Source organism: Enterococcus sp. DIV0170, from assembly GCF_051710765.1.
In the GTDB taxonomy this organism is placed as follows: Bacteria; Bacillota; Bacilli; order Lactobacillales; family Enterococcaceae; genus Enterococcus_A; species Enterococcus_A raffinosus.
In genome coordinates, this window is sequence record NZ_JBIOLG010000001.1 from 1,220,344 (window position 1) to 1,681,716 (window position 461,373).

The window sequence follows — 461,373 nt, forward strand, 5'->3', positions numbered from 1 at the left end:
ACTTTTGAGAATGGAAAGATGCAAAGTGATGGGGGAGATTCAGGAACCCAGTTTATTTTGAGTTTTTTAACTACTATCATTATGTTTGTGTTTATTATTAGTTATTCGTCAATTATCGCTCAAGAAATTGCCTCAGAAAAAGGTACACGTATCATGGAAGTCCTACTGTCAAGTATGAAGGCAAAAACGCATTATTATGGGAAATTATTGGGTGTCTTGTTAGTGGCTTTAACCCAGTTATTAATTTACGGAGTAGCTGTCGTGTTTGGTTATCGACAATTCAAAGATGTTGCTATGGTAAAAGATCTTATCAATAACGTATCTATTAAATCGTTACTGGGAAGCGGTGCCTTGGCGATTATTGCCTTTATGTTGGTTGGGCTCTTTTTATACGCTGTTCTATCTGCCTTATGCGGCTCGTTAGTAAGCAAACCAGAGGATACTGCAAAAGCGATCCAACCAGTGATGTATCTTTCAATGATTGGTTATATGTTAGGTTTAATTTTAGGAACCTCTAATCCAACCAATGTAATCATCAAGGTTACTTCGTATATTCCATTTTTATCGTCGTACAGTATGCCGTTGCGTTTAGCATCAGGTACAGCCGCAATGTCCAGCGCATTTGTCTCTTTAGGAATTTTGATAGTCTTTACGATTTTACTGACACTTTTCTCAGCACAATTGTATAAGTCAAATGTCTTAGTCTATAGTGAAGGCGGTACGCTTAGTGCTTTGAAACAATCAATTTCTATTATGCAAAATGATCGGAAAAAGAAATAGACAAATCTGTTGACCGTTGAATCAAAGTCTTTCACAATAGAAATGAAACACAAACTAGAAGGAGGAAATTTGATGGATAAGATGAAAAAATTAGCAAATGGTCTCGAAATGCCTCGATTAGGTTTAGGTGTTTGGCGTGTGAATGATGATGATGCTACGAATTCTGTTAAATGGGCCATAAGTAATGGCTACCAACTGATTGATACAGCAGCTGTGTACAAAAATGAAGAAGGAGTTGGCGAGGGGATTCGTCAAGCTGGAGTGAACCGAGAAGATCTATTTATCACCACTAAGCTTTGGAATGCCGACCAAGGGTATGAATCTGCTCATCAAGCGTTTAATGATAGTCTAGAGCGTTTAGGACTAGACTATGTAGATTTATATTTGATCCATTGGCCTGTTGAAGGAAAATTCAATGATTCTTGGCGAGCAATGGAAGAAATTTATGAGAGCGGTCGTGCTAAAGCAATTGGTGTCTCAAACTTCCATCAGCACCACATTGAAGAATTAATGACAACGGCAAAAATTAAACCAATGGTGGATCAAATTGAACTACATCCGACCTTAACACAAGTTCAGCTACGTGACTTTTTGTCTAAAGAAGATATTGCTATTGAAGCATGGTCGCCGCTAGGACAAGGTAAGATATTACAAAACGAAACACTTGTTGAGATTGGACAAAAATATGATAAAACTGCTGCACAGGTAATTATTCGCTGGCATCTGCAGAGTGATATCATTGTTATTCCAAAATCTGTTCATGAAAATCGTATCAAAGAAAATTTTGACGTTTTTGATTTTGAACTGAGTGAAGAAGATATGAATCAAATAGATAGTTTAAATATTAATGAACGTCTTGGTGCCGATCCTGATAATTTTGATTTCTAATAAAGTTTTTAGAAGAAAAGTGACACGTATAACAGATATAATTCATATTTGTTATACGTGTTTTTTGTGTATTTTCCAATGAAAAATGCTGAATCTTTTCTGTCCATAAAAACAAGAATGAAAATTTTTTTAATTGAAAAAGAGTTTGTGAATTATTTTTATGATAGAATAACTAGAAAAAGGGAGGAATTTGATGGGTGATATTTTATTGAAAATTAATTCTGTGATTTGGGGAGCACCAATGATCGTCTTAATTTTAGGAATTGGTATTATTTTAACTGTTGGTTGCCGGATGATTCAAGTTCGTCGTTTGCCTCTTGCCCTGAAGTACATGGTGAAAAATGAAGAGGGTGGACAAGGAGATGTCACAAGTTTCCAAGCTTTATGTACAGCGCTATCAGCTACAATTGGTACAGGTAATATTGTAGGCGTTGCTACAGCAATTGTTGCGGGAGGTCCAGGTGCCCTGTTTTGGTTAGAGTTAGCTGGCTTGTTAGGAATGGCTACAAAGTATGCAGAGGGGCTACTGGCGGTTAAATACCGTACGTTTGATGACCATGGAAAAGCACTAGGTGGTCCATTCTATTACATTGAAAATGGGTTGGGACAAAAGTGGAAGTGGCTAGCGAAGATGTTTGCCTTTTTTGGAGCAATTGCTGGACTAATTGGAATTGGTACAATTGCTCAAATTAATGGGATTACTTCAGCGGCAGAAACTTTTTTTGATCCTAATAAAGTGAATACGATTACCCTTTTTGGTAATGAATATTCATGGGCAGTTATTCTCACGGGTATTGTGGTGACAGTTCTTGTTGCTGTTGTTCTAATTGGTGGTGTACAACGTATTGCAAGAGTGTCTGAGATTATTGTTCCTTTAATGATCGTCATTTATGTAGGACTTTGCTTGTTCATGATCATTGTGAATATCACAAAATTACCAGGAGTTATTATTGAAATTTTCCAAAGTGCGTTTGGCTTACGCGCAGTTTCTGGTGGTGCAATGGGGGCAATGATGATCGCCATGCAAAAAGGGATTGCTCGAGGAATCTTTTCAAATGAATCTGGATTAGGTAGTGCGCCAATTGCGGCAGCAGCTGCACAGTCGAAAGAACCTGTACGACAAGGTTTAGTATCTATGACGGGTACTTTTATTGATACGTTAGTTGTTTGTAATATGACTGGTATGGCAATTATTCTTACAGGGGCATGGGAAACTGGTCTAGAGGGTTCCGCAGTTACGATTTTTGCCTTCTCAGAAGCATTACCAATTTCGCAAACCATTGCGTCTTTATTATTAATGACATGTTTAGCATTTTTTGCCTTTACCACGATTTTAGGCTGGAATTACTACTCGGAGCGTTGTTTAAGTTATTTGACTGGAGGGAACACGAAGTTTTCATCAGCATTTCGTCTGGTTTATATCTTAGCGGTATTTATTGGGCCGTATTTGACAGTTTCTGCGGTATGGACAATTGCCGATATTTTTAATGGATTAATGGCATTTCCAAATATCATTGCCCTGATTTTACTAAGTCCTGTGGTATTTAAAGAGACAAAATCCTATTTTGAACGTTTGTCTACAGGTGAAACGACTGATTTATCAACATTCTCAGTATCAGAGACAACTATTGAAGATGACTAATAAAGAATAAAAGAAGCTATAGCAATTTTTTGCTATAGCTTCTTTTTATTCATAGCGTAAAGCGTTAATTGGATCTAGACGGGCTGCTTGATTTGCTGGAAAAGTTCCTGCTAAAAAAGCAATGAACATAATAATCACTAAAATGATCAGCATAGAAGGCCACGAAAATTGTAGCAGGGTTAAACCAGTTAATCCATCTAAAAAGGAGGTGGCAGCAAAATCATTTAGAAGGCTCCCTGCAACGATAGCTCCAGCTATTCCGGTGATTCCTCCCCAAAAGCCTATTAAGAGTGCTTCAACGCTGAAAGTTAAGAAGACTTTCAGTCGTCCCATTCCCATCGCTTTCATCAAACCGATTTCACGTGTTCGATCTTGCACAGACATATATAAGGTGTTGATTATGCCAAAACTTGCAGCCAATAAAGCGATTGCGCCAAATAGAGTGAGAACACCAGTAATAGCGTTAACTACTTGTCGTATCATGCCAATTTCATCTTCAACAGTCATTGAACTGAACCCTTTTTTAGACAAACGATTTTTTAATTGATCGATTTGTTTTTTTGATAAGTTTTTATCCATTGTTGCAAAAAGAGTACTATACTTGCTCTTCATATTTTCAGGCAAACCATTTTCATTTATACTGACAATTTTATCAGACAATGCCTTGCTCATAATAGATTGTCCTTGTTGAATCAAACTAACATTTCGAACACCGACAATTGTTGCCTCGATAATTTCTTGTTTTCCAGTAGCTTGACTACTAACCGCAATGTTTATCTTTTTGTTTAGTGCAGACTTTGCATTTTTGAAGCCTAATGATTTTAGATACTCGGGAGCTAAGTTGATTTCATAATGTTCGCCGAAATTACTTACTTCACGACCAGACTCTAGATCAATAGAGATATCGCTGACACTTACAGCAGAGAGTAAATATTTTTTTCCGTTATGCCGTTGAACATAATCTGTAGATAGAAAATGAAAAGGCTCAACCTTGCGGATTCCCTTTGTACTCTTGATCTTTTCAAGATCCTTTGTTGTTAAAAAATCTGCATCAGCACCCGCGCCTTTGTCAGGATTATACTCTTGAGGGTCCTCATTACCAGAACTCATTTGTGATTCAGGAAAAACCATTAATTGATCCTCTCCGCCAACTCCGCTTATTTGACGATCAATGTAGTCATTTACGCCATTATTCACACCAGTGGTTAGAGAGATTGTAAAGGCACCAATGAATATTGCGATAACTGTAAGTAGTGTTCGACCTTTGTTACGCCAAAGATTTGAGCTTGCAGATTTAAGTATGTCAATTAGTCTCATTTTAAGCGCCCTCCAATAGTTGACCATCTTTAATATGGATTTGACGATCACAGCGAGCTGCGAGTTCAGGGTCGTGAGTCACTATTATCAAGGTAATCCCTTTATTCTGATTTAAATTAAATAAAAGTTCTTCAATTTTTTCGCCAGTAGTCGAATCTAAGTTTCCGGTGGGCTCATCAGCAAAAATAATTTCTGGTTGATTGACGATCGCACGTGCAATGCATACACGCTGTTTTTGCCCTCCTGATAAATCATTGGCCTTGTTATTGGCTTTATCACTGAGCTCGACCGCCTCTAATGCATTGATAGCCATTTCTTTTCGTTGACGACTAGAAAGCCCAGCTATTTTAAGCGGTAAGACAACGTTGGAAAGAACGGTATCTTTAGGGTTCATAAAGAATTGTTGGAAGACAAAGCCAAAGGTTTCATTTCTCAATTTATTCAGCGTTCGTTTATTAATCTTTTGTGTGTCTTGGTTTAATAAAGCTATTTTTCCGGAGCTCGGTCGATCAAGTAACGCAAGAATATGCATTAAGGTAGATTTACCTGAACCACTTTTACCAATAATCGCGATTGATTCTCCCTTTTTAATCGTGAAACTTATCCCTTTTAGTGCTTCAAAGGCTGCTGGTCCAGAACCGTACACCTTTTTCACATCATTTACTTCAATTGCATTCATTATTTTCCTCCTTTTAGCTAAAAAGCTATGAGATGATTCTCCCATAAGTGAAAACGAAAGAAATGGTACTAAAGTAGGATTTATTGATAAAAAGTAAGAAAATGTAAATAAATAAGGTTCAATCTCGGATTTAGAGATTGAACCTTAATTGCTGTTATTAAAATTCTTGAACGAAGAAATCGAATAGGCGTTGCTCTTTTGCATCTTTTTTCTGAGTCAATTCAGGGTGCCATTGCACACCAAGAATTTTAGTATTTTTTTCACGACTTTCTACTGCTTCCACGATCCCATCCTGAGACCAAGCAATAGGCATAAGATTTTCTGCTAAATCCTTAATCGCTTGATGATGATAAGAGTTTACTTGTGCTTGTTCACCAAAAAGGGGAGCTAATGTTGAATCAGAGTTCACTGTGATTGAGTGAAGCCCGAAATCTGGTAAGGTGGGAAACATGTCATGTTTTACTTCCCAATCAGAATACTGTGAAAGATCTTGGTACAATGTTCCACCTAAAGTAACGTTCAGTAATTGGGTTCCACGGCAAATAGTAAAAATTGGTTTGTTTTGTTTGATGGCCTCTTTAATTAGTGCCATTTCGAAAGAATCTCGCTCGATACTTGTCGGACCTAATTTCGGATGAGGTTCTTCCCCGTAAAGAAATGGTGTGACATCTTGACCACCAGCAAGTAATAATTTATCAATAGAAGCAATATAATCCCTAGCAAGTTCAGGATCACTGATTGGTAACAACATTGGGATACCTCCAGCTTGGTGTACACCATCAATAAAACCTTGTGGGGTGTAAGTAAATTGCTGATCAAAAAAATCTTGATTGTTTTGATAATGCTGGTTTGCCGCGATTCCAATAATATTTTTTTTCATGACCGACCACTCCTTCTACATTACTTGATACCATAGTCAAAACTGAAAAAGCAAGTATTATGGTTTTTAAACTTTTTCTAATTTTTATTGAGTAAAACCCTACTATAAATAAAGCAGATTTTACTTGCTAAATATATGAGATTTTTAACCTTTTTGAGGAAAAATAGTTACGAGTATTCCTTTTTTTGATATACTAGACTCATTGAATAGATACAAAATGGTTGGGCGTAAGCTTCAAGGATCGTGTTCTTCAAGGGGTGAGAAGAGCAACCTTAAGAGTTTTGCGCTCTTTTTTTGTATATAAAGGAGGGTTTGTGTGTTAGAAGCTTTAGAGAAAATAAAGTCTGCTGAAGAACAAAATGAAAGAAAAAAAGAACTGTTACTAGCAGAACTGTCGAGTTACGAGTCAACTAAAAAACAATTGTTGCAAAAGAAACGTGATGAGTTAAAAAAAGATTTTTCTAGTACCTTGGCTATACGAGAACGAACATTAGCTGAAGAGTTAGAAACCGAAGAACGAGAACTAACCAGTCGTGCAGAAGTTGCAATTAAGAAAATGGAAGACAATTATTTAGAAAAAAAGGAACAAACGGTTCAAAAAATTATTGAAAGGGTGATCTCAGAATATGGCAGTTAGCAAAATGAGTAAACTGACCTTGATTGCCCAGCAAGGACATAGTGAACAAATTCTATCTGCGATTCAAGGATTTCAAGGTGTGGAAGTTCGTGACCTTTTTGAGCAAACTGTGAGCAATGATTGGGTAGAAAAATATTTTGAAGAAGTAGCGCCCTTACCTAGTCAAGACGCCCTTGCAAGAGTGGATAATCAGTTAGAACAAATAACGCATGCTATACAATTTGTAGAGCATCATGGTAGCAGTCGAGAAAAAGGGCTTCACCTTAAACGTCAGCAGGCAACTCTTCAAAAATTAGAAGATACGTTTGACGAGTCCGCATTGTTAAGCGAGTTAGAGAGTATCCAAGACTTGGAGAAGCGGTTTATTGAAGCCAGCTCGAAACAACGTGAGTTGCAAGAACAAGAAAGTCTGCTACAAAAATGGAAAATGTTAGATTTTTTGCCTAATGAATATAGCTTGCGGTCAACAAAATGTTTTTTAGGAACTGCTGATGCAAGTATTTGGGATTTATTTGAACAAAAAGTTAAAGAAAAACAGATTCATTGTGAAAGTATATATAGTGATGATCAAAGCGTTAATTTTGTTCTATTATTTTTGCGAGAGGAACAGACGGAAGTCCAAGAACTGGTTCGGCAATTTAGTATTAGCACGTTTAATTATAATAGATCACTTCTGCCTAAGGCTGAGTTAACCGTGATTCAACGAGAAATACTTGAGTTGGTCGAGGAGCAAAAACAATTGGCTCGACTAATCGGACAGAAAAAAATAGTTATCCAACGTTTGGAAACAGCGGAAGAGGTTTTACTCGCGCGTAAAAATCGTTGGATGATTCACGATCGTTTTATTAAGGATGATAAGTTATTCCTATTACAAGGGTGGCTTGAGACAGAAGCTTTTAAGTCATTTGAAGACTTTATGAACCAAACGGTTGGGAAAGAAAATCTTTATTTAGAGATAGAGGAGCCTACTGATATCGAAATAAATGAAGAGATTCCAACAAAACTCAAAAATCATGCGGTCGTGAAACCATTCGAGATGCTGACTGAAATGTATAGCTTACCTAAATATCATGAGGTTGATCCGACACCTTGGTTTATGCCATTTTATTTTGTGTTCTTCGGAATGATGGTTGCTGATGCTGGTTATGGCGCGTTGATGCTTATTGCTACGACAATTGCGTTGAGAACTGTCTTGCCTAGAGGAATGGGACGATTTATGCGTTTCTTCCAAATTTTATCAATTCCTACAATATTATGGGGATTGATATATAATTCATTCTTTGGATTCTCGCTTGGCTACACACCTATCCTGTCAACTAGTAACGATGTCATTAGTATTTTGATTTTATCAATCGTTTTTGGTGTGATTCAAATTTTTATTGGATTAGGTTTAGCTGCAAGAGAAAATATAAAGGCAAAGAATTACCTTGGTGCGGTTTCCGATGGATTCGCTTGGCAAGGAATCATGGTTGGTGCAATCATCGGAGGCTTGGGAAAAATGTTGCTTAATAATCAAGCATTATTTGTGATTGGTGTGGCTCTAGCTGTTTTAAGCGCCCTTATGATCATTGTTACGCCGATGTTGCAAGCAAAATCTAAGATTAAGGGATTAGCAAAAGGTGCGTACAACCTTTATGGAATTACTAGTTATATAGGCGATTTAGTTAGTTACACACGGTTAATGGCCTTGGGTATTTCAGGGGGAAGTATTGCTGCAGCATTTAATATGTTAGTGGGTTATATGCCACCAGTAGCACGTTTTAGTGTTGGAATATTGTTGATGCTGGCGCTTCATGGGTTGAATATATTTTTATCTTTATTGTCAGCTTATGTTCATGGGGCTCGTTTACAATATGTAGAATTTTTTGGAAAGTTTTATGAAGGCGGCGGACGAGCTTTTAATCCATTAAAAACAGAAGAAAAATATGTAAATATAGAACAAGAAAAATAATTGGAGGAATTTTAAACAATGATGGAGTATTTGATTAACAACAGTGGCGGTATTATTTTTGCGATTTTAGGAATGGCGACAGCGACAATTTTTTCAGGGATCGGTTCTTCAAAAGGTGTAGGTATGACCGGTGAAGCGGCTGCAGCATTAACAACTAGCCAACCGGAAAAATTTGGTCAAGCATTGATTTTACAATTATTACCAGGTACACAAGGGCTGTATGGTTTCGTTATAGCATTCTTGATCTTTACAAATCTGTCTGGTGATTTGACAGTTGTTCAAGGGTTAGGCTATTTAGGCGCATCATTACCGATTGCTTTCACAGGATTATTCTCAGGTATGGCACAGGGGAAAGTTGCTGCAGCAGGTATTCAAATTTTAGCGAAAAAACCTGAACATTCAACTAAAGGGATCATCTATGCTGCTATGGTTGAAACGTATGCAATTTTAGGTTTCGTTATCTCGTTCTTATTAGTAGGACAAGTGTAAGAAGATTAATCCTTATTTAACAGATGACTGTTTAGGAAAGATATAAACACGTTAAAACTATAAAAGATAAGAATAATTTACGTCAGAAGAATCGGAATTATTTTTTCTTACAGAAAAGATAAATACCTTAGTACGAATAAGGAGTTTTTTAATGGAAGCAATCGAAAAGATAGTCGAGCAATTGAATCAGCAGGCTGAATTAGAACAGCTTCAGTTGAAAGAAAAAGAGACGAATCGGATTGATCAAGAGTTTCAAGCGGAACTATCAGAAATAGAAATAGAACATCAAAAACGCTTGGAAAAAAGCTTGAAAAATCTAGAAAACAACTACAAGCAGGCTACAAATCGGCAGCAGATTGCTCAAAAACAAATGATTTTAAATCAAAAACAAGCGATATTAGAACGTGTCTTCGCTGATGCTGTTATTCAGATGGAAGACTGGTCTACCGAAGAACAGCAAAAATTTGCTCATCATGCTTTAGAAAAGATGCAATTACAAGGGGACTTGACGTTTATTCCCGGAGAAAAATCACAAACTGTATTTTCAAATGAGTGGCTTATCGAGCAAAATAGAAGACTCTCTTATCATCTAGATTTTGGAGAAGGAACTATTGAAGGTCAAGCAGGATTTATTCTAGATAAAGAGGGTGTGCAATACAACTTTCTTTATCAAAGTCTGGTTGGAGAGATTCAACAGCGTGAGAGTTTCCAAGTGGCCGAATCACTTTTTGACTAGTAAAATGTAGACTTTATTTATAGAGTCGGTTAAAAAATACGAATTAGGAGGCATTGAATGAAGCAATCTACGTATCATGAATTGAATCCACTGGTTCGTTTGAAAGAATTAGAACTATTGACACCTGAGCTAATGACTCGAATGATCAAAGCAGATGATTTATCGGAAATTGAGGCTCTTTTCAGAGGGACTATTTATGGTGAATATCTAACTGATAATTTTTTTGATAGCTTCGAAGTAGCTTTAGGTCAGGCGCAAGAAGATTTATTGACAGAGTTGGTTAAAATTGTTCCTGATCCGGACGTTATTTGGATTTACACAATGCGTTTTACTTTCCATAATCTCAAAGCATTGATCAAAGCTGATTTATTAGATCAAAATTTTGATGACCTTTACATTTATGATGGTTTTTATTCATTAGAGCAAATCAAGACGGCTATTCGTACTGGAATGGCGAGTGGATTGCCGGCAATTTTACTGGAAAGTATTCAGGAAGTCCGTGAGCATTTTGAAGAATCTAATAGCTTACAGGGGATCGATATTATTTTGGATCGTAAATATTTATATTGCCAGCGAAAAGTAGCTGATAAGATAAACGAGCCGGAACTATTGAAGGAAGTTATCAGCTTCATTGACTTCACGAATATTTTGATGGTTGCTCGTGGGATTAAACAAAAAAGAAGTCGTAATTTCATGTCGACAGCTTTGTCCAGCCATGGAAGTATTCCAAAAGAAGAATTATTGGATTGTGTTGAGCTTGGATCAGATCAATTGATTAATTATCTTATGGCAACCTCTTACGGTGAAATCATTGAACCAAGTATTGAAGGAAGCATAATTGATTTAAGTCAATTGGAAAGACTTTGTGACGACTATTTAACAAGTTTTTATGAAACTGCGCAGACACACGCTTTTGGTCCTCTGCCAGTACTTGCTCTTTTGAATGCAAAGTCGATCGAAACAAAAAATCTTCGTCTAATTATTACTGGCAAACGAATTGGGTTGACGGAAGAACAAATGAGAGAGAGGATGCGTGAGACATATGGCACATAAAATTGGTGCGATTGGTGACAAAGATTCTGTCTTGCCTTTTAAACTCTTTGATTTTGATACTCGAACGATAAAGGATAAACAGGTCATTCGTCAGCAAATTGAAGAAATGGCCAAAAATGATTATGGCATCATTTATATTACGGAAGAGTTTGCTCAGCTTGTTCCCGAAACAATTAAACGTTATGAAGAAAAGATGATTCCGGCAATCGTTCTGATTCCTAATCATGAAGGAACGTTAGGAATCGGCAAGTCCATGATACAAGGACAAGTAGAGCGGGCAGTCGGACAGAATATTTTATAAAGGAGCTAATAACTTGCAAGAAGGTAGAATAATAAAAGTTTCTGGTCCATTAGTATTGGCAGAACATATGGAGCAAGCAGCCATTCAAGATATTTGTTACGTAGGTGACCTTGGGGTTATCGGTGAAATCATTGAGATGCGCGGGGATGTTGCTTCCATCCAGGTTTATGAAGAAACCGCAGGAATCGGACCAGGCGAACCAGTTAGGACAACAGGAGAGGCGCTTTCAGTTGAATTAGGACCAGGGATCGTTTCTCAAATGTTTGATGGGATTCAACGACCATTAGATACTTTTAAAGATCAAACTGACAGTAATTTTTTAAGTCGTGGAATCCAAATTCCAGCTTTAGATCATACAAAAAAATGGTGGTTTGAAGCTTCTGTTGAAGAAGGGGTCACTGTATCTGCCGGAGACATAGTAGGAACAGTCAAAGAGACTAAAATCATTACACATAAAATCATGGTTCCAAACGGAATTAAAGGTACCTTGAAAAAAATTACATCAGGTGAGTTTACAATAGATGATACCGTGTATGTGATTGAAACGCCAAATGGTATTCAAGAATTTTCAATGCTTCAAAAGTGGCCTGTTCGACGTGGACGACCTGTTTCTGAGAAATTGAATCCAGAAGCGCCAATGATTACTGGGCAAAGAGTTATTGATACCTTTTTCCCAGTTGTAAAGGGAGGCGCAGCAGCAGTTCCTGGGCCATTCGGTGCCGGGAAAACAGTTGTTCAGCATCAGATCGCAAAATGGGCCGATGTGGACCTTGTGGTGTATGTAGGCTGTGGTGAACGTGGAAATGAAATGACTGATGTGTTGAATGAATTTCCTGAATTGATTGATCCTACTACAGGCGAATCCTTGATGGAACGTACAATCTTGATTGCTAATACGTCAAACATGCCGGTTGCTGCCCGTGAAGCTTCAATCTACACGGGAATCACCATTGCTGAATATTTCCGTGATATGGGCTACAATATTGCGATCATGGCCGATTCAACTTCTCGCTGGGCAGAAGCGTTACGAGAAATGAGTGGACGTTTAGAAGAAATGCCTGGGGACGAAGGATATCCAGCTTATTTAGGTAGTCGTCTGGCGGAATATTATGAACGCTCTGGTCGTGTCATTGCTTTAGGAAATGATGGACGTGAAGGTTCGATCACAGCTATCAGTGCCGTATCTCCATCTGGTGGGGATACATCTGAGCCTGTAACTCAAAATACATTACGAGTAGTAAAAGTCTTTTGGGGATTAAGTGCTACATTAGCGCAACAACGCCATTTCCCATCAATTGACTGGCTGCAAAGCTATTCTTTATATTCTTCAGAGGTTGGCAAGTATCTAGACAATGATTTACAGGCGAATTGGTCACAAATGGTATCAGATGGTATGAGAATGCTGCAAAAGGAATCTGAATTGAATGAGATCGTTCGTTTAGTCGGAATTGATTCGCTATCAGAAAAAGATCGTTTGACATTGGAAGTGGCAAAATCATTGCGTGAAGATTATTTGCAGCAAAATGCTTTTGATGATATAGATACGTTTACTTCGAGAGAAAAACAATTCAAGATGATTCAAAACATTTTAACCTTTAATAAAGAAGGGCAACGTGCTTTGGAGCTGGGTACCTATTTGAAAGAAATCATGGATGGGACAGTTACATTAAGAGATAGAATTGCTCGAAGTAAGTATATCCCTGAGAATGAGTTAGAGAAGCTGGATCAAATTCATTTAGATATCGTTTCGGAAATTCAAGCGATTATTGCAGAAGGAGGAATGACCAATGATTAAGGAATACAGAACCATCAATGAAGTGGTCGGACCTTTGATGGCAATTGATAAAGTGGAAGGCATCAAATATGAAGAGCTACTAGAAATTCGATTGAATAATGGAGAATTACGTCGAGGACAAGTACTAGAAATTCATGAGGACAAAGCATTAGTACAGATATTCGAGGGGACTAGCGGTATTAATTTGAAAGAATCAACCGCACGTTTTTTAGGACATCCATTAGAGCTAGGTGTATCAGAAGATATGGTTGGCCGCGTTTTTGACGGTTTGGGTAGACCGAAAGATGGTGGACCAGAAATATTGGCAGAAAAAAATGTTGATATTAATGGTGAAGTAATTAATCCGGTTTCTCGTGATTATCCTGATGAATTTATTCAAACGGGAATTTCTGCTATTGACCATTTAAACACGTTGGTTCGCGGTCAGAAATTACCAGTTTTCTCAGGATTTGGTTTGCCTCACAAGGAGCTAGCGGCTCAAATCGCTCGTCAGGCAACCGTTTTAAATAAAGAAGATGATTTCGCGGTAGTTTTTGCCGGGATAGGTATTACTTTTGAAGAAGCTGAATTCTTTATGGAAGATTTTCGTCAGACTGGAGCAATCGACCGGTCAGTTGTATTCATGAATTTGGCAAATGATCCGGCAATTGAGCGGATCGCAACACCTCGAATGGCATTGACGGCTGCAGAGTATTTAGCGTATGAAAAAGGAATGCACGTATTGGTTATTATGACGGATATGACTAACTATTGTGAAGCTTTGCGTGAAATATCCGCCGCACGAAGAGAAGTTCCTGGTCGTCGTGGTTATCCAGGTTACCTTTATACGAACTTAGCTACGCTTTATGAACGTGCTGGACGTATTCGTGGTTTAAAAGGTTCGGTTACTCAGATTCCTATTCTTACGATGCCTGAAGATGATAAGACTCATCCGATTCCCGATTTAACTGGTTACATTACAGAAGGACAAATTATTTTGTCGCGTGAATTAGATAAAAATGGAATTCAACCACCAATTGATGTTTTGCCCTCTCTTTCTCGACTAAAAGATAAAGGGACAGGGGAAGGTAAAACTCGTAAGGATCATGCTCCGACGATGAATCAGCTCTTTGCAGCCTATGCACAAGGAAAACAAGCAAAAGAGTTAGCGGTCGTTTTAGGTGATTCTGCTTTGTCAGATGTTGACAAAATCTATGCAAAATTTGCGGAACGATTTGAAGAAGAATACGTCAATCAAGGGTTCTATGAAAATCGTTCGATTGAAGAAACCTTAGATCTTGGCTGGGAGCTATTAGCCATGCTGCCGCGTACTGAGTTGAAACGGATCAAGGATGACATGTTGGACGAATATTTAACAGAGGGAGCTTGATCCTATGGTGAAATTAAATGTCAATCCAACCCGGATGGAGCTCACACGTTTAAAAAAGCAGTTGACAACTGCGAGCCGTGGACATAAACTCTTAAAGGACAAGCAGGATGAGTTGATGCGGCGTTTTATCCTATTGGTCAAAAAGAACAACAAAATGCGTGCGGAAGTTGAGGAAGAACTGCAGCAGGCAATGAAGAGTTTCTCAGTAGCAGATGCATTATTAAATGATAAGTATATTGAAGAATTGTTAGCTGTTCCTAAAGAGCGTGTATCTCTTGATGTGATCGAAAAAGATGTGATGAGCGTGAAGGTGCCGATAATGAATTTTCAGCACGAATCTGAATTATCAGATGGACCATTGGAATATGGTTTCTTGAATTCCAATGATGACCTCGATCAGAGCATACAAAAATTCACCGAAGTTTTACCAAAATTACTAGAGTTAACTGAGATTGAAAAAACGTGTCAATTAATGGCAAAAGAAATTGAGAAGACGCGTCGTCGTGTGAATGCACTGGAATATATGACGATTCCACAGTTAGAAGAAACCATCTACTTTATCCAAATGAAACTGGAAGAAAATGAACGTGCTGAAGTGACTCGCATGATTAAAGTTAAAAATATGGGTACTACTTGAGAAAGTAGTGCCTTTTTTTGAAGGTAGGAATCTATGAATAAAGAAAAACGTTGGCCGTTTAAAATCCACCCTATTCAATTTATTGCTTTGGGTTTCGGAGGAATCATTTTATTTGGGAGTGTATTGTTAACCTTGCCTATGTTCACAAACTCAGGAGAAGGTACTCCGTTTATAGATGCCTTATTTACAGCAACTTCGGCAACTTGTGTTACTGGACTAACGACGTTGACAACCAGTGAACATTGGAATATGGGTGGGCAACTAATCATTTTAGGTCTGATTGAAGTTGGTGGACTAGGATTTATGATGATGCCTTTTATTTTCTTTGCAGTTATGAAAAGAAAGGTGGGCTTGATGACGCGGATTATTATTAGTGAGTCCTTGAACCTAGATGGTCTATCTGGCGTGATTAAGCTGATGTACTATATTTTACGTTTTGCAATCGGTTTTCAACTGCTAGGAGCAATCTTATTGGCAGTTGATTTTATTCCTACTTATGGAATTGGAAAAGGTATTTGGTATGCTATTTTTCATTCTATCTCGGCATTTTGTAATGCTGGATTTGATTTATTTGGTGATAGCCTGGTTGGTTTTCAAGGAAATGCGTACGTGTTATTGGTAATTTCGGGATTAATCATTGCTGGTGGACTAGGGTTTATTGTTTGGCAGGATTTGATGGCCTTTCGTAAAACTAAGAAATTAAGTCTTCATAGTAAGTTGGCTTTAACGGTGTCAATTAGTTTGCTAATTTTCGGAACCATTGTTTTTTATATTTCTGAATCAGGGGGGCGTTTTATTGTTAATGATACATCGCCAATCAATCGTTTTGCGAATATGCTTTTCATGTCAGTAACCGCTCGGACCGCGGGATATTTTTCTGTTGATTATGGGAATGTCAGTCAAGCGGGGATCTTATTTACAATTGTTTTGATGTTCATTGGAGGAACTTCTGGATCAACAGCAGGAGGGCTAAAAACAACAACATTTGGTGTATTGCTCATTCAAACAATTTCTATGTTGAAAGGACGGGTACACGCAGAAGCGTTTCACCGCACGATTAGACCGTCAGTTGTTTCACGAGCACTTACACTTTTTTTCATTACGTTGACCTTATGTATTGCGGTAACAATGGTCATGTCGGTTACAGAAGTACTTCCACGTTTTCGGGGGATTGAGTATTTACTATTTGAGACCTTCTCCGCTTTTGGCACAGTTGGTCTTACAATGGGCTTGACCCCGAGTTTAAGTTTAATGGGAAAACTTTTAATTATTGCCTTAATGTATATTGGTAGAGTCGGTATTTTAACAGTGGGCTTCTCACTGACTATGCGTTTAATGAAGAAAGCGAATGGTGGACATTATAAACTTCCAGAAGAGAGTGTCATAATTGGCTAAAAAATCGTTCATTGGAATTTTCCAGTGAACGTTTTTTTCATATTAAAGAAAATCAAAAAGAGTCCACACTTTTAACAGTGGACTCTCTTGTTGTGTTAACGAATAACTTCGATTTTATAGCCATCTGGATCTGTAATGAAGTAATAAGAAGGATCGGTTCCAGGTAAGCCTTTCATGTCAGTTACATTGAAGCCTTTCGCTTTTTGTTCTTGATGAAGTTTTTCAATATCTTCTGAGCGAATTGCAATATGTCCATAGCCATCGCCTAATTCATAAGCGGCATGATCATAATTATAGGTAAGCTCCAACTCGTAATCATCCCCTGGTAATGTTAGATAAACCAAAGTAAATTTTGAATCTGGAAAATCACGACGACGAGATTCTTCAAAACCGAATGCTTCTTGATAGAATTTTACTGATGCGTCTAAGTCTTTTACTCGAACACAAGTATGTGCCATTTTCATAGATAAGTATCCTCCTATTAATTAGTAAGTTTATGATAACATAAAAAATCAATTTGCCAGTAATTATGCTCAGTGGTTGTTTATGAGTTTTTTTTAATGTAAACTAACGAGTAAATACATTTTGCAGGAGGACACGAATGATCCCAGTGTTTGGCGTAAAAGAAGCCGAAAAGGACTACCAAGCTCGTTATGCAGCTTATGCGATTTTAATGAATGAGGATGAAAAAATCGCACTTATACAAGCTCCTAATGGTGCATACTTTTTACCTGGAGGAGAAATCGAAGGAAACGAAACAAAAGAAGAAGCTATCGAGCGTGAAATGATGGAGGAACTAGGTTTTGAAGTGGATCTGTCAGATTATTTAGGGCAGGCAGATGAATACTTTTATTCTCGCCATCGTGGAACCTTTTTTTATAATCCAGGTTATTTCTATGCTACAAAAAATTGGAAGCAAGTTTCTGCACCTTTAGAAGAAGGAAATAACAGTAGTTGGGAGTCTCCGCAAACAGCCATTGAACTACTAAAACGCGGAAGTCACAAATGGGCCGTGAAAGAATGGTTGAAGAAAAAACTTTCTGAGTGATCAGAAAGTTTTTTCTATTTATTCTATTAACGCGCCATTCCGAATGTGGTTAGCAAATGCTTGATAGTAATCATCGAATAAATCAGAATTTTTACTATCTTGTTGTGTCATTTCTTTTGGATAATAGAAACGAACGTCGCCTTGTCCTTGACCAGTTAACGCTGAGACTAATTGACTTGCCTTTGATAATTCGATTAATGATCCATCTTTTTGCATCAATTCAATTTGTGTTCGATGACTACCTTTTTCTGGGTGGTAAAGATCATAAGGCAGGTCATAGCTTGAATTGATCGCCGTATAATAACGAGGGTTAAAGCCAGCTTTTTCGACTAATCCCTTCATTTCAGTCAGTAAAGGATTAGCACTAGAATCAACGGTAATCGATTTTAAAGGTTTACGATTTAAAAACCGGTAAGCTAGGTCACTTAAAATTAAGTCTTGTTCATCCATCCATTGAGCAAAGTAGGTGTTCAAGACACCATCATCCAATTTTAAATAGTCTTCTAAAGAAAAGTTTTGCCTTAAAAAAGGAATCAAAAATTGCGAATGGAAGGAAAAAATCTCCGCATCTTCTTGATACAATTCGTGTGCGCGGTCAAGTAGATGCTCTAATAGCACCTCCATCGCGCGTGAGACTGAGTGAAAATATACTTGGACATACATTTGATAGCGGCTGACGATATAGTCCTCAACAGCATGCATCCCATTCATGGAAAAAGCAATACCACCTTCATAAGGACGAATGACACGCAAAATTCGAGTTAAATCAAATGTTCCATATTCAGTTCCTGTATAATAGGCGTCTCTTAATAAATAGTCCATTCGGTCGGCGTCAATTTGACTAGAGATCATTTGAACAACTTGAGGATTCTCGTAAGTTTTAGTGATCACACTTGCAACTTTTTCTGGGAAACCTTCTTCAACATTATTTAAAATTTGAAATACTTCTGTTTCAGGTGAAGTAATGATGGCGACGGTTAATGCTTCGTGATCGGTATGAAAAATATGCTCAAATGTATGAGAATAAGGACCATGACCAACATCATGCAGCAATGCAGCACATAGCGCGACTAACCGATGGGAATCGTCCCAGCCATCTTTACCATATTTTTCTTTAGAGTAGTTTCGCTGGAAAATATCACAGATTCTGCGCGTGATATCGTAGACTCCTAGTGAATGAGAAAAGCGGCTGTGCTCTGCACCATGAAAAGTGTAGGACGTTGTTCCTAACTGCTTAATACGTCGTAATCTTTGTACCTCTTTTGAATTGATCAAGTCTAGTATTACTTGATGCTGTACATGAATATAATTATGCACCGGATCACGAAATACTTTTTCCAATGGGAGCATTTGATATTTATAAGTCATTGAGTACCTCCTGAATAATCATGTTGCGTTGCCGCATATTTTCAATACGACGTTGATATTCTTCTAATTGGTAAAATTCTGATAGGAAACTTGTTTGGTCACTATAAGGCATTGCTTGTAATAATTCTTTCTTTACTAGATCGATCGATACATCAAATGCTGCTGAGTCATTTAATGTTGTCATGCTTTCAGGCCTAACAGGTGGATAGCCGAGAGAGCCAAACTGCTCCTGTAATCCACTTCTATAATAATCGCGCACCAGCTCGCCTCTGATGTTTTGGTCGCCGTCTACACTGAGATACATCATTATTGCCACGCCATCTTTTACACGCCTTTGGGCAATGCCCGCAATTTTTTTTCCATTAATTGAGAGATCATATTTTCCTGGACAATATGAATCTGTAACTTCACCAACTTCTATCCCTAAGCTTCCAAAACGAGTCTGTCTCAGCCAGTCTACCATTGCTCCGTAGCCATCATCGATTGATAAAGTGGTAACCGTATCTTTTGGCAAAATGAATGAAACATTCAAAATTCCAGAATCACTGACTACACCTAATCCTCCTGCATTGCGCAACAGTAGATGATATTTTTTTTTATGAACCGTTTTTAACGCTTCGTTAAAATGAGTCACGCGACTATCTTTCATCCCTAAGATTAACGTCTGAGGCAACTGCCAAAAATGGATGATTGGCTGATCTTGCTCGCCGCTGAATTCAGTAAACACGTCTGTTAGGGCAAAGGGGGTAAATAAACTATCTTTTGAAAGCATCCCTTGATCAAATAGCAATGCTTTTTTCATCGAATCTTCCTCTCGTTCTATCTTTTCTTCTCTATTATAAACAAAAAAGTGAAAACAAGTAATTTAGCCACTCAAAAAGCAGAAGTAGTTGACAAAAAAAGTAAAACCGACAAAAATAAATAGTGGAAGGAGTGGAAGCTCTGTGAAAATTAATGAAGGCATTCCCGCAAAAATAAACGTTCAAACGAAAGTCACTCAAAATAATGAGACGGAAGATTTCGTATTCGACCTCCCTGGTCAAGTGGTTAAAATGGGGGATACCTTGTACATTCGTTATAAGGAAATTCAACCGGATGGACAAGAAATTCCCGTTACGGTAAAAGTTACCCCCGATTCGCAAGTACAATTGATTCGCTCTGGCGAGGCAAGGATGCGGATGCGTTTTGCTTATCGTGAGAAAATGGATACAACGTATAAAACGCCCTTTGGAATCTTTATGATTTCGACTTATGCAAAAAATTTACATGTAAGTTTAAAGGATCGACCGTTCTCAGGAATTATTACAATTGATTATGCATTGTATATGAAAGAAGAAAAAGTTGGGGACTATCACTTAATACTAGAATTTACTACTTGAGCGTAAGAAAGGTTTGCTTTTTAGCTGTCGATTTTGTATGATAAGGAGTAGACTTTGAAAGGACGTGTCATACTTGGAACTTAGTATTTTTGATGGTTTGAACAAAGATGAATTATCAATGATTGAAGTGGCACACGCAATTCTGGAAGAACGCGCCGATGTAATGGATTTTTCGGATTTAGTGAATCAAATCCAAAACTATCTTGGCAAATCAGACAGTGAAATTCGTGATGCATTAGCCCAATTTTATACCGATTTGAATATTGATGGAAGTTTTATTTCTTTAGGGGATAACCGCTGGGGATTACGCTCATGGTATGCAATCGATTCAATCGATGAAGAAGTGAACCATGGCTTAGAAGATGAAGAAGAAGATAAACCACGTCGCAAAAAACGTAAGAAGGTTAATGCGTTCATTAATGATGATGAAGATGCAATTGACTACAACGATGATGATCCTGAAGACACGGATCTATTGGTTGATGACGACGATGATGAAATCGACGATGACGATGATGACGACGATGACGAAATCGCAGCATACAACTCTGATTTACAAGAAATTGGGGCTGATGCAAGTGAAGATGACGAAGAAGTTGTTCCAGGCGGTATCGAAGATGATTTAAGCGTGATCGATGATGACGACGATGAATTTGATGATGACGAGGAAGACGAAGAATAGATCATTTTGATCTATTCTTTTTTTCGTATTTTTTTCAGTTTATTCTTCACAAGCGCTTCCTTTGGTTCTTTCTTAAGAAAAACGATAGTATAAAACTAGAAAGAAAATTGGAAGGTGATCGTCATGGAAAAAGTACCTGAAATTAAAATCAAATTAACGGATGTCACAGAACGATTGGATGAAGGCTATTTATTATTGTCAGAATTGCGGAAAGAAGCTGGTGCGCCGGTTGTCAAAGCAAAATTATTGAACAAAGAAGTCATTGCCGTATATGGAAATGAAGCTGCTCGAAAATTTTATGATCCAAGTAATTTTAAGCGTGAAGGTGCAATGCCAAAGGTTGTTTTGAAAACATTATTTGGAGAAGACGGGGTTCAAACCTTAGATGGTGAGACACACAAAAATAGAAAAACTGTCTTTATGGATTTAATGACACCAAAAAGAATGGAGGAGTACCATCGGATTTTAGATAAGAATTTATCTGAAAAATTAGATAGTCAGCAAGGTGAATTTGAATTGTTTGACCTATCTAAGGATGTATTATTCCGATCAATCTGTGAATGGGCAGGCATTGATTTATCCAAAATGAGCAAAGAAGAAATCGATCAACTCGCTGAATATCAAATTTCAATGATTAGTTCTGCTGTAACTAATCCTGCAACGCATATTAAAGGAATAGAAAATCGCAAAAAATCAGAGAAATGGGCACAGTCACTGATTGAACAAGCAAGGACAACGCCAGTTGCCGGAAAAGAGGATGTAGCACTTTATGCCTTTGCGAATGCAAAGGATGATAATGGCAACCTATTACCTATTGATGTAGCTGCCGTTGAACTATTAAACGTGATTCGTCCGACTGTGGCTTTGACCGTATGGGTAGCATTAATGGGTCATGCCTTATTTAGCAGACCAGATATTTACCAAAGGCTTCATGCAGAGTTTAATAAATTGCAAGATTCATTTATTCAAGAGATGCGTCGTTATTATCCTTTCTTCCCAATGCTCCCTGCCTTTGCTAAACAGGATGTTGAAATTGACGGCTATTTGATTCCTACAGGAAGCTGGGTAGTTTTGGATCTTTATGGAACAAACCATGATAAGCGAACGATTGAAACACCTGAAGCATTTCGTATCTCTCGTTATCTTGGTAAGGAAAAACATATTTCCTATGATGAAGAATATGAGATGATTGCCCAAGGTGGAGGAAAATTTGAAGCCATGCATCGTTGCGCAGGAGAATGGATAACACTGCATACACTGCGGGTCTTTTCTGATCAATTAGTGAATAAGTATCAATTTTCTGTACCAGAACAGGATTGGGAAATTCCAATGAATCAATTTCCAACTTTTCCAAAAAGCAAGGCCTTACTAATCAAGAACTGATCAATAAAACCGCTCAAATAGAATTCTTATTTGAGCGGTTCATTTTAATTATTTCGTTAGTTTAAGGCATTAATAGAATCAAAATTGATAAGTATCCGTTAAAAAAGTATAATGGTCTTTACGGAGAGATACTAATGCATTCGAAAAAAAGAAACGACACGTCTCAAAAAGAGAAGTGTCGTAAATGTACGCGCCCTGAGGGAATCGAACCCCCGTCTCAAGAACCGGAATCTTACGTGATATCCACTACACTAAGGGCGCAAGCACGAATATTAGTTTAGCATATAATTTTAAAAAAACAAGGGGAAAGTCTATGAAGTTTCAACAAGGTTATTCGCAAAAGCAACAACAAACTCAAAAATTGGCGATGACGCAAGAATTGCAGCAAGCGATTCAAATTTTACAATTTAATACTGAGGAGTTGCAAGACTATGTTGAAACGGTCTCTTTGGAGAATCCGCTATTTGACGTGGTCGCACCAAAAATTCAAAGTGACTTGATGCAGATGCATGGAGGAGCAGTTAAGGAAGAATCGTTCATACAAATTGCCGATCATCCTGTTTCTCTGTTTGAACATTTGATCAACCAAATCCATCTAAATTATCGAGATACCTTTATTCGTGAAATTATGTTAGTTCTAGTCGAGTTCATTGACGTAAATGGCTATTTGAAAGTTGACGAGGAGCGAGTGAAAGAAGAATTAAAAGCCACCGATCTTCAATACCTTGATGCATTGACACTGTTGCAGCAGCTAGATCCGCCAGGGGTAGGTGCTAGGAACTTGCAAGAATGCCTGATGCTTCAGACAGAGCAGGATGATTACGCACCAGATTTAGCATATCTTCTCTTAGAGGAATCGTTTGATGCAATTGCTAAAAGAAAGTTTGAACAAATTGCTAAGTCTTATCAGATTAGTTTAGCGCAGGTACAGAAAATTCTTGATTATATTCGAACGTTAAATCCATTTCCAGGCGCAAGTTTCGGTGGACAGGATTCAAATTTCATTATTCCAGATTTGACATTGGTGAGAAGAGAGAATCAGCTAGTTGTTTTATCGAATAAGCGGGGCCAACTACGTCTGAACTTTCAAGAAAATTATTTTAATCGTTTGAAAGAACAAGCGGATGATGAAACAAAAGCTTATTTAAAAGAAAAGCTCCAACAGTTTGAATGGTTAAATAAGACACTTGGGCAACGGAAAGATACCATCTTGGAAGTCGGTAAAATCATCGTTCAGCATCAAGCACATTTTTTTGAAGACAAACAAGGAGCATTAAAACCATTAATGCTGAAAGATGTTGCGAAAGAATTAGATGTTCACGAATCAACGATTAGCCGCGCAGTGAACGGGAAATACATCGAAACAGATTTCGGTGTATTTGAACTGCGAAGCTTTTTTGTCAATAAAGTAAATGATGAAGATACTTCTGCAGATGAAGTCAAACAGTTGATTGCTTCATTTGTTGAACAAGAAGATAAACGCAAACCATTATCTGACCAAAAAATTGTAGAATTGCTTGCTGAAAAGGGCCAGAAAATCTCTCGGCGTACGGTTGCCAAATATCGAGATGCTTTGAATATCCCAAGCTCATCCAAAAGAAAACGTTTTGATTAAGCCAAGTAAAAAAACTTGGCTTTTTCCTTGCGTAGACGCCTCAAAACTGTTACACTTTGTCATGTAAGAAATCAACAATTTCAAATGAATAATTTGACTTTCTTTCATTTTTTTTATCATTCATGGGTCGCTAAAAGTCTATGAGGGACTACTTAAGTCCAACGGAGGAATTCCTTTGTTAAGTGAATTAAGAGTGCTTGAAGCAATCGCCCCTGATGTGCTAGAGGTTGTAAAAAAAAGATATCGTATTATGCAGAATATTTTTTGGATGCAACCAATCGGTCGAAGAAACTTAGCTGATTCATTAGGACTTACTGAACGGGTATTGCGAAGTGAGACAGATTATCTTAGAGATCAGCGTTTGATTGATGCAACAAAGAGTGGTATGTTGCTAACTGAAAAAGGCGAAGGCTTACTGCAACATCTGGAACTATTGATGGAACAGTTTACCGGCATGGATCAGTTAGAAAAGCAACTTGCTACACTATTCAAGATCGAACGTTGCCTGATTGTTTCTGGAAACAGTGATGAACAAGAAAAAGTAATCGGTGAATTTGGCGAGTTGGTAGATGAGGCATTGCAGCGTCAATTACCAGACGGTCGAAACATTATTGCAGTGATGGGCGGAACGACGATGGCAGAAGTAGCCAGACACGTCAGTCCATTAGAAACAACAAAGCGCCATAATCTTTTTGTTCCAGCTCGAGGAGGTATTGGGGAGGCAGTGTCAATCCAAGCTAACTCAGTCAGCGCATTAATGGCAGCGAATGCTCATGGAGAGCATCGCGCGTTATATGTACCGGAACAATTAAGTGAGGAAGCCTATCACACATTGCTGAAAGAACCCTCTATCAGAAGTGTCCTGGCGATGATTAAAGAGGCTAATTGTGTTGTACACAGTATTGGTCGAGCTGTTCATATGGCGGCTAGACGAAAAATGTCAGAAGATGAGATCGTTCGTCTAAAACAAAAAAATGCTGTTGCAGAATCTTTTGGATACTTTTTTGACGAAAATGGAGAGATCGTCCATAAAGTTCCGCGCATTGGCTTATCTTTAGAAGATATTCAGAAGATGCCGACGATTCTCGCAGTTGCTGGTGGAAAAAGCAAAGTAAAAGCCATTACAGCATATATGAAAAATGCTCCGAAACAAACGTGGCTCATCACTGATGAAGCTGCTGCAAACGAGATTTTAAAAGGGATCCCCCCTTTAAAATAAATATATTTTTTGATTCCATAAGGAGGAAATCTTAAATGACAGTAAAAGTTGGAATTAACGGATTTGGACGTATCGGACGCTTAGCATTCCGCCGTATCCAAGATGTAGAAGGATTGGAAGTTGTAGCTATCAACGATTTAACAGACGCTAAAATGTTGGCTCACTTGTTAAAATATGATACAACTCAAGGTCGCTTTAACGGAACTGTTGAAGTTCATGAAGGTTCATTCAACGTGAACGGAAAAGAAGTTAAAGTTCTTGCTAACCGCAACCCAGAAGAATTACCTTGGGGAGAACTAGGAGTAGATATCGTATTAGAATGTACTGGATTCTTCACTTCAAAATCTGCTGCTGAAAAACATTTAACAGCTGGTGCTAAACGTGTTGTTATCTCAGCTCCTGGTGGTAACGATGTTCCAACAATCGTTTACAACACTAACCACGAAACTTTAACTGGTGACGAAACAGTTATCTCTGGTGCTTCATGTACTACTAACTGTTTAGCTCCTATGGCTAAAACTTTAAATGACGAATTTGGTGTTGTTGAAGGATTAATGACAACTATCCATGCTTACACAGGTGACCAAATGACTCTTGATGGACCTCATCCTAAAGGTGACTTCCGTCGTGCACGTGCTGCTGCAGCAAACATCGTGCCTAACTCAACTGGTGCTGCTAAAGCGATCGGTTTAGTTATTCCTGACTTGAACGGTAAATTAGACGGAGCTGCTCAACGTGTTCCTGTTGCAACTGGTTCATTAACTGAATTAGTGACTGTTCTTAACAAAAAAGTGACTGTTGATGAAGTAAATGCAGCGATGAAAGCAGCATCTAACGAATCATTCGGTTACAACACTGACGAAATCGTTTCTTCAGATATCGTAGGTATGACTTACGGATCATTATTTGACGAAACTCAAACTAAAGTTATGACAGTTGGCGACCAACAATTAGTTAAAACTGTTTCTTGGTATGACAATGAAATGTCATACACTGCTCAATTGGTTCGTACTTTAGAATATTTCGCTAAACTATAAGAATTATTTTAAACAACAACATTGTCTGAAAAAAGGCGGGGAAGCAACGCGCTTCTCCGTTTTTTTCGTAAGTTTATCATTGGCTCTTTTCTCGAAAAGAGTTGTATAATAGAAAAGATTTAAAAAAACTATTTGGAGGTTTTCTTTCATGGCAAAAATGACAGTTAAAGATCTTGACTTGAAAGACAAGAAAGTTTTAGTTCGTGTGGACTTCAACGTTCCTGTTAAAGATGGCGTGATTACGGATGACACTCGTATTAAAGCGGCGTTGCCAACAATCAACTACATTTTAGAACAAGGCGGTAAAGCAATTTTGTTCTCTCACCTAGGTCGTGTGAAAACAGAAGAAGATAAAGCAGGCAAATCATTAAAACCTGTAGCTGAACGTTTAAGCGAATTATTAGGTAAAAATGTAACATTTGTACCTGAAACTCGTGGTTCTGAATTGGAAGCGGCAATTGCAGACATGAAAGACGGCGACGTAGTTGTCTTTGAAAACACTCGTTTCGAAGATATTGACGGTAAAAAAGAAAGCGGAAATGACGCTGAACTTGGTAAATACTGGGCTTCATTAGGCGATGTTTTCGTAAATGATGCATTCGGTACTGCTCACCGTGCGCATGCTTCTAACGTAGGTATTGCATCTACTGGAATTCCAACTGTTGCTGGATTCTTAATGGAAAAAGAAATCAAATTCATCGGCGAAGCGGTTGAAGAACCTAAACGTCCTATGATCGCTATTTTAGGTGGAGCGAAAGTTTCTGATAAAATCGGCGTAATTAAAAACTTGATTCCTAAAGCAGACAAAATTTTGATCGGCGGAGGAATGACGTATACATTTTATAAAGCTAAAGGGCTGGAAATCGGTAACTCATTAGTAGAAGCTGATAAAGTAGACTTGGCTAAGGAATTGATCGAAGCAGCTGGCGACAAATTAGTTTTACCAGTTGACTCAATTACAGCAGCTGAATTTTCAAACGACGTACCTACAGAAGAACATACGGGTGATGTTCCTGAAGGACAAATGGGACTTGACATTGGGCCTGAATCAATTGCTTTATTTGCACAAACTTTAGAAGGTGCAAAAACAGTTGTCTGGAACGGACCTATGGGTGTGTTTGAAATGAGCAACTTTGCTCGCGGAACAATCGGTGTTTGCGAAGCAATCGCTAACTTAACAGATGCTACTACAATCATCGGTGGTGGAGATTCTGCAGCTGCAGCTGAACAACTTGGCTTTGCTGACAAATTCACTCACATTTCAACTGGTGGCGGCGCAAGTCTTGAATTACTAGAAGGTAAAGAATTACCTGGTCTTGCAGCAATCAACGATAAATAGTCAGGAAAGCGGTACGAGCTCGTTCAGCTCTCGATCAATAAGGCTAAAATTTTGATAAACTGCTCTTCAAGTTTCTTAAAATTTTTATTTATTACTGCTGAGAAGAGCTAGCTCATAAAGCTAGACAAAAAGAAAAAGGATGCCAGTCCAACTTTTTGCAGTTTCACAATGTGTTAAAAATTCACATGATGGAACTTCATTGAACAGTATTGATCTGTATAGTTGGATGGTATACGGCTTGAGAATCAAATTAATTTTTAAAAAAATTAATACCTTAATACGAAAAAGGAGTTTTCTAAATGCGTAAACCAATTATTGCTGGTAACTGGAAAATGAATTTAACTGCCTCAGAAGCAAAAGATTTTGCAGAAGCAGTAAAAAACAACATTCCTGCAAATGATAAAGTAGATTCAGTGATTGGATCACCTGCTTTGTTTTTACAAGAATTAGTTGAAGCAGCAAAAGGCACTGATTTAAAAATCTCTGCTCAAAACTGCTACTGGGAAAATGCTGGAGCATTCACTGGTGAAACTTCACCTGCAGCTTTAGCGGATCTTGGTGTGGACTATGTAATCATCGGCCATTCAGAACGCCGTGAATACTTCCATGAAACAGACGAAGAAATCAACAAAAAAGCCAAAGCAATCTTTGCTAACGGTATGTTGCCAATTCTTTGTTGCGGTGAATCTTTAGAAACTTATGAAGCTGGTAAAACAGCTGAATGGATCGAAGGACAAATCAAAGCTGGATTAGCAGATCTTTCTGCTGAACAAGTTTCAAGCATGGTTATTGCTTATGAACCAATTTGGGCTATTGGTACTGGTAAATCTGCTGATGCACAAATCGCTGACGAAATCTGCGGCGTTGTTCGTTCAACAGTTGAAGGTATTTATGGCAAAGAAGTTTCTGAAGCTGTTCGTATCCAATACGGCGGTTCTGTAAAACCAGAAAACATTGCTGAATATATGGCAAAAGAAAACGTCGATGGTGCTTTAGTTGGCGGAGCAAGCTTGAAAGCTGACTCATTCTTAGCTTTACTTGAAGGCGCAAAATAATTTTTTAACGAAAATTGCAGCTTTTGTTTGCAACTGCCCGCGATTTTCACTAATATTGGTTATAAGGGTTTTATAACCCCTATTTACAAAAACAAATTTTAAAGGAGAGACAAAACATGTCAATTATCTCAGACGTTTACGCACGCGAAGTCCTAGACTCACGTGGTAACCCAACAATCGAAGTAGAAGTTTATACAGAAGACGGCGCATTCGGCCGCGGTATGGTTCCTTCAGGTGCTTCAACAGGTGAATACGAAGCCGTTGAATTACGTGATGGCGACAAAGCTCGTTACGGCGGTAAAGGTGTTACTAAAGCAGTTGATAATGTAAACAACATTATTGCTGAAGCAATCATTGGCTACGACGTACGCGACCAAGCTGCAATCGATGCTGCTATGATCGAACTAGATGGCACTCCTAACAAAGGTAAACTAGGTGCAAATGCTATTCTTGGTGTTTCTATCGCTGTTGCTCGTGCAGCTGCTGACTTCTTAGAAATCCCATTGTACAACTACCTTGGCGGATTCAATACAAAAGTTTTGCCTACTCCTATGATGAATATCATCAATGGTGGATCACATGCTGATAACTCTATCGACTTCCAAGAATTTATGATCATGCCTGTTGGCGCTCCTACATTCAAAGAAGCTTTACGTTATGGTGCAGAAGTATTCCACGCTTTAGCTTCAATCTTAAAAGCTAAAGGTCTTGCTACTTCAGTTGGTGACGAAGGTGGATTCGCTCCTAACCTTGGTTCTAATGAAGAAGGTTTTGAAGTAATTATCGAAGCTATTGAAAAAGCTGGCTATGTACCTGGTAAAGATATCGTTCTTGCTATGGACGCTGCTTCTTCAGAATTCTACGATAAAGAAAAAGGTGTTTACGTTTTAGCTGATTCAGGCGAAGGCGAAAAAACAACTGAAGAAATGATCGCATTCTACGAAGAATTAGTTGCGAAATACCCAATCATCTCAATCGAAGACGGCTTAGACGAAAACGACTGGGAAGGTACTAAGAAATTAACTGAAGTTTTAGGCGATAAAGTTCAATTAGTTGGTGATGACTTGTTCGTTACAAACACTGAAAAATTAGCTAAAGCAATTGATTTAGGTGTTGCTAACTCAATCCTTATCAAAGTTAACCAAATCGGTACTTTAACAGAAACTTTCAATGCTATTGAAATGGCTAAAGAAGCTGGTTACACTGCAGTTGTATCTCACCGTTCTGGTGAAACAGAAGATTCAACAATCTCTGATATCGCTGTTGCAACAAACGCTGGTCAAATCAAAACTGGTTCTCTTTCACGTACTGACCGTATTGCTAAATACAATCAATTATTACGTATCGAAGACCAATTGGGTGATGTTGCAGAATACAAAGGAATCAAATCTTTCTACAACTTAAAAAACAACCCATTCATCGGTAAATAATTAGCGTTGAACAAACAAATAAAGAATTAAGGCTGTGGTGCTTTTGTACCACGGCCTTTTTTTACGAAGAGATTTCTAAAAATAGTGAGACAGACTCCTTTGCGTTATTCTTTATATGAGATTCTTATTACTGAGTAAAAAAACCAAGAATATATTTCTTAGTAAGTTTTCTTTTGTTATAATTGAATTACTAAGGAGAATAGAAATAATCAATTTAATGATGCAAAAGAGATAAGAGAGTTATTCTACACTAAGCTTTGGAGGGATTTATGAAAAAGATTGTTGGGTTAGCGGTTGTTACTGCGAGTATTTTTTTGTTGGCGGGGTGTAATACAGATAAAGAGCAAAAGAGAGTGTCTAGTATTTCAGAGTCTTCTTCTGAAGAAAAAAAGAAACTTGAAATTATTAGTTTCAAAACATTCGAAACAGATGAACTAGGTAAAGCAATTATCACTGGTACGACTGATCCAAATGCGACAGTTTCTGTGGATGATCAAAAGGAAACTGCGGATGAACATGGTCTGTTTCGTATCGAGTACCAATTGACCGAACCAAAAACGAAAGAACTAACGTTGACTTCGAAAGTAAACGGCGTAGAGGCGGAAAAGAAGATTAAGATAGAGCCGTCTAAGAGTTATTTGCGCTCTGAAGAATCCTCGACTTCCAGTGAAGTGGAGGTACCACAACCGTCTAGTGAAACGAATCAGTCGGCAGCACCGGCAACTCCGGAGGCGTCAGCTGAACAGCCTCAAAAGGATGATCAGGTTGGTAAGGTGTTGGTAAGCCCTAGCGGAGCAGCTGTCACGGTTCTTCGCGTCTTGCCAAACGGTGAACGAGTGATTAGCGAAGAAACTTCTCAAGCAGATCTGAATAATGATGGAATCTTGACGTTTGAAGAGTTGTCTCAGGCTGAGAATGATTTAAATAGGCAAACAGAAGAAATAAGACGCAAACAACTAGAAGAAATGGAATAGTGACGGATCAAATTAGTCAGAAATAAAGAGCTGCGAGAAACTTTCTCGCAGCTCTTTTGACTGTTTTAGTATGCTTGATGCAATGCATGAAGTGCATGTGCAACGGTAGGATGCTGGATGGGACGATGGACTTGTTTATCCCATAATTGCTGGAACTGTTTTTCCACCTCAGGCTGCATCGAAGTAAAAATCAATTTTTGATTGTTTAATGCAGCAACTGAGAAATAATCGGCAAAGGTGTCTCGTGCAGTCAAATCGATACTTGGAACACCGCGAAGTGAAAAGATGATCCCTTCCTTGTCGACGGCTTGATCCAGTTCTCTTTTCAGCTGATTCGCTGACATAAAGAACAATGGACCGGTGATGTAGATGACTGCCCAATTAGAGCCAACCTCAGAATGCGGCAGGTCCATTCTTGTCCAATCAATTTCTTCGGAGATAATAGAAATACGCGAACTTTTGGCGATAAAGAAAATACAGCCGCAGATGACACCGATGACGATTGCGATGCTCAAATCGAAAATGATCGTGCTTAGCATAGTTACAACGAATAGAAGAATCGCTGACCGATTTTTCTGCTTGAACATTGTTCTAATGGTCGTCCATTCGTGCATCCGCCAGCTTGTAATAAGTAGAACACTGGCAAGAGCGGCCATTGGGATTTGCGACATGATCGGTGCAAAAATAATCATCGACAAAAATAGGAAGAGTGCATGAAAAATTCCGGCTAACCGTGTCTGCGCACCCGATTTTATTGCCACACTGGTTCTTGCGATCGCAGCGGTTGCTGGGATCCCTCCAAAGAAAGGCAGAAGCATGTTTCCGATTCCTTGAGCGATCAATTCTTGATTGCTGTCGAGATCTTTTCCGGTCATGCGTCCGGCAGAAGCTCCGCAGAGTAAGCTTTCTATCATACCCAGCATTGCAATGCTAATCGCAGGTAAAAATAATTGCTTTACTAATGGGAGATTAAGAGTTGCTAGATGAAGACGTTCGCTAGTAAGTAGTGACGTGGGAATTTTGCCAACTTTTGCGACTGGCAGATTAAAAATAATAGAAGCAAAAGTTGCTAGAATAATTGCGACCAGTGAAGCTGGTAGGACCTGATTCCATTTTTTGGGATAAAAGATCAACAATAATAAAACGATTATACCCAAAATCAGTGTAGGAAAATCTGGGGAAAAACCGGATCGGTAGCTGATCAGTTTTGCTAGAGCACTCTCGCCACTAGATGTTGTGCCGAAGAAGTTATCAATCTGTCCTAAAGCAATGATGATGGCGATCCCGGAAGTAAACCCTGTAATTACAGGTGATGGAATGAAGGAAGTGAGACTTCCAAGCTTAAACAATCCAGCTATCAGTAATAGGATGCCGGCGATGAAGGTGGCGACTAAGACACCCGCTAACCCTTGCGAAGCGATAATTCCAGTTAAGATGGCAGCCATTGCACCAGTTGGACCAGAAATCTGATAAAATCCGCCTGAAAGAGTGCCAATAACGAGGCCTGCAATAATAGCCGTAATCATTCCTGCTGCTGCATCGGCTCCACTGGAAACACCAAAAGCCAAAGCTAAGGGTAATGCCACAGCAGCAACAGTCAGACCTGATAATAAATCCTTTTGAAGTTTTCTCTTAGAGTAATGGCGAAACTCCTGTTGTAACAAATTCGTATAACGCTTGATCACAAAACACTCCTTTTTTTGAAAATACCACAAAAGCCCGTAAATGAACGGGCTTTTAACAAAATTTTTAAAACCATCTTTAACTATAAAAGAGTAAGAATAAAAGTACAATGGTTTTCTTATGTTTTCAAGCCAACTTTTGGTTTTTGATTACTTTTGGCTGAGATTCAGCATTTTTTTGACGATTTTGATATACTGGAGCCAAAGGAAATTTTATTATAGGGAAGTGAGAGAGATGGCAAAAGATGAATTGCAGCAACATCTAGATAAAGGACGTTTTGGGGCAGCACGAATCAATCCAGATGAACAGCGAAAATATTTGGGAACCTTTCGTGAGCGTTGTTTTGCAAGTATGACGGTACGAGAGATGAAAAATCAGCAAGACCAAAAAAATCTAATTACTGAGATTAAAAAATACCCAGAAGGTAAATTATTGATCAATGGCGCTGTAGATGAAAAAGTACAAGCGGATTTCATCGCACTAGCGTCTAAAAATTCAGTTGATTTTACGATCGTAAATGATGCAACAGTTGAATCAGAAGATAGTATCGGGTTATTATTGGTAACAGATCATGCTGTCAATGAAGAGATTATTGACATTGAAGAAAAATATCCTTCAACTAATTCAGATAACAAAGAACCTTCGGAGAAAAAGAAAAGCTTTTTTGGTCGTTTATTTGATTAAAGAAAATTAAGCAACGAATAATTACGGTTGACATTTTTCCAAAGTGTCGGTATTATACTGCTTGGGCACCCTTTTAGTAAGGGTCAAGTGTTTAGTGAAATCACAGCTCCCTATTCAAATTGGATAGGGAGCTTTCTTTGTTTTTTCTAGACGTTTCCTGCAAATTAGTATGAAGGAGTTTTTTCATTTATGACAAAGTATATTTTTGTAACTGGCGGCGTAGTTTCATCAATTGGCAAAGGGATCGTGGCAGCATCATTGGGTCGTTTGCTTAAAAATCGGGGATTGAAAGTTACCATCCAAAAATTCGATCCATATATTAATGTCGATCCAGGTACGATGAGTCCTTACCAACACGGAGAAGTTTTTGTAACAGATGATGGTGCTGAAACGGATTTGGACTTAGGTCACTATGAACGTTTTATCGACATTAACTTGAATCAATACTCCAACGTAACGACAGGAAAAATCTATTCAGAAGTTATTCGCAAAGAACGTAAAGGCGAATACTTAGGGGCAACAGTCCAAGTTATCCCTCACATCACGAATGAAATCAAATCAAAAATCATGCGTGCTGCAAAAATGACAGATTCTGATGTCATTATTACAGAGGTTGGCGGAACTGTTGGTGATATTGAATCATTGCCATTTTTAGAAGCATTGCGTCAAATGAAGGCTGAAGTGGGTGCGGATAATGTTATGTATATCCATACAACATTGATTCCTTTCTTAAAAGCTGCTGGAGAAATGAAAACAAAGCCAACACAACACAGCGTAAAAGAATTACGTGGTCTAGGGATTCAGCCAAATATTTTAGTGGTTCGTACAGAACAACCTATTTCACAAAGTACTAAAAACAAGCTTGCACAATTTTGTGATGTTGCGCCAGAAGCAGTTATCGAGTCTCGTGATGTTGAAACACTTTATTCGATTCCATTGGCATTACAAGCACAAGGAATGGATCAAATTGTTTGTGAGCATTTGAAACTTGACGTACCTGTTGCGGATATGACAGAGTGGCGAGCGCTTGAAGAAAAAGTCTTGAATCTTAAAAAGAAAGTAAAAATTGCATTGGTAGGAAAATATGTAGAATTGCCAGATGCCTATATTTCTGTAGTGGAAGCCTTGAAACATTCTGGTTTTGCTTACGATTCTGATATTGAAATCGAGTGGATTCAATCTCAAGAAGTTACACGTGAGAATGTGGAAGAAATGCTTGGAGATGCGGATGGTATTTTAGTTCCTGGTGGTTTTGGTGATCGCGGGATCGAAGGGAAGATCGAGGCGATTCGTTATGCACGTGAGAACGATGTACCGTTCTTAGGTATTTGTTTAGGAATGCAAATGGCCTGTGTAGAATTTGCTCGTAATGTTGCTGGACTAGAAGATGCTAATTCAGCTGAAACAGTACCGGACACTGCAAACAACATCATTGATTTAATGGCAGATCAAGAAAATGTTGAGAACTTGGGTGGTACATTACGTCTTGGATTGTATCCATGTAAGCTGAAAAAAGGCAGCAAAACGGCTGCAGCCTATGGAAACGAAGATGTCATCCAAGAACGTCATCGTCATCGCTATGAATTCAACAATCAATACCGTCAATTATTTGAAGACAAAGGCTTGGTTTTCTCAGGTGTGTCTCCAGACAATCGTTTAGTTGAGATCGTTGAGATTCCTGAAAATAAATTCTTTGTGGGCTGTCAATTCCATCCAGAATTAATTTCTCGTCCAAACCGTCCTCAACCATTGATCAAAGCTTTCGTAGGTGCGTCATTAGAAAGTAAAGAAGCAAAATAGTAAATTTGACTGAAAGGCCTAGTCGCCTTTCAGTTTTTTTACAAGAAAAGCAAAAAAGTTGAAATGTAAAGGTTTTATCGGAAGGTTTGGAGTAGCAAAGATGCTAAAACTTTGATAGAATTAACACGTTAGTTAAGCATGGCTTAACCAAATAGTAAAAAACCTTAGGAGGAATTTTTTATGCCAGTAGTATCAGGAGCAGAATTCTTAAAAGCTGCACGTAAAGGCGGATATGCAGTAGGTGGATTCAACACAAACAACTTAGAATGGACTCAAGCTATTCTAAAAGCTGCAGAAGCTAAAAAAGCACCAGTTCTTATCCAAACTTCAATGGGTGCAGCGAAATACATGGGCGGATACAAAGTTGCTAAAGATATCATCACTGATTTAGTAGACTCAATGGGTATCACTGTACCAGTTGCAATCCATTTAGACCATGGTGACTACGAAGCTGCTTTAGAATGTATCGAAGTTGGCTACACTTCAATCATGTTTGATGGTTCTCATCTTCCATTTGAAGAAAACTTGAAATTGGCTAAAGACGTTGTTGAAAAAGCTCACGCTAAAGGTATCTCAGTAGAGTGTGAAGTTGGTTCAATCGGTGGTGAAGAAGACGGAATCATCGGTGCTGGTGAATTAGCTGACATCGACGAATGTGTACAAATGGTTGCTACAGGTATTGACTACTTAGCATGCGGTATCGGTAACATTCATGGTGTATACCCTGAAAACTGGAAAGGTTTAGCATTTGACCACTTACAAGCGATTGCTGATGCTGTAGGTAATGATGTGCCTTTAGTATTACACGGTGGATCAGGTATTCCTCAAGAACAAATCCAAAAAGCAATCTCAATGGGTGTTTCTAAAGTTAACGTTAACACTGAATTCCAATTATCATTTGCTAAAGCTACTCGTGAATATATCGAAGCTGGCAAAGATAAAGAAGGAAAAGGCTTTGACCCTCGTAAATTGTTGGCACCAGGTGTTGCTGCAATCGTTAAAGATGCTGAAGAACACATTGACTGGTTCGGTTCAGCAAACAAAGCTTAATTTGATTCATACATTTTGATTGAAGACTGTCAATTGTGGCAGTCTTTTTTTTTACCTTAAAAGGAAAGAAGATAGTGGCTTATGAAACCTGATAAAAACAATCTTTGAACACTTTTGTTTAGTCTCATTGCCTTGAAAATGGTTACAAAAAAGCCGAGGAGTCTAAACTCGATTGTTCGTTCAGTAATAAGAATTGGTGAACTTACCATCAAAGTTGCATGAGAAGACGGTTTTTTTTATGTAAATGAAGACTTTGCGATCTTTATGATAGGTAGAAGCAAACAATGAATAAAGGAGAAAAAAGGTATGAGTTTCAAACTCTTTTCTAAAATTAATAGTAAAAAGAATGAGTTATTGTTTTGCGAAGTGCCACTAAATCTCAGTTACTTTTAGTGTATATTAGTTTTAGAAAAGCTTTTTGAAAGCGGTTAAATAATTTGTGAATAGTGAGGAGCATGCAGCATGTCAATGGTAAAATTAACAAGTCGCCAGATATTTGGAATGAAGAGAGCAACAGTGGAAGCTAGAATTGAAAAATACTATGATGAGACTAAGGATGCGACAGTGGTAATACAATACGCGTTTGCACTTTTGTTGCGTAACGCATTATCTGTAAATGATTTTTCGGGAATGCTGGAAGCTGTTATTCATGAGATTCTGCTACGATCTGACCCGAATGATACTATTCGAAGGCTTGCTCCCTTTTTTAAGAATTATTTCAAAAGCAGTGATTGGGAGAGAGTAATCGAACGAGTGTACAAGCGTAAGAAGGATTATCTTTCCGTTGATGAGGCTCTCCATCAGTATAAAAAGTTTTTATTGGAAAAGACCACACCAATCGATGAGCTAGAAAATAAGCAATATAAATTTATATCCATTTTCTTAAAAGGAGATGGGAAATCCCATACTTGGAGCTTACGCGATGCTGATCCAAAAATATCTGATAAGAAGTGGCAGGCTATCTTGGAGTTTTTGACTACTTTGACAGTTTTTGAAAAGGATGGTACTCGTCTTTTTGTCGAACTAGTAAACTCTGATTTAATGAATTGTACTCGCCGCTCACTTTGGGAGAAAAAGAGAGCAACAAAAAAGGCATCATCAAAAGAAAATAGTACTGATCATCAATGGGCGGATGCTGTGCAGCTTGAACAAAATGAAAATGAACAGGAAATAGGGATTTCTCTGCCGCCAGATATTGACTTGAAGGATTTGAGCCCAGAGGAGCTGCAAAAGATTGTCGAAGAGCAATTACCAGAAGGAGCGACATTGACGAACCTGCGGCTGCTTCAAGAGGAGGACTCCGAACAAGAAGCTCTTTTGGATTCTGTCAATCAGTCTTTGAATCAAGCAGTATCAATACCAGCCCCTACAAAAGAACCAACTGAGACAAAGGAGAAGAAAACTTTCCGCTCCCTATTTCCAAAGAAGTCCCAAGGCCGCAAAACGAAAAATAAAAAGTATCTTGAAGAGGAAAAAAAGAAAACTCTGATGAATACTATAAATGGGAAAAAGAATAGAAAGAGGAATAAGAGGAAATAGGCCTTCTTTCTGTGAAGGTAGGTGGATTTTCGGCTGAATTTATGAAGGTTATTCTTTGAAATCATCGATTAAAGTTAGCATCGTTTCCGCAAAAAAAAACTATCTACAGGTTTTTAATCGTCCGATTAATCTTACGATACTATTGCTGTTCCTAATTAGAAAAAAATCTTCAATTAAACTTGAAAACGGTATTTCTCAATAAAATATTTGAATAAATCTAATAAAATATCCCAAGCATTTGGGATGAAGATGAAAAATAGTCCTCTACTAATCAAAAACATCCTTGAGTGAAAAGAACTTGCTTATTTTCTCACGTGATTTGAGAATGCTTCCTTTTTATACAAGCAATAATATGCTAGAATGGATAATGGTCTATAAACTTCAAAATAATTAATTAGGTGAAAATAAATGAGAAAAATCGAAATCCATGGCGGAAAGCCATTATCAGGTAATATTACAATCAGCGGCGCAAAAAATAGTGCCGTTGCATTGATCCCAGCAGCAATCATGGCGGATTCGCCAGTGACATTAGAAGGAGTGCCGGATATTCAAGATGTGCATTCATTAATCGAAATTTTAGAAATCATGGGAGCGAAAGTTTCCTTTGAAGATAATCGGATGGTCATTGATCCAAGTAATGTTGTATCGATCCCGATGCCAAGCGGAAAAATCAATTCGTTACGCGCTTCCTACTATTTTATGGGAGCTTTGTTAGGAAAATTTGGTGAAGCGGTGGTTGGTTTACCTGGCGGCTGTTTCTTAGGCCCTCGTCCAATTGACTTGCACATTAAAGGCTTTGAAAGTTTAGGTGCCGATGTTTCTAATGAACACGGTGTGATTTATTTGCGGACAGAAGAAGAAAGCTTAACGGGAGATCGTATCTTTATGGATGTGGTTTCTATTGGCGCGACGATTAACGTGATGTTGGCAGCAGTAAAAGCTAAAGGAAAAACAATCATTGAGAATGCTGCAAAGGAACCAGAAATTATCGATGTTGCAACGCTATTAAATAATATGGGTGCGAAAATTCGTGGTGCAGGTACGGATGAAATTCGGATTGAAGGTGTAGAGGAATTACACGGCTGTGTCCACTCAATTATTCCTGATCGCATTGAAGCGGGGACTTATTTGGCTTTAGCTGCAGCTATGGGCGAAGGTGTAACCGTGCATAATGTCATCTATGAACACATTGAAAGCTTTATTGCGAAATTAGAAGAAATCGGTGTAGAAATGAATATTTCAGAAGATAGCATCGAAGTATTGCCATCAAGGAATCTGAAGACTGTAGATGTTACAACATCGCCTTACCCAGGTTTTGCGACAGATCTACAACAACCGTTAACACCGCTATTACTTAAAGCGCAGGGAACGGCTGAAATTATTGACACGATTTACTCAAAACGAGTAAATCACATCCCTGAGTTAGTCCGCATGGGGGCAGATGCTCGTGTTGAAGGCAACTTAATTGTATTAAACGGTCCAAGCAAATTGCACGGAGCCGAGGTAGTCGCTTCTGATTTGCGGGCGGGTGCTTGTTTAGTTATTGCTGGATTAATGGCTGAAGGGAAAACAACGATTTTTAACGTGGAATATATTTTACGAGGATATGATCATATTATTGAGAAACTGACGGCTCTTGGTGCTACTATCGAAATGATCGACGAGGAAGAGGCGGAATAATGAGCGATTATTTAACAATGGCGGAGCTTGAGAACAAGACGCTAAAAGAAATTTATGCTTATGCAAAAGATTTTAAAATTCCTTATTATAGTCAAATGAATAAAAAGGAATTGTCTCTGGCTGTAATTCGTGCACAGGCAGAAAAACAAGGCTTCTTTTATATGGAAGGAGTCTTGGATATTATTGGACAGGATGGCTACGGCTTTTTACGTCCAATTAACTATGGATCGAGTGCGGAGGATATTTATATTTCCTCTTCACAGATTCGTCGTTTTGGTTTAAGAAATGGGGATAAAGTGGCCGGCAAAGCTCGTCCACCCAAAGAATCTGAACGTTATTATGGGCTGATGCATGTAGAAAGTGTCAATGGTAAAGATCCAGAAGATGCGAAGGAACGCCCGCATTTTCCTGCATTAACTGCTCTTTATCCTGATAAACAACTCGTTTTAGAAACAACACCTGGTCGTTTGTCTACGCGAATGATCGACATCTTCTCCCCAGTAGGCTTCGGTCAGCGTGGATTGATCGTTGCTCCTCCAAAAGCAGGGAAGACAACCATTCTTAAAGAGATTGCTAATGGTATTACTGATAATTATCCCGATGTCGAATTGATTGTCTTACTCATTGATGAACGTCCAGAAGAAGTGACTGATTTAGAACGCAGTGTTAAAGGTGATGTGGTTTATTCGACATTTGATCAGCAACCACAGAACCATACCCGTGTATCTGAACTGGTCTTAGAACGCGCAATGCGTTTAGTGGAAGACAAACGAGACGTGGTGATTTTGATGGATAGCATCACTCGTCTTGCACGTGCATACAATTTAGTAGTTCCGCCAAGCGGACGGACATTGAGTGGCGGGATCGATCCTGCAGCGTTATACAAGCCAAAGAAATTCTTTGGCGCTGCTCGAAACATTGAAGAGGGTGGCAGCTTAACTATTTTGGCGACGGCACTAGTTGATACTGGTAGTCGGATGGATGATGTAATTTATGAAGAGTTTAAAGGAACAGGAAACTTAGAATTACAATTGTCCCGTGAGTTGTCTGAACGTCGGATCTTCCCAGCAATCGACATTAAAAAATCTGGTACACGTAAAGAAGAATTGCTGATGGCTCCTTCACGTCTAGAAGAAATCTTCAAGCTTCGTAATAACATGACGGGAGATTCATTGGAATATACTTCGCAATTCGTGAACTTCCTGAAAAAGACGAAGAATAACGATGATGTTTTCAAAGCTTTTAAGGACGTTTCATTCGGTGGCAAAACCACCCGTAGAAATCAAAAAAGATAATTGCATTGTCGATTCATTCATGATAGTATATTCATGTTGCAAATTGCAAAAATAACTCTGAACCAGCAAATGATTCAGGGCAAAGGAGCGAAAAAACTATGAAACAAGGAATTCATCCAGAATATCATCCAGTTGTGTTCATGGACTCAACGACAGGTTTCAAATTCTTGTCAGGTTCTACTAAAACTTCACAAGAAACAGTTGAATGGGAAGACGGAAATACTTACCCAGTAATCCGTGTCGAAGTTACTTCAGATTCTCATCCATTCTACACTGGACGTCAAAAATTCACTCAAGCAGATGGACGTGTCGATCGTTTCAACAAAAAATACGGTCTCAAAGACGCCAACGCAGAGGAAAAATAAAAACATTGAGTTATCAACGTTTTACAGACTACATTTTCGGATGTGGTCTTTTTTTATTTCAAAATTAAAAAAGGTTGTACCAATTTTGATATACTAACTGTAGAATTGAATTATACGCGAAATGACGTAGGAAACGACTGTAAGAAATATTGATAAATGAGGGATTCAAATGATTATTAATCCAACAAAAAAAGCATTACCACTTTTTAACAAAATACCAAGCGTTGCTGACAAGCAATTGGCGCGAAGATTCTCTGAGTTTAATCCGCTGTTTTCTTGGCATGCGAATTATTTCAATGTCAATAGAAAGAAGATTTTATTGGTGGTCAATGACTTGACCTACTTCCCGCTTATTTTCGTAGGAATCGATGCTAAGAATAAGGGGCAGTTAAGCGAGACTTTCCAACAAGCTATTATGGAAGTGTTCCAAGCGGCAGGAATCCCAAAAAAGCAGATTGAAAAATATCTTGATCTAGCTGGTGAAGTGGAGGTGAATGGGGGCTATAATCGTGTTGTTACTGGCATTATGAAGAATATGATTTTTTCATTGGAGTATCATGAGCGATATGATTTTAATACGCTCGTGGATGTTGAAAATAGTCTTGATTTGGCAGAGGACATTTTCAAAGAGCAATATCCCATTGATAAGTTGCGTGAAGCGTTTAAGGAGCCTTTGTTAATTCATGAACTTTCACAAGAAGTAACGGAGGAAAGTTATGTGGTGAAGAAGGACTGGGAAAGTCTAACCGATTATAAAGTTGATGGATTTTCTGGAAAAGAGGTCGAAAAAGCGTTGGCTAACAATCGCTTAATCTTAAATGCGTTTAAAGAGTACCTTGAAAAGTCTGAAAAGCTGACAAAGAAAACCGTGAATCATCACTTAGCCAATGTTGAAGATTATCTAAGCAATTATTTGATTTTTTATGGTTTTGACTCAGCGGTAACGACTTTCGATGTCATTAGCGACTTTTTTGGTTGGGGAGCAAGTAAAAATGTTTGGATCAGTGAAAATGCAGTCAAAAAGGCTGGTACAGCGATAAAAAAATTCTATCAGTTTTTGATTGCGGCAGGTGAAGTGAAGGAATCGGCTATGCCAGAAATACGAGACCAGATTGAACTGGGAGTAGAGACTGGAAAGATGACGCTGATGATGAGTGATAGTTGGTATTAAGAGCCGATTTTGATTGGTGCAATTCGGCTGACTTATTTCGATTCGATCAGATAGAGGATTAGAGAACTTCTGTCTAACCAGGATTGGGCAAACAATGAACAACGAACTTCCTATTTTAGCGGAGTTCGTTTTTTGCTGTTTACAAAGAAGCGCTTTGATTGTTGTTTCTGAAACTATCTGCTATGGTTTTGATAGTAAAAAATGATTTTAAAACTAAAATTAGGAGTCTTTACTATGTATAAGAAATGGTATGGGAGTCTTTTCTTTTTTCTTCTATTTTTCCTTTTTCCATTCACTGCAGAAGCATCCCACTATGGGCTAACTGTTAAACAGCAACAGGAGGCATTGAAGCCCTATAGCCATTTTTATCAAGCAGCTTTTTCGAATCAGGATGAGAACAAAGATTTCGGAATGTACAAAATTCCGGGACTCTATAGAGCGAAGACCCTCAGCCTGGAAACGAACGCGATTGCTGACAGTTCTACGATGACGCCACAGGGAATCACGCTGACGGAGAAGTATCTTTTGATTTCGGCCTATAGTCATGATCATGAAAATCATTCGGTCATCTACATGCTGGATCGTGAGACACATCGTTTTATAAAAACTGTTGTGTTGCCTGGTCGTCCGCATCTCGGCGGTATCGCCTATGATCCGAAGCACCAGCGTGTTTGGATCACGACGGGCGGACTTTTCGCTGGTTTATCATCGATTGATTTGAAAGAGCTCGAGGATTATCAGCTAAAAGCGGATCGGGTCGTTTCTTATCATCAGCAGATTTCTTTAAAAGAAGTTTCTCATGCTTCGGCGCTAACCTACACATCTGGTGTGCTGGTCGTTGGTTATTTTACACTGAATGAGTATGGGCGTATGGCGACTTATCGTTTGAATGATCAAGGAGAACTAAGAATCAGTTCTCAGGAAAAAATCTCTAGTTTTGACCAAGGGGAGCAGAAAAAAGTAGGATTAACTTCCGTTCCATCCTCTCAATTTGCTCGTTCTCTTGGTTCATGGAAAACACTGGATATGATTCAAGGCATTGCTTTTTATAAAGATTACTTGATTATGTCTCAGTCGTGGGGACCGGAGCGCTCTGGCAAACTCTATTTTTTTGATCTTGATAAAGTCAATAACTTTTTCTCAGTAAAAGACGCGGCCTTTGAGATTGATACACCGCCATATATTGAACAGATATCCGTGGGCGGTGATCAGCTTTTTGCTGTTTTCGAAGGTGGCGCATGGCCGTATCGCACAAGAAACCCCGTATTGGTGGATCATGTCATTCAATTGAACATTGAAGAGTTACTTACGAAAAAGGATCACGAGTAATCTTTTTTGATTGTCTTATTTATGTTTATCGAGAGCTCCTTCATAGGGGTTCTTTTTTGTGCTTCTCATGATGAAACGTATTTCATATCGTGAAACACATTGAGTTGTAAGCGGTATCGGTTCCTTTTTGTACTGCTGCCCCGTATACTGAACACATCATAAAAAGAAGGAGATAAAATGATGAAAGCGAAAATCATGGATAGCATGCAAAAATTTTCGAAAGCAATGTTTGTTCCAGTGCTGATCTTACCAATTGCTGGTATTTTGATCGCGATTGGAAACGTTTTTACGAATCCAAGGTTAATTGAGATGTTTGGATTTTTAGATAATCCTATCACAATGGGATTCGGGAGTATTTTATCAGCTGCACTGTTGCCAGTTTTAACAAATCTAGGAGTAATTTTCTGTGTCGGCATTGCTTTAGGATTGGCAAACAAAAAGAAAGCTGAAGCAGCATTTACTGCTTTACTGGGCTACTTAGTCTTCTTATATGCGATGAACAAATTTATGGAACTTAGAGACATGCTGGTAGCGCCAGATCAGCTTCAGGGATCGGGACAAGCCTTAGTCTTAGGTGTTCAAGTACTGGATATGGGAGTTTTCTTAGGGATTATTCTTGGAATTGTGGTGGCATTAATTCATAATCGCTTCATCGATACGACATTTAATAACGCTTTTCAGGTTTATGGCGGAGCACGATTTGTCTTTATCGTTTTGATTCCAGTATTAGTATTAGCAGCGATTGCACTTTCATTTATCTGGCCGGTTATCCAGCAAGGAATTGACGGATTAGGTGGTGTCATTCAGAAGACAGGAAATTTTGGGATCTTTCTCTATGGTTCATTGGAACGGCTATTGATCCCAACTGGTTTGCACCATTTGATCTATACACCGTTTCTATACACGTCACTTGGCGGCGTGGCGGAAGTTGGTGGGCAAGTATTTGAAGGAGCGCGAAATATTTACTTTGCTGAAATCGCAGATCCTGCAGTTAGAGTTCTATCACAAAGTGTGATTTGGGATGCTCGTGGAATTTCAAAAATGTTTGGCTTGATCGGTGCTTGTCTAGCGATGTATCAAACGGCTAAACCAGAAAATAAATTTAAAGTAAAAGCTATTTTGATTCCGGCAGTTGTGACATCTTTTGTGGCTGGGGTAACTGAACCGATTGAATTTTCTTTTATGTTTGTAGCACCAGCATTGTTTGTCATTCATTCTGCATTAAGCGGATTGAGCATGGTGGCTTTGAATATCTTTGGTTCACGGGCGATTGGACCAAATGGCTTTATTGATTTTCTGCTATACAACATACCACTGGGGACAGAAAAGACCCGTTGGCCGATTTATCTTCTAGTCGGTGTGGCCTTCTTCTTTATTTATTACTTTATCTTCCGCTTCTTAATCGTCAAGTTCAATTTCAAAACAGTCGGACGAGAAGACAGTGATCAGGAAACGAAACTTTACTCGAAAAAAGAATACAACGATAAGAAGGGGTCTGTACCAGATAATGGCGTATTAGCTGTGCCTACGTCTGAGGACGAAGTATCTGGAATAATTGTTGAAGGCTTAGGTGGTGCGGAGAATATCAAAACGATTGACAATTGTTATACCCGTTTGCGGTTGAAGTTGGCAAATCCAGCTTTGGTTGATGAAGGATTATTGAAAAATGAGACTCAAGCAAAGGGTGTCATCAGTAACGGGGAAAATGTCCATGTGGTCTATGGATTGACTGTCCCGCAAGTTCGGGAAAAACTTGAAAAATATTTAGGTAGAGATAGTGGAGGAGACGAATAGTTATGAAGAAATTTTCAGTAGTAATTGCCGGCGGCGGGAGTACGTTTACTCCGGGAATCGTCATGATGATGTTAGACAATTTGGAGCGGTTTCCATTGCGAACGTTGAAACTATACGACAATGACGGTGACCGCCAAGGAGTGCTTGGAGAAGCCTTAGAGATATTATTGAGAGAACAAGCACCAGAGATTGAGTTTATCTATACAACAGATCCAGAAACGGCTTTTACAGATGTTGATTTCTGTATGGCACATATTCGCGTTGGAAAATATGCGATGCGGGAAAAAGATGAAAAAGTTCCGTTGCGTCATGGAGTTTTTGGGCAGGAGACCTGTGGACCTGGCGGGATTGCATATGGGATGCGCAGTATCACAGGCATGCTAGAAATCATCGATTATATGGAAAAGTATTCACCAAATTGCTGGATGCTGAATTATTCTAATCCGGCGGCAATTGTAGCAGAAGCTTGTCGAGTATTACGACCAGATTCAAAGGTGTTAAACATTTGTGACATGCCTGTTGGAACCTTACGTCGGATGTCTCAAATTGTTGGTAAGAAGCCCGAAGAACTAGAAGTCCGTTACTTTGGCTTGAATCATTTTGGCTGGTGGACTAGTGTCAAAGACAAAGAAGGCCATGAATACATTGATCAAATTCGTAATTACGTTTCCGAACATGGCTACTTGACGCAAATAGAAGTAGACACTCAGCACACAGACCCAAGTTGGCAGGAGACCCATAAAAAGGCGAAGGATATTTTAGCGGTAACCCCCGATTATTTGCCGAATACTTACTTGAAGTATTACCTGTATCCCGATTACGTTTTTGAACATATGAAGGATCATCCAGAATTTACGCGTGCCAATGAAGTCATGCAAGGTCGAGAAAAAAATGTTTTTGATCATGCCCGTCAAATCATCGCGAATGGATCAGCCGAGGGCATTGCTTTTGATATTGATGCGCATGCGACATTTATCGTTGATTTAGCACGTGCGATTGCTTTTAATACTCACGAGCGTATGGTAATGATTGTTGAAAATAATGGCGCCATCGCCAATTTCCCTGATGATGCGATGGTGGAAGTTCCTTGTATTGTCGGTACTGATGGGCCAGAAGCCTTAGCTCAAGGTCAAATCCCGGCATTCCAGCAAGCGTTGATGTTCCAGCAGGTCACTGTTGAAAAATTAGTAGTCGAAGCTTATGTTGAAAACAGCTATCAAAAAATGTGGCAGGCCTTGACCTTGTCTAAAACGGTTCCAAGTGCACAGGTTGCCAAAGAACTATTAGACGATTTAATTGTCGAAAATGGCGATACTTGGCCAGAATTACATTAATTTTTTAAGGGGTGTAACAGCAGCGAGCCAATGAGTTCTCTGTTGTTATGATCCCTTTTTTAAAAAATTTCAGGAGGAGCAATAATGGAGATCACGATGATCGGTTTAGGAAAAATGGGGATGGGGATTGCCGAGAATTTATTGACCCATCACTACCAAGTAAAAGGGTATGATATCAATCTTGATAGCGGGGAACGCTTGATTGAACTGGGCGGAACATTTTATTCAGATATCGAGAGTCTGTTGTCAGATCGATCAAAACGTCAAATTGTTTGGCTGATGCTGACGGCAGGTGCTTTAACAAATGACACGTTGACAGCAGTGGCTGATCGCATGGGTAAAGACGATATTATAATTGATGCTGGAAACTCTCATTATCAGGATAGCTTGACGAACGCTGCCTATTGTCAAACTAAAGGTATTCATTTTATGGATGTTGGGACGTCCGGTGGAGTTTTTGGCGCTAGAAATGGAGCTTGTATGATGGTCGGGGGTGAACGATTTATTTATGATGAGTTAGCCCCATTGTTCCAAAAACTATGTGTGGAAAAAGGATGTATTTATAGTGGCCCGGCTGGGAGTGGTCATTACCTTAAAATGGTCCATAACGGGATTGAATATGGCATGATGCAGGCGATTGGAGAAGGGTTCAATTTATTACATCACAGTCCTTACGATTATTCGATGGCTGAGGTTGCCCAAGTCTTTAATCATGGATCGGTAATCCGCTCATGGCTGATGGAGTTAACTGAAAAGGTTTATCAAGACCAGCTTGATCTGACTGAGATCGCAGGAGTCATTCCTTCTTCAGGTGAAGGGAAATGGACTGTAGAGGAAGCTTTACGTTTAAAAGTGAATCTTCCTGTGATTACGCAATCACTTATGACGCGCTTTGCATCAGAGGATTATGATAAAATAAGCGAGAAGCTTGTCGCATTATTGCGCAATCAGTTTGGCGGACACGCCTTTGTAAAGGATGAATGATTTTGTCAGTATTTTTAGGAATAGATATCGGAACAACAGCAATCAAATTGGGAATCATCCAGGAAAACGAGTTGCTTTATTCCAGTGAGCTGCCACTTCAAACCTATGGAGATGACCGCATCAAATATCAAAATGGGACAGAACTATTAGCAAGTTTAAAATTAGGTATTTTAGCCATTCCTGCGTGGCTACGTAACGAAATTACAAGGATTAGTTTCAGTACGGCGATGCACAGCTTGATGCCGGATGATGGCAAAAAGCAAATTTTTCTATGGTCAGATCTTCAGGCGGCTAGTCTCATTGATACATTTAAGCAGTCTGATTTAGCCGAACACTTTTATCTGATTTCAGGGACGCCTATCCATGCGATGTCTCCATTTGCAAAGTTGCTGTATTTTCAAACATCAGAAAAATATCCGACAGATACTCGATGGTACGGCATTAAGGAATTGGTTATGGACTATTTTACCGGAGAGGCAGTTGTTGATTATGCAACGGCATCTGCAACAGGTTTGTTTGATTTGCGAAAAAAACAATGGAGTAGTGAAATTCTTGATTATCTAAGGATTAAGGAAGAACGGCTGGCACCATTAGCAGATACTGATCAGGTTTTTGAAATGTTGCCAGAAAAGAGGCGTTTCTTTGGTTTTCCCGCCACTATTCAAGTCGTTGTAGGGGCCAGTGATGGGACGCTGGCAGCTTACGCCAGCTACTACTCTACCGGAAGAACAGCTAGTTTAACAATTGGAACAAGTGCCGCGGTTCGTCAAATAAGTAAAAATATTCATTTGGATCAGGAAAAGCAAAATTTCTGCTACTACTTAAAAAAGGAACTGCTTGTGTGCGGTGCACCGTCAAACAATGGCGGAGTGGTTTTGGCCTGGGCGGCAGAACAACTGGCGGAGAATCCAGCGACTTTTTATGAAAGACTGCCCAATTTGCTAGCTCAAACAGCATTAGGAGCTAATGGTCTGCGTTTCTGGCCTTATTTGAACGGAGAACGCGCGCCCTATTGGAACAATAAGATCAAAGGCGGGTTTCGAGACCTTACCCTGCAGCATACCAGAAACGATATGCTGCGGAGTGTCTTAGAGGGAATTCTTTTAAACATCCGCCAGCTAGTAAAACTCGTAGCAGAAAATGAAGAGCTCTCTATTAGCGGTGGTTTCTTTCAGACGACTGCGTTGGGACAATTGGCGGCGGATATCTTTGCTACAAAATGCTACTACGCACAGGAAAATGAACCCATTTTTGGGTTGTATTATCTCTTGGAACAGCCAACACGGATGATTGAAGAAAGTCAACAAATTTTTCTACCTAACCTAGGTAACAGTACCGCTTATGAGAAAATCGCGAAAAACTATTTCGAGTAATTATTCGCGCGTAAATTCTTGGACAATGTACTCCATCAATAACAATAATTTACCGAAGAAGCCATTATACTTAATGTTTTGACTATCCAAGGGTCGTTCATCAGCAACCTCAAATATAATGGTTGCTGCCTTTGTAGCACGAGACTGACTGTTTCCTGTAAAGAGAATCGTTGGAATGCTGCGTTCTTGTGAAAACTGCATTTTTTCAATGACTTTTTGAGTCTCGCCTGATTTTGAAATGACAATCAGCATACTGATATTTCCGGCATTGTTATTGATAATTCCAGATGAGTCAGCTGCATTGACGAAGAGTGTCTTAATCCCATTGACCAATAATTTCTTGTAAAGGTACTCAGCGATAATACTCGAAAAGCCCGTCGCATAAATCGTAATGAATTTGTCTTGATTCTCTTGATAGATTTGTTTCATATTTTGGATCGAGGGAGCAATTTTTTCAGTGGGAATAGAAATATCGACTGTCGCTTCAACAAGTTGATTTTGTGGCTGGTATTGATTTTTCAAAAAATAAAACAGCTCTAAATAACCAGAGAAATCTAATTTTTGTGCTAAACGAACAATCGTTGCGGGTGATGTGTAAAGCGTTGTTGCGATCTTTCTTAATGATACCCCTTCTAACTCATTTATATGTGTGGCTAAGTAAGTTAAGATTGCTTGGTCATTTTCAGACAATTGCTTACCTTTGGTTACCAATTCTAGGTCCATATTTGCCCTCCTAAATGTACTGATTATTTGTATTATACACTATCGCTTTTAGTAAAAAGATGAGATAGAAAGGAGAACGATAGATGTTTAATTTATTTAAAAGTAAAGGGATGAAAATAGATACCCCTGTTGACGGAAGAGTCTTTAATTTGAAAGAAGTTAGTGATCCCGTTTTTAGTGAAAAAATGATGGGCGATGGTTTTGCAGTTGAACCTAAAAATGGAAAGATCTGCGCACCTATTAAAGGAACGATCAAATCCTTATTTCCAACACTGCACGCGTTGACTATGGAAGCCGAAAACGGGGTGGATATATTGATTCATATAGGTCTTGATACTGTAGAATTGAATGGCGAGGGTTTTAGTACAGTGGTTCAGGAGGGACAGAAAATTAATCTAGGGGATCCACTCATTCATGTTGATTTGAACTTCCTAGCGAATAAGAAGAAGGAAAATAGTGTGATGGTTGTTTTTCCTGAAATGAAAGACAAAGAACTAACAGTGTATGTTGGGGAGAAACAGGTCGGTGAAGTAGCTGCTGAAGTAAGATGAAGTCGTAATGAATAACTCAGAAGAACTTTCTTGGTTGAAAGTTCTTTTTTTCTGTCTGGCATTTCTTTTTAAGGAATCAAAAATGTATTGATACTGGTCGTCTGTAAGTTCATAGATTCTTTATGATAAAATGAGAGGAAAGATACAGCGTTCATTGGAGGATAACGAATCATGGCGGTAATACTAATTGCAGAAGATGAGAAGCAAATACAAACAATTATTGCTAACTATGCGAAAAAAGAGGGGTACTCCGTGCAACTGGCAGATGATGGTGAAGAAGCATTAGCAATATTAAAGAATAATCCAATTGACTTATTAATACTAGATATTATGATGCCAACCATTGATGGATACTCTGTTTGTGAACAAGCACGAATGATCAGTAATCTACCTATTATTTTTTTAACTGCGAAAAGTGATGAGACAGATAAACTATATGGTTACCATTTAGGAGCAGATGATTATATTACAAAGCCGTTCAGTCCAAACCTCCTTATGGCTAAAGTAAAGGCACTTTTAAAAAGGGCTGATAACAAGCCGAAAATAGAAAACGATATTGAAGCAGGCCAAATTATTCTTAATCCGATATCTAGAGAAGTGTTTGTTGAAAATCAACCTATTGAGTTGACCCATACTGAGTATGAACTTCTGCTGCTATTTCTGCGTCATCCAAAACAGGTCTTTTCCAGAGAACAATTACTTAATAAAGTTTGGGGATATGATTTTGAAGGAACGACAAGAACGGTAGATGTTCATGTAAAAAACCTCCGTCAAAAACTCGGAGACGAAGGGAAATCCATTGTTACATTAATTCGATCAGGTTATAAATTTGAGGTGAAGTCAGATGAGCAAACCAGTTAACTCAATGAAGTGGTATTCAATCTATCTCACAAATAAAAAAGTTTTCTTTCTTTCTAAATTTGTGATAGTAGGATGCTTGATGGCTTATATTATTTCTTCAGCATTTACTGGCTGGCTGAGAGACGGTTTCTTCCTTTTTTTATTAGTAGCCTTAATTTTAGTTTGGGATGCTATCTTGAAAAAAATTATCTCACAGCCGATTCTAGAAATCAGTAAAGCTGCCCATCGGATGGCAAATTTAGATTTTTCGGAACCATGTCCGATTAATACAAAGGATGAACTTGGGAAACTAGCGAATGATTTAAATACAACTGCGGCGAATCTTGAACATTCTCTTGCGCAGCGAAAGGACCTAACGGATTCGTTGTCACATGAGTTAAAGACACCTCTAGGGGTAATCCGGGCTTATGCAGAAGGGCTTGAATCTGCTGATCCAGAACAAGAAGTGATGTATCGACAAACAATTATTGAAGAGACAGAAAAAATGTCAGAATTAGTGAACACGCTTTTAGACTTATCTGCTTTAGAGGCGGGAGCAGCACAATTAACAACTGAATCTTTTGACTTAGTTGAACTAGTAGAAATAGTAGCAGGAAGAGAGTTCATTGACAGTTCATCTAAGTCCTTTCACTTAAACTATTCACTACCAGATACTCCGATATATATTGTTGCTGACTGCAATCGAATTCAGCAAGTGCTTCATAATTTTATGAGCAATGCTAAAAAATTTGTGACTAAAAATGGTGAAATATCTATAGAAATGATCGAGTTGGATGGATTTGTTCGTTTTTCAATTTATAATGATGGTCCTTTGGTCGTGGATGAAGTTTGGAAGAGATTTCATAGAACGAGAGGCAGTGAAAATAAAAATGGTTCAGGATTAGGACTTACGATTGCTTCTCAAATTTTGACTATGCATCAAGTTGATTTTGGTTTTATAAATCAGGATACTGGTGTTTCTTTTTATTTTATTTTCCCAATAAGCTAATCTTGTAAAAAAAGTCATGTCGGGGTTTAGAGGCATGACTTTTTTACGCGCTCTTCATGCTGCCTTTACACTGTCTTTACAAGAAAAGGCTAAAATTTTAGAAAATAAAAAACCATTGAGGTGATCGTGATGTTTCTAGGATTAGATTGGTATTTATGGGGATTTTTTGCACTGCTATTCGTTCTCTCGCTTCCTTTAAAAATCAAATTTATGAACAGATGGTCAATGAAAAAGAATGGAAAGAATGCTCATCGTGATAAATGGGGGAATGAAAAATGATTGAGGTAAAAAATCTAACTTATTCGTATAAAAAAAATAAACAAACAATTCACGGAATAGATTTTAATATCGAAAAAGGAGAAATATTTGGTTTTTTAGGACCTAACGGCTCTGGAAAATCTACCACTCAAAAAATACTGACAGGCATCATGAGAAATTTTGGTGGCGAGGTTTCTGTTATGGGTCAAGACGTTTCGCGCAAAACTGATCGGACATTTTATCAAAAAATTGGTGTTCTTTTTGAATTTCCCTACCTATATGCCAATTTAAGTGCTTTAGATAATCTGAACTATTTTTCCTCCTTTTATCCAGAGAATCAATTGCAGAATATTCCCGATCTATTGAAGCGTTTAGAAGTAAAAAAGGACTTTCTAAACAAGCCTATTTCATCCTATTCAAAAGGGATGAGACAGCGGGTAAGCATGGCAAGAGCATTAATGACGAAACCGGAACTTCTTTTCTTAGATGAACCAACAAGTGGCTTGGACCCCTCCGGTGCTGTACTTTTTCGAAAAATTATTGAAGAAGAACGTTCAAAAGGGACCACGGTTTTTCTCACAACGCATAATATGGTGGATGCCGAGCTTCTTTGTGATCGTGTAGCGTTTATAGTAGATGGCACTATTGCAGCTCTAGATACGCCTAAGAAACTGAAAGAAAAAAACAGCAATCAAGAATTAGTAATAGAGTATCTACTAAATGATGAGAGAATAAGTAAGACATTAACGACATTCGATTTTGATCGTTGGTTAACGTTCCCCCATGATGAAATACTGAGTATCCATTCTCAAGAGCCAACATTGGAGGAAGTCTTCATACAATACACGGGAAGGGGATTGTCCTGATGTTGAATATTTTTTTCTCACTTTTAAAAAAAGATTTTAAAATGCTGATCTCCAGTAAATTTTTTTTGTTGGTATTTGGATCACTCATTCTATATTCTAGCTATATTCAATTGGTTTATGTAAATATTGACCAAGCAATTTATCCAGTTTATCTCTATGATCCAGATCAACACTTTTCTTTGGTATCTAAGGACGTTATTAAGGTCAAAAATAAAGATGCACTTTTACAACGCAGTAAAAATGATTACGCTATCGGAATAGACGCAACAAACCAAAAAACTAAACTAATAATGACTTCCTCCAATAGTAAAGCAACGGACAAGATACGATCAGCATATGCTCTTTCTCTATTAACTAATGGAGAATCTGTCGTAAAACAAATTGGTAACTACAATAAAAAACAAAAGAATATACGAGAAATTACCTGTGAATTTCTTTTTTTTGAATTAGTAGCAGTAGGTTTTTTAGGGGTCGCTTCAACACTTTTTAAAGAAAAGCATATGGGAGTGATACGGGTGCATGGAGTGATACCGATGATCAAAACTATGTTTATCGCCTCTAAATTAGCTTCGTTTCTTTTGGCAGATATTCTATTTTCAGCTTTACTGACAATTATTAATCTGGGTGGAATGGATAGTTTGAATGTCTTGCCAGCCGTATTGTTTCAAACAATAATTATGTCACTAATCATGACATTAATAGGATTCATCTGTGCAGTTCGATTATCTGATTTTAAGCAATTTTCTTTACTTTATTTAGTATTGGCAGTTTTTGTTACTACTCCTGTTTTTTTAGCGGGACAGACTGAAGTGACTTGGGAGTGGATAAACTTTCATCCGTTGTATCACATGTTTCAATCAATGAAACATGCTTTTTTTCAAGTACCTGCTGCTAGTGGTCTATACTACTTCATATGTTTGATCGTTGTTCTTCTTCTTTTCAAAGTTGCAAGAAATGTCTTGGCAAATGAAATAGCAAAGGAGGGCTAATATGAAAGGGTTGAGTTATCAATTAAAAAATAGTTTTAGAGACAAGTTATGTATGCTAACATTTTTGTTACCACTCATTTTTGGTATTTTTGTTAATGTTCTTTCAAGTGTTGAGATTGATACGATAGAAGAAATTTCATTTGGAATTGTCAAAAGTGATTTGACACAAGATATGTCAAAATGGCTAGAAGAGAATGGAAATGTTAGTATTTATCAAAATCAAAACATGTTGAACACGGCTGTGAATAACCCTTCAACTCAGATTATTGGTGTAACAAATGAAGCAGGACAGCTCAGGCCGATTCTTTCTGGTGATGAGTGGCCGCTGTACAAGAAATTGGCAGGACGATTGCCTCAAATGTATGAGGAAAGAGGACAGATAGATGCAGTCGATATAAGCATTCAAAAAACAGAAAAAAATCAAAATGGTTTAAGGTCCTTGTTGATTGCAATTACCATGGTAACAGCAATGTTCATGGGATGTACGTTTAATGCCATGAATATAATAGGAGAAAAAGAGGATGGGATAACTTTTATCAATGATATTCTACCGATGACTCAGAAGGACTATGTTTTACAAAAAATGTTCGTGGGATTTTCCGGCGCTATCCTTTCAACCATCATCACTGCTTTTATTTGTATACGTATTGAAATAAAGGGATTCATTTTATTGCTACTTTTAATCATTCTATCTTCATTTATTGCTGCTTTTTTAGGATTACTAATTGGAAAAATTGCAAATAATATGATGGTAGGAATACTTTATATCAAAGGAATTATGGTTCTGTTTATTGCACCACCAATCCTCCTCTATTTACTAACCGCAGAAACTAGTTTAGCTCGAGCATTCTCATACATTTTACCATCAAGTGCGACCTTTTATGGCTTAATGGATATAATGAATGGAAGAAGCGGATCGACACTCAAAAATATTTTAATCTTAATAGCTCATTGCATTTTTGGAGTAATGATTTATAAGAAAGGCCATAAACGACTCGGTGATTGACACTAGGTTCTAACTAAATTATAGTATGCGAAAGAAAGTGGTGTAGTCGAATGAAATCAATATTGCTAATTGGACAGTCAAATATGGCTGGACGAGGATACTTAAACGAGGTTCCCGCAATCTATAATGAATCAATTGAAATGTTGCGTAACGGTAGATGGCAAATGATGGCAGAACCTATTCATAACGATCGAGAGGTATCAGGAGTTGGCCCTGCTGCTTCCTTTGCAGCAGCTTGGTCACAAGACCATCCAGGAGAGAAAATCGGTTTGATTCCTTGTGCAGAAGGAGGTAGTTCGATTGATGAATGGGCGCCTGACCAAACGCTGACTCGACACGCTCTGTCTGAAGTAAAATTTGCGCTGGAAACCAGTGATCTGATAGGGATTTTGTGGCACCAGGGCGAAAACGATAGTTTAGATGGTCGCTATAAAGATTATGGAGTAAAATTGAAAGCTCTTTTCAATCATATGCGACAGGAACTTGCACGTCCTACTTTACCTATTATCATTGGAGAATTACCCGATTTTCTGGGTAAGAGGGGCTTTGGGTTAAATGCAACTGAATTCGAAGCAATCAATCTTGAAATGGCTAGGGTGGCAAGTGAAGACGAAAACTGTTTTTTAGTTAGTGCGAAGAATTTATCGGCCAATCCTGATGGTATTCATCTCAACGCCGAATCACAAAGACAATTTGGTATTCGCTATTATGAAGCATTCAGAAAAAAAAGCGATGTTACAGATGCTTTAGGAGATGAAGATGAAAAACTTGGTCGAATTTATGGGCGAGAAACGACTAAAAATGAAAAAATCTATCTATTAAGTCGAGATTTTGCGCTTGGAAAGATGTCCTATCAAAAGTTTATGGAAAAAATTTCTCTAATTTCCAATTAGTTGAGGAATGTAGAATAAAAGGAAAGCCCACGAAAATTTTTGTGGACTTTCCTTTGTCTTTGTCTCTAGTAGTTCGAGTTTTTTCCCTGTATGATTGTCTTAAAAAGTATCTCACTAGAAAGGGGAAAAAATGAAAAAGAACTTTAGTTTCCATTTATATGCCATGATTACGATTGCGTGCTGGTCTTTGGCTTTTGTATTGTCGCGATTAGTGATGCGAGATATATCCTCAGAGTCTTTAGGATTTTTACGCTATTTGATTGCATCGCTTGTGTTACTTTGTTTAATTCCCTTTTTACACTTACGTAAGGTGGATTATAAAGATTTAGGACTGATCTTCTTAACTGGCGCAACCGGTTTTTTTCTTTACATGATCGCTTTTAATAAAGGGGTTAAGGAGGTAAATGCTGCTACTAGCAGTGTAATCATTGCCACTGTTCCAATGATTACAGCACTATTGTCTCGATTTATCTATAAAGAAAAAATAACCATAAGGCAGTGGTTTGCGACTGGGGTTTCCTTTATAGGAGTAGTGATTATTACGGTTTTTAGTAAAGGATTCACCATCAGTAATGGACTCAATTGGCTTTTTTTTGCGGCAGTATTACTGGCATTCTATAATTTATTGCAAAAGAAACTGCTTATAAAATACTCCGCGATTCAAAGTACGATGATGAGTATTTTTTCTGGAACCATGATGCTGGCCATTTTTCTACCAAAGACGATCAATGAAATTCCCGCTCTTACGCTCAATTCAATACTACTTATATTGATAATGGGGATCTTTTCGAGCGCTGTCGCGTACGTTTCATGGACAAAGGCCTTTGAAGTAGCAGAAAATGCAGCATCCGTTAGCAATTATATGTATATAACGCCCTTATTGACCACAATATTGGGACTAGCTATTGCAAAAGAATCGTTAAATTTATCTACGGTTTTTGGCGGTTTGATTATTTTATCTGGATTACTTTTGTTTAATAGTGGTCAGGTATTCTCAAAAAAAATAGAAGTCAGGCGCTTGAAGATGGATGAATTAGTAGAAGCAGCCCGCGTAATTCGAGAAAGTTTTGCTACTGTAGCGGATGAATTTGGATTGACTTGCGATAACTGTCCGACCAATGGCGCCTTTACTGAGGCAAAGCATTTGAGAAGCGATTTAGAAAATGGGAATCAGCTGTTTGGTGTCTTTTTGGGAAGGAAAATGATTGGTTTTTTTGAATTGGTTTATAAAGAAAATCAACAAGTATTCTTAGAAAAAGTAGCCATTATTCCAGATGAAAGAGGAAATAAGTACGGTGAATTCATATTAAACAACGCTCGAAAGATTGTCCAAAACGACCAAATGAAACAGATAAACATTGGAATCATTAAAGAAAATAATCGATTAAAAGAGTGGTACCAAAGAAACGGCTATCAAATTGTTTGTAGTGAGAATTTCTCCCACGTACCGTTTGAAGTATTGTATTTACAATTAGATATAATAGAGGAGATGAATAATGGATAAGTTGAGTGTGGTTAACCAAATTACCCGTAAATACCCGAATTTCTTTATTGAGAAGATAGAGTTTCTGGGATCAGGCTTTGATAGTGAAGCTTTTCTAATAAATCAGTTTTATGTTTTTAAGTTTCCTCGCCATCAAAAGGCGGCCAAAAATCTTTATAAGGAAGCTTTGATATTGAAGGAAATAAAAGGTCAGGTACCGTTGAAGGTTCCCGACATTTGCTTTGTCGGAGAATCAGATGCATTAAACGAACTACAATTTGTAGGGTATGAAAAAATTGAGGGTGTTCCTCTAGATGCAGAGATTTTAGCGACATTAACGAAAGAACGGAAGGATAAATTGGCCAAGGAGCTTGCTGCTTTTTTCAAAGCACTTCATGGAATTGATCTGTCAATTACGATCGAGGGACTTAAGGTAGAGAAGAAGAATAAAGCAAAACATGAATATAAAGTAATTAAGGAAAATGCATATCCTTTTTTGAAGAATTCTGTTAAAAATCAAATTGATAAAGTTTATCAAAGATTACTAAATCAGGAATTTCATGATAAGAATTGCTTGATTCACAATGATTTTGGCGCTAGTAATGTATACTACGACTTATCAACCAATGAGATTAATGGTGTAATTGATTTCGGTGATAGTGCAATTTATGATCGTGATATGGAATTCGTTTGTTTGATGTATGATTACGAAGAAGGATTCGATCAAGAGTTTGTTCAAAAGTTGATAGATTACTATGGAGTTGATTCTGCAAGTCTGATCAACAAGTTCAATTTTACTGGTTTTTATAATCAACTTGAAAATATCTATTTAGGAAAAGAATTCGAGATGAAGGAACTATTAGACGAAAGTATTCATAGCATTCAAAAGGGCATAGAAGGATATGAAGAGAATATTTTGAGAGAAGATAAAACGAAATATTACCTCTAGTAAACAACTACTAGAGATAATATTATTTCTGACGTGTCGTTTTTTTTGATTCAAAGAGGTACTACCGATTAAATAACAATACTTAAACCGCTAAACATTGCCACTCGTTTAGCGGTTTAAGTATTGTTTTAGTTTTTTTCTTGATCAGAATGTTTTGTTATTTCTTGTAAAAGCTCAATTTGCAACTGCTGAAGTTCAATAAGAAGTTGCCATTTTGATTCCGTCAAGTAGTCAAGTTTTTCATGAAGAAGATGGATTTCCACTTCAGATTTAACATTTACTTCATAATCGTTGTCTGCTTCGACTCGATCACGCTCTGTCTGGCGATTTTGACTCATCAAAATTATGGGTGCTTGAATAGCAGCTAGACAAGATAAGGCTAAGTTTAGCAAAATATATGGGAAGTTATCAAAAGGTTCAAAAAGTACCGGAAATGTATTTAAAGTAATCCAAGCCGCTAAGACAAGAATGAAGAATATAATAAAGGTCCAGCTTCCACCAAATTTCGCAATGTCATTCGAGAAATAGTGGAGTGAGTAGTTAATTTGCTATCCATCTGTAAAATGAATTCTTGAAGTTCGATATCTAGATTAGAAATTTGAAAAACTTGATCAGAATGTTTATTCGACAAAAGAATCACCTGCTTTTCTTTTAATCATAGCACTAAGTAGTATGATCTATTTCCAAGATGCTTAAATAATAAAAAAGAAACGACGTTGCATGTGACGACAATAGAATATTGGCAGAAAAAGTAAAACTGTATTCCATGAATAGATTACTTTTTCAAACTCTATGGATTTTTCTTTGATATGTCGAATTTTATAACAGCATAACTTGGTATTTTCATATTTTTTTATAATGGGAGAAAAAAATAAAAAAAGTTTCCTTTTAACGAGCTAGATTGTGCGCTATAAGTGGATTGTTCATTTGTGAAAAGAAAATTTCTGTAAAAAAGTATCGTTTGACAGTTCTAATTTGATTAGTCTATAGTCGAAATAGAAATACATGAGTAAAAGTAAACAAAAGAACCAATTAATTTGCGTATGTTTAGTAAAGCAGAAAAATACAGATAGAAATAGGTAGCTAAATATTTTGGATCACATATCATCTGGTAGGGTACGAAACTCGTTAAAAATGAGAAAATAATAAGTTTTGAATTTTCTCTTTTTCATTACTTGTTATTCTAAGATTTCTCATTCATGATTCCTTGTTTTTAAAAGCTACTAGTTTAGGTTTGGTAGGATATCAACAGTTGTTTTTATATCTAAATGAATGATGAACTGTCATTTATTTAAATAGGACACGAAATTACTACTTGTTTTTCTTTAGTGAAGTTGTTAACATGTGATTGAAGAAAGCGGTTACAATAAATGGAAAATTGCGGGAGAGTACAGAATAGACTGTCACCGAAGGTATAAGCTGCAAGATTTGCTGATTTTTGTAGTGAACATCTCAGGTAAATGGACCGTAATTGGATAAAACTCTGGAGAGCAGAAATGCGCCGAAGGAGCAACCCCTGAAAGGGGGGAATCTCTCAGGCTAGGAACAGGGGACAACAGCACAAGGTGTTGTTGTCTTCTTTTTTATGTCTAGAAAAGCAGATCGAAGAATAGTATAAATAAAATATTTGTGATTAACAGAACAAAAGGAAGGGATGAGTTAATGAATGTAATAACCAATAATCCAAAAGTAAAAGAAAAAATTGGTAAAAAGTCTTCCATTCATTTTGTGAAAGGCGAATACAGAGATGTGTTAGATGAGGTAAAAAGACAGATTATTGAAGAATACATTTGCTTACTCTCTCATCCATTAAGCGGCAGTATCAAACCCAATGAGACTTACTATAAGACGATTTTTGTTTCAGAGACCACTTCTCAATATATTGATATTGAGAGTTTAGAATATATTGAATCAGCGATCGAGGTCTACGAAAAATTTATCAAGAATAAGCAGCGGCCTAACTGGTCCTTAGCAGTGCTGCAGGATTTTTCTTTTGTAGATTTTTATATCGCGCAAAGTACGTTGGACAGAATGGGGGTGTCGGTCGAGTAGTTCAACGGCTTGCAACCAATTAGAACTGAGGTGAATAAATGAAACTCGAAATTGGAAACATTGAAATCAAAGAAGTAGTTTTAGGCGAAGAAGAGAAAATTGAAAATGGCACGTTAACCCTTGATCCGACGAAAATCAAAGAATTGGTTTTAGAAGACGATCGTTTAGCGGACTGTGAGATCGAAATCGCCAAACCGGGTGAGAGTGTTCGTATCACACCAGTAAAAGATGTGATCGAACCAAGATGCAAAGTTGATTCAGAAACAGGAATTTTTCCGGGAGTCATCAATAAAGTGGATGTTGTCGGCAGCGGTCGCACACATGTATTGAAAGGTTGCGGCGTTATGACGGTGGGGAAAATCGTCGGCTTCCAAGAAGGCATTGTGGATATGCAAGGACCTGGTTCTGAACTGACCCCATTTTCACAATTAATCGAAATTTGTTTAGTTTTGAAACCACAAGCAGAGTTAGATCCTCATTTATATGAAGAAGCGGCTCGTTTAGCTGGACTAAAGGCTGCAGATTACATCGGAAAGCTGGGTAAAAAGGTCGAGCCCGATAACATTGAGACATTTGAAACATTGCCGTTATTAGAACAAATCCAACAATATCCGAATTTGCCAAAAGTTGGTTACGTTTATATGCTTCAAACACAGGGCTTACTGCACGACACCTACGTTTATGGGACAGATGCGAAACACATCATTCCTACAATCCTCTATCCGACAGAAGTTATGGATGGGGCAATCATCAGTGGAAACTGTGTGTCTGCATGTGATAAGAACACAACTTACCATCACTTGAATAATCCAGTGATCAAAGATTTGTATAAGCAACATGGGAAAGAAATCAACTTTGTAGGTGTAATTGTCACTAATGAAACAGTCTATTTGAAAGATAAACACCGTTCCAGTGATTTTGTCGCAAAACTGACTGAGTACATTGGCTTAGAAGGTGTCATTATCTCGCAGGAAGGCTTTGGAAATCCTGATACAGACTTGATTATGAACTGTAAGAAAGTCGAACAAAAAGGAATAAAAACAGTTATTGTTACAGATGAATATGCAGGAAGAGATGGTGCTAGCCAGTCATTAGCAGATGCAGACAAATTGGCGACTGCAGTGGTTACTGGCGGAAATGCAAATGAAACGATCCAATTACCAAAAATGGATCGTTTAATCGGACAATTAGATTATGTGGATGTCATCGCAGGCGGCTTTGACGGCAGCTTGAAGGACGATGGCACGATTGAAGTTGAAATCCAGGCAATTACCGGTGCAACGAACGAACTTGGTTTTAACAAAATGTCTGCAAAAGGCGTTTAAATCATAATAGGGAGGAAATACTAATGACTTTAGATTTCAAAAACAAAAAAGTCTTAGTGATCGGCGACCGCGACGGTATCCCAGGACAAGCTATTGAAGCTTGTATTGAAGGTACCGGAGCTGACGTAATATTCTCATCTACAGAATGTTTCGTCTGAACGGCCGCTGGGGCAATGGACTTAGAAAATCAACGTAGAGTAAAAGAAGCAGCAGAAAACTTCGGAGCAGAGAATGTTGTTGTTCTGATCGGTGCTGCTGAAGGAGAGGCAGCTGGTTTGGCTGCTGAAACTGTCACAAATGGTGACCCTACGTATGCCGGTCCATTGACCAATGAACAGCTAGGTTTAGCTGTATATCACGCTGTAGAGCCAGAATTTAAAGAGGTTGTCGACCCAGATGTTTTTGAAGAGCAAATCGGCATGATGGAAATGGTTTTAGATGTTGATGACATCATAGAAGAAGTATCGGAAATGAGGAATCAATACGCTAAATACTAACTAGTAAAGGAGCGTCTTATGACTAAGTTTAAAGTTGTTCACTACATCAATCAGTTTTATGCTGGAATTGGTGGTGAAGAAAAGGCGGATATCCAACCATTCTCAGAAGCAAAAGTAGTTGGTCCAGGACTTGCTTTTATGAATTCATTTGGTGATGAAGCAGAAATCATCGGCACCGTTGTGTGTGGCGATAGTTTCTTTAATGAGAACTTGGATAGTGCCAAAAAGGATGTATTAGATCGTATCAAACAATTTGAACCAGATATCGTTATTGCAGGACCTGCGTTTAATGCTGGTAGATATGGAATCGCCTGTGGAGAAGTAGCACAAGCAGTAATGACTGAGTTAGGTGTTCCAGCAGTGACTGGAATGTACGAGGAAAACCCTGGTGTTGAAATGTATAAAAGGGGTGCTTATATTGTGCCAACTAGAAATAGTGCGGCGGGTATGAGAAAAGCAGTTCCTGTTATTGCGAATCTTGCGTTGAAATTGTTGAAGAATGAACAAGTTTCACCAGAAGCGGACAGTTACTTTGTTCGTTATCGAAAGAATTTTCAGGATGAAAAGCGCGGTTCAGCTCGAGCCGTGGATATGCTAGTTCGTAAGTTGAAGGACGAAGCGTTTACGACTGAATATCCGATGCCTGAATTTGATAACGTCGCGCCAGCCACCGCGATAAGTGATCTGTCTAAAGCAAGAATAGCTCTTGTGACTTCTGGTGGAATTGTTCCAAAAGGCAATCCAGACCGTATTGAATCCAGTAGTGCTTCAAAGTATGGAACGTATTCAATTGAAAATGTGGATACTTTGAGCGCTGATTCTTATGAAACGGCTCACGGTGGGTATGACCCTGTTTATGCAAATCAAGATCCAAACCGAGTATTGCCATTAGATATAGTGAGAGAAATGGAAAAAGAAGGTGTGATCGGCAGCCTGCATGATTATTTCTATACGACAGTTGGAAATGGAACTGCTGTTGCTAATGCTAAGAAATATGCGGCTGAGATCGCACAAAAATTAGGCGCTGATGGTGTTGATGCAGTCATTCTGACATCCACCTGAGGAACCTGTACGCGTTGCGGTGCAACGATGGTAAAAGAAATTGAAAAAACAGGATTGCCTGTGGTTCACATCTGTACAGTCGTTCCGATCTCGCAAACAGTTGGAGCGAATCGTATCGTTCCAGCCATTGCAATCCCTCATCCATTAGGCAATCCAAGCCTAAGCTTGAAGGAAGAGAAAAAACTTCGTCGAGGAATTGTCGAGAAAGCCTTAAAGGCAATGACGACCCCTGTAGACGAACAAACAGTTTTTGAATAATTGATGGTTGCCTGGGTGAGGTTTCACTCAGGCAACTTAGAACAGAAGAATATCAAAGCTCAAAAAATTATTTTCATATTTGTGAGAGGAGCTTAAAGAGATGTACGATGTGATTATTATCGGAGGCGGTCCTGCTGGATTAACAGCTGCTTTATATAATGCAAGGGCACGACTTAAAGTTTTACTTTTAGAAAAAACAAAATTAGGCGGACAAATTGTTTCTACGCATGAAATTGCGAACTTCCCAGGATCAATTAAAACCACGGAAGAAGAAACTTCAGGACCAGAATTGATTAAACGCATGGCGGATCAAGCACAGCAGTTTGGTGCCGAAATCCAATTACGCAAAGAAGTAACTGATTTGGATCTTGAAGGCAGTGTCAAAAAAATTATGTGTAAGGATGGTAGCGTTTACGAGTCTCATGCAGTTATTTGTGCAAATGGTGCATTTCCAAGAGAAATTGGTTGTGCGGGTGAGCGAGAATTAGCTGGTAAAGGTGTTTCTTACTGTGCAACATGTGATGGCGCTTTTTTCGAAGATATGGAAGTTTTTGTAATTGGCGGCGGAAACTCAGCGGTGGAGGAAGCGATGTTCATTACGACATTTGCTCGTAAAGTAACGATCATTCAAAACTTGAGCGATCTGACTGCTGATGCGATTGCGGTTGAACAGGTGAAAGCCAATGAAAAGATTGATTATATTTTTGACTCAGTTGTAGAAAGTATTGAAGGCGATGGCATGGTAGAAGCCATGACGATTCGAAATACGAAAACCGATGAAGTAACACGCTTTGAAGCGGATGAAGACGATGGTTTATTTGGTATCTTCGTCTTTATCGGAAACGTGCCAAGTACGAAACTTTATGAAGGAAAAATTCCATTAAATGAGTATGGCTATATGATTACCGATGAAGCAATGTGTACGAAAGTACCAGGTGTTTTTGCGGCTGGGGATATGCGTCCCAAAGTATTGCGTCAAGTCGTAACGGCTACCGGGGATGGGGCGATCGCTGCCTTCTCAGCGCAAAAATATGTAGAAAAAATCAAAAGGGAGGTACCAACGACATGATCGAACTAACTGTCGATAATTTCAGCACAGAGGTATTAGAGCAAGAATCACCCGTATTAGTAGATTGGTGGGGAGAAACCTGTGAAAACTGCTTAGCCCTAATGCCTGACGTAGAAGAGCTTTATGCACAATACAAGGATAGCATTCGTTTCACCAAATTTAATACGTCACAGAAAAAAGTTCGCCGTTTTTGTATCCAACATAAAATACTTGGTCTGCCGGTTATCTCGATTTATCAAAATGGCGAGAAAGTTGATGAAGTAGCGAAAGATGACTGTACCAAAGAATCCATTGAAGCAATGATTCAGAAATACATTTAGGGAGAATGCCCATGAACTATTCGACTTTACGTGGGGCGAGCTATGTTTTGGTTCATACACCAGATATGATCGAACATAATGGCACGACCCAAACAACTGAAAAGATCACGACACCAGATAGTCCATATTTGGCGGACCTGTATGATCACCTGCGCAGTTTTGATGAAGTGGTCAATTATGCACCGAATCAGACATTTATCGGAAACATGAGTTATCAAGAATTAAAAGAAATTCCACAACCATGGGTCAATCAACCAATTGAAGGCACGCGTGAAGGCAAATTCGGTGAGATTATGCCGGAATTGGAATTTTACGGCTTGTTGCAGATTGTTGATGTGTTTGAGTTAGTCCATTTGGAAGAAACCTTTGCATTAAAGGTTCGCGAGGCGTTAAGCAGTCATCCTTTGTTTAAACAGGATGTGGAAAAAATTAAAGAAGGAAAAACTCTTGAATGGATTGAAAAGGAAATAGCCGAAAATCACGGAGAAGGCTTGTATTATGAGCGTGAATTGGTTGGCTGCGTAAGTCCTGCTCATCAAATTGATGTGAATCTCAATGCCCATGTAATGCTGGAAAATTTGGTAGTCAAAGCAAGCGGTGTGTTCGCGTTGCGTCAATTAATCGACAAGCACCAGCTTGATCCAAAAGAAATTGATTATGTGATCGAATGTAGTGAGGAAGCTTGCGGAGATATGAATCAGCGAGGCGGCGGAAACTTCGCCAAATCAATCGCCGAATTATGCGGATGTGAACATGCGACCGGTTCAGATATACGAAGTTTTTGTGCTGGACCAACCCATGCCTTAATTACAGCTGCTTCTCTTGTTGCGGCAGGAACGCATAAAAATGTAGTTTTAGTGGCTGGCGGAGCGACTGCCAAATTAGGAATGAACGGAAAATCCCATGTTGGGAAAGGATTTCCCATTTTAGAAGATGTTCTAGGCGGTTTTGCGGCTTTAATCAGCGAAAATGATGGAATCCATCCGATTTTGCGTCATGATTTGACTGGAAAACATGAAGTTGGCAGCGGATCGAGTCCGCAAGCGGTCACCACTGCCTTGATCGCTAGTGTTTTAGAAAAAGCGCAGTTAACGATCAAGGATATTGATGTCTATTCTGTTGAAATGCAAAATCCCGATATCACTAAACCGGCTGGTGCCGGCGATGTCCCGTTGGCCAATCTGAAAATGATTGGGGCAATCGGGGTGTTACGTAAAGATATTGAGAAAAAAGAACTGATAGCCTTTGTTAACGAAAAAGCCCTTGTCGGTTGGGCACCAACCCAAGGTCATATTCCAAGCGGCATTCCGTATTTGGGTTTTGCGGCAGAGGACTTAGCCAGCGGCGACAAAAATCGTGCGATGATTGTTGGGAAAGGTTCCCTTTTCTTAGGACGGATGACGAATTTATTTGATGGCGTATCGATTTTACTCGAGCGAAACAACGGTAAGCCTTCAGAAGAAAATCAGCAAGATCTAGAAGAACTGGTAAAACGTGAAGTTGCGCAGGCATTGAGAAGTTTTGCTGCCAATCTTTCAGTAGAATAGAGGTGAGTCAATGTCTGATCAAGTAAAACAAACAGTAAAAAAAGTTTTTGAGGATTTAGCGACTAGTTTAGAAACCGGTCGAATGGAGTCGAGAATCAAGATTGGTTTGACCATCGATGGCAGCGAACTTGGCATGGATGTAATGAAGCAGGCAGCGTTAGCTATCAAGAAAAAGAATCTCTTTGATTTAGTCTTGATTGGCAGCAATGTTGATTGGGCAACTGATTTTACCCATTATTCGACCGCAGATTGTCAAAAAGAAGCGGCTGATTTAATGGAGGAACTGTTAGATAGCGGAGAACTCCAAGGCTGTGTAACGTTGCATTATAATTTTCCGATCGGCGTTTCTACGGTTGGGAAAGTAGTTACGCCTGCATTGGGACGTGAACTTTTTATCGCGACCACAACTGGGACAACAAGCGGCAATCGAAATGAAGCAATGGTGTTGAATGCAATTAATGGTATCGCTGTAGCGAAAGCTTGCGGTATCCAGCAACCTTCAATCGGTATTTTAAATATTGAAGGTGCTAAAACGGTTGAACGCTCATTAAATGAACTGCAAGAGAATGGCTATGAACTTACTTTTGGTGAAAGCCAACGAGAAGATGGCGGAAAAGTTCTACGTGGCAATGATTTACTGTTGGGGAGTGTCGATGTTGTTGTTTGTGATAGTCTGACTGGAAATATTTTGATGAAGCTTTTCTCAGCTTACTCGAGCGGTGGAAATTATGAAACTTTAGGAGCAGGTTATGGTCCAGGAATAGGTCGTAATTATGATCGCAATATTTGTATCATTTCTCGTGCTAGTGGTGCACCAGTGATTGCTAATGCGTTGGAATATGCCTATGAGTTGGCTAAAGGCAAGCTTGCAAAAATCAGTTATAGAGAGTATCAAAAAGCGGATCAAGCAGGCTTGAAACAAATTTGTGCAGACTTAACTGCGACACCAGCAACGGAAAAGCAAGAAGTTGAATCGCCGGCTAAAGAAATCGTAACGAATGAGATTGCAGGAATCGAGATCATGGAATTAGACGATGCAGTGAAGGCTCTGTGGGCTGCTAATATTTATGCCGAAAGTGGAATGGGCTGTACTGGTCCAATCGTGTTAGTCAATGAAAAAAATGTACAAGCTGCACAGGATGAATTAAAAAAAGCGAATTATTTATAAACGGATGCCAGTTCAATCAATGGGCTGGCTTTTTTGTTGCTTAATGCGAGAAACAATGGTCGAAGAACCAAAGTCAAAGCATAAAAATATCGGAAACCTGAAGTGAGACTGTGAAAGAAGTAGTCTGCTTAAAAAAATAAGGAGGAATTTGCCAAAATTACTTCTCGAATTTTTGCGGAATTTCAGCACATTTACTAAGAAGCGGCTATTTCTTTTTTGTCGAATCAGAAAATCTCGCAATATTTCGAAGCGATGGGTTGCAACCACAATTAGACGATAAAGATGTAAATGATTCTAAAGAATTACTTTTCGTAAAAAAGTTGAATTCTCCTTGACTCTCCAGTTGCGGAAGACTTTAGACTAGAAAGGTAAGGGGGAAATCAGATGAAACCACTAAGATTAATCGGTCTCACACAAAACAATTTGCAGGATCTCTCATTGGAGATCAAAAAGAACCAGCTGATTGTGTTTACAGGCGTGTCAGGTTCAGGAAAGTCCAGTTTGATCTTTGACACGATTGCTGCAGAAGCGCAGCGACAAATGAATGCCAACTACTCTGCATTTGTACGGAACCGGATGCCCAAGTTCCTCAAACCGAAAGCGGAGCGAATCGAAAATCTGAATCCAGCGATCGTGATTGATCAAACTCCGCTTGGCGGAAATCAACGTTCTACGGTTGGAACGATTACTGAAACCTATTCGTTGCTTCGTTTATTATACTCGCGAATCGGTCAGCCTCACATTGGATCTGCCAGTCAATTTTCTTTTAATCATCCTCAAGGCATGTGTTTAAAATGTTCTGGATTAGGACGTGTTAATCAAATCAACTTGGACAAATTGATTGATCGGGAAAAATCTTGGAACCAGGGTGCTGTTATGGATACCAGATATGCAGTCGGCAATTGGTACTGGAAACAGTATGCTGCCGCTGATTTTTTTGACAATGATCAACCATTAAAAGAATTGACTACTGCTCAGTGGAATCAATTAATCTATGGGCATCCAGATCAAGAGCCAACACCGGTGAATCCAAAACTAGAAGGAATCTGTCGGAATTACGAACGGATTATTTTGAAGCGCGATTTATCTGGCCACAGTAAAATGTATGAGGATAAGTTGAAAGAATTACTTTTTGAAGCACCTTGTCCTGACTGTGAAGGGCAACGATTAAACAAAGAAACGTTATCAGTAAAAATCAACGACTGTTCGATTGCTGATTGTGTAGCGATGGATATGAACGATCTGCTTCATTTTCTAGATGAGCTGTACTATCCAGGAGTAAACGAAGTAATTGATGAACTTAAGCGTCAAGTTCAACGTCTGATTGATATCGGATTGGATTATCTCCAGTTGGATCGGCAGACACCAAGCTTATCAGGTGGGGAAGCGCAACGAGTAAAATTAGTGAAGTATATGGGTAGTGCCTTGAATGGGCTGTTTTACATTTTTGATGAACCGAGTACTGGAATGCATGCTCGCGACGTTTCACGCATCAATCGACTTCTGCAAGATTTGCGAGATAAGGAAAATACAGTATTTGTCGTGGAACACGACCCTGATGTGATCGCGGTCGCTGACGAAGTGATTGATATCGGACCACTAGCTGGAAAACAAGGTGGGGAAATCGTCTTTCGAGGAGAGTATCCAGCGCTTCTTCAGTCAGAAAGTTTAACTGGGAAGGAAATCTGCCAGAGCCTACCAATCAATACTCATCCCCGTAAGTGGCATGAGAAAATGACCATCAAAGAGGCCAACTTGCACAATCTAAAGAATGTGACTGTAGATATTCCTAAACACGTTCTAACAGTGGTGACTGGCGTAGCCGGCTCTGGAAAGTCAACGCTGATTACAAAAGTTCTGCCAGAACAATTTCCAAATGAACTATCTATCATTAATCAAGCGCCAATCAAAGCAACCAACCGAGCGACACCAGCGACATACCTTGGAATCTATGATGAGATTCGCCGAACCTTTGCTAAAGCGAATCATGTTCCAGTTGGTATGTTCAGTTTCAATTCAACGGGGGCTTGTCCGACTTGTCACGGAAAAGGAGAGACGACAGTGGAACTGGTATTCATGGATCCAATCGTGAATGAATGTGAAGCTTGTGGCGGGACGCGCTTCTCTGATGAAGCATTGAGTTATCGTTTGAAAGGATCCACAATTTTAGACGTGTTGGCAATGACACCCAAAGAGCTGCAAGACTTCTATTGCGGTATCGGTAGTAAAAAAATGAACGATAAGCTGCAGGCGATGATTGATACTGGGTTAACATATCTACCGATCGGACGTACCTTGACCACACTCTCTGGCGGGGAACGACAAAGACTAAAATTAACTAAGGCGATCACGCAAAATGAAACTGTTTTCATTCTTGATGAACCGACGACAGGACTGCATCTATCAGACATCAAAAAGTTAAACGGGCTGTTTCAACGGATGGTGAATAAAGGAAACACATTGATTATCATTGAACATCATAGTGAGATCATTAAGCAAGCCGATTGGATTATTGATATCGGACCAGAGGGCGGTGTGAAGGGCGGCAACGTTGTTTTCAGCGGTGTTCCTGAAGATTTATTAGAAAGCGGAACGATCACTGGTGAGTATTTGAAGAAAAGTAGTGAACAAATCGAGCATGCGATCTCCTGCTAATTCAGCAGGAGATTTTTTAATGCCATCTCACCTGGAGATTTTCAAAATATGAAGGACGTTAGATTAATTTATAGTAGAAAATATTAATAAAAAGAATTGTTTAGATTAATTATTATTTAAAGGCTAAAAGCTCAACAGAGAGTAGACTCGCTGAATTTTCTTTCATTTTTTTAAAAGTTGTTGGATAGGTCTAGTCGTCTAAATGACGGGATTTTTTGTTATACTTAAAGGGGGATGATTGTGATGGATCGATTAAAAAACATCTGTTGCTATGCACCCATGATGGTGTATGCAACACCAGAAGTAGAAGCAAAGGTAGATAAGTTATGTTTAGAAATGGTCACATTAGCGGCAAAAGGCTGGAGTGTGGACCAGTTATATTATCATGCGTTGAAACACGGCAGTGAGATTGAAGGTGCTGATATGGTGTTGACGGCTGATACTAAAGGATTAGTCATTATCTTCAAGCCAGAGCAAGAGGGGCAGGAGGTGGAAGATTATGTCAGTGAATACGTTTAACTTAAGTATCGTTCATCAAAAGATGTGCGATGAGTTTATTGCCGATATATGGATATTCGCTATCCAAAAATGCATGGATTTGCGTGAGGCATTCGTTGCAGCCAGAAAAGATGATCAGCTACAATACTTTTACAAATTGATTGATGAAAATGCTGAAATGTCTTTATATGTACATGAAGAATTAGGACTAGATTGCTAGTCCTTTTTTTTTGATTTTTTTCGGAGGATAAATATGAGTATACTATAGATAATGAAAAGTTTTGATGTTGCTTATGCCCCGATTAAAGGAGGAAATTTTTATGAGTAAAACGCTCAGATTGCTCTTTCCCCAGTGGCAGGGAGGAAACAATCCAAATTATTATTTTGGTTCTGAACTATTGAGTCATATCGTTCCGAAAGGCAGTCAAGCCGAAACGGTGCAAGTCTCCGTTGCCAAGGAGCTTTCACAAGAATTACCGCTTGAACATGGCGTAATCGGTGAAAGCGGATTGTTGAAACAACTGGCAGAGGCATCTAGAATTTTGGAGGAAAAAGCACCGGAAAAAAGTTATCACACTAGGCGGAGATTGTTCGATATCACAGGCACCGTTTGACTATCTCCATGGAAAATATCCAGATACATTAGGGATTCTTTGGATAGATGCTCATTCTGATATGTCCACGATCAATGACAGCAATCGTGAACATATGATGGTCCTAGGTAATTTATTAGGACATGGCGCACCACAATTTGCAGAAAAAGTTCAGCATCCCTTTAAAATAGAGCAAGTGATGCTAGTTGGTTTGAAATATGAAGAACTTCGACCCTGCGACCATCAAGTCGATGAGTTACAGATGAATTACCGGACACCCGACAAATTGGCAGGCGATAGTCGAGCATTGGTCGGTTTGATCAATCAGAACCACATTAAACAGTTAGCGATTCATTTTGATTTGGATGTCCTGTCCCCGCAGGATTTTCGTTCGACTCATCCAGGGAAACCTCATTTAGCAATTGATAAATTTCCTGCACCAGTTGGCACAATGACACTAGATCAAATCACGCGAATCATTCACGATGTTTCTGAAAAGGCTGAAATCGTTGGATTTAGCATTGGGGAACATCTACCGTGGGATGCGATTAACTTGCGGAATGCATTGGCGAGTGTGGAAATATTTAGGGAATAGAAAAAACAGCCAGCAGGTGCTGGCTGTTTGAAACGTTGTAACCATCGTCAACAATGATCATCATTATTGACGATCTCATACTTAATTCCATCTGGATCGTTAAAGAAGAGAGCATAATAGTTTGGCCCGTGTTGTGGGAAAATTTGCGGCTTATCTAAGATTTCAGCGTCAAGACCACGCACTATTTGATACATTCGATCGACTTCGTTTCTAGAGGAGGCTCTAAAAGCAATATGATGAACCGCACCGGGCTTTCTTCTGTGCACAGTTTGATCTTCAAATTGACTTAATGCTGAACAGATACCAAAATCATAGGAACTGTTGAGATATTCAATGACCTGCATATCCAGCTCTTCCAAATAAACATTGATTTTTTTGTTTAAATCAAAACCCAAAGCTTCCATTAATCCATCGTAAAAGGCTTCTACTTTATTAACATCTTTCACCGTTACCTGCAAATGATCGACTTTCATTGGTAATGCCATCATTCTTCCCCCATTCTAGTAAAACCAGTTATATTTTCCAGTAAGTAGTGCCATCCACCGTACGACCTAAAATTCCATATTCAATGAGGTAGCGTCTAATCGTTACATAATCATCGAACATTTCCGAAATAATCGTATTGATTTCTTTTTCTGTATATTGTTTTTCAGGAACAAAGTTTTCTGCCAGTTTTTGAATCAGAATAATCCGCTTTTTTTCTTTTTTCGGGATTTGAGTGGCTTTCCCGTTAGCATCAAGAAAAACGCTGAAGACTTTGTCTCTTTCTTTTTTGCTGGATACAAACCGTTCATCGGAATCAATTAAGGAGTTTGCGGTAAAATCACTTTGTTCCTTTTCGTCGATCAATTCCAATAAGGCCAAAAGAATTTTTGCCTGACGTTTCTTTTCTTTAAATTTGAAACGATGATTTCTTACTGCAGATGTCGTAATGTTCAGTTGATTGGCTATTTCCTGGTCCTCGAATCCTTTGGAAAACAGAGTCAAAAAGTTCTTTTGTGTCTCGCTTAGGCCGGTTTGATTCTTATCAAGAGTCAACAGTGCATCAAAAGGCCCATTGTGTTCGTGTTTTAAATGATAGATGATTGCGCCTTCTGCTCGTGCTAATTGACTGTTTGATTCGCTGATGGGGTAGACGAAACGATCGTCAAACATTTGATCACAATACAGACACTGAAAAAGAAATTCCCCTTTTTTGGCATAGCCTTTTTTTATTTCCTTGATTGTTAATTCACTCTCCATACGATCTCCTCCTGTATATATGCTAACATAATTAAAAAACGTTTGCAAATTTGGTTGCAAATTTAAAGTTGTTGTTACTGGTCTATGATTCACTTTTTCTTGACCTTCACGCAACGTCAACCATTATCATATAAGCAAGGAGGTTAGATCATGAATAAGATAAATGTTACGATGATTGATTCGTTGTCTTTTTACAAAAGATGTCTGAAAGAAAAGGTAGATGAAAATGCTTTTCGGTATGAAATCATGCAGCCGTTTGAACCAATGTGGCGGTACTTAAACGCACCGCTTACTCCAAAAACACCTGGTGGATATGATGTAGTGATGGCTTCGGAGATGTTAGGCATTTGGACTCCTCGAAAAAGTGTTGATCAAATTCAAACAAAAATAGACCTGTTAGAGAAGACGAAGATTTTTTCCGAGTATAAGCAAGTGATTGCTAATGGTGCACAACTTTTTAGTGACATTGGTTATGATATTCCTGTGAATGATTTTACTGTCGCTGTTTTATTGGGAGATTCAGACAATAGTGTATTGATGGCGAGTGAAGGATACAGTGGCTTTGGCGGGATACCAGGTTTTATGTTTTTGATTGTTGTACCAAATGAGTTTAATCGAACGCGTTTAAAATCTGCATTAGCACATGAGTTTAATCATAATGTGCGATTTACTAATGAACCATTTAATCATTGTGATGTAAGTGTCGAGGATTATTTGGTGATTGAGGGATTAGCAGAAGTTTTCGCTGAGGAATTATATGGAGTTGAATCCCGTGGCCCTTGGGTACAGGACTACGATAAGGAGGGGATGGATTATACGATTGAAGTAATGAAGGATGGTCGTGAAGCACGTGGTTTTGATCAAGTTTCGGCTTATATGTATGGGGATGAAGTCGCTAAGGAGCAGGGATACGCGCCTGTTGGACTTTCAAGAAATGCTGGATACACAGTTGGATACCATCTCGTAAAGGCCTATTTGAAAAATACTGGGAAATCAATTGCGGAGGCGACATTAACTCCGAGCCGAACGCTTGTTAAAGAATCAAAAATATTTGAATAGAATCAAATAAGCCCATTTTTCTTGGGCTTATAGACTAATAATATGCTTTTCTAATAATCATTGTTTTGGGTTTTTATTAAGTATTCACGAATGCCATTTTCATCCTCTTGTTGATAAGAATAGTCAAAATAGTTTGCAGTAAATACTGCCAAAGTATAGAATAACTCACACGCAACAAACATAGCACACCAAATATTCTCCGTCTCGGTATTTGAATAAGTGGCACAATACTGTTTATACAAATCTTTCGGTAAAAAACGTTTATAATATTTACCCATTTTTCCAGAGGACACACTAAAACTATTTTTAATGCCGATAAACCAATCAATCATGTCATGAAGCTCTTTTCGAACGATCGTGTTATACATCATCAAAGCATAAGGAAGTTCGTCGCGAGCAATTCCTTTGGCAACATTTTGTAAACACCACCAAAAATTATTACAACACGATTCAAATTCAATTTTGGATGGAGGTGTTATGAGGTAGTCCTTGTCTGAGGCGGGTGGAAAGGCCTGTAGCAGATCATCCTTATCAAGTAAAGGTACTGTCAGACTATCCTTACTAAAGGATTCAAGTAGTGGAATCGGAATAAGAGTCAAATCAAGTCGATTGCCATCAGAAAAGAGCATCATCCAATTAAAGTGTCCTAATCCACTTGGGGAGCGCATGGTTTCAGGCATTTGCAGCATCAAACGTTCTCCGAAGCTATCGATCCAATCAGAATCCCTTTTGAAGGATTCGAGTTCTGTTACTACATAGACAATATCATAATCTTGATAGATATCTGTTGGGACGTTCTTATTGGCACGAGAACCATTTAAAAATACCGCGCGAATGCGATCGTCTTTTTTTGCTGTTTCGAGGATAATGTGGTACATTTCTTTTTCGCTTCTCATGAGGAATCATTCCTTTCGGTAACCATCTTTTTTTAGTATACCAAGCTTTATAAAGCAAGTAGGATGCTTTAATAAATACACAGAAGTTTAATTTAGTCGGCATTTTTACAAGAAGAGTATGCTATACTTTTAGTAATTGAATGACACTAGGGGTGCTTTTGAAGCTGAGATTATACCCATTGAACCTGAAGCAGTTAGGACTGACGCAGGGAATGTGTAATGGTTTATAAATTTGTACCCGATCGCTTTTTTGTGGTTGGGTTTTCTTATGTATGAATTTCCAAACATAGAAGCCTCCTTTTCATTCTAAATAGGGATAAAGGAGGTTTTTTGTTGCGTTAGAGAAAAAATGTCACTTTTATAGTTTAAGTTGGATGCTGTTTAATCATTTTTTGAAAAGGAGAAATTAAATGACGTTTACGAAGTTAGCAAGAGAAGAAGCGGCAGTATTTTGGGATGGAAGCTTTTCGCATCCGTTTATTCAATCGTTAGCAGCAGGAGATTTAGCCCCAGAGATTTTTCGCTATTATTTACTGCAAGATCGGTACTATCTTGAACATTTCAGTAAGCTTTACCATTATATTGCTGAGCAAACTGATGATAAAGAAATTCAGGCTCAGTTAAACGAAAATGCCAAGAATCTTGAATTGGGTGAGCTAGCAATCCGAGGTGAATTTTTCACTGAATTAGCTATTACTGAAAAGGAGATAGCCGAAACGCCGATAGCCCCAACAGCGTATAATTACGTTTCACATATGTACCGACAGCTGATTGATGGTACACCAAAGACAGCTATTGCTGGAATGTTACCTTGCGCATGGCTATATCAGGAGATTGGTGTACGCTTAATTGAGATGGGTTCTCCCAACCCGTTATATCAGCGATGGATTGAGACATATGCAGGGGAAGAAGCTGCGCAAGGAATTGAAAAGGAGTGTGCACTGTTAGATCGTTTATATCAAGAAAGCGGAAAAGATGAGCAGCGAAAAATGATGGAAGCATTCGTTATTAGCAGTAAAATGGAGTATGATTTTTGGGAAATGGCTCTCACTATAGAAAAATGGTGATAGCAAAACTCGGGATCGTTCATAGTGAACGGTCTTTTTTGTTTGAAAACGATTGACAGACATTCTTTGTGTTCTATAAAACAAAAATTAACACTTGCATTATTAGGAGGGACTAACAATGGTTTCGGGAGCAGAAATGGTTGTAAAAGCATTTATCCAAGAGAATGTTGAGGTATTTTTGCTTATCCTGGTGGACAGGCAATTGATTCATTTGATGCCCTTTATTAATGGGTTAAATTGAAAGAACACCTGAGTAATCATCCTTTTATGAAATAAGGACAATCATTCAGGTGCTTTTTAATCCATTTTTATTCCCTTTAAATACTTACGTAAAGTTTTCAATAGAATCTTCGCTTTTTTAGGATTATTTCCATTTGTTGTTATGGCGATCCCGAAATCTTTTTCCTTCATGAATGCCATATTAAAAAAATTGCTGTTGTCTTGATTCGTTGTATCGTTTACGAGTTGACGTGGGTTGGTTTCATTTAAAATCGCATGATTGACCGCGTCATTATCTGTACAAATAAAAATAACTTGAAAATTACTAGTATCTCCGTATTGAAAAGATCGTTCGCGCAATAAGACTGTACCGTTCTTTTTTTCATTTAATAAGGTGTCTGAGAAGCTTGGTGAAATAACTGTTGGTTTCGCTCCCGCCTCGATCAATGCAGACACTTTTCTAGTGGCTATTTTCCCACCGCCAACAACGAGAATTGAGAATTGTTTAATATCAACTAAAATTGGATACATTCTTCTAGCTCCTTAGCAATCTAATTATAGTGAGTGCTTATCGTTATTTTGTTGAGAGAGAGTCGTCAGACGTTTCTTTTGCTCCAAGCGAAAATAAATAAAATTTGAAAGAAGACCAAAGAAGACAGGCCCCAACAGTAAAGTAGAAAAATTCACGTAATTCCCTAATTTAAGAGGTTCATAAATTTGAAAAGCAATGGCTACAAATATACATATGCAGACACTGATAGAAAGCGAGTAATTAAGACCGCTATTTTTAATCAATAAAGTTTCCTTTGAAATAATTTTCTTTTTTAAAGAAAAAGGAAAGCTGGCAGCAACAATAAAGTAAGGGATTGCTCGGGAAACGTTTGTCATATAGGTCAATTGATTAAATAATTCAGACAGAAAAGTATTGCTGAATGAGAGTAGTCCGATAAACAGTGAGATAAGGATTGCCTGAATCCACAACGCATTTTCTGGCATATCATTCTCATTTAAAGCAGAGAACCTTGGCCAAAAGAACTTAGGCGTACTTTTGATCAAACTCTTTAATGGACCATAACTGATGGAACTAAGTAGACTCAAATAGGCAAGTCCCATAGTCAGTGCAGTGTAGCGAATAAAAAGTTGAACCAATAAATGCGTGTGACCTGCGGATAGCTTAAAGACGGTGCCTAATGATAGAGCCAGCTGCTCCATTACACCATACATTAGATTTCCAAGATGCAAAGAAGTTGTATCTCGAATGGCGCCAATGTTATTTGCACAACTCCACAGGATAATACCACTGACATAGAGTATCAATACAACAAATGAACTGATAATAACTGCTCGAGGAAACCTCTTGCGGCTTTTTTTTGTCTTATCAGCAAGACTAGCAATAGTATCCAGTCCGCCGAAAGCAGTGATCGAAAAAATAAAGAAGGGCAGTTGAGATAATAGTCGGTTTGAAGAACCTTGAAAAAAGCTAGTAACAGATAGGCTATGATTGATATTTCCAATTACTTGTTCAGGATTTTTAGTAATTAGCAATAAGTTGCCAATAGTCGAAAGGAGTAAAAGCCCTACCATGGCATACCCGCTAATGTGTAGAAATCTGAAGATAACTTGAAATCCTCGTTTGTTCATCCAGGTAATAAATAGTACCGAAAAAATTGAAAACACGGCTAGCCAAATTTGTGGCGAAATTCCTAGCCAATCGATTGTGCCAGTAATATCTTTTCCGAAAATAAGGATAGAAATTGGAATCAACAGTTTCATAAATAGGCTGATCATCCAAATAAAGTAACTACTATACCAAAGGAAGACAGTGGTGAAGGCTGCCTTAGGAGAAAGAGACTCTTTTAACCAATCATATATTGCTCCCGAACGATGAGCATATTTTTTTGTATATTGAGCAACAATCAGCGCATAAGGGATAAAGTAAAATAACGCGCTGATAAAAAACCAAATAAGTGATTGGCTTCCCAGCATAAAGAAAGCAGAGATCATGCTGGAAAATGAATACACAGTAGTGGTAATGATCAAAATTAAATTCTGAGAAGCGTTCTTTTTTTTCATCATCTGCTCCTAGCGTCCTTTTCTCCTATCTTATTTTCTTTCAAAAAAAAAGACAAGATGACTTAGGATGGTAAAAAATTGTTTGTTCATAAAAATGAGAGAATGGAAATTGACTAAAAGCTTGTTAAATCAACATTTATCATTCATCTGGTAGAGTCAATAACAATATCTTGCTTTGTTTTTACGAGAAATAACAAATTTTGGCTCAACTTACTTGATCAAATTGAATTTTGTTAATTTGTAAATGAGACTTTAATAAATTCCGTTCAATAAAAGGAACTAAAGGATGATGTAGTAGGGATTAGGCTGGTATTTTATTATAATATTTTGCCCATTCGCTACAAAAAATAGCACAATGCGGCTGAGTTCCCTTGAAAGAACCAGTATCTATGTAAACGTTTGCTATAATAAATGAAAACTTAATAAAGTAATCACTGTGTAAGGGAATGAGGTGAGAATCCTCAACAGCCCCTTTCTACTGTATATGCGGATGAACTCTCAACAGCCACTCTTCGGGAAGGCGAGATAGTAAAGAGATGCAAAGTCAGGATACCTTATATAGAGATTAAGAAATAATTGGATTGGGAAGGTTATTTTGCTGGTTGTCTGTATCTTTTTTGGACAAATAAAACACGGCGAGACCACTTTCGGTCTCGCCGTGTTTATTTTTAAGGAGGGAATTATGATGAAGTACTCTACAAAGAAATTAGCAACATTGGCAATACTCTTGGCTCTCTGTGTGATCGGTGCAAATATCAAAATTCTAGGTTCCATTGCCCTGGATTCTTTTCCAGCCTTTATTGGTGCGATTATTCTTGGTCCTGCAGCAGGCGCATTTTTAGGATTTTTCGGACACATGATTTCTGCCTTACTATCTGGTTTTCCAAATACGTTGCCGATCCATTTGATTATTGCGGTCTTGATGGCAGTCTGTATGTTTTTCTATAGCTGGACGCGTAAAAAATTGTCAAAAAATAAAGTGGTTGCATCGATTGTTTCTATGTTAGTAGGTTATACGATCAACGTACCCCTTGATTTGTTATTACTTTACCCACTAATGGGTCCGGTTGTTTTTATGCTATTTGTCCCTTTAACACTTGCCACAGTAGTTAACTTGTGCTTATCCGAGGTTGTTATTTTAGGCATTCCACAAAAATATAAAGAAGCAATTTTTCTAAAATAAAGAAGAAGCGGAGCCATAATTATGACGGTCAAACATGGTGGGAATATTCAGGAAATTAGTGAAGTTTATCAAAAAGGTATGGAACGGTTAATTGATTTTAGTGCAAATATCAATCCCTTGGGTATTCCCGAAGGCGTTGAACGAGTGATCGCGAATAGTATTACACAATTGATACATTATCCCGATATTCGTTACCAAACACTGATTCGATCAATTGCCAATTTTCATGAAATTTCAGAAGCGTTTATCTACCCATCTAACGGAGCGGCTGAAGCTATTTTTATGCTGGGAAGCACATTAAAGGTGAATAAACTTCTTTTGTTGGCGCCGACTTTTGGAGAATACGAGGCAGCGTTTAGTCAATCAGGGACAGAATTTTGTTATTTCTATTTAGAAGAGCGAAATTTTGAATGGTCGGTTAAGGAACTGATTCAGGTAGCAGAAGCGCAGAAGGTTGATGGTATTTGCCTTTGTAACCCCAATAATCCAGTCGGACAAATTCTTTCTAAAAGGGAACTTGATAAATTATTCGAATTTTGTTGTAAAAATGAAGTGGTACTTATTCTAGATGAAGCCTTTGTAGATTTTACAAAAGAGGAAAACTCGCTCATTTCGTCAATCAATGATTATCCCAATTTATATATTTTACGTTCACTAACTAAAATGTTTGCGATTCCTGGATTACGTTTAGGGTATTTATTGACGAGCAATTTATCCACTTTACATGCAATTAAAAAGAGGTCAATTCCTTGGCATATTAATACATTTGCGGATTTAGCAGGCAGGCAAGCGCTAAAAGAACATAGCTTTATTGAGGAGAGTCAGCGATATATTCAGAAAGAGCGTCTTTTTTTAGAAAAAGGGTTATCTGCTTTTGAAGAGATAGAACTTTTTCTAAGTCAAACAAATTTTTTATTCTTTCGTTATCTAGGCGGCGGATGTCTGTATGAAAGCTTGATTCATAAAAACATAGTGATTCGGGATTGCAGTGATTTTAAAGGATTAACTAAAAAGTACTATCGCATTGCAGTTAAATCCAGAACGGAGAATCAAGTGCTTTTGAATGCATTGGAGGAGATTTTATGAAGGCGGTTGCTTCTTGTCCAGGCTCCTGTGGGGAACTCATTCAAGGATGGTTGGATGATTCACAAAAATTAGTCAGTTATGGAATTAATCGTTTTTCCATGGTTGAAGTAAGTTTAAAAGAAACTTCCAAATCTGGTCATTTAAAAGCCGAAGAAGCTTTGCGACGGACATTGACTTGTTTTGATCTTCCGAGCGAAGTAAGCTCGAGACTTTCACTTACAATAAATTCAGATTTACCAGTTGCCAAAGGAATGGCAAGCAGTACAGCTGATATTGCTGCAACCTGTCAAGCTGTTGCGGCGTTTTTTGGAAAGCAGATTTCAAGAGATCAGATAATAGAGATTTGTTTGGCAATCGAACGAACAGACAGTATTCTTTTTCCAACGCTTACCTTATTTGAGCAAAGAACGGGTTCCATTAGGGAACAAAGCGGCTGGGCTCCTTTGTTCTACGTGCTTGTACTTGAACCGGATGAAACTCTAACAACAGAAGCCTTTCATTCTACTGAAACCGACCGATTGTTCTATCAACAACGCAAGCAATTTCTTGAGGTCCACCAACATTATCAACATGCGGTAAAAATACAATCTTTAAAATTTCTTGGTGAGGCAGCAACTCAAAGCGCTGTTTTGAATCAAAATATCTTACCCAAACCATATTTCTCTGAATTATTAAAGTTTCAGCAATATTTTAAATGGCTGGGTATTAATGTCGCACATAGTGGTTCCGTCGTTGGAATCATGCTGGAAACAGTTGAAGAAATAAAAGAGGCAATACGAGTGATTCAACGGTCTAAGCTCAGCGAATGGTATTCAAGGATAAGTGTACATCATAGCTTTTATGGAGGAGTACAGCTGTTGGAGGTGGGGAGAAACAATGAAAAAATTAATGGTTGCCGCAGTATCCAGCGGGTCGGGGAAAACGACGATAGCACTTGGCTTGATGAACCTCCTGCAAAAGCAGGGGTACAAAATTCAGCCCTATAAGGTTGGCCCTGATTATGTAGATACAGAATACCATACTCGTATCACAGGAAAACATTCACGTAATCTGGACATGTTTTTAGTCCCAAATACCGATTGTTTACGATCGCTATTTGAAAAAGAAGCGCATCAAGCAGAAATATGTGTAATAGAAGGGGTGATGGGTCTTTTTGACGGTTTAGGTGTTGATAAGGACTATTGTTCAAGTGCAGGAATAGCGAAATTGTTGAATTTTCCAGTACTGTTAGTAGTGGATGGCCAATCGGCCTCAACATCTGTAGCAGCTGTTGTAAAGGGCTTTGCAAATTTTGATCCTGAGGTCAATATTTGTGGAGTGTTAATTAATAAGGTGGCTTCCGAAACACACTATCAATTGATAAGAAAAGCGGTTGAAAAATATACGGATATTCCTGTTTTCGGCTATTTAAAGCGTGAGAAAGGAGCAGAACTTCCTTCTAGACAACTCGGACTGATCCCTGATAGAGAAAGTAAGGATGCCACCAAAAAAATACAAAAAATATCTGAATCATTAGAAAAAACTTTTGATTTTAAACGATTAGTAGAATCCTTGTCAGAAGAAGAACTTTCATATAAGGCACCGAAATATCCTCATTATCCTAAAATTACACTCGCTTATGCGCTAGATGAGGCATTCCATTTTTATTATCAGGACAATCTCGAGTTGCTGTCTGAATATGGAGTAGAATTGATTTCCTTTAGCCCAATCAGAGATCGTGAGTTGCCAAGTGCAGACTTGTACTATTTTGGTGGTGGATATCCTGAAGAGTTTGCGGAACAACTCGCTGAAAATTCTTCGATGCGACAAAATATTAAGGAAAAGCATGAGCAGGGAGCATTTATCCTAGCTGAGTGTGGGGGGCTGATGTACTTAGGATCTTCATTTAAAAGTGGAAATGAGTTCTATCCGATGGTGGGGATTTTTGAAGGCGTCAGTGAGATGTCTTCTGGACTCAGAAAATTTGGCTATTGTTACGGAGAAATTGAAAGAGACACTCTGATAGGGAAAAAGGGGACGGTTGTTGTTGGACACGAATTTCACCATTCTGTCTTCAATAGTCAGGAACCTACTGTCTTGAAAATGACCAAAAAAAGAGATGGAGAAGTCATCAAAGAATGGGCAGGTGGCTATCAAAAGAAAAATACTTTTGGGAGTTATCTACATCTCCATTTCTATCAAAACGAGACCTTTCTACAGAATTTATTACAACAAGTGAGGAATGATCTATGACTATTTGGATTGTTACTGCATTTCTGTTAGATCTGTTGATCGGTGATCCTTATAATTGGCCCCATCCAATTAAGTGTATCGGCAATTTCATTGATTGGTTTCAGCGAAGATATACGCAAACAAAAAGTGAAAATGAAAAATATCGCTGGGGCATCCTGTTGTTTTTAGTTACGGTTTTCGGTACTGGTTTGATCACGTATTTCATTCTCAAAATAAGTTTTCTAATTCACCCTTTTTTCGGGACATTTTGCTATGTATATTTAGCCTACACAACATTGGCAACTAAAAGTTTGTCTTTGGAAGGGAAAAAAGTGTATCAGAAATTGACATTAGATACTTTAAATAGCGCCCGAAAACAAGTTGCGATGATTGTAGGTAGAGATACTAGTGAGTTAACGGAAGAAGAAATCACAAAAGCGACAATCGAAACAGTTGCTGAAAACACCAGTGATGGGGTCGTAGCGCCGTTACTCTATCTATTTATTGGGGGACCAGTATTAGCAATGATGTACAAAGCTGTCAATACACTCGATTCAATGGTTGGCTATGTGACTCCAAAGTACCAAGCAATTGGTTGGTTCTCAGCAAAAATGGATGATTTATGGAATTTTATCCCTGCCCGATTAACTTGGCTATTTTTATTAGCTTCGGCCAAATTGCTGAACTTAAATGTGGCGAATGCTTGGGCAGTTGGTAAAAAGGATTGCCGTAAGCATAAAAGCCCAAACAGCGGTTTTCCTGAATCTATTGTTGCTGGTGCTTTAGGAATACAGCTAGGCGGAACACATTGCTATCATGGTGTCGAAATTTATAAACCAACCATTGGTGTAACACTTCGTTCGGCAGAACCTAGGGATATTTTGATTACAAATACGTTGCTATATGTAACGTCAATTTTAAGTCTAAGCATTTTCAGCGGTATAGCAATTTTCTTTACCTATTACTTATTTTGAGAAGAGGGAAACGTGTGGACTATATAAGAAATCCTCAGTTAATTGAATCAAAGAGCTTTACGATCATTCAAGGAATAATTGATCAAGATTTTCCTGACTTTGTTTACTCTTGCCCAGAGGAGGAAATGATTATAAAACGCGTCATTCATACGAGTGCTGATTTTGACTATTTAAAAAATCTCGTTTTTACCAATGATGTTATCACAGAGCTGAAAGATTTTTTCTTAACAGGAAACGGGACAATTTTTACTGACACAACAATGGCGTTAAGTGGAATAAATAAGCGTGTATTAGATAAGTTAACTATTCGTTATGAATGTTACATAGCCGATCCTAAAATATCTGAGCAGGCTAAAAGCAAAGGAATGACTCGTTCAATGGCCGGAATCGAATACGCCGCAAAAAAGGACGGGCCAAAACTATTTGTTATCGGGAATGCACCAACAGCCATTTTCAAATTATTAGAGCTCATCGAAAAAGGAGAGTTAAATGCCGCGGCGGTAATTGGTGTTCCTGTTGGTTTTGTCGGTGCTGCTGAATCAAAGGAGGCATTATTTGAAAGTGATGTTCCAGCGATAGTAGCTAGAGGACGGAAAGGCGGCAGCAATGTTGCAGCTGCGATTATCAATGCCCTATTGTATCAGTTAGTAGAAAGGGAAAACTAATGGGGGAGTTTGTCTTTTATAACGGGAAAAAGTTACGTAAGGGCTATACGACAGGATCATGTGCAACTGCGGCAGCAAGTGCAGCAGCCTATTTTCTTTTTCATGATAAAGCTTACGAAGAAATCAAAATTGAGCTTCCAAATAAAGAAAAGATAATGATTCCAATTCATTCCATAGAAATGAAGAAGGACGGCTGTCAAGCGTTTGTTGTGAAAGATGGTGGGGATGATGTGGATGCTACTGATGGCATGCTCATTGGTGTAGAAGTCACTCGTAATACGACCAATCAACTAATCATTGATGGGGGAGTAGGGATCGGTCGAGTAACAGAAATTGGATTGCAATTACCTGTTGGTGAAGCCGCAATTAACTCGGTTCCAAGAAGGATGATTGAAAGATCAGTACGAAAAATAATTGGCTCGAACACTGGAGCAAAAATCACTGTTTTTGCCCCAGAGGGAGAAGAGATTGCAAAACAAACGATGAATCGTCGGTTAGGTATTAAAGGTGGAATTTCAATTTTAGGTACGACAGGTATTGTCACTCCTATGTCTGAAGAAGGCTGGAAACAATCAATCTCCCTAGAATTAGAGATGAAAAAAAGTCAAGGGGATAACTCTGTAATCTTATGTCCAGGTAATTATGGTGAAACCTTTGCTTTAAAGACATTAAAGCTAAATGAAGCACGAATTGTATCTATGAGTAATTTTGTCGGATACGTATTAAAGGAAATACAACGACTAAAATTTGAAAAAGTACTGATGGTTGGACATCTAGGGAAATTGATCAAAGTTTCTGCGGGAATATTTTCAACACATAGCAGGGATGCCGATGCACGAGCAGAAATTTTAGTGGCCAATCTAGCGCTATTAGGAATGCCTGTGACTCAGCTGCAACAAATTGAACAATGTTTAACGACTGAGGCGGCTGGAGAAATTATTGCTCAAGCAGGGTATGAGGCAGTTTATCAAATTATTGCACAAAAAGTGAAAAAACGTTCCGAAGGGCTATTAAAATATCGTAAACCTGAACCATCCATTGAAGTCGTTTTATTTTCTTCTCAACGAGGATACTTAGCGTCAACCAAATCATTGGAACTGTTGAAGGAGGAATGGAAATGATCACTGTCGTCGGAATTGGTCCGGGCGGAACGCAAGATTACCTCTTTAACAAAGCTCAATCTGCAATTGAGGCAGCAGACCAAATTATTGGAAGCAAACGGCAATTGAAGCTTGTTCCGATTAATAAAAAGAAAAATTGTCAGTTACTCCCAAGTAAATTAGAGGATCTATTGATACTTTTAAATGACTACCAAGACGACAATCTCGTGCTATTGGCTTCGGGAGATCCACTAACTTACGGAATTGGAAAATGGCTGATTCAGCGATTTCCAGCAGAAAAATTAACAATTCTTCCCGGAATTAGTTCTTTACAGTACTTGTTCAATCGCATAGATATTCCCATGGAAGATTGCTTTATTACTAGCAGTCATGGCAGAAGCCCCGACTACTCGATAATTTTTAACTTACCTAAAGTCGGAATTGTAACCGATAAAACAATAGGACCTTATCAATTAGCACAGGAATCAATAAAGTATCCTAAACACTCAATCTTTTATATAGGTGAGAATCTTAGTTATACCGATGAAAAAATCAGATGCTACAAAGCTTCTGATGTGCCAGATGAAGACTATCAAATGAATGCAGTGGTGATAATTAATGAAGGATGATTGTTTCATTCGCGGAAGTGTTCCAATGACAAAAGAAGAGATACGAACAGTTAGTTTAGCAAAGTTACAGTTGGGAGAAGCAGAGACCTTTTTAGATATAGGCACAGGAACAGGCACAATGGCGATTGAAGCTGCTTATTCATACCCTAACTTAAAGGTTACGACAATTGATTCAAATCAAGCTGCTCTTGATATATTGAAGAAAAATCAAAATAAATTTCAATTGACTAATATAAAGAGTGTCCTAGGGAAGGCACCTATTAATTTAACTGAGAGATTCGATGCTATTTTTGTTGGTGGAACAGGAGGAAACTTGTCGGAAATTTTAGAATGGAGTTTTCGACGACTACAAACGGGAGGACGTTTAGTACTAAATTTTATTTTAATCGAACACGCGATCGAAGCGACTAAGTGGCTGGAGAACAAGAATCATTTATATCAAGCCATTCAGCTGCAAGTCGGTCATTATACGAAATTAGGTCAAGGCCATTATTTTAAAGGGCAAAACCCAGTGATTATTATTGAATCGAGAAAAGAGGGATAACCATATGGCAAAAGTACATTTCGTGGGTGCCGGACCAGGAGATCCGGAATTGATTACATTTAAAGGATACCAGTTGCTTAAATCAGCCGACTGTGTCATTTATGCAGGTTCATTAGTAAATCCGGAGCTTCTAAATTATTGTTCCTCCGATTGTCAACTATTCAATAGTGCCACCATGAACTTAACGGAGATTATTGATGAAATGGAACGAGGTATAAAGGCGAATAAAGAAGTTGTCCGCTTGCAAACGGGAGATTTTTCCATCTATGGATCAATTCGAGAGCAAATCGAAGAATTAAAAAAACGCAAAATTGAATTTACTTGTACGCCAGGTGTTAGTTCATTTTTAGGTGCGGCGTCAAGTTTAGGTGTAGAATATACCGTTCCAGAAATTTCTCAAAGTGTAATTATCACACGAATGGCGGGAAGAACGCCTGTGCCAGAAAGAGAGAGTTTACGTTCTTTTGCGCAACATCAAACTTCAATGGTCATTTTTCTCTCGATTCAAGGGATAGAGAGAGTAGTTGAGGAGCTGCTTGCTGGGGGCTATCAAATGAAAAACCCTGTAGCAGTTATTTATAAAGCGACCTGGCCCGAAGAAAAGAAAATTTATGGCACATTAGAAAATATTACAAAAAAAATTGAAGAGACAGATATTACGAAAACGGCGTTGATTATGGTGGGGGATTTCTTAGGAAATGAGTTTTATTACTCTAAACTCTATGATGCATCATTTGCGCATGAATATCGAAATGAGAAAAGCGATGAATAAGCGAGCAATTATAGCCATCACTTCATCGGGAATTAAATTAGCTCGAGAATTACGGGATAGTTGGGATAAAAGTGCGCCTATTTTTGTACCTGAGAATAAAGCTGAAACGGATCTATTGGTTCTTCCTACAGGGAAAGTTTTATCAGGTATTCACGCTCTTTTTTCACAATACGAGGCACTGATTTGCATCATGGCAACGGGAATTGTAGTTCGCAGCGTTGCTGGTGTGTTAGAGGACAAGCGAAAAGATCCTGCAGTAATAGTTATTGATGAGAAAGGCAGACATACAATCAGCCTATTATCTGGGCATATTGGAGGAGGGAATCAACTGACCCTTGAAATTGCCGAAAAATTAAATAGCTGTCCAGTAATAACTACAGCGACAGATGTGCAAGAAGTAACGGCTTTGGATTTACTGAGTAAAGAAATTAATGGCTGGTATGACAATTTTGAGGAGACAACAAAAAAAGTTAACGGCCTTCTAGCCGACCATCAAAAGGTAGGCTTAATACAACATGAAGAATGGATCAAAGATTTTCGAGGGTTAACTCTAATGGAGGCTAGTGACTCAGTGGACGACTTTCAAGCTGTACTGCTTATTTCAGATAAAAAGGAGCAACTTTTTTCTGAAAAAATTATTCAAGTAGTTCCTCGAAGATATGTATTAGGGATTGGGGCAAGAAAAGCACTTGCTTTTCCAATTATTAAGCAAGAGTATCTTAATTTTTGTGAATTAAACAATGTTCATTATCGAAGTATAAAAGAAATTGTCAGTATTGAATTGAAAAAAAGTGAAGCAGGCATATGCCAATTGGCCGAATGGCTTAATGTACCGTTTACAACTTATACTTCAAAAGAATTATCAGCTGTTTCAAAAAAATATCCTCAATCAGAGTTCGTAAAAAAAATAACTGGTGTAGGTAGTGTGAGTTTGGCAGCAGCAGATTTAGCAAGTAATGGACAAGTGGTGACGAAACGTTATGCCGGCCAAGGCGTCACCTTTGCATTGGGAAGGAATGAGGACGACACATGTTGTACGTGGTGGGATTAGGGCCAGGTGAAAAAGGAAAGATGTCGCTTGAAGCGATGGAGGTCATCCGTAAAGTAGAAGTAATTGTGGGGTACACCACATATGTCCGATTAATTCACGAATTAGTCAGTGGAAAAAAAATAATCAGTACCGGAATGAAACAAGAAATCGATCGATGTAAAAAAGCGATTGAGGTAGCAAAAGAAGGAAAAAATGTTGCTGTAATTTCAAGTGGTGATGCAGGTGTGTATGGGATGGCAGGTTTGATCTTAGAACTACTAAGTCAAACGAATGATGAAATTAATGTCAAAATTGTTCCAGGAATTACCGCTAGTATTGCAGGTGCAGCGTTATTAGGCGCTCCTTTAATGAATGACTTTTGTCATATCAGTCTTAGCGATTTGATGACGCCTTGGGAAATGATTGAAAAACGACTGCATGCTGCCGCTAGTGCGGATTTTGTCATTTGTTTATACAACCCTAGAAGTAAAGGTAGACCTAATCATTTAACCAAGGCATTAGAGATCATTCAACAATACAAACCAAAAGAGACCATTCTTGGATTAGCGAAAGATATTGGACGAAAAAAAGAAAAGACAATTCTTACAACAATTGCACAATTAGATGAAACAATGGTGGATATGACAACCGTTGTTTTAGTAGGAAACAAGGAAACCTATATTCACAATGAACGGATGATCACTCCCCGAGGGTACCAATTATGATTTTACTTTTGGGAGGTACCTCTGATAGCCAAAATATTGCAAAAGCATTCAATAAGAATGATATAAATTTCTATCTGTCCGTCGTTTCAGATTATGGTGAAAGTCTTGCAAAATCCGTTGCGGAAAATATTATTAAAGGCCGTTTAACTAAAGCAGAGATGGTGGAATTTATTCAAAATCATCAAGTAAATAAAATTGTTGATGCAACACATCCATTTGCAGAGGAAGTTTCGAAAAATGCGATCTCTGCTTGTGAAGCAACAGCCACTCCTTATTTTCGTTTTGAGCGTCCTTCATTTAGTGCTGAGGGAGTACTCGAGGTAGACTCAGTAAAAGAGGCTTGCCAGAAGGCTCAAGAATATTCAGGAAACATTTATTTAACGACAGGAAGTAAAACGTTAGGAGAGTTTTTAAAATATCTACCTAAAAAGGCGATAATTGCCAGAGTATTACCAACAACCGAAGTCATGAATGCTATTGAAAAGTTGGGATTAATAACTAGTCAAGTAGAAGCAATAAAGGGACCCTTTTCTAGAACGTTGAATCGTGAATTATTGCTTCACAATAAAGCTGGCGTGATGATTACAAAAGAAAGTGGCAACGCAGGTGGTTTTCTAGAAAAAGTCGAGGCCTGTCATGATTTGAATATTCCGTGTATTGTGCTGAGACGTAAAAAGATAAACTATCCGAATAAGTTTTCAACTATTGAAGAGCTTGTTCATCAAGTAAAGGAGTAATGAAATGGTCGGAAAAATTTCATTAGTTGGTGCGGGACTAGGAGATCCAGAGTTGCTAACGGTCAAAGGATTAAGAAAAATCGAACAGGCAGATGTGATTGTATATGATCGCTTGATCAATCCAGCGATTTTAAATGCCTGTAAAATTGCTTGTGAGAAGATTTATGTTGGCAAAAAGCCAAATTATCATCCAGTTCCACAAGATAAGATTGAGGAGATCATGATTGAAAAAGCGAAGTTGAACCTTAATGTCGTCCGACTTAAAAGCGGAGATCCTTATGTTTTTGGTCGTGGTGGCGAAGAGGGGGCATCTCTAAAGAAAGCTGGAATTCCATTTGAGACGATTCCTGGGATTACCTCATCTATTGGTGGGCTCGCTTATGCCGGAATTCCAATTACACACAGAGATTTAGCTGCAAGTTTCCATGTCTATACAGGACATCTAAATAAATCAGATCAACAAGTGGATTGGAAAACAGCTGCGGCGGCAGAAGGAACATTGGTTTTTTTGATGGGGATGTCTAGTTTACAAGAAATTACAAATCAACTGATAAGTCACGGGAGGGATGAAACGACTCCAGCAGCAGTGATTCAGTGGGCTAGTCGCAAACAACAGAAAACAGTAACAGGTACACTTGCGACGATTTTTGAACAAGCTCAAAAAGCAAAGCTGGAGCCACCGAGTTTAATTGTGATTGGGAACGTTGTAAACCGCCGACAAGACTTGAATTTTTTCGAAGAGCGTCCACTTTTTTCATTAAGTATTACAGTCCCTTATTCAAAAAAAAGAAATATGACAAATCGTTTATCAGATTTAGGGGCAGAAATTGTTGAACTGCCAGCAAGTAGTATTCAAATATTTGATGAAAAAATGGAATTTTCTGAGCCTAAAAATATCGTTTTTACAGATCAACTTAGTATTGAGATGTTCATTCGAGCCATGAAAATATGTGGTATCGATTGGCGTAATTTGATGGATTGGTGCTTTATTACAGTAGGTCATCATACGGGGACAGCTATGAAAAGAATAGGGATTTGTCCGGATCATGAGTTTATAGATATACCACAGTGTTTGCAAGAGTTTCAAGTTACTTCTAATACACTATTTTTAGGAGATTCCTTTGAGATAGCGTGTCTGAATGAACAAAGAATCCCAGGCAAAAAGGTGATAAGTCATGAAGAAAAAATTACAGCAGAAATACCTAAGCTGTGGCAAGAAACAGATTTTATGTACTTTCCTAATTCAAAATCTGCTCGATTATTTTTGACGACTTTGTCTACGGAAGAATTAGCGATTGTTCGGAAGAAAAAAGTTGTAGTGATGGGAAATAAGACAAAAGCGATTTTTGAAGACTACCATCTTCCAGTAATTGTGACAAATGAGCCTAGTTATAAAAGTGTGATCAATAAATTAATAGAGGAGATGTAGCAATGAAGCCTGCATTAGTGGCCGTAAGCTTTGGTACAAGTTATCCAGAAACGAGAAAAAACACGATTGAGGCTGTAGAGAAAAAACTAAGTCAAACGTATCCGAGTTGTGATGTTTTTCGAGCTTTTACTTCCGATAAAGTAATCAAAAAAATCAAAGAACAAGAAAAGACAACCATTTTGACAGTAGATCAACAAATGCAACAATTAATTGATAAAGGTTACGAAGAGGTATATGTCCAACCACTACACATCATTCCTGGAAGTGAATATTCTAAAGCACTTCACCAAGCAATGAGATACAAGAATGACTTTAAAAATTTGGAAGTTGGGCGACCGTTATTAAGTGGTATAGAAGATTATCAAAAGGTTATTGCCTGGTTGGATTTATTAGCGAAGAATCTTGATGAAGACGAGGCTTTGGTTCTTATGGGGCATGGAAGTCAACATTCCGCCTTCACAGTTTATTCCTGTTTAGATCATATGTTAATGGAAAAACCTATTTTTGTTTGTGCAGTGGAAAGCTATCCTGAAATTTCTTCATTGATTAAGCGACTGAAAAAAAGCAGCTATAAAAAAATCAAATTATATCCGTTAATGCTAGTAGCAGGAGATCACGCAACAAATGATATGGCTTCTGATGACGAAAATTCTTGGAAATCTCAATTAGAACGAGCTGGATTTCATGTTGAGACATTTCTTAAGGGAATGGGTGAAGCAACTGAAATTCAGGAACTGTTTATTGAACATGCGGCGATGATAACGAAAGGAAAATCTAATGGCTAAATTCTACGGTGTTGGTACTGGCCCTGGCGCATCGGATTTATTGACAATTCGCGGGAAAGAAGTCATTGAACGGGTGGATTGTCTTTACACTCCAGAACCCAAAAAAGGAGGAAAGAGTCTTGCTTTACAAATCGTGACTCCTTATGTAAGAGAAAGAACGATAATTAAGCAACGATACTTTCCAATGGTTAAAGATTGGGATGAAAAGCAAAAGGCTTGGAATGAAATTGCTAAAGAAATTATTAATGATGTTAAAAGTGGTTTAAATGTCGCCTTTATTACACTTGGAGATCCAATGGTTTATAGCACATACAGTTATTTATTGGAACGAATAGCAGATCACGTTGAAACAGAAACAATACCAGGAATTTCATCTTTTAGTCAAATTTCAAATCACTTACAGATTCCTCTAGTCATTGATGAAGAAAGTTACGCCGTATTACCAGCAACAGCAGAAGAAACAACTCTACAAATGGCTTTAGAGCAACTTTCAACAGTAGTATTGATGAAAGTGTCCATTGCCTTACCTAAAGTATTAAAAATCTTAACAAGATTGGATCTTTTGGAACAAACAATACTAGTCAGCGATTCTTCAATGGAATCAGAAAAAATAGTAATTGGCCTAAGCGAGTTGAATCCAGAAGATGATTTATCATATTTCAGCACGATGATTGTTTACAAAAACAGAACGTTGAAAGGATGAGAAAAATGAAGTGGAACCGTAAAACGATGGAAAGACTATTTCTTGCAGTGCTTCTCATGATTTTAATATGGCCTCAAAAGGCTCATGCTATGCATATTATGGAGGGATTCTTACCGCTAGGGTGGTGTTTGTTCTGGTATGCGGCGTTCATTCCCTTTTTTATCTACGGTTTGATCAGCATTCGAAGAACTGTCTCAGATAATCCACAAAACAAAGTTCTGTTAGCTTTTAGCGGGGCATTTATTTTTATCCTATCAGCATTAAAAATTCCTTCAGTAACCGGCTCTACCTCGCATCCGACAGGAGTCGGTATTGGAACGGCTCTATTTGGCCCCGGAGTAATCAGTGTACTTGGCACGATTTGTCTACTTTTTCAAGCCTTACTTCTTGCGCACGGTGGCATAACAACTTTGGGGGCTAATGCTTTTTCAATGGCGGTAGTAGGTCCTTTCGTAGGCTATGGTGTTTATCTTATTCTAAAAAAAATCAATGTTTCACATTCAATCAGTCTATTTTTATGTGCATTCATCGCTGATTTAGCAACTTATTTTACCACGTCGCTCCAATTGGGTCTTGTTTTTCCAGATCCTTCTTCAGGTGTTGTAGGAGCAATTATGAAATTTGTAGGAGTCTTCATGTTAACACAGATTCCAATAGCTATTGCCGAAGGTCTATTAACAGTTGTTGCCTACAATTTGATTTCAGCAAATTTTCCTTTTCAAGAGGGAGGTATTTTGAATAATGGAAAAAAATAAATCTAAAACGAGTTTGAATATTATTCTTTTGGTAGCGGTTGCCATATTAATGATCGGAGCTCTATTAATCAATAAAAATGGAGAATTTGGCGGTTCTGATGGGGAAGCAGAATCGGTTATCACAGAAATCGATCCAGATTATACCCCATGGTTTGATTCACTATTGGAGCCGAAAAGTGGTGAGATTGAAAGCTTGTTATTTACTCTTCAGGGGAGCTTAGGCGTAGGAATCATTACTTATATTTTAGGGTATTACAAAGGAAAAAAGAAAAATGCTGTTAATTGATAAAATTGCTTACGAAAACAGAATGATTGAGATTTCTCCCACATCAAAAAGTATTTTGTATTTATTTTTACTGATTACCTGTTTTTTAACTCGGCCAATCGTTCAAGGAGGATTAAGTATCGTTATTGGAGCAATTTCTATCTATGTTACTAAGATAACTCTAAAAAGGTACCTTAAATGGTTACTTGTTCCCGCTCCTTTTTTAGTGATAAGTATTTTGACTGTTTTATTTTCGTTTAGTTCAAGTTCAAAAGGATTCGTTTTCGAAATCCCATTGTTTAATCACTTTTTAGGAGTAACGCATTCTTCACTTTTAATAGGATTAAAACTTTTCTTCCGATCTTTTAGTTGTTTAGTTTGTACGTATTTCTTTATTCTCACTGTCCCTTTTAGTCAATTGTTAATAGTAATGAAAAGAGCGCACTTTCCAGCGCTGTTAATTGAATTGACGATGCTTATGTATCGATTTATTTTCATTTTTGCGAATGAATTTTTAGTTATTAAGCGAGCACAAGACATGCGGTTTGGATTCAAGGGATTGAAAAACAGCTATCAATCATTGGGCGTTTTGATAAAGATGTTGTTCTTCCAGACATTTGATCGTTTTAACAAAATGATTTTGTCCTTGGAAATGAAATTTTTTGACGGTGACTTTCCACTGTAATACTCAAAATGAAAGAAGGAACCAAAATGTTTAAAGTAACCGATTTATGTATCAGTTACGAAAATCAAACAGATGTATTGCATCATCTTTCTCTGAATTTTAGCGATCATAAAGCTGTAGGGGTTTTAGGTGCAAATGGTTCTGGAAAATCGACTTTATTTGCGGCAATTGTTGGTCTGTTGCGTCCGAATCAAGGTGAGATTATCTATGAGAATCGTCCATTAAATTATAATAAATCAGCATTATATCAATATCGTCAAGAAGTAGGGATTGTATTTCAGGAACCTGAACATCAAATTTTTTACTCTATCGTAGAGGATGATGTGTCTTTTGCTTTGAAAAACCTTGGGATTAAGCAGGCTCAGATAGAAAGTAGAATGAAGGAAGTTTTTTCGCTGCTGAATATTGAACATTTAAAGAAGAAACCTGTTCAGTACTTGAGCTACGGTCAAAAGAAGAAAGTAGCGATTGCAAGTGTCCTGATGCTTAAAACAAAGTGGCTACTGCTAGACGAACCGACTTCGGGACTAGATCCGGCTGGAAAGCAGCAAATGATAGAAATTATTTCTCAACTAATACAGCAAGGAACCAGAATCATTTTATCTAGTCATGACATGGATTTAATGTACGAGGTTTGCGATTACCTATATGTGATTGATAAAGGAACAATTATTCAAGAGGGAAGTTCTGATCAAGTTTTTTTAGATGGAGAATTATTAAAGCAGGCTGGTCTGGAGCAACCTTGGTTAGTAAAAGTACATCAGCAACTAGGGTTTCCACTTGTCAAAAATCAACAAGAATTCATGCAGATAAAACTTGAAGGCGAGGTGAAATAATGGGTAAAAGTTTAATGATTCAAGGGACGGCCTCTGATTCTGGCAAGAGTATTTTGGTTGCTGGCTTGTGTAGAATCTTTCATCAAGATGGATTAAAGGTGATGCCATTTAAATCTCAAAATATGGCGCTTAACTCTTACATTACTCTACAAGGCAAAGAAATGGGACGAGCACAAGTTTTCCAAGCAGAAGCAGCTGGAGTTGAACCAGATGTACGAATGAATCCTGTCTTATTGAAACCAACTTCAGATCGTAAATCACAAGTTATTTTCAAGGGTAAAGTTCTCTGTGATATGGATGCAGTTGAATATCATGAATACAAACCACGACTAATCGAGAAAATTTCTGACTTATATCAAGAGTTATTAAGGGAAAATGATGTGATTGTGCTTGAAGGCGCCGGTAGTCCTGCCGAAATCAATTTAAATAGTCGTGATATCGCTAATATGGGCATGGCTAAAATTGCGGATGCCCCTGTTCTTTTAGTGGCAGATATTGACAAAGGTGGTGTTTTTGCTTCTATTTATGGAACGGTTCATTTATTGGAACCAGAAGATAGAGCAAGGATTAAAGGGATCATTATTAATAAATTTCGCGGGGACATTGCCTTGTTAGATCCTGGACTAAAAATGATCGAGGATTTAACAGATATTCCGGTGGTAGGAGTTATTCCTTATGCGCAATTAAATATTGAAGATGAAGATAGTGTTGCTTTGTCAAAAGTAAATCGTTCATACAACTCTCAAAAAGAATTAGATATTGCAGTAATCGGATTATCTAAAATGTCTAATTTTACAGATTTTAAGAGCTTAGAAAGTGAACCAGATGTCTCTGTTCGATATGTTTTTCCTGGAGATAAGTTGGGCAACCCTGACATAGTTATTTTGCCGGGAAGTAAAAATACTCTTGAGGATTGTTTGTACTTGAAGGAATCAGGATTAGCAAAAGAAATACAACGTGTTCGTACGGAAGGTAAGATGATTTTCGGTATTTGTGGTGGGTTTCAATTATTAGGGAAGATGCTGCATGACCCTCAGCAAATTGAGTCTACTCATGGTAGTCTCCAAGGACTTGGATTGTTAGATACAGAGACTTATTTTGAATCCCAAAAAACGACCACTAGAGTAGAGGCCAAAATTGGAGAAACAATAATTAACGGCTACGAAATTCATATGGGCAGAACAGAAAATTATGAACAGCAGTACTTCGCCCACGTTTTCTCTGAAAATGGTAAGAAGACTTCAAAATATGATGGCGCTATTAGCTCGGATAAGCTTGTTGTCGGAACGTATCTTCATGGAGTATTTGATAATACTGCTTGGAGACGTTCGCTGTTGAATCAAGCTCGAGAAGTGAAGGGATTGCAACCAATCAAGGAAATTGCTGTACCTTACGATGAGTATAAGAATCAACAGTATGACAGATTAGCAGATTTGATTCGCGAAAATGTGGATTTAGAAAAAATTTATCAAATTATTAGTCAGGAGGAGGTGTCCGTATGAGTATTTATACGCGATACGGAGATCAAGGCTTTACTCGGCTAGTTGGTGGTGGCAGGGCAAAAAAGAATGCTCCTCGTGTTCAGACATATGGGGCTATTGATACGCTGAATGCTCAAGTTGGATTGACGATTGCGGGCTTAGAGAAAGAAGATTTATTATATGCTGAACTAGTCCAAGTTCAACAATGGATTTTTGATTGTGGTAGCGATTTTGCCACTCCTGAGGAAAAACGTCCATACAAAGTTGAAGCAAAACTAATCAAATGGCTTGAAGAGAAGATTGATTTATATTGGAGTAAATTGCCAAAGATTAATCAATTTATTTTGCCGGGAGGAACTGTTGCAGCCGCAAATTTACATCTTTGTCGTTGTTTCACTCGCGAGGCTGAGCGGAATGCTGTAGATTTATTCGAGCATCAGGAAGCTGTAAACATGGAGGCGTTGAAATTTTTGAACCGTTTATCTGATTACTTTTTTGTATTGGCTCGATGGGTCAATAATCAGGCTGGGCAATCAGAAATTTTTTATGAAAATAGTGTCTCTGTGTTTAATAGAAAAAAATGATTCAGAAGAGAGCTATCTGAATGAAAGAAGGATGAGAATGAAGAAGCTGAAAGTAGGAACGCGAGGTAGTAAGCTAGCGACGACACAAACAAAACAAGCTCTAGCTATTTTTAAAAAGTATAACCCGAATGTAGAGGTAGAACTTGTAAAGATCAAAACCAAAGGGGATCATTTGGCTACCCACAACTTGCAAGCGATTGGTGGGCAGGGCTGTTTTGTTAGAGAATTGGAATATCAACTTCGTGTTGGAAATATTGATTTTGCTATACATAGTTTGAAGGATATTCCTACGACGATACATGATGAACTGATTCTCGCTTGTGTGATGAAGCGTCATTCACCAACGGATGCTCTTATTATCAAGGAAGTCGGATATACCTTGAACTCTTTGCCTAGAAATGCTGTGGTTGGTACAAGCAGTCTACGCAGAAAGGCACAGCTCTTACATGCTCGTCCAGATTTTAACATTCAACCAATAAGAGGAAATATAGATACTAGAATTCGCAAAATGAATGAGGGTCAATATGATGCCATTGTGTTGGCCTTAGCAGGATTAGAAAGACTGGGCTTGGATCAAAGTGTTTATCACCAAGAACTTTCGCCTGAAATTATGCTGCCAGCCATTGGACAAGGGGCCATAGCTTTGGAATGTCGCAAAGATAACAAAGAAGTACTAACCATGCTCAAAAAAATGGAGCACAAAGAAACAGCTATAGCAGTAACAGCAGAGCGAGCTTTTTTAAATAGCATGGATGGCAGTTGTACTTTTCCTGTAGGAGCCTATAGCCTTCCAAAAGCCAACACGTATGAATTAACAGGAATGATCGGTAGTGAAAATGGGGAAATTATTCTAAAAGAAACGATGCAGGGGAATGATCCAGTAATTTTGGGGAAAGCTGTAGCGGCCAAAATGATCCAGCAAGGTGCAATTTCATTGATTGAGGAGTGTAAAAACGATCAAAAAGAAACTTTTATACACTAGAGAATCACCGATGCCAGAAGCTATTCGACAAAATTTTGCGCAAGAAGATACTGAAGTAATTTCTATTCCATTGAATAGAACAATACCTTTGCCTCATCAGCGTCTAGAGAAAAACTATGAGTGGATTTTTTTTACCAGTGCGAACGCAGTAAAGTATTTTGATTTTGCTCAACTAAACAAACAAGCTAAAGTGCTCGCGATTGGCAATCAGACAAAAAAAGTGCTGAATGAGTTAAATGTTAATGTAGACTTTCAACCAAAAGAGGGATTTTCAGAAGGTCTAGTTGAAGAATGGCTTAGCTTGGTGAAGACAAAGCAACGTGTTTTTTGGCCTCATTCATTTAATGCCAGACGTGTAATTTATAATGCATTAACAAATCGAGGGCACATTGTATTCGAACAGGTAACTTATAAGAATGAATTTTTAGTAAGGGATCAAGAACGCTTGAAAGAGTTATTGTTGAGTGAAACACTTGATTATGTTCTATTTGCTAGTCCTTCAGCATGGAATTCTTTTTCAAAGATAATTAAGGATTTTCAACAATTACCAGATGATTTTTGGAAGCGTATAAAAATTGCTGCTATTGGACCTGTGACAGCGAAAGTAATAGAAATGGAACATCATTCTGTTACCGTCCAACCCCAAATATATGATATGCAGCATTTATATGAGTGTCTATTGCAAGACATTAAGGAAAGAGGGTGAGAAAGCCGTGCCAGCAAGCAAATATCGTGATTTATCTATTATTTCTATTTCCGGTGAAAAAAAATTAGTGATCGCTTGTGATTCAACTGCGGGTATAGGCGAGAAGCAACAAGATATCGTTGAGATTGATCCGGCAATTACGGCAGCATATTGTTTACGCGTTCCTTTGATGGAATTATTTTGTTTTGGAGCAGAACCAATAGCTGTGATTGATTTGGTCGGTAATGAGTATGAAACAACTGGGAAGCGTATGCTCAAAGGGATCAAAAAGGAATTAGAAAAAGCAGATCTTACCCATTTACCGCTAAATGGAAGTACGGAGGAAAACATAGAGACAAAAACTACGAGTCTAGGAATTACAGTTATTGCTGAGACGACTTCAGAAAAAGAAACGTTCAGAATGAGTGAATCCTGCAGTCTTTTACAACTAGGGCAACCCTTTGTTGCGGAAATGGTAAGAAGAAATACTCAAAATATCTTTTCTTACCCTTTAGTAAAAGCACTTAAGGCAGAACGTGGTGTTTTAGACATGCTTCCTGTGGGGTCAAAGGGAATTCGTTTCGAGGCAGAATTAATGACTGAAGGATCAGATTTTTATGTAGAATTTATAGAAGAAAAAGAGCTTGATTGTTCTGCTGGACCAGCAACAGTCGTATTGCTGGCGGTAAGATCGAAAGATGAAATAGATATCTTAACTCGCTACCCTGAATTAAAGAAAATCGGTGAGTTCATAAAGGAGTGAACAATTGTGGGAGAAATTACGCTAGTGACCGGTGGCGCACGGAGTGGAAAGTCAGCTTTTGCCGAAAGTTTGCTTGATACAAAAGCAAACGTCAACTACATTGCTACGAACTGTATAGCACAGGACGAGGAAATGAGAATTCGTATTCTACACCATAAAAAAAGACGGTCTAAGAATTGGTCAACTAGCGAAACTTATTTGAATGTTGCCAATGTCATTGAAGAAAAGACTGCTTCGGCTCATTTACTTGATTGTGCGACGATGTTAACTACGAATTTCTTCTTTCATTTAATGAAGGAACAATTTGGTGAAGATTATGAAGTCATTGATAAAGAAATTGCTAGGCTTTCTGAAAAAGAGAAGGAGGATATTGAAGCAAAACTTTTAATTCAATGGGAAAAAATTCTAGTCGCAGCAAAACATAGTTCCTCGCATCTAATTGTGGTAACTAATGAAGTTGGCTTAGGCATTGTCCCAGAAAATTCTTTTTCTCGTTGGTTTAGAGATGTTTTAGGGCATGTCAATCAAATCTTAGGAAAGGAAGCGGATAAGGCATACTTAGTGATAGCCGGTATTCCCATGAAGATCAAATGATAGATAGCATAATTCTCTATTTTCAATTTTTTACTCGAATACCTATACCTGTAGTAATTGACGAGCCTGAAATGAAAATGCGTTCTGGGGTTCGTTTTTTTTCGCTGTTCGGATTAATGCTTGGATTTCTTGAAGCAATAGTCTATTGGGGAATTCAGCACTTTTTTGGAGCAAGTATTTCATGGATTATTATCCTTTTTTTCGATGTTATGCTGACAGGTGGTTTTCACTTAGATGCCCTATCAGATATGGCAGATGGACTTTTTTCATCACGACAAAAAGAGCGGATGCTTGAGATCATGAAAGACAGCAGAGTAGGAAGTAATGGCGTCTTAGCCATTGTTTTTTATTATTTACTTTTGTTATTCAGTTTTTTTACACTAGTGCCACACCTTCAATATACACAGCAAGCAGTCATTGTTTTGCTGTTGAATCTTATTGGAAAAAATAGCATCAGTCTTCTATTTTATCAAATGAGCTATGCAGGAAGTAACACAGAAGGATTAGGAACAACTTTTCTGAATGTAAAAAATCATGAAATAGGCTTATGTCAACTCTTGTCTTTCTTAACATTGGTTCTTTTTTTAGGAAAGGTTGGTATTGTCTGTTATGTGACAACTGTACTTATGACTTTTTTTTATCGTAGGTTGGTGATAAGTAAAGTTGGCGGATTCAACGGAGACACACTGGGAGCTTCTTCCCCAATTTCACAATGCGTGTATATGCTAACACTGGTCTTAATGCGGGGATTCTTATGAAAATATATTTAATGCGGCATGGAGAAACAGAATTTAATCGATGTCATTTGTTTTATGGAAAAACAGATATATCATTGAACGATCAAGGGATTGAACAAGCCAAATTACTAGCAAAAAAGTTCGAAAGAATGAATAATAATTTGATTGTTTATACGAGTACATTAAGGCGAACAATCGAAACGGCACGAATAGTTTTTCCAGATAAGAAAATCCTTTCTTTAAGGAATTTAGACGAGAAGGATTTTGGCATATGGGAAGGAATGTCAGCGGACCAAATTAATTCAGCTTTTCCTCTTGAATGGGAGCAATGGTTATCGTCACCCTTTGAATATACACCTAAAAATGCTGAAAAATTTTCGGATTTTCAACGGCGTGTGTTGACTATTTTTGAAATATTGTTGAACCAAAAGAAAGACTTCGCTATTGTTGGACATCTTGGCGTACTACGGACTATTTTAATGGAATACTTTCCAGAGTTTGACTTTTGGGAAATAAATGTGGATCAGGGAAAATATTCATTGATAGAAGTAGAAAACGGTACTTTCACTTTTATAAAATGGAATATATGAGTATGATTGAAGATCGTTTCTTTGCGAACGGTCTTTTTTTATCAAAAAATTCTTAAAAAAAACAATATATCCAGAAACGAATAGAATTTTAATATAAACTGAGTGAAGAATAATTGAATGGTCATCAATCTAGTTGAAGTTTAGAATTATTTGACTTCTTTGGTGTTGCAGAGAGGATTTTAGTATGAAAATTTTCAAACGTGTTATCTTAATTGTGTTAGGAATTTTGCTTGTTTTTGAGTGCTATCTCATTTTTTCATTTTTGCAGGGATATGAATCAACAAAACATGCCCAATCAAAACAAACAATTGCCTTTAATGGAGAAGAAGCCCCTGATCAAAATGATTTAAACATCTTGATTATAGGGACAGATTCTCGTGGAGAAGATCGTGGACGTTCTGACTCACTAATGATTGCCCACTATGATCAAAAGAAGGAACAACCTAAGTTGATTTCAATCATGAGAGATAGTTATGTAGATATTCCTGATCATGGCAAGGATAAAATTAATGCCGCATATTCATATGGCGGAATTGAATTAGTGAGAAAAACATTAAAGGAAAATTTTGATATACCCATTGAGTATTACGTCACGATTGATTTCGATCATTTTAAGGATGCAATTGATAGTTTATTTCCAAAAGGGGTAACTATAGATGCAGAAAAGGATTTAGATTTGGATCAAGTCTATATTAAATCCGGAAAACAAAAAATGGATGGCAATACTTTGTTGCAATATTCTCGCTTCCGTGAGGATGAAGAAGGCGATTTTGGTCGTATTCGTAGACAGCAGCAAGTTCTATCCGCTATTTCTCAACAAGTTACAAGCGTAACTTCATTAAGTAAATTACCGCAAACTACTGGAAAATTATTAGGCTATGTTGACACAAATTTACCTGAAAGTACGATTTTGAGTGTTGGAAAAGACTTTGCTCTTGGAAACACTAAAAAAGTCGAAACACTCTCTATTCCAATCGATAAGTCGTGGGAGTTTAATAATGACACGCCTAGTGGAAGTGTGTTGGAAATTGATTCTGAGGTAAATGCGAAAGCGATTAATAAATTTCTGACGGAGTAAGCTTTTTACAATCGGCCAGCAAATACTTTGCTGGCTTATTCATTATTAAATCCTATAGTTCACTAATAAAAACACTAATTATGATAGAATACTTCTGTTACTATTTAATAGAAGAAAGAGGAATACAATGACACAATCAACTTCAGCTTATATTCACATTCCTTTTTGTGAACACATCTGTTATTACTGTGATTCTGTTATTTTATAAATCTCTTTAAGAAATATAATCATACAAAAAGAACAGATAGATTGAGTGAAAACCGCTTGGATAAAGCGGTTTTTGTTTTGAAAAAAACTATATTAATTGAATTTTCAATATAACTAAAAGCTTTTATTTGAAACCTTTTTGTATATGATTTTACATACTTTTATAAAAGTAGTATGGAAAATCGGTATGGTTTCTGGATGTTTTGGAAAACGGATTACTTTTAAAGATGATTTGAGAATCAAGAACATCGATTGTTTATAACTGTTATATAATAGGTGGAGATCGGTATGGTTTTCATTTATCTTATGTTGCACATTACCTCTAACTTGCTTTTTTACAGAAAATGAAGGAGATGAGGATAGTGATATTTAAGATTCGTACACCACCAATCAAAACAGGTTTGAGTACGTTTATGAAAGATTATTTACCAATATGAAAGGGGAAAAAATGGAAAATTTAAAATCTGAAAAGAAACGAGTAGTTATGATCGGAGTTTTGATCATTCAACTACTCGCTTTTTTTGTATCATCAATTGTTGCATTAGCGGATATCAATCATCCGGAAAAAGTGAATGTTGAATACGATACAGGTGTGAACTATCGTTTTCGTGGAAAGAAATCCAATGGAGATTCTTTTGAGACGATTTCTACTCCTTTGTATGCTGTAGCCGGTAGTACAAGGACCCCTGTTTTTTGTATTGAGCCAGGTGTCCCAATCAACGGACCAAGTAGTGGAGGATTTTCTAAAAATCCATTACCTTCGATGACTGAGAAAGCAAAATTGATTTCATCATTATGGAGTCAAGCTGGGAACAATGCAGATACTCGGATGGTTGCACAAGCGATGTTATGGCAGGAACACAATAAGTACCCAATCAGTGAAATCGTTGATCTATCCTCTAATCGTACGATTGACTTGAATGGTATCAAGACAAAGATTAACCAGACAATCACTGACTATCAAAAGAAACCAAGTTTTGATCAAAGTACAACAACAGTGACACTAGGAAAGTCTGTTACACTAACCGATCAAAATAGCAGAAATCTTTCTAGTTTTGATCGTGTGGTCAAAAACACTGCGAATGTTGATTATAAGATCAACGGTAATCAATTGATCATTACTCCTAAAACTGACTCGAAAGAATCTGGCGAGTTGGTTTTTGAGAAATCTGTTCAAGCTGGGACACCAATTGCTTATAAAAAAGCAGGGGAACAAACGGTAATGGCAGGAGCCATTGATCAAACGAATCGATATACAGTAAAAATCAATGTTGAGAAATACGGTAAATTGAAAATCGTGAAACGGGATAAAGAATCGAACGCGTTAGTTCCTAATACTATCTTTACTTTAGATTTCGGAGGCGTCATAGCCAACAAAGAGGTAAAAACTGGTGAAGATGGGTCAGTTACTTTGGACAAGATTCCCCATGGAACGAATGTAACAATTAAAGAAAAATCAGTACCAGCTCCTTATGTCATTGATGAGACACCAATGAAAGCAGTTGTCAAAGCTGGTGAAACCATCGAAGTTACCTCAAAAAACTTACGAGCAAAGGGACAAATAATTTTAGAAAAGGTTGGTGCTGAAACTGGAACTGATGTGTGGAATCAACATTATAGTTTAGCAGGTAATGAATTTGAGATTCGCAAAGATGCCATTAACGGTCCCATTGTTAAAACGATTGTGACAGATGATAAAGGTCATGCTGAAACCCCAAAATCACACGATCAAGCATTGGAGTTAGGTACTTATTTTGTTGTGGAGTCGAAAGCAAGTAATGGGTTCGTGAATACTTTCAATCCAGCCAAAGTGGAGCTGAAATATGCGAATCAAACAGTTTCATTGATTACTGGATCGGCAAAAGGTACGAACAAAGAAATCACAGGCGAATCTATGTTGACTAAGATCGATAAAGAAACAGAAAAAGAAACTCAGGGTTCAGCCGTTTTCGAGAAAGCGGAGTATACGCTTTTTTACGGTGAAGATACTGCTGGTCACAAAAAGGGCGATCCAGTCAAATGGACAGATAAGTTTAAACCAAAAATGATGAAAGGAACTCAATCTAAAACACCAATTACTAAGGATTCTATCACTCTAGTCCTTGATCAGGAAAGACAAGTTGGTGTCAGCCATCTAGCTATGGGGAAATATTACTGGCGCGAAACCAAAGCACCGATTGGTTACACTGAAGACCAAACAAATTATGAATTCGAGATCAAGAAAAAGAGTGACCAACTTTCTAATGCAGTTGTCAAAGAGAGTACCACGGCAAAAGAGCAGGTGATCCGAATGAATCTAGATTTCTTCAAATTTGCTAACTCGGAAAAAGGATCGGCAAGTGCAGGAGTCAACGATTTAGAATTCAAGTTAACACCATTGGAAGGAACGAAGGAAATCACAGGGGCCAAGGACACTGCGGTCACTCAATACAATGATCAATTAGGTTTTGATGGGTATGGAAATTTTGAGAATGTTCCGATCGGTGATTACTTGTTAGAAGAAGTGGAGGCACCAAAAGGTTTTCAAAAAATCAAACCTTTAGAGATTCATAGCCGCTTTGAAGAAAATGAGGAGGACTATAAACAAAGCCAATATATCTTCACAATTACTGAACAAGATCAGAAGGAACCATTAAAAACTGTAAAAGTACCATATGAAAAATTAACCAATCAAGCATTCACTGTGAATTTAAATCGCTTGATGCTTTATGATTTACCAGAAGAAAAAGATACTATCACATCCTTGGCAACCTGGATCAATGAAGAAAAAGTATCAGAGGATCAAACCAATAATACCGCCGTTGACACTGTGAATTACAAATTATCTAAAACAAAGGATGATTGGTTCCTTGTTTCTCAAGTGGTTGATGTAGCAGCAACGAAAAAAGCACAAGAGAAAGAAAAGAATGCTGAGCCAATTGTCTTATCAGAAAAACTTTCGACTCAAAAAAATGATTCGAAAGAAGGAACATGGCAAGTAGAACAAATTATGGAATTGGAAAAGATTAGCGGGAAGTCATTGGTTCTGTTTAATACGCTCTATGAGAATGAAGAAGCATATAAGGATGGGAAAGAGCCAGTAGCGTTTGACAATAATCTAGACAATCAAGCGCAAACATTAAAAGTCGATATTCCTAAAAATAGTGTAACCATCAAAACCAAAGCTCATTTGGAAAAAGATGGTAATACCTTTACTCATGGAGATGTCATAGCAATGTATGATGATGTTGAAACTACTCATACCGAAGTGACAGAGGAGAAAGAATCATTCGAAACGATTCTTGTTGCGATTTTGCCAGATGGGACCTCTAAAGAAATCTGGAAATCCGATAAAGAAGAATACATTGTTGATGATGAAGCCTTCACCAAAACGATTGTCACTGAAAAGATTGATACGGGTAAATATCCAAAAGGAACGCTCTTTACTTTTAAAGAAATTCATTATGATAAGGATGGGGAGATCAACGGTAAACACAATGAAGATTTAACTGAAAAAGATCAAACACTCTATCCAAATGAAGCTTCACAACCAGAAGAAACAACAGAAGTTCCAAAAACATCCGAACCAGTTGAAACAACGGAGAGTAAAGAATTTCCTTCTGGATCGAATACGCCGACCGCTGAAAATACTGAAAAATCATATCCGCAAACTGGGGAGAAAAACGATTCGATTCTTTTATTTATCGGGTTACTCTTGCTGGTTTTTTCTTGTGTGGTTTATTTACTGAAGCGTCAAGCTAAGTAAGTTTACTCATGGATCAAAAAGTCAGAGCACGTTCCCCTCCAACTAAAATGAACTATCCTATTAAAACAAATAGAAAAGAGGAAGAAGTATGGAATTGAAATTTGTCGTGCCCAATATGAAAGAAACCTTTGGGCGTTTGGAATATGCTGGTGAAGGGAAAGTGACTCAAAGAAGGATCAATGGCCGGATGGCGGTTGTTGAAAGAAGTTACAATCTATATTCTGATGTCCAAAGAGCGGATGATATTCTTGTTGTTTTACCTGAATCAGCAGGAGAAAAGCACTTTAATCAAGAAACTCAAATTCAATTAATCAATCCAAGAATTACTGCTGAGGGATACAAAATTGGGGATCGCGGATTTACCAATTATATTCTCCAAGCAGATAATATGGTGAAAGTCTGAGGAGGAAAACAATGAGATTAGCAAAAGGGATCGTAATCAATAAAGAAGAAACTTTTGGTACATTAAAATTTTCAGCATTACGCCGTGAAGTTCGCGAGACAAATGACGATGGAACAGCCAGCAATCGGATTAAAGAACGAACCTATGATTTAAAATCATCTGTTCAAGGTCGTATGATTCAAGTCAGTATTCCAGCAGGTGTTCCGTTGCGGGAATTTGACTACAATGCGATTGTTGATGTAATTAATCCAGTAGCAGATACAGTTGCTAACGCGACTTTTCAGGGAGCGGATGTTGACTGGTATATCAAGGCATCAGATTTGGTTTTAAAGAAACCTGCTCCAAAGAATCCGCAGCAACAAAAAACAAATGAAAAATAATTATCGCAAAATCAATATCTGTAGTTGTAACTAAATATAAACGTATTGAAGAATACACTTAGGACCAAAATCTTATGAAACAGATTTTGGTCTTTTTTTATTGGAGGTGGAAAATGCGTAGAAATAAGGGGTATCGTATTCGTTCATTGGATAAACGATTAGTCCAACGATTCCATCTATGTATTTGCATGAGTACATTGATATCCGTTCTTTCCGTAGGATATGGAAAATCATTGATAAATGGGACTTTTGATGCAGTTAGGTTCATCAATGATAGTTTCTTAATCGCCCCAACGATTTATTTCGCCTTGTTTTGTTGGGGCGTAATGACGATTCTAATCATATATTGGATTCGATTCATCCACCAGGACTACTATAAGCAATTGATCCATCGACAACGATTAGCACAAATGATTTTAGAAAATCATTGGTATGAATCAGAGATGGTTCAGTCAGATAGTTTCTTCAAAGATTTAAAGAGTAATCGACAATCGGAAAAAATCACATTCTTTCCAAAAATATATTATCAGGTTCGTGATGGTTTGATTCATATCCGAGTGGAAATCCGAATGGGTAAATATCAAGAGCAACTCTTGAAACTGGAAAAGAAATTGGAAAGTGGTTTGTATTGCGAACTTGTTGAAAAAGAATTAAAGGATGGATTCGTGGAATATGTTTTGTTCTACGACATGATCGCTAATCGGTTATCACTCAGTGAATGTGAAATCTGTAAGGGTGCTATGAAGTTGATGAAAAATATTTGGTGGGAATACGATCGTTTACCGCATATGTTGATTGCTGGTGGAACAGGAAGTGGCAAAACTTATTTCATTTTAACGATTATAGAGCAACTTCTAAGGACGGAAGCAAAATTATTTATTCTTGACCCAAAGAATGCAGATTTAGCCGATTTGTCTGTCGTTTTACCAGATGTTTATCACCAAAAAGACGATATGATCAATTGCATTGAATCCTTTTACTATCGGATGTTGGAACGAAATGAAGGGATGAAAAACATGCCAAATTATCGGACAGGAGAGAATTATGCCTATGTTGGATTGGTACCAGAATTTCTGATATTTGATGAGTATGTCGCATTTATGGAAATGTTGAATCCAAAAGAAACCTCACTAGTCTTAAGCAAACTGAAACAAATCGTTATGCTTGGTCGACAGTCAGGTTTCTTTTTGGTATTGGCCTGTCAAAGACCAGATGCAAAATATTTAGGTGTGGTATCAGGGATCAATTTAGCTTTCGAGTTGCACTAGGAAGAATGTCGGAACTCGGACTATCCATGATGTTTGGTGAGACCAATAAAGACTTCTTCCTAAAACAAATTAAGGGACGTGGTTATGTAGACGTAGGAACGAACGTGATCAGTGAATTTTATACACCACTCATTCCAGAAGATCATGATTTTTTAACTGAGATATCTATTCTTTTTAAACCAAGCGAAGAAGAACTTCCAGATGAAATGTGACTTGAAGTAAGCAAGGTATGACTGATTTTTTTCGAGCATCTATGGTACGCATCTATATTGAAAGAGAGGAAATCAATGGAAATTGATGAATTGATTAATGCTATGTATATGATTGCTCGTCAATCTCATCATGAAGAAATTAAAGAAAGTCTATATGTACTAGCTCATGATATAGGAAAAAACGGTGTTAGCAGGGTGGACCCAAATACCTCCGATGATTGTTACCCCTTCAACCGTCTAATTAATGATTTAGAAGTCCTTGCAGAACGAGCTAGATATAGTGTATCGATATGATTGAATTGATGGGATTGAGAGAACAATTATTAACCGAGGGAATAAAAGGATATGTCAGACAATAATAGAAAGGCGGGCTGCTTCACGGGCGGCGCGAAGCAAAGCCGTTCGTGAAAGCATTGCCGAGCCCCCTGTATCTAACAGGGGGGCACAAAAACAGCAGGAATCTACCTACAACCATCTATAAATGCTGGCATATCAACAATTTTATAAAATTTGAAACATGTGACCTAGAACAAAAAAGGTCACATATTTGGGAGGAATGTCATGGTTGCGGTTTTTAACGGAAGAATGTTGAAAGAACGACGTAAACTCTATGGCGTATCACAAAATAAATTAGCGATTGTTTCTGGTATTAGTCGAGAATATCTTGTTCGAATAGAACAAGGGAAAAAGATTCCTTCACACGATTTAGCAATGAAATTGAATGAATCACTTGAACGCTTTAATCCAGAAGCACCGTTAAGTTTATTGATCGACTATGTACGTATTCGTTTTCCAACAACTAAAGTAGAAAGAATCATTGAAGAAATCTTGCGATTGAAGTTTGGCTATATGCTGCATGAGGATTATGCTTTTTATGGTTATCAAGAACAATTTGTGATGGGCGATATCATTGTGATGCTGTCTTCTGACAAAGAGAAAGGCGTTTTATTGGAACTAAAAGGTCGTGGGTGCCGACAATTCGAAAACTTTTTACTCGCTCAATCTAGGAGTTGGTACGATTTTTTTATAGATGCGTTAGCAGTCGGAGGAGTGATGAAGCGAATTGATCTGGCTATCAATGATCACACAGGAATTTTGAATATCCCAGAATTAATCGAACAGTGCCAAGGTGAAGAGTGCATTTCGCTTTTTCGAAGCTTCAAAAGTTACCGATCGGGTGAACTAGTTAGAAGAAATGAAAAAGAGGATATGGGTAGTACTCTATATATTGGTAGTGTAAAAAGCGAGGTCTATTTTTGTGTGTACGAAAAGGACTATGAGCAATATATCAAATTGGGGATACCACCGGAGGATGCGGACACTAAGAATCGGTTTGAAATACGTTTGAAAAATGATCGAGCATTATTTGCGATACGTGATTTGATCAAGTCTCGTAATGTAGAAAGAACAACCTTCTCTATCATCAACCGTTATGTTCGCTTTGCGATCAAGGAAGAGAAGAAACGTCGTAGCCAATGGAGGTTACAAGAACAGTGGGCTTGGTTTATTGGAGAAAATCGTCAAGAATTACGACTGACTACAAAGCCGGAACCCTATACTCTGGAAAGAACCTTTCGTTGGCTTGGTCGACAAGTTGCACCAACTCTCAGAATGGGCACGATGCTCGATATCATCAACAATACAACGAAGATCAAGGATATGGTGGATAAAGCAGAGTTGAGCGATCGTCACAAAAAAATAATTGAGCAGCTAACAGCGGGCATTGAAAATTTGATCATATAAGAAAAGTGAAAGGATGATTTTATGAATTTTGGGCAAAATCTATTTAATTGGTTCACATCTAACGCACAGTCACTTGTTTTATTGGCCATTGCGGTCATTGGTGTTTATCTTGGGTTTAAACGAGAATTTTCAAAGTTAATTGGATTTATGGTGATTGCAGCAATTGCAGTTGGATTAGTATTTAATACTGCTGGCGTAAAGAATGTGTTGTTGCAGTTATTCAATCGTGTAATTGGTAGTTAATATGTCAATAAGTATTGATGATATGCAGGTCTATATTGCCAATCTTGGCAAGTATAATGAAGGAGAACTGGAAGGAGCGTGGTTCTCCTTTCCAATTGATACTGAAGAAGTTAAAGAAAAAATTGGATTGAATGCTGAATATGAAGAATATGCTATTCATGATTATGAGTTGCCTTTTCCTATTGGTGAACATACATCGATCGATTGGCTAAACGATATCTATGGAATGCTTCAAGAAATTGAGGGTGAACCAATATATGATGCCTTGAGTGAAATACTTGATTACTGGTTCAGTAGTATTGAAGATTTGTTGGAACATAAGGATGATATCATTTGCTACTCCGATTGCAGTACAATGGAGGAAGTAGCAGAATATTACGTTGAAGAAACTGACATGCTAAATTCTTTACCAACTAATTTGCGCTCTTACTTTGATTACGCAGCTTTTGGTATAGATATGGAAATTGAAGGTAATTTTCTAGTTACATCACATGGAATATTTGAATATTCGGGTTAGCTGTACATTGATTAATTAATTATTTTTGAGGGGCAATCTATTATGGATTTGCTCCTTTTATTTAGCTTATAAAAAAGGAAGTTGTAATATGAAAAAAATCCGTAGCTACACCAGTATTTGGAATGTCGAAAAAGTAATCTACGCAATCAACGATTTAAAACTACCTTTTCCTGTCAGTTTTAACCAAATGGCATGGTTCGTTTTGACACTGTTTATCGTCATCGTCTTTGGAAACTTACCACCGTTATCATTGATTAATGGTGCGCTATTGAAATACCTTGGGATTCCAGCAGGGATTGCATGGTTTATGTCACAGAAATCGTTTGATGGGAAAAAGCCAATTGGATTTATTAAATCTATCTGTCGATACTTTACCAGTCCTAAAATCACTTTTAATCAGAAAAAGGTAGAGGATAAATCAGTGGTGTTTCAACCTAGTATCACTTATGTAAGGAGTGGATTTTTTGGAGTATCCAATTAAATATATCGAAAATAATTTGGTTTTCAATCATGAAGGAGAGTGTTTTGCTTACTATGAATTGATACCATTCAATTACTCATTTTTGAGTCCAGATGAAAAATTTAAGGTCCATGATAATTTTCGTCAATTGGTAGCTCAATATCGAGAAGGAAAGATACATGCACTGCAATTAAGTGCTGAATCTAGTATCAAGGACGTGCAAGAGAGATCAAAAGCTACTGTAAAAGGAAAATTAAAGGAAGTAGCGATACAACATATTGATGGACAGACTGAAGCGCTGGTTGACTTGATTGGAGAAAATCAAGTAGACTATCGCTTTTTTATTGGCTTTAAACTGGTACTGAATGATCAAGAAATCAACCTGAAAAGTGTTTGGAATGAGTTTGTCCTTGGAATCCAAGATTTTATCCATGGCGTCAATTCAAAAATAATGGGTGATTTTGTCCAAATGAGCGTAGAGGAAGTTGGACGATTTCAAAAGCTAGAGCAATTACTTGAAAATAAACTACTTCGTCGCTTCAAATTTCGACCATTGAATAAGAATGATTTCGGCTATCTTTTGGAACATCTACATGGAAAAGATGGCATTGTATTCGAAGACTATGATTTCCATTTACCGGTGAAAGAAAATGATTCTCAGAAACTTATTAAAAAATACGATTTGATTAAGCCAACTCGCTGTCTGATTGAAGAAAAGCAGCGATATCTAAAACTCACCAATGAAGAAAACGAACTATATGTCTCTTACTTCACGATAAATTCGATAGTCGGAGAACTAGACTTTCCAAATAGTGAATTGTTTTATTACCAGCAGCAACAATTTTCATTTCCTGTTGATACATCCATGAATATTGAAGTCGTGTCAAATAGGAAAGCTCTATCCACGGTTCGTACTAAGAAGAAGGAATTGAAGGACTTGGATAATCATGCTTGGGATAGTGATAATGATACGGCAAAAAATGTGGTGGATGCTATCGATTCTGTTAATGAACTAGAAGATACTTTGGATCAGACAAAAGAATCGATGTATAAATTGAGCTATGTCATACGAGTGTCTGCACCTACATCAGATGAACTGAAGAAAAGATGCAATGAAGTCCGAGATTTTTACGATGATTTCAATGTGAAGCTCGTCCGGCCTTTTGGCGATATGTTGGGTTTACATAGTGAATTTATTCCTTCGTCCAAACGTTTTATGAACGATTACATTCAGTATGTGACCAGTGACTTCGTTTCTTCTTTGGGATTTGGAGCTACACAATCTCTTGGTGAGCGAGAAGGAATTTACCTTGCATTCAATATTGATACAGGAAGAAATATCTTTATTCAGCCGGCACTAGCAGCTCAAGGAATTAAAGGAACGACAACGAATGCCTTAGCAGCAGCTTTTATTGGAAGTCTTGGTGGAGGGAAATCCTTCTCTAATAATCTGCTTGTCTATTATGCGGTGTTGTTCGGTGGAAAAGCGGTGATTCTAGATCCAAAAAGTGAGCGAGGAAATTGGAAGAATAATTTGGTTCACATTGAAGATGAAGTTAATATTATCAACCTTACAAGTGATGAAAAGAATCGCGGTCTACTTGATCCATTCGTTATTTTGGAAAAGATCAAAGATTCGGAAAGCCTCGCAATTGACACCCTGACTTTTCTAACTGGTATCTCTTCTCGTGACGGTGAAAAATTTCCAACATTGAGGAAAGCAATCAGAACGGTTGCCCAATCGGAGCGACGGGGATTACTTTGTGTAATCGAAGAATTACGAAAAGAAGAATCACCTGTGTCAAATAATATTGCGGATCATATCGAATCGTTTGTTGATTACGATTTTGCTCAATTATTGTTCAGCGATGGAAATATTGAGAATACAATCAGTTTAGAAAAGCAGCTAAATGTGATCCAAGTTGCGGATTTGATTTTACCGGATGCAAATACCACGATGGAAGAATACACGACAATGGAAATATTAAGTGTATCGATGCTAATGGTTATCAGCACCTTTGCCTTGGATTTTATTCACTCGGATACGTCGATTTTTAAAATCGTCGACCTAGATGAAGCTTGGAGCTTTTTACAGGTTGCTCAAGGTAAGACGCTATCTATGAAACTAGTTCGCGAAGGTCGAGCGAGAAATGCAGGTGTATATTTTGTCACGCAAAATGCCAATGATTTACTGGATGAAAAGATGAAGAACAATATTGGAATGAAATTTGCCTTCCGATCAACCGATATCAATGAGATCAAAAATACGTTGGAGTTCTTTAGTTTAGACAAGGAAGATGAAGGCAATCAGAATCGCTTGCGTAATTTAGAAAATGGTCAGGCGTTGTTCCAAGATATTTGGGGCCGAACAGGTGTCATTCAATTTGACTATATCTTTGAACATCTATTCCATGCTTTTGATACACGACCACCAGTAAATGCTGGAGGGTATTAAATGAAAAAATTAAATAAGAAGAAAACAATCAAGATACTGCTAGGAATAGTCAGTATCTTTTTTCTTTTATCTGTACTATCACTTACCACTCAGGCGGCGGGTTTGATTGATGAAACAATCAACAGTGGAAACAACTATTCCAAATATCCAGTTGATAATTATTCGTTAGATTACTTTGTCGACTCGAAGTGGGATTGGCTGCCATGGAATTGGGGAGACGGTATTGGAAAGAGTGTGATGTTTGGTATCTATAGCATCACGAATCTGATCTGGTTGATCAGTGTGTATTTATCAAATGCAGCTGGCTACTTGATCGGTGAAGCATACTCTTTAGATTTTATCAGTGATACAACTCAAGCTATAGGTAAAAATATTCAAACATTAGCCGGTATCAGCCAACGTGGCTTTATGTCATCTGGTTTTTATCCTGGCTTAATCCTCATTTTGATCATGATTATGGGGATATACGTAACTTATACAGGATTGATCAAAAGAGAAACCACGAAAGCTACTGGAGCATTAGTAAGTTTTCTGACGATCTTTATTCTTTCCTCGTCATTTATTGCCTATTCGACTAGTTACATTACGCGCATCAATGAGTTTTCATCAGATATCAGTAAGGCAGCGTTGGATATCGGTTCAAAAATGACGATGCCAAATTCTAATTCAAAAGAAAAAGATAGTGTAGATGCAATCCGTGATTCTCTGTTTGAGATTCAGGTCAAAAAGCCTTGGATGATTTTACAATATGGTGAATCTGATACTAAAAAAGTTGGCAAAGAGCGAATGGAATCTTTAGAATCTACCAGCCCCTTCGATAACAAGGGTAAGGATCGAATAGAGATAGTCAAAGATGAAATCAATAAAAAGAATAACGACAATATGACGATCACTAAAACAGTTAGTCGATTAGGCATCACGTTCTTCATTTTTATCTTCAATATGTTGATATCGATTTTCGTCTTTATTCTGACCGGAATCATGATATTCTCTCAAGTCCTTTTTATTGTTTTTGCGATCTTCTTACCGATTAGCTTTCTTTTATCAATGATTCCAAGTTTCAATCATTTGATGAAAACGACAATCATGCGTCTCTTTAACGTGATCATGATGCGTGCTGGAATTACTTTAGTTCTCACGATCGCTTTTTCGCTATCAGCGATGATTTATGGACTGACTGCAAATCAACCGTTCTTTATAGTCGCCTTTATGCAAATCGTTGTATTTGCAGGAATTTACTTTAAGTTGAATGACTTGATGGGAATGATGGCATTAAATAGTACGGACTCACAAAATACAGGAAGTCGTGTCATTCGAAGACCAAAACAATCAGCTACACGAGCGATTCGGAAAATTGCTATTGGTGGACTGGCATTGAAAGGGATCGGTTCTACTAGAAAAGATGACACAAGCAAAAAGAAAATTGAAACGAAAAATAAGCAAAAGAAAACTGATTCAAACGAGAATGGTTCAACTAAAAAAAGAGAACAGCCCAAAGATAAGAAATTACCTGATAAATTCAAGAATCCAAAAGAGAAAGATAGACCAAAGAAAAATGGAACTACTATTGGAAAAGACTCCGCTGATACTCAGCAAATAAAGGATAAAGCAAAACAAGAGACAACCAGAAAATTCAAACAATCAAATTACAAAAAGGAACAAAATAAATCTCCAAGGGATCAGATGGACCCGTCTCTTGAAAAAAAGAAAACATCTCAACGTAGAAACTTGCCAACGAGAATGTTAGAAAAATCAAAACGAAAACCAATAGAGTGGCAAGATAAACAATCAACTAAAGTTGATCATCCTAGAAAAGTATTAGAAGAAAAAACGCAGCCAAAAGGGAATAAACAACGTAAATATGGTAAGAACTCTCCTGTGAAAATGCCACCGATCAAACAAAATAATCGACTCGATTTAAAGCGAGAAATGAAACCACTGAAAAAGGGGAGAGCTATCGAAAGAGAAGTAAAGTTGAGTAATGATAAACGTCCAAGTATCAGTAAAACAAAAGAAGAACGGTCAATTATCAACGGAAAAGAAGCCAAGAGGAAATGAAACGAGTCGGAAAAATAACGATACCACTTGTCGGACTAGTTTCTTTTTTCGGACTTCTTTTATTTGGAATTGTCTTGTTTGGTGAGGATGAACAAAGCAAATCTGAAACCAATGAAGTTACTGGAGTGAATCTTTCCTCAGAAGTGTTAAAGCATCAATCGTTAGTTGAAAAATACTGTAAGGAGTATGGAATTTACGATCAGGTGAAAATCATTCTAGCGATCATTCAAGTAGAAAGTGGCGGTAATGCTGAAGATGTCATGCAAAGTTCTGAGAGTCTGGGGTTGCCGCCGAATTCTCTTAGCACGGAAGAATCAATCAAACAAGGATGCAAATACTTCTCTGAATTGGTCAAAGGGATCAAGTCGAATGGCTGCGATATCAATACAGCGATCCAATCTTATAACTATGGTGGTGGTTTTATCAATTATATTGGTAGTCATGGAAAGAAGTATTCTTATGAACTCGCTGAAAGCTTTTCTAAGGATAAGGCTGGTGGTAAACGTGTGACTTATATGAATCCGATTACTATCCCGATCAATGGAGGATGGCGCTACGCGTATGGAAATCAGTTTTATGTGAAATTGGTTGAGCAATACTTGTCCGTAACTGCAAAATTTGATGACAAAGTGGTTCAGAAAATTATGGATGAAGCATTGAAGTATCAGGGAAATAAATATGTTTTTGGAGGCAGCAATCCGCAAACATCGTTTGATTGTAGCGGAATCGTTCAATGGTGTTTTGCGAAAGCAGGTATCAATCTGCCTCGTACTGCCCAAGCCCAGTATGGTGTGACTCAACATTTATCATTGGATGAGGCAAAACCTGGAGACTTGGTCTTTTTTCATTCGACTTATTCAACTGCTGATTACGTTACGCACATTGGAATCTATGTAGGTAATAACAGGATGTATCACGCAGGCGATCCTATCGGTTATGCGGATTTAAAAGAATCATATTGGCAAGAACATTTAATTGGTGCTGGTCGTGTTAAATAGAAAAATTGAAAGGAATAGATACATGAAAAAAGTAAAGAAAATAAAAATTAAGAGTATTGGCTTACGAAAGAGAACAACAATTATTTTATGGTTGTTGTTGATTGGTAGTCTCTCATTTGGACTCTATAAGAATTTCACCGCGATCGATCGCCATACCGTACATGAAGAAAAAATCATCCAAACTCAAATTGTAGATACAAACTTTATTTCAAGTTTTGTCGAAGAGTTTGTTGAGATATTTTATTCTTGGGAGCCTAAAAAGGAAATTCTAGAAAAACGAACTACTGAGTTAAAGAACTATATGTCAGATGATCTTTTGCAACTGAACCAAGAGATGATTCGTTCAGATATTCCCACTGTATCAATCGTAAAGGAAATGAAGATTTGGAAAGTCAAACAACTGGACAAAACCAATTATTCTGTGGTCTATTCGATCATTCAAGAAATAGAGGAAAACAAAGGGAAAACCAAAGAAAAGCGACAGGTTGAATCTGCATTTTCTGTTAAGGTCAAAACAAGAGGCCATGATCAACTAGTGATTGTGTCAAACCCAGTGATGGCTTCACTACCCAAGAAATTAGATATGCAATCTGATCCCATGCAAGATGATATGAGTATCGATCAAGAAACAAAAAAGGATATCAATGAGTTTTTAATGACCTTCTTTAAAGTCTATCCGACTGCCAAGAAAACTGAGCTGCAATACTATCTGACGAGTAAAGATATCAAAGAAATCAACAAAGACTACGTTTTTTCAGAAATTAAGCAGATCAATTATTTTAAATCAAATAATGGAGTGAAAGTAAAAGTTGTAGCTGTTTATCTCAACCAAGATACTAAAGCAGTTTTACCGTTTACTTATGATTTAGTTTTAAAAAAGACAGGCGAAAAATGGATCATTGATCGTGGTATTTAAGCTTACAAGATAATTCCACCACGTTAGAATTATAAAATAGAGAATGAGGAGGATTGTACTATGGAAAAGCAACTGATTCTTTCTGGTTTCTTCGCAGGATATTTGGTAAGACTTTTTTACAAAATGATTCAAAAAACGACGAACTTGTTTTTAATCCCTTTGTACTTTCTCGTTCTTTTATTCTTTGGATTCCTATTTTTACTATCACTTGGAGTTTTCATCTTCATTAATATGGAAATGGGTCTTTGGGAAAAAAGATTATCTAAACATATTGTAGAAGAAAAATACAAGAATTATTTAAGAAAAGGTGTTAGAATAAAACTCTATATATTTTCACTAAAGAACTTCCATTCAAAATATCGTAAATATTTTGAATGGATTTTTTGTCATGGTTCCAATGTATTTTATTTTTGTTAAAGTGCGAAATGATGAATAACGCTGAGCCGTATCATTAATGATGATATTTTTTTTAATTTGCTGAGGCTGAGTTTAGATAAGGAAATACAAATTCAATGCAAATTTGCTGAAAAAGTAGGAAAAGAATTACATGAAGAGTTTAAGTAGTAGTCGAAATTAGTACATCTCGTTTGTTTACTGCTTGCTATCTGTTGGTGTGGAAGCTTATGGATGGATATGGTTAGTGACCATTATTAATTATTTAATTAAAGGTGGTATTATTGCTTTAATTTTGATATCAGAAGTTTTTCTTTAAACTATGAAATTTCAACATTTCTATCTAGTTAGAGGCAACTGAATAATGAAATCTAAATACGTTTTAAAGAAAATAATCATAAAGCAAAACGATTAAACTGTGAAACACAGAAAAAAGAAAAGTTTTTGACCATTGTAAAAGATTAATTAGGTGAATTCCTTACCCCGTTGTTTTAATTAAACTGAAGCAACGGGGATTTTTTATCTTTAGATGTTGAAAAGCAAGTCTTGCAGTTCTTGCCATTCAGTATCTAAAGGAATGTCAGATAGCCGATAAAGATCTGATGAAGTTAAGTTGAGTTGAGGTTCAAAATTATACACGCATAAATCAATTTGTAGTGTACGTAACAATTCATTTGTTAAAGGACGGTTAAATAAGAAATGGTATTCAACATCATTTGGAATCACTTTTTTTGCTAAGGCTTTGTAATAACTTACGGAGGAAGAATCACCAGTTAAGGCAAAGAGCACCTTTTGCTTGTTATATTTTTTTACCTCATACAATAGTGTCAATCGAGCGGCCACATCTTCCACCTGTGTAAAATAATTGTGATTTTCTAAAATACCACACCAAATAGAAAAAGTAGTAGGGTAATTACTTTTGGCTTTACGTATAAGGATGCGGGAATATTTTTGAAATAGGTCTGTACAATCAGTTAAAACTGACAAGTTTGTGAGATAAGATTGGAGTGCTGATCTCGCTTTGTGATTTAGAACCAAATTTTGTTTTGATTCGATAAAAAAATTCGTGATAAGTAAATCTTGTTCTGAAAATTCTTGTATAAAATCATTGGTTAAGTACGAGCTATTTGATTCATAAATAATTGTATCAATTTGAGCAAAATAAGAAAATAGAATCTCTTGATTAAGATTATATGTATTAACTATTTTGGGCTTAAAATAAGTAGAAAAAGCTGTTTTAAACCGTTGATAGCTATCTTTTTTTTCATATTTTTCTAATATTGAAGTATCAAATTCAATGAAATGTTGATTTTCAATTCGTTTTTCTATGATAAACATCCAGATCGTTGCTCTGTAATAATCAAAATTTAAGTTTAAATCATACTCTTTTTTCATTGTTTCTAATACTTCTGTTATTTCATGGTATTGATTATTATGTATAATTGGTGCACTACTTTCATGAATAGAACGAAAGTACTGAAAGAAAAAATATCGAATATCAGCTTCATTACCAATAAAAGAAAAGTTAGTGGTATCAAGGTCTAAATTGAAATCTTTAAGAACTTCTCGAAAAGTTTTGGTATAATTCTTCATTGTTGATTCAGAAATATAGAGGTCCAAAGCATAAGTAACTAAATCTTTTTTTTCTTCATTAAAGATTGATTCGATAATATAAAAAATTGGATTGTCTGAGACTAAACTATCTATATAGGTAACAATTTCACGAGTAGGCCCGTATTTTTCAAGGGATAAAGCATGATTAAAGTCTTCTAACAATAATGAGTTTGGTAAATTTTCAATCAAGTATTTTACATCCTGTTGTATTGTCTTATAGGAGACTTGGCAGAGAGAACTGAAAGTTTTTAAAGATACTGGTCGGTTGGCTTCAAGTAAGATTTGAAGAATTTTAATTTTTCTTTTTATAGATTTATCAACTATCAAATCATAAGAGTAAGTATTCATAAGAGATATCTCCTTATCTAAAATTATCAATGCAATACATTATAATACAAAAAGAGTAAAATAATAAACATTTTTCTAGTCTGTTCATAAAATATTATTTATACTTTCGATAAATAATTTCTAATTTTGAGAATTATATTATTTGTAGTGAGAATATCTGTCTACTAAACTTACTTTACAATCTACCGTTGAAACTTCTTGAGAAAGTATGGAAATCATTATAAGAAGTTCGATACTAGATAAGTAAGTAGTTCAGAAGGAGAAATATTATGAATAAAATTATTGTTATTGGAAATGGAGATGTCGGTTCAAGCTATACGTTTGCTTTAATGGCTCAAGGAGTTGGAAACAATGTCGGAATTATTGATTTGGATACTGAAAAGGTTGCCGGTGACGTGAAAGACCTTACGAACGGATTAGCATATGTTGGTCCTAAAAGTATTTACTCTGCGGAGTATTCAGATTGTTCGGATGCAGATTTAGTAGTCATCACAGCTGGAGCAGCACAAATAGAAAATGAAACTCGTTTGGATTTGGTGAAGAGAAATGCACGGATTATGAAGTCGATTATTCAATCAGTTATGGCGTATGATTTCTCTGGAATATTTTTAATTGCTAGCAACCCAGTCGATGTTCTGACACATTATGTAAAGAATTTAACTGGCTTTCCTGCAAATAGGGTGATTGGTTCAGGAACTTCTTTAGATAGCGCTAGATTAAGAAATGCTATAGGAGAAAGGTTTCAAATAGACCCAAGAGATGTAAATGTTTATATTTTAGGAGAACATGGGGATACGCAATTCCCTGTTTGGTCCCATGGAAATATAGGCGGTCTAAAAATTACTGAATGGTTGGATCGGCATCCTGATTTTTCTGCATCTAATTTAGTAGAACTTTCAGATAAAATTAAAAATGAAGCCTATGAAATTATTCGACATAAAGGTTCCACTCATTACGGAATTGCTATTTCTCTAGCAAGAATTACCAAAGCAATTTTGCAGGATGAAAATTCTGTGCTTCCGGTTTCGGTTCATCTAGAGGGACAGTATGAAACTCAAGATGTTTGTATTAGTTCTAATGCTGTTTTAAATAGAGAAGGAATTCGTGAAATTATTGAAGTCCCATTAAGTGAAGATGAAAGGGAAAAAATGTTCTTTTCAATACAAACGTTAAAAGCTATGCAAGAAAGCGTGCTAGAAAGTGATTGCTAGTAAGAATAGATGAACTTGAGGAACTTAAGGAAATTGAGAATCATGAACTTTTCATCACTGCCATATATAGTTAAATCAAATAACCTTAGAAAAGGATTTCTTTTCTAAGGTTATTTTTTTGTTGATTTTTTTTGCTGATAGAGGATTCCGAAATAGCTTAGCTACGGGCTAAAACAATTTTTTTCTAATAATGAGAAATAGTTTGTTTGAGGACTCGTTATTTATTTAATAAACTAGCACTATACTCATTAAGCGTTATTACGAAAGGGGAAAGGACATGAAAGAAAATACTACTTTAAGTTTAAAAGCAGGAACGAAATATAGAAAATCTATTATTGATAAAAAAAATAAAGGCGACACGATATTTTCATTTCTAATGCAAATACTAAAAATATCCGTGGCGGTATTGTTATTAGCTATTAGTATCAATCTATTTTTAGGACCGCATGATATTGCTGCTGGAGGTGCCAGCGGTATTGGGATTTTAGCAGAATCAGCTTTAGGGATCGATCGTTCATGGGTTGTCCTATCATTGAATGTACTTGTTTTAATCCTAGCAGCTCTGTTTTTAGGAAAAAAGATTTTCTTCAATACATTAATTGGAAGCCTATTGTTTCCTTTAGCATTACGTATAGTACCGATGGGTATGTTAACCGAAGATCGATTACTATCAGTAATTTTTGGAAGTATTATTTTTGCAGTTGGAGTAGCTATCTTATATAAGATTCAAGCTTCTAGTGGAGGAACAACAATTCCACCACTGATTTTTGAAAAGTATTTTGGTGTGAATCCATCACTAGGATTACTACTTACTGATATGGTGATCGTATTTATGAGTCTTTATGTTTTTGGTTTCGAAGAGTTTCTTTTTGCCATTCTATCTATCGGTATTACTTCAATCGTAATGAATTATATTGAAAATGGTTTGAAGAGAAGAAAAGCGATTATGATTATAAGTCAAGACTATACAAAAGAAATTCGAGAGCAATTAACTAGTGAACTGGATAGAGGTATGACAGTGTTTGACGCTAGAGGCGGAAAAAATGATTGTGACAGAGAAATGATCATGGTAGTGGTGACTGGGCAAGAGTATCCGTTGGTTAGAAAAGTCGTAGATGAGATTGATCCTAAAAGCTTTATGCTCACATACAATGTGGCTGAAGTTCATGGCTTGGGATTCACGTATCATCCGATTCAATAATAAGGAGGAAAAATAATGGAACCTATATTAGCTTTTACTATTGTAATGTTTATTTGGACGATTGGAGAGTTTGTATCAAATAAAAGCAAGGCTTTGATTTCGATGATGTTGGTAGCTTCTATGATCTTTTTAGTTGGTTTTGCAACTGATTTGCTACCACATGATCTGATTCAAGATTCAGGATTGTTAGGCTTAGGAAATGCTGTTATTGGGGTAATTATCGTTCATTTAGGAACAATGATGAGCTTTAAAGATTTGAAGCTGCAGTGGAAGACCTTTGTTGTAGGCTCGTTAACGGTTGTTTTAATGACGGTGATTCTGATCTTTATCGGTGAATGGATCTTTGACAGAAATATTGCCGTAGCGGGCACCGCTTCGATAACCGGAGGGACACTATCGATTTTAATGGTTCAGGAAAAAGTGAATGAGATTCAGAATGCTGGCGGCGATCTAGGTATTTTATCTAGTTACTTATTAGCAGTTTTTCCGCTCTTGATACTAAACTTAAAAAATTTGGTTGGTTTCTTATTTACGGCGAATATTTTGAAAAAAGAAGCACTTCGCGTGAAGAAGCAATATCGTGATGGCGAGCTGACTTTTTTTGAACAGGAAGTAGCTGAAAATACTACGGAGGTTAAAGAAAGTATTTTACCAGATTTTTTACGGACACCTTACGGCACGTTGTTTTTACTGGGACTGACAATGTATGTTTCTCGATTTTTAAGTCAATTAACTAATGGGACAGTAAATGCGTTTGTGATTGCCTTACTGTTGGGAATCATTTTGCGACACTTCAGAATTCTGAAGCCTAATGCATTATCTTCTACCGACTCTTTTGGTTTACTAATGATTTCCATCATGGTTATTGCGTTTGGACCATTAGCAGATATTGTTCCGGCAGATCTATTGCATTTGATTGGTCCAATTGCTTTCTACTTAGCAGCAGGTTTGGGGATAATCTTTATAGCTTCATTCCTTATCGGTAAAAAGGTCGGTTACTCTGGTTCACTGTCGATTGCTGTAGGTATGACAACTTTGTTTGGATTTCCAGGAACAATGGTCTTAACCAAAGAAGCAGCTGCAGCTGTAGGGGAAACAGAAGAAGAAATCGCTGTAATTGAGCAGAATATTCTACCGATTATGGTAACGGCAGGCTTTTCTACAATAACGATAACTTCGGTCATTACCGGAGGGTTGATTGTTGGGTTGATGCTGGGATAAGTGTTCATTGATAAAAGAGGTTGATTATGAAGAAAATTAGTAAATATTTTGTAATTGTTTTGCTTGGTGTAGTAGTTGTATATTTTGCGTTTTTTTACAGAATTCCAGATTTGTTTATAACGAAACCAGGTCCAGTCGCAAATGCGTTGGAAATGGTTTCGGTAGCAGACAACACATCTAAAAATGATTCTGAAATTTTGGTCACAACAATCAAACGTGAACAAGGGACAGTATTTAAGCTGGTTAAAGCCTTGATTCATCCTTATCAAAATCTATCAAAAGAAAGTCAGAACTATGAAGCGATAAAACAGGATAGCAGAGATGTTCAACAGGCTTTCATGGCAAATTCTAAGCAAACAGCAGTTATCGAGGCCCATCGACTTGCTGAAAAGGAGAAAGAGCTTGATTTTGTTGGAATACGTGTGATGAATATTAATCGAGATGTGCAAAACTTGAGTTCACTGAGAATAAACGATGTCATTCTTTCAATAAATGGTGAAGTCGTCACACCTATCGCTCTAGCCTTACTCCCACAAAAATTAAGGGCGGCACGAACAGAACTTATTGTCGCGAGGGAAGGTAACAAACAGGAACTATCTATCCCGAGAATTACAAGAAGCGGCTATTTATTAAACGGTGTACTGGCAGTGACTGCCAACGAATCAATTAGCATAAATTCTAAAGGATTCGGCGGACCTTCAGCTGGAGCGATGTTAACCTTAAGTGTTTATCAGCAAATTACAGGTCAGGATCTGCTAAATGGAAGAACAGTTGCTGGTACAGGAACAATAGAAACGAATGGTAGTGTCGGACTTGTTGGCGGAATCCCGCAAAAAGTCTACGCCGCACATAACGCTCAAGCAGATATTTTCTTCGTCCCTTATTTAGGAAATGAAGAAGGAACTTTTTCAACAAACTATTTTGAAGCTAGAAAAGTGGCTGAGGATATTCAAACTGAGATGAGAATTGTACCCGTTGGAGATATGGCCGATATTATTGAATACTTGGAATTGAACGGTTAAGGTCTAGCATTCAAGGATATCAAAATAAGATGGAGGAAAAATTATGAATACAAAACGATTGGTTAAAACATTTATTGAATTGGTTCAGATTGATTCTGAATCTAGAAATGAAAGAGAAATACATGAATATTTAAAAAATAAATTTATGAAGCTTGGCTTGGATATTGTGGAAGATAACAGTAAGGAAGTTACCGGGTTGGGTTCAAATAATTTAATTGTTAAGCATCATGGAAAAGACCAAAATAAATTGCCTCTTTTCTTTTCCTGCCATACCGATACGGTTTCTCCAGGAAATGGTATTGAAGTGATTGAAGAATCAGGAATTTTATCCTCTAAAGGAGAAACGATACTAGGAGCAGATGATAAGGCGGGAATCGCGTTTATCATCGAAGCAATTGAAACAATTCAAGAACTGGGCATTACAACAGGTGATTTAGAATTTGTTTTTACTCCCGGAGAAGAAATTGGATTAATTGGTGCCTCAGCCCTAGATATGCAGCTGATCAAAGCGAAATATGGATATGTTTTAGACAGTGGTGGAGAGGTTGGTCGTGTGACTATAGCCAGTCCGACATTATTTATGTATGAGGTTCAAGTAAATGGGCGATCCGCGCATTCAGGCATAGAACCAGAAAAAGGAATATCTGCTGTTTCAATTTTATCAGAAGCTTTGCAAAAAATTGAGATAGGTCGAATTGATGAATTGACCACGTCAAATATCGGAGTAATCAATGGTGGGAGCGCAACGAACATCATTATGGACTCATTGAGATTAAAAGGAGAAGTCCGTTCTGTGCTACCAGAAGTAGCAGAACAATTACTGAAGGAAATAAAATATGCCTTTAATGGAGCTGTTGAAAAATATGGCGCTTCCTTTGAAATGAATGTTGAAAAATTGGCTACAGGATATAAAATTTCAGATGAATCTGCATTAATGAAAATGTTGGATCAGGCAATGAGTAAACAAAATCTTTCTTTGATCAAGGAAATTAGTGGAGGAGGAAGCGATGCAAATATCTTTAATGGAAATGGAAAAGAAGTCGTCAATCTATCGATTGGATACGAAAAGATTCACACGACAGAGGAATATATAGAAATAACAGAAATGGAGAAGGCTGTTAAGCTAGTCATTGAATTAGCAAAGATAGCTCCTAAAATTGATAACTGAGTCAAGTGAAGATTTTTGAATAGAAATTTTTCGATCAAGAATTAGATGAGATAAGTGAGTAAAGAGAGGGAGTGATTAGATGATTGATTTAAGTACTTTTTTGCTAGTAGGTATCGGAGGGTTCTTTATTATCATTTTTAGTTGGAGTAAAAAATTTTTTTCTCCAACAGAACAATTACTGCTAGCTCTGTTCTTTGTACTGATATCTTTATTATCGATTGTATTTTCCTCTGTTTATTTGTTCTTGCTTATAAAATGAAATAACGAATATTTGGACTACAAAATTTTTTAAATAGTGGGAGAAAAAATGAGCGAAAACTATTCATTTCAACAAAAAGAAATACAGCAAGCGCAGTTTTTTTATGAATGTGCTATGAAGGAATGCGAAACGAAATTCCAAATTCTTTTTTCTGAACTATTAATGAAAAATGAACGCTCCTCTATTCAGGGAGTCAGTTCAAGAGTGAAGACAAGTACATCAATTTATGAGAAGTGTGTAAGAAAGAACATTCCGATAACATTTGATGAAATTCTAACGAATATTTTGGATGGTGCTGGAGTTCGAGTGATCTGTTCTTATGTCGATGATGTATACCGAATCAGAGAGATGTTTCTTGGACAGGATGATGTGATTCTGATAAAAGAAAAAGATTTTATTAAATGTCCAAAGGTAAATGGTTATCGTAGTTTACATCTGATTGTTCAATTGCCAGTATTTTTGTCTAACATGAAGAAAAGTATTGTTGTGGAAGTACAGCTTCGGACAGCAGCGATGGATTTTTGGGCAAGTCTAGAGCACGAATTAAAATATAAGAGTGATAATAAAGACCCTGTTTTAATTGATGAGTTACGTATCTGTTCAGATAAAGCTAATCTATTGGATTGTGAGATGAAGAAATTAAGAGATAGAATTATAGCGTTTAATCAGAAGTTTGAAAGGGAAAAGTTTTAAAAAGTGACTATAAGACGCGGCTAACTATATGAAAGCTATTTTTACTGATTTACAGCTAATTCATATTTCATTGGACGAGAATGTGACTATTTATTCAGAGCAAACGATCCTAGTTTCAAAAAGGGCCTATTCTTTCTAGTCGTAAAGTATTTTTCAGCATATGCGTGCTAAATTCACATGTTTCAGATTAGTATGCTAATTTCTGATAATCTGATGTCAACATATAATAGATAAAGTGTTGTTACTACTCGTTAAAAAGCGGTTGGAACTATTTATTATTTTTTACAATTTTGAACTCAGGCATAGTTAGCCAATGACTGATTAAATCAGAATGGTTGAAATAACTGAGTAATCTAACTATAGAAGGATTGATTATGCTTATGAAAAAAAAGGTTTTACTAGTCTTGTCTCTTACTTTATCATCTGCAGCGTTCCCTGCTATGATAAAAGCAACCGAAGCCAAGTCGCCTTCTCATCTAAGCGAGTTGGCGAAAAAAAATGAGTTTGCAAATGACGAACCAATTAATTCTTGGATGCCTGACGTTAATTTACAAAATGTTCTTGTCTCTATTCTTGGGTTAACAAATCCTGACCAGATAACCAAAAGTTTGTTGTCTTCTAGTGATATACATATAGCTGTCACTCCAGAAGACACCTCATTTTTAACAGTGTCAAATCTTACTGGATTGGAATACGCTAACCAAATAACTATACAAAGTAGTGGAGAAAATATTTTTTCTTCTATAAATTTTCTGAACTATCCTGAAGTAATGAAAAAGACGTCGTTGTCCTTTGATGGAAGTCTAACAACTATTTTTCCAGATGGAATTGATTTTGATCTATTGAAGCACTTTGCTAATGTCGGGTTTGATCCTCATAACGTTTATCAACCAAATGTGGTTATCAATTTGAATGAGGATAATTATTCTGAGTTCTCTATTAGTTATGAGCAAGCTGTTCTGTATAACATTAACCCTGAGATGCTAACAAATGTTGGAGGCATAGGTATTTATGATTCAGGTTTAGAACTTTATTACACCGCTTCATTAGAACCTGGAGGGATCAAGTTCACCTTAAATCCTTCTTCTGATCTTGACTACTCTGAACTTGAAGGGAAAAGTTTCTCTAACTCTTCAGAATCTACGGTTTTTCCAGATGGTCCTTATTCACAAATAGGTATTACTAGCTCGTCTGATTCCAACATATCTGGCTACATCAATCTATGCGTAACTCTAAATTATGCTAATAAAAAGCAACTAGCCGAAGATGTAATCGTACAGTATGTGGACCAGCTTAACAATGAAATTCATCCAACACAAACAATCAGTGGTTATATTGGAGACACTTATGACGCATCTGCCGATCAATACAAATTAACAATTGACGGTTATTCGCTGGATCAAGAGCAGCTGCCTTCAAACGCTTTGGGAACGTTGGGAGAACAACAACAAATTGTCAGATATGTTTATAAAAAAATAGAAGCACCTAGTCAGGAAACGTCAAAGGTTATTACACAATTTACTGATGATTCTGGCGAAGAGCTGGCACCAAAAAAAGAACAGTCTGGTCTGGTAGGTGAAACCTATTCTACAGAAGCAATCGCTATAGATGGATACACATTAGATCAAGAAAAGCTGCCAGAAAATGCAAAAGGATTGTACGCCAATGAAGATATTACCGTCACTTATGTGTACAAGAAGGTGGAAGTGCCTAGTCAAGAAACGTCAAAGGTCATTACACAGTTTATTGATGAATCAGGCAAAGAGCTGGCACCTAAAAAGGAGCAATCTGGTTTGGTAGGTGAAACCTATTCTACAGAAGCAATCGCTATAGATGGATACACATTAGATCAAGAAAAACTGCCAGAAAATGCAAAAGGATTGTACACCAATGAGGACATCACTGTCACCTATGTGTACAAGAAGGTGGAAGCGCCTAGCCAGGAAACGCCAAAGGTTATTACACAATTTATTGATGAATCAGGCAAAGAGCTGGCACCTAAAAAGGAACAGACTGGTTTGGTTGGTGAAACCTATTCTACAGAAGCAATCGCTATAGATGGATACACATTAGATCAAGAAAAGCTGCCAGAAAATGCAAAAGGATCGTACGCCAATGAAGACATCACTGTTACCTATGTCTACAAGAAAGCAAACTCAATAGAATCAGATTTAATAGCATCAGAAAAGAATAAAGGGATTGTTGGTACTCCAAATAAGTTAGTGGTTAACAAGCCACTTCCTAAGACGGGGGAACAGATGTCGAAAGGACTGTTAATTTTAGGAACAGGGTTAATTACGGTTGCCACAACTCTGTTTTTCTGGAGGAGAAGTAGAAAAAAGTAAAATAAAGTGTTGAAAAAAGTATTACAAACTAAAATATATTCCAATTATTATCAAGCCAAAGCGCTCGAAGATGAATCCGAGTTGAAGGAACTCATTCATGAAGAAAGTTCTAATTAGTTGAGAGGCTTAAGATCAATGTGCATCACAAAATTGGAATGAGGCACAACTGCTGGAATAGAAGCGCTTTTTTGGAAAAAGGGGAGAGTGTAATATAACCGTGAAAGTAACCACCTGCCTAGGATTGATGGTTACTTACAGGGTTTATATTATACTCTCAATCATTCAAAATATTTTCGGAAAGTACGTCCTTAATTAAAACATCATCTTCTTTTAGAACCTTTTTCGTTACATCTTTCTGGAAATTTTGATCTTCTAATTTATTTTTTTTCGCAATCTCTTGGACCTCTTTCTTATACTTACTCCTATCATTTCCTTTCACTTGCTTTTTTTCCATTTTTACAAGATAAAATCTAGGTTTATATGTTGAAGTTTCTATTGATTGAATGATATCTGAGACTTCTCCTTCTTTCAATTTGAAAGAAGCTTCCTTCACCTCTTCCGGTACCGTCTCACTTAGGGAATCAAACTCAATTTGCCCCTTTTTATCATTAGTTAAACTGTTTTCCGAATATTTTTTTTAATCTCAGAAAAATCCTTTCCCTCGGTTAATTGACTTTGCGCATATTTAGCTGTGTCCATATCTTTTAAGTCAATTACCCTAACAGAGACTTTGGGATGAAATGAATTCCATGCAGATTGCATGTCTTTCTCATTGAGAGTGAGATGGGCTTCCAAGCCTTTTTTAAAAGCTATGATTTTCCTCAAATATTCTTTATATGATTTTTTTGTAAAATTTTAAGCCTTGAGGTTTGCTTCAAAATCAGAACCAATATTTTTGTTTTGTTTATCATATTCTTTATCAATTTCTTTAGTTGAAACTTTATCTCCATAAACATCGTCGAATGCTTTATAAACAATCATATTATGAAGTAGTATCTTATTTTGAATCCTAACTTTAGGATTTTTATAAAAGTCATTAACAGTAATTGTTCCATCTTTAAAGCTGGCAATTTCTTTATTAGAATTTTTACAACCAGTTAATATGAAACATAAACTAGTTAAAGTATAGAAAACCAATAATATTTTTTTCATAGCAAACCTCTTTTAAAATATTTTAAAAGAGTAGTTTAGCGAAATAACTCTAGCAATTTAAGGCGAAAAAGTGAATTTATTTCACTACCATATACCGGAGATATGAAGATAGATATAAAACTAGTAAATGGGTCGCGTAAAAAAAGTATTTGTTTCCGCTACCTCGTGTACCTTTGTAAAAATATAAAGGTATTACAGCAAATATTGACATCTACTGGATATTGGCAGACGAGAAACCAATTCCTCCTGATCCAACAGCAGCTAGAATACAAACGATTAATAATGCAGCCATTTGCACAATAAAAGTTTTTTTAAAAAGTAGCAAGCTACACCGAATGCAACTAGTAGTATTGTTCCATCTATCATTAAAAGACTAGGAAGGAATTGTAATAACAGCGTATTGTAGAGATAGTTTAAAAGAAAACTTTTGAATCTTATATTCGAAACAAAAGGTATAATCATGAAGAATAACAAAAGTATAGTTATTCCAATCTCTTTCAGAATTTTCTTTGTCCTATCCTAAATTAACTTTGAAACAAAACTAATTATCTCTTATTTTGATGAATTTGATTCTATTTTAAAATATCAATCAATTCTTTTTTAGCCGCTGCAGAAGCTGGTAAATAACTAAAACCTATTCCAATTATTACTGATGTTCCTATTGAGATGAGTACAGTTGATAAATCTGGACGAACAGAAAATGGCAATATCACTGAAACTCCCAGAGCAATCAAAAGTCCTAAAATATAACCGATAATGCCTCCAGATACTGTCAAAACAATTCCTTCAAACAAAAATTGTAATTTAATTGATTTAGCATTTGCACCAAGTGCCCGCCGTACACCGATTTCCTTTGTTCGTTCTGAAACTGAAATATACATCATATTCATTACACCCACACCTGCAATAAATAAGGAGATAGCGGCTACTGCACTAATGAACATTGTTATTTTGTTCATTACTGATCCTAACTCTTTAATCTCTGAAGAGGGGTCATAGCTCTCATATTTTCCTAGTGCACGACTTTCTCCATTTTCGTTTAATAGTTTAAGAGCTTTGGTCATTGAATCAGCTTCATTAATTTTAGCGTTAAACTTAACAGCTAACACAGAGTGATCTTCCTTTTCACCAAAATAATATGAACAAAATCTTACGTCAAATAAACCGAATAACGACTAGTTTTTGAAGAAAGGCCTCAATTAATTAAAGGCCCATCATGATAGGGTGCCAAATATAGAAGTGGCTTCCCATCATGATGGGAATCATAAATATTTCCTTATACATAATTATTAAATAGACTCCTTTTTGAAAAAATAAAGGTTCATTATAGATACGTTTTTAATACTAGTATTAGAAAATAAGTCAGGTAGAAGTTATAGATGACCGTATTAAGAGACCAAATTTATCTCAAAGGTAAAAATTTCAAATGGTGACAAGCTAGCATGGGTTACGAAAAGAGGTTTTCTAGGTGAAAAAAATCAATTATACAAAAAGCAAACTGATTACAAATACAATAAAAGAGATACAGAAAAATGGATTTCAAAATATCGAAGTAAATGAGATAGTTAGATTAAGTAGTGTTTCAGAAAAAGAGATGGATCAATGTTTTGAAAACGAGGAAGAATTGTTAGATTCCGCATTATTATTAATATCAAAGCATTTTGATAGCTATATAGAGACATGTTGGCAATTGATAGACGCACAAAATAGTTTTCAGTGTATGACGTTTCTTGGGGAAGCAATGATTGCATGGATCATGAAAGAACCAAGATTAGCGGAGTTTTTAATTAGTCAAAAGAATTCAAATCAAGAACTAAAGTGTTTCTCCTTAAATGCTAGTTCGGATTTACATTTTATGTTAAGGACCCATAATATTTTGACAATGTTTATAACGGATTTCCATTTGAATATTGATGCTGACGAATTATTCTGTGAGTATTGGTCGTTTTTCCAAGGGTATGCTCAAATGATAAAAAACGAGGAACTGGCATACGAAAGAGTAGTTCTAGAGAATATGTTGAGAAATTTCATAGAAAACAAAGCTTTCTTGAATCAATAAGAAGGATCATCAACCTAAAATGATTAGAAGAATTTAGGTTCATTCAAGGAAACTATTATATAGTTTCAATACTAGGTAAAGAAATCTACCAACAAGTATTTCCAGCTTATTTATGATACCTAGTTCATCAACTTACATACTTTACCAATTAAATATTGAAAAAAGATTGTCATTTTGCGAATAGATGCAATCTTCATATATATGAGTAAATTTTCAATTTAGGAGGAATGTATATGAATAAAAAAGAACGAATTATGAACCTAATAAAGGATGATATCGTAACGCCAGAAGAGGGATTGGTTTTACTTGAATCAATTTCTAATGGACAAAATAAGAAAGAAGAAAATCCCGTGAAGGATGATAGTAGTGATGTTCTAGAGATTATTAGGAAATGGCAGGAGAATCCAGAAAATAATACTATCTCAGATGCGGAGCTTAAGGAGGATATTGACGAAAAAACGGCGGAGATTAACAAGTTAGCTTCAGAAATTAATGATCTAATCTGTTTAAAAGAGAAGTTAGTTAAAACTTTGAATGAAGATTCAGATGATTCCAAAGACGCCGAGGTTATCTTTGATCTTGATGAAAAGATAAAAAAAGAAATCGTTATAATGATTGGCAAGATAGATACTTTAGAAAATGCATTTGCTATTGCCAATCAATTAGGTGAAAAGATGTCTTCAACGTTTAAGAATATAAGTGATTCCGTTAAACAGACGATAGCATCTATTTCTGAAGCTTTAGAGGATACTCTCGAATGGAAAGATATTAGTATTAAAATTCCTACTGTAGCCACAACAACGTATGAGCACCAATTTCTTTATAAAGATTATATCCCGCATGATATTGATCTGAAGTTGGGCAATGGAAAAATATACTTAAAAACTTGGGATGAAACATCAGTTAAAGTTGATGTGAAAGTTAAACAATATGGTAGTTTAAGCGAAGAAGAATCTTTAAACTCATTAAGTGAAAAAATTAATGTAGAAATTGACATGACTCGCTTCCTTTTTCATATTCCAAGCATGATTATTTACGCTGAATTAACTGTGTATCTCCCTGAAATTCGATTCAATGAGATAGCAATTACGCTTCAGAATAGTGATTTAAACGTTGAAAATTTACGAGCTAAAACTGTAAAAATTAAAAGCAAACGCACTAAAATAAACTTATTTGGAATGGAAAATGATCTATTGGAAATCAACGGTTTTGATGGAGACATAGAAGTTAAGGATGGTGATATTACTGATTTAATTATCGAAGTCGTTAAAGGGAATATTACTACTGACTCAAGGACAAAAAATCTTGATGTTTCTGTTGTAAATGGTGATGTAAAAGTCAGTACGGAGCATCAAATGTTGAGAAAAGCTAAGGTATCTAATTTGAATGGCGAGATTAATTTTTCCTTACCAAAAAGCATAGGACTTGAAGGGAATATTGTAACCAGAACTGGAAAAATTCTTAGCAAATTACCTGACTGCGATGTAATACGTAAAAAAGGAAATAGACTTTTCCATTTTAGAAGAATCGGGCATAGAACTGCTCAACTTGATCTTTTCACAGCAACTGGAACAGTGTATTTAAAAAACAGTGAGCAATAATGAATAGCTAAGAGAAAGGAGTATGCTATGAAACCTTTGAAAAAATCTGACAAAAATATCGTGCTATCTGGTACTTTGGGTGGTATTTCAGAATACTTTAATATGGACCCCCTTATATTACGTTTTCTGTTCATTGTATCCATGTATTTGAGTTTATCTCTAAGATGGGCTGTGATGCTTTACATCTTTTTAGTTATGACTGTTCCAGCAGCAGGCACAATACATGATAATCAATATGAGAATCAAAAAGAGAATCCCAATCGGAAGAAAAAACAAACTTCATTCGAGGAAGAATGGACTGATTTTTAGAAAAACAGTGACGATATACTATCAATTAAGGATTTGAATAGTTTAGTTAACAGCTGGTTAGAATACTTATCTTCGCTTCAAATTGTCGAGGAGCTGTCAAAATTTTTGTATGGAATCTTTTGTTTTGATAGTAGACTTCTAAATAATCTTGGATTAACCCCCATCTCTATCTTACTTTTATATTTGTGGGGTTCGATTAATTCTAATTTTTACGAATCCCGTTAAAGAATTGATCATCTTTGTGGATACATTTGGTAAAGAACACTCGCCGTTTAGTAAATCTTTCAAGCGATTCAAATAATCAAAAAGAGACAGTCAGGCGACAGCCCCTAAGAAAAATTCTTGCACAAATTGGTGTAGAGAGATTATGGTGTTTTCCTTGAATTCATTTCAGAACTATACTACCCTGTTAAAAAGAGTGCGTTCAGATGAAGCAATGCATTGTTTATTTTTGAATAGTAATACTCTTTAAAGCATAAGAAAAAGGAGCTCAATTCATGACTATTCAAGAGAAATCAATTTACTTACATCAACACGACAAGTAAGCAGCTTATCTAAAAAATGTTGTTACTAGTCCAAACATTATATTTGTAGAGTACACGGTTTACAATGACTTTGCTTTGAATCCAAAAGAATTCGAGACAAATAACGTTCTGTATCATTATCGAATTAATCAGGGCGAACTGGAAAGCGGAAAGTTTTGTTAGATAGCATGTGGTGAAAGTTTTTTGTTCAACAGTGCCAATCATAGTTTCTTTTCTCTTTAAAATTATACGGTCCCTTTATTTTTTGAAGAATGGAATCTGGAAAGATAGGGGGAACTGAAGCATGGGATAATGAAGGAAATACAGTGATTTGAAATGACGTTTAGATTGGACATGAAGCGGTCATTTTGCAGATGTGCTCGCAGCGGTAATTAAGAAATGTTTCTCAGAAAACGTCATTTTAGATTTGTTGATGATTCGATTGTGGGGTTGACCGGATTATAAACTAATCTCACATCTCACGACGATACAAAATGGCGATACTGAACTGTTGAAATAGGATTTGCCGGGACAATGGTGCTGGGAGATAGATCGTAGCAATTGCTGAGGCATGGCCAGAACTACGCACAGTTCATTTATGATCGATGAAATTAAATAAAACAGTTTGGTTTTAGTCAAAATATTTAAGGGGGAAGTACGAATGGATCAAAAAGAAAGAGTAAAATACTTTTACGAAGAAGTGGTATCGAACTCTTTAATTGAAGAAGTTCCAGAATATATTTCTAAAGACTGTAAAGTAAAAAATGGTGAAACTTATATTCCTGTAGGTATCACTGGAATGATTGATCACGTGATTGATGTTAAAAAAACTTATCCTGATTATACGATGAAAATAATTAAACAATACCAAGATGGCGACTATGTTATCTCGGAGTTCATCATGGAAGGAACGCATGAAGGAGAATGGTTGGGAATTAAACCGACGTATAAAAAACTTTCATTTTTCGGAGTAGATATTGATAAAATAATCGATGGGAAAATAGTTGAACATGGTGGTGCAGTGAACACTTTTGAGACATTGTATCAGGAGAAAATTATTAAACCATCATAATGAATGATAATTTAAAATATAGGATTACTCGTCTAACAATCTAACAATTTATAGAATGAAGAAAGACAGCGAACTTGTGAATTTTGACAAGTTCGCTGTCTTCATTTTTTAATTCAGAGCAACTTAGTTAAGGGGATTTCTTGAGTGATTATCGATTAGTAAACAATTATTAAAAATCAGAATCTCAAACTATTATTTTCAGAATTGCCACTAACACCACCAATGGAAGCGTGAACGCTTTTTTAAAAGAATACACTAATTTCTAGTGGGTCAACTTCTACTAAGCGCAAACATTACAACATTCTTATAGGTTGTTCAAAAATCAAAAAAAAGATTTTCTAAATTAATTTTCTTGCGAAATTATAGGTTCGTTATAGTTTCGAAAGATACTATGTATTTATTACAAAATGTCTTTTAGGAGGATTTAAATTGTTAGAAAAATAGAAGGTAAAGCTGTTAGCAATATTTTTTATTCCATTTCACAATAGTAATCACATTGCTGCAGTAGATTAAACCTATCGAAAATTACTACGTACAATACAATCATAAAGGTGGAGAAAATATGACAAAAAAAAGCATTTTCACAAAATCTAAAAAGTCCCCAATTTTTTTAAGACGTTTTGGGATTAGCTTGTTGGGCGGTATCCTAGGAGCTGTTCTTACGATTGGGATTTTTTATGTAGCGAACGGTTCATGGCTTTCGCCTAAGAGTCAAAATGGCAACGGTTCTCCTAGTGCGGGCAATGCGAAAGTCAGCAACATGAAAGTCAATTCTAATTCTAATATCACGGATGCGGCAAATAAAGTACAGGATGCTGTTGTGTCTGTAATCAATTTACAGAAGCAACAATCACAAAGTGGTCTTTCTGATGTATATGAAAGTAATAATGAGACGGAATCGTCAAACGACAGCAGTTTACAAGAGACATCTGAAGGTTCCGGAGTGATTTACAAAGTTGAAGGCAACACAGCTTATGTTGTTACCAATAATCATGTAATAAAGGGCCAAGATGGTCTAGAAGTCTTATTGAAAGATGGTACTCGAGTAAGGGCTACTTTGGTCGGGACAGATTCTTATACAGACTTAGCAGTACTAAAAGTTGAATCTAGCAAGGTAAAAGATATTAAAGCTGCAACGTTTGGTGATTCTGATAGTCTAAAAGTCGGCGAACCCGCAATCACAGTAGGTTCTCCACTTGGTTCGCAATACGCAAATTCTGTAACATCAGGTATCATTTCTTCATTGAACAGGCAAGTGGTCAGCCAAAATGATGATGGGCAAACGATTAATATTAATGCGATTCAAACAGATGCGGCGATTAATCCCGGAAATTCTGGCGGTCCCTTAATCAATGCAGCTGGGCAAGTAATCGGTATTAATTCAAGTAAGATCGTTCAGACAGCATCGAATGTTAGCGTAGAGGGAATTGGTTTTGCCATTCCAAGTAACGATGTGGTGAACGTGATTAACCAACTTGAAAAAGAGGGTAAAGTCATTCGTCCAGCTTTAGGTATTTCAATGGCTAATTTGTCTGATCTTTCATCAAAACAGGCCAGTGAAATCGTTAAAGTTCCAAGTTCTGTTACTCAAGGAGTCGTCGTTTCTAATGTACAAAGTTCAACTCCTGGAGACCAGGCTGGTTTGAAGAAATATGATGTGATTACTAAAATTGACAACACCGAAGTTTCAACTGGTGTTGAATTACAATCGGAATTGTACAAACACAATGTTGGCGATACGGTGAAAATTACCTATTATCGAGGAGGCAAAAAAGCGACAGTCTCAGTCAAGTTGACACTTGATACAAGCTCATTAAAAACAACTACTAATCAACAAAACAGTAAATAGAATGGAAGGATATTTTAGCAGAGTATAAAAGATTTTCCTTCCGGGTTAGAATATCCGTGGTAGACTGGCGACATTTTTCACTAAAATTAATAAAAGATCAAGGAGCTTCGGGGGGGGGGGGATCGTTCCGATTACTCTTATCCACAAGATACCTAAGATTTGATTCTGGTAGAGCCTGATTCACTAAACTACATTGTCTTTTCAGTAATATCAGATCAAAGTTCATTTACAAATAAATTTTGAGGTAATCCGATAGTAAAACACTTGAAGTTCAAGATTGGCTAAATAGTTTTCATATTTGAGTAAAAGAGTTGTAGACTACCGATCAGCCTAAAAGCTTATCGAGCTTTTTCCCAGCTAATCGTTGACGTGCATATCTTGAATCGTGTATCAATATTCGTACAATCTCGTTATTTCTTTTCGTTTAAGAACGACAAGATAAATGTACTGGCTCATAGAAATTTTCCCTTACAATGGTTATCTTGCAAAAAACTATTGAAATGAAAATAATCTATGAGTCTTTTATTGTTGTAATTAAGATGTCCACGCTATAAAGAATCCTTTTGTCAGATCTTATCTGACTCATTTATTCTATTTTTTAGTAGATGCTTCAAGGAAAATTTTTCAAATAAACTTTTCCTAAAAAAAATATCACATAGTTTAAGAACCATGAAATTGGAGATGATTCACATAGTTAATGTAATAATACTGGGACTGCCCATTCTGTTTCTGTGGATACAACTAAGGGTGTTCGCATTCACATTGTTCAGAATCATGATCCTTGATTCATTAGTGTCCAGTTAAATTTGGCCGTATAATTCCATAATAAAAATCCGTTCAAAAATAGGATGGACAATAATTTTATACCGCAGTAGATTATCCTATTTGCAACGGACGAGAACTGTAAGTTATAATTTTTTTAATAAACTACATCTATCTAGTTTTAACAACGTATCTTTGCTTTTGAACTTGAATTACATTGTGTACGAAGTAAGAGAGGGAGAAAGACTAAGATAATTACTATTTGAATTGTTAGTGAGAAGATGATTGAAAAAGTTTAAACTTTTTTATCGATTACATATGAATGAATTAAAAATCAGGATATTAGACAAAATAGAACAGACTAAGACCTCCTGCAGGATCACCATCTGTGAAATGACATCGCTAATTATGATTGATGATCCTATGCGATTTATTATGTAAATTTTTTATTTAACTATTATCATGAGAAATACATGGTGGTTGATTAGAAAAGGGCAATTTCCATTTCTGTTTAGAAAAAGAAATTACCCTTTTTAGTTAATTGACATTTGCCTTTAATTAAATTGCAGTTGCTTGTCCTTCGTTCATCTCTTCGTCATTTTCATTATTTTTTGGAAGAATTCCATCTGGGATTGAATCTAAAATATCATCAACACTTGGAATCTCATAACCCTCAGGCTTTTGTTCAGACCAAGTTTTTCCACCATCTGTGGAGTAGAGAGTTTTTCCATCTTCAGATTGTTTAGTAATTACAGATTTTACTTTATCACTAAAACCTTCAGGAGCTTCTTCGGACCAAGTCTTTCCACCATCAGAAGAGAATTTCCATTTGTTGTCTTTTCGCTTCATAATTGTACTTTTGCCATTTTTATCACTGATTGGAAACTTGAATGTTTCTTCATCCGAAGAATTATTGCCATTATTCGATGCAGAATTGTTATATCGTAATCTACCATCTTCGTCTTCATAAATACCTTCAGGAGCAGTTCTTGACCAGGTGATTCCTCCGTCTGATGAAAACTCCCAGTTTCCGTTAGTTCGCCGAATTTTCAAATCATCAAGATTTGTCTTCTGTTTTCGTTTACTTGATTGAGAAAAATTAACTTCACCATTATTTCTTGCATCTGTTACAGCTTTCCCAATATTGTATGAAACAAGTGATAGACCAACTAAAATGGTAAGGATTAAAACTCTAACTGTAAAAGGGATGTTTCTTATAAATTCTGACAACGGTGATTTTGAATGGTTATAGTTATCATCTGGTTTTCTATTTTTCATATTTATGACCTCATTTCATTTTTTTATGAGTTCAATATAATCTGTGAACCTATAATGAAACTATAATTAAATCATGAGTTTCATCTTAATTATTCTGCCTAAGAACTTTGTATTTTAGTGGTCTTGTTAAAATAAATAAGTTTTCAAAAATTTATTTTTAATGTTGTATAGGAGGAATTTGAGAATCTAATTTAAAAAAATATTCCATTAGGGCAAACAGGATTAAAACTATCGTTATTTTAAATATTCAAGGTTCATTCAAGCTTGATAAGATATAATATTAAGAAGAAACCTGAAAAAAGTGAAAATCTGTAATTTAATATAGTATTTGGAGGTCAAAATATGAAACTTTTATTAGTCGAAGATGAAGCGATGCTGGCTGAAGCTACAGCTCAAATTTTAAAAAAGCAAGGATATTTAGTAGATATAGTAGAAGATGGTGAGTATGGTTTAGATTGTTTGGTATCAGGAGTTTATGATATAGCAATTTTGGATATTATGCTTCCAAAGAAAGACGGCTTAACTATCTTAAAAGAGGCGCGAGAAGAAGGTATTGAGATTCCAATTCTTATGCTAACTGCGAAAGGAGAACTTGATGATCGAGTAGACGGATTGAATTCAGGAGCAGACGATTACTTGTGTAAACCATTCCAGTACCAAGAGTTAATAGCTCGATTAAAAGCATTAGGAAGAAGAAAAGGCGAATTTAAGATCGACGGAAACCTTACTTTTGGTGATTTCGACTTAAATCCTTACAATTTGAAGTTGAAAACAAAGGTTGATGAAATTGCTTTAACAAAAAAAGAAGCCAATATTTTAGAATTACTCGTAACGAATTATCCGCAGCTTGCTTCAAAAGATCAGATTATAGAAAAAGTTTGGGGATATGATTCAGATGCGGAATATAATCACGTAGAGATGCACGTTTCATTGCTAAGAAAAAAAATGAGACAGGTAGAAAGCATTACTCAAATCAAGGTTATTAGAAGTCTGGGTTATCGCCTCGAATTTCCTAGAGGTAATGAGCATGATTAATCAGTTTAGAAAACGATTAATTACCATGACCACAATATTTGTCGCGATTATTTTATTAACGGGATTTCTTTCAATATTTATTACAACTTACTTAAAGCAACAATCAGATAATCTCGAAAAATTGAATCAATCAGAAGAGCTAACAATTTCAGGAGGAAAGGTATCTTTTGACGAGAAAAGTGATGACGCGGTACAGATAAATCGTATTTCAACGGGTGCGGGCGTTTACTTCAATCTTTTAGTAGATAGGATCGGAAAACCGATAATGGTTGACTCAGCCTTAAAACTATCAAAAAAGCAATACGAAAAGGCTGCTAAATACGCCTGGAAAAATCGTGAAGGCGGTACTGTAAGACTAAACGGACGAGAATGGCAATATGTTGTAGCACCAGCTATAGCAAATTTGGATTATGATGATAAAGATAGGAACGTTGAAAAAGATGACGAGACTTATTTAATGCGATTTTTAGATGTAACAGATTCAAAAAAGAGTTTGTTTTCTTTAGCAATAACACTGTTAATTGTCGGAATTGGATTAATGATATTCTTTTTCCTAGTCATTATTTATTTTACGAATCGAGCAATAAAACCTATGGAAGAAGCTTGGAAAAAACAAAAACAATTTATTGCTGATGCGTCTCACGAGTTAAAAACGCCATTAAGTATCATTTCATCAAATGTTGGTGTACTTTATTCCAGTAAAGAAGATACTATTAATGAGCAGATAAATTGGTTGGACAATATATCTAGAGGTACTGAACGAATGAATGGATTAGTTAGTAAAATGCTAACTATCGCCAAAACTGATAATGTTTTTGAACAAATGAATTTTAGCAAGGTTCAAGTAGATCAATTAATACGAGATTCTCTCTCAAATTACGAAACTAAGTTCGAATCAAAGAACATTGAAGTGAATTGTCATCTATCAGGTGTGTTAGCAAAGACAGATGAAGGATTATTGCAGCAGTTGTTTGATATTTTTATGGATAATGCTTACAAATATACGAATGAAAATGGTTTCTTTGATATTACTCTTAAATCAAAAGGCAGAGATACAACAATTCAATTTAAAAATACCGGAGAGGGAATTGCGGAAGAAGATATCTCAAAAGTGTTTAATAGATTCTACCGGACAAATGAAGTACGACAAAAGTATGAGGGAAGCTATGGATTAGGATTGTCGATCGCTCAAAGTATTGTAGAACAGCTTGGAGGTACAGTATCTGTCAACAGTTCTCTTAATGAAGAAACAGAATTTACTATTCAACTACCTCTTAAAAAGGAGAACATAAAAAAATAAGATGATATATAAAATCAATTTGACAATGAATTGACCATAAATGAATTCATAAATCGAATCGAAATAAGTATTTAAGTTACTATCGATAGTTCTCTTTAAGAGGAGAATTATCGATAGTATTTTTTTGAGAGATTATAGGTTCAATCAAGGTTTCTATATTACTATACAATCAAAACAGAATAGCGATGAGGAGAAGTTCAAATGAATAAAAATGCCAGGTTCAAAATGATAGCGTTGTTTATGTATATTGCTTTTTTTAGTGTGTTTTTTGGGGCATGCGGAGAAAATAAAGAAAAGGAGGCCGTTGGTAAATCAACTAGTCAGTCATCATCGTCGTCAACACCAATTAATCCAATAACTTATGTCTCGAGAGATGTATTAGGAAACCGACTACTCCAGCAGGAGAAATTATTAGAAGATGATCCAAATAATAAAGATTATAAAGTTTCTTACGCACAAACACTATATGCATTAGGAAATTTTGAATTTGCAGAAAAAATCATTGAGCCCTTAATAAAAGAGAAAAATCCTTTACCGGCAGTTATTGAGCTCTCTGCACGAATTAATTATGTTAACGGAAATTATGAAGAAGCTGAAAAGCTCTACAAAAAAATACTAAATAATAAAGATAAAGAACTTGCAGCAAGAACTAAAGAGGCGCTTCTAAATGTGTACTATCAAACAAATCAGTTCAAAAAGGCAAAAGAAATCGAATACAACGAAGATGAAAAACCAGCAATTCAAGATTTAATGGAGAGTTTTGGTGACACGATGCCTTATCACACAAATTGGAATGGAAACGACAAAGTAACAATTCCTTTTGTTGCTACAGATCCGGCCCCCGTTATTCCGATTGAAGTTAATGGGATAAAAATGAATGCAGTAATTGATACCAGTGCTGACGGATTATTATTAGATAAAGAAAAAGCTGCAGAGCTTGGAGTCAATTCAGTTGCTGATTTTCTAGGAAGATCAGAAGGTGGGAGTTCTGGACCAGTTTCATATGGGAAAGTTAATTCACTGAAAATGGGAGAAATTGAAATGAGTAATATCCCAACTACTATTAGTTCACTAGCTAATGCTCGTGAAGAAGTATTTACTAATACTCCTGATGTACACGCTATAGTTGGTACAAGTATTTTAAAACAGTTCATTCCGACACTCAATTATAAAACGGGTGAGGTAACATTTATTCCTCGTGGAGAAGCTGGAAGAGATCAGTTAAAACAAATGATTCCAAGTGATAAAATCCTTGATCAAGTACCGTTCTCTTTATCAGGAACACATTATCTGCATGCAAAAGGCTCTGTAAATCGTAATAATTATTTGAATATGTTCATAAATTCAGGTTTAGTAACTAAAGGAGGAAACGGACCAATTTTATCAGGTTCGTTAATGAAAATTTTAAAAACACCAATTCCAAGATTAGGCGAATCTCAGCTATCCGGAATTGATGGAGAAAAATTTCAGGTAGGATCACTTAGCATTTCGAGTTATGGAGTAGGACGGCTACTATCAGAATCTTCGATTGGCCAATATTATAGTGGTGAAGCTCTTGAGAACCTTGGGCAAGCGAACGGATTTATATCAGATGCTATGATTGGTCATAATTTTCTTAAGCAGCAAAATTGGACCATTGATTTCGACCAGATGTCTATGATCTTTAGTAAACAAGATGATTAATGAATAGAAAAACTGCTATGTGTTGAAAAAACACATAAGCAGTTTTTTTATACTTTCAAATAGAACTATAAAGATGTTGAATTTTTCGAAATCGTTGAATAAATATAGGTTCATTATAGGTAGGTTTTGTATAGTACTAACTATAGAAACTCTTTAAATAAAAGCTCAAGGATTGGAGGCGAAGTAATATGCTTTTTCGATCGATAATACTGTCATTGATTTTAACGATAATTGTAAATCTAGTATTTTATGGACGAAACAATGATTCATGATACAGAAGGAGGAACATATCTTGGGAAAATTTTTATCTACTAGAAACAAACTGTTAGAAGCTACGATTAAAGAGTACAGAAAACGTGGTTATAAAAATACCACTATAAAAAACGTATCAATTAGGAGTAATATTGCAGAGTCGAAATTCTATTCTTGTTTTGATAATAAAAATGAGTTAGTTCACGAAGCAACACGGGTTGTCTCACAGAATTTTGATAAGTACATTAAAGAAAGTTTGTATGTTACTGATCCTCAGAATAGTTATCAAGCAATGGTTTCATTTGGTGAAGCAGCAGTTGTTTGGAGTGTGAATGAATCAAATTTGGCAGAGCTACTAAGTCACAAAATAAATAGTAATACCGTACCAAGCAATGAAAACTCTAAAGACTGCTACTTGTTCACTTATATCGAGAATGCAGATAACATCTTGGTTGATTTTATTGAAGACTATAACCCAAAAATAAATAAAGAAGAATTATCAATCCAATATTGGTCTCTTATTCAGGGGTATGCTCGAATGGTTATGAACGGCGATTGCAACTATGAAAGGGAGACAATAGAAAACTTTGTTAGTATTTGGTCGGGTCTACAAGGAAGACTCTGTCAAATAGGAGCAAAACTTTGAGAATGATAGATTAACAGTTTCTTACAATAAAAACTTAAACACATGGAGGATGGAGTAATCTTGAACAAACAAAAAAATCAATTAATAAGGAATAATTTAGTGTGTCAATACTGTGTCTTGTTTCTGTTTTTACTGGCAACTTGTTTTTTGCCTTCCAATAGACCTGTAGTTGTAATTAGTTTGATTGTATTGGTGATAAGTGGGTTTATCCTTTTCTATTTTAGAGGAAAAACTCTATTTAATCATTTTATTGTAGAACGCTATTTACTTTTTCTGATTCAACTATTCATTTTTAGAAAATTGGGTACTTTCCAAGGCTTTGCTTATAAAGAGATTTTTGGTTGGACTCTCAATCAAATGCTACTTTATTGGTTACCAATATTCCAGATAATTTGTATGATTGGCTATAACTATGGAATAGAACACAAAAATAAAATAGGATTCAAAAGAAATGGATCCATCTTCAAAAACGGAAATAATACTTAAATTAAACACACTTATGAGTCTATTCATCATTTTGGTGAGTAGACTTTTGTTGTCCTTATCCATTTTGTTTAATATTTGAACCACTAGTATCTAAATACTAAAAAGTTTACTGGTCATAATGACAGACTATTAATTTAACATTGGTCAATAATTCAAGGTTCACTATAGGTTGAATAGCTATAGTTTATGTAGAGCAACTGAAAATAATAAGCGAATAGCTACTAAATAAAAATGAAGAGGAGTACAGAAAATGGAGGATACAATATTAAAAACAAGCAATTTAACAAAAACTTATTATAGAAGCGCGGGTGTCAAAGATATAAATATGACCTTAAGGAAAGGAGATATCTACGGGTTTATTGGTAAAAATGGAGCTGGTAAAACAACTCTATTACGATTAATCACTTCGTTAATCATTCCAACAAATGGTAGTTTAGAACTTTTTGGAAGTGGAAGTGAACAGGACCTTATTTTTGCTGGGAAAAGAATCGGTTCGATGATTGAGACACCAGCGTTTTTCCCGAAAATGACGGCACGTGGAAATTTAGAGTATTATCGAATACAAAGAAATATTGATGATGAGAATGAAATAGAAAGAGTTTTAAAATTGGTAAATCTAGATAATACAGGAAGCAAAAAATTTAGTCAGTTTTCGCTCGGAATGAAGCAAAGGCTTGGTCTAGCATTAGCTATTATGGGAGATCCAGAGTTTTTGATTCTTGATGAACCGATTAATGGATTAGACCCGACAGGAATGATTGAATTTCGTGAAATAATTGAAAAACTGAATAAAGAAAATGGAATTACCATTTTGATCTCAAGTCATATCCTTTCTGAACTGTCACAAATAGCAACACGTTATGGAATAATTCATAATGGTCAGATTCTCAAGGAATTTACTAGAGAAGAACTACATAGAGATATACAAGGTTATATTTCTATGAAAGTAAGTGATGCTGAAGAAGCAGGCAACATAATTCAATCAAACATAGACAGTGTACAGTTCGAAGTTTATTCGAAAGAGGAAATCCGATTATTCAATTCTTACGATGATTCATCAAAAGTGATTGAATTACTGAGTTTAAATGGAATAAAAATCTTTTCATCCAATGAAATGAAAATAAATTTAGAAGATTACTTCATTAGCATAATAAAAAAGTAGCGTAAAGCGAGGAGAATGAATAATGACAAATATTATTAGATCAGATATTTTTAGACTTAAACAAGGATCAGCTGTTAGGAATGTTTTCATTGCAGGTATGATCATCATTATTATTACAGGAGTTAACATGTTAAGTTCTCGTAGTGGATTTGGTGGCGTAGGTGTTCAATCTGGAGCAAGTGCTGCAAGATCATTACCAGGAAATGGAGCCGAATTTGTTCAACAAATGAGAGATGATGGACTATTCCCATTTTTCATTTTAGCATTCGCAGTTGCTGTATTAGGAGCTGATTATTCAGCAGGAACGATTCGAAACACTTTGTCATATTTCGTGGATCGAAAGAATGTTTACTTTGCAAAATGTTTAACCGGATTTCTGTGTTGTGTTACTTATACTGTCTTCTGTTTAGCGGTTAGTTTAGTAACTGGAACTATTCTATTTGGATTTGGTGGCTTCACTTTAAACTTCATTGTAAGTATTTTCCTTCAAATATTGTTGTCATTACCACTATATATTGGAATGATTGCAATTGGAAATTGTCTCTTAGTCTTTACCAAGAAAACTAGTATCACAATTGCTTCATATCTCATTGGATTGATTGTTTTCCCATCATTTACGCATCAGCTTTATCAGCTTTTCCCAATGGCAGAATGGTTGAAACTTTGTGATCCACTATCGGCTTTCTCGATGATAGCAAGATTTTGGGATTTTCCTACATCTTATGTTGGTATGGTTCTTCTCTTTTGGATAATTCTAGATTCATTAATCCTGTATTTTGGTGTACGGCTCTATTCACATGCTGATGTGGTTTAATAAAAAATTCCATCTGCCATTCTTGATTATTAAACCAGGGTGGCAGATGTTTAGATATAAAGAGTCAAAAGTGTACTACCTCACTTAAATTTTTAACTCCGAAAGAGGCTAGATATTCTATGGGATTCTTAATTTTCAAAAAAAGATTTCTTTATACTTACTAACAGTATTATTTCAGTTTTATTGAGGAACAAAGAGGAAGAAGAAATGAACTTCGTTAATCAAGATTTTGATTATTTTAGACGAACGTTCGAGGGAAACTATTAATTAGTGTATTATTTGTTATCGCACTTTTATAAATTTTGATATCTCTAAGTGCACAAAGAAAATTATGATAATCCTCGATGAGCCTATAGATATTAACCAATCAAAAATTATTGTTAAATAGTTTGTATAAGATAGAAATAGTTACGATAGAAAAAAGTGCGCCGTTAGTAGTGTTTAGATAAATAAAAATGGAGCCCGCAAGTTATCTTCAATAAAAATAGAATTAACAATGAATATATTTTTAAAGAAAAAATCTATTTTAAATTTCTATGATTAAAAATGTTTCTTTGTATTTATGTTCAAAGTTGGTAAAATCATGCATACCGATAGATACTTTGAATATTTTTCATGTGATAAAGAGCTGGAGATGATGGTTATGGCGAAGGCTATATTGATTTCAATAAAAGAAAACGAGGAAGAAAAGTTGTATGAAGATATAGTAAGAATTTTAGATAAATCTGGGATAGTGCTTCAAGAGTATGAAGATAATAAAGAACAACTAACAATTGCAGATTTGCAAATGACTCCTTCTAATATAGATATAAAACAAAATGGTGTTGTATTGGATTTTACTTATCGGGAGTTCTATTTACTTTATCATTTGGCTAAGTTTCCAGGAGTGATCTTTTCTAAAGAACATTTGTACGAAATATTATGGAAAGAGTATTCATTTCCTAAAACAACTGGTAGTACTGTTTCTGCTTTAGTAAGCAAGGTTCGTAAAAAATTAGATCAAAACGATAAAGGATCAAAATATATATTAACTGTCAGGGATGTTGGTTACCGATTCAATCCGGAGTTAAAATGAACATATAGGATTTAAAAATGGATTTAAATCAAAATAAGAGTAAAAGTAGATAATTTTGTTACAAAATAATTCTTATACTGTCATAGGATAAGTAAAGTAATTGACACAAGAATGGATCCCCTGTTCTAGTGTCTTTTTTTGATCTTAAACTAAGAAAAAGTATTGGTGGAAAATATAGGTTCATTCAAGGTTTGCTTGTTAAGCTTCTATTTACTAAGTTGCGAGTATCTAGCTCGCAAAATAATAGGAGGTTTTTTATGAACAAAAAAAAGATATGTATTACGGTTATGTTGCTACTATTTTCAATTAATTTAATGACTGCTTGTAGTAACAAGAATAATCTAACAGACAAATCTGAGGCGGGTACATCAACTAATTTAAAAGAAAAGGGCAATGAAAAGGATGTCAGTAGTCGTAGTTATCACACGAATATTTTAAAAGAGGTAAAAAAAGAGTACAGCAAAGAACCAAATGATAAAAAACTTGCTTTAAAATATGCACAAACACTCTTCTCTCTAGGGAATTTTGAAGAAGCTCGAAGTATCCTATTGCCATTACTTAATGAAACTAAAGTTAACGCGGAAGCATTATACTTATCTGCTCAGATTAATTATTTAGAAGGAAACTATCAAGAAGCCGAAAATCAATATAAGGAGTTAGTTACTAATCATTATGAAACACACGGTGTACAAGCGGAATATGGGCTACAATTGATTTACTACCGTACAAACAATTACAGTAAAGCTGAGAACCTATTTAACGGTGAAAATAGTCAAAAGGACCCAGTACTTGATTTGATGAGATCGTACGGTGATACTCAACCCAATCAAGTGGATTGGAATGAGGCAGATGAAACGGTTATTCCCTTCGTGGCTAAAGATCCTCTCCCAGTAATCCCAATAGAAGTCAACGGGGTTAAAATGAACGCATTTATTGATACAGCAGCAGATGGATTACTAATTGACAGTGAAAAGGCAAAAGAATTGGGTATCGAAACTGTATCAAAGCTTGATGGACTATTTGCTGGAGGAAAATCACAAGAAGTTGGTTATGCAAAAACGGACACATTAAAATTAGGAGATGTGAGTATCAATAATGTGTCAACAATGACCGGTCCAATAGACGGTACCATTAGTTCCTTATTTCCAAATGTAAAAGATGTACATGCCGCAATTGGTACTAATGTATTACAAAATTTTGTTCCTACAATTGACTTTATTTCTAAAGAATTAAAATTAGTTCCTAAAAATGAAGTAGGTAGAACCAAAGTTCAAGAAAATCTAAGTAACGATGAAATAAAGACGAAGGTACCTTTCACAATCGGGAGTAGCCACTATATGTTTACAAGAGGATCAATTAACGAATACAATAATTTAAATATGTTTATGGATTCGGGTATGCCTGCTAATAATGGAAAAGGACCAATACTATCCCCACAAGCAATGAAATATATGGGATTCCCTATTCCCAAAAATAAGGATATGGAAAAATCTACATTCTCAGGTATGGGAGGAGGGTCTTTCAAAACTTCCACATTCGACTTGAACTCTTATAATGTTGGAAGTCTTGGTGAGAAAAATACCTCTGGTCAGTACTGGACTGGCGATCAGTTTAATATGTATGAAACGACTGGTTTTGTCTCTGATGCAATGATAGGGCATGATTTTGTAAGTAAATATAGGTGGACAATAGATTTTGATAATTATTCCATGACTTTTAGTAAACCTAAAGAGGAATAGACCTATTTGTAAAGTATTGTGATTATCGAATTCAATACAAACTGATTGATCACAGATAGTAATACACGAATAAGAAATTTCAAAAATTAACAGAAAGAAGGACGACTTAATAAATGAAAAAAACGAATCCAAAAGAAAGTCACGATTCAAAACAATGACAAAGAAGTCCTGTAAATTAATGATACTTGCGTCAGCTTAAAGATTGGCAACGAGAGTGGCATCATCAGTCGAAGCGCTGTAGAAGTTTGGGCTGGTCCAAGTAAACTGGCAATAGGTGAAACCCAAACCAATTATCCTGTTGTGCCGATTGATAAAGAGTCCTATGACAAATAATGCAAAGACCAAGATTTTGTCCTGAACATAAATATCCATAACGAGGGATATTCATGAATGAACTCAGCAGGAGATTTAGCGTTTCAATTTATACCTAATATTGGATAGAGAAAAAAATTTGATAAACTATTCAGTTTTATATTGTTCCAACTACAAATGATGTATTAAAAATTCTTGGAAGTGATACAAATAGCAAAAGCAATACTTATCTCTTTCAAAGATATTGAAGAGGAAAGACTTTTTGGTGAAATCATGAAGACTTTAAGAAAGCATGGAATAGTTTTGCAAGAGTATGAAGACAGAAAAGAGACAATAGAAATTGGAGATTTGTGTTTAGATCCTACTAATCTATGTGTTCATCAAAACGGCAAGGCTATCGAGTTTACCTATCGTGAATTCTTTTTACTTTATCAACTCGCAGAATTCTCTGGAGCAGTGTTCTCAAAAGAGCATTTGTATGAGGTTTTATGGAAGCAATATTCTTTTCCAAATACAACAGTCAGTTCGGTTTCTTCATTAGTAAGTAAGGTAAGAAAAAAACTAAGTAGAAATCATTCTGGGATTGAATATATTCAAACAGTCAGACATGCTGGTTATCGATTCAATCCTCAATTAAAAAGACTTAAATAAAATTTAGAAGTACAAATTGTTATTCTTTGAAGTGCAAGAGGATTTCCAAATGAATTAGGGAGCAAAAAAAGATTACTCTTTAGTAGAAGAGAATAACCCAATATCAAGCAAAGCACATGAGTGGTTAGGTCTATTCATGTGCTTTTTCGTGCGTCCAATTATTATTTGCTTAAGTAAATATTTGGAAATAGTTTGTATTTCTATCAAGTAGCATTTCTGATTCAATCAACACTCGGACAAAGCGTACAAGTACTCTCATTCAGTGAAAAAACTAAGTTAAGGAAAGGACCAGAGGTGGGAAATATGGTTTTAATTAAAGAAGTCTTTTACTTCAATACGAATAATCCAGTTAAACGAACTATCTCTCACTTCGGACCTTCCCTAATTATTCAGTTACAGAAAAAACAAGAAATTACTTCAAAGAAGGTTTCTTTCTATTTAAATAAGAGTGATTACGAAGGTCTAATAATATCAAATAACGATGTTGATATTATAGAGATTTTACTTAATCTTGCGATGGAACCAAAATCGTACAAAACAATTTTAACTCCATTGAAAGCAACAAAAGAAATGCAACAAATCGCCTATCTTCTTTTTTCTTATTACTTATATAAAATTGTTGATTACTCAGTAGATCAAGTTATTTTGCTTTTAGTCAATCGAGTGCTCAAAGTGAATGCTCATGCTTTTGTCACAGATCATAATTTCCTGAAACTCGTTAAATACATGGAAGAAAATATCAATAAAAATTTAAAGATCATTGATTTTTGTTCCAATGTACATATGAGCGAAGCAAGCTTGAATCGAATGTGCAAGGAACAAGCAGGTGTGCCGCCGATGCTGCTGTTCCGAAAAATTCAATGCAATGAAGCTGAACGATTAATGCGTGAAACTTCATTTAAGATTCGAGAAATCAGCGAAATATTAGGATTCAAAAATAGTAGCCATTTTTCTATGATGTTTCACAAAGTAGTCGGAATGTCACCGTTGCATAAAAGAAAATCTATCGGAGGAGTGCAAGTATGTAAGCTCGAGAAAAAGAATTGATTTATCAGCAAATGACACAGCTTTTGAATGAAATCCATCGATTGATGGAAGCTTACGATTCTTGGAAAGATCAGCTATTTACTTTGGATGAAGGTGAAAAACTAGATGAGTCCAAAGAATCATCAAACAACCTTAATAGTGAAATTGAAAATCAAAAGTATTTGAGCGGAAGTTCGAGAAATTCAACTGCATGCTTTGAGGAACTCTCATGTTGCTATGTTGATTGAGCAAAATATTCAGCTAATTGTTATTAAAAAAAGATTAGATGATGCTAATATCGAAGTAACATTAGGAACTTATGATCACCTATATGCTAAATCTGATGAACAAGTGGTTGATGTGTTAGGTAAACTAATTCAAGAACCTGTTATCTTATAAAAGTCTTCTAAATTCGAAAATTCTCATTTTTTCATTTTAATGCCACTAAAAATGAAAAATATTGGCACTCTCATAGGTTTTTAGGTTATTTAGATATTTAAGATGAATTACTTTTTGACGAAAAGCAGGAGTCTATTATTAAAAGTAGAACATCTGTATATCTGCATTCTAATAAACAAGAAAAAATGATACTTATCAGCATTAGATTTTGTGAAAGGATTAAACCATAAAACTGTTGGAATGAGAAATTACCATTAGATTAAGTCTGTAACACATATGAAGAAGAGTACTGGAAAGCCGTTTAAGGGGAAATTTCACGTACGGTTTACTCTCAATTCTGGTGGTATTCGATTTGAAATTTTCCATTACTAAAAACCCTCCACTGAACCACCCTCCAATCATTTTTGGCTAGAATGAATCCAGAAAGTGATTGGAGGGAAAAGATGATCAATCAAAAAAACAAAGCAATAGAAGTGAAAGATCTAGTTAAAACATTTGGGGAAAAACGTGCAGTCGACAAACTAAGTTTTACTGTGGAGAAAGGAACGATATTTGGATTGCTAGGCCATAATGGAGCAGGGAAATCAACGACTATAGACTGTCTCTTAGGTACACAAAAATATGATTCCGCAAACGTTACCTTGCTAGGCAAAGACCCAAGAAAAGAACGAAAGAAGCTCTTTCAATACGTGGGCGTTCAGTTCCAAGAAGCGGCCTTTCAAAATCAGTTGAAAGTCAAAGAAATCTGTGAAATTACTCATTCCTTGTACGAAAAGCCGATTGATTGGGTGAAAACACTTGATGAATTCGGTCTTTCAGCAAAAATAAATTCGTTTTTGGCAACATTATCAGGCGGAGAAAAACAAAAGCTTTGTATCATATTAGCAATCATGGGGAATCCGGAGATCATTTTCTTAGACGAACTGACAACAGGACTGGACCCCAAAGCAAGGAGAGAGGTTTGGCGATATTTGCTGATGCTGAAAGAAAAAGGTGTGACTATTTTTCTGACTTCACATTATATGGATGAAGTAGAAACCTTGTGTGATCAGATTTTAGTTCTAAAAAATGGCAGAGAAGTGGCGAGTGGTACAGTAACAGATATCGTATTAGAAAGTAAAAAAGACACACTCGAAGAAGCCTTTCTAACACTTATTGGGGAGGAATATTGATATGAAGACTTTTTGGTTACTCTACAAATCGGAAGCAAAACTATCAATAAGAGAAATGTCTTCCGTTATATTTGGTATTTTTGTTCCGTTGGGCATTGTTTGTCTTATGGGATTTATGGACTCTAGTAATGATTCGTTGAATACAGCTTTTGTATCAGTTTCGACTGTGGGTATTTGTTCAGCAGGTGTGATGGGTCTTCCTCTCGCGCTATCTTCCTATCGTGAACGAAAAATCTTGAAAAGATATCAAGTTACACCGATCAGCCCGATCCAATTACTTCTGGCCCATTTACTTTTTTGCTTTACGATCAGCATTGTATCGATGCTGTTATTATTAGGTGTATTGATTATTTTCTTTCATTTTTCTTATGTAGGAAACTGGCTGCAAATTATTCCGGCGTATCTTTTAGTGATGATTTCCATTCATGCCATTGGTTTGATCGTTGCAAGTCTGTCTCCTAGTGAGAAGGCAACGGGAGCTATAAATTCGGCAATCTTTTTCCCAATGTTCTTTTTATCAGGAGCGACAGTCCCTTATGAAATCATGCCGAAAGGATTGCAGAAAGTGGCGGATATTATGCCATTAACGCAAGGAATAAAGTTATTAAAAGCCATTACGTTTAGAGAAGAAAGCGGGATACTTTATATGGTTCTGCTATTAACAGCTATTTCCATCATTGGTATTTTTATTGCTGTGCGCTATTTTAGATGGGAATAAAAACAGTGATATATAGCTAGTTATAAATACAGTGAAAAAAAGATTAGATAAACTTTGACCAAAGGAATGATTGAAATAGGAATCCCTATTTGCTATACTTGTTTCGAAAAATAATCGAATCATGTAAAAATGAATGGAGTATGTTTGGTGAGCGTCTCAGGTATCTAATCAATAAGCTGAATAACAAATAAACTAAGGTTTATTTGTTGTGCTTGTAGAAGCGGTATCTGTCGGTTCATAGGATTTTTGTAATCTTGGACGATAGTATAAAACTATCGTCTTTTTTGTACTCATTTATATGGTTTGATTATTTAGGCAGGTATTGATCTCTTTGGAAAATAAATGAAATTTGGAGGAAAATATGACTATTACTATTAGACATGAAGAAGAAAAAGATCATAGAATCGTAGAAGAAATCACACGAGACGCATTTTGGAATTTATATTTCCCAGGAGCAGTCGAACATTTACTTGTTCACAATATCAGAAAGCATCCTGATTTTATTCCTGAACTGTCTTTTGTTATCGAATTAGACAATCAGATTATCGGCAGTATTTTTTACACGAGAGCTAAAGTGATCGATAAGAACGGTGTTGAGCACCCTATCATCACCTTTGGCCCAGTTAGTATTTCACCAGAGTATCATCGGCAGGGGTTTGGTCGGATGTTGATTGAGCATTCACTTTCTAAAGCGAAAAAATTAGGATTTAATGCAATCATTCTTGGTGGCTTCACGTATCATTATCATCCATATGGATTTATAGGTACAAAGAAATACAGTATATCGATGCCTGATGGTAAGTATTATACTTCCGTTATGGCGTTACCCTTATTTGAAGGAGCATTAGATGGTATTAACGGCAGCGTTCATTTTTCAGAAGCGATGTACCCTGATGAATCAATTTTAGATGAATTTGACAAAACATTCCCGCCTAAAGAAAAGAAATTTTTAGCACACCAGCTAGATTTTGAAAAGGCAATCAGTGAAATCGATGATAATGTTTATTGATTGAAATAAAAATAGCGAACAATATTCTATTGATAAGTGTAATAACTTTGAAACAGATATCAAAAAAGTAAGTTCATGATCTGAATCGACTGAAAATCATTGATATATTGCGTTCAACAAATATTTAACAGTCGATTCTTTTCTTGCTTAATTTTATTGAACGCAAAGAAAGACATGGAATAAGAGATATTTTAAAAGCAGAGTTTTTAAAGAAAGAAGGCCGAAAGTATGGAGCAACAACTTGAGCTTTGAGAATCTATAGTATCTATTTTAACTTTGAAATTGATCTATGGACTCGGCGCATTTGCCATCTTTAGTTTTTTATTGTATTTGACAAGAAAAAATAAACTGTCTTCAAGAATAAGGATAGTGGTTGCCTCTTTATTACTATTTTATTATATGAGTGTGACATTTCTGAACGTTTTTGGTATACCAACTTTAAGTGAGTTATATAGGATCAATGGTTTTAAAGAACAAGTATTCAATCCGAATATCAATCTAATTCCTTTTAGAGAAGGTCTTAGTTTAGGCTTTCTGTTTAATATCGCTTGCTTTATACCAATAGGCTTTTTGTGTCCAATAATTAGTAGAGTATATGAAAAAATAAAATATGCTTTTTTATTTGGTGTAAGTATTTCACTAGTAATTGAGATCAGCCAATTATTTACAGTTAACAGAGCTACAGATAATTGATGACCTACTTGCAAATAGTTTGGGGACAGTTATGGGTTACGTCGTTTTTACATTATTATCGAAACGAGTAAGGAATAAAGTGACAATAAGTTTTGATGAAAATGTTATTTTTTCTGGAATAATACCTGTATTAATAGTTTTACTGACCTTTGTAATTACTTTTTTCAGTTAAAAAGAGTTGAATTTAGTGGAAAAACCTTCTTTTTTCACGTCTAAATATAGATTGAAGAAAGACAGATGTTTGTTTAATTTTCATCCTTTCGGTTGATATTGTTTCTATTCTACTTTGTCTATACTTAAGTCAGAGGAGATGAAACTATGACAAACTTAATTGAAGTCAAACATTTAGAGAAAAGTTATCAAAAAAAGCAAGTGATTCATGATATCAGTTTTTCGATCAGAAAAGGAGAAATTCTATGTTTTCTTGGTCCAAATGGTGCAGCGAAAAGTACAACGATTAATATTTTATGTGGAGCGTTAAGTTATGATCAAGGAGAAATTTTATTTCGTAATGAAAAAATAGATAAAAATCTCTCAAGCTATAAAGAGCATTTAGGCATCGTGCCTCAAGAGCTAGCTCTTTATGAAGATTTATCTGCAGAAAATAATATCCAATTTTTTGCTTCTTTATATGGATTGAAAGGACGAAACTTAAAAGATGGGGTTGATTTTGCTTTAAAATCAGTAGGCTTAACAGAACATCGTAAAGAGAAGGTGAAAACTTTTTCTGGAGGAATGAAGCGTCGGTTAAATATTGCCTGTGCCATTGCACATGAACCTGAACTTCTAGTCATGGATGAACCAACCGTTGGTATCGATCCTCAATCACGAAATCATATTTTAGAGGCGATCAAGAAAATGCGTCAACAAGGAATGACTATTCTGTATACCACACATTATATGGAGGAAGTTGAAGAAATTGCTACCCGTATTATCATTATGGATCACGGAAGAATCATCGCAGAAGGGACGAAGCAAAGCCTGAAAGATCGTAAGGAAGAAAGGAAAATATCCATTCAGTTGACTGACAGTTCAAAGCTATCACTTAGAGAGCTATATCAGGTCGAAGGAATTATAAAGGTTGAACATGAAAAAAATGAATTAGTGATAACTGCCATCAAAGGTGTTGAGAATTTAGATGCTGTAATCACTAAATTGATTCAACAAAACCAAAAAATACAACATGTGATGATTGAAGCAGATAATTTGGAAACGGTGTTTCTTGATTTAACTGGTCGTTCTTTGAGAGATGCGAGGTGAGAATATGTATCGTTTTATGAGTATCTTAAAAAGAGACACACTTAACCTGTTTCTCAATCCGATGTGGGTTATTTTATGTATTGCCTTTCCGTTTTTGTTCACTACTATTTTAGGCATTCTTACAGAGGGGCTTTATGGAACAAGCGTGTCCAGCTATGATTATTATGGTGTTATGCTAGTGTTTAGTTCGCTTTATGCAGGCACCTACTCAGCCAATAGCTTTCTTGAGGAACGAATCAAACAACCCAATTTACGAATAGCTTATTCCCCCATCTCATCTTTATTTATTCCAATTGCGAAGATAATAGCGACTTTTCTATTCACTGGCGTTTTCTTTAGCTTTTCAGGTGGATTAACACATTTGTTTTTTGATGTAAATTTTGGTGGGAGAATGTTGATATTTGTATGGCTGTTAATTTTAGCATTGGATTTGTTCTTTAGCTGCTTAGGTGTTCTGATTTGTTGTATTTTTAAAAGTGAAGGAACAGCCAATCAAGTATTGAGTCTTATAACGGCTTTTCTTGGGTTGCTTTCAGGATTATTTTTCCCTGTTGCAAGTTTAGGTAAAACAATGGTTAGTATCAGTAATTTTTCCCCTGTAACCAAAGTGTTGGATACAGTTTTTGTGATGATTTATGATCAGAATTACTCTCAGTTTCTTCCTGTGCTGCTTATATTATTATTGTTATCTTTAGTAACTATGGTGTTGATTGGATTTCTATTTAATGGGGAGGACTATGTGTGATTACTTTAATAAAAAATAATGGGCGGAGACTCATTCAAAAACGGCAAAGAGTGATAATGATGATCATGCTTATGATCGTTTCTGTAATAGTTGCTGTGTATATGAGCGGGCAAGAAAGAGCTCCTTTACGTGTTGCCGTTTTTGGAGATGAACAACATGAGCTAGTTTCTAACCAAAGGGTAACGGTTTCTTATTTAACAAAGGAACCTTCCATGCTTCAGTTACTTAAGGGAGAGTACGATGCAGTGATAATAAAGGAAAAAAATCGGATAAATGTAACCTCGATAAAAAATGAAGCTTTTGAAAGAGAAGTAAGACAAGCTATACAGCCTTCTAAGAATACGGATGTCCTACTGACACAAAATGATCCAAAAACTGGAAGTCGCATTATTGGTTTTTTATTAATGTTTTTATTGATGTCAGCAGTTGTCAACATGTATATTTTCAGTGAAGACAAAGAGAAACAAATTATGGAACGAATAGTTGTTGCACCAATCTCTTTTTGGAAATTATTACTTTCGTATAGCTTGCTCACTTTTGGTTTACTAGTGTGTCCATCATTAGCAATATTAACAGTAGTAAAAACGATGGCTGGTATCTCAATTGGTTTTTCTTTTTCACAATATTTGTTTTTGCTTGTGTTGATTTCATTATTTGGAACAGCATATTCTCTGTTTATCGCTGCATTTATATCAAATAGTGATCAAGCGAATATGCTTGGTTCGATGCTGATCATGCTTACAACGATTCTATCAGGCAGCTTCTTTTCCTTTGAGGGAGGAAATCGTTGGGTAGATGGATTGATCAAATGGCTACCTCAAAAAAATTATTTGAAAATCGTTGAAGTGATTGAGTCAGGTGCTAACCTGAGACATGTATCTTTTGAACTTTTTTATCTTCTGTCGATCACATTGTTGTTCTTTTTTTTGGCTGTGTTAAAAACAAAAAAACAATACATCCGAAGGTAACCAACCTGATAGACTAGAAAAAGAAATGCTGAAAGGGGGAGAAAAAAATAGAAAAGAACATTGCTAGTATAAGAATTCGTTTACCAGAAGTTCGTAGAGATGTCATTGAGAGAAAAGCATTACTACGAAAAATAGAACGTGGAAGTTCAAAGAAAGTTATGGTTTTAGAAGCTGGTGCAGGTAACGGAAAAACCACAGCAATTTGTACATTTTAAAAAAAAAAATCTCCCGAAAAAGTAAAATGGGTCAGCTTAGCTACAGATTGTAATAGTTTACAAGTTTTTTGGAGCTATATAATTGAAGTTTTTCAAGAAAATTTAGGTGATGTAAAACAAGAGTTTTCGGAATTCTTTCAAAATACTTGTAATAAGGAGATGATTGACAGCCTAATAACCTATTTTGTAAATAGTATAATCGAAGAAACAAATGAAGAAATTTTTTTGATTTTGGACGATATTCATTTAGTAGAAGATCCAGTCGTTACGCACTCTTTAGAACAATTTTTAGAACAATTACCTAGTTTTATTCATGTTGTTTTGCTGACTAGGTATACATTACCTTTGTACTTAAGTCAATTTGAAATAAAAGATGAATTAGCGTATATAGATGAATCCTTCTTTCATTTGTCTGATGAAGAAGCAAAAGCTTTCATTCAGCGCACAACAGATAAGCATTGGCAGCCGTCTGAAATAAAGGAAATGCTAGAGATTGCCAGAGGATGGATAGGCGGGCTACAACTGTTAGTTGCCGCAAAACAAAGAAGTAATCTATCTGCAGCAATGCTAATGAAACAGGAAAATCAATTGTTATCGGACTATCTGACACAAGAAATTTTTCAACAACTTACAGAGGAAGAACGTTCTTTTTTAATTGAAACATCTTATTTTCCATACGCAACAAATAACCTGACAAAATTTCTTGGGATAACTATTGATTTTAAGATGACTATATCAAGTTTAGTCCACAAAAATCTATTGATCATCTGTACTGATAAACAACGACAGGTATATCAGTACCATCCAATTTTTAAAGAATATTTGATGAGGCTTTTCCAACAATTACCGATCCAAAAGCAAATAGATCTAAAGAGAAAAGCTGCGAACTTTTATATTGAAGAAAAAGAGTTTTCACAAGGTTTTCCTTTACTGCTAGAACTGGAAGACTATGAGAAATTGATGGATTTACTTTTACAACACCAGACTTCCTTGCGGATAATAACCTTTATAGGAGAAATACCTATTCAAATTGCAATAACAAATGTGGATTTTTCTTACCAAAAGTTTTTTTATCATTACTCGAATTTAGAGTATGAAAGTTGTTTGTTTCTTCTTGATGCGTTAGATAAAAAATACCCAGGCTCTAAAGAGGTTCAAGCTCTTGAAGGAATACGTTTGCTTTTTGATGATACTTTTTCTCCTTTCCACCAAAAAGTCACTTATTTGGAGGATATTCAGAATTTGAATTTGAATGATACATCAAAAGCTTTTATTTTATTGAAGAATGCCTTTTTCTATTATTATCAAGATGAATTCCATAATGTTAATGATTTTGCATCGGCAGCTTTAAGACTAAATCAAAATTGGGGTAATCCTTTTCTAAATTTTTTTGGACGAACGCTACTTGCACAAAATTTTGAGGAACTTGGAAAACTAAATCAAAGTATTCTAATGATGGAAAAAGCAAAGCAGATGTTGGAAACATTCAAGTTAAGCACAAAAATGAAGCAGAATTATTTACTTTCTTTTTTTGTGACGATTACAGGTGTTTATTTGAAACAATTCAGATTGTCAGAAGCAGAGCAAATGCTAACTGAAATAAGAAGGAGCGGTCAAGAAATTGCTGATCCTTCCTACTATTACAATTATGCTGAATACTTATACTTATCTGAAAAAATAGAGCTAGCATACTCTACCTTGAAAAAGTTAGATCAGAGTTCTGCTTCAAGTTCGATCGGACCATTGACTAGAGCAGGTATTTTAAGATATAGCCTAAAATATCATCAACTAACTGAAGCAGAAAAAGATGACTTTATTGTTCAATTTCATCAATATCCTGAATACCAAAATCTTAATAATCGTTTATTCTATGCAATGATTTTATTAGATAGAAAATGCTATGAAGAAACGCTTTCTATGCTAGATGAGATTTTAGCTGAAAGTCGAGAACGAAAAATATATTTGAAAATAATCGATGCAAGTTTATTAAAAATCAAGCTTTTTAGCCTTTGGGAAAAAGAAGAAGCCCGTCTTTTAACAAACCTTTACCATGAGAGTCTGTACTATGCAGCAACCGATGAAGTTTTGGCTATCTTTTATTATTACAAGGAAGAACTTTCTCTGCTCTTTGAAAGATATTCTAAAACTTTGACTATTGATCTTGGAATAAAAGAACAAAAGTTTCATAAACAAGTTTTAGAGATATGCTTAAAGAAAGGTAATAGCGAACGATTAACTGGGCGGGAATTGGATGTATTAAGAGAAATTGCTAATGGTAGAAGTAACAAAGAAATTGGTGAGATTCTTTTTATCTCATTAGCTACAGTAAAAACACATATATTGAATATTTATCGAAAACTAGAAGTGAATTCTAGAGTATTAGCAGTTGAAAAAGCAAGAGAACTCAATATTTTGTAGTATAAAAATTACTATCAGATATAAGGATGGGGACATTTACTTCATTATTAGCCGAGGAGCGAAAAATTCTAGTAAAGGAAGTTAAAAAAATGATTCATCAGCTAGATGCCTTCCTGACAACAAGTATAAAGGAGCAAAAAAAATGACGGTAGAAAAATTACCTACTGAGTAAGTGGCTTTGTTTTTTTAATGAAGAGATAAATGAGAGTGGAAAAATAGCTCTTGAGGTTCCAATCAAATATCCTTTACTTCTGTCTCCATAAACTGTTTCTTCTCACTCAGTATAGTCTCTCTTTAATTTTGTTTTTTTGCTTAAATCATAATTAAAAAAGAAAACCTTAGCGTTTCCTTATTTTTATTCTCCATACTAAAGATAGATAAAGGAGGAATTAATAGTGAAGGAAATGATTGTTACCACAAAAAAATTAACAAAGGCCTATCACGGTCAAAAAGTAGTGAACAGTTTGTCTTTGGAAATCCCTAAAAATCAGGTCTATGGCTTGTTAGGTGCGAACGGTGCTGGCAAATCAACTACCTTAAAAATGATCGCTGGTTTAATTAAGCCATCTGAAGGAGAAATTTTTTATGAGAATCACCCATGGAAACGTCAGGATTTGGGACAGATTGGTGCTTTGATCGAGAGTCCACCACTATATGGAAACTTAACCGCACAAGAAAATTTACTCGTCCGGACGATAACTTTGGGGATACCAGAATCGCGGATCAACGAAGTTTTAGAGCTTGTCGGCCTACGTCATACTGGTAAGAAAAAGGCTCGCCAGTTTTCAATGGGAATGAAGCAACGTTTAGGCTTAGCACTGGCTCTATTAAATCGACCAAAACTATTAATTTTGGATGAGCCGACTAATGGCTTAGATCCTTTGGGAATACAAGCATTGCGAGAGTTGATTCGATCCTTCCCGTCACAAGGAATCTCCGTCATTCTTTCCAGTCATATTTTGTCCGAAGTTGAGAGTACCGTAGACTCAATCGGTATTATCGCTAACGGTCAGCTTGGTTATCAAGGGGAGTTACCTGAAAATAATGCAGCTTTAGAGAAATTATTTATGGACGTAGTAAAAGAAAAAAGAAATGTTGAGGATTTTGATCATGACTAGATTTATTCAAGCAGAATTACTGAAAGGTAAGCGAAGTTTTGGAAGAAAAGGGCTTATAATATTCCCGTTATTAGTTAGCTTGATGGCGATCTTTTTGATGGGCGGACAGTTCACTCAGGTGGGGGCTTATAATTGGTGGTATATGTTACTTTTGCCGATGGTCGTCGGTTTGATTTGTACTAATTTAATTGACTCAGACAAACGTTTTTCCTTCTATAATGTAAATATACTGCCATTTCCTGTAAGTAAAATATGGCAGGGAAAAATTTGGACAGGTATTCTTTATTTGGCCTTCGGCAATGGGCTCATTTTTGGTTTGACAACTATATCTGGGGTAATATTTTCCTCGCAATATCCGTTTTGGCGAGGTATCACAGCAGGTATTGTTTTAACGCTCACATGGTCATGGCAAATTCCTTTTGGTCTATTCTTGGCAAGTCGTTTCAACTCGGTCGTTACTTTTTTAGGTATTCTATTTCTAAATATCTTGTGTTCAGGTCAAACTATTGCTGGTGGCGACTTTTGGTATCTTCCTTTCGCGATCCCACCAAGAATGATGGCACCAATCATTGGAATCAATCCAAATGGTATCCCTTTGGAGGCTGGAAGTCCTTTACATGATACAGCTGTGATTTTCCCAGGACTTATCATTACTGTCAGTTTGTTATTTATTGGTTATTTTATTACCACGAAATGGTTTAGTGACAGGGGGCGTTATCATGAGTCAGCTTAAAAGAATATTAAAAGCGGATCGTATAAAACTAAAAAAAACCCCTTTTTTTAGTTTGCATGGAGTAATTCCTTTGGTTGGTATCGGAATTTTTTCAGCATATCAAGCTATGTCAAATTACCCAGCGAATCGGCTTATGATCAACTATTTTCAAGTTTTGGCCTTAATTTATCCACTGCTCATCGCATGGCTGACAACCATTGTCACTGATCAAGAAATCGAAGCAGGAGGAGCGTATTTTCTCCTTAATTCATCCTCAAAAATCAGAATGTTAACTGCAAAAATCCTACTATTAGTTTTGAGCGGATTGTTTTCATGTTTGCTTGTAGGAATAGGGTATCATCTATTCGCTCAATTCAGAGTGGATTATTCGTTATCTTTCTCCTTTGTTTTGTTGCTTGTGGCGGTCATCTGGTGCTCGTCACTATTTCTTTACAGTTTTCATTTATGGCTAGGTTTTTGTTTCGGCCGCAATGTCAATTTTGCGATTGCGGCAGTCGAACTTTTGTTTTCTGCATTGCTATTAACGGGGCTAGGCGAAATTATTTGGTACTTTTTTCCTTGCGCATGGGGAATTCGGCTAGTTCCTTTGGTTGCGAGTTTTGCCGGGGAGAACACACCCGCCATTTTAACGAAAATAGAACTTGGAACAGGTAGTCTCATTTTCCTAACCTTTTTTATGCTAGTAGTTCTTTTTCTTTGGTTTAAAAAATGGGAGGGGCGTAAAAATGAGGTATAACGCGCTTGTGAGTCAAACCTATTAAACGTATGATGGAAATGAACGAGGTGAGGATATGACAACAATTTTCGTGATTGACGATGATGAAAAGATTCTAGCGTTTATCGAAAAGGCTTTGGTGCGGGAAGGGTATCTAGTTGAAACTTTTACGCGTACAAATGCAGTAGACTCTGAGAAAGCCAAATTTGCTGATCTAATTCTATTGGATGTGATGATGCCAGAAGAGGATGGTTTTGACTATTGTCAAAGAATTCGTAACCTTGTGGATTGTCCGATTCTTTTTATAACAGCTAAGTCAGATGAGTATTCACTACTTCAGGGATTAGGACTTGGAGGAGATGATTACATTCGTAAACCTTTTTCAGTAGCAGAATTACGTGCAAGAGTTTCTGCTCATTTACGACGAGAATCACGCGGACATACACATGTGTTGCGAGTTGGCCAATTTTCTTTAGATGTTACTAGTAAGCAGATCTTTTATGAATCGACCAAGTTATCTTTGACCAAATCAGAATATCTAATTTGCGCCTATCTATTAGAGTCAGCAGGTCAAGTTTTTTCTAAGACACAATTATATGAAGCGGTTTTTGGCTATGAAGGTCAATCAGATGAAAGTGTTATTGTGGAACATATAAAAAATATTCGCGCAAAAATCAAAGAATATGGAGAAGAACCGATTGAAACGGTCTGGGGGATAGGTTATCGATGGCAAAAGTAAAAACAGTCAGCTTAACTAGATATGTGACCCGCATTTTGCTTTTAGCTTTTTCAAGCGTTATAGCTATTTTAATATTGTCATTGATTCTCTTTCAGATTTTGATTTCCACTGGGAAAATCGCCCCAGCAAATGCTGGTGAAACAGCAGCAAGAAAGGATCTTGCACACCTTGAAGAAAGCAAAGTTTCTTCTTCTAAATTGAAATCTAAATTTTATCATTATACCTATTTTACGGAAGCCGGCAAAGTACAGGAAACATCCTTATCAGGAACTGAACTTAAACGAACGCTTCAACAATATAAAAATAGAAATGAAGAGTATCCAACCGGCGCTTACGTGACATTTTCAGATGGAAGCTATGCATTGTTAACTTGGCAATATAAAGCGCAATTTACTAATGAAACTTTGAGAAAACTTTTTCCTAATTTTGAAATTCTTTTTTTGATTGGTATTGCCTTCATATTGATTGCCTATTTTATTTGGTTTACTAAAAAGACCAGTAACTATTTACAAGTTAAATTAGCATTAGTCGAGCAAGCCAGTCTACAAATCGCTCAAGAAAATCTTGATTCCAAGATTGATGACTCTACAGATATTCTGGAATTTAATCATGTGTTGCAGTCGATGGAAGGGATGAGGGTGGCGTTAAAAGAGTCCTTGGTTCAGCAATGGGAGACTCAAGAACAGCGTAAACAAGAAATTGCTGCATTAACTCATGACATTAATACACCCTTGACGGTGATCAATGGGAATGCTGAGCTTTTGTTAGAAGAATCGTTGGATTCAGAGCAACAGCAACTTGTTCAGCATATTTATGAATCTGGCTTAAAAACTAAACAGTATATTGATTTATTACAGCAAGTTTCTAATTTTGATGTAGTTCATGAAGAAAAAGAACAGATTTCTTTAGAGGATGTTAAGGAAGAACTAGCTCAGGTTTTATCTCAGTTGGCCAAGCAAAAAGAAATTGCGTTAGAAGTCCAATCAGAAACAATGGCCACAATTTTTGCTGCGCCTACTATGCTGATGCGGGCATTAGTTAATCTTGGAGAAAATGCAATCAGGCATACAGAAGTCGGCAAAGTATTAATCAGAATGGAGAAACAACGCCAAAAATTCTTCTTTGTTTTTGAAGACAACGGTCCTGGCTTTTCTTCAGAGGCACTGATGCATGGGAAAGAAATGTTTTGGCAACAAGATCAAAGCCGGTCTGGAACCTCGAATTACGGGATTGGTCTGTCAATTGTTGAACGAGTGGCACAATACCATAAGGGAGAATTAAGATTAGAGAATACCCAGAAAGGTGGGAAAGTAACTTTGATTCTTTCGAATGAATAGGAGGGAAAACTTATTTTAGGAAAAGTTAATTTCTATTGGCAAAGTCAGACAATGTGAAAGATACACAGGTTTATTAAAGGAGGATGACATGGCGAATTTAGTGAATACAAGAATAATTACGATACCAGATGCTGTGCTTGTTGGGTACGAGGTTATAAATGGTGGTGGACAGAACCCAGTACCTGCATTATGGGAGAAAATATTTCAGGAAGATCTATTTGATAAAATAGCTGTAGAACAATCAATATTAGATTTATATATTGGTTGGATGGGTGAATACCTGAAAGATAAAGACACTTTCACCTATATCGCAGGATTACTAATGCCAATAGGATACAGTATTCCAGAAAATTTTTCTTACCGTAGAATCACGTCTTGTCAGATTGGATTAGGAACTATCAACGGTAGTTTTAAGGATGAAGAAGTGTTTGAGCAGGCTCACAATATGACTGTGAAATCTATTTATGAAATGGGATATATGCCGGATTACTCTTTTGGTTGGAGCGCAGAAGCATATCCAAAGGATTTGTCTTTTGATGCAAAAAATGGAACAATCAACTATATTTGTCCTTGTAAAAAAGAAATCTCTCGATGAAGAGGGTGTTGTCTAACCTATTATAGAAATGTCAATATCTTCCTACCAATGGCAAGCCATCTAATTATACTATCGAGCATATAAGGAGGAAAAAATGAATCCCATTATTTCAAACTATTCCGGTTTTGATGAAAATCAAAGAGCTTTTGGAAGCAGAGCTGAGCAGATAGAGTTTATATACACAAAACGGCTTCTTAACCAATACATTGCTCCAGATAAAACTGTCATTGAGTTGGGATGCGGTACCGGATACTATGGTCTCTATTTATCCAATAGATGCAAGTCATATCATGGCATTGACGTTGTTCCCAAGCACATAGAACAGTTTCAGTTTAAAATCAATGAACAAGACTTACGCAATGTTAGTGCATCGTTGGGAAATGCAGCGCATTTGCCCGAAATAAAAGATGATACCTATGATGTAGTTTTGGTTTTTGGGCCTATGTATCATTTGCCACACAGAGAGCGACAAAAAGTTATAGTGGAAAGTAAGCGGATATGTAAAGATGGCGGCATAATAATGTTTGCCTATATCAATAAGATAGGAGCTTACTTACGCGCGTGTATTGATGAAAATATGAAATCAGGTTACCCAAATGCAAAGACTAATAAGGCTATACTTGTAGATGGAGTTGACGATAAATTACCGGAAGTTTTTTATTTTACTATGCCGGAAGAAATCGAACATGATGTAACTCAAAAAGGGCTGTCCGTTGTTCGTAACGTAGGAGTAGACTATACATTTAGTCCTACTGATATTAATAAAATGAATGATAAAAAATATGCGGCCTGGACAGAGATCATGGATTACATGTTCGACAACGCTTCGTGTACTGGTACCAGCAACCATGCTGTTTTGGTATGCCGCAATTAGTATCAAAAAATCATGTATACACAGATCGGGTCATTTCTAACTTGTAGAAATTCCGATAATATGGACTCCAAAAATTATGATAGTAAAAAGTCATAAGATACAACTAATATAATAATTAATAACATAATGAAAATTGTGTTGAACATAACAAATTGGCAATTTTTGGAAAGCAAAACCAAGTATCTTGTGGTTCCCGTCGATTAGGATTCCTGTAACAACTTATACAAAGACTGGGAGTTTGTCCAGAGAATTAATATGCATGATTTAGGACATTCACGCATGAAATCAGCAGATGATATTGAATTTGCTTTTAAGAATTAGAATGTTAAAAAGACTAAGGCTTAGCTTTTCCGTATTATATGTTTACGACTACAAAAAAAGTATAAAGATTCTTGATAGTGATACAAATGTCAAAAGCCATCTTAATCTCTTTTAAAGTTATTGAAGGGAGAACTCTTTGGCGAAATTATGGAGATCTAAAGAAAGTATGGAATAGAATAATCCAATATAAAGTAAAGCACATGTGTGGTTAAGTCTATTCATGTGCTTTTCGTGCGTTCTTTTTTTATTTGCTTAAGAAAATATTTGGAAATAGTTTGTATTTTTATCAAATAGCATTTTCGATTCAATCAACACTCGGATAAATCATTATCAGTACTCTCATTCAATGATAAAACTAAGTTATGGAAAAGATCGGAGGTGGGAAATATGGCTTTAATAAAAGAAGTTTATTACTTCAATTTGAATGATCCAGTTAAGCGAACTATTTCTCACTTCGGACCTTCCCTAATTATTCAATCACAGAAAAAACAAGAAATTACTCCAAAGAAGGTTTCTTTCTATTTAAATAAGAATGATTACGAAGTTCTAAAAATGTCAAACAATGATATTGATATCATAGAGATTCTACTTAATCTTACGATGGAATCAAAATGGTATAAAAAAATTTTAACTCCTCTTCATGGAACAAAAGAAATGCAACAAATTGCCAACCTCCTTTTCTCTTATTACTTATATAAGTTCGTTGATTACTCAGTGGATCAAGTTATTGCGCTTTTAGTTAATCGAGCGCTTACAGTAAATGCTCATATATTTATAGCAGATCATAATTTTCTGAAACTCGTTAAATACATGGAAGAAAATATCAATAGAGATTTAAAGATCGTTGATTTTTGCTCCAATGTTCATATGAGCGAAGCAAGCTTGAATCGAATGTGCAGGGAACAAGCAGGTGTACCACCTATGCTATTATTTCGAAAAATTCAGTGTAATGAAGCCGAACGCCTAATGCGTGAAACGTCATTCAAGATTCGAGAAATCAGCGAAATGCTAGGATTCAAAAATAGTAGCCATTTTTCTACGATGTTTCGTAAAGTAGTCGGTATGTCACCATTGGAGAAAAGAAAATCTATCGGAGGAGTGCAAGTATGAAAGATCGAGAAAAAGAATTGATTTATCAGCAAATGACACAGCTTTTGAATGAAATCCATCGATTGATGGAAGTTTACGATTCCTGGAAAGATCAGCTATTGAATTTGGATGAAGGCGAAAAACTGGATAAGCCCAAGGAATTACCAAACAACCTTAATAGTGAAATTGAAAATCAAAACCATTTGAGTGGGAAAAAGACAAAACGAAGTGGCTATGACTATCAAACTCTTGCGTTAGATATTGCCTCGTTTTTAAAAGATAGTGGACGTCCTCTTTCCACAAGTGAGATCCACGGAAAATTAGTGGATAAAGGATATGTTCTAACTCGCTCCAATTTGACTGGCAATATTCTCAGTAAAATAAATTACGATTCAAGAATCAATGTTGAAAGAGTCTGTCGTGGTTACTGGCAATATCGATTAATAAAGTAAGATCGAAGAATCTCGGTGATTTCTTGAAGCATGTTCGTCAAGAAGATGTTTCAAGAAGTGAGTGACTTTACTTCATATTAAAACGCAGTAAAAATTGATCATTGACAATAGAATATTTTTTGTCAGATACGTTCATTTCTAAAACGAGCTAAAACAAACTAGCGCAATGATTTGGGTCATCCAAGGAGCGAAAGACTAGTGATGTTCGCCTGCCTACGCTAAAGCAGATGCAATGACTTTTAGAAATAATAATGATACTTCCGTAAGGCTTGCGTTAACTGCCAAGAGGTGAAAATCCTATGTACTCCGTTAGCATCGGGGAGTCTGACAAATTATTAGGTAACACCGATAATTTTTTACTCGTTTGCTATTCAATTAGTGGAAAGGAAAATATTTATGGATAATGAAGCAGAGTGGGTAAATAAAGATGGTTTGATACAAAGATTTGAAGGATTGAATCGAAACACTTTAAATGTATGGTTAATGGAGATGAGAAACAACACTGAATTTCATGAATATGTCATAAATCCAACACAACGATTGGTTTGGATCAATGTCCAAGGATTTTTAAAATTTCTTAAATGGAAGGCTCATGAAAGAGGGTACTGATATCAAGAGCGGAATAAACATCAAGAATATGTTAAAATCAGCAAGAACATAAGAAATGATTTTCGCATGGAAATCTAAATCTATCTGTTCTTATGTCCGTTTTTCAGAAACCTTGCTTTTCTTTGTGTTCATTAAAATGTACACGTAAAAGGAGCTGCAAGTAATGAGAATAAACGAAGATTATTTGTTGGGGTATTATACGGTCAAAGATAAGAATGGGAATAAAAGAACCTATCAGTCTTATCGTGATCCACTTACGGACGAAGTGAAAAAAATGGGGGTTGGATGGAAACGAAAAAAGATCAAAAGTGAGCGCCAAGCATTAATTTATCTGAGAAAAGAAATTGAAACTAAAGTAAAAAATCGGATATATGGCGATGGAATCGTCGTGGAGACTTTTGGAGAATTGATAGATATTTGGTATGCGACTTGGAGCTCAGGAGTGAGACAGACAACAATCAATACTCAGATGCAGCTATTAGAAAGGTATATTCTTCCTTTTTTTCCAAGAGAGCTCCCTGTATCAAAACTGGGACACTTATATGTTGAGATATCTTGGGCAAAGATTCTTGGACTAAAAGCAAAGAGAACACAAATGCCTTTAGAAAAAGCAACTCTGGAAAAAATTCGTTCATTGCTTCGTCAAATCACTTATTATGGCTACAAAAGAGGGTTCGTCTTTTTTGATTTACAGATGGTAGACATGAAAATACCAACAGATCGTGGGATACAAGCAAGTATTAGAAGAAAAAAGAAGTTCCTAGATAACTCTGAAGTAGAGATGCTTTTAGCAGCCATCAAAGAAAAATACAAAACTCATTTTATAGGACCCAAAATGGGAGAGCTCTATTATGATTTGGTTGAGTTCATGGTGCGTAATGGATTAAGGATTAGTGAAGTCGGTGCTTTGACAGTTGATAAGATAGATTTTGAAAATAGAATCTTGACGATCGATGAGGGATTAGTCTCCGCTGGTAGATCAGTTAAGGATTATCAGCTTAATCCCACAAAAACAATTGCTTCAACAAGAGACCTAGATTTAGATGATCGCTCCATTGAAATTTTACGAAATAGAATTGATTGTAACCAAAAAAGAAGAGCCGAAATTAAACAACGAAGGAACGGAGAACTTGTCGCTACCTATTACAGAAATTATGGAGAACGAAAGCCATATAAAAAAAAGGTTCGTGATTCTAAGTCCTATCGTGAAACGGATTATCTTTTTCAGACACAAAATGGAAATCCAGTCGTCTATCATTCATTTAATGAGTTCATGAATGGTCAAGGGAGTAATCCGAAACCTGTGAAATGTGTAAAAGATATTTTAAAAGAAAAATACCCAAGCTTTAGGAAACATATTACAACCCATACTTTCCGGTATACTCATATTTCATTATTAGCTGAAGCTGGAGTACCTATCAAAGCTATCATGGAAAGAGTTGGTCATTCTGACGTGAAAACGACATTGGAAATCTATAATCAGGTGACGAAAGCATCAAAAGAAAAAGTTATTTTAGAGGTATCAAGTTGGGATTTTACACCAGAGTAAAATAACAGTTTTTTACTACATGCGTTTACATGGTTGTATGAAAATCGGTATGGATTTCGGTATGGTTTTGCTTTTTGAGAGGAAAAATAGAAATGACAAATTTACATAAACCCAGTAGTACCAAGACTTCAGCCTACATTCACATCCCGTTTTGTGAACATATCTGTTACTACTGTGATTTCAATAAGGTTTTTCTTGAAGGTCAGCCTGTAGATGAATATATTGACGCTTTATTAAAGGAAGCGCGTTTCACCCTTGAACAAAATCCAATCGATAATATGAAGACACTCTACATTGGAGGTGGAACACCAACTTCATTGAACGCTCTACAGCTAGATCGATTATTAAGTGGCTTGCGAGAAATACTCCCATATACAGAAGGTGAATTCACAATTGAAGCAAACCCCGGTGATCTTTCCGCTGATAAATTGGATGTAATGAAAAATTATGAGGTTAATCGAGTGTCGATGGGTGTTCAAACCTTTGATGATCGTTTATTAAAAAAAATAGGCCGTAAACATACAGCACAGGATGTCTATCAAACCATTCAATTGTTAGAACAAAAAGAGTTTCAGAATGTGACAATTGATTTAATCTATGCTCTGCCAGGCCAAAGTTTGGAAAGCTTTCGGGATACTGTGACCCGCGCATTGGAATTAGATTTACCACATTACGCATTGTACTCATTAATTTTAGAAAACCAGACAATGTTTATGAATTGGGTCCGGCGCGGAAAAATGCATCTGCCGGAGCAAGAATTAGAAGCACAAATGTATGCGGAAACGATTGAAGCGATGGAAAAAGCAGGGCGAAAGCAATATGAAATCAGTAATTTTGCCAAACCAGGATTTGAAAGTCAACACAATCTTGTATATTGGAACAATCAGAATTATTTTGGGCTTGGTGCAGGTGCCAGCGGGTATATTGGAAATCGGCGCTATAAAAATCGCGGACCTATTCAGCATTATTTGAGATCATTGAATGAAGAAAAATTACCAGTGCTTGAAGAAGAACAGGTCTCTCTTTATGAGCAGATTGAAGAAGAGATGTTTTTAGGCTTAAGAAAAATTTTAGGTGTAGAAAAGGCTGTTTTTTTCGAGCGTTTCGGCCATAGTATGTCAGAGATTTATGGTGAAGTTATTAACGATTTGAAGGAGCAAAACCTTTTAGTAGAGACGGATTCACGCGTCTTTTTAACACGACAAGGCTTATTTAGAGGAAATGACGTTTTCGAGAAGTTTTTATTGAGCAAACCCAATTAGCACTCTCGCATATCGAGTGCTAATTTTTTGTATTTTTTTCTTGACTTATAAAGCAGATGTGGTATATTAATAATCGAGTTAGCACTTAAAAAGAAAGAGTGCTAACTAAAGGATGAGAAGAATGTTAACGGAAAGACAGAAACTGATTCTCAGCTTAATCATCCAAGACTTTACCAACACAGGGCAGCCGGTTGGATCAAAAAGTTTGATGGAAGAAGGCGTAAAAGCAAGTTCCGCGACTATCCGAAATGATATGAAAGCTTTAGAAGAATTGGGTCTACTAGAAAAAACTCATTCTTCTTCTGGAAGAATTCCTTCTGCATTAGGCTATCGTTATTATGTGGATCATTTACTGACGCCAGCAAAGGTGAGTAATCAAGAAGTAGATCAGATACGCAGATCGTTAAAGAAAGATATCCATGAAATTGATGATATCATTCAACAATCTGCCAAAATACTTTCACAAGTTACAAGCTATACGGCGTTTTCGTTAGGTCCTGAAATGAAAGATCGAACATTGACTGGTTTCAGAATCGTTCCATTGAATGACCGGCAGATTTTGGCGATCATCGTTACGGATAAGGGGAATGTTGAAAGCCAAGTTTTTCGCATACCTGAAAATGTTGATAGTCAAGACTTGGAAAAAATGGTTCGAATAATTAACGATCGTTTAGTTGGACAGCCTTTGGTAAGTGTTTATCAAAAGTTGAGAACCGAAATTCCAATGATCTTACATCGTTATTTCCAAACAACTGAAGGAATTAGTCATCTATTTGATGTGGTATTGAATGATGCTTTTGAGGACAAAGTGTTTGTGAGTGGGCGGATGAATATTTTGAATTTTAATCCAGACCAAGATCTCAGCCACGTGAAGTCGATGTATTCCTTGATGCAGAATTCTGATGAGCTGACCCAACTATTATTACCTTCTGATAATAATATTCATGTCCGGATCGGAACTGAAATGGGGAATGACTTGTTTGATCATCTAAGCATGATTCAGGCTAATTATGAAATACGTGGTCATGGTCGAGGAACCATTGCATTGTTAGGACCTACGTCCATGCCATATTCCAAAATTTTCGGTTTATTGGAAGTATTCCGATACGAGTTGACAAATGCATTGGACGATTATTATCGTTCTTTGGATTTATATCACTAGAAACGATTCCTAAAAAGAAAGGGAGTAGGCGTAGTGGCAGAAGAAAAGAAACAAGAAGTTGAAGAAGAATTAGATGAAGTTGAAACAACTGAAAATGATTCGAACGAAAAAGAAGCGGAAGAGATAGATATTCCTGAAGTTTCTGAAGTTGAGGAACTAACAAGCAAGTTTAACGAAATGGAAGACAAATTCCTAAGAGCTCGTGCTGAAATTGCGAATATGTCTAACCGCAACAAAAACGAACGCGAACAATTAGTTCGATATCGTTCACAAGATCTCGGGAAAAAATTATTACCTGCGATCGATAATTTAGAGAGAGCCCTAGCAACTGAAGTTACGGATGATCAAGGAGCAAGCTTAAAAAAAGGTGTTGAAATGGTTCTTGAAAGTTTAACAGTTGCTTTAAAAGAAGAAGGCATTACGGAAATCGAAGCTGAAGGTAAAGCTTTTGATCCAAATCTGCATCAGGCAGTCCAAACTGTTCCTGCGGAGGGTGATGTTGAACCTGATACGGTTGTTAATGTTTTGCAAAAAGGGTATCAGCTACATGATCGCGTGTTGCGTCCAGCAATGGTGATCGTAGCACAATAAATATAGAGACTACTAAATTAAACATATAATAGAAAAGGAGATTTTCAATTATGAGTAAAATTATTGGTATTGACTTAGGTACTACAAATTCAGCAGTTGCTGTTTTAGAAGGCGGAGAAGCTAAAATCATCACTAATCCTGAGGGAAATCGTACAACACCTTCAGTCGTTTCATTTAAAAATGGTGAAATTCAAGTTGGTGAAGTAGCGAAACGTCAAGCAGTAACAAACCCAAACACGATTTCTTCAATTAAACGTCATATGGGTGAAGCTGGCTATAAAGTAGAAGCAGACGGAAAATCTTATACACCACAAGAAATTTCTGCAATGGTTCTACAATACATTAAAGGTTTTGCTGAAGACTATTTAGGTGAAAAAGTTGAAAAAGCAGTTATCACTGTTCCAGCTTATTTCAATGATTCACAACGTCAAGCAACAAAAGATGCTGGTAAAATTGCTGGATTAGAAGTTGAACGTATCGTCAACGAACCAACTGCAGCAGCGTTAGCATATGGGTTAGATAAAACAGATAAAGACGAAAAAATCCTAGTATTTGACCTTGGTGGTGGTACTTTCGACGTATCTATCCTAGAATTAGGCGATGGCGTCTTTGATGTATTGTCAACTGCTGGTGATAACAGTCTAGGTGGGGATGACTTTGATAACAAGATCATTGATTATTTAGTTGCTGATTTCAAACAAGCAAACGGTATTGATTTATCTAAAGACAAAATGGCAATGCAACGTTTGAAAGATGCTGCTGAAAAAGCTAAAAAAGATTTGTCTGGCGTTAGCTCAACTCAAATTAGCTTACCATTTATCACTGCTGGAGATGCTGGTCCATTGCATTTAGAAACAACTCTTTCACGTGCAAAATTTGACGAAATCACGGCTGATTTAGTAGAACGTACAAAAGCCCCTGTTCGTCAAGCTTTGAAAGATGCTGGATTAAGTCAATCTGATATTGACGAAGTTATTCTAGTTGGTGGTTCTACTCGTATTCCAGCTGTTGTTGAAGCGGTACGTAAAGAAACTGGAAAAGAACCAAACAAATCAGTTAACCCAGATGAAGTTGTAGCTATGGGTGCAGCCATTCAAGGTGGGGTTATCACTGGTGATGTCAAAGACGTAGTATTGCTAGATGTAACACCATTATCATTAGGTATTGAAACTATGGGTGGTGTGTTCACGAAACTAATTGATCGTAACACAACAATACCAACAAGCAAATCACAAGTATTCTCAACGGCCGCTGACAATCAACCAGCCGTAGACATTCATGTTTTACAAGGTGAACGTCCAATGGCAGCAGACAATAAAACATTAGGTCGTTTCCAATTGACTGATATTCCTGCGGCACCACGTGGAATTCCTCAAATCGAAGTATCCTTCGATATTGATAAAAACGGGATTGTAAATGTTTCTGCGAAAGACTTGGGAACACAAAAGGAACAAAAAATCACAATTAAATCTTCATCAGGTTTATCAGATGATGAAATTGAACGTATGGTGAAAGATGCTGAAGCAAATGCTGATGCAGATAAAGCTCGTAAAGAAGAAGTAGATTTACGTAATGATGTAGATGCTTTGCTATTCTCTGTTGATAAAACATTGAAAGAATTAGAAGGCAAAGTGGATGCTGACGAAGTTAAGAAAGCGGAAGATGCTCGTGACGAATTAAAAGCGGCAGTTGAAGCAAACGATATCGAACAAATGAAGGAAAAACGTGACGCATTGAACGAAATCGTACAAAACTTAACAGTTAAACTTTATGAACAAGCAGCACAACAACAAGCTGAGGCTGATCCAAACGCAGCTCAAGGCGGCGCGGATGATGTCGTGGATGCTGATTTTGAAGAAGTTAACGATGACGACAAATAATTGATTCGTTGATAAAGGCCAAAGTCATCGCTTTGGCCTTTTTTCTTTCAAGATTAGCCATTCCTTTAGAAAAAATCTAAGAAAAGTATCGTATCGAATTTGAGTGTGATACAATACTAACGATTCTATGAAATTATGGAGGGAAGCCAATGGCTACAAAACGGGATTATTACGAAGTCCTTGGGGTACAAAAAGGGGCTTCGGATGATGAAATCAAAAAGGCATACCGCAAGCTTTCCAAACAATACCATCCGGATATTAACAAAGAGGCCGATGCTGAAGAAAAGTTTAAAGAAATTTCAGAAGCTTATGAGATCCTGAGCGACCCGCAGAAGCGTGCTGCTTACGATCAATATGGACATGCTGGAACAGATCCAAACTTTGGAGCTGGCGGAGCAGGTGGATTCGGTGGCGCTGGTGGTTTTGGCGGAGCGGGTGGATTTGGATTTGAAGATATTTTTGAATCGTTCTTCGGTGGAGGCGGTTCTCGTCAAGCCGATCCTAAAGCGCCGAGACAAGGTGCTGACCTTCAATACTCAATTAATTTGGAATTTGAAGAAGCGATTTTTGGTGTAGAAAAAGATATCAAATACAATCGTGAAGAGACATGTCATACTTGTCACGGAAATGGTGCAAAACCAGGAACCCAACCAGAAGTGTGTCATAAGTGTCATGGTTCGGGTTCAATTAATGTAGAACATCAAACACCTCTAGGTCGTGTGATGAGCCGACAAACCTGTGATGTTTGTCATGGAACAGGGAAAGAAATTAAAGACCCTTGTCCAACTTGTCATGGATCTGGACATGAAAAACGTCCGCATACTGTTAAGGTAAAAGTTCCAGCTGGTGTGGAAGATGGACAACAAATGCGTTTAGCGGATCAAGGCGAAGCTGGGATTAATGGAGGGCCTTATGGAGACCTCTATGTAGTCTTTAAAGTAAAACAAAGTGACATCTTTGATCGTGATGGTGCTGAAATTTATTATACGTTGCCTTTGAGTTTTGTACAGGCGGCTTTAGGTGATGAAATTAACGTACCAACAGTTCACGGTGACGTGAAACTAAAAGTCCCTGCTGGAACACAAACAGGTGCTAAGTTTAGACTTCGTGGAAAAGGAGCACCCAGACTTCGAGGGAACACGAATGGTGACCAACAAGTAACGGTTAAAATCATTACTCCTAAGAATTTGAACGATAAACAGCGAGAGGCTTTACGAGCGTTTGCAGAAGCTGGCGGTCAAACAGTTAGCGAACAAAAAGAAGAGGGTTTCTTTGGTAAGGTGAAAGATGCCTTTGGCGGAAAGAAATAAACTGAATAAACTTAGAGGTTCAATCAATTCGCTATTGATTGAACCTCTTTTTTCTTTTACTATTATTAATAAGAGAATAAGTGTTGAAGGAGGTTTGTATGGACAAGCTGGACAAGTTATTTGACCGAATGACGAGAGACATGATGCATTATTTTATTGCTGGAGGACTTGCTGAACCGGATGGACTTGTTCGCACGGTAGAATTTTTTTTGAGCTTTGTTGATAAGGGAAAGCTTAGTGATAAACTGCTGGATGAGGAAATCGTCAAAGATGCATTAATTCACCATATGCCTAAACATATGCCGCTATTTATTGATGAAAGCTTTTATGCCTACCAAATCTTACTTGATCTTTACAGCGCCTTATTTCATGAAAAAATTATTACCGAAGAAGAATGCAAAGACATGCAGTATTTTCTCTATCTCAACAAAACGGCTTTTTTGACCCGTATGAGCAATCCAAATTATTGGTCAAAAACTAAATTAGCAATTATGGACGAGTGGCGTGAAGGCAATTTCGAAGTTGAAGACCCTTATAATATTGAACATTACGACCTTAAAGACCCGGTAAAGAAACATATGCCAGATAATATTTTAACCTTTCCTACTCAGAATAAACGTGCTGAAAAACAAACAACAGGTTACGTTGTTCGTGTAGATTTAAAAGGATTCAAACCGCCGATTTGGCGTAGACTTCAGATTCCTGCAAAACTATCTTATCAACAATTGCATCGGATTTTACAAGTTGCTTTTGGCTGGGAAGACAGTCATCTACACAGCTTTTTTGTTGATCGAACGACAATGATTGGTCCCAATGAACTAGAGATGATACAGTTTGATGAAGCAAAACGTATGATCGATATGGATTTTCATGAAGGTGTCAAGCTTGAATATATCTATGATTTCGGCTGTGATTGGTCCCATCAAATTATGGTAGAGAAAGAGATTGATCAATCTTCGCCGCAGTTTAATCATGCAGTCTGTTTGAAAGCAAGAGGGGAAACGCCACTTGAAGATTCTCGTGGTGAAGACCTATGGAAACCGTATGATATAACAAGAATAAATAAACAACTGAAGAAAGAATAATTTTTTGATTGTCCTATTTTCAGGAGTCTAGATATATCCATCTAGACTCTTTTTCTTTTATTGTTTTCAATATCCAAATTTGAGGTTGATTGAGAAAAAATATTTTTTTTATTCATAATAAATCTAAGTTGTTTACTATTTGAAAGGGGAATAGGTAATTCAACAAGCAACTGTTTATAATCTAGTCGGTAGTCCATTATCTGTGCTTTTTTTCTTAGCTCATGACGACAAGCGTGATCCTGAGGTACGCCTAACTGTAGTAGCAAATTCTGAGCAATCTTTAATTCATCTTTTGCTACAATATTTCCCAAATCAGTATGAATCACGATACCATCTGGATTGGTGGGCGCCGTTTGTAAGTATTTGGCTTTAAGATTCGGTAAAAATGCCTGCCTTTGATTGGAAATAAGAATCTGTCCAATCAAAGTAGTTGGAATTTGAATAATGGACATTCCGCCGCTATAAGTTGAAGCTACGTATCCACTAAGCTGACAAAGTGCTTCGTCACCTAGTCCGATTATTCCATCTGCTTTAGTCATGTTTTGCTCTGTCAGAAAGTCATAAACTAGATTTGCAGTATCGGAGGTATAAATCACTTCGTTTAAAATACATGAATGAACGTCAAAACCAAAAATGGTTAAGTATTGGAGAATTTCTGAGCCATAAGCATCGAATGCTTTCTGGTCGCATAGGAGTACAATTTTTTTATTTGTCCATAAAGAAGCAGTGTAACTACCGATTGATTGAATAGCGTCTGGTTTCATCATAATTTTTGATCCAGTGTTCATAATAATTCCTCCAATATTGGTTTTTGACGAGCAATGCAAAAAGAAAAGCTCATTATAGATTTGAAAATCTACAATGAGCTTCTTGAAAAAAATAAAAAGCCACAATAGATTTTCATCTATGCGGCAATAGGTCAGCGTTAAAAGCATTAGCCATCATAGATACAAACAAGGACGTCTGTATCCATGAAAAATGAATACAAACTTATCTAAAATAGCTAAAGTAAAAATTATTCAGTTGTGCAGAAAGTAATTGAGTCATAATAAACGCCCCAAACTGATTTAATTTATGTTGTGACTTATTCTAGACAGATTGTTCGGGCTTGTCAAGACAAAAAAGCAACTTCATTTACGAAGCTGCTAATCTCTGAGAATAAAACGGCGCAAACCGCGATATTTTTTTTCTTCCTGAACAGGTGCGTTATCAGTAATAAGTAACGCTATCATCACGTATCCAATCCAGCTATCTCGCGAATATAAGACATATTCTGGCAACCATTTATTCGCATACTTATCTTTATATTCCTTTAACCCGCCAAAAGAATAAAAACGAGAACCAAAATTATAAACTAAGTAAGCGATTCGCTCTTGAGTAAAACTTTTTCTTGAGGTTCCCACATTGGCCAAAGGCGCCATTCCCAGGTCGAAATATTCGATCCCCATTTCATCACGCATATATTGAAATAAATTGATGAAAAGAAAATCCATGGTTCCTCCGGGAGCTTTTTCAGGGCTGTGACGCATCAAATCAATGGTTCCGATATTCTTGGTATAAGTCGGCATAAAGTTCGCGAAAGCGACAATTTCTTGCTCAGTGTTTTTTATTACTGCGATTGGCGCACGTTGTAAGTAATCTTCTGAAAAGAATCCGAGAGAAAAGCCCTTTTCCTTTCGTCCATTTAACCATTCATCTGAGACGGATCGTAACTGTTTGATTGTTTCATTTGTGAAAGGAGGATGAATCACATCGAATTGATAGCCTTCTTTAATAACTTTGTTGAAACTTGAGCGCTGTCCCTTCATTTTCTTCCCACTTAAAGTAAAGTCTGGTAAATAAACATGTGCTCGCTCGCCGAATTTGATAAAATCATAGCCAAACTCATGAAGGATCATAACCATTTCTTCGCTATTTTCATAAAAAACCGGCAAGTAGTTATAACGATCTACTTCATTGATCAGAGCTTCAGTAGCAGCTTCGAAATCACTTGTTTTTCCAGAGGGATCGCCCATTATTAAGATTTTGTTGTTAAAAGTTGATAGCTGGAAGAAAACAGTATCTTCCTCGCCATTATTGTAATAAAACACTTTTTTATCTTTAAGAAAAACGAGTTGACTATCTGGATTTCCACCGTAGGTTTCCAAAATATGTTGGACCCGTTGTTCATCTAATGGCTCGCCAATTTGTCTTCGTTTGTTTTTTAAAAAACGAATCAGTAACAAAATAATGAAGGCGACGATCAAAATTGCAACAAAGCCTACACCCCATATTCGTTCACTAGGAAATAGGAAAAATTCTGGCAACCGATGACGATGATGGATTTTAGGGCTGTTGTAAACACCGATAATGATGTATAAAATCGTTAACCCACCCATGATGATGCCATCAATCGTTATCCATTCGGCAGAATAAACCAGTTGTTCTCTAAATAGCTCATTCTTAGAGAAAATAACAAATAACAAAAGCAAGGCGAGAAAAATACCAGTTGAAATACGAAATCCAGCTAATAATGAGTAAAGAAAGGTTAACGTAACAATCATAATTGTAGGAATATATGCACGCTTAACTCGTGCTGAAACTCCTCTACCTAAAACAATTAATAAAAAGCCCAATAAAATTGCTGGGAAAACGACGATTACCCGAGAGTGGATCGGATTTAATCGTTGCAGAAAAGGCAATCGAATGAATGCTTCGGGAATCGTAGCCGATAGAACTAACATAATTCCTGTAAAATAAAGAAGAAAACCTTCAAGTTTATGTGCCAATTCTTTTAGTAAACTAACAGGAATGCCTTTGTATCGCGTATTGATTGTTGTGCCTAAGTTTTTGAAAAATAATATTAACCCAATCGCAAAAGGTACTAAGTAGTAGAATAACCGAAATAATAAAAGCCAAGCAAAGACAGTTTCTCTTGGAGTGCCTAGAGCAGAAAGGCCGATGATCATCATTAAATCAAAGCTGCCGAGTTCTCCAGGAATCATAGAGACAATTCCGATTACTGTAGCAGCAATAAACAAAGGGACAACATCACGAATACTAACTTCTATGCCCATTAAGAGACCTGTAGAAATAAAACTGACGAGGACACCAGTCCATTCTAAAAAGGATGTCCCGATCAATTCTAAACGATGGGAGTTCTTCAGATCCCCTAAATATTCTCCTTTACCAAAAATACTAAGACAGAAGACAATTGGGAAATATAATCCGCCCCCGATCAACCAAATCCAATATTGACGCAAATATTGATTGTGATCATCAAACATAACAAGGAAAAAAGAGAGCAAGGCATAGATAGACAATCCAGACATAGTAAAAACTAAAATTTTGGATAGAGCCTGTACTACTTTTTTTCCTGAAGTTTTTTTGCCATAAAATTCAGATCGCAAACCAGCGCTAACAAAACCACCAAAACCTGCAATATTATTTAAGGTATTCACCAACCAGCTTGTTTCAAAAATATAAAGTTTTTTGGGTTTCTGTCCTAAAATATTATTCAAGGTAAAATCATAGCCGATCATTGGAATGACTGAAACTAAACCAATCAGTGCCATGAGTAGGATATTCCAAGGACTGATTGTGCTAAAGATAGTCGATAGTCGAGAAAAAGAAATGTTCTTCACGATGTTTGATAATTCGAATATGACAATAATAATAACTGAAATTAAAAAAATTAATTTTAGCTTGCTTAAATGTGCTTTGAACCATTCTGCTAAAGTTTTCACCAAATTACTCCTTTTCAATTAAAAATTGTAAGACTTCTTGGTTGAAGCGTTTTGGATTTCTGCGGGCAAACATATGACCTTGTCCTGAGACGATGGCGAAATTTGCATTAGGGATTGAACGAGCAAGATACATTGAGTGCTGTGTTTTAATGGAGTCATGCTTTCCTACTATTACTAACGTTGGGGCTACGATCTGGTTTAAATCTTCTGTTGACAAACCAATATCACGAAAAAGCAACCGCAATATAGGAAGGAAATTCCGCATCCCAGTATCAACAAATGCGCCAACCCAAACAATAGCATACTGCACATAGCTAAGAAGATGAGGGATCATCCGAACGCCATTCGGAGTAGTATTGCCCGCATTTAAAACCAAATGATCAACCTTATTAGGATAAAGCCGTGCAAAAACCATAGCTAAATTAGCGCCATCACTAAACCCTAATAGATCTGCGTGTTCAATATTTTCTTGCTCCATGATAGTAGCTAAATCTTCTGCCATCAATTGAAAGCTTGTTTCTTTCTGTGTGTTGGTCGAACGTCCATGTCCGCGGCTATCAACGACATACACATTAAAATGTTTGCTGAAACTATTTAACTGTTTCGAAAAGTATCTACCGCTTCCACCATTACCATGGAGCAAAAACAGTGCTGGGCCTTGCCCATATTTTTCATAATAAATTTCTGTTCCATCACTCATTTGAGCGATTTTTTTTTCATTTTTCACAACATCACCTACCAAGATTAAGTATACCGATTTTTTCGACTCTTGCACATTAATTTAATTGTAAGACCAAACGAAATCTTTAGAATGATTAATTAAATATAAAGCTGTGAAATTATGCTTTTAAAAGTTAAGTAAATTCTTGTAGTATGGATAAAGAAAAAAGAAGATAGTTGGGCAGAATTTATGTTGAAAATAATTGGAAAATTTTTAAAAATAATTATTACGCTTGCAATCTTGCTAACGGTTATAATAGGCGGGATTTTTGCAGTTCGTACATATAAGAATACTAAAACAGTGAATAGTTATCGGAACCAGGTACAGACGTTGGCTGATCAGGAAGGTGTCGGGGAATATACCGATGTTATTTTAGCTATTATGTATACGGAGTCAAAAGGAAAAGGTACGGACTTAATGCAAAGCTCTGAGAGTGCTTATGGCAGCCGCGGTAAGATTATCAGTCAACAAGAAAGTATTGAGAGTGGTGTTAAGCATTTTGCCGAGAGCTATAAACAGACTAAAGCAGCTGGTTGTGATCTTGAAACTGCTATTCAAGCATATAACTTTGGCACAAAGTATATTCAATACGTGCAAGATCATGGAGGAAAAAATAGTGTAGAGTTAGCAGAAGAATACTCCCGCGATATTTTGTCACCAGGCTATGGAAATGATCAGCAACATACTTATCGTTATATGCAGATGCAGTCAGTTTTATACAACGGTGGTTATTTATACCAAAATGGCGGCAATATGTTTTATGCTGAAATTGTCCAAATGAACAAGCGGTTCATTACATTATTTCAAAGGTTTCAAAATGGTTAAAATAATGAGCAGAAAGCTTGTAATAATAAAGAAATATGCTAAAATGGTAGACGTATAAGTTTGTCAAAAAAAATCGCGCTGATCGGAAGATGAATTGGGGCGATTTTTTACGGCTGTTATCATATTTTTTTGGGAATTGGGGTGAGAGTTTTGGTGCAGAGAATTCCCCAACAAGTTATTGATGAGGTTCGTGAAAAAACAAATATTGTTGAAGTTATCGGACAATATGTTCAGTTGAAAAAATCTGGTAAAAATTATTTAGGATTGTGTCCATTTCACGAAGAGAAGACCCCGTCGTTTTCAGTTGCAGAAGACAAGCAGATTTTTCATTGTTTTGGTTGCGGAAAGGGAGGCAATGTCTATACATTTTTACAAGAGCTAGAGGGGATTAGTTTTCCAGAAGCGGTAAAAAAGGTTGCTGATATAGAGCAAATTCCTTTAGCTATCGAAATCTCCAGTGAGCCTATCAGTCAAACTTCAACGGGACAGCAGCAATTAATCGCTTTGCATGAGCGGACGCGTGATTTGTATCATCATCTCTTAGTGAACACAAAAGTTGGAGAAACGGCATTAGAGTATCTTCACGAACGTGGATTAAGTGATGAATTGATCAATGAATTTAAAATTGGTTTTGCTCCTAATCAGAGAGAATTTTTAGTTCAGGTAGCTAAGCAAGATAAAGTGACTGCTGATTTAATGGAACGTAGCGGGTTATTTATTCGACGTGAAGATGGCAGCTTTAGTGATCGATTTTACCATCGAGTCATGTTTCCCTTGAATGATTTTCGTGGAAAGCCAATTGGTTTTTCGGGTCGTTTACTTAAAACAGAAGATTTTCCTGGTGATGATCAACCAAAATATTTGAATTCGCCAGAGACTGAGTTATTCAACAAACGGCAGGTTCTTTTCAATTTTGACAAAGCACGGAATGAAATACGGAAACAAGGCGAAGCGATTTTGTTTGAAGGCTTCATGGATGTATTGGCTGCATGGCAGGCAGATATTAAGATTGGCTTAGCTTCGATGGGAACTAGTTTGACAGAGCAGCAAATAGCAGCGATTGAACGGATTACCGGTCAAGTCGTAATTGCTTATGACGGTGATGATCCTGGACAAGCTGCTACTGATCGTGCACTGACTATTTTAGATGCACACAGTCGACTAAACCTGGCCACTGTTACGGTTCCTGAAAAACTTGATCCTGACGAATATTTGCGAAAATACGGTGTAACTGAATTGCAGAATTTATTGCAGCACGGTCGTCAAACACCTTTTGCATTCAAAATGCAGTATCGTAAAAAAGGATTGAATCTGGAGAACGAAGCAGACCGTCTAGGCTATATAGAGGTCGTAATGCAAGATTTGGCAAAAGTACAATCGCCAGTTGAGCAGGACTTGTACTTAGGCCAATTAGCAAATGAGTTTCATTTAACAAGGGAAAGTTTGAAACAACAGTTGCAGATGGTTCGTCAAACACAACGAACAGAAAGACGTCAACAACAATCGACAATTTCACAAGTACCTATCCAACCAATCAAAAAAGTACTAACTAAAGAGGAAAAAGCGGAACGAATGCTACTATATCGTAGTATGAATGAGCGTTCGATCCGAGAGCAATTGGTTCAAACAGATTTTCAATTCATTCATGATCAGTATCAAGAATTGCTTCTTTACTTAGATAGTTATATGATGGTTCATGGAAATTTTGTTTTAGCGGACTTCCTGAACTATTTAAAGGAGAATGAGATGAAGCAGTTAGCTATCGACATCTCTATGATATCCATGTCAGAAGATAGTAATGAACGAGAAATCTATGATTTGATGCAGGTTATCTCTAAGTCTGGCATTGCTGAAGAAATAAAACAACGACAAAAAGAGCAGCTCGAAGCCAGAAAAAACGGAAACCAGCAGCGGGAATTGGAATTGACCGTTCAGATTATTGAATTGACGAAACGCTTGAAACAAGCCTAGAAGTGAAAGGGGCATTTATTTTATGGCAGATGTAAAAAACAAAAAAGAGTATGAAAAAGCTGTAGCGGCCTTCATCAAGGAAAAGAAACCAATGGGACAGGTTGTTTATGATGAGCTTACCAATCGTTTGGCGACTCCTTATGAATTAGGCGCAGATGCAATGGATGAGTTGATCCAAAAAGTCGAGGACGCGGGTGTCAGTGTCGTCGATGAAAATGGTGAACCTTCTAAAGCTAGTTTGAAACAAAATGAAGAAACTGCGAAAGCCGCACAAAAAGAAGATTTATCGGCCCCAACTGGCGTTAAGATCAATGACCCAGTTCGTATGTATTTAAAAGAAATCGGACGAGTTTCATTACTAACTGCTGAAGAAGAAGTGGAACTCGCTTTGCTAATTGAACAAGGTGATCAAGAAGCTAAACAACGTTTAGCTGAAGCAAACTTGCGTTTAGTTGTAAGTATCGCAAAGCGTTATGTTGGACGCGGCATGCAATTCTTGGATTTGATTCAAGAAGGAAACATGGGTTTGATGAAAGCTGTTGAAAAATTTGATTATCGTAAAGGATTCAAGTTTTCAACCTATGCAACATGGTGGATCCGTCAGGCAATCACTCGCGCCATCGCTGACCAAGCAAGGACGATTCGAATTCCAGTTCATATGGTCGAGACTATTAATAAATTGATTCGCGTACAACGTCAATTACTACAAGATTTAGGGCGCGAACCAACACCAGAAGAAATTGGTGCTGAAATGGACTTACCGACAGAAAAAGTTCGTGAGATTTTGAAGATTGCTCAAGAGCCCGTTTCTTTGGAAACGCCAATTGGTGAAGAGGACGATTCGCATTTAGGTGATTTCATTGAGGATCAAGAAGCGACGAGTCCTGCTGAACATGCTGCATCAGAAATGTTGAAAGAACAATTGGAAGATGTGCTAGATACGTTGACTGATCGTGAAGAGAATGTTCTGCGCTTACGTTTTGGTTTAGATGATGGAAGAACTCGGACTTTGGAAGAGGTCGGCCGTGTCTTTGGTGTAACTCGTGAACGAATTCGTCAAATCGAGGCGAAAGCTTTACGTAAATTACGTCATCCTTCACGCTCAAAACAATTGAAAGACTTTTTAGAATAATTTCAGACGCACTCCTCAAGTATTACTTGAGGAGTATTTTTTTGCAATACCATGGTAGTTGAACGAAATTTCAGTTATCAAGAAATCGAATGTTAATAAAGATAGGCGATCCAAACGAGCGTTGAAATTTATTATTTTTGATTAATTCACTCGAAAATTGCTTGGAACATCCCTAAACATATGATAGATTAAAGCATATGATTGAAAAAAGGAGCCGATTTCATTGCAAAAATGCCCTAACTGTGGTTTTGAACCAGTCGAAGGATGCACGACTTGTCCGAAGTGTGGCTTTTCATTACAGTTAAACGATCAAGAAGAAATTAAAGACAGTAATAATGACAAAAATGATACGATAGAATGGTCAGAACTTGCTGATATGCCGATTGAATCTGTGCAAAAAATGTTTAAGGATAACGAGGATAAAATGAAAGAAGAAAATTCAAAAAATAACTCTGAAGAAATTCCTGAGATGAATCCGATTTTGGCACAATATATTCGTGAACATAAGGATGACCAAGACAAAATAGAAGACACTGAGACTGAAAATACTGAGAAGGTAAATGAGACGGAATCTGATGATGTGGAAACAAACACAATAACAGAAAACGAATCAATACCTGATAACGAGAGTGAAGAGGTTGATATATCAAAAAATGCTGATGAACCTGTCATTCAAGATTCAGCGGATGAATCTTCTGAAGTGAATGACGAATCTGAAGAAACTGAGACGTTGCCGGTTAGTGAGGATGTCGTTTCAGAGGATTCGATCAACTCGAGCGATGGCTACGAAGCATCAGATATAACCCAAGAGGATGATTCTAATAATGAAGGAATTATTCCGCCAGAAAATACTCCGTCTGTTAGTGAACCACCTAAAAAGAACCGTAAAAGTCTTTACATTACTTTAGCTGCGGTAGCAGTTTTAGGTATTGGTGGCGGTTACTATTACTACCACGAAAAAGAAGTTGAAGCTCAGCGTATTGCGACTGTGAAAAAAGAAAATGAAGCTTTGGATTCAATTGGCGAGAGCATATCAAGTTATTATACAGATGACAAGCAAGTTTTTCTTGCTAACGATAAAGTAGCTCTCAATACTAGTAAAATTGATGAAGAGTTATCTCGCTATAAAGAAAACAAACGATATGATGAAACCAAAAAAGCGTATGATCAGCTTGTAGCAAAGCAAAAAGCTGAACAATCAGTCAATCAATTGTTTACAAGTGCTGCGATTAACGGAGATAAAATTGTAGACAATCCTTTATTAAAAACGGCTGAACCAGTTGATTTATCTATCAGCACAGGCGATAAAGAGTTTGATGAATTAATGAATCAAGCTATAAATAAAGCCAAAGATCAGTACACGAAAATTGAAAGTGCGAAAAAAGCGACGGATGGATTACTAAAAGACGGCAATGTGATTGAAACTGTAAATCGTGATCAATACAATGCAGCAAATAATGCTATCAAAGCGGTGGCGAATCAAGAATTAGTTCAAACACAAAAAGATGAACTAACTAAAGTGGATCAAGCGTTGAAAGAAAAAGAGAAAAAAGCCGCTGAAGAAAAAGCGGCAGCAGATAAAGCTGCTCGAGAAAAAGAGGAACAAGAAAGAGCAGCACAAGAAGCACAGAAGACGACTTCAACGGATAGTAGTCAAGCAGGAGATACCAGCAGTGATGCTTATGCGTGGGCTCCGGGTGTCAAAGAAAAAGTCATTCAAACCTGTATCTCTCGCGGTTACATCGTAGAAGGCGGGTATAGTTTAGAACCAGTAAAAATTGAAAACGGCGAAGGGTATTACAACTTATATGCCACTTCAAATCGAGCATCGTTAACACAAGGTTATACCAGCTCTGACTTGCCCATGTACTTAGTGACAATTAATTGCAAAACAGGATGGTTTAAAGGTGACGGGCCAAATTAGATGAAGATTTAGAGGCTGGGGAGACACTGTCTTCCCAGCTTTAATAATGATATAAGACATTTTTTGCGAGGAGTAATAAATATGAACGAACTATTAGGACAAGTTTTTACCGGATTAATCATTGATGAGAATGAGAAAAAATATCTTGTACAAAAAAATGGTGTAACTTTCCAGCTTTTAAAGGAGGAAGGCACCCATGAAATCGGCGAAACAATTGAAGGATTCGGTTATATAAACCAGAGTAAAGAAGCCATTTTCACAACTCAGATTCCACAGGTTAGAATTGGCCATTACGCTTTTGGTGAGGTAACAGACGTCCGTCGTGATTTAGGTGTATTTGTAAATATTGGCTTAGCAGATAAAGATATGGTAGTTTCTCTAGATGAAATGCCAAGTATGAAAGAATTGTGGCCGAAAAAAGGTGATCGCTTGATGATTAGCTTACGGGTTGATGAAAAAAATCGGATGTGGGGCGTATTAGCTGACGAAACTATTTTTCACTCTTTAAGTCGTTCTGGGAATGCTGAGATGCAAAACGAAAATAAAAAAGGAACGGTTTATCGATTAAAGGTGACAGGTTCTTATCTTATTACTGAGGATTTCTATATTGGTTTTGTTCATCCATCTGAGCGGTATCAAGAACCACGTTTAGGTGAAGTAGTGGAGGCACGGGTTATCGGTGTGAGACCAGATGGTGTCTTAAATATGTCTTTAAAGCCTCGTAGCTATGAAATGATCAATGATGATGCCGCAATGATTTTAACGATGTTGCAAAGAAACTCGGATCATAAATTACCTTTTTGGGACAAATCTGCTCCAGAAGAAATCAAAGAAGCTTTTGGCATAAGTAAGGGACAATTCAAACGTGCGATTGGCCATTTATTAAAGGAAAAACTGATTGAACAAAAAGATGGCGAAATTCATTTAAAAAGCTAATTGAGAATGTCCTTGCATAAATAAAGGCGATAAACTATAATAATTCTAAGAAAAACAGTAGTAGCATAGCTGCTTGTTTATAATAATTATAAATTAGATAGAGGAGGGTTCTCTTGAACGCTATCCTGGCTTTACAGAAAACAAAAAAACAACTTCATGATTCTGGATTCAAGTTAACACCTCAGCGTGAAGCGACCGTTCTCGTTTTATTGGAAAATGAAAAGGATCATTTATCTGCCGAAGAAATTTATTTTTTGGTCAAAAAAAAGAGTCCAGAAATTGGTTTGGCGACAGTTTATCGTACATTGGAAATTTTAACAGAATTGCACATCGTTAATAAAATTAGTTTTGATGACGGATTGGCTCGGTATGACCTTCGAAAAGAGGGAGCGGAGCATTTTCATCATCACCTATTATGCCTTGAATGTGGCAATATAGAGGAGATCGAGGAGGATCTTTTGGGAGATGTGGAACGCGTAGTAGAATCCCGTTACCATTTTCTTGTTAAAGATCATCGTTTGACTTTTCATGGTATTTGCCAAAGCTGTCAGGAAAAGAAGGACGCATAGACATTTTAGTGAAAATGGATTAAGTTATAATTAATTTATATAGTCCCTTGCAAAGATACGTGCTATCATTTCAAGGGACTTTTTGTTATGATAAAGCGAAAGTGGTGAGAACATGGATGAACAAATAACAGAATATTTGCATTATTTATCGATCGAACGCGGTCTTTCAGACAATACTCGGATAAGCTATCAAAGAGACTTACACCAATACTTATCTTTCTTGAATGATCAAGGTGTGACAGATTGGCAAGCAGTAGATCGATATACAGTTGTGGCCTTTTTAACGAGCTTGACTGAAGCGGGAAAGGCGTCAACTACGATAACGCGAATGATTTCTAGTTTGCGTCGGTTCCATCAATTTCTGCGTCAAGAACGGTATACCGATCATGATCCAATGCAGCACATTGATAGCCCCAAAAAAGCGCAAAAGCTTCCACAAACTCTTTCGCTGACAGAAGTAGAACGTTTAATTGCAGCACCGGATACTACTACTGATTTAGGGATTCGAGATCGTGCTATCTTGGAGGTTATGTATGCGACGGGGCTTCGAGTTAGTGAACTGATTGGACTAAGACTTGGCGATATTCATTTGGAGATGGGCTTACTTCAGACCATCGGTAAGGGAGATAAAGAGAGAATAGTTCCGCTAGGCGATTACGCGATTCACTGGTTAGAACGGTATCTTTCTGAGGTTAGACCCTTATTAACTAAAAAAACGCCAAACGAAATGTTCTTGTTTGTTAATAACCATGGCCATGGAATGAGTCGTCAAGGAATATGGAAGAATTTGAAGCAATATGTCATTAAGGCAGAGATTACAAAAGATGTTACACCACATACATTGAGACACAGCTTTGCTACACATTTACTTGAAAATGGTGCTGACTTGCGGACGGTTCAGGAACTTTTAGGACATGCCGACATATCGACAACACAAATTTACACTCATATCACTAAACGGAGAATGACCGAAGTGTATAAAGAGTTTTTCCCACGTGCTTAACAGGAGGAGAAAGAATGCTTACTCAATACCGAAAAAATCAACGCAAGATTGCAATGGGACTTTTAAGTTTTCATGAGAGTTTAAAAGATCAACAACATTTACTAAAAGAAATCGATACATACGAAGGTGACGATCGTTACCAGCTCTATTGTTATTACGATGAAAACTCTGACAATGTTCAAGGAGTAATTGGTGTAAGTCAATTGGAGGATGAAGAAATTGTTCTCCATGATATCAGCCTAAATCCTTCTTATCGTGGTGAGGGAGTGGGAATTCTCATGATGGATGAACTGCAAGCGATGTATCCAGATCAAAGAATTATTGGAACACCAGCCACTTCTGAATTTTTAGCAAAGTGGCAAGAGCATAAGCGAGGATAATATGGAAACGATTAGTTTAAAATTAGACGTCTTTGAAGGACCGTTAGATTTGTTATTACATTTAATCCAACAGTTAGAAATTGATGTATACGATATTCCAATTGCGGAAGTGACGGAACAATACATGAATTTTATTCATGCAATGAAAACTCTGGAGTTAGAGGTTGCTGGTGAATATTTGGTTATGGCAGCAACACTGATGTCAATTAAAAGTCAAATGCTGCTTCCAAAACCCGAGTTGGCGTTTGATTACGATGATGAGGAAGGCGAAGATCCTCGAGAAGCTTTGGTTCAACAACTTTTAGAATACCGTAAATATAAATATGCTGCTTTTGTATTATCTGAAAAAGAACAAGAAAGAAGTCAATTTTATACGAAGGCACCAATGGATCTCTCTGAATATGAAGAGGAACTTCTGCCTTTACCAAAGAATCAGTTGAACACAATTGACCTCTTTTTAGCTTTGCATGACGTTTTGCAACGTAAGAAGAGAAATCAGCCCATCGAAACAACAGTGTCTACAGAAACAATTACTGTTGATCAAAAGGTGAATGAAATAGGACTAAGGTTGGCAAAATTATCTGAGTCTGAAGGCTTGCCCTTAGAGTCTTTTTTTGTGCAATTTACTAAAGATGAGATGATTACTACTTTTATGGCCTTATTGGAATTAATGAAAAAGGGCCAAGCCTTAGCAACTCAAGAAGAAACTTATGCACCAATTTTGGTCTTTAAAGGAGTAGCAGCATGAATCAATTGAGTCAAATCGAAGCGATGCTTTTCGTAGTAGGGGAAGAAGGGATAAGTCTGGAAGAGTTGGCTTTCACTTTGAAACGCCCAATGCCTGAAATCTATCAAAATATTATCGATCTGAAGGAATCTTATGAGAGTAGCAAAACTTCCGCACTCACTCTTTTAGAAGTTGGGAACCATTTTGTTTTAAGCACTAAAAAAGAGTTTGCGCCTTTGTTAAAAGAATTTGCGCGCTCTCCAATGGCCAATCGACTAAGCCAGGCAGCCTTGGAAACATTATCGATTATTGCTTACAAGCAACCTGTTACACGATCGGAAATTGATGAACTACGTGGAGTCCAATCAAGCGGGGCAGTTCAAACACTAGTTGCACGGCAATTAATTGAAGAAAAGGGACGTGTTGATGGTCCTGGTCGGGCAATACTATATGGGACCAGTGCGTATTTCATGGACTATTTTGGCTTGAAAGATATTGAAGAGTTACCAGATGTTCAAAAGATGGAAGAAGATTTAGCGGATGAAAATGAACCTTTAGATTTGTTTTATGACCGCTTCAAAGAAGAGGATGAATGATAATGGAGAGATTACAAAAAGTTATTGCCCATGCAGGAATTGCCTCTCGTCGTAAGGCGGAGGCGTATATTACTGATGGCCGAGTGAAAGTAAATGGCGAGGTTATCAAGGAATTAGGAACAAAAGTTGGTAAGAAGGACATCGTTGAAGTAGACGGCGTTCCAATTTATCAAGAAGAGCCCGTGTATTATTTATTTTACAAGCCACGTGGTGTGATATCCGCTGTCACAGATGATAAGAATCGTAAGGTAGTGACAGATTATTTTTCATCTGTACCTGAAAGAATTTATCCTGTAGGACGTTTAGACTATGATACCTCTGGAATTTTACTTTTAACTAATGATGGTGATTTTTCCCAGAAATTGGCCCATCCGAAGCATCAAATTGATAAAGTTTATGTTGCTAAAGTGAAAGGATATGCCGAAAAAAGAAACTTGCTTCCTTTAACAAAAGGGATTCGTATCGAAGGTAAGAAGACAGCACCAGCTCGATTTGAAATTCTTTCAACGGATAAAAAAGCGGAGACAAGTATTATTGAATTAACGATTCATGAAGGTCGTAATCATCAAGTGAAAAATATGCTTGCTGCTGTTGGGCTGCCAGTTCAAAAATTAAAACGTGAACGCTATGGGGACTTAACTTTGCAGGGACTACGTCCAGGCGAATATCGACGTTTAAATACGAAAGAAATCAACACACTATTAAATCAATCGAAATAGTCAAAATCATTTACTTGTTTTTTGATAGTAAAATTGTTATAGTGAATTTACAATAAAAAATAATTTAAGGTTCGTCTTCAGGGGCAGGGTGAAAATCCCGACCGGCGGTAATAGTCCGCGAACTGCGAAAGCAGCCGAATCGGTGTGATTCCGATACCGACAGTACAGTCTGGATAAAGAAGATAGAGCTTATTTGGGTGAGTCTAAATTCAAGTAACTCTATGCTTTTTCTGAAGCATAGAGTTTTTTTTGTGGTAAAGAACACTCAAATGGTTCGTTGAAGATGATTCCGAAACGGAGGATTTCAGATGAAGAACTTAAGGTTACAAAAAATGACAGCAGTAGCAGTAGCAGCGGCAATGGGGTTGATTTTGCAGTTCATCGCATTTCCAATTGTTCCAATGTTTCCATTTCTAAAACTGGATTTTAGTGATATTCCAGTTTTGATTAATATGTTTATCTTTGGACCATTAACTGGGATTGTAACTGCGTTTATTCGATCATTATTACATTTGACCATGACTGGTTTTTCTGTTGATAATATGATCGGAGACTTTGCTAGCTTCTTTGCCTCAACGCTGTATACTTTGCCAATTTTCTTAATGTTCAGAAAAAAAACAACGTCAAAACGAGTATTAGGGCTTGGCCTAGGAATTTTAGCGATGACTCTTTTTATGAGTGTTGCCAACTATTTTGTTATTACGCCACTTTATTTAAAAGCATTTGGACTTTCGGCAGGACAAATGCTGGGGATGGGGTTAGGCCGATATATTTTAGTGGGAATCGTCCCCTTTAACGTGCTTAAAGGAATTATCGTGAGCGCTGTTTTCTTAGTACTCCATGCAAAATTGTTGCCATGGTTATCGAAGAAAACATTAACCTCACAACATCATTCCGTATAGAAAGATGCAAAAAAATCTCAGATGAAATGTCTGAGATTTTTTTTGTCTATCTATGTTATTATGATTTTTGATAAAGGATGGCATGGGAAGGACAGCGTTTAGCAGATTGAATGACAGCTGCTTGCTGATCTTCAGGTATAAATTCGTGAGTTGCTTCTGGCTCTCCGATAAAAAGGACAAGACCATCATCAGTATAATCAAAGATTTCTGGCGCGATTGTTTGGCATAACCCACAGGCGATGCAGCGCTCAGGAATGATTTCACATTTCATTACTTCACCTTCCACAGGAGATTATATTATGACTTTTTTTATTTTAACGTTATTTAAGGCAGGCTACAAGTTAAGAACCTCTACCTTATATCATTTATTGGTGGGTAAAAGAACCAGTTCTGTATTACTTCATGGTTTTTTTCACGAAAATTTGCCTTATTTAGGAGCATTGCCGAATCTAAAAGAAGAAGTTTTTCAAAAAGAACTGCAGCGGCTGATTGAAAAACAATTGATTTTAGTAAATGATGGTTTCGGAGAACTAACCGTTGAGGGGCAGAGAGTATTAGGAAAAGAATCCTATCCCTTTTATGGGCTGAATAACCTGCGCTATGGTCGTATGAGGGAGAATATGTGGCACATGATTCTTTTCTCAGTACAAGTAATCAGTCATTTATCTTTTAATGAAAAAAATTATCTCCCAATTGAAAACCGTCCATACTATATACAGCAAATAAAAAAATGGTTGGCTTATTCTAAAGCAGATGTGATTGTAAAATTTAAACAGGAATTGGAGCTGATTTTTCAAAAATTACCAGTAAATGAAGCAGATTTTTTGGCGAATCAATTTTCTGGCGTAGAGTTTCAAGGGAAAACAGCGTATCAGTTACTGCCAGAAAAATGGCTGGAAGAACCATGGAGCAGTCTCTACCAGCAAAATGCAATTGATCTTTTTCTGGCGCAAGTCATGCAGGATAATAGTGGGGAAATATTTAGGTTACTCTCTAATTTGGATCAACAAAATCTGAATCAAAGCATGCTAATTACAAAGCAATTTTTTTTGGCGGGAAAATCAATAGATGAAATACTAAAATTACGTCATTTAAAACAAGGGACTGTCAATGATCATTTTATTGAATGGGCATTAATAGATGAAAATTTTCCTTTTAAAAGTTTTGAGCTCATCAATTTCAATGAGCTAGATAAGAATCAAATCGTCAATGCACGGTTTCAAGAATACGATAGTTCATATTTAACGTTCCGTTTATCACAAATTTATCGTATGAGGGAGAAATAATGGAGTTAACAGAAGTTTTAAAGGCAAAGTTTAATTACGAGCAATTTCGTCCCGGACAAAAGGAAATTATTCAGACTCTTTTAGCTGGAAAGTCTGTATTGGGCATGCTGCCTACAGGAACAGGAAAATCTTTGTGTTACCAATTACCAGGGTATTTGTTAGAAGGTACAGTAATTGTGATTTCTCCTTTGATCTCTCTAATGGAGGATCAAGTAACGCAACTCCAACGTATAGGAGAAAAAAGAGCAGTCGCGCTGAACAGTTTACTGTCTGGATGGGAAAAGCAATGGGTTTTGAGCGAAGCGCATAATTATAAGTTTATTTTTATGAGTCCAGAGATGTTTTTGACCCCTAACGTTCAAAAGAAGTTGCAGGAAATAAAAATTTCCTTAGTAGTTGTTGATGAAGCCCATTGTATTTCACAATGGGGAATTGATTTTCGACCAGAATATTTAAAGCTTGCTGATGGAATAAAATTCGTAGAGGCTTCCCTGGTTTTAGCGTTAACTGCAACTGCTACGAAAGCTGTGCGACAAGATATTCAGCGTTTGCTCTTCACTCGTAAAGCAGCAGAAGAATACATTTATTCTGTAGATCGTCCCAATATAAGTTTTTTTGTCTATCAGGAAGATAAATTAAAAAAGTTACAAGAATTGGTTGAATCTTTGCGTGGTGCGGGAATCGTTTACTGCGCGACTAGAAAAAAGGTAGAAGAGCTATACCAATTACTTAAGTCAAACCACTCGGTCGCCCATTATCACGGTGGTCTTAGCGGGCAAGAAAGGCGGATGCTTCAACAACAGTTTATCGCCGGTGATTTGCGATTGCTCATTGCAACCAATGCATTTGGCATGGGGATTAACAAGGATAATATTCGATATGTTATCCATTATGATCTACCAGATTCACCTGAAAATTATTTACAGGAGGTTGGACGTGCTGGTAGAGATGGACAAGCGAGTCAGGCGATACTCCTTTATGAAGCAGGAGACGAACATATTCATCATTTTTTACAGGAACAAACCAATCAATCAAAAAAGCTTTTTGAAATCAAACAAACAATGAGTGATCTTGTTTTTGAAGACCCATTAATAAAAAAATGGGAACACTTTTTTCCTGAAGAGAGTGACGAATTATTGGCTCTATTGAGTCAACGTGGAATGACAAAACGACTCCAATTACAAAAAATGCTGGAGTACATTTCATTATCCACTTGTCGCCGTGAGTTTTTAGTTTCCTATTTTGACGAAACGCTCCATGAAAAAAATCCCATTTGTTGTGATAATGACGGAGCTACTTTATCTACTAAAAAGAGTGAAGTGGAAAATATTGCGACAGTGTTACCATGGAAAAAAATATTTCAAAAAATTTTTAAAAATGATATGAAAGATTGAAAATTGACGCATATTTTTTTTGAGCTATGGTATAATACATGGCGATAGCATTTAGGAGGTTAGAGAAATTGAGTAGAAAAGATCGCTATAACGATACGAATAATGAACCGTGGGATCAACATATTTACGAATCTGATAGTGAAGAAGAAACTTATTCACGCAGCCAGTCTCGTCGTAGTGGTGGTGGTAATAAAGGTGGCGGAAATACGAAATTCTTAACGATTCTAGTCGCATTATTGTTAGCCCTTATTTTGATTCCAGCCGGTGCCTTTTTCTGGATTACTCGTGATAATGACAAGCCAGCGGCCTCTCCTGAGAGTACAACGCAGGTGTCTAAAGTATCTTCGACAGAAAAGTCTAGCACCGAAGAAAGCAGTACTGAAGAAAGTACAGCTTCAACAGATACACAGGCTGCACAAGAATCTCAACAACAAGCCGATGCAGAACAACAAGCAGCACAAGCCGCAGCTTCTCAATCTCAGGCAGCAGCAGAGGCGGCAGCATCTCAATCAGCAGCTCAAGCGGCACAACAAACAACGCCATCTTCAAGTGTAGCTGATGATCCGAATGCCCAATATGGTACAGTCCAATCAGGCGAAGGCCCTCAACAAATTGCTGGAAGATATGGTCTTTCTGTTGATGAATTTCTTCGGTTGAATGGAATGGACAGAAGCAACTTCTATTTTGATCCAGGTCAACAGGTACGTATTAAATAATTTGAATATCTTGCCGTAATCGTTAGCGATTACGGCTTATTTATTGAAAAGAGGCAAAACATGGAAAATATTTCAATTGCAATTGACGGTCCAGCATCCTCTGGAAAAAGTACAGTAGCAAAAATTTTAGCGAATGATTTTAAATTTATATATGTAGATACAGGTGCCATGTATCGAGCGATTACTTATTTAGCAATTAAACATCAAATAGCTTTTTCAGATGAATCTGCTTTAGCTGATTTGACAAGGCAGTACCCTATTACTTTTAAACAATCTAATCATGGACAATTGGTTTTTGCAGATGATGAAGAGATTACTCAAGCAATTCGTCAGCCCGATGTTACTGCTGCGGTATCAGAAGTATCTGCTCATGGCAAAGTTCGAGAAGAGTTAGTTGAGGCGCAACGTCAATTAGCACAAAAAGGCGGCGTCGTAATGGACGGTCGCGATATTGGAACGACCGTCTTACCTAAAGCGGAGGTAAAGATTTTTTTAGTGGCAAGTGTTGAAGAACGCGCGCAGCGTCGCTACAAAGAGAATCAGGAAAAGGGTATAAAAATGGACTTTGAGGCAATCAAAGAAGCCATCGCAAAACGCGATTATTTAGATTCTCATAGAGAAGTCTCGCCATTAGTTCAAGCAGCAGATGCTGAATTGGTCGATACAACTGGAATGTCGATCGAACAGGTAGTAACGAAGATTAAAGAGGTCATTTACTCAAAAGGTTTCTAAATTTTGGATAAAATCGATAAATAAAGCGAAATTCTTTCAAATTTTTAGAAAAAAAGAAGAAATCGCTTTATTTTTCATGTGGATTATTCTAAAATAGAACATGTAGTGTATTTTACGCAGAATTGTTGGTAAGGAGGACAAACGACATGACAGAATTAGAACAAAATTCGATGGAAAACGAAAATGTTTCCATGGAAGCAGCAATGGAAAGTGTGCATGAAGTTCAAGTTGGCGATATTGTTAAAGGTGAGGTGCTCGCCTTAGAAGATAAACAAGTTATCGTTGGTATTGAAGGTGCAGGGGTAGAAGGTGTAGTTCCTGCTAAAGAACTTTCAACATTACCTGTTGAAGATATCAATGAAGAAGTCAAGGTTGGCGATATTCTTGATTTAGTCGTTATCTCTTCTATCGGAAAAGACAAAGAAAATGGTAGTTATCTTCTTTCTAAACGACGCTTAGATGCGAAAAAGGTTTGGGAAGATATCGAAAAAGAATTCCAAGATGGAAAAATTATCGAAGCACCGGTAACTAGCAGCGTCAAAGGTGGTTTAGTAGTTGATGTAGGTGTACGTGGTTTTGTACCAGCATCAATGATTGACGATCACTTTGTGGATGATTTTTCAGCGTATACTGGAAAAACATTGAAATTCAAAATTATTGAAATCGAGCCTTCTGAGAATCGTTTGATTCTATCTCATAAAGCAGTAGTGGAAGCTGAAAAAGCAGAGAAGAAAAAGGAAATTTTAGCAGATCTATATGAAGGTCAAGTCATTAAGGGTCAAGTTGCTCGTCTTACAGATTTCGGAGCATTTATTGATCTTGGCGGTATTGATGGATTGGTTCACGTATCAGAAATTTCTCACAGCCATGTGGCAAAACCAGCGGATGTCTTGAATGTAGGCGATGAAGTTGAAGTTCAAGTGCTTTCTGTAGATCCAGAGAAAGAACGTATCTCTTTATCAATTAAAGCGAATCTGCCTGGTCCTTGGACAGATATCGAAGAAAAAGCAGCACCTGGTTCAATCCTTGAAGGAACAGTGAAACGCTTAACCAGCTTCGGTGCTTTTGTTGAAATTTTCCCTGGTGTAGAGGGACTTGTTCATATTTCTCAAATTTCTCACAAGCATATTGCGACACCGCACGAAGTCTTACATGAAGGGGATCAAGTACAAGTAAAAGTTCTTGAAGTACATCCTGAAGAGCATCGTGTAGCACTTTCAATTAAAGCATTGGAAGAAAAGCCTGAAGAGGCTAAAGCAGAACCTGTAGAAGAAGAATCTTATGAGTTGCCTGAGGAAAATACTGGCTTCACAATGGGAGACATCTTAGGCGACGCTTTAAATGAAGACTCAGAGGACAACGAATAAATATTAGCTATTTTGAGGCGTGTTTAAGCACGCTTCTTTTTTATGCAGAAATCATTGAATGCGTATAAAAGCTGAAAATTCTTCAAACGGAAACAACTTAATTTTCTTATTAATTCATCAGTGAAAATGATTCCTTCTCTTGCAAGAAGGAGCTTTCTTGGTTAAACTAAAGAGAATTTGAAAAAAAGAACGCCGTTGCTAGCTCTACTAAGTAGTTCATTAGTAGAAGAGAATGTAGTTGAATCGATAATAGATTTTGTGGAAATTTATTCTAGCAATTTGAGTATGCTCTAAGTTTTATAGTATGTTTTTGTCCTAGTAAACTCAGTTGCTGCTATGGATTGGAACAGGACATACTTATCACAAAAGTAGATACTATGAGCATTAGGCTCATTTTTTAAAAAATTTAATACAGTAATTAGGAACGAGGAATTAAATTATGTCAAATCCTACAATTGCCATCGTTGGCCGTCCGAACGTCGGTAAATCAACATTATTTAATCGAATCGCTGGGGAACGCATTTCAATCGTGGAGGATACGCCTGGCGTAACACGTGATCGAATCTATGCAAAAGGTGAATGGCTGGATCATGAATTCTCAATCATTGATACCGGTGGAATCGATATTGGTGATGAACCTTTTATGGAACAAATTAAACAACAGGCTCAAATTGCGATTGATGAAGCAGATGTGATTTTACTTGTGGCAAGTGGAAAAGAAGGCGTCACTGATGCGGATGAAGCAGTAGCAAAAATTTTGTATCGTAGTAAAAAACCAATCATCTTAATGGTGAATAAAGTAGATAATCCTGAAATGCGTAACGACATTTACGAATTCTATTCATTGGGATTAGGAGAACCGTATCCTGTTTCTGGAAGCCATGGGCTTGGTTTAGGAGATGTACTAGATGAAGCAGTCAAACATTTCCCAGCAGAAAATGAAGATGATGAAGATCAATCTATCAAATTTAGTTTAATTGGTCGTCCGAATGTTGGAAAATCTTCACTAATCAATGCTATTTTAGGCGAAGACCGAGTAATCGTTTCAGATATTGAAGGAACAACAAGGGATGCAATTGATACAAAATTTGTTGGCGAAAACGGTCAAGAATTTACAATGATTGATACAGCTGGAATGCGGAAACGCGGCAAAGTTTATGAAAATACAGAAAAGTATTCTGTTATGCGTGCGATGCGCGCGATTGACCGCTCGGATGTTGTTCTTGTCGTTTTAAATGGGGAAGAAGGGATTCGTGAACAAGATAAGCGAATCGCCGGTTATGCCCATGAGGCGGGTCGAGGTGTGATTATCGTGGTCAATAAATGGGATCTGGTCAAAAAAGATACCAATACCATGAAAAAATTCGAGGAAGAAATTCGTGATGAGTTTGCTTATCTGGATTATGCACCAATTGTTTTTGTCTCAGCAATGACCAAGCAACGTTTGAATAGAATTCCAACGATGATAGAAGAGGTCAGCATGAATCAGAACTTGCGTATTCCATCTTCTGTATTGAACGACATCATTATGGACGCTGTTGCAATTAATCCAACACCGACAGATAAAGGCAAGCGATTAAAGATTTTTTATGCGACTCAAGTAGCGGTAAAGCCTCCGACATTTGTGGTTTTTGTAAATGAAGAAGAACTTATGCATTTTTCTTATGCACGGTTTTTAGAAAATCAAATTCGAAAGGCATTTGAGTTTGAAGGAACACCGATAAAAATAATCGCTCGGAGAAGAAAATAAGGTATTTTATCATACTTTTATTTTGGTGACAACAGATTTCTCTGAATGATAAAACAACCATGAATTTTGTGCCATTAATCGTTAAAAACCTTGCTAACATAAGGTTCTTATGCTATCGTTATAACAGAATATTGACCAAATCAATATTTCTTTGCTGATGGCTGGACCACTCAGTTATCAGTTGATGTTTAGACATCACTACTCATTTCTCAGGAGGTGAATTCATTCATGGCAAACAAAGCAGAATTGATCGAAAAAGTTGCAGCAGCTACTGACTTAACCAAGAAAGACGCTACAGCTGCTGTCGATGCTGTATTTTCAACTATCCAAGACGCATTAGCTGAAGGTGAAAAAGTTCAGTTGATCGGCTTCGGTAACTTTGAAGTACGTGAACGTGCGGCCCGTAAAGGACGTAACCCACAAACTGGTGAAGAAATCGAAATTCCAGCAAGCAAAGTACCTGCGTTCAAACCAGGTAAAGCGCTAAAAGACGCAGTTAAATAATTTTTGCTGCTAAAACCGTTGTGACTTTAACAGTCACAGCGGTTTTTTGTCTGAAGTGAGAACAAAATTAATTGATACTTATTTCTTTTTGATGTCGTTATTTCATTCTGTTTGTAACTTATTTTTTGTTTTACGAAAGGCTTTACATACGATAAAATGTAGAAAAGATTTTTATTTTTTCTTTGGAGTAGCTCAATGGCTTTTTAGAAAATGATATACTACTCAATAATGGGAGAAAAAATAAGGGAAGAAAGAGGGTGAAGCGATGTCAAAGGAGCGTCTATTTTATGTTGAGAAAAACGACTCTTGGCATTCGTATGAGTTTCTTGCACAAAGAAAAAATGATCCTAAGTGGCGACAAGCTTTTTTAGAAGCAGATGCATTACTGGAACAAGAAGATAAGAAAAGAAAGCGTCGCAACTTTATTATATTGCTAGTATCTGTTCCGCTATTATTGATTCTTGTTTTAGTCGGACTGTATTTCTATGGATCTTCGGATGAAGAGGCAATTCCCAAACGAGAAGTAAGTTTGAACGATTCGACATCTGTTTCCACAGTGGCGACAGATGAATCAAAGACAATTGATACTTCCAGTGTTGGTCAGGTGCTAACAACTCCTTGGGGCGAACAGGTAACCGTATTGAGAATTCTATCCAATGGAGAACGTGTGATCAAAGAAGGCTACTCCCCATCAGATTTAAATGGAGATGGCTTGTTAACCTTTGAAGAGCTGTCAGAAGTGGAAGAAAAAGCAAATCAAGGGGTTCAACAACCTTACCAACAACCACAACAGGGACAAAACTATCAGCAACAACCCCAACAAGGGCAAAGCTATCAGCAACAGCCGCAACAGGATCAAAATAATCAGCAACAAACACCTCAAGATAATCAACAAGATGTACAGCCAAGTCAATCCAATGGGCAACAGACGCCTTCAAATCAGGACGGTGGCACTACACAAAATCAGCAAAACACACCACAAAGTCAATAACTAAGTACTTTTATTCTTACGTGAATTGTATTTTTTTGTAGGTATAATCCAGATACTTTTTTATTCCTGTAATAAATAGAGATGAAATGTCTCATAGCCTTTCGCAGTTTTGTTGCGGGAGGTTTTTTTGTAGTATAAAATAAAGAAAACGGGGTGAGCGGGATGGAAATAACCTATCAAAATAAAAAGAAGGAAACACAGATTATTTATGGAGAGACCGTCGCTTCAATGATGCGTGAAAAAGATTTACAAAATAAACAAATACTATTTTGTGGAAATCAACGATACTATGATCTGTACGCTGAAAAACTACGACAATTTATCCCTAAAACAAGTACTCATGACTGGTTTATCACGCCTAACAATCGGTACTGCAATACAATGGAAAGTTTTCAAGAATTGATTCATTTTTTAGAACGCTTTAGCCGACAAAAGGAAACAATCTTTCTTGGGATCGGAAACGAAGGGGTTATTGAGCTTTTGGGTTTTACTCATCATGTTACCAATCTCTCAGCAGAGCTGTGCTTTTTTCCTGTATCACTTAGATCCTTTGCTCAAAGTCTGTCCTTTATTGATCAGATAGTTTCAGATAAAAATTTGATGACAGTTATGGAAATCGAAGAGGTACCAAAAAGCATTCTGTTTGATCATACTTTGGCTGATCAACAAAAAACTGGGAAAATGGTAGACCTTTTGACCTTGATTCGTTGTGGTATAGTCTGTGATTATCCCTTTTTACAAAGTTTATACAAGAATTTTCCTACGCGGGAAGCCCTTTTTCAGCACTCTTTTTCTGCTTTCAGCGAGACGCTGATCTATTACTATCAGGACAATAGCGAGGAACTGCGTAATTTTGGTAAAATATTTGAGAAAGCTTTTTTTCAAACAGAGAATGGGTCATTATTATCCAATAGTATGAAGACGATGTTTGGCTTGTTATTTGAGTTCGCATGGAATGTCACAACAAGCAATCTTCATTTCAATTTTAAAAAATTTATGATATGGTTGGTGCGATTAGGATTTCCTATTATGATGCCAGAAGGAATCTCCTTGGCTGATTACGGGCAGCAAGTCATTGCCTTAGCGCAGGAAAAGCCCTTAGCAGGATTAATTCAAATCGGTGAAGTCGGTATGGAAAAAGTCCCGACCCAAAAAGAGTTGCTTCAAACATTTGAAGTATATCAAAAAATCGTAACAGAGATCAGGGGAGAATAGATGTCAAGTTATAGTGAAAAGATGCTTGCAGCATTAAAAAATGAAGATTTAACAGAAGCAAATCTAATGTTTGAAGAGGCATTAAAAAAAGATGATCCAGAAATTTTAGCTAGTTTAGCTGAAGAATTACAAGCGTTAGGTTTTTTAGAAGAAGCAAAAAAAGTATTAGAAAAATTAGTGACTGATTTTCCTCAAGAAGATGTTTTTTATCTTTCTTTAGCAGAAATTGCGATTGAAAATGATGATATTGATGGAGCCTTCTCGTACTTAGAAAAAATTGAACCTGACAGTGAAAATTATCTAGAAAGTCTGTTAGTGACAGCCGACTTGTATCAGGTTCTAGGTATTCCTGAGGTTAGCGAAGCCAAGCTTTTACAAGCCAAAACGATTGCACCAGAAGAACCTTTGATTACATTTGCTCTTGCAGAGTTACATTTTTCTGCGAATCAATTAGGAGAGGCCATCAATGACTATGGACAGCTTCAAAAACAGGGCATTGATGAGATCGCGAATGTTTCAATTGATGAAAGAATCGGTTCAGCCTATAGCATGATGGGCGGATTTGAAGAGGCGATCCCATTTTTAGAACGGGCATTGGAAAAAGAACATACTTCTGATCGGTTGTTCCAACTAGGGTTTACCTACTATCAGTTGCATGATCACCAAAAAGCCATTAATTACTTACAGGAGTTAATTACACTTGATCCTCAATACCAAAGTGGCTATTACTATCTTGCTGACAGTTTGAAAGAAGAAGAATTACTGGAAGAAGCGTTGCTTGCTGCAGAGGAAGGAATCAAAGAAAATCCTTATCAAGTGGAACTACTGCATTTAGCCTCTGAAATCGCTTATCGATTGCGTGATAGTAAAAAAGCTGAAGAGTTGTTAATTCAGGCAATTGAAACAGGCGATAAAACGGATGAAACTTTGTTGACATTAAGTAACCTTTATCTAAATGAAGACCAGCCTGATAAAGCGATCGAGATGATTTCCCAGATGGATGAGGAGGATAATCCTTACGCTGCATGGAATTTAGCGCAGGCCTATAACGAACTAGAAGATTTCGATGCGGCTCGCACCTATTATAAGCAAGCGTATGAAGATCTGTCTCATGAGCCGGACTTTTTGAAGGCTTACGGAGTCTTTTTACGTGAGGATGGTCAATTGGAACAGGCACGAGTTGTTTTAATGAGCTACTTGCAACAAGAACCTGGTGATTTAGAAGTACAATCATTATTAGAAGAGTAGAGAGGTGAGAAAAATGATCGATGTAGGTGAAAAGCGTGAATTTCTCGTGTGGTTGATCAATAATGTAAGTTTTCAACGTCGAGAAGTGATTTGGATTTTGAATTACTTAATTAATCATGAAGCAATTCTACGAAATGTTCACATTGTCGAGCAGGCGCTAGAAACGAAACGTGGATTAGTTTTTCGAGACATTACCCAACGTGAGGAACCGATGGTGTTTTCAATTGAGGGACATCAGTTTTCGAATAGTGATCAGATTTTTCATGAAATTCGTCTGCATTGGCAACAACCTTTATACCTAGAATGCATTTTTCCAAATTCATGGCAAAATGCACAATATTTATCCGTTCTTGAGGACAATCCCGCACTTTCTTGGAATGATAATGTTAGTGAAGAGATCGTAACGGAAGTGGAAAACTATTTGAAATTTCAAGAACAGGAAGCACAAGTAGACTTATTGAAAAAGCAAATTGATATGGCCTTAGAAGATGGCGACAAGGAAGCTTTTCTCATCTTATCAGATGAACTAAACAGGCTTAAATTAACCATACACGAATAAAAAGATACCGCAACCGAATGTATCTTTGCTAAATAGCTATAACCACCTTTCCCATCTAAGTATTCTTGAACTACTTTCAATTTGAATTCAAAACTATATTTAGCCATAAAAATACCGACCTCCAAGAGTTAGATTTTAGTCTAACTTTTGGGGGTCGGCTCACTGTCTGCGGTATCTTTTTAATTGCTTCGCTTCAGAGTGAATCTTCGACGTTGAGGTTTTAAATAGGTGAAGCCCTCTCCTTCGACGTCGTGAACATTGCTAATTAAAATAAAGGCCTTCTCATCGACAGAGTGCACGATTTTTTTCACTTCATTGATTTCTTGCTGTGATACGACAATGTAGACGATACGTTTCAATTCTGATGAAAAACCACCTTCACCGTGTAAGTAAGTCACACCACGCTCTAAATGAGCCATCAGTAACTCAGCGATTACATTACTTTCGTTAGAGATAATCATCACACCTTTAGCCGCATATCCACCAGATGAAAGCATATCTACTACTTTACTAAATACAAATGAGACGATCAAAGTATACATCATTCGTTTCAAATCTAAATAAGTCAGTGAACAAATTAAAACAATAATATCAAAAACCAATAGAGATTTTCCCATTGTAAACCCGATTTTTTGCTCCAAAATTCGTGCGATAACATCCGCACCGCCAGTGGTTCCACCATTTCGATAAACCAGCCCGCTACCGAATCCGGCAAATAGCCCAGCTAAGATGGATACAATAAAAAGATCATGGTCCAAATTAATCTGAAGCGGTATTCTTTGCCAAATCCATAAGAAAACGGAAAGGCAAACGGTACCCAAGATGGTGTAATAGAACGACCGTTTTCCCAAAATTTTCCCACCAATTAAAATCAATGGGATATTAATAAGCAAGGTAGTATAAGCAGGATCAATGCCAAAAAGGGCTCGAATAATCAAAGTAATACCGGTGACTCCGCCTTCTGCCAAGTGATTTGCAATATTCAAATACACTAGACCAAAGGCATATATGGCTGTTCCCACCACAATAAATAGAATTTCTTTGATTCGTGTAGACATAGTCGTTTCCATACGACACCTCCTGATTTTGAATGTATAAACCGATTTTAAAGAAATGCTGTGTACTCATCAGGCACACAATTTCAGTCCTCAATCAACATAGCATGAATTTCAGATAGTTACAACAACATGATAGGAAACAAATCTGTTTTTTGATAAGATAGGTTTGAGGTGGTTTGATGAATGAAAAGACAATGAGAATCATGCAACAAGAAGTTGATGATTATATACAACAATTTAAAACAGGTTATTTTTCCCCACTGGGTCAAATGGCTCGTTTAACAGAAGAAGTGGGTGAACTAGCTCGCGAAGTGAATCATCATTATGGAGAAAAAACGAAAAAGGATTCTGAGAGACCGAATACAGTTGAAGAAGAGTTAGGGGATGTATTATTTGTCACAATTATTATGGCGAATTCTCTAGGAATTGATCTAACAGAAGTTTTCGATCAGAATATGAAGAAGTTCAATCGGCGGGATCGCTTTAGATTCGAACGTAAGGATGGATTGACAGAAGGTGAGTCAAAATGAGATTAGAAGCATTTCCTTTAGAATTTCAAGGAGCAATGCCCATTTTACGTAAATTACAGAATGCTGGATACGAGGCCTATTATGTCGGGGGAAGCGTTAGAGATATCTTATTGAATAAGCCAATTCATGATGTGGATATTGCAACAAGTGCCTTTCCAGCTGAAGTGAAGGAGCTTTTTCATCGAACCATTGATGTCGGCATTGATCATGGGACCGTCATGGTGATTACTAAAGAAGCGACCTATGAGGTAACAACGTTTCGAACAGAATCCACGTATCAAGACTATCGTCGACCAGACCATGTGGAATTCGTCCGTTCATTAAAGGAAGATTTAAAACGAAGAGACTTTACGATCAATGCATTAGCAGTTGGTATTGATGGCACTGTGATTGATCTTTTTGATGGGTTGGACGATCTGCGCAATAAGATATTGCGGGCAGTAGGCAATCCTTACGAGCGTTTTCATGAGGATGCTTTACGAATGATGCGTGCATTACGTTTTGTTAGTCATTTGGGTTTTACTTTAGAACCTGAAACATTTCAAGCGATTCAAGAATACCACTCTTTGTTGGCAAAAATATCGGTGGAGCGTATCAATGTAGAATTTGTAAAATTAATGATGGGTTCGTTTCGTGAAGCCGGTTTACGTTCTTTTGTGGAGTCAGAATGCTACATTTACTGTCCAGGTCTAAGAAACTATGGAGAAGCACTATTAAACTTCTCAGAACTACGAGGGCCGGCAATTCCGACTGAACGGCAGGCATGGACTTTGCTAATGACAATGCTGGACATGAACATTACCGATATTCGCCATTTCATGAAAGAATGGAAATGTTCGAATCAATTAATTCGTGAAGTGACACAGATGGTACCAGCACTTCAATTTCGTTTAAAATATGAGTGGGACAATTGGACCTTGTATCAATTGGGACGAGAATTGGCTCTTTCAGTTGAATACTTGCTTTATTATTTTGATCGCGAACCCAATTTGGCTAAAATACGCTTACTTTATCAATATTTGCCCCTTTATTCATTGAAGGATCTAGCGGTGAAGGGAAATGAAATAATGGACCACTTTGATTATCCTAAGGGCCCATGGATTAGTATGACGTTAAATACATTAGAGCGTGAGGTAGTCGAAGGAAATTTAAAGAATGAAAAAGAGCGATTGTTGAATTTTGCAGAAGAATTTTTGAAAAAGGAGATGCCATGAAAAAATTAACGGAATACTATCAGGTCACAAAGGAACAAACGGCGCTATCAATGGGATCAGGCGATTTGGAGGTTTTAGCAACTCCAGCTTTAGTAGCGATGATGGAGAATTGTGCGAAACGACTATTGGCACCAGAGCTTTCATCTAATTATACAAGTGTTGGTTTTACAATTAACCTTAAGCATATAGCACCAACAGCAATTGGAGCAGATGTAAAGGTGGAAGCAGAGTCAGAAAGGATCGATACGAATAAAGTTTCTTTTTCGATCAAGGCCTTTGTTGATGAGCAGCTAGTTGGCGAAGCAACGCATCAACGAGTGATTGTCGAAACAGCAGCTTTCCTTAAAAAAGTGAAGTAGAAGCACAACATGTGACCGTTTACTCAAGGTATGCTAAACTTAATTTTAGATCATTAGTGAGGAGAATGCAGAATGGCAAGAGAAATGACAGCGTTAAAATTCTATTTTCGTAATGGTGAAACATGGACGATCGATCGCCGTTATATTGGCGATTTGTGGATCAAACAAATTACGACAAGTTTCGGAAGAATTCATGGCAGCGAGTTTGTAGAAATTCATCCTTGTGCAGGTTTTAAGATTGAGATTTATCAAGAAGGCGATCATGTTCAAACAACAGATATTAATTTAGGCGGTTTAGAATTAGGTATGTTTGAGCGAGCACGTAAGTTTGAGGACATCGAACGAATGGAAATCATTTATCGAGCTGGACATCCTGATTCAGTCTATTTCCCATACAAGGACAAAGACAATGAAGGCTTGGACAATGTTTATCAATCGACAAAAGTTTCAGAGAAAACAAAAAGCTTATACATCGTAATTGATCCAACCAAAAATGTGGATGATGTCTATGGAGATAACTTCTAATCAATGAATGGACAAGTGCCCAATAACCGGGTACTTGTTTTTTTATGGATAAAATTTTCGATTCGAGAAATCTATAGTCAAAGAAATTATTAAGGTACCAGAATATTTTTAAGAAAAGCCTTGCTTATTTGTTCAGGTACCTGTATTATATAAATATAAGGTACCTGAACAAAAAGGAGAGAACAATTATGGAAAACCAAATGAATGAACAATTCATGAAATTGCAACATGATTTGAGACGTTACTATCATCGCCAAATGGCTAAAAATCCTGGACTTGGCGTTCATCGTGGTCAAGGAAGAGTTCTTGCATTATTAAAGATGAATCCAGAAATCAGTCAAAAAGATCTAACTTTTGTTTTAGGCATGCGGCCGCAATCCGTTGGTGAATTATTACAAAAATTAGAAGATAAAGAATTGATTACACGAGAACCCTCGGAAGAGGATCGTCGCGTTATGATTATTCGATTAACGACGCTTGGTCAAGAAGAAGCGGAAAAAATTTCAAAGGCACCTGATTTTGGCGAAGAATTATTTGCAGATTTCAGTGAAGAAGAAAAAGCTGAATGGACACGTTTAGTAGAGAAATTAAGCGAGACATTGAAAAATCAATTAGGTGAAGAGGATTCAGAAGACTATTTTGGTGGAGGAAGAGAATTTGATGGGCCTCGGCCTCCTCATGAGCATGGTCCACATGGTTTTGGCGGTCCCCACGGTAAAGGGCCTATTAGACACCATCACTTTTGTCAATTTGAAGATTTTGACTGGTAATTAGTAAAAAGTAGACGTATATATGTATAATCGTGAAAAGTCGTATGGGAAAAATTTCCTTTACGGCTTTTTTTTGATACAATAACGAAGAGAAATTTGAGGATGGTTCAAGATGAAAGAATTGAAAGTTACAGAGTTGTATAAAACATTTGGTGACAAAACACTGTTTGATCGTATTTCATTTTTGATACATGAGAAGGATCGTATAGGATTGATTGGCGTTAACGGAACCGGCAAATCAAGTTTGCTAACCATTTTGGCAGGAAAAGATAGCGGAGATGGAGACATTTCAGCGATAGAAAAAGCGAGTGATTATCGAATTGGTTATTTAGCACAGGAGCAGAATTTTTCTGCAGATACCCTTGTTTTAGATGCAGTCTTTCAAGGGGATAATCCTTTAATGCAAACAGTTCGCTCATACGAGAAAGCATTGTTGGCTTTATCAAATGAAAATAGTGAATCAGCACAGCGATCATTTACTTTGGCTGAAGAAGCAATGAACAAGCAAGACGCTTGGACTGCGGATAGCGAAGCAAAAGCGATATTAAACAAACTTGGTATAGAGACATTAGACAAAAAAATCAGTGAACTTTCAGGGGGACAAATTAAACGTGTGGCATTAGCCCAAGTGTTAATCGATGCCCCAGATCTGTTATTGCTGGATGAGCCTACGAACCATTTGGACTATGATGCGATTCAATGGTTGGAAGGTTATTTGAAGAGCTATCCTGGTTCACTCTTAATGGTTACACATGATCGTTATTTTTTAGATCGTGTGACAAACCGTATTTTTGAACTGTCTTTCGGTCAACTGTATGAGTATCAAGGAAATTACGAATCTTATTTAGTTGCAAAGGCGGAACGAGATCGAGTAGCTGTGGAACAAGAAGGTAAAAGAAAGCAGTTATACAAACAGGAACTAGCTTGGATGAGAGCTGGTGCAAAGGCACGTACGACAAAACAGCAAGCTCGGATCAATCGTTTTGAAGATTTAAAGGAAAATTTACATCAAGTAAAAAATGATGGTCAGCTTGAGATGAATATCGCAACAACTCGGCTTGGAAAAAAAGTTCTAGAGTTGAAACAAGCTTCTTTCACAATAGAAAATAAGACGATCCTAGACCATTTCGATCTTTTGATTCAAACAAAGGAAAGACTGGGTATTACTGGAAAAAATGGCGCCGGAAAATCCACGCTCTTAAATATTTTAGCTGGAAGAATCCCACTTGATGATGGAATCGTCGAGGTTGGCGAAACTGTCCGCTTAGCCTATTATACACAGCAGAATGAGACGTTAGATCCTAATATGCGAATGATTGCTTATCTACAGGAAGCAGCAGAAGAAGTGAAGCAGAGAGATGGTTCACAAATCAGTGTGGCAGAGATTTTAGAGCGTTTTCTATTTCCACGATTTATGCACGGTACACTGATAGGCAAACTTTCAGGGGGCGAAAAAAGACGTCTCTATTTGCTAAAACTATTGATTCAGCAACCTAATGTACTGCTGTTAGATGAACCAACCAATGATTTGGACATTGCAACGTTAACTGTTTTAGAGGATTATCTTGAGGAGTTTCCTGGAGCAGTAATCACGGTTTCGCATGACCGCTATTTCTTAGATAAAGTTGCTGAACGATTGCTGATTTTTGAAGGGGAAGGCGAAATCACCTCTTACTTTGGCTCCATCATGGATTATTTAGCACAGCAAGCCCCAGTTAAGGAAGAAAGAGCCGTTAAAGCCAAGCCGCAAATCAAAGAACGGAAAAAGAAACTTTCTTATAACGAGCAGAAAGAATGGGAAACGATCGAAGACGATATCGCGTTACTTGAAACTAAGATAAATCAATTGACGGAAGAAATGAATCATCAAGGAGATGATTTTACCAAATTGCAAGAGCTGCAAAAAGAAATAGAGCAGACTGAACAGGCACTAGAAGAAAAGATGACTCGTTGGGAATATTTAAGTGAGATCATTGAAGGATAATAAAGAAAAAATGGTATAAATTAGGGGGAACACTATGCTGATTGCAATTTGGGCACAGGATAAAAATGGCTTAATCGGTAAGGAAAATCATTTGCCGTGGCATCTGCCGAATGATTTGCGCTTTTTTAAGGAGACCACGATCAACCACACATTAGTGATGGGACGGAAAACCTTTGAAGGGATGGGTGGTCGGCCATTACCGAACCGACAAACAATCGTATTAACGCGGGATAAGGAGTATCGAGCTGAAAATGTCATCGTCATGCATTCGTTAGAAGAAGTGATTACCTATGATCAGAATCATGAGGGTGAAACATTTATTGCTGGAGGATCCGCTATTTATACAGAATTTTTACCTTATTGTAAGAAGATTTATCGGACCTTTATTGAGGCTAGTTTTGAAGGGGATGCTTATTTTCCAATGATGCTTTGGAATAAATGGCAATTAACAGAACGAAAACAAGGTATGAGAGATGAAAAAAATCCTTACCTTTATTATTTTGAAACCTACGAAAGAGCCGGGTCTTAGTGACACGGTTCTTTCAAGATTTATAAAGAAATAGCCTCAACGATGATTTATTTCATAAGGTTTGATATACTAAAATTAATTTGAAACTAGGTATGGAAAGAAGGATCAGAATGCCAAATGTTAAAATTGTAACGGACTCCTCTTGTACGATTGAAAAATCAGTTCGAGATGAATTAAATATTACAGTTATCCCATTATCAGTGATGATTGATGATGTGGTTTATCCAGATGACGATAAGTTAACTGGAGAGAAATTTATGGAGATGATGGCTCAGGCTAAAAATCTTCCTAAAACGAGTCAACCTCCGATTGGTTATTTTGCAGAGCTGTATGATGAATTAGGAAAAGATGGGAGCCCCATCGTGTCTATTCATATGTCCCACACATTGAGCGGGACTGCTGAGGCAGCACGACAAGCGACCTTCTTAAGCAGCAGCAACGTAACGGTAATTGATTGTGGATTTATCGATCAATCTCAAGCATTCCAAGTGATTGAAGCGGCTAAATTGGCGGAATCAGGTGCTAGTCTAGAAGAAGTTTTAGCCGGTGTTGAGCGAGTAAAGAACCACAGTAAATTGTTTATCGGAATTTCTTCATTAGATAATTTGGTGAAGGGCGGACGTATTAGTCGAGTAGCAGGCGTCATTTCCAGTGTACTGAACATGCGTGTGGTCATGGAACTTGAAAATGGTGAGTTATTACCAATCACAAAAGGCCGAGGCAAGAAGACATTCAGTAAATGGTTCGCAGCGTTTATGGATGAATTAGCGAAAGTCAATGTCAAACAAATAGGAATTTCATACGCTGGAAAGTTAGATTTTATCGATGAAGCCAAACAGGCACTACAGGAAATGTTCCCTGATATGCATATTCCCGTTCTGCATACCAACCCGATTGTTGCTACACATACGGGTCCTGGAGCTTTTGCGATCATGTATTACACAGATTAGTTGAACCTGCCTCTAGCAATAGAGGCGTTTTTTTACAGAGGAGTAGATAAATGAAACGATTTTCAACAATATTGATCCCATTAGCGGCAGCCGTAGTTACATTGTTGGTTCTTTTTTTGACAATTCCTAAGGCTGAGCCGAGGCTCCATGTCGTCAGGGACGAAAATCAGAATTATAAAAAATCTGTTCACTTTGTAGCAGTGGGAGATTCTTTAACTGAAGGGGTCGGGGATGAGACGAAACGTGGAGGCTATGTCCCATTAGTAGCAGACGCTTTGCAGCAAAAATATGAATTGACCTCTATCGAAAAGGATAATTATGGTGTCTCCGGAGAACGGAGTGACCAAATCCTGAAGCGTGTGAAGAAGGATTCTGATTTGCGAAATAGTTTAGCCAGTGCAGATATTATCACGATGACTGTAGGAGGAAACGATCTCTTTCAAGCGTTTCAAAAAAATCTAACGGCCAAAACGGCCAAACAATTTGATCGCTCCATTAAAAAGTATGGCAAACAAGTGGACGAAATTTTAGTTGAGATGCGGGAACTAAACCCAAAAGCACCAATTTATATTGTCGGAATTTATAATCCTTATTACTTGAATTTCCCGGATATCAAGGCGATGCAGACAGTAGTAGATAACTGGAATGATGAAACACAACGATTAACAAAAGAAACTTCAAATTGCTTTTTCGTACCAGTGAACGATCTGCTCTATAAAGGAATCGCAACAAAAGATACTGAAGAAACCAGTGCAAGCTCAAGTTCTGAAGTTAAAAATAATGCACTTTATGATGAGGATAATTTTCATCCGAACAATTTAGGTTATCAACTAATGGCAACGGCGATTAAGGATAAAATAGTAGATACGAAAGATTTGTGGTTATTAAAGGAGAGCAATTAATGGAAGAATCGAAGAAAAAAATCAATGGTTGGAAAATTGCTTTTCTTGTTTTAATCGGCATCATTTTAGGAGGCATTCTTTTCTCTACGGTGAGAGTGTTTACCGCCAGAGAAACAAATTTGCCACCAAGCAGCGAAACAACGGTACCTAAAGGGTCACCTGTTTTATCGATGAACACAAACAAGAAAAAGTTAAATACCGTTATGGAATACTTTTTGAATGATTTGCAAAAAGGTTCAGATGTGAAATATGAATTTTATTTAGAAAATCAAGCTATGCTAAAGGGCGAATTTAAAATATTGGGAGCCAGTGTCGATTTTTATCTTTACTTTGATCCATATGTTATGGATAATGGCAATGTTCAATTAAAAGCGAGAGATTTATCCATCGGCTCATTGAACCTGCCTGTCAGTCAAGTAATGGCTACAGTAAAGCGCGGGTATAAATTCCCTAAATGGGTAGCTATCGATCCAGATGAACAAACAATCGTTTTGAAATTAAATGAATTCAAACTGAATAATGGCATGTTCATCAAAGCAAACCATATCGATCTTGTAGGTGATGATATTCAGTTTAGCTTGTATTTACCAAAAGAAAAGAAAGCCAATGATTGATCAAGAACAGTCATCGAGGTGAAACAAATGAGAAGAAGTTTTTATCATTATATCTTGACCCAGAGAGGCCATAATCCAAATGATCCTGTTGAAACATTTGCTGGCGCCGTCGCAAAAGACATCATGTTTCCAAAACAATCAGAAGATTATCATGAGGTGACAGATTATTTAGAACTTAACGTCGATTATTTAGACTCGATGGATCTTTTTGATCAGGTTTGGGATAAATATTTAGAAAACAATAAATAATTATGAAGGAAAAGTTGTGGAAGGCTTTTCCTTTTTTTTCTAGCATGCTATCATGAAAAAAAGGGTGAAAGGAAAATGCGCCTTGCAGAAAAAAACATTACCAGTATCGATTTTTTTAATATCAATCATCTGTACTATCGTAATTACTGCGGTAGTTACACATTTTATCGATCAAAAACAAGCAATGGACAATGACTCCGTTGTAAAGATTACACGAAATGATTTAGACGATGTTCAAGATTTGTATGATTTGATCAGCACGAATTATGTTGATAAGGTTGACAAAGAACAGCTTATTCAAGGGGCCTTAAAGGGAATGACAGATTCTCTGCAAGATCCAGAGTCTGAATTTTTAACAGCAAAAGAAACAAAAGAATTGAACGCGAAAGTAGCTGGCAGCTTTGAAGGAATTGGTGCAAATCTACAACTTGAAAATCGATTACCAGTGATTGATCGAGTGCCAGTAAAAAACTCCCCCGCAGAGAAAGCAAAGCTGAAAGCTCAAGATATTATTCTGGAAGTCGACGGCAAAAAAACGCAGGATAAATCATTAGACCAATTATCTAGTATGATTCGTGGAAAAAAAGGAACGCAGGTCAAATTACTGATTCAACGAGGGGAAGAGAAATTTGAGGTGGTCCTTGAACGAGATGTTATCCCAGAGGATACAGTTAAAGGGACAATCGATAAAAATGACAAATCAATTGGTTCCATTCAAATAGATAATTTTCGAGAAACGACAGCGCTGGAATTTCGTACGATTATTGAGGAACTACGAAAAGAGGGGGCTAAATCCTTCATTATTGATTTACGACAAAATTCTGGTGGTTTAATCGCCGAGGCTGAACGTGTCGCGAGCTATTTTCTAGAAAATGGGGACACCATTGCACAGTTTTCGAATAATAAGAAGGTTATTTCTATTGATAAAGCTGGCAAGAAAATCGATCAAGGCTTCAAGGTCAAAGAACCTACAGTGTTTTTAGTCGATCAAGAGAGTTCTTATGGTGCTGAATTATTAGCGGCAGCTGTAAAAAATAAAAACTACCCCATTATTGGTGTGAATACTTTTGGCAAAGGGAGTGTTCAAAGTCTTAGTCCGATTGGAAAGGACAACTATGTTCAATTAACGATTATGAAATGGTTTGCTCCTGATGGCTCCTCTGTAGAAGGTAAAGGAGTGTCCCCAACCATCGAAGCCGACTATCCTGAATATGCTAAACTGCCACCGATTTCGAAGCAGTCTAATTGGCGAATCGGTGATTCTGGTGATGCAATCAAAAATATTAATACGATGCTTAAGGCACTAGGCTATCCAACAGAAGGTAATTTGTTTAATGAAGCTACTAAAAATGCTGTAGCTGAAATTCAAACAGAAAATAATTTATCAGCAACAGGAGCTTTAGATGATAAAACAGTGGATGTCTTACAGGAAAAAGTGTTTAAACTTGTCAAAGCAAATGATGTTGCTTATTCTAAAGCTATAGAAACGTTAAAAAAATAAATAACGAGTAGTAACTATTTTTTGTTACGAGGGAGGGGAGCAAGTGAAAAATTTATTGACAAAAAACCACCTGTGGTTAGGCGTTAAATACTTCTTGATCTCCCTTTTTATTGGCGTAATTGTCCGTGGTTTTCTATTAATTCCTGTTCCTGTTACTGGGAACTCAATGGACCAAACCTTGTCTCAAGGGGATATGGTGTTAATGGAAAAATTCAGTAAAGTAAAACGTTTCGACGTCATTGTTTTTCAACAAACAGATGGAACGATTTATATCAAGCGCGTAATTGGTCTGCCTGGAGATGAAATCCGATATGAGAAAGATCAACTTTATGTCAATGGTCATAAAATGTCGGAGTCATTCTTAACGAATAATCGAAGTCACGATCATCAAGTTTCTCCTTACACCACAGATTTTCAATTAAATGAATTAATCGGTGAAAAAAAGTTGCCGAATAATGAATATTTTGTTCTGGGGGATAATCGACGAATTTCAAAAGACAGTCGGTCTTTCGGGACAGTTCAAGGCAAAGATATATTGGGGAAAGCACAAGCAGTTTATTACCCATTGACACACATTAAAATCATTTCGTAAAAGATGGCTGAACACCATCTTTTTTCTATCTACCAATCAATTAAAATTGAAAAAAGTTCTCATTTTATTTCATTGAAGTTAAATTTTTATTCAGTTATCCTTGAGGTAGGAAGTCGACTCCTAATCTGAATATAAAGGAGACAAAAGCACATGTATCATGGGAGGTTCAAAGGTACTCACTTTGAGATAGGGAAAAAATGGGGGCAATTATTGAAGAAGAACCATAAAAGTTTAGCAGATAATATCCCCTTTGAAATAACTGATGAAATGAGGGAGTTTTCTAAACAATGCTTGCCATATTACAAAAAATATTTCCCAGAAATTGTTGACGAGATAGATGGGATAGCTAATGGTCAAGTAATGGATCCCAACTTTTTATATGCGGTACTATTTTCAATGTATGCACTTGTCCGAGTGACAAACTGTTCAAGCTTTATTGTAAAAAATGATCAAAACTTTTTACTTGGAAGGAATAGTGATTTTTTAACTGAAATCGAAAAATTATATATGAACTGCCTGTACGATTTTAAAGAATCAGATTCCTACTCTTTTTCTGCAAATACAACTGCTTTTGTTGAGATGGAGGATGGAGTTAATCAATGGGGACTAGCAATTGCTCTAACTTCAGTATTTCCTGAGAGTGTAAAGCCAGGGATGAATGTCGGAATGATTTTACGCCTTCTATTAGAAAAATGTCGTAGCGTAAAAGAGGCATTGCAGCTATTAGAAACTCTTCCTCGATGCACTTCTGGAACTTTGGTTTTAGCCGATCTTTCTGGAGAGGCCTGCTTAGTCGAGTACACGAATGATACCTTGTCCTATCGGTTTCTAAAGAATAATGGATACCTCTGTGCAACAAATAGTTTCCATTTACCAGAACTTTTTTCTCGGAAACTGTTAGTAGAGGATGATTGGTTTGCGGAGGAAAGGTACGAAACATTAGAAAATTATTTGTCTAAAAACTTTCAAAGCCTAGAATTTTTAGAAGCTAAACAATTATTAGGTGGAAAATATGGGTTCATCTGTCAATATGATCGTAAAACAGGGAAAGATACAGTGTGGTCTTCAATTTATGACTTGAAAAATAATCAAGTATTTCGCTGTGAAGGAAATCCTGCACGGAAAAAGTTTAAAGAGGATACACGTTTTAAGCTTAACACTAAATAACTTAAGGGGCGTAAAAGTGTTTTTAGAAGCTTTTGCGTCTTTTATTTGTCCAATGAAAAAATTTTCTAAATGTCTGTTACTTAAAATAAATGCAAAAAAAAATAGTTATGATACAATAGCCTGTGGACATAAAAGCCTAGGCAATGAATGTAGATGAAATGAAAGATAGTGCCTCTTCATCCATATAAAAGATAAATATAATAGAAGTATAAAGCGAATGAACATTATTTTTAAGGAGGAATTACATATGACGATTCAATGGTTTCCTGGGCATATGGCTAAGGCTCGCCGGGAAGTTTCTGAAAAACTAAAGTTTGTTGATATTGTGTTTGAATTGATCGATGCTCGGTTGCCGCTATCCTCACGTAATCCGATGTTAGATCAGATTGTTCAACAAAAGCCGCGGTTGATTTTATTAAATAAATCGGATTTGGCTGATCCAAACCAAACTAATTTATGGGTAAACTATTTTCGTGAGCAGGGGCACCATGTTCTGGCTTTGACGGCTAAGGATGATAAGAGTGTGAAACAAATCGTGCCTGCCAGCAAGAAAGTTTTGGCTGATAAAATTGCACGTGACAAAGAAAGAGGATTGAAGCCGCGGGCCATTCGAGCAATGGTTTTAGGGATTCCTAATGTAGGAAAATCTACTTTGTTGAATCATTTAGCTGGGAAGAAAATTGCTAGTACGGGGAATCGTCCTGGGGTCACTAAAGGGCAGCAATGGCTCCGCTTTGGTTCGCAATTAGAGCTGTTGGATACGCCTGGAATTTTGTGGCCTAAGTTTGAAGATCCAAGCGTAGGTAAAAAATTAGCATTAACTGGAGCGATCAAGGATGATCTTCTACACCTAGACGATCTAGCACTTTATCTGCTAGAAGTTTTTTGCCGTTTTTATCCAGAACAATTAAAAGAGCGTTATAAATTAACAGAAGATAATTTATTTATGGAACTGCCTGAGTTATTATTACTGATTTCAGAAAAACGAGGATTCAAAGATGATTATGAACGTGCCAGTGAAATGTTGATTCTTGAGCTTCGTCAAGGAAAATTGGGTCGATTCACGCTGGATCGTTTTGAGGAGCTAAGTGTTTAATGGAAAAATTATCAATCAGCGCCATCAAAGAAGAGCTAAAAGTTATTACATCGGCTGACGATCCTCGTTTAGCAGGGTTTCGTCTGGATACGCGTAAAGGCGTTCAATTGGCATTAACTCAATGGCAAAAGCAGCAGGATAAGCAAGCAGCCTTAGTAGAAAAATACCAAGAAATGTCGATTTTTGAACGCGAGAAGAAAGCTCAAGGGTTTCGAGCAATCTGTGGGATTGATGAAGTCGGTCGAGGTCCGTTAGCTGGCCCCGTGGTTGCTGCAGCGGTGATTCTGAATGATGAGCATGAAATCTTAGGCTTGAATGATTCAAAACAGCTTTCGGCACATAAACGAGAAGAGCTGGTAACGGAAATAAAACGAAATGCGCGAGCAATCGGCATTGGCGAAGCGACTGCGGAAGAGATCGATCAGTTGAACATCTATCAGGCAACAAAGGTCGCAATGCAACGAGCGATTGAACAACTGTCTATCGCACCAGATTGCCTATTAATTGATGCAATGGTATTGGATAATGGCTTACCACAGGAGAAAATCATCAAGGGTGATGCCCGATCTGTTTCAATCGCGGCGGCTAGTATTATTGCGAAGGTGTATCGGGATGAGTGGATGGCAAAGTATGGCGAACAGTATCCGGCATATGGCTTTGCTAAAAACGCTGGCTATGGAACAAAAGAACATCTAAAAGCTATTGATGAACAGGGAATTTTACCAATTCATCGAAAAACTTTTGCACCAATTAAAAATATATAAAATGAAATCCTTCTTTTTTAAGTATCTTTTTGATAAAGAGCTGAAAAGAGGGATTTTTTTGAAAAATGACTTTCTATTACGTTTAAGTTTAACTAAAGGCATTGGAGCTTTCGGGAAACATCGCATTTATCAATTTGCGAAGCGGCATCAGTGGTGGCAATTTGATGGATTAGAAATCCGACTATTAGCACAATCAACCAAGCCAAACAACTGGAATGAATGGTCCGGAGAACGATTGAAGCAAGTAGAAAGAACGCACCAGTTTATCACGATTGAAGATGAAGTTTATCCAGAGACTTTGAGGCATGTACCGACTCCACCACTTGTATTATTTTATAAAGGTGATTTAGCATTATTGAAACGAAAGATGCTGGCAGTTGTAGGTGCACGCGAGGCAACAAATTATGGGTATCATGTGTTACAGGAGTTGATGCCTGAGATTACGAAACGCGGATTTACGATCGTTAGTGGACTAGCAAAGGGAATTGATAGCTTCGCCCATCAATTCGCCATCAGCAATCAAGGAAAAACAATCGGAGTGGTTGGAACAGGGTTAGATATTTGTTATCCTAAAAATAGTGGAAACTTGCAAATTGAAATGAGCCAGAATCATTTAGTATTAAGTGAATATCCTAATGGTACGACGCCAGCGAAATTTCACTTTCCCATGCGTAATCGGATCATCGCTGGATTAAGCAGCGGCGTATTGGTGGTAGAGGCGAAAAAGCGCAGCGGGTCACTCATTACAGCACAACAAGCATTAGATTATGGAAAAGATGTATTTGTGGTTCTAGGGTCAATATTAGATGGACGATCCAGTGGGTGCCATCAGTTGATTCAGGACGGTGCTATCTGTGTAGAAAAAGCACAAGATATTTTTGATTCGTATGATTTGTGGAACAAAATTCGTTAGACCTGACTTGACAAACAAAATTTGAATAGCGTATTATAGGCTACGATTTGTCAGTAGTTACCGATATATAATAGAAGAAAAAATTGAGGAGGCAAAAACATTTGGCCTATAAATACCTAGTTATTGTGGAATCACCAGCAAAAGCAAAGACCATTGAAAAATATTTGGGAAGAAACTATAAGGTGGTAGCAAGCGTTGGACACGTTCGTGACTTGCCAAAAAGCAAGATGGGAATTGACGTTGAAAATAATTATGAGCCACACTATATTTCAATTCGCGGCAAGGGCGACGTAATTAAAAGCTTGAAACAAGCGGCTAAAAAAGCGCAAAAAGTTTATCTCGCAAGTGACCCGGATAGGGAAGGAGAAGCCATTGCCTGGCATCTCGCTTATTTATTGGGACTAGATTTGAAGGATAAGAACCGCGTAGTATTTAATGAAATTACAAAAGATGCTGTAAAGGCAGCATTTAAAGAGCCTCGTTCAATTGATGTTTCTTTGGTGGATGCCCAACAAGCCCGTCGAGCGTTGGATCGCTTAGTTGGCTATTCCATTTCACCTATTCTTTGGAAAAAAATCAAGAAGGGCTTAAGTGCCGGACGTGTTCAATCCATTGCTCTAAAGATGATTATTGATCGGGAACAAGAAATTCGTGAGTTTGTACCAGAAGAATACTGGAGTATTGATGGAAACTTCAAGAAGAAAACCAAAAAATTCAAAGCTAATTTCTGGGGTGTAGACGGTAAGAAGAAAAAATTACCAAACGCCGAAGCAGTCAAAGAGATCACTTCACGAATCGATGGTAAGGATTATGAAGTTACAAAGGTTGAGAAGAAGGAACGAAAAAGAAATCCAGCGTTGCCGTTTACGACAAGTAATATGCAACAGGAATCTGCTCGTAAATTAAATTTCCGTACTAGAAAAACGATGATGGTTGCTCAGCAATTGTATGAAGGGATTGCCTTGGGGAAACAAGGAACAGTTGGTCTGATAACCTATATGCGTACGGATTCCACTCGTATCTCGGATACAGCTAAAACGGAAGCGGCTGAGTTTATCGAGAAAACTTACGGGAAAGAGTATTCTCAGCATCATGCGCGCAAAGCAAAAAATCCTCAGGGTTCTCAAGATGCCCATGAAGCAATTCGCCCTACTAGTGTTCAGCGGACACCAGATGAAATGAAGCAGTATTTGGATAAGGATCAATTAAAGCTTTATACATTAATCTGGTCACGTTTTGTCGCAAGTCAAATGACTGCGGCAATCCTGGATACCATGAAAGTGACACTAAACCAAAATGGCGTCATTTTCATAGCTAACGGTTCAAAGATCAAATTCAAAGGGTTCATGCAGGTATATATTGAGGGTCGTGATGATGGCAAAGAGGATAAGGAAAATATCTTGCCAGAGCTTGAGACTGGGGATGTTGTTCAATCTGTGAATATTGAGCCCAAACAACATTTCACTCAACCGCCAGCTCGTTTTAGTGAAGCAACATTAATCAAAACACTGGAAGAAAATGGTGTGGGTCGTCCATCAACCTATGCGCCGACGTTAGATACGATTCAACGTCGTTATTATGTGAAATTGACCCAACGACGTTTTGAACCTACAGAATTGGGTGAAATTGTTAATACTTTGATTGTCGATTTCTTCCCACAAATAGTGGATGTCAACTTCACAGCAGAGATGGAAAATGATCTGGATAAGGTTGAAGAAGGCAAAGAAGAATGGACAAAGGTAGTCGACCGCTTCTACAAACCGTTTGCCGTTGAGCTGGAAAAAGCGGAAGAGGGTATTGAGAAAATCCAAATCAAGGATGAACCCGCTGGCTTTGATTGCGATGTCTGCGGGCATCCAATGGTCATTAAGCTTGGGCGATACGGAAAATTCTACGCATGTAGTAATTTCCCAGACTGTCGCAATACCAAACCGATCATCAAGGAAATTGGCGTAGAATGTCCGGTTTGTCATAAGGGACAAGTTGTGGAACGCAAATCGAAGAAGAATCGTTTATTCTACGGGTGTTCACGCTATCCAGACTGCGACTTTACTTCTTGGGATAAACCAATTGGCCGGACTTGTCCGAAAGATGGTGGTTATTTAGTTGAGAAGAAAGTCAAAGGCGGCAAACAAGTTGTCTGTGTGAATGGTGACTACGAAGAAGCAGTACAAAAATAAATTATTTAAGTGAGGAATAGATGGTAAAGACAGTAAATGTTATCGGGGCTGGATTAGCCGGCAGTGAGGCTGCTTGGCAATTAGCAGAAGCGGGAGTCCCTGTGAATTTATATGAGATGCGACCGATTAAATCAACTCCAGCACATCATACCGGGAATTTTGCGGAATTGGTTTGTAGCAATTCATTGCGGGGAAATGCTTTAACAAATGCCGTCGGCGTCCTAAAGGAAGAAATGCGGCGCCTACATTCAGTGGTGATTTCTTCTGCTGATGAGACGGCGGTACCAGCAGGGGGCGCACTTGCAGTGGACCGCAATAATTTTTCGGAGCTGATCACTCAAAAAGTGAAAAATCATCCAATGGTCACTGTTATCTCCGAGGAAATTACTAAGATTCCAGAGGGGATTACAATTATCGCTACAGGTCCATTGACCTCGGAAGCATTGGCTGAAGAAATTGCTGAATATAATGGCTCTCATGGGTTCTATTTCTATGACGCCGCGGCACCGATTCTAGATGGCGCTACCATTGATCGTGAAAAAGTCTATTTAAAATCTCGATATGACAAGGGTGAAGCGGCCTATCTGAATTGTCCGATGACCGAAGAAGAATTCATGCGCTTTTATGAAGCTTTGATTGAAGCTGAAGTAGCTCCCCAGAAGGAGTTTGAGAAAGAAAAATTCTTTGAAGGATGTATGCCAATTGAAGTTATGGCTAAACGTGGCATTAAAACGATGCTGTTTGGTCCAATGAAACCGGTTGGTCTTGAAGATCCCAAAACAGGTAAACGGCCTTATGCAGTTATTCAATTGCGACAAGACAACGCGGCAGCTTCTATGTACAATATTGTTGGCTTTCAAACGCATTTAAAGTGGGGAGAACAGAAACGTGTCTTTCGCTTAATTCCTGGTTTGGAAAATGCAGAGTTTTTACGTTATGGAGTTATGCATCGCAACAGTTTTATGAATTCACCTGAGTTACTTAAGCCAACCTATCAAAGCAAGAAACGAGAAGACTTATTTTTTGCTGGTCAAATGACCGGCGTTGAAGGATATGTTGAAAGTGCTGGTAGTGGGTTAGTAGCGGGGCTGAATGCTGCTAGATTGGCAAAAGGGGAAGAATTGATTGAATTTCCTCGTGAAACAGCGATTGGCTCGATGGCCTATTACATCACTCACGCTGAAGGAAAGCATTTCCAACCGATGAATGCTAATTTTGGTTTGTTTCCTAGTTTGCCAGAACGAATTCGTGATAAGAAACTTCGCTATGAAACGTTAGCTGAGAGAGCATTAGCGGCTTTATCAGAAATGAATCTTTAAAGAAATTCCGTTGCTTCGGCAATGGAATTTTTTATTTAGACAAAATAAATCGGATTCCTGTCTGATTCGACAGGAATTATGAAATATCTGTAAAGAATTGTTAGTATATTCGTGAAAAGTCAATAAATTCTGACAATTCAATTGTATTTAAAAAGGTCTTATGCTACATTTGTGTTATGTTTGTGAGGTGAGATGAAATTTGGAAAATGAAGCAGCAATGCGTGAGTTCATGGGCTATTTAATAACAGAACGTGGGTATTCAGAGAAAACGAAGGATGCGTATGAACGTGATTTAAACGATTTTTGTCAGTTTCTAGAAAATTCAGGAGACCCCTCATTGACTGCGGTAGATCATTTAGATGTTCGTGTTTATTTGGCGTTTTTAAATGATCAAAAATACAGTCGCAATACTATCAGTCGAAAGATTGCTAGTTTACGTTCTTTTTATCAATATCTCCTTAAACACGAAAAAATTAAAGAGAACCCTTTTTCTTATGTTCACCTCAAAAAGAAGCATGCGAGGTTGCCACGTTTCTTTTACGAAAAGGAGATAGAAGTCCTTTTTGATAGTGTTGAGGGGACGAAACCTTTGGACCAACGAAATCGAGCATTGTTAGAGGTGCTATATGGTTCAGGACTTCGTGTCAGTGAATGTGCAAACCTCACATTATCTGTCATCGATTTTGACAATAGTGTTATGCTGATCCATGGTAAGGGCAATAAGGATCGGTATGTTCCGTTAGGTTCCTATGCGTCGGATGCTATTCAAGCGTATGTTGATGACGGTCGTAAAAGTTTGATGGAACGTTTCGGTAAAGATCACAACTATCTTTTTATTAATCATCGTGGAGATCAGATTACGTCAACTGGGATTGAATACGTGCTAAATCAAATAATCAAAAAAAGCAGTTTAACTAGTGACATTCATCCTCATATGTTGCGCCATACGTTTGCCACACATTTATTGAATAATGGGGCGGACCTAAGAACGGTGCAGGAATTATTAGGACACGCGAATTTATCCACTACGCAAATTTATACACATGTTACAAAAGAAAGCTTACAGAAAAGTTATCGCTCGTTTCATCCAAGAGCTTAAAAGTTATTTTCAACGAAGGAGAGAATAAGATGTCAGAATCACAATTTCATTCAACAACGATTTGTGCGATCGAAAAAGATGGGAAATTAGCCATGGCTGGTGACGGTCAGGTAACAATGGGAGAACAAGTTATCATGAAAGGCACGGCGCGTAAAGTTCGTCGGATCTACAATGGAAAAGTCGTTGTGGGCTTTGCTGGTAGTGTAGCCGATGCTTTTACTCTAGAAGAAAAGTTCGAAGGAAAGCTAAATGAATACAACGGAAATCTTCAAAGGGCTGCTGTGGAATTGGCCCAAGAATGGCGTACACAACAGGCTATGAAGAATTTGGAAGCGTTGTTGATTGTCATGAACGAAGAGGAAATGCTGTTGGTTTCTGGAAACGGTGAAGTAATCGCTCCTGATGATGGGATATTGGCGATCGGTTCAGGAGGAAACTATGCTTTGGCAGCTGCTCGTGCGATGAAAAAACATAACTCTGAAATGAGCGCGAAGGAAATGGCAGAAAGTGCCTTAAATATTGCCGCAGATATTTGTGTCTTCACAAACCATAATATTATCGTTGAAGAGATGTAAGTAAAAAAATCAGTAGATGATATGAGTAAGGAGAATCAGGATGACTGAAATCAATAAAACACCAAAGGAAATTGTTAGTGACTTAGATGAATACATTATTGGACAAGATGAAGCGAAACGATCAGTAGCCATTGCATTGCGTAATCGTTACCGTCGAATGCAATTAGAAGAATCGATGCAGCAGGAGGTCACACCGAAAAACATTTTAATGATCGGACCTACTGGGGTTGGTAAAACGGAAATCGCTCGTCGTTTAGCACGGATCGTCAAGGCACCCTTTGTCAAAGTTGAAGCGACAAAATTTACGGAAGTGGGTTATGTCGGACGTGATGTAGAATCCATGGTACGTGATTTGGTTGAGAACGCGATTACTATTGTAGAGAAAGAGCAATATTCAAGAGTATATTCTCAAGCGCTAAAAAGAGCGAATAAGCGTCTGGTAAAGGTATTGGTTCCTGGTATTAAAAAAGAGCAAAAACAGAGTAACAATCCCTATGAGCAAATGATGAATATTTTTAATCAAGCGCAAACTGAACCGAAGGAAGAAGTCACCGAAGATATAAAAGTGAATCGTCAAACCGTCCTTGAGCAGCTTGAAAAAGGGTTACTGGATCAAAGAGAAGTAACGATCGAAGTCGCTGAACCGAAAAAGGCAATGCCAATGAACAATGGTTTAGAACAAATGGGCATTGACTTGTCTGATACATTAGGCGCATTGACACCTGAGAAAAAAGTTCAGCGTACAGTAACAGTTAAAGAAGCACAAGAGCTTTTGGTAAAAGAAGAACAAGCCAAATTAGTGAATGAAGGAGATATTTCTACTGCAGCGATTAAGTTGGCTGAAAGTTCCGGTATTATCTTTATTGATGAAATCGATAAAATCACTTCTAAATCACAACAAAATTCAGGTGAAGTTTCTCGTGAAGGCGTTCAAAGAGATATTTTACCAATTGTAGAAGGATCACAGGTGAATACCAAATATGGTGCGATTCAAACTGACCATATTCTATTTATCGCTAGTGGGGCATTTAGTTTTTCAAAACCAAGCGATTTGATCCCTGAATTGCAAGGACGTTTTCCAATTCGAGTGGAATTAAGTGATTTGTCTGCTGAAGATTTTGTCAGAATACTGACTGAACCGAACAATGCGTTGATAAAACAATATGTCGCTCTTGTTGGGACTGAAAATGTCAAAATTATTTTCACGCAGGAAGCTATTGAACGAATTGCTCAAATTGCTTTTGATGTCAATCGAGAAACGGATAATATCGGGGCCCGTCGATTACACACCATCTTAGAAAAATTATTAGAAGACTTGCTATTTGAAGCACCAGATATGCAAATGGGTGAAATTAAAATTACAGAAGCATATGTGGATGAGAAGTTAGCATCCATTGCTCAAAATAAAGATTTAAGTCGTTATATTCTTTAAAAAATGGAGGGGAAAAAGTGGAAACATTATTAGAGAAAACACGCCAAATCAATAAGTTAATGCAGCAGAAGAACGCCTTTGAGCCAACTGCTGAATTACCTTATAACAACATGGCGCGAATTTTAGGGGATATTTTGGGATCATTGACGTATATCATTGGTGCAGAAGGAAAATTGTTGGGACTTAATGAAAAGATTGATATTAACACTGATCGTGTTCGGTCGTTTTTAGTGGATCGTCAATTTCCAGATAGTTATGTCTCGGAAATGAAGGAAGTTTTTAAAACGGAAGCGAATATTCCCGTGGCTAATAGCCTAACAGCCTTTCCGACTGAGCGCGCGGAGTTGTATCCAAATGGATTGACGACGGTCATTCCAATCTTTGGCTCAGGGGAACGATTAGGTACCATTATATTAGCTAGAACAGAAGGAGCATTCAATGATGATGATCTAGTCTTAGCTGAATACGGTGCGACAGTTATTGGAATGGAAATTTTGTATCAACAGTTTTTAAATGTTGAAGAAAAAATTCGTAGCCAAACAGCTGTACAAATGGCAATCAGCACACTTTCTTACAGTGAATTAAAGGCTGTAAAAGCAATTTTCGATGCTTTAGAAGGCGATGAAGGACGATTAACTGCCTCAAATATAGCCGATAAAATTGGTATCACGCGTTCAGTGATTGTTAATGCTTTGCGGAAGTTAGAATCTGCAGGTATTATTGAATCACGCTCTCTTGGTATGAAAGGTACCTATTTGAAAGTTTTAAATCCATTGTTCAAGGATGAATTAGTCCGTCATAAGTAAAATGTCAGTCTAATCATTCTGTTTGAGAATAAGGTTTTCAATACAGTAAGCGGATAATGTAATGTATCGTTGGATGATATCGAAGGAAACAATTACAATTAGCGAAAAGCGAGGAGTGGGGTATTTATGTCAGTGTCAATCAGCAATGATTTTTTGCAGGCAACGATTAATGAAAAAGGGGCAGAACTTACCAGTTTACGTGCCAATGATATCGAGTATATTTGGCAAGCAGATCCAAAATACTGGAATCGCCATGCACCGTTTTTATTTCCATTTGTAGGACGCTTAAAAGATAATCAATACACATACAAAGGCCAAACATATCCGATGGGACAACACGGATTTGCTCGTGATAAAGAGTTTAAAGTCATTGAACAAAAAAAGGATAAGGCAACGTTTCTTTTAGAAAGTGATGAAGAAACAAAAAAAGTTTATCCTTTTGATTTTAGTTTGACGATTAGCTATGAGATATGGGGCGAAGGCGTTCGAATTCGTTTCAATGTTGAAAATACGGGAACGGAAGAAATGATTTTTGCTTTAGGAGGTCATCCTGCCTTTAATATTCCACTGACTGATGATTTAAGTTTTGAAGATTACTTCATTGCTTTCTCTCCACAAAAGTCGCGTGTAAAAATACCTCTAGAAGGTCCTTTTGCAAATTTGGATCAAAAAACGATTGGACAGACCAATACCAATATTCAATTGAGTCACAATCTATTTAAAGAGGATGCTTTGATTTATGAAACTCGTGGTCTAAATGCCTACACTTTAGGTAGTGAAGAGTCTCCCCACAGTGTAACTCTAGCTTATAACAACATCCCTTATGTCGGACTGTGGTCGCCATATCCGAATGAGGCACCTTTTGTTTGTATTGAACCTTGGTGGGGCTTTGCGGACACGGTAGATAGTACTGGGCGATTAGAAGACAAAGAGGGAATGAATCGCTTAGCGCCTAAGGGGAATTTTAAAACAGAGTTTTCAATTACTGTGAGTTAACGTAAAAAATGCTTCGCCTGACAATTTTGATTGTCAGGTGAAGCATTCTTTTTTTCTCTCTTAATCAAAAGGCACACGCCAATGTTCCTCATTGTGTGCTTTAAAGCAAAGTTCAATTTGTTCTTTAGTATTTTTCTCTTCCGCCAATCGAGGCAGAGAGTCTTTTTCAAACCAATCCGTTTTTAACGTCTCTATATTTTCAACAAAACTGCCGCCGGTTGCGCGGCACTCAATAAAAATTTTACAAACACTGTAAGCATAGCGTGGTAAATTATGCTTGTTGCGGTCCTGAATGGCAATTACTTTTTGCGGTATAACTGTTAAACCAGTTTCCTCTAATGTTTCCTTTACTGCATTTTCCTTAATCGATTGGTTGAAATCGACCCAGCCACCGGGCAGTGCCCATTGCTTATCTTTTTCTTGAACTAATAAAATCTTATTATTCTCAAAAATGGCGGCACGAGTATCTAATTTTGGTGTTGGATACCCAACTTCTTCGGCGAATAGTTTTCGTAATTTTGGCATTGGAATCGGTGTTTGAACAGCTAACATTTCAGTTGCAATGGTGCGAATACGTTCAAAACGTTCTTGATCAAAAGGATCTTTCGTATAAGTTAAACCAGCCTGTGACAAAGCCTGTAATTCAATTGCCCAATCTAAAAACTGCTCTTCCATCTACTTCTCCTTTTTATTCAGTCCAAAAGAAACTTTGTTTTCAGTTCCTGACTTGATTCGTTGGATATTTTCTCTGTGACGATAAATGATGTAGCAGGTCAAAGCAAAACAGACCAACGTCAATAACCAGTTAAAAGAAGGTAAAATAGCGGGCCAAATAAAAGGCAACGCAATGGAGGAAAGTGTGACAAAAATAGCTGAAGCAATACTCGATGCACTGACCATGCTAGTTATGTAAAGAATGATCAAAAAGAAAACCAATGAATAGAAAAAGAATAAAGGAGCAAATGCTAGAAGCATTCCTGCGCTTGTGGCAACTGCCTTTCCACCTTTGAACCCGGCAAAAATAGGTAGTGTATGTCCTATTACAGCAACTAAACCAAACCATAAAGGATTAATATCCAAATGAAAAAGGATCGGCAGATAGGTGGCTAAAGAGCCTTTTAATAAATCCATAGCAAAAACAACAAATCCAGCGGTTTTTCCCAATACACGAAAGGTATTGGTGGTTCCTGAATTGCCGCTACCAAATTCTCGAATGTCTTTCTTGAAAAAAAGTTTTCCAATCCATATACCGGATGGGATAGATCCTAAAAGGTAAGCTAGGACAAAAAGTATAGCGGTTTTCATATGAATCCTCATTTCTCTGTTAGTAAGGCTATTTTATCAGATTTCAAAAGAGTGAACAAATTCTAATCACATGCTATACTGACTACTGTGAGTAAATAAATTGAACTAAGCGAGGGAAATCAAATGAGTTTTCAAAATCCTAGTCAAGAAAAGATCTTTCAATACTTAGACGAAGCGCAAGTGATCGCCGTTGTCGGTTTTAGCGACAAACCAGAAAAGACGAGTTATCAAATTGCGGAAGTTCTAAAAACACATGGCTATAAATTATATGGAGTAAATCCAAAATTAGCTGGTCAGACAATCAACGATATTCCAGTCGTCGAAAGCTTAACTGCTGTACCGGAAACGATTGATATCGTGGATATTTTTAGACGAAGCGAATTTTTGCCTGTTGTTGCGGAAGATTTTTTGAAGACCGACGCGAAAGTTTTTTGGGCGCAATTGGGTCTAAGCAATGAAGAAGCAGCTAAAATGCTGCAGGATCAAGGACGCATGGATATCGTTATGGATCGGTGTGTGAAGATCGAATTAAACAAAAAAGCGTAATGCTTGAGTTGATTTTATTAAAAAAAAAGCTTAAAATGCCTTTTCAGAAACAGGATAGGCTTTTTTTTTGAGCTTTTTTAGCGTATCATACAAATGATGTACTTTTAGAAACGGATCCATTGAACTTAGTAGGGCTCATCTATAGGTAAAAAATAATTTTTAGAGGAGTTTTGTTTTTGTGGTATCCGGTACGAACAAGCAATCTATTTTTCTTCTTGAAAAATAATTATGTTAAATAGGAATGAGGAGTTGTAGGCTTGGCTAAGATGAACAATGAATACAATGACGCTTCGATTCAAGTACTAGAGGGATTAGAAGCGGTTAGAAAACGACCTGGGATGTATATCGGCTCGACAGATAGTCGCGGTCTGCATCACTTGGTTTATGAAATCGTCGACAATGCAGTTGATGAGGCATTGTCCGGCTATGGTAATGAAATCGAAGTGACCCTGCATCCAGACAACAGTGTGGAAGTAAGCGATAAAGGTCGAGGAATGCCAGTTGGTATGCATGCATCAGGCATCCCAACAGTCGAAGTCATCTTCACCATTCTTCATGCTGGCGGAAAGTTTGGTCAAGGTGGCTATAAAACTTCTGGCGGATTGCATGGCGTTGGTGCGAGTGTGGTAAATGCCTTGTCAGAATGGTTGACTGTAACGATCGTCCGTGAAGGGGTGGAATACCGTGAAGTGTTCAAAGATGGTGGAAAACCTCAAGGGACTTTAGAGAAAATCGGCAAGACTCGTAAACCAAACGGAACGACCGTACACTTCTTGCCTGATGCGCAAATCTTCTCTACACTTAATTTTTCTTATGAAACGTTATCAGAACGTTTACGGGAATCAGCCTTCTTGTTAAGAGGCGTTAAAATTACTTTAACGGATCTGCGTGGAGAAGAAAAAGTAACAGAGGTCTTTCATTTTGAAGAAGGAATCAAAGAATTTGTTGAGTATTTAAATGAAGATAAAGACACGTTAACGCCGGTTGTTTATTTTTCTGGCGAGCGTGAAGGGATCGAAGTTGAATTTTCCTATCAATACAATGATGGTTATTCAGAGAACCTTCTTTCATTCGTTAATAATGTACGAACCAAAGATGGCGGTACTCACGAATCTGGAATGAAGACTTCCATGACGAAAGCATTCAATGAATATGCGCGCAAATCAGGTTTGTTAAAAGAAAAAGATAAAAACTTGGAAGGCTCAGATTTCCGTGAAGGGTTATCTGCGGTTTTATCTGTTCGAATTCCAGAAAATCTTCTGCAATTTGAAGGGCAGACGAAAGAGAAGTTAGGAACGCCTGCTGCTCGTGGAGCAGTCGATAGTGTCATTGGTGAACAGATGGGCTTCTATTTACAAGAAAATAGTGAAAATAGCCAAATGCTGGTTCGTAAAGCCATTAAAGCTCGCGAAGCTCGTGAAGCTGCACGCAAAGCCCGTGAAGAAAGCCGTAACGGTAAAAAACGGAAAAAAGGGGAATCTCTCCTTTCTGGGAAACTGACTCCAGCACAATCGCGAAATGCGGCGAAAAATGAATTGTTTTTAGTCGAAGGAGATTCTGCCGGCGGTTCAGCGAAGCAAGGCCGTGATCGGAAGTTCCAAGCAATTCTGCCATTACGAGGAAAAGTCATCAATACCGAAAAGGCTAAAATGCAGGATATTTTGAAAAATGAAGAGATTAATACCATGATTTATACAATTGGCGCAGGAGTTGGACCTGAATTCTCAATTGAGGACTGCAATTACGACAAGGTAATAATTATGACCGATGCGGATACCGACGGTGCACACATTCAGGTGTTGCTATTAACCTTCTTCTATCGCTATATGAAACCCCTGATCGAAGCAGGGAAAGTTTATATTGCTCTGCCACCACTATATAAAGTTTCCAAAGGTGCAGGACGCAAGCAGGTGATCGAGTATGCATGGACCGACGACGAGCTGCAAGATGTGACTAAAAAAATTGGGAAAGGCTATATGCTGCAACGTTACAAAGGGCTCGGCGAAATGAATGCAGAGCAATTATGGGAAACCACGATGGACCCTGAATATCGTACGTTAGTTCGAGTTCGAATTGACGATGCTGCACAAGCTGAACGTCGAGTAACGACCCTAATGGGTGATAAAGTGGAACCACGTCGTAAATGGATCGAAAACCATGTACAATTCACTTTGGAAGAGGATGGCAGCTTACTGGACAATAAGGAAGAAACGTCTACTGTGCCAGTATCTGAACAACACGAGAAAGATGAGACAGCTGATCAAGTAAAAATAATCAGTTTGTTCGACGAGTAGGAGGTGGTCAAAGATGGATGCAAAACATTCGATTCAAGAATTAACATTAGAAGAAGTAATGGGTGACCGTTTTGGCCGCTATTCGAAGTATATTATCCAAGAACGGGCGCTGCCTGACATCAGAGATGGATTAAAACCCGTTCAACGGCGTATTCTATTCTCTATGAATAAAGATGGGAATACCTATGATAAGGGATTTCGTAAATCTGCGAAATCTGTAGGGAATATCATGGGGAACTATCATCCCCATGGAGATAGTTCAATCTATGAAGCAATGGTTCGTCTAAGTCAGGATTGGAAATTACGGCAGGTTCTGATTGAGATGCACGGAAATAATGGGTCGATGGATGGAGACCCTCCTGCGGCTATGCGTTATACAGAAGCCCGTTTGTCACAACTGAGCGGCGAGATGCTACAAGACATTGAGAAAGAAACGGTTGATTTCGTCTGGAACTTTGATGATACAGAAAAAGAACCGACTGTTCTTCCAGCTGCTTATCCTAATTTATTGGTTAACGGGTCAACTGGGATCTCTGCAGGTTATGCGACTGAAATTCCTACCCATAATTTATCGGAAGTAATTGATGGAACGATATATTTAATTGACCATCCAAACGCTTCATTAGAAAAGATTATGGAGTATATTCCCGGGCCAGATTTTCCAACTGGAGGAATTCTGCAAGGAAAGGCTGAAATCAAGAAGGCTTACGAAACGGGAAAAGGCAAAGTAATTCTTCGTTCTAAAACGTCAATCGAACCATTAAAAGGCGGAAAACAGCAGATTGTTATTCATGAGATCCCTTATGAAGTGAACAAAGCGGTTTTAGTTAAAAAAATGGATGAAATCCGATTAAATAAAAAAATCGACGGCATCGCCGAAGTTCGTGATGAATCTGACCGGACAGGTTTGCAGGTGGTTGTTGAGTTGAAAAAAGACGCAAATGCAGAAGGAATTTTGAATTACTTATTCAAAAATACTGATTTGCAGATCAATTATAATTTCAACATGGTTGCTATTGATAACATGACGCCACAGCAAGTTGGATTGAAGCATATTTTGGTAAGCTACATCGGGCATCGTAAAGAAGTGATCACCAAACGTAGCCAATATGAACTCGCTAAGGCACAGAAACGGCAACACATCGTTGAAGGATTGATGAAGGCTTTATCAATCCTTGATGAAGTAATCTCTACGATTCGCGGTAGCAAAGACAAAAAGGATGCTAAAAACAATTTAGTTGAACGTTTTGAATTCAGTGAAGAACAGGCAGAGGCAATTGTGACTTTACAATTGTATCGCTTAACGAATACGGACATCACTCAACTAGAAAAAGAAGCTTCTGAATTAGCCAAGGAAATCAAAGAATTGCATTTGATTTTAAACAGCGAAAAAGAATTGCATAAAGTGATGAAACAAGAACTACGTCAAATCAAAAAGAATTACGGAAATGATCGTTTGACGAAAATTGAAGACGAAATCACCGAAATCAAGATTGAGACAGAAGTTCTAATCGCTCAAGAAGAAGTTATTGTTACCCTGACAAAAGAAGGGTATTTAAAGCGCAGCAGTTTACGTTCATACAATGCGTCTCGACCAGATGAACATGGTATGAAAGATGGCGACTCCATTATCTTCATTGATAAACTGAACACCCTTGATCATCTGTTGATCTTAACCAATCATGGAAATATGATTTATCGTCCAGTTCACGAAATTACTGAGCTGAAATGGAAAGATGTTGGTGAACACATTTCACAGACTATCACTAATTTATCTATGACCGAAGAGATTATTGCTGCTTTCCCATATAAAGAGATTGATGCAAACAAACTCTTTATCTTCATGAGTAAAGAGGGAATGATCAAGCAAACTCGAATGACCGAATTTTCTCCTTGGCGGACCTATCGCAGCCGACCAACGACAGCTATGAAAATGAAAAGCGATACAGATCAAATCGTCTCCGTCTTTTTGACCGACGAAGTTCGCAATGTGGATGTATTTATTGCTTCTCATCGCGCCTTTGGATTGCGTTATCCATTAGATGAAGTACCAGTAGTCGGATCGAAAGCTGCTGGTGTAAAAGCAATCAACCTGAAAGACGGTGACTATGTAGTAGCTGGTGCTCTGGTACCATCGGAGGGCGATTCACCTATACTATTATTGAGCCAACGAGGTGCGGCTAAACGGATGCTTGCACAAGAGTTGCCGCAATTAGGACGTGCGAAACGTGGTCTGATGATTTTCCGTGAATTAAAGAAAAATCCGCATCGCTTAAGTTATATGACGACGGATACTGAAGGAAAGCTTCTTCTTACGACGAGCAAAGGAATCGAAAAAGAATTAGAGATTTCAAATGTAGCTATCAGTGATCGCATTTCCAATGGTACGTTCACGATTGATGAGAAAAAGGAAGGCGAACTTTATTCTGTTGTGCACCCTCAAGAATTGATAGAAGATTAGTTCTTCTGTTCTACAAAAAAATAAAACAGTTGGGTATCTGTATTAAAACAGATACCCGTTTTTTTTATCACAAAATACGTCTTATACACAATGAATAATGAATTTTAACTAAAGCTTAGTAATGCGAAATTGCTTTTAAATAAAGGGTTTGCGAACGATTACAAAAATATCTTATTTTCTAATTAATCTTTCACAAGGAAAGGCTTGCATAAAAGATTTTATGTGTTATACTTTGTTCGTAAACCTGTAGTAATTACGTTTTTAATATTCTAAGGAGGTCCTTTTGAAATGGGAACTGCAACAAATGAACTAGAAAAAATGAAAAACACAGAAAAACCTGCATGGCAAGGTTTTAAGGGGCATCTGTGGAAAAATGAAATCAATACACGGGATTTCATTCAAGCAAACTACACACCTTATGAAGGTACGGCTGATTTCTTGGCTGAGCCTACTGAGGCAACAAATGAATTATGGACTAAACTACAGCAGCTTCAAAAACAAGAACGTGAAAATGGCGGCGTATTAGATATGGAAGCAGATGTCGTATCTGCAGCTAATGCTTATGGTGCTGGATATATCGACGAAAACTTGAAGGACAAAGAAGCAATCGTTGGTATCCAAACAGACAAGCCTTTAAAACGTGCGTTTATGCCTTATGGTGGGATCCGCATGGCCGAAGAATCACTTGAACGTTACGGTTATACTCCAAATCCTAAATTTACTGAAATTTTTAATGATTACCATAAAACACACAACCAAGCTGTTTTCGATGTATACACACCAGAGATTCGTGCCGCTCGTCGTGCGAAGATCATTACTGGTCTTCCTGACACTTACGGTCGTGGACGTATCGTGGGCGACTACCGTCGTATTGCTTTATATGGTATTGACTACTTGATGCAAGAAAAATTAAAAGATCATGCAAACTGCGGTCACGGTCAATTTACAGAAGAGGATATCCGTCTTCGTGAAGAGATCAGCGATCAATATAAAGCTTTAAAACGTATCAAAGAAATGGCAGAAGCCTATGGATTTGATATCTCACGTCCAGCAGAAAATGCGAAAGAAGCAGTACAATGGACGTACTTTGGCTATCTTGCAGCGATTAAAGAACAAAATGGTGCGGCAATGTCTATCGGACGTGTCTCTACTTTCTTAGATATCTATATTCAACGCGATATTGAAAATGGCACATTGACAGAAGAAGAAGCACAAGAATTGATTGACCACTTAGTAATGAAATTACGTATGGTTAAATTTGCACGTATCCCTTCATACAACGAATTGTTCTCAGGAGACCCAGTTTGGGCTACTTTGTCTATTGCAGGTATGGGTATGGATGGACGTACTTTAGTAACAAAAAATGATTTCCGCTTCTTACACACATTAGAAAATATGGGTCCATCTCCAGAACCAAACTTGACGGTGTTGTATTCTTCTCGTTTGCCAGAAGGTTTCAAAGATTATGCAGCAAAAATCTCAATTGATACATCTTCTATCCAATACGAAAACGATGATGTAATGCGTCCAGTATGGTTAGATGACTATGCGATCTGCTGCTGTGTATCTGCTACACAAACTGGTAAAGAAATGCAATTCTTCGGTGCTCGTGCCAACCTAGCGAAAGCATTGTTATATGCGATCAACGGTGGGGTTGATGAAAAATCAAAAGCACAAGTTGGACCTGATTTCCGCCCAATTGATTCAGATGATGCTTTAGACTTTGATGTCGTTATGGCGAAATATGATGATATGCTGGAATGGTTAGCAGGAATGTATGTAAATACTTTGAACGCGATTCACTTCATGCATGATAAGTATTATTACGAAGCAGCTGAACTAGCGTTGATGGATACAGACTTGAAACGTACATTTGCAACAGGGATCGCAGGATTCTCACACGTGGTTGATTCATTGGCTGCTATTAAATACGCAAAAGTTTATCCAATTCGCGATGAAGACGGAATCGTTACAGACTTCAAGATTGATGGCGAATTCCCTAAATACGGAAACGATGATGAACGCGCAGATGATATCGCTGTATGGTTGTTGAAGACATTTATGGAAAAACTTGAGCATTATCATACTTACCGTAATTCAGAACCAACAACTTCAATCTTAACGATTACTTCTAACGTTGTTTATGGTAAAGCAACAGGTACTCTACCTGATGGACGTAAAGCAGGTGAGCCGCTAGCTCCAGGGGCTAACCCATCTTATGGCGCTGAACAAAACGGTCTGTTGGCTTCACTTAACTCATTGACTAAATTGCCTTACGAATATGCTTTAGATGGTATTTCAAATACTCAAAGTATTAACCCAGATGCATTAGGTCATGATGAAGATGAACGGATTGAAAACTTAACAAACGTTTTAGATGGCTACTTTGATCAAGGAGCACATCACTTGAACGTAAACGTTTTTGGTAAAGAAAAATTACTCGATGCTATGGAACATCCAGAAAAAGAAGAATACGCAAACTTTACGATTCGGGTTTCTGGTTACGCGGTTAAATTTATCGACTTGACTCGTGAACAACAAGAGGATGTTATCAGCCGTACATTCCACGCAAAAATGTAGGTTGCTGACTTTAGTAATTGAATGTATAGTAAGGGCGGATGGACGGAAGTCTATTCGCCTTACTTTTCATCATTTTAATCAAGAATGATGTGAGTTTTAAAAATTTGAATGGTACAATGCATCAGATTCAAAATAGATAAAAAGTGTAACTAGTATAAGTTATTTTCTCTTATACATTTAATGAGCTACAAGGTATAGAAACATAGTGAAAAACAACACTTAAAAAAATTACATATATTGAGGGAGGGACTGTTTATGTCTACTATGACTGAACAACCTATTGTCGGAAATGTCCATTCAATCGAAAGTTTTGGATCGGTGGATGGTCCTGGTGTACGTTTTATCGTCTTTATGCAGGGCTGTCGAATGCGTTGTCAATTTTGCCACAATCCAGACACCTGGAAAATCAATGATCCGAAAGCAAAAAAAAGAACGGCTGATGATATTTTAAAAGAGGCGTTGAACTATCGGAGCTATTGGGGAAAAAAAGGGGGAATCACTGTAAGTGGTGGAGAACCTTTATTGCAAATTGATTTTTTGATTGACTTGTTCAAAAAAGCCAAAGAAATGGGAATCAATACAACGCTAGATAGTTGCGGCAAACCCTTTACATTTGAAGAACCATTTTTCTCAAAATTTGAAGAATTGATGCAATATACCGACCTAGTACTATTTGATATCAAACAAATCGATAATCAAAAGCACAAAGAATTGACTGGTCAAAGCAACGATAATATTTTAGAGATGGCGAAATATCTGTCAGATATCAACAAGCCTGTCTGGATTCGCCATGTATTAGTACCTTTTAGAAGTGACTATGACGAATTTTTAATTCGATTAGATAAATTTATTAAAACGTTGAACAACGTAGATAAAGTTGAGATTTTACCTTATCACACAATGGGTAAGTACAAATGGGAAGAAATGGGCCTGAAGTATCCATTAGAAGGAATTGAACCACCGACAGATGATCGAGTGGAGAATGCGAAAAAATTGTTGCATACGGAAGATTATAAAGGCTATTTAAAAACTAAAGTCTAAAAATGAAAATCGGGCAGATGGTGTCCGATTTTTTTGAAAATGATAGAAGTTTAAATATTTATAAAAGGAAAAGGCGGTATGTTGTTGCTCTTTTCCTTTTTTTTGATATGATAAAGAAGAACTTATTTAAAGGAGCGAATCAACTATGGGAAAAGTTTTAATTTTTGGACATCAAAATCCTGATACAGATGCGATTGGAGCAGCGATTGCATACGCAAACCTACAAAAGGAGTTAGGTGTGGATGCTGAAGCAGTTGCATTGGGAACACCAAATGAAGAAACACAGTTTGCTCTAGATCATTTTGGTTTGACAGCTCCGCGTGTAGTAGAAAAGGTTGCGGCTGAGACGAATGACGTAATGCTAGTTGATCACAATGAATTCCAACAAAGCGTGGCAGATATTGAAGAATTAAACATTCTTTCAGTGGTTGACCATCACCGAGTAGCAAACTTCCAAACAGCGAACCCACTTTATTATCGTGCAGAACCTGTTGGGTGTACTTCAACAATCGTATTGAAGTTATACAAGGAAAATAATATTGCCGTTCCTGCAAAAATTGCTGGTATGATGTTATCAGCGATCGTTTCGGATACGTTACTATTTAAATCACCTACTTGTACACAAGAGGATATTGATGCAGCTAAAGAATTAGCGAAAATTGCAGGAGTTGACTTAGATAGCTACGGGTTAGATTTATTGAAAGCTGGAACCAATTTGGGTAATAAGTCTGAAGCAGAATTGTTAGACTTAGATGCCAAATCATTTCCTATGGCTGACAAAACGGTTCGAATCGCTCAAGTTAATACTGTTGATTTGAACGAAGTTTTTGCTCGTCAAGATGCGTTGCGTGATGCTATGCTATCTGAGAATGTAAAAAATGGCTATGACTTGTTCTTGTTGCTTGTTACGAATGTGCTAGATTCTGATTCTGAATTATTAGTTGCTGGCGAACCAAGAGAAAAGGTTACAGAAGCATTTAACGTAAAACTTGAAAACGATCGAGCATTTCTACCAGGAGTTGTTTCCCGTAAGAAACAAATTGTTCCTCAATTGACAGAAGCATTTGATAAATAATATGAATGATTAAAAAGTGGACTTTTGAAGGTCCACTTTTTTGTGGGATTTTTTAAGAAGGATTATAATACGAAGGGACATGAACTGTTTTCCTTTAATTCGGTCTAAAACAATCGCAATAGGCAGTCCATTTGTTGAAATCTTAAAAATTCTCTAACTAGAAAGGACAGTGCGATGAACATCTATACACGGGATAAAAAAATTCAACAAGAATTAAAACGTCAGGATATTCAAAACCTCTTAAACTATTTCCAACAATTGCAAGAGCCTGTAATCTTACGTGACATTCGAAAAGAATTCTCTGGTGCAAAGCGTTTAGATAAGGACTTAGATTTTTTGATTGCTAATAGTATTATCTCTCGCGAAGATCGGCGGTATCAATTGTCATTAGTTCCACTAAAAGAATATCCAACCACTGAAAAGGTCGAAATGTTCATAGAAAAGATGGCTGGTAGATACTCTATTGAAGAATTACTGGTTTGGCTAGGGGAGGTGCTTTGGCTTGACGACATCAATGAGATAATCACCATTGACTATGATTTGCCGACACTGAATCGATTAGAAACCGATAGCTTCCGACTGGCGACAATCAATCATCGAGAAAAGTTATCGGAAACGTTACCGAACTATTTTAGCAACGTGGATCAACCGGATAAGTTTCCCAAACTAGCGCCGTTACTTGGTGATGTGAATACTGAATTTTTTAGTAATCAAATTGAGTTGGTTCTTGAACGAATGCTGTTAAGGAAAAAGCCTAAGAGAACATCGATTTTTTTAGATAGCTTGGTTGAGACGAAAGTAGTTGTCGCTGAGCCAGAATGGCAAGTAGCAATTCCATGCGTTGATCGAACACAGCTGGCAGATATTGAAATAGAGATGAATAAGAAAGAACAATTCTTTTTCGGGCGACAACTGGCGGAACAACTATTAAAAGGAAAAGAAAGTTTTACGTATATGATAAAAAAGAAGGCATAATAGCATGCAGCGAATAATCAAAGGGATCATATTGGTGGTTAGTTTTTTATTAGTTTTTGGAGGGGTTTATTATGCAAAAGTGCGCTACTTCAGTCCTGGGACACTAGTGAAACAAAAGGCTATTCATTATTCTAATGTTCCTACTGTTTTTATCCACGGGTATGAAGGAAATTCATTTTCCTTTGGCCCGCTACTGCGACGAATTGAACGTGAGAATGTTGCAAAACGTGAAATGACGATCGTAGTTCAAGCAGATGGTAAATTGTCTGTTGAAGGTGAACTAAAAAGCCGAAATGACAATCCAACTATTATGGTGCTTTTTGCCAAAGATGTTACGGATGAAATCACTCAAAGTGAATGGATCAGCAAAGTAATGCATTATTTGTATGAACAAGGCGTCACGCGGGTTAATTTAGTCAGCCATTCTATGGGTGGTGTTTCTTCGTTACGTTATTTGCTGGAATACACAGGGAATAAAACACCAATAACTGAAAAGTTTGTCGCAGTTGCTGCGCCCTTTAATGATTTAGAAATTGCTGAGGACACGGAAGAGATTTTTGCTTATGAGTTAACAGAAGAGGGGCCAAGCGGTGAAACACCGATCTATCAGTATTTTGATAGAGCAATGAATCAATTGCCCTCGAATATTCGTGTTTTGGCTGTTGCCGGGGATTTAAACGACGGGACAGAAAGTGATGGGTCCGTATCGACTCATAGCGCTTTTGCCTTACGCACATTGTTTCAAAAGCACGCTAAGAGCTATCAGGAGCTTACCGTTAAAGGAAAAAGCGGTGGACACTCCTCAATCACTAAAAGTGCAAAATTAGAAGAAAAATTAATCCAATTTCTTTGGAAAGAAACAGCTTGACGCTAAGGCTTCAAGCTGTTTTTTTGACGTTTTCGTACTTTTTTAGTCCAAAATCCTCCAGATATATATTTGGGTTCGTAAGAAATAATGAAGGCTCGACTTTCGATTTCCTTGATGAGGGTGTAAAGTGTGCGCTCAGTTTTACGTGGAGACAAAATTTCTAACACCATTCGTCCACCTTCTAAACCTTCGCCGTATGACTGGGTGACTCCATAGCCATTTTGTCTCAGAATACGGGGAAGACTGGCTTCTTGATCGGTATTTGTTGGTAATATCACGGTTACCATCATATATCCAAGAGCCAATTTGTCTTCAATTTTTATCCCAACACTAATTCCAATCGCGTAACCTAAAGCATAAGTCAGGAGATTGATCGGATTATCTAAACGATCCAATACCATTGAAAGTCCAAGTATATAGATTGTAATCTCAACCATGCTCATTAAGGGCGCTAAAATGCGATAGCCTTTCATTGTAAGCATAAAACGGAGAGTATTCAGTGTAACGTAACAAAAATTGATAAGAAAGATCATCGCAAGCATTTTTATATCAACCATTATGTAATCGCCTTCTTTCTGTGATTTTTACCCATATAGGTGTTTTTAGTGTGCGTTTTGTTCTATTCTCATCAGCCTAACGATTATTTTGTCAAAAGGCAAATAAAAGGAAAAAAGGATAAAAAAATTTCATGTTTATTTGTCAAAAAAACAGATTAAACAAATAATAATTGTTATTTATTGACGAAAAACTGATTTATTTTAAAGAAATGAAATTTTTACCTTCTATTTTAATTCTTATTATAATATAATGTTAGGTAGGGGCATTTAATAATGTAAAGGAAAATATCTAAAACGCTTGATACGTTATTTTAAAAAGGTTTGTGTTATTATAATAGAACAAGATGTGTTTTTATTATTAAACTTTGCACATTAAAATGTAATTTAAGGACGCGTTGTCGTTCATTCAAAAAAGGTGGTTCTCATGGAAAATACTAAACAAGTGGCAAAGCAACAAGTTGAAGATGCGAAGAGAACATTTTTGTCTGGAGAAAATTTTTATGCACAACATTTATTGGGTGCACATCAAGTAAAGGAAGGATTCGTTTTCCGAGTTTGGGCACCCAATGCGCTTGCTGTGTCTCTCGTTGGCGATTTCAATGATTGGCAGGATTTGCCAATGGAGAAGGATGAAGTTAGCGGAATTTGGCAAGTACAATCGGATACCGCAAAAGAAGGAGACCTTTATAAATTTAAGGTTAAGCAAGCCAATGGTCGGGAAATCTTGAAAATAGATCCTTTCGCTGTCCGATTTGAAAAAAGACCTGGCGATGCCGCAGAATTATATAGCTTTCCTGAAAAAAAATGGAAAGATGGCTTATGGCGCGGACGCAATAAACGAACAAATGCGTTTAAGCGACCATTAAATATCTATGAAATGCATGCTAGCTCATGGAAACATCATGAAGATGGAACGCCCTACAGTTTTGCTGAGTTAAAAGAAGAATTAGTCCCTTATCTAGTAGAAATGAATTATACCCATGTTGAATTTATGCCGTTGATGGAGCATCCATTAGGTCGTTCGTGGGGCTATCAATTAATCGGTTATTTTGCACTGAGCTCTTATTATGGGACGCCGGCGGAGTTTCAGGATTTTGTTGAAGCTTGTCATTTGAATAATATCGGAGTCTTTGTTGATTGGGTTCCGGGTCATTATTGTATTAATGATGATACATTGCCTTATTATGATGGGACACCGCAGTTTGAGTATGAAGATCCTGATCGGGCGAAGAACAATCGTTGGGGGTCCATAAATTTTGATTTGGGAAAACCACAAGTTCAAAGCTTTTTGATTTCTAGTGCGATGTTTTGGATTGAAATGTTCCATATTGATGGTATCCGAGTAGATGCCGTTTCAAGTATGATTTATCGCGACTATGATGATGGACCGTGGACGCCAAACCATGAGGGAGGCAATCGAAACTTTGAAGGGTATTATTTCCTACAAAAACTGAATGCTGTCATCAAATTGGCTCATCCGAATGTCTTAATGATCGCAGAGGAGAGCTCATCTGAAACACCTGTGACCGGTATGATCGAGAGTGGCTCATTAGGTTTTGATTTTAAATGGAATATGGGATGGATGAACGATGTCTTACGTTTTTATGAGATGGATCCTGTTTTTCGGAAAGACAATTTCAATTTGGTCACTTTTTCGTTTATGTATATGATGCAGGAGAATTTTATTTTGCCACTGTCACATGATGAAGTTGTTCACGGGAAGAAGAGTCTTATGCATAAAATGTGGGGGGATCGGTACAAACAGTTCGCGCAGTTGAGAAACCTGTACACTTATTTTATGACTCATCCAGGAAAAAAATTATTGTTTATGGGTAGTGAATGGGGTCAGTTTCTAGAGTGGAAGTTTGATGAGGGACTTGAATGGAGGGATTTGAATGATTCAATGAACCATTCGATGCAGCATTTTACTGCAGAATTGAATGATTTCTATAAAAATCAAACAGCCTTATGGGAGCTAGAGGATTCCTATGACACGATCGAAATTATTGATGCGGATAATACGGGAGAATCAATTTTGTCCTTTATGCGAAAAGGAAAACGTAAAAAAGATTTCTTAATTGTCATTTTAAATATGACTCCAGTAGAACGCCGAGATTTTCATATAGGTGTGCCTTATCCGGGGACTTATAAAGAGGTTTGGAACACGGAGATGAAAGAATTTGGCGGAACATGGACAAAGCATAATGAGGATTGTCAAAGCGAACCAATTGAATTTAAGGAGTACGGCCAGTTGATCAGAACAACTGTCCCTGCTTTAGGTGCCATCATATTGAAACCAGAAAAAATCAACACACGCAAGAAATAGAGGGGAGGTCGATGGAGGAAAGTCCTTCATCAAATAAAATGAAAACAGAAATTTTAGCAATGATTTTAGCCGGCGGGAAGGGTTCTCGTCTAGGTAAACTAACACAAAAAATTGCAAAACCTGCTGTCCCTTTTGGCGGTCGCTATCGAATTATTGATTTTACGTTGAGTAATTGCATTAATTCAGGTATCAACAATGTAGGAGTAGTAACGCAGTATCAGCCTTTAGCGTTAAATAATCATATTGGGAATGGTTCTAGCTGGGGCTTTGATGGTCTAAACTCAGGAGTAACAATTCTACAGCCATATTCTAGCAATGATGGGAGTAAATGGTTTGAAGGAACAGCTCATGCAATCTACCAAAATATGGACTACATCGATCAAATGGATCCTCAGTATGTTTTAGTCCTATCTGGTGATCATATCTATAAGATGGACTATGAAGCGATGCTTGAAGACCATAAAGCGAACAATGCTTCACTAACAGTTGCGGTAATTGAGGTCCCTATTGAAGAAGCTTCTCGTTTCGGAATCATGAATACTGATGAAAATGATCGAATTATTGAGTTTGAAGAAAAACCAGAAGAACCAAAGAGCAACTTAGCTTCAATGGGCATTTACATCTTTAACTGGAGTCGCTTGCGCAGTGTATTGCTAAACAGTTATAAAAAGGATGATCAAATGCTAGACTTCGGTAAGCATGTAATTCCTGCCTACTTAGAAAGTGGAGAGAATGTCTTTGCGTATCGCTTTGACGGTTACTGGAAAGATGTTGGTACAATCGATTCTCTTTGGGAAGCTAGTATGGAGTTTATTGATCCTGAGCATAGCTTGAATATCCGTGATAAAAACTGGCGGATTTTAGCAAAAAATACCATTTCACCGCCACATTTTTTAACTGAAAATGCTGATGTAAAAAATTCATTGGTAGTGGATGGCTGTTATGTCGCTGGTCACGTAGAACATAGTATTTTATCTGATGATGTTCAGGTAAAAGAAGGTGCAAAGGTAGTCGACAGTGTCGTCATGCCAGGTGCAACGATTGGTAAAAATGTGCAAATCACTAAAGCGATTATTGGAGAGAACGCCATCATTGGTGACGATGCGGTCGTTGATGGATCAGAAGAGATTGCTGTAGTAGGCTATTCAGAAGTGATTGGAGTGTTGACAAGTGAGAGCGAATAAAATGTGCGCCATTTTGGGGAACGTATATGAGTGCCCAGAATTATTACCTTTAACTGAAAAGAGACCGTTGGCAACATTGCCTTTTGATTGTAAGTACCGTCTGATTGACTTTAATCTGTCAAATGCAATCAATGCGAATATCAAATCTGTATACATGGTTTTTAACCAAGGAACGACCAAATCTGTTTTTGACCATATTGGCGGAGGACGCGAGTGGCATCTTGATAGTGTAGACAGCCGTTACTTTATCCATTTTTATCAAGATTTCTTGAAAAAGAAAGCAGAAGGCCGGCCCTATTTTGAGTCAGTCATTGACTATTTGAATAAATCAAAATCTGAATATACAGTCTTTATGGGAAATCGTATGCTATGTAATATTGATTTAGAGGCTGTTTTAAAAATTCATCAACAAAGCGACAGTGTAATGACTGTTGTTTATAAAAAAATGCCGAAGGAACAAATTTATCGGCAGGATGAAATTTTAGAAGTGGATGAACACGGCATAATTGCAGGCCATCATAACTTTTTAGAAGAAAAAACCAACGAAGAAGTGCTGAACCTGGGCATGAAAATATTTATTTGTCGTACAGATTGGTTAATCAATGCCTTACAGGAAGGGCAAAATCTAGGCGGTCCGGTAGCATTGGTGGATTTCTTAACTTTAGCGATGAATCAAGTGAAGACAAATGCGTATGAATATACTGGCTTCTTAAGTAACATTTTTGATATTAAGTCATATTATGATGCAAATATGGCTATGTTAGATCCTAAGAAGTTTACTTCTCTATTGTATTCTAAACAAAAGATTTATACGAAATTGAAGAATGAAGTGGCTACCTATTATTCTCCAACTTCTGAAGTAAAGAATAGTCAATTCGCTACAGGCTGTCTGGTTGATGGGAAAGCTCATGGTTCCCTTTTCTCAAGAAGTGTCATAATTGAAAAAGGTGCTGAGGTTGAGGATTCGATTATCATGGCAAGCTGTAGTATACGCGAAAACGCATATATCAAGAATGCGATCCTAGATAAAAACGTTGTAGTGGAACCAGGAATTAAAATTATCGGCTCTGCTGAACAACCAGTTGTCATCAAGAAAAATACACATGTGATCAGTGATGTTTACGGAGGCGAATAAAGGTGAAGACATTATTTGTAGCAGCAGAATGTGCACCCTTTTTTAAAACTGGAGGATTGGGTGACGTTGCGGGCGCTTTACCTAAAGCCTTAAAGGAAAAGGGAACAGATATAAGAGTGGTCCTACCATTTTTCACAAAGATGCCAGACCGTTTTAAGGAGCAGTTAGAGGATTTATTTTCTTTCGATGTCTATGTTGGCTGGCGCAAACAGTATTGCGGAGTAAAGCATCTCCGAATGAATGAGATTGATTACTACTTTTTAGACAATCTCTATTACTTCAATCGGCCAGAATTGTATGGTTATTATGATGATGGGGAACGTTTCGCTTTTTATCAGCAAGCGGTCATTGAACTAATGGAAAAAATCGATTTTATTCCTGATGTTATGCACTTGAATGATTATCATACCTCCTTCATCCCCTTTTTATTAAAGGAAAAATATCGTTGGATTAAAAATTTTGATCAAATTCGTACCGTTTTGACTATTCATAATATAGAATTTCAGGGACAATATGACCGTGAAGTTTTATATGATTTATTTGGCATGGGGTGTGAACGTTACGACGATGGCACGATACGTTACAATGACTGCGTAAACTTTATGAAGGCTGGGATTCTGTACGCAGATCGCGTGACTACAGTTAGCCCTTCTTATGCTGAAGAAATAAAAACGGCTGAGTTTGGTGCTGGTTTGGATATCATTTTGCGAATGGAAAGCGGCAAGTTGCATGGAATATTGAATGGGATTGATTATGATGCCTTTAATCCAAAAACTGATCCTGCAATTTTCGCAAATTACGATGCAGCACATCTTGATAGAAAAATAGAAAATAAAGTACAGTTACAAAAAGCCTTGGATTTACCTGTTCGACCGGATGTTCCTGTCATTGGGATTGTCAGTCGTTTGACTTACCAAAAGGGGTTTCATTTACTTCTAGAAGAGATGGAGAACTTAATGCAATTTGATGTACAGTTGGTTTTGATTGGAACAGGGGATCCGAATTTTGAGAATCAGTTCCACTATTATGGCGGAAAATATCCGAATAAAGCAAGCATCCATATTGACTTTGATGTAACATTGGCTCAGAAAGTGTATGCCGGTGTTGATATGTTCTTGATGCCATCAGCCTTCGAACCTTGCGGGCTTTCGCAAATGATTTCCATGCGTTATGGTACATTGCCGATTGTCCACGAGATTGGCGGCCTGAAAGACACCGTTCAACCATACAATCCGATTACAGGTGAAGGGACAGGCTTTGGTTTTAACATTTTTGAACCGTTCTATTTAATGAATGCGTTGAAACAGGCCATTGAACTTTATCAGGATCATCCAGCGGTTTGGCAAGGAATGATGACTGAGGCAATGTCTCGGGACTTCAGTTGGGATGAATCTAGTCAGCAATATTTAGAGTTGTACGAAGGAATATAAGATTCGAAAAGCCAGAATCTAAGCCTTGTGGCGATTGATTTTGGCTTTTTTATCATTAAATTTTCATTTATGATGTATTATATGTAGTATGTATAATACATAGCTTAAAAAGTGTAGGTTGGAGATGAGAATATGAATAAAACAGAATTTAAACAATCATTCAGTCGCCGTCTAGCTGAAAAATTTGCAATGGGTGTTGCGGACGCTTCCCCAGACGAACTTTACCAAACATTGGGTTCATTAATGACTTCGGCATATTCACAAAATTGGCAGCAAACATGGAAAGATTATCGAGAAGCAGATCAAAAACAAGCATATTATTTTTCTATTGAATTTTTACCAGGAAAAATGTTAAAAAGTAATCTTTTAAACATGGGTTGGTTAGACATGGTCACGGAGGGGCTCGCTGAGTTAAATATTGATTTAGAGGATTTAGCTGAAGTTGAACCGGACATGGCGTTAGGAAATGGCGGGTTAGGTCGTCTGGCTTCTTGCTTTATGGATTCGATTGCCTCCATGGGGCTTCCTGGCAATGGGAATGGAATCCGTTATGAGTATGGTCTTTTTAAACAACGCTTTGTTGACAATTATCAAGTGGAGTTGCCAGATGAATGGCTGCACAAAGGTAATTTGTGGGAAGTTCGAAAAGAGAGTAAAGCGGTAGATGTGCGTATCGGTGGCGATGTATACATGAGTCATGATGAATACGGCAATCTAGTTCCGAATTATCAGGGTGGGATGATGCTTCGAGCGGTCCCTTATGATACCGGGATGCTTGGGTATCAGAATGGTATTGTCAATACCATGCGTTTATGGTCTGTAGAAATATCGCCGGAAGAAGAGGATCGATACCGTAGTATAAAGGATCGTCGTGCGGTGGAGGATCTGACTTCAGTATTGTATCCAGATGATTCTAGTGAAGCCGGAAGAAGACTGCGATTGTCACAGGAGTATTTCTTTGTCTCAGCAGGTGTTCAAAGTATTTTGCGTTACTACAAACAATTGAAGAAACCGATGGACGAAATTAATCAATACATTGCGATTCATATCAATGATACACATCCTGCTATGTGTGTGGCGGAATTTATGCGCCTGCTAGTTGATGAAGAAAAAATGGGTTGGGAACGAGCTTGGAACTTAACTCAAGAGGTGATGAGCTACACGAATCATACGATCATGGCTGAGGCTTTAGAAAAATGGTCGATTGATATGATGAAAAGCGTGTGTCCAAGAATCTATCAGATCATTGAAGAGATCGACCGTCGTTTCGTTGAGGAAATGACTGGCGTGCATGATTTTGATTTGATACAACGAACAAGAATCATTCAATGCGGCCAGGTTCATATGGCCCATCTTGCAATCATAGGCTCGCATTCAACGAATGGTGTGGCGAAATTACACTCCGATCTTCTAAAATCCGTCGTTTTGCATGATTTTTATCGATTATATCCAGCTCGATTTAATAACAAGACAAATGGGATTGCGATGCGAAGATGGACGCAATTAGCAAATCCTTCGCTAAGTAAAGTATTAGACGAAACGATTGGTAATACTTGGAGAAAGCAGCCAAGTGACCTGCGTTTGCTATTAAATTATGAGGAAGATGACCAGGTGCTTGATAAGCTTGCGGCAGCGAAATTGGAAAACAAGCAACGTCTAGCAGACTATATTCAAAAACATTGCGGCGTTGAAGTCAATCCTCATGCAATTTTTGATGTTCAAATCAAACGACTGCATGCTTATAAACGTCAATTACTAAACTTACTGCATATCATTAAGTTGTACTTAGAGTTGAAAGAAAATCCTGAATTACCGATTGAACCTCGCGTGTTTATTTTTGGTGCAAAGGCAGCTCCAAGTTACCATTATGCAAAATCTATTATTAAGGTAATCAATGAAACAGCGAGCTTAATCAACCAAGATACAACAATCAAGGATAAATTAAAGGTCATCTTTTTGGAAAACTATAACGTAAGCTTGGCGGAAAGAATTATTCCAGCAGCAGATGTCAGTGAGCAAATTTCTTTGGCGTCTAAAGAAGCTTCTGGAACTTCAAATATGAAGCTTATGCTGAATGGCGCCGTGACAATCGCGACATTGGATGGCGCAAATGTTGAAATTCGAGATGCTGTTGGAGATGAGAATATTGCTATTTTTGGTTTGACCGAGTCTGAGGTTTATCAATATTACGAGAATAAAAATTATTCATCCGCAGACATTTATCGAGAAAACGCACAGGTACACAAAGTGGTAAAAACTCTAATAGATGGTACGATTCCGAATATTTTTGCAGAGGGTCAAGAAATCTTTGATTCCTTGATTAAGTACAATGATGAGTTCTTTGTTTTACGTGACTTTGAAGATTATTGTTTGGCGCAAGAAACTGTAAATCAGGCTTATCAAGACAAACGTCGTTGGCGACAAATAAGCTTACGAAATATAGCCAATGCAGGACGCTTTTCTTCAGATAATACCGTTCAGCGTTATGCAGATGACATTTGGCAAATAGAACCAGTTTTTGCTCATGAAGATGATCGAGGTGTGACACAACATGACTCATATTTACTTTAATCCATGGCTAGAACGATACAAACAACCTTTTGGTGCTGTTCAGGAAGGGACGACGGTCAAAATTTGGCTGTCGGTTCCGGAACAGCAAAATACGAAGGTCTTTTTGATTGTGCGTAAAGAAGGAAGCTCAGTGGGACAAAAAATTTTTCCAATGGAGCCGGCTTCTGAGGATCGATTTCATTTTCAAACGACAATGGATCAGGGCTGGGGATTGTATTTCTATTATTTTAAAGTCATCCATGAAACGGATGGCTACGAAACAATTCAGTATTATGGATTTAAAGGACATGGTGGCGAAGGAAGAATCTATAGCTCTGAACGAGAAGTCGTACCTTATCAATTGACGTGTTATCAGAAGCCAGAGGTTGCTCCAAAATGGTATCGAAATGCCGTTTTTTATCAAATTTTTCCTGATCGATTTGCCAATGGCAATCCCGATCGTAAAATCAATCAGCCAAAAAAAAATTCATTTATCTATGCAACTGAAGAGGATGAACCTTTTTATATTAAGAATCAGAAAAATGAGATTGCTCGATGGGACTTTTTTGGTGGGAACTTTAAAGGAATTCAAGAAAAAATTCCTTACTTACAAGAACTTGGGATCACCGCTTTATATTTAAATCCAATCTTTGAGGCGACCTCTAATCATCGCTATGATACGAATGACTATTTCAAGGTGGATAGTGTCTTGGGAACTGAGGAAGATTTTCGTAGTCTGATCGCTGCTTTACACACGGCGGGTATCGCGGTTGTTTTAGACGGAGTATTTTCTCACGTAGGAAAAGACAGTCGGTACTTCAATATTTCTGGTTTATATGGCGAGGATACTGGCGCAGCTCGCGATCCTAAGAGTCGCTACTTTGATTGGTTCACATTTAACCACTATCCGGATGATTATAAATCTTGGTGGGGAGTATCCGATCTGCCAGAGGTACGTAAGGATAATCCAAGTTATCAGGAATTCATTTATGGCGATTTAGACAGTGTTTTATCCAAATGGACCTCGATGGGCGTTGATGGCTGGCGGTTGGATGTTGCAGATGAATTAACTGACGATTTTATTGCTGGTATCCGTAAAAATCTTTTGGCGTATCAAGAAAAGATTCTAATCGGTGAGGTTTGGGAGGATGCATCGAACAAAATTGCCTATGACACTCGACGAAAGTATGTGTTTGGTGATCATTTACAAGGCGTAATGAATTATCCACTCAGACAACAAATTTTAGATTTACTAAATCAATCACGATCATTGCAGGATATTTGCGAAGAGATGATTCGTTACCAAGAAAATTATCCGGCTGATTTTTACTACAATCAGTTGAATAATATTGGCACACACGATACGGAACGAATCTTGACCATGTTAGATGGTTCGATCGAAGCGATGGATCAGGCTTGGGGATTAATGTTCATGATGCCAGGCATTCCTTGTGTTTATTACGGCGACGAAGCCGGGCTGACCGGCGGGAAGGATCCGGATAATCGTAAGTTTTTCCCGTGGAACAGCATTGATCCTAGATTGTTTAAAAATTGTCAAAAATGGATTGAGCGTAGAAAGAAATATGATGTGCTGAAGCAAGGGCAATTTTTCCCATTCTATTCGCATACACAGCAAATATTCGGGATCATTCGATACACGGAACAGGCCTATGTCATCTACGCACTCAATTTATCTGATGAGGAACAAAGCCTAAATGTTGGAGAGTTATCAAGTCCACGTGCCTATCAAGGGGATTATGAGGTGTTGGATCGTATCTTAGAGGGTGAGGTATTGGCTCCAAATGGCAGTTTGTTTGTGTATGACTCAAATTGATCGAATGCGTGGGAGATTTTCTTATAGGTTAGGAATTTAAAAGCATTTTTTCAGCATTTATGCTAAACTATGCTATATCAGAACGATGAGGATGATTGTATGCAAACGTATAGCAGAAAAAAGAGCCGCTTTCCTGCCTTTGACGATGAAGCAGGTGTGAAATTAGTACAGACGAATCAACGTGTCTTGTTTGATGGACAAGATGACTTAATTACAAGTTATCGCTTAGAGGCAAAGGATATCTTTGACCGACAATTACCAAAGAACAAACGGACGCGACGTGTAAATTTAGATGAAGAGCCACGAAGAGAGCTGGATCATCACAAAGCTCACTTACCGATGTATCAAGGGGATCGAAAAGAATCCAAAAAAGTTAATTTGTTTGAAGAGCGAAAGCCAAAAGAGACGACCAAGCCTAAGTCAACGTTTAATACAAGAAATGGCCGTAGCGCAACACCGTTTTCGCCTAAATTTGTTCCTTCTTCCTTGATTCCTGATGAGCCTGCTGATGCAATCTCACCGAGAGAATTGATGCAGCGGATGGAAAAATCGCGTCAGTCGTATATTCTATTTGCGCCAGATAATGTAGAAAAGCAACCGGCAATAGACAGAAAGAATTCACGGCAACGTTTGGATCGCTCGTTACGAGGGATTATGCAAGAGGACAATTCTAATATCGAAAATAGCAAGTATTTTCACGATTAATGCAGAAGGTGCCAATGGGCGTCCTTCTGTTGTTTTTATGAAGATAGGAGAGAACAAGAAACATGAACCCATTCGAGGAAAAAATTCGCCAATTAAGAGCTGGAGAGATTGACAAAATCGAGGTAACACGTGATGAATTTTTCTTATTTCGTGAAGCGTGGATCAAGCAAGAGGATAAAAAATTTTTTAGAGGGATTGCGGGATTGAAGGGAAATATTACATACGTTTACGACACAACGATTGTATAGGTATTGACTTTTTCATTTTGTATCGCTATCATAAAAAAGAATTCTGCGGTGGTGTTGGAATTGGCAGACAAGCATGACTAAGGATCATGTGAGAGCAATCTCGTGTGGGTTCGAGTCCCATTCGCCGCACTTGGGTGTACCAATGATGGTACATCCTTTTTTTAATGATATTTTTAAAAAATCCGTTTACATCTGTTCGTTTTAGAAGAAACCTTTGGTGCTTTTCGATCGCAAGAGTTGCTTGTCAATTCGTCATCAGATAAAATAAACTTATTAAAATGTGAATATGCATATTTTGGAGGAAACAGTAATGGAAGCGATTGGTCAAGTCTTAAAAGAGTTCAGAAAAGAACATGGCATGACACAAAAAGATCTTTCTGAAGGAATTTGTTCCCAAAGTGTTTTGAGTCGAATTGAAAACAATGAAGAGATTCCGAATATTTTTGTGATTCAACAATTATGTCATCGACTAGGAATCACGATTGATCAATTGATGCTAGATTTCTTACCGGAAGAATTATTTCTGCGCAAGTATTTTAACAAAATGTTTATGTATTTGCGAACCGGAAAATATTTAGAAATTCGAACGACACTAGAGTATTTGGATGAACGTCAAATTACTCATTTAGATAAAGATAGACAGCTAGCATGCTTTTTTAAAGGCGTTTGTGCGTATTTTATTGATAAAGAACCGGAAGCGGCTTTAGAACAGATTATACAAGGACTTTCGATTTGCGTCTCAAAAAAATATGACGGTTATTTTGATAGTCGAATCTTACTCTTGAGTTTTGCTGGTAAAATGAATTCTGTTTTAGGCAGAGTAAACGAAGCGCAAAATTATTACAATCAAAGCTTTGAGTTATTCCAGACGATGATGGCTGATTATTCTGAACGTAGTGAGCTCAGTAATCTTTTTGTGAACTATGGCACTTTCTTAGTGAAACACGAACGCTTGGACCTTGCTGAAAAAGTCGTTGATATGGGGTTGAAGTGGAATCGGCAGCAATGTAGCTATTACAAGTTGAGAGAACTGTTAGAATTAAAAATTTTGATGCTAGAGGCCCGAGATGAGTTTCACACAGTGATTAATTATAGAAAGATGCTGAGAGCCATCGAAAAGCTAAAAGATTTATAGAATGGTCTACACCATTCTTGACTTATTGGCCATTCAGGAGTAACTTTAAGGTACTAAGACAAAAAGGGAGAGCTCACAATGAAAACATTTATTTATGCTGACAAATTCTTTTTAAACTCTGGTGTTAAAGGCGCAGGTTATTTAGATGTCACTGATGGCATTTTTGGAACATATACGAAAGAAAAACCTGAAGGAGCAGAAATTATTGACCAAACGGGAAAATGGATTGCTCCTGGGTTAGTGGATACCCACATTCACGGATATAAAAATCATGATGTAATGGATAATGATGCCGAAGGAATTAAAGTAATGTCTGAAGGGCTGCTATCATGTGGTGTAACCAGCTTCTTACCAACTACCTTAACTTCTTCAAAAGAACGACTAAAAGATGTCGCAGAAACCATTGGTAAAGTATACCAAGAGGTTGATGGTGCGAAGATTCAAGGGATTTACTTTGAAGGTCCATTCTTTACCGAAGAACATAAGGGAGCACAAAACCCTAGCTACTTCGGTGATCCAGATTTGGACACATTCCATGAATGGCAAGAAGCGTCAGGCGGGTTGATCAAGAAAATTGCACTAGCACCTGAACGCAAAGGTGTTAGAGAATTCGTTAAAACAGTGACTGATGAAGGTGTTGTCGTATCTCTAGGCCATTCAAACGCTACTTTAGAAGAAGCACAAGAAGCCGTAGAAGCAGGAGCCAGTGTCTTTGTCCATGCCTACAACGGGATGCGTGGTCTAAACCATCGCGAACCTGGTATGGTTGGGGCTTTACTAACCTTGCAACATGTCTTTTCAGAGTTGATTTGTGATGGTCATCATGTGCATCCTCAAGCGGCTGAAGTATTAATGGAAAAAGCTGGTCATGATCATGTTGCCTTGATTACTGATTGTATGATGGCAGGCGGGATGCCTGATGGCAACTACAATCTAGGGGAATTTCCAGTAGTCGTAAAAGAAGGTACTGCTCGTCTTGAATCTGGTAATTTAGCGGGAAGTATTTTAAAACTTAAAGAAGCGATTAAAAACGTGGTTGATTGGGACATTGCAACACCGGAACAAGCGATTATGATGGCAAGTTATGTTCCAGCAGTTAGCTGTAAGATTGACGATAAATGCGGGATGATCGCTGAAGGACGCGCAGCTGACTTCATCGTATTAGAACCTACTATGGACTTAGTCGCTACGTACCTTGATGGTGTTGAACGCTATCACGCTTAATTCATTCATATAAACTTGGTCACTTTACTCGGTCATTTTGGCCGAGTTTTTTTTGTTCTTTCATTGTTAATCTGGTAAAATTTTCATCAAAAGTTATTAGTTAGAGTGAAGAACTTAGTAGGAGGAGCCTATGAAACCAACGATTGGTATAATGCCTTTATATGATAATGAAAGAAAAAGTATTTGGATGCTGCCAGGTTATCTAGAGCTAGTCGAAAAAAATGGTGGCATTCCGTTGATTTTACCGCTGACAATAGATAAAGAAACTTTAGCTTCTTTTTTTACTATTTGCGACGGCTTTCTTTTTACAGGTGGGCAGGATATAGACCCAAGTCTTTATGGAGAGAAAAAACAAGCTGTCTGTGGAGAACAATCTTTTCGTCGTGATGAAATGGAGTGTTTCCTTATGAAAGAAGCCATAGCTAAAAAGAAGCCAATTTTAGCAATTTGTCGAGGCGCTCAGTTGTTAAATGTTTTATTCGGAGGGACGCTTTATCAGGACTTGACGAATGACCATCCGACAGTTGTTAATCATCAGATGGTTGTTCCTTATGCGAGGGAGCAACACAAAGTATCTCTAATTGAGGGCGGGATGCTTCATCGCATCTGGCAACGGTCAAGGTTGGGCGTAAACAGCTATCATCATCAAGCAATCAAAGATTTAGGCGAAGGCCTTGAAGTCACCGCCGTTTCGACAGATGGGGTGATTGAAGGAATTTCGTTAAAAGAGGCAGCATTTGTTAACGGGGTGCAATGGCATCCAGAATTTTTCAATGCATCTACACCGGAAAATCAAGCTTTAATGGCAGCATTCTATTCAGCATGTTAAAGTTGCTTGAGAAAAAAGTAGGAGGGAAAAAATGGCATCGGATAAAGAAGAGCTTTCTATCGCAGACAAAGACAGTTTTCTTATGATTGTTGATTTGTTAAACGAGATGGGTATTCGTTACTGGATCGAAGGGGAATGGGGCATTGATGTACTTATTGGTAAACAAACAAGGCCCCATAGAGACATAGATGTTGATTTTGATGCTGACCAAGAGGAGCTGCTAGTGCAAAAGTTGATTGATTTAGGATATGAACAAATAATGGATCAACGACCAGTGCGTGCAGAGCTTTATCATCCAAACTATGGCTATATTGATATTCACCCATTTATTATCAGCAAATCGGGAACAATGAAGCAAGCAAATCCAGAGGGTGGTTTCTTTGAATTAGCCTCAGAGTGGTTCTCACAAGGGACTTTCGAAGATCGTTTGATTCCATGTGTCTCAGTTGAAGGACAGAGACTTTTTCACACCGGCTATGAGCTTAGAGACGTAGATTATGCGGATTTAAAACAGCTAAACGCTGCTTTTCCTCTAGCCGAAGAAGAATGATAAATAAATCTAGCTTCTTAGTCACTCAAGATATTAGGATTTTTCAAGGACAGCTTACAAAAAAGAATTATTCTTCCGCTAAATACCTATCGATTTCTTGTTGGGTCAGTCTTCTTATTTCAGTACCGGAAAATGCTTTAAAGTGAGTTTGGCGATAGAGCGCCTGCTTATTCTCGGTATATTTTTTCTTATGGTTGGCTAAATAGGTGGTGTAGCTCTCATCATCTAAAAAGATTTTATAGGATTTTCGTTTGGATTCACTGATCACTTCGTAAATTCCACAAGGAGCTTGCTGCAGATAATCAGCCGCTCGTAAATACAATTTTGCAATCTCTAGACTTTTAAATGGAAAATCTATTCTGCGTAATTGACGCTTCGGGTCCTTTTGCAGACAAATACACCTGCCGCAAGTACCACAAATATACTGTTCATGTTTTTCTAAGCATTCTCTTTTTCCGAGTATCGGTGTTGCACGATTATTCGCTGAATAGCATTCGATACATTCCTTCATGTTGACGCCTCCTTTTCTCTATTATCTATTCAAAAACTGTCATTTTCAATCACTAAAAAATTTAAGAGGCTGACGATATCTATCGTTGGCTTTTTTTCTCGCTATGTTAAACTAAAAAGAAAAAAGTTTTTCAATCAGCTTTGTCAGTAAGGGGAGATAGAATGGCTTATATAGATGTAATTGATGAGAGCAAACATTATAAAATGGGTGAAACAGTTATTAAAGCAAATGAGAAAATCAATTTTTCAATTGAAAAAGGCGAAGTAGCGGTGATTCTCGGACCAAGTGGTGCAGGGAAGTCTACGGTGTTAAATATTTTAGGCGGCATGGATAGCTGTGATGAGGGAAAAGTGGTGGTAGATGGCACAAATATTGCGGCTTTCAGTGATAAGGAATTAACCACTTACCGCCGAAATGATGTTGGTTTTGTTTTTCAATTTTATAATTTGGTTCCCAATTTAACAGCAAAAGAAAACGTTGAACTAGCTTCTCAAATCGTAGCCGACGCGATGGAGCCTGAAGCTGTGCTACGATCTGTGGGCTTGGGAGAACGGATGGATAACTTTCCTGCCCAATTATCTGGTGGGGAACAACAACGGGTTACAATTGCTCGAGCACTAGCCAAAAGACCAAAACTACTTTTATGTGATGAACCAACCGGCGCATTGGATTTTGAAACTGGGAAGCAAATTTTGAAAATATTGCAGGATACTGCACGTGAAAACGGTACAACGGTCGTAATCATCACACATAATTCGGCAATCGCACCAATGGCTGATCGAGTGATTCGAATCAATGACGCTAGGGTTCGAAGTGAAGAACTGAATGAACAGCCTCAGTCGATTGAAGATATTCAGTGGTAAGAGGTGATGATTATGAGGAAAGCGATACGACGTTCCAATTGGCGTGAGATTGGACAATCTAAAACGCGTTTTTTTTCAATTTTAGGGATTATTTTCTTAGGTGTCGCTTTTTATGTTGGGCTACGTGCTACAGGGCCAGACATGCTGAAGACAGCCGCTAACTATTATAAAAAGCAGAACTTGGCCGATACACGTATCGTCTCTTCAATGGGATTGACAGATAAGGATATTAATTTATTACAAGGAATAAAAGGCACGACCATAGAGGGGCGTTATTTTCAAGATATTAATCTCAGCCAAGAAAACCAGGTTTTTCGAATTTTTAGCTATGACTCTAAGCAAACGTTGAATCGTTTAGTAGTGACAGAAGGCCGTTTACCTAGAAAAGCAGATGAAATTGTATTAGATGATTTTGCGAAAGAAAAAGGCTACGAGCTTAATAAGACATTCAATCTTTCTGCAGATGATCCATCTAACGCCTTTAAACGACAGGAATATACTGTTGTCGGTTTTGTTAAAAGTCCAGAGTTTATTGAGAATATCTCACGTGGAAACACAACAGTCGGAAAAGGGTCGATCGATTGTTTTGCCTTTATTTTGCCAGAAAACTTTACTCAACCAGTATTCTCAGAAGCGCTAGTCGCCTTTACGGATCTAAAAAATCAATCGGCTTACTCAAAGCAGTATGAGAAGCGATTCAAATCAGAACAAAAGAGATTAAAAGAGCAGCTGAAACCAATTGCCACATCTAGTTTGAAGGAGAGAAAGAACCAGCAGCAAAAGCTGTTAGATCAAGAAAAGGAAAACTTTCAAACACAAACAGGCATTAACATAGAGGAGCTATCACCGGAACAAGTCTTGGTATTGACCAGAATAAATCCTGAGCTGCCAAAGCAGTTGGACACGCTGGAGAAACAACAGCAAAGAATCGACTCCTTGCCTGCACCTGAGTACCATCTATTTGCTCGTTCTGATAATCCGGGATATAGCGAATATGAAGACAATGCCCAGCGCATTTCATCGTTAGCTTCGGTATTTCCTTGGATCTTCTTTTTAATTGCTGCTTTGGTCACACTGACGACAATGACTAGAATGGTAGAGGAAAAGCGAAATGAATTGGGGACATTTAAGGCGTTAGGGTACCGAAACGGAGAAATCGCAGAAAAATATCTGCTTTATGCTTTGTTGGCTGGAGGATTGGGTACACTGTTAGGACTGGGGATCGGTTTTTATGTATTGCCGAAAATTATCTTTAATGCCTATGGGCAGCTGTACAATTTGGAAAATGTAGTAACCCCCTGGTACTTAGAGTATACATTGATTGCTTTTGCCGTCGCTTTGGCTTGTTCAGTAGGATCGGCATGGATCGTTTTACGATATGATTTGAAGGCCACTCCTGCAATTTTAATGCAGCCCAAAGCGCCTAAAAAGGGGAAAAGAATCTTTTTAGAGCGTGTAAAATTCATTTGGCGTCGACTCTCCTTTAGTCAAAAGGTTACTTTACGTAATTTATTTCGTTATAAGCAGCGAATGCTCATGACCGTAATAGGAATTGCTGGCTGTATGTCGATGATTATTACGGGATTTGGTTTACGGGATTCAATCGGCGATATTGTTACACTGCAATTTGACAAGCTGTGGCATTATCAAGGGACCACGGTCTTTAAAGAGGAACCTTCAGCATCAGAAGAACAGAGTTATGTCAAACAGCTAGAAACTTTCTCTGATTTTCAAGATCATCTATTTGTTTCATTAGAAACGTTTACTGCGCAAAAAGAGGGTGTCTCAAAACAAGAAATCAGTCTATCCGTCCCTAAAGAAAAGCAGCAGCTTTCAAATTTTGTGTCTTTTAGGGAACGAAAAACGGGAAAGAACGACGCCCTTACAGACAATGGAGTCATTATTAATGAGAAGCTTGCCAAACTGTTTGAGATAAAAAAGGGGACTACTTTAACGATTCAATCTATTGCGGGAAAAGAATATACGGTGAAAGTAGCTGCGATAGCCGAAAACTATGTGGGACACTTTATTTATATGACACCAACGTATTATGAAAAAGTTTTTGCCAAGAAGCCGGTATATAATACGGATCTTTTATTGTTTACTAAAAATCCTGGTCAACAGGAAGAAGACCAGATGGCGAAGAAGTTAATGGAGCGTTCAGAAATCGCCAATGTAAGCTTCATGTCCAAATCTCGTGATACGCTGAAGGATACAGTGAAAAGTCTAAATATCATCATGTGGGTATTGATTGTATCAGCCGGGTTATTGGCATTTATCGTTCTCTATAATTTGACGAATATCAATGTTTCAGAGCGTATTCGTGAATTATCGACGATCAAGGTCTTGGGATTTTACGATAATGAAGTTGTTCGGTACGTTTATCGTGAAAATATTTTGCTGACGTTCATGGGGATTGTTTTTGGCTCATTGCTGGGAAAAATCGAACATGGCTATATTTTGCAGACAGTTGAATTGGACATGACGATGTTTTCGCCGGACATTCAACCGTTGAGTTACATTTACGCGAGTTTGATTACACTATTTTTCACATTAGTGGTAGGCGTAATCATGTACTTCCGATTAAAGAAAATCGATATGATCGAAGCATTGAAGGCAAATGACTAGTATAATAAAAGATCAGTCTCATTTTTGTTGAGACTGATCTTTTATTTGTTTGCGAACGTCATAGAGCATCTTATTTAAATCGGCTTCTTTCTTTCTCAGCTCCACGAGGTCTTCTTTGATTTGTTTTTCCTTTTCATCTGTTTGAGGTGTGATCGCTCCGTTTAGAGAGATCCCAATGATCGTTCCAATAAAAGTATCTAATACACGATTCAACGCATAGATAAACGATTCTCCTTGAGGAATACTCAAAGCAATCAGAAGCATCGTAGCGATCGCTGAAATAATTCCTGAATTATTATTGAGCCCATCCGAGATTACGATGACTAAAATCACCAGTAGGGGGAGTAAAAATAATTCAACATAAAAATCATTTTTAAAAAAAGCTTGGACATAATAAAAAATCAATGCCAATAAACCGCCGAGTGAATTTCCTAGTACCCGCGAACGACCGAAGGAAATGCTTGTAGTCAAATCCTGTCGCAAGGAGAAAACCGCGGCCAAAGCAGCGATCAATGGTGATCCGCGGTCGGTCACATGGAACAAAAGAATACACAGCATAACCGCTAAAGCAGTTTTTATCGTTCGCATACCTAAACGAAAGCGACCAATTTGCACGTTTTATCCCTCTTTCTTCTCTTTATATAGAATAGTTTAGCGGAAGTTTGACAAAAAAACAAAAGGCATCGTCTAAGCAATACCTTTTGTTGGAAGAAAATTATTTTTGCTGCCACTTTTGCTGCATCTGATCCAAAATATCGATAACATCCTTCGTAAAGAAGAGGGATTTATTCGGAAGATCACCGTTGATCATGTTTACCATGTTTTCAATTTCGTAGTTCATGGCATTTCCTGTAAAGCCAGATTCAATCAATTCTTTTGTTCCGTCATTAAAAACGAGCTCTGCCTTATCAGCTCGTGGATATTCATTCACGGTTAAATAGGCATTTTCAAAAGCAACAATCCCTTTTTTAGGCATTTTCGCTTGGAAGGTCAGGCTAATTGTCGCTAACTCATTTTTTTGGTTTTGCAGGATCGTCACGGATTGTTCGTCCACTCCTGTTGAAAAGGGAATCATCGTTGAAGCGATCACCTCTGGTTGTTCTGATAAGAACCAGCGAGCAAAGGATACAGCGTAGGTGCCGATATCCAGCAACGCGCCGCCAGCCAAATCGGGATTGAAGAAACGATTGGTGGGGTCTGGTTCTTTGTAGCTGCCAAAGGGGGCTTGGATCATTTTTAGTTTCCCTAATCGTCCACTATCCATCAATGCGTGAAGCTCTTGATATAAGGGCATGTTAAAGATGGTCATCGCTTCCGCTAAGATCACGTGCTGTTGTTCAGCCAATTCGATGGCTTCTTGTAATTCCTGTAAATTCATGGTGATCGCTTTCTCACAAAGGACATGCTTCTTCGCTTTCAGAGCTTGTATAATGTGTTGATAATGTTGGCGATTTGGTACCGCGATATATATAATAGAAATATCATCATCTGCTAACAATTCTTCGTAGCTGCCATAAGCTTTAGGCAAATCGTATTGTTTCGCAAATTCTTCGGCTTTTTCTAAAGTACGTGAGGCACAGGCAGTTAATTTACTGGTCGTTTGGTTAAAGTTTTCAGCGAAATCATGAGCGATGCCGCCAAGTCCAATGATTCCCCATTGTAAGTCAGTCATAATGCTCCTCCTAGTATTCGTTTGAGCTTTGAGCTTTTAATTTCGGTTTTATTGAAAATTAAAAAAAATCGAAATAAGCGTCAAGCTTTGTTCAAAGTATAGCAGTAAATATTAAAATATTTCAATCCATTTGCCAAAGGACTGTATTTTTTCTAAAAATTCAGTAGAATAAGAGAGGAGGGATTTTTCGTGAATCAAATTTATTTGGATTTAGTGATGAGTGCAATTTTTGAACAATTTCATAGCGAACAAGATTTTTATCAGGATTATTTAGGCGTCAATGAGGTTCAATGGCAGCAATGGAAAGCGGGACAGAATAATCTATCTCCCGAGGCGAATCAAAAGATTAAAAATCTTTTTAGTGATTACGAATGGATGTTAAGTCAAAAGGTCATTCGACAAACCTTTTTGTTCCCCGAAAAACGTCCAACTGCAGTTGCAGAATATCGTGAAATGAAAACGATCGTTGCACAGAAATGGATTGCCAGCGGATTAGCCCAAGTGGAGATGATTCCGTTTAAAAATAAAAATGAAGAAGAGAACCATGATTTTATCGACTTGCGCGTAACGATTGATTATGATAATTGGGGTTATAGTGATATACTAAGCTTTCGTTTACCCGCTCATATTCAAAATCAAATTGCCAGTGCACATAAGAAAACCGCACTGCTGGATTGGGTCAATGAGAACTTAACGGAAACCTATACGTCATTGGACGATTAACGAGAGGATTTTTACATTGAAAAAAACAGTAGGACTACTTTCAGTCATTATTATGTTTGGAATGACCGCCTATTCGCTTTTTTATAGTGCACCTGCAGAAACGGATGCGAAAAAAGCGACAGCCACGACTTACTCATTCGAAAAAAAGACGACATCGTCAAAAAAGAAAAATGCTGTGCAAAAAGCATTGCCTGATTCGAATGCAAAGGACTGGAATCTTGTCTTGGTAGGTCCTAAAAACAAAATTGAAAATGAAGTCGCTGAAAGTCAGTTAGCTACACTGTCAGATAATAGTCATCAAGTCGACAGTCGGATCGCCGCAGATTACGAAGACTTTTCCGAAGCTGCAACGAAAGCTGGTTTTCCCTTAGTCATTATCTCTGCTTTCCGATCGGTAGAATCTCAAAAAGAAGTATTTGATACGAATGTGAATGGCTTAGTGAGTGGAAATGGAATGACCGAAGAAGAGGCAATTGCTAAAACTAAGGAAACCATCACAGAACCTGGCTATAGTGAGCATCATACAGGACTGGCTGTCGATATCGTTGATCAAGATTGGTACAATACCTATCAAACACAGGTACTGGATGCTTCCTATGGGGATCAGCCAGGAGCTAAATGGATCGCTGAAAATGCACCAAAATATGGTTTTATCATTCGTTATCCAAAGGATCGGCAAGATATTACCGGCATTACTTATGAACCTTGGCATATTCGCTATGTTGGTAAGGAAAATGCAGAGTATATCACTAAGCACGACCTAACTTTGGAAGAGTTTTTGAAACAGTTGTCAGCCAAGTAAGGAGCTACTATGCCTAAAAAAACCTACAAAAAACGAAAGACCAAAACTTCGATCCCGCTAATTTTTGCGGGAATCTTAGTTATTGGGTTAGCTTTCGTTTTTTCTTTACATACATTATCTGATTTTGGGGTTGAGAAAGAGCAACAGGAAGAAACTTTGTCCCGTCAGGATTTCATTGATCAGTTGGTCCCACATGCGAAAGAGCTGCAGCAGGGATATGGTGTTTTGCCTAGTATTATTTTAGGTCAAGCCATTCTAGAGTCCAATTGGGGGCAATCTCAGCTTGCCAGTCAATATAAAAATCTTTTTGGGATCAAAGCATCAGGGAATCAACCAAAAGTCAGTTTAGAAACAAAAGAATATGTGAATGAGCAATGGATCACCATTCAAGGAGAATTCAAGGTGTATAATTCTTGGAATGAATCCTTAGATGATCATACGATGCTTTTTGTTAACGGAACGAATTGGGATCCCAAACTTTATGCCGGTGTACTGACGGCTACGGATTATCGCCAAGCCGCTCAGGCGCTTCAATCTGCCGGCTATGCGACCGATCCAGATTATGCGAGTAAGATTATCAGTGTCATCGAAACATATAACTTGGAGCAGTACGATCATTCATAGTAAAATTAACTTATGAAGTTGATTGGGAGATGAGTTTGAATGGCAGATAAATATGTACCTGAAATTATGACTGAATTACGTCAAGATATCGTTCGTGTACCGAAAGTAATTAAAAATGCGTCAGGGATCAGTATCTTTGGCAAATTGATTCGTTCGATCATTTTTACGACAGATATCGCGATTATTCGAAACACGGATGCGGATGCAGTAATTGCTGTTTATCCTTTTACGCCGCATCCAGCAATAACGAAAAGTATTATTGAAGCAGCGGATATCCCCGTGTTTTCTGGTGTTGCGGGTGGACTGACTCATGGAGCACGCTCCGCCTACATGGGAATGTTTGCGGAATCACAAGGAAGCTTAGGTGTGGTAGTCAATGGACCGACACCGGTGGAAACGATTCAAGCAATTTATGACGTTGTGGATGTTCCGGTAATCGCTACGGTCACTTCAAAGTATTCTAAAATTGAAGAAAAGCTTGCTGCTGGGGTGGAGATTATTAATATCAGCGCTGGTAAAGGTACTGTAGAAGCTGTTAAGCATTTCAGAAAAACTTATCCAGAACTGCCAATTATTGCGACTGGTGGTCCAGATGAGGAAACGATCGAAGCAACGATTGAAGCGGGGGCCAATGCGATCACTTACACGCCACCTTCAAACGGTGTATTGTTCAGTAAAAAGATGGAAAAATACCGTAAGATGGAATACGATGAAGATCATCAATAAAAAAGTTGTCAAAAACTAGGAATGGTTTTTGACAACTTTTTTTAGTTTCATTTAAGCTCGTTTCGAGATACTTACTTCAAGAGAAATAAAAGAGTGAGGTGAGTAAGATCAAACGCTTATTTAAATGGATATGCCTTCTATGTATTCTTCTGTCTGGATGCTTGTTCTTCTTTTATCAGGATAAGCAATCACAAGCAGACAGTAGCGACGTACAAAAGACAGCGCCATCAGAAATTTTACTTGCTGATAATCAAAGTACGACCAAATCATTGATCGACGTTCCTTTAGAAAACCAAAATACAGGCAGTATTCCTTTGGAAAATGGCTGTGAAATCACAGCATTATCCATGTTGTTGAATTTTTACGATTACGATACGGATAAGAACGAACTGGCAGACTTGTTGAACTATGTCCCTGTCTATGAAAATGAAGCAGAAGACATTCGAGGCAATCCTCACGAAGGGTTTGTGGGAAATATCTATGAAGGCTACGACGCAATGGGTGTAGCGGTGGAACCAATTGCTCAAGTAGCAGAGGAAATCGTTGGAACGAATCAGGAAGTTGTTGCTAGCAGTGACACGTCTTTTTCTGAATTAGTAAACCTTATTCAAGCGGGCACTCCTGTTTGGGTAGTCACAACAGTTGACTTTGAGGTACCAACAGCCAGTGACTTTATGACATGGCAGACGATTAGCGGTGAGGTGCGTGTTTCCCCTTTATGTCATGCGGTTGTTGTTACCGGAGTAGATGAAGATCATGTGTACGTGAATGATCCCTATGGTTATAAAAATCGAATTGTTGACCGACAGGACTTTGAAAAAACTTATCAAAGAATGGGTAGTCAATCGCTTTACTTAAGTTAAATGAAGGCACGGAAATCATCCGTGCCTTTTTCTATGCAAAAATGTGTTGGAATGTTGGTAACAATTGATCGAAAGAAGTTAATTCAATATCGTGAATTTGCGATGTTCCCTTTGGTAATTGGCGGTTGCGATGGTTTAGCCAAAGAGATTGCCAACCCGCACGCTTTGATCCAATGACATCGTTATTAAAATTATCCCCCACATATAAAGAGCATTCAGGGTTTAAGTCAAATTGTTTTTTCCCTAACTCAAATATTTCCACGTCAGGTTTTTCGTAACCCGTCGCTTGAGAAATGATGATATTGTCTTCGTTTACCCAATTTAATAGTCCTAGCTGTAAAATCTTTTTGTATTGATGATCCGTTGGGCCATTCGTAATGATGCTGATGGGGACTTTTTTATTTTTCAAATAATCGAGAGTTTTTTCCACTTCTTGATGCATGGTAATCGCGTCAAGTTCAGCTTCATAGACTTCTTGGAACATAAGTGCTTCCTCCTCTGTAATATGAGGATAATCCAAATCTTTCAGGGATTGGCTAATTCGATGAGACCGCATATATTCCAGTGACCATTCTTGTGTGATAACCTTGTTAAAGTTTGCGTCACTGTGTACACGGAAACGAGTGTAAAGGGGAAGCATATCCTCATCACTTACTAAAGGAAATAATTTTTGGACCGCCTTGCGAAATGGTTCTTGTTGATCGTAAATAGTATCATCGATATCAAATACGACAGTTTCAATCAAAATCGACACGCCTTTCATTTTCAGCAAATTTTCAAATAATTACAGTAGCTATTTTAGTACAAAAAATCACACAAAAAAAGAGGAAAATCGTTGATTAGAAAAGGTTTTTCCTACTAAAAAAGACAAACCCCAGTCTATCAATTTTCAGTTTTTTTAACTAAAAAAAAGATTTCTTTTTATTTTCTAATCTATTATGATTAGACTAAAGAAATGGAAAAGGTGGAGGGCTGATTATGCGCAGAAAAAAAAGACAAGTAACCGATAGGACTTCAATCCAAAATTTAGTAGAAGAAGCGCAGGTTGTGCGAATTGCGTTGAACGGAGAGGACTATCCATATGTTGTACCGGTTAACTATGGTTATGAGTGGGAGGACGATCAACTAACACTTTTTGTTCATGGTGCTACTGAAGGGAAAAAGGTGTCGATGATTAAGAATGACCCCAGAGTAGCTGTTGAGCTTGATGGGAATCATAGCCTTGTGGAAGGAACCATGAATGCAGCGACCTATTCCTATGCTTATCAAAGCTTGATAGGCTTTGGTAAAGCAGAAATAGTGGAGGATTTGGAAGAGAAAAGAAAAGCCTTGCATGTTTTAATGGATCATGCCGCAAAGGGAGCAGCTTTCGACGAGATTCCAGAGAGCATGCTCAAACGAACTGGAATTATCAAAATAGTGCTAGATTCCTATACGATGAAAGAGAACGTTCATCCAGATGAAAAGTAGAAAAGGTTCAAAACCGATAGTGCTCGGTTTTGAACCTTTTTATTTACTAATTTTCTTTAAGCGATATTCTTCAAAATAAGCCGCCTTGCCGCGACTTTGAATCCTCGCATAGATACCCATGAGAACCGCACCAATCGTATTGGTTAAAAGATCCCCCATCGTATCCATCAAAGCAGCTCGGCCAACCAATAGTTCGCCTGCAGAAGTTGCGTACCGCTGAAGATTCATGTCAGCTACAGTATCGCAGAGAAATTCCCAAAACTCCCAGAAGACGCCACAAACACCGGCAAAGGCAAAACCAAACAGCAAGAACAACCAAGGAGAAGTTTTACTGATGTCCGCATCCTTCATAAAGAAACCCAGCAGTCCATAGCCCATCGCGGTTAAGACCATTGGACTAACCGTATGCAAAATTTTATCCCAGAAAGAAATGATGGAAATCATGTGCAGCGATGTTCCTAGAAAGACCGAGATCACTAAAAAGAACCAATAGAAATAAATGATTTTCTCAGGTAAAACAATTTTAAAAAGCTTTTCTATTATTTCAGGTAAAAAGATCAGTGCAATCCCTGCTAAACATTCAATGACAAAAATGACTCCTTGTTTCGTGGAGTATTTACCAATAACAAATTCAAAAATATTATAAATAAGACAAAGGGTACCGAATATTAATAAAGCCAGCCGATATTTTTTATAAGTCACGGAAATCACTACCTTCTAAATAAGATTTGATGGCTTCTAATAGAGCCTCTTCGTTGCTAACGATTGTACCGTTTAATTTAATCAAGCCCACTGTATAGAGATTTAAATAATGAAATTGATTCTCTGCTGGCGTTCTTAGCGCGTCAATTTTTTGCTGATTGTCCGCGCCTTGTTGCCGAGAATCCGTATATAAAGCAATCACAGGAATTCCTTTTGTATAAGCGACACCAATTTCTGAAGCGACACCCGCATCAATTGTTAAGCCATCTAATAACGCCACCATCAGATCACTTTTTAATACTTCATCAGTATCAGCTAGAGCGATCATTTTGCTGTCCGCATAAGCCGATTTGTCATTGATTCCTTCGTTTTCTTGTGGCAAATAAATGGTCAGGTTGTCATCAAGCTCTCGGATTTTTTTAACTAAATATTGATTATAAAATAGGTCACTTTGCGCAAATAAAGGTGCAGCAAAATAAATATGTTTAGAAGTAGTCACTAAAATAAGCCTCCATATCTGGTATTGTTGATTCTAATAATTCAATCGCCTTTTTGTCGGCATCCAGCCGTTCGATCCGTGCAAGGTAAGCAGCACGACGGTAATTCATCAGCATGCAAGTTAATGTTTGAATGTTCAAACGAACTCGCTTGCCTTTCGGTTCATTTGAAAGATGCAATTTGCCATCCTCATCCCAGCTAAGAGCGAATACCCCATTGTTCCATTCCGCAATCGGATCATCGACGACAAAATAGAAGGGCTCTACTGGTTTTTCAAAAGGATATTCCAACAAGAATTCCTTCACATCAACAATTCGCGCCATGAAGAAAGGTGCAATCGTTTCTGTTATTTCGCTATCATCGAGTAAGAAGGAGAGAGGTTCATTTTTGAAAATATCTCCCTTTACCCAGTAGACCATGGAGAAGTGAGCGCTGATAAAATTCCACAGACCGTTTCGTGCTTCTTGATTCAAATAAAACATTTCTTTAATATGGAAAACTTCATCTGAGATCCAGTAAAAAAGTACCCCTGTCGGTTTTTTATCCGCATCATAATAAATCGCAGCGATCCGTTCTTCCTCATTTTCGAAACGCCAATATTTTTCCCAGTTAAGCTCTTTGCGAATCATTGCCCCGTGGTTGTTTAAAGCAAACTCGTGGTACACCTGATAAACATCTGGATCATTGACTTCCTTGCGTTCAACGATACCTGGCAGATCGACTTGTTTCGGTAATTGAGTATCCTTGATTTTGAAGCTGAGTTTGTCCGACATAATTTCCCAGCCCTTGCGACGGTAATAGGGAATATTGTATGGATACAAGTAGGAGATCCATTGGCGGTCTTCCCGCATTTGGATCAAGGCCTTTTCGATCAAATCCTTCATCAATCCATGATTGGCATATTCAGGATACGTCCCGACCCCAGTCACGCCACCCATTTGAAACAATTTTCCGTGAATATTAACTTCACAGGGATAAATAGCGATCTGAGAAATCAAGTTTTCATCGTGGAACCAGCCAAAAACCTTTGATTGTTCCAATACAGGCTTCTTCGCTCGAACCATTTCCCGTTTATTTTCATAGCCGCTGTTTTCAATATCACTTTCGGTTACTTGAAAAACATAGCTGAGTAATTCATCGTACTGCGCTAAATGTTCTTCACCAACTGGCTTCAAGACTAAGTTTTTCTTAAAGTCACTATCCATTCTTTCATCTCCTAGTTCCTATTAATGTAATTATTTTTCTGAGGAAAAATAAATCTGATGTTCACCACGTATGTCATTCTACTAGCATGCTAAAGCATGAAGTAGAACTGAAATCCTAGTTCCTATTAATGTAATTATTTTTCTGAGGAAAAATAAATTTGATATTCACCACGTATGTCATTCTACTAGCATGCTAAAGCATGAAGTAGAACTGAAATCCTAGTTCCTATTAATGTAATTATTTTTCTGAGGAAAAATAAATCTGATATTCACCACGTATGTCATTCTACTAGCATGCTAAAGCATGAAGTAGAACTGAAATCCTAGTTCCTATTAATGTAATTATTTTTCTGAGGAAAAATAAATCTGATGTTCACCACGTATGTCATTCTACTAACATGCTAAAGCATGAAGTAGAACTGAAATCCTAGTTCCTATTAATGTAATTATTTTTCTGAGGAAAAATAAATCTGATATTCATCACGTATGTCATTCTACTAGCATGCTAAAGCATGAAGTAGAATTGAATGCTGATTTTGGATTACATCCTAAGTATAGCAAAAGCAGGATTATTTTTCTCTTACCGACTTTGAGAAATAGGGGAAAAGACTTTTTTTCTACTAGAAACGTTGGTATAATTGACAGTGCTGATTAAAAGAAATGAGGAACTTTGATGAATATAGAAGAAATGAAGAAACGCCAAGAAATGATTCGAAACTTTTCGATCATTGCCCATATCGATCACGGCAAATCTACGCTGGCTGACCGAATCTTAGAACAAACCAATACTGTAAGTTCCCGTGAAATGCAAGAGCAGTTGTTAGACTCAATGGATCTTGAACGTGAGCGGGGAATTACGATTAAGTTAAATGCTGTTGAGTTGCATTATACAGCTAATGATGGACAAACCTATATTTTCCATTTGATCGACACACCAGGACACGTCGATTTTACTTATGAAGTATCGCGAAGCTTAGCTGCCTGTGAAGGAGCCGTTTTAGTTGTTGATGCTGCGCAAGGAATCGAAGCACAAACACTAGCAAATGTTTATTTAGCTTTAGATAATGATCTGGAGATTTTGCCTGTTATCAACAAAATCGACCTTCCAGCCGCTGACCCAGAACGCGTGCGCAAAGAAATCGAGGACGTAATCGGTATTGATGCCGAAGATGCTGTTTTAGCCAGCGCGAAAACGGGAATTGGTATCAGCGAAATTTTAGAACAAATCGTAACAAATGTTCCTGCACCAAGCGGTGATTTAGAAGCACCACTTAAAGCCTTGATCTTTGACTCGGTCTACGACAGTTATCGTGGTGTCGTTTTGAATGTTCGGATCACTGACGGTATTGTTCGACCGGGTGACAAAATTCAATTGATGAGTAACGGAAAAACTTTCGACGTAACCGAAGTAGGGGTTTTCTCACCAAAAGCAGTCCAGCGCGATTACTTAATGGTGGGGGATGTTGGCTATATTACTGCCAGCATCAAATCTGTTCAAGATACTCGTGTCGGGGATACAGTGACTCTTGCCAATAATCCAGCGGAAAAAGCCCTTGATGGGTATCGCAAAATGAACCCGATGGTATTCTGCGGATTGTACCCAATCGATACATCTCGCTACAATGATTTACGGGAAGCACTGGAAAAATTACAATTAAATGATGCGGCGTTGCAATTTGAACCAGAGACTTCTCAAGCTTTAGGCTTCGGCTTCCGTTGCGGTTTCTTAGGTTTGTTGCACATGGATGTTGTGCAGGAGCGTTTGGAACGTGAATTCAATTTGGAATTGATTACAACTGCTCCATCAGTTATTTATCACGTAAACCTAACAGATGGCACACAATTAGTGGTAGATAACCCGTCTGACTTTCCAGATCCATCTAAAATTCAAAACGTGGAAGAACCTTTTGTTAAGGCAAATATCATGGTTCCAAATGACTACGTGGGTGCGGTAATGGAGCTTTCGCAGCGTAAACGTGGAGAGTTTATCACGATGGATTACTTGGATGATTATCGGGTAAATGTAGTCTACAATATTCCGCTGTCAGAAATCGTTTTTGATTTCTTTGATAAATTAAAATCAAGCACTAAAGGATATGCTTCATTGGATTACGAAATGGCGGACTACCGCGAGAGCCGCTTAGTGAAAATGGATATTCTGTTAAACGCTGAAAAAGTCGATGCTTTAAGCTTTATCGTTCACCGTGAATTTGCTCAAGAACGCGGACGTGCAATCGTTGATAAGTTAAAAACGTTGATTCCGCGTCAACAATTCGAAGTGCCTATCCAAGCGACAATCGGAACAAAAATTGTTGCTCGTACTGATATCAAGGCTTTACGTAAAAACGTATTGGCGAAATGCTACGGTGGGGATGTTTCCCGTAAGCGTAAATTGCTAGAGAAACAAAAAGAAGGTAAAAAACGAATGAAACAAATCGGCTCAGTCGAAGTCCCTCAGGAAGCCTTCATGGCCGTTCTGAAAATGGATGAGGATGAACCGAAGAAGAAATAAAAAGATTTTTCACATTCGATAGTGCATATTTTTTGAGGCGGCGGAAGAGACTCTCCGTCGCCTCATTTTTCAGTACATATTATTTTTTAAGTAGAACCAACAGTTAGAGAGAGGATATCAGCATGGATCGAATGAAGGAACTATTAGCAGAAAAATTTGGCTATACGCAATTTAGAAGCGGCCAGAAAGAAATTATTCAAAAGGTTCTGCAAAAGGAAAATGTCTTAGGCATCATGCCGACTGGTGGTGGGAAGTCCATTTGCTATCAATTACCGGCATTGGTATTGGAAGGATTGACCTTAGTCATTTCTCCCTTGATTTCCTTGATGAAGGACCAAGTAGACAGTTTGAATGAGATTGGGATTCCCGCGGCTTTTATCAATAGTACGTTATCCAATTTGGAGATGAATGATCGCTTGCGGCAAGCGGCTCGTGGTGAGATCAAATTATTATACGTTGCGCCTGAACGTTTGGAATCAGCGGACTTTCGTGAGTTATTACGTTACGTTCCCATTGAGCTGTTAGCAGTGGATGAAGCCCATTGTATTTCACAGTGGGGACACGACTTTCGGCCGAGCTACCTAAAGTTGGCAGAGACGATCGAAAATTTTGACCAGCAGCCAACCGTCATTGCTTTGACTGCAACAGCGACACCACAGGTAGCAGAGGACATTTCTAGTTTGCTGCATATTGCAAAAGAAAATGAAGTGAAAACAGGATTTGCTCGTGAAAATCTTGCCTTTCAAGTCGTAAAGGAACAAAAGGATCTCTATTTGCTAGAGTATTTAAAATTGAACAAAGGACAATCTGGGATCATTTATGCTTCTACTCGTAAGGAAGTTGATCGCTTATATCATTTATTGAAGCATCAAGAATTCGCTGTAGGAAAGTATCATGGTGGCTTGACTCCAGATGAGCGATTGAAGAATCAGGAAGATTTTCTATTTGATCGGATCGAAGTAATGATCGCGACAAATGCTTTTGGCATGGGAATAAATAAAAGCAATGTACGATTCGTTATTCATGCACAAATCCCTGGTAATTTGGAGTCTTATTATCAAGAGGCTGGTCGTGCCGGAAGGGATGGCTTACCCAGTGAGGCTGTCTTACTGTATGCGCCTCAAGATATTCAGATTCAGCATTATTTTATTGAGCAATCCCAATCAGAAATTACGTATCAGCAAAACGAATATACCAAATTACGCGAGATGAATCAGTATGCCCACACGCAGATGTGTTTGCAGCGTTATATTTTAAAGTATTTTGGAGAAGATCAGCCGGATTGCGGCAGATGCAGTAATTGTCTGGATGAGCGGGAGCAGGTCGATATTACCATCGAAGCGCAAAAGGTGTTGTCCTGTGTGAAGCGAATGGGGGAAAAGTTCGGCAAAGCGTTAGTTGCCAAAGTTTTGACTGGATCAAATGATCAAAAAATCAATCAATGGAAGTTTCATCAACTACCAACTTATGGATTGATGAAGGAGCATTCTCAAAAGGAAGTAGCTAATTTGATCGATTACCTCACTGCAGAACAGTATCTGGTCCCATCAAAAGGGCAATACCCATTGCTCTCTGTGTCTGAACAAGGAATCTCAGTGCTGCTAGGCAAAAAAGAAGTCTATCGTAAGCAGGCACCAGTGAAGCAATTAGTGGCGGATGATGAACTTTTTGAAAAATTACGAAGCCTGCGTTCACAATTGGCACAAGAAAAAAATCTACCGCCATACGTTATTTTCTCAGACAAAACATTAACAGAATTGGCGGAAAAACGGCCTCAAACATCCTTAGAATTCTTGCAGATTAAAGGGGTAGGGAAGAGCAAACTTGATAACTATGGCGAACAGTTTTTGACGCTTTTGAAAAAGGAAAATTAATTGGCAGTGCTCGATTATCTTCATTTTGAGGAGTCGAGCTTTTTTGTTGATCAAAAAAGCACACGCATGAGGATACACTTCATGCATATGCTTTTTAATAGTCTATTATTTTAAAGTCAATATTAATGTGTTTCAAAGATTTGAGGCACGATGGTATCGATTTTTAGCAACTCTTCTTCAGAAAGAGTTTTGCCATCTTTCCGCCAAATGCTGATTCGGCGATGATCCTTTTCAAGGGCATAGTTCTCAGTGACGTATTTTGCTCGCGGATTATTTAATAGATTTTTGATGAAGAGCGCTCGCAGCTGACTAATCGTTAAGCCATTTTCTCCCTGCAGATAGAAGGGAGACTCGAAGTGATAAACACGATGATCAGAAGAAATAGTTCCACGCATAATTTTCTCCTTTCCAATATTCCTTTCAATTATTCTATCAATAAATAGTTAATATAAAAATAGAAATTTAGAAATTATAATTAATCTACAAATTTTGGATATTTCATACAGAAAATGGTCGAAATAAATTGAAGGAAAAAAGGTCTATCTAAACGGTTATAACCGTAGATAGACCTTTTTTTACAAATATCAAGCGAGCCTTTCATAAAACCAGAGTAATTGGGTTTCTTCCTGACTTTCATTGCACCAGCTGTGATTTTCTTTTGAGCTGTAACTTAAGCAGTCCCCTTCCTCTAGATAATAAACGGTGTTTTCTCCTATGGTAAATGTCACTTTGCCAGACAGTACGAATACGATTTCATTTCCCGGGTGGGGCTGAAGCGTTGGTCGTTTCGATCCAGGCTGCAGTGTATAAAGCATAAAAGAGAGTCGAGAATTATTTTGATTTAACAGATTTTCAATGGATAGACCGCCTTCTTCGTCTATTATTTGAACACGATGCTCCTTTTTTACCAACTGTGAGGTTTCTTCAGGATCAGTTGAAATATAATAAAGAACATTTTCCCCGTAATAATCAGCAATTTTTTTTAATACCTCGATACTGGGATTTACCTGCATATTCTCGATTTTTGATAAATAGGAAGTGGAGATCCCAACCGCGTCGGCAACCTCCTTGATTGTTTTATTTTGGGCTTGGCGGCTTTCTTTCCATTTTTCACTGAGAAAACTTTTAGTTAAGGCGTTTTCTTCGGAAGGATTTGTTTCGTTCAAGCTGTACGAATCTACCATCATTTTCACGGCCTGTGTTCCCATTTTCATGTCTACGGACCAATTTTTTATTTTCATCAACATTTCGATATCATGTTGGTCAAAGATTCGATAGCCATTTTCACTTCGTTTAGCAGTAAAAAAACCGTTTTGTTCCCAATTTCTAATAGTAGCTGGGACGACCTCAAGTATTTTGGCAACTTCTTGTATCTTAAAGTAAATATTATTAGATGTTAACATCGAAGAGCTCCTTTATTCAAACTAACAAATTTAGTTATCGGGTAGTCATTTAGATAGTTACGTTTTTTTGTGTTCTAAGGCACTCTTAATTTTAAAGTAGTTTGACTATCTTTGTCAACGAACCTTATAAACGGGAAGAAACATCTAGAAAAAAGCGAAATACGATAATTATTTTTTGTTCTTTATTACCGGATGTAATGTCTTTCGAGATGTTCTTTCACAAAGAGATGAAAAGATGATATCTCTCGATCTAGTTAGCTTTTTTGTGTCATTGTTATGAGTGAGAAGAGGTTATTTTTTTAAAATCAGGAATTCCATTTATTGTTAGTGAATTTCTTAACTTGTAAAAAGGTATTTACAAAGTTAAGAAAATACCTTACGATGTTTTTGAAAACGTATTCATAAATACTTTGCGCAAAGTTCATTGAATCATTTCATCATTCTTTTTCGAAAAAAGGGAGGCTTTTTTATGAAAGTTGTACTGTTGGATTCACAGGTGATTAGTGGATACGATTATGCCATTGAACGAAAGATTGTTGAGGATGCTGGGTTTGAATTTGTTATGGGAACTTGTCAAAGTGAAGACGAAGTAATAGAAAAGTATAGTGATGCAGACGCTATTTTAAACATAGCGACGAAAATGACTGAAAAAAGTATCGGTCAGTTAACAAACTGTAAGGTGATGATCCGTTACGGGATTGGTGTCAATGAGTTTGATATGGATGCCGCAAATAAAATGGGAATCAGAATTTGTAACGTAACCACCTATTGTATATCCGAAGTTGCCATTCATTCGACAGCATTGGCCCTAGCATTAACTAGACAACTAAAACATTTTGATGATGCTGTTGGACGAGGGGTCTGGAATCAAGAACTTGGGAAGAAAATGCGTCGTCCATCTGCTCAAACAGTTGGATTAGTTGGCTTTGGAAATATCTCAAGACAAATTTCTCGTAATTTTCAAGGTTTGGGTTATACCGTAATCGCCTATGATCCATATGTTTCAGCAGAAGTCTTCAAAGAAAATGGGGTCCAACAGGTTGAACTTGATGCCTTGTATGCACAGTCAGATATCCTCTCTCTGCATCTTCCTGAAACGAAAGATACAGCCGGTATGATCAATGCTGAAGCATTCAAAAAGATGAAGGATGGCATTATTTTGATCAACGCTGCTCGTGGTGGTTTGATTGTTACCAATGATCTCATCGACGCGCTAAAAAGTGGAAAAGTTGGAGGTGCTGGATTAGATACACTGGCGGAAGAACCAATGAAGGATGTATCAAACCCATTAGTGGGAATGAAGAATGTGATTCTTACTCCCCACATCGCCTATAATTCTGCTGAAGCAAATCAAGAACTCTTTGCTTCGGTAGCACAAACGGCAGTAGACGTACTGGAAGGAAAGAACCCACCAAATATCTTGAATAAGAAGGCATTGAATTTATAAGGAGCAGCGAAATGGAAAAAAAAGAAAGCACGTTTCAAAGTTTGCTCGTTTCTTTTGGATTAGCCTCTGTCTGGTTCGGGATTTATATTGGTCCGGGATTTTCAGGCGGAGCGCAGCTTGTCAGTTTCTTCGTAGGACAGTCATGGCTAGGGGTATTTATTGGTCCGCTTTTTACGACAACTATCGCAGGAGTGATTTGCTACCTTGTGCTGGAGTACTGTCGCACCTTTGAACTTTATGATTTCCGTTCTTTTTATGACCGTGTTTTTGGAAAGTTCAATTTCTTTTTTGCTAATGTCAAAGAATTTTCAGCAATACTGGCTTGTATTACGATTTCTGCATTGACCTTTGCTACTGGAGGACGTTTACTGTCAGAATTTTTTAAGGTTTCGGCTGTGGCAATGGGGCTCTTGACCTTTGGAATAGTGATTCTGTTGATTCTTGCTGGACAGAAAATTGTTTTACGTTCAGCTTCCTTCATTGCTATCGCATTGATCCTTTTGATTAGTTATATCGCAGTGCGAGGTGTCCCTGCTTCTTGGGAAGGGATGAGTACTTATGTGGCTAATCGAACGATGAATGCGCCAATGTCACAAGTTCTCATGCAAATCGTTCTCTACATCAACATTATGGTCGCCTTTATAGATGCGGTGATCCCTGCTTCCAAAGGACAGGTGAAAACGAGAAAGCACTCTATAGGAACAGCGGTTCTAGGGAGTTTGATGGTATTTATTTCAACAATTGCCATGAATATTATTTTTGCGGCGGGGATGCCAAATGTCGCAGGGGAAGATTTACCTACTCTATGGAGTCTAAATCATATTATTGGAGCAGGTTTTACGGTGCGTTTGTTGTATACGGCAATTGCTTACCTAGCAGTTTTATCTACTGGAGCCGGATACTTATATGGGATGATTGAACGTTATCAATTGCTTGTTCACAAAGTTTGGAAAAATTCTAGCTATAATGCACGAAGAATTTTACTTGTAGGCATTTTAACGATTTTGGCTTTCTATTTTGGACGAGCTGGTATTCCGCAAATCGTTACAACTGCCTACGGAATTATTGGTCGAATCAATATTCCGCTTTTTGAAATTCCATTTTTAGTTATATTACCTTATCAATTATACAAATATCAGAAAAATAAGATTTCTACTGAAATTGAGTTATCAGAATAAAACTATTATAAAGAATTAAGGAGGAAAAGTAGATGGGTTTTAGAGAAGAAGGAAAATGGTGGGTAAGTCCCTCAAATTATGATGAAAAGGTGACAAATCAATTCAAATTTGTTGATCAGATCCAATTTTTAGATACGACGCTTCGTGATGGTGAGCAACAACCAGGGATTGTTTTAACCAAAGAAGAAAAAGTTGAAATTGCTAAAAAATTGGATGCAGTAGGTGTTCATCGGATTGAAGCGGGAACCCCAGCAGTAACTCAAGAAGATGCGGACGCTATCAAAGAAATCACTAGTTTGGGATTGAAGGCGGATATTTATTGTTTTGTTCGAAATATGGTAAAGGATATGGAATTAGCCAAAGAATGTGGAGTAGATGGTGTAGTTGCAGAAATTCCTGGAAGTGAACATTTACTTGCTAAAGGAATCAAATGGGGCGCGGAAAAAGCGATAAAATCAGCGATCGAGGCAACAGCAAAGGCACACGAACTGGGCTTAAAGGTACTATTCTTCCCGGCAGATGGCTCACGTGCAAGCATGGACTTTCTGATGGACACTGTTCAAGCAATTGTTGATGGCGGTGGTCATATGGATTCTCTGGCATTAGTTGATACCTTTGGTGCATTATCACCAGAAGGTGCACGTTTGAGAATTTCACAATTAATTGAGCGTTTTCCAGGCACCCCGATTGAGTGTCACTTCCATGACGATTTCGGATTAGGAACAGCTACTTCCTTGGCTGGTTTATCAGCAGGTGCTTCGGCAGTTCACGTTACAGTGAATGGTATTGGTGAACGAGCTGGATCAGCACAGCTTGAGCAAGTAGCTTTGTCATTGGAAGCATTATATGGACAAGACACGGGCTTGGACTTATCTAAATTGAAAGATTTATCGGATACAGTGGCTCGTTTGGCACGCGAACCTATCAATCCGACGGCACCAGTAGTCGGTGATGCGATTTTTGGTTGGGAAACAGGAATGCCATCTAGCTTATGGGAAAATGCACGTAAGTCGGATCCTCTTGTTATGCTGCCTTATCGTTGGGATCTTGTAGGTAACCGAGAACCAGTCTTGGATTTAGGAAAGAAATCAGGAAAAGACAATTTGCGTGTTTGGTTAGAACGTTATGATCTGACTGTTGAAGAAGACAAGAAAATGGATCTGTTAATGGCTGTGAAGGCCAAAGGAATTGCCCTCCATCGAACATTAAATGAAGCAGAATTTAGAGAATTAGTCGCAGATTTTCAATAAATAGGAAAGTTGGCTGCTTGAGATGAAAGCATTGATAATGAACTTAGGAGGAACTTCTACAAAAGTTGCCATTTATGTTGGAAATAAAAAGATTTTAAGCGACACGATTCGCCATCCTGCAAAAGAGACTGAAGGATACAAAAGGATTTGGGAGCAGTACGATTATCGAAAACAAGGAATTCTTGATTTTCTAAAGAATCATCAACTCTCGATTCATGATATTGAGTTATTCATTTCTCGGGGGCCGTCAGTAAAGCCACTGGAATCTGGCGTCTACGAAGTGAATGAAGCGATGGTAGCTGATGCGAGATCGGGAGATTATGGGCAGCATGTATGCAATTTAGGTTGTGGGATTGCCTTGGATTTTGCGAAGGAAAATGGGAAAATGGCTCTGATTGCAGACCCTCCTTGTGTAGATGAAATGATTCCGATTGCCCGCTATACAGGACTTCCACAAATCGCTCGTCACAGTTATTTTCAAGCGTTAAGTCATAAAGCTTTCGGCAGATTTATTGCTTCCAAGATGGATAAGAAGTATGAGGAAATCAATATCGTCATTACCCATCTCGGATCGGGTATCTCCTGTGGAACCCATAAAAAAGGCAAAGTAATCGATATTACAAATGGCTTAGATGGGGATGCGCCATTTGGAATGGATCGTAGTGGGACACTTCCAGCAGCAGATTGGAAAAAAATGATTCAGTCAGAGAAATATACCAATGATGAATTAGACTATATGTTAAATGGCGGTGGCGGTTTAATGGCTCATCTAGGTACAAACAATGGAGAAGAAATTGAAAGAAGGATAATGAAGGGAGACACTCAAGCGCAAGAGGTTTTTGAGGCAATGGCCTTTCAAGTATCTAAAGCTATCGGTGCAGCGGCCGCCGCAATGGGGGAGCAGCCTGATGCGATTGGTATCACTGGAGGATTAGCAAATTCTGAACGCTTTGTCGATTTTGTTAAGAAACATGTTTGGTGGATGGCTCCGATTTTTGTTAAACCGGATATTGATGAGCTTGACGCATTAAGCGCCGTATGTATACCGGCTTATTCAGGTGATATTGAAGTAAAAGAGTATAAATAAGGCAGGTGATACGATGCAAATAAAAACATTCAAGGAACTGCATGCAAAAATACGAGAACTAGATCCGTTAAAAATCGTCATTGCGATGGCAGATGAGGAAGAGGTTTTATTGGCAGATCGAGCAACAAAAGAGGGAATCGCAACTTTTACTTTAATCGGGAACGAAAGTCGTATTCAAGAGCTTTTGAAAAAAAGAGGAATAGAATCTGCCAACTTTGATATCATCAATGAACCAAAGTCGAAGCATGCTGCTAAGCTAGCAATAAAAATGGTTAAGGAGCAGCAGGCGGATATTCCAATGAAGGGATTGCTGCATACTTCCGAGTTTATGGGAGCGATTCTAAACAAAGCAGAAGGTTTCGAAAGAATCAAACGAATTAGTCAAATAACGATCTTTCAAGATCATACCCATACTTTAAAATTTTTAACGGATTGCGCGATTAATATTGAGCAAAATTTATCGGTGAAGAAGGATATCATTGAGAACGCTGTTTCTGTGGGGCATTCGTTCGGTATTTCTCACCCGAAGGTCGCATTATTAAGCGCAGTGGAGACTGTCAGCGAAAAAATGCCTGATACAACATTGGGAGCAATCCTGGTCCAAATGAATAACCGAGGACAAATAAAAGATTGTGTGATTGATGGCCCGCTTTCACTGGATAATGCGATTTCGAAAGAAGCAGCTGACATTAAAGGAATCCACAGCTCAGTGGCTGGAGCAGCAGATATCCTTGTAGGTTCTTCTTTGCAAGAGGCCAACACTTTAAGCAAAGCACTTCACTTTTACGCAGGATTTGAAACGGCATCCATGATTGTAGGTACTCAGGAACCTTTTATTATGACCTCAAGAACCGATGCTTTACAGAATAAAGTAAATTCAATCGCCGCGACTTGTTGGCTTTATCAGAAACAAAAAGGGATAAAGTAAACGTTCAGCATCTAGGTTATGGTCAAAAGTCCATTTGGCTGTAACCTAGTTTTTTATGAGAAAGCCACTTTAATCCAATAAGCATGGTACAATTTACTTAAGATACGAAAACGATCAATAGGATGGTGAGAACGTTGAAAAAATATCCCTATCAAAAGGAAGAAGACTGCGTTATTCAAATCGCTGAACCTGAAGTCATGGAGAAGGATCAAGTAATTGTTCTGATTCATGGTGGGTATTGGAGACAGGAAAAAAGTTTGGAGACATTAACCAAGATGCAAACTTTTTTTGTTACGCAGGGCTATTTAGTTTGCAATATTGAATATCGCCGCGGAAAAAAGAATCTATGGCCTACCCCTCTAAATGATGTGAAAACTGCGATTCAAAAAATAGAACTATTGTATCCAGCTTATGATATTGTTCTGATTGGTCATTCTGTTGGTGGACAATTGGCGCTTTTGAATGCAGAGAAGAAGCATAAGGTGATTGCATTAGCACCAGTAACCGATCTAATTTACACCAATGAAAATGAACTAGGTGATGCTGCAGTTACGGAATATTTTGGAAATAGCGTGCGTGCAGAAGAGCTCCTTGAGGCTTCTCCTCAAGAGCATCTACCATTAACAGTAGAGAAATGCTTAATTATTCATGGGAGCGACGATGTACGAGTAGACGTGGAAACCACTTTGAATTATTTTAAAAAGAATTTGTTAAGTAAGAATAATATTGAACTGCTTATTCTCCCTCAGATGGCTCATCAGGACATCATCGAGCCAAACCAACAGCATTTTGAGTATATGATAAGTTGGCTGAATCAGGAATAAAAGGAAATTCTCAAATTGGGGAGCTTGTCGCCTAAATAATGTTATTAAACCAGTAAAGCATGATTCTTAATGATATGCTACCCCTAACTAGGACAAAGAAATAATTAAGTCCTAGTTAGGGGTATTTATTATGGGAAAAAGACAGATGAAACTTACTGTGGAAAAACGAGTACAGTTTGTTAAACAGTATTTGAATGGAGAACGAGGATCAGCTCGAACCGCTAAAGAAGCTGGAATTAGTTCCACTACGTTGAAACGATGGTGCGCAATTTATGAAAACGAAGGTCCTGCTGGGTTGATTGCCACAAGAAAGAATAAGGGATATTCAAAGGAACTAAAACTTGAAGCCGTTCTTGATTATCTGAATGGCTCAGACAGCCTATTGAGAGTAGCTAAAAGATACGAATTAAGAAGTACAACTCAACTTCGAGACTGGATTAAGAGATATAATACTCATGGAGACTTCAAATCAGAAAGTGGTGGAAGCAACGTGAGACAAACAAAAAAATTCAGTTTGGAAGAACGTGTAGAAATGGTCCTGTATTGTATCGCAAATGACTATGATTACAGCGGGACCGCAGTCAAATACCAAGTGAAATATGCCAATCTCTACAATTGGGTAAAGCGTTACGAAAAAAAAGGCAAGGCCGGTTTAGAAGATCGTCGTGGACAACGAAAAGCCAAACAAGAAAGTCGCACCCCAGAGGAAGACGCGCAAATCAGAATCGCTCAACTCGAAGAACAAGTAAAATACCAACAGATGGAGATCGACCTGTTAAAAAAAGTAAAGGAATTAGAAAGAAGGGATCGCTAGGACAAGTCAGAAAAGTAGTTGCTTACGAAGCAATCAAAGAACTTCACGAAGAAAAAGCCTATGCCATCTTACCCATGTGTAAAATCATGAGTGTCACTCGTTCGGCTTATTTGCGATGGATCGAACATCCCTATAGTGAACGGACGCTAGAAAACATGGAATTGGCGAAAGTTATACGGATCATTCATAATGAACATCCTGAAAAAGGGTATCGCGGGATTAATAATGACTTGCTTCGAGAACACGATATTCATGTCAATGACAAACGCGTGTTGCGTATCTGCCGACATGAAGGGATTCAGTCGACCATCAAACACTCTGCCAACAGTATTACAAAAGGAGCGAATCATCCCTACCACACCGCCGAAAACATTTTAGATCGTAAGTTTACTGCCGAAGCGCCGAATCAAAAATGGCTAACGGATGTAACGGAATTCAAATATTATGAGGGACCAGAAATCCACAAGGTTTATTTAAGCGCGATTTTAGACCTCTATGATCGTCGGATTGTTTCTTACGTCATTAGTGATACCAATGACCTGAATATTGCCTTTGATACCTTCGATCAAGCAATCGAAACAGAACCTGATGCTCACCCGCTCTTTCATAGCGATCGTGGATTCCAATATACGCATCAGAATTTTTATAACAGAGTCATTGAAGCTGAAATGACGCAAAGCATGTCTCGTGTTGGAAAATGTATCGATAATGGTCCGATGGAAGGGTTTTGGGGAATGATCAAACGAGAAAAATATTACGGCAAGAAATTTACGAGTCGTACAGAACTAGTCACGATGATTGCGAATTATATGGACTATTACAACAATGGGCGCTATCAACGAAAATTACATGTGTTGACACCGATGGAGTATCACAATCTGTATTACGAAGCAGCCTAATCATTCGTGCGTTTCAAACATAAAACGTCCTTTGTTTTGTGTTTGAAACGCATGACCAACCAAGCGGCAGCGCGGTAGTTGTTTCTTAGAAAAGTTAAAAACTACTCTTCAAGAAGCGAAGAGTAGTTCTAAAAATCATTCATTATTTCATTGTCCTATTGACGGGTAGCCCACCATAACGGTCATGCTTTTTTATGTGCGGATTTATTTTTAGAAGTATGATGACAAAAGTAAAATACCAGAAATAGTTAAAGGATAAACAGATAAATTTGAAGGACTAGAAGAACGTATAGTTGATATCTAAGCATGAACCTTCTCAAAAAAGGGGTAAAAAGAATAAATAACACACTTGAACGCTTTATGCTTTTTTCGTTTATTTCAAATTAAAAAAAGAGTTTTTTTGGTTTCGAATGCTTAGTATCCCAAGTTTCTCCGCTTGTGAAAAACCATTTTTTTGAAAAATGTCATTTGACAAGGCTGTTTTTTTAGGATTATAGTCATTGCGTGATCACTGAAAAAAGAGAAAAAAGGAGCTATCGATAATGAAAAAACCGCTATTTACCCCGGAACAACTCTTTAGTCTTAAACCTAAGACGATTGAAAAACGTATGAATCATTATTATCAGGATACTCGTGATGCCAAGTCGACGATCCAATTTTTGGTAGCGCTTCAAGTTCGAGATGAGCTTGGTGGAGAGGACTTCTCCTTCTTTATGAAAGGACTTGTACGCAGAATATTTCTAAAGAGCAAAACTTCTCGTACTTTGCGTCGCTATTATGTTTATTTTAAGGAATATTTTTCTTCAAAAGAATGGAAACTGGTCTACTTGCACTTATTCGCAGCAAAATCATTTATCAAAGAAAAGGTTGAAAAAGTAATGAACCAAGTGATTATGACACCGTTAAGAGGACTAGTAGGCTCTTGAGCGAATATCACAAAAATCTAACGAGAAGGGAAGGAAAGATTTGGTAGAATTGGCCGCAACATTTGAAAATAGTTTTGGTAAAGAACATATCGTACGAGTGAACGATGCAAATACTGAGCTTCCGCCAGAGCAAATCAAAGCCTCTTTAGAGAAATTGACGACCATTAAACTTTTCAGAAAAAAAGGAGCTCGTCTTTTTGATAAATTAGTCACAGCAAGCTTTTTCGAAGAGATAGAAACCATTATTTTCGATACTACGAGTGAAGAAGCCACGTATGAAAGTACGGAACAACTTTCCAGTGACGAAGAAGAGGATGAAATCGAAGCACAAGTGTACAATCAAGGATTAGAAGATACTAGCGTTAGCTCTTTGACTGAGCCTAAATTGACTATGGTTGAAGAAAAAATGATTGAACCAAGTGTATTAAAACGAGTAGTGAGTCTGCCAACAGGTACGACAATTCGTGATTTTTCACAAGAACAGCTGCATTCTTTTGTTTTAACAGTTATACCTGAGAAGGGACATCTCTTAGATGCCCAACTCAATCAGGAAACAGATCCAATGTGTATTGAACTATTCATAAAGTTTGAGGAAAAGGCAAATCAGAAGAATAAAGCATCACCCTTTGGCGCTATTAGGAAGTCTTGGCAACGATTGGGCCGATTCAAAAAACGCTGGTGAAGACGAATATTTAGTATGAATCAAGGCTGATAAGAGTCGATTTCATTTCCGCGGGTGATTTTCGATTCTTCCATTTCCCTGATACCTCACTCAAAAAAAGCAGCTAACTAAGCTACTTAATAGAGTTTTATAGAATGGGTTCAAACGTTAAGATTGATCGTCTCTTGTAATCTTGGACTTGAAAAAGAGCGTTCCTGTCTTTTTCATCCACTTGGTTACCAGTTGTTTTTCGACATGGATGATTCTTAAATGCAGAGACTGAAAATACACTTTTAATTTACTGTTTTTATAAAATTGAACACGAACAAAATCCATTAATAAAACGGTAATCCCACCTGCAAATCCACAATTGTATAGGTTGATGCCTGCAGTCAAGTACTGGGTATTTCTAGTAATCAAGGAAAATATTCCGCCGGAAAGTGTACCTGTCAGCAGCCCGTACTTTCGCGTCATTGGTGAAAGTGTGCTGGCGAAAAGAATAATCACGATGTTGTTGGTCGTGGCCGCGTCTTGATATAGAAGTAAAGCGGTAAGAAAAACACCTAGCGCAGGAAAAAAGAAATAACGAAATTTGAAGTTGTACATGCTGAAGCCCGCAAAGGTCAAAATAGCCCCCACCAAGATTCCGCTTAATGGCACTCTTAGCATAAGAGTAAAAATAATGGCCAAATAGCCATAGAGTGAAAAGCGCGCGATTTTTTTTAGATCCAGAAGCAGATGCTTCGAATGTGCGGCATTTTTTCTGTAGAAGGAAAGAAAAATGAGCAGTGGAAACGTGAATAAGGCGATCAAAAACCAAAGAAGCGGCTGATGATGTTCGAAGGATAACGCATGTGGGACAATTTTAATCGCTAAAACATTTCTTGTCATCAAGTTTCCAAGGACACCGATAAAACCAGCAGAGAACCCCATATTATAAAGATTTAACTCTTTAGTGTGGACTTTCAAAAATTCAAAAATCGGAAGAATTGTGTAACCAATCAACAAACCAGTAATCAATGCAATGACTATATTTAAAAGCAATGAATGATTTGGTGCGCTATAGATCGTGCTCACAATAGGTGAAAGACAGGTACTTAACAGGCCCATTACCAATAAATCTTGTCGTCCTGAATGATGAATCTTCAAATAAATCAGGCAGCCTAGAATGATTGGGGCTGAATTGACAATGTTTTTTCCAAAAAAAGAAAAGCCGGATAGCATCATGATGACAGAAACAGTTAACGAACAAAAATGGTGCTTATGCTTCCGTAAAAGAAAAAGACTACTTAATGTCAATAAGCCGCTATTTAAAAATGCGGAACCCACACCAGCGATGTGGACATAATCTGTAATCAAATTACTAGGTGAGCGAACAATATGCTGCATGCCCACTAACAAATCCTGCGGACTAGCTAGAAAAAAAGCGGCAAGAGTAATTGAACAGCCATAAGTGAATAAGAAAATGAAAATAAGATCAGTGGAAAGCAAAACTTGTCTTGTTTTTCCCAAAGAATGACACTCCTTTAAGTGACTTGAACGACAGTGACCCCCATATGTTGAATCTTAGTTAAAACCTCTTCTGAACTGAATTGATCTGTAATCAAATAGTCAAAGGCAGAAATATCTGCCATTTTAAATTTTGACGTTTGTCCTACTTTGCGATGATCCGCAACCAAAATCTTGCATCTAGTTGTTCTTTGAACCATCATTTCATTGATGGTTGCCTCATTCATGAATTTCGTCGTTACCCCATTTTCAATATCGATTCCACTACAGCCCACTACACAGGTATCGGCATTGATGGAAGATAAAAGATTGATAACCACATCCCCAACTAAAGCTTCTTTAGGAAAACGCATTTCCCCTCCAGTTAAGACAAAATTGTACTCGGGATTTTGAGTAGCATAATTGATTTTTAAATTATTCGTAATGATTGTTAAGTGCTCAGAATGTAAATAGTCCACAGTTTTAATCGCGGTGGAGCTAGAATTGATGAAGACTGTGTCATAATCATGTATGTATTTGCTGGCTTCTTGAGCGAGGGCTTGTTTGATGCGAACCGGACCGGATTGCTCTGTGTCCGGTTTATTTTCGTAATTAAAGATACAATAGCCAAACTTGCGAATGATATCATTTTTTTCTTCCAATAAATGCAGATCTCGACGAATGGTACTAAGGGAAACATCCAGAGCTTCAGATAGTTCTAATGTAGTCATATGCTCCTTTTTTTCCAGTATGTCTAAAATATCTTTATGGCGTTTATCGATATTGATGATTGAATTTTTCAATTAACTTCCCCCTAAAGGAAAAAATTTCAGGCGCTCCTAAGAAGTAAAACGCTTTATATGAGTTTATTATACATTTTTATTGAGCGTAATTATATATAAAATCTTAAAAAAATCAAAAAATCATATAAAAAGGCTTTCTTATGATTGTTTTCTTTTATCACTAAAATAAGACCTAAGGACTATAGATTCTCATTTAAACTCAAGGTAGAATATAGGTAACAAGTTACTTAATTGTGAAGACGGGAGGAATAATAATGTCCATAGAGCGTTTAACCCAAACTTTTAGGGAAGGGCGTGATAACCAGCAACGAGCAATTTTTGCGAGTTTGTTTATTCTTGGCAATCGCCTGCAAACTTCCTTTGATAAGGTAGATCCATTTGTGACAATTAAACAATTTATGGTCCTGATCATGATCAAGCAGGCACCCGGTCAGACCTTGGATCTGACAAGTTGCGGTGAACTTTTAGGCTGTTCAAGGCAAAATGTAAAAAAATTAGCAGTTGCTCTAGAAAAAAAAGAGCTGCTAATACTATCCCGCAGTGAACGTGATAAACGACGACTGGATTTGTTTTTGACGGATAAAGGTGAGGCTTATTTTCAATCAGTTAGTCGGCTGCATGAAAGCGCATTAACCGCTATTTTTGCCGAATATTCAGATGAAGAGTTGGAAGTTTTCTTCTCTATCTTTATGAAAATGTACGCAGGAGTAGAGAAACTAGAAGCGTTAGAGTCGATGGAAGGCAAAAAGGAGGAATTGCGATGAAAAATATAGTCGTTTATGGAACAAAAAAGGGGAGTTCAGAAATCTATGCAAAAGCTTTTGCCAAAGAAAATGACTACCCAATCCTAGAATATACTGATCTCACATCGATGGAACTTGCATCTGTAGATAGGGTTTATTATTTTGGCAGCGTTTATGCTGGAAATATTTTAGGTTTGGAGGAAGTGAAAAAGAAAGTAACAGAAAACCAATCCCTCGTAATTATCTCAGTTGGGCTTACTTCAATTTACGATCAGGAAAAGCTGGAGGAAATTCAACAAGGAATAGTCAAACTTTTTCCAGACGCGGAGCATGTTCATTTAAGAGGAAGACTAGTAAAAGAACAATTGAAACTACCGGAAAAGCTAATCATAAAAATGATTAGTAAAAGCAGCGCCAAGAAGGAAGAGGAGGAAAAATTGGATATTGAAAAAGCGATCGAAGCAGTAGTTAGTGAAGGAAAAGCAGATTATATTGATTTAGCAGAGTTGGTACGGATACCTTAAAGGAGTGAGTCGGAGAATGGGAAAGAAATTAATTATTGTATTACTTATTCTTGTGATCGTTGTTTTATGTGTGAAATTTGGCGCTTCGTATTTAACAAAACAAACATTAAAGAAAGTAACTATTCAGAACGTAGATGTTGCGCAACTAGCAAATGGAGAATATGAAGGAACAGCTAAGATCAGCCCAGTTTCAGCGAAAGTGAATGTGCTTGTCAATGAAGGGAAGATAGCATCGATCAAAATTGAAGATCATATGACAGGATTAGGCAAAGATGGTGAACAAATCGTTAACAAAATTATTGACGAACAGAGTTTGAAAGTGGATGCTATTAGCGGCGCTACCCAAAGTAGTGTGACGATCATTAAAGCGGTCGAAGATGCTTTATCCAAAGAATAGTAACGATTCAGAAGGAACAAAAGTTGATTTGAAAAAAGTGGTGCGCTTCTGATAAAAAGAAGTGCACCACTTTTTTATAGATAGTATTTAAATAAATCAGGAAGATCCACGCGAACGAGCTCTTCTGAAGCGAGAACTAACTGATTCTTTGAATCATAAACAGTCCCTTTATGATGAATAACAGAAAGCCCACTTTGGACATTAAATAACTTGGCTTCTTGATCGGTCAGTTGACTGATTGCCACTTGATTTAGCCCTTTGTATTGCGGCTCAATACTGAAAGAAGCAAGTACTTGGTATAGCGATCCGGACAAATCAGTGTCCAATAAAAAAGTAAAAGCTAATGGGAGGTAGTTTTTTTCCAACATAATCGGCACCCCATCAATTTTACGAAGACGCTCAACTAAAATAGCTTCTTTTGAGTTGAGTAAATCAGCGAAATCTGTGGGTACAGGACATTCGATAACTGAAATCACTTCAGAAGTCAGCTTTTTCCCTTGTTCTAGACAAACTTGCGTTAGTGATAAGGATTTTTGTTGAGTTTCAGCCTGTTCTTTAACAAACGTCCCCTTTCCTTGAAGGCGCATCAAATAGTTTTCTTCTACTAACTCGTCAATCGCCTTTCGTACAGTAATTCTGCTGACAGCGAAGCTTTTTTGAAATTGTGCTTCTGAAAGTAATTTATCGCCGGGCTTCAATTCGCCTTCCTTTATTTGTTTAAGGATGGTTTCTTTTATCTGCAAATAAAGAGGTTTTGTTTCATTAATAATCTTTTGAGCCATTTCTACACCACCTTTTCTTATATTATACGCAAATGCGATCTATATATCAACTTCAATACAAGTTTGAACAAACATCATAAACACATATTGACAAATTTTGCAACACGTACTAAACTTGTATTGTGGATAAGACGCATAGGACTAATAATGAAAGTGAGGAGATAGTATGGAACTAAGAAAAATGATTGAGGAAATCGAAAAAAATAAGAAAGCAACGGGTGGCATCAAAAATGTTATTTGGTTGGCAGCAGGTGGAAGCTATGGAGGGTTCTATCCGGGACACTATTTTTTGGATCAAGAGGCCACGACGCTTCGCTCGAAAAATATTACCAGTAATGAATTTGTTAAAGCACCCCCAGCTTTTGTTGGAGAAAATACTTTAGCTGTTGTTTGTTCAATGCGGGGCACGCCGGAGACGATCGAAGCGGCAAAACTTGCGAAAGAACTTGGGGCAGCCACCTTGGCATTATATGTCGATGAGTCAGAATTAACAGAGGTTTGTGATTACAAAGTTGCTTATGATTCTGTCGCGGTAGACAGCAGCGATTTTTCAAAAACCAACGCCGCTTATGGTTTAAAAATAGCGATGCTGGTGATGGATGTCGTTGAAGGATATGAACATGTGAGTTTGGCAATGGAGAGTTTTGAAGCGGTGGATAGAATCTATAAGCAAGCAGCAGCAGACATTCGCACGAAAGCGATCAAGTGGGCGATGAAAAATCGTGACTCAAAATCTATCCATGTCATGGGCAGCGGCGCAACTTTTGGCGCAGCGTATATTTTCTCTATATGCAACATTATGGAGATGCTGCAAATTGATTCCCCAACAGTCAATTCCTGTGATTTCTTCCACGGACCGTTTGAAGTGATTGATGAAGAAACATCCGTTTTCTTGCTTATCGGTGAAGGAGGCAGTCGATCAAATGACGAGAGAGCTGCACGTTTCTTAGAAGAATTTGGCGGAAGCAAAGTATTCCAATTGGATGCTCGCGACATTGGTCTGAATCAATTTGACCCGAAGGTGAGTGAGCATTTCAATCATTTGCTTTTCTCTCCAATCTTAAACAATGTATTTATGAGGGAATTGGCTTACCAGATCAAAAAGGACTATATGACACGTACTTATATGTGGAAAGCACAATACAACTAATCAAAAAGGCGCTCAGTAGATCAAATTCGATTTGCTGAGCGCCTTCTTTCTCCTACTATTACTATAGAAGAAATAAAACACATTCTTTTGTATTTGCAATAAGGAGTATTGTAGAAGTTTTCTGATTTTACCGATAGAAGTCCTTCCAACACTCTTGCCCACATTATTTGTCGTGTCAAACAATGTGTTGAAAGCGTTTGATAAAGTGTTGATAATAAAGGGTTTGTGGCTTCTATAAAAAATTGGCACGCTACTTGCTTTATATAAAAGTGAGAACAGTTATAAGGAGGATAGGGAATGAACAAGATTATTTTAGCAAGCCACGGAGAGTTTTCACAAGGATTGAAGCAGACTGCGTCAATGATTATCGGTGATGAAGGCAATATTTTTGCTCTTTCAGCGTTTCGAGATGAGGATGAGCCGATCAAAAATCAAGTAGAACGTCTACTCCAAACAATCGGTTATGAAGATGTGTACATTTTAACGGATATTTTCGGTGGAAGTGTCAATAATGATTTGTTAACGATTCAACAGGAGCATCCAGAGCTTCATTTATTTGCAGGGATGAATTTACCCTTGGTAATTTCCATTGCGACGCAAGCTGGTAAGATTGAGTCAAATCAGCTAGCAGCGATTCTTGAGGAAAGCCGACAAGGAATGATTGATTGCAAACAGCTATTAACAACAAAAATTAATATTGGAGGGGACGATTTATGATTAAGCTTGTACGAATTGATTATCGTTTATTACATGGTCAAGTAGTATTTTCTTGGACCAAGTCACAGGGAATCAACCGCATTATCGTAATCAATAAAGAAGCAGCGACGGATGAATTCAAGAAAATGTCACTAAATCTGGCAAAACCAACTGGTGTAAAATTGAACATTTTTACTGTTGAAGAGGCCTTGTCAAAAATGCCTAAAGTAGAAACATTGAACGAAAATATTATGCTGATTTTCGGAAATACGAAGGAGACATTAGCCTTTTGCGAAGCCTATCCTAAAATCAAGGAAATCAATTATGGCGGGATACCAAAAACCAATGATGGAAAGCAATTTGGCAGTGCGATTTTCTTAAATGAAGAGGAACAGCAGGAAGCTAGAAAATTGAAGGAGATGGGTGTGAAACAATATATGCAGCAGATACCAACCTCTAAATCAGAGGATTTAAATAAATTAATTTAAAAGGAGGGCTTTAAATGTTGGTTCAATCAATAGTTTTAGGATTGATTGGTGTGTTTGTCATGTTAGACTCTCGCTTGTTGGGGCGACTGAACTTCGAACGGCCGTTAATTGTTGGGACCTTAGTTGGTCTGGCGTTAGGGGATTTGGAGAAAGGGTTGCTAGTAGGGGCATCCATTGAATTGATTTCATTAGGTGTCGTTCAGGTCGGAGCTGCCGTACCTGCAGATATGACATTGGGTGCAGTTATCGCAACGGCTTTTGCAATTTTATCTGGTTCAAATGCAGAGACAGCTTTGACCATTGCGATTCCGATCGCAATTTTAGGGCAATTATTGGGAATTTTGATGCGAACGGTTTTGGCTAGTTTGACCCACCGAGCCGATTCGTTAATTGAGGAAGGAAAGTTCAAAAGGGTGCAACATATCCATATTGTATGGGGAACCATCCTGTATTCCTTAATGTATTTTGTCCCGATCTTCCTAGCCATTTATTTTGGAACGGACTTAGTTAAGTCGATTGTGGATGCGATTCCTCAGTGGATCACTGATGGCTTGAGCTTAGCAAGTAAATTGTTGCCAGCCTACGGGTTTGCTTTACTGTTGCAAACGATGCTGTCTAAAAAAATGATGCCGTTTTTGGTTTTAGGATTCCTGATTACTGCTTATTCAGGCTTAGGAATTACCGGTGTGGCACTATTTGCTGGAATTGTCGCATTTGTGATGTATCAAATTGAAGCGAATAAATCTGGTGGCAGTGGCGGCGGTGGTGCTGCTGAAGAACCTGACGCACTGGATGATCTATAAAAGGAGGTTAAGAAAATGGCAAAAGAAAAGGATCAAAATGGTCGTAAGTATTGGCAATTTTTCTGGCGCTCATGGGCCATTCAAGACTCTTGGAACTATGAACGTGCGATGAATATGGGTTTCTTATACGGGATTGCACCAACATTGGACCGTATCTACAAGGATCCAAAGGATGAAAACTTGAAGAAGGAAGCTTACCAACGTCATATGCTGTATTACAACTGTACACCGCAGACAAGTGCCTTTGTCTTAGGGTTGGCGGCTTCAATGGAAGAGCAATACTATGAGGATCAAGAAGGATTTAATCCGGATACGATCAACTCGGTTAAAACGTCATTAATGGGTCCATTATCTGGTATCGGGGATTCCTTCTTCCAAGGAACTGTTCGTGTCTTGGCCTTTGGCTTGGGAATTAATTTGGCGCAGCAAGGCAGTATTTTAGGACCAATCTTAGCGATGATCATTTCATTTGTTCCTTCTTTTCTCGTGACTTATTATGGTGGGAAATTTGGGTACAATATGGGGAATAAATATTTAACAAGATTATATGAAGGTGGTTTGATGGACCGCGTGATGTATGTGTGTTCCATTATCGGTTTGATGGTTATTGGTGCAATGATCGCCAGCATGATCGGAATCACTACGCCAATTAAATTTGGGAAGACATTTGTATTGCAAGATGTCCTAGACAATATTATGCCGCAGATGCTGCCATTTGCTTTGACGATGCTCATGTATTGGCTGCTGCAAAAGAAGGTCAACACAAGTGTGATGTTGCTGATTTGTATTGTCGGCGGATTAATTTTAAGCGCTTTAGGGATTTTCGTTTAAATCAGGTAGTTGGAGCGAAGCTATGGAAAGGAAAAACATAGTGATGCTTCTCTAAATAAAAAAGAAAACTGAGGAGGAATTCAGAAAATGAATTCAACGATGGAAGCAAAAGAAATTATCAAAGAAATAGTAGGGAAAACAGAAGTGAAACACGTTGTTTTCGTTGGCTGCGGGGCGTCAAAAGCAGATTTGTATCCAGCAAAATACTTTTTAGACCAAAATGCGAAACAATTACGCATTAGCCACTACACAGCCAACGAATTCAACTTTGCGACACCAACTTCGGTCGATGAGAACACAGTGGTGATCTCAGCTTCACTTGGAGGTGCAACTCCAGAAACAGTAGAAGCTAATGCAATTGCCAAAGATAAAGGTGCTACAGTAATTAGTTTAACACGAATCGTTGACGCACCGTTAACAAAAGATGCAGATTATGTTATTTATCATGGGTTTGCTGAAAACTATGCAACGAAACTTGAAAAAACAGGTTATTGCTTACTACTAGCGGTTGAGTTATTAAATCAGGTGGAAGGCTATGAACACTACGATAAAATGATGGACGGTTTTGCCAAGATTTATGATCTCGCTCAGGAAAGTGCAGAATCAGCGCGTAAAGCAGCAAAACAATTTGCGCAACGCTTTAAAGACGAAAAAGTTATTTATATCATGAGTAGCGGAGCCACTCATGAGGTAGCGTATTCTTCTTCCGTTTGCTTGATGATGGAAATGCAATGGATCAATTCGGGTACTTTCCATGCAGGAGAATTCTTCCATGGCCCGTTTGAGATCGTTGATAAGGACGTTCCATTTATCCTATTGATGAACGACGGAAAGACACGGGCGATTGATTCACGCGCCTTAGCCTTCTTAGATCGTTTTGATGCAAAAACAGAAGTTGTCGATGCATTAGATTACGGCTTATCCGCTTTTGTTGAAAAAGAAGTTTTAGATTACTTCAACCCATTTGTAATCACAGCAGTATTCAGAGTCTATGCTGAAGAACTGTCCTATGCGAGAGAACATCCTCTTACAAAACGTCGTTATATGTGGAAACTTTCTTACTAGTCGCAAAAAAACTTTGCGAAAAAACTGAGATACTTTATCTCGGTTTTTTCGTTTTATAAAAAATGAATCCCTTAGATAAAGAAAATGCTATAAAATAAAGTTGAGGGTACAAAAATCGATGAAAAGCAGGTGATGAGAATGAAAAAGGAACTGGATGACTATTTATATGAGTTAACGATGAATCTCAAAGAAGGATCAGAAGAGGCGTTTTCAGCTTATAAGATTGCTGAATCACTGCAACTCAATCGTAGTACCATCAGCAGTTATTTGAATCAAGCATTTCGTGAGGGAGAACTGATAAAGATAAAAAGCTATCCTGTTTTGTTTTTACATAGAAGAGCATTAGAAAACGCTTCTATTCAGATAGACAAAGCGGAGTACGAATCGATCAAGGAATTATTTGCACAAGATCGTGGGAATGCCATTGAAGAAATCATCGGTGCGAATGGCAGCTTGAAGGAAGCGATCGATCAAATCAAGACGGCTGTCTTGTATCCTCATAACGGATTACCGATTCTATTGATGGGTGTAAGCGGTTCAGGAAAAACTTTTTTGGCAGAAAAAATTTATGAATACGCCAAGGAACAACAGGTGATAGAATCAAATGCTCCATTTATCGCCTATAATTGTGCTCAATACTTTAATAATCCAGAGCTATTATCCTCCGCGTTGTTTGGACATACAAAAGGAGCCTTCACAGGAGCGGACCATGAGCATAATGGACTGATTGAAAAGGCAGATGGCGGCATCTTATTTTTAGATGAAGTTCATCGCTTATCTGAAGAAGGGCAAGAGAAGCTGTTTACCTTCATGGATACAGGCGAATTTTCACCCATGGGAGACACCAGTATTCGAAGAAAAGCGAATGTCCGCTTGATTTTTGCAACGACGGAGAACGTTTATTCCGCTTTTTTACCCACTTTTTTAAGGCGTTTACCAGTTATTGTTACCTTACCCAAATTTCAAAATCGGCCGCAATCTGAGCGGCTGCGCTTGATCGATTCCTTCTTTATTTCAGAAAGCAGCATTTTGGATAAGGAGCTGCAGGTTTCTTATCAAATGATTGATTTCTTGCTAAATAGTGATTTAGAAGGAAATGTCGGGAAAATCAAGAATATCATCAAATACGCCTGTGGAAATGCCTATGTGCATCAGAAGAATAGTCAGACGATCTTTGTTCGGTTAAAGGATCTGCCACTAGAGTACAATCTGAAATTCAAAGAACAGTTTAGTAAACCAAAGAAGAAAATGTCAGATCGCACATACCTACCCAACACGACTCAGCAAATTCACTTGGAAAGCAAAGAGACACAACTGCTTCGTAATTTTTTTGATGAAGTCGTATCAGAATTTAAAAAGGTCCAGAAAAAAGAGAGTCAGCCGCAAGAATTCATTGAGGATACTGTTAGTCGTGTGACACGAATGATGGACGAATTTATTTTTCAAGGAACGTATGAAAAGGAAGAGTCTTTATATTCCGTGCTGACTTATCATATTCGACAAACACTGGATATGATGTATGAGAACTATGGATTTGAACAGGATGGCAATCGGGTTGTTTCTTTAGCAAGCTATCTTTATCTAAAGGATAATACAGATATTTTAGATAGTGATTATGGCTGGCAGGAACAAAAAAATGAGCTGATGGAATTCTTGGATTCATTTTTAGAAACGCCATTTTGGTATGCTAAAAAGCTATTGAGCTATTTATCCCAGCAGTTGGATCAGCGATTATTGGATGAAGATATTGTTTTTGTGACCTTTTATTTTTATAGTTTACAGATCAGCGACCTGCCGAATGACGTAAAATGTATCGTACTAGCCCATGGCTATTCGACGGCCAGCAGTTTGGCGAATGTCGTGAATCGGATGTTAGGGAAAAATGTGTTTCAGGCCTATGATATGCCCATCAATATCACCTTAGACAAGGTTGAAACACAGATTATTCGTTATATCAATGATTATCGTACAGATTCAGGATTGATCCTACTAGTAGATATGGGTTCCTTCAATCAATTGGGGGAACGTCTTTCAAATCATATTAAGAGTCCTTTGGTTATTATTGATAATGTCAGTACACCGCTTGTATTGGAAGTCGGAGAACATATTGTTAACGGCAACAGTGTCACCGAAGTTTATGAGGCGATTACTGTCGAAAACCGTATACAAAAGCAACTGATCATCCCAGAGGTAAATAAGAAAAAAGCGATCATTACCTGCTGTTATACAGGAATAGGAAGCGCCACTCAAATCCAAGAAATCCTACAGAAGTGCTTAGGTGATTCTGCAAAGGAATTGACCATCCTGCCTTATGACTATAAAAAATTAGCTGAGAATAAAATGTATGAGACTCCATTTCAGCTGTATGATGTCTTGATGATCGTTGGGACAGAAAACCCGAAAATCAATCAAGTCCCATACATTGGTTTGGATCAATTAATCAACGGAGAAGCCGTTTCAGAATTTGCGGAACTATTGCATGAACAAGTCGACATTGATAGTGAAGCCTTCAAGAGTCAATTGATTTTTAATTTCTCAATTAACAAGATCGTAGAAAATTTAACGATCCTTGATGCAACGAAAGTTTTGAGATTGGTACAAAAGGCTGTCAAAGAACTCGAAAAACTAATGGGGATCGAATTTTCAAACAATCAATTGTTCTTGCTTTACATGCACTGCTGCTCAATGATCGAACGTATTTTACGCAAAGAAAGTGTAGATGAACAAGCAGATATCAAAGAATATGTTCAAAAAGAGGGACATAATATGGAGTTGATCCATCAAGCATTTCAAGAGGTTGAGAAGGAATATACGATTGAGCTTCCTTTGTTAGAGCTTCGCTTACTAAATGATATTGTGAAGGACTAGGTGAGAGAATGAGAAAAGCAGTAATATTTGATATGGACGGTGTGCTAATTGATAGTGAACCCTTCTATTTTAAACGTCGAATGGATTTTTTTAAGTCTAAAGGCATTCAACCAGGCTCTGATAAATTTGAAGATTATGTAGGAAACTCGGAAAAACAAACATGGGAAATGCTGATTCCTAATGATGAAATTACACGTGATCGCCTTCATCGAGAGTACCTTCATTACAAACAGCAACACGGAATTGATTTTTCAAAGGCTATTCGAGAAAGCGTGCCCTCAGTATTAGAACAATTGAGAGTAGAAAATATCGCAATTGGATTGGCCTCGTCATCCCCACGCAAAGAAATTGATCAAATGTTATCCGACTGCAAATTGGAACGCTATTTTTCATATACTATTAGTGGGGAAGAGTTAAAGGAAAGCAAACCTAATCCGGAAATCTATTTGATCAGTCGCGACGCCTTAGCCTGTGATGATTGCCTAGCTGTGGAAGATTCAACATTAGGGATTGCTGCGGCTAAAGCGGCGGGTATTTATACGGTTGCTTTGAAACAAGGGTTCTTTATGGATCAGAGTAAAGCGGATATTATTATCAATGAGCTGACAGAGCTTGTGACTTTGCCACAGGTAACACGATAGAGGTGAAACTCCTCAATTTAAAAGTTGAGGAGTTTTCGCTCTTTTTTTGTTGCAAAGCAAGATTGTTTATATTAGAATAACGTAAATCAATAATGAAGCATTGAAGAGAAGAGTAATTGACTAATAGACGATTAAAGAGACCCTCGGCAGGTGAAAAGAGGGATCGTGGAAAATCAATGAAGATGAGCTCTGAGCCTCTAGTTTGTTCACGCAAGCTGGACGGGAAGCGACCGTTACATCGCCGGGTATGTTTGTACCGTTGAGGTATTATTTGTGAGAATAATACGAATAAGGGTGGTAACGCGAAAATATTCGTCCCTTTATTTATCAGGATGCTGATAGGTAAAGGGATGAATATTTTTTTTATTTGTCAAAAAAATTGGGAGAGTGTTTGTATGAAAAAAATTGGTTTGGTTTTATTGGTGTTAGGTTGTGTGACTTTATTAGCTGCCTGCGGCTCGGGTTCAGCAGAGAAGACGGATAAGGTAAAGATCGGTGCTTCGCCGACTCCCCACGCAGAAATCTTGGAGCACATTAGGCCGGAATTGAAGAAGAAAGGGATCGATCTAGAGATCGTCAAGTTCGATGACTATGTTTTGCCAAATAAGGCATTGGAAAATGGAGACATCGATGCGAATTATTTTTCAACGGTTCCATACTTCAATTTGCAAAAGAAAGAAAATGGGTATCAATTTTCAAATGTGGGGGCGATCCATCTTGAACCAATGGGCATTTATTCACACAAAATAAAGAAAATTGCTGCTATTCCCGATGGGGCAAAAGTGATTGTTTCAAATGTGCCCTCTGAATGGGGCCGAGTCTTAAATATCTTTGTAAAAAATAAGTTGATCAAAATTAAACCTGGGATGCAAATTGATCAGGCAACTTTTGAGGATATTACTGAAAATCCTAAAAATCTGGTCTTTGATCATAGTGTGGATCCGACATTACTGACTTCAGCCTATGAAAATAATGAAGGGGATTTAGTCGCGATTAATTCTAATTTTGCTTACGAAAAAGGGTTGAATCCAGTGAAGGATTCCTTGATGATCGAACAAAACGATTCGCCATATGTGAATATTGTCGCGACGAAAACGACGAATAAGGATAATAAAGACATTAAAACAATTGTTGAAACATTGCATGAAGCCAAGGTTCAACAATGGATTGAAAAGAAATGGGGCGGGTCCATCGTCCCTGTGGATGAATAAATGTAAAGGATAGGTGAGAAAGATGGAGCGAGCAATTTTTGCAGGAGGTTGTTTTTGGTGTATGGTTAAACCCTTTGATTCATTGCCGGGAATTGAATCAGTGATTTCTGGGTATACTGGCGGTGAGAAAGAAAATCCAACGTATTTAGAAGTAAAGAGCGGCGATACAGGCCATACTGAGGCGGTAGAAATTATTTACGACCCAGAATTCATTTCATATCAAGAATTAGTAGAAATTTATTGGCAGCAAACAGATCCGACAGATGCTTTTGGTCAGTTTGAAGATCGTGGCAGCAGTTATCGTCCGGTCATATTTTATTTTAATGAAGAACAAAAAAGAATTGCTGAGAAAAGTCGAGACAGCTTGCAGGCAAGTGGAAGGTTTGATCAGCCGATCGTAACAACCATCGAGGCTGCAAAAACTTTTTATCCTGCTGAAGCTGAACACCAAGATTACTACCAAAGAAATCCGGAGAACTATCAAAGAAACGCCGAGCGAAGAAATAAATTTATTCATGAAGTTTGGTAAGTCCAAGAACGGTCAATCCACCCTTATTAAAACACGCAGAATTAGTATCAAAACTGAGAGGTTTTACTATGTCCAGTACAGTAAAATGATAATAAAGGGGTTGGATAATTATGACTACTGCAAGAATCGAAGCAATCTTTCATGCTGATATAGAAAAAGTTTGGCAGGTGGTCACTTCAATGACAAACACAAAGTGGCGAAGTGATCTGAATAAAGTTGAAGTCCTCGAAGATCAGAAGGTTTTCGTTGAGTACACTACTCAAGATTTCCCCACGACCTTCACAATCACAGAGTTTGAACCCATGAAGTTTTATGCATTCGAGATGGAGAATGTAAATATGAAAGGAAAATGGACAGGTGAATTTTTCTCCTTAAGTGATCACAAAACAAAAATCCATTTTACTGAAGCGATTCAGGCTAAAAAAATTTACCTGAGACCGTTTGTTAAAAGCTATCTAAAAAAGCAACAGAAAACGTATGTAAACGATTTGACTAAATATCTACAAGAAAGTTTTTAAGGCTGGAAACGCTGAGTATTTCTTTAAGTATTGTTCAACACGTCACTGAAAGTCGCGCTTTTTAATAGTAAATACCCATCTGACGATTTTTCAGCTTGCGTCGGATGGGTATTTTATCAATGATTTATTTTGAAATACTCTGCTTCAGAAGATCGGTATTTAAGTTGTTCCATGTCAGTAATCTGAAATTTCCGTTTTTCCCGTTTTAAAATACCATCATCACATAACTTATTCAGTAAGCGCAGCAAATGCCGATAGCTAATCCCAATCGTAGCGGCCACATCTGTCAGATTATCGAAAAAATAATTCTTATAGGAGCCTTGTAAGATATAGGTACATAATCGCTGTTCACCGGAATATAAGGCGTTCGACGTATAGTTATGCGAGCTGTTAATTAAGTTTTCTGACAGCCCTTTGGCTAACGTGGTCATAAATGTCAAATTTTTAAAAATCGAATCTTGATCATCTTGAAATGGAACGATAATGACTTCGAAAGGGGAAAGGGTAATGACCGAAGCAGTGGCATAAGTCGTGTTGGACATTAATTCAACATCACCAATCAACCCACTAGATAGGTAATAGGCCAACACTAAATCTTTTCCGCTGGGGGCACTTGTACAAACTTTGGCTTTACCAGATACAACGATCATAATATATTTATATTCGACGCCTTGAGAAAAAATCGTCTCACCAGATTTGAATTGTTGGACTTCGCAGACCGATTGGTGATCCAACAAGCCATACTTATTGAGTAAATCAAGATGATGCTGTTTTAATTGTGGGGTCATTTGTTCTCCTTCGCTTTCTTTGGAAGTGTTCTCTTCTTTATTCTACTATATATGAGTATTTGTTGTGTTAAGTAACGATCAAATTAGCAAAACCTTTCAATAAATGTCCAAGAGATAAATAAAAAGGATTTTTCTTTTGATGAAATCTTCATGTGAAGTATGCTACAATTATTATGTATTGAAAACGATTGCAAACTCAAGGGGGAAAATGTATGACAAAAACGGTAATAGTAGGAACAAACCATGCTGGGATCGCTGCGGCAAACACACTTTTGGACAATTTTGAGGACCAAGAAGTAGTAATGATTGATCGCAATAATAATCTCAGCTATTTAGGCTGCGGAACTGCCTTGTGGGTAGGGAGACAAATCGATTCTTATGAAAATTTATTTTATACAAAACGAGAAGATTTTGAAGCTAAAGGTGCTAAAATCTTTATGGAAACAACCGTTGATCGAATTGATTATGATAAAAAAGAAGTTCATTGTTCAACAAAATCAGGAGAAAATTTTGTCGAAGCTTATGATAAATTGATTTTGGCAACGGGCTCTGTGCCAATTTCTCCAAAGGTTCCTGGTCGAGATTTGGAGAACATTCATTTCTTAAAACGATTCCAGGATGGACAAGCGGTTGATCAGCTGTTAAGCACCGACGGGATTAATAATGTTGCGGTTATTGGTGCTGGGTATATTGGTGTAGAAATCGCCGAAGCGGCGAAACGTCGTGGAAAAAATGTTTTGCTTTTTGATGCGATGACACGCTCGTTACCAAGCTACTATGATAAATGGTTCACCGATGATATGGATGCCGTTTTGAAAGAGCACGAAATCGAGCTTCATTTCGGTGAATTAGCAACGGAATATAAGGGCGATGGAAAAGTTGAAGCAATTGTGACAGACAAGGGCGAATACAAGGTAGACTTAGTCATCAATGCCATTGGGTTCCTGCCAAACAACGAGTTGGGTAAAGAGCATCTAGAGCTGTTCAAGAACGGTGCGTATCTGGTGGATCGTCATCAACAAACAAGTGATCCAGATGTTTACGCAGTAGGAGATTGTGCGACGATTTATTCAAATGCGCTGCAAGCTACGACGTATATCGCACTAGCAACCAACGCTGTTCGTTCGGGGATTGTTGCCGGTTATAATGTCGGCGGTGTTGGGCTGGAATCAACAGGCGTACAAGGTTCAAATGGTATTTCAATTTTTGGTCTGCACATGGTTTCGACCGGCTTGTCTGTGGAAGCGGCAGAGAAAAATGGTATTGACGTGAAATATACGGACTTTGAGGATCTGCAACGCCCTAGTTTCATGAAGCACAATGCCAATGTTAAAATTAGAATTGTTTATGAAACAGATTCTCGCCGCGTGGTTGGGGCACAATTAGCCTCCACTGAAGACATCTCCGGTGTGATCCATATGTTCTCACTGGCAATTGAAGAACAGGTCACGATTGATAAATTAAAATTATTAGATATTTTCTTCTTGCCACACTTCAACCAGCCATATAATTACATTACGATGGCTGCATTAAGTGCAGAATAACAAATGAACGAAGCCATAAAACAGCTAAAAGCCGAGCTGTTTTATGGCTTTTTTGTCGATTATTCTTTCAGGGGTTGGTTTGCTTCCTTTAGAACGTCTAAAATTTTTTGATAATTTTGATTTTGAAAAATCTGATAGTTCAACTTTTCATAGAGCTTCACCGCATGATGACTCCAAGTCTGTGTATTCAAGTAAAGATCCTGGTGAGGATAATACTCGTGCAGTAATTGGGTGACACGAATAGCTAAGGCTTTGGCTAAACCTTTTCTCTGCTCCTCTGGAAGAACCCCTAACCAATGAAGACGCGGAGAATGATCATCTGTCCACCAAGCAGTAAAGGTCCCCACCTTTTTCCCTTCGGCATTTTCAACAAAGAGCATCCTTTTTTTTAATTCGTCCTGATAAGGAGCAAATGAGCGCTGAAAATAATCCATGGCGTCTTTTTCTGTCTCAAACTCTAAAACAGCGGTTTCTATCTTGCACCACTCTTTTTCATCCCCCGGTTGATAAAAAACGATACGGTAATCTTTCGGTAGTTGAATTTCTGGTAATGGCGGTGCATCTGAAGGGCGAAACATTGTAAATGGAATAAAAGGAACGGACTTATCCAACATAATAAAACCTCCATTTTCTTTTTCATTAAAATCGTATCATGTAGGAAAAGCAAAAGCTAGCGAAGTTTTTAACTCTTTTCAGACAAGAGTAAAACGCTTGTTCTCCATAAAAACATCTATTATAAAAAAATTGGAGCCATTGCTTGATGCGGGTATTATATAATGAATAGAGAAATTTGAATTCAGATTTTTTGGGACATGTCAATATGTTGTTAAAAGAATCCGAGGAATGAAAAAGTTATGAAAATGATTTGTCAAGGGCGCTAGTTGTAAAAAATAATTGGGCTTTAAAGGAAAATGAAGAATCTGGTTTTATAAACAAAGGTGAATTTGAGCGAATCAAGCGCGACGGAGAGGAGAGTATCAGGCGATGGATAGATAAGCAATTAGCAGGAACATCTGTAACAGTCGTATTAATCGGTAGTGAAACGCTAGATTCAGAGTATGTCCAATACGAAATTGAAAAAAGCTATGAACGTGGGAACGCCATCATTGCTCTAAAAATTGGAAAAGTAAAAAACTTGAGCCAGAAGACATCAATCAGTCAATCCGTCGTAAAAATCGTTGGAAAAAAAGCCAATGGTGAATTGCTTTGGTTTGATGAGATCATAGATGGGGAATATGATTATATCAAAAATGATGGCTATAATAACCTTGAGCAATGGATTGAAAACGTCGATAAAGTGAAGGAAAGATAAGTGATCTGTCACAATCGAAAAATAAGTATTTAAGCAATACTTTAAAGGAGATTACAGGCAAAATGAAGAGAATAAAGGGGAAAAACACTAGAGCTTCACTAGGGGAGAAAAACAGGACAAGAGCTTGAACAAAATGTTCAAATCTTGTCCTGTTTTATTTTGACAACGCCAAAGCCAATGCTTTTTGAACCGCAACAATATTTTTATCCTTACGAAATTGAATCGTCTCCGCTGGTAGTTCTCCGCTAGAGATCCAAATCTTTAATTCTGCATCTAAATCGAAATGTCCGCTGGTTTCTACAGAAAAGCGTGAAATAGAACGATAAGGAATAGATTTGTATTCAACTTTCTTACCGGTCATTCCCTGCTTATCCACTAAAATTAAACGAAAATCAGTGAAAACGATCAAATCACGAACCAGTTTAAACGCAAGAGACACCGTTTACCCAGCAATTAAGACATCCACTAATTTCTCTTCAACCGTTTTGTTATTGTGTTGACTGGCATTTCCCATTAATCCATCAAAAATACTCATAAAACAACCTTCCTTCTTTTAATTGTTAAGCTAATTTTAGCGGATAATGAATGGAAAAACCACTTTATACTGATTCAAACAATAAGAATAAATTCTAAATAAAAACCATTCCTTCACAAAAAAAATTTTTGTTTTTTTTAGTTAAAATGCCCTTGCTAATCTAATAGGGTTTCGATATACTCGGAAGGGAAAAGAGCCCGGTTTCAAAATTGGGAGGTAGGGGGTGTTCTCATGCTTAAGAACTATCAGCTTTGACTGTGAAATCAATCATTACTTAGAGTTTCTAAGCTAGCAGAACAATTCATTTTCCTCCGCTCAACTTTTTTTGCGACCTGCTAAAAGGGCTATTAGGCGCGCAAAAAAATAGTCTCAGCGAGGAAACATACTTATTTCGGTATGTTTTTTTGTTGTGTTCAAAAGAAATAATTGTTATTGCTGAAAACGTTTCAAGTGAAAAAATAAACTTTGAAGGAGTATCACAATGAAAAAAATTTTCGCAGTAGTAAGCTGTCTACTTTTAACAGCGTTAGTAGTCTATTCAAAAACAGAAGAGGTTCATGCAGCCGAAAAAAAGACTAAAGTTCAACGTTTAGTCAAAAGCAAAGAGATCAAGGACGATGATTTCTTTGTCGATGCAAAGTGGCTAAAGAAGCAAATGAAAGAGGACGATAAAACGGTCGTAATTGAAGCTTCTTATGGTGAAGGAAAAGATTATAAAAAAGCGCACATTCCAGGAGCGCTTCACATTGATACGATGGAAATTGAAACAGAAGAAAACAACTGGAATATCTTGGACGCTGAAACATGTAAAGAAGTGTTCTTAAAGCGTGGCGTTACGAAAACAACACCAGTAGTGGTGTATTCAAGCGATATTAACGCAGCAGCTCGTGTGGCTTTTGTGGCCTACTGGCTAGGTGTCGATAATGTGAAGATTCTGGATGGCGGATTGAAGGCTTGGGAAAAAGCGGATTACAAAGTAGAAAAAGGCAATGAAGAAGCTACAGCAGCTAAAGATTTTGGCGCTGAGGTTCCAGGACGTCCTGAGAGCTTAATTTCAACGTCAGCAGATGTATTAGCAGCCAAAGAAAAAAATCCTGACTTAGTTCTTGCAAGTATTCGTTCATGGAAAGAGTTCACAGGAAAAACAAGCGGCTATGATTACATTGAAAATGCTGGCGAACCAGAAGGGGCAGTTTACGCCAAATCAAGTAAAACTAGTGCGGATGTAGCCCAACTAATGAACAATGACGGTACAGTAAAGGAGCCGACAAAAATTTTTGCGGCGTGGAAAAAATGGGGAATCACACCAGATAAAGAAGTCGCCTTCTATTGTGGAACAGGCTGGCGCGCGGCTACTGCGTTCTTTATCACGAAGCAAGAAGGCTGGAAAGATGTCAAATTGTTCGATGGCGGCTGGTATGACTGGGATAAAGCACACCAAAAAGATCCAAGTAAATACCCTGTTCAGGTTGGCGATCCTCGAGACGAAGATAAAGTGAAAATCTTGAACTAATGAAACTTCTTCGATATTTATTGCATTTAATCCAACTGGGACTGCTCTATGTCGTTTATTTGGTTGACGATCTCTACAAAAATCATCTAGGCTTTATGCGAAATGTCTCATTTTATTCCCATAAGGTTGAGGCCAGCACATTTGGCAGCATGTTATTCTTGCTGCCGGCCTTGCTGGTAGTGATCGCTGTCTTAGTGACTTTAAAAAGGAGAAATCTCGAAAGTATTCTTTTAATTGCTATAGGATTATTTTTTCTAGTTTGGCAGTTCGTATTCACTTTGAATACGACGCCCATCTATTATTTGGTGAGCGGTCTTCTATTTTTTGGATTTATGGTACAGCTCATCCTTGTATTCTTGAAAAGGGGCTAGTCAGATGGATTACTCAGAAAGAACCATTGAGATGTCTCAATTGATAGCAGAAAATTGTATAAGCTGTAAACGCTGCATGAAGGACTGTCTCTTTTTACAAAGATACTGTGAAGATCCGCAAAAACTGTTCCAGCGATTTTTAGAAGAAGGGCTTGATCCAATCATTCCTTATTCGTGTATGTTGTGCGGACGCTGCACAGTCGTGTGTCCACTAAAATTGAAATTAGATGAGGCTTTTTTAGCTATGCGTCAAGATTTGATCAGAGAAGGCTTGCCACTAAAACAGCTAAAAAGTGTGGAGATGCATCAAAAACTTTCCACCAGTAAATTATTTACAGCAGTGAATCGAGGGGACCAAAAATGAGATACGGCTTTATGGCAGGATGTTCATTGAGCTCAAGCAACCCAAAGCAAATAAAATTGATTATTGATTACTTAAAAGGATTTTACCCTGATCTTGCGGTCATACAAGGATGCTGCGGAAAACCAACACGCATGATTGGTCAGGAGCAACTGTTTCAAGAGCGCTTTGGTCACCTGACAGAACAAGTTCATCAGGCTGAAATCGATCAATTGATTGTTGCTTGTCAAGGCTGCATCAAAACAATGGCGATCCAAAACCAGTTTCCCACTATTTCACTATGGGTAAAGATGGCGGAACTGGGGTTGCCACAAGAGTTGATCGGTAAGGCGAACAACAGTGATGTCGTTTTCTCTGTTCAAGATTCCTGTCCTACAAAAGAAGTGACGGAGATTCATCAAGCAGTACGATTTTTATTAGAACAATTAGGCTATCAGGTGGCAAGCAATCGTCTGTCTGGAAAGAATACTTTATGTTGCGGAATGGGAGGCATGTGCGGGGTTTCAAATCCTGATTTAGCAAAAGATTTCGCTGAAAAACGTGTGCAGGATTTCAAGACAGATCACATTGTCACGTATTGTGCCAGTTGTACTTCGGCAATGATTCTAGGCGGTGGTCAAGCTTGGCATTTATTAGATTTGATATTTGGTGATGTGGTCCAGCAGAGCGATAAGAGTGAGACACATCCATTAGCCAATCCTTTGCGAGCGTGGAAAAATCGGTATCAGTCAAAAAAAATAGTAACAAAAGCATAGGAGAGAATAATGAAGAAATGGTTAACGGGTTTGTTAACGCTAGGGGTGCTTTTTTCCTTAGCAGCCTGTAAAACAAATGAAACAAAAGAAGCGAAAACAGAAGAAAAAATCACCAGCTTCTCTGATGCCGAAAAACAAGGAAAAGGTGAAACAGTGACCTTTTACGGGTTTGGCGGTGACGAAAAAGCCAATGCATGGGTAGATGAGGTAGTTACGCCGGCAATGAAGGAAAAATATGATATCACAGTCAAACGTGTGCCGATGGACATTGATCAGATTTTGAATAAGCTGACTACTGAAAAGGAAGCCGGTACTAAAACTGGAGACATTGATGTCATTTGGATCAATGGCGAAAATTTCTATACCGCAAAACAAGCGAAGCTGCTTTATGGACCCATTGCCAAAAACATTGAGAGCTTTGAAAAACTAATGGACATTGATGGTCATAATTCGCAGTATGATTTCGGAGTTAAAATCAATGGCTATGAAGTTCCTTACGGCAGTGCCCAATTAGTCTTCGCTGGCGACAAAGAGACATTTAAGAATGGATTTCCTACAGATACTCAAGCCCTATTAGCCTATGCCAAGGAAAACCCAGGTAAGATCACGTATACCGCGCCGCCTGAATTTACCGGCAGTGCTTTTGTTCGCAACATTATCTGTGATATTGTGGGTTATGATAAAGTCGAAGCGGCAGGGGCGACGAAAGAAGAGTTGTATAAGGTCATCAAACCAGGCTTAGACTATTTAAATGAAATCAAACCCTATTTATGGCAAGAAGGAAAAACGTATCCGACCACCACTGCGGAGCTGGATCAAATGTTTGCGGCTGGTCAAATCGACATGAGCTATAGCTATTCTCAAATGCATGTAGCTCAAAAACGCAGTGACAATGAGTTCAAGCAATCAACAGAATCCTTCTTATTCGATAAAGGAACGATTGCCAATCAAAGTTATTTGGCCATTGCTAATACTTCGAAAGTCAAAGCAGGAGCATTGCTTTTGATCAATGAAATGACAAGTGAATCTGCTCAGCTGAAAAAGGCAGAGGCGAAATATGGATACAGCATCCCACCATTTGATCCGGACAAACTTTCAGAAGAAACGAATCAAAAGCTGACGGACTTGTATAAAAACCAAGGCGTTCTATCACTTGAAGAAATGCAGGAAAAGCAAATACCTGAGGTGCAAGCAGAAAAAATTCCAATCATTGAATCGCTGTGGAAAGAGCATGTTTTAAATGAATAAAAATAGATTATTAGTCATCCCTTTTTTCTTATTAAACAGTGTTGTGATTTTTGCGGCACTGTTTAAAGGGATACAAATTAGTTTAGGCTATTATCCGCTAATTGGACTTGAAAAAATCAGTTTAACCAATTATCAGCAAGTTTTAAGTGATCCTTTTTTCCAAAAGTCGCTAGGTTACAGCTGCTACTTAGCGCTGACTGCGACTTTTTTGTCATTGCTATTTGGACTAGCGATAGCCTTTCTACTATTGAAAGTGAAAAGCCCTTGGTTGCATAAAATCATCAGTCTGCCGATCTCGCTACCTCATATCATTGTTGCGTTAATGGTGATGCAGCTGATTAGTCAATCGGGGATCATTTCTCGAGGATTATTTCAAATCGGTGTAATTGATGAAATCAACCAATTTCCCTTATTAATCCATGATGCTGGCGGGATCGGGATCATTTTAGTGTTTCTATATAAAGAGATTCCCTATGTTGCGGTAACCACATTAGCAATTTTACAACAGTTACAATTGGGCTACATTGAAGTGGCAAGAAACTTAGGTGCTTCTAAGACCCGAATCTTTTTCACAGTCATCCTGCCAATGCTTCAAAAAACGCTGATAACCTTGTTTATTATCTTATTTTGTTTCACTTTTGCTTCTTTTGAAGTGCCTTATTTATTAGGAAATCCGACAAATCAACCAGTGGCTTTGACCGCTTATGATTTATTTACTCAAGCCGACTTAACCACTCGCCCACAGGCCTTTGCTTTAAATTTAGTCATGTCGGGAATCTGCCTAGCAGTATCAGGAAGCGGACTACTCATTAGTCGTCTCTTGCCGGGAGGGAGAAAAAAATCGTGCTAACTTCAACGAGAAAATCCTATCTGCTTCTATTATTTTCGGCTGTTCTGGTGCTGTTGCCCATTGTCCTTTTAGTGATCTGGTCTGTTAGTGACCATTGGATGTATCCGGCAATTTTGCCACAAGGCTTGACTGTGAAAGCTTTTAGCCAAATGCTTCGTGAACCGAATTTTTGGCCGGCAGTTATCAATAGTTTTGTTATTGCTATCATTACCACTTTGATAAGTATCTGTATTGCCCTGCTTGCGGCTCGATATTTTGCTTTTCAGAAAAAGCTTTCTCATGGATTCATTGAAATTATTATTTATTTACCCTTGATTTTACCCGCCATAGCCATTATCACCTCTAGTCAAGTTTTATTCTTACAGCTGCATTTGACAGGTACCTTTATAGGAATTGTTTTGATTCATACCTATTTATGTTTGCCTTATGCCATGCAAATCTTATTAGAAAGTTATCGTCAGTTAGGGGAAGGTTATCACTTAACGGGACAAACGTTAGGTGCGAAGCCTTGGGTGATTTTTTGGCAAGTCACTTGGCCTTTACTACGTCCAGGGGTGATTGCTTCGGGAAGCCTAGTTTTTATCGTATCCTTTAGTCAATATTTGCCAACATTTTTTATAGGCGGCGGCAAAATTGTCACCTTGCCTTTGCTATTGCTTCCTTATGCGAATAATGGACGTTTTAGTCTTGCTTCATCCTATAGCCTAGTCTTTTTAGTCTGTACGATGTTAGGTGTCTGCTTATTGAAATTAGTTATTGGAGGAATTCATCGTGGGACTAAACGTTAGCGAAGTTCAGCTCTCTTATGGGAAAAAAAGAATACTAGATGAGCTTTCTTTTGAGATCAATGATGGCGAGATTGTCGCTCTTTTTGGTCCATCAGGAGTAGGAAAGACTAGCCTGCTTAAAATGATTGCTGGCATTCAGCCAGTTAATAAAGGAAAAATTATTTTTTCCGAAGGATATTCGCAGGAAAATACTGTTTTGGTCTTTCAGGATTTTTGGCTCTTTCCTCATATGAATGTGGTAGACAATATCGCTTTTGGGCTGAAGGCGAGAAAGTTTTCAAAAGAAAGAATCAGAGAAAAAATTAATAACATACTAGCAGCGTTTGATTTAAAAGGATTAGAGAAACAGTTTCCTGATGAACTGTCTGGCGGTCAAAAGCAGCGAGTAGCCTTAGCTAGAGCCATTGTTTTAGAACCCAAACTGTTACTGCTAGACGAGCCTTTCGCTAATCTAGACAGTCATTTAAAGGGAGCGATGCGTGAGTATTTACGTCGGCTGCAAAAGACCTATTGCTTTAGTGTGATCTTGGTTACTCATGATCGGGATGAAGCTTTTCAATTAGCTGATCGCATGATACTACTGCTTGATGGAAAGATTCAACAAATCGGGACGCCTCAAGAAATATATTTTTATCCGAGAAATAAAAAAGTAGCTAAGTCAATTGGGGAGAATAATTTCATTCCTGGAGTTGTCAGCGATCATATTTTTAACTTAGAAAATACGCATTTAACCGTTCGAAACCCGACGAATATTCAAGGAGCGGCATCGCTTTTTATACCGTATGGTGCAGAAATAGAAGTTTGTGAAGCAGGGGTGCCAGCTTTAGTAGAACATCACGAGTGGACACCGAATGGGCAGCGTACGCAGGTGAAAATCGGAAACACAAGCTGCATTTTTACAAACTTATCAAAAAAAATAATCGACCAACGACAAATATTCTTAAAATTCAATGACGATCTGCAGGTGATGCCTCGATGATTTCAATTATTATCCCTGTGTTAAATGAGGAGAAGAACCTCTCACGTTTATTGCATCAATTGACCCAATTAGAGGGGACGGTTCCTTATGAAGTGATCGTCGTAGATGGAGGAAGTCAAGATCAAACCGTTGCAATCGCAAAAAAGACGGCGATTGTTTATCAGTTGGAGAATGCTAATCGTGGCGCGCAATTGAACTATGGTGCGGAAAGAAGTACAGGTGATATTTTGTGGTTTTTACATAGTGATAGTCGATTCGAGGCTTCTCCCAAATTGTTAGAGCAGATTCAAGCAGCATTGAATGACGAAAGATTTAGTGCTGGATTTTTCAAATTGGCCTTTGATTCGTCAGAGCTGTTTTATCGATATTTAGCTGTTACGTCAAATCTACGAGCACGCTATTTAGGGTTGATCTTTGGTGACCAAGGATTGTTTACGACAAGGAAATTCTACGAACAGGCAGGAAAGTTTGAAGCCATTCCATTGATGGAGGATTGGAAACTAAGTCGACAATTGAAGCGGTTGGGAGAGTTTTATCCACTACCTCTTTCACTTACGACCTCCAGTCGCCGCTTTAGCAAAGGAAAACTTCGCACACATCTAAAGATGCATAAAATCAAAATCCTCTATGTAATGGGAGTGCCACCAGAAAAACTGGTGAAGCTTTACTACAAATGAAAAGGAGTCGTTCATGCTTAATAAAATTCGCCGTTACTTAAACGATCAGGCACTAATAAAAAAGTTGGACTTGGAAGAGCCGTATAAAATTGAATTTTTAGCTCAGGGAGAATACAATCAAAATTTTCTGATCTCCGATGGAAAAACAAGCTATGTCTTTCGACTCAATTATGGCAGTCAACTACAGTTGGAAAATCAAATCCAATATGAATATCAAGCTTTGAAATGGCTAGAACGTACAGGGAGAACACCGAAAGCATATTACTTAGACGACAGCCGTCAAACCTTTAATCAAGGATTACTGATTATGGAATATTTAGCCGGTCAGCCTTTAAATTATCGGAAAGATTTAAAAGAAGCCGCGCATATTTTTGGTGAGATCCATCAGCAACCAATAGATGAACCTGCTGAAAAAGTCTTTGTAAACGAAAAAGAAACGATTTTATCCGCTCGCATCAATGAGTGTCGTCACTTATTAGAGTCCGTTTTCACTAGTGAATTTGTCCCATTACAGGCACAAAAGTTATTCGCTGAGGCACTAAATCGCTGTGAAAAAAATGTCGAACAGCAGCGCTATTTTATTGATTTGGATCACTGGTGTATCAATAATACGGAAGTAAACTCACACAATTTTATTATTGGAGAAAAAGGGTATTTGATTGATTGGGAAAAACCCGTGATCAGTCATCCAGTGCAGGATATTTCGCAATTTTTAGCTTCGACTACCACTCTTTGGCGAAGTAATTTGGTTTTGACTCCAATGGAGAAGGATTTGTTTCTATCTAGTTATCTTGAGGTGACAGGAGTTGATCCAGTTAGCTTTAAGGAAGCTCTAAAGATCTATCACCCCTATTTGATGTTACGAGCTCTTGCTTGGTCAGCGATGGCGTTTCATAGCTACCAAGCGGATACAAAGGAGCTGAAAAATCAAGAGATTTTCGACAAGGTATCCAGTTATTTAGAAGAGGACTTTTTACGTCAAGCATTAAAGGAGCAGGTTTTTGAATAAGTATGCTTATATTTTATTTACGCGAGTTCCAGTACCTTATAAGGTAAAAACACGTTTGCAAACGTTGCTTACCGGTGAAGAAGCCTGCCAGGTTCAACTACAGATGTTGCAAGACAGCTTTTTGAAATTCGCTGAACTGAATAATAGAGGGATAGACCTTTATCTGGCTTATTCAGATGAAGGAGATCCGTCAAATTTACTCGCAGAACTGCCCGAAAGTTTTTCCGCCTTTTCACAAGTCGGCCACACGATCGGCGAGCGGATGAATCATGCCATACAATTTGTTGGAGCAAAAGGATATGAGAAAGTGATCCTCACAGGCAGTGATATCCCGAATTTGACTACAGAAATAATAATTTCGGCGTTTGATCAAATGACTGAGATTGTGTTGGGACCTTCTCAAGATGGCGGGTATTATTTGGTGGGCTGTACTAAAGGGATCAACTTAGCACCAATCTTTGAAACAACAATGGCTTGGGGCAAAAGCAAAGTGTTGACAGAGACATTAAAGCGATTAACAGATTTTGATGTAGCATTGCTAGATCAGTTGCAGGACGTTGATTTTCCTAGCGACTTGAAGGAGATGCGCCATGACTTAAAAGAGGAGAATTACTATTTCAAACGTTGGCTAACAGAAAATAGAGGGTTGTTAGAATGAGAAAAATTATTTTTGATTGCGACAATACTTTTGGACTAATAGATCGTGATGTAGATGATGGGTTAACGCTCCTGTATCTGTTAGGAGCACCCCATGTCGAACTGCTGGGGGTTACTTTGACTTACGGTAATGGGAGTATCGAAGAAGTCAATAAGATGACAAAGGAAATGAAAGAACAGTTAGGCTTGTCTTTTGACTTTTTCTCAGGAAGTAAAGAAAACAATCTCGCTGCGGCTTTTCTAATAGAACAAGTTAATCGTTTCCCAAATGAGGTGACAATCGTCGCGACCGGAGCATTGACCAATTTGGCCGAAGCACAAAAAATAGATTCAGATTTTTTTGCCAAGGTACAAGAAGTCGTGCTGATGGGCGGGACAACTGAACCTTTAATAGTGAACCAACAAGCGGTATCCGAATTGAATTTTTCATGTGATCCTGATGCTACTCGAAAAGTTTTGCTAAGCCAAGCAACGATAACCATCATGAATGGTCATATGACTGCGGCAGCATTTTTCTCAAAAAATGATCTGAAACACTTTTTCGAGCGTGCAGCAGGTATGCTAAAAAAGGAAAGTATGACTTGGCTAAAGGACACCCTAAAGAACTGGATAATCTGGAATGAGAGAGTGTTTCATTTCAGTGGTTTTTGTAACTGGGATATGACGACAGCAGTTTATTTAGAGGCTCCTGAACTCTTTAGCGATGAACACTATTTTTTGTCAGAGAATCAACCAAACCTTTCAAAAGGGCAAATGACATTGGTAAAGAATTCGAAATATGTAGTGAAGATGCCTAAGACGCTTCTGGATGTTCAGTTATTTAATGAGTTAGCAATTGAAGGGATGATTGCTGGACTCAGATACCAATAGAACGACTTCAAGGAAGAGGTGATTCGTTGAAAAAAATTAGTCTATTTATTGTTATTGTGTTGTTAGTAATTTTTCTAGCGTATCAATTTGGTTTGATTGATCTTCTAACGAATATTTCTGACCTGCGCGCTTATTTAGAGAATCTCGGCTGGTGGGGCTACGTAATTTTTATTCTTCTGTCAGTGATTGTGGCCGTATTTTTATTACCAGGACAAGTTTTAGCAATTGTAGGAGGTCTTGCCTACGGCGGTTTGATTGGCGGTGCGCTAACCGTTATCGGCGCCTCACTAGGAGCAACCCTCTCTTTTATCATAGGAAAATACGTGGCGAGAGGCTATATTATCCAACGTTTTGGCAATGACCCAACCTTTCAAAAGATAGAAAAGGGGGTAAGAGAAAATGGGCTTTCTTTTCTAATTTTTACTCGTTTAGTCCCGATTTTCCCTTTTGCTATTCAAAGTTATGCCTATGCAATGACACCTATGAGTGTAAAAAAATTTAGTTTGATTTCTTTTTTAACGATGATACCTGCTAGCTTTATCTATGCATTCATGGCTTCAGAGATCGTTGCAAAGGGAGTTTCCATGAGTTTGTTACTGGAGCTGACCGTTGCAGGAGTTCTATTAGCCTTGTTGGCGTATTTGCCAAAAAAAGTAAGCAAAAAAATAAATCAGCTGACTTCAGAATATAAAAATAAATAATTTTAATGAGACTAGTATAAAGCACTAGTCTTTTTTGTTTCTTATGGGTTGATTATTATCCGTAAAAGTTAACAAAGACTCGATTGTTTTCTATTACGACTCATTCTAAAATAAATAGTAAGGGGGGGAAGCATCATGGAAATGAATATCGGTCCGATAATCATGGAAAAACGAAAAGAGAAACATGTTACTCAACAGGAGCTGGCAAACTTTGTAGGGGTATCCAAGGCCTCGGTGTCAAAATGGGAAACAGGTCAAACCTATCCTGATATTACCTTGCTGCCATTGTTAGCCGCCTATTTTGACATTACGATCGACTCACTCTTGACCTATGAGCCGCAGTTAGACAACCATGAGATTCAGCGGATTTACTCGATGCTAAAAAAATCATTGGAAACAAAATCACCGGAGGATGTATTAGCAACAATTCGCAGCTTTGTTCGGCGCTATTATTCATGCTATCCATTTATATTGCAGATGGGGCTGTTTCTTTTGAATCATGCTGATTTATTACCAGGAGAAGAAAATGTCCAAACCTATACAAAGGAAGCGCAAGAATTATTTATTCATGTAAGAACACAGACAAAGGATCCTGAACTAATCACACAGGCTTTAAAATATGAAGCGTATACTTCTCTGACATTAAACGAATTTGATCAAGTCTTAGATATTCTAGGAGAACAGGTTCCTATTTTATTTCCGATTGAAAGCTTGATTGCTGCCGCTCAACAGCAAAAAGGAGAGGAAGATCAGGCGATCGTTACTTTGCAAAGTGCGATTTATCAGTATACGACTGTCTTTCTGAGTTTTCTAGGCAATTATTTACAATTGTTGATTAAAGATCATAAGAAGTTCTCTCAAACCGTTAAGCGTGGTCTTAAATTTGCCGATGTTTTTGAATTTAGTAACTTGCATCCCATTGCGTTGATGAATTTTCAGCTGTCTGCAGTTTTTGGCTATGCCCAGATGAAGGATGAAGCAGCTGTTTTTCCGTTGTTAAATGATTTTCTAACAGTAATGAAGCAAACACAATTTCCAGTGGAGCTCCATGGAGATGCTTACTTTGATCAGGTGGACGACTGGCTGGAACAATTAGAACTTGGTCATCAATTACCACGAGATTCAATGAAGGTCAAGGACAGCTTGATCGACTTTGTAATTGAAAATCCAACCTTTGCAAGCTTTAGCGATCAAGAACAATTAAAGAAAATCTATTCGGAGTTGCGGAATCTCAAAGAACAGGGGTTGAGTGGAAATGAATAATTTTGATTTTTTAAAAGAAAATTTGCCGATTTTTCTACCGTTAATTATTTTAGAATTGCTTTTAATGATCACGGCTGTATGGCATATATTGAAGCATCCCAATTATCGTTTTGGAAACAAAGTTTTATGGCTTTTAGTAGTTGTAGTTATCCAAATTGTCGGTCCAGTAGTCTATTTTGTATTTGGAAGAGGAGAAAATGAATGAACATTTTAGAATTGAAAAATGTTTCAAAGAAATTTGGTTCAAAAAGTGTTCTTAAAAATTTGAATTTGAGTGTGCCTACAGGGTCAATATATGGTTTTGTAGGCGAGAATGGTGCCGGAAAAACCACAACGATGAAGATGATTTTAGGTCTGGAGGAAAAGAACAGCGGCGAGATTTTTATAAAAGGGCAACCGGTTCATTTTGGAGACAATCAAACCAATCATTTAACGGGATATTTGCCTGATGTACCAGAATTTTATAATTATATGTCTGGTAGAGAATATCTAAAATTCTGTGGGGAAATCACTGGTCTGACGAAGAAGCAATCACAGCAAAAAATTCCTGAAATTTTAGCACTCGTTGGTTTGGAAAACAATAAAAAAAAGATTAAGGGTTATTCACGAGGAATGAAGCAACGTCTAGGCATTGCTCAAGCATTATTAAATGATCCAGAACTGTTGATTTGTGATGAACCAACCTCTGCTTTAGATCCTAGTGGCCGCAACGAGTTTTTGGAAATGCTATCGAAGCTAAGGAGGAAAACAACGATCCTGTTTTCTACCCATATTTTAAGTGATGTGGAACGAATCTGTGATTACGTTGGTATTTTAGATCAGGGAGAATTAGTGGTCAACGGTCCATTGAATACGCTAAAAGAGAGGTACGCGAGGAATCAAATGGAAATCGAATTTTCAAATGAAGAAGATGTTGAGATTTTCACTAGAGTGTTAGAAAAATTGGAACAACAAGAAGTTATCAAAGATTATTCTGTGGATTCTTCAAAGCAGCGTTTTGTTTTAACCTATTCTTGTGATTATAAGGCTGTTGCAGCAGCAATTTTTCAATTATTTGAAGACTCTCGCATTTACCCAAAATCCATTCAAAAAATTGATCCTTCATTAGAATCGATCTTTTTGGAGGTTATTCAATGAAAAATTTATATTATTTTACAAAAAAAGAATTAGTAGAAAGCTGGCGGACGTCACGTCTGTTACTCTTGATCATTATCTTTCTTATTTTTGGCTTGATGAATCCGCTATTAGCAAAATTAACCCCCGAGATTGTAAAAATGACTATCGGAGCAGCGATGGCCAAAACGATTCCCGATCCGACTTCTCTTGATTCTTGGACACAATTTTATAAGAACCTTACTCAAATTGGTTTAATTGTGATAGCCCTAATGTTTAGCGGAACGGTTAGTAATGAAATAAGTAAAGGGACATTGATTAATTTGGTTACGAAGGGACTTCGGCGTTGGTCAGTGATCGTTGGAAAAATGATTAGCTTGATTTTACAATGGACCCTGTGTCTTTTACTAACATTTCTTGTCACGTGGGGGTACACCGCCTATTATTTTCCAGATAACAAAAGCCCTTATCTTCTTCAAGCGGCATTTCCTTTGTGGCTATTTGGATTGTTATTATTAGGCATAATTGTATGTTCCTCAACGATCGCACGGAATAATTATGAAGGATTACTAATGACAGGTGCAACAGTCGTCATTATGATATTGCTGAATATGTTTGATAAAGTGAAATACTATAATCCAATCTCGCTAATTACTCAAAATATCAATTTTTTGCAGAAGGCTTCTGCTTTAGAAAAATATAACCCAGCAATAGGTATCAGTATTCTCCTAATTCTTCTCTCTCTACTATTCAGCGTGCTCATTTTCAATCGAAAAAAAATATAGCTAAAAGGCGGTGTGACAAGATTTTTGTCACAACCGCCTTTTTAATGGTAGCGTATTTCTGTATAAATCAATTCAATTAGGCAACACATCATTTTGGGAAGTCGTTTCCTAAGCCTTTTCTGTCTAGAGAAGGGACTAACTTGTGTAATAATTCTCATTTGCCTTGCTCAATTTACTTAGTGAGAATAGAATTTTAAAGGCTAGAGTTACTCCGGCTAGTAATAAAAATGGCATCGATAGTTGTCGATACCATTATTCGTTAAATAAAAATGTATATAACAGAGTAGACATAGTATGCAAGTAGAACTAATGAAACAAGGCAGGAGAACTTAGCTAAAAAACCACCACGTGCAGGTTTCGATGATTTACGTGATTGTCTACGCGTCATTTCCATTTGCTCATTGGTTGGTATGTCCGATTTGGATGTACGTAAAAGTACGACAGCTAATAAATCAATAAATAGTAATCCTTGTAATGCAATACTAACAATATAGGTGATTTGATCGCCTCTAACGATTCTAAATAAAAATAGAACAATCATTAGAAGATCAAAAAAAAGTGTTAATAAAAGCGCCATAATAAAGCTCCTTTGAATAGGTTAGAATAGACAAATTTTATTATAGCATATAACTAATTAAAAAATTACGAAATATTTGTGAAGGATGAAACTAAATATCTCACTCTTTACGATTCAGTATTGAATAGATAATCCAGTAAAGCATGAAGCTGATAAGTGAAACAAACATAAGAATTGCTAATGTCCAAGCACCTTCGACCGGTTGATAATGATGGTAATTTATAAGTAAGTAAATACATATGAAAGTAGGGATTAAGGAGAAATATAGATGAAGCAAAATACGGTCGTTTTTAAAAAGATAAAAATAGACAAGGGTCATCAAAAAGAAGATAAAGTAAATCACAATTGAAACTACAACGCCGATATCCATATATTTCCCTCCCTTGAAGGTCATTATAGCAGATTGGCCAGAGTCAATAAATAACAATAATATGAGAAATCGTGGCTTTTCCTTAATTTGAAAACATCATTTCAGTGCGTAACAACAACGTTTTATATATAAATATACTGTTAATTCTAATTAAAACTTTCTTTAATTTAAAAAAATCGGAAACTTTTGAAGAACGCCTGTTATTGCAATGTTTTCAAAGTTCAAAGTAAAATAAAAAAATTTTACTTTATGATTAATTTTTGTTACTTTATATACAGAGAGGTAAGAGAATAAGCATTAAATATAACCATCGATTAATGGTGGTTAGAGGGGGATGGCATGAATTATAAAAAACTGTTATGTAGTGTGATGTTGTTAGGCAGTTTGGGAAGTTCAGCATTTGTTGCATACGGAGAGGAAACATCGAATTTAACGGAAACTCAAGAAAGCACGACGATACAAGAATCTTCAAGTTCAATCGCGCCAACAAATAATCAAGCAGTTGGAACTTCAGAGACGCAAGAATCTGTGTCGAAAAAGGACGTAGAATCTACCTTATCTTCTGAAAAAGAAACAGAAGAGAGCAGCACTAGTGAAGAAAGTATGATAGTGGATGAAGAAGAATATGATGCGCAGGGGAATCTGCAATTTCATCATCCAATCCCGTTTGATGAATTTACGATTGAGCCGCCTGCCTTTAGGGCTGCACGAGCAGCTGTGAATACGCAGCAGGCCTTTATCAATCAGATTGCTCCTTCTGCGAGAACATTAGCAAGTGCGAACAACTTGTATGCTTCGGTGATGATTGCCCAAGCGATTGTTGAAAGCGGTTGGGGAGGCAGTACGCTTTCCAAAGCGCCAAATTATAATTTGTTTGGAATTAAAGGGGAGTATAATGGACAGTCCGTTACGATGCCGACTCAAGAATATGTTAATGGAAAACCGATTACGATCAACGCAAAATTTCGGAAGTATCCGTCTTATAAAGAATCTCTTGGAGATAACGTAACTGTATTAAAAACAACTTCTTTTTCACCAGGGAATTATTACTATTCTGGTGCTTGGAAGAGCAATACGAAATCTTATAAAGATGCAACTGCTTATCTAACTGGCAGGTACGCGACTGCTCCGACTTACGGAGCAACATTGAACAACGTCATTGAAACTTATAAGCTGACCCAGTATGATTCAAACAGCAGTGGAGGAAATAATGGCGGCTCGACTCCTGCGCCAGTTCAGACAAGTGCAATGTATCGTTTGTACAATCCAAACAGCGGAGAGCATTTCTATACAGCAAGCACTGCTGAACGAGACAAGGTTAGGAAAGCTGGTTGGCGATACGAAGGAATAGGATGGCAGGCACCAAAGAGTGGTACACCTGTATTCCGTTTGTATAATCCAAATGCTGGAGATCATCACTATACACCTCATGTATCTGAAAAAAATAATTTAGTAAAAGTAGGCTGGCGATACGAAGGAATCAGTTGGTATTCTGGAGGAAGCAAGCCATTGTACCGTCTGTATAATCCAAATGCTAAAGCAGGCGCTCATCACTATACATTATTGCAGAGTGAGCGTAATAACTTGATCAAACAAGGCTGGCGAAACGAAGGCATCGGCTGGTACGGACAATAATATGAAAAAGCTCTCGATGAAATTAAGATTCATCGAGAGCTTTTTTAAAGGTTAAAAAGTATAAACTTTACCCAAAAAGTACCCCAGAGTTGACTAAGCATTAAAAGCCCTTTTAGCTGGCATCAGTAATTTCTGAAATAACAAAAAAACTATGAAGCTGCTCTGTTGGGTAGTCATACTTTTTCCCTATTTCAGATAGAATCTTTTGATCTGATTCCAAAATAGGTTCGTTCCCATCATACAAAGTGTCCGTTGGAAGATGGATTTCGAAAGGCTTTTTCTCCTCTAAAACTAAGGGCTTTTCAAAGAAATATCCAGCGATCTTTTTCATGAGAATTACTCCTTTTTCTATTATTTTGTTATATATTACATCAGCGATGTAAGTAAAACCAGAAATAAGCTCTATAACAGGCGTCATTTAAAGCAATCGTAAAAGAGCGATGCCAAGAACACCTGTCAAGACAATTTTCATTAGATCATTCGTGCGAATACCGACAATGAGTGCTGGTATACAAGCAAAAACTTCAGGAAAACGCAATGTCGGAAATTGACCTGATTGAAAATTAAGTAAACTTTGCATAAGTAATGCCGTTAAAATGGTCATCGGCAAATAACTTAAAAATTTTTCGAAAGCGGACGGCAGTGTTATTGCTTTTGTCAAAACAAAAGGCAATACGCGAGGAACCCAAGTGACGACTGCACAACCTAAGAGAGTCAATAAATAGTAATAATTACTCATCCTTACTCATCACCCCCGTTAAACAGCCTAACAATGTTGCTAAAATAACTGATAATTCAGCTGAAACAATCCGCATTAACAGATATAAGGTAATAATTGTCACAGCTAAAATTCGTACGGTCTTTGCCCGTTGCTTTTTTAATGGCAGTTGTACTTGAAAAAGGAACAAGCCAAGAAACATCGAGGTGAGTGCAAAATCAAACCCAAAGATAGTTGGGTCAGGAATGAAATTTCCTAGTAACGCCCCTATAACAGTTGATAGTATCCAGACCAGATAGGCTGTGATATTTAAGCCATGCATCCAGTTACTCGATACTTTTTTTTCTTGTGCCAGAGTCGTCATTAGCACCCCGTAAGATTCATCGGTCAGTAATGTTCCAATAGCCATCCCATTTAACAAAGAATCGTCTTTGAAATAATGAGCGACAGAGAGACTCATGAGAAGATGACGTAAATTGACAAGGAAAACAGTGAATACAATTGAAAGAATTGGGGCGCTTAACAATAATAAGCCGCATAAAATGAACTGCGCACTGCCAGCATAAACTAGCGTGGACATCAAAAATATTTGCCAAATTGCAAGATGCGCTGATTTTCCAACAATTCCCATGGCAATTCCAATTCCTAAATAACCCATAATCGTGGGCAGACAGGCTCTAACGCCATCAGTAAAACTGGAGGTTTGTGTCAGGCGATTATCCATATACTCACCCTCTCATTTTTTTCTAATTATATTAGACCATAACTAATAAAAAAACAAGAGGTTAGATGACTAAAAAAAGAGCAACAATTCCAGTCGTTGAAACTAGTGACTGGCGGGGAAGTTGTTGCTCAATTTATTTTATCATAAAAATATTACAGGAAATACTAAAAAAATAATTTTTGTTAGGGAAATAACTCGTAATTAGCAAAAAGAATGATCACGCTCTTTAATTTTCTAGAAGGAGCGACTTGAGGTATAATGAAGGTATGGGAGGCGATTTCAATGAAAGAAAGTTATAAGAAAATACTTGTGGCAGTTGACGGTTCAGAATCATCAACGGACGCATTTAAGGAAGCATTAAGTGTCGCAGAACGAAATAACGCAAAATTATTTATTCTTACAGTAGTCGATTATAAATTCTCGATTGGCGATCCAGCATTTATCAATGATTCCCTTAAGTTTCATCTAAATAATGCGGAGATCGAGCTTGAGCAATTGATTGCCAATTCAAACGTCAGTCAATTTGATTATGAGACAAAGATTGACTCAGGAAATCCCAAACGAAAAATCATTGATTATGCGCTAGAAAATCAAGTGGATCTTATCATGCTGGGGGCAACAGGTAGAGGGGCTGTTGAACAGGCTTTAGTCGGCTCAACAACAGCGTATGTAGTCAATCATGCGAATTGCAATGTAATGGTAGTGAAATCTTAAAATTTTTTCCAGATAAAAAAACGTTTTTGCTTTAAAAAAGCAAAAACGTTTTTTTAAATGAGTTTATTGGGATAGTAGGGCTCGAACCTACACTCTCCTGATTCAGAGTCAGGCGCCTTACCAGTTTGGCCATATCCCAGTAAGAACAGAAAATATTGTAACGCTAGTTTCTCTATTCTTCAAATAAAATGTCTCGACTACTTATTTCCAGCTTGCTTCAAAGCATTCAAAACAAGATTCCCATCAGCGAAACCTAAATTGATAGAAAGGATTTCAGCATCAAAAACTAAGGACAGTCGGATGCCGTTTAGTTTCTTCTTACCGCTAATCTCTCTACATTGATAAAGATTGTATTTATAGGATTTTTGTTTGCTTAAAGCATATAATGTGTTGCCGGAGATGCCATAAGCAGTTAAACCTTCTTGATTTTTAAGACTCTCATACTTGTGAAAGCCAATGAAAGAAAAGGAAAAGTTTATTTTGGGAAAGGCTTGTAAAAAATTGTTATACAAACGAATTCCCTTTTCTTCATTGGTGTTGTAGTTAATACCGTATTTTTTAGTGAATTGATAAAGCTCAGTAGCAGTATTCATAATGACCTCGTTCTCTTTTGATACATTCAGTATAAATGTTTCTTATAATAGAAACAATTCTTTATTGATTAAAACGGCGAGTGTTAATAAATTCTGAAACAGCCATCGTAATTAACAAGAAGCCAAAAATTTGGAAGAGAATCATTAAACTACTAAAAGGATTGAACAGAAGAAAAATACCAGCAAGAATCATCAAGGCACTATAGACAACCTGACCAGTAACTGGAAAACCATTTCTTTTTGCAGTCCAGCTTTGCATAAACTGACCAATAGCAAAAATTAGGATAATGAATCCCAGAAACATCGGTAAAATGCTTATGATCCCTTTTGAGAACCAAAGAACGACAAAAGCAACTATAACTCGTAGGATTCCGCTAGTCGTCTCAAAGCCGACATTACCAGTATATTTTTTGGCTTGTAGGCCACGGATGATTTGTAAAATCCCCATAATCAATAAATAGAAGAAAATAATGTAAACAATTCCTTTAAAAACGCTCCGTGGTGAAAAGAGAATAGCGATTCCAAGAACCAAATAGCAAGCACTTCTTAAATAACCGTATTTCTTAATTGAATCGATAAAATTTGACATAAAAGATCCCCCCCTCTGTAGCTAATTTTACCTGATTTACTTTCTTTTTGCTAACGAAGTGAAATTTTCGATTGTAAACCATTCCAGACTTAGGTATAATTGCGAATAACATTGATCCAAAAGCTAGACGAACAAATGAATGTCGATACTGGAGGGCTTACTTATGAATGAAGAAGAAATTGAACTTGGAAGAACTTATCGTTGCCATCCGATTGGTTTCGAAGAATGCGTGGAAGGCGAAGTTATTTCCAAGATGACAAATTGTGCTGTTGTACGTATAAATCAATGCGAAGAGGTTGATCAAGAGCAGCGAGATGACAAATCTAACATGGTCGTGGTAAAATATTCTAATTTCATTCCAAGTTAGAAGGCGGTTCTTTTGAATATATTTACATTGTTATTAGGCGTTTTTACGATCGTTTTGTATGTGTTCTTATTGTTGGCACGTAGAGACATTATTGTTCCAGTTTTTAAGCAGCGCAGGCAATATCCTTTTTATCTTTTTTTAACAGTATTGATTTTATGGATTGGCTTTACAAGTTGGCAAGATTTAAATGGTCGAGTGCAGACAGTCTTGGCCGCCTTGGTCATGTTAAGTTTTTTATTAGATAAAAAAGGGTTTACAGAGGACAGTTTAATCCTTTTTAGTCTAGATAATCGAGGCATTCCATTAAATGAGATCGAACGAGTCGTATTATTTCAAGAAGAAAACGGTTTGATTAAGTTGAATTATTTTCGCAAAGAGCGTCGTGGACCGATATTGACCTTTGACTATTCATTGACTGAATTTGTCGTTTTTCTTTCCACACACCTTAATGAGGGCAGCACATTAGAAATCTTGACAAAAGACGATCAAGACAAGAATGGGAAATAAGATGGCGGAGACGCCATCTTTTTTATGTGAAAAAGGAGCGATGCTGAATAAATCTGCATCGCTCCTTTTAAAATTTCGATTAATGGAATACGCGGAAGCGTTCATCATCTGCCAAGTATTCTTTTTCGTTGGCTTCGCCATCTTTAGACCCAAAGACTAATTGAGAACGTAGTTGCCAGTTTGATGGAATATTCCATTCTTTTGCAACAGCATCATCAATTACTGGATTATAGTGTTGTAAGTTTGCTCCAAGACCAGCTGCATTAAGCGCAGTCCAAGTATTTGCAGTTGCGATACCGTTTGATTGTTCTGCCCAGTCTGGGAAGTTATCTGCGTATAAAGCAAATTGTTCTTGCAAGTTTTTCACTGTATCTGTTTCTTTGAAGAACATTACTGTTCCAAAAGCATTACGGAAGCTAGCAATTTTCGCTTGTGTGTTAGGAAATGCTTCTGCTGGGGTTAATGGTTTTAACGCTTCTTCAACGATATTCCATAATTTTTCATGAGCATCACCAAAAAGAATGACTGCACGAGGTGATTGTGCATTAAAAGCGGTAGGACTGTTTTTAACAGAGTCCTTAACTAATTCTGTGATTTCTTCTTCTGTTAGTTGAACGTCGCGTCCTAAAGAGTAAAATGAACGACGATCTTTTAATGAGTCTAAAAATTGAGACATAATAATTCCACCTTTTCTTGTTTTGTTCTTGTTGACAAGGAATACTTTAACATCTTACAAAAAGTAAGGAAAGGATTATGCTCACAGAAGAGTAATTTTTTTTTAAGGGGAAGGGAATACTTTTCAATAAGTGCTTAAGAATATGATAAACTAAATTAACGAAGAGTATAATGGAGGCTCATAAATGAATATAAAGGAAGTAGGAAAATCAATTATTTGGTTTTTAATTTTAGCAGTTATCTTAGTTGGTTTGCGTCATTTTGTTTTTACCCCCGTCGTAGTTAAAGGAGATTCAATGGATCCTACATTGATAGACGGAGAAAGAGTCATTGCCTTAAAAAATACTGATATTAAACGTTTTGACATTGTGACTTTTCCGGCACCTGATGATGAAGGAAAGAATTACATCAAACGTGTTATCGGTTTGCCAGGGGATATCATAGAATATAAAAATGATGAGCTTTATATCAACAACAAAAAATATGATGAGCCATATTTAGATGAGTTCAAAGGAAAATTAACTGATGGACAGCCACTAACGTATGATTTCAATTTGAAAGAATTAACAGGATCTGAGAAGGTTCCTGATGGTGAATTATTTGTTTTAGGAGACAATCGTCGGATTTCGAAGGATAGTCGTATTATTGGAATGATTAAAGAAAAAGACATCATGGCTGATGTTAAATTTGTTTTTTGGCCACTTAACCGATTCGGTACTGTAGACTAGCAAATAGCTAGTCTTTTTTTTACTATGGAATACTCCATTTGTATCTTTCGTCATGCGACTTTTTGCTTGAACTGTTATAATATACGAGTAATCTATTCAAAAGAAATGAGGGGAAACGATGCCATTACAATTTTTGTTAGGTGCTGGACAGAACGACGCGACAGAACGAATGATTCAGACTGCGCGAGCTTGGCTAGAACAGAATTCAGAAAATCGAGTGTTCTTTTTAGTCCCCAATTACAATAAATTTGAGCAAGAAATTCGTCTTTTAGCTGCGATGAAGCAAGACGACAAAGCGGTTGAATTCAGTACGATTCGTACGCAGGTATTCAGCTTTCAACGACTAGCATGGTATTTTTTGCAAAAGAACGGTCAGATTCCTGGGAATATCTTATCAGAAGCTGGAAATGCTATGATTCTAAGAAAAATTCTTCATGAACAGCGAGAGGAGTTAACAATTTTTCGTGGCGAAGTCAACAAAACAGGCTTCATTCAACAGCTCGTTCATTTTTATCAGGAGATGCAGATTGGAAATGTAACTGTAGAAGATTTAGTTGAAAATGGAAACGATCAGGATCAGGTATTAAAACTACAGGACTTAAAAAAAGTTTTCTCCGCATATGAAGAGGCGCTGTTCAAGTACAAAGTAGCAAATGATGACCCACTGCAATTATTGCAGCAGTATCTGAGTACTAAAAAAATGTCAAATAATCTTTTTATTATTAGTGGGTTCACACGCTTTAACGCACGCGAACTTGGTGTTTTGAATGAGTTAATGGTGTGTGGGGAACTATTGGTTTCCTTAGAATTAGATCGGCCTTATCCAAGTGAAGAACCCAATCCTTTGAACTTATTTGCTGAACCAGGCAAAACATATTTTCAATTAAAAAAGAGTGCTGATGCGTATAAAATTCCTGTGCGTCCCGATCAGTTTGCACAAATGAACCAAACCGTTTTCAATCAGGTGGGTGAATTTTGGGCCAATCAAAAGAGAAGGAACTTAGGACAAAATGATCAAGTTCAGATAAAAATATTTAGTACCCTAGCTGATGAGATTCGTAAAACAGGTGAAGAAATTCGTCGATTAGTTAGAGATGAAGGGTATCGTTATAGAGATATTCAAATTTTATTGCGCAACTCACAAGCTTATAATAGTATTTTACCGGATATGTTCAATAAATTAGATATCCCGTTCTATTTAGATGAGACACAGGAGATGGCCGCTCATCCTCTCATAGAATTCTTACAAGCATTATTTTTGATTGATAGTTATCATTATCGGATCAACGATGTATTTCGCATGTTGCGTACGGAGCTATTTGCCCCATTTGATTGGACGGCGGATACTTGGTTCAATCTGCAACAAGAATACAGGGAAAAGATTGATCAAACAGAAAATGTTTGTTTAGCTTATAACTTTCGCGGGAGCGCTTGGACAAAGGAAGCTGATTGGGAATTTGTTGATTATGATTTTGAAGCAGATGTTTTTAATGACGCGAAGGAATTAGAAGCAACAACCAATGAGGTACGACGTTCTGTACAGCAGGTGATTCCAGTGTTCTTCAAAAAAATAAAAAATTCGAAAAATGGGTTAGAAGCGGCGACGTTTTTCTATCATTTTTTAGAAGCCAGTGGTGTGAAACGTCAGCTACTCTTTTGGCGTGATCAAGAGGTTGCCAAAGGAAGCTTAGACAAAGCGCGAAATCACGAGCAGACGTGGCAGGCATTGCTAGATTTATTGGATGAGTATGTACTTATTTATGGGGAAGATTCCTTTGATTGGGAAACGTTCCAAGAAATATTTTTGGCTGGTTTGATGAATGTGACTTATGGAAAAATCCCTACGGCCATAGATCAGGTGCGAGTCAATGATTTAGAATTGGCTCGAATTGACCAAACGAAAGTTACTTTTGCAATCGGATTGAACAGCAATGATTTTCCGGCTCGTTTTGATGACAAGGGATTACTAACAGCAGAGGAGCGTTCTGCTTTCAATCAAAATCTGCCAGAAGGAAAGTTTCTACCAGAAAGCAATGGGTCAAAAGTTAATCGCGAACCTTTTTTAGCATATTCAGTATTCCTTTCTGCTAGTGAAAAGCTGTATCTGAGTATGGCTACAACAGTTGAAGGTGAAAAGAAACTGGAAATATCTCCTTTTTTAAGACAGCTTAGTCAAGGATTGAAACTACCGATTCAAGAAAATGAGCCGTTAAGACTTATGAGTGATCCGGAGAATCATCTAGGAACAATGCGAACATTGCTATCTGATTTGATTGCCTTAAACCGGTTTGCTCAAGATGAGAATCGTGCCTTTTTGCCAGCTTGGCGAGAATTGCAAAAATTTATTCAAAACAGTTCATTGTCTTCAATGGCGCAGCGAGTCTTTAAAAGTTTACAGGATCTAAACGTTCCTCGTGAATTATTACCGGAGACAGCAGAGCGTTTGTATGGGAAAAATCTATATGTTTCTGTTTCCAGGATTGAAAACTTCTATAACTGTCAATATAAGTATTTTGCTAATTTTGGTCTTGGATTAAAAGAACGTACTGTGTATGGATTGACGCCTGCTGCGGCTGGGGATTTTTATCATGAAGCGTTGGATTATTTTTTCCGGTTGATAAAGGAACAAGGCCTGCGTCTTGCTGAGTTAAATGAAAAAGAGCGGACAAATTTAGCAGATCAGGTTTTAAAGGAAATTTTCGGCGAACTAAAATTTGCAATATTATCAAGTTCGGCGCGAATGAATTATATTCGCTATCAATTATCCCGAACGATTCAAAAAGTAAGTTGGGGATTGGTAAACCAAGGAGCCCGAACGAAATTTGAACCGCAGCAAACGGAGGTTATTTTTGGCTCGATTGGAGGACAAAAGGGAATCCCTGGAATTAATTTGCCCTTGTCGAATGGCGGAGAAGTGGCTATCCGTGGAAAAATCGATCGTTTGGATCAACTACAAAGTGCTGAAAATGATTGGTTAAGCGTGATTGACTACAAGTCAAGTCCGCATAGTTTTAATGTGGCAGATGCTTATTACGGAATTGCACTTCAGTTAATTACTTATCTTGATGTCGCAGTCACAGATTTCAGTCAGTCGAGCGGCAAAGCCATCAAGCCCGCTGGTGCATACTATTTGCATGTTCATAATCCTGTTCTAAAAGAACCTAAGAACATAGAAAGGGATATGCTAAAGGCTTATCAATATGATGGCTTATTTGCAAAGGAACCAGAGCTTTATGATCAGTTGGATCAAAGCCTAGAGGAAAAAGAAAATTCTCTGCTGTTTCCTATTAAAAAAGATAAGAATGGACAAATCGTGGCTGTGCCTCAATCCAGAGATAAATTTTATGACTTGTCTGAAATTGAGCTGCTGCGAAAATACAATCGAGAGAAAATTCAAGAAGCAGGGAATCAAATTGTTTCAGGTGAGATCAAGTTAAATCCGACTTATAAAGACAATCAGCGCATTGCTTGCCAATACTGTCCGTTCCGCAGTGTCTGCAAATTTGACGCTATGTTGAAGGAAAATAATTATCATCGATTAGAGAAGCTTTCGAAAGAAGAAGTCTTGAAACGAATGGAGGAAGAACTGCATGACAACTAATTTTCCTATCCCTCCAAAAGCACCAAATGAAATGTATACCGATGCTCAGTGGCAGGCGATTTTTGATCAAGGAACGAATCTTTTAGTCTCTGCATCTGCTGGATCTGGAAAAACGGCGGTGCTTGTTCGACGGGTGATTGAGAAAATTAAGCGACAACAGCTTTCAGTCGATCAGCTTCTTGTTGTGACATTTACCGAAGCTGCTGCTAGTGAAATGAAAGAGCGAATCCAGTCCGCATTACAAGAAGCAATCAATGAAGAGACGGATCAGACATTAAAAAATCATTTCACCCGTCAATTAACATTGTTACCAATGGCGAATATTTCAACCTTACATTCATTTTGCTCAAAGGTTATTCAACGCTTTTTCTATTTGATTGATTTAGATCCAAGCTATCGAATGTTAACGGATGATACTGAAACCATTTTGTTGAAAGAAGATGTTTGGGATGAGCTGCGAGAATCTTTTTATGAAGAAAATCAGGAAATTTTTTATCGATTAACAGAAAATTTCTCAAATGATCGCAGTGATAGCGGACTAGAAGATTTAATCTTTTCAATGTATGATTTTGCTCGCGCGAATCCTGCGCCTTTTCATTGGCTAGAGGGTTTGATTGAAAATTATCGCGTAGAAGATTTGTCAGAATCAGATTTGTATCGTAAATTGATTCGCCCTCAAGTATTGAATACACTGAGAGAAATCAACCAGACGTATCATTGGATGATTCGTGCGAGTGAAGGAACGGAAGAATTAAAAAAAATTACTGATTTGGCTCAGAATGAATTAGGGGTCGTCAAACAGATTGAACAGGCAATAGTTGAAGACCATTTAATTGATGCGTTTAAGATCTTTGAGACGATGAAATTTCCAGCCTATCCTTCGCCAAGGAAAAAAGAGGTCAAGGAGCTTTATGGCGATATTATTGTCGAGTCCAAAAATTATCGTGATCAAGCAAAGCAAGGATTGACAAAGCTCAAAGAGATGTATTTTGCTGTCTCACCGGAAGAACAGGTAACACGAATGCAAGAAGCACTGCCACTTGTAGAAGAACTGGTTCGAGTTGAAAAACGATTTATTGAGGAGTACTCAGCCAAAAAAAGAGAAAAGGGCATGCTTGACTTTAATGATTTAGAGCATTTTACCCTGCAGATTTTGCAAACGGAAATAGACGGACACAAACCGGCTGAAAGTTATTATCAGAGGCGATTTGCTGAGGTTTTAGTGGATGAATACCAAGACATCAATCAGCTACAGGAAACTATTTTACGTCAATTAAGTACTGAAAATCCTGGAAATCTTTTTATGGTTGGAGATGTGAAGCAATCAATTTATGGGTTTCGTTTAGCAGACCCTACCTTGTTCATTCAGAAGTATCATGATTTTGCCGATGAAGAAGGCGGTCGTCGAATTATTCTAGCTGAAAACTTCCGTTCACGCAAAGAAGTGTTGGATTTTACGAATTTAATCTTCACTCAATTAATGGATCAGGCGGTTGGACAAATTGAATACGATAAGCAAGCAGAATTGATCAATGGTTTTACTGGATTTCCCGAGACCGATTCTTTCTCTCCGGAGCTGCTCGTTTATAAAAAAAATGGAGAAGCTCCTGAATGGATTGAAGATAAAGCAATGGGCGAGATTTTCATGACTGCTACTAAGATTCGCTCATTGATAGATCAGAAGTTCGAAATTTATGATAAAAAGCAAAAAGCCATGCGCCCCTTACAGTACGAGGACATCGTATTATTGACGCCTACTAGAAGTAATAATTTAACGATTTTAGAAGTCTTTAAACAATTAGGGATTCCCCTATCTATTAATGATACACAAAATTATTTTCAATCAACTGAATTGCGGGTGATGATTTCCTTATTGCAGATCATCGATAATCCGTATCAAGATATTCCTTTAGCCGCCGTTTTACGATCACCAATCGTTGGCTTGCAGGAAGAAGAGCTGGCACAGGTTCGTCTAGCTTTACCGCAAAAGGACTATTATCAAGCGGTTAAAAGCTATCTGCAAAACAATAAGGATGCGACAGCAGAAAAATTGACGATCTTTTTGGCCCAATTGAATGAGTGGCGTGAGTTTGCTCGAAGAGAAGCGTTAGCAGACTTACTAATTAAAATCTATAACGAGACCGCTTATTTGGACTATGTTTTAGGGATGCCTGCTGGACAACAGCGACATGCCAACCTGTTAGCACTAATCGAACGTGCAAAGGATTATGAACGCAGTAGTTTCCGAGGATTGTATCAATTTATTCGTTTTATTGAAAAAATGCAGGAAAAAGACAAGGACCTGGGAGAACCGCCAACAGAAGAACTGCAGGATGCGGTACGAGTAATGACAATTCATGGCAGTAAAGGTCTAGAATTTCCAGTAGTCTTTTTGATGGATATGAGCAAAAGCTTTAATGTACAGGATACGCGAAGAAACTATGTCTTTGACGAACGTTTAGGATTAGGTGTGAAACTATTGACTCCCGATACAAGGATTAGAAAAGATACACTTTTATTCCAAACGGTGAAGCAGAAAAATTTGAACAAGCTGTTGTCAGAGGAGATGAGAAAACTTTACGTAGCTTTGACTCGTGCAGAGCAAAAGTTGTTTCTAGTTGGTTCTTATGATGATGAAGAAGCGGCCTATAAAACTTGGAGCAAAAGTGCTCTAAATGAAAACGTGGTACTTGATGCAGGGCTCCGAGAGGGTCAAAACGATAGCTTCTTTGATTGGGTTGGAATGACTCTATTTAGACACCCAGATATGGAAAACTACCAGAAGGTATATGCGGTAACTCAGCCTGCTCTTTTGAAGCAGCATTCGGCAGCTTTTAAGCTAGATTTTATTGATCCACAAACAATAGCAGAAGCTGTACAAAGCTATCTGCCAGAGATTAAAACGTTGGAAATCCCTCAAGGATCTATCAACATCCAATCGTTGAAAGAACGCTTGCTGTTTAAATACCCGTATCCTGAGGCGACTAAAACAACGAGTTATCAATCTGTATCGGAGTTAAAGCGATTATACGATGACCCTGACAATCGAGAGACGTTGGAGCAGACTCCAACACCTGTAGGAACCCACTATCGATTCACTGAAAACGAGCTAGGCGAGCCCAAATTTCTAGGGACAAAAAAAGAAGTCTCTGCCACCGAAATAGGGACAGCCACTCACCTAATCATGCAATTGCTGCCGTTACATGAAAAACCACAGCGAGAAATAGTTGAGTCACTAATTTCCGAGTTAGTTTCACGGCAGACCTTGACTAAGGAAATAGCGGAAAAAATATCGATTGACTCTATTATGAATTTTTTTGGGTCTGATATCGGTAAATTTGTGATTCAACATTCTGATCGATTGCATCGAGAAGAACCCTTTGCTATGCTGCTGCCCGCCAATCAATTATTCAACGATTATCAAAATCAAGACGAGATTTTAATTCATGGGATTATTGATGGGTATTTAGAATTTGAAGACAAACTATTCATGTATGATTTAAAAACCGATTATTTTACGGCCGGAAGAGAACAGCAGCTTGTTAACCGCTATCGCGGACAAATAAATTTATATAAGAATGCATTAGAAAAAGCAAAACAAAAACCAGTTGAAGCAGCTTACTTAATCTTTTTGCAAGGTAACAAGGCCATCGATTTGTTAAAAACTCCTTAGGGATAGGCAAGTTATACTTATAAAAGGTAAGTGATGTGCTATACTCTCTCTATCGAGGTGAGAATTATGGAACAAGTAGAAGTAATGGACTTTTCACTTTGCCCCAAATTTGAGAAAGGTTTCCAAATTTTAGGTAAAAAATGGAATGGTTTAATTATTGATGTATTGTTAGAAGGTGGACCTCAAAGATTCGTTGATATTGCTGCGCTGATTCCAGATGTTAGTGATCGAGTATTAACTGAACGCTTAAAAGAATTAGAAGCAGAAGGCATCGTTGGTCGCGTAATTGCTTGCGGAAGCCAAAAACGGATGGATTATTGTCTAACGAAAAAAGGCGAGGCATTGAAAAACGTAATGAACGAAATACATCAATGGGGCGATACTTGGATTACAGATGAAGAATGTAGTTGATAATTTTTTAGATTTCTTGTAGTATTGTGATAGTCAATTGAATAGTTGAAAAAGCGTTGATGGAAAAGAGTAATCTTTTTAGATCTTACAAGGGAATGTCTGTCGTTGACTGGAAGCAGACTAAGAAAAGAAAAGATGAAGTTCACTTCTGGAGCTTGTCGAAAGACCGGCATAGCCGTTAAAAAGTGAGAGCGTCAATGTGCTATAATCTATTGACGAATTAGGATGGTATCGCGAGACCTCGTTCCTTTGTGGAACGAGGTCTTTTTTGTATTTTTAACTGATACTTATTGAGAGTTTACAACTCTCCGATTGATACAAATTTATTATTTATTAAGTGTATTAAAAAAATTGGTAGACCTTCATTTTGAAGCTTCTATCTTTTTTAAGCAATAGGGAAAGGAAGAAAACAATGAGTTTACAAGAGCAGTTAGAAGCATTAAAAAGTCAGACGTTAGCCAAAATTGACGCAGCTGATGAACTTTCTACAGTTGAAGCTATTCGTGTAGAAACCCTTGGAAAAAAAGGACCAATTACTGAAGTGTTAAGAGGGATGAGGGATCTTTCAGCAGAAGAGCGACCAAAAGTAGGAGCATTTGCGAACGAAATTCGCGATCTTTTGGCGCAAGCCGTGGAGGAACGTAAGGCGGCCTTAACAGAACTAGCACTAGAAAAGAAATTAGCCGCTGAATCTTTAGACGTAACATTACCTGGAAAACAACCGGCTCATGGAACACGCCATGTTTTGACGCAAATCATGGAAGAAATAGAAGATACATTTGTCGGTATGGGCTATCAAATTGTCGAAGGGACAGAAATCGAATCCGATCATTACAATTTTGAACGAATGAATCTACCTAAGGATCATCCTGCACGAGACATGCAAGATACTTTTTATATTTCTGATGATGTACTTCTGCGTACGCATACCTCACCGGTTCAAGCACGTACAATGGAAAAACATGATTTTTCTAAAGGGGCACTTCGGATGATTTCACCTGGGAAGGTATTTCGTCGTGATACGGATGATGCGACACATAGTCATCAATTCCATCAAATCGAAGGTTTGGTCGTTGATAAAGGAATTACGATGGGAGATTTAAAGGGAACATTAGAAGTATTATTGAAGGAATTATTTGGAGCAGATCGTAGTATTCGTTTGCGTCCAAGCTATTTTCCATTCACTGAACCATCAGTCGAAGTAGATGTAAGCTGCTTTAAGTGTGGTGGTAAAGGGTGTAACGTCTGCAAGTATACTGGCTGGATCGAAATTCTGGGCGCTGGAATGGTTCATCCTAATGTATTGGAAATGTCAGGGATCGACTCCAAAGAGTATTCAGGTTTTGCTTTTGGATTGGGTCCAGACAGAATTGCGATGTTGCGCTATGGAGTAAATGATATTCGAAATTTCTATTTAAACGATGTTCGTTTCTTGGAACAGTTCAAGGGGGAGTAAGTAGCAATGTTAGTTTCATATAAATGGTTAAATGAATACGTCGATGTGAAAGATGTCGCACCAAAAGAATTAGCGGATCGTCTTTCCTTAACTGGAATTGAAGTTGAAGGGCTAGAATCACCAGAAGATGGGTTGAAAAAAATCGTAGTGGGGGATGTAAAAGAATGTATTCCGCATCCTGATTCCGATCATTTGTCAATTTGTCAGGTTGATGTCGGGGCTGAGGAGCTGTCTCAAATTGTCTGTGGGGCACCCAATATTAAAGCGGGAATCAAAGTTATTGTTGCACTGCCTGGTTCGCGGATTGCTGGAAATGTGAAAATCAAAAAAGGGAAAATGCGTGGGCAAGTATCTAATGGCATGATTTGTTCATTGCAAGAGCTTGGCTATAGCGACTCAGTCATTCCTAAAGAATATGCTGAAGGCATTTATTACTTGCCACAAAACGCGATTGCAGGAGAACCTGTTTTTCCATATTTAGAAATGGATGATACGATTATTGATTTATCTATTACACCAAATCGCGCGGATGCGCTAAGTATTCGTGGTGTGGCACATGAAGTGGCTGCAATCTATAATAAGGAAGTAAATTTCCCGGCTGTAGAATTACGAGAAGCAGAAGAAAAGGCTAGTGACAAAATAAAGGTGTCTGTCACCGACAAGAAAGATGCTCCTCACTACGAAATTCGTATTATTGAAGATGTTAAAATTGGACCAAGTCCACAATGGCTGCAAAATCGATTGATGAATGAAGGGATTCGTCCAATCAGTAATGTCGTAGATGTAACAAACTATATTTTATTATTGTTTGGTCAACCTTTACATGCCTTCGATTATGATAGATTAGGCAGCAACGAAATTATGGTTCGTCGGGCAAAAGAAAATGAACCCTTCACTACACTTGATAGCGTTGAACGGACATTGAATCCAGAAAATATTGTTATTACGAATGGTGAGATCCCAGTTGCTCTCGCTGGTGTAATGGGGGGGCTGGATTCAGAAATTTCTGATGAAACAACAACAGTCGCGTTGGAAATGGCAATGTTTGATCATACATTGGTTCGTCGCACTTCACAAAGTTATAATTTACGAAGCGAATCATCCATGCGTTTTGAAAAAGGAATCAATCAAGGGGATATCAGTTTAGCAGGTGAAGTAGCTGCCGCGATGATTGCTGAATTAGCGGATGGAAAAGTTTTGGCAGGGACAGTAAAAGGAAGCGAAGTACATCCTCAAAATGTTGAAGTTAGTACAACACTTGAAAATGTCAATCGTTTCTTAGGAACGGATCTGACTCAAGAACAAGTAAATGATATTTTTAAAGCGCTTGGTTTTTCTTCCCAAGAAACGAATGGTGTAACGACTGTCAGTGTGCCGCCTCGCCGTTGGGATATTACGATCGAAGCAGATTTAATGGAAGAAATCGCACGAATTTATGGTTACAATAATTTACCTTCGACATTGCCAGAAGGTCAAACAGTCGCAGGCTTTTTAACTGAATCACAAAAATCCGTAAGAAAAGTTCGAAACCTTTTAGAAGGTGCTGGATTATCCGAAGCCATTAGCTATGCCTTAACAACGGAAGCAAAAGCGCAACAATTTCTGTTAAATGAAAGTAAAGTGACTCGTGTTGCTTGGCCAATGAGTGAGGAGCGCTCAACCATGAGATTAAATCTAATCAGTGGTTTACTAGAGGACTTATCTTATAACACGGCTCGTAAGAATAATGATGTTGCCTTTTATGAAATTGGTCATGTTTTTTATCAAAATCACGATCCTAAAAAGGATTTACCAATTGAACAAAATCATGTAGCCATCGCAGTAACGGGAAATGTAGTAGATAAATCTTGGGCCGCAAAACCCGAAGCCTGTGATTACTACACAGTCAAAGGAATGGTCGAATCATTGATTGAGGGATTAGGCTTAACTAATGTGATTTCATACAAAGCTATTCAAATGAATGAAATGCATCCAGGACAGACAGCTGGAATCTATTTGAATGAAGAGTTGATTGGATTTGTTGGTCAAGTTCATCCAAAAATTGCTGCTAACTATGAACTGAAATCAGCCTATGTCGCCGAAATGAACTTAGAAGCGTTGATTGGACTAGAAAAATCACCATTGGTCTATGAAGCTGTATCAAAATATCCAGCAGTCAGTCGTGATATCGCGATGTTGGTCAGTGAATCTAGTTCTAACTCAGATATCAGCGAAGTAATTACAGCCGCAGCGGGCAAGTTCTTGACGAAATTGAACGTTTTCGACGTATATCAAGGTGCGAATATTGAACCTGGTAAAAAATCCATGGCTTATAATTTGACTTTCGTAAATCCTGAAGCAACATTGACAGATGAAGAAATCAATCGCATTATGGCGAAGGTCACTAAGAATTTAGAAGATAAGCTTCAAGCGGTTATTCGTTAAAAAGAATGAATAGCGTTAAAAATGAATAAGATAAAAAGAGGGGCTGTGTAAAGTACGCTAATGACAATACACGGTCCCTTTTTTTATTTTACCTATCAGAAATTAAGTTTAATTCCATTGAAGGAATAACTATCGCTTAGTGACTAACTCGCCTGAATATTACTTGTTGCAACCACATCGATACCAGTGTTTAAAAGATTTTCGATTGCAATATCACCGATTTTTACAGGTGCCTTTAATTCCACATTATTTATTTCTTTCATCGCTTCCAGTACTGCTTTTTTAGGAATTCCATCTGCTGTTTTTACTGAGCAAAGGGGACTATTTCCGCCATTTACAGTTACAGTAGAGGTGACCACACGCACGGGATTCGTGGCTTCAGCCTTTCCATACTTGACTCCTTTATTGCAACTATGACCTGTCACTTTGTAATCGTTGGACTCATCAACTGTTAAATGGCAGCCTTTTGGACACATAATGCAAATGAATTGTTTCATCCTTTTGACACCTCCTCAACGCAAACTTCTATTTCGCCGTTGGTAACTTTAGCTAACACTTTTTTTGATAGTTTTATTTTTTCCATCTCTCCTGGTACAATATAGCTCTTTTTCTGTTTAGCCAAAACTTCACCTTGAGACTTAATCAGTATTTGACTTTCGTCAAATACTTTATTGACCCGGAAAAATAGCTCCGTTCTGCGATCAATATTTTCATCACGAATCTTCTGCGGAACAACATATGTGACGTGAGTCCCATTTTTTATAGTAAGACATTTTGTCAGTTCTTTTTCTTGCTCTAAAATATAGGAAGCAGCAGAACTTCCTGCTTTTATACTTTCAGCTGTGACAAAATCAACTAAATCGTGAACATGAACTACATTTCCACAGGCGAAGATACCGGGAGTCGATGTTTCCATATTTTCATAAACAAAGGGACCGCTCGTTCTGGAATCTAAATGTAGCTTTGCATCGCGACTAAGCTCGTTTTCAGGAATCAGACCAACAGAAAGTAAAATTGTATCGCAATCAACTATTTGTTCTGTACCTGGAACAGGCTGGCGTTGTTCATCAACCTCAGAGACTACTACTTGCTCTACTCTATTTTTTCCGCGAATTTCAGTAATCGTATGTGAAAGGAGAAGAGGGATGTCATAATCGTCTAAGCATTGAACAATATTTCTGGTTAATCCACCGGAATAGGGCATTACCTCAATACATGCTAATACTTCTGCGCCTTCAAGAGTCATTCGACGCGCCATGATAAGGCCGATATCACCAGAACCTAAAATGATTACTTTTTTTCCAACTAGGTATCCTTCCATATTGACATATCGTTGTGCAGTACCTGCGGTAAATACACCAGCGGGGCGACTGCCAGCAATACCTATCGCTCCGCGAGTACGCTCACGACATCCCATAGCTAACACGATCGACTTAGCTCTCAAAATTTGATACCCTTGTTCTTTATTCACAATATGAACTTCTTTATCTTCAGTGACTTCTAAAACCATTGTATCTAGCAATACATCAATATCTGTAGACTGAACTTTATCTATAAAGCGTGCCGCGTATTCAGGCCCCGTCAATTCTTCTTTAAAATAGTGCAAACCGAAGCCGTTATGAATACATTGATTTAAAATACCACCAAGCTTTTGATCACGTTCAATTATTAAAATATCGTTGACGCCATTTTCATAAGCCGCAACAGCAGCAGCTAATCCTGCAGGACCGCCACCAATTACAATCAAGTCATGCATATTAACGACCTCCTTTCGTTGTACCGACTAAAATATTACTTCCTTCACGATCTTGTAAAATATCTAGTGGAGTTTTGTGTAGCTCTTCAGCCAAGATTTCAACAACGCGAGGTCCGCAAAAACCTCCTTGGCACCGTCCCATTCCCGCATTGCACCGTCTTTTTATGCCGTCAAGAGAGACTGGAGGAATAGGTGAATTTGCAGCAGCTCTAATTTCTCCTTCAGTAATGCTTTCACAGCGGCAAATTATTCTTCCATAAGAATTGTTACTTGAAATTACTTTATTTTTTTCTTCGAGGCTCAATTCATTAAAGACAATTTTTTCTCGTGAATCAATATAATGCTCCTTTTTTGGAAACCGCTTGTTAGCTGACTGTTCTAAAAGTTCAATACCATACACTGCAATTGCTGGAGCAGAGGTTAATCCAGGTGATTTGATGCCAGCAAGATCAATAAAGCCAGGAGCTGCCGTTTGAAGAATAAAATCTCCAGCACTATTATTTGCCCGCACCCCAGAAAAATTTCGAATAGATTGTCGCAAATTAAGATCAGGAAGAGATTTTCTTGCTAAATCAGCCACTGTTTTTAAGCCAGAAAGCGTATTTCCAGTATCTCTACCGCTATCTAGATCACTTTTCGCAACTGCTTCTGAATTTGGACCGACTACTAAGTTTCCATGAACAGTTGGACTAATCAATACTCCTTTTCCGATACTAGAAGGGCATTGGAAAATGACATGATTAACGGCGGTTCCTTCAGACTTATCTAGCAAATAGTATTCTCCACGTTTTGGTGTAATTTCAAAACTAGGTTCAGCAATCAAGTTGTGTATTTCATCTGAGTGGACACCTGCAGCATTGAATACGTAGCGTGTTTGATAAGAACCGTTGTTGGTGATCACTTTATAGCCGTCCTCTGTTTTCTTTATATCATATACTCGACTATTTAAAGCAAGCTCTACATCATTTCTTACAGCGGTTTCTGCTAGTGCAATACAAAACTCCCAAGGATTGACGATTGCTGCAGTAGGGGCATAGAGAGCACCAAGACTCTCACGAGAAAGATTTGGTTCCATCTGGTGCAAAGCCTTTTTATCGAGAAGTTCTAAATCCTTTACACCATTTTTTACGCCCCGATCGTAAAGCTCACGGATCAATTCAAGTTCATCAGGAGAAAAAGCAACGACCAACGAACCAATTTGGTTGTAATGAACAGAAAGCTTTTTACATAGTTCCTTTGCACGTTCTGCACCTTCAACATTCAATCTTGCCATGAGACTTCCTGGTTCCGGATCAAAGCCCGCATGCAAAATCGCACTATTCGCTCTTGTGGCTCCTAAACTAACATCATTTTCCGCTTCTAGAACAAGTGTTTTTAGCTTGTACTTGCTTAGTTCGTAGGCAGTTGCAGCACCGACAATACCGCAACCGATTACAATTACATCATACATAGATTTTTCCTCCTATTAATTGAGCTACTTGTTACAAATTCTCATTTGAAAGACGACAAAAAAGAGTACAGTTAATAAACGCCAATGTCTGTTGACGTTTATCGCTATACTCTTTTTATCTCTAGCCACTATTTAATTACCTGTATTATAACACCTTCGGGAATATTCAACAATCGTTAAATCGACCAAATCGAACTTTCTGTCGTTGACACAGCCAAACTTCCTGCGCCTAAAGCGCCCATAATATCCTCTTTATCACGAATTAGTCCGCCAACGATTACTGGTTTTTTTGAGTGAGCAACTATTTCCTTAATAATTTTTGGTGAGACATTCGGGAGTACCTCAACTAAATCTGCTTCTGTGAATTTTAATTGACGATTAACATTTGCCAAAGCAGAAGAATCTAGAAGAAAGAACCGCTGAATAGCTAACATCCCATGTTTTTTTGCGTGACGAATGAAGGCAGGTTTTGTGGAAATAATGCCATCAAAAGAAGTAGATTGTTTAATGTAATCAACCGCTTTCTCATCAGAAGACAGACCCTTAACCAAATCTGCATGTAAAATGGCTGCTTTCCCGCTGTCCTTTATTTTTTTCGATAGTTCTGACAGCTCCATCAGGTGGGATTGAAGGATGAAAATGACTTCACTTTCAGAATTTATGGCAGCCTCCAATTCCTCTGGATTTTTTGCTGCGGCAATGACAGGAGACAGCTCCAGTTTTTGATAAAGTTCGTGCGTATTCATTCATCACTACTCCTTATGCGTATTCATTCCCTATTTTACCATGTAAAAAATGGAAGAAAAAGCATTGTTTAGAATGATTGAATGCAAAAGAAAATAAAAAAGAATCCAAGCATACAAACGGAGGACAGTGTTCATACGTTTGGAAACTATAATATAAAGAGCCTTCTAATTAATAAGAACGTTCCAACAATTGTGTGGCAACTTTCTTTAAAATCTCTTTATTGTCGCCATCAGGGAGTTCTTGAATTTCATTTAAAGCTTTATTCGTCAATTTTCTTGCAAACTTCAATGCACCAGTTATTCCATCAAAATTATCGACATAAAAGGCTAATTGGATCAATTCTTTTTGCGATAGGTTTTCTGGTTGTTCTAAGTATGGACGGACAACCTTTGGGCAGTTATCTCTTGCAATGAGCAAAGGCAATGTAAAAATCCCTTGTTGTACATCTGTAAGTATCGGTTTTTGCTCATCACCAAGCTCCAAAGAAAAGTTTAAAATATCATCGTAGACTTGAAAAGCCAATCCAATCGCAGAACCTATTCGTTTTGCACGAGCTTGCAATTTTTTATCTGCTCCACCAAAGTAGGCACCTTCCTGACAACTAAGTCGGATTAATTCAGCTGTTTTTCCATTAATATTTCGTAAATAATCGTTAATTGATTGATCCGGATTAAACGTACAAGTCATTTGTGTTAGTTCTCCCTGAAGCACTTTTTTCATTGCTTGAGCGTTTTTCAATAAAAAAGGGGTCTCACTCATACATTCAGCAAGCAACTCAAAATAACTAGTATACATAAAATCCCCGGTGTAAACTGCGACGTCTTTGCCAAAACGAGATTGAACAGAGGGCATCCCTCGACGAGTTGGTGAATCATCTATAATATCATCATGGATGAGTGTTGCAGAATGCAGCAATTCGAGTGAAGCTGCGACTTTTATTAATTGTTCCTGTTGTTTTTTCTCTCCAAAATCGGCAAAAAGAAAAAAGAGTGCCGGACGAATCATTTTTCCTCCTGTAGAAGAAAATTTAGTAATGGCCTCTTCAATCGATTTATTATTAATAACAAGTCTTTGCGAGATCAATTTCTTAACTTGAATTAGATTTTCCTGTATTTTTGGGTATTCATTCCAGTAGTCCAACATAGGTGCTCCTTCTTACAACGTTTTCATTTCCATTTTATCCTATGAGTACCAGAAAAACTACTAGAATGCTTAATTAGCGTTTCGTGAGAGAAAACACATGAAGGACAAGCAAATCCTTTGAACAAAAAGTATAAAAATAGCATAATGAATATGAAAAAGAAATTTAAGAAAGTTGGGTGAGATGAATTTAACCGTTTTCTTGGAACTCGTGGAATTTAAAGCGAAAACTGCGAGCATCCTGCCTTTTTTTATTGGGATTTGTTTTAGCCTGTATAATTTTCACAAACTTCATTTAGGTCTAGTCCTATTATATTTTGTCGCAATGGTCATTTTCAACATGGCTGTTGATATTTTGGACAACTATAATGACTATCACCATGCGACGGAAATTCATGACTATCGAGAAAAAACCAATATCATTGGGAGAGAGGGCTTAGATTTAAAACTAGTTTTCCGAATGATGATGGGAATGATCATTGTCTCTGCATTGATCGGTATCGGTATGTCTTTTATAGTCGGGTGGCCTTTTTTAGTGATGGGGTTATTTTGTTATGGTGTAGGAATTTTTTATTCATCTGGTCCCAAGCCACTATCTAGTCTTCCTTTAGGTGAAGTTTTTTCAGGATTAACAATGGGGTTTATGATTACTATTTTGTGTGTCTATTTGAATACGTATGAGGTATTTCAATGGAATTTCGCGAATTTGAGCGAGATCTTTCTTATTTCACTGCCAAATACACTATGGATCGCAAATCTTATGCTGGCAAACAATATTTGTGACGTAGAAGAAGACGAAAAGAACAATCGCTTTACATTGGTTCACTATCTAGGAAAGCCACAAGCCATTCATTTATTTGTAGGAATGAATATAGCTGCTTTTTTGGCGATTCTACTTTCTGTGAGCGTCAAGATTGCCCCATGGTCAATGCTGGGGACATTTTTAGTTGCACCGTTTATCTATAAGCAGGTACGTATATTTACAAAAAAGCAAGTTAAACGTGAAACGTTCATTTGCGCTGTACGTATTTTAGCGGTAGGTGCTACTGCACAAGTTATTAGTTTTGCATTGACGTTTTTATTTTAAAGGAGGAAATAGAAATGAAAGAAATAGTCATTTTAGGCGCGGGCTACGCAGGATTGCGAGCATTGCATGTGTTACAAAAATCAGGAGCAGATATTCATATTAGCTTAGTGGATCGGAATGATTATCATTATGAATCAACTAGTTTGCATGAAGTAGCAGCTGGTACGCAGCCTGATGAAAAAATTTGCTATGCAATAAAAGACGTAGTAAATCCTAAAAAAACCACCTTTATTAAAGACACAGTTGAAAAAATTGATGCCGATGAAAAGAAGGTTTACTTAGAAAATCAAACACTGGCTTATGATTACTTAATTGTAGCCCTAGGATTTCAATCTGAATCTTTCGGTATCCCTGGTGTAAAAGAAAACTCTCTTGAGATGGTGGACGTAAAAACAGCGGATCAAGTTCATAAACACATTATTGAACAAATGAAGCAATATAAAGAAACGAAGAATGAAGAATATCTACGAATAGTCGTTTGTGGAGCAGGTTTTACAGGAATTGAATTAGTCGGAGCATTGGTTGAAGGCAGCAAGTCTTTTGCGGACATTGCTGGCGTAAAACCTGAAGATATACAAATTTATTGTGTAGAAGCAGTAGACAAAATTTTACCAATGTTCAGCGAAAAATTAGGGCAGTATTGTCTTGATCATCTGAATAAGTGGGATGTTAAATTACTAACAGGTAAACCAATTAAAAAAGTTGAACCGGGTGCAGTGATTTATCAAAATTCTAAAGAAGATGAAAATGACTTAGTCGCACTTAAAGCGAAAACGATTATTTGGACTACAGGAGTTAGTGGAAGTCAAGTAATTGGTGATTCAGGCTTTGAGGAACGTCGTGGCCGTGTGATGGTAAAACCCAATTTAACTGACCCAAATCATGATGACGTTTATTTGTTAGGTGATGTTTCTGCTGTAATGGATCCATCAAGCAATCGACCTTACCCAACAACTGCACAGATTGCGTTAAAGATGGGGTCATATGCTGGGAAAGATATTTTAAATCAAATGAAGGGACAACCAAGCAAGCCGTTCTCATTTAAGTCACTTGGTTCTGTAGCCTCCATTGGGAATACTCATGCATTTGGTGTTGTAGGAAAAACAGAAGTGACGGCTTACCCTGCCTCATTTATTAAAAAGGCTATCATGGATCGTTCGCTGTTTGAGACAGGCGGCGTAAAAGAGGTCATGGCGAAGGGTCGATTCGATTTTTATCATTAAGCCGAATAAAAACACTCGCGATTTCGCGAGTGTTTTTCTATTTATAACTAGCCTCTAAAAATTGATCTGACTAATTGAAATAATTAATCCCCATCGCTTGCTTAACTTCTGTCAAGGTATCTGCAGCGACAGCTTGCGCTTTTTCGCTGCCTTCTTTTAACATTTGCATAATCGCATCTGGATTTTTTGCATATTCTTCTCGACGAGCACGAATTGGACCAAACTCAGCCTCAAGCACTTCGATCAAGTAACGTTTAATTTTCACGTCTCCAAGACCACCGCGACGATAATGTTCTTTTAATTCAGCGATTTTTTCTTTGTCTGTACCAAAAACATCTAAGTAGGTGAATACCATATTGCCTTCAACCTGACCTGGATCTTCCACATGGATGTGATTTGGATCCGTGTACATACTCATGACTTTTTTTGCTAAAACATCAGCAGAATCAGCCAAATAGATACCATTTCCAAGAGATTTACTCATTTTACCATTTCCGTCAATGCCAGGTAGTCTACCTTGTCCTTTTTCTGGAAAGACTCCTTTAGGTTCAACAAGAACTTCTCCATACGTATGATTAAAGCTTTGAACAATTTCTTGTGTTTGTTCAAGCATCGGCTTTTGGTCTTCTCCCACGGGGACAAGGTTTGCTTTGAAAGCAGTGATGTCGGAAGCTTGAGAAACAGGATAGATGAAGAAACCAGTAGGAACACTTTCACCAAATTTCTTTTGTTCGATTTCAGATTTCACTGTCGGGTTCCGTCGAACACGACCGACACTTACTAAATTTAAATAGTACATTGTTAATTCAGCTAATTCAGGGATTTGAGACTGGATGAATAAGGTTGAACGTTTAGGATCTAATCCAACCGCTAAATAATCCAGTGCGACTTGCAAAACATTCGTGGAAACTTTTTCTGGATTTTTGGCATTGTCTGTCAAAGCCTGCATATCAGCTATCATGATAAATAATTTATTTTCAGGGTCCTCTTGCATTAGAACACGATTTTTTAGTGATCCAACGTAATGTCCCAGATGTAATTGTCCTGTTGGGCGATCACCAGTCAAAATGATATTTTTCATTAACTCACCTTTTCGTAAAAAATTCTTTCAATAGTCTCTTCAAATACTACCTTTTTTTTCTAAACATGACAACTCTAATCATCATTTTTATCAAAAGTACAAACGGTTTACGTGTGATAAAATGTAACATAGAAATAGTAGGAATCGTAAAAAAAGTTTTTGACGTTGAGTTTTTTTCTTTACAAAGTAAAAAAACTTAGCTTATAATTAAACTTACGTTGGAAAAATTAGAAAACGCTAAGGAAAATGAGGTGGTATGACATGCCAATGGTTGAATTTAAGCATGTAGAAAAATATTATGGAAAGTTTCATGCCTTGAAAAATATTAACTTAACCTTTGAAAAAGGGGAAGTTGTCGTAGTAATCGGGCCATCTGGTTCGGGGAAAAGTACCATGTTACGCTGTATCAATGGTCTTGAAGACATAACTTCTGGAGAGTTGCTTGTAAATGACAAAAATTTACATAGTAAGGAAGTCAAGTTAAAGGATATCCGAAAAAATATCGGAATGGTCTTCCAACATTTTAATCTTTATCCAAATAAAACTGCGTTAGAAAATATTACGTTAGCACCTATCAAGGTTTTAAAGCAGTCTACAGAAGAAGCGACAAGAACTGCTGAAAAATTATTAGATCGAGTGGACATGCTGGATAAGAAAGATTCTTATCCGTCTATGTTATCTGGAGGACAGCAACAACGGATCGCCATCGCCCGAGGATTAGCGATGAATCCTGACTTGCTGCTTTTTGATGAGCCGACCTCTGCACTCGATCCAGAAATGATTGGCGACGTTTTGAATGTAATGAAGAAGATCGCTCGCGATGGCATGTCAATGATTGTAGTAACACACGAAATGGGATTTGCGAAAGAGGTGGCAGATCGGATCATTTTCATGGCCGATGGCGAGGTATTGGAAGATACAAGAGACGTCAAAGGTTTCTTTGAAAAACCGCAAGAAGAACGCGCACAGCAATTTGTCAGCAAAGTAATCAATCACTAGGAGGGCGGCTTATGTCGAAGATAAAAAAATTAGTCTCCTTTTTATTTCTTCCGATGCTGCTTGTGATAGTGCTGTCAGGATGTAAAGGAGAGAGTGTCGCAAACGAGAATATTGCAACACGAATTCAAAAGGAACCAACCATCACATGGGGTGTGAAATATGACACTCGTCTATTTGGAATGATGGATATAAAAACGCGTAAAGTCGAAGGATTTGACATTGACATTGCTAAGGCCATTACTAAAGAAATTCTTGGTAAGGATGGGAAAGCAGAATTCGTTGAAGTTACTTCGAAAACGCGAATTCCATTATTAAAAAACGGAAATATTGATGCGATTATCGCTACAATGACAATCACGGAGGATCGAAAAAAGGAAGTTGATTTCTCCGATATTTACTTTGACGCAGGACAATCTTTATTAGTTAAGAAAGGTAGTCATATCAAAGATATTAAAGATTTGACTGCTGATGACACGGTACTGGCCGTTAAAGGATCAACCTCTACGATCAATATCCGTAAACATGCTCCTGAGGCTAAGATTCTTGAACTGGAAAACTATGCTGAAGCATTTACAGCTTTACAATCTGGCCAAGGACAAGCGATGACAACGGATAATGCCATTTTACTTGGTATGGCCTCAGAGAATGATAATTACCAATTGACTGGTGGTACGTTCACTAATGAGCCTTATGGGATTGCTATTAATAAAGGACAAGATGATTTCTTGAAGGAAGTTAATACTGCCTTGCACAAGATGCATGAAAACGGTACTTATAATAAAATTTTTGAAAAATGGTTCCCTGAGGATGCAGATGGACGGGCGAAGAAGGGGGCACAGTTCTAATGGCACAATTATTCCAAACTTTTTCAGCTGATTTCGTCAGCGGCTTTAAATTCACGATCTATGCGAGTTTACTCGCTTTAGTCTTTAGTTTAATCATTGGAACACTAATGGCGATCCTGCAACTGTCTCACAATCGGATCATTCGCAGCTTAGCAAAGGCCTACGTGGCTTTTTTCCGAAACATTCCTCTACTGATCATCGTAATGTTCTTTTACGTTGTGGCACCGATGTATTTCTATAGTTTTGATGGTTTTCAGGCGGGAACTATCGGGCTGACGATATACACGTCTGCATTTATTGCGGAAACCGTTCGTTCTGGAATCCAGACTGTTCCGAAAGGACAAATGGAAGCAGGCTTATCTTCGGGATTTTCTTACACAGAAACGATGCGCTTTATCGTTTTGCCACAAGCATTTAAAATTGTTGTACCACCTTTAGGAAATCAATTCATCAACTTGATTAAAAACTCCTCTATTTTAGCGATGGTTGCAGGTTTAGATTTAATGTATCAAGGGGATTTGATTGCGAGTACAACATTCAATACCTTCGACACTTACATTATTGTCGGATTATTTTACTTAATTTTAACGTTGCCGCTGTCTTATCTGATGAACTATTTAGATAAGCATTGGTCGAATGCCTAGAGAGGAAGGGGAATAAAATATGAGTGATGCTTTTTCATGGATTAATTTGCGTTTCCTTTTAGACGGGCTGTGGGTAACGATCCAAGTTTCTGTTGTTTCAATCATTTTCAGCATGATTCTAGGAGGAATCGCTGGGACCGTTCGTTACAGTGATATTCCTATTCTTTCAAAAGCCTTAGGAATAGTTGTGGATATTATTCGAAACTTGCCTTTGCTGCTGATTATATTTTTCACTTATTTTGCATTGCCGCAGATCGGTATTAAACTGAATATTTTCTGGGCAGCCGTTGCAGCTTTGACAATTTTCGAATCGGCGATGTTATCTGAAATTTTTCGTGCAGGGCTTAATGCTGTGCCTAGCGGTCAGACAGAAGCGGGGATGTCTTCTGGTTTGACATATGTGCAAACTTTGACGATGATTGTCATGCCGCAAGCATTTAAATCAATGTTGCCAGCAATTTTAAGTCAATTGATTTCTTTAATCAAAGATACATCACTAGCGGTTATTATTTCATTACCGGAATTGACTCATAATGCAAAAATCATTTATGGACAAAATACGAATTACGTTATTCCAATGTTTATTGCCATGACAGCAATGTATTTTGTTGTTTGTTACTTATTGTCTCTTCTTTCTAACTTTTTAGAGGCAAGTAAATACAATTATTAATTTAGAAATGCCAAAAAGCGAAGATCTGTCTAAACAGTGATCTTCGCTTTTTATCGTTCTGATAAATTAAGTCAATCTTCACAATCATTGGTTTGCTTGGTGAATGAAACTTATTCCTTCTCTTTTTCTGTTTCTTGCTCAGTTTCCTTCATCGCTGGATCTTCATAGACAGCACCGGCTTGAGTTTTTCCAAGCTTTTCCAAGATACCGGGTTCATGCTCATCTGACGCATCATTTTTTCTTTTCTCAGTATTATTTTCGGTTGCTTTAATCGCCGGATCTTGATTACGATCCCCAGCAGAAACTTTACCCAAGTTTTCCATAAGTTCTTTTTTATCCATTTTTATCCCCGCCTCTCTTATATATAAGTTTAGCACCGATTGTTAGTCATTCAAAAGAAAACGCTTTTTGCCAAGTAGGTTCTAGGGCTTGAAATATTTCGTCAAAAAGTGGAAAATAAGGTGATACTTTGAACTAGATTGGGATGAGCGTTTTGTCAAATGAAAGACCGATTGGCTTCATTGATTCTGGCGTTGGTGGTTTGACTGTAGTCAAAGAAGCAATGCGCCAGTTGCCAAATGAAGAAATTTTATATCTTGGAGATACGGCACGTTGTCCGTATGGTCCTCGACCAGCTGAGCAAGTCATTGAATTTACCTGGCAGATGACTCGTTTTTTATTGAAAAAAAATATAAAAATGCTAGTAATCGCTTGTAATACAGCGACGGCAGTAGCTTTGGAAGAAATTAAAAGAACCGTAGATATTCCCGTAATCGGTGTTATACAGCCAGGATCTCGCGCAGCGTTAAAGGCAAGCGAAAATGGGCGCGTGGGAATTATCGGAACCATCGGAACAGTAAAAAGTGGTTCTTATAAACACGAACTACAGGAAAAAGCTCCTGATACTTATGTTTCTAGTTTAGCATGCCCAAAATTTGTACCGATTGTTGAAAGTAATCAATTTAATAGCTCGGTAGCGAAAAAAATTGTTTCTCAAACATTAACTCCTTTGAAAAAGGAAAAGTTGGATACTTTGATTCTAGGGTGTACCCATTATCCATTGTTACGTCCAATCATTCAAAATGTAATCGGGCAGAACGTAACGTTGATTGATTCAGGTGCAGAAACTGTTAATGATGTGAGTACATTATTGGACTATTTCAATTTAAATAACTATGAACAGTCTGAAACGAAAACACGGAAATTTTATACGACAGGTTCTCCAAAAATGTTTAAGGATATTGCAGGGGAATGGTTAAATATTACGAATTTAGATGTGACTCATATAAATCTTGGAGGAGAATAATTTGCGACATGATGGAAGAACGGTTCAGCAATTGCGACCGATAAAAATTGAAACAAGCGTTTTTAAGCATCCAGAGGGGTCCGTTGTTATTTCATTCGGGGACACAAAAGTGATCTGTTCAGCAACCCTAGAAGAATCTGTGCCACCATTTTTAAGAGGGAGCGAGACTGGATGGGTAACAGCAGAGTACAGCATGCTGCCTAGAGCAACTAATACTCGAAATCGACGTGAAAGTGCCAAAGGGAAACTATCTGGGCGAACAATGGAAATCCAACGTCTCATTGGTCGATCTCTACGGGCAGTGATCGATTTGGAAAAATTGGGTGAACGAAGCATAATTGTAGATTGCGACGTTATTCAGGCAGATGGTGGAACTAGAACAGCCAGTATCACTGGTGGATTTGTCGCCTTACGTTTGGCGATCAACAAGTTGTTAGCTAGTGGTGAGTTAACAGAAGATCCAATTAAGGAACATTTAGCAGCAATTAGCGTTGGAATACTACCTGACGGAACAGTCGTGACAGATTTAGATTATCAAGAAGATTCTTCAGCAGCTGTTGATATGAATTTAGTCATGACGGAATCTGGACGCTTTGTAGAAATACAAGGTACCGGGGAAGAGGCGACATTTGATGACGACGAACTGAATGCCTTGATTTTACATGGAAAAACGGGTATTGAGGATTTGATTGCTTATCAAAAAGAAGCACTATTTTCTGAAGTTAAAACAGAAGAGAAGACTATCGTTATCGCCACTCGCAATCCAGGAAAAGCCAAGGAATTTTCAGCCTTGTTCGCAAAAGAGGGGTATCAAACAAAAACACTTTTAGATTACCCAGAATTACCAGATGTTGAAGAAACAGGGAAAACATTTGAAGAAAATGCACGGTTAAAAGCAGAAACGATTGCCCATCTATTACAGCAGCCTGTTCTGGCCGATGATTCTGGTTTGGTTGTTGATGCATTAAATGGGATGCCTGGAATTTTTTCTGCTCGATTTGCTGGAGAACAAAAAAGTGACGCGGCTAACAATGCTAAATTATTGCATGAGTTAACGGATGTATCAGATGACAAAAGAACTGCCCATTTCCACTGCACGCTGGTTTTTGCTGCTCCCCAAAAGGAGAGTTTAGTAGTTGAAGCTAATTGGAATGGACGTATTGGTCGAATCCCCCAAGGAGACTATGGTTTTGGTTACGATCCATTATTTATTGTGCCGGAATATGGAAAGACTTCTGCGGAATTATCAAGTGAAGAAAAAAATGAGATGAGTCATCGCGGAATGGCGGTCAAACAGCTGGAAAAAGTTTGGAAAGATTGGTTGGAGGAAAATAAATGAAGTATTTAGTTGTCAGCGATAATCACGGAGATCGTAATATTTTAGTGGAAATTGTCAATCGCTATGTTGGAATGGTTGATCAGATGTTTCATTGTGGTGATTCGGAATTAAAAGCTAATGATGAATTGTGGCAGCATTTTACTGTTGTTACGGGGAATTGCGATTATGATCCTGCATATAAGAAAGAACAAATCCTTTCTATCGGCGATGACGTTATCTATATGACCCATGGTCATTTATCAAATGTACGTTTTGGATTAACCACGCTTGCGTTGCAAGCGCAGGAAGCTGGAGCAAATATCGCTTTGTTTGGTCATATTCATCAAGCTGTAGCTGAGCTTGATAATCATATATTATTTTTAAATCCTGGTAGTATTTCTCAACCGCGTGGCCCTATACAAATTCCTAGCTACGCGATTATTGATAGTGAGAAAGACGGTTATTCTATACAATTTTATAATCGCGCGCATCAACCGATAGAGGAGTTAGCGGCTAATTTTGAACGTTAGTTCCTAATTTTTATTAAATATTTGGGTAAACAACGCTTTCTTTTTATCGATAAGGTAAAATAAAGTGAAGATATTAGAACGGAGGCGCCATATGATTAGTCCCGCGATTGAACAATTAATGAGAGAACACGAGGAAACCATGATGATTCCCGCGGAGAATGTTGCTAATGTAATGAAGGAACATCCTTTAGAACATGCACTATTACTGTTGTCACAAGCTGGTTATTCAACTATTCCGGTTTTAGACAAAGAGGATCATTTTGTTGGTTTATTGAGTTTGAATGATATTGTAAAAAAAATGTTGGGAATCGATGGTATTGATACATCCAATTTAGAAGAATTAACGGTAGCTGATGTGATGAAAACAGACGTTTCTGTGATGAGACCAGACGCTGAGTTAGAAGACATTTTACATCTTTTAGTAGATTCATCTTTTCTCCCTGTTTTAGACCAAGAGGGTGTCTTTTGTGGGATTGTTACTCGCAGAGAGATATTAAAGGCAGTGAATTATACATTTCATTCGTTTGAACGAAAAAATCCGGAAGCTAAGATTATTATTCATGCAAATTCATAAAGCGACAGGACCTGTAAAAAGGTCCTTTTTTTATTCGAATTATAGTAAGATCTAACTAGATAAAGATAGTTTTATTGACAAAAATTGTTAAGCGTGGTAATTTATCATAGTGTTTAAACAGTAATGATTACGATTAAGTTCAATGGATATAGTAAATAAAAAGGAGAAAGCAATGGCAAAAAAATCTAAAGTTGTTAAAATGCAGAAGCAACAAGCACTGATAGAACAATATGCAGAACAACGCATGGCTTTAAAGGCGGCAGGTGATTACGAAGGATTAGCAAAGTTACCTCGAGATTCTAACCCTAATCGATTAAAGCGTCGCGATTTGATTGATGGACGACCAAGAGGGTATATGCGTAAATTTGGTATGTCTCGAATCAAATTCCGAGAACTGGCTCATAAAGGACAAATCCCTGGTGTAAAAAAAGCTAGTTGGTAAAAAAGAAATAAACTAATAAAATCTCAGAGATTTCCCTTTCCGATTTTGTTAAACTGAAGATACTAAACAAAGCGGAAGGGAGAGATAGTATGAAAACAGCATTATTTGTTTTGCTAGATCAATATGCCGATTGGGAAGGTGCCTATTTACTGAGTCTACTTAACCAGCGTGAGGATTGGCAAATAAAAACGGCTTCGAATTTACCAAAAGTAGAGTCAATTGGCGGTTTGCAAACAGTAATTGATTTGAATTTTTCAAAAATCGATCAAGTTTATGATCTTTTAGTATTGATTGGCGGCAACTCTTGGAACATTCATAGCAAAGAGCTTTATCAAATCATTCAAAATCAAATGACACGCGGATTACCTGTTGCTGCAATCTGCGGGGCAGTTGATTATTTGGCCCAGCATGGTTTTCTTGAGGGGTACAAGCACACTGGAAATGCACGTTTCCTATGGCATGATTTTCCTAACTATCAAACTCCAGACAATTTTTATGAAAGACAAGCTGTTAGCGATCGTAACCTGGTCACAGCAAATGGAACAGCTTCGTTAGAGTTCACAGAATATGCACTTCAATTGACCGGCGATAGTCTGATTCAAGCAAAAAAAGAAGTTGATTTATACCGTTTGGGTTATTATGGCTATCGTGACAAATATGGAAACCCAGTTACTCAATAAAAACATCGACCTATGAAGTTAATCATGGGTCGATGTTTTTATTTTCCTATTGTTATTGGATTATTTGGAATCGTAAAACCATTCTGATTTAGAACTTTTACATAGGTGGTCAAAAATTCCTCTTGAAGCTTATATTGTTTTCCATTTGTGACATAAAGAATCGTACGGATGGCGTAGTTGCTATTGCCTAAATCAACCATACCAAAGAGTGTGGGTCCATCAAAGATCTCGTCTTTAAAATCTTCCGCAAGTTTTTGATTGGCTTTATCAATCAATTGACTGATTTTATCGTATCCTTCATCTGGTTGAATACGAACATCCACTTTTACTTGCATATGAGCACGAGAAAGATTACTAATGGTAGTGATATTTCGATTAGGAACAAAGTGCACAGTTCCGTCAGCCGCTTTCATTTGCAGCATTCGTATACCAACAGAGGTCACAGTTCCTTCTATATTAAGGTTCACCAAGCGAATATAATCTCCGACATCGATTTGCTGCTCCATAATTATGAAAAAACCAGTAATAATGTCGTTGGTGAAGCCTTGAGCACCTAAACCAATAGCGATGCCGGCAATTCCAGCTCCCGCTAATAATGAGCCCACCGGAATACCTAATGTATCTAAGATAGAATAGAGAAAGAAGAAAAATAATGTATAGGAGAAAACATTAAGTGTCAAAGTATGGATGGTTTCGATCCTAGTTACATTGTCTGCGATTTTTTTCTTTTGTCGATCAAAGGATCGATTGATCAAAAAATTACCGATTTTTCGAATCAAGTAAAACAGAATAAGAACCGCTAAAATCGTCAGTCCTTTTTGAATCAAAATAGAAAATACGCGATCCCAATCAATTGCCTGCCAATATTTTTGCCATGCGGACAATTGCTCCGTTGCTTGATCAACAACATTTGTATTGCTAGAGTCGATTGTTTGTGTTGTAAATAAAAACATAAGCCACCTCAATAAAGTAATAAAAATAGTGTAACAATCTTTCTCTATTCTGTCGACTAAGGAAAAAATCATAATTTCCTCCCAATTGAAAAAACTCATGACAACGATCAGAGAAAGTGATAGACTAACATTTAAATAAGAAGGGGATGATAGAATGGTGAATATAAAATGGGAAGAATTGGGGTTTGATTATATCAAAACACCTTTCCGCTATATTTCTCGTTGGAAAAATGGTCAATGGGATGAGGGCGTATTAACTGAGGATAATACGATCACCATTAATGAAGGATCGACATGTCTCCATTACGGACAAGAATGTTTTGAAGGATTAAAGGCTTATCGGCGCAAAGATGGAAAAATCAATTTGTTCCGTCCAGACGAAAATTCAAAGCGGTTGAATAAGAGCGCGGAGCGTCTGCAAATGCCCGCTGTTCCAGAAGATAAATTCATCGATGCAGTTAAGCAGGTTGTACGCGCCAATGAAGAATACGTTCCTCCATATGGAACTGGTGCAACATTGTATCTTCGTCCATATTTGATTGGAGTAGGCCCAAATATTGGAATCGTCCCAGCTCCAGAGTATTTATTTGGGGTATTTTGTATGCCAGTAGGACCTTACTTTAAAGGTGGACTGACACCAAGTAACTTTATTGTATCGGAATATGATCGTGCGGCACCATTTGGTACAGGGGCGGCTAAAGTCGGCGGCAATTATGCGGCAAGTCTACTACCTGGTCAAATCGCTCATGATCGCAATTTTTCTGACTGTATTTATCTTGATCCTGCAACGCACACTAAGATAGAAGAAGTCGGATCGGCGAACTTTTTTGGAATTACTCGTGATAATGAATTTATTACACCAAAATCACCATCAATCTTACCAAGTATTACCAAATATTCGTTGTTACATTTAGCTAAGGAACGTTTTGGATTAGAGGCTATCGAAGGAGACGTTCGTTTAGATGAATTGGACAAATTTACTGAAGCAGGTGCCTGTGGTACTGCTGCAATAATCGCACCAATAGCCGGAATTCAAAATGGCGATGATTTCCATGTTTTCTATAGCGAGACGGAAACGGGACCTGTGACGAAGAAATTGTATGACGAACTTGTTGGTATTCAGTTTGGTGATGTAGAAGCACCAGAAGGGTGGATTTTCGAAGTTTAGTTTTCTGAAGGAGAAAGAATGAGTATTGTTTGGGTTGTTTTAGGGGTGTTGTTTTTCCTATTTTTTAATCTATGGTATTGTCTGGCGCACATTCACTACGTAAGAAGTACGATTAAATCCCCAGTAAAGCGTCTCTTTTTTGCGATTTTAATGGGGATATTGGAAATATTTTAACCTAACAAAAAAGCTGTCCATTATGCATAATGGGCAGCTTTTTGTTAAGTCATGGAATATCAGTGTTCAAAAACAATGAGTCGCAAGCTATTAGCTTAGATGAACCCCTTTGTCAACGTAGATAACATCACCGATAATACCTGTGGCTAATGGGCTTAGTAAGAAAGCACATGAATTTCCAACTTCTTCAATGGTTACCGCAACTTTATCGGGCGTGCGTTCTTCAGATAAATTCAAAAGTGATTGATAGTCCTTTACACCTGTTACTGCTAAAGTTTTGATGGCTCCAGCAGATATCGCATTGACACGAATGTTTTTAGGAGCTAGCTCAGTCGCTAAATAACGAACTTCGGCTTCTAGAGCAGCTTTTGCAATTCCCATCATATTGTAATTAGGAATAGAACGTTCAGATCCCATATAAGTCATAGTCACGATGCTGCCGCCGTCAGTCATTAAAGGCGCCGCATATTTTGAAACCGCTAGTAAAGAGTATGCACTGATATCTTGTGCTAACTGGAAGCCGTCACGAGTAATCTCAGTTACATTCCCAGATAATTCTTCTTTGTTAGCGAAGGCGATAGAGTGCACCAATCCATCAATTGAACCAAATTTTTCTTTGATAGAATCAAAGGCAGCTTCGATCTTTTCATCGCTAGCTACATCAAGCTCAAACATGTTGGCATCTTCACCAACTAACTTCACTAAATTTTTCTTCATGCGATCATTTTGATATGTGTAGATGATTTCTGCGCCTTGATCGGTGATAGCTTTTGCACATCCCCAAGCAATACTTTTTTTATTGGCTACGCCTGTTACGATTATTTTCTTTCCAGATAAAATAGACATTAAATGACACACTCCTAAATAATATAAAAAATAATATGCTCTCATTATGTTGGAAAAAGCTTTGATTGTCAAACTATTTTTTTGAATATTTGCATAGACCTTGATTAAACTGTAAGAATATGATAGTTTGATAATCAAATAAAATATTCATAGAGGTGCAAAATGGAGAAAATTATGACTGTCGAAGAAATAATGGATGCGATTCCAAATCGCTTTCCCATTTATTATTTAGATGCTGTTACAGAGTTCGAGGATGAAAAACATATCACCGCCGTCAAAAATTTGACGATGAACGAAGACTTTTTCCAGGGATATTTTCCAGGGGAGCCAATAATGCCAGGAACCTTGATTGTTGAAGCGTTAGCTCAAGCAGGATCCTTGCTAATTTTAAAATCAGCGGCTTTTGAGGGGAAAACTGCCTACATTGGCGGTATCAACAATGCAAAATTTTTAGAATTTGTTCGACCAGGAGATACGCTATTTTTGAACTTTGATATTCAAAAAGTGAAGGGACCAGTAGGCACTGCTAAAGCATGGGCAACAGTGGAGGATAAAGTGGTAACTGAATGTGAATTCACTTTTATTGTGGGAGATAAGGAACAGAAAAAATAGAAATTACAAAGAAAGAACCAAAAGCTCTAAATGAAGAGTTTTTGGTTCTTTTGCTACTACTATTTTTTAGGTTCTTGCAAAACTTTTACTTCTGTTACTTTGACAGGGTTCACTGGTGTAGATTTCTCACCAGAATCACTATCTTTGACCTCACCATTTGCGATTTTATCAACAACGTCCATGCCTTCAATTACTTGACCAAAGACTGTATACTCGCCATCTAATTGAGGGGCGCCGCCTTTTTTGTATTGCTCAATGATTTTTTCTGGATAATATTGAATCGCTAAGCCATCACTAACATCTTCATTATTGGTTACAATGAAGAATTGGCTCCCATTGCTGTTTCGAGATTCTGCACGTGCCATGGAAAGTGCGCCACGAATATTATAGAGCTGTTTTGAATCTTCTGTCTTGAATCCTTTTTTCCAAATACTTTCTCCACCGGTGCCATCCCCTTTAGGATCGCCACCTTGAATCATGAAGTCTTTAATCACACGATGGAAGGGGGTATCCTTATAGTAGCCGTCCTTTGCGTGCTTCACGAAATTTTCTACCGCTTTTGGCGCTTGCTTAGGGAAAAGCTTGATTTTAACATTTCCTTCAGTTGTTACAAGTTCCACCAAATACTCATCATCAGTTACTTTGTCATTTAGCTGAGGGAGCTCCAGTTTGTTTAAGTCTACACTAGATTCAGTAGTTTTTGCGGCACTGTCCTTTGTATCTTTCGTAGAGTTATCGCTTCCGCAAGCTGCGAGTAAGCCGATTGATAAAGCAAGAGTTGCACCAATCATTAATTTTTTGAATTGCATAGTATTCTCCTTTTGAACTTATTATCATTCTTATGATAACAAACTTTTAACTCACTTCCTATAAAAAATCAGTGACTTTTGCTTCAAAAATTTTATCAAATAAGGGCAATAAAAAAGGAGATCTAAAAGATCTCCTAAAAATTGAGCAAACTTTTATAAGTTAGCAAATTTTTCTAATAAGCGAATCATTTGGCAAGTAAAACCATATTCGTTATCATACCAAGCAACTGTTTTAACCAATTGGTAGTCGCCCGCTGAAGTTACTTCAGTTTGAGTTGGGTCAAAGATTGAACCTTGAGTTGTACCGATAACATCACCAGAAACGATTTCACGATCATCATAACCAAATGATGGGTTATCAACGGTGTGTTTTTTGATTGCTTCGTTTACTTGGTCTGCAGTTACTTTAGTTTTAAGTACAGAAACCAATTCAGTCAATGAACCATCAACAACAGGAACACGTTGAGCATGACCTTGTAATTTTCCATTCAATTCTGGAATTACTAAGCCGATTGCTTTAGCAGCACCAGTTGAATGAGGAATAGTGTTGTCTGCAGCAGAACGTGCAGCACGTAGATTTCCGCCTTTAACTGGTCCATCAAGTAACATTTGAGTAGATGTGTATGCGTGAACAGTTGTCATTGTACCAACTTCAATCCCAAATTCTTCATTTAAGAAATAAGCCATAGGTGCTAAACAGTTTGTTGTACAAGAACCAGCAGAAATAATTTTATCATTTGAATCTAGAGTATCATCATTTACGTTATAAACGATTGTTTTCATTTGTCCAGCAGGAGCTGAAATAACGACGCGTTTTACACCAGCATCTAAGTGAGCTTGTGCTTTTTCTTCAGATGTATAGAAACCAGTACATTCTAGTACGATGTCAACACCGTTTTCTTTTACCCAAGGGATTTTGCTTGCATCTGGTTCAGCATATACACGAGTTTTTTCGCCGTCAACAACGATTGAATCTTCTGTTGCAGTAACTGTTCCAGGGTATGTGCCATGTGTTGAATCAAATTGTAATAATTGTGCCAACATTGTAGGACTTGTTAAATCGTTGATTGCTACTACTTCAATATCGTCAGACACTTCTTTGATTCGACGGAAAGCCAAACGACCAATACGTCCAAATCCATTAATACCTACTTTTACTGTCATAACCAAAAGTTCCTCCTTTTTATATCAAGCAAAGCTTGACGCCTTACATTTTTTATTGTGCAACGCATCAAAATTTTTGTCAAAAGATAATACTTGGAAGCAAAAAAACGCGAGAATTCAATAATTTTTTTAAGCTTCTATCAATAAGAATGGACTTTTTCGTTCAATCTAGCTACAATATACAAGACTTTGTTTAGTGTGGAGATTCAGTAGTCAATAATATATAGAGATAAGGAGGACACCAAATGTCCATGTTTTTAGATCAAGTAACCATTGATGTCAAAGCCGGTAAAGGCGGGGATGGGATGGTCGCCTTTCGTCGAGAAAAATATGTTCCAGATGGCGGCCCTGCAGGCGGTGATGGCGGCCGCGGCGGCGATGTCATTTTAGTCGTTGATGAAGGACTGCGTACATTAATGGATTTCCGTTATAATCGCCATTTCAGAGCAACTCCAGGTGAAAATGGAATGAGTAAAGGAATGCACGGTCGAGGTGCAGAAGATACTTATGTGAGCGTGCCGCCGGGGACTACTGTTCGCGACGCCGACACAGGAGCTTTGATCGGTGATTTAATTGAAAACGGTCAAGAGTTGATTGTTGCACACGGTGGAAGAGGAGGAAGAGGAAATACTCGTTTTGCCTCCCCTCGGAACCCTGCGCCTGAGTTAGCCGAAAACGGCGAACCCGGACAAGAGCGAAATATAGAATTAGAATTGAAGGTTTTAGCGGATGTCGGATTAGTTGGTTTTCCATCTGTTGGAAAGTCAACCATCCTTTCTGTGATTTCATCTGCACGTCCTAAAATCGGCGCCTATCACTTTACCACATTAGTTCCTAACTTAGGGATGGTTACTACCAGTGATGGTCGCAGCTTTGCAGCGGCCGACTTACCCGGCTTGATTGAAGGAGCCTCTCAGGGCGTTGGTTTAGGTACGCAATTCTTACGCCATATCGAACGTACGAGAGTCATTCTACATGTAATCGATATGAGTGGAATGGAAGGCAGAGATCCTTATGAAGATTATCAAGCAATCAATAAGGAGTTAAGCACACACAATTTACGTTTATTGGAACGTCCACAAATTATTGTTGCGAATAAAATGGACATGCCCAACGCAGAAGATAATCTGAAAGAGTTCAAGGAACAGCTTAAGAAGGATAAGGAAGATGAATTCGCGGAGGATATTCCAGTTTTTGCTATCTCAGCCATTACAAAACAGGGATTAGACAATTTACTGAACGCGACGGCTGACTTATTAGAAGTTACACCAGAATTTTTATTATATGATGAAGAAGTTGAAGAAGATACTGTAAATTATGGATTCCAATCCAATGAACCAGAGTTTACTATTACTCGCGAACCAGATGCTACTTGGGTATTAAGCGGAGAGAAATTAGAAAAACTCTTCAAAATGACGAACTTTGATCATGATGAAACAGTTATGCGTTTTGCGCGTCAACTTCGTTCCATGGGAGTGGACGAAGCTCTACGTGCTCGTGGAGCTAAGGATGGAGACCTTGTCCGCATAGATAAATTTGAATTCGAGTTTGTTGACTAAGTATTCAGAAACAATACTAATAACTTATAAAAGTGCTGCAAGTCATTTTGCAGTACTTTTTTGTGTGCTGAAAATAAAATGAAAGTGTTTTTAATTATCGATAATTGACGTGTTTCTCGAAAATCCGGGATAAAGGTTTGCTAAAATATTAATTTATTTTTAAGAGAAATTTTTGATTGAAGAATTTTGACAAGTTAAAAAAACATAATTCGAAATTCTTGATAATAAATCGGTGTTATTTTTACTGTTATTTATCTATATTTTTTCACAAACATTTTACGAACTATTTCGACACTATCTCGATTTGAAAATAGTTAAAAAATTTAATTGAATTTTTCATGAATTATATTGAACAGAAAATGAAAGTTAGGTATACAGGGATGAAAACGATACTCATCTTACGTTATCAATTTATTTTGTTAATAAAGCCCCTAAAAAAATACGAATGTTATATGTTCTAAATTTTTATGAATGATTGAAAAAAGTGTTGTTTAAAAATAATAATTGAATTATTTTATCTAGGAAAAGTTTTTTTAACCCAAAAATTTTATCAATAATTCTAATTGTGAGTGGTGAAATATAAGCTTTTCGGTAGCGCTCGAGTGAATGGCAGTGTAAACTAACAGTGTAAGAAGTAATAATTATATTGTTAATTAATAAAACTTTCCTTACGCAATTTGTCGGAAACTTATTTTTAATAATAAAAAAGGGGAATAATGTGATGCAAGTATTAATTTTAACGCACAATATCTTAGTTGAGAGACCTTTAGTTGAAAAACTACAACGATTAAACATTGAAGTTTTAAGTTCAGCTAAATTACTAACGATGCTCCAAGCAAAACAAGTGCCATTAGAAGTAATGAACTTTTTTGATGTATTAATCGTTAGTGAAACAATTTCTGATCAGGAACTAACTGTCATTCTTGAAGAAGTTGGCGAGAAGTTCACGATTATCCGTGAAACTGATCGGATGCCTCAAAAAGAGGAGAAATCAGAATGGGAATCACAAGGCGTTGATGAGTGGTTACTTGAAGACGAAACACTTAGCGGGTTAAGAGAGAAACTTGCTGAGAAAACGTTAAAGGAATCTGTTTATTCAATTGGTTTTGGAATGAGAACTCAAAAAGAAGAAAGCGAAAAGGAAAAACGTCCGATCCCATTATGGAATTTGACTCGTTCAGAACGTGAGATGTTAAGTACTTTAATCTCTACTAAAGAAGCTCCAATTAGCCGAAATGATTTAGCTGTTAAAATTTGGGGTGATAGTGATTCAGCAAGTCACATGACACGTCTATCTACTATAATTAAACATTTGCGGAATAAACTGAAAATTGATGGTGTAGAATACGATGTTATTCGTACAAATTGGGGCGAAGGATATCAATTATCCAAAGTATTCTTTGATCACTATGTAGTTGATGATCGTATTATGGAAGAAATTAAAACTGGAAATTAGTTTTACAGTGAATGAAAACAGGTATCCTCCTTTGTTTCCAAAAGAGGGTACTTGTTTTTTTCTATTGTTAATCAATGAATTTATAGATAAAAACCAAAAGTTCAACTGAGCTTATTGAAGTAATGTTGTTTACATAATTTAATTATGCGGATAAAACTCGTTCTGTTTTCCAAAACCCTTATTTATTGCTAAACTAAAGTCAAAAGAATAAGGGAGCGATTTTAAATGGAAAAACGAGTAATCATTATGAATTTTGATGTAGAGTCCAAGGCGTACGAGGCGTTTTCTAAGGCTAAACGTCTTCATATGAACAAGTCTTTTAAAGGCGAACAAATGGCAGTAGTCCATCATTCAGATGACGGTGAACACAAATTTGAAATTGAAGACTTTTTAGACTTTACTGGCAGCAACAAAAGTTCAACGGGTGGGTTGATCGGTATGATGGTTGGAATACTTGGCGGCCCCATCGGTATTTTGCTCGGCTGGTTTACCGGCGGAATGATCGGAGCTACTCAAGACGCGAAAGAAGTTCGAGAAGCTACGGGAGTATTTGAATTTTTGATAGATAAAATTGGTGAAGGTGATACCGCCTTATTGTTAATCGCTGAGGAAGAAGATAATCGCCCTTTAAATCAATTAATTATGATGGAATTAGGCGGCGAGATCACACGTTTGGAATACGAAGAAGTTGAAGCTGAAGTGAAAAAGACTCAAGAAATGGCGAAAGCATCAAAAGAAAAGGCTGAGAAGGAAGATAATTCTGAAAACTAATCGGTTCGAATGAGTTTTTTCCTATTTAGATTGCGGAAAGCTAGACTTTCTTCTAGAATAATAATAGTTTGATAGAAAGTCAGGAGAAATATGGAACTAGAATTTTTAGGGACAGGCGCAGGTGTGCCTGCGAAACATCGAAATGTCAGCAGTCTTGCATTGAAATTGCTAGATGAGCGAAATGCCATTTGGTTATTTGACTGCGGCGAGGGAACTCAAATGCAAATTTTACGAACAAACATTAAACCTCGAAAAATAGAAAAGATCTTTATTTCTCATTTACATGGGGATCACATTTTTGGTTTGCCTGGATTATTAAGTAGTCGCTCCTTCCAAGGTGGCGAGGAACCGATTATTATATACGGTCCTGCTGGTTTAGAAAATTATGTGCGTACATCCTTACAGGTAACAAAGACTCATCTGGCTTATCCGTTAGAATTTGTCGAGTTGAAAGAGGGCGTAATTTTCAAAGATAAGCAATTTACCGTGGAGTGCATGTTACTGGATCATGGAATTGAAAGCTTTGGTTTTCGTGTAACAGAAGCAGATCACGAAGGCATGCTTCAGGTAGACAAACTTGCTGAATTAGGCATTCCTGCTGGTCCAATATACGGAAAATTGAAACAAGGCCAAACCGTCACATTGGCAGATGGCCGGACGATAAACGGAAAAGATTTTGTTGGTGAAAGTAAACACGGACGAGTGGTCACTATTTTTGGTGATACTCGGTTTACAGCTAGATCTAGCGAATTTGCGAAAAACAGTGATGTGGTTGTTCACGAGAGCACCTTTAATAAAAATGAAGCAAAACTCGCACGCGCGTACTTCCATTCAACAACGCAGCAGGCAGCATCAATTGCGAAAGAAGCAAAGGCAAGAAAACTTATGTTGACGCATATTTCTGCAAGGTATCTTGCGAAGGAAGCAAAGGAATTGGAAGCCGAAGCACAGGAGATTTTTCCCAATACGCAGCTTGCGCGAGATTTCGACATCATTGATATTCCATTTTCATAGCTTTTAAAATTTTTACCCAATTTATAAAGAAAGAAGGTTAACTCATGGATTTAACAGATAAAGTTGTCGTTGTGACCGGTGGCTCAGCCGGTTTAGGCGAACAGATTTGTTACGAAGCAGCAAAACGTGGTGCAATCGTCGTTACTTGTGCACGTCGGATTAACTTAATTGGCCAAGTAAAGGAACATTGTAGTGAATTAAGCGGTAAGGCTGCATATGCCTTTCAATTAGATATCTCAGATCCAGATAGTGTAGAATCAGTGATTGAAAAAATCTCAGATGAAGTCGGTGAAGTGGATGTTTTAGTGAACAACGCTGGTTTTGGTATGTTCGAAAACTTCGTAGATTTTGACTTAGAGATAGCGAAAAATATGTTTAATGTCAATGTTTTAGGTATAATGTACTTTACTCAAAAAATTGCGATCGCCATGGTGAATAATAAACAAGGACACATTTTTAATGTCGCATCAATGGCTGGGAAGATGGCGACTCCTAAATCAACGGTTTACTCGGCAACGAAATTTGCGGTTCTTGGCTTTTCTAATGCTTTACGTTTAGAATTGCGTCCGGCAAACGTTTTTGTCACAACAATCAACCCTGGGCCAATTGCAACAGAATTTTTTGATAAAGCAGATCCAAGCGGAAGTTATTTAGAAAACCTAGGTGGAATTGTCCTAGACCCGCATAAGCTGGCAAAGACAATCGTCAACAAAATGGGGAAACCGACTCGTGAAATCAATCGTCCACTAATAATGGAAGGAGCAAGTCGCTTTTATGGGTTGTTCCCGCAAATTGGGGATTTTTTAGCGGGTGGATTATTTAATAGGAAGTAGGAAGGCATATGAAAAAACAATGGAAAGTACTACTAGGATTTATTTTAGTTTTGCTGATTGTGATCTTTGCCCTTTCTAATAGTCAGGAAGTTCCGGTTAATTTCTTGATTAAAAAAATCTATTTATCATTAGTTTTAGTCATTATCGGCTCTGCTTTGATTGGAGCTTTGGTTGTTCTATTAACTTCTGGTGCTACCTTATTTCAACAGCGCAAGGAAATCAAACAGCTTAAAGAAACAATTCAGGGGTATGAAACGAACAATGAACAAAAGTTAGAAGAAGAAAAAGCGGCTTATCAGCGAGAAAAAGAAAACGAGATAGCTGTGCTAAAGGCTAACTACGAAAGCTTACTGAAAGATAAAGATCAAGCATTAGCGGCAATGGAGAATGGACAGTCAGACAAAAAAAACAATCCACCAATTGATTACTATGATTGAGAAAGAAGACTTTAGTTGCGAAACTAAGGTCTTCTTCTCTTTCTTGTCTGATTTTTTTTTGCTATACTGATACGGTTGGGAAGTGATACAGTGAAAAAATCAAGCTTCGATTGGCAGTTCAGAGAATCTAGTTCAATTGATTCAACTTTTAAAGCGGAACTAGCGAATCAAGGATACAGTGAGACATTTGCTGAACTATTATGGAATCGAGATATACATACGTTAGAAGCTTTCAAGCAGTTGATGAAGGCAAATATCGATGATCTACATGATCCTTTTTTAATGCATGATATGGATAAGGCCGTTGATCGGATTCAGATTGCGATTATGGAAGGACAGCCTATTTTAATATATGGTGATTATGATGCAGACGGAATCACCAGCACTTCGATCATGTTAGAAACCTTAGAAATGATTGGCGCAAACGTTCAATATGTTTTGCCGAATCGTTTTATTCATGGTTATGGGCCGAACAAAGAGCTTTTTGCTGAAAAAATTAATGAAGGTATCCAGTTAATTGTCACTGTCGATAATGGAGTGGCTGGAAACGAAGCTATTGAATTTGCTAATTCTCAAGGGGTTGACGTAATTGTTACGGATCATCATGAGATGCCGCCAGTTTTACCAGATGCTTATTGTATTATCCATCCTCGCCATCCAGAAGGCAGTTATCCCTTTGGTGAACTAGCTGGAGCAGGTGTGGCCTTCAAGTTAGCTACGGCTCTATTAGAAGAAGTTCCTTTAGAAATGCTGGATTTAGTCACTATAGGTACTGTCGCCGATTTAGTTTCAATGACTGGAGAAAATCGGAATTTAGTAAAATTAGGACTGCAGGCAATCAAGCAAACACAACGTTTAGGTTTACTAGAATTATTAAAAGTCAGTTCTGTTGATTTACAGAAAGTTGATGAAACGAGTATTGGTTTCAGTTTGGGCCCACGATTAAATGCGATCGGTCGATTAGGAGACCCAAATCCAGCAGTAGAGTTGATGACTACCTTTGATGATGAAGTCGCCCAAAACTTAGCTGAAAAATTAAATAAAATCAATGAAGACCGTAAAACGATAGTCCAAGAAACTACTGCTGAGGCTATCGCCTTAGTCAATCCTGATGATGCTGTCCATTTAATTGCAAAAGAGGGCTGGAATCCAGGTGTTTTAGGAATCGTTGCCGGAAACATTCTAAAGCAAACGGGACGTCCGACAATTGTTCTGTCTATCGATGAAAACGGTGTAGCAAAAGGTTCTGGTAGAAGTATTGATGCGTTGGATCTATTCAGCATGTTAAACACGATGCGTTCTGAATTCACTCATTTTGGCGGTCATGCTGCTGCAGTAGGATTAACTATGCCATCAGAAAACATAGATACCTTAAGAAAAATGATGAATGATTACATCGCTGCACAGAAAATCGATTTGACCAAGGGGTCTGTTTTGTTGATTGATAAGTCTTTAGCATTATCAGAAATCAATCTGAAATTCGTTGAAGAATTGAAGAAACTAGCTCCTTTCGGAACCGATAATCCAGCGCCTAATTTTTTAGTGGAGGGGCATGTAGATTCTTTTAAACAAATCGGCAGTGAACAACAGCACGTCAAATTTTCATTGAAGAATGAAGAGAGTCAATTAGATGCTATCGGATTTGGTTTTGGCAAGGACAGTGAAGAAATTCAACAACCAGATACACGCTTTATCGGTGACTTAGAGATCAATGAATGGAATGGTAAGAAGAAAGTACAGCTTCGTTTGATTGATTTTGCTTCTGAAGGACTTCAAGTGATTGATCGTCGAGCAAAATATACCTGGAATGAAAGAATAGAAAACGGTCGAATTCTGTATTTGGCCTTCCAATCAACTAGTCAGAAATTTTTCTCCAAAGAATTACAGGAGTCGATTACTTTATATAATCCAGCAATCCAATGGTCAAATTATGATCAACTAGTTGTATTAGATTGTCCTGACCATAAGGAACTATTAAAAGAAATTTCAACTACCGGAAATTTTGAACGAATCTATCTTTATTTATATAGTCCAGATGATGCGTATTTGAATGGCTTGCCTACTCGTGATCAATTTACTAAGCTATATAAATTCTTTATGAAGCAGCCGCGTGTAGACATTCGATTTAAATTGAAATTTGTTTCGAATTATTTAAGAATTCCAGAAAAATTATTAGTATTCATGATTCACGTGTTTTCTGAGTTGAAATTTGTTACAATAGACGACGGCGTTTTACAAATGGTCGAGTCTCCACAGACACGTGCATTTGAAGAGAGTGAGATTTATCAAAGTCGTATCTCTCGTATTGATAGTGAAGAATTTTTACTGATGAATGATATTCAAACAATTAGAAATTGGCTGAAAAGCTAGGAGGAACAACCAAAATGAATTTGAAAGATTATATTGCCAGTATTCCGGATTATCCAAAAGAAGGAATCATTTTCCGCGACATTTCGCCATTAATGGCTGATGGTGAAGCGTACCGTGAAGCTACTAAACAAATTGTTAACTATGCAAAAGAAAAACAAATCGATATGGTCGTGGGTCCAGAGGCACGTGGATTTATCGTGGGCTGTCCAGTTGCTTTTGAATTGGGCTTAGGTTTCGCTCCTGTCCGTAAACCAGGAAAATTGCCTCGCGAAGTAATTGAAGTCGAATATGAGAAAGAGTATGGCACCGATACCTTAACAATCCACAGTGATGCGATCAAGCCTGGTCAGCGTGTATTAATAACAGATGACTTATTAGCTACTGGTGGTACAATTAAGGCGACAATCGAATTAGTTGAAAAACTTGGGGGAATTGTTGTTGGTTGTGCTTTCTTGATCGAGTTGGAAGAGTTGCGTGGACGAGATAAAATTAAAGGATACGATATTTTAACCTTAATGGACTACTAATAATCAGAAAAATAGGTTATTCCAGAAGTAATTTCTGCAATAACCTATTTTTGGAAGAAGTGGGTATGACAAACATCTTGTCATATCCACTTCTTTTAATAGTTCTATAAACCAAATGAACTGTGTTTTACCAAAAAAAGCTGTTAGATCTCTCTAGCAGCTCGTATAGTAAGTTAAGCAGACTTATGATAATGATGGTCATAAGTCACATAATAAAAATCTTCAGCAGGTTCTTTATAATAGATGTCTTCTTCAGTATCTTCTTCATCAGAGTAACGTTCAGCATAGTGTTGTGCATATTTGCGCTCATCCCATAACATAAACCAAACGAGGAACAAACCAGAAAAAATGACGATCGTAGCTAAAGAACCTAACTTACCAATCAATAATCCTAGTAACAATACAGCGATAATCAAACCAAATCTTCTTACTGCTTTCATCAATAATCACTCCTAATAAATACGCGAACGTGTGTTTGTATATTCATTATACGAATGTTTGTTCGATTTGTAAAGAAAAAAATAATCGGAAATGAATTCCGATTAATAAATATGATTGCGGTACAAGCCAACGACTTTTCCAAGTATGGATACATTGTCAAAAATTAACGGCGCTAACTCATCATTTTCAGGTTGTAAACGGATATGATCCGATTCCCGATAGAATCTTTTACAGGTCGCTTCATTCTCGTCAGTCATCGCTATCACGATCTCACCATTTGTCGCTGTCGATTGCTTTCTGACAATTACATGATCCCCATCATAAATTCCAGCGTTGATCATACTTTCACCGCGAATTGTCAGCATAAACAAGCTGCCTTCTTCGCTAGATAGATCCGGAGGAACCGGGAAGAAATCTGATGCTTCTTCAACAGCTAATATAGGTTCACCTGCAGTAACGACTCCCAACATTGGAATAACCTGAGGTGTCGCTCCGATTTTCTCTAATCCTGTAATGGTTAATTCGATTGCTCTTGGTTTTGTTGGGTCTCGTTGAATCCAACCCTTTTTTTCTAATCTGGATAAATGGCCATGAACAGTAGATGTAGATGAAAGATTCACAGCTTCTCCAATTTCTCTAACAGTGGGTGGGTAACCTTTATCTTCAACGCGTTCATGAATGAAACGTAAAACTTCTAGTTGTTTTGTTTCCGTTCGTTTTGCCAATGCCCGCACCTTCTTTCGTTTTTTTTAGTGTAGCATAGTTATTGCAACAAATCAAACAAGCGTTCGCATTTGTTTGTGCTTTCAACTTATTTTTTTTTATGTATAATTAAAGAGGGAAAAGAGGTGCTTAAGATGATTAATGATGAAACAATTGCACGGATCAACGAATTAGCTAAGAAAAAGAAAACAGTGGGCTTAACTGATGCAGAGGCACACGAACAGAAGGTTCTTCGCGAAGAATACATTTCTTCATTCCGTAGTGGCATGCGACATCATATTGAAGGGATGAAGGTTGTCGATCCAGAGGGAAACGATGTAACCCCCGAGAAATTAAAAGAGATTCAAAAGAAAAAAGGATTGCACAACAGAAAGTAAATCTTTTGTTGTTAAGTGATTGAAAAGTCAAAATAAATCGGTTACAATGAATCTGTAATTAAAGTATTTATGACCAAAAAGGAGGAAGTAATTTGTTCGACAATATCGATCAACTAGGTGTAAACACAATCAGAACGTTAAGTATTGAGGCAATCCAAAAAGCAAACTCAGGTCATCCAGGGTTACCAATGGGTGCGGCACCGATGGCCTATGCTTTATGGACTAAACATTTGAATGTTAATCCAGCGACTTCATTAAACTGGCCAAACCGCGACCGTTTTATTTTATCGGCAGGTCATGGGTCTGCAATGCTGTACAGCTTGTTACACCTTGCAGGCTATCAGGTAACGATTGATGATTTGAAAAATTTCCGTCAATGGGAAAGTAAAACACCAGGACACCCAGAATTTCATCATACTGATGGGGTTGAAGCAACTTCAGGTCCTTTAGGTCAAGGTATCTCAACTTCTGTCGGAATGGCAATGGCCGAAGCACACTTGGCTGCGACATACAACCGTGACAGCTTTAACGTTGTGGATCACTACACCTACGCACTATGTGGCGATGGGGACTTAATGGAAGGCGTTTCCGGCGAAGCAAGTTCAATGGCAGGTCACATGAAGCTTGGCAAATTAATCGTTTTATATGATTCAAATGATATTTCTTTGGATGGCCCTACTTCAAAGGCATTCACTGAAAATGTTGGTGCACGCTACGAAGCTTATGGTTGGCAACATATCTTAGTAAAAGACGGCAATGATTTAGAAGCCATCTCAAAAGCAATTGACGAAGCAAAAGCTGAAACTGAGAAACCTACATTAATCGAAATTAAAACAGTCATTGGTTTTGGTTCACCTAAAGAAGGGACTTCTGCAGTCCACGGAGCTCCTCTCGGTCAAGAAGGAATTGACGTGGCAAAAACTGTTTATGGCTGGGAATATCCTGACTTTACTGTTCCTGAAGATGTTGCCAAACGTTTCAAAGAGCAAATCAATGATAAGGGCGCGAAATCAGAAGCAGAATGGGATGCGATGTTCGAAAATTACGAAAAAGCTCATCCTGAGTTAGCGAAGCAATTTAAAATGGCCTTTGCAGGCGATTTACCTAAAGACTGGGAAAAAGCTTTGCCAGTTTACGAAGAAGGTACAGCTCAAGCGAGTCGCGTGTCAAGTAAAGATGCAATTCAGGCAATTGCAAAAGCAGTTCCAAACATTTGGGGCGGATCAGCTGACTTGTCTGGTTCAAACAACACGACAATTGCTGATGAAGCTGAATTCCAACCTGAATCTTATGAAGGTCGCAATATTTGGTTTGGTGTTCGTGAATTTGCAATGGCAAGTGCTATGAACGGTATTCATTTACATGGTGGTACCCGTGTATACGGCGGAACATTCTTCGTCTTTACCGACTACCTTCGCCCTGCCGTTAGAATGTCAGCGATTCAAGGATTACCAGTTATTTATGTATTGACGCATGATTCTGTTGCTGTTGGGGAGGATGGCCCAACACATGAGCCAATCGAACAATTGGCTAGTGTTCGTTGCATGCCAAATGTCCAAGTCATTCGTCCTGCTGATGGTAATGAAACTTCTGCAGCATGGATTCAAGCATTAGAAACAAAAAATAAACCTACTATCTTAGTTTTAAGTCGTCAAAACTTACCAGTCTTGCCAAACAGCAAAGAAATGGCTAAAGATGGAGTCGCTAAAGGTGGCTATGTCATATCTAAAGCTGAATCAAACACACCGGATGGTATTTTGATCGCAACGGGCTCTGAAGTAAATCTAGCTGTTCAAGCACAAAAAGAATTAAAGGCTCAAGGGAAAGATGTTTCTGTAGTTTCTCTTCCAAGCTTTGATCTATTCGAAGCACAAGATGAAGCGTACAAGGAATCCGTTTTACCAAAAGCAGTAACAAAACGCGTAGCAATTGAAGCTGCTTCGCCATTTGGCTGGGAACGTTACATTGGCTCAGAAGGTAAAATGATCGGAATCAATCATTTCGGAGCCTCTGCACCTGGTGATTACGTACTAGAACAGTTCGGTTTCACTGTTGAAAATGTTGTAAACACATTTAACGAACTATAATCATTTTTTTCATTTAAAATGAAAAAGCTGAACAGAATTTGATATGCTACCCCTAACTAGGACAAAGAAATAATTAAGTCCTAGTTAGGGGTATTTATTATGGGAAAAAGACAGATGAAACTTACTGTGGAAAAACGAGTACAGTTTGTTAAGCAGTATTTGAATGGAGAACGAGGATCAGCTCGAACCGCTAAAGAAGCTGGAATTAGTTCCACTACGTTGAAACGATGGTGCGCAATTTATGAAAACGAAGGTCCTGCTGGGTTGATTGCCACAAGAAAGAATAAGGGATATTCAAAGGAACTAAAACTTGAAGCCGTTCTTGATTATCTGAATGGCTCAGACAGCCTATTGAGAGTAGCTAAAAGATACGAATTAAGAAGTACAACTCAACTTCGAGACTGGATTAAGAGATATAATACTCATGGAGACTTCAAATCAGAAAGTGGTGGAAGCAACGTGAGACAAACAAAAAAATTCAGTTTGGAAGAACGTGTAGAAATGGTCCTGTATTGTATCGCAAATGACTATGATTACAGCGGGACCGCAGTCAAATACCAAGTGAAATATGCCAATCTCTACAATTGGGTAAAGCGTTACGAAAAAAAAGGCAAGGCCGGTTTAGAAGATCGTCGTGGACAACGAAAAGCCAAACAAGAAAGTCGCACCCCAGAGGAAGACGCGCAAATCAGAATCGCTCAACTCGAAGAACAAGTAAAATACCAACAGATGGAGATCGACCTGTTAAAAAAAGTAAAGGAATTAGAAAGAAGGGATCGCTAGGACAAGTCAGAAAAGTAGTTGCTTACGAAGCAATCAAAGAACTTCACGAAGAAAAAGCCTATGCCATCTTACCCATGTGTAAAATCATGAGTGTCACTCGTTCGGCTTATTTGCGGTGGATCGAACATCCCTATAGTGAACGGACGCTAGAAAACATGGAATTGGCGAAAGTTATACGGATCATTCATAATGAACATCCTGAAAAAGGGTATCGCGGGATTAATAATGACTTGCTTCGAGAACACGATATTCATGTCAATGACAAACGCGTGTTGCGTATCTGCCGACATGAAGGGATTCAGTCGACCATCAAACACTCTGCCAACAGTATTACAAAAGGAGCGAATCATCCCTACCACACCGCCGAAAACATTTTAGATCGTAAGTTTACTGCCGAAGCGCCGAATCAAAAATGGCTAACGGATGTAACGGAATTCAAATATTATGAGGGACCAGAAATCCACAAGGTTTATTTAAGCGCGATTTTAGACCTCTATGATCGTCGGATTGTTTCTTACGTCATTAGTGATACCAATGACCTGAATATTGCCTTTGATACCTTCGATCAAGCAATCGAAACAGAACCTGATGCTCACCCGCTCTTTCATAGCGATCGTGGATTCCAATATACGCATCAGAATTTTTATAACAGAATCATTGAAGCTCAAATGACGCAAAGCATGTCTCGTGTTGGAAAATGTATCGATAATGGTCCGATGGAAGGGTTTTGGGGAATGATCAAACGAGAAAAATATTACGGCAAGAAATTTACGAGTCGTACAGAGCTAGTCACGATGATTGCGAATTATATGGACTATTACAACAATGGGCGCTATCAACGGAAATTGCATGTGTTGACACCGATGGAGTATCACAATCTGTATTACGAAGCAGCCTAATCATTCGTGCGTTTCAAACATAAAACGCCCTTTGTTTTGTGTTTGAAACGCATGACCAACCAAGCGGCAGCGCGGTAGTTGTTTCTTAAAAAAGTTAAAAACTACTCTTCAAGAAGCGAAGAGTAGTTCTAAAAATTATTCATTATTTCATTGTCCTATTGACGGGTAGCCCACCAATTTCTGTTCAGCTTTTTTTCTTTATCTGACTGGCTTTTAAAGTATTTTTTACTAACTGCGCTTACATAATTTCTCTTAGGAAGATAAAAATGTTTATTCGTGAGCAAATTTATTTAGACAGAATTTGAATTCTGTTATACTGTCCTTGTGCAAAAGATTGCAAACAAAAATTATTAAATGAAAGAGGGACAATGATGAAAGTAGTAGTAGTAGGATGTACACATGCCGGCACTGCAGCCGTTAAAAATATTTTAGCAAACCACCCAGATGCAGAGGTTACTGTATTTGAGCGGAACGATAATATTTCTTTCTTATCTTGTGGAATCGCTTTATATGTCGGAGGAGTAGTGAAGGATCCAGCAGGATTGTTTTACTCAAATCCTGAAGAATTAACCTCTCTAGGTGCAAAAGTGAACATGGAACACGATGTAACAAATATTGATACAGATGCTAAAAAAGTAACAGCTAAGGATTTAAAAACAAACGAAGAAAAAATAGTTGATTATGATAAATTAGTAGTAACAACAGGTTCTTGGCCAATTATTCCGCCAATCAAAGGAATTGAATCCAAAAATGTATTGCTATGTAAAAACTACAACCAGGCAAATGTCATCATTGAGCAAGCAAAGGATGCTAAAAAAGTAGTAGTAGTAGGTGGAGGATATATCGGAATTGAATTAGTCGAGGCTTTTGCTGAATCCGGTAAACAAGTAACCTTGATTGATGGTCTATCTAGAATTTTGAATAAATACTTGGACGAACCCTTCACAAATCTTTTAGAAAAAGAATTAGTTGATCGGGGTGTAACATTAGCATTGGGTGAGAACGTCAATGAATTTGTTGCTGACGAATCTGGAGTGGTGACAAAAGTAGTGACAGCAAGTCAGGAGTTTGATGCAGATATGGTCATTTTATGTGTCGGCTTCAGACCAAATACAGATTTATTGAAGGATAAGGTTGATATGCTGCCAAGCGGCGCAATCAAAGTGAACGAATACATGCAATCAAGCAATCCTGATATTTTCTCTGCTGGAGACTCTACGGTTGTTCATTACAATCCAACAGGACAAGAACAATATATTCCATTAGCAACAAACGCTGTGCGTCAAGGGATGCTAGTTGGACAAAATCTAGTTGAACAAAAAATGAAGTATCGTGGAACACAAGGAACATCCGGGCTATATCTATTTGGTTGGACGATTGGTTCAACTGGATTGACAAAAGAAAGTGCTGCATTAAATGGAATTGATGCAAATGTGACTGTCATTGAAGACAACTATCGTCCAGAATTTATGCCAACGACTGAAAAAGTCTTAATGGAGATTGTCTCTGAAAAGGAAACAAACAAAATTTTAGGTGCACAGTTCCTTTCTAAATACGATATTACACAATCAGCGAATACATTGTCAGTAGCTATCCAAAATGGCATGACCTTGGAAGACCTAGCATTACAAGATTTCTTCTTCCAACCACACTTCGATCGTCCATGGAACTACTTAAATATCTTAGCTCAAGCAGCCTTAGCAGAAGCAGAATAACCCATAACAGGGAGGGGAACCTTCCTGTTTTTTTGTTTCTTTATAATTCGTTTTCCAGGATTGGACTTCTTTTTTTTTTAGTGTAAACTAAAAATGGGAACGGAGGATTTAAAATGATTTCATTAGAGGAATATTTAGCAGGAGGAGAAACGACCATCTCAAATCTGCTCTTAAAAAATTATACAAAACTTGGTTTAGATACAAACGAATTTATGCTCTGGCTTCAGCTTCATGCTGCACATCAAGCAGGAGAAGACTTTCCGGATTTAACAATAATCGCTAAAAATATGGGTAATACCATTGAAAAAATTTATGGTGTGTTAAATAGCTTGGTTGAAAAAGAGTTTGTCACCCTTGAAACAGCTTTGGACGAATCTGGAAAGCAAAGTGATCGTTATAATTTGATGCCAGCATATGAAAAATTAAACATACTAAAAGAACAAGAGCGTTTTGAAGCGGAGGAGAAGAATGATTTGGCCGCACAAAAGAAAATGTTGCGTTCTTTCGAGCAGGAGTTTGGCCGACCATTGTCACCCATTGAATACCAAAAAATTGGTTATTGGTTGAATGAGGATCATTACTCGCCATCATTGATTGAGTTGGCATTACAAGAAGCTGTTTTAAATCAGGCGTATAATTTTAAATATATCGAAACAGTCTTACAAAGTTGGGAGAAAAAAAATATTCGATCAAAAGTGCAGGTGGAAGAGGAACAGCGCCGAAGAAAACAAATTTTACTTCAAAAGGAAGAACAAAATCATTCTGAAGAACTTCCTAAAGTGTCTTTGTATAACTGGTTAGAAGGGAAAGATCCAGATGCTTAGCAAAGAGAAAACAATGGAAGCCATGTCAAGAATGTACGAAATGTTTCCCGATGCGGTGGGAGAGCTCCATTCTGAATCACCTTTTCAATTATTAATTGCAGTCATTTTAAGTGCGCAAGCAACAGATGTTTCTGTGAACAAAGCGACACCGGCACTATTTGCGGCCTATCCGACACCTGAAGCTTTGGCTCATGCACCTATTGAAGAAATTATTGCGAAGATTAGAACAATTGGTTTGTATCGGAACAAGGCAAAAAACATTAAGGCTTGTGCACAGATGCTGTTAGATAATTACGGCGGCGTTGTTCCTGATTCTCGCGAAGAGTTAATTAAGCTGCCTGGGGTTGGCCGTAAGACCGCCAATGTAGTGCTTGGGGATGCGTTTGGTGTACCTGCCATAGCTGTGGATACCCATGTAGAACGAGTAACTAAGCGTTTACGGATATGTAAATTAAGCGCTTCTGTAACGGAAGTAGAAGCCACATTAATGCGGAAAATACCAAAAGACTTATGGGTTAAAAGTCATCACACACTCATTTTCTTCGGACGTTATCACTGCACCGCACGCGCACCTAAATGCGAAATTTGTCCGTTATTAGATATGTGCCAAGATGGGAAAGAGAGATTAAAGGCCACTCGAAAATAATTCGAGTGGCCTTTTTTAATTACCAGAACTAGGCTGTAAATTTCGTTGTGCCTGTGCCGTGTCAGGTTGATTAGCACTTGATGACGGCTGTGATGGTTGCTGTTCAGCAGACGAAGACGGTGTTGGTGTAGGATCAGGTGCAGAACTTGTTGGTGCTTCGCTGCTGCTTGCTGGTGGAACCACTGTTGATGACTCCGATGCACTGGTTTCAGATTCAACACTACTGCTTTGAGTAGTCGTTTCGCTGGAATAGCTGTTGTTATTGTAATAAGAACCTTGGACAGAATAGCTAGGTTGTACTGGAACGGAAGACGCTCCTTTTACATAGAGTTCATTTCCAATTCTTAGAACATCATTTGGCATAACCCAATCTTCATTTGAAACATTTTCTGAGGCATAGCTCATCATTTCGCGATAAACATCTTGGGCGATAGTTTCAGATTGAGTGGTGATTGGTGTCATTCTATTATCATAGCCGGCCCAAATTGATAATGAATAATGAGGTGTATAGCCAGTAAACATTACATCTGGAGAAATTGATCCAGAATGAGGGATTTTGGCTAGTTCATCATCTGTATAGTTTGAAGTCCCAGTTTTCCCAGCTTGAAACAAGTTCGGAATTTGAGCCTTGTATCCAGTTCCCTTAGTAATCACATCTTTCAAAATGTCAGTAATCATATAGGCCGTATAAGGTTCCATGGCTTTTTTACCTTCATTTTCAAATGTTTGTTCAGAACCATCTTGGTATTTAATCTTGTTAATATAAAGCGGTTCGTTATAAGTACCGCCATTAGCAAAGGCTGCATAGGCAGCAGCCATTTTTTCAGTAGAGATACCATATTTGGTACCATCCTGCGCTTCAGTATTACTTGATATGGCATTAGCTTGCTGAATATCTTTGTATTGTATATTCAACTTTTTCAAAAATTTTGATACATTTTCAGGACCAACCTCGTTATAGAGCTTCACGGCAGGCACATTCCTTGAGTCATACAACGCTTGACGCAGTGTAATATTTCCTTGGTAACTGTTGTCCCAGTTTTTGACCTCTGTTTTCGTACCTTCATAATAGTAAGGTTTATCATCGATCCGGTCACCTGTAGACTTTTGCAAGTATTCAAAGGCAGGTCCGTAATCGGTAATTGGTTTAACTGTCGAACCAAAATCACGATTGGTATTTACTGCTCGGTTCATCCCCAAGTAGACATCGTCTGCGATATTGCGACCACCAATTTGAGCAGTCACATTTCCAGTTTTACTATCAACGAGTGTTGCTGCAATTTGTAACTCTTCATCCGGGTATTGAACATATTCATCACCATTTACGATCGAGTAAAGACGATTTTGAGCATCCGTATCTAAATTCGTGTAAATATCTAAACCGTCGGTGTAAACATTCTTCCCTGTTTTATCTTCTACTTGAGCAATAACTTCTTTGACATAATTATCGGCAACTTTTCGTTCCTGATTGTCAGATTCCAATGGTAGTAAACCTTGATCAATCGGTTCTTTTGTTGCTTTATCATATTCGTCTTGAGTAATCTTCTTATTATTTAACATCGTGTAAAGCACTGTATCTCGTCGATCTTTCGCCGCTTCAGGATGTTTATAAGGATCATATGAATTGGGTGCTTGCGGCATGCCAGCTAACAAGGCGGTCTGAGCGATAGTTAAATGCTGAAGTTCTTTTCCGAAATAGGTTTCAGCAGCAGTTTCCATCCCGTAGAGGCCATTTGCCATATAAACTTTATTAATATAGTAAGTAAGGATTTCTTGTTTCGAGTGTTTTTTCTCAAGCTGTATTGCTAACCAGGCTTCTTGTGCTTTTCGCCTTAGTGTTTGATCTGAAGCTTTTGTTGAGAAGAACGAAAGCTTTACAAGTTGTTGCGTCAACGTACTACCGCCTTGAAGTCCGCCTTTATTCGTAATATTGTGGAATAACGAACCCATGATTCGAACTGGATCAACGCCGTTGTGTTTAAAGAAGCGTCGGTCTTCCACTGAAACAATCGCATCATCTAATTCCTGCGGTATTTTAGTGGCGCTGACTTTTTCGCGTTTCTCAGCACCTAAATCCTCAAAAATATTGCCATCCTTGTCATATAGTTTTGAAGATACTGTTGCGTCCAATTTCTTTTCGCTTAAAGTTGGCGCATCTTTCACGTAGAAGAAGAAGACGCCGATGCCCGTTAGTAAAGCTACACAAAGTAACCCCACAATTGCAATCGCGATTTTCAACCCAATATGGCGATTTTTTGTCTTCTTTGATGCAGGTTTTTTTCCTTGTGCAGTTCGCATTTTCTTTTGCGAACGTGAGGGATTAGCCATTTGATTAACTCCTTTTTTCAAGATATTGTTCCACCGCTGCTAAGTAAGGGATTCTTGGGGCAATTTGCGGTGTGATCTCGATACCAACTGTTTCTATTACTGTAAGTGGTATTGATTTTTTGCCGTTCTCTTGCTCGTTCCAATAGTTTACCAGTTCTTGAGCAGAAAGAAAAAAGCAACGATTCAAGCTTGAAAACCATAGCAAAACAAAACAAATCGCCTCTTGCTTTATGCATTGCTGCATGTGAGTGATTTGATGCTGATGGAAATTTTTCAGCGGAAATGAGGTTTTGTTTTTCGTTTCCTTCGCTTCAAAATCTAGATAGTATCCGCGATAAACGCCATTGTAATCAGTAGTAGAAGGCTGTCTAAAATAGGCCTCTTTAATGACTGCCGCACTTCGTTTGGGATAGTCGACCTTAACAATCTGAAGCGGCGTTGGCTTTTTATGGACAACTGCCTTATCATGAGTTAAGTAGTATTCGTTGCTTTGATTAATTGCTTCTTCAAAGCGCATCCCGCGATTCGCAAACGTCGTCTCCTTTTTTAATGTACGTTCTCGTGGATTTTTTTGTGAAAACAACTGACCGTTAGGGTAATGAAAGGTCATTTTTATCACACTCCTGCTAGCTATTATAGCAAATTTTTTCGAAAGATATTTTATTTTTAAGTGAAAGTAAGGAAAATGCAATGAATGAAACAATAGAGCGATTATACGTAACAGGATATCAAAGCTATGAATTGGGAATATTCAATGAGAAAGATCCAAAGGTACAAGTCATTAAGAATGTTTTAAAACGAGAACTGATTGCGTTAATTGAAAACGGTCTGGAATGGGTGATGATTAGCGGCAGTCTTGGCACAGAGATTTGGACAGGGCAAATCGTCAATGAACTCAAACAGGACTATTCTCAGATAAAATTAGCCATTATTTTTCCCTTTGAAGGATTCGGAAGTAATTGGAAAGAACACAATCAATTATTTTTGAATGAGCTGGTACAAACGGCTGATTTCGTTGATTCTGTCAGTCATCACCCGTATCAAAATCCAATACAATTTAAAAATCATGTAAACTTTCTGCTTCAGCATACGGACGCAGCGCTTATCGTTTATGATACAGAGTATCCTGGTAAAACCAAATTTTTTCTAAAGGATGTAGAGAAATTTCAGGAGAGAAATTCTTATGATTTACTTACGATCACGATGGATGATTTAGAAAATTCCTCATACTTTGGGGATAGTGTTTGATTTCCTTTGGTATATCAGCTAGAATGTATAGGAAAGTAAATTAAGATTAGAGCTAATGAGGTGGAAAAATGGCGAATGTAATCTATACTCCTAACGATATTTTGGAGCAAGAATTTAAAACAAAAATGCGCGGCTACGATCCAATCGAAGTTGATGAATTTTTGGACAATGTAATTAAAGATTATGAAGCTTATAACAAAGAATTATTAACGTTGAGAGAAGAAAATGATCGGTTGAAAGCAAAAGTTGAACAACTGTCAAAAGCTCAGCCAGCACCTTCACGTGTAAAAGAAGCTGCGCCTAAGAGTTCAGCGGTAACAAACTTTGACATCTTGAAACGTTTATCGAATCTTGAAAGAGAAGTATTTGGTAAGAAGCTTGACCAACAAGCCTCTGCACAAACATCTTCGGACTTTGGTCAAAATTATACTCAAGATGAGAGCGACATTGAAAAAACTCGTCAATTTTAAATTTGAATGATGCAATTTTTGGGTGATCGCGGTTTGCTTTGCGCAGGCTGAGGAAAGTCCATGCTCGCACAGACTGAGATGTCTGTAGTGTTCGTGCTTAGCGAAACCATAAGCTAAGGTACTTCTTTTGAAGTAACGGCAGAAAAAAAGGCTAAGGAGGAATCTATGCCTGAGTATTCTTGAAAGTGCCACAGTGACGAAGCATTTTGAGAAATCAAAATGGTGGAACGCGGTAAACCCCTCGAGCGAGCAACCCAAACAATGGTAGGGGCGCTTTTTCTAAGGAAATGAACGATGAAAGAGACGGCATTTATGTCGGAGATAGATGATTACCACGACGATCACGCTTCCCTGAGTTGATCGCCGTACAAAACATGGCTTACAGAAAATTGCAGCAATTCAGGGTGTGCCTTCCAACTTTGTTGTGAAGGTTTTTTTATTGGAAAATTCAAGATTGCCCCTCATAGATAACAAAAACAATAAATGATAACTAAGAAGAGGTTCAAAGGAGATATTATGGAAAAACAATACAATTTGATTGCCACAGCTGCCGCTGGTATAGAGGCCCTAGTGGGCAAAGAATTAAGAGGACTTGGCATCGAGTGTCAAGTGGAAAATGGACGGGCACGATTTAAAGGAGACTTGGAGACAATCGCCACTGCTAATTTATGGTTACGAACAGCGGATCGTGTAAAAATTATTGTCGATGAATTTGATGCTTTTACTTTTGATGAATTATTTGAAAAAGTAAAGGCAATTCCGTGGGAAGACTATTTACCGCTGGATGCAGAATTCCCAGTTGCGGGACGCTCAATAAAATCGAAGCTGTACAGCGTCCCTGACTGCCAATCGATCACGAAAAAAGCTATCGTGGAGCGTTTGCGTGAGGTCTATCATCGTCCAGCTCGTGTACCATTACCTGAAACAGGGGCATTGTTCCAATTAGAGGTAGCTTTATTAAAGGATCATGTTGTCTTGACTTTAGATACTACTGGACCAAGTTTGTTTAAACGCGGCTATCGGTTAGAAAAGGGTGGCGCGCCACTGAAAGAAAATATGGCTGCAGCATTAGTGATGCTGACAAATTGGCGTAAAGATCGTCCTTTTTATGATCCTGTTTGTGGTTCTGGAACATTGTGTATCGAAGCTGCCTTGATTGGACACAATATCGCTCCTGGCTTCAATCGTGATTTTGCATGCGAGGCGTGGGATTGGTTTGATTCCTCTGTATTTGAAAAAGTACGGGCAGCGGCTGATAATGCTGCTGACTATGATATCGAATTGGATATTGCTGGATCAGATATCAATGGTCGCATGATCGAAATTGCTCGAGCAAATGCAGAAGAAATTGGTTTAGGGGATTCGATCCAATTTAAGCAACAGGCTGTCAAAGACTTTAAGACCGAAAAAGACTACGGTGTAATTGTAGCAAATCCACCATACGGCGAGCGTCTAGGAGAGGAAGAACAGGTACGTGAACTTTATCGAGAGATGGGAGATGTCTTTCGTCCGCTAAAAACCTGGAGCAAATATATTCTTACAAGTGATCTGGCCTTTGAAGAGTTCTATGGCGCTAAAGCAACCAAAAAAAGAAAATTATATAATGGGGCGTTACGAACAGATCTATTTCAATATTGGGGCGAACGTCCACCCAGAAAGCCGAGATTAGATGCAGAAGAATAAAGTAGAAGAAATTCGCCATTATTCGATAGAAAAACTTGGGGGCGACCATAGCGGACATGATTTTTATCATGTGGAGCGCGTGGCCAAAATAGCAAATCAACTGGCTGAACAAGAAGGTATATCTGATACTTTGATTATTGAAGCAGCGAGCTATCTTCATGATATTATCGATGATAAAGTCGTCGCTGACGTTGAGTTGGAAAAAAGGAACCTTAAAAAGTTTTTAAAAGAACTTGATTTCTCTACAAAAGAGATTCAAGAAATTTTTGAAATCATTGAAAATATGTCTTTCTCGAAGGAGATCGAAGAAGGAAAAGCTGATTTGACTGTAGCCGGACAGATCGTTCAGGACGCGGATCGTATTGATGCCTTAGGAGCGATCGGTATTTTACGAACGGCTTATTATGGGGGGCATACTGATAGCCCATTATATGATCCGGCTATATTACCGCAAGAGTTCAAGAGTAAACAGGAGTATCGTAAAAAAAGTACGGTAATTAATCATTTTTATGAGAAGCTTTTCAAATTACCAGAAACGATGAATACAAAAGCTGGAAAATTAGAAGCAGAACGAAGAAAAAAATTTATGGAAAATTTTTTAGAAGTTTTTTATACCGAGTGGAATTTATCATAAAAGTAAAGGGAGAATCTTCAGAAAAAAGTAAAAAAATCCTTGAGACAAGACATATTATTTCCAGTGTTCTTCTTTTTCTCCTATAATGTTTCTTGGTTAGGAGGAACTCTGAATGCTACATCGTGAATTCTTGAGTCCCGAAGAAGTTTTAGAAAAAATGCCAAAATTGTCTGAAGGATTATTCGCTATTCGTTGCAAGCTTAAGAATAAGACCTACCAGGTAATTTTATATAAATACCAAGAGGATTATTTCTTAGTAGAAAATCCAGCATTGATTAGTCTTTTACTTGAAAAAGAACGAAGCTTTTTTGGAACACCCGAACAACTTTTGAATGAAATCGAAATGTCGTTTGAGGATAATAATTATCAACCAGCATCAAAAGAGTGGGTCAACTTAGACTTGAATACCTTGAAGTTACTAGAGAATGTCGAAATCAAATTCTTTGATTTGGAAGAATAACAGGAGTCCCTGTTATTCTTTTTTTCTAAACTGACGGAAAAGGTAGTAAACATTGATGACCGTAAGAATTGCACCGAGAGCGAATGGGACGATTAAGCGACCTTGACTGTATCCAAAGTTCTTTTGAAAACTTTCTGCTGAAGTAAGTGAGATCACAGTTTGACTGTAGTTGTAAACTTGATAACTAAAAGTTGTCAAAAAAACTGAAATCAATGTCAAGGCAAACCGTCGATACTCATTACTTTTCATCCGTTTTAAAAAATAGAAAATCATATAGGCAACCATCAGGGCTGCGGGAACGCCAAACGCAAAAAGCGGATTAAGCATATAAAAAAACCTCCTTGAAAATTCATGATAAATCAGAGCTGATTCCATTTTACCACAACACAAAAAAAAGCATTGCTGATTCGAATAATCGGCAGGTCCTTTATAAGATGAGGGAGTTTTATGAACAGTTATATTTTTCCTATTAAAGCAGCAGTGATAACTTTCCCCTTTTTGGCAATGATTATTACTGCACCATTTTTAATTTATTACTATCGCAAATATGGACAATTAGGTAAATTGAGAAGTCTGATTCTTTATTCCTTTGTCTTCTATTTACTATCTGCTTATTATTTGGTCATTTTGCCTCTTCCGAGCATTGATGCAGTAGCACAGATGACCGGTCCGAGATACGAGCTTCATCTTTTTCAATCTTGGCACAACTTCATGAATCAAACAGTACTGCAATTGAATAATCCAAGCACGTATTTGCAAGCGATGAAACAAAGTGTGTTTCTTGAACCGGTCTTTAATATTTTCCTGTTGTTTCCATTTGGTGTGTACTGTCGGTATTATTTCAAATTTTCACTTTGGAAGACGATTTTGGCTAGTTTTTGTTTGTCCTTATTTTTCGAATTGACTCAATTGAGTGGATTATACTTTATTTATCCACGCCCGTATCGTCTATTTGATGTCAATGACTTATTTCACAACACATTAGGTGGAACCTTCGGCTTCGCCTGTGCGCCACTCTTTACTTTCTTTCTACCAACAAGGAACGAGCTTGATTCAGAATCGTATATTAAAGGACAGCAAGTTTCTCTGTTGCGGCGCTTTGTCGCAATGGTGATTGACTGGATGGTTATTGGTTTTTTCAGTAGTCTTGTTGGTCTTATTGGAACCAATCTACCTAGTAACATAAAAGTATTATTAAGTTATCCATTTGTCAGCTTCACTTTGGAAGTTGTGTTATACTTCATGCTGGTTATGTATTTTTGGAATGGGCAAACCATTGGAAAAAAAGTGGTTCGTATCAAAGTGGTAGAAAAGAACAGAGAGCATATTCGGTTTTGGAGTTTAGTGAAGCGGTATAGCGCCTTTTATCTTTTCCTTAATGGACTTCTGCAGATTTTTAATTTTACGATGAACCATCTATCAATAGCCGATCACTCGATATTTATTGCTTATGTTACATTTGGCTTTATGAGTTTAGGAATTTTGCTTTTATTTCTTTTCAACTTATTGTATGCTCTCATAAGAAGAAAAAACCGCCTATTCCATGATAAAGCGAGTCACACGTATACGATTAGTACGTTAAAGAAAGAGGTATAACATGCGAACTTTTGAATCATTCAATTTCCAGCCGTTTATTCTTGAAGCTATTAAGGATAAAGGGTTTACTGAACCAACGGCGGTTCAAGAAAAATTAATTCCTTTAGTCAAAAAAGGAAAAAATGTTGTTGGACAATCTCAAACTGGATCAGGAAAAACACATACATTTTTATTGCCTTTGATGGATAAGATTGATCCTGAAAAAGATGAGGTACAAATTGTTATTACGGCTCCAAGTCGTGAATTGGCAACACAAATTTATCAGGCAGCGATTCAAATCGCCCAATTTTCATCAACTGAAATTCGCGTGACTAATTTTGTTGGCGGCACTGATAAACAACGCCAAATAGAAAAGCTATCCACTCATCAGCCTCATGTAGCTATTGGAACACCCGGTCGAATTTTAGACATGATGAACGAACAGGCATTAAAGGTTCATACAGCAGAATATTTTGTTGTTGACGAAGCAGATATGACTCTGGATATGGGCTTTTTAGCTGAAGTAGATCAAATCGCTGGTCGGTTACCGAAACATCTTCAAATGCTAGTTTTTTCTGCAACGATTCCTGAGAAGTTACGTCCATTTCTTTTGAAATATATGGAAAATCCAGTGATTGAAGAAATCAAGTCTAAAGCTGTGATTTCTGATACGATTGAAAACTGGTTGATTTCAACAAAAGGGCAAGATAAAAATCGTCTGATCTATCAGTTATTAACCATTGGGCACCCTTATTTGGCCATTGTATTCGCGAATACAAAACAGCATGTCGATGAAATCAGCGAGTATTTGAAATCTCAAGGATTAAAAGTAGCGAAGATTCACGGGGATATTTCACCACGAGAACGTAAGCGGGTAATGCGTCAAGTACAAAACTTAGACTTCCAATATGTTGTGGCAACCGATTTAGCGGCACGGGGAATCGATATTGAAGGGGTGTCACATGTTATCAATGCTGAAATCCCTCAAGATTTAGATTTCTTTATTCACCGTGTTGGAAGAACGGGTCGAAATGGACTTTCAGGCACAGCGATTACCTTGTATGGCCCAAGTGATGAAAACGACGTTAGTCTGATAGAAAATACTGGTGTTACTTTCCAACCAAAAGAAATAAAAAATGGAGAAATCGTCGATACCTACGACCGCAATCGACGAAAGAAACGTGAGAAATCAAAGGATGAGCTAGACCCAACATTAATCGGTTTAGTAAAAAAATCCAAGAAAAAAATCAAACCTGGATACAAAAAGAAAATTGATCGAGCAATTTCAGAATCAAACAAACAAAAACGTCGGCAAGCACGCCGGCAGGAAGAGCGCAGTGTACGGAAAAATAAAAAGCGCTCGAATTCTTAACAAAAAGGGCGACGTCCGCTAATCCGTGGACAGTCGCTCTTTTTGCATTTTGATACATGGAATCCCATCTTCTTCAAAAACGTCAGAAACAACTTGGTAACCTTGTTGTTCGTAAAATTTTTGTGCGCTAATCTCCGCAGAGAGAACGGAATAACAACATCCTTCCTTACTAGCTTGCTTTTCAATATATTGCAGCAATTCAGCACCCAACCCGTGACCTCGATAATCCGGGTGGACACATAAGCGATCAGGATTCAAAGTGACAGAATCCAATTTTTGGTAACGAACGGTTGCCACTGGTAGCTGTTCATCAAAGAAAACAAGATATTGTCGATCTGCTGTATCCAATTGATCGAATTCCAATTCTGGTAAAATATTTTGTTCTAAAACAAAAACTTGATAGCGCAAATAAAAAGCAGCAGCCTGAAGTTCTGGTGTTGCGCCAAAATATTTTTTCATCTTAATCCTCATTTCATTATGATAATGGTATAATTTTAGCATATGATGTTGGAGGAGGCAGAAAGAATTATGAACTTACTCGATCAACTAGACTGGTCCTATTGGAAACGATTGAATCCGAAAGAAAAACGCACCTTACTAAGCCAGTTATTACTTCATTTTGTTAACCCGCTGATGAAGATTTCAGATATTGAATTAAAAGATTTTGATTTATACGGGATTAAGTGTCAAACGTTCCAATTGTTAATTGATGAAGAGGAATTTGTTTTTATTCCTGGAAATAAAGATGCCATTTTAGGCTGGAATTTGGGCACTAAGGGCTTGTCTCTATTAGAAACTGCACCAAACTCTCAGGAAATCACGATTCCTGAAGAGTTGCGTGGACAGTACAATTTTTTTGACGTGGATTCTTTGGGGGAACTAATCAATGATAAAACCACAAGTCTGCGAAAAGTTAAAATTCCACCAATGTTCGTCCAACGACACGCGTTACCTGCTGGAACTAATTACTTAGGAATCTACGATGCTGTAACAGGAAGTTTTTCTGGTGAGGCCGATCAATTTTCTATGTATGAGGAAGAAATCAAAGAGGTACTTTCTCCGAATTTAACACCAGAAGAGAGCATGACGTGGTCTTTCCCTAGAAATGTCTTGAAAGAAGACCGTTGGTATATTGAAATGGTGCCCCATTCAGACAGTTATTTTGTTTTTAGTCATGAGCAACATACCTATAGCAGCTTGAGGAAAAAAGTTCGGAAGAAGAATTTTGATCTTTTGACGGAGGATCAGTGGGAGTATGTCAACGGGGCGGGCAGCCGCCGTCTATTCCGCTGGGGAAATGATTTGAATGTGAAGGACCCTTACCGAGGAAAAAAGGTTCGCAAGATGATGGAACGGGAGAATATGTTTGGCCTGTATTTCGATACTTCCATGGAACGTTTTGAGATCACGGAAGATCCAGGTGTTTTAAAATTGACGAATAAGAAAAACAATGTGGGCATTCCAATTGTTGATTTTCTTCCTTTGTCGAGCTATTTTAGCAACAATACGACGATGCTCCATGAAAAAGTTTTATCGCCGAGTGATTATTTGTATCGTAAAGCGATTTTAATCAAGATCTAGTTTGACTTTTGGCAAACTTTTTCCTATACTCATAAAAGGATATGGTTTGTTCCTTACGCCTCCACAGAAAGTGCACGATTGCTGAAAGCTGCACGTGGCGAAGAATAAATTGCTCCCACAATTATTTGATTGAAAAATCAACGCTGCTCAGCGTTAACGAGCTGAAGAGGTAATGATCAAACTATCATTGCAATCAAGGTGGTACCGCGAGTTTTCGTCCTTGACTGCAGTGGTAGTTTTTATTTTTTTAGAAAAGAGGAGAATAGATGAAAAAATTATCAAGCGCTGAAGTGCGCCAAATGTTTTTAGATTTCTTTAAAACCAAAGAGCACATGATTGAACCAAGTGCTTCATTAGTTCCCGTAAATGATCCAACATTATTGTGGATCAATTCAGGTGTTGCCACCATGAAGAAATATTTTGATGGAAGTGTCGTTCCTGAAAATCCACGCATCGCGAATGCACAAAAATCCATTCGCACAAACGATATCGAAAATGTCGGGAAAACTGCCCGTCACCATACGATGTTTGAAATGCTTGGAAACTTTTCTATTGGCGACTATTTTAAAGAAGAAGCGATCGAATGGGCATGGGAATTCTTGACTTCGCCAGATTGGATCGGGTTTGATCCGGATAAATTGTATGTCACAGTTTATCCAGAGGACAAGGAAGCAAAACGTATTTGGTTAGAGGAAGTTGGTATTCCAGCAGATCATGTTGTTGAGATCGAAGACAACTTCTGGGATCTAGGCGCTGGTCCGAGCGGTCCTGATTCAGAGATTTTCTACGACCGCGGAGAATCATTCAATGACTTAGCTGAAGATGATCCAGAAAACTATCCAGGCGGAGAAAATGAACGCTATCTAGAAATCTGGAATTTGGTCTTTTCAGAATTTAACCATACGCCACAAGGAACGTACGAACCATTGCCTCATCAAAACATTGATACGGGTATGGGACTTGAACGAATGGTTTCGATCATCCAAGATGCACCAACTAACTTTGAAACAGACCTGTTCTTACCGATTATCGGTAAAGTTGAAGAATTAAGTGGTAAAAAATATGGAACAGATAAATTATTAGATATTTCCTTTAAAGTTATCGCTGACCACATTCGCTCTTTAGCATTCGCAATTGGCGATGGTGCGCTTCCATCAAATGAAGGACGCGGTTATGTCCTACGTCGTTTATTACGTCGGGCAGTCATGCATGGAAAAAAACTTGGGATCGACCAAGCCTTTTTGTATAAATTAGTTCCTGTTGTCGGTGAAATTATGGTGAGCTACTATCCAGAAGTGAAACAGCAAGAAGCGTTTATTGAAAAAGTTGTTCGTACTGAGGAAGAACGTTTCCATGAAACAATCAACGATGGCTTGACCATGTTAAATGATGTTTTAGCGGATCTGAAGGACAAAAACGAGACAACGCTTGATGGAAAAGTCATCTTTAAGCTTTATGATACATTCGGCTTCCCTGTGGAGTTAACGGAAGAGGTTGCTGAAGATGAAGGCTTAAAAGTTGATCATGAAGGCTTCGAAGTAGAGATGCAGGCTCAAAAAGAACGTGCTCGTGCAGCTCGTACGACAGAAAAATCCATGGGTATTCAAACAGCGCTATTAGGTGATATCAAAGTTGACAGCAAGTTTGTCGGGTATGATCATTTAGAAATTGAAAGTGAATTACTTGTTATCCTACAAGACAATGCGATGGTCTCCACAGTGAAGGAAGGAGAAGCCAAAGTCATTTTTGCTGAGACACCTTTTTACGCTGAGATGGGTGGACAGATTGCGGATAAAGGAATCCTTGTTGACCAATCAGGCAAAATCATTGCCAATGTAACAGATGTGCAAAAAGCGCCAAATGGTCAGGCGTTGCACACTGTAGAAGTTCTTGAATCATTAAACGAAGGAGATAAATACTTCCTACAAGTAAATGCTGCTTTTCGTAATAAAGTGATAAAAAACCATACGGCGACGCACGTATTGCATAAAGCACTAAAAGAAGTTTTAGGCGATCATGCGAACCAAGCGGGTTCATTAGTAACGGATACCCACTTACGTTTTGACTTTACTCACTTTGGTCAGGTTACGGCAGTTGAACTGAAAGAAATGGAAAAAATCGTTAACCAAAAAATTTGGGAGGCTATTCCAGTCGTAACGATTGAAACAGATATCGATACTGCCAAGAATATGGGTGCGATGGCCCTGTTTGGCGAAAAATATGGTCACGATGTTCGTGTCGTAAATATTGGTGATTGGTCTATCGAATTATGTGGAGGAACGCATGTGGTGAACACTGAAGACATCGGCCTATTCAAGATCGTTTCTGAATCAGGCATTGGTGCCGGTGTTCGTCGGATCGAAGCGTTAACAGGTAAAGAAGCCTATGAAGCCTTCCGAGATGAAGAAGAACAATTAATGCAGGTTGCACAAATCGTGAAATCACCACAAATCAAAGAAGTAGTCACCAAAACAGAACAGCTACAACAGCAAGTAAAAGAATTACAAAAAGAAAATGAAAAACTAGCGACAAAATTGGCGAACCAACAGGCCGGAGATGTCTTCAAAGACGTGAAGGAAATCAATGGAACCACTGTGATTACAGCACAAGTTAACGTCAAAGACATGAATCAGCTGCGGCAATTAGCGGATCAATGGAAACAAAAAGCCTTATCCGACGTCTTAGTTCTTGGAACAATTCAAGGAGAAAAGGTGAATTTGTTAGCGGCTATGAGTCCGACAGCGAATGAAAAAGGGCTGAAGGCTGGCGACTTGATCAAAGCAATCGCACCAAAAGTTGGCGGTGGCGGTGGCGGTCGTCCAGACATGGCACAAGCAGGCGGTAAGAATCCAGCTGGATTATCTGATGCACTAGCAGAAGTAGCGAACTGGTTGGCATAATTGCCGACGGCTAAAGACAGCATCTTAGTGATGTTGTCTTTTTTTATGAGAAAATGACTATTCTGTAGCGTGTTTCTTTTATTACTACTGTGATTTGGGTATAATTCAAATGAGAGAATTTTTTTATTGAAAAGAGGGGACCACTTGGGAATTATTGAGCAAATTATTTTTTTAATTTTTATTGCCAATGCTGTGGGTGCGATTATTACCGTTTTTCGTAAACCGCGGAATATTACAACGATCTGGGCCTGGCTATTGACCTTGATTTTTTTACCTGTGATCGGATTTTTAATTTATGCTTTTTGTGGACGGGGAATCGATGGCGAGACTATGTATCGGTTTGAACAAGAGGATGAAAAGCGCGTAAAGGAAATCAATGAGATCATTCAAGAAGACAATCGTCATGTGGATTACAATGAACCGGATCAGTTGTATCCGGCAGCGAAATCTTTAGTAAAGTATTTCCAAAATTTGGACGAATCGCCTTTAGCTGTTCGCAATGAGCTGGAGTTCTTTTTAGATGGGACAGCGAAGTTTGAACGTTTATTTGAAGATTTACGAGCTGCTCAAAGTACGATTCATGTAGAGTACTATGCATTCTTCAATGACCGAATCGGTAATCGTTTTTTGCGTATTTTAGAGGAGAAGGCGGCAGAAGGTGTCCAAGTCAAAATGATCTATGATCCTTGGGGCTCTCCAAAAACCAACAAAAAGTTTTTTGAAAAGCTTATCAAAAACGGTGGTAAAGTCACTCCGTTTATCACATCAAAGAACATTTTAGCAAAAACCCGCTTAAATTATCATTTACATCGAAAAATCGTTGTCATTGACGGACAGATCAGCTGGACCGGTGGATTTAATGTAGGGGATCAGTACCTAGGAGAATCGAAACGCTTTGGCAGATGGCGAGATACTCATGGCAGAATTGAAGGAACGGCAAGTTTTACCCTTCAAGAAATCTTTATTCGTGACTGGAATGCTTCCGTTTCTAGTAAAACGGAGCGCATGAGCTATTTACCTGAATATTTTGTTTTGCCACAGAAAAAGATTGAAAAGGGTGTCCCTATGCAAATCGTGGCAGATGGTCCAGATTCCAGCGAACAGATCATCAAAGATGGGTTTGTCCGCTTGATTTTAGCAGCAGAGAAGAGTGTTTGGATTCAAAGTCCATATCTTGTCCCCGATGAAACAATGATATCAGCTATTTTGATTGCTGTTCGCTCTGGTATTGATGTCCGGATTATGATTCCCAATATGCCAGACCATCCTTTTATTTATCGAGCAACACAGTATTATGCTAACTATTTACATCAACGCGGAGTCAAGATTTACCATTATGCTGATGGCTTTATTCATTCAAAAACAATCGTGGTCGACGATGAATTAGCCACCTTCGGTTCAACGAATCAAGACATTCGCAGTTACGAACTGAACTTTGAAGTCAGCAGCTTTATCTATGATCCAGAGATTGCCCAGCTGTTCCGTACGATCTTTGAAGAAGACATGAAGGAATGTATCGAATTAACAGATGAGATGATCGCGAGTCAGTCCCATTGGCTGAACTTCAAACAACGCTTTTCTCGTTTGCTTTCACCAGTTTTATAATTCTTTTCGTAAACCTTGGCGGGCAAGATTGTCCGCCCCTTTATTTTTTGCTTCAGGAATCCATTGAAGCACCAATAGTGGAAATTGCGGAGCAATTTCATTAAACTCTGATAAATATGGCAGGAAGAGCTTGTTTTTTGTCTGTCCTTGGTCTAAAATTTTTATTGCAGTTTTACTATCGGAATAAAGCAAAACCGATTGATCATTTAACTTGTGATCGATCAGATAATGTAGCGCATAGAGAATGACAGCTAGTTCAGCCTGATGATTATTTGTTTCAGGTAATGAAAATGCTAGCTGCTGTTGCTTTTCAGAAATAATTAAAACACCGCCGCCGCTTTTTTCTAGATTCGTGGCAGCATCGGTATAAACTTTTAACATAAGGATCATCCTTTTTTTAGAGTAGGAGTATATGAATGGAGAAAAAACGCTATTTTTGGCAACCGGAACTATCGATCAGTATCATCTATTGGTCGGTGACCTTTATCATTCTTTTTTATGGTTTAATCTTGACTTTAGAAAAGACACATCCCTACTTGCAGGGAAATATCGTTATTGGTATCGCCGTCTTGAGTGGTGTGGTTGGTCTCCATCGCTATTTAGTTTTAGAAGAGACGGGAATAAAGGTAAGGTACTCTAGACTTTGGAGACGAGAAACACTTCTTAAAGAGCACATTGATTATTTAGCCCTTTGTAAAGATGGAATCATTATTCAACGGAAGGGACTAAGTGGAGCAACGTTTCATTTTGCAATGAGAAAAAAAAGAAGAGCCGCTTTTTTGAAAGATTTTGCTGCATTTTATCCTGAAATTGACATCAAAGAAAACGAAAAGATCAGTCATGACTGATCTTTTCGTTTATTTCTTTTTTACATGAGCCGCTTGCATCCCGCGAGCGCCTTCTACAATTACAAACGTTACTTCGTCACCAGGGTCCAAACTTTTGAATCCATCTTCCTCAATAGCGGTGAAATGCACAAAAACTTCTTGATTTTCTTCATAGGTAATAAAGCCATACCCCTTTTTTTCATCAAACCATTTAACAATGCCATTATTCATTACACAACACCCCTTTGCAATTGCTGGTTTTATTATACGTGATGGGAACAAAAATTGCGAATCAATAAGATTACCGAATCTAAGTGATGTTTTTCTCAGGATAATTCGTTATAATAAGAAGGAACGAATAAAAAAGTGTATTTTTCTGAATAACGTTCGGGAAAGGGAGTTTTTATGAAAACGGATATTGAAATATCTCAAGCGACGACTTTAGCGCCTATTACGGAGGTCGCAGAAAAAATCAACTTATCATTTGATGATCTGGAATTACACGGCAAGTATAAAGCAAAAATTGAATTTGATGCTTTAGAACGGATGAAAAAAAATCCAGAAGGAAAATTGATTCTTGTAACGTCTATTAATCCAACTCCGGCAGGCGAAGGCAAATCAACTGTGACTATCGGTTTAGGGGATGCACTAAATAAAATCGGAAAGAAAACAGTGATTGCCCTACGTGAGCCTTCATTAGGGCCCGTTATGGGAATCAAGGGAGGCGCAACTGGCGGCGGCTATGCGCAAGTGTTGCCGATGGAAGACATCAATCTCCATTTTACAGGAGACATGCACGCGATCACGACAGCTAATAATGCATTATCGGCGTTGCTTGATAACCACATTCATCAAGGAAATGATTTGAACATTGATGCACGTCGAGTGATCTGGAAACGTGTCGTTGATCTAAATGATCGTGAACTTCGTCATATTACTGTAGGTTTAGGTGGACCAATCAACGGGGTCCCTCGTGAAGATGGTTTTGATATCACCGTAGCAAGTGAAATTATGGCCATTTTATGTCTTGCAACAGATATCGAAGACCTTAAACGTCGCCTATCCAATATCGTAGTTGCCTACACGTTTGATCGTGAGCCGGTGACAGTGGGTGACCTGAAGGTAGAAGGAGCGTTGGCATTGGTACTTAAAGACGCGATTAAACCAAACTTGGTTCAAACAATCTATCAAACACCAGCTTTTGTACATGGTGGCCCCTTCGCTAATATTGCTCACGGCTGCAACAGTATTTTAGCTACAAGAGCTGCTTTACATTGTGGAGAATATGTGGTGACAGAAGCAGGCTTCGGCGCTGATCTTGGTGGTGAAAAGTTCTTAGATATCAAAGTGCCGAGCTTAGGAAAAGCACCAGATGCCGTAGTCATCGTTGCAACTATTCGTGCCTTGAAAATGCACGGAGGCGTTGCAAAAACCGATTTAAGTGCTGAAAATCTTGATGCCTTAAAAGACGGGTTTAGCAATCTTGCCAAGCACATTCGCAATATGCGTAAATACGGCTTACCAGTTGTTGTGGCAATCAATGAATTTGTTAGTGATACAGAAAAGGAAATCACACTGTTGAAAGAACTTTGTGAGCAGGAAGATGTTAAAGTTGAATTGGCTAGTGTTTGGGAAAAAGGACCGGATGGCGGGATTGATTTGGCCAAAACGTTAGTCGATACAATTGCCAACGAAGAAAATGACTTTCATTCAATCTTCAGCAGAGAACACGATGACCTAACAGAAAAAGTTGAGACAATCGTCCGTGAAATTTATGGTGGAAATGAAGTTATCTATAGTAAAAAGGCACAACAACAATTAGCAACCTTTAAAAAATATGGGTGGGATCGTTTGCCTGTTTGCATGGCAAAAACTCAATATTCTTTATCAGATGATCCAAGCAAATTGGGTGCACCGATTGATTTCGATGTGACGATTCGTGAGTTCGTACCAAAAATTGGAGCCGGTTTTGTAGTCGCTTTAACCGGAGACGTGATGACTATGCCTGGATTGCCGAAAAAACCAGCGGCTCTAAATATGAATGTCGATGAAAAAGGCAATGCAATCGGCCTGTTTTAACGATACAAAAGACTGAATCATACAACGATTCAGTCTTTTTTTTCTTGGAAATCTTTTGTCTTTAAGAAATGAAGGAAGGTATTGGCTGCTTGATTAAGTCGAATACCTTTTTTCTCCGCCAAATAGACCGGTCTCACAAGTGGAACTGTAAATCTTAAGACACTAATATCAAAATGAGCCATTAACTCATTGTAGGGAAGGATCGCAGCACCAAACCCAACCGATACGAGACCAGCCTGCGATTGATCTTCTTCAACGTGGCAAGCTGTAACAAGTGGGATTTTTTGTTGACGAAATAAGTTCTCAATATAAAAAGTCTTGTCTCTCGTTAAAACCATAGGGACATTCGCCAATTCAGCAAAATCGATACACTCTTTTTGTGCTAGTAGGTGGTCATTTGCGACAATCGCTACCAGCTCTTGGTCAAAAAGATGGGTAAATGCTATCTCTGGTTGATCCTTTAAATAGGAACAAAGAGCATGATCACAAATTTCGTTATGTAGAAAACGAATCAGACGTGGGGTATTTCCTTGCCAGAATCTAAATTGGAACTGCTGATTGGCCTCGATATTTCGGAATGTTTGTAAAATATTCGGGACAATCTCTGGACCTATAGAAAAAATAAATCCTAAATCAATGGTTCCATGTAAAGGGTCAACAAAGTCTAGAATTTCATTCATGCCTTTGTCTAAGGTTTCTAGAGATTGCTTCACTCGCGGATAGTACATTCTTCCTGCTTTTGAAAGCCTGACATTTCTTCCCACAGGTTCGAACAAGGGAACGGCAAGCTCTTCTTCCAAGCGATGAATAATTCGGCTTAAGGAGGGTTGAGCGATTCCAAATTCCTCCGATACTTGACCGTAATGCTCGACTTCTGCTAAGCGGCAGAATATTTCTAAGTGATGAGTATTCATGCACTGCCTCCAACTGTTTCTATATTTACTGTAATCATACCACTTTTGTTATGAATATTTAGAATGAAAGCGATTGTTTCTGATTGTTTTTCTTCCTATAGTAATAGTAACAAAAGTCGAAAGGAGTATAAAATGAAAAAAGTATGTATCGCCATTATCGGAGCAGGATTCGCTGGAAACTTTCATACCAATTCTTATTCAAAGGTTAGCGGGGTAGACTTAAAAATTAAATATATTTATGATAATGACCGTGCAAAAGCGCAAGAACTTTGCGATAAATGGCCTATCATTGAACAAGTAGCAGACACGTATGAGGAAATACTTGCTGATCCAGAAGTGGAAGCAATTGATATCATCACACCGCCAGTTACACACGTAGCACTTGCGTATCAGGCTGTAGCAGCGAACAAACATGTCATCTGTGAAAAGCCGTTAACAGGCTATTTTGGCGAAGAGGGCGATGAGAAACCGATTGGACTAAAAGTACCTAAAGAAAAAATGTATCAAAGTGTGCTAAAGGAAATCGAAGAATTTAAAACGAAATTTGAGGCATCCGATCGTTTATTCATGTATGCTGAAAACTATGTATATTCACCAAATATCTTACATTCTGCTAAGATCCTTGAGGAGAAAAAAAGCAGAATTATGTATATGAAGGGGGAAGAAAGCATTCGCTCTTCTACATCCCCTGCCTCTGCATACTGGAAGTTAGCCGGCGGTGGTTCATTGATCCGATTAGGCAGCCATCCAATTGGCGGCATGCTGTTTCTTAAGCAGGTGGAAGCGAAAGCCCATGGAGAGGAAATTAAAATCCAAAGCGTAACTGCAGAAACTGCACGCTTAGCGCCAAATCTGAATCCCCATGATAAACGTTACTTTCCGGCAAATTCTGTCGATACTGAAGATTTCGCAAGTGTGGTCATTACCTTTAGTGATGGAACAAAAGCGATCTCTATCTCAAATGATAACACCTTGGGCGGCGTGAAAAACTACGTAGAAGTTTACACAAACGATAGTGCTTTAATCAACAACATTACACCTGCGGACAATCTATCCACTTACTTCTTAGATGAAGATGGCTTAGAGGATGTTTATATTTCAGAAATGTTGACTGAAAAAAAGGGCTGGAATAAAGTCTTTGTTGCTGAAGAGGTATTACGAGGATACTTAAATCAGTTCCAAGATTTTGTTGAAGCGATCGCCTATAATCGTCAGCCTTTATCTGATTTAGACTTGGCTTACGATACAATCAAAGTGATCTATGCGGCTTATCAATCTGCCGAAGAAGGAAGAAGAATCGATTTTTAGAAAAATAATCAACACGCTTTGGGGCATTGATAGACAAATCAATGCTCCATAGCGTGTTTTTGTATAAAATGAGCAAAACGTGCATAATATTTCGTATATACGGATGTTTATTTATAAAAAACCATTGACTTGTATAAGTACTACACGTATAATCATCAGAAATAGTAGTTTTCTATTCGTATTATTATACATTTTTAAGGAGGGTTCGCATGAAAGTTTCGATAATCGGAGTGACTGGATATAGTGGAATAGAACTAGTTCGTCTTTTGTTGCAGCATCCTAAAGTAACAATTGTCTCTATTCATAGTCATTCTCAGAACGGTCAGCAAATAAATGACTATCTGCCACACCTAAAGCAATTATTAGACCTTCCTTTAGAACCGATCGATCCAGCAAATATTATGAAGCGAGCAGAACTGGTCTTTTTTGCCACTCCATCAGGTATTTCAAAGGAAATTGCAACCGCATTTGTTGATGCGGATTTCCCCGTGATTGATTTATCGGGTGATTTTCGCTTAAAAGGCGAAGGTCAATATGAGAAATGGTATAAAAATACAGGTGCTCCCGTTGATATTCTAAAGAATTCTCATTACGGATTAGCTGATTTTTATTCAAAACCGAGCTCTACTTTGATTGCAAATCCTGGTTGTTACGCTACTGGTGCCTTATTATCATTAGCACCGCTAGTAGAGCAAAAGATGATTGAAACAGACTCGATCATTGTTGATGCAAAGTCTGGACTGTCTGGAGCAGGAAAGAATCTATCTGAGTCTACACATTTCGTGAATGCCAATGAGAATATGACTTTGTATAAGATGAATAGTCATCAACATATACCAGAAATTATGCAGCAATTACAAAGGTGGGATGAGAACATTCCCGCCATCCAATTTTCGACCTCATTGATTCCTGTGACCCGAGGGATATTCATCACCAGTTATGCTAGAAGCAAGAAAAAGTTGACGCAAACGGAGTTATGGGAAAATTATCAAACTTTTTATCAAGATATGCCATTTATTCGTGTACAGAATAAAAATGTTTATCCTAATTTGCGTCAAGTTATCGGATCAAACTTCTGTGACATCGGCGTCGCCTACAACGAGGTGACCAGCATCATCACAGTAGTAACGGTATTAGACAATTTAGTAAAGGGAGCTGCTGGACAGGCGGTTCATAATTTGAATCATTTAGTAGGCTGGCCGGAAACAACCGGTTTGAACCTTGTACCTATTTATCCATAAAAAAAGTCGGAGTGTGAAGAGTATGCAAATCATTGATGGAACAATCGCCAGCCCGAAAGGATTTAAGGCAACTGGCTTACATGCAGGATTAAAAAAAGAAAAAAAAGATTTAGGTGTTATTTTCTCTGAAGTACCAGCTAACGCAGCGGCTGTTTATACCACCAATCAAGTAAAAGCTGCACCAATCTTTGTTACAAAAGAAGCAATGACGGATCAAAAGATTCAAGCAGTCGTTGTAAATTCGGGGATTGCTAATGCATGTACGGGAACACTCGGCTTAGAAAATGCGAAAGAAATGCAAGCTCTCACGGGTTTACATTTAGGTGTTTCGCAAGAAAATGTTGCTGTAGCTTCTACCGGGGTTATTGGTAAACAGCTGCCGATGGAAACGATTGAAGCTGGAATTCGTCAGATTGATTTGCAGAATCAAGCACCATATGCGTTTCATGAAGCCATTTTAACCACGGATACAGCAACTAAGGAAATCGTGGTAACTGATGAAATTAACGGTCAAACAGTAACGATGGCCGGAGTAGCAAAGGGATCAGGCATGATCCATCCGAATATGGCGACGATGCTAGCCTTCATTACAACGGACGCTCAAATTTCAGAAACTCTGCTACAGGAAATGTTAGCTGACAAAACAGAAACCACGTTTAATCAAATTACAGTAGACGGTGACACGTCTACCAATGACATGGTTCTTCTTTTAGCCAATGGGCTAGCAGAAAATCCGGTGATCGAAAAGAATACTGAAGCCTATAAAAAATTTCTTGAGATGTTCCAATTGGTCAGCGAAACATTAGCCAAGATGATTGCAAAAGATGGTGAGGGAGCGACCAAATTGATCGAAGTCCAAGTCGTTGGCGCGCTTAATGAAACAGAGGCACGACTAGTTGCAAAAAAAGTCGTCGGCTCAAGTTTAGTAAAGACCGCGATGTTCGGCGAAGATCCTAATTGGGGACGAATCATTTGCGCTGTAGGATATGCGGGGTCCCATACAGATCCAGAAAAAATCGATATGTGGATTGGAGATCAGCAATTATTGAAGCACAGTCAGCCTCAGGAATTTGATGAAATCACGATGAAACAAACACTTGAGAAAGAAAAAATATGTATCACTGTTGATTTGAATATCGGCGAACAAAGCGGAAAAGCTTGGGGATGCGATTTGACATATAAATATGTCGAAGTAAACGCATTGTATCACACGTAAGAAAAGCAAGACAAATGAAGGAGCGAAAAACTATGGGAAAAATCGTGGTTAAAATAGGCGGTGTTGCCAGTGATAATCTAACAAAAAATTTCTTCGAACAAATTGAAGCTTGGCAGTCTGAGGGACATGAGGTGATTATGGTTCATGGCGGTGGTTATTATATCACTGAAATGATGGACCGTTTGAATATTCCAGTCACAATCAAAGACGGTCTGCGTGTGACGACAGAGCAGGCGTTAAAGATTACTCAAATGGTGTTGATTGGACAGGTGCAGCCGACCATTACGACCTTATTTCAGCAACAAGGATTTGCGACAATTGGGCTTAACGCTTCCAGTGATAATATGATTCAAGGAACGTTTATTGATCAAGAGAAGTTAGGTTATGTTGGAAAGATTACAGAAGTGAATCCCACGGCCATCGAAAGTGTGCTGCATAAAAATTATATTCCCATCATTGCCCCGCTAGGAATGACTTCTTGTGGACAATGGCTAAATGTCAATGCGGATGATACTGCTTGTAAGATTGCTGAAGCAGTAGAAGCTGAAGCGTTGTATTTATTGACAGATGTTCCAGGAGTGAAACAGGAGGGAGAATGGCTTGAAAACATTTCTTGCTCCGAGGTCGAGCACCTAAAAAGCGAGAAAGTCATCACTGGAGGAATGATTCCTAAATTAGATAGTGCTATCTCAGCTTTAGAAAACGGTGTAGCGGAGGTTCATATCACCAACTGTATTGAAAAGGCAGGAACAATCATCACAAAGGAGGAGGTTTTTGCATGAGCCACTTATTTCCCAACTATGCCCGTGATGAGATTGACTTAGTCGACGGCTCTGGCAGTTATGTTTTCGATCAGAATGGCGAGAAATATTTAGACTTTATGAGCGGAATAGCTGTCAGTAATCTAGGGCATAAGAATCCTAAAGTGATGGCCGCCATTACTCAACAAGCAGAAAAAATATGGCACAGTTCAAACTTATATACCAGCAGCTTACAAGAAAAAGTGGCAGAAAAACTGACAATGGGCAAAGACTATCTCGCTTTTTTTTGCAATAGCGGAACTGAAGCAAACGAAGCGGCAATCAAATTAGCCAGAAAAGCCACAGGTCGTTCGAAAATCTTGAGCTTTGAGCAATCTTTTCATGGGCGCACATATGGCGCTTTGAGTGCTACCGGACAGCCGGCATTACAGGCGGGCTTTTTCCCTATCGTTGAGGGGTTTGAGTATCTTCCCTATAATCAGCTCGAACCGTTGAAGCAGCAACTAAATGAACAGGTTGCGGCGGTAATGCTAGAAGTGATTCAAGGCGAAGGCGGCATTATCCCTGCCGAAAAGGAATGGCTGCAAGCAGTAGCGCAATTGTGCAAGGAAAATGGCAGTCTATTGATTATTGATGAGATTCAAACCGGAATGGGGAGAACAGGAACCTTTTTCGCCTTTGAAGATTATCAAATCGAACCAGATATCATCACGATTGCGAAGGCGTTGGCTAATGGGATTCCCGTCGGTGCGATGCTTGGAAAAGCAACACTAGCTGACGCCTTTGGACCAGGAACACACGGAACGACCTTTGGCGGTAATAATCTGGCCATGAATGTTGCTGACTGCGTTGTGAGTGAGATTAATCAACCAGAATTTCTTGCTTCAGTAGCAGAAAAGGGTAGCTATCTAATGAGAGAACTTTCAAAGCTATTAGATACGTCAGAAAAAGTTCTAGATGTACGTGGAAAAGGCTTGATGGTTGGAATCGAGTTAGATTCACCAGAAACCTTGCAGCAAACAGTACAAGAATTAAAAAAGCAACACTTATTAGCAATCAAAGCAGGAAAAAATGTATTGCGGTTGTTACCGCCGCTAACTATCAGTCAACAAGAGCTGAAGGATGGTATCGAGATTATTCAGTCTGTACTAAATAAAAATAACGGATAGCACCAATTAATATCTACTGTTCACTCATTTTCGTTCATATAAAATCGTTGATAGCCATCAAATTAGAAAGAAAAGTCTTAGGAATTTTGTTATTCTTGAGGCTTTTTTGACTTTTAATGCTCAGTACATGGGAAGTCAATACATTTTTGAGGATTTTTTGTATTGCCCATATCCTTAATCTATCAACGATTCTAACGTAAAAATTACTATACTTAAATAATTATTAATTTTTAGGAATTAATTTTTTGAAGAAAAAGAGGTAAAGTAGCTTTGTAAATAACTACTCTGATTTTAAAAAGACTATTATCCAGCATTTAAGCTGTTTTATATAAATAAATTGATGGAAAGGAGGAACTCATGTGGAAAAAGTAAAATTATTAAGCTGCCATCAAGTCTACACATTAAAACGGAAAACCTTAGAAAAAAGAATCAAAACTTACTATTATCAAACCCGGGATGAGCAAGATACGATTCAATTTTTGATAGCGCTTCAAGTAAGAGATGAACTTGGAAAAGAGGATTTCCGTTTTGTATTAAGGGATCTTGTTAGAAAAATCTTTCTTGAGAGTAAACCGACACGTGCTCTGCGCAGCTACTATATTTTTTTCAAGGACTATTTTACATTAAAGGAGTGGCGCGTTCTTTCGATTCGACTCTTTCCAGTTAAAACATTTGTCAAAGAGAAGATCGAAAAATTGTATACGCGGTTTTTCAAAATGCCTTTGAAGGGATTAGTCGGTTCATGACAGTTTAAGTGATTCAAAAATACGTAAATGGAGGGAGGAATAGACATGCATAGATTAGCGGCTACATTTAAAAATAGCAACGGTAAGAATCATCGCTGGAGTTTAAAAAATCCAAATCTGGATAAATCACCAGAAGAAATCAAAAAGTCTTTAGAAAAATTGACCGTGCTAACGGTTTTTGATAAGGAAGATGCTGAACTGTTTGAAAATGTGGTCACTGCAAAATTTGTCGAAAAAATCGAAACGGTTATTTTTGATAAAACAACAGAAACACAGCAGGAGCCGATGGAAAGGACTGAAGAGCTCAATGCAGTTCCATCCCCGACGACACTTAACCTGCCAGAAGATTTAATCATTTCAGAGGAAACCATCGAATCCGGTCTTTTTATGCGTTCAATTGAAATGCCTCAGGGAATCGATCCTTTTAAGCTGGAGGAAGAGCAATTATTAGCCGTCATCTCTTCGGTTATTCCAGACGATGCTATTTTAAAGGATGCTGGAATTGATGATCAGACCAATCCTGCAAAAATTGTTTTGATTCTTCAATTGAAAGACGACATAGATGAAGCCGATCGAGTAAAACAACCACCAGACTAAATAATCTATAAATAAAGTGTTTACTCTGTCGAAGTGAACACTTGATAAAGAAAAAATAAATAAACGTTGAGTCCGTATAAAAGACGGGCTATTTGTCGTGTTTTCAAGTCTTGTCTAGTAAAGCTTTCTTTAATCATCAGAACGACCAGTACGCGTTTCATATTACCTCAGGCTTTTCATCCCGCTTTTTTTCACTTATACTGAAGCTATCGGATTTTTACTAGAGTTAAGAAAAGGTGTATTCTTTCAAAACAAGGAGAGACGGAATGGGAGAACGAGCAGATATTTTTTTAAGTGCATTTAATCGGATTGAGAAGGAATTGAAACGTCAGTTGGGGAATCCCGTTAACATGAGTTTCAGTGAAGCCGTGCGCCGTCTATCAAAACGCCATGATAATTTGATTGGAGACAGTGAAAATGATTTGCTCCAATTGGCACAGTTGAGAAATGCAATCGTCCATGATCAAGTCGCGGACGATTTTGTAATCGCGGAACCTAATGAGTGGGCGGTTGATCGGATTAAAAAAATTGAGGAGCAGCTACTAAGGCCAGAAAAAGTGCTGCCTCGCTTTGGTAAAAAGGTTACTGGCTTTGAACGTGATTTGCCATTAGTCGAACTGATGAAGATCATTACAGAGAAGCGGTTTTCTCAATTTCCCGTCTATGATTCAGGAAAATTCATGGGCTTGATCACTCTGCGTACCATCGGGTTCTATTTCGCTCAAGCAAGTTTGAATGGTTCTGTCAGTCTTAAGGGGTTAGTAGCCGAAGATTTATTGTTGGCAAACGGAAAACGGGCGAATTTTAAGTTTATTGCTGGAGATACAACGGTATCTGAAGCGGAGAAAATGTTTCAAACAGAAGCGGTTCTAGAAGCGCTTCTAATTACGAAAAACGGCAATTCAGATGGAAATCTGCTGGGGATTATCCGTCCAAGAGATATTTTTAGTCAAGAAGGGGAGCAATAGTTTTGTTAGGCATTTACTTACTTATTAGTGCGGGAATCGTCGCACTGGATCAATGGTTCAAATGGTGGATCGTCAACCAATACAATTTTGGCGATAGCCAAACCATTATTCCAAATATTTTATCACTGACGCACATTCGGAATACGGGTGGTGCCTTTAGCTTATTTGAAGGACAGCAAATCTTTTTTATCATCATTACTATAGTGGCAGTGGTTGCTGTTGTTTATTATTTAGTAAAGCATCTGCATGAGAGCAAGTGGTTGACTTTAGGCTTAAGTTTCTTTTTGGCCGGTGCCATTGGAAACTTCATTGATCGCTTTCGTTTGGGGTATGTCGTAGATATGTTTCGGTTAGATTTTATTAACTTTCCGATCTTTAATATCGCTGACATGGCTTTGGTAGCGGGAGTAATCATGATCTTTATTTATATTCTATTAGATGAGAGAGACAAGAAAAATGGATAATCAAATTGAAATAATCGTAAAAAATGAAACAGGTCGAATCGATAAGGTTTTAAATGACCGCTTAGCAGACTATTCTCGTTCACAGATTCAGCAATGGATCAAAGAGCAGCATGTTTCGATTGAGGGAAAAGTGATTAAGGCGAATTATAAGGTGAATGCCGGTGACAAGATCTTGATCGAGATTCCAGAACCGGAAGAACTGGATCTCGTGCCAGAAAATCTTGAGTTAGATATCGTTTATGAAGACGAGGATGTGGTCATCGTAAACAAGCCTCAAGGCATGGTGGTTCATCCGTCTGCTGGACATTCTCAAGGAACTTTGGTCAACGGCTTATTGTATCAAATCAAAAATCTGTCTACTATCAACGATGTGGTTCGACCAGGGATCGTGCACCGCATTGATAAGGACACTTCCGGATTGCTGATGGTGGCAAAAAATGATCAGGCCCACGAAGCGTTAGCGAAGCAGCTCAAGGATAAGTCCTCTTTGCGAAAATACGTGGCGCTAGTTCATGGTGAGATTCCTCATGAAAAAGGTCGAATTGAAGCACCGATTGGCCGCTCAAAGGTCAATCGGAAGATGCAGGCAGTGATCGAAGATGGAAAACCAGCGGTGACACATTTTGAAGTGTTGAAGCGTTTTGAGGGGTATACCTTGATCGAGCTGCAGCTTGAAACTGGGCGAACGCATCAAATCAGAGTACACATGCAATACATTGGTTATCCAGTAGCAGGTGATCCATTGTATGGACCAAAAAAAACATTAAAGGGAAACGGTCAGTTTCTTCATGCAAAATTACTAGGCTTTGAACATCCGACAACTGGTGAAATGATGGTCTTTGAAGCACCTTTGCCAGAGATCTTCAAAAAAACTTTGAAGCAGTTGAAAGAAAAAGATTGATTTCTTAATTAAGGAATAGTATAGTGTCTTTAGCAAGAAATAAATAACTTAATATTGATCCTTTAAGAGTAGTCCCGTGAGGCTAAGAAGGAAGTAGATAGTGGTTTGGACTAGGTGCGCCTAGGTGAACACTATCATTTTGACGAAGTCGATAACATTCCTCCTACCTAACTACGGGTAGGAGTTTTTTTATTGTAAAAATAGGATGTTAATTCACCTTTTACTTCTTCAAGAGGAACGCCAGTTTTTAGAAGCTGAGCTGATCCTCCGAGTAGACATTTTAGTTGAAGGGTATACGACATTCGAATTGAACTAGTTTTTCCTGAAAAATGATTTCATTTAAAACGAATAAGGAGGAGACAGGATGTATAAAAAAGAGGTAGTAGATGAGGTAACAATGAAACGAGCGTTAACTCGAATCACTTACGAAATCATCGAAAGAAATAAAGGGGTTCAGGATATTGTCTTGATCGGGATTAAAACACGCGGTATCTTCATCGCTCAACGAATCGCAGAACGCCTAAAACAATTAGAACACATCGAGGTACCGGTGGGAGAATTAGATATCACTTTGTATCGTGATGACGTGAAGGTATCAGAAGCGGAACCGGAGTTACATTCTTCAGACATTCCATTCTCGATCGAAGGAAAAGAAGTGATCTTAGTTGACGATGTATTGTTCACCGGCAGAACGATTCGTGCAGCGCTAGATGCTGTGATTGACTTAGGTCGTCCTAACCGCATCTCTTTAGCAGTCTTAGTAGACCGCGGGCATCGTGAACTACCGATCCGTGCAGACTACGTCGGGAAAAATATCCCGACGGCCTTAACAGAAGAAATCGTCGTTGAAATGGAAGAAAACGATGGACAAGATCGCATCTTGATTCAAAAAGAAGACGAAAAATAATGACTATTTAGACACTAGAAAGAGGAAGTTTCATGGCAGAGTTTCACAATGATGACGTTGTTTTAGATATTCACGACCGCCCAAGTGCAGGTCACTGGGTCGGGTTAAGTATTCAACATTTATTCACGATGTTCGGCGCAACGGTTCTAGTACCGATTCTAGTCGGTATTAATCCGAGTATCGCTTTAGTAAGTTCTGGTTTAGGAACCTTGGTATACCTGACTGTTACAAAGGGGAAAATACCCGCCTATCTAGGAAGCAGCTTCGCTTTTATCGCGGCGATGAAGCTATTGATGAAGAGCGATGGCTATCCAGCAGTTGCACAAGGCGCACTGACCTGCGGTTTGGTTTACTTAATTGTTTCCTTCATTATTCGAAAGATCGGCTCTGGCTGGTTGGATAAAATCTTACCGCCGATTGTCGTTGGACCAGTGGTTATGGTCATCGGGCTAGGTTTAGCCAGTAACGCGGCTCAAAATGCAATGTATAACAATGGTGAGTACAGCTTTAAATATGTAATGGTTGCTTTGATTACCTTGGCTTTAACGATATTCTTCAACATGTTCTTCACTGGTTTCTTAGGACTGATTCCTATCTTACTGGGGATCATCGGCGGCTATGTCACAGCCATGATATTCGGCATCATCGACTATCAACCTATCATTGATGCTAAATGGCTGGCGATGCCTGCTTTCAGCGTGCCATTTGTCAGCTACCAGCCAAAACTGTACGTTAACGCAATCACCACCATGGCGCCGATTGCTTTTGTAACGATGACAGAACACATTGGACACTTAATGGTATTGAATAAACTAACGAAACGAAACTTTTTCGAAGATCCCGGATTGGATCGGACATTAATGGGCGACGGCTTGGCTCAAATCGTTGCCGGCTTTGTGGGCGGACCACCTGTAACTAGTTACGGTGAAAATATCGGCGTACTTGCTATCACACGGGTTCACAGCGTGTTCGTTATCGGCGGCGCAGCGGTCTTCGCAGTCTTGCTAGGCTTTGTAGGTAAGCTAAGTGCGTTAATTCTAAGTATTCCTGGGCCAGTAATCTCTGGCATCAGCTTCATCTTGTTCGGCGTAATTGCTGCCAGTGGTCTAAAAATTCTAATCGAAAACAAAATCGATTTTGACCGCAAAAAGAATCTGTTGATTGCTTCAACCATTCTAGTTATCGGTATCGGCGGATTGGTTTTTGAAGCAGGAACGTTTACTTTATCAGCGATGGCCTTAGCGACTGTTTTAGGTATCATCCTGAATCTGATCTTGCCCGAGAAAGCACGTAGTGAAAAATAATAGGAATTGATTGACCCTCATGCATTGCACGGGAAATCAATGAGATACAACTAAAAAACAAGCGAACGTTTTGAATAGGAGGAAATTTCATGATCATCCAGTCTGAAGAAATTAGTCTGAAGCATTTATTGACAGTCGAAGCATTGACCGATCAAGAAGTGATGGGACTCATTCGAAGAGCGCAGCAATTCAAGCAAGGGGCGCGATGGACGCCGTACAAGGACCAATATTTTGTCTCTAATCTTTTCTTTGAAAACAGTACCCGGACCCATAAGAGCTTTGAAGTCGCTGAGAAAAAACTCGGACTAGATGTGATTGACTTTGACGCCAAAACTAGCTCGGTTCAAAAGGGTGAAACCTTGTACGACACTGTCTTGACGATGTCTGCTTTAGGGGTGGATGTGGCAGTCATCCGACATGGGGATGAAAACTACTATGATGAATTAATCCAAAGTAAAACGATCCAATGCTCGATTGTAAACGGTGGAGACGGCAGCGGACAGCATCCAACACAATGTCTGCTCGACCTAATGACAATTTATCAGGAGTTTGGACGTTTTGCCGGATTGAAGGTGGCGATCGCAGGAGATATCACGCACTCGCGAGTTGCTAAATCAAATATGCAAATGTTGAAGCGACTTGGCGCAGAAGTTTTCTTCTCTGGTCCGGAGGAGTGGTATGACGAAAGCTTCGACGTCTACGGCACTTATCGTCCATTGGATGAGCTTGTACCAGAAGTCGATGTCATGATGCTTTTGCGTGTACAGCACGAACGGCATGACGGTCAGGAAAGTTTCTCGAAAGAAGAGTATCACGAGAAGTACGGCTTGACGATCCAACGAGGCAAGCAGCTCAAGGAGAAAGCCATCATCATGCATCCCGCACCAGTGAATCGCGATGTGGAAATTGCAGATAGTTTAGTTGAAAGCTTACAGTCACGAATCGTACCACAAATGACCAATGGCGTATTTATTCGGATGGCAATTTTAGAAGCAGTACTAAGAGGAAAATCGTAAAGGGGCAGATAAAATGAAAACATTAATTAAAAATGGCAAGATCGTAACAAAAGACAATCAAACAATGGCCTGTGATCTTTGGCTGGAAGATGGGATTATCGCTGGAATCGGGAAAGATTTTTCGAACATCACGTTTGATCAAACATACGACGCAAACAATCAGTTGATTACACCAGGTTTAGTTGATGTTCATGTCCATTTAAGAGAACCCGGCTTTACTTATAAAGAAACAATCAAGGATGGTTCAAAAGCAGCGGCTCGCGGCGGCTATACTACCGTTTGCGCAATGCCTAACCTTAACCCAGTTCCTGATACAGTAGAAAAGTTTAACGATGTAAAAGCAATCATTGAAAAGGATGCTGTGGTAAAAGTTCACCAATACGCTCCGATTACAGAAGAGCTTCGCAGCGAGACCTTGACCGATCAAAAAGGTCTGAAAGCCGCAGGGGCCTTCGCCTTTACCAATGACGGAGTGGGTGTACAGACAGCAGGAACCATGTATCTAGCAATGAAGGAAGCAGCAGAAAACAATATGGCATTGGTTGCCCACACAGAAGATGAATCCTTATTATTCGGTGGGGTAATGCACAAAGGAGAAGTCAGTGAGAAGCTGGATCTACCTGGTATTTTAAGTGCAACAGAGTCCTCACAAATCGCAAGAGATTTGATCCTAGCGGAAGAAACAGGCGTTCATTATCACGTGTGTCACGTATCTACGAAAGAAAGTGTTCGTGTGATCCGAGATGCAAAAAAAGCTGGCGTTCACGTGACCGCTGAAGTATCTCCACATCATTTGATCTTAGTCGATGAAAATATCCCTGAGGATCACGGGTATTGGAAGATGAATCCGCCACTGCGGGGAGTTGAAGACCGTGAAGCTTTGATTGAAGGACTGCTTGATGGAACCATTGATTGCATCGCCACGGATCATGCCCCACACGGCTTTGAAGAAAAGAACCAAAGCTTTTTGAAATCGCCATTCGGGATCGTCGGCAGTGAGACAGCTTTCCAATTGATTTACACTCACTTTGTTGAAACAGGACGCTTTACATTAGAACAAGTGATTGATTGGATGGCAGTTAAACCTGCAGAAATCTTCGGATTAGCTGTTGGCACCTTAAATATCGGTCAGCCAGCGGATATCGCGGTATTTGATCTAAATCATGAAGAAAAAATTGATGATAAAAAATTTGCATCACTAGGAGTGAATACACCTTTCACTGGCTGGTCAGTCAAGGGTGCGACACTGATGACCTTCGTGGATGGTCAGTTGGTATACAACAAGGAGGACTAAAACGTTGAAAAGACTTTTAATTTTAGAAGATGGCACGGTATTTGAAGGGGAAGGCTTTGGCGCTGAAGCGAATGTCGTAGGTGAAGTTGTCTTCACAACAAGTATGACAGGCTATCAGGAAACCATTACCGATCAAAGTTTCAATGGGCAAATTATCACATTCACCTATCCAATGGTGGGAAATTACGGAGTCAATCGTGATGACTATGAGTCAATTGCGCCGACCTGTAAGGGCGTAATCGTTAAAGAGCATGCACGATTAGCTAGCAACTGGCGGAATCAAATGACTCTTGATGAATTTTTGAAACGTAAAGGGATTCCTGGTATTGCCGGGATCGATACACGAGCTTTAACAAAAAAATTACGCAGTGTGGGAACAATGAAAGGCAGTATCGTAGACCCAGCCGATCAATTCGAGCACTCCTTTGATCAACTAAAAGCGACCGTCTTACCGACCAATCAGGTCGCACAAGTCTCAACAGTGACGCCTTATCCCAGCCCAGGTGTTGGACGCAATGTAGTAGTCATTGACTTCGGTCTAAAACATAGTATCCTGCGGGAACTATCACGTCGCGAATGTAATTTGACGGTGATGCCTTACAACACGGATGCGCAAACAATCTTGGATCTTTGCCCTGACGGCGTCATGCTGACGAATGGCCCTGGCGATCCAAAAGATGTTCCAGAGGCAATCGAAATGATCAAGCAAATTCAAGGAAAGGTTCCGATCTTTGGCATCTGTCTTGGTCACCAGCTGTTCTCATTAGCAAACGGCGCGGATACTTACAAGATGAAATTCGGCCATCGCGGATTGAATCATCCAGTACGAGAAATCGCAACAGGACGAATCGACTTCACCTCACAGAACCATGGTTTTGCAGTCGATGAAGCAACGATCGATCCAGAGAAATTAATGGTTACACACGTAGAGGTCAATGATGGAACCATTGAAGGTGTTCGACACCGTAATTATCCAGCTTTCAGCGTGCAGTATCATCCAGACGCTGCACCAGGTCCTCATGATGGGGTTCACCTATTTGACGAATTTATGGAAATGATGGATGCATGGAAGGAGCAAGCATAAATGCCAAAACGTACAGATATTAAAAAGATCATGGTGATCGGTTCTGGACCGATCGTGATCGGACAAGCCGCGGAATTTGATTACGCCGGCACACAAGCTTGCTTAGCGTTAAAAGAGGAAGGCTATGAAGTTGTCTTAGTGAATTCAAACCCTGCGACGATCATGACCGACCAAGAAATCGCGGATACCGTTTATATCGAGCCCATTACTTTAGAATTTGTTTCCCGCATCCTGCGCAAGGAACTGCCAGATGCGATTCTGCCAACACTTGGCGGACAAACAGGCTTGAACATGGCGATGGAATTAGCCGATTCAGGCATTTTAGATGAATTGAAGATCGAATTACTAGGAACAAAATTATCGGCAATTGATCAAGCGGAAGATCGCGACTTGTTCAAACAGCTGATGGAAGAATTGAACCAGCCAATTCCTGAATCTGAGATTGTCAACACAGTCGAAGAGGCAGTGGCTTTCGCCAATACGATCGGCTATCCGATCATCGTGCGCCCAGCCTTTACTTTAGGTGGAACTGGCGGCGGTATGTGTGACAATGAAGAAGAACTTCGGACAGTGGCTGAAAATGGCTTAAAACTTTCCCCAGCCACTCAATGCTTGATTGAAAAATCAATCGCTGGCTTTAAAGAAATTGAATACGAAGTAATGAGAGACTCCGCAGATAATGCAATCGTCGTTTGTAATATGGAAAACTTCGACCCAGTGGGGGTTCATACTGGTGATTCGATCGTCTTTGCACCAAGTCAAACCTTGTCGGATTATGAATATCAAATGCTGCGAGATGCGTCATTATCGATCATTCGCGCATTGAAAATCGAAGGCGGCTGTAACGTGCAGCTAGCGCTCGATCCACATAGCTTCAATTATTATGTCATTGAAGTAAATCCACGAGTTTCCCGTTCGTCTGCCCTAGCAAGTAAAGCGACTGGTTATCCAATCGCGAAGCTGGCTGCAAAAATTGCAGTTGGGCTGACTTTAGATGAAATGAAAAATCCAGTAACTGAAACGACCTACGCAGAATTCGAACCAGCATTAGATTACGTAGTTGCAAAGATTCCTCGCTGGCCTTTCGATAAGTTCGAAAGCGGCGAACGAGTGCTCGGTACACAAATGAAAGCCACAGGGGAAGTCATGGCGATCGGTCGTAACATTGAAGAATCCTTGCTGAAGGCTGTTCGTTCACTGGAAATCGGCACCTACCACGCGGAATTACCAGAATTAAGCGACGTTACCGACGATGAATTGACAGAAAAAATGGTCAAAGCTCAGGATGATCGATTGTTCTACTTAACCGAAGCAATTCGCCGCGGCTATTCCATCGAAGAAATCAATGAGCTGACTAAAGTTGATTTGTTCTTCTTAGACAAACTGCTCCATGTGGTTGAGCTTGAAACGGCATTAGCGCAAAATAAGAAGGACATCGATCTGCTGAAGCAAGCAAAACAAAATGGCTTTGCCGATGTGAAAATCGCTCAGCTTTGGAACATGACTGCAACAGAAGTTCGCGATTTCCGAATCGCTGAAAAGATTGTTCCAGTGTATAAAATGGTTGATACCTGCGCAGCTGAGTTTGAATCACAAACGCCTTACTTCTACAGCACATACGAGTTCGAAAATGAAAGTGTTCGTTCGGAAAAGGAATCAGTCCTAGTTCTAGGATCAGGTCCCATTCGAATCGGACAGGGAGTGGAGTTTGATTACGCGACAGTCCATTCAGTAAAAGCCATTCAAGCAGCTGGCTACGAAGCGATCATTATGAACAGCAACCCTGAGACAGTTTCAACAGACTTCTCAGTTTCAGACAAGCTGTACTTCGAACCCTTGACGCTAGAAGACGTAATGAATGTTGTGGAGTTGGAGCAGCCAATCGGTGTTATTGTCCAATTTGGCGGACAAACGGCGATTAACTTGGCAGAGCCGCTCGTAAACAGCGGTGTTAAAATTCTAGGAACAACCATCGAGGACTTGGACCGAGCAGAAGACCGGGATCAATTCGAGCAAGTTCTTCAAAGCTTATCAATTCCTCAGCCGCCAGGTGACACGGCGACAAGTGCCGAAGAAGCAGTGAAGATCGCTGAAAAAATCGGCTACCCAGTTTTAGTACGTCCAAGCTATGTACTAGGTGGACGAGCAATGGAAATCGTTGAGAATCAATCTGACTTAGAAGATTACATGGCGAATGCCGTGAAAGCCTCACCAGAGCACCCAGTTTTAGTGGATCGCTACTTAATCGGAAAAGAATGTGAAGTCGATGCGATTTGTGACGGTGAAACGGTTCTGATTCCAGGGATTATGGAACATATCGAACGTGCTGGGGTTCACTCTGGCGATTCAATGGCCGTCTATCCACCGCAAACTTTTTCAGATGAGTTGAAAGCGACCATCGAAGATTATACTCGTCGTCTAGCACTTGGTATGAACTGTATCGGTATGATGAATATTCAATTCGTCATCCACAACGATGAAGTCTTTGTGATCGAAGTGAATCCACGAGCTAGCCGTACAGTACCATTTTTAAGTAAAATTACAAATATTCCGATGGCTCAAATCGCAACGAAAGCCATCCTTGGTCAAAGCTTGAAGGAATTAGGCTATCAAGACGGATTGTATCCTGAAAGCGAGATGGTACATGTCAAAGCACCAGTCTTCAGCTTCACGAAATTGCAGAAGGTTGATACTTACTTAGGACCTGAAATGAAGTCCACTGGTGAAGTCATGGGAACTGATCGAAGTTTGGCTAAAGCTCTTTATAAAGCTTTTGCTGCGGCAGGCTTACACTTACCTGATTTCGGCGCTGTCTTATTTACAGTCGCGGACGAAAACAAAGAAGAGGCCTTAGACTTAGCGAAACGCTTCAAAGATGTGGGCTATAGCTTAAGTGCTACCGCAGGCACCGCTAAATTCTTAGAAGAAAATGGTTTAAATGCAAAAACAATCGCCAAAATTTCCGAATCAGACGAAAACAATGTCATTGATTTGATTCGCAGCGGTGAAGCACAGGTTGTAATCAATACCATGGATAAAAATCGCCAAAACGCGTCAGAAGACGGCTTTATCATTCGTCGTGAGGCTGTTGAGCATGGCGTACCGTTGTTCACCTCACTAGACACAGCGGACGCAATTTTACGAGTGATGGAATCACGGGCGTTTTCAATTCAAGAAATTTAATTTTTGCAGAGTGAAGCACGCTTCACTCTGTCGATTTATAGGGAGGCCGTTATGAAGCAGGAAATGATGACGATTGTTCGTCAACAAGAGTTAGCACCGAGAATCTATGAGTTGGTTTTAGCTGGAAAATTGGTCCAACAAATGACTATGCCAGGGCAGTTCTTGCATATTCGTGTACCGAGAAGTGATTTGTTATTACGTCGCCCAATCAGCATTAATCAATACGATCAAGAAGCGGGAACCTGTACGATCATTTATCGTGTTGAAGGCGATGGAACGAAATATTTTGCTGAAATGTCGGCTGGAGAAAAGCTAGATGTCATGGGGCCATTAGGTCATGGCTTTGAGATCGACGAGCTGAAGGCCGGGGATACAGCATTCGTTGTCGGTGGAGGGATTGGCGTTCCGCCTTTGTATCAGCTTTCTAAAGAGTTAAAGGCAAAAGGCGTGAAGGTGGTACACTTTCTAGGTTTTGGTACACAGGAAGTCGTTTATTATGACGAGGAATTTCAGCTGCTTGGTGAGACACACTTTTCAACGGATGACGGAACCTTTGGTGTTCAGGGGAATGTTGGAAATCTTTTAATGGCAGAGTCTAAGCAACCAGATGCTGTCTTTGCCTGTGGAAATAACGGCTTGTTAAAAACAGTGGAACAATTATATTCAAACGTCGGGAATGTACAACTTTCGCTAGAATCTCGTATGGCCTGTGGGATGGGTGCATGCTACGCGTGTGTCTGTCATGTACCTGAAGATGAAAATAAAAGTGTCAAAGTATGTGAAGACGGTCCCGTTTTCCAAGCAGGGGAGGTCATCTTTTAATGAGTATTGCAGTCAAATTACCAGGACTAGACTTGAAAAATCCAATCATGCCGGCAAGCGGCTGCTTTGGATTCGGTAAAGAGTATGCAGATTATTACGATTTGAATCAATTAGGCGCCATCATGATCAAGGCAACCACGCCCAAAGAACGCTTTGGAAACGCGACACCTCGAGTTGCAGAAACACCAAGCGGCATGTTGAATGCTATTGGTCTGCAAAATCCTGGCATGGAGGTCGTGCTGAAGGATATTTTACCGAGTTTGGAAAAATACCAAGAGCTGCCAATCATTGCAAATGTAGCAGGTGCTTGTGAAGAGGACTATGTAGAGGTGTGCGCCAAAATCGGTGATGCTCCTAACGTCAAAGCGATCGAATTAAATATTTCTTGTCCAAATGTTAAACACGGAGGAATTGCTTTTGGAACAGATCCAGAAGTGGCTTATCGTTTAACGAAGGCAGTTAAAGAAGTGGCGACGGTTCCTGTTTATGTCAAGCTAAGTCCAAATGTTACAGATATCGTACCTATTGCAAAAGCGATTGAAAAAGGCGGCGCAGATGGCTTTACTATGATCAATACGTTATTGGGTATGCGCATTGATCTGAAAACTCGTCAGCCAATTTTGGCGAATCGGACGGGTGGCTTGTCAGGTCCTGCAATCAAACCTGTAGCGATCCGCCTGATTAATCAAGTGGCCGCAGTCAGCGAGTTGCCGATCATCGGAATGGGCGGTGTTCAAACAGTGGATGATGTACTGGAAATGTTTATGGCAGGTGCTAGTGCGGTCGCAGTTGGAACTGCTAACTTTACTGACCCATATATTTGCCCGAAACTAATCGAAGAGTTGCCAATCCGTATGGCGGAGCTGGGAATTGAATCCTTAGAGCAGCTAAGACAAGAAGTTGCCAGTTCAACTTTTCGCAGTTAACATAGAGCGAAACCCAACGATTCGTTTATCCAAGATCAGCGACAGAAATCTAGTTGAATGGTATGCGGATCGAAAATCAGACTTATTTTTCTGCAAAGAAAAGTAAATACATTAAAATGAGAAAGGGAGGGTTCTGATGGAACAACGACCGATTATCGCTTTTGACTTTGCTTCGAAGCAGGAAATCGAGAAATTCTTGACTCACTTTCCGCTTGACGAAAAATTATTCGTAAAAATCGGCATGGAGCTTTTCTATCAAGAAGGTCCAGCAATCGTTAAATTTTTACGTCTGCAGGGACATGATATCTTCCTTGATTTGAAGCTTCATGATATCCCTAACACTGTACAAAAAGCGATGCGCGGAATCGCAAAAATGGGGGTAAAAATCACGAATGTTCATGCGGCTGGCGGCATAGAAATGATGCAGGCGGCTAAGCAGGGCTTGATCGAGGGAACAAAAGAAAATCAAAACGTACCGGAATTGATCGCAGTGACGCAGTTGACTTCAACTAGTGAAGAGCAAATGCATGAGGATCAGCTAATTTCGGTTAGCCTAGAAGAAAGTGTCTTGCATTATGCAAAGTGCACAGAAAAAGCAGGACTAAACGGGGTTGTTTGCTCCGCACATGAAGTAAAAAAAATCCATGAAGCGACAAACAATGATTTTATCTGCTTAACACCGGGGATTCGTCCACAAGGAGCTAGTGTGGGGGATCAAAAACGCGTGATGACACCTGAAAAAGCGCGAACGATTGGTTCTAATTATATTGTTGTTGGAAGACCGATTACCCAAGCAGAAGATCCTTATCAAAGTTATTTACAAATCAAAAAAGAATGGAACGGTGAAGCATAGATGATTGCAGAACAAATCGCCAAAGATTTATTATCAATTGAAGCAGTGTCCTTAAGTCCTGATGAACCTTTTACATGGGCAAGCGGACTAAAATCGCCAATTTACTGTGACAATCGTGTAACGATGAGCTATCCAGAAGTTCGTCGCGCGATCGCTCAAGGGTTAGCAGCAAAAATTAAAGAAGAATTTCCAAATGTCGAGGTAATCGCAGGAACAGCAACAGCAGGAATTCCTCACGCTGCATGGGTCGCTGAGATTTTAGATCTACCAATGGTTTATATTCGCAGCAAAGCCAAAGATCACGGACGCGGAAATCAGATTGAAGGACGCATCAAAGAAGGCCAGAAGATGGTCGTGATTGAAGATTTGATTTCAACTGGTGGAAGTGTCTTAGAAGCAGCGGCGGCAGCTAAAGGAGAAGGCGCAGATGTTCTAGGAGTGGCAGCGATCTTCACTTATGAATTAGCTAAAGGAAAGAATAATTTTGAAGCGGCAGAGATGCCATTGGTTACATTGACCAATTATTCTACTTTGATCGAAAGTGCGCTTCAAGAAAAATACATCACTCAAGAACAACTTGAATTATTGAAGAAATGGCGCAAAGATCCAGAAAACTGGTTGAACTAACTAAAAAGCATCTTCGGGTGCTTTTTTTGACTTTAAAGGAAGTATAATATTTTAACAGCTTTTCATCTGTTTGTTTTCCTAATAAACTAGAAATATGAAACCTAGTATTTTCCACGTCATTTTCACGATCGATGAAGGTTTGTGTGAGATTTTCCTAAAGGGGAGGTATCGATGAGTAAAGACTCTTTTGCCGCGCTGATAGGATCAATGGGCTATCACACATTTCTTTTGTTTCCTTCCGCGTTTATCCTGTCGCAAGAAGCTCACGAGCCAAATTGCTGTCGAACAAAAAAATCTTTTCGGTCTTGATTGTTCCAATGAAATTGGAAGATAATGAAGTTGATAGTTTCCATTTTCTGGTTTCAAGAAGTTGACTGATTGCGAGACTCTAAAAGCAGATGAAAAATTTTTCCTGATAGCGGCTGTTTGAAGTTCAGACGCACCTTTTTTAACAATTATTAATAAAAGCTGAATGATAATGGAAGTAAGGGGGGGAACACATTGAAGGATCATTTAACACAGTTGCAGGAATTTTGCTTACTTTTCAATCGCTCGATGAATTTACCCATCCACATATTTGAAAAAAACAAATGGCTAAGTACCTACCCGGAGCACATATCCTGTTTCAAATTGGCGACAAAGTATAAAGATGAGTTATTAAATAAAAGAGATCAAATTGATTTTATTGTCACGAAGCAATTTGTCCACTACGGAATTATTAACCTGATAGATTCAGATTTTTCACTTATCATTGGTCCAGTATCGAGTACATCGAATTCGATCGAATCCGTCAGAGGAATCATGGAGGAGGAGAATATTTCTTTGATATTTATCAAAGAATTTATCGATTTCTTCCAACAACTGCCGATCTATTCTTTTCCGCAATTTCTGAATATTCTCTGTTTTATCAACTTTACCTGTAACAAAGAGGTGGTAGAAATGGATGATCTGTTGAAGAAGACCGAAGAAGGGTACGAGATTCCAGTTTCTCAGCGATTTACGGATACTTATTTTTCAGCGAAGGAACAAAGCGTCCAAAGAAAAAGCTATTATATATATGGAGAAGAATACCTGCAATATATCCAAGAAGGAAATATCACCGCACTGAAGAAGCTGTTTAAAAAGCGGGTCACATTACATACAGGTGTTTTAGCGGATAACAATATCAGACAAAAAAAGAATTTAGCCATAATAAATACGGCCTTATCTGCAAGAGCGGCCATTAAGGGCGGTATGGACATTGAAGCGGCTTATCAGCTTCATGATGTCTATATCCAAGAAATCGAGAAGAGCTTTGACTACAATAATCTTCACGCGATGCAGCTGAAGATTATTTATGATTTTACCCAACGTGTACAGGAAGCGAAGATTCCTCTAGGCAAATCTTCAGTGATGTATCAAGCGATGCACTATATTACTAGCAACACGAACAAAGCCCTGAGCGTTTCAGAAGTGGCTGAAGCAGTTGGACTAAGCAGAGCCTATTTTTCCTCAAAATTTAAAGAAGAGTTTGGAATGAGTGTCAATTCCTTTATCAACAAATGCAGGCTGGAGGAAGCGAAAAATCTGCTATCATATACCAATATGAGCATTAGCGAAATCAGTAATTATTTGGACTATTCTAGTCAAAGCTATTTTCAACGAGTGTTCAAAGATCATTTTGAATTGACACCTAGACAATTCAGAGATAAAAATCATTTTGTATGAAAAGTAGATGCTACTGAAATCAATCAGAATAACGTGTAAACAGCGAAGGATGTATTGAATCCTTCGCTGTTTTTGTTGTCTGTTCTACAGGGAATACGCAGTAAAATTCAATGCAATTTACTGATTGTATGAACCGACGAATAAAATGGTAGTACTGAATCATGAGCATTTTAATAAGCGGGGATACAAAAAAAGATCCCACGCGACAACGATAAAACCCACACTAAAATTGCACGGGCTACCAATCATCGAAAGAAAAAACAATAATGAAATATATAGAACAAAAATACAATATTCTTAAAAATCTCTATGCTATATTTCTTACTATAGAATTCTATAAAGGGCTTACATATAGGAGGGACGGTAAATAAATTTTATTGAAATTGTTGAAGTTGTTTTTTGGATAAGATAAAGAAGGAGAAGACATCATGGGTAAATATGAACAATTAGCACAAAAAATTGTCAACGAGATTGGTCAAGATAACATTAATAGTGTGACACACTGTATGACACGTTTACGCTTTAAGCTAAAAGATGAGAGTAAAGTGGATGATGAGGGTTTAAAAGCAATAGATGATGTAATAACAGTCGTTCACTCGGCTGGACAATACCAAGTAGTGATAGGAAATAAGGTTCCTCTAGTCTACAATGATATCTGCGAGATTTTAGGTATTACTGAAACTAGTGCAGTCAATGATGAGTCACCAAAGGGAATTATCAATAAATTTATAGATATTATTTCTGCCTGCTTCGCACCGATACTAGGACCAATGGTAGCTGCCGGTATTATCAAAGGGTTAAATGCACTACTGGTCTTTATTATTGGAACTGGCTACAGCGAAAGCGGAACATTTATGGTTTTGAACGCCATCGGTGATTCAATGTTTTATTTTATGCCAGTGATGCTTGGATACTCAGCCGCGAAAAAATTTAATGTCAATCCAGTTGTTGGGATGTTGATTGGTGCGACGCTATGTTATCCGAGCATACAAGCGACAACGCTATCAGCAGGGAAGGCCCTGGGAAGTATTCAGCACCTCGGAGATTATTACACGACTTTTTTAAACATTCCGATGGTAGCAACAAATTATACAAATTCAGTAATTCCTGTCGTGATCGTCGTAGCATTTGCCAGCGTGATACAAAGATACGCAAAAAGATATGTACCCGAGCTGATTCAAAACTTTTTTGTGCCATTTTTAGTTTTATTCATTTCTATTCCAATCGCGCTTCTATTAATTGGTCCACTAGTTGAACTCTTCACAAGTTTATTGTCAGCAGGTTTTACGAACCTATTCAATTTTTCTCCGATCGTTACGGGTGTAATCTTAGGATTTTTCTGGCAGGTCCTAATTATCTTCGGATTACATTGGTCTGCGGTACCGATTGCTATGATTAATCTCACGAATCTTGGCTATGACACGTTATTGATGGTCACTCATCCGGCAGCCTTTGCACAAACAGCAGCCTTATTCGCAATGTTCTTAAAAATGAAGGATAAGAAGAAAAAAATGTTAGCGATCCCGGCTATCGTTTCCGGTCTATGTGGGGTCACAGAGCCATCGATTTATGGGTATACATTGCCTGCTCGAAAACCATTCATTGCCTCTATGATAGGAGCATCAGTCGGAACGGGATTAATGTGTGTCTTAGGTGTAAAACGTTACATCATGGGAGCCGGCGGAGTATTCGGGATGGTCAATTACATTTCACCTGAAGGCGACATCTCGGGTGTACTGATGGCGCTACTATCAATCGCAGTGGCAATGGTGATCAGTTTTGTTTTGACCATGATTCTCTGGAAGGATGAGACGAAGGGAACGGTAACAACTGCAGACATCACTGAAGAGAGTTCTCTATTGTTGTCTCCACTAACTGGAACGGTCATTGATCTAGAACAAGTAAGTGATGCCGTTTTTTCGGAAGGAGCAATTGGGAAAGGAGTCGCGATCATTCCAGAGCAGGGAAAAGTAGTTGCTCCATTATCAGGAAGCATCTCTACCTTATTCCCGACATTACATGCTATCGGAATAAGGGGAGACAATGGGATTGAAGTATTAATCCATCTAGGAATGGATACTGTAAACTTGTCTGGGAGAGGATTTAAATCCTTTGTAAGCCAAGGTGATTATGTGAAACAGGGGGAGCAGCTGCTAGAGGTAGACCTTGATTTGTTGAAAAATGAAGGCTATGAAACACAAACACCCGTAATCATAACCAATTCTGGCGATTTTGGCGATGTATCAGTTAAAAAGTATGGGGAAGTCACGTACAAAGATGAACTAATCAAAGTAAAGAAAGGATAGGAGGACAACCAACGTATGTCGTTTAGTGAAGATTTTTTATGGGGTGGAGCTATCGCTGCGAATCAAGCAGAAGGCGCTTATTTAGAGGATGGAAAAGGGTTATCCATCGCTGATTTACTATTAGGTGGTGATGTGAAAACACCAAGAACCTTTTGCTCAAAAATCCTAAGGGACAGATTCTACCCTTCACACATGGGAATAGATTTTTATCATCGCTATAAAGAAGATATCAAACTGTTTGCAGAGATGGGCTTCAAGTGTTTTCGCACGTCGATCAATTGGGCGAGAATATTTCCCAATGGTGATGAGCAGGAGCCTAACGAAGCGGGATTGGCTTTTTACGACAGTCTATTTGACGAATGCAGAAAATACGGTATCGAGCCGCTAGTCACCCTGTGCCATTATGAAATCCCTTGGGAAATTACCAAAAAATATGGTGGCTTTTATAGTCGAGAGACGATTGATCTCTATGTGAAATATGCGAAAACATGCTTTAAAAGGTATAAAGATAAGGTAAAATACTGGATCACTTTCAATGAAATTAATGCTGGAACAATCGATAAGGGTCGGTACAACGGTGTTGGTTTAGTGGAAGACGAGGATTTGCAGCGGATCGAACCAATTTATAAATCTGATATGATAGATATTCCTCAAAAAAGATGGGAAGCCTTACACAATGAGTTTGTCGCGAGTGCGCGAGCCGTAATTGAGGGGCATAAGATCAATTCAGACTTTATAATTGGATGTATGATCTGTCATATCACTTGGTATCCGTTAACATGTGATCCATTGGATGAATTGGCAGCCCAGAAAAAAGACTTGATGTTTAATGATTTTTGTGGTGATGTTCAAGTCAACGGCATTTATAATCCGGTTGGCCTAGCCGAATTGAAGAAGGAAGGAATCAATCTTTCCTATATTACAGAAGAAGACAAGAAAATTTTAAAAGCCGGTAAGGTAGATATGTACACCTTTTCTTATTACATGAGTAATTGTATCAGTGTAGATAAGGACGCGGAGAAGATTAAAGGGAATTTGCAAGGGGGTGTAAAAAATCCATATCTGAAAGTATCTGACTGGGGCTGGCAAATAGATCCGCAAGGTTTAAAGTGGACGCTATTAAAGATAGCTTCAAGGTATCCAAACATTCCTCTGATGATCGTGGAAAATGGTTTCGGTGCGGTGGATGCCGTTACAAAGGATGGAAAAATCCATGATCAATACCGTATCGATTATCTAAAAGAACACATTTCGGCAATGAAAGAAGCCGTTGAAGAAGGAGCACCACTCATTGGCTACACGTCTTGGGGCTGTATCGACTTAGTTTCTTTAGGGACAGGAGAGTTCCATAAGAGATATGGGTTTATCTATGTGGATCGTCACGACGATGGCTCAGGAAACTTTTCAAGAATGAAGAAAGACTCATTTTATTGGTACAAAAAAGTGATTTCAACGAACGGCGAAAACTTAGAGTAACCAATCGTGAAAACTTAAGTCAGGAATTTCGATCAATCCTGCTTGTTTAGGGAAGTAAGACACCCCCGACAAGCAGGATTTGTTTGTATGTTTTGAAAATCACTTGCTCTGCGAGTGGTTCCGGGGAGCTTCCAGTGTGGTATTAAAAAGACCTCCCAAAATTGATAGAATGATGATGGTTTCCCGACCGCATCACAATCAAAATTAGGAGGTACCCCTTATGAAAAAGGATAATGAAAGTTTAGCACATACGAAATGGAGATGTAAGTATCACATTGTATTATACAGAATTAAAATCCTGCTATGGGAATAGAAAATCTTGGTGTAAAGGATACTATGTGGATACGGTAGGACGAAACAAGGGGAAGATAGCTGAATATATTCGTAATCAGCTTCAAGATGATTACGCAGCAGATCCACTAACCTTATTTGAAGAATATGATCCGCTCACAGGAAAGAAAAACAAGAAAAAGTGGGTAGAGTTTCTTAAAGAATCCGCGAGTAAAGGTGGTACGAGAGGGCGGTCTTTCAGAAAGCCTTTTAGGCTATGGCCGGTAGTGGAGGCTATGATTTGTCTTTTCAGTCAGTTTCACTCGCGGGAGTGAGTGGATGGGGTTCCGTAGTCTATAAATTCAAACTATAAAATTTTTCTTTCACAATCTATCTAAGCGTTTACAACTCAACAATCATTGATTTATCATTATATTTAACAGGAGGTGCACCATGAAAAAATTATGTTTTGTATTAACTGTTAGTATGGGTGTCAATTATATGTCGATATTTCCTTTTCCAATCTATCGGACCTACAATGAATTGAAAGAGTTTTTCTCTGAGGATTATGATGTTTCCATTAACTACCTTAAGGACAAAGAGGCTGTTGATTATTTAGTGGTCCCTGACCCTTGTCCGCCATTTGAAAATGAGGAAAATATTCCAATGATTAAAGTACCGGCAACGTTATTTTATCAAAAGGATTACGAAAAGATGAAGGTATATATTGACAAATTTTTGATGAATGACATTTAAACAAGTCTTCATAGGTGTAGCTGCTCCTTTTTCGTAATCTAGGCTAAAAGATGATTTCAAGAGAATAGATGATTCAGAATGAAATAGATCAAGTTAAGACAGAAGTGAGTAGAAGTAGATAGTGAATGGAGTAAACACTTTTGAATGAATTTGTGATAACTCAGATGATTGGACACAGAAGAAACAAATCCTGTATGGAGTTTCAAATTTACTAACCATCCACCCGTGAAAATAGGTGGATGGTTACTTGTGCATTCGTAGACTTTTACACCTCTTACAGAACACTGTTTTACGAAAGCCTCTTCTCTAAGTATATTAGAAGCCGAAAATGAAGTTTAATGGTATATTATTTTCAGTAGTTTCTGAAAAGATATCAGATCGATTTTTTCTTATGAAACTAAATATATCATTAAGAATAAGAGGGTATCTAATGTATGAAAAATTTTTAAACAACACCCGATTGCGCAGGTTCACAGTACTGGCGTTAGTGATCTTAGTATTGTTTTTAGTCAGGGACTTTATGACGCCCATTTTACTGACATTCATTTTCACCTTGATCTCCGTAAAAATTGTCAAATTTATTCAGCGCTACATCAAAGCACCAACTTTCTTACTGGCTACAGTGCTTTACTTGATTGAGCTGTGGCTATTGTATTTATTGGTTTCTAAATACTCGACAATCCTGATCGATCAAGTCGTATCAACCTATAATTCCATCGTACATTTTTATCAGCATAAGGAATTTAATTCAGATGTCGTAACCAACTTTATCTCAAATTACTTCAAGAATCATAATTGGCAAGATAAGGTAGAAAGCGGTGCAGGGATTCTACTTGAACAATTGCAAAATGTTGGTCGTTTAGCGATTGCCTTTATCATGTCCTTCATCTTGAGCTTCTTTTTTATGGTGGAAAAGGAGAAAACAATTCTATTTTCAAGAAACTTTTTGAGTAGTGAGTACGCTTGGTTTTTCCAAGACTTGTATTACTTTGCGAAGGTATTCGTTGAAACGTTTGGTGTTGTCGTAGAGGTTCAATTATTGATTGCAATAGTGAACACAGTTATTACGACCATAGGACTTGGATTAATTGGGTTCACTCAATTGCCTACGCTGGCTATTATGATTTTCTTTTTGAGTCTGATTCCAGTCGCAGGAGTAATTTTCTCTTGTATTCCGCTAACGTTGATTGCCTATTCATCAGGTGGTCTCCAGACAGTCATCTATGTACTGCTCCTAATTGTTGTAGTGCATTGTATTGAAGCGTATATTTTGAATCCGAAGTTTATGTCCAGCCGGACGAAGTTACCAATATTCTATACATTCGTTATTTTATTGTTCAGTGAAAAATTTTTAGGTGTTTGGGGATTGATCGTCGGTATTCCGATTTTCAATTTTTTCCTAGAGATTTTAGGGGTAAAAATTACAACGAAGAAAACAAAGAAAACGGAGCAGCCTAGCTAGGCTGTTCCGTTTTTTCGTAATTGCTCAACGACTGCTTCCTCTGGTGTAACGAACAATGTTTTTTGATTTTCATAGATGACAAACCCTGGTTTTGCGCCATTCGGCTTATGAACATACTTTACTGCGACATAATCCACCGGTACTTGCGCAGATTGCCGGAATTTGGAAAAATAAGCGGCTAACTCAGCAGCCTCTAGCAGGGTTTCTTCACTAGGATTCTCACTTTTTACAATGACATGAGAGCCTGGAATATTTTTTGCATGAAGCCAAATATCGGTTTTACGTGCTTGTTTTAACGTTAGTTGATCATTTTGAAGGTTATTTTTTCCTACTAATATTTCTGTTCCGTCACTGGCAATGAAGCGTTCAGGTTTGGAAGGGGCTTGCTTCCGATTTTTCTTACTGCGTTTTTTCTTCAGGTAGCCGCTGGCGACAAGTTCTTCCTTGATAACCTCGATATCCATCGGACCAGCAATTTCTAACTGAGAAAGGACAGTCTCTAAATAGGCGATCTCATCTTTTGCTTCCACGATTTGATCGTAGATTAGTTTGACTGCGTTTTTCAACTTTTGATATTTTTGGAAGTATTTCTGCGCATTTTGGTTCGGTGTTAATGCTGGATTCAGCTTAATCGTAATGGGTGTGTTCTCTTCATAATAGTTTTCTAACTCAACACTTTCAGCACCTCGTGGTACCTGTGCCATGAAGGTGGTCAGTAATTCCCCGTCACGACGAAATTCTTCGGCATTTTCAGAATCCTTCAGCGTTTTTTCACGTTTTGCGAGTTTGGTCTGATTGCGCTTGATTTCATTATCTACTTTACGAATCAGATCATTTCCTAGCTGTTTAACCCGATCTTTTTCCGCTTTTTCTCCATAAAAGGCATCGAGCAACTCACTCAAACTAGAGAATGTTTCCGTTTTATCAAACGTTTCAAAGACTAGAGGGGCAAAGAATTCTTTGTTATTTTTCACACCTAACGTCGGCTGAATCTCTTTTTGAATTTTCAGCCAAAAAGTCTCCCATACCGCCATTTTTTCATTAGGTCTTTCGGAAAATTGATAGATCAATTCCTCTGCGGTATCTCTGCCCAGACCTTGAAAATTCTGCTGTAAATATCGACTATCCAGTGTTTCTGCTGTAGACAGAAGGGTGAAGACCTGTTCCTTAGACGCATGGAAAGGATTTAGTTGCTCTTGTTTAGGCGGTTCAACGTATTCACTGCCAGGCAGAATGGAACGATAAGTATTTTGGGAATGCCCAATATGTTTGATCGCATCTAAAATTTTGCCAGTTTGTTTGTTTAGTAAGACGATGGTTGAATGACGTCCCATCAATTCTACAATGAGGACGATGTTTTGCAAGTCACCTAATTCATCTCGCTTACTAAAAGTAAAATGAACCACGCGGTCGTTATCAACCTGATGAATATCTTCTAAAATTGCTCCTTCCAAATGCTTCCGTAGCATCATAACGAAATTGGGTGGATTGTCGGGATTCGTATAAGCAATCTCTGTCAATTGGATACGTGCATAGCTAGGGTGGGCTGAAAGTAATAAGCGTCGATTCTTTCCTCGTGCACGAATCACTAGGACAACTTCATTTTCATAGGGCTGGTGAATCTTGGAGATTCTTCCTGAAACAAGCTGTTCTTTCAGCTCTCGGACCATTGCGTGGGTAAAAACTCCATCAAAGGACATTTTTTATCCCTCATTTCTATTCATAATATATCTATTATAAACAAAAAAACGCCAATGACCAAATAAGTCATTGGCGTAATCCCTGTTCTCTTAAACGCTTATTGATTCCTTATAACTATGAAGTTCGTCAAGTAGCTGAAGGAGCAGTTGTTCTGCTTCATTAGGCAAACGATCATAGCCACCCTGATAGGTCTTACGAGATTGAACAAAGGCGAGTCTCGTCTCAAGCCTTGTCATTAAATGAATCAAGTAATGATGGCTGTTAAAATCTGGCTCATGTTTTTTGACTGGCAAATAGCTGATTTTTTTCAGAGGGCCGAATGGCTTAAATTCCGCAGTTCCATCAACGATTTTTTCGATACTGCCGAGGGTTTCATCCGGTGTCACTTTCCTTCCTTTAAAATCACCAGTATTTAAAATAAAGCAAGCTGTTTTTTGTTTTTGGAACAAGTCCTTAAAGTCTTGATAATCTTCCTGCAACGGATAGCAGCGGAAAGGGTTGGCAAACGGTTCAATCACTAATTGATCCGTAACTTCACCAACAACATTTTCAGCCGTTGAACGTTTCGTGGCAAGGGTCGCACCAAAAACAGCCGCAAGGGAAGGATCTTCAATTTTTATTACTGGCGGCAGACTATCATCCTTCATGATCCAGAAAAGGCCGTCTACCTTTTCAGCGATATGATCGACCCGATTCGGTGTAGCATACCGACTTTTTATACTGCGGCCATTCCCATTGCGAATATCTTCTGTGACTAGAACCTTCTTGTTTTGTTCGTCTAAGGTAACGCCAACATTCTGTGCTGTTACGATATATTTTATTTGTTCGCTTGTCATTGGATAATCTTGAGTCTTATCAAAATAGGCTGGCTCCAAAGCAGTCGTTGAACCTTTCTTTTTCGAAATGACAAAAGCATCATCGTGAAGAACATGTACTTCACCTTTATTTTTAGGTTTTGCTAGTGTGATGGTAGACTTACCAGAACCTGACAAGCCAAATGCCGCCATCGTATATTTTTTATCCTCTAGCAAATATTGCTTCATACCGCCATGACAGGCGATAAAACCATTTCGATGAGCGGTTGCCCAAGCTAAGGTCAAAGTCGCTTTTTTCAATTCTCCAAAATAGCGTAACCCTAGCACTCCAGCGCAATTATGGAGAGGGTCAATAACAACCACGCCATCGGGAAAATCAGGATGCTCCCAATCTGGATCAGCAAAGATAAAAATATCTCCTGTATGAATCTCATCAGATTGTTGATAGAACAGATGCTTAGCATCACCAATTTGAAAATTCAGTAAATAAGAGTAGAGGTTAGGACTATAATCAGCCGGAACCATTAGATGTGATTTAACAGTGAATTCTTCATCCAGCCCCACAATGACTTCGCCAGAATAAAACTTTTTCGAACGTGCTTTGAAGACGGCTTCTCTCAGCAATTCACTGTAAAAGGCATTATCGATTCCCTGCTGACCAATAATACGACGCGCTGCAGCCGTTCGTCCAACAATTTTACCGTCATTTGTCACAAGAACTTTTGCATCAGTCGGCAGCTGCAATCTACTCGTATAAGCGACATCAAGATCGGTAGTGATAGTTCCTGGGCTTGATTTTGCTAGCGCATACGCATCTGTAAGATGGCGAATACGTGTGACATTATTCCCATAAAACGCTGTCTCGATGACACTGCGAATACTGGAAAATAGACGATTACTTTTCGTGATCTCTTTACGTGAAAAATGTTCAATACTGCTCATCAAAAAACCTCCTCAATTTAAGTTGTCATTATTATAATAGCATTAAAATAAAACGCTAACAATCCAATATAGAACACGAAAAATCTGATCGAGGAAAGAAAAAAACAAAATCTGTCCTTGATGGTAGCGGTTTTAAGAGAAAAATAATATAATGATAAGCAAGGAGGGCGACTCATGGACCGATTTTTAGCAAAAACTAAAGATAAAATACTTACTTTTTGGCGTAAATTTATCATTATTGTTTCAGAAAATGAGCGTCGTTCCTTAATGATCGCCATAAGCTTGGTTATTTTTGCGCTCATTTTTTCTGCCTCTGCAGCCTTTGCTCAAAAAACGATTCGACAAGATCAATTAGACGAATTGGTCTTTGATTCTTTGAAGTCAGATCACTTGATTCCGTTAAACTACCAAACCGTTGATCAGAAAATCAAGGATACCAAAGCGATCTCCATCATGTTCAGTCAACCAAAGGGAACTTCTTTTGAAAATGTTATGACAGTTCTTGATGACCCAACTCAACAGACCATGCTAAATCGCAAATTCTATTATTACCCAATTGTGTATGACAGTGAAACCATTGCCAAGAACTATCAGTTGGACCCACGTCAAGTCACGTTTATTTTTTTCCATAATGGCAAAGAGAAAAATCGCTTTGTCGTTGAAAGCTTAAAAGACTTAAACAATGAGTTTATCCCAGAATTGAATCGATTACCTATGTGGGATCTTAAAAAATAAAATGAGAATTCGAATAAAATAAATGAGCTTTTTTTAATAAAAAGAGTTGACAGCTGTTTTTATTTCCGATAAACTAACCTCAACATAAAAAAAGGAGTGACATTCATGAGACACGCAAACTTATCTAATCAATTGAATAGCTGGCAAAACTGGCGTAGATAAGTTGTATTTATGAATTCACTCATAGATACAACGTTTAGACAACTTCTAAATTTTGTATCTATGCTGGATATTTTCTGATGCTTATTCCCGCATAGAGACCATCTATGCGGTTTTTGTTTTTTCTAAGACAACTACCGTGGACTTTTGGGTAGTTGTCTTTTTTGTCATTTCTGCTCTTCGCAGTATTACCATTTACGAACAAAAAACAAAAAATCGGAGGAATAAAGAATGAAAAATAAAGGAATTATTGGATCAATTATCGCATTAGCTGTCGTATTAATCGGAGTATTCGCTTATCAAATGGGGTCGCGCCAGACGAATGTGAGTGAAGAAAAAGAAGAAATGCAGACAGTAGGCATCCTGCAATTTATCAGTCATCCATCTCTTGATCAAATCAAGGATGGCGTGATTGAAGGACTAAAGGAAGAAGGCTATGAAGACGGTAAGAACATCAAAATCGAATTTTTAAACGGTCAAGGCGATCAAAGCAAGTTGAACAGCATGAGTCAGCAGCTATTAGAAAAGAATTCTGACGTCCTAGTTGGTATCGCAACACCGGCCGCAAAAGCACTAGCAAATGCAACCAGTGATAAACCGATCATTATGGGAGCAATCAGTGACCCGATTGGTGCTGGATTAGTCACCGATTTAAAGAATCCAGGCGGCAATGTGACAGGGGTTAACAATTTAACTCCAGTAGATCAACAGTTGGATATGGCAAAAGAAATGTTCCCCGATGCTAAAACAGTCGGGATGATTTATTCATCTTCTGAAGAAAATTCTAAGTCACAAATTGAACGGGCGGAAAAACGTGCAACAAAAGACGGATTGACGGTAAAAAAATATGCGATCAGTTCAAGCAATGATATTGCACAGATTACACAACAGGCTTGCCAAGAAACTGACTATCTTTATATTCCACAAGACAACACGATCGCTAGTGCCTTCCAGACTTTGATCAATGAATCCGATAAAGCGAAAAAACCTGTCTTTGTTTCGGTGGACAATATGGCAAAAGAAGGCGGTATCGCGACAGTAGGACAAAATCAATTTGACTTAGGAGTGGAAACTGGAAAAATGGCCGCAGATGTTTTAAGCGGCAAAGCAAAACCAGCCGATACACCAGTGAATGTGATTGATTATGGAGACATGATCATTAATGAAGACAAAGCAAAAGAATTAGGAATTACGATTCCAGAGAAAATCAAAGAACAAGCAGAAGTAGTTAAAGGGGAGTAGACAAATGGTAATTTCAGCGATAGGACAAGGATTTTTATGGGGAATTTTAGGTTTAGGCATTTTTATGACCTACCGAATTTTAAATTTCCCAGATATGACAACTGAGGGATCATTTCCATTAGGCGGTGCTGTTTGCGTGACCGCGATCACGAATGGTGTGTCTCCCATTCTCGCAACTCTTTTAGGGATCGTTGCTGGAATGTGTGCCGGATTTGTTACCGGTATGCTGTATACAAAAGGGAAAATCCCGGTCATTTTAGCTGGAATTCTAGTGATGTCTGGATTGAACTCAGTTATGCTGTTTATCATGCAGACACCGAACTTGTCTCTTTTAAAACAGCCGAAGATTCAAGATTTTTTTACCAATTTAAATTTACCCGACCATTTTGATGTTGTTCTGTTAGGTTTGATCGCAATTGTGTTCATCGTTGCTTTGTTATTGTTCTTCTTCTTTACAGATTTCGGGCAAGCCTACATCGCCACCGGTGATAACGAAAACATGGCTCGTTCCATCGGTATCAATACGGATCGCATGAAAGTGATCGGTTTAACCCTATCAAATGGTGTCATTGCACTTTCAGGAGCACTTATTGCTCAAAATGACGGCTATGCGGATATTGGAAAAGGTGTCGGGGTGATCGTTATCGGATTAGCTTCGATCATCATCGGTGAAGTTCTATACGGCGAAGTCACATTTATTGAACGATTAGTGGCTATTGTTTTAGGAAGTATTATTTATCAACTATTGATCTTGATCATTATCAAAGCTGGATTAGATACTACGTACTTGAAGATTTTCTCTTCAATCATTTTGGCTTTGTGTTTGATGATCCCGCGTTTAAAAGAAACATTGAATTTAAAAACCGGCTTGGAGAAGGAGGAGTGATCGGATGAATGCATTAGAGGTAAAAAAAGCCAGCAAAACAATTAGTAACGGTGTAAACGATAAACGAAAAATTCTAAACAATGTGGACTTGTCGATTGCCCCGGGTGAGTTTGTTACGATTTTAGGCGGAAATGGCGCTGGGAAAAGTACCCTTTTCAATAGTATTTCTGGTAGCCTGCAATTAGATAGCGGAACGGTTTCTGTTATGGGGAAAGATTTGACTAAGCTTTCAGAAGAACAACGAGCTACCTCGATTTCTCGCGTGTTCCAGGACCCTAAGATGGGGACGGCACCACGCTTAACAGTCGCAGAAAATCTAGGTTTAGCTGAAAAACGCGGACAAAAAAGACGCTTACGTCAGCGACAATTGAATCAAAAGAAAGACATGTATCGCGAATTGTGTAAATTAGTTGGGAATGGACTAGAAAACCATTTAGATACACCAACGGGATTTCTTTCTGGTGGTCAACGGCAAGCCTTAAGCTTACTGATGGCGACGATCACAAAACCGGACTTATTACTATTAGATGAACATACAGCTGCGCTTGATCCTAAAACAGCTAAACAATTGATGCAGCTGACAGACCAACGAATCAAAGAAGAAAACCTCACCTGTTTAATGGTCACCCATAAAATGGAGGATGCTCTACATTACGGCGATCGCGTGATCGTGATGAAAAAGGGAGAGATCATTAAAGATATTCATGGGGAAGAGAAAAAACGAATGACGTTGGCAGATTTATTCCTGCTATTTGAAGAGAGCGAGACAGTAGCTGAAGTAATGTAAATAAAATTTTTTTACAGAAAATTAAAATAATGGGTTGACTTATTAGAAAAACAAATCTATACTAAGTTCAATCTTAAATCAGTTTGGAGCGATTTTTATGAATACGAATAAGAGTACGCACACACAACTGAATAATTATTACTTTAGCTATTTTAGATAGGTTTGTATTCATGATTCATGGATGCAAACGACAACAAGTTTGTATCTATGATGGCTAAGGATTTTAAGTTCGACTTAACGCCACATAGATGAAAATCTATAGTGGCTTTTTCTTTGGTATCTTTTATGGGAGACTAGGCGCATTGTAGATTTTCTACAGTGGGCCTTTTTCGTTTTTTAAAATCGCTGATTGAAGGTTAAACAATCTTTATTATGAAGGATACGAGGAACACTTTCTCTTTTAACAGAGTAAAGGAATCGTATTCGAAGGACGATCGGTAACGTGTTTACGTCAAAAAAATTATTTAGGAATAGGAGTGAGGGAAGATGGAAAATGAAATTTCAGGAAGAACGCGGTTAGCCGGTTTGTATGCATTACCAGCAAGACATAGCTTTTCACCAATGATGCATACAACAGCGTTCCAAGCAACGGGGGTTGACGCAGTCTATTTGAGCTTTGATGTTCAGCCAGAACGACTTGGCCAAAGCATTCAAGCCATTCGCGATCTTGACATGCTGGGAATCAATTTATCGATGCCTCACAAGATGGAAGCAGTCAAGTACGTCGATGAGTTAAGCCAAGCCGCACGATTGATTGGAGCGATCAATACCATTGTGAATCAAAACGGCAAATTAATTGGTCATATCACAGACGGTATCGGCTGTATGGAAAGCTTGAAACAAAACGGGATAGAGATCATCGGCAAGAGAATGACGATTCTCGGAGCTGGTGGAGCCGCAACAGCAATTATCACACAAGCCGCGATTGATGGGGTAGAGGCCATTGATGTTTTTAACATTAAAGATGACTTCTATCAAAAAATTGAGCCGAAATTGGCGATGATAGCGGAGGAGACCCACTGTCAGATCCAACTGCATGATTTAGCCGATGAAAAACAATTAAGTGAATCATTAGCCGCAAGCAATCTATTGATCAATGCGACGAATATTGGGATGGCACCGAAGACAGAGCAAATGCCGTTGCCCGATCCGTCATTATTAAGAAAAGACCTGCCAGTTTTTGATGTCATTTATCATCCAGCTGAAACCCAGTTATTAAAAGCTGCGAAGGCCACCGGTGCAAAAGCAGTGAATGGTTTAGGGATGCTGTTGTATCAAGGAGCCGCCGCTTTCAAATTATGGACAGGCAAGGAAATGCCTGTTGAACAAATCCAACCGTTATTGGAAGAAACAATCAAAAAATAAAAAGTGAAGGAAGTTATTACTATGATCTTAATTATAAAAAAAGGTATTCAAGAAGCAGAATTATCTCCTATTTTATCCCGTATTAAAGAAGAAGGATTAGGTGTACAAATCAATCACGGAAAAGACCGTCTAGTATTGGGGCTGCTAGGAGATCCAAAGATTATTCAAAATGTTCCGTTTCAAGCATACAGTGTCGTTGAACGGGCCGTCGCTATTTCGAACACCTACAAGCTCACTTCAAGAGAATTTCACCCTCAAGATACAGTAGTAGACGTTGATGGAGTGAAAATCGGTGACGGTAGTTTTGTAACAATGGCAGGCCCTTGTTCCGTTGAAGGTGAAGAACAAATCATGGAAACAGCTCGCATGGCAAAAGCCGGTGGGGCAAAAATCCTGCGGGGCGGTGCTTACAAACCTCGGACTTCTCCATACGCTTTCCAAGGCTTAGGAGAAGAAGGCTTGAAGATTATGCGTAAAGCCGCTGATGCTCATGGATTAAAAGTCATCACAGAGGTTATGGATGAAGCACATATTGATGTTGTTTGCCAATACGCAGATATCATTCAAATCGGTGCTCGCAATATGCAAAACTTCCGTTTGTTAGAGGCAGTCGGAAAAACCGGCAAACCAATCGGCTTAAAACGCGGGATTTCAGGAACCATTCAAGAATGGTTGAACGCTGCGGAATACATCGCTGTTCAAGGAAACTCAAAAATTATTTTCATCGAACGTGGGATTCGAACATACGAAACAGCAACACGGAATACATTTGATTTAAGTGCGGTTCCTTTGATTAAAAAATTGAGTCATTTCCCGATCATTGTTGATCCAAGTCATGGTACAGGTGTTTGGGATCTTGTTGCACCAATGGCTCGTGCAGGCGTTGCCAGTGGGGCAGATGGGATGATCGTAGAGATTCATCCAGACCCATTACATGCTTGGTCTGACGGTGAACAATCATTAAATGAGAAGAATTACTTAACGATGATGAGCGAAGTAGAGATACTAGTAGAAGCAATGCAAAAAATCAAAGATTTAACCAAAGAACCTTCACTTATTAAATAGGGGGAACCATTGATGGAGATAGTTTTACCGGAAAAAAGTTATGAGATTATCGTCAAGCGTCATGGGTTAGATTCAGTCGGCGACTGGATCGCCTCTCTTTGGAAAAATAAAAAGATTGCAATTATTAGTGACGAACATGTTTTTCCTATTTATGGTGAAAAAATCCTTCAGCAGTTAAAGAACTATGAAGTCTGTCATTATGCTGTACCAGCTGGAGAGAGCAGTAAATCGTTGGATATGGCAAACAAACTTTATGAATTTCTAGCTGATGAACAGTTTACTCGCAGCGATGCGGTGATCGCACTAGGTGGAGGTGTTGTTGGTGATTTAGCTAGCTTTGTCGCCTCCACTTACATGCGAGGAATCGCCTTTGTCCAAATACCTACTTCGTTATTGGCACAGGTAGATTCTAGTATTGGTGGTAAAACGGCGGTTAACTCAAGCAAAGCAAAAAATATGATCGGTACCTTTGCTCAGCCGGACGGTGTATTGATTGATCCAGAAACATTGACCACTTTGCCTGAGCTTCGCGTACGTGAAGGGATAGCAGAAATTATAAAATGTGGGGCGATCAGTGATGCTTCATTATGGAAAGATCTTGAAGAACTAACAGGAATCCAAGACCTTCTCATTCATAGTGAAGCCATCATTCTTAAAGCATTGAACGTTAAGAAGACTGTTGTAGAAGAAGACGAATTTGATAATGGCTCTCGATTGTTGCTGAACTTTGGTCATACAATTGGTCATGCGATTGAAAACACCGCAGGATATGGAGAAATCAGTCATGGCGAAGCGGTAGCAATCGGAATGGTTAAAATTTTAGAAACCGCTGAGGAAAAGAACCTTTCTCCTACCGGTATTACAGACCAAATTATTGCTATGAATCGAAAGTATCAATTACCGGTTGCCTATCAGCCTTGGGATGCTGAGAAGTTCTATACAGCCATCACTCATGATAAGAAGGCACGAGGGGACAGCTTGAATATCGTATTGCTAAAAGAGATAGGAAAAGCGTACATCCAAAAAATAAAACTAACAGAATTTAAAGAGTATCTAATAGAAGGGAAGTAGTTTATGCGTTACTTAACAGCTGGAGAATCTCATGGACCAGAATTAACTACGATCATCGAAGGTGTTCCAGCAGGACTAGCACTTTCTGTTGAAGCAATAAACCAAGAATTAGCTAGAAGGCAAGGCGGGTATGGACGCGGCGGGCGAATGAAGATCGAAAAAGACCAAGTTCGGATCACATCTGGGGTCCGTCACGGCAAGACATTAGGTTCTCCAATTACCATGACCGTTGAAAATCGTGATTGGAAAAATTGGCAGAAGGTTATGTCTGTTGAGCCAGTGGCTGAAAAAGAAGAAAAATTACGTCGGGTCTCAAAACCACGACCAGGACACGCGGACCTTGTTGGCGGAATGAAATACCATCACAGTGACTTAAGAAATGTGCTAGAACGCTCATCCGCTCGTGAAACAACGATGCGAGTAGCGATTGGCGCCCTTGCTAAGCAAATTCTAGCGGCAGTAGATATCGAGATCGCCAGTCACGTAGCTATTTTAGGTGGGATTGAAGCTGCCATTCCTACAGAATTAAGTGTTGACGAGATCAAAGCAAAAACAGCTGCTTCAGAAGTCAATATGGTCGATGAATCAGTAGAGGAATCGGTCAAGGCATTGATTGACCAAACGAAAAAGGCAGGAGATACCATTGGTGGTGTCGTTGAAGTGCGAACAGACAACGTTCCTGCAGGATTAGGCAGCTATGTTCAATGGGATCGAAAATTAGATGGAAAGATCGCTCAAATCATGATGAGCATCAATGCTTTCAAAGGGGTAGAGTTCGGTATCGGATTCGAAGCAGCTCATCAACCAGGCTCCAAGGTCATGGATGAAATCGTATGGAATGAAGGCTACAGCCGAACAACAAATCATCTTGGCGGCTTTGAAGGCGGAATGACTAATGGAGAACAGATTATTGTCCGAGGAGTCATGAAGCCCATTCCAACGTTATACAAACCACTCATGAGTGTAGATATTGATACGAAGGAACCTTATAAAGCAAGTGTAGAGCGTTCTGATAGCACTGCGGTACCAGCTGCTTCTGTAGTTGCGGAGCATGTAGTCGCAACTGTATTGGCTGAAGAAATTCTAGAAAAATTCTCATCAGATACCATAGATGAATTACAACATGCGGTAGCAGAATACCGAAAGGAAATCAAAAACTTTTAAGAGAGAGGGGACGTCTATGAGAAAAAAAGTGTTCGTCTTAGGACTTGGTCTAATCGGCGCTTCGCTTTGCAGAGCAATCAAACAACCAACAATTGAGCTGTTTGGCTGGGATTATTCGGAAGAGACTCGGCAAATTGCGAATGAAGTTGGATTAGTTGATGAAATTGCTTCTATTGAAAGAGCACCTGAGATGGATATTATTATTTTAGCCGTACCCGTTTTATCCACCTTGCATTATTTGCACGAGCTGGCACGTTTGCCGCTAAAAGAAACCGTGATCGTAACAGACACAGGCAGTACAAAAAATGAAGTCATGAAGTTAGCGAAAAGCCTGCCATTTACCTTTATCGGAGGACATCCGATGGCTGGTTCTCATAAGTCAGGGGTGAAGGCTGGAAATCCAAATCTTTTCGAGGAGGCTTATTACATTTTGACACCGCCTGAAGGGGCAAACGTTGAACCGCTAATGGCGTTACTGGAACCGACCAGAGCGAAGTTCGTTGTGATTGAGCCTGAGTCTCATGATGAAATTGTTGGTGTTTTAAGCCATCTACCGCATATTGTCGCATCAGGTCTAGTAAAAATGAGCGATCAACTGACAGAGGAGCATCCTCGCGCCACTCAGCTCGCAGCAGGCGGGTTCCGAGATATTACACGTATCGCTTCCTCTGATCCACAGATGTGGACAGATATTTTGCTCACAAATCGCACGATCCTATTAGATTTAATCAGCGGCTGGCAAGAGGAAATGTCCAAAATCAGAGAAAGCTTGGTTCAAGAGGACCAACCGGCCATTTATGACTTCTTTAGTCAGGCAAAGCATTCGCGGGATCATTTACCATCAAAAGATCGTGGTGTAATTCCAGCGTTCTATGACCTTTATATCGATATTCCTGATATCGCTGGGGCAATTGCCAAAGTCATGACGATCATTAGTAATGCAGACATTTCCATCATTAATCTGAAAATTCAAGAAACACGTGAAGATATCTTCGGTGTTTTAGAACTTTCTTTCAAAAATCAAGCAGATCTGGAAAAGGGACAATTATTAATCGAGGAAGCAGATTTTCGTTGTCGCAGAAGGAGTTGAACAAATGAAACTATTGAAAAATAAATCAGGGCTAAGTGGTACATTGACTGTACCAGCAGATAAATCTATTTCACATCGCAGCATTATGTTTGGCGCAATCAGTCATGGGAAGACAACGGTTCATAATTTTTTAAGAGCGGAGGATTGTCTGAGCACCGTCGCTGTCTTTAAAGCCTTAGGTGTTACGATCGACGATGACGGCGAAGTGATAAGCATTGAAGGAAAAGGCTTTAAGCATCTACAAGCACCTCAGCAGATTTTAGACGCTGGAAACTCCGGCACGACAATGCGCTTGGTCTTAGGAATATTGGCCGGCCAAACTTTTCATTCGAAAATCGCTGGCGATGCATCCTTGAATCGTCGACCGATGGAACGTGTCATGGGACCTTTGAGAATGATGGGGGGCAATCTTCAAGGAGAACAAGGCAGTGAATTTCCTCCGATTGAAATTGAAGGAGGTCCATTATCAGCGATCACCTACGAAATGCCCATCGCGAGTGCACAAGTAAAATCTGCGATTCTTTTCGCAGCATTACAGGCTGAAGGTTTGACTACTATTATTGAAAAAGAAAAATCACGCAATCATACAGAAGAAATGATCAAACAATTCAGCGGAAACATTTCGGTAGATGATAAAACGATTACTGTGTCAGGCGGACAACAGCTTGTCGGGCAGAAAGTAACTGTTCCAGGAGACATTTCGTCGGCTGCTTTCTATCTAGTCGCTGCTACTTTGTTAGCCGATAGCGACCTTCAATTGAAGCACGTGGGAATCAATCCTACACGAACAGGAATTTTAGATGTGCTACAAGAAATGGGGGCAGACATTCAAGAAGGCTCGGTTGATTCGCAAAATCAGGCAGCAGACTTACAAATCAAAGCAGCACCGTTAAAGGCTGTGGAGATTAAGGGAGAAATTATTCCTCGTTTGATTGATGAGCTTCCAGTAATCGCATTAGCAGCAACTCAAGCAGAGGGAACGACAGTCATCCGAGACGCGGAAGAATTAAAAGTAAAGGAAACCAATCGGATCGACGCAACGGCTCAAGAATTAAACAAATTAGGAGCAAACATCGAAACAACAGAGGATGGCCTAATTATTCATGGCCCAACACCATTGCATGGCGGCACTGTTGATAGTCATGGGGATCACCGCATCGGTATGATGCTTCAAATCGCCGCTCTATTGACAGAAGATACCGTAGAACTCAATAATCCTGAAGCGATTAATATCTCTTATCCAAACTTTTTTATTGATCTAGCGTCATTGATATAGCTTTAGTAAAAAATGAAGGTTGATGTTTTTAATTATAAAGTACTCAAAATGAATGGAGAATGCCTAATGGAATCAATTGTCTTGATCGGCTTTATGGGAGCTGGAAAAACTACGATTAGTAAAGAACTTGCAACGACGTTAAATGCCCGTGTGGTAGACATGGATGATGTTTTAGTTGAACGGATCGGTCAGCCGATCAGCGAATATTTTGAAGAACACGGAGAAGCTTCTTTCCGAGAACATGAAACAAATCTTTTAAAGGAAGCGTTGAATGAAGAATCTGTCATTGCTACAGGCGGCGGCGTGATTCTTCAAAAGGAAAATCAAAAAGTTTTGTCCGATAAATTAGTTGTTTATCTAAAAGCAGATGCAAATGTACTGGTCAAAAGAATTCGGGAAGACAAGGTGAATGTTCGACCACTAGCGATTAAAAATGATGATGGAGATTTGAAGCGTTTATTCTTTTCAAGAGAAAAGCTTTACGAAAAACTTGCCAAAATTACTGTAGATACTTCAGAAAAACTGCCAAAGGATATTGTTAGTGAAATCATTCAGCAGGTTGAGGTTGCATCATAATGAAAGTTGGTTATTTGGGACCTAGGGGCTCATTTACCTATAGCGCGGCAGGAAACTTTTTCAATGATGAAGTCCTCCTGCCCTATGAATCCCTTACAGCATTATTGGAAGAGCAACGTAAAGGAGCATTAGACTATTGTGTCGTTCCCATTGAAAATACGATTGAAGGTTCTGTGTTACCGACTCTTGACCTAATTTTCCAAACGCTGCCGACAATTCAAGCAGAGATCGTGCTTCCTATCCAGCAGCAGTTAATGGTCCATCCTGCGCATGCTGAAACTTGGGAGAAAACAGAGCTTATTTGTAGCCATCAGCAAGCCTTAGCACAATCTCAAGTATTTCTGATGAAGCACTTTCCTACTGTAGACATTGAGCAGATCGGTTCTACAGCACAAGGAGCTCAAAAGGTCGCTGATCATCCGAACCAGCGCTATGCAGCAATCGGGTCCCGTGACGCAGCGGAACAGTTTGGGTTAACGATTGTCCAAGAAAACATTCAATCCATCAGTGAAAATGAAACACGTTTTTGGGTACTCGGGGAACAACCCCTAACAGGAGATTTACCTCAAGGGAAAAATAAGGCTACTCTTCTATTTGATTTGGCTTCGGATCATCCGGGCGCATTGTATCAATGCTTAGCTATTTTTGCAGCAGAGAGCATTAATTTAACCAAAATTGAATCTCGCACACAAAAGACAAAGCTAGGAGAATATTTTTTTATTATTGACTTGGAAACGCCTGAAGAAGAAAAACTCAGCAGAGTATTGCTTCAATTAAAAGAGAAAAACTTCGCAGTCACATTGATCGGCGATTATCCAACATATCTTCCAAAGGTTAGAAAATCTTAGTAGTTAAGGTTTTCTAATTTTTTTTGGGAAAAATAAGACAAAGTGCAGATGATTTGCTATTTTATTAATAATAGTAATGAGATGAAGAGGTGCACTATGAGCCGAATGGATAAATATAAGAAGATTCATGAGGAAAGTCAGAAGGAGGAGAAAAAACCTTTTGGCTTTCGTCGTGAAATGAAGAAGAACGAAAAAGCAGACCAAGAACCGTTACACTATGAAGAGCCACAAGAATCCTATAGAGAACCAGAAGAAGAGTTTTACTATGAGGATCATTATCAAGAGCCAAAGAAAAAAAGATTCAACGTCAAATTCCCGACATTTAGAAATCCTCTTAAGAATCCTTTTAAACGAAAGCCCAAAAATCCTTATGAACAGAAACCAAAGAAAAAGCGAAGTTGGCGCCGAAGGGTAATTATGATTTTGGTTGTTCTTTTAGGGTATTCTGTCATTTCTTTCGGTATCGGGAATTTCGCTGCAAAGCACGATTCCTCAATGCCAAAAATTGAGACACAAGAGTTTAATGGCGCGACATCGGAAAATGGGAAACGCAATATTTTGCTTTTGGGTAGTGATACCCGTGATAACATCAGTGGGCGCTCTGATTCAATGATGGTTCTGCAAGTTGATGGCTTCGGAAAAGCCAAGCTTGTCTCATTTATGCGAGACATGTATGTCAATATTCCTGGTGTTGGTCAAAACAAGTTGAATGCAGCTTATGCTTATGGGGGAGCGGATCTCGTCCGTCAAACCTTAAAAGAGAATTTTGGAATCGATTGTCGCTATTATGCCATGGTGGACTTTCAGACGTTTGAAAAAGGCGTAGATGCCTTGTTCCCTCGCGGTGTTCAAATTGATGCTGAAAAGGACATGAGCTCATACATTGATGCACCTATTAGTAAAGGTCCGCAACGAATGGACGGTCATACCTTATTGAACTATGCTCGTTTCCGAATGGATGAAGAAGGTGACTTCGGACGCGTACGCAGGCAACAGCAAGTAATGCAATCTGTTTTTGGACAGCTGATCAATCCTTTGGTTTTACTACGCGGTCCTTATGCTGCAGGAAAAATTTGGGGCTATCTTTCAACCGATATGCCCAACACATACGTTTTGACGCATCTATTCAATTTCGGTAAAGCTGTGGTCGGAATCGATCGCTTGACCTTACCAGTGGATGGTTCATGGTCTTATATCGATACCGCTAATGCCGGCAGTGCCTTAGCAGTTGATACAAACCAAAATGCACAAGCAGCTCAAGAGTTTTTAGGGAAGTAATCGGATTTTGATTCCCATCAATCTATGAGTATGCTATATTATAATTATTGTAAATTTTGATTGAAACGAGGAAGCGACTATGAAATTAGCGATCGTGACAGATAGCACTGCTTATCTGAATGAACGCACGCGCAATCATAAAGATTTATTCATCATTCCAATTCCTGTCATCATCGATGGTGAGCCATTTGAAGAAGGCGTAGATATTGGCTATGAGGAATTTTATCAGAAACTAAAAAATAGCAAGGATTTCCCAAAAACATCACAACCCGTTTTAGGTGAGGTCTACGAATTGTATCGCTCAATTAAGGAACAAGGATACGACACGGTAATTAGTATTCATTTATCAGAGGGTATCTCGGGTTTTGTCCGTACTTTGACAGCGATCAAAGATGATATTGAAGGACTGCAGGTTATCCCTTATGATTCAAAGATTACAAGTGTCCCAATGGGGTATATGGTAGAAAAAGCTTTGGAAATGAGTGATCAAGGAAAACCATTAGACGATGTATTGGCAGCAGTTGATCAAATTCGTGATACTACAAATGCGTATATCATTGTTGATGATTTAGATAATTTGGTCCGTGGAGGTCGTTTAACCAATGGTGCTGCGATCATCGGCGGTTTATTGAAAATTAAACCAATCCTAACCTTTGAAGATGGAAAGATTGTTTTAGCTGAAAAGATCCGTTCATTAAAGAAAGCGTTGCAGCGTACTGAAGAAATCATCGAGGAACGCCGTCAAGAAAATGAATCTGAATTAAGAATTTATGTCATTCACGGAAATAATCCAGAACTTGCTCAACAGGAATATGAAAAGCTACGTGAAAAGTATCCAGATGCAACGATTGACATTGGAACATTCGGGCCTGTCATCGGTACCCACTTAGGGGATAAAGCCATCGCCCTCGGCGTAGCCAAATAGCATGCAACTCACTAACAATGTTAGTGAGTTTTTCTTTTTATCAAAAAGGCAATACCCGGTTCATAAGGAAACCAAGCCAAATCGAACGTTTTGAACAAAACAAGCAACAAAAGCGTTTAGTTTAATGGTATACGCTATGAACATAAAACTCATTTTTTGCGGGTTACAAAAAATGATTACTTAAATAGGAGTTAATTGCCAGTTAAACTTTTCCCAGTCTATAAAGAAGTAAAGGTAAAACAAACGCTCCACACAAGACAAGCAACAAAAGCGTTTAGTTTAATGGTATACGCTATGAACATATAACTCATGTTTTTGGGTTACAAAAAATGACTACTTAAATAGGAGTTAGTTGCCAGTTAAACTTTTCCCAGTCTATAAAGAAGTAAAGGTAAAACAAACGCTCCACACAAGACAAGCAATAGAGAAGTTTAGTTTAATGGTATACGCAACGAACATAAAACTCATTTTTTGCGGGTTACAAAAAATGATTACATAAATAGGAGTTAGTTGCCAGTTAAACTTTTCCCAGTCTATAAAAAAGTAAAAGGTAAAACAAACGCTCCACACAAGACAAGTAACAAAAGCGTATAGTTTAATGGTATACGCAACGAACATAAGATTCATTTTTTATGGATTACAAAAAATGAATACTTAAATAGGAGTTAGTTGCAAAAATCATCGGAATTGCGTATTCTTTCTTCATCAGTAGTTTAGTAATTTACTAATTCACTAAAGAGTGATCAAACAGATTAATCGCCTGTTTGATCCTATTCAACTAGAATATTAATGAGGTCATTAGGAGGAGTAGCAATGAAAATACCAACGAATTTAAAACATAAACCTGTATTTTTAGTAGAAGATTACGATAAAATCGATGGTCACCATGCTTGGGAAAGTGATGCAAAAGGGTTAACTTTAGGGTTGGCTCAATGGAACGATCGTGGACGAGTGGACATTTCTGGAAAAGTTTGGCGACACACTGGTGAAAAATGGTCCCGTCAATCCGAGGAATTACCAATTACTCGGATTTTAGATTTAGCCATTTTAGTAGCTCAATCAAGTATTTATTTACAAGATGCCTATCGCTATGAAAAATTTTATGATCCAGAAGATCCCAAAGTAGATATTATTGGTCTTCAAGGAGGACGAATGGAAGTCAAAGTCGATACAGAAAATCCAAAGATTGATGAAGATATCATTTTATTCAATGACACGATGAACAAGGATGGTGACTTGATCGCCCAACGCTATCGCACATTAAAACGCCTACTAGACGAATTAGGCTATTAGAAATTAAGTGATGAGGTGAAGAGAATGGAAAATACTTTTGTCATTACAGAAGGACGAAAGTTTACCAAAGTTGAACAGCAAATGATCTGGCGAAAGCCGGCTAGTCACAAAACCAGTGAGGAAGAAGTAAGAATCGCGTCAGAGATTAAAAATAATTGGTTCGATCCAGAAATGAAAATAATGAATGTTTTACTTGAGGGAGATGCTGGTTCCGGCAAGACGCAATTAGCACGTGCCTTATCAGATGATCTGCAACTTCCTTATACCAAGGTTACTTGTTTTGCCGATATGGATAAGACGGATGTCTTTGGCGCGCTCTTACCTGTCGTCACAGCCGATGATAATGAAGACCAAGAATTATTAGAAGCCATTTATCAGACAGATTCTTTGCAAGAGATACTTTCAGTAATAGAAAAGCACTTTCAAATCACTGAGGAACAGGCTAGAGAACGATTAAGCAATCTGATCGAGCGAATCGACCAAGAGGACTATCCAACCAATGTGGAGTATAAGTTCTATCCTTCAGAAATTGTCCGCGCGATGCAAAAAGGGTACCTATTAGAAATACAAGAACCTACTGTAATTCGTGACGCTTCAGTTTTAGTCGCATTGAACTCTGCACTAGAGCCAAATGGGCTGCTGAATATTCCAACTGGAATCATTCGCAGACATCCCGATTGTGTAGTCATTATTACCACAAATCGAAACTATCAAGGCAATCGTCCTCTGAATGAATCTTTACGTGACCGAGTACAGCACGCTGAAAAAATGGATCTCCCTTCAATTGAAGTCATGATTGAGCGCGCGATTGCAAAAACAAATTTTTCAGATCGAGATTACCTAGAGATTATGGCAGAAATCATTCGTTTACTGGATGAAACAGCTAAGGCGAATGCTATTAAGGGCGTTGCAGGGATGCGCTCCTATTTCTTCTGGGTCAACAGTTTAAAACAAGGGCAGGACCCTTTAGAAAGTATATTTCCTAAAGTCCTTTACAAATTAACAACGGACGAAACAGAATTAAAAATTCTGCAGGAGGCTTTAGAACAAAGTAAGCTGTTAACTGAGCTTCAACAAGTTAGAAACCTGCAAAAACTAAGACAGGGCAGGAGGATCAGCCAGGCTGAAGCGGATCAACGAAATATCTTTGAAGAAGCAGAAGAAGCGACCTTGAAAAATGAGGCAATAGAAACGGACGACGCCACTGAGAATAAAGAAACAAAAATAGAGGAAGCTGCTGAAAAAGAAAAAACAAAGGCCGAAGCCACAACGATTTCTGATGAGGCAGAAAGAGGAGAATCTGAAGCAGAAAGCACGAGCGCTTCAGTAGATGAGGAAGATAAGGTTGGTTCAGCTATGTCGCTAGATGAAATGACCGAATTGGACAAGACGATTCGAAAAGAACGTAATCGTGAAATTCGAGAAAGCTTAAAAGAAACGATACACGCTAAAGAAGGAACCATTCTTCATCGACCAACTATCAATGAAGCCGCCATTAAAGACGGTCAAGAACTTACACAACAGGTACTGCCCGAGGTAGACAGCTTAAGCCGTGTAATAAATGATCTATTAAATAAAGAAGTTAGTAATGACTTCTCGAGTGGAAAATATTATGGTGCGCGTTTTAATCCGAGCCATGTTGCTTACGGAGACTTGAGAAATTTTGATAAGAAGAATCCGCCTAGTGAACAGCCTTCATTAGCATTAGCAGTCCGAGTGGATGAATCGGGTTCGATGCTGCGAGACGATCGCATCCAAAATGCGAAATTAGCAGCAGTTGCTTTAAGTCTTTTTGCAGAAAAAACCAATATACCATTGATGCTTTACGGCGATTCAGCGGACCTTAGCCAACGAGAAAAAACATCCATTTATTCTTACAAAGAATTTGAAGATGGCTATGATTTCATGGCAGCTAAGATTTCTACCATGAAACCACGGCAAAACAACCGTGATGGTGTCCCCCTTCGATTATTAGCCGAAAAATTAAGCCAGCAAGCTGCTGATACGAAGGTTTTACTTTCAATCAGTGATGGTCAACCGAAAGCCTTACCGGATTATACTGGTGAAAAAGCAAAGCAAGATATTCAATCTGTTTTAGATGACTACGAACGAAAAGGCATCTTATTTATCGCTTGCGCTATCGGTGAGGATAAAGAACAATTAAGAAACTTATACGGAGAGAACAACTTTGTTGATATCTCTGATATTTCAACGTTGCCGCAACAACTTCTTCAATTGATTGCTCGATTTGTATAAAAAAATTCCCTGCGAACTTCTACGCAGGGAATTTTTTTACTAATAAGTCGCACGAGGACCTCCAATGTATTTAGGGCGGCTACGCAAAGCAGTGACATGGGCACCGCCTAATTCATGAAGAGAGGGACGAACAGGCACCTGAACATACTTTACATGCATGCCAATTGAAGTATCGCCAATATCAATGCCTGCTTGGGCAACAATGTGTTCAACTTCGACAGGGTCCGTGAATTGCTCAAAAGCAGCCACAGAACAAGAGCCGCCTGCGTGTAAAGCGGGTTTGACTGAAACAATTTCCCAATCTTTTTTCTCAGCAAGCTCACGCTCCACAACGACTGCGCGATTAATATGTTCACAGCCTTGTACTGCCAAATATATTTTTTTTGGATCAAGAATGGATTTTAAGGTTTCGATTACCCATTGTCCGACCTCTTGACTAGAGTTTTTCCCAATAGTGCCGCCAACGATCTCACTTGTTGTGCAACCAAGGACGAAAGTATCACCAGCTTTAAGGTTTGCTGCTTCTAAAACATCTTTCGTAATCGTTGTTAATTGTTGTTGTAATTTTTCTTTTTCCATTTGAATGACTTCCTTCTATTAACTATTTATATTGAGGATGGCGTAATACCCTCTGCAATGCATGAAAAAGAGGGACTGTCACCGCGATACCAAAAATATTTTGTATGCAATTCCCTGGTAATGAGGCTAAACCGGCTGGCCAGCCAAATAAGAAGGTCGTTGCTAACGCATAACCGATGATCATGAACAAGCTCGCAAAAAAGAACCCTATAACAAGCCCTTTCTTATTTGGATACTTGGAATAGAAATGTCCTAAGATCAACCCTTGAACACCATGAATAATGATCGAAAAAATTGCCCATTCGGGATACCCTGAGATCAGGTCAATCAAACCACCGCTTAATGCACCAACCAAAAGTCCACCACTTGGACCAAAAAGCAACGCAGAAGCATAAATTCCTACTTCACAAAGTGTGACAAATCCCTTGGTAGCAGGAATAGGGATGATAAATAGAATTGATAAGGTAACAGTCAATGCGACCATCATAGCAAGCTTTGTCATCTCTTTTGTTTTCATGCCTTTGCCTCCGTTCTCACACGATCTCCAAACCAAACATTTCCTTCGCCGTTTTTCAATAAGATACCATTTTTGATTCCTTGATAAACATATTCTTTACTGTGACGAATCGCATCAATCAACGGTTCACCTAAGACTAGGTTCGAGGTAATCGCTGATGCAAATGAGCAGCCCGCACCATTTATAGCACCGCTAGTCAACTTCGGTTTTGAAAAAAATTCTAGCTGTGTCCCATCGAAAAACAAATCCGAAGCTAAATCACCAGAAAGTCGTTCGCCGCCCTTAATCACTACAGTAGGGGAGCCGAGCGCAACTATTTTTTTAGCCGCCTGTTTCATTTCCTCTAAATTAGTAATTTTTTGTTGACTTAAAATCTCCGCTTCCTTTAAGTTTGGTGTGACAATCGTTGCAAGAGGAAATAATTCAATCAGCTTCTCTCTATAAGTCTTGCTGTAAACACGATCCGTTTCTTTAAAGGCCATAACTGGATCTAGTACAATAGGACCATGAAAAAACTGAAGAAAGTTCTTTACGATTTCTAGAGAGTCCAATTGATGTACTAAACCAATCTTTATACCAGCTAGATTCAAACTTTCATCAATAGTGTTTAATTGATCCTTTAAAAGCTCTGAGGATAAATCCTTTATTTCAAATTCCCTATTCTTAACCACTGCGATACAAGTAATAGCCGTGACACCGAATAATTGATAATTCTCAAATGTTTTCAAATCCGATTGCAGACCACCACCTGCTAAAGTGTCTGATCCAGCAATAGTCAGCACTGCTTTTGTCATAGAAAAACTCCTTGTAACATCATAATTGAGGATGTCTCATATAAAGTATCCTCCGTAATGATTCTTATTATAAAGTTCAATAAAAAAATTTAAACAGCCAATTGGTTGTTTTATAGCTCATCCAATTATAAGTGAAAATAGTTGTTTCAGCATCAAAAGTGCGTTAGCATGTGGAGGTGAAAGGGGATCATCTATATGAAACTATTTATTGCAGGTGCAACCGGGCGTGTAGGAGAAGAATTAATTAAAAATTTAGAGAAGAAGGGGCATTTTATCTATGCAGGCGCTCGCCGAGTGGATGCAATTAAAACGAGCAAGTCAGTTCAGCCTGTTCATTTAGATTTACATGGGAGTGTTGATGAAATCGCCGATACCTTAGCAGATGTAGAAGCTGTCTATTTTGTCGCTGGCTCAAGAGGAAAGGACTTGTTACAAACCGATCTTTACGGAGCAGTTAAATTGATGCAGGCGGTAGAAAAGAGAGGGATCAAGCGTTACATTCACCTGAGTTCGTTATTCGCTTTGCAACCAGAAAAATGGAGTAGTTCGTTGACAGATTACAACATCTCAAAATTTTTCTCAGATAATTGGCTAATTGATAAGACCACTTTAGACTATACGATTCTCCAGCCAGGAAGCTTAAAAGAAATTCCAGGCAGTGGAAAAATTACAACGGAGATCACTGAAAAATCCGAAAACGCGATAGAGAATGTTGCTGCTGTTTTAGCCGAATTACTCGAACAAGAGAACACTATCAAAAAAGTCATTTTAATGGGAGATGGAAAAACTCCTATTAAAGAAGCTCTGAAAAAAATATAAAGATGGATCCACTCAGTGCAAAAGCTTATCTGAGTGGATTTCTCTTTTGTAAATTCAGTCGAGCGGAAAAATATTAAATAATTTCTTAGTCTTTCAGCTAACTTAATGATAAAATAGAGGTTGCTGAAATGAGAATTCCGTACCTAAGGAGAGACCTTATGAATCTTCAAAATATTCATGATCTTAGAATCGAAGAGGGGGTTCAAATGATCCGAAAAAGAAAGATAGCAAAATACTATATGAAGGTACAGGGCTTTGCAAAGAAAGAAGCCTATGAAACGGCCCAAAAGACGCAGCCAGAATTTGCTGAGGCTCGTAAACTTTATCTTGCATTGTATTACGAGGCAAAACCCGTATTTGCTGATCGAAGCAAAAAAGAGAAGGCTCTGAGAGTTTATCAAGTCTTCAGCATTATTGCGCTTATTTGCTTTGTCATTTGGTTGTTCAACAACGGGTATGTGAATGGTTCAAGCGTCACGGATAATTTTCTTCTAATTGCTCTGATTATCAATTTCGCTGTTATAAGTTATTTTGATGAAAAGGTAACCGAACGAATCCATGAACGAAAAACTAGAGAACTTTTTCGCCACGATCCAGAGGCTTTATATAAATTAGCTCAAGTAGAAGAAATTAAGCGAAATATTTTTCGTGCAGAGCATCGAGGCATCAAACTAGTTGAAGAGCACAAAGAAGAAAATGATAAACAACCTGAAAACCAATCAAAGATTATCTCAATAGATAAGTTAAAAGCATTGAGGAATAAAATAAAAAAATAGCCAACTACGTGGATAAGGGACGTAATTGGCTATTTTTGTGGTTCAATTTGCTTTTTACGAAAGGGTTTGCAATAATTCGAACTATACTAACACCAATAGAGGAGGTAGAATGAAATGCTCAAAGCGATTATTTTTGATATGGATGGTGTGATTGTCGATACTGAATTTGAAGATTTCCGAATTCAACAGGCATTCATAATGAAGGAAAATCCAACACTTAACCAAGAAAACACGAATTTCGAAGAACTTATTGGGCAATCTTATGATATGCTTTATAAAACTTTGAGAAAATTTATTGGCAGCAATGATTCCTTAAAAGAAATAGAAGTACGTTTTGAAGAATACAATGAGGTTGCTTATCGAGCCATTAATTATCAACAGCTTTTTCGAAAAGAAATCCTTTCTATTTTAAACTGGTCAAAAGAAAATGGCATTCGACTAGCTGTTGCATCCTCGTCGACCTACGAACACATTATTGAGGTTTTGGCGGCTTGTGGGATCCAAGATTCTTTTGATGTAATTTATAGCGGCGAGTTTGTCAAAGAAAGTAAGCCAAATCCTGAAATCTATTTGAATACTCTGAAGAAATTAAATGTAGCATCCAATCAGGCAGTGGCTATCGAAGATTCATTTTATGGGATCAGTGCAGCTAAAACTGCTGGAATTCCTACCATTGCTTATAAAGAAACTCGAGCTGCTATTGATCAAAGTGCCGCAGATTATATAGCAGAAGATATGACTGCAGTTTTTGAAATTGTTCAATCACTGAGATAATAGGAGAGAAGTGGTGATAAGATGAATAACTGTTCTCTAGGATTCAGAAAGATATCAATTGAAGATTTTTATTTTCTAAAATCTATTCTACAAAATAGGGATTTGATGCTTCTTGGATGGGGCAAAATTTATTCCGATAACGAAGTAGAAGATTGGATTTATAAGATCAACCAGCAATATGAAACATATGGCTATAGTTACTTCATTGTGGATGACTTAAAAAAAGAAAAAGCAATCGGTATCGCGGGAATAATTAAAACAAACATTAATTCGATAGCTACCGATGAAATCGCATATATTGTAAAAAAAGATTTTCAAGGACGCGGCTACGGAATTAAAATCACCCATAAATTAGTTAATTTAGCTTTCAACAATTATAATTTATCACAAATTGTTGCACAAATCGTTCCAGAAAATGTCGCTTCACAAAAGCTCATTCATGAATTAGGCATGACTTATCAATTTAGTTATAATCGTAATCAAAATGGCATTCTAAAAAATCATTTGGTATATCTATTAAAGAATGAATCAAGAAATACGTGATGTTTAATAAAGTAGTTGAATAATTAATAAATAGTTAATCAGTGAGTCAAATTTAACTGTTGGATACGTTAGGAATTACATTTGTTTTCTGACAAAGCACATCTAGCAGTTTTAGAACTTGCAAAAGGTAGGGCGCTTGCTGATTTATTTTGTGGTATCTTATCCGCTCATTATCGTTTTGTAACGCTTACAGGCGACAAGAATCGTTCAAGGCGTTCAAATGCTCGTTGGTGGATTGATTTTTTAAATGGTGCTAAAGAAACAAAATTACTGATTGAACGTGATAAACCAACGCTTAAAAAGAAAGAAAATTTGTTAGAAAATCATGGTCCTGAAAAAGCCGAATTAATGCTTTATTTAAAAGATTTATTTGTTTATGGTTCAGACGCTGCACTTGAAAAACTTATCAAACGGATTCAATTATTGATTTGAATCGAAAAGATATCGTTACAGACAACATTATCAAAGAAATTCATAGTTTGCTGAACAATCGAACTGAACCATAGGTTTGGACTAAAATCATCAAAAATCCTCAAGCAAACTTCTAATGTAACTTTGTTTAATGTATATTATGTAAACTAGAATAAAAAAATTTAAAAGGAGAACTTTCATTGATTTTCCTTTTAAAATTTTCTTCTATTACTATTGATTCTTCTGAAAGTCATTCCTTTAACAGTTTAGAAATTGTTTCGTATCCAAGTTCATTAGCATAATCCTTTGCAGATTTTCCATAGTTATCAGTAATATCGGGATTTGCACCATACTTTAACAATTCTGACACAATATCCTGATAAACTTTTGAACCGTCTCTTAATGCAACAGCTTCAATTAATGCTGTATACCCATAATTGTTTTGATGATTAATAGTCACGTGTCCATCAGCTAATAGCAATTTTACAGTTTCAAGATGACCTTTTTCAGCTGCTGGTATCAGCGCGTTTCCACCAAAACGATTCACTATTGATTGATCAGGCTCGCTATGGGACAACATATACGCTAAAATTTCAGTTCTGCCTTCTGCGCCTGCGTATAAATATGGACTGTCTGCAATCTTATCCTGTATGTTCACATTTGCTCCAGCATCAATTAGTTTTTTCGCCAACTCAATTTGATTATTATGAACAGCTATCAACAACGGTGTCTCGCCTTTTTCGTTTAATTCATCAATGGGATATGTTTTTGTTTCCAAAATTTCTACTACTTTTTCTGAATCATTGCTTGAAACGGCTTTGAGCAAACTTCCCGAGTCGTAACTCATCGATTTGTCCTCCTCCGACTGTGAAGTTTCTGACTTAGTAGATTGGTTATTTTTTTCTGAAGTTTCAGAGATTTTTGCTGCTTTTTCTACTGTGTCATTTGATGTCATGACAGTTCCTTTTTCATTTGAAAATATTTGACAGCCGCTTAGAATGAAAAGAAAAACCATTGGAACAATAATTTTTTTCATCAATCTCTTCCCTTCATTACGATTCACCGCTTTATCTATAATTCTCCCGTTAAAAATTGAGCACGACCGAACCCAAAACTCCAGTCTTCATCAGTATTCACAGTTAAATTAATCATTACATCTTTTGATTGAATACCAAGTTTATCTCCTAATTCCTGTACTAGAAGAAAATAGAAATTTTTCTTTTCTTCGCTTGTACGCGGTCTTGTTATTAAACTGAAGACGATCACCTGATCCGTTCGATCAAATCCTAGACCGGTATCTAAAAGCTGCATTTCAAATGCTTCGTGTTGAGTAACAATCTGATAACGATCCCCCTGTGGTGCAGGAAAAGCCTTTAACATGACTTGGTAAGAAATATCCAAAATTTCCTTGACCTCACTCTGACTTCGTCCCTTAATCAAATCGATTTTCATTAATGGCATACGTCATCCCCCTTTTATTTCTGCATAGTATACCATCTTAGAGTCAAATCGGCCGCTTCAAGAACTCAAGGTATAAAACAAATCAATTCTCACAATTCTTCAGTTTATTAAGAATTATTTATATTCCGATTAAAATATATTCGGAATATTGGTATATCAGTATTTTGGACATTATTCAGTTTGACCTCTACCTTAAAAACCGATAAACTATTTAGGTATATGGAAAATAAAAACTAAGGAGCATGAAAATGTCTCATTTAAAAAAATATAATGATTTTATCAAAACAAGAATTGGTTTCTTCAGCTTGTTACTAGTTTTGCTATGGCTGAAAAACATGTTCGCTTATGTCGTCGATTTTCATTTGGGCATTCAAAATCCGATGCAATTGTTTATCTTAATCATTAATCCTTTAAGTGTTTCGATGTTGCTACTAAGCATTGGCCTATTTATCAAACGTTCAAAAGTTGCTTATGGTACATTGTTTATCATCTACGCCTTATTGACGATCTGGCTTTTTTCAAACGCTGTTTATTACCGTGAGTTTACAGATTTTATTACCATCAACACAATGCTTGGTGCTGGTCAAGTGTCTACGGGTTTAGGTGAAAGTGCTGTTCGTTTATTTCGCTGGTATGATATTTTTTATGTGCTAGATCTATTCGTGTTGCCGGCGCTATTATTTAAGAAAAAGATTCCAATTGCTGAAACGTTTCC

447 protein-coding genes, 3 tRNA genes, 1 other RNA gene, 4 pseudogenes, 5 riboswitches and 3 other annotated features (2 of these 463 cut by a window edge) are annotated in these 461,373 nt (G+C 38.0%); of the genes and pseudogenes, 375 read left to right on the plus strand and 80 right to left on the minus strand.

Annotated elements, in window-relative coordinates:
• From IGI50_RS05890 to IGI50_RS05900, 3 genes are all read left to right on the plus strand, one after another.
• A protein-coding gene (locus IGI50_RS05890) for an ABC transporter permease (protein ID WP_060789361.1) crosses the window boundary here: on the plus strand, positions 1-780 show its 3' portion. The gene continues 480 nt to the left of window position 1, outside the view; only the last 780 of its 1,260 coding nucleotides appear in the window; the start codon falls outside the window, past its left edge; its stop codon occupies positions 778-780.
• Positions 781-852: 72 nt separating this feature from the next.
• Positions 853-1,668 carry an aldo/keto reductase gene (locus IGI50_RS05895; protein ID WP_438776446.1) on the plus strand — a complete coding sequence of 272 codons (816 nt, stop codon included), beginning with the start codon at positions 853-855 and terminating at the stop codon, positions 1,666-1,668.
• A gap of 193 nt (positions 1,669-1,861) precedes the next feature.
• Positions 1,862-3,310 carry an alanine/glycine:cation symporter family protein gene (locus IGI50_RS05900; protein WP_438776447.1) on the plus strand — a complete coding sequence of 483 codons (1,449 nt, stop codon included), beginning with the start codon at positions 1,862-1,864 and terminating at the stop codon, positions 3,308-3,310.
• 45 nt (positions 3,311-3,355) lie between these two features.
• Here the strand turns inward: IGI50_RS05900 and IGI50_RS05905 are convergent, their stop codons facing one another.
• From IGI50_RS05905 to IGI50_RS05915, 3 genes are all read right to left on the minus strand, one after another.
• Entirely contained in the window at positions 3,356-4,627 is a 1,272-nt protein-coding gene (locus tag IGI50_RS05905; protein ID WP_438776448.1) for an ABC transporter permease, read from the minus strand.
• Between the two features lies 1 nt (position 4,628).
• On the minus strand, positions 4,629-5,306 hold the full coding sequence (locus tag IGI50_RS05910; protein ID WP_438776449.1) for an ABC transporter ATP-binding protein: 678 nt from the start codon (positions 5,304-5,306) through the stop codon (positions 4,629-4,631).
• A gap of 157 nt (positions 5,307-5,463) precedes the next feature.
• A complete protein-coding gene (locus tag IGI50_RS05915) occupies positions 5,464-6,186 on the minus strand; it encodes a gamma-glutamyl-gamma-aminobutyrate hydrolase family protein (protein WP_438776450.1) in 723 nt (240 codons plus the stop codon).
• 219 nt (positions 6,187-6,405) lie between these two features.
• Positions 6,406-6,453, plus strand: a sequence feature (sodium ion sensor (DUF1646 type); this cis-regulatory element may regulate processes involved in with the transportation of sodium ions).
• 49 nt (positions 6,454-6,502) lie between these two features.
• Between IGI50_RS05915 and IGI50_RS05920 the strand changes: the two genes are divergently transcribed.
• The 10 genes from IGI50_RS05920 to IGI50_RS05965 all read left to right on the plus strand — a co-directional run bounded on the left by IGI50_RS05920 (position 6,503) and on the right by IGI50_RS05965 (position 16,549).
• Positions 6,503-6,823: a hypothetical protein gene (locus tag IGI50_RS05920; protein ID WP_438776451.1), complete on the plus strand. Its 321-nt coding sequence runs from the start codon at positions 6,503-6,505 to the stop codon at positions 6,821-6,823.
• Positions 6,813-8,774: a V-type ATP synthase subunit I gene (locus IGI50_RS05925; protein WP_438776452.1), complete on the plus strand. Its 1,962-nt coding sequence runs from the start codon at positions 6,813-6,815 to the stop codon at positions 8,772-8,774. Before IGI50_RS05920 ends, IGI50_RS05925 begins: the two co-directional genes overlap by 11 nt.
• Positions 8,775-8,792: 18 nt before the next feature.
• The gene (locus tag IGI50_RS05930; protein WP_438776453.1) at positions 8,793-9,263 is read left to right on the plus strand and encodes a V-type ATP synthase subunit K; all 471 of its coding nucleotides are present in this window, start codon (positions 8,793-8,795) and stop codon (positions 9,261-9,263) included.
• Positions 9,264-9,414: 151 nt separating this feature from the next.
• A complete protein-coding gene (locus IGI50_RS05935) occupies positions 9,415-9,999 on the plus strand; it encodes a hypothetical protein (RefSeq protein ID WP_218257080.1) in 585 nt (194 codons plus the stop codon).
• 57 nt (positions 10,000-10,056) lie between these two features.
• Complete coding sequence (locus IGI50_RS05940) at positions 10,057-11,052, plus strand: V-type ATPase subunit (RefSeq protein WP_438776454.1); 996 nt, start codon at positions 10,057-10,059, stop codon at positions 11,050-11,052.
• Positions 11,042-11,353, plus strand: a complete 312-nt coding sequence (locus tag IGI50_RS05945) for a V-type ATP synthase subunit F (RefSeq protein ID WP_218257082.1) — start codon at positions 11,042-11,044, stop codon at positions 11,351-11,353. The genes IGI50_RS05940 and IGI50_RS05945 overlap by 11 nt, the downstream gene beginning before the upstream one ends.
• Positions 11,354-11,366: 13 nt before the next feature.
• A complete protein-coding gene (locus IGI50_RS05950) occupies positions 11,367-13,148 on the plus strand; it encodes a V-type ATP synthase subunit A (RefSeq protein WP_438776455.1) in 1,782 nt (593 codons plus the stop codon).
• Complete coding sequence (locus IGI50_RS05955; RefSeq protein WP_010744508.1) at positions 13,141-14,517, plus strand: V-type ATP synthase subunit B; 1,377 nt, start codon at positions 13,141-13,143, stop codon at positions 14,515-14,517. The genes IGI50_RS05950 and IGI50_RS05955 overlap by 8 nt, the downstream gene beginning before the upstream one ends.
• A gap of 4 nt (positions 14,518-14,521) precedes the next feature.
• Positions 14,522-15,154, plus strand: coding sequence for a V-type ATP synthase subunit D (locus tag IGI50_RS05960; RefSeq protein WP_218257084.1), 633 nt, complete (start codon positions 14,522-14,524; stop codon positions 15,152-15,154).
• 33 nt (positions 15,155-15,187) lie between these two features.
• A complete protein-coding gene (locus IGI50_RS05965) occupies positions 15,188-16,549 on the plus strand; it encodes a TrkH family potassium uptake protein (protein ID WP_218257085.1) in 1,362 nt (453 codons plus the stop codon).
• Between the two features lie 95 nt (positions 16,550-16,644).
• On the opposite strand, the gene gloA is transcribed toward IGI50_RS05965, so the two are convergent.
• Complete coding sequence (gene gloA, locus IGI50_RS05970) at positions 16,645-17,013, minus strand: lactoylglutathione lyase (RefSeq protein ID WP_438776456.1); 369 nt, start codon at positions 17,011-17,013, stop codon at positions 16,645-16,647.
• 137 nt (positions 17,014-17,150) lie between these two features.
• Here gloA and IGI50_RS05975 point away from each other — a divergent pair, with 137 nt between their 5' ends.
• Positions 17,151-17,597, plus strand: a complete 447-nt coding sequence (locus IGI50_RS05975; RefSeq protein WP_438776457.1) for an NUDIX hydrolase — start codon at positions 17,151-17,153, stop codon at positions 17,595-17,597.
• An 18-nt stretch (positions 17,598-17,615) separates the two neighbouring features.
• On the opposite strand, the gene IGI50_RS05980 is transcribed toward IGI50_RS05975, so the two are convergent.
• Together IGI50_RS05980 and IGI50_RS05985 are read right to left on the minus strand one after the other, a co-directional pair.
• Positions 17,616-18,965 carry an HD domain-containing protein gene (locus IGI50_RS05980; protein WP_438776458.1) on the minus strand — a complete coding sequence of 450 codons (1,350 nt, stop codon included), beginning with the start codon at positions 18,963-18,965 and terminating at the stop codon, positions 17,616-17,618.
• Positions 18,955-19,767 (minus strand): lipoate--protein ligase family protein, encoded by an 813-nt coding sequence (locus IGI50_RS05985; protein WP_438776459.1) that lies wholly within the window; start codon positions 19,765-19,767, stop codon positions 18,955-18,957. Before IGI50_RS05985 ends, IGI50_RS05980 begins: the two co-directional genes overlap by 11 nt.
• Positions 19,768-19,909: 142 nt before the next feature.
• Between IGI50_RS05985 and IGI50_RS05990 the strand changes: the two genes are divergently transcribed.
• From IGI50_RS05990 to IGI50_RS06000, 3 genes are all read left to right on the plus strand, one after another.
• A complete protein-coding gene (locus IGI50_RS05990; protein WP_438776460.1) occupies positions 19,910-20,344 on the plus strand; it encodes a DUF1934 domain-containing protein in 435 nt (144 codons plus the stop codon).
• A 73-nt stretch (positions 20,345-20,417) separates the two neighbouring features.
• Positions 20,418-21,026: a DNA-directed RNA polymerase subunit delta gene (gene rpoE / locus IGI50_RS05995; protein ID WP_010744516.1), complete on the plus strand. Its 609-nt coding sequence runs from the start codon at positions 20,418-20,420 to the stop codon at positions 21,024-21,026.
• A gap of 123 nt (positions 21,027-21,149) precedes the next feature.
• A complete protein-coding gene (locus IGI50_RS06000) occupies positions 21,150-22,409 on the plus strand; it encodes a cytochrome P450 (RefSeq protein WP_438776461.1) in 1,260 nt (419 codons plus the stop codon).
• Positions 22,410-22,598: 189 nt separating this feature from the next.
• Here IGI50_RS06000 and IGI50_RS06005 read toward each other — a convergent pair.
• Positions 22,599-22,670: transfer RNA gene (locus IGI50_RS06005), tRNA-Arg, on the minus strand.
• Between the two features lie 52 nt (positions 22,671-22,722).
• Between IGI50_RS06005 and rpoN the strand changes: the two genes are divergently transcribed.
• From rpoN to IGI50_RS06040, 7 genes are all read left to right on the plus strand, one after another.
• A complete protein-coding gene (gene rpoN, locus IGI50_RS06010; protein ID WP_438776462.1) occupies positions 22,723-24,024 on the plus strand; it encodes an RNA polymerase factor sigma-54 in 1,302 nt (433 codons plus the stop codon).
• A 175-nt stretch (positions 24,025-24,199) separates the two neighbouring features.
• Entirely contained in the window at positions 24,200-25,243 is a 1,044-nt protein-coding gene (locus IGI50_RS06015) for a sugar-binding transcriptional regulator (protein WP_218257092.1), read from the plus strand.
• Between the two features lie 35 nt (positions 25,244-25,278).
• Positions 25,279-26,280: a type I glyceraldehyde-3-phosphate dehydrogenase gene (gap, locus tag IGI50_RS06020; RefSeq protein WP_438776463.1), complete on the plus strand. Its 1,002-nt coding sequence runs from the start codon at positions 25,279-25,281 to the stop codon at positions 26,278-26,280.
• 148 nt (positions 26,281-26,428) lie between these two features.
• Positions 26,429-27,619 (plus strand): phosphoglycerate kinase, encoded by a 1,191-nt coding sequence (locus IGI50_RS06025; protein ID WP_438776464.1) that lies wholly within the window; start codon positions 26,429-26,431, stop codon positions 27,617-27,619.
• Positions 27,620-27,918: 299 nt separating this feature from the next.
• Complete coding sequence (gene tpiA, locus IGI50_RS06030) at positions 27,919-28,674, plus strand: triose-phosphate isomerase (RefSeq protein ID WP_010744522.1); 756 nt, start codon at positions 27,919-27,921, stop codon at positions 28,672-28,674.
• Positions 28,675-28,790: 116 nt separating this feature from the next.
• Positions 28,791-30,104 carry a phosphopyruvate hydratase gene (eno, locus tag IGI50_RS06035; protein ID WP_438776465.1) on the plus strand — a complete coding sequence of 438 codons (1,314 nt, stop codon included), beginning with the start codon at positions 28,791-28,793 and terminating at the stop codon, positions 30,102-30,104.
• 269 nt (positions 30,105-30,373) lie between these two features.
• The gene (locus tag IGI50_RS06040) at positions 30,374-31,078 is read left to right on the plus strand and encodes a hypothetical protein (protein WP_438776466.1); all 705 of its coding nucleotides are present in this window, start codon (positions 30,374-30,376) and stop codon (positions 31,076-31,078) included.
• A 65-nt stretch (positions 31,079-31,143) separates the two neighbouring features.
• Here IGI50_RS06040 and IGI50_RS06045 read toward each other — a convergent pair whose 3' ends face one another.
• Positions 31,144-32,763, minus strand: coding sequence for a SulP family inorganic anion transporter (locus tag IGI50_RS06045; protein ID WP_438776467.1), 1,620 nt, complete (start codon positions 32,761-32,763; stop codon positions 31,144-31,146).
• A gap of 232 nt (positions 32,764-32,995) precedes the next feature.
• Here IGI50_RS06045 and IGI50_RS06050 point away from each other — a divergent pair, with 232 nt between their 5' ends.
• From IGI50_RS06050 to IGI50_RS06110, 13 genes are all read left to right on the plus strand, one after another.
• Entirely contained in the window at positions 32,996-33,445 is a 450-nt protein-coding gene (locus tag IGI50_RS06050) for a YueI family protein (protein WP_438776468.1), read from the plus strand.
• Positions 33,446-33,634: 189 nt separating this feature from the next.
• Positions 33,635-35,245, plus strand: a complete 1,611-nt coding sequence (locus tag IGI50_RS06055) for a CTP synthase (RefSeq protein ID WP_010744527.1) — start codon at positions 33,635-33,637, stop codon at positions 35,243-35,245.
• Positions 35,246-35,425: 180 nt separating this feature from the next.
• On the plus strand, positions 35,426-36,295 hold the full coding sequence (locus tag IGI50_RS06060) for a class II fructose-bisphosphate aldolase (RefSeq protein ID WP_010744528.1): 870 nt from the start codon (positions 35,426-35,428) through the stop codon (positions 36,293-36,295).
• A 462-nt stretch (positions 36,296-36,757) separates the two neighbouring features.
• Complete coding sequence (locus IGI50_RS06065; protein WP_438776469.1) at positions 36,758-37,834, plus strand: hypothetical protein; 1,077 nt, start codon at positions 36,758-36,760, stop codon at positions 37,832-37,834.
• Between the two features lie 408 nt (positions 37,835-38,242).
• Positions 38,243-39,514 carry a UDP-N-acetylglucosamine 1-carboxyvinyltransferase gene (locus tag IGI50_RS06070; RefSeq protein ID WP_218257097.1) on the plus strand — a complete coding sequence of 424 codons (1,272 nt, stop codon included), beginning with the start codon at positions 38,243-38,245 and terminating at the stop codon, positions 39,512-39,514.
• Positions 39,514-40,809: a transcription termination factor Rho gene (gene rho / locus IGI50_RS06075; protein WP_010744531.1), complete on the plus strand. Its 1,296-nt coding sequence runs from the start codon at positions 39,514-39,516 to the stop codon at positions 40,807-40,809. Before IGI50_RS06070 ends, rho begins: the two co-directional genes overlap by 1 nt.
• 98 nt (positions 40,810-40,907) lie before the next feature.
• Complete coding sequence (locus IGI50_RS06080) at positions 40,908-41,174, plus strand: type B 50S ribosomal protein L31 (RefSeq protein ID WP_010744532.1); 267 nt, start codon at positions 40,908-40,910, stop codon at positions 41,172-41,174.
• Between the two features lie 169 nt (positions 41,175-41,343).
• Positions 41,344-42,345 carry a DUF6933 domain-containing protein gene (locus IGI50_RS06085; protein WP_438776470.1) on the plus strand — a complete coding sequence of 334 codons (1,002 nt, stop codon included), beginning with the start codon at positions 41,344-41,346 and terminating at the stop codon, positions 42,343-42,345.
• A gap of 234 nt (positions 42,346-42,579) precedes the next feature.
• Positions 42,580-43,674 carry a YncE family protein gene (locus tag IGI50_RS06090; protein WP_438776471.1) on the plus strand — a complete coding sequence of 365 codons (1,095 nt, stop codon included), beginning with the start codon at positions 42,580-42,582 and terminating at the stop codon, positions 43,672-43,674.
• Positions 43,675-43,854: 180 nt separating this feature from the next.
• The gene (locus tag IGI50_RS06095) at positions 43,855-45,468 is read left to right on the plus strand and encodes a PTS transporter subunit EIIC (protein ID WP_218257339.1); all 1,614 of its coding nucleotides are present in this window, start codon (positions 43,855-43,857) and stop codon (positions 45,466-45,468) included.
• 2 nt (positions 45,469-45,470) lie between these two features.
• Entirely contained in the window at positions 45,471-46,802 is a 1,332-nt protein-coding gene (locus IGI50_RS06100; protein ID WP_438776472.1) for a 6-phospho-alpha-glucosidase, read from the plus strand.
• Between the two features lie 84 nt (positions 46,803-46,886).
• Complete coding sequence (gene gnd, locus IGI50_RS06105) at positions 46,887-47,786, plus strand: phosphogluconate dehydrogenase (NAD(+)-dependent, decarboxylating) (RefSeq protein WP_438776473.1); 900 nt, start codon at positions 46,887-46,889, stop codon at positions 47,784-47,786.
• Positions 47,783-49,159, plus strand: coding sequence for a gluconokinase (locus tag IGI50_RS06110; protein WP_438776474.1), 1,377 nt, complete (start codon positions 47,783-47,785; stop codon positions 49,157-49,159). Before gnd ends, IGI50_RS06110 begins: the two co-directional genes overlap by 4 nt.
• Here IGI50_RS06110 and IGI50_RS06115 read toward each other — a convergent pair whose 3' ends face one another.
• The gene (locus IGI50_RS06115) at positions 49,160-49,882 is read right to left on the minus strand and encodes a MurR/RpiR family transcriptional regulator (RefSeq protein ID WP_010744539.1); all 723 of its coding nucleotides are present in this window, start codon (positions 49,880-49,882) and stop codon (positions 49,160-49,162) included.
• An 83-nt stretch (positions 49,883-49,965) separates the two neighbouring features.
• Here IGI50_RS06115 and IGI50_RS06120 point away from each other — a divergent pair, with 83 nt between their 5' ends.
• From IGI50_RS06120 to IGI50_RS06160, 9 genes are all read left to right on the plus strand, one after another.
• Positions 49,966-50,433: a PTS sugar transporter subunit IIA gene (locus tag IGI50_RS06120; RefSeq protein WP_438776475.1), complete on the plus strand. Its 468-nt coding sequence runs from the start codon at positions 49,966-49,968 to the stop codon at positions 50,431-50,433.
• 171 nt (positions 50,434-50,604) lie between these two features.
• On the plus strand, positions 50,605-51,294 hold the full coding sequence (locus tag IGI50_RS06125; protein ID WP_438776476.1) for a response regulator transcription factor: 690 nt from the start codon (positions 50,605-50,607) through the stop codon (positions 51,292-51,294).
• A gap of 79 nt (positions 51,295-51,373) precedes the next feature.
• Positions 51,374-52,282 (plus strand): HAMP domain-containing sensor histidine kinase, encoded by a 909-nt coding sequence (locus IGI50_RS06130; protein ID WP_438776477.1) that lies wholly within the window; start codon positions 51,374-51,376, stop codon positions 52,280-52,282.
• Between the two features lie 275 nt (positions 52,283-52,557).
• Complete coding sequence (locus tag IGI50_RS06135) at positions 52,558-53,406, plus strand: ABC transporter ATP-binding protein (protein ID WP_438776478.1); 849 nt, start codon at positions 52,558-52,560, stop codon at positions 53,404-53,406.
• Positions 53,406-54,395 carry an ABC transporter permease gene (locus tag IGI50_RS06140; protein WP_438776479.1) on the plus strand — a complete coding sequence of 330 codons (990 nt, stop codon included), beginning with the start codon at positions 53,406-53,408 and terminating at the stop codon, positions 54,393-54,395. Before IGI50_RS06135 ends, IGI50_RS06140 begins: the two co-directional genes overlap by 1 nt.
• A gap of 1 nt (position 54,396) precedes the next feature.
• Positions 54,397-55,401, plus strand: a complete 1,005-nt coding sequence (locus tag IGI50_RS06145) for an ABC transporter permease (protein ID WP_438776480.1) — start codon at positions 54,397-54,399, stop codon at positions 55,399-55,401.
• Between the two features lie 50 nt (positions 55,402-55,451).
• The gene (locus tag IGI50_RS06150; RefSeq protein WP_218257109.1) at positions 55,452-56,294 is read left to right on the plus strand and encodes a sialate O-acetylesterase; all 843 of its coding nucleotides are present in this window, start codon (positions 55,452-55,454) and stop codon (positions 56,292-56,294) included.
• Between the two features lie 130 nt (positions 56,295-56,424).
• On the plus strand, positions 56,425-57,798 hold the full coding sequence (locus IGI50_RS06155; protein ID WP_438776481.1) for a GNAT family N-acetyltransferase: 1,374 nt from the start codon (positions 56,425-56,427) through the stop codon (positions 57,796-57,798).
• Entirely contained in the window at positions 57,791-58,726 is a 936-nt protein-coding gene (locus tag IGI50_RS06160) for a phosphotransferase family protein (RefSeq protein ID WP_438776482.1), read from the plus strand. The genes IGI50_RS06155 and IGI50_RS06160 overlap by 8 nt, the downstream gene beginning before the upstream one ends.
• A gap of 128 nt (positions 58,727-58,854) precedes the next feature.
• Here the strand turns inward: IGI50_RS06160 and IGI50_RS06165 are convergent, their stop codons facing one another.
• On the minus strand, positions 58,855-59,271 hold the full coding sequence (locus IGI50_RS06165) for a DUF1003 domain-containing protein (RefSeq protein ID WP_438777572.1): 417 nt from the start codon (positions 59,269-59,271) through the stop codon (positions 58,855-58,857).
• Between the two features lie 826 nt (positions 59,272-60,097).
• A riboswitch (glycine riboswitch) is annotated at positions 60,098-60,204 on the plus strand.
• 3 nt (positions 60,205-60,207) lie between these two features.
• A riboswitch (glycine riboswitch) is annotated at positions 60,208-60,277 on the plus strand.
• A 111-nt stretch (positions 60,278-60,388) separates the two neighbouring features.
• Between IGI50_RS06165 and IGI50_RS06170 the strand changes: the two genes are divergently transcribed.
• The 13 genes from IGI50_RS06170 (at position 60,389) to IGI50_RS06230 (ending at position 72,365) form a co-directional block, all read left to right on the plus strand.
• Positions 60,389-60,778, plus strand: coding sequence for a GrdX family protein (locus IGI50_RS06170; RefSeq protein WP_438776483.1), 390 nt, complete (start codon positions 60,389-60,391; stop codon positions 60,776-60,778).
• Positions 60,779-60,816: 38 nt separating this feature from the next.
• The gene (locus IGI50_RS06175; protein ID WP_438776484.1) at positions 60,817-62,103 is read left to right on the plus strand and encodes a glycine/sarcosine/betaine reductase component B subunit; all 1,287 of its coding nucleotides are present in this window, start codon (positions 60,817-60,819) and stop codon (positions 62,101-62,103) included.
• A gap of 23 nt (positions 62,104-62,126) precedes the next feature.
• A complete protein-coding gene (gene grdA, locus IGI50_RS06180; RefSeq protein ID WP_081630575.1) occupies positions 62,127-62,600 on the plus strand; it encodes a glycine/sarcosine/betaine reductase complex selenoprotein A in 474 nt (157 codons plus the stop codon).
• A gap of 18 nt (positions 62,601-62,618) precedes the next feature.
• A complete protein-coding gene (gene grdB, locus IGI50_RS06185) occupies positions 62,619-63,920 on the plus strand; it encodes a glycine reductase complex selenoprotein B (protein WP_438776485.1) in 1,302 nt (433 codons plus the stop codon).
• Between the two features lie 100 nt (positions 63,921-64,020).
• Positions 64,021-64,989: an NAD(P)/FAD-dependent oxidoreductase gene (locus tag IGI50_RS06190; RefSeq protein WP_438776486.1), complete on the plus strand. Its 969-nt coding sequence runs from the start codon at positions 64,021-64,023 to the stop codon at positions 64,987-64,989.
• Positions 64,986-65,309, plus strand: coding sequence for a thioredoxin TrxA (trxA, locus tag IGI50_RS06195; RefSeq protein WP_438776487.1), 324 nt, complete (start codon positions 64,986-64,988; stop codon positions 65,307-65,309). The genes IGI50_RS06190 and trxA overlap by 4 nt, the downstream gene beginning before the upstream one ends.
• Before the next feature lie 11 nt (positions 65,310-65,320).
• The gene (gene grdC, locus IGI50_RS06200) at positions 65,321-66,856 is read left to right on the plus strand and encodes a glycine/sarcosine/betaine reductase complex component C subunit beta (RefSeq protein ID WP_438776488.1); all 1,536 of its coding nucleotides are present in this window, start codon (positions 65,321-65,323) and stop codon (positions 66,854-66,856) included.
• 10 nt (positions 66,857-66,866) lie between these two features.
• On the plus strand, positions 66,867-68,024 hold the full coding sequence (gene grdD / locus IGI50_RS06205; protein WP_438776489.1) for a glycine/sarcosine/betaine reductase complex component C subunit alpha: 1,158 nt from the start codon (positions 66,867-66,869) through the stop codon (positions 68,022-68,024).
• Positions 68,025-68,408: 384 nt separating this feature from the next.
• Entirely contained in the window at positions 68,409-70,679 is a 2,271-nt protein-coding gene (locus IGI50_RS06210; protein WP_438776490.1) for an ATP-binding cassette domain-containing protein, read from the plus strand.
• A gap of 243 nt (positions 70,680-70,922) precedes the next feature.
• Positions 70,923-71,198 carry a hypothetical protein gene (locus tag IGI50_RS06215; protein WP_311855102.1) on the plus strand — a complete coding sequence of 92 codons (276 nt, stop codon included), beginning with the start codon at positions 70,923-70,925 and terminating at the stop codon, positions 71,196-71,198.
• The gene (locus IGI50_RS06220) at positions 71,179-71,397 is read left to right on the plus strand and encodes a hypothetical protein (RefSeq protein ID WP_218257122.1); all 219 of its coding nucleotides are present in this window, start codon (positions 71,179-71,181) and stop codon (positions 71,395-71,397) included. The genes IGI50_RS06215 and IGI50_RS06220 overlap by 20 nt, the downstream gene beginning before the upstream one ends.
• A gap of 100 nt (positions 71,398-71,497) precedes the next feature.
• Positions 71,498-71,791 (plus strand): hypothetical protein, encoded by a 294-nt coding sequence (locus IGI50_RS06225; protein ID WP_438776492.1) that lies wholly within the window; start codon positions 71,498-71,500, stop codon positions 71,789-71,791.
• Positions 71,772-72,365, plus strand: coding sequence for an arginase family protein (locus IGI50_RS06230; protein WP_438777573.1), 594 nt, complete (start codon positions 71,772-71,774; stop codon positions 72,363-72,365). Before IGI50_RS06225 ends, IGI50_RS06230 begins: the two co-directional genes overlap by 20 nt.
• Before the next feature lie 47 nt (positions 72,366-72,412).
• Here IGI50_RS06230 and IGI50_RS06235 read toward each other — a convergent pair whose 3' ends face one another.
• Positions 72,413-72,850: a VOC family protein gene (locus tag IGI50_RS06235; RefSeq protein ID WP_438776493.1), complete on the minus strand. Its 438-nt coding sequence runs from the start codon at positions 72,848-72,850 to the stop codon at positions 72,413-72,415.
• A 28-nt stretch (positions 72,851-72,878) separates the two neighbouring features.
• A complete protein-coding gene (locus IGI50_RS06240; protein ID WP_438776494.1) occupies positions 72,879-73,607 on the minus strand; it encodes a DUF2087 domain-containing protein in 729 nt (242 codons plus the stop codon).
• Positions 73,608-73,757: 150 nt separating this feature from the next.
• Here IGI50_RS06240 and IGI50_RS06245 point away from each other — a divergent pair, with 150 nt between their 5' ends.
• Complete coding sequence (locus tag IGI50_RS06245; RefSeq protein ID WP_438776495.1) at positions 73,758-74,666, plus strand: DUF2268 domain-containing protein; 909 nt, start codon at positions 73,758-73,760, stop codon at positions 74,664-74,666.
• 50 nt (positions 74,667-74,716) lie between these two features.
• Here the strand turns inward: IGI50_RS06245 and IGI50_RS06250 are convergent, their stop codons facing one another.
• Complete coding sequence (locus IGI50_RS06250) at positions 74,717-75,562, minus strand: aminoglycoside 6-adenylyltransferase (protein ID WP_438776496.1); 846 nt, start codon at positions 75,560-75,562, stop codon at positions 74,717-74,719.
• 138 nt (positions 75,563-75,700) lie between these two features.
• Positions 75,701-75,792, plus strand: a riboswitch (TPP riboswitch).
• Positions 75,793-75,972: 180 nt separating this feature from the next.
• Here IGI50_RS06250 and tenA point away from each other — a divergent pair.
• Both tenA and IGI50_RS06260 read left to right on the plus strand, forming a co-directional pair.
• Positions 75,973-76,629, plus strand: coding sequence for a thiaminase II (tenA, locus tag IGI50_RS06255; RefSeq protein WP_438776497.1), 657 nt, complete (start codon positions 75,973-75,975; stop codon positions 76,627-76,629).
• 118 nt (positions 76,630-76,747) lie between these two features.
• A complete protein-coding gene (locus tag IGI50_RS06260) occupies positions 76,748-76,870 on the plus strand; it encodes a hypothetical protein (RefSeq protein ID WP_010744564.1) in 123 nt (40 codons plus the stop codon).
• 56 nt (positions 76,871-76,926) lie between these two features.
• Here the strand turns inward: IGI50_RS06260 and IGI50_RS06265 are convergent, their stop codons facing one another.
• Together IGI50_RS06265 and IGI50_RS06270 are read right to left on the minus strand one after the other, a co-directional pair.
• A complete protein-coding gene (locus IGI50_RS06265) occupies positions 76,927-77,379 on the minus strand; it encodes a precorrin-2 dehydrogenase/sirohydrochlorin ferrochelatase family protein (RefSeq protein ID WP_311855094.1) in 453 nt (150 codons plus the stop codon).
• Between the two features lie 24 nt (positions 77,380-77,403).
• Positions 77,404-78,921, minus strand: a complete 1,518-nt coding sequence (locus IGI50_RS06270; RefSeq protein WP_438776498.1) for an amino acid permease — start codon at positions 78,919-78,921, stop codon at positions 77,404-77,406.
• Positions 78,922-79,299: 378 nt separating this feature from the next.
• Positions 79,300-79,491: riboswitch (cobalamin riboswitch) on the plus strand.
• 112 nt (positions 79,492-79,603) lie between these two features.
• Between IGI50_RS06270 and IGI50_RS06275 the strand changes: the two genes are divergently transcribed.
• The 43 genes and pseudogenes from IGI50_RS06275 to IGI50_RS06485 all read left to right on the plus strand — a co-directional run bounded on the left by IGI50_RS06275 (position 79,604) and on the right by IGI50_RS06485 (position 119,551).
• Positions 79,604-80,104 carry an ECF transporter S component gene (locus IGI50_RS06275; protein WP_218257129.1) on the plus strand — a complete coding sequence of 167 codons (501 nt, stop codon included), beginning with the start codon at positions 79,604-79,606 and terminating at the stop codon, positions 80,102-80,104.
• A gap of 21 nt (positions 80,105-80,125) precedes the next feature.
• On the plus strand, positions 80,126-81,190 hold the full coding sequence (gene cobD, locus IGI50_RS06280) for a threonine-phosphate decarboxylase CobD (protein ID WP_438776499.1): 1,065 nt from the start codon (positions 80,126-80,128) through the stop codon (positions 81,188-81,190).
• A complete protein-coding gene (locus IGI50_RS06285; protein ID WP_438776500.1) occupies positions 81,187-82,176 on the plus strand; it encodes a GHMP family kinase ATP-binding protein in 990 nt (329 codons plus the stop codon). The genes cobD and IGI50_RS06285 overlap by 4 nt, the downstream gene beginning before the upstream one ends.
• Positions 82,067-83,422, plus strand: coding sequence for a cobyrinate a,c-diamide synthase (locus tag IGI50_RS06290; RefSeq protein ID WP_438776501.1), 1,356 nt, complete (start codon positions 82,067-82,069; stop codon positions 83,420-83,422). The genes IGI50_RS06285 and IGI50_RS06290 overlap by 110 nt, the downstream gene beginning before the upstream one ends.
• Positions 83,419-84,375 (plus strand): adenosylcobinamide-phosphate synthase CbiB, encoded by a 957-nt coding sequence (cbiB, locus tag IGI50_RS06295; RefSeq protein WP_438776502.1) that lies wholly within the window; start codon positions 83,419-83,421, stop codon positions 84,373-84,375. The genes IGI50_RS06290 and cbiB overlap by 4 nt, the downstream gene beginning before the upstream one ends.
• Positions 84,376-84,389: 14 nt before the next feature.
• Positions 84,390-85,040, plus strand: coding sequence for a cobalt-precorrin-8 methylmutase (locus IGI50_RS06300; protein ID WP_438776503.1), 651 nt, complete (start codon positions 84,390-84,392; stop codon positions 85,038-85,040).
• Entirely contained in the window at positions 85,040-86,161 is a 1,122-nt protein-coding gene (cbiD, locus tag IGI50_RS06305) for a cobalt-precorrin-5B (C(1))-methyltransferase CbiD (protein ID WP_438776504.1), read from the plus strand. Before IGI50_RS06300 ends, cbiD begins: the two co-directional genes overlap by 1 nt.
• Entirely contained in the window at positions 86,158-86,769 is a 612-nt protein-coding gene (locus IGI50_RS06310) for a cobalt-precorrin-7 (C(5))-methyltransferase (RefSeq protein WP_438776505.1), read from the plus strand. Before cbiD ends, IGI50_RS06310 begins: the two co-directional genes overlap by 4 nt.
• 25 nt (positions 86,770-86,794) lie before the next feature.
• Positions 86,795-87,313: a decarboxylating cobalt-precorrin-6B (C(15))-methyltransferase gene (locus tag IGI50_RS06315; protein WP_438776506.1), complete on the plus strand. Its 519-nt coding sequence runs from the start codon at positions 86,795-86,797 to the stop codon at positions 87,311-87,313.
• 4 nt (positions 87,314-87,317) lie between these two features.
• Positions 87,318-88,085 (plus strand): cobalt-precorrin-4 methyltransferase, encoded by a 768-nt coding sequence (locus tag IGI50_RS06320; RefSeq protein WP_438776508.1) that lies wholly within the window; start codon positions 87,318-87,320, stop codon positions 88,083-88,085.
• Entirely contained in the window at positions 88,078-89,136 is a 1,059-nt protein-coding gene (locus IGI50_RS06325; RefSeq protein ID WP_438776510.1) for a cobalt-precorrin 5A hydrolase, read from the plus strand. The genes IGI50_RS06320 and IGI50_RS06325 overlap by 8 nt, the downstream gene beginning before the upstream one ends.
• Positions 89,115-89,840, plus strand: a complete 726-nt coding sequence (gene cobJ / locus IGI50_RS06330) for a precorrin-3B C(17)-methyltransferase (RefSeq protein WP_218257140.1) — start codon at positions 89,115-89,117, stop codon at positions 89,838-89,840. Before IGI50_RS06325 ends, cobJ begins: the two co-directional genes overlap by 22 nt.
• A complete protein-coding gene (cobK, locus tag IGI50_RS06335) occupies positions 89,837-90,577 on the plus strand; it encodes a precorrin-6A reductase (protein WP_438776512.1) in 741 nt (246 codons plus the stop codon). Before cobJ ends, cobK begins: the two co-directional genes overlap by 4 nt.
• Positions 90,578-90,581: 4 nt before the next feature.
• The gene (gene cobA, locus IGI50_RS06340) at positions 90,582-92,006 is read left to right on the plus strand and encodes a uroporphyrinogen-III C-methyltransferase (RefSeq protein ID WP_438776513.1); all 1,425 of its coding nucleotides are present in this window, start codon (positions 90,582-90,584) and stop codon (positions 92,004-92,006) included.
• Between the two features lie 2 nt (positions 92,007-92,008).
• Positions 92,009-92,791: a sirohydrochlorin cobaltochelatase gene (locus IGI50_RS06345; RefSeq protein ID WP_438776514.1), complete on the plus strand. Its 783-nt coding sequence runs from the start codon at positions 92,009-92,011 to the stop codon at positions 92,789-92,791.
• Complete coding sequence (locus tag IGI50_RS06350; protein ID WP_218257144.1) at positions 92,784-93,494, plus strand: cobalt-factor II C(20)-methyltransferase; 711 nt, start codon at positions 92,784-92,786, stop codon at positions 93,492-93,494. Before IGI50_RS06345 ends, IGI50_RS06350 begins: the two co-directional genes overlap by 8 nt.
• Before the next feature lie 5 nt (positions 93,495-93,499).
• Positions 93,500-94,249, plus strand: a complete 750-nt coding sequence (locus IGI50_RS06355) for an energy-coupling factor ABC transporter permease (RefSeq protein WP_218257145.1) — start codon at positions 93,500-93,502, stop codon at positions 94,247-94,249.
• Positions 94,236-94,535: an energy-coupling factor ABC transporter substrate-binding protein gene (locus tag IGI50_RS06360; protein ID WP_438776515.1), complete on the plus strand. Its 300-nt coding sequence runs from the start codon at positions 94,236-94,238 to the stop codon at positions 94,533-94,535. Before IGI50_RS06355 ends, IGI50_RS06360 begins: the two co-directional genes overlap by 14 nt.
• A 22-nt stretch (positions 94,536-94,557) precedes the next feature.
• A complete protein-coding gene (gene cbiQ, locus IGI50_RS06365; RefSeq protein ID WP_438777574.1) occupies positions 94,558-95,199 on the plus strand; it encodes a cobalt ECF transporter T component CbiQ in 642 nt (213 codons plus the stop codon).
• A 26-nt stretch (positions 95,200-95,225) separates the two neighbouring features.
• Positions 95,226-96,035 (plus strand): ATP-binding cassette domain-containing protein, encoded by an 810-nt coding sequence (locus tag IGI50_RS06370; RefSeq protein WP_438776516.1) that lies wholly within the window; start codon positions 95,226-95,228, stop codon positions 96,033-96,035.
• On the plus strand, positions 96,035-97,537 hold the full coding sequence (locus tag IGI50_RS06375) for a cobyric acid synthase (RefSeq protein ID WP_438776517.1): 1,503 nt from the start codon (positions 96,035-96,037) through the stop codon (positions 97,535-97,537). The genes IGI50_RS06370 and IGI50_RS06375 overlap by 1 nt, the downstream gene beginning before the upstream one ends.
• Positions 97,534-98,100 (plus strand): cob(I)yrinic acid a,c-diamide adenosyltransferase, encoded by a 567-nt coding sequence (locus IGI50_RS06380; RefSeq protein ID WP_218257150.1) that lies wholly within the window; start codon positions 97,534-97,536, stop codon positions 98,098-98,100. Before IGI50_RS06375 ends, IGI50_RS06380 begins: the two co-directional genes overlap by 4 nt.
• 37 nt (positions 98,101-98,137) lie before the next feature.
• Entirely contained in the window at positions 98,138-99,082 is a 945-nt protein-coding gene (gene hemC / locus IGI50_RS06385) for a hydroxymethylbilane synthase (RefSeq protein ID WP_438776518.1), read from the plus strand.
• A gap of 10 nt (positions 99,083-99,092) precedes the next feature.
• On the plus strand, positions 99,093-99,788 hold the full coding sequence (locus IGI50_RS06390) for a uroporphyrinogen-III synthase (protein ID WP_438776519.1): 696 nt from the start codon (positions 99,093-99,095) through the stop codon (positions 99,786-99,788).
• A gap of 7 nt (positions 99,789-99,795) precedes the next feature.
• On the plus strand, positions 99,796-100,530 hold the full coding sequence (locus tag IGI50_RS06395) for a hypothetical protein (RefSeq protein ID WP_438776520.1): 735 nt from the start codon (positions 99,796-99,798) through the stop codon (positions 100,528-100,530).
• A gap of 6 nt (positions 100,531-100,536) precedes the next feature.
• The gene (gene cobU / locus IGI50_RS06400) at positions 100,537-101,124 is read left to right on the plus strand and encodes a bifunctional adenosylcobinamide kinase/adenosylcobinamide-phosphate guanylyltransferase (RefSeq protein ID WP_438776521.1); all 588 of its coding nucleotides are present in this window, start codon (positions 100,537-100,539) and stop codon (positions 101,122-101,124) included.
• On the plus strand, positions 101,121-101,882 hold the full coding sequence (gene cobS / locus IGI50_RS06405; protein WP_438776522.1) for an adenosylcobinamide-GDP ribazoletransferase: 762 nt from the start codon (positions 101,121-101,123) through the stop codon (positions 101,880-101,882). The genes cobU and cobS overlap by 4 nt, the downstream gene beginning before the upstream one ends.
• Entirely contained in the window at positions 101,879-102,451 is a 573-nt protein-coding gene (locus IGI50_RS06410; protein ID WP_438776523.1) for a histidine phosphatase family protein, read from the plus strand. Before cobS ends, IGI50_RS06410 begins: the two co-directional genes overlap by 4 nt.
• 184 nt (positions 102,452-102,635) lie before the next feature.
• Positions 102,636-103,529, plus strand: coding sequence for an LCP family protein (locus IGI50_RS06415; RefSeq protein WP_438776524.1), 894 nt, complete (start codon positions 102,636-102,638; stop codon positions 103,527-103,529).
• A 655-nt stretch (positions 103,530-104,184) separates the two neighbouring features.
• The gene (gene ecbA, locus IGI50_RS06420) at positions 104,185-107,481 is read left to right on the plus strand and encodes an MSCRAMM family collagen-binding adhesin EcbA (RefSeq protein WP_438776525.1); all 3,297 of its coding nucleotides are present in this window, start codon (positions 104,185-104,187) and stop codon (positions 107,479-107,481) included.
• Between the two features lie 88 nt (positions 107,482-107,569).
• The gene (locus IGI50_RS06425; RefSeq protein WP_438776526.1) at positions 107,570-107,884 is read left to right on the plus strand and encodes a YdcP family protein; all 315 of its coding nucleotides are present in this window, start codon (positions 107,570-107,572) and stop codon (positions 107,882-107,884) included.
• Positions 107,885-107,895: 11 nt separating this feature from the next.
• Complete coding sequence (locus IGI50_RS06430; RefSeq protein ID WP_438776527.1) at positions 107,896-108,264, plus strand: YdcP family protein; 369 nt, start codon at positions 107,896-107,898, stop codon at positions 108,262-108,264.
• 113 nt (positions 108,265-108,377) lie between these two features.
• Positions 108,378-109,744, plus strand: a pseudogene (locus IGI50_RS06435) (FtsK/SpoIIIE domain-containing protein).
• 75 nt (positions 109,745-109,819) lie between these two features.
• Positions 109,820-110,038 carry a hypothetical protein gene (locus IGI50_RS06440; protein WP_438776528.1) on the plus strand — a complete coding sequence of 73 codons (219 nt, stop codon included), beginning with the start codon at positions 109,820-109,822 and terminating at the stop codon, positions 110,036-110,038.
• 267 nt (positions 110,039-110,305) lie between these two features.
• Complete coding sequence (mobT, locus tag IGI50_RS06445) at positions 110,306-111,487, plus strand: MobT family relaxase (protein WP_438776529.1); 1,182 nt, start codon at positions 110,306-110,308, stop codon at positions 111,485-111,487.
• A 21-nt stretch (positions 111,488-111,508) separates the two neighbouring features.
• A complete protein-coding gene (locus tag IGI50_RS06450; RefSeq protein WP_176673015.1) occupies positions 111,509-111,730 on the plus strand; it encodes a hypothetical protein in 222 nt (73 codons plus the stop codon).
• A gap of 1 nt (position 111,731) precedes the next feature.
• Positions 111,732-112,247 carry an antirestriction protein ArdA gene (locus tag IGI50_RS06455; RefSeq protein WP_438776530.1) on the plus strand — a complete coding sequence of 172 codons (516 nt, stop codon included), beginning with the start codon at positions 111,732-111,734 and terminating at the stop codon, positions 112,245-112,247.
• Positions 112,248-112,335: 88 nt separating this feature from the next.
• Positions 112,336-112,728, plus strand: coding sequence for a conjugal transfer protein (locus IGI50_RS06460; protein WP_438776531.1), 393 nt, complete (start codon positions 112,336-112,338; stop codon positions 112,726-112,728).
• A complete protein-coding gene (locus IGI50_RS06465) occupies positions 112,712-115,162 on the plus strand; it encodes an ATP-binding protein (RefSeq protein WP_438776532.1) in 2,451 nt (816 codons plus the stop codon). Before IGI50_RS06460 ends, IGI50_RS06465 begins: the two co-directional genes overlap by 17 nt.
• Positions 115,163-117,220: a CD3337/EF1877 family mobilome membrane protein gene (locus IGI50_RS06470; RefSeq protein WP_438776533.1), complete on the plus strand. Its 2,058-nt coding sequence runs from the start codon at positions 115,163-115,165 to the stop codon at positions 117,218-117,220.
• A complete protein-coding gene (locus IGI50_RS06475; protein WP_438776534.1) occupies positions 117,217-118,218 on the plus strand; it encodes a bifunctional lytic transglycosylase/C40 family peptidase in 1,002 nt (333 codons plus the stop codon). The genes IGI50_RS06470 and IGI50_RS06475 overlap by 4 nt, the downstream gene beginning before the upstream one ends.
• A gap of 22 nt (positions 118,219-118,240) precedes the next feature.
• Complete coding sequence (locus IGI50_RS06480) at positions 118,241-119,134, plus strand: conjugal transfer protein (protein WP_438776535.1); 894 nt, start codon at positions 118,241-118,243, stop codon at positions 119,132-119,134.
• A gap of 60 nt (positions 119,135-119,194) precedes the next feature.
• Positions 119,195-119,551, plus strand: coding sequence for a hypothetical protein (locus IGI50_RS06485; protein ID WP_438776536.1), 357 nt, complete (start codon positions 119,195-119,197; stop codon positions 119,549-119,551).
• A 501-nt stretch (positions 119,552-120,052) separates the two neighbouring features.
• Here the strand turns inward: IGI50_RS06485 and IGI50_RS06490 are convergent.
• The gene (locus IGI50_RS06490; protein ID WP_438776537.1) at positions 120,053-121,489 is read right to left on the minus strand and encodes a helix-turn-helix domain-containing protein; all 1,437 of its coding nucleotides are present in this window, start codon (positions 121,487-121,489) and stop codon (positions 120,053-120,055) included.
• 269 nt (positions 121,490-121,758) lie between these two features.
• On the opposite strand from IGI50_RS06490, the gene IGI50_RS06495 reads away from it, so the two are divergent.
• The 7 genes from IGI50_RS06495 (at position 121,759) to IGI50_RS06525 (ending at position 130,609) form a co-directional block, all read left to right on the plus strand.
• A complete protein-coding gene (locus IGI50_RS06495) occupies positions 121,759-122,700 on the plus strand; it encodes an L-lactate dehydrogenase (protein WP_438776538.1) in 942 nt (313 codons plus the stop codon).
• A 376-nt stretch (positions 122,701-123,076) separates the two neighbouring features.
• The gene (locus tag IGI50_RS06500) at positions 123,077-123,901 is read left to right on the plus strand and encodes a YitT family protein (RefSeq protein WP_438777575.1); all 825 of its coding nucleotides are present in this window, start codon (positions 123,077-123,079) and stop codon (positions 123,899-123,901) included.
• A gap of 15 nt (positions 123,902-123,916) precedes the next feature.
• On the plus strand, positions 123,917-125,122 hold the full coding sequence (locus IGI50_RS06505) for a hypothetical protein (RefSeq protein WP_438776539.1): 1,206 nt from the start codon (positions 123,917-123,919) through the stop codon (positions 125,120-125,122).
• A gap of 26 nt (positions 125,123-125,148) precedes the next feature.
• Positions 125,149-126,144, plus strand: coding sequence for a S16 family serine protease (locus tag IGI50_RS06510; RefSeq protein ID WP_438776540.1), 996 nt, complete (start codon positions 125,149-125,151; stop codon positions 126,142-126,144).
• Between the two features lie 43 nt (positions 126,145-126,187).
• On the plus strand, positions 126,188-127,312 hold the full coding sequence (locus IGI50_RS06515; protein ID WP_438776541.1) for a M20/M25/M40 family metallo-hydrolase: 1,125 nt from the start codon (positions 126,188-126,190) through the stop codon (positions 127,310-127,312).
• Between the two features lie 307 nt (positions 127,313-127,619).
• The gene (locus tag IGI50_RS06520) at positions 127,620-128,264 is read left to right on the plus strand and encodes a GTP pyrophosphokinase (RefSeq protein WP_438776542.1); all 645 of its coding nucleotides are present in this window, start codon (positions 127,620-127,622) and stop codon (positions 128,262-128,264) included.
• Positions 128,265-128,638: 374 nt separating this feature from the next.
• Positions 128,639-130,609, plus strand: coding sequence for a MucBP domain-containing protein (locus IGI50_RS06525; RefSeq protein WP_438776543.1), 1,971 nt, complete (start codon positions 128,639-128,641; stop codon positions 130,607-130,609).
• Positions 130,610-130,883: 274 nt separating this feature from the next.
• Here IGI50_RS06525 and IGI50_RS06530 read toward each other — a convergent pair whose 3' ends face one another.
• The 3 genes from IGI50_RS06530 to IGI50_RS06540 form a co-directional block, all read right to left on the minus strand.
• Entirely contained in the window at positions 130,884-131,141 is a 258-nt protein-coding gene (locus tag IGI50_RS06530; RefSeq protein ID WP_438776544.1) for a hypothetical protein, read from the minus strand.
• Between the two features lie 323 nt (positions 131,142-131,464).
• Positions 131,465-131,761 (minus strand): hypothetical protein, encoded by a 297-nt coding sequence (locus IGI50_RS06535; protein WP_438776545.1) that lies wholly within the window; start codon positions 131,759-131,761, stop codon positions 131,465-131,467.
• Between the two features lie 572 nt (positions 131,762-132,333).
• Positions 132,334-132,870, minus strand: coding sequence for an ABC transporter permease (locus IGI50_RS06540; RefSeq protein ID WP_438776546.1), 537 nt, complete (start codon positions 132,868-132,870; stop codon positions 132,334-132,336).
• A 359-nt stretch (positions 132,871-133,229) separates the two neighbouring features.
• Between IGI50_RS06540 and IGI50_RS06545 the strand changes: the two genes are divergently transcribed.
• The 5 genes from IGI50_RS06545 to IGI50_RS06565 all read left to right on the plus strand — a co-directional run bounded on the left by IGI50_RS06545 (position 133,230) and on the right by IGI50_RS06565 (position 139,175).
• Positions 133,230-133,820 (plus strand): hypothetical protein, encoded by a 591-nt coding sequence (locus IGI50_RS06545; protein WP_438776547.1) that lies wholly within the window; start codon positions 133,230-133,232, stop codon positions 133,818-133,820.
• Between the two features lie 233 nt (positions 133,821-134,053).
• On the plus strand, positions 134,054-135,421 hold the full coding sequence (locus IGI50_RS06550) for a DUF4097 family beta strand repeat-containing protein (RefSeq protein ID WP_438776548.1): 1,368 nt from the start codon (positions 134,054-134,056) through the stop codon (positions 135,419-135,421).
• A 27-nt stretch (positions 135,422-135,448) separates the two neighbouring features.
• Positions 135,449-135,730 (plus strand): PspC domain-containing protein, encoded by a 282-nt coding sequence (locus IGI50_RS06555; protein ID WP_438776549.1) that lies wholly within the window; start codon positions 135,449-135,451, stop codon positions 135,728-135,730.
• Positions 135,731-136,915: 1,185 nt separating this feature from the next.
• On the plus strand, positions 136,916-137,326 hold the full coding sequence (locus IGI50_RS06560) for an ester cyclase (protein WP_438776550.1): 411 nt from the start codon (positions 136,916-136,918) through the stop codon (positions 137,324-137,326).
• A gap of 562 nt (positions 137,327-137,888) precedes the next feature.
• Positions 137,889-139,175 carry a S1C family serine protease gene (locus IGI50_RS06565; RefSeq protein ID WP_438776551.1) on the plus strand — a complete coding sequence of 429 codons (1,287 nt, stop codon included), beginning with the start codon at positions 137,889-137,891 and terminating at the stop codon, positions 139,173-139,175.
• A gap of 1,320 nt (positions 139,176-140,495) precedes the next feature.
• On the opposite strand, the gene IGI50_RS06570 is transcribed toward IGI50_RS06565, so the two are convergent.
• Entirely contained in the window at positions 140,496-141,215 is a 720-nt protein-coding gene (locus tag IGI50_RS06570; RefSeq protein ID WP_438776552.1) for an exo-alpha-sialidase, read from the minus strand.
• Positions 141,216-141,557: 342 nt separating this feature from the next.
• Here IGI50_RS06570 and IGI50_RS06575 point away from each other — a divergent pair, with 342 nt between their 5' ends.
• The 38 genes from IGI50_RS06575 to IGI50_RS06760 all read left to right on the plus strand — a co-directional run bounded on the left by IGI50_RS06575 (position 141,558) and on the right by IGI50_RS06760 (position 180,414).
• Entirely contained in the window at positions 141,558-142,250 is a 693-nt protein-coding gene (locus IGI50_RS06575) for a response regulator transcription factor (RefSeq protein WP_438776553.1), read from the plus strand.
• The gene (locus IGI50_RS06580; protein WP_438776554.1) at positions 142,243-143,550 is read left to right on the plus strand and encodes a sensor histidine kinase; all 1,308 of its coding nucleotides are present in this window, start codon (positions 142,243-142,245) and stop codon (positions 143,548-143,550) included. The genes IGI50_RS06575 and IGI50_RS06580 overlap by 8 nt, the downstream gene beginning before the upstream one ends.
• A 201-nt stretch (positions 143,551-143,751) precedes the next feature.
• A complete protein-coding gene (locus IGI50_RS06585) occupies positions 143,752-145,233 on the plus strand; it encodes an aspartyl protease family protein (RefSeq protein ID WP_438776555.1) in 1,482 nt (493 codons plus the stop codon).
• Between the two features lie 292 nt (positions 145,234-145,525).
• A complete protein-coding gene (locus IGI50_RS06590; RefSeq protein ID WP_438776556.1) occupies positions 145,526-146,131 on the plus strand; it encodes a TetR/AcrR family transcriptional regulator in 606 nt (201 codons plus the stop codon).
• Positions 146,132-146,191: 60 nt separating this feature from the next.
• Complete coding sequence (locus IGI50_RS06595; protein WP_438776557.1) at positions 146,192-146,617, plus strand: hypothetical protein; 426 nt, start codon at positions 146,192-146,194, stop codon at positions 146,615-146,617.
• Between the two features lie 250 nt (positions 146,618-146,867).
• A complete protein-coding gene (locus IGI50_RS06600) occupies positions 146,868-147,779 on the plus strand; it encodes an ATP-binding cassette domain-containing protein (RefSeq protein ID WP_438776558.1) in 912 nt (303 codons plus the stop codon).
• A gap of 22 nt (positions 147,780-147,801) precedes the next feature.
• Positions 147,802-148,593: an ABC transporter permease subunit gene (locus IGI50_RS06605; RefSeq protein WP_438776559.1), complete on the plus strand. Its 792-nt coding sequence runs from the start codon at positions 147,802-147,804 to the stop codon at positions 148,591-148,593.
• Positions 148,594-149,236: 643 nt separating this feature from the next.
• A complete protein-coding gene (locus tag IGI50_RS06610; protein ID WP_438776560.1) occupies positions 149,237-149,668 on the plus strand; it encodes a winged helix-turn-helix domain-containing protein in 432 nt (143 codons plus the stop codon).
• Between the two features lie 257 nt (positions 149,669-149,925).
• Positions 149,926-151,407, plus strand: coding sequence for an aspartyl protease family protein (locus IGI50_RS06615; RefSeq protein WP_438776561.1), 1,482 nt, complete (start codon positions 149,926-149,928; stop codon positions 151,405-151,407).
• Between the two features lie 513 nt (positions 151,408-151,920).
• Complete coding sequence (locus IGI50_RS06620; RefSeq protein ID WP_438777576.1) at positions 151,921-152,370, plus strand: winged helix-turn-helix domain-containing protein; 450 nt, start codon at positions 151,921-151,923, stop codon at positions 152,368-152,370.
• 303 nt (positions 152,371-152,673) lie between these two features.
• Entirely contained in the window at positions 152,674-153,417 is a 744-nt protein-coding gene (locus tag IGI50_RS06625; protein WP_438776562.1) for a helix-turn-helix domain-containing protein, read from the plus strand.
• Positions 153,414-153,644 carry a hypothetical protein gene (locus IGI50_RS06630; protein WP_438776563.1) on the plus strand — a complete coding sequence of 77 codons (231 nt, stop codon included), beginning with the start codon at positions 153,414-153,416 and terminating at the stop codon, positions 153,642-153,644. The genes IGI50_RS06625 and IGI50_RS06630 overlap by 4 nt, the downstream gene beginning before the upstream one ends.
• The gene (locus tag IGI50_RS06635) at positions 153,634-153,795 is read left to right on the plus strand and encodes a hypothetical protein (protein ID WP_438776565.1); all 162 of its coding nucleotides are present in this window, start codon (positions 153,634-153,636) and stop codon (positions 153,793-153,795) included. Before IGI50_RS06630 ends, IGI50_RS06635 begins: the two co-directional genes overlap by 11 nt.
• Positions 153,796-154,238: 443 nt before the next feature.
• Positions 154,239-154,967 (plus strand): ABC transporter ATP-binding protein, encoded by a 729-nt coding sequence (locus tag IGI50_RS06640; protein WP_049218605.1) that lies wholly within the window; start codon positions 154,239-154,241, stop codon positions 154,965-154,967.
• A 1-nt stretch (position 154,968) separates the two neighbouring features.
• Positions 154,969-155,685 (plus strand): ABC transporter permease, encoded by a 717-nt coding sequence (locus tag IGI50_RS06645; RefSeq protein WP_438776566.1) that lies wholly within the window; start codon positions 154,969-154,971, stop codon positions 155,683-155,685.
• A gap of 361 nt (positions 155,686-156,046) precedes the next feature.
• Positions 156,047-156,694, plus strand: coding sequence for a GNAT family N-acetyltransferase (locus IGI50_RS06650; protein WP_438776567.1), 648 nt, complete (start codon positions 156,047-156,049; stop codon positions 156,692-156,694).
• A gap of 399 nt (positions 156,695-157,093) precedes the next feature.
• The gene (locus IGI50_RS06655; protein WP_438777577.1) at positions 157,094-157,387 is read left to right on the plus strand and encodes a VanZ family protein; all 294 of its coding nucleotides are present in this window, start codon (positions 157,094-157,096) and stop codon (positions 157,385-157,387) included.
• Between the two features lie 318 nt (positions 157,388-157,705).
• Positions 157,706-158,647, plus strand: coding sequence for an ABC transporter ATP-binding protein (locus IGI50_RS06660; protein ID WP_176673255.1), 942 nt, complete (start codon positions 157,706-157,708; stop codon positions 158,645-158,647).
• Between the two features lie 4 nt (positions 158,648-158,651).
• Positions 158,652-159,392, plus strand: coding sequence for an ABC transporter permease (locus IGI50_RS06665; RefSeq protein ID WP_438776568.1), 741 nt, complete (start codon positions 158,652-158,654; stop codon positions 159,390-159,392).
• The gene (locus IGI50_RS06670; protein WP_082158207.1) at positions 159,389-160,360 is read left to right on the plus strand and encodes an ABC transporter permease; all 972 of its coding nucleotides are present in this window, start codon (positions 159,389-159,391) and stop codon (positions 160,358-160,360) included. The genes IGI50_RS06665 and IGI50_RS06670 overlap by 4 nt, the downstream gene beginning before the upstream one ends.
• A 440-nt stretch (positions 160,361-160,800) precedes the next feature.
• On the plus strand, positions 160,801-162,993 hold the full coding sequence (locus IGI50_RS06675) for a LuxR C-terminal-related transcriptional regulator (RefSeq protein ID WP_438776569.1): 2,193 nt from the start codon (positions 160,801-160,803) through the stop codon (positions 162,991-162,993).
• Between the two features lie 404 nt (positions 162,994-163,397).
• Entirely contained in the window at positions 163,398-164,111 is a 714-nt protein-coding gene (locus IGI50_RS06680) for a lantibiotic protection ABC transporter ATP-binding protein (protein ID WP_204371482.1), read from the plus strand.
• On the plus strand, positions 164,104-164,844 hold the full coding sequence (locus IGI50_RS06685; protein ID WP_049218153.1) for a lantibiotic immunity ABC transporter MutE/EpiE family permease subunit: 741 nt from the start codon (positions 164,104-164,106) through the stop codon (positions 164,842-164,844). Before IGI50_RS06680 ends, IGI50_RS06685 begins: the two co-directional genes overlap by 8 nt.
• Positions 164,831-165,580 carry a lantibiotic immunity ABC transporter MutG family permease subunit gene (locus IGI50_RS06690; RefSeq protein WP_438776570.1) on the plus strand — a complete coding sequence of 250 codons (750 nt, stop codon included), beginning with the start codon at positions 164,831-164,833 and terminating at the stop codon, positions 165,578-165,580. The genes IGI50_RS06685 and IGI50_RS06690 overlap by 14 nt, the downstream gene beginning before the upstream one ends.
• A gap of 55 nt (positions 165,581-165,635) precedes the next feature.
• Positions 165,636-166,298 (plus strand): response regulator transcription factor, encoded by a 663-nt coding sequence (locus IGI50_RS06695; RefSeq protein WP_438776571.1) that lies wholly within the window; start codon positions 165,636-165,638, stop codon positions 166,296-166,298.
• Positions 166,286-167,635 (plus strand): sensor histidine kinase, encoded by a 1,350-nt coding sequence (locus tag IGI50_RS06700; protein WP_438776572.1) that lies wholly within the window; start codon positions 166,286-166,288, stop codon positions 167,633-167,635. The genes IGI50_RS06695 and IGI50_RS06700 overlap by 13 nt, the downstream gene beginning before the upstream one ends.
• A gap of 88 nt (positions 167,636-167,723) precedes the next feature.
• Positions 167,724-168,230: a GyrI-like domain-containing protein gene (locus IGI50_RS06705; RefSeq protein ID WP_144204643.1), complete on the plus strand. Its 507-nt coding sequence runs from the start codon at positions 167,724-167,726 to the stop codon at positions 168,228-168,230.
• Between the two features lie 94 nt (positions 168,231-168,324).
• Complete coding sequence (locus IGI50_RS06710) at positions 168,325-169,104, plus strand: class I SAM-dependent methyltransferase (RefSeq protein WP_438776573.1); 780 nt, start codon at positions 168,325-168,327, stop codon at positions 169,102-169,104.
• Positions 169,105-169,812: 708 nt separating this feature from the next.
• Positions 169,813-170,535, plus strand: coding sequence for a helix-turn-helix domain-containing protein (locus IGI50_RS06715; protein WP_438776574.1), 723 nt, complete (start codon positions 169,813-169,815; stop codon positions 170,533-170,535).
• Entirely contained in the window at positions 170,532-170,966 is a 435-nt protein-coding gene (locus tag IGI50_RS06720) for a hypothetical protein (RefSeq protein WP_438776575.1), read from the plus strand. The genes IGI50_RS06715 and IGI50_RS06720 overlap by 4 nt, the downstream gene beginning before the upstream one ends.
• Before the next feature lie 396 nt (positions 170,967-171,362).
• Positions 171,363-171,575 (plus strand): hypothetical protein, encoded by a 213-nt coding sequence (locus IGI50_RS06725; RefSeq protein WP_438776576.1) that lies wholly within the window; start codon positions 171,363-171,365, stop codon positions 171,573-171,575.
• 163 nt (positions 171,576-171,738) lie between these two features.
• Positions 171,739-173,124: a tyrosine-type recombinase/integrase gene (locus IGI50_RS06730; protein ID WP_438776577.1), complete on the plus strand. Its 1,386-nt coding sequence runs from the start codon at positions 171,739-171,741 to the stop codon at positions 173,122-173,124.
• Positions 173,125-173,216: 92 nt separating this feature from the next.
• A complete protein-coding gene (hemW, locus tag IGI50_RS06735; protein ID WP_438776578.1) occupies positions 173,217-174,386 on the plus strand; it encodes a radical SAM family heme chaperone HemW in 1,170 nt (389 codons plus the stop codon).
• 121 nt (positions 174,387-174,507) lie between these two features.
• Positions 174,508-175,548: a heat-inducible transcriptional repressor HrcA gene (gene hrcA, locus IGI50_RS06740; RefSeq protein WP_010744596.1), complete on the plus strand. Its 1,041-nt coding sequence runs from the start codon at positions 174,508-174,510 to the stop codon at positions 175,546-175,548.
• Positions 175,549-175,581: 33 nt separating this feature from the next.
• On the plus strand, positions 175,582-176,139 hold the full coding sequence (gene grpE, locus IGI50_RS06745) for a nucleotide exchange factor GrpE (RefSeq protein ID WP_218257158.1): 558 nt from the start codon (positions 175,582-175,584) through the stop codon (positions 176,137-176,139).
• A gap of 50 nt (positions 176,140-176,189) precedes the next feature.
• The gene (gene dnaK / locus IGI50_RS06750) at positions 176,190-178,019 is read left to right on the plus strand and encodes a molecular chaperone DnaK (protein ID WP_010744598.1); all 1,830 of its coding nucleotides are present in this window, start codon (positions 176,190-176,192) and stop codon (positions 178,017-178,019) included.
• A 149-nt stretch (positions 178,020-178,168) separates the two neighbouring features.
• On the plus strand, positions 178,169-179,329 hold the full coding sequence (gene dnaJ, locus IGI50_RS06755; protein WP_010744599.1) for a molecular chaperone DnaJ: 1,161 nt from the start codon (positions 178,169-178,171) through the stop codon (positions 179,327-179,329).
• A 98-nt stretch (positions 179,330-179,427) separates the two neighbouring features.
• Complete coding sequence (locus tag IGI50_RS06760) at positions 179,428-180,414, plus strand: plasmid pRiA4b ORF-3 family protein (RefSeq protein ID WP_438776579.1); 987 nt, start codon at positions 179,428-179,430, stop codon at positions 180,412-180,414.
• A gap of 41 nt (positions 180,415-180,455) precedes the next feature.
• Here IGI50_RS06760 and IGI50_RS06765 read toward each other — a convergent pair whose 3' ends face one another.
• From IGI50_RS06765 to IGI50_RS06775, 3 genes are all read right to left on the minus strand, one after another.
• Positions 180,456-181,202 (minus strand): hypothetical protein, encoded by a 747-nt coding sequence (locus tag IGI50_RS06765; RefSeq protein ID WP_218257160.1) that lies wholly within the window; start codon positions 181,200-181,202, stop codon positions 180,456-180,458.
• A gap of 357 nt (positions 181,203-181,559) precedes the next feature.
• Positions 181,560-184,139: a bifunctional lysylphosphatidylglycerol flippase/synthetase MprF gene (gene mprF, locus IGI50_RS06770; protein WP_438776581.1), complete on the minus strand. Its 2,580-nt coding sequence runs from the start codon at positions 184,137-184,139 to the stop codon at positions 181,560-181,562.
• Between the two features lie 4 nt (positions 184,140-184,143).
• A complete protein-coding gene (locus tag IGI50_RS06775) occupies positions 184,144-184,866 on the minus strand; it encodes an alpha/beta fold hydrolase (RefSeq protein ID WP_311855152.1) in 723 nt (240 codons plus the stop codon).
• 183 nt (positions 184,867-185,049) lie between these two features.
• Here IGI50_RS06775 and IGI50_RS06780 point away from each other — a divergent pair, with 183 nt between their 5' ends.
• From IGI50_RS06780 to IGI50_RS06835, 12 genes are all read left to right on the plus strand, one after another.
• Positions 185,050-185,685, plus strand: coding sequence for a lysozyme family protein (locus IGI50_RS06780; RefSeq protein ID WP_010744604.1), 636 nt, complete (start codon positions 185,050-185,052; stop codon positions 185,683-185,685).
• A 150-nt stretch (positions 185,686-185,835) separates the two neighbouring features.
• Positions 185,836-187,656 (plus strand): DNA primase, encoded by a 1,821-nt coding sequence (dnaG, locus tag IGI50_RS06785; RefSeq protein ID WP_218257163.1) that lies wholly within the window; start codon positions 185,836-185,838, stop codon positions 187,654-187,656.
• A 22-nt stretch (positions 187,657-187,678) separates the two neighbouring features.
• Positions 187,679-188,788, plus strand: coding sequence for an RNA polymerase sigma factor RpoD (gene rpoD / locus IGI50_RS06790; protein WP_010744606.1), 1,110 nt, complete (start codon positions 187,679-187,681; stop codon positions 188,786-188,788).
• 223 nt (positions 188,789-189,011) lie between these two features.
• Positions 189,012-190,712: a cell division site-positioning protein MapZ family protein gene (locus IGI50_RS06795; protein ID WP_438776582.1), complete on the plus strand. Its 1,701-nt coding sequence runs from the start codon at positions 189,012-189,014 to the stop codon at positions 190,710-190,712.
• Between the two features lie 81 nt (positions 190,713-190,793).
• Positions 190,794-191,648: a CvfB family protein gene (locus tag IGI50_RS06800; RefSeq protein ID WP_218257165.1), complete on the plus strand. Its 855-nt coding sequence runs from the start codon at positions 190,794-190,796 to the stop codon at positions 191,646-191,648.
• 113 nt (positions 191,649-191,761) lie between these two features.
• Entirely contained in the window at positions 191,762-192,217 is a 456-nt protein-coding gene (fur, locus tag IGI50_RS06805) for a ferric iron uptake transcriptional regulator (protein WP_010744609.1), read from the plus strand.
• 112 nt (positions 192,218-192,329) lie between these two features.
• Complete coding sequence (xerD, locus tag IGI50_RS06810; protein ID WP_010744610.1) at positions 192,330-193,220, plus strand: site-specific tyrosine recombinase XerD; 891 nt, start codon at positions 192,330-192,332, stop codon at positions 193,218-193,220.
• A gap of 14 nt (positions 193,221-193,234) precedes the next feature.
• Positions 193,235-193,600, plus strand: a complete 366-nt coding sequence (locus IGI50_RS06815; protein ID WP_010744611.1) for a GNAT family N-acetyltransferase — start codon at positions 193,235-193,237, stop codon at positions 193,598-193,600.
• A 1-nt stretch (position 193,601) separates the two neighbouring features.
• Entirely contained in the window at positions 193,602-194,348 is a 747-nt protein-coding gene (locus IGI50_RS06820) for a segregation/condensation protein A (protein WP_438776583.1), read from the plus strand.
• Entirely contained in the window at positions 194,345-194,923 is a 579-nt protein-coding gene (gene scpB, locus IGI50_RS06825) for an SMC-Scp complex subunit ScpB (protein ID WP_218257169.1), read from the plus strand. Before IGI50_RS06820 ends, scpB begins: the two co-directional genes overlap by 4 nt.
• A 2-nt stretch (positions 194,924-194,925) precedes the next feature.
• Complete coding sequence (locus IGI50_RS06830) at positions 194,926-195,642, plus strand: pseudouridine synthase (RefSeq protein WP_010744614.1); 717 nt, start codon at positions 194,926-194,928, stop codon at positions 195,640-195,642.
• Positions 195,643-195,711: 69 nt separating this feature from the next.
• A riboswitch (FMN riboswitch) is annotated at positions 195,712-195,830 on the plus strand.
• Between the two features lie 120 nt (positions 195,831-195,950).
• Positions 195,951-196,544, plus strand: coding sequence for an ECF transporter S component (locus IGI50_RS06835; RefSeq protein WP_010744615.1), 594 nt, complete (start codon positions 195,951-195,953; stop codon positions 196,542-196,544).
• A gap of 58 nt (positions 196,545-196,602) precedes the next feature.
• On the opposite strand, the gene IGI50_RS06840 is transcribed toward IGI50_RS06835, so the two are convergent.
• The gene (locus tag IGI50_RS06840; protein WP_010744616.1) at positions 196,603-196,815 is read right to left on the minus strand and encodes a ferredoxin; all 213 of its coding nucleotides are present in this window, start codon (positions 196,813-196,815) and stop codon (positions 196,603-196,605) included.
• Between the two features lie 28 nt (positions 196,816-196,843).
• Here IGI50_RS06840 and IGI50_RS06845 point away from each other — a divergent pair, with 28 nt between their 5' ends.
• From IGI50_RS06845 to IGI50_RS06895, 11 genes are all read left to right on the plus strand, one after another.
• A complete protein-coding gene (locus IGI50_RS06845; protein WP_438776584.1) occupies positions 196,844-197,830 on the plus strand; it encodes a helix-turn-helix domain-containing protein in 987 nt (328 codons plus the stop codon).
• Complete coding sequence (locus tag IGI50_RS06850; RefSeq protein ID WP_438776585.1) at positions 197,830-199,224, plus strand: RecQ family ATP-dependent DNA helicase; 1,395 nt, start codon at positions 197,830-197,832, stop codon at positions 199,222-199,224. The genes IGI50_RS06845 and IGI50_RS06850 overlap by 1 nt, the downstream gene beginning before the upstream one ends.
• Before the next feature lie 68 nt (positions 199,225-199,292).
• Positions 199,293-199,940, plus strand: coding sequence for a LysM peptidoglycan-binding domain-containing protein (locus IGI50_RS06855; RefSeq protein WP_010744619.1), 648 nt, complete (start codon positions 199,293-199,295; stop codon positions 199,938-199,940).
• A 60-nt stretch (positions 199,941-200,000) separates the two neighbouring features.
• Complete coding sequence (gene cmk / locus IGI50_RS06860; protein WP_218257174.1) at positions 200,001-200,672, plus strand: (d)CMP kinase; 672 nt, start codon at positions 200,001-200,003, stop codon at positions 200,670-200,672.
• 146 nt (positions 200,673-200,818) lie between these two features.
• Positions 200,819-202,039, plus strand: coding sequence for a 30S ribosomal protein S1 (gene rpsA, locus IGI50_RS06865; RefSeq protein WP_010744621.1), 1,221 nt, complete (start codon positions 200,819-200,821; stop codon positions 202,037-202,039).
• A 439-nt stretch (positions 202,040-202,478) separates the two neighbouring features.
• Positions 202,479-203,789: a ribosome biogenesis GTPase Der gene (gene der / locus IGI50_RS06870; RefSeq protein WP_010744622.1), complete on the plus strand. Its 1,311-nt coding sequence runs from the start codon at positions 202,479-202,481 to the stop codon at positions 203,787-203,789.
• Positions 203,790-204,017: 228 nt separating this feature from the next.
• Positions 204,018-204,293, plus strand: a complete 276-nt coding sequence (locus IGI50_RS06875; protein ID WP_010744623.1) for an HU family DNA-binding protein — start codon at positions 204,018-204,020, stop codon at positions 204,291-204,293.
• A 265-nt stretch (positions 204,294-204,558) separates the two neighbouring features.
• Entirely contained in the window at positions 204,559-205,284 is a 726-nt protein-coding gene (locus IGI50_RS06880) for a hypothetical protein (RefSeq protein WP_438776587.1), read from the plus strand.
• 162 nt (positions 205,285-205,446) lie between these two features.
• Positions 205,447-206,499, plus strand: coding sequence for a hypothetical protein (locus tag IGI50_RS06885; RefSeq protein ID WP_438776588.1), 1,053 nt, complete (start codon positions 205,447-205,449; stop codon positions 206,497-206,499).
• Entirely contained in the window at positions 206,500-207,747 is a 1,248-nt protein-coding gene (locus IGI50_RS06890; RefSeq protein WP_438776589.1) for a tetratricopeptide repeat protein, read from the plus strand.
• 13 nt (positions 207,748-207,760) lie between these two features.
• Entirely contained in the window at positions 207,761-208,306 is a 546-nt protein-coding gene (locus IGI50_RS06895; RefSeq protein ID WP_010744627.1) for a YpiB family protein, read from the plus strand.
• A gap of 11 nt (positions 208,307-208,317) precedes the next feature.
• Here IGI50_RS06895 and IGI50_RS06900 read toward each other — a convergent pair.
• Together IGI50_RS06900 and IGI50_RS06905 are read right to left on the minus strand one after the other, a co-directional pair.
• Positions 208,318-208,413 (minus strand): annotated as a pseudogene (locus IGI50_RS06900) (IS3 family transposase); the annotation flags it as partial.
• Between the two features lie 72 nt (positions 208,414-208,485).
• Positions 208,486-209,376, minus strand: coding sequence for a YitT family protein (locus IGI50_RS06905; RefSeq protein WP_010744629.1), 891 nt, complete (start codon positions 209,374-209,376; stop codon positions 208,486-208,488).
• A gap of 167 nt (positions 209,377-209,543) precedes the next feature.
• Here IGI50_RS06905 and IGI50_RS06910 point away from each other — a divergent pair, with 167 nt between their 5' ends.
• From IGI50_RS06910 to IGI50_RS07025, 24 genes are all read left to right on the plus strand, one after another.
• The gene (locus tag IGI50_RS06910; RefSeq protein ID WP_218257177.1) at positions 209,544-209,894 is read left to right on the plus strand and encodes a nucleotide pyrophosphohydrolase; all 351 of its coding nucleotides are present in this window, start codon (positions 209,544-209,546) and stop codon (positions 209,892-209,894) included.
• Positions 209,891-211,108 (plus strand): CCA tRNA nucleotidyltransferase, encoded by a 1,218-nt coding sequence (locus IGI50_RS06915; protein WP_010744631.1) that lies wholly within the window; start codon positions 209,891-209,893, stop codon positions 211,106-211,108. The genes IGI50_RS06910 and IGI50_RS06915 overlap by 4 nt, the downstream gene beginning before the upstream one ends.
• Positions 211,105-211,467: a thioesterase family protein gene (locus IGI50_RS06920; protein ID WP_438776590.1), complete on the plus strand. Its 363-nt coding sequence runs from the start codon at positions 211,105-211,107 to the stop codon at positions 211,465-211,467. The genes IGI50_RS06915 and IGI50_RS06920 overlap by 4 nt, the downstream gene beginning before the upstream one ends.
• Positions 211,468-211,539: 72 nt before the next feature.
• The gene (locus tag IGI50_RS06925) at positions 211,540-211,992 is read left to right on the plus strand and encodes a hypothetical protein (RefSeq protein ID WP_010744633.1); all 453 of its coding nucleotides are present in this window, start codon (positions 211,540-211,542) and stop codon (positions 211,990-211,992) included.
• Positions 211,993-212,180: 188 nt separating this feature from the next.
• Positions 212,181-212,762, plus strand: a complete 582-nt coding sequence (locus IGI50_RS06930; RefSeq protein ID WP_010744634.1) for a MarR family winged helix-turn-helix transcriptional regulator — start codon at positions 212,181-212,183, stop codon at positions 212,760-212,762.
• A 112-nt stretch (positions 212,763-212,874) separates the two neighbouring features.
• Complete coding sequence (locus tag IGI50_RS06935; RefSeq protein WP_438776591.1) at positions 212,875-214,746, plus strand: ABC-F family ATP-binding cassette domain-containing protein; 1,872 nt, start codon at positions 212,875-212,877, stop codon at positions 214,744-214,746.
• Positions 214,747-214,780: 34 nt separating this feature from the next.
• Positions 214,781-215,275, plus strand: a complete 495-nt coding sequence (locus IGI50_RS06940; protein ID WP_438776592.1) for a dihydrofolate reductase — start codon at positions 214,781-214,783, stop codon at positions 215,273-215,275.
• 110 nt (positions 215,276-215,385) lie between these two features.
• A complete protein-coding gene (locus IGI50_RS06945) occupies positions 215,386-216,225 on the plus strand; it encodes a DegV family protein (protein WP_010744637.1) in 840 nt (279 codons plus the stop codon).
• A 50-nt stretch (positions 216,226-216,275) separates the two neighbouring features.
• The gene (locus IGI50_RS06950; RefSeq protein ID WP_438776593.1) at positions 216,276-217,127 is read left to right on the plus strand and encodes an SGNH/GDSL hydrolase family protein; all 852 of its coding nucleotides are present in this window, start codon (positions 216,276-216,278) and stop codon (positions 217,125-217,127) included.
• A complete protein-coding gene (locus IGI50_RS06955) occupies positions 217,127-217,741 on the plus strand; it encodes a YpmS family protein (protein ID WP_010744639.1) in 615 nt (204 codons plus the stop codon). Before IGI50_RS06950 ends, IGI50_RS06955 begins: the two co-directional genes overlap by 1 nt.
• A 27-nt stretch (positions 217,742-217,768) precedes the next feature.
• Entirely contained in the window at positions 217,769-217,990 is a 222-nt protein-coding gene (locus tag IGI50_RS06960; protein ID WP_010744640.1) for a YozE family protein, read from the plus strand.
• Between the two features lie 82 nt (positions 217,991-218,072).
• A complete protein-coding gene (locus IGI50_RS06965) occupies positions 218,073-219,491 on the plus strand; it encodes a S41 family peptidase (protein WP_010744641.1) in 1,419 nt (472 codons plus the stop codon).
• A gap of 43 nt (positions 219,492-219,534) precedes the next feature.
• Positions 219,535-220,083, plus strand: a complete 549-nt coding sequence (gene lepB, locus IGI50_RS06970) for a signal peptidase I (RefSeq protein WP_010744642.1) — start codon at positions 219,535-219,537, stop codon at positions 220,081-220,083.
• 150 nt (positions 220,084-220,233) lie between these two features.
• Positions 220,234-221,250: a C45 family autoproteolytic acyltransferase/hydolase gene (locus tag IGI50_RS06975; protein ID WP_218257185.1), complete on the plus strand. Its 1,017-nt coding sequence runs from the start codon at positions 220,234-220,236 to the stop codon at positions 221,248-221,250.
• Between the two features lie 247 nt (positions 221,251-221,497).
• Positions 221,498-222,346, plus strand: a complete 849-nt coding sequence (gene ylqF / locus IGI50_RS06980) for a ribosome biogenesis GTPase YlqF (protein ID WP_010744644.1) — start codon at positions 221,498-221,500, stop codon at positions 222,344-222,346.
• Positions 222,346-223,110, plus strand: coding sequence for a ribonuclease HII (locus IGI50_RS06985; protein WP_010744645.1), 765 nt, complete (start codon positions 222,346-222,348; stop codon positions 223,108-223,110). Before ylqF ends, IGI50_RS06985 begins: the two co-directional genes overlap by 1 nt.
• A gap of 58 nt (positions 223,111-223,168) precedes the next feature.
• On the plus strand, positions 223,169-224,023 hold the full coding sequence (dprA, locus tag IGI50_RS06990) for a DNA-processing protein DprA (RefSeq protein WP_438776594.1): 855 nt from the start codon (positions 223,169-223,171) through the stop codon (positions 224,021-224,023).
• Between the two features lie 101 nt (positions 224,024-224,124).
• Positions 224,125-226,203, plus strand: a complete 2,079-nt coding sequence (topA, locus tag IGI50_RS06995; protein ID WP_010744647.1) for a type I DNA topoisomerase — start codon at positions 224,125-224,127, stop codon at positions 226,201-226,203.
• 20 nt (positions 226,204-226,223) lie between these two features.
• A complete protein-coding gene (gene trmFO, locus IGI50_RS07000; protein ID WP_218257188.1) occupies positions 226,224-227,522 on the plus strand; it encodes an FADH(2)-oxidizing methylenetetrahydrofolate--tRNA-(uracil(54)-C(5))-methyltransferase TrmFO in 1,299 nt (432 codons plus the stop codon).
• A gap of 217 nt (positions 227,523-227,739) precedes the next feature.
• On the plus strand, positions 227,740-228,621 hold the full coding sequence (xerC, locus tag IGI50_RS07005; protein ID WP_218257341.1) for a tyrosine recombinase XerC: 882 nt from the start codon (positions 227,740-227,742) through the stop codon (positions 228,619-228,621).
• 29 nt (positions 228,622-228,650) lie between these two features.
• Complete coding sequence (gene hslV, locus IGI50_RS07010) at positions 228,651-229,196, plus strand: ATP-dependent protease subunit HslV (protein ID WP_010744650.1); 546 nt, start codon at positions 228,651-228,653, stop codon at positions 229,194-229,196.
• Positions 229,197-229,236: 40 nt separating this feature from the next.
• Positions 229,237-230,628 carry an ATP-dependent protease ATPase subunit HslU gene (gene hslU / locus IGI50_RS07015; RefSeq protein ID WP_010744651.1) on the plus strand — a complete coding sequence of 464 codons (1,392 nt, stop codon included), beginning with the start codon at positions 229,237-229,239 and terminating at the stop codon, positions 230,626-230,628.
• 17 nt (positions 230,629-230,645) lie between these two features.
• Complete coding sequence (gene codY / locus IGI50_RS07020) at positions 230,646-231,434, plus strand: GTP-sensing pleiotropic transcriptional regulator CodY (RefSeq protein WP_010744652.1); 789 nt, start codon at positions 230,646-230,648, stop codon at positions 231,432-231,434.
• A 126-nt stretch (positions 231,435-231,560) separates the two neighbouring features.
• Positions 231,561-232,430 (plus strand): aldose 1-epimerase family protein, encoded by an 870-nt coding sequence (locus IGI50_RS07025; protein WP_438776595.1) that lies wholly within the window; start codon positions 231,561-231,563, stop codon positions 232,428-232,430.
• Between the two features lie 60 nt (positions 232,431-232,490).
• Here the strand turns inward: IGI50_RS07025 and IGI50_RS07030 are convergent, their stop codons facing one another.
• Both IGI50_RS07030 and plsY read right to left on the minus strand, forming a co-directional pair.
• Positions 232,491-233,105, minus strand: coding sequence for an NUDIX hydrolase N-terminal domain-containing protein (locus IGI50_RS07030; protein ID WP_218257190.1), 615 nt, complete (start codon positions 233,103-233,105; stop codon positions 232,491-232,493).
• Positions 233,106-233,735: a glycerol-3-phosphate 1-O-acyltransferase PlsY gene (plsY, locus tag IGI50_RS07035; RefSeq protein ID WP_438776596.1), complete on the minus strand. Its 630-nt coding sequence runs from the start codon at positions 233,733-233,735 to the stop codon at positions 233,106-233,108.
• Positions 233,736-233,858: 123 nt separating this feature from the next.
• Between plsY and IGI50_RS07040 the strand changes: the two genes are divergently transcribed.
• The 8 genes from IGI50_RS07040 to IGI50_RS07075 all read left to right on the plus strand — a co-directional run bounded on the left by IGI50_RS07040 (position 233,859) and on the right by IGI50_RS07075 (position 245,575).
• Positions 233,859-234,281: a CoA-binding protein gene (locus IGI50_RS07040; protein ID WP_438776597.1), complete on the plus strand. Its 423-nt coding sequence runs from the start codon at positions 233,859-233,861 to the stop codon at positions 234,279-234,281.
• Positions 234,282-234,547: 266 nt separating this feature from the next.
• Positions 234,548-236,575 (plus strand): DNA topoisomerase IV subunit B, encoded by a 2,028-nt coding sequence (gene parE, locus IGI50_RS07045; protein WP_438777578.1) that lies wholly within the window; start codon positions 234,548-234,550, stop codon positions 236,573-236,575.
• Between the two features lie 13 nt (positions 236,576-236,588).
• A complete protein-coding gene (parC, locus tag IGI50_RS07050; protein WP_311854746.1) occupies positions 236,589-239,036 on the plus strand; it encodes a DNA topoisomerase IV subunit A in 2,448 nt (815 codons plus the stop codon).
• A gap of 288 nt (positions 239,037-239,324) precedes the next feature.
• Positions 239,325-241,616, plus strand: coding sequence for a formate C-acetyltransferase (gene pflB, locus IGI50_RS07055; protein ID WP_218257194.1), 2,292 nt, complete (start codon positions 239,325-239,327; stop codon positions 241,614-241,616).
• A 255-nt stretch (positions 241,617-241,871) separates the two neighbouring features.
• Complete coding sequence (gene pflA / locus IGI50_RS07060) at positions 241,872-242,657, plus strand: pyruvate formate-lyase-activating protein (RefSeq protein WP_010744660.1); 786 nt, start codon at positions 241,872-241,874, stop codon at positions 242,655-242,657.
• A gap of 145 nt (positions 242,658-242,802) precedes the next feature.
• Positions 242,803-243,732, plus strand: coding sequence for a manganese-dependent inorganic pyrophosphatase (locus tag IGI50_RS07065; RefSeq protein WP_010744661.1), 930 nt, complete (start codon positions 242,803-242,805; stop codon positions 243,730-243,732).
• A gap of 174 nt (positions 243,733-243,906) precedes the next feature.
• Positions 243,907-244,707 carry a DUF1803 domain-containing protein gene (locus tag IGI50_RS07070; RefSeq protein WP_438776598.1) on the plus strand — a complete coding sequence of 267 codons (801 nt, stop codon included), beginning with the start codon at positions 243,907-243,909 and terminating at the stop codon, positions 244,705-244,707.
• A gap of 4 nt (positions 244,708-244,711) precedes the next feature.
• Positions 244,712-245,575 carry an alpha/beta hydrolase gene (locus IGI50_RS07075; protein ID WP_438776599.1) on the plus strand — a complete coding sequence of 288 codons (864 nt, stop codon included), beginning with the start codon at positions 244,712-244,714 and terminating at the stop codon, positions 245,573-245,575.
• A gap of 2 nt (positions 245,576-245,577) precedes the next feature.
• Here the strand turns inward: IGI50_RS07075 and IGI50_RS07080 are convergent, their stop codons facing one another.
• Positions 245,578-246,132, minus strand: coding sequence for a DUF2179 domain-containing protein (locus tag IGI50_RS07080; protein ID WP_311854750.1), 555 nt, complete (start codon positions 246,130-246,132; stop codon positions 245,578-245,580).
• Positions 246,133-246,556: 424 nt separating this feature from the next.
• Here IGI50_RS07080 and glgB point away from each other — a divergent pair, with 424 nt between their 5' ends.
• The 13 genes from glgB to IGI50_RS07145 all read left to right on the plus strand — a co-directional run bounded on the left by glgB (position 246,557) and on the right by IGI50_RS07145 (position 261,282).
• Complete coding sequence (glgB, locus tag IGI50_RS07085; RefSeq protein ID WP_218257197.1) at positions 246,557-248,458, plus strand: 1,4-alpha-glucan branching protein GlgB; 1,902 nt, start codon at positions 246,557-246,559, stop codon at positions 248,456-248,458.
• Between the two features lie 11 nt (positions 248,459-248,469).
• On the plus strand, positions 248,470-249,642 hold the full coding sequence (locus tag IGI50_RS07090; RefSeq protein WP_010744666.1) for a glucose-1-phosphate adenylyltransferase: 1,173 nt from the start codon (positions 248,470-248,472) through the stop codon (positions 249,640-249,642).
• Positions 249,629-250,777 carry a glucose-1-phosphate adenylyltransferase subunit GlgD gene (gene glgD, locus IGI50_RS07095; protein WP_311854752.1) on the plus strand — a complete coding sequence of 383 codons (1,149 nt, stop codon included), beginning with the start codon at positions 249,629-249,631 and terminating at the stop codon, positions 250,775-250,777. The genes IGI50_RS07090 and glgD overlap by 14 nt, the downstream gene beginning before the upstream one ends.
• A gap of 2 nt (positions 250,778-250,779) precedes the next feature.
• A complete protein-coding gene (gene glgA, locus IGI50_RS07100; protein ID WP_438776600.1) occupies positions 250,780-252,207 on the plus strand; it encodes a glycogen synthase GlgA in 1,428 nt (475 codons plus the stop codon).
• 132 nt (positions 252,208-252,339) lie between these two features.
• On the plus strand, positions 252,340-254,778 hold the full coding sequence (locus IGI50_RS07105) for a glycogen/starch/alpha-glucan phosphorylase (RefSeq protein WP_218257200.1): 2,439 nt from the start codon (positions 252,340-252,342) through the stop codon (positions 254,776-254,778).
• Complete coding sequence (locus tag IGI50_RS07110; RefSeq protein WP_438776601.1) at positions 254,759-256,591, plus strand: glycoside hydrolase family 13 protein; 1,833 nt, start codon at positions 254,759-254,761, stop codon at positions 256,589-256,591. Before IGI50_RS07105 ends, IGI50_RS07110 begins: the two co-directional genes overlap by 20 nt.
• A gap of 99 nt (positions 256,592-256,690) precedes the next feature.
• Positions 256,691-257,296: a hypothetical protein gene (locus tag IGI50_RS07115; protein ID WP_438776602.1), complete on the plus strand. Its 606-nt coding sequence runs from the start codon at positions 256,691-256,693 to the stop codon at positions 257,294-257,296.
• A 62-nt stretch (positions 257,297-257,358) separates the two neighbouring features.
• Positions 257,359-257,544, plus strand: a complete 186-nt coding sequence (locus tag IGI50_RS07120) for a hypothetical protein (protein WP_010744672.1) — start codon at positions 257,359-257,361, stop codon at positions 257,542-257,544.
• Positions 257,545-257,589: 45 nt separating this feature from the next.
• A tRNA-Leu gene (locus IGI50_RS07125) sits at positions 257,590-257,673 on the plus strand.
• Positions 257,674-257,854: 181 nt separating this feature from the next.
• A complete protein-coding gene (locus IGI50_RS07130; RefSeq protein WP_010744673.1) occupies positions 257,855-258,679 on the plus strand; it encodes a helix-turn-helix domain-containing protein in 825 nt (274 codons plus the stop codon).
• Positions 258,680-258,757: 78 nt separating this feature from the next.
• Entirely contained in the window at positions 258,758-259,903 is a 1,146-nt protein-coding gene (gene nagA / locus IGI50_RS07135) for an N-acetylglucosamine-6-phosphate deacetylase (RefSeq protein ID WP_218257203.1), read from the plus strand.
• Between the two features lie 130 nt (positions 259,904-260,033).
• The gene (locus IGI50_RS07140; RefSeq protein ID WP_438776603.1) at positions 260,034-260,732 is read left to right on the plus strand and encodes a gamma-glutamyl-gamma-aminobutyrate hydrolase family protein; all 699 of its coding nucleotides are present in this window, start codon (positions 260,034-260,036) and stop codon (positions 260,730-260,732) included.
• Between the two features lie 31 nt (positions 260,733-260,763).
• On the plus strand, positions 260,764-261,282 hold the full coding sequence (locus tag IGI50_RS07145; RefSeq protein ID WP_438776604.1) for a nucleotidyltransferase domain-containing protein: 519 nt from the start codon (positions 260,764-260,766) through the stop codon (positions 261,280-261,282).
• 67 nt (positions 261,283-261,349) lie between these two features.
• On the opposite strand, the gene IGI50_RS07150 is transcribed toward IGI50_RS07145, so the two are convergent.
• Positions 261,350-261,793 carry a hypothetical protein gene (locus tag IGI50_RS07150; RefSeq protein WP_438776605.1) on the minus strand — a complete coding sequence of 148 codons (444 nt, stop codon included), beginning with the start codon at positions 261,791-261,793 and terminating at the stop codon, positions 261,350-261,352.
• A gap of 161 nt (positions 261,794-261,954) precedes the next feature.
• On the opposite strand from IGI50_RS07150, the gene IGI50_RS07155 reads away from it, so the two are divergent.
• Positions 261,955-262,656 (plus strand): ABC transporter ATP-binding protein, encoded by a 702-nt coding sequence (locus IGI50_RS07155; RefSeq protein ID WP_010744678.1) that lies wholly within the window; start codon positions 261,955-261,957, stop codon positions 262,654-262,656.
• 12 nt (positions 262,657-262,668) lie between these two features.
• Positions 262,669-265,284, plus strand: a complete 2,616-nt coding sequence (locus IGI50_RS07160; protein WP_438776606.1) for an FtsX-like permease family protein — start codon at positions 262,669-262,671, stop codon at positions 265,282-265,284.
• A gap of 18 nt (positions 265,285-265,302) precedes the next feature.
• Here the strand turns inward: IGI50_RS07160 and IGI50_RS07165 are convergent, their stop codons facing one another.
• Positions 265,303-265,899: an FUSC family protein gene (locus IGI50_RS07165; RefSeq protein WP_218257209.1), complete on the minus strand. Its 597-nt coding sequence runs from the start codon at positions 265,897-265,899 to the stop codon at positions 265,303-265,305.
• Between the two features lie 100 nt (positions 265,900-265,999).
• The gene (locus IGI50_RS07170) at positions 266,000-266,956 is read right to left on the minus strand and encodes a Gfo/Idh/MocA family protein (RefSeq protein ID WP_438776607.1); all 957 of its coding nucleotides are present in this window, start codon (positions 266,954-266,956) and stop codon (positions 266,000-266,002) included.
• 189 nt (positions 266,957-267,145) lie between these two features.
• On the opposite strand from IGI50_RS07170, the gene IGI50_RS07175 reads away from it, so the two are divergent.
• The 5 genes from IGI50_RS07175 to IGI50_RS07195 all read left to right on the plus strand — a co-directional run bounded on the left by IGI50_RS07175 (position 267,146) and on the right by IGI50_RS07195 (position 270,694).
• On the plus strand, positions 267,146-267,679 hold the full coding sequence (locus tag IGI50_RS07175) for a hypothetical protein (RefSeq protein ID WP_218257211.1): 534 nt from the start codon (positions 267,146-267,148) through the stop codon (positions 267,677-267,679).
• 16 nt (positions 267,680-267,695) lie between these two features.
• Complete coding sequence (locus IGI50_RS07180; protein WP_010744683.1) at positions 267,696-268,481, plus strand: M15 family metallopeptidase; 786 nt, start codon at positions 267,696-267,698, stop codon at positions 268,479-268,481.
• 9 nt (positions 268,482-268,490) lie between these two features.
• Positions 268,491-269,105 carry a glycoside hydrolase family 73 protein gene (locus IGI50_RS07185; protein ID WP_218257212.1) on the plus strand — a complete coding sequence of 205 codons (615 nt, stop codon included), beginning with the start codon at positions 268,491-268,493 and terminating at the stop codon, positions 269,103-269,105.
• Between the two features lie 39 nt (positions 269,106-269,144).
• Positions 269,145-269,831: a hydrolase gene (locus IGI50_RS07190; protein ID WP_218257213.1), complete on the plus strand. Its 687-nt coding sequence runs from the start codon at positions 269,145-269,147 to the stop codon at positions 269,829-269,831.
• 98 nt (positions 269,832-269,929) lie between these two features.
• Positions 269,930-270,694 (plus strand): C39 family peptidase, encoded by a 765-nt coding sequence (locus IGI50_RS07195; RefSeq protein WP_438776608.1) that lies wholly within the window; start codon positions 269,930-269,932, stop codon positions 270,692-270,694.
• A 31-nt stretch (positions 270,695-270,725) separates the two neighbouring features.
• Here the strand turns inward: IGI50_RS07195 and IGI50_RS07200 are convergent, their stop codons facing one another.
• Complete coding sequence (locus tag IGI50_RS07200) at positions 270,726-271,457, minus strand: HAD family hydrolase (RefSeq protein WP_218257344.1); 732 nt, start codon at positions 271,455-271,457, stop codon at positions 270,726-270,728.
• 215 nt (positions 271,458-271,672) lie between these two features.
• Here IGI50_RS07200 and IGI50_RS07205 point away from each other — a divergent pair, with 215 nt between their 5' ends.
• Positions 271,673-272,164: a pyridoxamine 5'-phosphate oxidase family protein gene (locus IGI50_RS07205; RefSeq protein ID WP_438776609.1), complete on the plus strand. Its 492-nt coding sequence runs from the start codon at positions 271,673-271,675 to the stop codon at positions 272,162-272,164.
• A 39-nt stretch (positions 272,165-272,203) separates the two neighbouring features.
• Here the strand turns inward: IGI50_RS07205 and IGI50_RS07210 are convergent, their stop codons facing one another.
• From IGI50_RS07210 to IGI50_RS07220, 3 genes are read right to left on the minus strand one after another with little or no spacing between them, the layout of a single operon-like run.
• Positions 272,204-272,866, minus strand: a complete 663-nt coding sequence (locus tag IGI50_RS07210; RefSeq protein WP_218257215.1) for a hypothetical protein — start codon at positions 272,864-272,866, stop codon at positions 272,204-272,206.
• Positions 272,856-273,365, minus strand: coding sequence for a nucleoside 2-deoxyribosyltransferase (locus IGI50_RS07215; RefSeq protein WP_218257216.1), 510 nt, complete (start codon positions 273,363-273,365; stop codon positions 272,856-272,858). The genes IGI50_RS07210 and IGI50_RS07215 overlap by 11 nt, the downstream gene beginning before the upstream one ends.
• Positions 273,352-274,569: a GNAT family N-acetyltransferase gene (locus IGI50_RS07220; RefSeq protein WP_438776610.1), complete on the minus strand. Its 1,218-nt coding sequence runs from the start codon at positions 274,567-274,569 to the stop codon at positions 273,352-273,354. The genes IGI50_RS07215 and IGI50_RS07220 overlap by 14 nt, the downstream gene beginning before the upstream one ends.
• A gap of 673 nt (positions 274,570-275,242) precedes the next feature.
• On the opposite strand from IGI50_RS07220, the gene lepA reads away from it, so the two are divergent.
• Together lepA and recQ are read left to right on the plus strand one after the other, a co-directional pair.
• Positions 275,243-277,081 (plus strand): translation elongation factor 4, encoded by a 1,839-nt coding sequence (lepA, locus tag IGI50_RS07225; protein WP_010744692.1) that lies wholly within the window; start codon positions 275,243-275,245, stop codon positions 277,079-277,081.
• Between the two features lie 122 nt (positions 277,082-277,203).
• The gene (gene recQ / locus IGI50_RS07230) at positions 277,204-278,955 is read left to right on the plus strand and encodes a DNA helicase RecQ (RefSeq protein ID WP_438776611.1); all 1,752 of its coding nucleotides are present in this window, start codon (positions 277,204-277,206) and stop codon (positions 278,953-278,955) included.
• A gap of 122 nt (positions 278,956-279,077) precedes the next feature.
• Here recQ and IGI50_RS07235 read toward each other — a convergent pair whose 3' ends face one another.
• Positions 279,078-279,350 carry a hypothetical protein gene (locus IGI50_RS07235; RefSeq protein WP_438776612.1) on the minus strand — a complete coding sequence of 91 codons (273 nt, stop codon included), beginning with the start codon at positions 279,348-279,350 and terminating at the stop codon, positions 279,078-279,080.
• Positions 279,351-279,539: 189 nt separating this feature from the next.
• Complete coding sequence (locus tag IGI50_RS07240) at positions 279,540-280,358, minus strand: helix-turn-helix domain-containing protein (RefSeq protein ID WP_438776613.1); 819 nt, start codon at positions 280,356-280,358, stop codon at positions 279,540-279,542.
• Positions 280,359-280,827: 469 nt separating this feature from the next.
• Between IGI50_RS07240 and IGI50_RS07245 the strand changes: the two genes are divergently transcribed.
• From IGI50_RS07245 to IGI50_RS07290, 10 genes are all read left to right on the plus strand, one after another.
• A complete protein-coding gene (locus tag IGI50_RS07245; RefSeq protein ID WP_438776614.1) occupies positions 280,828-281,805 on the plus strand; it encodes a C-terminal binding protein in 978 nt (325 codons plus the stop codon).
• An 11-nt stretch (positions 281,806-281,816) separates the two neighbouring features.
• Positions 281,817-282,983 carry a hypothetical protein gene (locus IGI50_RS07250; RefSeq protein WP_311854769.1) on the plus strand — a complete coding sequence of 389 codons (1,167 nt, stop codon included), beginning with the start codon at positions 281,817-281,819 and terminating at the stop codon, positions 282,981-282,983.
• Between the two features lie 32 nt (positions 282,984-283,015).
• Positions 283,016-284,233 (plus strand): LeuA family protein, encoded by a 1,218-nt coding sequence (locus IGI50_RS07255; RefSeq protein WP_218257222.1) that lies wholly within the window; start codon positions 283,016-283,018, stop codon positions 284,231-284,233.
• Between the two features lie 22 nt (positions 284,234-284,255).
• Entirely contained in the window at positions 284,256-285,320 is a 1,065-nt protein-coding gene (gene buk / locus IGI50_RS07260; protein WP_311854771.1) for a butyrate kinase, read from the plus strand.
• Positions 285,321-285,333: 13 nt separating this feature from the next.
• Positions 285,334-286,248: a phosphate acyltransferase gene (locus IGI50_RS07265; protein WP_218257224.1), complete on the plus strand. Its 915-nt coding sequence runs from the start codon at positions 285,334-285,336 to the stop codon at positions 286,246-286,248.
• A gap of 134 nt (positions 286,249-286,382) precedes the next feature.
• Positions 286,383-287,072 (plus strand): alpha/beta hydrolase family protein, encoded by a 690-nt coding sequence (locus IGI50_RS07270; RefSeq protein WP_438776616.1) that lies wholly within the window; start codon positions 286,383-286,385, stop codon positions 287,070-287,072.
• A gap of 130 nt (positions 287,073-287,202) precedes the next feature.
• Complete coding sequence (locus IGI50_RS07275; RefSeq protein ID WP_010745472.1) at positions 287,203-287,886, plus strand: helix-turn-helix domain-containing protein; 684 nt, start codon at positions 287,203-287,205, stop codon at positions 287,884-287,886.
• Entirely contained in the window at positions 287,865-288,785 is a 921-nt protein-coding gene (locus IGI50_RS07280) for an IS3 family transposase (RefSeq protein ID WP_438777557.1), read from the plus strand. The genes IGI50_RS07275 and IGI50_RS07280 overlap by 22 nt, the downstream gene beginning before the upstream one ends.
• Before the next feature lie 542 nt (positions 288,786-289,327).
• Entirely contained in the window at positions 289,328-289,711 is a 384-nt protein-coding gene (locus IGI50_RS07285) for a hypothetical protein (RefSeq protein WP_218257226.1), read from the plus strand.
• Between the two features lie 40 nt (positions 289,712-289,751).
• The gene (locus IGI50_RS07290) at positions 289,752-290,393 is read left to right on the plus strand and encodes a DUF2922 domain-containing protein (protein ID WP_218257227.1); all 642 of its coding nucleotides are present in this window, start codon (positions 289,752-289,754) and stop codon (positions 290,391-290,393) included.
• A gap of 147 nt (positions 290,394-290,540) precedes the next feature.
• On the opposite strand, the gene IGI50_RS07295 is transcribed toward IGI50_RS07290, so the two are convergent.
• Positions 290,541-291,884 (minus strand): DUF1576 domain-containing protein, encoded by a 1,344-nt coding sequence (locus tag IGI50_RS07295; RefSeq protein ID WP_218257228.1) that lies wholly within the window; start codon positions 291,882-291,884, stop codon positions 290,541-290,543.
• Between the two features lie 14 nt (positions 291,885-291,898).
• Complete coding sequence (locus IGI50_RS07300) at positions 291,899-292,663, minus strand: DeoR/GlpR family DNA-binding transcription regulator (protein ID WP_218257229.1); 765 nt, start codon at positions 292,661-292,663, stop codon at positions 291,899-291,901.
• 254 nt (positions 292,664-292,917) lie between these two features.
• Between IGI50_RS07300 and IGI50_RS07305 the strand changes: the two genes are divergently transcribed.
• From IGI50_RS07305 to IGI50_RS07315, 3 genes are read left to right on the plus strand one after another with little or no spacing between them, the layout of a single operon-like run.
• Positions 292,918-293,427 (plus strand): MarR family winged helix-turn-helix transcriptional regulator, encoded by a 510-nt coding sequence (locus IGI50_RS07305; RefSeq protein ID WP_311854776.1) that lies wholly within the window; start codon positions 292,918-292,920, stop codon positions 293,425-293,427.
• A complete protein-coding gene (locus IGI50_RS07310; protein WP_438776617.1) occupies positions 293,424-293,930 on the plus strand; it encodes a flavodoxin domain-containing protein in 507 nt (168 codons plus the stop codon). Before IGI50_RS07305 ends, IGI50_RS07310 begins: the two co-directional genes overlap by 4 nt.
• 16 nt (positions 293,931-293,946) lie before the next feature.
• On the plus strand, positions 293,947-294,327 hold the full coding sequence (locus IGI50_RS07315; protein WP_438776618.1) for an FMN-binding protein: 381 nt from the start codon (positions 293,947-293,949) through the stop codon (positions 294,325-294,327).
• Positions 294,328-294,401: 74 nt separating this feature from the next.
• Here the strand turns inward: IGI50_RS07315 and IGI50_RS07320 are convergent, their stop codons facing one another.
• Complete coding sequence (locus tag IGI50_RS07320; RefSeq protein WP_438776619.1) at positions 294,402-295,109, minus strand: GntR family transcriptional regulator; 708 nt, start codon at positions 295,107-295,109, stop codon at positions 294,402-294,404.
• 166 nt (positions 295,110-295,275) lie between these two features.
• Between IGI50_RS07320 and IGI50_RS07325 the strand changes: the two genes are divergently transcribed.
• The 11 genes from IGI50_RS07325 to IGI50_RS07375 all read left to right on the plus strand — a co-directional run bounded on the left by IGI50_RS07325 (position 295,276) and on the right by IGI50_RS07375 (position 305,909).
• The gene (locus tag IGI50_RS07325; protein WP_438776620.1) at positions 295,276-296,259 is read left to right on the plus strand and encodes a sugar isomerase; all 984 of its coding nucleotides are present in this window, start codon (positions 295,276-295,278) and stop codon (positions 296,257-296,259) included.
• 297 nt (positions 296,260-296,556) lie between these two features.
• The gene (locus IGI50_RS07330; protein ID WP_010744704.1) at positions 296,557-296,976 is read left to right on the plus strand and encodes a PTS sugar transporter subunit IIA; all 420 of its coding nucleotides are present in this window, start codon (positions 296,557-296,559) and stop codon (positions 296,974-296,976) included.
• On the plus strand, positions 296,973-297,443 hold the full coding sequence (locus IGI50_RS07335; protein WP_010744705.1) for a PTS sugar transporter subunit IIB: 471 nt from the start codon (positions 296,973-296,975) through the stop codon (positions 297,441-297,443). The genes IGI50_RS07330 and IGI50_RS07335 overlap by 4 nt, the downstream gene beginning before the upstream one ends.
• 14 nt (positions 297,444-297,457) lie before the next feature.
• The gene (locus IGI50_RS07340; protein ID WP_010744706.1) at positions 297,458-298,246 is read left to right on the plus strand and encodes a PTS mannose/fructose/sorbose/N-acetylgalactosamine transporter subunit IIC; all 789 of its coding nucleotides are present in this window, start codon (positions 297,458-297,460) and stop codon (positions 298,244-298,246) included.
• 15 nt (positions 298,247-298,261) lie between these two features.
• Positions 298,262-299,077, plus strand: a complete 816-nt coding sequence (locus IGI50_RS07345; protein WP_218257235.1) for a PTS system mannose/fructose/sorbose family transporter subunit IID — start codon at positions 298,262-298,264, stop codon at positions 299,075-299,077.
• 87 nt (positions 299,078-299,164) lie between these two features.
• Positions 299,165-300,142: an SIS domain-containing protein gene (locus IGI50_RS07350; RefSeq protein ID WP_114526078.1), complete on the plus strand. Its 978-nt coding sequence runs from the start codon at positions 299,165-299,167 to the stop codon at positions 300,140-300,142.
• Positions 300,143-300,280: 138 nt separating this feature from the next.
• Positions 300,281-303,010, plus strand: coding sequence for a sigma 54-interacting transcriptional regulator (locus tag IGI50_RS07355; protein WP_438776621.1), 2,730 nt, complete (start codon positions 300,281-300,283; stop codon positions 303,008-303,010).
• 8 nt (positions 303,011-303,018) lie between these two features.
• On the plus strand, positions 303,019-303,651 hold the full coding sequence (locus IGI50_RS07360) for an HAD family hydrolase (RefSeq protein ID WP_010744710.1): 633 nt from the start codon (positions 303,019-303,021) through the stop codon (positions 303,649-303,651).
• Positions 303,652-303,742: 91 nt separating this feature from the next.
• Positions 303,743-303,974, plus strand: a binding site (T-box leader).
• Between the two features lie 72 nt (positions 303,975-304,046).
• Positions 304,047-304,862, plus strand: coding sequence for a MetQ/NlpA family ABC transporter substrate-binding protein (locus IGI50_RS07365; protein WP_438776622.1), 816 nt, complete (start codon positions 304,047-304,049; stop codon positions 304,860-304,862).
• Between the two features lie 22 nt (positions 304,863-304,884).
• The gene (msrA, locus tag IGI50_RS07370; RefSeq protein WP_002334638.1) at positions 304,885-305,391 is read left to right on the plus strand and encodes a peptide-methionine (S)-S-oxide reductase MsrA; all 507 of its coding nucleotides are present in this window, start codon (positions 304,885-304,887) and stop codon (positions 305,389-305,391) included.
• Positions 305,392-305,501: 110 nt separating this feature from the next.
• On the plus strand, positions 305,502-305,909 hold the full coding sequence (locus tag IGI50_RS07375; protein WP_311854784.1) for an SRPBCC family protein: 408 nt from the start codon (positions 305,502-305,504) through the stop codon (positions 305,907-305,909).
• A 116-nt stretch (positions 305,910-306,025) separates the two neighbouring features.
• On the opposite strand, the gene IGI50_RS07380 is transcribed toward IGI50_RS07375, so the two are convergent.
• A complete protein-coding gene (locus IGI50_RS07380) occupies positions 306,026-306,697 on the minus strand; it encodes a Crp/Fnr family transcriptional regulator (protein WP_218257239.1) in 672 nt (223 codons plus the stop codon).
• 212 nt (positions 306,698-306,909) lie between these two features.
• On the opposite strand from IGI50_RS07380, the gene nox reads away from it, so the two are divergent.
• The gene (gene nox, locus IGI50_RS07385) at positions 306,910-308,241 is read left to right on the plus strand and encodes a H2O-forming NADH oxidase (protein ID WP_438776623.1); all 1,332 of its coding nucleotides are present in this window, start codon (positions 306,910-306,912) and stop codon (positions 308,239-308,241) included.
• A 59-nt stretch (positions 308,242-308,300) separates the two neighbouring features.
• Here nox and IGI50_RS07390 read toward each other — a convergent pair whose 3' ends face one another.
• Positions 308,301-308,855: a GNAT family N-acetyltransferase gene (locus IGI50_RS07390; protein WP_218257241.1), complete on the minus strand. Its 555-nt coding sequence runs from the start codon at positions 308,853-308,855 to the stop codon at positions 308,301-308,303.
• Positions 308,856-309,106: 251 nt separating this feature from the next.
• Here IGI50_RS07390 and IGI50_RS07395 point away from each other — a divergent pair, with 251 nt between their 5' ends.
• Complete coding sequence (locus IGI50_RS07395; protein WP_438776624.1) at positions 309,107-309,553, plus strand: TIR domain-containing protein; 447 nt, start codon at positions 309,107-309,109, stop codon at positions 309,551-309,553.
• 154 nt (positions 309,554-309,707) lie between these two features.
• On the opposite strand, the pseudogene IGI50_RS07400 reads toward IGI50_RS07395, so the two are convergent.
• Positions 309,708-310,088, minus strand: a pseudogene (locus IGI50_RS07400) (PH domain-containing protein).
• A gap of 481 nt (positions 310,089-310,569) precedes the next feature.
• On the opposite strand from IGI50_RS07400, the gene IGI50_RS07405 reads away from it, so the two are divergent.
• The 16 genes from IGI50_RS07405 to IGI50_RS07480 all read left to right on the plus strand — a co-directional run bounded on the left by IGI50_RS07405 (position 310,570) and on the right by IGI50_RS07480 (position 324,028).
• Positions 310,570-311,601, plus strand: a complete 1,032-nt coding sequence (locus tag IGI50_RS07405; protein ID WP_311854789.1) for a sulfurtransferase — start codon at positions 310,570-310,572, stop codon at positions 311,599-311,601.
• Positions 311,602-311,976: 375 nt separating this feature from the next.
• Complete coding sequence (locus IGI50_RS07410; protein WP_438776625.1) at positions 311,977-312,336, plus strand: 4Fe-4S dicluster domain-containing protein; 360 nt, start codon at positions 311,977-311,979, stop codon at positions 312,334-312,336.
• On the plus strand, positions 312,333-313,088 hold the full coding sequence (locus IGI50_RS07415) for a heterodisulfide reductase-related iron-sulfur binding cluster (RefSeq protein ID WP_438776626.1): 756 nt from the start codon (positions 312,333-312,335) through the stop codon (positions 313,086-313,088). The genes IGI50_RS07410 and IGI50_RS07415 overlap by 4 nt, the downstream gene beginning before the upstream one ends.
• A 9-nt stretch (positions 313,089-313,097) precedes the next feature.
• Entirely contained in the window at positions 313,098-314,336 is a 1,239-nt protein-coding gene (locus tag IGI50_RS07420; protein WP_218257245.1) for an ABC transporter substrate-binding protein, read from the plus strand.
• Positions 314,329-315,186 carry an ABC transporter permease gene (locus tag IGI50_RS07425; RefSeq protein WP_218257246.1) on the plus strand — a complete coding sequence of 286 codons (858 nt, stop codon included), beginning with the start codon at positions 314,329-314,331 and terminating at the stop codon, positions 315,184-315,186. Before IGI50_RS07420 ends, IGI50_RS07425 begins: the two co-directional genes overlap by 8 nt.
• Positions 315,180-315,974, plus strand: a complete 795-nt coding sequence (locus IGI50_RS07430; RefSeq protein ID WP_218257247.1) for an ABC transporter permease — start codon at positions 315,180-315,182, stop codon at positions 315,972-315,974. The genes IGI50_RS07425 and IGI50_RS07430 overlap by 7 nt, the downstream gene beginning before the upstream one ends.
• Positions 315,958-316,953 (plus strand): ABC transporter ATP-binding protein, encoded by a 996-nt coding sequence (locus tag IGI50_RS07435; protein WP_438776627.1) that lies wholly within the window; start codon positions 315,958-315,960, stop codon positions 316,951-316,953. The genes IGI50_RS07430 and IGI50_RS07435 overlap by 17 nt, the downstream gene beginning before the upstream one ends.
• Positions 316,950-317,630, plus strand: a complete 681-nt coding sequence (locus IGI50_RS07440; RefSeq protein WP_438776628.1) for a TIGR04283 family arsenosugar biosynthesis glycosyltransferase — start codon at positions 316,950-316,952, stop codon at positions 317,628-317,630. The genes IGI50_RS07435 and IGI50_RS07440 overlap by 4 nt, the downstream gene beginning before the upstream one ends.
• A gap of 13 nt (positions 317,631-317,643) precedes the next feature.
• Positions 317,644-318,639 carry an aminoglycoside phosphotransferase family protein gene (locus tag IGI50_RS07445; RefSeq protein ID WP_438776629.1) on the plus strand — a complete coding sequence of 332 codons (996 nt, stop codon included), beginning with the start codon at positions 317,644-317,646 and terminating at the stop codon, positions 318,637-318,639.
• Positions 318,632-319,297, plus strand: coding sequence for a TIGR04282 family arsenosugar biosynthesis glycosyltransferase (locus IGI50_RS07450; RefSeq protein ID WP_438776630.1), 666 nt, complete (start codon positions 318,632-318,634; stop codon positions 319,295-319,297). Before IGI50_RS07445 ends, IGI50_RS07450 begins: the two co-directional genes overlap by 8 nt.
• Positions 319,294-320,166 carry a nucleoside hydrolase gene (locus IGI50_RS07455; protein WP_311854798.1) on the plus strand — a complete coding sequence of 291 codons (873 nt, stop codon included), beginning with the start codon at positions 319,294-319,296 and terminating at the stop codon, positions 320,164-320,166. Before IGI50_RS07450 ends, IGI50_RS07455 begins: the two co-directional genes overlap by 4 nt.
• Positions 320,167-320,192: 26 nt before the next feature.
• A complete protein-coding gene (locus IGI50_RS07460) occupies positions 320,193-320,867 on the plus strand; it encodes a TVP38/TMEM64 family protein (RefSeq protein WP_438776631.1) in 675 nt (224 codons plus the stop codon).
• 135 nt (positions 320,868-321,002) lie between these two features.
• On the plus strand, positions 321,003-322,130 hold the full coding sequence (locus tag IGI50_RS07465) for a helix-turn-helix domain-containing protein (protein ID WP_438776632.1): 1,128 nt from the start codon (positions 321,003-321,005) through the stop codon (positions 322,128-322,130).
• Complete coding sequence (locus IGI50_RS07470; protein ID WP_311854801.1) at positions 322,123-322,335, plus strand: PLDc N-terminal domain-containing protein; 213 nt, start codon at positions 322,123-322,125, stop codon at positions 322,333-322,335. The genes IGI50_RS07465 and IGI50_RS07470 overlap by 8 nt, the downstream gene beginning before the upstream one ends.
• Positions 322,332-323,267 carry an ATP-binding cassette domain-containing protein gene (locus tag IGI50_RS07475; RefSeq protein WP_438776633.1) on the plus strand — a complete coding sequence of 312 codons (936 nt, stop codon included), beginning with the start codon at positions 322,332-322,334 and terminating at the stop codon, positions 323,265-323,267. Before IGI50_RS07470 ends, IGI50_RS07475 begins: the two co-directional genes overlap by 4 nt.
• Positions 323,264-324,028: an ABC transporter permease gene (locus IGI50_RS07480; protein ID WP_311854803.1), complete on the plus strand. Its 765-nt coding sequence runs from the start codon at positions 323,264-323,266 to the stop codon at positions 324,026-324,028. The genes IGI50_RS07475 and IGI50_RS07480 overlap by 4 nt, the downstream gene beginning before the upstream one ends.
• 259 nt (positions 324,029-324,287) lie before the next feature.
• On the opposite strand, the gene IGI50_RS07485 is transcribed toward IGI50_RS07480, so the two are convergent.
• Both IGI50_RS07485 and IGI50_RS07490 read right to left on the minus strand, forming a co-directional pair.
• On the minus strand, positions 324,288-324,605 hold the full coding sequence (locus IGI50_RS07485) for a hypothetical protein (RefSeq protein WP_311854804.1): 318 nt from the start codon (positions 324,603-324,605) through the stop codon (positions 324,288-324,290).
• 100 nt (positions 324,606-324,705) lie between these two features.
• The gene (locus IGI50_RS07490; RefSeq protein WP_311854805.1) at positions 324,706-324,975 is read right to left on the minus strand and encodes a hypothetical protein; all 270 of its coding nucleotides are present in this window, start codon (positions 324,973-324,975) and stop codon (positions 324,706-324,708) included.
• A gap of 339 nt (positions 324,976-325,314) precedes the next feature.
• On the opposite strand from IGI50_RS07490, the gene IGI50_RS07495 reads away from it, so the two are divergent.
• A complete protein-coding gene (locus IGI50_RS07495; RefSeq protein WP_311854806.1) occupies positions 325,315-326,610 on the plus strand; it encodes a glycoside hydrolase family 73 protein in 1,296 nt (431 codons plus the stop codon).
• Positions 326,611-326,722: 112 nt separating this feature from the next.
• On the opposite strand, the gene IGI50_RS07500 is transcribed toward IGI50_RS07495, so the two are convergent.
• From IGI50_RS07500 to IGI50_RS07510, 3 genes are all read right to left on the minus strand, one after another.
• On the minus strand, positions 326,723-326,941 hold the full coding sequence (locus IGI50_RS07500; protein WP_010744741.1) for a hypothetical protein: 219 nt from the start codon (positions 326,939-326,941) through the stop codon (positions 326,723-326,725).
• 87 nt (positions 326,942-327,028) lie between these two features.
• Positions 327,029-327,349 carry an AzlD domain-containing protein gene (locus tag IGI50_RS07505; protein ID WP_218257261.1) on the minus strand — a complete coding sequence of 107 codons (321 nt, stop codon included), beginning with the start codon at positions 327,347-327,349 and terminating at the stop codon, positions 327,029-327,031.
• Positions 327,342-328,052 carry an AzlC family ABC transporter permease gene (locus tag IGI50_RS07510; protein ID WP_218257262.1) on the minus strand — a complete coding sequence of 237 codons (711 nt, stop codon included), beginning with the start codon at positions 328,050-328,052 and terminating at the stop codon, positions 327,342-327,344. The genes IGI50_RS07505 and IGI50_RS07510 overlap by 8 nt, the downstream gene beginning before the upstream one ends.
• Positions 328,053-328,334: 282 nt before the next feature.
• Here IGI50_RS07510 and IGI50_RS07515 point away from each other — a divergent pair, with 282 nt between their 5' ends.
• Positions 328,335-328,766: a universal stress protein gene (locus IGI50_RS07515; protein ID WP_218257263.1), complete on the plus strand. Its 432-nt coding sequence runs from the start codon at positions 328,335-328,337 to the stop codon at positions 328,764-328,766.
• A gap of 66 nt (positions 328,767-328,832) precedes the next feature.
• On the opposite strand, the gene IGI50_RS07520 is transcribed toward IGI50_RS07515, so the two are convergent.
• The 3 genes from IGI50_RS07520 to IGI50_RS07530 all read right to left on the minus strand — a co-directional run bounded on the left by IGI50_RS07520 (position 328,833) and on the right by IGI50_RS07530 (position 329,948).
• A tRNA-Gln gene (locus tag IGI50_RS07520) sits at positions 328,833-328,905 on the minus strand.
• 58 nt (positions 328,906-328,963) lie between these two features.
• On the minus strand, positions 328,964-329,359 hold the full coding sequence (locus tag IGI50_RS07525) for a hypothetical protein (protein ID WP_010744745.1): 396 nt from the start codon (positions 329,357-329,359) through the stop codon (positions 328,964-328,966).
• Positions 329,360-329,420: 61 nt separating this feature from the next.
• The gene (locus IGI50_RS07530; RefSeq protein WP_218257264.1) at positions 329,421-329,948 is read right to left on the minus strand and encodes an HdeD family acid-resistance protein; all 528 of its coding nucleotides are present in this window, start codon (positions 329,946-329,948) and stop codon (positions 329,421-329,423) included.
• Between the two features lie 163 nt (positions 329,949-330,111).
• Between IGI50_RS07530 and IGI50_RS07535 the strand changes: the two genes are divergently transcribed.
• Together IGI50_RS07535 and IGI50_RS07540 are read left to right on the plus strand one after the other, a co-directional pair.
• Entirely contained in the window at positions 330,112-330,315 is a 204-nt protein-coding gene (locus IGI50_RS07535; RefSeq protein ID WP_010744747.1) for a hypothetical protein, read from the plus strand.
• A 12-nt stretch (positions 330,316-330,327) separates the two neighbouring features.
• On the plus strand, positions 330,328-330,822 hold the full coding sequence (locus tag IGI50_RS07540; protein ID WP_010744748.1) for a hypothetical protein: 495 nt from the start codon (positions 330,328-330,330) through the stop codon (positions 330,820-330,822).
• A 79-nt stretch (positions 330,823-330,901) separates the two neighbouring features.
• On the opposite strand, the gene IGI50_RS07545 is transcribed toward IGI50_RS07540, so the two are convergent.
• The gene (locus tag IGI50_RS07545; protein WP_218257265.1) at positions 330,902-331,498 is read right to left on the minus strand and encodes a nitroreductase family protein; all 597 of its coding nucleotides are present in this window, start codon (positions 331,496-331,498) and stop codon (positions 330,902-330,904) included.
• Positions 331,499-331,682: 184 nt separating this feature from the next.
• On the opposite strand from IGI50_RS07545, the gene lepB (IGI50_RS07550) reads away from it, so the two are divergent.
• The 6 genes from lepB (IGI50_RS07550) (at position 331,683) to pheT (ending at position 343,790) form a co-directional block, all read left to right on the plus strand.
• Positions 331,683-332,225: a signal peptidase I gene (lepB, locus tag IGI50_RS07550; RefSeq protein WP_010744750.1), complete on the plus strand. Its 543-nt coding sequence runs from the start codon at positions 331,683-331,685 to the stop codon at positions 332,223-332,225.
• Between the two features lie 118 nt (positions 332,226-332,343).
• The gene (locus IGI50_RS07555; protein ID WP_438776634.1) at positions 332,344-335,826 is read left to right on the plus strand and encodes a PD-(D/E)XK nuclease family protein; all 3,483 of its coding nucleotides are present in this window, start codon (positions 332,344-332,346) and stop codon (positions 335,824-335,826) included.
• A complete protein-coding gene (gene addA, locus IGI50_RS07560) occupies positions 335,816-339,499 on the plus strand; it encodes a helicase-exonuclease AddAB subunit AddA (RefSeq protein WP_438776635.1) in 3,684 nt (1,227 codons plus the stop codon). The genes IGI50_RS07555 and addA overlap by 11 nt, the downstream gene beginning before the upstream one ends.
• A 66-nt stretch (positions 339,500-339,565) precedes the next feature.
• On the plus strand, positions 339,566-339,910 hold the full coding sequence (locus tag IGI50_RS07565) for a winged helix-turn-helix transcriptional regulator (protein ID WP_010744753.1): 345 nt from the start codon (positions 339,566-339,568) through the stop codon (positions 339,908-339,910).
• 47 nt (positions 339,911-339,957) lie between these two features.
• Positions 339,958-340,162, plus strand: a binding site (T-box leader).
• Between the two features lie 160 nt (positions 340,163-340,322).
• Complete coding sequence (gene pheS / locus IGI50_RS07570) at positions 340,323-341,366, plus strand: phenylalanine--tRNA ligase subunit alpha (RefSeq protein ID WP_010744754.1); 1,044 nt, start codon at positions 340,323-340,325, stop codon at positions 341,364-341,366.
• A 6-nt stretch (positions 341,367-341,372) separates the two neighbouring features.
• The gene (gene pheT, locus IGI50_RS07575; RefSeq protein WP_438776636.1) at positions 341,373-343,790 is read left to right on the plus strand and encodes a phenylalanine--tRNA ligase subunit beta; all 2,418 of its coding nucleotides are present in this window, start codon (positions 341,373-341,375) and stop codon (positions 343,788-343,790) included.
• Positions 343,791-343,933: 143 nt separating this feature from the next.
• Here pheT and IGI50_RS07580 read toward each other — a convergent pair whose 3' ends face one another.
• From IGI50_RS07580 to IGI50_RS07600, 5 genes are all read right to left on the minus strand, one after another.
• Entirely contained in the window at positions 343,934-344,287 is a 354-nt protein-coding gene (locus tag IGI50_RS07580; RefSeq protein ID WP_218257270.1) for a DUF1667 domain-containing protein, read from the minus strand.
• The gene (locus IGI50_RS07585) at positions 344,284-345,546 is read right to left on the minus strand and encodes an NAD(P)/FAD-dependent oxidoreductase (RefSeq protein ID WP_438776637.1); all 1,263 of its coding nucleotides are present in this window, start codon (positions 345,544-345,546) and stop codon (positions 344,284-344,286) included. Before IGI50_RS07585 ends, IGI50_RS07580 begins: the two co-directional genes overlap by 4 nt.
• 1 nt (position 345,547) lies before the next feature.
• A complete protein-coding gene (locus tag IGI50_RS07590) occupies positions 345,548-346,996 on the minus strand; it encodes an NAD(P)/FAD-dependent oxidoreductase (RefSeq protein ID WP_438776638.1) in 1,449 nt (482 codons plus the stop codon).
• A gap of 176 nt (positions 346,997-347,172) precedes the next feature.
• The gene (locus IGI50_RS07595; protein WP_438776639.1) at positions 347,173-347,742 is read right to left on the minus strand and encodes a glycerol-3-phosphate responsive antiterminator; all 570 of its coding nucleotides are present in this window, start codon (positions 347,740-347,742) and stop codon (positions 347,173-347,175) included.
• 169 nt (positions 347,743-347,911) lie between these two features.
• Positions 347,912-348,886 carry a polyprenyl synthetase family protein gene (locus tag IGI50_RS07600; RefSeq protein WP_218257273.1) on the minus strand — a complete coding sequence of 325 codons (975 nt, stop codon included), beginning with the start codon at positions 348,884-348,886 and terminating at the stop codon, positions 347,912-347,914.
• 181 nt (positions 348,887-349,067) lie between these two features.
• Here IGI50_RS07600 and IGI50_RS07605 point away from each other — a divergent pair, with 181 nt between their 5' ends.
• Together IGI50_RS07605 and IGI50_RS07610 are read left to right on the plus strand one after the other, a co-directional pair.
• Entirely contained in the window at positions 349,068-349,970 is a 903-nt protein-coding gene (locus IGI50_RS07605) for a prenyltransferase (protein WP_218257274.1), read from the plus strand.
• 14 nt (positions 349,971-349,984) lie between these two features.
• A complete protein-coding gene (locus IGI50_RS07610; protein ID WP_218257275.1) occupies positions 349,985-351,193 on the plus strand; it encodes an NAD(P)/FAD-dependent oxidoreductase in 1,209 nt (402 codons plus the stop codon).
• Positions 351,194-351,263: 70 nt separating this feature from the next.
• Here IGI50_RS07610 and trpS read toward each other — a convergent pair whose 3' ends face one another.
• Positions 351,264-352,274, minus strand: coding sequence for a tryptophan--tRNA ligase (gene trpS, locus IGI50_RS07615; RefSeq protein WP_311854814.1), 1,011 nt, complete (start codon positions 352,272-352,274; stop codon positions 351,264-351,266).
• Between the two features lie 261 nt (positions 352,275-352,535).
• Between trpS and IGI50_RS07620 the strand changes: the two genes are divergently transcribed.
• From IGI50_RS07620 to IGI50_RS07635, 4 genes are read left to right on the plus strand one after another with little or no spacing between them, the layout of a single operon-like run.
• Positions 352,536-353,273: an amino acid ABC transporter ATP-binding protein gene (locus tag IGI50_RS07620; protein ID WP_010744764.1), complete on the plus strand. Its 738-nt coding sequence runs from the start codon at positions 352,536-352,538 to the stop codon at positions 353,271-353,273.
• 11 nt (positions 353,274-353,284) lie between these two features.
• Positions 353,285-354,118, plus strand: a complete 834-nt coding sequence (locus IGI50_RS07625) for a transporter substrate-binding domain-containing protein (protein WP_438776640.1) — start codon at positions 353,285-353,287, stop codon at positions 354,116-354,118.
• Positions 354,118-354,762, plus strand: a complete 645-nt coding sequence (locus tag IGI50_RS07630) for an amino acid ABC transporter permease (RefSeq protein ID WP_438776641.1) — start codon at positions 354,118-354,120, stop codon at positions 354,760-354,762. The genes IGI50_RS07625 and IGI50_RS07630 overlap by 1 nt, the downstream gene beginning before the upstream one ends.
• A gap of 19 nt (positions 354,763-354,781) precedes the next feature.
• Positions 354,782-355,432 (plus strand): amino acid ABC transporter permease, encoded by a 651-nt coding sequence (locus IGI50_RS07635; RefSeq protein WP_010744767.1) that lies wholly within the window; start codon positions 354,782-354,784, stop codon positions 355,430-355,432.
• 110 nt (positions 355,433-355,542) lie between these two features.
• Here the strand turns inward: IGI50_RS07635 and IGI50_RS07640 are convergent, their stop codons facing one another.
• Positions 355,543-355,773, minus strand: coding sequence for a hypothetical protein (locus IGI50_RS07640; RefSeq protein WP_438776642.1), 231 nt, complete (start codon positions 355,771-355,773; stop codon positions 355,543-355,545).
• A 143-nt stretch (positions 355,774-355,916) separates the two neighbouring features.
• On the opposite strand from IGI50_RS07640, the gene racE reads away from it, so the two are divergent.
• From racE to IGI50_RS07670, 6 genes are all read left to right on the plus strand, one after another.
• Positions 355,917-356,738, plus strand: a complete 822-nt coding sequence (gene racE / locus IGI50_RS07645; RefSeq protein ID WP_278758400.1) for a glutamate racemase — start codon at positions 355,917-355,919, stop codon at positions 356,736-356,738.
• Position 356,739: 1 nt separating this feature from the next.
• A complete protein-coding gene (gene rph / locus IGI50_RS07650) occupies positions 356,740-358,077 on the plus strand; it encodes a ribonuclease PH (RefSeq protein ID WP_438776643.1) in 1,338 nt (445 codons plus the stop codon).
• Positions 358,074-358,586 carry a metallophosphoesterase gene (locus IGI50_RS07655; protein ID WP_218257280.1) on the plus strand — a complete coding sequence of 171 codons (513 nt, stop codon included), beginning with the start codon at positions 358,074-358,076 and terminating at the stop codon, positions 358,584-358,586. Before rph ends, IGI50_RS07655 begins: the two co-directional genes overlap by 4 nt.
• A 91-nt stretch (positions 358,587-358,677) precedes the next feature.
• The gene (cbpB, locus tag IGI50_RS07660) at positions 358,678-359,160 is read left to right on the plus strand and encodes a cyclic-di-AMP-binding protein CbpB (protein WP_438776644.1); all 483 of its coding nucleotides are present in this window, start codon (positions 358,678-358,680) and stop codon (positions 359,158-359,160) included.
• 172 nt (positions 359,161-359,332) lie between these two features.
• A complete protein-coding gene (rpsN, locus tag IGI50_RS07665; protein WP_218257282.1) occupies positions 359,333-359,602 on the plus strand; it encodes a 30S ribosomal protein S14 in 270 nt (89 codons plus the stop codon).
• A gap of 89 nt (positions 359,603-359,691) precedes the next feature.
• On the plus strand, positions 359,692-360,282 hold the full coding sequence (locus IGI50_RS07670) for a DJ-1/PfpI family protein (RefSeq protein WP_438776645.1): 591 nt from the start codon (positions 359,692-359,694) through the stop codon (positions 360,280-360,282).
• 38 nt (positions 360,283-360,320) lie between these two features.
• On the opposite strand, the gene IGI50_RS07675 is transcribed toward IGI50_RS07670, so the two are convergent.
• Positions 360,321-361,235: a mechanosensitive ion channel family protein gene (locus tag IGI50_RS07675; RefSeq protein ID WP_311854817.1), complete on the minus strand. Its 915-nt coding sequence runs from the start codon at positions 361,233-361,235 to the stop codon at positions 360,321-360,323.
• A 154-nt stretch (positions 361,236-361,389) separates the two neighbouring features.
• Here IGI50_RS07675 and IGI50_RS07680 point away from each other — a divergent pair, with 154 nt between their 5' ends.
• Positions 361,390-362,403: a branched-chain amino acid aminotransferase gene (locus IGI50_RS07680; protein ID WP_218257285.1), complete on the plus strand. Its 1,014-nt coding sequence runs from the start codon at positions 361,390-361,392 to the stop codon at positions 362,401-362,403.
• 264 nt (positions 362,404-362,667) lie between these two features.
• Here the strand turns inward: IGI50_RS07680 and fabI are convergent, their stop codons facing one another.
• Complete coding sequence (gene fabI / locus IGI50_RS07685; RefSeq protein ID WP_218257286.1) at positions 362,668-363,423, minus strand: enoyl-ACP reductase FabI; 756 nt, start codon at positions 363,421-363,423, stop codon at positions 362,668-362,670.
• 162 nt (positions 363,424-363,585) lie between these two features.
• Here fabI and fabZ point away from each other — a divergent pair, with 162 nt between their 5' ends.
• Positions 363,586-364,035, plus strand: a complete 450-nt coding sequence (gene fabZ, locus IGI50_RS07690) for a 3-hydroxyacyl-ACP dehydratase FabZ (protein ID WP_311854818.1) — start codon at positions 363,586-363,588, stop codon at positions 364,033-364,035.
• 59 nt (positions 364,036-364,094) lie between these two features.
• Here the strand turns inward: fabZ and IGI50_RS07695 are convergent, their stop codons facing one another.
• A complete protein-coding gene (locus IGI50_RS07695) occupies positions 364,095-364,844 on the minus strand; it encodes a peptidylprolyl isomerase (protein ID WP_218257287.1) in 750 nt (249 codons plus the stop codon).
• A 153-nt stretch (positions 364,845-364,997) separates the two neighbouring features.
• Positions 364,998-366,008, minus strand: coding sequence for a type I glyceraldehyde-3-phosphate dehydrogenase (gene gap, locus IGI50_RS07700; RefSeq protein ID WP_088932521.1), 1,011 nt, complete (start codon positions 366,006-366,008; stop codon positions 364,998-365,000).
• A 245-nt stretch (positions 366,009-366,253) separates the two neighbouring features.
• On the opposite strand from gap (IGI50_RS07700), the gene obgE reads away from it, so the two are divergent.
• The 8 genes from obgE to IGI50_RS07740 all read left to right on the plus strand — a co-directional run bounded on the left by obgE (position 366,254) and on the right by IGI50_RS07740 (position 374,975).
• On the plus strand, positions 366,254-367,567 hold the full coding sequence (obgE, locus tag IGI50_RS07705) for a GTPase ObgE (RefSeq protein WP_010744782.1): 1,314 nt from the start codon (positions 366,254-366,256) through the stop codon (positions 367,565-367,567).
• 721 nt (positions 367,568-368,288) lie between these two features.
• Positions 368,289-369,023, plus strand: coding sequence for a winged helix-turn-helix domain-containing protein (locus IGI50_RS07710; RefSeq protein WP_010744783.1), 735 nt, complete (start codon positions 368,289-368,291; stop codon positions 369,021-369,023).
• Between the two features lie 225 nt (positions 369,024-369,248).
• Entirely contained in the window at positions 369,249-369,794 is a 546-nt protein-coding gene (locus IGI50_RS07715; protein ID WP_010744784.1) for a DUF456 domain-containing protein, read from the plus strand.
• 90 nt (positions 369,795-369,884) lie between these two features.
• Positions 369,885-370,808 carry a ribonuclease Z gene (rnz, locus tag IGI50_RS07720; RefSeq protein WP_010744785.1) on the plus strand — a complete coding sequence of 308 codons (924 nt, stop codon included), beginning with the start codon at positions 369,885-369,887 and terminating at the stop codon, positions 370,806-370,808.
• A 44-nt stretch (positions 370,809-370,852) separates the two neighbouring features.
• Positions 370,853-371,641: an SDR family NAD(P)-dependent oxidoreductase gene (locus IGI50_RS07725; RefSeq protein ID WP_438776646.1), complete on the plus strand. Its 789-nt coding sequence runs from the start codon at positions 370,853-370,855 to the stop codon at positions 371,639-371,641.
• 8 nt (positions 371,642-371,649) lie between these two features.
• On the plus strand, positions 371,650-372,078 hold the full coding sequence (locus IGI50_RS07730; RefSeq protein WP_218257290.1) for a LapA family protein: 429 nt from the start codon (positions 371,650-371,652) through the stop codon (positions 372,076-372,078).
• A 90-nt stretch (positions 372,079-372,168) separates the two neighbouring features.
• Positions 372,169-374,448 (plus strand): single-stranded-DNA-specific exonuclease RecJ, encoded by a 2,280-nt coding sequence (recJ, locus tag IGI50_RS07735; RefSeq protein ID WP_438776647.1) that lies wholly within the window; start codon positions 372,169-372,171, stop codon positions 374,446-374,448.
• A 14-nt stretch (positions 374,449-374,462) separates the two neighbouring features.
• A complete protein-coding gene (locus IGI50_RS07740; protein ID WP_218257292.1) occupies positions 374,463-374,975 on the plus strand; it encodes an adenine phosphoribosyltransferase in 513 nt (170 codons plus the stop codon).
• 173 nt (positions 374,976-375,148) lie between these two features.
• Here IGI50_RS07740 and IGI50_RS07745 read toward each other — a convergent pair whose 3' ends face one another.
• Together IGI50_RS07745 and lexA are read right to left on the minus strand one after the other, a co-directional pair.
• A complete protein-coding gene (locus IGI50_RS07745) occupies positions 375,149-375,415 on the minus strand; it encodes a hypothetical protein (RefSeq protein ID WP_010744790.1) in 267 nt (88 codons plus the stop codon).
• A 102-nt stretch (positions 375,416-375,517) separates the two neighbouring features.
• Entirely contained in the window at positions 375,518-376,141 is a 624-nt protein-coding gene (gene lexA, locus IGI50_RS07750) for a transcriptional repressor LexA (RefSeq protein WP_010744791.1), read from the minus strand.
• Between the two features lie 132 nt (positions 376,142-376,273).
• Here lexA and IGI50_RS07755 point away from each other — a divergent pair, with 132 nt between their 5' ends.
• From IGI50_RS07755 to nth, 7 genes are all read left to right on the plus strand, one after another.
• A complete protein-coding gene (locus IGI50_RS07755; RefSeq protein ID WP_010744792.1) occupies positions 376,274-376,516 on the plus strand; it encodes a DUF896 family protein in 243 nt (80 codons plus the stop codon).
• A gap of 92 nt (positions 376,517-376,608) precedes the next feature.
• On the plus strand, positions 376,609-378,603 hold the full coding sequence (gene tkt, locus IGI50_RS07760; RefSeq protein WP_218257294.1) for a transketolase: 1,995 nt from the start codon (positions 376,609-376,611) through the stop codon (positions 378,601-378,603).
• 99 nt (positions 378,604-378,702) lie between these two features.
• Entirely contained in the window at positions 378,703-379,386 is a 684-nt protein-coding gene (locus IGI50_RS07765; RefSeq protein WP_010745472.1) for a helix-turn-helix domain-containing protein, read from the plus strand.
• On the plus strand, positions 379,365-380,285 hold the full coding sequence (locus IGI50_RS07770) for an IS3 family transposase (RefSeq protein WP_438777579.1): 921 nt from the start codon (positions 379,365-379,367) through the stop codon (positions 380,283-380,285). The genes IGI50_RS07765 and IGI50_RS07770 overlap by 22 nt, the downstream gene beginning before the upstream one ends.
• A 371-nt stretch (positions 380,286-380,656) precedes the next feature.
• Complete coding sequence (locus tag IGI50_RS07775; RefSeq protein ID WP_438776648.1) at positions 380,657-382,000, plus strand: FAD-dependent oxidoreductase; 1,344 nt, start codon at positions 380,657-380,659, stop codon at positions 381,998-382,000.
• Positions 382,001-382,113: 113 nt separating this feature from the next.
• Complete coding sequence (locus tag IGI50_RS07780; protein ID WP_218257295.1) at positions 382,114-382,824, plus strand: DnaD domain protein; 711 nt, start codon at positions 382,114-382,116, stop codon at positions 382,822-382,824.
• A complete protein-coding gene (gene nth / locus IGI50_RS07785) occupies positions 382,817-383,470 on the plus strand; it encodes an endonuclease III (RefSeq protein ID WP_438776649.1) in 654 nt (217 codons plus the stop codon). The genes IGI50_RS07780 and nth overlap by 8 nt, the downstream gene beginning before the upstream one ends.
• A gap of 15 nt (positions 383,471-383,485) precedes the next feature.
• Here the strand turns inward: nth and IGI50_RS07790 are convergent, their stop codons facing one another.
• Positions 383,486-385,798 carry a PBP1A family penicillin-binding protein gene (locus tag IGI50_RS07790; RefSeq protein ID WP_438776650.1) on the minus strand — a complete coding sequence of 771 codons (2,313 nt, stop codon included), beginning with the start codon at positions 385,796-385,798 and terminating at the stop codon, positions 383,486-383,488.
• Between the two features lie 4 nt (positions 385,799-385,802).
• On the minus strand, positions 385,803-386,408 hold the full coding sequence (gene recU / locus IGI50_RS07795) for a Holliday junction resolvase RecU (RefSeq protein WP_218255450.1): 606 nt from the start codon (positions 386,406-386,408) through the stop codon (positions 385,803-385,805).
• Between the two features lie 80 nt (positions 386,409-386,488).
• On the opposite strand from recU, the gene IGI50_RS07800 reads away from it, so the two are divergent.
• From IGI50_RS07800 to IGI50_RS07825, 6 genes are all read left to right on the plus strand, one after another.
• The gene (locus IGI50_RS07800; protein WP_218255451.1) at positions 386,489-387,046 is read left to right on the plus strand and encodes a DUF1273 domain-containing protein; all 558 of its coding nucleotides are present in this window, start codon (positions 386,489-386,491) and stop codon (positions 387,044-387,046) included.
• A gap of 68 nt (positions 387,047-387,114) precedes the next feature.
• Positions 387,115-387,516 (plus strand): cell division regulator GpsB, encoded by a 402-nt coding sequence (gene gpsB / locus IGI50_RS07805; RefSeq protein WP_010744800.1) that lies wholly within the window; start codon positions 387,115-387,117, stop codon positions 387,514-387,516.
• A 14-nt stretch (positions 387,517-387,530) separates the two neighbouring features.
• An RNA gene (gene rnpB / locus IGI50_RS07810) (RNase P RNA component class B) lies at positions 387,531-387,903 on the plus strand.
• Between the two features lie 129 nt (positions 387,904-388,032).
• Complete coding sequence (locus tag IGI50_RS07815; RefSeq protein WP_010744801.1) at positions 388,033-389,199, plus strand: THUMP domain-containing class I SAM-dependent RNA methyltransferase; 1,167 nt, start codon at positions 388,033-388,035, stop codon at positions 389,197-389,199.
• Positions 389,186-389,833: an HD domain-containing protein gene (locus tag IGI50_RS07820; protein ID WP_311854824.1), complete on the plus strand. Its 648-nt coding sequence runs from the start codon at positions 389,186-389,188 to the stop codon at positions 389,831-389,833. Before IGI50_RS07815 ends, IGI50_RS07820 begins: the two co-directional genes overlap by 14 nt.
• A 112-nt stretch (positions 389,834-389,945) precedes the next feature.
• A complete protein-coding gene (locus IGI50_RS07825) occupies positions 389,946-390,293 on the plus strand; it encodes a hypothetical protein (RefSeq protein WP_311854825.1) in 348 nt (115 codons plus the stop codon).
• A 12-nt stretch (positions 390,294-390,305) separates the two neighbouring features.
• On the opposite strand, the gene IGI50_RS07830 is transcribed toward IGI50_RS07825, so the two are convergent.
• Complete coding sequence (locus IGI50_RS07830; protein ID WP_218255455.1) at positions 390,306-390,620, minus strand: hypothetical protein; 315 nt, start codon at positions 390,618-390,620, stop codon at positions 390,306-390,308.
• A gap of 120 nt (positions 390,621-390,740) precedes the next feature.
• On the opposite strand from IGI50_RS07830, the gene IGI50_RS07835 reads away from it, so the two are divergent.
• Positions 390,741-391,889 carry a VanZ family protein gene (locus tag IGI50_RS07835; protein ID WP_311854826.1) on the plus strand — a complete coding sequence of 383 codons (1,149 nt, stop codon included), beginning with the start codon at positions 390,741-390,743 and terminating at the stop codon, positions 391,887-391,889.
• Between the two features lies 1 nt (position 391,890).
• The gene (locus IGI50_RS07840; RefSeq protein ID WP_438776651.1) at positions 391,891-393,240 is read left to right on the plus strand and encodes a DEAD/DEAH box helicase; all 1,350 of its coding nucleotides are present in this window, start codon (positions 391,891-391,893) and stop codon (positions 393,238-393,240) included.
• Positions 393,241-393,258: 18 nt separating this feature from the next.
• Here IGI50_RS07840 and IGI50_RS07845 read toward each other — a convergent pair whose 3' ends face one another.
• A complete protein-coding gene (locus tag IGI50_RS07845; protein ID WP_438776652.1) occupies positions 393,259-393,699 on the minus strand; it encodes a GNAT family N-acetyltransferase in 441 nt (146 codons plus the stop codon).
• A 69-nt stretch (positions 393,700-393,768) separates the two neighbouring features.
• Here IGI50_RS07845 and IGI50_RS07850 point away from each other — a divergent pair, with 69 nt between their 5' ends.
• From IGI50_RS07850 to cls, 3 genes are all read left to right on the plus strand, one after another.
• A complete protein-coding gene (locus tag IGI50_RS07850; protein WP_010744808.1) occupies positions 393,769-394,821 on the plus strand; it encodes a DUF7278 family profilin-like fold-containing protein in 1,053 nt (350 codons plus the stop codon).
• A gap of 266 nt (positions 394,822-395,087) precedes the next feature.
• Positions 395,088-397,721, plus strand: a complete 2,634-nt coding sequence (alaS, locus tag IGI50_RS07855; protein WP_438776653.1) for an alanine--tRNA ligase — start codon at positions 395,088-395,090, stop codon at positions 397,719-397,721.
• 144 nt (positions 397,722-397,865) lie between these two features.
• Positions 397,866-399,326 carry a cardiolipin synthase gene (cls, locus tag IGI50_RS07860; protein ID WP_438776654.1) on the plus strand — a complete coding sequence of 487 codons (1,461 nt, stop codon included), beginning with the start codon at positions 397,866-397,868 and terminating at the stop codon, positions 399,324-399,326.
• On the opposite strand, the gene IGI50_RS07865 is transcribed toward cls, so the two are convergent.
• Positions 399,321-399,707: a ribonuclease HI family protein gene (locus IGI50_RS07865; protein WP_311854832.1), complete on the minus strand. Its 387-nt coding sequence runs from the start codon at positions 399,705-399,707 to the stop codon at positions 399,321-399,323. The genes cls and IGI50_RS07865 overlap by 6 nt on opposite strands.
• Before the next feature lie 35 nt (positions 399,708-399,742).
• Here IGI50_RS07865 and IGI50_RS07870 point away from each other — a divergent pair, with 35 nt between their 5' ends.
• Complete coding sequence (locus IGI50_RS07870) at positions 399,743-400,174, plus strand: EbsA family protein (RefSeq protein WP_311854833.1); 432 nt, start codon at positions 399,743-399,745, stop codon at positions 400,172-400,174.
• Between the two features lie 9 nt (positions 400,175-400,183).
• On the opposite strand, the gene IGI50_RS07875 is transcribed toward IGI50_RS07870, so the two are convergent.
• Positions 400,184-400,384 (minus strand): cold-shock protein, encoded by a 201-nt coding sequence (locus IGI50_RS07875; protein WP_010744813.1) that lies wholly within the window; start codon positions 400,382-400,384, stop codon positions 400,184-400,186.
• A gap of 174 nt (positions 400,385-400,558) precedes the next feature.
• Here IGI50_RS07875 and IGI50_RS07880 point away from each other — a divergent pair, with 174 nt between their 5' ends.
• Positions 400,559-402,232 carry a formate--tetrahydrofolate ligase gene (locus IGI50_RS07880; RefSeq protein WP_010744814.1) on the plus strand — a complete coding sequence of 558 codons (1,674 nt, stop codon included), beginning with the start codon at positions 400,559-400,561 and terminating at the stop codon, positions 402,230-402,232.
• Positions 402,233-402,261: 29 nt separating this feature from the next.
• Here the strand turns inward: IGI50_RS07880 and IGI50_RS07885 are convergent, their stop codons facing one another.
• The gene (locus tag IGI50_RS07885; RefSeq protein ID WP_438776655.1) at positions 402,262-403,146 is read right to left on the minus strand and encodes a LysR family transcriptional regulator; all 885 of its coding nucleotides are present in this window, start codon (positions 403,144-403,146) and stop codon (positions 402,262-402,264) included.
• Between the two features lie 132 nt (positions 403,147-403,278).
• Here IGI50_RS07885 and IGI50_RS07890 point away from each other — a divergent pair, with 132 nt between their 5' ends.
• From IGI50_RS07890 to IGI50_RS08015, 26 genes and pseudogenes are all read left to right on the plus strand, one after another.
• Entirely contained in the window at positions 403,279-404,454 is a 1,176-nt protein-coding gene (locus IGI50_RS07890) for a Gfo/Idh/MocA family protein (RefSeq protein WP_438776656.1), read from the plus strand.
• Positions 404,455-404,663: 209 nt separating this feature from the next.
• The gene (gene argC, locus IGI50_RS07895) at positions 404,664-405,695 is read left to right on the plus strand and encodes an N-acetyl-gamma-glutamyl-phosphate reductase (protein WP_438776657.1); all 1,032 of its coding nucleotides are present in this window, start codon (positions 404,664-404,666) and stop codon (positions 405,693-405,695) included.
• Between the two features lie 22 nt (positions 405,696-405,717).
• Complete coding sequence (gene argJ / locus IGI50_RS07900; RefSeq protein ID WP_438776658.1) at positions 405,718-406,911, plus strand: bifunctional glutamate N-acetyltransferase/amino-acid acetyltransferase ArgJ; 1,194 nt, start codon at positions 405,718-405,720, stop codon at positions 406,909-406,911.
• Positions 406,912-406,943: 32 nt separating this feature from the next.
• Positions 406,944-407,693 (plus strand): acetylglutamate kinase, encoded by a 750-nt coding sequence (gene argB / locus IGI50_RS07905; protein ID WP_218255475.1) that lies wholly within the window; start codon positions 406,944-406,946, stop codon positions 407,691-407,693.
• Complete coding sequence (locus tag IGI50_RS07910; RefSeq protein WP_218255477.1) at positions 407,690-408,841, plus strand: acetylornithine transaminase; 1,152 nt, start codon at positions 407,690-407,692, stop codon at positions 408,839-408,841. The genes argB and IGI50_RS07910 overlap by 4 nt, the downstream gene beginning before the upstream one ends.
• A 359-nt stretch (positions 408,842-409,200) precedes the next feature.
• Positions 409,201-409,587 carry a hypothetical protein gene (locus tag IGI50_RS07915; protein WP_218255478.1) on the plus strand — a complete coding sequence of 129 codons (387 nt, stop codon included), beginning with the start codon at positions 409,201-409,203 and terminating at the stop codon, positions 409,585-409,587.
• Between the two features lie 45 nt (positions 409,588-409,632).
• On the plus strand, positions 409,633-410,184 hold the full coding sequence (locus tag IGI50_RS07920; protein WP_218255480.1) for a DUF2922 domain-containing protein: 552 nt from the start codon (positions 409,633-409,635) through the stop codon (positions 410,182-410,184).
• Positions 410,185-410,450: 266 nt separating this feature from the next.
• Positions 410,451-411,152, plus strand: coding sequence for a CBS domain-containing protein (locus tag IGI50_RS07925; protein ID WP_010744823.1), 702 nt, complete (start codon positions 410,451-410,453; stop codon positions 411,150-411,152).
• A gap of 2 nt (positions 411,153-411,154) precedes the next feature.
• Complete coding sequence (lspA, locus tag IGI50_RS07930) at positions 411,155-411,616, plus strand: signal peptidase II (RefSeq protein ID WP_218255482.1); 462 nt, start codon at positions 411,155-411,157, stop codon at positions 411,614-411,616.
• Entirely contained in the window at positions 411,609-412,517 is a 909-nt protein-coding gene (locus IGI50_RS07935) for an RluA family pseudouridine synthase (protein WP_311854846.1), read from the plus strand. Before lspA ends, IGI50_RS07935 begins: the two co-directional genes overlap by 8 nt.
• Before the next feature lie 364 nt (positions 412,518-412,881).
• Positions 412,882-413,424: a bifunctional pyr operon transcriptional regulator/uracil phosphoribosyltransferase PyrR gene (gene pyrR / locus IGI50_RS07940; RefSeq protein ID WP_010744826.1), complete on the plus strand. Its 543-nt coding sequence runs from the start codon at positions 412,882-412,884 to the stop codon at positions 413,422-413,424.
• 32 nt (positions 413,425-413,456) lie between these two features.
• Positions 413,457-414,728, plus strand: coding sequence for a solute carrier family 23 protein (locus IGI50_RS07945; RefSeq protein ID WP_218255486.1), 1,272 nt, complete (start codon positions 413,457-413,459; stop codon positions 414,726-414,728).
• Positions 414,729-414,817: 89 nt separating this feature from the next.
• The gene (locus IGI50_RS07950; RefSeq protein ID WP_218255488.1) at positions 414,818-415,744 is read left to right on the plus strand and encodes an aspartate carbamoyltransferase catalytic subunit; all 927 of its coding nucleotides are present in this window, start codon (positions 414,818-414,820) and stop codon (positions 415,742-415,744) included.
• A 13-nt stretch (positions 415,745-415,757) separates the two neighbouring features.
• Positions 415,758-417,038: a dihydroorotase gene (locus IGI50_RS07955; protein ID WP_438776659.1), complete on the plus strand. Its 1,281-nt coding sequence runs from the start codon at positions 415,758-415,760 to the stop codon at positions 417,036-417,038.
• Between the two features lie 4 nt (positions 417,039-417,042).
• Positions 417,043-418,122, plus strand: coding sequence for a carbamoyl phosphate synthase small subunit (locus IGI50_RS07960; protein ID WP_010744830.1), 1,080 nt, complete (start codon positions 417,043-417,045; stop codon positions 418,120-418,122).
• Complete coding sequence (carB, locus tag IGI50_RS07965) at positions 418,123-421,305, plus strand: carbamoyl-phosphate synthase large subunit (RefSeq protein ID WP_311854850.1); 3,183 nt, start codon at positions 418,123-418,125, stop codon at positions 421,303-421,305.
• Positions 421,306-421,338: 33 nt separating this feature from the next.
• Positions 421,339-422,127: a dihydroorotate dehydrogenase electron transfer subunit gene (locus tag IGI50_RS07970; protein WP_438777580.1), complete on the plus strand. Its 789-nt coding sequence runs from the start codon at positions 421,339-421,341 to the stop codon at positions 422,125-422,127.
• Positions 422,127-423,053, plus strand: coding sequence for a dihydroorotate dehydrogenase (locus IGI50_RS07975; protein WP_010744833.1), 927 nt, complete (start codon positions 422,127-422,129; stop codon positions 423,051-423,053). The genes IGI50_RS07970 and IGI50_RS07975 overlap by 1 nt, the downstream gene beginning before the upstream one ends.
• A 136-nt stretch (positions 423,054-423,189) precedes the next feature.
• The gene (gene pyrF, locus IGI50_RS07980; protein WP_438776661.1) at positions 423,190-423,906 is read left to right on the plus strand and encodes an orotidine-5'-phosphate decarboxylase; all 717 of its coding nucleotides are present in this window, start codon (positions 423,190-423,192) and stop codon (positions 423,904-423,906) included.
• Entirely contained in the window at positions 423,907-424,533 is a 627-nt protein-coding gene (gene pyrE, locus IGI50_RS07985; protein WP_438776662.1) for an orotate phosphoribosyltransferase, read from the plus strand. It abuts the gene before it with no gap.
• Between the two features lie 501 nt (positions 424,534-425,034).
• Positions 425,035-426,240: a helix-turn-helix domain-containing protein gene (locus tag IGI50_RS07990; protein WP_438776663.1), complete on the plus strand. Its 1,206-nt coding sequence runs from the start codon at positions 425,035-425,037 to the stop codon at positions 426,238-426,240.
• A gap of 428 nt (positions 426,241-426,668) precedes the next feature.
• Entirely contained in the window at positions 426,669-428,546 is a 1,878-nt protein-coding gene (locus IGI50_RS07995) for a beta-glucoside-specific PTS transporter subunit IIABC (protein WP_438776664.1), read from the plus strand.
• A gap of 15 nt (positions 428,547-428,561) precedes the next feature.
• Positions 428,562-430,022 (plus strand): glycoside hydrolase family 1 protein, encoded by a 1,461-nt coding sequence (locus IGI50_RS08000; protein ID WP_438776665.1) that lies wholly within the window; start codon positions 428,562-428,564, stop codon positions 430,020-430,022.
• A gap of 290 nt (positions 430,023-430,312) precedes the next feature.
• Positions 430,313-430,495, plus strand: a pseudogene (locus IGI50_RS08005) (IS200/IS605 family transposase); the annotation flags it as partial.
• 250 nt (positions 430,496-430,745) lie between these two features.
• Positions 430,746-431,048, plus strand: a complete 303-nt coding sequence (locus tag IGI50_RS08010; RefSeq protein ID WP_311854858.1) for a hypothetical protein — start codon at positions 430,746-430,748, stop codon at positions 431,046-431,048.
• Positions 431,049-431,478: 430 nt separating this feature from the next.
• Entirely contained in the window at positions 431,479-432,510 is a 1,032-nt protein-coding gene (locus IGI50_RS08015) for an AI-2E family transporter (RefSeq protein WP_438776666.1), read from the plus strand.
• Here the strand turns inward: IGI50_RS08015 and efbA are convergent.
• Positions 432,507-434,210, minus strand: a complete 1,704-nt coding sequence (efbA, locus tag IGI50_RS08020) for a fibronectin-binding protein EfbA (RefSeq protein ID WP_438776667.1) — start codon at positions 434,208-434,210, stop codon at positions 432,507-432,509. The two genes, IGI50_RS08015 and efbA, sit on opposite strands and share 4 nt — an antisense overlap.
• Before the next feature lie 90 nt (positions 434,211-434,300).
• Positions 434,301-435,968 carry a phosphoenolpyruvate carboxykinase (ATP) gene (locus tag IGI50_RS08025; protein WP_010744838.1) on the minus strand — a complete coding sequence of 556 codons (1,668 nt, stop codon included), beginning with the start codon at positions 435,966-435,968 and terminating at the stop codon, positions 434,301-434,303.
• A gap of 174 nt (positions 435,969-436,142) precedes the next feature.
• On the opposite strand from IGI50_RS08025, the gene IGI50_RS08030 reads away from it, so the two are divergent.
• The 16 genes from IGI50_RS08030 (at position 436,143) to IGI50_RS08105 (ending at position 453,984) form a co-directional block, all read left to right on the plus strand.
• Complete coding sequence (locus tag IGI50_RS08030; protein WP_218255506.1) at positions 436,143-436,703, plus strand: hypothetical protein; 561 nt, start codon at positions 436,143-436,145, stop codon at positions 436,701-436,703.
• Positions 436,704-437,093: 390 nt separating this feature from the next.
• Positions 437,094-438,104: a tryptophan ABC transporter substrate-binding protein gene (gene trpX, locus IGI50_RS08035; protein WP_438776668.1), complete on the plus strand. Its 1,011-nt coding sequence runs from the start codon at positions 437,094-437,096 to the stop codon at positions 438,102-438,104.
• Between the two features lie 4 nt (positions 438,105-438,108).
• Positions 438,109-438,990, plus strand: a complete 882-nt coding sequence (locus tag IGI50_RS08040; protein ID WP_438776669.1) for an ABC transporter permease — start codon at positions 438,109-438,111, stop codon at positions 438,988-438,990.
• 4 nt (positions 438,991-438,994) lie between these two features.
• Complete coding sequence (locus IGI50_RS08045; protein WP_438776670.1) at positions 438,995-439,777, plus strand: ABC transporter ATP-binding protein; 783 nt, start codon at positions 438,995-438,997, stop codon at positions 439,775-439,777.
• A 486-nt stretch (positions 439,778-440,263) separates the two neighbouring features.
• A complete protein-coding gene (locus tag IGI50_RS08050) occupies positions 440,264-441,142 on the plus strand; it encodes a shikimate dehydrogenase (protein WP_438776671.1) in 879 nt (292 codons plus the stop codon).
• A 21-nt stretch (positions 441,143-441,163) separates the two neighbouring features.
• The gene (aroF, locus tag IGI50_RS08055; RefSeq protein WP_010744844.1) at positions 441,164-442,207 is read left to right on the plus strand and encodes a 3-deoxy-7-phosphoheptulonate synthase; all 1,044 of its coding nucleotides are present in this window, start codon (positions 441,164-441,166) and stop codon (positions 442,205-442,207) included.
• A gap of 12 nt (positions 442,208-442,219) precedes the next feature.
• Positions 442,220-443,278: a 3-dehydroquinate synthase gene (aroB, locus tag IGI50_RS08060; RefSeq protein ID WP_438776672.1), complete on the plus strand. Its 1,059-nt coding sequence runs from the start codon at positions 442,220-442,222 to the stop codon at positions 443,276-443,278.
• A 3-nt stretch (positions 443,279-443,281) separates the two neighbouring features.
• Positions 443,282-444,442 (plus strand): chorismate synthase, encoded by a 1,161-nt coding sequence (gene aroC, locus IGI50_RS08065; RefSeq protein WP_438776673.1) that lies wholly within the window; start codon positions 443,282-443,284, stop codon positions 444,440-444,442.
• 16 nt (positions 444,443-444,458) lie between these two features.
• Entirely contained in the window at positions 444,459-445,532 is a 1,074-nt protein-coding gene (locus tag IGI50_RS08070) for a prephenate dehydrogenase (protein ID WP_438776674.1), read from the plus strand.
• Between the two features lie 4 nt (positions 445,533-445,536).
• A complete protein-coding gene (gene aroA, locus IGI50_RS08075; protein WP_438776675.1) occupies positions 445,537-446,808 on the plus strand; it encodes a 3-phosphoshikimate 1-carboxyvinyltransferase in 1,272 nt (423 codons plus the stop codon).
• Positions 446,809-446,874: 66 nt separating this feature from the next.
• Complete coding sequence (locus IGI50_RS08080) at positions 446,875-447,384, plus strand: shikimate kinase (RefSeq protein ID WP_010744849.1); 510 nt, start codon at positions 446,875-446,877, stop codon at positions 447,382-447,384.
• The gene (pheA, locus tag IGI50_RS08085; RefSeq protein WP_218255521.1) at positions 447,384-448,232 is read left to right on the plus strand and encodes a prephenate dehydratase; all 849 of its coding nucleotides are present in this window, start codon (positions 447,384-447,386) and stop codon (positions 448,230-448,232) included. The genes IGI50_RS08080 and pheA overlap by 1 nt, the downstream gene beginning before the upstream one ends.
• Positions 448,233-448,328: 96 nt before the next feature.
• Positions 448,329-449,510, plus strand: coding sequence for an LCP family protein (locus IGI50_RS08090; RefSeq protein WP_438776676.1), 1,182 nt, complete (start codon positions 448,329-448,331; stop codon positions 449,508-449,510).
• A 79-nt stretch (positions 449,511-449,589) separates the two neighbouring features.
• Positions 449,590-450,435, plus strand: a complete 846-nt coding sequence (locus tag IGI50_RS08095) for a DegV family protein (protein WP_010744852.1) — start codon at positions 449,590-449,592, stop codon at positions 450,433-450,435.
• A gap of 813 nt (positions 450,436-451,248) precedes the next feature.
• Positions 451,249-451,728, plus strand: a complete 480-nt coding sequence (locus IGI50_RS08100) for a DUF6530 family protein (RefSeq protein WP_010744853.1) — start codon at positions 451,249-451,251, stop codon at positions 451,726-451,728.
• A 24-nt stretch (positions 451,729-451,752) separates the two neighbouring features.
• A complete protein-coding gene (locus IGI50_RS08105; RefSeq protein WP_438776677.1) occupies positions 451,753-453,984 on the plus strand; it encodes an AAA family ATPase in 2,232 nt (743 codons plus the stop codon).
• A 39-nt stretch (positions 453,985-454,023) separates the two neighbouring features.
• On the opposite strand, the gene IGI50_RS08110 is transcribed toward IGI50_RS08105, so the two are convergent.
• From IGI50_RS08110 to IGI50_RS08120, 3 genes are read right to left on the minus strand one after another with little or no spacing between them, the layout of a single operon-like run.
• A complete protein-coding gene (locus tag IGI50_RS08110) occupies positions 454,024-454,563 on the minus strand; it encodes a TIGR01440 family protein (protein WP_376713123.1) in 540 nt (179 codons plus the stop codon).
• A gap of 22 nt (positions 454,564-454,585) precedes the next feature.
• Positions 454,586-455,080: an ECF transporter S component gene (locus IGI50_RS08115; RefSeq protein ID WP_218255528.1), complete on the minus strand. Its 495-nt coding sequence runs from the start codon at positions 455,078-455,080 to the stop codon at positions 454,586-454,588.
• Positions 455,077-455,874, minus strand: a complete 798-nt coding sequence (locus tag IGI50_RS08120) for a bifunctional hydroxymethylpyrimidine kinase/phosphomethylpyrimidine kinase (protein WP_438776678.1) — start codon at positions 455,872-455,874, stop codon at positions 455,077-455,079. The genes IGI50_RS08115 and IGI50_RS08120 overlap by 4 nt, the downstream gene beginning before the upstream one ends.
• 195 nt (positions 455,875-456,069) lie before the next feature.
• On the opposite strand from IGI50_RS08120, the gene IGI50_RS08125 reads away from it, so the two are divergent.
• From IGI50_RS08125 to IGI50_RS08145, 5 genes are all read left to right on the plus strand, one after another.
• A complete protein-coding gene (locus IGI50_RS08125) occupies positions 456,070-456,693 on the plus strand; it encodes an NAD(P)H-binding protein (RefSeq protein ID WP_438776679.1) in 624 nt (207 codons plus the stop codon).
• Positions 456,694-456,851: 158 nt separating this feature from the next.
• The gene (locus IGI50_RS08130) at positions 456,852-457,469 is read left to right on the plus strand and encodes a hypothetical protein (RefSeq protein WP_438776680.1); all 618 of its coding nucleotides are present in this window, start codon (positions 456,852-456,854) and stop codon (positions 457,467-457,469) included.
• 114 nt (positions 457,470-457,583) lie between these two features.
• Positions 457,584-458,243, plus strand: a complete 660-nt coding sequence (locus IGI50_RS08135; protein WP_438776681.1) for an HAD family hydrolase — start codon at positions 457,584-457,586, stop codon at positions 458,241-458,243.
• 21 nt (positions 458,244-458,264) lie between these two features.
• The gene (locus tag IGI50_RS08140; RefSeq protein ID WP_438776682.1) at positions 458,265-458,786 is read left to right on the plus strand and encodes a GNAT family N-acetyltransferase; all 522 of its coding nucleotides are present in this window, start codon (positions 458,265-458,267) and stop codon (positions 458,784-458,786) included.
• An 81-nt stretch (positions 458,787-458,867) separates the two neighbouring features.
• Complete coding sequence (locus tag IGI50_RS08145; RefSeq protein ID WP_438776683.1) at positions 458,868-459,218, plus strand: replication initiation factor domain-containing protein; 351 nt, start codon at positions 458,868-458,870, stop codon at positions 459,216-459,218.
• A gap of 229 nt (positions 459,219-459,447) precedes the next feature.
• Here IGI50_RS08145 and IGI50_RS08150 read toward each other — a convergent pair whose 3' ends face one another.
• Together IGI50_RS08150 and IGI50_RS08155 are read right to left on the minus strand one after the other, a co-directional pair.
• A complete protein-coding gene (locus tag IGI50_RS08150; RefSeq protein ID WP_438776684.1) occupies positions 459,448-460,233 on the minus strand; it encodes an ankyrin repeat domain-containing protein in 786 nt (261 codons plus the stop codon).
• 35 nt (positions 460,234-460,268) lie between these two features.
• Positions 460,269-460,658 (minus strand): tautomerase family protein, encoded by a 390-nt coding sequence (locus IGI50_RS08155; RefSeq protein WP_218255539.1) that lies wholly within the window; start codon positions 460,656-460,658, stop codon positions 460,269-460,271.
• A gap of 248 nt (positions 460,659-460,906) precedes the next feature.
• Here IGI50_RS08155 and IGI50_RS08160 point away from each other — a divergent pair, with 248 nt between their 5' ends.
• On the plus strand, positions 460,907-461,373 hold the 5' portion of the coding sequence (locus IGI50_RS08160; RefSeq protein WP_218255541.1) for an LTA synthase family protein. 1,633 nt of this gene lie beyond the right edge of the window; the window shows 467 of its 2,100 coding nt (coding positions 1-467); its start codon is at positions 460,907-460,909; its stop codon lies beyond the right edge, outside the window.

Coding starts and splice junctions, on each gene's coding strand:
- IGI50_RS05895 (WP_438776446.1), top strand. CDS start 853: ATGGATAAGATGAAAAAATTAGCAAATGGTCTCGAAATGCCTCGATTA.
- IGI50_RS05900 (WP_438776447.1), top strand. CDS start 1,862: ATGGGTGATATTTTATTGAAAATTAATTCTGTGATTTGGGGAGCACCA.
- IGI50_RS05905 (WP_438776448.1), bottom strand. CDS start 4,627: ATGAGACTAATTGACATACTTAAATCTGCAAGCTCAAATCTTTGGCGT.
- IGI50_RS05910 (WP_438776449.1), bottom strand. CDS start 5,306: ATGAATGCAATTGAAGTAAATGATGTGAAAAAGGTGTACGGTTCTGGA.
- IGI50_RS05915 (WP_438776450.1), bottom strand. CDS start 6,186: ATGAAAAAAAATATTATTGGAATCGCGGCAAACCAGCATTATCAAAAC.
- IGI50_RS05925 (WP_438776452.1), top strand. CDS start 6,813: ATGGCAGTTAGCAAAATGAGTAAACTGACCTTGATTGCCCAGCAAGGA.
- IGI50_RS05930 (WP_438776453.1), top strand. CDS start 8,793: ATGATGGAGTATTTGATTAACAACAGTGGCGGTATTATTTTTGCGATT.
- IGI50_RS05935 (WP_218257080.1), top strand. CDS start 9,415: ATGGAAGCAATCGAAAAGATAGTCGAGCAATTGAATCAGCAGGCTGAA.
- IGI50_RS05940 (WP_438776454.1), top strand. CDS start 10,057: ATGAAGCAATCTACGTATCATGAATTGAATCCACTGGTTCGTTTGAAA.
- IGI50_RS05945 (WP_218257082.1), top strand. CDS start 11,042: ATGGCACATAAAATTGGTGCGATTGGTGACAAAGATTCTGTCTTGCCT.
- IGI50_RS05955 (WP_010744508.1), top strand. CDS start 13,141: ATGATTAAGGAATACAGAACCATCAATGAAGTGGTCGGACCTTTGATG.
- IGI50_RS05960 (WP_218257084.1), top strand. CDS start 14,522: ATGGTGAAATTAAATGTCAATCCAACCCGGATGGAGCTCACACGTTTA.
- IGI50_RS05965 (WP_218257085.1), top strand. CDS start 15,188: ATGAATAAAGAAAAACGTTGGCCGTTTAAAATCCACCCTATTCAATTT.
- gloA (WP_438776456.1), bottom strand. CDS start 17,013: ATGAAAATGGCACATACTTGTGTTCGAGTAAAAGACTTAGACGCATCA.
- IGI50_RS05975 (WP_438776457.1), top strand. CDS start 17,151: ATGATCCCAGTGTTTGGCGTAAAAGAAGCCGAAAAGGACTACCAAGCT.
- IGI50_RS05980 (WP_438776458.1), bottom strand. CDS start 18,965: ATGACTTATAAATATCAAATGCTCCCATTGGAAAAAGTATTTCGTGAT.
- IGI50_RS05985 (WP_438776459.1), bottom strand. CDS start 19,767: ATGAAAAAAGCATTGCTATTTGATCAAGGGATGCTTTCAAAAGATAGT.
- IGI50_RS06000 (WP_438776461.1), top strand. CDS start 21,150: ATGGAAAAAGTACCTGAAATTAAAATCAAATTAACGGATGTCACAGAA.
- rpoN (WP_438776462.1), top strand. CDS start 22,723: ATGAAGTTTCAACAAGGTTATTCGCAAAAGCAACAACAAACTCAAAAA.
- gap (WP_438776463.1), top strand. CDS start 25,279: ATGACAGTAAAAGTTGGAATTAACGGATTTGGACGTATCGGACGCTTA.
- IGI50_RS06025 (WP_438776464.1), top strand. CDS start 26,429: ATGGCAAAAATGACAGTTAAAGATCTTGACTTGAAAGACAAGAAAGTT.
- tpiA (WP_010744522.1), top strand. CDS start 27,919: ATGCGTAAACCAATTATTGCTGGTAACTGGAAAATGAATTTAACTGCC.
- eno (WP_438776465.1), top strand. CDS start 28,791: ATGTCAATTATCTCAGACGTTTACGCACGCGAAGTCCTAGACTCACGT.
- IGI50_RS06040 (WP_438776466.1), top strand. CDS start 30,374: ATGAAAAAGATTGTTGGGTTAGCGGTTGTTACTGCGAGTATTTTTTTG.
- IGI50_RS06050 (WP_438776468.1), top strand. CDS start 32,996: ATGGCAAAAGATGAATTGCAGCAACATCTAGATAAAGGACGTTTTGGG.
- IGI50_RS06055 (WP_010744527.1), top strand. CDS start 33,635: ATGACAAAGTATATTTTTGTAACTGGCGGCGTAGTTTCATCAATTGGC.
- IGI50_RS06060 (WP_010744528.1), top strand. CDS start 35,426: ATGCCAGTAGTATCAGGAGCAGAATTCTTAAAAGCTGCACGTAAAGGC.
- IGI50_RS06065 (WP_438776469.1), top strand. CDS start 36,758: ATGTCAATGGTAAAATTAACAAGTCGCCAGATATTTGGAATGAAGAGA.
- IGI50_RS06070 (WP_218257097.1), top strand. CDS start 38,243: ATGAGAAAAATCGAAATCCATGGCGGAAAGCCATTATCAGGTAATATT.
- rho (WP_010744531.1), top strand. CDS start 39,514: ATGAGCGATTATTTAACAATGGCGGAGCTTGAGAACAAGACGCTAAAA.
- IGI50_RS06080 (WP_010744532.1), top strand. CDS start 40,908: ATGAAACAAGGAATTCATCCAGAATATCATCCAGTTGTGTTCATGGAC.
- IGI50_RS06085 (WP_438776470.1), top strand. CDS start 41,344: ATGATTATTAATCCAACAAAAAAAGCATTACCACTTTTTAACAAAATA.
- IGI50_RS06090 (WP_438776471.1), top strand. CDS start 42,580: ATGTATAAGAAATGGTATGGGAGTCTTTTCTTTTTTCTTCTATTTTTC.
- IGI50_RS06095 (WP_218257339.1), top strand. CDS start 43,855: ATGAAAGCGAAAATCATGGATAGCATGCAAAAATTTTCGAAAGCAATG.
- IGI50_RS06100 (WP_438776472.1), top strand. CDS start 45,471: ATGAAGAAATTTTCAGTAGTAATTGCCGGCGGCGGGAGTACGTTTACT.
- gnd (WP_438776473.1), top strand. CDS start 46,887: ATGGAGATCACGATGATCGGTTTAGGAAAAATGGGGATGGGGATTGCC.
- IGI50_RS06110 (WP_438776474.1), top strand. CDS start 47,783: ATGATTTTGTCAGTATTTTTAGGAATAGATATCGGAACAACAGCAATC.
- IGI50_RS06115 (WP_010744539.1), bottom strand. CDS start 49,882: ATGGACCTAGAATTGGTAACCAAAGGTAAGCAATTGTCTGAAAATGAC.
- IGI50_RS06120 (WP_438776475.1), top strand. CDS start 49,966: ATGTTTAATTTATTTAAAAGTAAAGGGATGAAAATAGATACCCCTGTT.
- IGI50_RS06125 (WP_438776476.1), top strand. CDS start 50,605: ATGGCGGTAATACTAATTGCAGAAGATGAGAAGCAAATACAAACAATT.
- IGI50_RS06130 (WP_438776477.1), top strand. CDS start 51,374: ATGGCTTATATTATTTCTTCAGCATTTACTGGCTGGCTGAGAGACGGT.
- IGI50_RS06135 (WP_438776478.1), top strand. CDS start 52,558: ATGATTGAGGTAAAAAATCTAACTTATTCGTATAAAAAAAATAAACAA.
- IGI50_RS06140 (WP_438776479.1), top strand. CDS start 53,406: ATGTTGAATATTTTTTTCTCACTTTTAAAAAAAGATTTTAAAATGCTG.
- IGI50_RS06145 (WP_438776480.1), top strand. CDS start 54,397: ATGAAAGGGTTGAGTTATCAATTAAAAAATAGTTTTAGAGACAAGTTA.
- IGI50_RS06150 (WP_218257109.1), top strand. CDS start 55,452: ATGAAATCAATATTGCTAATTGGACAGTCAAATATGGCTGGACGAGGA.
- IGI50_RS06155 (WP_438776481.1), top strand. CDS start 56,425: ATGAAAAAGAACTTTAGTTTCCATTTATATGCCATGATTACGATTGCG.
- IGI50_RS06160 (WP_438776482.1), top strand. CDS start 57,791: ATGGATAAGTTGAGTGTGGTTAACCAAATTACCCGTAAATACCCGAAT.
- IGI50_RS06170 (WP_438776483.1), top strand. CDS start 60,389: ATGAATGTAATAACCAATAATCCAAAAGTAAAAGAAAAAATTGGTAAA.
- IGI50_RS06175 (WP_438776484.1), top strand. CDS start 60,817: ATGAAACTCGAAATTGGAAACATTGAAATCAAAGAAGTAGTTTTAGGC.
- IGI50_RS06190 (WP_438776486.1), top strand. CDS start 64,021: ATGTACGATGTGATTATTATCGGAGGCGGTCCTGCTGGATTAACAGCT.
- trxA (WP_438776487.1), top strand. CDS start 64,986: ATGATCGAACTAACTGTCGATAATTTCAGCACAGAGGTATTAGAGCAA.
- grdC (WP_438776488.1), top strand. CDS start 65,321: ATGAACTATTCGACTTTACGTGGGGCGAGCTATGTTTTGGTTCATACA.
- grdD (WP_438776489.1), top strand. CDS start 66,867: ATGTCTGATCAAGTAAAACAAACAGTAAAAAAAGTTTTTGAGGATTTA.
- IGI50_RS06210 (WP_438776490.1), top strand. CDS start 68,409: ATGAAACCACTAAGATTAATCGGTCTCACACAAAACAATTTGCAGGAT.
- IGI50_RS06215 (WP_311855102.1), top strand. CDS start 70,923: ATGGATCGATTAAAAAACATCTGTTGCTATGCACCCATGATGGTGTAT.
- IGI50_RS06220 (WP_218257122.1), top strand. CDS start 71,179: ATGTCAGTGAATACGTTTAACTTAAGTATCGTTCATCAAAAGATGTGC.
- IGI50_RS06225 (WP_438776492.1), top strand. CDS start 71,498: ATGAGTAAAACGCTCAGATTGCTCTTTCCCCAGTGGCAGGGAGGAAAC.
- IGI50_RS06235 (WP_438776493.1), bottom strand. CDS start 72,850: ATGGCATTACCAATGAAAGTCGATCATTTGCAGGTAACGGTGAAAGAT.
- IGI50_RS06240 (WP_438776494.1), bottom strand. CDS start 73,607: ATGGAGAGTGAATTAACAATCAAGGAAATAAAAAAAGGCTATGCCAAA.
- IGI50_RS06245 (WP_438776495.1), top strand. CDS start 73,758: ATGAATAAGATAAATGTTACGATGATTGATTCGTTGTCTTTTTACAAA.
- IGI50_RS06250 (WP_438776496.1), bottom strand. CDS start 75,562: ATGAGAAGCGAAAAAGAAATGTACCACATTATCCTCGAAACAGCAAAA.
- tenA (WP_438776497.1), top strand. CDS start 75,973: ATGACGTTTACGAAGTTAGCAAGAGAAGAAGCGGCAGTATTTTGGGAT.
- IGI50_RS06260 (WP_010744564.1), top strand. CDS start 76,748: ATGGTTTCGGGAGCAGAAATGGTTGTAAAAGCATTTATCCAAGAGAAT.
- IGI50_RS06265 (WP_311855094.1), bottom strand. CDS start 77,379: ATGTATCCAATTTTAGTTGATATTAAACAATTCTCAATTCTCGTTGTT.
- IGI50_RS06270 (WP_438776498.1), bottom strand. CDS start 78,921: ATGAAAAAAAAGAACGCTTCTCAGAATTTAATTTTGATCATTACCACT.
- IGI50_RS06275 (WP_218257129.1), top strand. CDS start 79,604: ATGATGAAGTACTCTACAAAGAAATTAGCAACATTGGCAATACTCTTG.
- cobD (WP_438776499.1), top strand. CDS start 80,126: ATGACGGTCAAACATGGTGGGAATATTCAGGAAATTAGTGAAGTTTAT.
- IGI50_RS06285 (WP_438776500.1), top strand. CDS start 81,187: ATGAAGGCGGTTGCTTCTTGTCCAGGCTCCTGTGGGGAACTCATTCAA.
- IGI50_RS06290 (WP_438776501.1), top strand. CDS start 82,067: ATGAAAAAATTAATGGTTGCCGCAGTATCCAGCGGGTCGGGGAAAACG.
- cbiB (WP_438776502.1), top strand. CDS start 83,419: ATGACTATTTGGATTGTTACTGCATTTCTGTTAGATCTGTTGATCGGT.
- cbiD (WP_438776504.1), top strand. CDS start 85,040: ATGGGGGAGTTTGTCTTTTATAACGGGAAAAAGTTACGTAAGGGCTAT.
- IGI50_RS06310 (WP_438776505.1), top strand. CDS start 86,158: ATGATCACTGTCGTCGGAATTGGTCCGGGCGGAACGCAAGATTACCTC.
- IGI50_RS06315 (WP_438776506.1), top strand. CDS start 86,795: ATGACAAAAGAAGAGATACGAACAGTTAGTTTAGCAAAGTTACAGTTG.
- IGI50_RS06320 (WP_438776508.1), top strand. CDS start 87,318: ATGGCAAAAGTACATTTCGTGGGTGCCGGACCAGGAGATCCGGAATTG.
- IGI50_RS06325 (WP_438776510.1), top strand. CDS start 88,078: ATGAATAAGCGAGCAATTATAGCCATCACTTCATCGGGAATTAAATTA.
- cobJ (WP_218257140.1), top strand. CDS start 89,115: ATGTTGTACGTGGTGGGATTAGGGCCAGGTGAAAAAGGAAAGATGTCG.
- cobK (WP_438776512.1), top strand. CDS start 89,837: ATGATTTTACTTTTGGGAGGTACCTCTGATAGCCAAAATATTGCAAAA.
- cobA (WP_438776513.1), top strand. CDS start 90,582: ATGGTCGGAAAAATTTCATTAGTTGGTGCGGGACTAGGAGATCCAGAG.
- IGI50_RS06345 (WP_438776514.1), top strand. CDS start 92,009: ATGAAGCCTGCATTAGTGGCCGTAAGCTTTGGTACAAGTTATCCAGAA.
- IGI50_RS06350 (WP_218257144.1), top strand. CDS start 92,784: ATGGCTAAATTCTACGGTGTTGGTACTGGCCCTGGCGCATCGGATTTA.
- IGI50_RS06355 (WP_218257145.1), top strand. CDS start 93,500: ATGAAGTGGAACCGTAAAACGATGGAAAGACTATTTCTTGCAGTGCTT.
- IGI50_RS06360 (WP_438776515.1), top strand. CDS start 94,236: ATGGAAAAAAATAAATCTAAAACGAGTTTGAATATTATTCTTTTGGTA.
- cbiQ (WP_438777574.1), top strand. CDS start 94,558: ATGATTGAGATTTCTCCCACATCAAAAAGTATTTTGTATTTATTTTTA.
- IGI50_RS06370 (WP_438776516.1), top strand. CDS start 95,226: ATGTTTAAAGTAACCGATTTATGTATCAGTTACGAAAATCAAACAGAT.
- IGI50_RS06375 (WP_438776517.1), top strand. CDS start 96,035: ATGGGTAAAAGTTTAATGATTCAAGGGACGGCCTCTGATTCTGGCAAG.
- IGI50_RS06380 (WP_218257150.1), top strand. CDS start 97,534: ATGAGTATTTATACGCGATACGGAGATCAAGGCTTTACTCGGCTAGTT.
- hemC (WP_438776518.1), top strand. CDS start 98,138: ATGAAGAAGCTGAAAGTAGGAACGCGAGGTAGTAAGCTAGCGACGACA.
- IGI50_RS06390 (WP_438776519.1), top strand. CDS start 99,093: ATGCCAGAAGCTATTCGACAAAATTTTGCGCAAGAAGATACTGAAGTA.
- cobS (WP_438776522.1), top strand. CDS start 101,121: ATGATAGATAGCATAATTCTCTATTTTCAATTTTTTACTCGAATACCT.
- IGI50_RS06410 (WP_438776523.1), top strand. CDS start 101,879: ATGAAAATATATTTAATGCGGCATGGAGAAACAGAATTTAATCGATGT.
- IGI50_RS06415 (WP_438776524.1), top strand. CDS start 102,636: ATGAAAATTTTCAAACGTGTTATCTTAATTGTGTTAGGAATTTTGCTT.
- ecbA (WP_438776525.1), top strand. CDS start 104,185: ATGGAAAATTTAAAATCTGAAAAGAAACGAGTAGTTATGATCGGAGTT.
- IGI50_RS06425 (WP_438776526.1), top strand. CDS start 107,570: ATGGAATTGAAATTTGTCGTGCCCAATATGAAAGAAACCTTTGGGCGT.
- IGI50_RS06430 (WP_438776527.1), top strand. CDS start 107,896: ATGAGATTAGCAAAAGGGATCGTAATCAATAAAGAAGAAACTTTTGGT.
- IGI50_RS06440 (WP_438776528.1), top strand. CDS start 109,820: ATGGAAATTGATGAATTGATTAATGCTATGTATATGATTGCTCGTCAA.
- mobT (WP_438776529.1), top strand. CDS start 110,306: ATGGTTGCGGTTTTTAACGGAAGAATGTTGAAAGAACGACGTAAACTC.
- IGI50_RS06450 (WP_176673015.1), top strand. CDS start 111,509: ATGAATTTTGGGCAAAATCTATTTAATTGGTTCACATCTAACGCACAG.
- IGI50_RS06455 (WP_438776530.1), top strand. CDS start 111,732: ATGTCAATAAGTATTGATGATATGCAGGTCTATATTGCCAATCTTGGC.
- IGI50_RS06460 (WP_438776531.1), top strand. CDS start 112,336: ATGAAAAAAATCCGTAGCTACACCAGTATTTGGAATGTCGAAAAAGTA.
- IGI50_RS06470 (WP_438776533.1), top strand. CDS start 115,163: ATGAAAAAATTAAATAAGAAGAAAACAATCAAGATACTGCTAGGAATA.
- IGI50_RS06475 (WP_438776534.1), top strand. CDS start 117,217: ATGAAACGAGTCGGAAAAATAACGATACCACTTGTCGGACTAGTTTCT.
- IGI50_RS06480 (WP_438776535.1), top strand. CDS start 118,241: ATGAAAAAAGTAAAGAAAATAAAAATTAAGAGTATTGGCTTACGAAAG.
- IGI50_RS06485 (WP_438776536.1), top strand. CDS start 119,195: ATGGAAAAGCAACTGATTCTTTCTGGTTTCTTCGCAGGATATTTGGTA.
- IGI50_RS06490 (WP_438776537.1), bottom strand. CDS start 121,489: ATGAATACTTACTCTTATGATTTGATAGTTGATAAATCTATAAAAAGA.
- IGI50_RS06495 (WP_438776538.1), top strand. CDS start 121,759: ATGAATAAAATTATTGTTATTGGAAATGGAGATGTCGGTTCAAGCTAT.
- IGI50_RS06500 (WP_438777575.1), top strand. CDS start 123,077: ATGCAAATACTAAAAATATCCGTGGCGGTATTGTTATTAGCTATTAGT.
- IGI50_RS06505 (WP_438776539.1), top strand. CDS start 123,917: ATGGAACCTATATTAGCTTTTACTATTGTAATGTTTATTTGGACGATT.
- IGI50_RS06510 (WP_438776540.1), top strand. CDS start 125,149: ATGAAGAAAATTAGTAAATATTTTGTAATTGTTTTGCTTGGTGTAGTA.
- IGI50_RS06515 (WP_438776541.1), top strand. CDS start 126,188: ATGAATACAAAACGATTGGTTAAAACATTTATTGAATTGGTTCAGATT.
- IGI50_RS06520 (WP_438776542.1), top strand. CDS start 127,620: ATGAGCGAAAACTATTCATTTCAACAAAAAGAAATACAGCAAGCGCAG.
- IGI50_RS06525 (WP_438776543.1), top strand. CDS start 128,639: ATGCTTATGAAAAAAAAGGTTTTACTAGTCTTGTCTCTTACTTTATCA.
- IGI50_RS06535 (WP_438776545.1), bottom strand. CDS start 131,761: ATGAAAAAAATATTATTGGTTTTCTATACTTTAACTAGTTTATGTTTC.
- IGI50_RS06550 (WP_438776548.1), top strand. CDS start 134,054: ATGAATAAAAAAGAACGAATTATGAACCTAATAAAGGATGATATCGTA.
- IGI50_RS06555 (WP_438776549.1), top strand. CDS start 135,449: ATGAAACCTTTGAAAAAATCTGACAAAAATATCGTGCTATCTGGTACT.
- IGI50_RS06560 (WP_438776550.1), top strand. CDS start 136,916: ATGGATCAAAAAGAAAGAGTAAAATACTTTTACGAAGAAGTGGTATCG.
- IGI50_RS06565 (WP_438776551.1), top strand. CDS start 137,889: ATGACAAAAAAAAGCATTTTCACAAAATCTAAAAAGTCCCCAATTTTT.
- IGI50_RS06570 (WP_438776552.1), bottom strand. CDS start 141,215: ATGAAAAATAGAAAACCAGATGATAACTATAACCATTCAAAATCACCG.
- IGI50_RS06575 (WP_438776553.1), top strand. CDS start 141,558: ATGAAACTTTTATTAGTCGAAGATGAAGCGATGCTGGCTGAAGCTACA.
- IGI50_RS06580 (WP_438776554.1), top strand. CDS start 142,243: ATGATTAATCAGTTTAGAAAACGATTAATTACCATGACCACAATATTT.
- IGI50_RS06585 (WP_438776555.1), top strand. CDS start 143,752: ATGAATAAAAATGCCAGGTTCAAAATGATAGCGTTGTTTATGTATATT.
- IGI50_RS06600 (WP_438776558.1), top strand. CDS start 146,868: ATGGAGGATACAATATTAAAAACAAGCAATTTAACAAAAACTTATTAT.
- IGI50_RS06605 (WP_438776559.1), top strand. CDS start 147,802: ATGACAAATATTATTAGATCAGATATTTTTAGACTTAAACAAGGATCA.
- IGI50_RS06610 (WP_438776560.1), top strand. CDS start 149,237: ATGGCGAAGGCTATATTGATTTCAATAAAAGAAAACGAGGAAGAAAAG.
- IGI50_RS06615 (WP_438776561.1), top strand. CDS start 149,926: ATGAACAAAAAAAAGATATGTATTACGGTTATGTTGCTACTATTTTCA.
- IGI50_RS06625 (WP_438776562.1), top strand. CDS start 152,674: ATGGTTTTAATTAAAGAAGTCTTTTACTTCAATACGAATAATCCAGTT.
- IGI50_RS06635 (WP_438776565.1), top strand. CDS start 153,634: ATGTTGATTGAGCAAAATATTCAGCTAATTGTTATTAAAAAAAGATTA.
- IGI50_RS06640 (WP_049218605.1), top strand. CDS start 154,239: ATGATCAATCAAAAAAACAAAGCAATAGAAGTGAAAGATCTAGTTAAA.
- IGI50_RS06645 (WP_438776566.1), top strand. CDS start 154,969: ATGAAGACTTTTTGGTTACTCTACAAATCGGAAGCAAAACTATCAATA.
- IGI50_RS06650 (WP_438776567.1), top strand. CDS start 156,047: ATGACTATTACTATTAGACATGAAGAAGAAAAAGATCATAGAATCGTA.
- IGI50_RS06655 (WP_438777577.1), top strand. CDS start 157,094: ATGAGTGTGACATTTCTGAACGTTTTTGGTATACCAACTTTAAGTGAG.
- IGI50_RS06660 (WP_176673255.1), top strand. CDS start 157,706: ATGACAAACTTAATTGAAGTCAAACATTTAGAGAAAAGTTATCAAAAA.
- IGI50_RS06665 (WP_438776568.1), top strand. CDS start 158,652: ATGTATCGTTTTATGAGTATCTTAAAAAGAGACACACTTAACCTGTTT.
- IGI50_RS06680 (WP_204371482.1), top strand. CDS start 163,398: ATGATTGTTACCACAAAAAAATTAACAAAGGCCTATCACGGTCAAAAA.
- IGI50_RS06685 (WP_049218153.1), top strand. CDS start 164,104: ATGACTAGATTTATTCAAGCAGAATTACTGAAAGGTAAGCGAAGTTTT.
- IGI50_RS06690 (WP_438776570.1), top strand. CDS start 164,831: ATGAGTCAGCTTAAAAGAATATTAAAAGCGGATCGTATAAAACTAAAA.
- IGI50_RS06695 (WP_438776571.1), top strand. CDS start 165,636: ATGACAACAATTTTCGTGATTGACGATGATGAAAAGATTCTAGCGTTT.
- IGI50_RS06700 (WP_438776572.1), top strand. CDS start 166,286: ATGGCAAAAGTAAAAACAGTCAGCTTAACTAGATATGTGACCCGCATT.
- IGI50_RS06705 (WP_144204643.1), top strand. CDS start 167,724: ATGGCGAATTTAGTGAATACAAGAATAATTACGATACCAGATGCTGTG.
- IGI50_RS06710 (WP_438776573.1), top strand. CDS start 168,325: ATGAATCCCATTATTTCAAACTATTCCGGTTTTGATGAAAATCAAAGA.
- IGI50_RS06715 (WP_438776574.1), top strand. CDS start 169,813: ATGGCTTTAATAAAAGAAGTTTATTACTTCAATTTGAATGATCCAGTT.
- IGI50_RS06720 (WP_438776575.1), top strand. CDS start 170,532: ATGAAAGATCGAGAAAAAGAATTGATTTATCAGCAAATGACACAGCTT.
- IGI50_RS06725 (WP_438776576.1), top strand. CDS start 171,363: ATGGATAATGAAGCAGAGTGGGTAAATAAAGATGGTTTGATACAAAGA.
- IGI50_RS06730 (WP_438776577.1), top strand. CDS start 171,739: ATGAGAATAAACGAAGATTATTTGTTGGGGTATTATACGGTCAAAGAT.
- hemW (WP_438776578.1), top strand. CDS start 173,217: ATGACAAATTTACATAAACCCAGTAGTACCAAGACTTCAGCCTACATT.
- hrcA (WP_010744596.1), top strand. CDS start 174,508: ATGTTAACGGAAAGACAGAAACTGATTCTCAGCTTAATCATCCAAGAC.
- dnaK (WP_010744598.1), top strand. CDS start 176,190: ATGAGTAAAATTATTGGTATTGACTTAGGTACTACAAATTCAGCAGTT.
- dnaJ (WP_010744599.1), top strand. CDS start 178,169: ATGGCTACAAAACGGGATTATTACGAAGTCCTTGGGGTACAAAAAGGG.
- IGI50_RS06760 (WP_438776579.1), top strand. CDS start 179,428: ATGGACAAGCTGGACAAGTTATTTGACCGAATGACGAGAGACATGATG.
- IGI50_RS06765 (WP_218257160.1), bottom strand. CDS start 181,202: ATGAACACTGGATCAAAAATTATGATGAAACCAGACGCTATTCAATCA.
- IGI50_RS06780 (WP_010744604.1), top strand. CDS start 185,050: ATGTTGAAAATAATTGGAAAATTTTTAAAAATAATTATTACGCTTGCA.
- rpoD (WP_010744606.1), top strand. CDS start 187,679: ATGGCAGATGTAAAAAACAAAAAAGAGTATGAAAAAGCTGTAGCGGCC.
- IGI50_RS06800 (WP_218257165.1), top strand. CDS start 190,794: ATGAACGAACTATTAGGACAAGTTTTTACCGGATTAATCATTGATGAG.
- xerD (WP_010744610.1), top strand. CDS start 192,330: ATGGATGAACAAATAACAGAATATTTGCATTATTTATCGATCGAACGC.
- IGI50_RS06815 (WP_010744611.1), top strand. CDS start 193,235: ATGCTTACTCAATACCGAAAAAATCAACGCAAGATTGCAATGGGACTT.
- IGI50_RS06820 (WP_438776583.1), top strand. CDS start 193,602: ATGGAAACGATTAGTTTAAAATTAGACGTCTTTGAAGGACCGTTAGAT.
- scpB (WP_218257169.1), top strand. CDS start 194,345: ATGAATCAATTGAGTCAAATCGAAGCGATGCTTTTCGTAGTAGGGGAA.
- IGI50_RS06830 (WP_010744614.1), top strand. CDS start 194,926: ATGGAGAGATTACAAAAAGTTATTGCCCATGCAGGAATTGCCTCTCGT.
- IGI50_RS06835 (WP_010744615.1), top strand. CDS start 195,951: ATGAAGAACTTAAGGTTACAAAAAATGACAGCAGTAGCAGTAGCAGCG.
- IGI50_RS06840 (WP_010744616.1), bottom strand. CDS start 196,815: ATGAAATGTGAAATCATTCCTGAGCGCTGCATCGCCTGTGGGTTATGC.
- IGI50_RS06845 (WP_438776584.1), top strand. CDS start 196,844: ATGACTTTTTTTATTTTAACGTTATTTAAGGCAGGCTACAAGTTAAGA.
- IGI50_RS06850 (WP_438776585.1), top strand. CDS start 197,830: ATGGAGTTAACAGAAGTTTTAAAGGCAAAGTTTAATTACGAGCAATTT.
- cmk (WP_218257174.1), top strand. CDS start 200,001: ATGGAAAATATTTCAATTGCAATTGACGGTCCAGCATCCTCTGGAAAA.
- rpsA (WP_010744621.1), top strand. CDS start 200,819: ATGACAGAATTAGAACAAAATTCGATGGAAAACGAAAATGTTTCCATG.
- der (WP_010744622.1), top strand. CDS start 202,479: ATGTCAAATCCTACAATTGCCATCGTTGGCCGTCCGAACGTCGGTAAA.
- IGI50_RS06875 (WP_010744623.1), top strand. CDS start 204,018: ATGGCAAACAAAGCAGAATTGATCGAAAAAGTTGCAGCAGCTACTGAC.
- IGI50_RS06880 (WP_438776587.1), top strand. CDS start 204,559: ATGTCAAAGGAGCGTCTATTTTATGTTGAGAAAAACGACTCTTGGCAT.
- IGI50_RS06885 (WP_438776588.1), top strand. CDS start 205,447: ATGGAAATAACCTATCAAAATAAAAAGAAGGAAACACAGATTATTTAT.
- IGI50_RS06890 (WP_438776589.1), top strand. CDS start 206,500: ATGTCAAGTTATAGTGAAAAGATGCTTGCAGCATTAAAAAATGAAGAT.
- IGI50_RS06895 (WP_010744627.1), top strand. CDS start 207,761: ATGATCGATGTAGGTGAAAAGCGTGAATTTCTCGTGTGGTTGATCAAT.
- IGI50_RS06905 (WP_010744629.1), bottom strand. CDS start 209,376: ATGGAAACGACTATGTCTACACGAATCAAAGAAATTCTATTTATTGTG.
- IGI50_RS06910 (WP_218257177.1), top strand. CDS start 209,544: ATGAATGAAAAGACAATGAGAATCATGCAACAAGAAGTTGATGATTAT.
- IGI50_RS06915 (WP_010744631.1), top strand. CDS start 209,891: ATGAGATTAGAAGCATTTCCTTTAGAATTTCAAGGAGCAATGCCCATT.
- IGI50_RS06920 (WP_438776590.1), top strand. CDS start 211,105: ATGAAAAAATTAACGGAATACTATCAGGTCACAAAGGAACAAACGGCG.
- IGI50_RS06925 (WP_010744633.1), top strand. CDS start 211,540: ATGGCAAGAGAAATGACAGCGTTAAAATTCTATTTTCGTAATGGTGAA.
- IGI50_RS06930 (WP_010744634.1), top strand. CDS start 212,181: ATGGAAAACCAAATGAATGAACAATTCATGAAATTGCAACATGATTTG.
- IGI50_RS06935 (WP_438776591.1), top strand. CDS start 212,875: ATGAAAGAATTGAAAGTTACAGAGTTGTATAAAACATTTGGTGACAAA.
- IGI50_RS06940 (WP_438776592.1), top strand. CDS start 214,781: ATGCTGATTGCAATTTGGGCACAGGATAAAAATGGCTTAATCGGTAAG.
- IGI50_RS06945 (WP_010744637.1), top strand. CDS start 215,386: ATGCCAAATGTTAAAATTGTAACGGACTCCTCTTGTACGATTGAAAAA.
- IGI50_RS06950 (WP_438776593.1), top strand. CDS start 216,276: ATGAAACGATTTTCAACAATATTGATCCCATTAGCGGCAGCCGTAGTT.
- IGI50_RS06955 (WP_010744639.1), top strand. CDS start 217,127: ATGGAAGAATCGAAGAAAAAAATCAATGGTTGGAAAATTGCTTTTCTT.
- IGI50_RS06960 (WP_010744640.1), top strand. CDS start 217,769: ATGAGAAGAAGTTTTTATCATTATATCTTGACCCAGAGAGGCCATAAT.
- IGI50_RS06975 (WP_218257185.1), top strand. CDS start 220,234: ATGTATCATGGGAGGTTCAAAGGTACTCACTTTGAGATAGGGAAAAAA.
- ylqF (WP_010744644.1), top strand. CDS start 221,498: ATGACGATTCAATGGTTTCCTGGGCATATGGCTAAGGCTCGCCGGGAA.
- IGI50_RS06985 (WP_010744645.1), top strand. CDS start 222,346: ATGGAAAAATTATCAATCAGCGCCATCAAAGAAGAGCTAAAAGTTATT.
- trmFO (WP_218257188.1), top strand. CDS start 226,224: ATGGTAAAGACAGTAAATGTTATCGGGGCTGGATTAGCCGGCAGTGAG.
- xerC (WP_218257341.1), top strand. CDS start 227,740: ATGCGTGAGTTCATGGGCTATTTAATAACAGAACGTGGGTATTCAGAG.
- hslV (WP_010744650.1), top strand. CDS start 228,651: ATGTCAGAATCACAATTTCATTCAACAACGATTTGTGCGATCGAAAAA.
- hslU (WP_010744651.1), top strand. CDS start 229,237: ATGACTGAAATCAATAAAACACCAAAGGAAATTGTTAGTGACTTAGAT.
- IGI50_RS07025 (WP_438776595.1), top strand. CDS start 231,561: ATGTCAGTGTCAATCAGCAATGATTTTTTGCAGGCAACGATTAATGAA.
- IGI50_RS07030 (WP_218257190.1), bottom strand. CDS start 233,105: ATGGAAGAGCAGTTTTTAGATTGGGCAATTGAATTACAGGCTTTGTCA.
- plsY (WP_438776596.1), bottom strand. CDS start 233,735: ATGAAAACCGCTATACTTTTTGTCCTAGCTTACCTTTTAGGATCTATC.
- IGI50_RS07040 (WP_438776597.1), top strand. CDS start 233,859: ATGAGTTTTCAAAATCCTAGTCAAGAAAAGATCTTTCAATACTTAGAC.
- parE (WP_438777578.1), top strand. CDS start 234,548: ATGAACAATGAATACAATGACGCTTCGATTCAAGTACTAGAGGGATTA.
- parC (WP_311854746.1), top strand. CDS start 236,589: ATGGATGCAAAACATTCGATTCAAGAATTAACATTAGAAGAAGTAATG.
- pflB (WP_218257194.1), top strand. CDS start 239,325: ATGGGAACTGCAACAAATGAACTAGAAAAAATGAAAAACACAGAAAAA.
- pflA (WP_010744660.1), top strand. CDS start 241,872: ATGTCTACTATGACTGAACAACCTATTGTCGGAAATGTCCATTCAATC.
- IGI50_RS07065 (WP_010744661.1), top strand. CDS start 242,803: ATGGGAAAAGTTTTAATTTTTGGACATCAAAATCCTGATACAGATGCG.
- IGI50_RS07070 (WP_438776598.1), top strand. CDS start 243,907: ATGAACATCTATACACGGGATAAAAAAATTCAACAAGAATTAAAACGT.
- IGI50_RS07075 (WP_438776599.1), top strand. CDS start 244,712: ATGCAGCGAATAATCAAAGGGATCATATTGGTGGTTAGTTTTTTATTA.
- IGI50_RS07080 (WP_311854750.1), bottom strand. CDS start 246,132: ATGGTTGATATAAAAATGCTTGCGATGATCTTTCTTATCAATTTTTGT.
- glgB (WP_218257197.1), top strand. CDS start 246,557: ATGGAAAATACTAAACAAGTGGCAAAGCAACAAGTTGAAGATGCGAAG.
- IGI50_RS07090 (WP_010744666.1), top strand. CDS start 248,470: ATGGAGGAAAGTCCTTCATCAAATAAAATGAAAACAGAAATTTTAGCA.
- IGI50_RS07105 (WP_218257200.1), top strand. CDS start 252,340: ATGAATAAAACAGAATTTAAACAATCATTCAGTCGCCGTCTAGCTGAA.
- IGI50_RS07110 (WP_438776601.1), top strand. CDS start 254,759: ATGACTCATATTTACTTTAATCCATGGCTAGAACGATACAAACAACCT.
- IGI50_RS07115 (WP_438776602.1), top strand. CDS start 256,691: ATGCAAACGTATAGCAGAAAAAAGAGCCGCTTTCCTGCCTTTGACGAT.
- IGI50_RS07120 (WP_010744672.1), top strand. CDS start 257,359: ATGAACCCATTCGAGGAAAAAATTCGCCAATTAAGAGCTGGAGAGATT.
- IGI50_RS07130 (WP_010744673.1), top strand. CDS start 257,855: ATGGAAGCGATTGGTCAAGTCTTAAAAGAGTTCAGAAAAGAACATGGC.
- nagA (WP_218257203.1), top strand. CDS start 258,758: ATGAAAACATTTATTTATGCTGACAAATTCTTTTTAAACTCTGGTGTT.
- IGI50_RS07140 (WP_438776603.1), top strand. CDS start 260,034: ATGAAACCAACGATTGGTATAATGCCTTTATATGATAATGAAAGAAAA.
- IGI50_RS07145 (WP_438776604.1), top strand. CDS start 260,764: ATGGCATCGGATAAAGAAGAGCTTTCTATCGCAGACAAAGACAGTTTT.
- IGI50_RS07150 (WP_438776605.1), bottom strand. CDS start 261,793: ATGAAGGAATGTATCGAATGCTATTCAGCGAATAATCGTGCAACACCG.
- IGI50_RS07155 (WP_010744678.1), top strand. CDS start 261,955: ATGGCTTATATAGATGTAATTGATGAGAGCAAACATTATAAAATGGGT.
- IGI50_RS07160 (WP_438776606.1), top strand. CDS start 262,669: ATGAGGAAAGCGATACGACGTTCCAATTGGCGTGAGATTGGACAATCT.
- IGI50_RS07170 (WP_438776607.1), bottom strand. CDS start 266,956: ATGACTGACTTACAATGGGGAATCATTGGACTTGGCGGCATCGCTCAT.
- IGI50_RS07185 (WP_218257212.1), top strand. CDS start 268,491: ATGCCTAAAAAAACCTACAAAAAACGAAAGACCAAAACTTCGATCCCG.
- IGI50_RS07190 (WP_218257213.1), top strand. CDS start 269,145: ATGGCAGATAAATATGTACCTGAAATTATGACTGAATTACGTCAAGAT.
- IGI50_RS07200 (WP_218257344.1), bottom strand. CDS start 271,457: ATGAAAGGCGTGTCGATTTTGATTGAAACTGTCGTATTTGATATCGAT.
- IGI50_RS07205 (WP_438776609.1), top strand. CDS start 271,673: ATGCGCAGAAAAAAAAGACAAGTAACCGATAGGACTTCAATCCAAAAT.
- IGI50_RS07220 (WP_438776610.1), bottom strand. CDS start 274,569: ATGGATAGTGACTTTAAGAAAAACTTAGTCTTGAAGCCAGTTGGTGAA.
- lepA (WP_010744692.1), top strand. CDS start 275,243: ATGAATATAGAAGAAATGAAGAAACGCCAAGAAATGATTCGAAACTTT.
- recQ (WP_438776611.1), top strand. CDS start 277,204: ATGGATCGAATGAAGGAACTATTAGCAGAAAAATTTGGCTATACGCAA.
- IGI50_RS07235 (WP_438776612.1), bottom strand. CDS start 279,350: ATGCGTGGAACTATTTCTTCTGATCATCGTGTTTATCACTTCGAGTCT.
- IGI50_RS07240 (WP_438776613.1), bottom strand. CDS start 280,358: ATGTTAACATCTAATAATATTTACTTTAAGATACAAGAAGTTGCCAAA.
- IGI50_RS07245 (WP_438776614.1), top strand. CDS start 280,828: ATGAAAGTTGTACTGTTGGATTCACAGGTGATTAGTGGATACGATTAT.
- IGI50_RS07250 (WP_311854769.1), top strand. CDS start 281,817: ATGGAAAAAAAAGAAAGCACGTTTCAAAGTTTGCTCGTTTCTTTTGGA.
- IGI50_RS07255 (WP_218257222.1), top strand. CDS start 283,016: ATGGGTTTTAGAGAAGAAGGAAAATGGTGGGTAAGTCCCTCAAATTAT.
- buk (WP_311854771.1), top strand. CDS start 284,256: ATGAAAGCATTGATAATGAACTTAGGAGGAACTTCTACAAAAGTTGCC.
- IGI50_RS07265 (WP_218257224.1), top strand. CDS start 285,334: ATGCAAATAAAAACATTCAAGGAACTGCATGCAAAAATACGAGAACTA.
- IGI50_RS07275 (WP_010745472.1), top strand. CDS start 287,203: ATGGGAAAAAGACAGATGAAACTTACTGTGGAAAAACGAGTACAGTTT.
- IGI50_RS07285 (WP_218257226.1), top strand. CDS start 289,328: ATGAAAAAACCGCTATTTACCCCGGAACAACTCTTTAGTCTTAAACCT.
- IGI50_RS07305 (WP_311854776.1), top strand. CDS start 292,918: ATGTCCATAGAGCGTTTAACCCAAACTTTTAGGGAAGGGCGTGATAAC.
- IGI50_RS07310 (WP_438776617.1), top strand. CDS start 293,424: ATGAAAAATATAGTCGTTTATGGAACAAAAAAGGGGAGTTCAGAAATC.
- IGI50_RS07315 (WP_438776618.1), top strand. CDS start 293,947: ATGGGAAAGAAATTAATTATTGTATTACTTATTCTTGTGATCGTTGTT.
- IGI50_RS07320 (WP_438776619.1), bottom strand. CDS start 295,109: ATGGCTCAAAAGATTATTAATGAAACAAAACCTCTTTATTTGCAGATA.
- IGI50_RS07325 (WP_438776620.1), top strand. CDS start 295,276: ATGGAACTAAGAAAAATGATTGAGGAAATCGAAAAAAATAAGAAAGCA.
- IGI50_RS07330 (WP_010744704.1), top strand. CDS start 296,557: ATGAACAAGATTATTTTAGCAAGCCACGGAGAGTTTTCACAAGGATTG.
- IGI50_RS07335 (WP_010744705.1), top strand. CDS start 296,973: ATGATTAAGCTTGTACGAATTGATTATCGTTTATTACATGGTCAAGTA.
- IGI50_RS07340 (WP_010744706.1), top strand. CDS start 297,458: ATGTTGGTTCAATCAATAGTTTTAGGATTGATTGGTGTGTTTGTCATG.
- IGI50_RS07345 (WP_218257235.1), top strand. CDS start 298,262: ATGGCAAAAGAAAAGGATCAAAATGGTCGTAAGTATTGGCAATTTTTC.
- IGI50_RS07350 (WP_114526078.1), top strand. CDS start 299,165: ATGAATTCAACGATGGAAGCAAAAGAAATTATCAAAGAAATAGTAGGG.
- IGI50_RS07355 (WP_438776621.1), top strand. CDS start 300,281: ATGAAAAAGGAACTGGATGACTATTTATATGAGTTAACGATGAATCTC.
- IGI50_RS07360 (WP_010744710.1), top strand. CDS start 303,019: ATGAGAAAAGCAGTAATATTTGATATGGACGGTGTGCTAATTGATAGT.
- IGI50_RS07365 (WP_438776622.1), top strand. CDS start 304,047: ATGAAAAAAATTGGTTTGGTTTTATTGGTGTTAGGTTGTGTGACTTTA.
- msrA (WP_002334638.1), top strand. CDS start 304,885: ATGGAGCGAGCAATTTTTGCAGGAGGTTGTTTTTGGTGTATGGTTAAA.
- IGI50_RS07375 (WP_311854784.1), top strand. CDS start 305,502: ATGACTACTGCAAGAATCGAAGCAATCTTTCATGCTGATATAGAAAAA.
- IGI50_RS07380 (WP_218257239.1), bottom strand. CDS start 306,697: ATGACCCCACAATTAAAACAGCATCATCTTGATTTACTCAATAAGTAT.
- nox (WP_438776623.1), top strand. CDS start 306,910: ATGACAAAAACGGTAATAGTAGGAACAAACCATGCTGGGATCGCTGCG.
- IGI50_RS07390 (WP_218257241.1), bottom strand. CDS start 308,855: ATGTTGGATAAGTCCGTTCCTTTTATTCCATTTACAATGTTTCGCCCT.
- IGI50_RS07405 (WP_311854789.1), top strand. CDS start 310,570: ATGAAAAAAATTTTCGCAGTAGTAAGCTGTCTACTTTTAACAGCGTTA.
- IGI50_RS07410 (WP_438776625.1), top strand. CDS start 311,977: ATGGATTACTCAGAAAGAACCATTGAGATGTCTCAATTGATAGCAGAA.
- IGI50_RS07415 (WP_438776626.1), top strand. CDS start 312,333: ATGAGATACGGCTTTATGGCAGGATGTTCATTGAGCTCAAGCAACCCA.
- IGI50_RS07420 (WP_218257245.1), top strand. CDS start 313,098: ATGAAGAAATGGTTAACGGGTTTGTTAACGCTAGGGGTGCTTTTTTCC.
- IGI50_RS07425 (WP_218257246.1), top strand. CDS start 314,329: ATGAATAAAAATAGATTATTAGTCATCCCTTTTTTCTTATTAAACAGT.
- IGI50_RS07440 (WP_438776628.1), top strand. CDS start 316,950: ATGATTTCAATTATTATCCCTGTGTTAAATGAGGAGAAGAACCTCTCA.
- IGI50_RS07445 (WP_438776629.1), top strand. CDS start 317,644: ATGCTTAATAAAATTCGCCGTTACTTAAACGATCAGGCACTAATAAAA.
- IGI50_RS07455 (WP_311854798.1), top strand. CDS start 319,294: ATGAGAAAAATTATTTTTGATTGCGACAATACTTTTGGACTAATAGAT.
- IGI50_RS07465 (WP_438776632.1), top strand. CDS start 321,003: ATGGAAATGAATATCGGTCCGATAATCATGGAAAAACGAAAAGAGAAA.
- IGI50_RS07470 (WP_311854801.1), top strand. CDS start 322,123: ATGAATAATTTTGATTTTTTAAAAGAAAATTTGCCGATTTTTCTACCG.
- IGI50_RS07475 (WP_438776633.1), top strand. CDS start 322,332: ATGAACATTTTAGAATTGAAAAATGTTTCAAAGAAATTTGGTTCAAAA.
- IGI50_RS07480 (WP_311854803.1), top strand. CDS start 323,264: ATGAAAAATTTATATTATTTTACAAAAAAAGAATTAGTAGAAAGCTGG.
- IGI50_RS07485 (WP_311854804.1), bottom strand. CDS start 324,605: ATGGCGCTTTTATTAACACTTTTTTTTGATCTTCTAATGATTGTTCTA.
- IGI50_RS07490 (WP_311854805.1), bottom strand. CDS start 324,975: ATGGATATCGGCGTTGTAGTTTCAATTGTGATTTACTTTATCTTCTTT.
- IGI50_RS07495 (WP_311854806.1), top strand. CDS start 325,315: ATGAATTATAAAAAACTGTTATGTAGTGTGATGTTGTTAGGCAGTTTG.
- IGI50_RS07500 (WP_010744741.1), bottom strand. CDS start 326,941: ATGAAAAAGATCGCTGGATATTTCTTTGAAAAGCCCTTAGTTTTAGAG.
- IGI50_RS07505 (WP_218257261.1), bottom strand. CDS start 327,349: ATGAGTAATTATTACTATTTATTGACTCTCTTAGGTTGTGCAGTCGTC.
- IGI50_RS07510 (WP_218257262.1), bottom strand. CDS start 328,052: ATGGATAATCGCCTGACACAAACCTCCAGTTTTACTGATGGCGTTAGA.
- IGI50_RS07515 (WP_218257263.1), top strand. CDS start 328,335: ATGAAAGAAAGTTATAAGAAAATACTTGTGGCAGTTGACGGTTCAGAA.
- IGI50_RS07525 (WP_010744745.1), bottom strand. CDS start 329,359: ATGAATACTGCTACTGAGCTTTATCAATTCACTAAAAAATACGGTATT.
- IGI50_RS07530 (WP_218257264.1), bottom strand. CDS start 329,948: ATGTCAAATTTTATCGATTCAATTAAGAAATACGGTTATTTAAGAAGT.
- IGI50_RS07535 (WP_010744747.1), top strand. CDS start 330,112: ATGAATGAAGAAGAAATTGAACTTGGAAGAACTTATCGTTGCCATCCG.
- IGI50_RS07545 (WP_218257265.1), bottom strand. CDS start 331,498: ATGTCTCAATTTTTAGACTCATTAAAAGATCGTCGTTCATTTTACTCT.
- lepB (WP_010744750.1), top strand. CDS start 331,683: ATGAATATAAAGGAAGTAGGAAAATCAATTATTTGGTTTTTAATTTTA.
- IGI50_RS07555 (WP_438776634.1), top strand. CDS start 332,344: ATGCCATTACAATTTTTGTTAGGTGCTGGACAGAACGACGCGACAGAA.
- addA (WP_438776635.1), top strand. CDS start 335,816: ATGACAACTAATTTTCCTATCCCTCCAAAAGCACCAAATGAAATGTAT.
- IGI50_RS07565 (WP_010744753.1), top strand. CDS start 339,566: ATGGAACAAGTAGAAGTAATGGACTTTTCACTTTGCCCCAAATTTGAG.
- pheS (WP_010744754.1), top strand. CDS start 340,323: ATGAGTTTACAAGAGCAGTTAGAAGCATTAAAAAGTCAGACGTTAGCC.
- pheT (WP_438776636.1), top strand. CDS start 341,373: ATGTTAGTTTCATATAAATGGTTAAATGAATACGTCGATGTGAAAGAT.
- IGI50_RS07580 (WP_218257270.1), bottom strand. CDS start 344,287: ATGAAACAATTCATTTGCATTATGTGTCCAAAAGGCTGCCATTTAACA.
- IGI50_RS07585 (WP_438776637.1), bottom strand. CDS start 345,546: ATGCATGACTTGATTGTAATTGGTGGCGGTCCTGCAGGATTAGCTGCT.
- IGI50_RS07590 (WP_438776638.1), bottom strand. CDS start 346,996: ATGTATGATGTAATTGTAATCGGTTGCGGTATTGTCGGTGCTGCAACT.
- IGI50_RS07595 (WP_438776639.1), bottom strand. CDS start 347,742: ATGAATACGCACGAACTTTATCAAAAACTGGAGCTGTCTCCTGTCATT.
- IGI50_RS07600 (WP_218257273.1), bottom strand. CDS start 348,886: ATGTTGGACTACTGGAATGAATACCCAAAAATACAGGAAAATCTAATT.
- IGI50_RS07605 (WP_218257274.1), top strand. CDS start 349,068: ATGAATTTAACCGTTTTCTTGGAACTCGTGGAATTTAAAGCGAAAACT.
- IGI50_RS07610 (WP_218257275.1), top strand. CDS start 349,985: ATGAAAGAAATAGTCATTTTAGGCGCGGGCTACGCAGGATTGCGAGCA.
- trpS (WP_311854814.1), bottom strand. CDS start 352,274: ATGAAAAATATCATTTTGACTGGTGATCGCCCAACAGGACAATTACAT.
- IGI50_RS07620 (WP_010744764.1), top strand. CDS start 352,536: ATGCCAATGGTTGAATTTAAGCATGTAGAAAAATATTATGGAAAGTTT.
- IGI50_RS07625 (WP_438776640.1), top strand. CDS start 353,285: ATGTCGAAGATAAAAAAATTAGTCTCCTTTTTATTTCTTCCGATGCTG.
- IGI50_RS07630 (WP_438776641.1), top strand. CDS start 354,118: ATGGCACAATTATTCCAAACTTTTTCAGCTGATTTCGTCAGCGGCTTT.
- IGI50_RS07635 (WP_010744767.1), top strand. CDS start 354,782: ATGAGTGATGCTTTTTCATGGATTAATTTGCGTTTCCTTTTAGACGGG.
- IGI50_RS07640 (WP_438776642.1), bottom strand. CDS start 355,773: ATGGATAAAAAAGAACTTATGGAAAACTTGGGTAAAGTTTCTGCTGGG.
- racE (WP_278758400.1), top strand. CDS start 355,917: ATGAGCGTTTTGTCAAATGAAAGACCGATTGGCTTCATTGATTCTGGC.
- IGI50_RS07655 (WP_218257280.1), top strand. CDS start 358,074: ATGAAGTATTTAGTTGTCAGCGATAATCACGGAGATCGTAATATTTTA.
- cbpB (WP_438776644.1), top strand. CDS start 358,678: ATGATTAGTCCCGCGATTGAACAATTAATGAGAGAACACGAGGAAACC.
- rpsN (WP_218257282.1), top strand. CDS start 359,333: ATGGCAAAAAAATCTAAAGTTGTTAAAATGCAGAAGCAACAAGCACTG.
- IGI50_RS07670 (WP_438776645.1), top strand. CDS start 359,692: ATGAAAACAGCATTATTTGTTTTGCTAGATCAATATGCCGATTGGGAA.
- IGI50_RS07675 (WP_311854817.1), bottom strand. CDS start 361,235: ATGTTTTTATTTACAACACAAACAATCGACTCTAGCAATACAAATGTT.
- IGI50_RS07680 (WP_218257285.1), top strand. CDS start 361,390: ATGGTGAATATAAAATGGGAAGAATTGGGGTTTGATTATATCAAAACA.
- fabI (WP_218257286.1), bottom strand. CDS start 363,423: ATGTCTATTTTATCTGGAAAGAAAATAATCGTAACAGGCGTAGCCAAT.
- fabZ (WP_311854818.1), top strand. CDS start 363,586: ATGGAGAAAATTATGACTGTCGAAGAAATAATGGATGCGATTCCAAAT.
- IGI50_RS07695 (WP_218257287.1), bottom strand. CDS start 364,844: ATGCAATTCAAAAAATTAATGATTGGTGCAACTCTTGCTTTATCAATC.
- gap (WP_088932521.1), bottom strand. CDS start 366,008: ATGACAGTAAAAGTAGGTATTAATGGATTTGGACGTATTGGTCGTTTG.
- obgE (WP_010744782.1), top strand. CDS start 366,254: ATGTCCATGTTTTTAGATCAAGTAACCATTGATGTCAAAGCCGGTAAA.
- IGI50_RS07710 (WP_010744783.1), top strand. CDS start 368,289: ATGCAAGTATTAATTTTAACGCACAATATCTTAGTTGAGAGACCTTTA.
- IGI50_RS07715 (WP_010744784.1), top strand. CDS start 369,249: ATGGAAAAACGAGTAATCATTATGAATTTTGATGTAGAGTCCAAGGCG.
- rnz (WP_010744785.1), top strand. CDS start 369,885: ATGGAACTAGAATTTTTAGGGACAGGCGCAGGTGTGCCTGCGAAACAT.
- IGI50_RS07725 (WP_438776646.1), top strand. CDS start 370,853: ATGGATTTAACAGATAAAGTTGTCGTTGTGACCGGTGGCTCAGCCGGT.
- IGI50_RS07730 (WP_218257290.1), top strand. CDS start 371,650: ATGAAAAAACAATGGAAAGTACTACTAGGATTTATTTTAGTTTTGCTG.
- IGI50_RS07740 (WP_218257292.1), top strand. CDS start 374,463: ATGAATTTGAAAGATTATATTGCCAGTATTCCGGATTATCCAAAAGAA.
- IGI50_RS07745 (WP_010744790.1), bottom strand. CDS start 375,415: ATGAAAGCAGTAAGAAGATTTGGTTTGATTATCGCTGTATTGTTACTA.
- IGI50_RS07755 (WP_010744792.1), top strand. CDS start 376,274: ATGATTAATGATGAAACAATTGCACGGATCAACGAATTAGCTAAGAAA.
- IGI50_RS07765 (WP_010745472.1), top strand. CDS start 378,703: ATGGGAAAAAGACAGATGAAACTTACTGTGGAAAAACGAGTACAGTTT.
- IGI50_RS07775 (WP_438776648.1), top strand. CDS start 380,657: ATGAAAGTAGTAGTAGTAGGATGTACACATGCCGGCACTGCAGCCGTT.
- IGI50_RS07780 (WP_218257295.1), top strand. CDS start 382,114: ATGATTTCATTAGAGGAATATTTAGCAGGAGGAGAAACGACCATCTCA.
- nth (WP_438776649.1), top strand. CDS start 382,817: ATGCTTAGCAAAGAGAAAACAATGGAAGCCATGTCAAGAATGTACGAA.
- IGI50_RS07790 (WP_438776650.1), bottom strand. CDS start 385,798: ATGGCTAATCCCTCACGTTCGCAAAAGAAAATGCGAACTGCACAAGGA.
- recU (WP_218255450.1), bottom strand. CDS start 386,408: ATGACCTTTCATTACCCTAACGGTCAGTTGTTTTCACAAAAAAATCCA.
- IGI50_RS07800 (WP_218255451.1), top strand. CDS start 386,489: ATGAATGAAACAATAGAGCGATTATACGTAACAGGATATCAAAGCTAT.
- gpsB (WP_010744800.1), top strand. CDS start 387,115: ATGGCGAATGTAATCTATACTCCTAACGATATTTTGGAGCAAGAATTT.
- IGI50_RS07815 (WP_010744801.1), top strand. CDS start 388,033: ATGGAAAAACAATACAATTTGATTGCCACAGCTGCCGCTGGTATAGAG.
- IGI50_RS07820 (WP_311854824.1), top strand. CDS start 389,186: ATGCAGAAGAATAAAGTAGAAGAAATTCGCCATTATTCGATAGAAAAA.
- IGI50_RS07825 (WP_311854825.1), top strand. CDS start 389,946: ATGCTACATCGTGAATTCTTGAGTCCCGAAGAAGTTTTAGAAAAAATG.
- IGI50_RS07830 (WP_218255455.1), bottom strand. CDS start 390,620: ATGCTTAATCCGCTTTTTGCGTTTGGCGTTCCCGCAGCCCTGATGGTT.
- IGI50_RS07835 (WP_311854826.1), top strand. CDS start 390,741: ATGAACAGTTATATTTTTCCTATTAAAGCAGCAGTGATAACTTTCCCC.
- IGI50_RS07840 (WP_438776651.1), top strand. CDS start 391,891: ATGCGAACTTTTGAATCATTCAATTTCCAGCCGTTTATTCTTGAAGCT.
- IGI50_RS07845 (WP_438776652.1), bottom strand. CDS start 393,699: ATGAAAAAATATTTTGGCGCAACACCAGAACTTCAGGCTGCTGCTTTT.
- IGI50_RS07850 (WP_010744808.1), top strand. CDS start 393,769: ATGAACTTACTCGATCAACTAGACTGGTCCTATTGGAAACGATTGAAT.
- alaS (WP_438776653.1), top strand. CDS start 395,088: ATGAAAAAATTATCAAGCGCTGAAGTGCGCCAAATGTTTTTAGATTTC.
- IGI50_RS07865 (WP_311854832.1), bottom strand. CDS start 399,707: ATGTTAAAAGTTTATACCGATGCTGCCACGAATCTAGAAAAAAGCGGC.
- IGI50_RS07870 (WP_311854833.1), top strand. CDS start 399,743: ATGGAGAAAAAACGCTATTTTTGGCAACCGGAACTATCGATCAGTATC.
- IGI50_RS07875 (WP_010744813.1), bottom strand. CDS start 400,384: ATGAATAATGGCATTGTTAAATGGTTTGATGAAAAAAAGGGGTATGGC.
- IGI50_RS07880 (WP_010744814.1), top strand. CDS start 400,559: ATGAAAACGGATATTGAAATATCTCAAGCGACGACTTTAGCGCCTATT.
- IGI50_RS07885 (WP_438776655.1), bottom strand. CDS start 403,146: ATGAATACTCATCACTTAGAAATATTCTGCCGCTTAGCAGAAGTCGAG.
- IGI50_RS07890 (WP_438776656.1), top strand. CDS start 403,279: ATGAAAAAAGTATGTATCGCCATTATCGGAGCAGGATTCGCTGGAAAC.
- argC (WP_438776657.1), top strand. CDS start 404,664: ATGAAAGTTTCGATAATCGGAGTGACTGGATATAGTGGAATAGAACTA.
- argJ (WP_438776658.1), top strand. CDS start 405,718: ATGCAAATCATTGATGGAACAATCGCCAGCCCGAAAGGATTTAAGGCA.
- argB (WP_218255475.1), top strand. CDS start 406,944: ATGGGAAAAATCGTGGTTAAAATAGGCGGTGTTGCCAGTGATAATCTA.
- IGI50_RS07910 (WP_218255477.1), top strand. CDS start 407,690: ATGAGCCACTTATTTCCCAACTATGCCCGTGATGAGATTGACTTAGTC.
- IGI50_RS07920 (WP_218255480.1), top strand. CDS start 409,633: ATGCATAGATTAGCGGCTACATTTAAAAATAGCAACGGTAAGAATCAT.
- IGI50_RS07925 (WP_010744823.1), top strand. CDS start 410,451: ATGGGAGAACGAGCAGATATTTTTTTAAGTGCATTTAATCGGATTGAG.
- IGI50_RS07935 (WP_311854846.1), top strand. CDS start 411,609: ATGGATAATCAAATTGAAATAATCGTAAAAAATGAAACAGGTCGAATC.
- pyrR (WP_010744826.1), top strand. CDS start 412,882: ATGTATAAAAAAGAGGTAGTAGATGAGGTAACAATGAAACGAGCGTTA.
- IGI50_RS07945 (WP_218255486.1), top strand. CDS start 413,457: ATGGCAGAGTTTCACAATGATGACGTTGTTTTAGATATTCACGACCGC.
- IGI50_RS07950 (WP_218255488.1), top strand. CDS start 414,818: ATGATCATCCAGTCTGAAGAAATTAGTCTGAAGCATTTATTGACAGTC.
- IGI50_RS07955 (WP_438776659.1), top strand. CDS start 415,758: ATGAAAACATTAATTAAAAATGGCAAGATCGTAACAAAAGACAATCAA.
- carB (WP_311854850.1), top strand. CDS start 418,123: ATGCCAAAACGTACAGATATTAAAAAGATCATGGTGATCGGTTCTGGA.
- IGI50_RS07975 (WP_010744833.1), top strand. CDS start 422,127: ATGAGTATTGCAGTCAAATTACCAGGACTAGACTTGAAAAATCCAATC.
- pyrF (WP_438776661.1), top strand. CDS start 423,190: ATGGAACAACGACCGATTATCGCTTTTGACTTTGCTTCGAAGCAGGAA.
- pyrE (WP_438776662.1), top strand. CDS start 423,907: ATGATTGCAGAACAAATCGCCAAAGATTTATTATCAATTGAAGCAGTG.
- IGI50_RS07995 (WP_438776664.1), top strand. CDS start 426,669: ATGGGTAAATATGAACAATTAGCACAAAAAATTGTCAACGAGATTGGT.
- IGI50_RS08000 (WP_438776665.1), top strand. CDS start 428,562: ATGTCGTTTAGTGAAGATTTTTTATGGGGTGGAGCTATCGCTGCGAAT.
- IGI50_RS08010 (WP_311854858.1), top strand. CDS start 430,746: ATGAAAAAATTATGTTTTGTATTAACTGTTAGTATGGGTGTCAATTAT.
- IGI50_RS08015 (WP_438776666.1), top strand. CDS start 431,479: ATGTATGAAAAATTTTTAAACAACACCCGATTGCGCAGGTTCACAGTA.
- efbA (WP_438776667.1), bottom strand. CDS start 434,210: ATGTCCTTTGATGGAGTTTTTACCCACGCAATGGTCCGAGAGCTGAAA.
- IGI50_RS08025 (WP_010744838.1), bottom strand. CDS start 435,968: ATGAGCAGTATTGAACATTTTTCACGTAAAGAGATCACGAAAAGTAAT.
- IGI50_RS08030 (WP_218255506.1), top strand. CDS start 436,143: ATGGACCGATTTTTAGCAAAAACTAAAGATAAAATACTTACTTTTTGG.
- trpX (WP_438776668.1), top strand. CDS start 437,094: ATGAAAAATAAAGGAATTATTGGATCAATTATCGCATTAGCTGTCGTA.
- IGI50_RS08040 (WP_438776669.1), top strand. CDS start 438,109: ATGGTAATTTCAGCGATAGGACAAGGATTTTTATGGGGAATTTTAGGT.
- IGI50_RS08045 (WP_438776670.1), top strand. CDS start 438,995: ATGAATGCATTAGAGGTAAAAAAAGCCAGCAAAACAATTAGTAACGGT.
- IGI50_RS08050 (WP_438776671.1), top strand. CDS start 440,264: ATGGAAAATGAAATTTCAGGAAGAACGCGGTTAGCCGGTTTGTATGCA.
- aroF (WP_010744844.1), top strand. CDS start 441,164: ATGATCTTAATTATAAAAAAAGGTATTCAAGAAGCAGAATTATCTCCT.
- aroB (WP_438776672.1), top strand. CDS start 442,220: ATGGAGATAGTTTTACCGGAAAAAAGTTATGAGATTATCGTCAAGCGT.
- aroC (WP_438776673.1), top strand. CDS start 443,282: ATGCGTTACTTAACAGCTGGAGAATCTCATGGACCAGAATTAACTACG.
- IGI50_RS08070 (WP_438776674.1), top strand. CDS start 444,459: ATGAGAAAAAAAGTGTTCGTCTTAGGACTTGGTCTAATCGGCGCTTCG.
- aroA (WP_438776675.1), top strand. CDS start 445,537: ATGAAACTATTGAAAAATAAATCAGGGCTAAGTGGTACATTGACTGTA.
- IGI50_RS08080 (WP_010744849.1), top strand. CDS start 446,875: ATGGAATCAATTGTCTTGATCGGCTTTATGGGAGCTGGAAAAACTACG.
- pheA (WP_218255521.1), top strand. CDS start 447,384: ATGAAAGTTGGTTATTTGGGACCTAGGGGCTCATTTACCTATAGCGCG.
- IGI50_RS08090 (WP_438776676.1), top strand. CDS start 448,329: ATGAGCCGAATGGATAAATATAAGAAGATTCATGAGGAAAGTCAGAAG.
- IGI50_RS08095 (WP_010744852.1), top strand. CDS start 449,590: ATGAAATTAGCGATCGTGACAGATAGCACTGCTTATCTGAATGAACGC.
- IGI50_RS08100 (WP_010744853.1), top strand. CDS start 451,249: ATGAAAATACCAACGAATTTAAAACATAAACCTGTATTTTTAGTAGAA.
- IGI50_RS08105 (WP_438776677.1), top strand. CDS start 451,753: ATGGAAAATACTTTTGTCATTACAGAAGGACGAAAGTTTACCAAAGTT.
- IGI50_RS08110 (WP_376713123.1), bottom strand. CDS start 454,563: ATGGAAAAAGAAAAATTACAACAACAATTAACAACGATTACGAAAGAT.
- IGI50_RS08115 (WP_218255528.1), bottom strand. CDS start 455,080: ATGAAAACAAAAGAGATGACAAAGCTTGCTATGATGGTCGCATTGACT.
- IGI50_RS08120 (WP_438776678.1), bottom strand. CDS start 455,874: ATGACAAAAGCAGTGCTGACTATTGCTGGATCAGACACTTTAGCAGGT.
- IGI50_RS08125 (WP_438776679.1), top strand. CDS start 456,070: ATGAAACTATTTATTGCAGGTGCAACCGGGCGTGTAGGAGAAGAATTA.
- IGI50_RS08130 (WP_438776680.1), top strand. CDS start 456,852: ATGAATCTTCAAAATATTCATGATCTTAGAATCGAAGAGGGGGTTCAA.
- IGI50_RS08135 (WP_438776681.1), top strand. CDS start 457,584: ATGCTCAAAGCGATTATTTTTGATATGGATGGTGTGATTGTCGATACT.
- IGI50_RS08140 (WP_438776682.1), top strand. CDS start 458,265: ATGAATAACTGTTCTCTAGGATTCAGAAAGATATCAATTGAAGATTTT.
- IGI50_RS08150 (WP_438776684.1), bottom strand. CDS start 460,233: ATGAAAAAAATTATTGTTCCAATGGTTTTTCTTTTCATTCTAAGCGGC.
- IGI50_RS08155 (WP_218255539.1), bottom strand. CDS start 460,658: ATGCCATTAATGAAAATCGATTTGATTAAGGGACGAAGTCAGAGTGAG.